467 protein-coding genes, 7 tRNA genes and 1 pseudogene (2 of these 475 cut by a window edge) are annotated in these 451,451 nt (G+C 67.8%); 219 read left to right on the top strand and 256 right to left on the bottom strand.

What is annotated here, in order from left to right; genetic code table 11:
- The 3 genes in view from QGN31_RS21385 to QGN31_RS21395 are tightly spaced (at most 32 nt apart) and all read left to right on the top strand, a layout consistent with a single transcriptional unit that may run on beyond the window.
- On the top strand, positions 1-108 hold the end of the coding sequence (locus QGN31_RS21385; RefSeq protein ID WP_172417488.1) for a hypothetical protein. Its footprint begins 336 nt before the window's first position; only the last 108 of its 444 coding nucleotides appear in the window; its start codon lies beyond the left edge, outside the window; the stop codon is at positions 106-108.
- Positions 109-140: 32 nt separating this feature from the next.
- Positions 141-1,019 (top strand): hypothetical protein, encoded by an 879-nt coding sequence (locus QGN31_RS21390; protein ID WP_009951806.1) that lies wholly within the window; start codon positions 141-143, stop codon positions 1,017-1,019.
- Entirely contained in the window at positions 1,016-1,588 is a 573-nt protein-coding gene (locus QGN31_RS21395) for a hypothetical protein (RefSeq protein ID WP_014379195.1), read from the top strand. Before QGN31_RS21390 ends, QGN31_RS21395 begins: the two co-directional genes overlap by 4 nt.
- A 265-nt stretch (positions 1,589-1,853) precedes the next feature.
- Here QGN31_RS21395 and QGN31_RS21400 read toward each other — a convergent pair whose 3' ends face one another.
- From QGN31_RS21400 to QGN31_RS21410, 3 genes are all read right to left on the bottom strand, one after another.
- The gene (locus tag QGN31_RS21400) at positions 1,854-3,029 is read right to left on the bottom strand and encodes an acyl-CoA dehydrogenase family protein (protein ID WP_014383863.1); all 1,176 of its coding nucleotides are present in this window, start codon (positions 3,027-3,029) and stop codon (positions 1,854-1,856) included.
- Positions 3,013-4,011: an acyl-CoA dehydrogenase family protein gene (locus QGN31_RS21405; protein WP_014383862.1), complete on the bottom strand. Its 999-nt coding sequence runs from the start codon at positions 4,009-4,011 to the stop codon at positions 3,013-3,015. Before QGN31_RS21405 ends, QGN31_RS21400 begins: the two co-directional genes overlap by 17 nt.
- Before the next feature lie 124 nt (positions 4,012-4,135).
- Entirely contained in the window at positions 4,136-4,786 is a 651-nt protein-coding gene (locus tag QGN31_RS21410; protein WP_014383861.1) for a nitroreductase family protein, read from the bottom strand.
- 224 nt (positions 4,787-5,010) lie between these two features.
- Between QGN31_RS21410 and QGN31_RS21415 the strand changes: the two genes are divergently transcribed.
- The 6 genes from QGN31_RS21415 to QGN31_RS21440 all read left to right on the top strand — a co-directional run bounded on the left by QGN31_RS21415 (position 5,011) and on the right by QGN31_RS21440 (position 10,138).
- On the top strand, positions 5,011-5,391 hold the full coding sequence (locus QGN31_RS21415; RefSeq protein WP_014941307.1) for a carboxymuconolactone decarboxylase family protein: 381 nt from the start codon (positions 5,011-5,013) through the stop codon (positions 5,389-5,391).
- Between the two features lie 9 nt (positions 5,392-5,400).
- The gene (locus QGN31_RS21420; RefSeq protein WP_014383860.1) at positions 5,401-6,294 is read left to right on the top strand and encodes an NAD(P)-dependent oxidoreductase; all 894 of its coding nucleotides are present in this window, start codon (positions 5,401-5,403) and stop codon (positions 6,292-6,294) included.
- Between the two features lie 269 nt (positions 6,295-6,563).
- Entirely contained in the window at positions 6,564-7,655 is a 1,092-nt protein-coding gene (locus tag QGN31_RS21425) for an amidohydrolase family protein (protein ID WP_014379185.1), read from the top strand.
- A 40-nt stretch (positions 7,656-7,695) separates the two neighbouring features.
- Positions 7,696-8,841: an amidohydrolase family protein gene (locus tag QGN31_RS21430; protein WP_009952148.1), complete on the top strand. Its 1,146-nt coding sequence runs from the start codon at positions 7,696-7,698 to the stop codon at positions 8,839-8,841.
- Between the two features lies 1 nt (position 8,842).
- Positions 8,843-9,256, top strand: coding sequence for a Rieske (2Fe-2S) protein (locus QGN31_RS21435; protein ID WP_026071476.1), 414 nt, complete (start codon positions 8,843-8,845; stop codon positions 9,254-9,256).
- A 15-nt stretch (positions 9,257-9,271) separates the two neighbouring features.
- Entirely contained in the window at positions 9,272-10,138 is an 867-nt protein-coding gene (locus tag QGN31_RS21440) for an alpha/beta fold hydrolase (protein ID WP_014383859.1), read from the top strand.
- 26 nt (positions 10,139-10,164) lie between these two features.
- Here QGN31_RS21440 and QGN31_RS21445 read toward each other — a convergent pair whose 3' ends face one another.
- On the bottom strand, positions 10,165-10,638 hold the full coding sequence (locus tag QGN31_RS21445; protein ID WP_009952151.1) for a hypothetical protein: 474 nt from the start codon (positions 10,636-10,638) through the stop codon (positions 10,165-10,167).
- Between the two features lie 36 nt (positions 10,639-10,674).
- Between QGN31_RS21445 and QGN31_RS21450 the strand changes: the two genes are divergently transcribed.
- From QGN31_RS21450 to QGN31_RS21460, 3 genes are read left to right on the top strand one after another with little or no spacing between them, the layout of a single operon-like run.
- On the top strand, positions 10,675-11,979 hold the full coding sequence (locus tag QGN31_RS21450) for an NADH-ubiquinone oxidoreductase-F iron-sulfur binding region domain-containing protein (protein WP_014383858.1): 1,305 nt from the start codon (positions 10,675-10,677) through the stop codon (positions 11,977-11,979).
- Entirely contained in the window at positions 11,976-12,272 is a 297-nt protein-coding gene (locus QGN31_RS21455; protein WP_008253702.1) for a ferredoxin, read from the top strand. The genes QGN31_RS21450 and QGN31_RS21455 overlap by 4 nt, the downstream gene beginning before the upstream one ends.
- 28 nt (positions 12,273-12,300) lie before the next feature.
- Complete coding sequence (locus QGN31_RS21460) at positions 12,301-13,476, top strand: acyl-CoA dehydrogenase family protein (protein ID WP_014941306.1); 1,176 nt, start codon at positions 12,301-12,303, stop codon at positions 13,474-13,476.
- Here QGN31_RS21460 and QGN31_RS21465 read toward each other — a convergent pair whose 3' ends face one another.
- Genes QGN31_RS21465 through QGN31_RS21475 form a run of 3 tightly spaced genes read right to left on the bottom strand, consistent with a single transcriptional unit; the run spans position 13,477 to position 16,133 of the window.
- Entirely contained in the window at positions 13,477-14,433 is a 957-nt protein-coding gene (locus tag QGN31_RS21465; RefSeq protein WP_009952155.1) for an LLM class F420-dependent oxidoreductase, read from the bottom strand.
- Between the two features lie 21 nt (positions 14,434-14,454).
- Entirely contained in the window at positions 14,455-15,198 is a 744-nt protein-coding gene (locus QGN31_RS21470) for a hypothetical protein (protein ID WP_014383856.1), read from the bottom strand.
- 11 nt (positions 15,199-15,209) lie between these two features.
- Entirely contained in the window at positions 15,210-16,133 is a 924-nt protein-coding gene (locus QGN31_RS21475) for an NAD-dependent epimerase/dehydratase family protein (protein ID WP_014383855.1), read from the bottom strand.
- A 106-nt stretch (positions 16,134-16,239) separates the two neighbouring features.
- On the opposite strand from QGN31_RS21475, the gene QGN31_RS21480 reads away from it, so the two are divergent.
- From QGN31_RS21480 to QGN31_RS21510, 7 genes are all read left to right on the top strand, one after another.
- On the top strand, positions 16,240-16,563 hold the full coding sequence (locus QGN31_RS21480) for a hypothetical protein (RefSeq protein WP_014383854.1): 324 nt from the start codon (positions 16,240-16,242) through the stop codon (positions 16,561-16,563).
- Between the two features lie 114 nt (positions 16,564-16,677).
- Positions 16,678-18,333 carry a thiolase C-terminal domain-containing protein gene (locus QGN31_RS21485; RefSeq protein ID WP_043954453.1) on the top strand — a complete coding sequence of 552 codons (1,656 nt, stop codon included), beginning with the start codon at positions 16,678-16,680 and terminating at the stop codon, positions 18,331-18,333.
- 52 nt (positions 18,334-18,385) lie between these two features.
- Positions 18,386-19,348 (top strand): alpha/beta hydrolase, encoded by a 963-nt coding sequence (locus QGN31_RS21490; protein ID WP_014383852.1) that lies wholly within the window; start codon positions 18,386-18,388, stop codon positions 19,346-19,348.
- Positions 19,348-20,163, top strand: a complete 816-nt coding sequence (locus tag QGN31_RS21495) for an NAD(P)-dependent oxidoreductase (RefSeq protein ID WP_009952161.1) — start codon at positions 19,348-19,350, stop codon at positions 20,161-20,163. Before QGN31_RS21490 ends, QGN31_RS21495 begins: the two co-directional genes overlap by 1 nt.
- Positions 20,164-20,201: 38 nt before the next feature.
- Positions 20,202-20,960 (top strand): NAD(P)-dependent oxidoreductase, encoded by a 759-nt coding sequence (locus QGN31_RS21500; protein WP_014941304.1) that lies wholly within the window; start codon positions 20,202-20,204, stop codon positions 20,958-20,960.
- Between the two features lie 112 nt (positions 20,961-21,072).
- The gene (locus tag QGN31_RS21505) at positions 21,073-22,278 is read left to right on the top strand and encodes a cytochrome P450 (protein WP_009952165.1); all 1,206 of its coding nucleotides are present in this window, start codon (positions 21,073-21,075) and stop codon (positions 22,276-22,278) included.
- A 12-nt stretch (positions 22,279-22,290) separates the two neighbouring features.
- Positions 22,291-22,491 (top strand): ferredoxin, encoded by a 201-nt coding sequence (locus QGN31_RS21510; protein WP_007777398.1) that lies wholly within the window; start codon positions 22,291-22,293, stop codon positions 22,489-22,491.
- Positions 22,492-22,494: 3 nt separating this feature from the next.
- Here QGN31_RS21510 and QGN31_RS21515 read toward each other — a convergent pair whose 3' ends face one another.
- From QGN31_RS21515 to QGN31_RS21555, 9 genes are all read right to left on the bottom strand, one after another.
- A complete protein-coding gene (locus QGN31_RS21515; protein ID WP_230487555.1) occupies positions 22,495-22,728 on the bottom strand; it encodes a DUF1330 domain-containing protein in 234 nt (77 codons plus the stop codon).
- Positions 22,729-22,809: 81 nt separating this feature from the next.
- Positions 22,810-22,998, bottom strand: a complete 189-nt coding sequence (locus tag QGN31_RS21520) for a ferredoxin (RefSeq protein WP_008253680.1) — start codon at positions 22,996-22,998, stop codon at positions 22,810-22,812.
- Positions 22,995-24,269, bottom strand: coding sequence for a cytochrome P450 (locus QGN31_RS21525; protein WP_014379176.1), 1,275 nt, complete (start codon positions 24,267-24,269; stop codon positions 22,995-22,997). The genes QGN31_RS21520 and QGN31_RS21525 overlap by 4 nt, the downstream gene beginning before the upstream one ends.
- A 152-nt stretch (positions 24,270-24,421) precedes the next feature.
- Positions 24,422-24,940: a hypothetical protein gene (locus QGN31_RS21530; RefSeq protein ID WP_008253678.1), complete on the bottom strand. Its 519-nt coding sequence runs from the start codon at positions 24,938-24,940 to the stop codon at positions 24,422-24,424.
- Positions 24,937-25,551 (bottom strand): TetR/AcrR family transcriptional regulator, encoded by a 615-nt coding sequence (locus QGN31_RS21535; RefSeq protein WP_008253677.1) that lies wholly within the window; start codon positions 25,549-25,551, stop codon positions 24,937-24,939. Before QGN31_RS21535 ends, QGN31_RS21530 begins: the two co-directional genes overlap by 4 nt.
- Before the next feature lie 123 nt (positions 25,552-25,674).
- Positions 25,675-26,829 carry a thiolase family protein gene (locus tag QGN31_RS21540; protein WP_014941303.1) on the bottom strand — a complete coding sequence of 385 codons (1,155 nt, stop codon included), beginning with the start codon at positions 26,827-26,829 and terminating at the stop codon, positions 25,675-25,677.
- Positions 26,830-26,833: 4 nt separating this feature from the next.
- Positions 26,834-27,667: an enoyl-CoA hydratase/isomerase family protein gene (locus QGN31_RS21545; protein WP_008253671.1), complete on the bottom strand. Its 834-nt coding sequence runs from the start codon at positions 27,665-27,667 to the stop codon at positions 26,834-26,836.
- Positions 27,668-27,726: 59 nt separating this feature from the next.
- Positions 27,727-28,893, bottom strand: coding sequence for an acyl-CoA dehydrogenase family protein (locus tag QGN31_RS21550; RefSeq protein ID WP_008253669.1), 1,167 nt, complete (start codon positions 28,891-28,893; stop codon positions 27,727-27,729).
- Positions 28,894-28,989: 96 nt separating this feature from the next.
- The gene (locus tag QGN31_RS21555; protein ID WP_008253666.1) at positions 28,990-30,288 is read right to left on the bottom strand and encodes an amidohydrolase family protein; all 1,299 of its coding nucleotides are present in this window, start codon (positions 30,286-30,288) and stop codon (positions 28,990-28,992) included.
- Positions 30,289-30,685: 397 nt separating this feature from the next.
- Here QGN31_RS21555 and QGN31_RS21560 point away from each other — a divergent pair, with 397 nt between their 5' ends.
- From QGN31_RS21560 to QGN31_RS21595, 8 genes are all read left to right on the top strand, one after another.
- Positions 30,686-31,219: a carboxymuconolactone decarboxylase family protein gene (locus QGN31_RS21560; protein ID WP_009952174.1), complete on the top strand. Its 534-nt coding sequence runs from the start codon at positions 30,686-30,688 to the stop codon at positions 31,217-31,219.
- Between the two features lie 14 nt (positions 31,220-31,233).
- Positions 31,234-32,511 (top strand): aromatic ring-hydroxylating oxygenase subunit alpha, encoded by a 1,278-nt coding sequence (locus QGN31_RS21565; protein WP_009952175.1) that lies wholly within the window; start codon positions 31,234-31,236, stop codon positions 32,509-32,511.
- Entirely contained in the window at positions 32,495-32,818 is a 324-nt protein-coding gene (locus tag QGN31_RS21570) for a hypothetical protein (protein WP_009952176.1), read from the top strand. The genes QGN31_RS21565 and QGN31_RS21570 overlap by 17 nt, the downstream gene beginning before the upstream one ends.
- A gap of 3 nt (positions 32,819-32,821) precedes the next feature.
- Positions 32,822-34,042, top strand: coding sequence for a metal-dependent hydrolase family protein (locus QGN31_RS21575; protein ID WP_014383848.1), 1,221 nt, complete (start codon positions 32,822-32,824; stop codon positions 34,040-34,042).
- Positions 34,020-34,490, top strand: coding sequence for a nuclear transport factor 2 family protein (locus tag QGN31_RS21580; protein WP_014383847.1), 471 nt, complete (start codon positions 34,020-34,022; stop codon positions 34,488-34,490). The genes QGN31_RS21575 and QGN31_RS21580 overlap by 23 nt, the downstream gene beginning before the upstream one ends.
- A gap of 23 nt (positions 34,491-34,513) precedes the next feature.
- The gene (locus QGN31_RS21585; RefSeq protein WP_014941302.1) at positions 34,514-35,611 is read left to right on the top strand and encodes an acyl-CoA dehydrogenase family protein; all 1,098 of its coding nucleotides are present in this window, start codon (positions 34,514-34,516) and stop codon (positions 35,609-35,611) included.
- Positions 35,608-36,441: an acyl-CoA dehydrogenase family protein gene (locus QGN31_RS21590; protein ID WP_014383845.1), complete on the top strand. Its 834-nt coding sequence runs from the start codon at positions 35,608-35,610 to the stop codon at positions 36,439-36,441. Before QGN31_RS21585 ends, QGN31_RS21590 begins: the two co-directional genes overlap by 4 nt.
- Before the next feature lie 87 nt (positions 36,442-36,528).
- Positions 36,529-36,798 (top strand): DUF4190 domain-containing protein, encoded by a 270-nt coding sequence (locus QGN31_RS21595; protein ID WP_008253654.1) that lies wholly within the window; start codon positions 36,529-36,531, stop codon positions 36,796-36,798.
- Between the two features lie 8 nt (positions 36,799-36,806).
- Here QGN31_RS21595 and QGN31_RS21600 read toward each other — a convergent pair whose 3' ends face one another.
- On the bottom strand, positions 36,807-37,937 hold the full coding sequence (locus QGN31_RS21600) for an acyl-CoA dehydrogenase family protein (protein WP_014941301.1): 1,131 nt from the start codon (positions 37,935-37,937) through the stop codon (positions 36,807-36,809).
- A 243-nt stretch (positions 37,938-38,180) separates the two neighbouring features.
- Between QGN31_RS21600 and QGN31_RS21605 the strand changes: the two genes are divergently transcribed.
- The 3 genes from QGN31_RS21605 to QGN31_RS21615 all read left to right on the top strand — a co-directional run bounded on the left by QGN31_RS21605 (position 38,181) and on the right by QGN31_RS21615 (position 40,772).
- Complete coding sequence (locus QGN31_RS21605) at positions 38,181-38,831, top strand: TetR/AcrR family transcriptional regulator (RefSeq protein WP_008253652.1); 651 nt, start codon at positions 38,181-38,183, stop codon at positions 38,829-38,831.
- A 238-nt stretch (positions 38,832-39,069) separates the two neighbouring features.
- A complete protein-coding gene (locus QGN31_RS21610; RefSeq protein ID WP_014383844.1) occupies positions 39,070-39,918 on the top strand; it encodes a mycofactocin-coupled SDR family oxidoreductase in 849 nt (282 codons plus the stop codon).
- A gap of 23 nt (positions 39,919-39,941) precedes the next feature.
- The gene (locus QGN31_RS21615; protein WP_026071475.1) at positions 39,942-40,772 is read left to right on the top strand and encodes an SDR family NAD(P)-dependent oxidoreductase; all 831 of its coding nucleotides are present in this window, start codon (positions 39,942-39,944) and stop codon (positions 40,770-40,772) included.
- On the opposite strand, the gene QGN31_RS21620 is transcribed toward QGN31_RS21615, so the two are convergent.
- From QGN31_RS21620 to QGN31_RS21660, 9 genes are all read right to left on the bottom strand, one after another.
- Positions 40,769-41,578: an SDR family NAD(P)-dependent oxidoreductase gene (locus QGN31_RS21620; RefSeq protein WP_014941300.1), complete on the bottom strand. Its 810-nt coding sequence runs from the start codon at positions 41,576-41,578 to the stop codon at positions 40,769-40,771. The two genes, QGN31_RS21615 and QGN31_RS21620, sit on opposite strands and share 4 nt — an antisense overlap.
- Positions 41,579-41,584: 6 nt before the next feature.
- Positions 41,585-44,008, bottom strand: coding sequence for a CaiB/BaiF CoA transferase family protein (locus QGN31_RS21625; RefSeq protein ID WP_036458227.1), 2,424 nt, complete (start codon positions 44,006-44,008; stop codon positions 41,585-41,587).
- The gene (locus QGN31_RS21630) at positions 44,005-44,985 is read right to left on the bottom strand and encodes an enoyl-CoA hydratase/isomerase family protein (protein ID WP_009952191.1); all 981 of its coding nucleotides are present in this window, start codon (positions 44,983-44,985) and stop codon (positions 44,005-44,007) included. Before QGN31_RS21630 ends, QGN31_RS21625 begins: the two co-directional genes overlap by 4 nt.
- 2 nt (positions 44,986-44,987) lie before the next feature.
- Positions 44,988-46,127, bottom strand: coding sequence for a M24 family metallopeptidase (locus tag QGN31_RS21635; RefSeq protein ID WP_014379162.1), 1,140 nt, complete (start codon positions 46,125-46,127; stop codon positions 44,988-44,990).
- Complete coding sequence (locus tag QGN31_RS21640) at positions 46,117-47,361, bottom strand: M24 family metallopeptidase (protein ID WP_014383841.1); 1,245 nt, start codon at positions 47,359-47,361, stop codon at positions 46,117-46,119. The genes QGN31_RS21635 and QGN31_RS21640 overlap by 11 nt, the downstream gene beginning before the upstream one ends.
- Positions 47,361-48,422, bottom strand: coding sequence for an amidohydrolase family protein (locus QGN31_RS21645; RefSeq protein ID WP_026071473.1), 1,062 nt, complete (start codon positions 48,420-48,422; stop codon positions 47,361-47,363). The genes QGN31_RS21640 and QGN31_RS21645 overlap by 1 nt, the downstream gene beginning before the upstream one ends.
- A gap of 164 nt (positions 48,423-48,586) precedes the next feature.
- Entirely contained in the window at positions 48,587-49,831 is a 1,245-nt protein-coding gene (locus QGN31_RS21650) for a cytochrome P450 (RefSeq protein WP_009952196.1), read from the bottom strand.
- Positions 49,832-49,833: 2 nt separating this feature from the next.
- Positions 49,834-50,028 carry a ferredoxin gene (locus tag QGN31_RS21655; protein ID WP_043954442.1) on the bottom strand — a complete coding sequence of 65 codons (195 nt, stop codon included), beginning with the start codon at positions 50,026-50,028 and terminating at the stop codon, positions 49,834-49,836.
- A 12-nt stretch (positions 50,029-50,040) separates the two neighbouring features.
- Positions 50,041-50,718, bottom strand: coding sequence for a TetR family transcriptional regulator (locus QGN31_RS21660; RefSeq protein WP_014383840.1), 678 nt, complete (start codon positions 50,716-50,718; stop codon positions 50,041-50,043).
- A gap of 278 nt (positions 50,719-50,996) precedes the next feature.
- On the opposite strand from QGN31_RS21660, the gene QGN31_RS21665 reads away from it, so the two are divergent.
- From QGN31_RS21665 to QGN31_RS21680, 4 genes are read left to right on the top strand one after another with little or no spacing between them, the layout of a single operon-like run.
- Complete coding sequence (locus QGN31_RS21665; protein WP_009952199.1) at positions 50,997-52,043, top strand: glycosyltransferase; 1,047 nt, start codon at positions 50,997-50,999, stop codon at positions 52,041-52,043.
- Positions 52,040-53,278 (top strand): glycosyltransferase, encoded by a 1,239-nt coding sequence (locus QGN31_RS21670; protein ID WP_041784799.1) that lies wholly within the window; start codon positions 52,040-52,042, stop codon positions 53,276-53,278. Before QGN31_RS21665 ends, QGN31_RS21670 begins: the two co-directional genes overlap by 4 nt.
- Entirely contained in the window at positions 53,262-54,143 is an 882-nt protein-coding gene (locus QGN31_RS21675) for a glycosyltransferase (RefSeq protein ID WP_036458256.1), read from the top strand. Before QGN31_RS21670 ends, QGN31_RS21675 begins: the two co-directional genes overlap by 17 nt.
- Positions 54,143-54,985 carry a glycosyltransferase family 2 protein gene (locus tag QGN31_RS21680; protein ID WP_014379154.1) on the top strand — a complete coding sequence of 281 codons (843 nt, stop codon included), beginning with the start codon at positions 54,143-54,145 and terminating at the stop codon, positions 54,983-54,985. Before QGN31_RS21675 ends, QGN31_RS21680 begins: the two co-directional genes overlap by 1 nt.
- Here QGN31_RS21680 and QGN31_RS21685 read toward each other — a convergent pair.
- Complete coding sequence (locus QGN31_RS21685; protein WP_014379153.1) at positions 54,957-55,766, bottom strand: SDR family NAD(P)-dependent oxidoreductase; 810 nt, start codon at positions 55,764-55,766, stop codon at positions 54,957-54,959. The two genes, QGN31_RS21680 and QGN31_RS21685, sit on opposite strands and share 29 nt — an antisense overlap.
- Positions 55,767-55,967: 201 nt before the next feature.
- Between QGN31_RS21685 and QGN31_RS21690 the strand changes: the two genes are divergently transcribed.
- The 4 genes from QGN31_RS21690 to QGN31_RS21705 all read left to right on the top strand — a co-directional run bounded on the left by QGN31_RS21690 (position 55,968) and on the right by QGN31_RS21705 (position 62,017).
- Positions 55,968-58,727 (top strand): helix-turn-helix transcriptional regulator, encoded by a 2,760-nt coding sequence (locus QGN31_RS21690; protein ID WP_014383839.1) that lies wholly within the window; start codon positions 55,968-55,970, stop codon positions 58,725-58,727.
- Between the two features lie 85 nt (positions 58,728-58,812).
- Positions 58,813-59,580, top strand: coding sequence for an SDR family oxidoreductase (locus QGN31_RS21695; protein WP_026071471.1), 768 nt, complete (start codon positions 58,813-58,815; stop codon positions 59,578-59,580).
- A gap of 20 nt (positions 59,581-59,600) precedes the next feature.
- Entirely contained in the window at positions 59,601-60,323 is a 723-nt protein-coding gene (locus QGN31_RS21700; RefSeq protein ID WP_008253618.1) for an SDR family NAD(P)-dependent oxidoreductase, read from the top strand.
- 152 nt (positions 60,324-60,475) lie between these two features.
- Positions 60,476-62,017, top strand: a complete 1,542-nt coding sequence (locus tag QGN31_RS21705; protein ID WP_233425328.1) for a multicopper oxidase family protein — start codon at positions 60,476-60,478, stop codon at positions 62,015-62,017.
- Positions 62,018-62,021: 4 nt separating this feature from the next.
- Here QGN31_RS21705 and QGN31_RS21710 read toward each other — a convergent pair whose 3' ends face one another.
- The 8 genes from QGN31_RS21710 to QGN31_RS21745 are packed head-to-tail and all read right to left on the bottom strand — an operon-like array spanning position 62,022 to position 71,179.
- Positions 62,022-62,843 carry an alpha/beta fold hydrolase gene (locus tag QGN31_RS21710; RefSeq protein WP_014941295.1) on the bottom strand — a complete coding sequence of 274 codons (822 nt, stop codon included), beginning with the start codon at positions 62,841-62,843 and terminating at the stop codon, positions 62,022-62,024.
- Entirely contained in the window at positions 62,843-63,835 is a 993-nt protein-coding gene (locus tag QGN31_RS21715) for a cyclase family protein (protein ID WP_036458223.1), read from the bottom strand. Before QGN31_RS21715 ends, QGN31_RS21710 begins: the two co-directional genes overlap by 1 nt.
- Complete coding sequence (locus QGN31_RS21720) at positions 63,823-64,650, bottom strand: coniferyl-alcohol dehydrogenase (RefSeq protein ID WP_085978331.1); 828 nt, start codon at positions 64,648-64,650, stop codon at positions 63,823-63,825. The genes QGN31_RS21715 and QGN31_RS21720 overlap by 13 nt, the downstream gene beginning before the upstream one ends.
- A gap of 33 nt (positions 64,651-64,683) precedes the next feature.
- On the bottom strand, positions 64,684-65,988 hold the full coding sequence (locus QGN31_RS21725) for an LLM class flavin-dependent oxidoreductase (RefSeq protein ID WP_014941293.1): 1,305 nt from the start codon (positions 65,986-65,988) through the stop codon (positions 64,684-64,686).
- A 2-nt stretch (positions 65,989-65,990) separates the two neighbouring features.
- Positions 65,991-67,718, bottom strand: coding sequence for an FAD-binding protein (locus tag QGN31_RS21730; protein ID WP_014941292.1), 1,728 nt, complete (start codon positions 67,716-67,718; stop codon positions 65,991-65,993).
- Between the two features lie 8 nt (positions 67,719-67,726).
- Positions 67,727-68,644 carry a 3-carboxyethylcatechol 2,3-dioxygenase gene (locus QGN31_RS21735; RefSeq protein ID WP_008253611.1) on the bottom strand — a complete coding sequence of 306 codons (918 nt, stop codon included), beginning with the start codon at positions 68,642-68,644 and terminating at the stop codon, positions 67,727-67,729.
- Positions 68,592-70,316, bottom strand: coding sequence for a bifunctional 3-(3-hydroxy-phenyl)propionate/3-hydroxycinnamic acid hydroxylase (locus QGN31_RS21740; protein ID WP_008253610.1), 1,725 nt, complete (start codon positions 70,314-70,316; stop codon positions 68,592-68,594). The genes QGN31_RS21735 and QGN31_RS21740 overlap by 53 nt, the downstream gene beginning before the upstream one ends.
- A complete protein-coding gene (locus QGN31_RS21745; RefSeq protein WP_008253609.1) occupies positions 70,316-71,179 on the bottom strand; it encodes an alpha/beta fold hydrolase in 864 nt (287 codons plus the stop codon). Before QGN31_RS21745 ends, QGN31_RS21740 begins: the two co-directional genes overlap by 1 nt.
- A 126-nt stretch (positions 71,180-71,305) precedes the next feature.
- On the opposite strand from QGN31_RS21745, the gene QGN31_RS21750 reads away from it, so the two are divergent.
- Both QGN31_RS21750 and QGN31_RS21755 read left to right on the top strand, forming a co-directional pair.
- On the top strand, positions 71,306-71,983 hold the full coding sequence (locus QGN31_RS21750; protein WP_008253608.1) for an IclR family transcriptional regulator: 678 nt from the start codon (positions 71,306-71,308) through the stop codon (positions 71,981-71,983).
- Positions 71,984-72,009: 26 nt separating this feature from the next.
- Positions 72,010-73,626, top strand: a complete 1,617-nt coding sequence (locus tag QGN31_RS21755; RefSeq protein WP_008253607.1) for an FAD-dependent oxidoreductase — start codon at positions 72,010-72,012, stop codon at positions 73,624-73,626.
- 72 nt (positions 73,627-73,698) lie between these two features.
- Here the strand turns inward: QGN31_RS21755 and QGN31_RS21760 are convergent, their stop codons facing one another.
- Positions 73,699-74,454, bottom strand: a complete 756-nt coding sequence (locus QGN31_RS21760; RefSeq protein ID WP_014710968.1) for a CTP synthase C-terminal region-related (seleno)protein — start codon at positions 74,452-74,454, stop codon at positions 73,699-73,701.
- Between the two features lie 136 nt (positions 74,455-74,590).
- Here QGN31_RS21760 and QGN31_RS21765 point away from each other — a divergent pair, with 136 nt between their 5' ends.
- A complete protein-coding gene (locus QGN31_RS21765) occupies positions 74,591-75,334 on the top strand; it encodes a class I SAM-dependent methyltransferase (protein WP_014383831.1) in 744 nt (247 codons plus the stop codon).
- 133 nt (positions 75,335-75,467) lie between these two features.
- On the opposite strand, the gene QGN31_RS21770 is transcribed toward QGN31_RS21765, so the two are convergent.
- Positions 75,468-76,688, bottom strand: a complete 1,221-nt coding sequence (locus tag QGN31_RS21770; protein WP_014383830.1) for a sensor histidine kinase — start codon at positions 76,686-76,688, stop codon at positions 75,468-75,470.
- Positions 76,689-76,801: 113 nt separating this feature from the next.
- Here QGN31_RS21770 and QGN31_RS21775 point away from each other — a divergent pair, with 113 nt between their 5' ends.
- Positions 76,802-77,455: a response regulator gene (locus tag QGN31_RS21775; RefSeq protein WP_009954400.1), complete on the top strand. Its 654-nt coding sequence runs from the start codon at positions 76,802-76,804 to the stop codon at positions 77,453-77,455.
- On the opposite strand, the gene QGN31_RS21780 is transcribed toward QGN31_RS21775, so the two are convergent.
- From QGN31_RS21780 to QGN31_RS21795, 4 genes are all read right to left on the bottom strand, one after another.
- Positions 77,448-78,344 (bottom strand): thiamine pyrophosphate-dependent enzyme, encoded by an 897-nt coding sequence (locus QGN31_RS21780; RefSeq protein WP_014941291.1) that lies wholly within the window; start codon positions 78,342-78,344, stop codon positions 77,448-77,450. The two genes, QGN31_RS21775 and QGN31_RS21780, sit on opposite strands and share 8 nt — an antisense overlap.
- Before the next feature lie 132 nt (positions 78,345-78,476).
- Positions 78,477-79,364 carry a methylmalonyl Co-A mutase-associated GTPase MeaB gene (gene meaB / locus QGN31_RS21785; RefSeq protein WP_014941290.1) on the bottom strand — a complete coding sequence of 296 codons (888 nt, stop codon included), beginning with the start codon at positions 79,362-79,364 and terminating at the stop codon, positions 78,477-78,479.
- A gap of 7 nt (positions 79,365-79,371) precedes the next feature.
- Positions 79,372-80,511: a thiolase family protein gene (locus QGN31_RS21790; protein WP_008253595.1), complete on the bottom strand. Its 1,140-nt coding sequence runs from the start codon at positions 80,509-80,511 to the stop codon at positions 79,372-79,374.
- A 115-nt stretch (positions 80,512-80,626) separates the two neighbouring features.
- Positions 80,627-81,145, bottom strand: a complete 519-nt coding sequence (locus QGN31_RS21795) for a phenolic acid decarboxylase (RefSeq protein ID WP_014941289.1) — start codon at positions 81,143-81,145, stop codon at positions 80,627-80,629.
- Between the two features lie 159 nt (positions 81,146-81,304).
- Between QGN31_RS21795 and QGN31_RS21800 the strand changes: the two genes are divergently transcribed.
- The gene (locus tag QGN31_RS21800) at positions 81,305-82,171 is read left to right on the top strand and encodes a proline iminopeptidase-family hydrolase (RefSeq protein WP_036458214.1); all 867 of its coding nucleotides are present in this window, start codon (positions 81,305-81,307) and stop codon (positions 82,169-82,171) included.
- 21 nt (positions 82,172-82,192) lie between these two features.
- On the opposite strand, the gene QGN31_RS21805 is transcribed toward QGN31_RS21800, so the two are convergent.
- The 4 genes from QGN31_RS21805 to QGN31_RS21820 form a co-directional block, all read right to left on the bottom strand.
- Positions 82,193-82,963: an enoyl-CoA hydratase/isomerase family protein gene (locus QGN31_RS21805; protein WP_008253578.1), complete on the bottom strand. Its 771-nt coding sequence runs from the start codon at positions 82,961-82,963 to the stop codon at positions 82,193-82,195.
- Positions 82,964-83,083: 120 nt separating this feature from the next.
- Positions 83,084-84,166, bottom strand: a complete 1,083-nt coding sequence (locus QGN31_RS21810) for an acyl-CoA dehydrogenase family protein (protein WP_014941286.1) — start codon at positions 84,164-84,166, stop codon at positions 83,084-83,086.
- A complete protein-coding gene (locus tag QGN31_RS21815) occupies positions 84,153-85,058 on the bottom strand; it encodes an acyl-CoA dehydrogenase family protein (protein WP_014941285.1) in 906 nt (301 codons plus the stop codon). The genes QGN31_RS21810 and QGN31_RS21815 overlap by 14 nt, the downstream gene beginning before the upstream one ends.
- Complete coding sequence (locus tag QGN31_RS21820) at positions 85,036-86,442, bottom strand: class I adenylate-forming enzyme family protein (protein WP_008253575.1); 1,407 nt, start codon at positions 86,440-86,442, stop codon at positions 85,036-85,038. The genes QGN31_RS21815 and QGN31_RS21820 overlap by 23 nt, the downstream gene beginning before the upstream one ends.
- A 125-nt stretch (positions 86,443-86,567) precedes the next feature.
- Between QGN31_RS21820 and QGN31_RS21825 the strand changes: the two genes are divergently transcribed.
- The 3 genes from QGN31_RS21825 to QGN31_RS21835 are packed head-to-tail and all read left to right on the top strand — an operon-like array spanning position 86,568 to position 88,538.
- Entirely contained in the window at positions 86,568-86,906 is a 339-nt protein-coding gene (locus tag QGN31_RS21825) for a 2Fe-2S iron-sulfur cluster-binding protein (RefSeq protein WP_014379137.1), read from the top strand.
- Positions 86,907-86,924: 18 nt separating this feature from the next.
- Positions 86,925-87,239: a DUF4286 family protein gene (locus tag QGN31_RS21830; RefSeq protein WP_008253567.1), complete on the top strand. Its 315-nt coding sequence runs from the start codon at positions 86,925-86,927 to the stop codon at positions 87,237-87,239.
- Between the two features lie 36 nt (positions 87,240-87,275).
- The gene (locus tag QGN31_RS21835) at positions 87,276-88,538 is read left to right on the top strand and encodes an amidohydrolase family protein (RefSeq protein ID WP_009954408.1); all 1,263 of its coding nucleotides are present in this window, start codon (positions 87,276-87,278) and stop codon (positions 88,536-88,538) included.
- Between the two features lie 67 nt (positions 88,539-88,605).
- On the opposite strand, the gene QGN31_RS21840 is transcribed toward QGN31_RS21835, so the two are convergent.
- From QGN31_RS21840 to QGN31_RS21865, 6 genes are all read right to left on the bottom strand, one after another.
- The gene (locus QGN31_RS21840; protein WP_009954409.1) at positions 88,606-89,031 is read right to left on the bottom strand and encodes a nuclear transport factor 2 family protein; all 426 of its coding nucleotides are present in this window, start codon (positions 89,029-89,031) and stop codon (positions 88,606-88,608) included.
- Between the two features lie 90 nt (positions 89,032-89,121).
- Positions 89,122-89,598, bottom strand: a complete 477-nt coding sequence (locus QGN31_RS21845; RefSeq protein WP_014379135.1) for a hypothetical protein — start codon at positions 89,596-89,598, stop codon at positions 89,122-89,124.
- Positions 89,599-89,739: 141 nt separating this feature from the next.
- Positions 89,740-90,783: a CaiB/BaiF CoA transferase family protein gene (locus QGN31_RS21850; protein ID WP_014383826.1), complete on the bottom strand. Its 1,044-nt coding sequence runs from the start codon at positions 90,781-90,783 to the stop codon at positions 89,740-89,742.
- Positions 90,780-91,736, bottom strand: coding sequence for an LLM class F420-dependent oxidoreductase (locus QGN31_RS21855; protein ID WP_020188702.1), 957 nt, complete (start codon positions 91,734-91,736; stop codon positions 90,780-90,782). Before QGN31_RS21855 ends, QGN31_RS21850 begins: the two co-directional genes overlap by 4 nt.
- The gene (locus tag QGN31_RS21860; protein ID WP_008253559.1) at positions 91,721-92,155 is read right to left on the bottom strand and encodes a cobalamin B12-binding domain-containing protein; all 435 of its coding nucleotides are present in this window, start codon (positions 92,153-92,155) and stop codon (positions 91,721-91,723) included. The genes QGN31_RS21855 and QGN31_RS21860 overlap by 16 nt, the downstream gene beginning before the upstream one ends.
- Positions 92,156-93,733, bottom strand: a complete 1,578-nt coding sequence (locus QGN31_RS21865) for a methylmalonyl-CoA mutase family protein (RefSeq protein WP_014381809.1) — start codon at positions 93,731-93,733, stop codon at positions 92,156-92,158.
- Between the two features lie 69 nt (positions 93,734-93,802).
- Between QGN31_RS21865 and QGN31_RS21870 the strand changes: the two genes are divergently transcribed.
- Positions 93,803-94,627 (top strand): SDR family oxidoreductase, encoded by an 825-nt coding sequence (locus QGN31_RS21870; protein ID WP_014379132.1) that lies wholly within the window; start codon positions 93,803-93,805, stop codon positions 94,625-94,627.
- Between the two features lie 4 nt (positions 94,628-94,631).
- Here QGN31_RS21870 and QGN31_RS21875 read toward each other — a convergent pair whose 3' ends face one another.
- Genes QGN31_RS21875 through QGN31_RS21885 form a run of 3 tightly spaced genes read right to left on the bottom strand, consistent with a single transcriptional unit; the run spans position 94,632 to position 97,151 of the window.
- Positions 94,632-95,438: a methyltransferase domain-containing protein gene (locus tag QGN31_RS21875; protein ID WP_014941284.1), complete on the bottom strand. Its 807-nt coding sequence runs from the start codon at positions 95,436-95,438 to the stop codon at positions 94,632-94,634.
- A 59-nt stretch (positions 95,439-95,497) separates the two neighbouring features.
- A complete protein-coding gene (locus QGN31_RS21880; protein ID WP_026071469.1) occupies positions 95,498-96,205 on the bottom strand; it encodes a M15 family metallopeptidase in 708 nt (235 codons plus the stop codon).
- Positions 96,206-96,263: 58 nt separating this feature from the next.
- Complete coding sequence (locus tag QGN31_RS21885; protein ID WP_043954425.1) at positions 96,264-97,151, bottom strand: class I SAM-dependent methyltransferase; 888 nt, start codon at positions 97,149-97,151, stop codon at positions 96,264-96,266.
- A 115-nt stretch (positions 97,152-97,266) separates the two neighbouring features.
- On the opposite strand from QGN31_RS21885, the gene pdxR reads away from it, so the two are divergent.
- Positions 97,267-98,652 carry a MocR-like pyridoxine biosynthesis transcription factor PdxR gene (pdxR, locus tag QGN31_RS21890; protein ID WP_043954423.1) on the top strand — a complete coding sequence of 462 codons (1,386 nt, stop codon included), beginning with the start codon at positions 97,267-97,269 and terminating at the stop codon, positions 98,650-98,652.
- Here the strand turns inward: pdxR and QGN31_RS21895 are convergent.
- Positions 98,636-99,916, bottom strand: coding sequence for a cytochrome P450 (locus tag QGN31_RS21895; protein ID WP_014941280.1), 1,281 nt, complete (start codon positions 99,914-99,916; stop codon positions 98,636-98,638). The genes pdxR and QGN31_RS21895 overlap by 17 nt on opposite strands.
- Before the next feature lie 40 nt (positions 99,917-99,956).
- Positions 99,957-100,157 carry a ferredoxin gene (locus QGN31_RS21900; protein ID WP_043954421.1) on the bottom strand — a complete coding sequence of 67 codons (201 nt, stop codon included), beginning with the start codon at positions 100,155-100,157 and terminating at the stop codon, positions 99,957-99,959.
- A 186-nt stretch (positions 100,158-100,343) separates the two neighbouring features.
- Between QGN31_RS21900 and QGN31_RS21905 the strand changes: the two genes are divergently transcribed.
- The 3 genes from QGN31_RS21905 (at position 100,344) to QGN31_RS21915 (ending at position 103,776) form a co-directional block, all read left to right on the top strand.
- Positions 100,344-100,898, top strand: a complete 555-nt coding sequence (locus tag QGN31_RS21905; protein ID WP_085978361.1) for a TetR/AcrR family transcriptional regulator — start codon at positions 100,344-100,346, stop codon at positions 100,896-100,898.
- A gap of 159 nt (positions 100,899-101,057) precedes the next feature.
- Positions 101,058-101,897, top strand: a complete 840-nt coding sequence (locus QGN31_RS21910) for a mycofactocin-coupled SDR family oxidoreductase (RefSeq protein WP_008253525.1) — start codon at positions 101,058-101,060, stop codon at positions 101,895-101,897.
- A gap of 376 nt (positions 101,898-102,273) precedes the next feature.
- The gene (locus QGN31_RS21915) at positions 102,274-103,776 is read left to right on the top strand and encodes a rolling circle replication-associated protein (protein WP_012396365.1); all 1,503 of its coding nucleotides are present in this window, start codon (positions 102,274-102,276) and stop codon (positions 103,774-103,776) included.
- On the opposite strand, the gene QGN31_RS21920 is transcribed toward QGN31_RS21915, so the two are convergent.
- A complete protein-coding gene (locus QGN31_RS21920; RefSeq protein ID WP_012396366.1) occupies positions 103,755-104,195 on the bottom strand; it encodes a hypothetical protein in 441 nt (146 codons plus the stop codon). The genes QGN31_RS21915 and QGN31_RS21920 overlap by 22 nt on opposite strands.
- A gap of 199 nt (positions 104,196-104,394) precedes the next feature.
- Between QGN31_RS21920 and QGN31_RS21925 the strand changes: the two genes are divergently transcribed.
- Positions 104,395-105,048 carry a CAAX amino protease gene (locus QGN31_RS21925; RefSeq protein WP_012396367.1) on the top strand — a complete coding sequence of 218 codons (654 nt, stop codon included), beginning with the start codon at positions 104,395-104,397 and terminating at the stop codon, positions 105,046-105,048.
- A gap of 53 nt (positions 105,049-105,101) precedes the next feature.
- Positions 105,102-105,443 (top strand): hypothetical protein, encoded by a 342-nt coding sequence (locus QGN31_RS21930; protein WP_012396368.1) that lies wholly within the window; start codon positions 105,102-105,104, stop codon positions 105,441-105,443.
- A 425-nt stretch (positions 105,444-105,868) separates the two neighbouring features.
- Here the strand turns inward: QGN31_RS21930 and QGN31_RS21935 are convergent, their stop codons facing one another.
- Complete coding sequence (locus QGN31_RS21935; RefSeq protein WP_012396369.1) at positions 105,869-106,450, bottom strand: TetR/AcrR family transcriptional regulator; 582 nt, start codon at positions 106,448-106,450, stop codon at positions 105,869-105,871.
- Positions 106,451-106,516: 66 nt separating this feature from the next.
- Between QGN31_RS21935 and QGN31_RS21940 the strand changes: the two genes are divergently transcribed.
- Positions 106,517-107,710, top strand: a complete 1,194-nt coding sequence (locus QGN31_RS21940) for a cytochrome P450 (RefSeq protein ID WP_031349045.1) — start codon at positions 106,517-106,519, stop codon at positions 107,708-107,710.
- A gap of 12 nt (positions 107,711-107,722) precedes the next feature.
- Here the strand turns inward: QGN31_RS21940 and QGN31_RS21945 are convergent, their stop codons facing one another.
- The gene (locus tag QGN31_RS21945) at positions 107,723-108,409 is read right to left on the bottom strand and encodes a TetR/AcrR family transcriptional regulator (protein WP_012396371.1); all 687 of its coding nucleotides are present in this window, start codon (positions 108,407-108,409) and stop codon (positions 107,723-107,725) included.
- Positions 108,410-109,209: 800 nt separating this feature from the next.
- Here QGN31_RS21945 and QGN31_RS21950 point away from each other — a divergent pair.
- On the top strand, positions 109,210-112,278 hold the full coding sequence (locus QGN31_RS21950; RefSeq protein WP_012396373.1) for an MMPL/RND family transporter: 3,069 nt from the start codon (positions 109,210-109,212) through the stop codon (positions 112,276-112,278).
- Between the two features lie 14 nt (positions 112,279-112,292).
- A complete protein-coding gene (locus QGN31_RS21955) occupies positions 112,293-113,186 on the top strand; it encodes an alpha/beta fold hydrolase (RefSeq protein WP_014941273.1) in 894 nt (297 codons plus the stop codon).
- A 115-nt stretch (positions 113,187-113,301) separates the two neighbouring features.
- On the opposite strand, the gene QGN31_RS21960 is transcribed toward QGN31_RS21955, so the two are convergent.
- Together QGN31_RS21960 and QGN31_RS21965 are read right to left on the bottom strand one after the other, a co-directional pair.
- A complete protein-coding gene (locus tag QGN31_RS21960; protein WP_012396375.1) occupies positions 113,302-113,724 on the bottom strand; it encodes a DUF6188 family protein in 423 nt (140 codons plus the stop codon).
- A 45-nt stretch (positions 113,725-113,769) separates the two neighbouring features.
- Positions 113,770-114,402, bottom strand: coding sequence for a TetR family transcriptional regulator (locus QGN31_RS21965; RefSeq protein ID WP_012396376.1), 633 nt, complete (start codon positions 114,400-114,402; stop codon positions 113,770-113,772).
- A 384-nt stretch (positions 114,403-114,786) separates the two neighbouring features.
- Between QGN31_RS21965 and QGN31_RS21970 the strand changes: the two genes are divergently transcribed.
- Complete coding sequence (locus QGN31_RS21970; protein WP_031349047.1) at positions 114,787-115,386, top strand: TetR family transcriptional regulator; 600 nt, start codon at positions 114,787-114,789, stop codon at positions 115,384-115,386.
- A 70-nt stretch (positions 115,387-115,456) separates the two neighbouring features.
- Here QGN31_RS21970 and QGN31_RS21975 read toward each other — a convergent pair whose 3' ends face one another.
- Entirely contained in the window at positions 115,457-115,885 is a 429-nt protein-coding gene (locus QGN31_RS21975; RefSeq protein ID WP_012396378.1) for an NUDIX hydrolase, read from the bottom strand.
- 77 nt (positions 115,886-115,962) lie between these two features.
- Between QGN31_RS21975 and QGN31_RS21980 the strand changes: the two genes are divergently transcribed.
- The 5 genes from QGN31_RS21980 to QGN31_RS22000 all read left to right on the top strand — a co-directional run bounded on the left by QGN31_RS21980 (position 115,963) and on the right by QGN31_RS22000 (position 120,021).
- The gene (locus QGN31_RS21980) at positions 115,963-116,757 is read left to right on the top strand and encodes a GntR family transcriptional regulator (RefSeq protein WP_012396379.1); all 795 of its coding nucleotides are present in this window, start codon (positions 115,963-115,965) and stop codon (positions 116,755-116,757) included.
- A gap of 99 nt (positions 116,758-116,856) precedes the next feature.
- Positions 116,857-117,279 (top strand): hypothetical protein, encoded by a 423-nt coding sequence (locus QGN31_RS21985; RefSeq protein ID WP_012396380.1) that lies wholly within the window; start codon positions 116,857-116,859, stop codon positions 117,277-117,279.
- The gene (locus QGN31_RS21990; protein WP_009954443.1) at positions 117,276-118,622 is read left to right on the top strand and encodes a cell division protein FtsK; all 1,347 of its coding nucleotides are present in this window, start codon (positions 117,276-117,278) and stop codon (positions 118,620-118,622) included. The genes QGN31_RS21985 and QGN31_RS21990 overlap by 4 nt, the downstream gene beginning before the upstream one ends.
- A gap of 10 nt (positions 118,623-118,632) precedes the next feature.
- Entirely contained in the window at positions 118,633-118,863 is a 231-nt protein-coding gene (locus tag QGN31_RS21995; RefSeq protein WP_012396381.1) for a helix-turn-helix transcriptional regulator, read from the top strand.
- On the top strand, positions 118,864-120,021 hold the full coding sequence (locus QGN31_RS22000; RefSeq protein ID WP_012396382.1) for a site-specific integrase: 1,158 nt from the start codon (positions 118,864-118,866) through the stop codon (positions 120,019-120,021).
- Positions 120,022-120,053: 32 nt separating this feature from the next.
- Here the strand turns inward: QGN31_RS22000 and QGN31_RS22005 are convergent.
- From QGN31_RS22005 to QGN31_RS22015, 3 genes are all read right to left on the bottom strand, one after another.
- Positions 120,054-120,130, bottom strand: a tRNA-Phe gene (locus QGN31_RS22005).
- A gap of 27 nt (positions 120,131-120,157) precedes the next feature.
- Positions 120,158-120,234, bottom strand: a tRNA-Asp gene (locus QGN31_RS22010).
- A gap of 29 nt (positions 120,235-120,263) precedes the next feature.
- A tRNA-Glu gene (locus QGN31_RS22015) sits at positions 120,264-120,336 on the bottom strand.
- A 124-nt stretch (positions 120,337-120,460) separates the two neighbouring features.
- Between QGN31_RS22015 and QGN31_RS22020 the strand changes: the two genes are divergently transcribed.
- Positions 120,461-120,536, top strand: a tRNA-Lys gene (locus QGN31_RS22020).
- Positions 120,537-120,575: 39 nt separating this feature from the next.
- On the opposite strand, the gene QGN31_RS22025 is transcribed toward QGN31_RS22020, so the two are convergent.
- Positions 120,576-121,475, bottom strand: coding sequence for a class I SAM-dependent methyltransferase (locus QGN31_RS22025; RefSeq protein WP_014941270.1), 900 nt, complete (start codon positions 121,473-121,475; stop codon positions 120,576-120,578).
- 119 nt (positions 121,476-121,594) lie between these two features.
- On the opposite strand from QGN31_RS22025, the gene QGN31_RS22030 reads away from it, so the two are divergent.
- The 3 genes from QGN31_RS22030 to QGN31_RS22040 are packed head-to-tail and all read left to right on the top strand — an operon-like array spanning position 121,595 to position 122,787.
- Positions 121,595-122,095, top strand: a complete 501-nt coding sequence (locus QGN31_RS22030) for a nucleoside deaminase (RefSeq protein ID WP_014379113.1) — start codon at positions 121,595-121,597, stop codon at positions 122,093-122,095.
- A 45-nt stretch (positions 122,096-122,140) separates the two neighbouring features.
- A complete protein-coding gene (locus QGN31_RS22035; protein WP_014379112.1) occupies positions 122,141-122,539 on the top strand; it encodes an ArsR/SmtB family transcription factor in 399 nt (132 codons plus the stop codon).
- Positions 122,540-122,583: 44 nt separating this feature from the next.
- Complete coding sequence (locus QGN31_RS22040) at positions 122,584-122,787, top strand: hypothetical protein (protein WP_014379111.1); 204 nt, start codon at positions 122,584-122,586, stop codon at positions 122,785-122,787.
- A gap of 79 nt (positions 122,788-122,866) precedes the next feature.
- On the opposite strand, the gene QGN31_RS22045 is transcribed toward QGN31_RS22040, so the two are convergent.
- Complete coding sequence (locus tag QGN31_RS22045) at positions 122,867-123,919, bottom strand: oxygenase MpaB family protein (RefSeq protein WP_043954407.1); 1,053 nt, start codon at positions 123,917-123,919, stop codon at positions 122,867-122,869.
- Between the two features lie 66 nt (positions 123,920-123,985).
- Here QGN31_RS22045 and QGN31_RS22050 point away from each other — a divergent pair, with 66 nt between their 5' ends.
- From QGN31_RS22050 to phoU, 5 genes are all read left to right on the top strand, one after another.
- Complete coding sequence (locus QGN31_RS22050) at positions 123,986-124,600, top strand: TetR/AcrR family transcriptional regulator (RefSeq protein ID WP_029384628.1); 615 nt, start codon at positions 123,986-123,988, stop codon at positions 124,598-124,600.
- Between the two features lie 154 nt (positions 124,601-124,754).
- Positions 124,755-125,777: an acyl-ACP desaturase gene (locus QGN31_RS22055; protein WP_009954448.1), complete on the top strand. Its 1,023-nt coding sequence runs from the start codon at positions 124,755-124,757 to the stop codon at positions 125,775-125,777.
- A 55-nt stretch (positions 125,778-125,832) separates the two neighbouring features.
- Positions 125,833-126,918: a tRNA dihydrouridine synthase DusB gene (gene dusB / locus QGN31_RS22060; RefSeq protein WP_231119628.1), complete on the top strand. Its 1,086-nt coding sequence runs from the start codon at positions 125,833-125,835 to the stop codon at positions 126,916-126,918.
- A gap of 209 nt (positions 126,919-127,127) precedes the next feature.
- Complete coding sequence (locus QGN31_RS22065; RefSeq protein WP_014941269.1) at positions 127,128-129,263, top strand: LCP family protein; 2,136 nt, start codon at positions 127,128-127,130, stop codon at positions 129,261-129,263.
- A gap of 58 nt (positions 129,264-129,321) precedes the next feature.
- Positions 129,322-129,990, top strand: a complete 669-nt coding sequence (phoU, locus tag QGN31_RS22070) for a phosphate signaling complex protein PhoU (RefSeq protein WP_014941268.1) — start codon at positions 129,322-129,324, stop codon at positions 129,988-129,990.
- On the opposite strand, the gene pstB is transcribed toward phoU, so the two are convergent.
- From pstB to QGN31_RS22100, 6 genes are all read right to left on the bottom strand, one after another.
- On the bottom strand, positions 129,987-130,763 hold the full coding sequence (gene pstB / locus QGN31_RS22075) for a phosphate ABC transporter ATP-binding protein PstB (protein ID WP_008263919.1): 777 nt from the start codon (positions 130,761-130,763) through the stop codon (positions 129,987-129,989). The two genes, phoU and pstB, sit on opposite strands and share 4 nt — an antisense overlap.
- A 12-nt stretch (positions 130,764-130,775) precedes the next feature.
- A complete protein-coding gene (gene pstA, locus QGN31_RS22080) occupies positions 130,776-131,690 on the bottom strand; it encodes a phosphate ABC transporter permease PstA (protein ID WP_014941267.1) in 915 nt (304 codons plus the stop codon).
- On the bottom strand, positions 131,687-132,730 hold the full coding sequence (gene pstC, locus QGN31_RS22085; RefSeq protein WP_036429840.1) for a phosphate ABC transporter permease subunit PstC: 1,044 nt from the start codon (positions 132,728-132,730) through the stop codon (positions 131,687-131,689). The genes pstA and pstC overlap by 4 nt, the downstream gene beginning before the upstream one ends.
- Positions 132,731-132,745: 15 nt before the next feature.
- Positions 132,746-133,870 (bottom strand): phosphate ABC transporter substrate-binding protein PstS, encoded by a 1,125-nt coding sequence (gene pstS, locus QGN31_RS22090; RefSeq protein WP_014383806.1) that lies wholly within the window; start codon positions 133,868-133,870, stop codon positions 132,746-132,748.
- Between the two features lie 164 nt (positions 133,871-134,034).
- Positions 134,035-134,964 (bottom strand): mycothiol synthase, encoded by a 930-nt coding sequence (mshD, locus tag QGN31_RS22095; RefSeq protein WP_014941266.1) that lies wholly within the window; start codon positions 134,962-134,964, stop codon positions 134,035-134,037.
- Entirely contained in the window at positions 134,961-135,749 is a 789-nt protein-coding gene (locus QGN31_RS22100; RefSeq protein WP_014941265.1) for a winged helix-turn-helix transcriptional regulator, read from the bottom strand. The genes mshD and QGN31_RS22100 overlap by 4 nt, the downstream gene beginning before the upstream one ends.
- 169 nt (positions 135,750-135,918) lie before the next feature.
- On the opposite strand from QGN31_RS22100, the gene lmeA reads away from it, so the two are divergent.
- The 6 genes from lmeA to QGN31_RS22130 all read left to right on the top strand — a co-directional run bounded on the left by lmeA (position 135,919) and on the right by QGN31_RS22130 (position 140,044).
- Positions 135,919-136,731 (top strand): mannan chain length control protein LmeA, encoded by an 813-nt coding sequence (gene lmeA / locus QGN31_RS22105; RefSeq protein ID WP_014941264.1) that lies wholly within the window; start codon positions 135,919-135,921, stop codon positions 136,729-136,731.
- Between the two features lie 49 nt (positions 136,732-136,780).
- Positions 136,781-137,215 carry a thioredoxin family protein gene (locus QGN31_RS22110; RefSeq protein WP_038538404.1) on the top strand — a complete coding sequence of 145 codons (435 nt, stop codon included), beginning with the start codon at positions 136,781-136,783 and terminating at the stop codon, positions 137,213-137,215.
- 224 nt (positions 137,216-137,439) lie between these two features.
- Complete coding sequence (locus QGN31_RS22115) at positions 137,440-137,910, top strand: DUF4395 domain-containing protein (RefSeq protein ID WP_009955018.1); 471 nt, start codon at positions 137,440-137,442, stop codon at positions 137,908-137,910.
- Between the two features lie 37 nt (positions 137,911-137,947).
- The gene (locus QGN31_RS22120; protein ID WP_008263910.1) at positions 137,948-138,781 is read left to right on the top strand and encodes a sulfurtransferase; all 834 of its coding nucleotides are present in this window, start codon (positions 137,948-137,950) and stop codon (positions 138,779-138,781) included.
- 1 nt (position 138,782) lies between these two features.
- Positions 138,783-139,085, top strand: coding sequence for a DUF1416 domain-containing protein (locus QGN31_RS22125; RefSeq protein ID WP_008263909.1), 303 nt, complete (start codon positions 138,783-138,785; stop codon positions 139,083-139,085).
- 302 nt (positions 139,086-139,387) lie between these two features.
- Positions 139,388-140,044, top strand: coding sequence for an FABP family protein (locus QGN31_RS22130; RefSeq protein WP_008263908.1), 657 nt, complete (start codon positions 139,388-139,390; stop codon positions 140,042-140,044).
- Positions 140,045-140,297: 253 nt separating this feature from the next.
- On the opposite strand, the gene QGN31_RS22135 is transcribed toward QGN31_RS22130, so the two are convergent.
- Positions 140,298-141,167, bottom strand: a complete 870-nt coding sequence (locus QGN31_RS22135) for an aminodeoxychorismate lyase (RefSeq protein WP_014381787.1) — start codon at positions 141,165-141,167, stop codon at positions 140,298-140,300.
- Between the two features lie 142 nt (positions 141,168-141,309).
- On the opposite strand from QGN31_RS22135, the gene ygfZ reads away from it, so the two are divergent.
- A complete protein-coding gene (gene ygfZ / locus QGN31_RS22140; protein WP_014381786.1) occupies positions 141,310-142,404 on the top strand; it encodes a CAF17-like 4Fe-4S cluster assembly/insertion protein YgfZ in 1,095 nt (364 codons plus the stop codon).
- A 146-nt stretch (positions 142,405-142,550) separates the two neighbouring features.
- The gene (locus tag QGN31_RS22145) at positions 142,551-142,736 is read left to right on the top strand and encodes a DUF3073 domain-containing protein (RefSeq protein ID WP_008263905.1); all 186 of its coding nucleotides are present in this window, start codon (positions 142,551-142,553) and stop codon (positions 142,734-142,736) included.
- Positions 142,737-142,803: 67 nt separating this feature from the next.
- Here the strand turns inward: QGN31_RS22145 and purM are convergent, their stop codons facing one another.
- The 3 genes from purM to QGN31_RS22160 form a co-directional block, all read right to left on the bottom strand.
- Positions 142,804-143,898, bottom strand: a complete 1,095-nt coding sequence (gene purM / locus QGN31_RS22150) for a phosphoribosylformylglycinamidine cyclo-ligase (RefSeq protein ID WP_009955025.1) — start codon at positions 143,896-143,898, stop codon at positions 142,804-142,806.
- A 66-nt stretch (positions 143,899-143,964) separates the two neighbouring features.
- A complete protein-coding gene (gene purF, locus QGN31_RS22155) occupies positions 143,965-145,491 on the bottom strand; it encodes an amidophosphoribosyltransferase (RefSeq protein ID WP_008263903.1) in 1,527 nt (508 codons plus the stop codon).
- A 137-nt stretch (positions 145,492-145,628) separates the two neighbouring features.
- A complete protein-coding gene (locus QGN31_RS22160; protein ID WP_014941262.1) occupies positions 145,629-146,018 on the bottom strand; it encodes a sterol carrier family protein in 390 nt (129 codons plus the stop codon).
- Between the two features lie 19 nt (positions 146,019-146,037).
- On the opposite strand from QGN31_RS22160, the gene QGN31_RS22165 reads away from it, so the two are divergent.
- The gene (locus QGN31_RS22165) at positions 146,038-147,252 is read left to right on the top strand and encodes an MCE family protein (RefSeq protein WP_201409390.1); all 1,215 of its coding nucleotides are present in this window, start codon (positions 146,038-146,040) and stop codon (positions 147,250-147,252) included.
- Here the strand turns inward: QGN31_RS22165 and QGN31_RS22170 are convergent.
- Both QGN31_RS22170 and purL read right to left on the bottom strand, forming a co-directional pair.
- Complete coding sequence (locus QGN31_RS22170) at positions 147,242-147,880, bottom strand: Rv0804 family intramembrane glutamic endopeptidase (RefSeq protein WP_193375534.1); 639 nt, start codon at positions 147,878-147,880, stop codon at positions 147,242-147,244. The genes QGN31_RS22165 and QGN31_RS22170 overlap by 11 nt on opposite strands.
- A 19-nt stretch (positions 147,881-147,899) precedes the next feature.
- The gene (purL, locus tag QGN31_RS22175; RefSeq protein WP_014941259.1) at positions 147,900-150,197 is read right to left on the bottom strand and encodes a phosphoribosylformylglycinamidine synthase subunit PurL; all 2,298 of its coding nucleotides are present in this window, start codon (positions 150,195-150,197) and stop codon (positions 147,900-147,902) included.
- Positions 150,198-150,323: 126 nt separating this feature from the next.
- On the opposite strand from purL, the gene QGN31_RS22180 reads away from it, so the two are divergent.
- Complete coding sequence (locus tag QGN31_RS22180; protein ID WP_008263898.1) at positions 150,324-150,545, top strand: hypothetical protein; 222 nt, start codon at positions 150,324-150,326, stop codon at positions 150,543-150,545.
- Here the strand turns inward: QGN31_RS22180 and QGN31_RS22185 are convergent.
- The gene (locus QGN31_RS22185; protein ID WP_009951917.1) at positions 150,542-151,615 is read right to left on the bottom strand and encodes a phosphotransferase; all 1,074 of its coding nucleotides are present in this window, start codon (positions 151,613-151,615) and stop codon (positions 150,542-150,544) included. The genes QGN31_RS22180 and QGN31_RS22185 overlap by 4 nt on opposite strands.
- A gap of 150 nt (positions 151,616-151,765) precedes the next feature.
- On the opposite strand from QGN31_RS22185, the gene QGN31_RS22190 reads away from it, so the two are divergent.
- Entirely contained in the window at positions 151,766-152,380 is a 615-nt protein-coding gene (locus tag QGN31_RS22190) for a TetR/AcrR family transcriptional regulator (protein ID WP_014941258.1), read from the top strand.
- A 4-nt stretch (positions 152,381-152,384) separates the two neighbouring features.
- Here the strand turns inward: QGN31_RS22190 and QGN31_RS22195 are convergent, their stop codons facing one another.
- Positions 152,385-153,704 (bottom strand): M18 family aminopeptidase, encoded by a 1,320-nt coding sequence (locus QGN31_RS22195; RefSeq protein ID WP_043955602.1) that lies wholly within the window; start codon positions 153,702-153,704, stop codon positions 152,385-152,387.
- A 213-nt stretch (positions 153,705-153,917) separates the two neighbouring features.
- Here QGN31_RS22195 and QGN31_RS22200 point away from each other — a divergent pair, with 213 nt between their 5' ends.
- Together QGN31_RS22200 and QGN31_RS22205 are read left to right on the top strand one after the other, a co-directional pair.
- A complete protein-coding gene (locus QGN31_RS22200; protein ID WP_014941256.1) occupies positions 153,918-154,931 on the top strand; it encodes a Dyp-type peroxidase in 1,014 nt (337 codons plus the stop codon).
- Entirely contained in the window at positions 154,928-155,725 is a 798-nt protein-coding gene (locus QGN31_RS22205) for a family 1 encapsulin nanocompartment shell protein (protein ID WP_009951922.1), read from the top strand. Before QGN31_RS22200 ends, QGN31_RS22205 begins: the two co-directional genes overlap by 4 nt.
- Before the next feature lie 22 nt (positions 155,726-155,747).
- Here the strand turns inward: QGN31_RS22205 and QGN31_RS22210 are convergent, their stop codons facing one another.
- Positions 155,748-157,454 (bottom strand): MOSC and FAD-binding oxidoreductase domain-containing protein, encoded by a 1,707-nt coding sequence (locus QGN31_RS22210; protein WP_014941255.1) that lies wholly within the window; start codon positions 157,452-157,454, stop codon positions 155,748-155,750.
- A gap of 235 nt (positions 157,455-157,689) precedes the next feature.
- On the opposite strand from QGN31_RS22210, the gene QGN31_RS22215 reads away from it, so the two are divergent.
- The 10 genes from QGN31_RS22215 to QGN31_RS22260 all read left to right on the top strand — a co-directional run bounded on the left by QGN31_RS22215 (position 157,690) and on the right by QGN31_RS22260 (position 166,359).
- Positions 157,690-158,559, top strand: a complete 870-nt coding sequence (locus QGN31_RS22215) for an alpha/beta fold hydrolase (protein WP_009951924.1) — start codon at positions 157,690-157,692, stop codon at positions 158,557-158,559.
- 98 nt (positions 158,560-158,657) lie between these two features.
- Positions 158,658-160,043: a TetR/AcrR family transcriptional regulator gene (locus QGN31_RS22220; RefSeq protein WP_014383800.1), complete on the top strand. Its 1,386-nt coding sequence runs from the start codon at positions 158,658-158,660 to the stop codon at positions 160,041-160,043.
- A gap of 115 nt (positions 160,044-160,158) precedes the next feature.
- A complete protein-coding gene (locus QGN31_RS22225) occupies positions 160,159-161,205 on the top strand; it encodes a zinc-binding dehydrogenase (protein WP_009951925.1) in 1,047 nt (348 codons plus the stop codon).
- A 54-nt stretch (positions 161,206-161,259) separates the two neighbouring features.
- Entirely contained in the window at positions 161,260-162,141 is an 882-nt protein-coding gene (locus QGN31_RS22230) for a DUF427 domain-containing protein (RefSeq protein ID WP_014941254.1), read from the top strand.
- Between the two features lie 2 nt (positions 162,142-162,143).
- A complete protein-coding gene (locus tag QGN31_RS22235) occupies positions 162,144-162,569 on the top strand; it encodes a VOC family protein (protein WP_009951927.1) in 426 nt (141 codons plus the stop codon).
- Positions 162,570-162,629: 60 nt separating this feature from the next.
- Positions 162,630-163,172 (top strand): TMEM175 family protein, encoded by a 543-nt coding sequence (locus tag QGN31_RS22240; protein ID WP_014941253.1) that lies wholly within the window; start codon positions 162,630-162,632, stop codon positions 163,170-163,172.
- Position 163,173: 1 nt separating this feature from the next.
- Positions 163,174-163,881, top strand: coding sequence for a haloacid dehalogenase type II (locus tag QGN31_RS22245; RefSeq protein ID WP_014941252.1), 708 nt, complete (start codon positions 163,174-163,176; stop codon positions 163,879-163,881).
- On the top strand, positions 163,868-165,322 hold the full coding sequence (locus QGN31_RS22250; RefSeq protein ID WP_014381777.1) for a dihydrolipoyl dehydrogenase family protein: 1,455 nt from the start codon (positions 163,868-163,870) through the stop codon (positions 165,320-165,322). Before QGN31_RS22245 ends, QGN31_RS22250 begins: the two co-directional genes overlap by 14 nt.
- A gap of 3 nt (positions 165,323-165,325) precedes the next feature.
- Complete coding sequence (locus tag QGN31_RS22255) at positions 165,326-165,793, top strand: cupin domain-containing protein (protein WP_009951932.1); 468 nt, start codon at positions 165,326-165,328, stop codon at positions 165,791-165,793.
- Between the two features lie 98 nt (positions 165,794-165,891).
- A complete protein-coding gene (locus QGN31_RS22260) occupies positions 165,892-166,359 on the top strand; it encodes a YbjN domain-containing protein (protein ID WP_009951933.1) in 468 nt (155 codons plus the stop codon).
- 12 nt (positions 166,360-166,371) lie between these two features.
- Here the strand turns inward: QGN31_RS22260 and QGN31_RS22265 are convergent, their stop codons facing one another.
- Positions 166,372-167,454: an NAD-dependent epimerase/dehydratase family protein gene (locus QGN31_RS22265; RefSeq protein ID WP_009951934.1), complete on the bottom strand. Its 1,083-nt coding sequence runs from the start codon at positions 167,452-167,454 to the stop codon at positions 166,372-166,374.
- A 147-nt stretch (positions 167,455-167,601) separates the two neighbouring features.
- On the opposite strand from QGN31_RS22265, the gene QGN31_RS22270 reads away from it, so the two are divergent.
- Both QGN31_RS22270 and QGN31_RS22275 read left to right on the top strand, forming a co-directional pair.
- A complete protein-coding gene (locus tag QGN31_RS22270; RefSeq protein WP_009951935.1) occupies positions 167,602-168,417 on the top strand; it encodes a lysophospholipid acyltransferase family protein in 816 nt (271 codons plus the stop codon).
- Between the two features lie 81 nt (positions 168,418-168,498).
- Positions 168,499-169,914, top strand: a complete 1,416-nt coding sequence (locus tag QGN31_RS22275) for a wax ester/triacylglycerol synthase family O-acyltransferase (RefSeq protein WP_014941251.1) — start codon at positions 168,499-168,501, stop codon at positions 169,912-169,914.
- Here the strand turns inward: QGN31_RS22275 and purQ are convergent.
- From purQ to QGN31_RS22290, 3 genes are all read right to left on the bottom strand, one after another.
- Positions 169,881-170,555, bottom strand: coding sequence for a phosphoribosylformylglycinamidine synthase subunit PurQ (purQ, locus tag QGN31_RS22280; RefSeq protein WP_009951937.1), 675 nt, complete (start codon positions 170,553-170,555; stop codon positions 169,881-169,883). The genes QGN31_RS22275 and purQ overlap by 34 nt on opposite strands.
- On the bottom strand, positions 170,552-170,791 hold the full coding sequence (gene purS, locus QGN31_RS22285; protein ID WP_008263864.1) for a phosphoribosylformylglycinamidine synthase subunit PurS: 240 nt from the start codon (positions 170,789-170,791) through the stop codon (positions 170,552-170,554). The genes purQ and purS overlap by 4 nt, the downstream gene beginning before the upstream one ends.
- Before the next feature lie 61 nt (positions 170,792-170,852).
- Complete coding sequence (locus QGN31_RS22290; RefSeq protein ID WP_179300126.1) at positions 170,853-171,587, bottom strand: ATPase; 735 nt, start codon at positions 171,585-171,587, stop codon at positions 170,853-170,855.
- On the opposite strand from QGN31_RS22290, the gene QGN31_RS22295 reads away from it, so the two are divergent.
- A complete protein-coding gene (locus QGN31_RS22295) occupies positions 171,564-172,202 on the top strand; it encodes an MBL fold metallo-hydrolase (RefSeq protein WP_009951939.1) in 639 nt (212 codons plus the stop codon). The genes QGN31_RS22290 and QGN31_RS22295 overlap by 24 nt on opposite strands.
- 9 nt (positions 172,203-172,211) lie before the next feature.
- Here QGN31_RS22295 and QGN31_RS22300 read toward each other — a convergent pair whose 3' ends face one another.
- Together QGN31_RS22300 and QGN31_RS22305 are read right to left on the bottom strand one after the other, a co-directional pair.
- A complete protein-coding gene (locus tag QGN31_RS22300; RefSeq protein WP_009951940.1) occupies positions 172,212-173,879 on the bottom strand; it encodes an FAD-binding dehydrogenase in 1,668 nt (555 codons plus the stop codon).
- Between the two features lie 47 nt (positions 173,880-173,926).
- A complete protein-coding gene (locus QGN31_RS22305) occupies positions 173,927-174,631 on the bottom strand; it encodes a DUF2334 domain-containing protein (RefSeq protein ID WP_008263856.1) in 705 nt (234 codons plus the stop codon).
- A gap of 159 nt (positions 174,632-174,790) precedes the next feature.
- On the opposite strand from QGN31_RS22305, the gene QGN31_RS22310 reads away from it, so the two are divergent.
- Positions 174,791-176,428 (top strand): DHA2 family efflux MFS transporter permease subunit, encoded by a 1,638-nt coding sequence (locus tag QGN31_RS22310; RefSeq protein WP_225330805.1) that lies wholly within the window; start codon positions 174,791-174,793, stop codon positions 176,426-176,428.
- A gap of 126 nt (positions 176,429-176,554) precedes the next feature.
- Complete coding sequence (locus QGN31_RS22315) at positions 176,555-178,165, top strand: DHA2 family efflux MFS transporter permease subunit (RefSeq protein ID WP_009951943.1); 1,611 nt, start codon at positions 176,555-176,557, stop codon at positions 178,163-178,165.
- 24 nt (positions 178,166-178,189) lie between these two features.
- Here QGN31_RS22315 and QGN31_RS22320 read toward each other — a convergent pair whose 3' ends face one another.
- Together QGN31_RS22320 and QGN31_RS22325 are read right to left on the bottom strand one after the other, a co-directional pair.
- Complete coding sequence (locus QGN31_RS22320; RefSeq protein WP_009951944.1) at positions 178,190-180,328, bottom strand: S9 family peptidase; 2,139 nt, start codon at positions 180,326-180,328, stop codon at positions 178,190-178,192.
- Positions 180,325-181,215: a phosphoribosylaminoimidazolesuccinocarboxamide synthase gene (locus QGN31_RS22325; RefSeq protein ID WP_009951945.1), complete on the bottom strand. Its 891-nt coding sequence runs from the start codon at positions 181,213-181,215 to the stop codon at positions 180,325-180,327. The genes QGN31_RS22320 and QGN31_RS22325 overlap by 4 nt, the downstream gene beginning before the upstream one ends.
- A 51-nt stretch (positions 181,216-181,266) precedes the next feature.
- Between QGN31_RS22325 and QGN31_RS22330 the strand changes: the two genes are divergently transcribed.
- A complete protein-coding gene (locus QGN31_RS22330) occupies positions 181,267-181,887 on the top strand; it encodes a hypothetical protein (protein ID WP_009951947.1) in 621 nt (206 codons plus the stop codon).
- Here QGN31_RS22330 and QGN31_RS22335 read toward each other — a convergent pair.
- From QGN31_RS22335 to purB, 3 genes are read right to left on the bottom strand one after another with little or no spacing between them, the layout of a single operon-like run.
- Complete coding sequence (locus QGN31_RS22335; RefSeq protein WP_014383794.1) at positions 181,852-182,874, bottom strand: tellurite resistance/C4-dicarboxylate transporter family protein; 1,023 nt, start codon at positions 182,872-182,874, stop codon at positions 181,852-181,854. The genes QGN31_RS22330 and QGN31_RS22335 overlap by 36 nt on opposite strands.
- Positions 182,871-184,118 carry a cytochrome P450 gene (locus tag QGN31_RS22340; protein WP_014941250.1) on the bottom strand — a complete coding sequence of 416 codons (1,248 nt, stop codon included), beginning with the start codon at positions 184,116-184,118 and terminating at the stop codon, positions 182,871-182,873. Before QGN31_RS22340 ends, QGN31_RS22335 begins: the two co-directional genes overlap by 4 nt.
- Positions 184,115-185,533 (bottom strand): adenylosuccinate lyase, encoded by a 1,419-nt coding sequence (gene purB / locus QGN31_RS22345; protein WP_014941249.1) that lies wholly within the window; start codon positions 185,531-185,533, stop codon positions 184,115-184,117. The genes QGN31_RS22340 and purB overlap by 4 nt, the downstream gene beginning before the upstream one ends.
- A 153-nt stretch (positions 185,534-185,686) precedes the next feature.
- On the opposite strand from purB, the gene QGN31_RS22350 reads away from it, so the two are divergent.
- Positions 185,687-186,436, top strand: coding sequence for a DUF429 domain-containing protein (locus QGN31_RS22350; RefSeq protein WP_014941248.1), 750 nt, complete (start codon positions 185,687-185,689; stop codon positions 186,434-186,436).
- Here the strand turns inward: QGN31_RS22350 and QGN31_RS22355 are convergent.
- Complete coding sequence (locus tag QGN31_RS22355) at positions 186,415-187,032, bottom strand: TetR/AcrR family transcriptional regulator (protein WP_008263833.1); 618 nt, start codon at positions 187,030-187,032, stop codon at positions 186,415-186,417. The genes QGN31_RS22350 and QGN31_RS22355 overlap by 22 nt on opposite strands.
- A 73-nt stretch (positions 187,033-187,105) precedes the next feature.
- Between QGN31_RS22355 and QGN31_RS22360 the strand changes: the two genes are divergently transcribed.
- Together QGN31_RS22360 and QGN31_RS22365 are read left to right on the top strand one after the other, a co-directional pair.
- A complete protein-coding gene (locus QGN31_RS22360) occupies positions 187,106-188,017 on the top strand; it encodes an alpha/beta hydrolase-fold protein (RefSeq protein WP_014383791.1) in 912 nt (303 codons plus the stop codon).
- An 82-nt stretch (positions 188,018-188,099) separates the two neighbouring features.
- Positions 188,100-189,683 carry a gamma-glutamyltransferase family protein gene (locus tag QGN31_RS22365; protein ID WP_014379078.1) on the top strand — a complete coding sequence of 528 codons (1,584 nt, stop codon included), beginning with the start codon at positions 188,100-188,102 and terminating at the stop codon, positions 189,681-189,683.
- Between the two features lie 6 nt (positions 189,684-189,689).
- On the opposite strand, the gene purD is transcribed toward QGN31_RS22365, so the two are convergent.
- On the bottom strand, positions 189,690-190,958 hold the full coding sequence (gene purD / locus QGN31_RS22370) for a phosphoribosylamine--glycine ligase (protein WP_014379077.1): 1,269 nt from the start codon (positions 190,956-190,958) through the stop codon (positions 189,690-189,692).
- Positions 190,959-191,008: 50 nt separating this feature from the next.
- Entirely contained in the window at positions 191,009-191,437 is a 429-nt protein-coding gene (locus QGN31_RS22375; protein WP_225331791.1) for a MarR family winged helix-turn-helix transcriptional regulator, read from the bottom strand.
- Between the two features lie 49 nt (positions 191,438-191,486).
- On the opposite strand from QGN31_RS22375, the gene QGN31_RS22380 reads away from it, so the two are divergent.
- Positions 191,487-192,581 (top strand): aldo/keto reductase, encoded by a 1,095-nt coding sequence (locus QGN31_RS22380; protein WP_014941247.1) that lies wholly within the window; start codon positions 191,487-191,489, stop codon positions 192,579-192,581.
- A gap of 10 nt (positions 192,582-192,591) precedes the next feature.
- Here QGN31_RS22380 and QGN31_RS22385 read toward each other — a convergent pair whose 3' ends face one another.
- Genes QGN31_RS22385 through QGN31_RS22400 form a run of 4 tightly spaced genes read right to left on the bottom strand, consistent with a single transcriptional unit; the run spans position 192,592 to position 196,158 of the window.
- The gene (locus QGN31_RS22385; protein WP_009951960.1) at positions 192,592-193,020 is read right to left on the bottom strand and encodes a carboxymuconolactone decarboxylase family protein; all 429 of its coding nucleotides are present in this window, start codon (positions 193,018-193,020) and stop codon (positions 192,592-192,594) included.
- Complete coding sequence (locus QGN31_RS22390; protein ID WP_043955600.1) at positions 193,020-193,877, bottom strand: NAD(P)-dependent oxidoreductase; 858 nt, start codon at positions 193,875-193,877, stop codon at positions 193,020-193,022. Before QGN31_RS22390 ends, QGN31_RS22385 begins: the two co-directional genes overlap by 1 nt.
- Before the next feature lie 46 nt (positions 193,878-193,923).
- Positions 193,924-194,673 (bottom strand): SDR family oxidoreductase, encoded by a 750-nt coding sequence (locus QGN31_RS22395; RefSeq protein ID WP_014941245.1) that lies wholly within the window; start codon positions 194,671-194,673, stop codon positions 193,924-193,926.
- A gap of 15 nt (positions 194,674-194,688) precedes the next feature.
- The gene (locus tag QGN31_RS22400; RefSeq protein WP_014941244.1) at positions 194,689-196,158 is read right to left on the bottom strand and encodes an aldehyde dehydrogenase; all 1,470 of its coding nucleotides are present in this window, start codon (positions 196,156-196,158) and stop codon (positions 194,689-194,691) included.
- Positions 196,159-196,368: 210 nt separating this feature from the next.
- On the opposite strand from QGN31_RS22400, the gene QGN31_RS22405 reads away from it, so the two are divergent.
- The 9 genes from QGN31_RS22405 to QGN31_RS22445 all read left to right on the top strand — a co-directional run bounded on the left by QGN31_RS22405 (position 196,369) and on the right by QGN31_RS22445 (position 203,596).
- Positions 196,369-197,007, top strand: a complete 639-nt coding sequence (locus QGN31_RS22405) for a TetR/AcrR family transcriptional regulator (RefSeq protein WP_009951967.1) — start codon at positions 196,369-196,371, stop codon at positions 197,005-197,007.
- 3 nt (positions 197,008-197,010) lie between these two features.
- Positions 197,011-198,228: a cytochrome P450 gene (locus QGN31_RS22410; RefSeq protein WP_014941243.1), complete on the top strand. Its 1,218-nt coding sequence runs from the start codon at positions 197,011-197,013 to the stop codon at positions 198,226-198,228.
- The gene (locus QGN31_RS22415) at positions 198,229-199,056 is read left to right on the top strand and encodes an SDR family oxidoreductase (RefSeq protein WP_014379071.1); all 828 of its coding nucleotides are present in this window, start codon (positions 198,229-198,231) and stop codon (positions 199,054-199,056) included.
- 58 nt (positions 199,057-199,114) lie between these two features.
- Entirely contained in the window at positions 199,115-200,467 is a 1,353-nt protein-coding gene (locus tag QGN31_RS22420; protein WP_014379070.1) for a cytochrome P450, read from the top strand.
- A gap of 12 nt (positions 200,468-200,479) precedes the next feature.
- Positions 200,480-200,689 (top strand): ferredoxin, encoded by a 210-nt coding sequence (locus QGN31_RS22425; protein WP_008263814.1) that lies wholly within the window; start codon positions 200,480-200,482, stop codon positions 200,687-200,689.
- 2 nt (positions 200,690-200,691) lie between these two features.
- Complete coding sequence (locus tag QGN31_RS22430) at positions 200,692-201,231, top strand: hypothetical protein (RefSeq protein ID WP_008263812.1); 540 nt, start codon at positions 200,692-200,694, stop codon at positions 201,229-201,231.
- A 200-nt stretch (positions 201,232-201,431) separates the two neighbouring features.
- Positions 201,432-202,559: an NDMA-dependent alcohol dehydrogenase gene (locus QGN31_RS22435; protein ID WP_008263811.1), complete on the top strand. Its 1,128-nt coding sequence runs from the start codon at positions 201,432-201,434 to the stop codon at positions 202,557-202,559.
- Positions 202,560-202,747: 188 nt separating this feature from the next.
- The gene (locus QGN31_RS22440; RefSeq protein ID WP_009951973.1) at positions 202,748-203,185 is read left to right on the top strand and encodes a ketosteroid isomerase family protein; all 438 of its coding nucleotides are present in this window, start codon (positions 202,748-202,750) and stop codon (positions 203,183-203,185) included.
- 6 nt (positions 203,186-203,191) lie between these two features.
- The gene (locus QGN31_RS22445; RefSeq protein ID WP_009951974.1) at positions 203,192-203,596 is read left to right on the top strand and encodes an HIT family protein; all 405 of its coding nucleotides are present in this window, start codon (positions 203,192-203,194) and stop codon (positions 203,594-203,596) included.
- Here the strand turns inward: QGN31_RS22445 and QGN31_RS22450 are convergent.
- Positions 203,584-205,026, bottom strand: coding sequence for a sensor histidine kinase (locus QGN31_RS22450; protein WP_014381773.1), 1,443 nt, complete (start codon positions 205,024-205,026; stop codon positions 203,584-203,586). The two genes, QGN31_RS22445 and QGN31_RS22450, sit on opposite strands and share 13 nt — an antisense overlap.
- 40 nt (positions 205,027-205,066) lie before the next feature.
- Entirely contained in the window at positions 205,067-205,786 is a 720-nt protein-coding gene (gene phoP / locus QGN31_RS22455; RefSeq protein ID WP_008263800.1) for a two-component system response regulator PhoP, read from the bottom strand.
- Positions 205,787-205,944: 158 nt separating this feature from the next.
- Here phoP and QGN31_RS22460 point away from each other — a divergent pair, with 158 nt between their 5' ends.
- The gene (locus QGN31_RS22460) at positions 205,945-206,661 is read left to right on the top strand and encodes a hypothetical protein (RefSeq protein WP_008263798.1); all 717 of its coding nucleotides are present in this window, start codon (positions 205,945-205,947) and stop codon (positions 206,659-206,661) included.
- Positions 206,662-206,812: 151 nt separating this feature from the next.
- On the opposite strand, the gene QGN31_RS22465 is transcribed toward QGN31_RS22460, so the two are convergent.
- From QGN31_RS22465 to QGN31_RS22475, 3 genes are all read right to left on the bottom strand, one after another.
- Positions 206,813-206,888, bottom strand: a tRNA-Thr gene (locus QGN31_RS22465).
- Between the two features lie 149 nt (positions 206,889-207,037).
- A complete protein-coding gene (locus QGN31_RS22470) occupies positions 207,038-207,286 on the bottom strand; it encodes a hypothetical protein (RefSeq protein ID WP_009951978.1) in 249 nt (82 codons plus the stop codon).
- Positions 207,287-207,371: 85 nt separating this feature from the next.
- A complete protein-coding gene (locus QGN31_RS22475; protein ID WP_014941242.1) occupies positions 207,372-208,154 on the bottom strand; it encodes a DUF732 domain-containing protein in 783 nt (260 codons plus the stop codon).
- A gap of 161 nt (positions 208,155-208,315) precedes the next feature.
- On the opposite strand from QGN31_RS22475, the gene QGN31_RS22480 reads away from it, so the two are divergent.
- Entirely contained in the window at positions 208,316-209,209 is an 894-nt protein-coding gene (locus tag QGN31_RS22480) for a lytic transglycosylase domain-containing protein (RefSeq protein WP_193375546.1), read from the top strand.
- A gap of 7 nt (positions 209,210-209,216) precedes the next feature.
- Here QGN31_RS22480 and QGN31_RS22485 read toward each other — a convergent pair whose 3' ends face one another.
- The 4 genes from QGN31_RS22485 to QGN31_RS22500 all read right to left on the bottom strand — a co-directional run bounded on the left by QGN31_RS22485 (position 209,217) and on the right by QGN31_RS22500 (position 212,461).
- Positions 209,217-210,233, bottom strand: coding sequence for an MAP_0585 family protein (locus QGN31_RS22485; protein WP_014383784.1), 1,017 nt, complete (start codon positions 210,231-210,233; stop codon positions 209,217-209,219).
- A gap of 39 nt (positions 210,234-210,272) precedes the next feature.
- Complete coding sequence (locus tag QGN31_RS22490; RefSeq protein ID WP_014379063.1) at positions 210,273-210,743, bottom strand: lipoprotein LpqH; 471 nt, start codon at positions 210,741-210,743, stop codon at positions 210,273-210,275.
- Positions 210,744-210,828: 85 nt separating this feature from the next.
- Complete coding sequence (locus QGN31_RS22495) at positions 210,829-211,497, bottom strand: S1 family peptidase (protein ID WP_014710883.1); 669 nt, start codon at positions 211,495-211,497, stop codon at positions 210,829-210,831.
- 88 nt (positions 211,498-211,585) lie between these two features.
- A complete protein-coding gene (locus QGN31_RS22500) occupies positions 211,586-212,461 on the bottom strand; it encodes an alpha/beta fold hydrolase (protein ID WP_193375532.1) in 876 nt (291 codons plus the stop codon).
- 120 nt (positions 212,462-212,581) lie between these two features.
- Between QGN31_RS22500 and QGN31_RS22505 the strand changes: the two genes are divergently transcribed.
- Positions 212,582-214,072 (top strand): amidase, encoded by a 1,491-nt coding sequence (locus tag QGN31_RS22505; protein WP_014383782.1) that lies wholly within the window; start codon positions 212,582-212,584, stop codon positions 214,070-214,072.
- On the opposite strand, the gene QGN31_RS22510 is transcribed toward QGN31_RS22505, so the two are convergent.
- Entirely contained in the window at positions 214,069-214,266 is a 198-nt protein-coding gene (locus QGN31_RS22510) for a hypothetical protein (RefSeq protein WP_008263776.1), read from the bottom strand. The genes QGN31_RS22505 and QGN31_RS22510 overlap by 4 nt on opposite strands.
- Before the next feature lie 377 nt (positions 214,267-214,643).
- Between QGN31_RS22510 and QGN31_RS22515 the strand changes: the two genes are divergently transcribed.
- The 3 genes from QGN31_RS22515 (at position 214,644) to QGN31_RS22525 (ending at position 217,184) form a co-directional block, all read left to right on the top strand.
- A complete protein-coding gene (locus tag QGN31_RS22515) occupies positions 214,644-214,886 on the top strand; it encodes a hypothetical protein (protein WP_009955870.1) in 243 nt (80 codons plus the stop codon).
- Positions 214,887-214,903: 17 nt separating this feature from the next.
- Complete coding sequence (locus QGN31_RS22520; protein WP_014383781.1) at positions 214,904-215,284, top strand: hypothetical protein; 381 nt, start codon at positions 214,904-214,906, stop codon at positions 215,282-215,284.
- Between the two features lie 340 nt (positions 215,285-215,624).
- The gene (locus QGN31_RS22525) at positions 215,625-217,184 is read left to right on the top strand and encodes an LCP family protein (RefSeq protein ID WP_014710882.1); all 1,560 of its coding nucleotides are present in this window, start codon (positions 215,625-215,627) and stop codon (positions 217,182-217,184) included.
- Between the two features lie 4 nt (positions 217,185-217,188).
- Here QGN31_RS22525 and QGN31_RS22530 read toward each other — a convergent pair whose 3' ends face one another.
- From QGN31_RS22530 to QGN31_RS22540, 3 genes are all read right to left on the bottom strand, one after another.
- On the bottom strand, positions 217,189-217,980 hold the full coding sequence (locus tag QGN31_RS22530; RefSeq protein ID WP_014379058.1) for an SDR family NAD(P)-dependent oxidoreductase: 792 nt from the start codon (positions 217,978-217,980) through the stop codon (positions 217,189-217,191).
- Between the two features lie 32 nt (positions 217,981-218,012).
- The gene (locus tag QGN31_RS22535) at positions 218,013-218,852 is read right to left on the bottom strand and encodes an SDR family oxidoreductase (RefSeq protein WP_009955875.1); all 840 of its coding nucleotides are present in this window, start codon (positions 218,850-218,852) and stop codon (positions 218,013-218,015) included.
- A gap of 103 nt (positions 218,853-218,955) precedes the next feature.
- The gene (locus QGN31_RS22540) at positions 218,956-219,891 is read right to left on the bottom strand and encodes an enoyl-CoA hydratase (RefSeq protein ID WP_009955876.1); all 936 of its coding nucleotides are present in this window, start codon (positions 219,889-219,891) and stop codon (positions 218,956-218,958) included.
- Between the two features lie 233 nt (positions 219,892-220,124).
- Here QGN31_RS22540 and QGN31_RS22545 point away from each other — a divergent pair, with 233 nt between their 5' ends.
- From QGN31_RS22545 to QGN31_RS22555, 3 genes are all read left to right on the top strand, one after another.
- On the top strand, positions 220,125-220,289 hold the full coding sequence (locus QGN31_RS22545) for a hypothetical protein (RefSeq protein ID WP_008263763.1): 165 nt from the start codon (positions 220,125-220,127) through the stop codon (positions 220,287-220,289).
- On the top strand, positions 220,290-221,771 hold the full coding sequence (locus QGN31_RS22550) for an alpha,alpha-trehalose-phosphate synthase (UDP-forming) (protein WP_014383779.1): 1,482 nt from the start codon (positions 220,290-220,292) through the stop codon (positions 221,769-221,771). It begins immediately after the preceding gene.
- 86 nt (positions 221,772-221,857) lie between these two features.
- Positions 221,858-222,436 carry a hypothetical protein gene (locus QGN31_RS22555; protein WP_008263759.1) on the top strand — a complete coding sequence of 193 codons (579 nt, stop codon included), beginning with the start codon at positions 221,858-221,860 and terminating at the stop codon, positions 222,434-222,436.
- 1 nt (position 222,437) lies between these two features.
- On the opposite strand, the gene QGN31_RS22560 is transcribed toward QGN31_RS22555, so the two are convergent.
- From QGN31_RS22560 to QGN31_RS22615, 12 genes are all read right to left on the bottom strand, one after another.
- A complete protein-coding gene (locus tag QGN31_RS22560) occupies positions 222,438-222,929 on the bottom strand; it encodes a mammalian cell entry protein (RefSeq protein WP_008263757.1) in 492 nt (163 codons plus the stop codon).
- On the bottom strand, positions 222,929-223,636 hold the full coding sequence (locus tag QGN31_RS22565; protein WP_008263755.1) for a hypothetical protein: 708 nt from the start codon (positions 223,634-223,636) through the stop codon (positions 222,929-222,931). Before QGN31_RS22565 ends, QGN31_RS22560 begins: the two co-directional genes overlap by 1 nt.
- Positions 223,636-225,357 (bottom strand): virulence factor Mce family protein, encoded by a 1,722-nt coding sequence (locus tag QGN31_RS22570; RefSeq protein ID WP_009955883.1) that lies wholly within the window; start codon positions 225,355-225,357, stop codon positions 223,636-223,638. The genes QGN31_RS22565 and QGN31_RS22570 overlap by 1 nt, the downstream gene beginning before the upstream one ends.
- 11 nt (positions 225,358-225,368) lie before the next feature.
- Complete coding sequence (locus QGN31_RS22575; protein ID WP_009955884.1) at positions 225,369-226,523, bottom strand: virulence factor Mce family protein; 1,155 nt, start codon at positions 226,521-226,523, stop codon at positions 225,369-225,371.
- Entirely contained in the window at positions 226,520-227,959 is a 1,440-nt protein-coding gene (locus QGN31_RS22580) for a virulence factor Mce family protein (RefSeq protein ID WP_014941239.1), read from the bottom strand. Before QGN31_RS22580 ends, QGN31_RS22575 begins: the two co-directional genes overlap by 4 nt.
- A complete protein-coding gene (locus tag QGN31_RS22585; RefSeq protein ID WP_014381763.1) occupies positions 227,956-229,020 on the bottom strand; it encodes a virulence factor Mce family protein in 1,065 nt (354 codons plus the stop codon). The genes QGN31_RS22580 and QGN31_RS22585 overlap by 4 nt, the downstream gene beginning before the upstream one ends.
- Positions 229,010-230,065 carry a virulence factor Mce family protein gene (locus tag QGN31_RS22590; protein WP_008263746.1) on the bottom strand — a complete coding sequence of 352 codons (1,056 nt, stop codon included), beginning with the start codon at positions 230,063-230,065 and terminating at the stop codon, positions 229,010-229,012. Before QGN31_RS22590 ends, QGN31_RS22585 begins: the two co-directional genes overlap by 11 nt.
- Complete coding sequence (locus tag QGN31_RS22595) at positions 230,065-231,267, bottom strand: virulence factor Mce family protein (protein ID WP_008263744.1); 1,203 nt, start codon at positions 231,265-231,267, stop codon at positions 230,065-230,067. Before QGN31_RS22595 ends, QGN31_RS22590 begins: the two co-directional genes overlap by 1 nt.
- Before the next feature lie 19 nt (positions 231,268-231,286).
- Positions 231,287-232,129, bottom strand: a complete 843-nt coding sequence (locus QGN31_RS22600; protein WP_008263742.1) for an MlaE family ABC transporter permease — start codon at positions 232,127-232,129, stop codon at positions 231,287-231,289.
- A gap of 19 nt (positions 232,130-232,148) precedes the next feature.
- The gene (locus QGN31_RS22605; protein WP_014379050.1) at positions 232,149-232,913 is read right to left on the bottom strand and encodes an MlaE family ABC transporter permease; all 765 of its coding nucleotides are present in this window, start codon (positions 232,911-232,913) and stop codon (positions 232,149-232,151) included.
- Positions 232,914-233,148: 235 nt separating this feature from the next.
- Positions 233,149-234,063: a 3-oxoacyl-ACP reductase gene (locus tag QGN31_RS22610; protein ID WP_009957037.1), complete on the bottom strand. Its 915-nt coding sequence runs from the start codon at positions 234,061-234,063 to the stop codon at positions 233,149-233,151.
- A gap of 44 nt (positions 234,064-234,107) precedes the next feature.
- Complete coding sequence (locus tag QGN31_RS22615) at positions 234,108-234,299, bottom strand: ferredoxin (protein WP_003877155.1); 192 nt, start codon at positions 234,297-234,299, stop codon at positions 234,108-234,110.
- Positions 234,300-234,511: 212 nt separating this feature from the next.
- Between QGN31_RS22615 and QGN31_RS22620 the strand changes: the two genes are divergently transcribed.
- The 5 genes from QGN31_RS22620 to QGN31_RS22640 all read left to right on the top strand — a co-directional run bounded on the left by QGN31_RS22620 (position 234,512) and on the right by QGN31_RS22640 (position 239,420).
- On the top strand, positions 234,512-235,693 hold the full coding sequence (locus tag QGN31_RS22620; protein WP_008263734.1) for an acyl-CoA dehydrogenase: 1,182 nt from the start codon (positions 234,512-234,514) through the stop codon (positions 235,691-235,693).
- 29 nt (positions 235,694-235,722) lie between these two features.
- Positions 235,723-236,820, top strand: a complete 1,098-nt coding sequence (locus tag QGN31_RS22625; protein WP_008263732.1) for an acyl-CoA dehydrogenase family protein — start codon at positions 235,723-235,725, stop codon at positions 236,818-236,820.
- A gap of 5 nt (positions 236,821-236,825) precedes the next feature.
- Positions 236,826-238,337 (top strand): long-chain-fatty-acid--CoA ligase FadD17, encoded by a 1,512-nt coding sequence (gene fadD17 / locus QGN31_RS22630; RefSeq protein ID WP_014383775.1) that lies wholly within the window; start codon positions 236,826-236,828, stop codon positions 238,335-238,337.
- Positions 238,338-238,396: 59 nt separating this feature from the next.
- Positions 238,397-238,615 (top strand): hypothetical protein, encoded by a 219-nt coding sequence (locus QGN31_RS22635; RefSeq protein WP_008263729.1) that lies wholly within the window; start codon positions 238,397-238,399, stop codon positions 238,613-238,615.
- 91 nt (positions 238,616-238,706) lie between these two features.
- Entirely contained in the window at positions 238,707-239,420 is a 714-nt protein-coding gene (locus QGN31_RS22640) for a hypothetical protein (RefSeq protein ID WP_008263728.1), read from the top strand.
- On the opposite strand, the gene QGN31_RS22645 is transcribed toward QGN31_RS22640, so the two are convergent.
- From QGN31_RS22645 to QGN31_RS22660, 4 genes are read right to left on the bottom strand one after another with little or no spacing between them, the layout of a single operon-like run.
- Positions 239,406-240,956 carry an acetolactate synthase large subunit gene (locus QGN31_RS22645; RefSeq protein WP_008263726.1) on the bottom strand — a complete coding sequence of 517 codons (1,551 nt, stop codon included), beginning with the start codon at positions 240,954-240,956 and terminating at the stop codon, positions 239,406-239,408. The genes QGN31_RS22640 and QGN31_RS22645 overlap by 15 nt on opposite strands.
- A complete protein-coding gene (locus QGN31_RS22650) occupies positions 240,953-241,777 on the bottom strand; it encodes an amidohydrolase family protein (protein ID WP_008263723.1) in 825 nt (274 codons plus the stop codon). The genes QGN31_RS22645 and QGN31_RS22650 overlap by 4 nt, the downstream gene beginning before the upstream one ends.
- A gap of 36 nt (positions 241,778-241,813) precedes the next feature.
- Positions 241,814-242,581: a fructosamine kinase family protein gene (locus tag QGN31_RS22655; protein WP_008263722.1), complete on the bottom strand. Its 768-nt coding sequence runs from the start codon at positions 242,579-242,581 to the stop codon at positions 241,814-241,816.
- A gap of 30 nt (positions 242,582-242,611) precedes the next feature.
- Positions 242,612-244,264, bottom strand: coding sequence for an acyl-CoA synthetase (locus QGN31_RS22660; RefSeq protein WP_008263720.1), 1,653 nt, complete (start codon positions 244,262-244,264; stop codon positions 242,612-242,614).
- Positions 244,265-244,406: 142 nt separating this feature from the next.
- Here QGN31_RS22660 and QGN31_RS22665 point away from each other — a divergent pair, with 142 nt between their 5' ends.
- Positions 244,407-245,141 carry a crotonase/enoyl-CoA hydratase family protein gene (locus QGN31_RS22665; RefSeq protein WP_230493367.1) on the top strand — a complete coding sequence of 245 codons (735 nt, stop codon included), beginning with the start codon at positions 244,407-244,409 and terminating at the stop codon, positions 245,139-245,141.
- A 104-nt stretch (positions 245,142-245,245) separates the two neighbouring features.
- Positions 245,246-245,846, top strand: a pseudogene (locus QGN31_RS22670) (DUF559 domain-containing protein).
- Between the two features lie 69 nt (positions 245,847-245,915).
- Here the strand turns inward: QGN31_RS22670 and QGN31_RS22675 are convergent.
- The gene (locus tag QGN31_RS22675; protein ID WP_008263713.1) at positions 245,916-247,139 is read right to left on the bottom strand and encodes a cytochrome P450; all 1,224 of its coding nucleotides are present in this window, start codon (positions 247,137-247,139) and stop codon (positions 245,916-245,918) included.
- Between the two features lie 42 nt (positions 247,140-247,181).
- On the opposite strand from QGN31_RS22675, the gene QGN31_RS22680 reads away from it, so the two are divergent.
- Positions 247,182-247,904 carry an acetoacetate decarboxylase family protein gene (locus tag QGN31_RS22680; protein WP_008263712.1) on the top strand — a complete coding sequence of 241 codons (723 nt, stop codon included), beginning with the start codon at positions 247,182-247,184 and terminating at the stop codon, positions 247,902-247,904.
- Between the two features lie 140 nt (positions 247,905-248,044).
- Here QGN31_RS22680 and QGN31_RS22685 read toward each other — a convergent pair whose 3' ends face one another.
- The gene (locus tag QGN31_RS22685) at positions 248,045-249,076 is read right to left on the bottom strand and encodes an LLM class F420-dependent oxidoreductase (RefSeq protein WP_008263710.1); all 1,032 of its coding nucleotides are present in this window, start codon (positions 249,074-249,076) and stop codon (positions 248,045-248,047) included.
- A gap of 63 nt (positions 249,077-249,139) precedes the next feature.
- On the opposite strand from QGN31_RS22685, the gene QGN31_RS22690 reads away from it, so the two are divergent.
- Genes QGN31_RS22690 through QGN31_RS22705 form a run of 4 tightly spaced genes read left to right on the top strand, consistent with a single transcriptional unit; the run spans position 249,140 to position 252,829 of the window.
- Entirely contained in the window at positions 249,140-250,135 is a 996-nt protein-coding gene (locus QGN31_RS22690) for a Zn-ribbon domain-containing OB-fold protein (protein ID WP_008263702.1), read from the top strand.
- Positions 250,136-250,150: 15 nt separating this feature from the next.
- Complete coding sequence (locus QGN31_RS22695; RefSeq protein ID WP_008263700.1) at positions 250,151-251,215, top strand: thiolase domain-containing protein; 1,065 nt, start codon at positions 250,151-250,153, stop codon at positions 251,213-251,215.
- Entirely contained in the window at positions 251,215-252,414 is a 1,200-nt protein-coding gene (locus QGN31_RS22700; protein WP_008263698.1) for a thiolase domain-containing protein, read from the top strand. The genes QGN31_RS22695 and QGN31_RS22700 overlap by 1 nt, the downstream gene beginning before the upstream one ends.
- A gap of 7 nt (positions 252,415-252,421) precedes the next feature.
- Positions 252,422-252,829, top strand: a complete 408-nt coding sequence (locus QGN31_RS22705) for a nuclear transport factor 2 family protein (protein WP_014379038.1) — start codon at positions 252,422-252,424, stop codon at positions 252,827-252,829.
- Here the strand turns inward: QGN31_RS22705 and QGN31_RS22710 are convergent.
- Positions 252,826-253,350 (bottom strand): gamma carbonic anhydrase family protein, encoded by a 525-nt coding sequence (locus QGN31_RS22710; RefSeq protein WP_008263694.1) that lies wholly within the window; start codon positions 253,348-253,350, stop codon positions 252,826-252,828. The genes QGN31_RS22705 and QGN31_RS22710 overlap by 4 nt on opposite strands.
- A 115-nt stretch (positions 253,351-253,465) precedes the next feature.
- On the opposite strand from QGN31_RS22710, the gene QGN31_RS22715 reads away from it, so the two are divergent.
- Both QGN31_RS22715 and QGN31_RS22720 read left to right on the top strand, forming a co-directional pair.
- Positions 253,466-254,623, top strand: coding sequence for a Rieske 2Fe-2S domain-containing protein (locus tag QGN31_RS22715; protein ID WP_008263691.1), 1,158 nt, complete (start codon positions 253,466-253,468; stop codon positions 254,621-254,623).
- 5 nt (positions 254,624-254,628) lie between these two features.
- Positions 254,629-255,078, top strand: a complete 450-nt coding sequence (locus QGN31_RS22720; protein WP_014941238.1) for a hypothetical protein — start codon at positions 254,629-254,631, stop codon at positions 255,076-255,078.
- 216 nt (positions 255,079-255,294) lie between these two features.
- Here QGN31_RS22720 and QGN31_RS22725 read toward each other — a convergent pair whose 3' ends face one another.
- From QGN31_RS22725 to QGN31_RS22755, 7 genes are all read right to left on the bottom strand, one after another.
- On the bottom strand, positions 255,295-256,440 hold the full coding sequence (locus tag QGN31_RS22725; protein ID WP_009956898.1) for a sulfotransferase family protein: 1,146 nt from the start codon (positions 256,438-256,440) through the stop codon (positions 255,295-255,297).
- A complete protein-coding gene (locus QGN31_RS22730; RefSeq protein WP_014941237.1) occupies positions 256,440-257,222 on the bottom strand; it encodes an SDR family oxidoreductase in 783 nt (260 codons plus the stop codon). The genes QGN31_RS22725 and QGN31_RS22730 overlap by 1 nt, the downstream gene beginning before the upstream one ends.
- Positions 257,219-258,358, bottom strand: coding sequence for a hypothetical protein (locus QGN31_RS22735; protein ID WP_008263684.1), 1,140 nt, complete (start codon positions 258,356-258,358; stop codon positions 257,219-257,221). The genes QGN31_RS22730 and QGN31_RS22735 overlap by 4 nt, the downstream gene beginning before the upstream one ends.
- An 88-nt stretch (positions 258,359-258,446) precedes the next feature.
- The gene (locus tag QGN31_RS22740) at positions 258,447-258,749 is read right to left on the bottom strand and encodes a hypothetical protein (RefSeq protein ID WP_008263682.1); all 303 of its coding nucleotides are present in this window, start codon (positions 258,747-258,749) and stop codon (positions 258,447-258,449) included.
- A 62-nt stretch (positions 258,750-258,811) separates the two neighbouring features.
- Positions 258,812-259,870 (bottom strand): 4-hydroxy-2-oxovalerate aldolase, encoded by a 1,059-nt coding sequence (gene dmpG, locus QGN31_RS22745; RefSeq protein ID WP_014941236.1) that lies wholly within the window; start codon positions 259,868-259,870, stop codon positions 258,812-258,814.
- Positions 259,867-260,799 carry an acetaldehyde dehydrogenase (acetylating) gene (locus QGN31_RS22750; RefSeq protein ID WP_008263678.1) on the bottom strand — a complete coding sequence of 311 codons (933 nt, stop codon included), beginning with the start codon at positions 260,797-260,799 and terminating at the stop codon, positions 259,867-259,869. The genes dmpG and QGN31_RS22750 overlap by 4 nt, the downstream gene beginning before the upstream one ends.
- Before the next feature lie 51 nt (positions 260,800-260,850).
- On the bottom strand, positions 260,851-261,636 hold the full coding sequence (locus QGN31_RS22755; RefSeq protein ID WP_008263676.1) for a 2-keto-4-pentenoate hydratase: 786 nt from the start codon (positions 261,634-261,636) through the stop codon (positions 260,851-260,853).
- A 73-nt stretch (positions 261,637-261,709) separates the two neighbouring features.
- Between QGN31_RS22755 and kstD the strand changes: the two genes are divergently transcribed.
- Positions 261,710-263,401, top strand: a complete 1,692-nt coding sequence (gene kstD / locus QGN31_RS22760; RefSeq protein ID WP_008263674.1) for a 3-oxosteroid 1-dehydrogenase — start codon at positions 261,710-261,712, stop codon at positions 263,399-263,401.
- Between the two features lie 5 nt (positions 263,402-263,406).
- Positions 263,407-264,267, top strand: coding sequence for a MaoC/PaaZ C-terminal domain-containing protein (locus tag QGN31_RS22765; RefSeq protein ID WP_014941235.1), 861 nt, complete (start codon positions 263,407-263,409; stop codon positions 264,265-264,267).
- Between the two features lie 103 nt (positions 264,268-264,370).
- Here QGN31_RS22765 and QGN31_RS22770 read toward each other — a convergent pair whose 3' ends face one another.
- The 7 genes from QGN31_RS22770 to QGN31_RS22800 all read right to left on the bottom strand — a co-directional run bounded on the left by QGN31_RS22770 (position 264,371) and on the right by QGN31_RS22800 (position 271,301).
- Complete coding sequence (locus tag QGN31_RS22770) at positions 264,371-265,210, bottom strand: hypothetical protein (RefSeq protein WP_014379028.1); 840 nt, start codon at positions 265,208-265,210, stop codon at positions 264,371-264,373.
- 114 nt (positions 265,211-265,324) lie between these two features.
- Positions 265,325-266,506 (bottom strand): lipid-transfer protein, encoded by a 1,182-nt coding sequence (locus QGN31_RS22775; protein ID WP_036397586.1) that lies wholly within the window; start codon positions 266,504-266,506, stop codon positions 265,325-265,327.
- Positions 266,507-266,908 (bottom strand): MaoC family dehydratase, encoded by a 402-nt coding sequence (locus tag QGN31_RS22780; RefSeq protein ID WP_008263666.1) that lies wholly within the window; start codon positions 266,906-266,908, stop codon positions 266,507-266,509.
- Positions 266,905-267,867, bottom strand: coding sequence for a bifunctional MaoC family dehydratase N-terminal/OB-fold nucleic acid binding domain-containing protein (locus QGN31_RS22785; protein WP_008263664.1), 963 nt, complete (start codon positions 267,865-267,867; stop codon positions 266,905-266,907). The genes QGN31_RS22780 and QGN31_RS22785 overlap by 4 nt, the downstream gene beginning before the upstream one ends.
- Positions 267,864-269,027 carry an acyl-CoA dehydrogenase FadE29 gene (gene fadE29 / locus QGN31_RS22790; protein ID WP_009956911.1) on the bottom strand — a complete coding sequence of 388 codons (1,164 nt, stop codon included), beginning with the start codon at positions 269,025-269,027 and terminating at the stop codon, positions 267,864-267,866. Before fadE29 ends, QGN31_RS22785 begins: the two co-directional genes overlap by 4 nt.
- Positions 269,018-270,031, bottom strand: coding sequence for an acyl-CoA dehydrogenase family protein (locus tag QGN31_RS22795; protein WP_026071452.1), 1,014 nt, complete (start codon positions 270,029-270,031; stop codon positions 269,018-269,020). The genes fadE29 and QGN31_RS22795 overlap by 10 nt, the downstream gene beginning before the upstream one ends.
- A 19-nt stretch (positions 270,032-270,050) precedes the next feature.
- Positions 270,051-271,301 carry a cytochrome P450 gene (locus tag QGN31_RS22800; RefSeq protein WP_009956913.1) on the bottom strand — a complete coding sequence of 417 codons (1,251 nt, stop codon included), beginning with the start codon at positions 271,299-271,301 and terminating at the stop codon, positions 270,051-270,053.
- A gap of 159 nt (positions 271,302-271,460) precedes the next feature.
- On the opposite strand from QGN31_RS22800, the gene QGN31_RS22805 reads away from it, so the two are divergent.
- From QGN31_RS22805 to QGN31_RS22820, 4 genes are read left to right on the top strand one after another with little or no spacing between them, the layout of a single operon-like run.
- Complete coding sequence (locus QGN31_RS22805; protein WP_008263648.1) at positions 271,461-272,624, top strand: steroid 3-ketoacyl-CoA thiolase; 1,164 nt, start codon at positions 271,461-271,463, stop codon at positions 272,622-272,624.
- Between the two features lie 7 nt (positions 272,625-272,631).
- Complete coding sequence (locus QGN31_RS22810) at positions 272,632-273,018, top strand: hypothetical protein (RefSeq protein WP_009956914.1); 387 nt, start codon at positions 272,632-272,634, stop codon at positions 273,016-273,018.
- 17 nt (positions 273,019-273,035) lie between these two features.
- On the top strand, positions 273,036-273,488 hold the full coding sequence (locus QGN31_RS22815; RefSeq protein ID WP_014941234.1) for a nitroreductase family deazaflavin-dependent oxidoreductase: 453 nt from the start codon (positions 273,036-273,038) through the stop codon (positions 273,486-273,488).
- 39 nt (positions 273,489-273,527) lie between these two features.
- Positions 273,528-274,025: a nitroreductase family deazaflavin-dependent oxidoreductase gene (locus QGN31_RS22820; RefSeq protein ID WP_014941233.1), complete on the top strand. Its 498-nt coding sequence runs from the start codon at positions 273,528-273,530 to the stop codon at positions 274,023-274,025.
- Between the two features lie 25 nt (positions 274,026-274,050).
- Here the strand turns inward: QGN31_RS22820 and QGN31_RS22825 are convergent, their stop codons facing one another.
- The gene (locus QGN31_RS22825) at positions 274,051-274,956 is read right to left on the bottom strand and encodes an SDR family oxidoreductase (protein ID WP_008263643.1); all 906 of its coding nucleotides are present in this window, start codon (positions 274,954-274,956) and stop codon (positions 274,051-274,053) included.
- A gap of 14 nt (positions 274,957-274,970) precedes the next feature.
- Positions 274,971-275,768, bottom strand: coding sequence for an SDR family oxidoreductase (locus QGN31_RS22830; protein ID WP_162832313.1), 798 nt, complete (start codon positions 275,766-275,768; stop codon positions 274,971-274,973).
- A 59-nt stretch (positions 275,769-275,827) separates the two neighbouring features.
- Between QGN31_RS22830 and echA20 the strand changes: the two genes are divergently transcribed.
- The 6 genes from echA20 to QGN31_RS22860 are packed head-to-tail and all read left to right on the top strand — an operon-like array spanning position 275,828 to position 280,722.
- Positions 275,828-276,586, top strand: coding sequence for a (7aS)-7a-methyl-1,5-dioxo-2,3,5,6,7,7a-hexahydro-1H-indene-carboxyl-CoA hydrolase (gene echA20, locus QGN31_RS22835; protein WP_014379018.1), 759 nt, complete (start codon positions 275,828-275,830; stop codon positions 276,584-276,586).
- Positions 276,583-277,458 carry a cholesterol ring-cleaving hydrolase subunit IpdA gene (gene ipdA / locus QGN31_RS22840; protein WP_014379017.1) on the top strand — a complete coding sequence of 292 codons (876 nt, stop codon included), beginning with the start codon at positions 276,583-276,585 and terminating at the stop codon, positions 277,456-277,458. The genes echA20 and ipdA overlap by 4 nt, the downstream gene beginning before the upstream one ends.
- A 2-nt stretch (positions 277,459-277,460) precedes the next feature.
- Positions 277,461-278,204, top strand: coding sequence for a cholesterol ring-cleaving hydrolase subunit IpdB (gene ipdB, locus QGN31_RS22845; protein ID WP_014379016.1), 744 nt, complete (start codon positions 277,461-277,463; stop codon positions 278,202-278,204).
- A complete protein-coding gene (gene ipdC, locus QGN31_RS22850) occupies positions 278,204-279,277 on the top strand; it encodes a (3aS,4S,5R,7aS)-5-hydroxy-7a-methyl-1-oxo-octahydro-1H-indene-4-carboxyl-CoA dehydrogenase (RefSeq protein ID WP_008263630.1) in 1,074 nt (357 codons plus the stop codon). Before ipdB ends, ipdC begins: the two co-directional genes overlap by 1 nt.
- 60 nt (positions 279,278-279,337) lie before the next feature.
- On the top strand, positions 279,338-279,985 hold the full coding sequence (locus tag QGN31_RS22855; protein ID WP_014379015.1) for a SatD family protein: 648 nt from the start codon (positions 279,338-279,340) through the stop codon (positions 279,983-279,985).
- Positions 279,982-280,722, top strand: a complete 741-nt coding sequence (locus tag QGN31_RS22860) for a hypothetical protein (protein ID WP_014383764.1) — start codon at positions 279,982-279,984, stop codon at positions 280,720-280,722. Before QGN31_RS22855 ends, QGN31_RS22860 begins: the two co-directional genes overlap by 4 nt.
- Before the next feature lie 25 nt (positions 280,723-280,747).
- Here the strand turns inward: QGN31_RS22860 and fadA6 are convergent, their stop codons facing one another.
- The 4 genes from fadA6 to ipdE1 are packed head-to-tail and all read right to left on the bottom strand — an operon-like array spanning position 280,748 to position 284,493.
- Entirely contained in the window at positions 280,748-281,908 is a 1,161-nt protein-coding gene (gene fadA6 / locus QGN31_RS22865; RefSeq protein ID WP_014381749.1) for a steroid 3-ketoacyl-CoA thiolase FadA6, read from the bottom strand.
- Between the two features lies 1 nt (position 281,909).
- Complete coding sequence (gene kstR2, locus QGN31_RS22870; protein ID WP_008263620.1) at positions 281,910-282,512, bottom strand: TetR family transcriptional regulator KstR2; 603 nt, start codon at positions 282,510-282,512, stop codon at positions 281,910-281,912.
- Positions 282,513-282,559: 47 nt separating this feature from the next.
- Positions 282,560-283,348, bottom strand: a complete 789-nt coding sequence (gene ipdF, locus QGN31_RS22875) for a (5R,7aS)-5-hydroxy-7a-methyl-1-oxo-2,3,5,6,7,7a-hexahydro-1H-indene-carboxyl-CoA reductase (RefSeq protein WP_009956926.1) — start codon at positions 283,346-283,348, stop codon at positions 282,560-282,562.
- The gene (gene ipdE1, locus QGN31_RS22880) at positions 283,345-284,493 is read right to left on the bottom strand and encodes an acyl-CoA dehydrogenase IpdE1 (protein ID WP_008263616.1); all 1,149 of its coding nucleotides are present in this window, start codon (positions 284,491-284,493) and stop codon (positions 283,345-283,347) included. The genes ipdF and ipdE1 overlap by 4 nt, the downstream gene beginning before the upstream one ends.
- A 59-nt stretch (positions 284,494-284,552) precedes the next feature.
- Here ipdE1 and fadD3 point away from each other — a divergent pair, with 59 nt between their 5' ends.
- The 5 genes from fadD3 to QGN31_RS22905 all read left to right on the top strand — a co-directional run bounded on the left by fadD3 (position 284,553) and on the right by QGN31_RS22905 (position 290,544).
- Complete coding sequence (gene fadD3 / locus QGN31_RS22885) at positions 284,553-286,088, top strand: 3-((3aS,4S,7aS)-7a-methyl-1,5-dioxo-octahydro-1H-inden-4-yl)propanoate--CoA ligase FadD3 (RefSeq protein ID WP_014383763.1); 1,536 nt, start codon at positions 284,553-284,555, stop codon at positions 286,086-286,088.
- A complete protein-coding gene (locus QGN31_RS22890) occupies positions 286,088-287,233 on the top strand; it encodes an acyl-CoA dehydrogenase family protein (protein WP_008263612.1) in 1,146 nt (381 codons plus the stop codon). Before fadD3 ends, QGN31_RS22890 begins: the two co-directional genes overlap by 1 nt.
- Positions 287,230-288,174: an acyl-CoA dehydrogenase family protein gene (locus tag QGN31_RS22895; protein WP_014941232.1), complete on the top strand. Its 945-nt coding sequence runs from the start codon at positions 287,230-287,232 to the stop codon at positions 288,172-288,174. Before QGN31_RS22890 ends, QGN31_RS22895 begins: the two co-directional genes overlap by 4 nt.
- A 256-nt stretch (positions 288,175-288,430) precedes the next feature.
- Positions 288,431-289,381: an acyl-CoA dehydrogenase IpdE2 gene (gene ipdE2, locus QGN31_RS22900; protein ID WP_014941231.1), complete on the top strand. Its 951-nt coding sequence runs from the start codon at positions 288,431-288,433 to the stop codon at positions 289,379-289,381.
- Positions 289,378-290,544, top strand: a complete 1,167-nt coding sequence (locus QGN31_RS22905) for a pyridoxal phosphate-dependent aminotransferase (RefSeq protein ID WP_014941230.1) — start codon at positions 289,378-289,380, stop codon at positions 290,542-290,544. The genes ipdE2 and QGN31_RS22905 overlap by 4 nt, the downstream gene beginning before the upstream one ends.
- An 11-nt stretch (positions 290,545-290,555) precedes the next feature.
- Here QGN31_RS22905 and QGN31_RS22910 read toward each other — a convergent pair whose 3' ends face one another.
- The 5 genes from QGN31_RS22910 to hsaA form a co-directional block, all read right to left on the bottom strand.
- The gene (locus QGN31_RS22910; RefSeq protein ID WP_009957028.1) at positions 290,556-291,386 is read right to left on the bottom strand and encodes an arylamine N-acetyltransferase family protein; all 831 of its coding nucleotides are present in this window, start codon (positions 291,384-291,386) and stop codon (positions 290,556-290,558) included.
- A gap of 114 nt (positions 291,387-291,500) precedes the next feature.
- Positions 291,501-292,064 (bottom strand): 3-hydroxy-9,10-secoandrosta-1,3,5(10)-triene-9,17-dione monooxygenase reductase subunit, encoded by a 564-nt coding sequence (hsaB, locus tag QGN31_RS22915; RefSeq protein ID WP_008263575.1) that lies wholly within the window; start codon positions 292,062-292,064, stop codon positions 291,501-291,503.
- 2 nt (positions 292,065-292,066) lie between these two features.
- Entirely contained in the window at positions 292,067-292,969 is a 903-nt protein-coding gene (gene hsaC, locus QGN31_RS22920; RefSeq protein WP_009957026.1) for an iron-dependent extradiol dioxygenase HsaC, read from the bottom strand.
- Positions 292,969-293,841, bottom strand: coding sequence for a 4,5:9,10-diseco-3-hydroxy-5,9,17-trioxoandrosta-1(10),2-diene-4-oate hydrolase (hsaD, locus tag QGN31_RS22925; protein ID WP_009957025.1), 873 nt, complete (start codon positions 293,839-293,841; stop codon positions 292,969-292,971). Before hsaD ends, hsaC begins: the two co-directional genes overlap by 1 nt.
- Before the next feature lie 54 nt (positions 293,842-293,895).
- Positions 293,896-295,080, bottom strand: coding sequence for a 3-hydroxy-9,10-secoandrosta-1,3,5(10)-triene-9,17-dione monooxygenase oxygenase subunit (gene hsaA, locus QGN31_RS22930; RefSeq protein ID WP_008263572.1), 1,185 nt, complete (start codon positions 295,078-295,080; stop codon positions 293,896-293,898).
- Positions 295,081-295,238: 158 nt separating this feature from the next.
- On the opposite strand from hsaA, the gene QGN31_RS22935 reads away from it, so the two are divergent.
- Together QGN31_RS22935 and QGN31_RS22940 are read left to right on the top strand one after the other, a co-directional pair.
- Positions 295,239-296,333 (top strand): ferredoxin--NADP reductase, encoded by a 1,095-nt coding sequence (locus tag QGN31_RS22935; protein WP_014941229.1) that lies wholly within the window; start codon positions 295,239-295,241, stop codon positions 296,331-296,333.
- Between the two features lie 52 nt (positions 296,334-296,385).
- Complete coding sequence (locus tag QGN31_RS22940) at positions 296,386-296,919, top strand: hypothetical protein (protein WP_008263570.1); 534 nt, start codon at positions 296,386-296,388, stop codon at positions 296,917-296,919.
- Positions 296,920-296,923: 4 nt separating this feature from the next.
- Here the strand turns inward: QGN31_RS22940 and QGN31_RS22945 are convergent, their stop codons facing one another.
- Complete coding sequence (locus QGN31_RS22945) at positions 296,924-297,817, bottom strand: SDR family oxidoreductase (protein WP_014383758.1); 894 nt, start codon at positions 297,815-297,817, stop codon at positions 296,924-296,926.
- A gap of 85 nt (positions 297,818-297,902) precedes the next feature.
- Here QGN31_RS22945 and QGN31_RS22950 point away from each other — a divergent pair, with 85 nt between their 5' ends.
- Positions 297,903-298,475: a TetR/AcrR family transcriptional regulator gene (locus QGN31_RS22950; protein WP_009957021.1), complete on the top strand. Its 573-nt coding sequence runs from the start codon at positions 297,903-297,905 to the stop codon at positions 298,473-298,475.
- On the opposite strand, the gene QGN31_RS22955 is transcribed toward QGN31_RS22950, so the two are convergent.
- A complete protein-coding gene (locus QGN31_RS22955) occupies positions 298,472-300,610 on the bottom strand; it encodes an acyl-CoA dehydrogenase (RefSeq protein WP_014941228.1) in 2,139 nt (712 codons plus the stop codon). The genes QGN31_RS22950 and QGN31_RS22955 overlap by 4 nt on opposite strands.
- A 370-nt stretch (positions 300,611-300,980) precedes the next feature.
- Between QGN31_RS22955 and kstR the strand changes: the two genes are divergently transcribed.
- Positions 300,981-301,580 carry a cholesterol catabolism transcriptional regulator KstR gene (gene kstR, locus QGN31_RS22960; RefSeq protein WP_008263559.1) on the top strand — a complete coding sequence of 200 codons (600 nt, stop codon included), beginning with the start codon at positions 300,981-300,983 and terminating at the stop codon, positions 301,578-301,580.
- A gap of 6 nt (positions 301,581-301,586) precedes the next feature.
- Here the strand turns inward: kstR and QGN31_RS22965 are convergent, their stop codons facing one another.
- Positions 301,587-302,666, bottom strand: a complete 1,080-nt coding sequence (locus QGN31_RS22965; protein WP_009957019.1) for a LacI family DNA-binding transcriptional regulator — start codon at positions 302,664-302,666, stop codon at positions 301,587-301,589.
- A gap of 127 nt (positions 302,667-302,793) precedes the next feature.
- Here QGN31_RS22965 and QGN31_RS22970 point away from each other — a divergent pair, with 127 nt between their 5' ends.
- Genes QGN31_RS22970 through QGN31_RS23000 form a run of 7 tightly spaced genes read left to right on the top strand, consistent with a single transcriptional unit; the run spans position 302,794 to position 309,081 of the window.
- Complete coding sequence (locus QGN31_RS22970; protein WP_014941227.1) at positions 302,794-303,696, top strand: metal ABC transporter solute-binding protein, Zn/Mn family; 903 nt, start codon at positions 302,794-302,796, stop codon at positions 303,694-303,696.
- The gene (locus QGN31_RS22975; protein ID WP_009957017.1) at positions 303,693-304,514 is read left to right on the top strand and encodes a metal ABC transporter ATP-binding protein; all 822 of its coding nucleotides are present in this window, start codon (positions 303,693-303,695) and stop codon (positions 304,512-304,514) included. Before QGN31_RS22970 ends, QGN31_RS22975 begins: the two co-directional genes overlap by 4 nt.
- Positions 304,514-305,374 carry a metal ABC transporter permease gene (locus QGN31_RS22980; RefSeq protein WP_326544636.1) on the top strand — a complete coding sequence of 287 codons (861 nt, stop codon included), beginning with the start codon at positions 304,514-304,516 and terminating at the stop codon, positions 305,372-305,374. Before QGN31_RS22975 ends, QGN31_RS22980 begins: the two co-directional genes overlap by 1 nt.
- A gap of 44 nt (positions 305,375-305,418) precedes the next feature.
- Positions 305,419-306,129: a sensor domain-containing protein gene (locus QGN31_RS22985; RefSeq protein WP_014941226.1), complete on the top strand. Its 711-nt coding sequence runs from the start codon at positions 305,419-305,421 to the stop codon at positions 306,127-306,129.
- 22 nt (positions 306,130-306,151) lie between these two features.
- Complete coding sequence (locus QGN31_RS22990; protein WP_008263550.1) at positions 306,152-306,910, top strand: LamB/YcsF family protein; 759 nt, start codon at positions 306,152-306,154, stop codon at positions 306,908-306,910.
- Complete coding sequence (locus tag QGN31_RS22995) at positions 306,910-307,836, top strand: MBL fold metallo-hydrolase (protein ID WP_014941225.1); 927 nt, start codon at positions 306,910-306,912, stop codon at positions 307,834-307,836. Before QGN31_RS22990 ends, QGN31_RS22995 begins: the two co-directional genes overlap by 1 nt.
- Before the next feature lie 3 nt (positions 307,837-307,839).
- Complete coding sequence (locus QGN31_RS23000; protein ID WP_014941224.1) at positions 307,840-309,081, top strand: SLC13 family permease; 1,242 nt, start codon at positions 307,840-307,842, stop codon at positions 309,079-309,081.
- On the opposite strand, the gene QGN31_RS23005 is transcribed toward QGN31_RS23000, so the two are convergent.
- From QGN31_RS23005 to carD, 6 genes are read right to left on the bottom strand one after another with little or no spacing between them, the layout of a single operon-like run.
- On the bottom strand, positions 309,078-309,992 hold the full coding sequence (locus QGN31_RS23005; protein ID WP_014941223.1) for a glycerophosphodiester phosphodiesterase: 915 nt from the start codon (positions 309,990-309,992) through the stop codon (positions 309,078-309,080). The two genes, QGN31_RS23000 and QGN31_RS23005, sit on opposite strands and share 4 nt — an antisense overlap.
- Positions 309,993-310,925, bottom strand: coding sequence for a 23S rRNA (guanosine(2251)-2'-O)-methyltransferase RlmB (gene rlmB / locus QGN31_RS23010; protein ID WP_008263538.1), 933 nt, complete (start codon positions 310,923-310,925; stop codon positions 309,993-309,995).
- An 11-nt stretch (positions 310,926-310,936) separates the two neighbouring features.
- Positions 310,937-312,346 carry a cysteine--tRNA ligase gene (cysS, locus tag QGN31_RS23015; RefSeq protein WP_042910601.1) on the bottom strand — a complete coding sequence of 470 codons (1,410 nt, stop codon included), beginning with the start codon at positions 312,344-312,346 and terminating at the stop codon, positions 310,937-310,939.
- 49 nt (positions 312,347-312,395) lie between these two features.
- On the bottom strand, positions 312,396-312,884 hold the full coding sequence (gene ispF / locus QGN31_RS23020) for a 2-C-methyl-D-erythritol 2,4-cyclodiphosphate synthase (RefSeq protein ID WP_014941220.1): 489 nt from the start codon (positions 312,882-312,884) through the stop codon (positions 312,396-312,398).
- Positions 312,881-313,570 (bottom strand): 2-C-methyl-D-erythritol 4-phosphate cytidylyltransferase, encoded by a 690-nt coding sequence (ispD, locus tag QGN31_RS23025; protein ID WP_008263535.1) that lies wholly within the window; start codon positions 313,568-313,570, stop codon positions 312,881-312,883. The genes ispF and ispD overlap by 4 nt, the downstream gene beginning before the upstream one ends.
- Positions 313,571-313,586: 16 nt before the next feature.
- Positions 313,587-314,075, bottom strand: a complete 489-nt coding sequence (gene carD / locus QGN31_RS23030) for an RNA polymerase-binding transcription factor CarD (protein WP_003419482.1) — start codon at positions 314,073-314,075, stop codon at positions 313,587-313,589.
- A 278-nt stretch (positions 314,076-314,353) separates the two neighbouring features.
- On the opposite strand from carD, the gene QGN31_RS23035 reads away from it, so the two are divergent.
- Genes QGN31_RS23035 through disA form a run of 3 tightly spaced genes read left to right on the top strand, consistent with a single transcriptional unit; the run spans position 314,354 to position 317,463 of the window.
- Positions 314,354-314,902 carry a hypothetical protein gene (locus QGN31_RS23035; RefSeq protein ID WP_014941219.1) on the top strand — a complete coding sequence of 183 codons (549 nt, stop codon included), beginning with the start codon at positions 314,354-314,356 and terminating at the stop codon, positions 314,900-314,902.
- A 49-nt stretch (positions 314,903-314,951) separates the two neighbouring features.
- On the top strand, positions 314,952-316,364 hold the full coding sequence (radA, locus tag QGN31_RS23040) for a DNA repair protein RadA (protein ID WP_008263524.1): 1,413 nt from the start codon (positions 314,952-314,954) through the stop codon (positions 316,362-316,364).
- 16 nt (positions 316,365-316,380) lie between these two features.
- The gene (disA, locus tag QGN31_RS23045) at positions 316,381-317,463 is read left to right on the top strand and encodes a DNA integrity scanning diadenylate cyclase DisA (protein WP_008263522.1); all 1,083 of its coding nucleotides are present in this window, start codon (positions 316,381-316,383) and stop codon (positions 317,461-317,463) included.
- A gap of 12 nt (positions 317,464-317,475) precedes the next feature.
- Here the strand turns inward: disA and QGN31_RS23050 are convergent, their stop codons facing one another.
- Positions 317,476-318,279, bottom strand: coding sequence for a hypothetical protein (locus QGN31_RS23050; RefSeq protein ID WP_014941218.1), 804 nt, complete (start codon positions 318,277-318,279; stop codon positions 317,476-317,478).
- Positions 318,280-318,417: 138 nt separating this feature from the next.
- A complete protein-coding gene (locus QGN31_RS23055; protein ID WP_008263518.1) occupies positions 318,418-319,035 on the bottom strand; it encodes a carbonic anhydrase in 618 nt (205 codons plus the stop codon).
- Here QGN31_RS23055 and QGN31_RS23060 point away from each other — a divergent pair.
- Positions 319,034-319,945: an A/G-specific adenine glycosylase gene (locus QGN31_RS23060; protein WP_043954359.1), complete on the top strand. Its 912-nt coding sequence runs from the start codon at positions 319,034-319,036 to the stop codon at positions 319,943-319,945. The genes QGN31_RS23055 and QGN31_RS23060 overlap by 2 nt on opposite strands.
- A gap of 4 nt (positions 319,946-319,949) precedes the next feature.
- Here the strand turns inward: QGN31_RS23060 and QGN31_RS23065 are convergent, their stop codons facing one another.
- Positions 319,950-320,720, bottom strand: a complete 771-nt coding sequence (locus QGN31_RS23065) for an alpha/beta fold hydrolase (RefSeq protein WP_014941216.1) — start codon at positions 320,718-320,720, stop codon at positions 319,950-319,952.
- 61 nt (positions 320,721-320,781) lie between these two features.
- Between QGN31_RS23065 and mhuD the strand changes: the two genes are divergently transcribed.
- Together mhuD and QGN31_RS23075 are read left to right on the top strand one after the other, a co-directional pair.
- On the top strand, positions 320,782-321,102 hold the full coding sequence (mhuD, locus tag QGN31_RS23070; protein ID WP_043954357.1) for a mycobilin-forming heme oxygenase MhuD: 321 nt from the start codon (positions 320,782-320,784) through the stop codon (positions 321,100-321,102).
- A complete protein-coding gene (locus tag QGN31_RS23075) occupies positions 321,077-322,441 on the top strand; it encodes a serine hydrolase (RefSeq protein ID WP_026071445.1) in 1,365 nt (454 codons plus the stop codon). Before mhuD ends, QGN31_RS23075 begins: the two co-directional genes overlap by 26 nt.
- 24 nt (positions 322,442-322,465) lie before the next feature.
- On the opposite strand, the gene clpC1 is transcribed toward QGN31_RS23075, so the two are convergent.
- The 14 genes from clpC1 to ftsH all read right to left on the bottom strand — a co-directional run bounded on the left by clpC1 (position 322,466) and on the right by ftsH (position 337,408).
- Positions 322,466-325,009 carry an ATP-dependent protease ATP-binding subunit ClpC gene (clpC1, locus tag QGN31_RS23080; RefSeq protein ID WP_008263504.1) on the bottom strand — a complete coding sequence of 848 codons (2,544 nt, stop codon included), beginning with the start codon at positions 325,007-325,009 and terminating at the stop codon, positions 322,466-322,468.
- A 336-nt stretch (positions 325,010-325,345) separates the two neighbouring features.
- A complete protein-coding gene (lsr2, locus tag QGN31_RS23085; RefSeq protein WP_008263502.1) occupies positions 325,346-325,684 on the bottom strand; it encodes a histone-like nucleoid-structuring protein Lsr2 in 339 nt (112 codons plus the stop codon).
- A gap of 127 nt (positions 325,685-325,811) precedes the next feature.
- On the bottom strand, positions 325,812-327,308 hold the full coding sequence (gene lysS / locus QGN31_RS23090; protein WP_008263500.1) for a lysine--tRNA ligase: 1,497 nt from the start codon (positions 327,306-327,308) through the stop codon (positions 325,812-325,814).
- Positions 327,309-327,358: 50 nt separating this feature from the next.
- A complete protein-coding gene (locus QGN31_RS23095) occupies positions 327,359-328,174 on the bottom strand; it encodes a type III pantothenate kinase (protein ID WP_008263499.1) in 816 nt (271 codons plus the stop codon).
- A gap of 2 nt (positions 328,175-328,176) precedes the next feature.
- Positions 328,177-328,596, bottom strand: a complete 420-nt coding sequence (gene panD, locus QGN31_RS23100) for an aspartate 1-decarboxylase (protein ID WP_008263496.1) — start codon at positions 328,594-328,596, stop codon at positions 328,177-328,179.
- Positions 328,596-329,534, bottom strand: a complete 939-nt coding sequence (panC, locus tag QGN31_RS23105; RefSeq protein ID WP_008263493.1) for a pantoate--beta-alanine ligase — start codon at positions 329,532-329,534, stop codon at positions 328,596-328,598. The genes panD and panC overlap by 1 nt, the downstream gene beginning before the upstream one ends.
- Positions 329,531-330,442 (bottom strand): Rossmann-like and DUF2520 domain-containing protein, encoded by a 912-nt coding sequence (locus QGN31_RS23110; RefSeq protein ID WP_008263492.1) that lies wholly within the window; start codon positions 330,440-330,442, stop codon positions 329,531-329,533. Before QGN31_RS23110 ends, panC begins: the two co-directional genes overlap by 4 nt.
- A gap of 114 nt (positions 330,443-330,556) precedes the next feature.
- Entirely contained in the window at positions 330,557-331,981 is a 1,425-nt protein-coding gene (locus QGN31_RS23115) for a DUF6779 domain-containing protein (RefSeq protein ID WP_014381726.1), read from the bottom strand.
- 86 nt (positions 331,982-332,067) lie between these two features.
- Positions 332,068-332,544 (bottom strand): DUF3180 domain-containing protein, encoded by a 477-nt coding sequence (locus QGN31_RS23120; RefSeq protein WP_014941212.1) that lies wholly within the window; start codon positions 332,542-332,544, stop codon positions 332,068-332,070.
- Positions 332,544-333,062: a 2-amino-4-hydroxy-6-hydroxymethyldihydropteridine diphosphokinase gene (gene folK / locus QGN31_RS23125; RefSeq protein WP_043955590.1), complete on the bottom strand. Its 519-nt coding sequence runs from the start codon at positions 333,060-333,062 to the stop codon at positions 332,544-332,546. Before folK ends, QGN31_RS23120 begins: the two co-directional genes overlap by 1 nt.
- A gap of 64 nt (positions 333,063-333,126) precedes the next feature.
- On the bottom strand, positions 333,127-333,516 hold the full coding sequence (gene folB / locus QGN31_RS23130; protein WP_014941210.1) for a dihydroneopterin aldolase: 390 nt from the start codon (positions 333,514-333,516) through the stop codon (positions 333,127-333,129).
- Positions 333,509-334,360 carry a dihydropteroate synthase gene (folP, locus tag QGN31_RS23135; RefSeq protein ID WP_085978329.1) on the bottom strand — a complete coding sequence of 284 codons (852 nt, stop codon included), beginning with the start codon at positions 334,358-334,360 and terminating at the stop codon, positions 333,509-333,511. Before folP ends, folB begins: the two co-directional genes overlap by 8 nt.
- Complete coding sequence (gene folE, locus QGN31_RS23140; protein WP_014378981.1) at positions 334,357-334,959, bottom strand: GTP cyclohydrolase I FolE; 603 nt, start codon at positions 334,957-334,959, stop codon at positions 334,357-334,359. The genes folP and folE overlap by 4 nt, the downstream gene beginning before the upstream one ends.
- Before the next feature lie 16 nt (positions 334,960-334,975).
- Positions 334,976-337,408, bottom strand: a complete 2,433-nt coding sequence (gene ftsH, locus QGN31_RS23145; RefSeq protein ID WP_014378980.1) for an ATP-dependent zinc metalloprotease FtsH — start codon at positions 337,406-337,408, stop codon at positions 334,976-334,978.
- A gap of 70 nt (positions 337,409-337,478) precedes the next feature.
- Here ftsH and QGN31_RS23150 point away from each other — a divergent pair, with 70 nt between their 5' ends.
- Complete coding sequence (locus tag QGN31_RS23150; protein WP_014381724.1) at positions 337,479-337,598, top strand: hypothetical protein; 120 nt, start codon at positions 337,479-337,481, stop codon at positions 337,596-337,598.
- A 23-nt stretch (positions 337,599-337,621) separates the two neighbouring features.
- Here the strand turns inward: QGN31_RS23150 and QGN31_RS23155 are convergent, their stop codons facing one another.
- Positions 337,622-338,035 (bottom strand): VOC family protein, encoded by a 414-nt coding sequence (locus QGN31_RS23155; protein WP_014378978.1) that lies wholly within the window; start codon positions 338,033-338,035, stop codon positions 337,622-337,624.
- A gap of 51 nt (positions 338,036-338,086) precedes the next feature.
- Between QGN31_RS23155 and QGN31_RS23160 the strand changes: the two genes are divergently transcribed.
- Genes QGN31_RS23160 through QGN31_RS23175 form a run of 4 tightly spaced genes read left to right on the top strand, consistent with a single transcriptional unit; the run spans position 338,087 to position 342,881 of the window.
- Complete coding sequence (locus QGN31_RS23160) at positions 338,087-339,064, top strand: alpha/beta fold hydrolase (RefSeq protein WP_225331466.1); 978 nt, start codon at positions 338,087-338,089, stop codon at positions 339,062-339,064.
- Positions 339,064-340,251 (top strand): LLM class flavin-dependent oxidoreductase, encoded by a 1,188-nt coding sequence (locus QGN31_RS23165; protein WP_008263461.1) that lies wholly within the window; start codon positions 339,064-339,066, stop codon positions 340,249-340,251. The genes QGN31_RS23160 and QGN31_RS23165 overlap by 1 nt, the downstream gene beginning before the upstream one ends.
- Positions 340,251-341,264: a zinc-binding dehydrogenase gene (locus QGN31_RS23170; RefSeq protein WP_014941208.1), complete on the top strand. Its 1,014-nt coding sequence runs from the start codon at positions 340,251-340,253 to the stop codon at positions 341,262-341,264. Before QGN31_RS23165 ends, QGN31_RS23170 begins: the two co-directional genes overlap by 1 nt.
- A gap of 33 nt (positions 341,265-341,297) precedes the next feature.
- On the top strand, positions 341,298-342,881 hold the full coding sequence (locus QGN31_RS23175) for an HNH endonuclease signature motif containing protein (protein ID WP_014941207.1): 1,584 nt from the start codon (positions 341,298-341,300) through the stop codon (positions 342,879-342,881).
- Between the two features lie 4 nt (positions 342,882-342,885).
- Here QGN31_RS23175 and QGN31_RS23180 read toward each other — a convergent pair whose 3' ends face one another.
- Both QGN31_RS23180 and QGN31_RS23185 read right to left on the bottom strand, forming a co-directional pair.
- Positions 342,886-344,124 (bottom strand): PPE family protein, encoded by a 1,239-nt coding sequence (locus tag QGN31_RS23180; protein ID WP_014941206.1) that lies wholly within the window; start codon positions 344,122-344,124, stop codon positions 342,886-342,888.
- Positions 344,125-344,135: 11 nt separating this feature from the next.
- Positions 344,136-344,435: a PE family protein gene (locus QGN31_RS23185; protein ID WP_014381719.1), complete on the bottom strand. Its 300-nt coding sequence runs from the start codon at positions 344,433-344,435 to the stop codon at positions 344,136-344,138.
- Positions 344,436-344,839: 404 nt separating this feature from the next.
- Here QGN31_RS23185 and QGN31_RS23190 point away from each other — a divergent pair, with 404 nt between their 5' ends.
- The 3 genes from QGN31_RS23190 to QGN31_RS23200 all read left to right on the top strand — a co-directional run bounded on the left by QGN31_RS23190 (position 344,840) and on the right by QGN31_RS23200 (position 346,787).
- Positions 344,840-345,643: a helix-turn-helix domain-containing protein gene (locus tag QGN31_RS23190; RefSeq protein ID WP_043954353.1), complete on the top strand. Its 804-nt coding sequence runs from the start codon at positions 344,840-344,842 to the stop codon at positions 345,641-345,643.
- Between the two features lie 102 nt (positions 345,644-345,745).
- The gene (locus tag QGN31_RS23195) at positions 345,746-345,961 is read left to right on the top strand and encodes a hypothetical protein (protein WP_014378970.1); all 216 of its coding nucleotides are present in this window, start codon (positions 345,746-345,748) and stop codon (positions 345,959-345,961) included.
- Between the two features lie 82 nt (positions 345,962-346,043).
- Positions 346,044-346,787, top strand: coding sequence for an SIMPL domain-containing protein (locus QGN31_RS23200; protein WP_014383737.1), 744 nt, complete (start codon positions 346,044-346,046; stop codon positions 346,785-346,787).
- Between the two features lie 60 nt (positions 346,788-346,847).
- Here QGN31_RS23200 and hpt read toward each other — a convergent pair whose 3' ends face one another.
- From hpt to dacB, 4 genes are read right to left on the bottom strand one after another with little or no spacing between them, the layout of a single operon-like run.
- Complete coding sequence (gene hpt / locus QGN31_RS23205) at positions 346,848-347,459, bottom strand: hypoxanthine phosphoribosyltransferase (protein WP_008263453.1); 612 nt, start codon at positions 347,457-347,459, stop codon at positions 346,848-346,850.
- A 50-nt stretch (positions 347,460-347,509) separates the two neighbouring features.
- A complete protein-coding gene (gene tilS / locus QGN31_RS23210) occupies positions 347,510-348,472 on the bottom strand; it encodes a tRNA lysidine(34) synthetase TilS (protein ID WP_014941204.1) in 963 nt (320 codons plus the stop codon).
- A complete protein-coding gene (locus tag QGN31_RS23215) occupies positions 348,451-349,506 on the bottom strand; it encodes a zinc-dependent metalloprotease (protein ID WP_014941203.1) in 1,056 nt (351 codons plus the stop codon). The genes tilS and QGN31_RS23215 overlap by 22 nt, the downstream gene beginning before the upstream one ends.
- On the bottom strand, positions 349,503-350,888 hold the full coding sequence (gene dacB / locus QGN31_RS23220) for a D-alanyl-D-alanine carboxypeptidase/D-alanyl-D-alanine endopeptidase (protein ID WP_029384489.1): 1,386 nt from the start codon (positions 350,886-350,888) through the stop codon (positions 349,503-349,505). Before dacB ends, QGN31_RS23215 begins: the two co-directional genes overlap by 4 nt.
- A 115-nt stretch (positions 350,889-351,003) precedes the next feature.
- Here dacB and QGN31_RS23225 point away from each other — a divergent pair, with 115 nt between their 5' ends.
- Positions 351,004-351,492, top strand: coding sequence for an inorganic diphosphatase (locus QGN31_RS23225; RefSeq protein WP_008263447.1), 489 nt, complete (start codon positions 351,004-351,006; stop codon positions 351,490-351,492).
- 350 nt (positions 351,493-351,842) lie between these two features.
- On the opposite strand, the gene QGN31_RS23230 is transcribed toward QGN31_RS23225, so the two are convergent.
- Both QGN31_RS23230 and QGN31_RS23235 read right to left on the bottom strand, forming a co-directional pair.
- Positions 351,843-352,925 (bottom strand): IS110 family transposase, encoded by a 1,083-nt coding sequence (locus QGN31_RS23230; protein WP_438362663.1) that lies wholly within the window; start codon positions 352,923-352,925, stop codon positions 351,843-351,845.
- A 209-nt stretch (positions 352,926-353,134) separates the two neighbouring features.
- A complete protein-coding gene (locus QGN31_RS23235) occupies positions 353,135-354,205 on the bottom strand; it encodes a DUF475 domain-containing protein (protein ID WP_014941201.1) in 1,071 nt (356 codons plus the stop codon).
- Positions 354,206-354,329: 124 nt separating this feature from the next.
- Between QGN31_RS23235 and QGN31_RS23240 the strand changes: the two genes are divergently transcribed.
- The 3 genes from QGN31_RS23240 to QGN31_RS23250 are packed head-to-tail and all read left to right on the top strand — an operon-like array spanning position 354,330 to position 356,652.
- Positions 354,330-355,580: a hypothetical protein gene (locus QGN31_RS23240; protein WP_014378966.1), complete on the top strand. Its 1,251-nt coding sequence runs from the start codon at positions 354,330-354,332 to the stop codon at positions 355,578-355,580.
- Between the two features lie 35 nt (positions 355,581-355,615).
- Positions 355,616-356,314: a glycosyltransferase family 2 protein gene (locus tag QGN31_RS23245; RefSeq protein ID WP_014941200.1), complete on the top strand. Its 699-nt coding sequence runs from the start codon at positions 355,616-355,618 to the stop codon at positions 356,312-356,314.
- A complete protein-coding gene (locus QGN31_RS23250) occupies positions 356,311-356,652 on the top strand; it encodes a DUF2304 domain-containing protein (protein ID WP_008263443.1) in 342 nt (113 codons plus the stop codon). The genes QGN31_RS23245 and QGN31_RS23250 overlap by 4 nt, the downstream gene beginning before the upstream one ends.
- On the opposite strand, the gene QGN31_RS23255 is transcribed toward QGN31_RS23250, so the two are convergent.
- A complete protein-coding gene (locus tag QGN31_RS23255; RefSeq protein ID WP_026071045.1) occupies positions 356,649-357,593 on the bottom strand; it encodes an NAD-dependent epimerase/dehydratase family protein in 945 nt (314 codons plus the stop codon). The genes QGN31_RS23250 and QGN31_RS23255 overlap by 4 nt on opposite strands.
- On the opposite strand from QGN31_RS23255, the gene QGN31_RS23260 reads away from it, so the two are divergent.
- Entirely contained in the window at positions 357,559-359,376 is a 1,818-nt protein-coding gene (locus tag QGN31_RS23260) for a hypothetical protein (protein ID WP_233425317.1), read from the top strand. The two genes, QGN31_RS23255 and QGN31_RS23260, sit on opposite strands and share 35 nt — an antisense overlap.
- 11 nt (positions 359,377-359,387) lie before the next feature.
- Here the strand turns inward: QGN31_RS23260 and QGN31_RS23265 are convergent.
- Together QGN31_RS23265 and QGN31_RS23270 are read right to left on the bottom strand one after the other, a co-directional pair.
- A tRNA-Thr gene (locus tag QGN31_RS23265) sits at positions 359,388-359,463 on the bottom strand.
- Positions 359,464-359,519: 56 nt separating this feature from the next.
- Positions 359,520-360,752 carry a DNA polymerase III subunit delta' gene (locus QGN31_RS23270; RefSeq protein ID WP_085977582.1) on the bottom strand — a complete coding sequence of 411 codons (1,233 nt, stop codon included), beginning with the start codon at positions 360,750-360,752 and terminating at the stop codon, positions 359,520-359,522.
- A 98-nt stretch (positions 360,753-360,850) separates the two neighbouring features.
- Between QGN31_RS23270 and QGN31_RS23275 the strand changes: the two genes are divergently transcribed.
- A complete protein-coding gene (locus tag QGN31_RS23275) occupies positions 360,851-362,512 on the top strand; it encodes an adenylate/guanylate cyclase domain-containing protein (protein WP_085976420.1) in 1,662 nt (553 codons plus the stop codon).
- On the opposite strand, the gene topA is transcribed toward QGN31_RS23275, so the two are convergent.
- The 3 genes from topA to cspA all read right to left on the bottom strand — a co-directional run bounded on the left by topA (position 362,509) and on the right by cspA (position 366,507).
- A complete protein-coding gene (gene topA, locus QGN31_RS23280) occupies positions 362,509-365,322 on the bottom strand; it encodes a type I DNA topoisomerase (RefSeq protein ID WP_014941198.1) in 2,814 nt (937 codons plus the stop codon). The two genes, QGN31_RS23275 and topA, sit on opposite strands and share 4 nt — an antisense overlap.
- Before the next feature lie 203 nt (positions 365,323-365,525).
- A complete protein-coding gene (locus QGN31_RS23285; RefSeq protein ID WP_014941197.1) occupies positions 365,526-366,116 on the bottom strand; it encodes a hypothetical protein in 591 nt (196 codons plus the stop codon).
- 187 nt (positions 366,117-366,303) lie between these two features.
- Positions 366,304-366,507 carry a cold shock protein CspA gene (cspA, locus tag QGN31_RS23290; protein WP_007772268.1) on the bottom strand — a complete coding sequence of 68 codons (204 nt, stop codon included), beginning with the start codon at positions 366,505-366,507 and terminating at the stop codon, positions 366,304-366,306.
- A gap of 259 nt (positions 366,508-366,766) precedes the next feature.
- Between cspA and QGN31_RS23295 the strand changes: the two genes are divergently transcribed.
- Positions 366,767-369,100, top strand: a complete 2,334-nt coding sequence (locus QGN31_RS23295; protein ID WP_014941196.1) for a DEAD/DEAH box helicase — start codon at positions 366,767-366,769, stop codon at positions 369,098-369,100.
- Between the two features lie 71 nt (positions 369,101-369,171).
- Positions 369,172-370,197 carry a PAS domain-containing protein gene (locus QGN31_RS23300; protein ID WP_014941195.1) on the top strand — a complete coding sequence of 342 codons (1,026 nt, stop codon included), beginning with the start codon at positions 369,172-369,174 and terminating at the stop codon, positions 370,195-370,197.
- On the opposite strand, the gene QGN31_RS23305 is transcribed toward QGN31_RS23300, so the two are convergent.
- Genes QGN31_RS23305 through QGN31_RS23315 form a run of 3 tightly spaced genes read right to left on the bottom strand, consistent with a single transcriptional unit; the run spans position 370,194 to position 370,982 of the window.
- Complete coding sequence (locus tag QGN31_RS23305) at positions 370,194-370,511, bottom strand: Rv3654c family TadE-like protein (RefSeq protein WP_008263421.1); 318 nt, start codon at positions 370,509-370,511, stop codon at positions 370,194-370,196. The two genes, QGN31_RS23300 and QGN31_RS23305, sit on opposite strands and share 4 nt — an antisense overlap.
- Before the next feature lie 19 nt (positions 370,512-370,530).
- Positions 370,531-370,818, bottom strand: a complete 288-nt coding sequence (locus QGN31_RS23310; protein WP_026071053.1) for a TadE family type IV pilus minor pilin — start codon at positions 370,816-370,818, stop codon at positions 370,531-370,533.
- Between the two features lie 35 nt (positions 370,819-370,853).
- On the bottom strand, positions 370,854-370,982 hold the full coding sequence (locus QGN31_RS23315; protein ID WP_326544711.1) for a DUF4244 domain-containing protein: 129 nt from the start codon (positions 370,980-370,982) through the stop codon (positions 370,854-370,856).
- Between the two features lie 36 nt (positions 370,983-371,018).
- Between QGN31_RS23315 and QGN31_RS23320 the strand changes: the two genes are divergently transcribed.
- The gene (locus QGN31_RS23320; protein ID WP_326544653.1) at positions 371,019-372,599 is read left to right on the top strand and encodes a recombinase family protein; all 1,581 of its coding nucleotides are present in this window, start codon (positions 371,019-371,021) and stop codon (positions 372,597-372,599) included.
- Between the two features lie 36 nt (positions 372,600-372,635).
- Positions 372,636-373,373, top strand: a complete 738-nt coding sequence (locus tag QGN31_RS23325) for a hypothetical protein (protein ID WP_326544654.1) — start codon at positions 372,636-372,638, stop codon at positions 373,371-373,373.
- 1,157 nt (positions 373,374-374,530) lie between these two features.
- Here the strand turns inward: QGN31_RS23325 and QGN31_RS23330 are convergent.
- From QGN31_RS23330 to ssd, 16 genes are all read right to left on the bottom strand, one after another.
- The gene (locus QGN31_RS23330; RefSeq protein WP_326544655.1) at positions 374,531-375,181 is read right to left on the bottom strand and encodes a glycine-rich domain-containing protein; all 651 of its coding nucleotides are present in this window, start codon (positions 375,179-375,181) and stop codon (positions 374,531-374,533) included.
- The gene (locus QGN31_RS23335; protein WP_326544656.1) at positions 375,178-375,471 is read right to left on the bottom strand and encodes a hypothetical protein; all 294 of its coding nucleotides are present in this window, start codon (positions 375,469-375,471) and stop codon (positions 375,178-375,180) included. The genes QGN31_RS23330 and QGN31_RS23335 overlap by 4 nt, the downstream gene beginning before the upstream one ends.
- 59 nt (positions 375,472-375,530) lie before the next feature.
- Positions 375,531-376,400 carry a phage major capsid protein gene (locus QGN31_RS23340; protein ID WP_326544657.1) on the bottom strand — a complete coding sequence of 290 codons (870 nt, stop codon included), beginning with the start codon at positions 376,398-376,400 and terminating at the stop codon, positions 375,531-375,533.
- A gap of 348 nt (positions 376,401-376,748) precedes the next feature.
- Positions 376,749-377,204, bottom strand: coding sequence for a hypothetical protein (locus QGN31_RS23345; protein WP_326544658.1), 456 nt, complete (start codon positions 377,202-377,204; stop codon positions 376,749-376,751).
- Between the two features lie 226 nt (positions 377,205-377,430).
- A complete protein-coding gene (locus QGN31_RS23350) occupies positions 377,431-377,595 on the bottom strand; it encodes a hypothetical protein (RefSeq protein ID WP_326544659.1) in 165 nt (54 codons plus the stop codon).
- 61 nt (positions 377,596-377,656) lie between these two features.
- Positions 377,657-378,490: a hypothetical protein gene (locus QGN31_RS23355; protein ID WP_326544660.1), complete on the bottom strand. Its 834-nt coding sequence runs from the start codon at positions 378,488-378,490 to the stop codon at positions 377,657-377,659.
- The gene (locus QGN31_RS23360; RefSeq protein ID WP_326544661.1) at positions 378,474-378,641 is read right to left on the bottom strand and encodes a hypothetical protein; all 168 of its coding nucleotides are present in this window, start codon (positions 378,639-378,641) and stop codon (positions 378,474-378,476) included. Before QGN31_RS23360 ends, QGN31_RS23355 begins: the two co-directional genes overlap by 17 nt.
- Positions 378,638-378,832: a hypothetical protein gene (locus QGN31_RS23365; protein WP_326544662.1), complete on the bottom strand. Its 195-nt coding sequence runs from the start codon at positions 378,830-378,832 to the stop codon at positions 378,638-378,640. Before QGN31_RS23365 ends, QGN31_RS23360 begins: the two co-directional genes overlap by 4 nt.
- 1,604 nt (positions 378,833-380,436) lie before the next feature.
- Positions 380,437-380,736 carry a DUF732 domain-containing protein gene (locus QGN31_RS23370; RefSeq protein WP_326544663.1) on the bottom strand — a complete coding sequence of 100 codons (300 nt, stop codon included), beginning with the start codon at positions 380,734-380,736 and terminating at the stop codon, positions 380,437-380,439.
- 8 nt (positions 380,737-380,744) lie between these two features.
- Positions 380,745-380,999 (bottom strand): hypothetical protein, encoded by a 255-nt coding sequence (locus tag QGN31_RS23375; RefSeq protein WP_326544664.1) that lies wholly within the window; start codon positions 380,997-380,999, stop codon positions 380,745-380,747.
- On the bottom strand, positions 380,996-381,283 hold the full coding sequence (locus tag QGN31_RS23380; RefSeq protein WP_326544665.1) for a hypothetical protein: 288 nt from the start codon (positions 381,281-381,283) through the stop codon (positions 380,996-380,998). Before QGN31_RS23380 ends, QGN31_RS23375 begins: the two co-directional genes overlap by 4 nt.
- A gap of 126 nt (positions 381,284-381,409) precedes the next feature.
- Positions 381,410-381,595, bottom strand: a complete 186-nt coding sequence (locus QGN31_RS23385; RefSeq protein ID WP_326544712.1) for a hypothetical protein — start codon at positions 381,593-381,595, stop codon at positions 381,410-381,412.
- Between the two features lie 18 nt (positions 381,596-381,613).
- The gene (locus QGN31_RS23390) at positions 381,614-382,210 is read right to left on the bottom strand and encodes a type II secretion system F family protein (protein ID WP_193375531.1); all 597 of its coding nucleotides are present in this window, start codon (positions 382,208-382,210) and stop codon (positions 381,614-381,616) included.
- A 15-nt stretch (positions 382,211-382,225) separates the two neighbouring features.
- Complete coding sequence (locus tag QGN31_RS23395; protein WP_014941193.1) at positions 382,226-383,026, bottom strand: type II secretion system F family protein; 801 nt, start codon at positions 383,024-383,026, stop codon at positions 382,226-382,228.
- Complete coding sequence (locus QGN31_RS23400) at positions 383,023-384,186, bottom strand: TadA family conjugal transfer-associated ATPase (RefSeq protein ID WP_014941192.1); 1,164 nt, start codon at positions 384,184-384,186, stop codon at positions 383,023-383,025. The genes QGN31_RS23395 and QGN31_RS23400 overlap by 4 nt, the downstream gene beginning before the upstream one ends.
- Positions 384,183-385,235 (bottom strand): septum site-determining protein Ssd, encoded by a 1,053-nt coding sequence (gene ssd / locus QGN31_RS23405; protein WP_043955583.1) that lies wholly within the window; start codon positions 385,233-385,235, stop codon positions 384,183-384,185. Before ssd ends, QGN31_RS23400 begins: the two co-directional genes overlap by 4 nt.
- A gap of 499 nt (positions 385,236-385,734) precedes the next feature.
- Between ssd and QGN31_RS23410 the strand changes: the two genes are divergently transcribed.
- The gene (locus QGN31_RS23410) at positions 385,735-386,592 is read left to right on the top strand and encodes an HAD-IB family hydrolase (protein WP_008263396.1); all 858 of its coding nucleotides are present in this window, start codon (positions 385,735-385,737) and stop codon (positions 386,590-386,592) included.
- A 446-nt stretch (positions 386,593-387,038) separates the two neighbouring features.
- On the opposite strand, the gene QGN31_RS23415 is transcribed toward QGN31_RS23410, so the two are convergent.
- From QGN31_RS23415 to QGN31_RS23435, 5 genes are read right to left on the bottom strand one after another with little or no spacing between them, the layout of a single operon-like run.
- Positions 387,039-387,797 carry a hypothetical protein gene (locus QGN31_RS23415; protein WP_008263395.1) on the bottom strand — a complete coding sequence of 253 codons (759 nt, stop codon included), beginning with the start codon at positions 387,795-387,797 and terminating at the stop codon, positions 387,039-387,041.
- A 26-nt stretch (positions 387,798-387,823) separates the two neighbouring features.
- Positions 387,824-389,443: a dipeptide ABC transporter ATP-binding protein gene (locus QGN31_RS23420; RefSeq protein ID WP_014941190.1), complete on the bottom strand. Its 1,620-nt coding sequence runs from the start codon at positions 389,441-389,443 to the stop codon at positions 387,824-387,826.
- Entirely contained in the window at positions 389,440-390,315 is an 876-nt protein-coding gene (locus QGN31_RS23425; RefSeq protein ID WP_009954813.1) for an ABC transporter permease, read from the bottom strand. Before QGN31_RS23425 ends, QGN31_RS23420 begins: the two co-directional genes overlap by 4 nt.
- On the bottom strand, positions 390,308-391,234 hold the full coding sequence (locus tag QGN31_RS23430; protein WP_014941189.1) for an ABC transporter permease: 927 nt from the start codon (positions 391,232-391,234) through the stop codon (positions 390,308-390,310). Before QGN31_RS23430 ends, QGN31_RS23425 begins: the two co-directional genes overlap by 8 nt.
- A 1-nt stretch (position 391,235) precedes the next feature.
- Positions 391,236-392,864: a peptide ABC transporter substrate-binding protein gene (locus tag QGN31_RS23435; RefSeq protein WP_014941188.1), complete on the bottom strand. Its 1,629-nt coding sequence runs from the start codon at positions 392,862-392,864 to the stop codon at positions 391,236-391,238.
- 84 nt (positions 392,865-392,948) lie between these two features.
- On the opposite strand from QGN31_RS23435, the gene QGN31_RS23440 reads away from it, so the two are divergent.
- Positions 392,949-393,770 carry an LppU/SCO3897 family protein gene (locus QGN31_RS23440; protein ID WP_014941187.1) on the top strand — a complete coding sequence of 274 codons (822 nt, stop codon included), beginning with the start codon at positions 392,949-392,951 and terminating at the stop codon, positions 393,768-393,770.
- Between the two features lie 5 nt (positions 393,771-393,775).
- Here the strand turns inward: QGN31_RS23440 and QGN31_RS23445 are convergent, their stop codons facing one another.
- The gene (locus QGN31_RS23445) at positions 393,776-394,318 is read right to left on the bottom strand and encodes a DUF4232 domain-containing protein (protein WP_170320642.1); all 543 of its coding nucleotides are present in this window, start codon (positions 394,316-394,318) and stop codon (positions 393,776-393,778) included.
- 248 nt (positions 394,319-394,566) lie between these two features.
- On the opposite strand from QGN31_RS23445, the gene acs reads away from it, so the two are divergent.
- Positions 394,567-396,522 (top strand): acetate--CoA ligase, encoded by a 1,956-nt coding sequence (gene acs / locus QGN31_RS23450; protein WP_014941186.1) that lies wholly within the window; start codon positions 394,567-394,569, stop codon positions 396,520-396,522.
- A 10-nt stretch (positions 396,523-396,532) separates the two neighbouring features.
- On the opposite strand, the gene QGN31_RS23455 is transcribed toward acs, so the two are convergent.
- Positions 396,533-397,231, bottom strand: coding sequence for a peptidase (locus QGN31_RS23455; RefSeq protein ID WP_020188338.1), 699 nt, complete (start codon positions 397,229-397,231; stop codon positions 396,533-396,535).
- 237 nt (positions 397,232-397,468) lie between these two features.
- On the opposite strand from QGN31_RS23455, the gene QGN31_RS23460 reads away from it, so the two are divergent.
- Together QGN31_RS23460 and QGN31_RS23465 are read left to right on the top strand one after the other, a co-directional pair.
- Positions 397,469-397,987, top strand: coding sequence for a phage holin family protein (locus tag QGN31_RS23460; RefSeq protein WP_014381700.1), 519 nt, complete (start codon positions 397,469-397,471; stop codon positions 397,985-397,987).
- Positions 397,988-398,959, top strand: coding sequence for an alpha/beta fold hydrolase (locus QGN31_RS23465; RefSeq protein ID WP_008263370.1), 972 nt, complete (start codon positions 397,988-397,990; stop codon positions 398,957-398,959).
- Here the strand turns inward: QGN31_RS23465 and marP are convergent.
- The 4 genes from marP to nth are packed head-to-tail and all read right to left on the bottom strand — an operon-like array spanning position 398,952 to position 402,352.
- A complete protein-coding gene (marP, locus tag QGN31_RS23470; RefSeq protein WP_008263368.1) occupies positions 398,952-400,145 on the bottom strand; it encodes an acid resistance serine protease MarP in 1,194 nt (397 codons plus the stop codon). The genes QGN31_RS23465 and marP overlap by 8 nt on opposite strands.
- Before the next feature lie 11 nt (positions 400,146-400,156).
- Positions 400,157-400,975 (bottom strand): NUDIX hydrolase, encoded by an 819-nt coding sequence (locus QGN31_RS23475; protein WP_014941185.1) that lies wholly within the window; start codon positions 400,973-400,975, stop codon positions 400,157-400,159.
- Between the two features lie 29 nt (positions 400,976-401,004).
- Positions 401,005-401,652 (bottom strand): TlpA family protein disulfide reductase, encoded by a 648-nt coding sequence (locus QGN31_RS23480; protein WP_008263360.1) that lies wholly within the window; start codon positions 401,650-401,652, stop codon positions 401,005-401,007.
- Positions 401,653-401,671: 19 nt separating this feature from the next.
- Complete coding sequence (gene nth / locus QGN31_RS23485) at positions 401,672-402,352, bottom strand: endonuclease III (protein WP_041785355.1); 681 nt, start codon at positions 402,350-402,352, stop codon at positions 401,672-401,674.
- 173 nt (positions 402,353-402,525) lie between these two features.
- On the opposite strand from nth, the gene QGN31_RS23490 reads away from it, so the two are divergent.
- A complete protein-coding gene (locus tag QGN31_RS23490) occupies positions 402,526-402,921 on the top strand; it encodes a hypothetical protein (protein ID WP_225323758.1) in 396 nt (131 codons plus the stop codon).
- A 103-nt stretch (positions 402,922-403,024) separates the two neighbouring features.
- Positions 403,025-403,699: a cAMP-activated global transcriptional regulator CRP gene (crp, locus tag QGN31_RS23495; protein ID WP_007772229.1), complete on the top strand. Its 675-nt coding sequence runs from the start codon at positions 403,025-403,027 to the stop codon at positions 403,697-403,699.
- A 168-nt stretch (positions 403,700-403,867) separates the two neighbouring features.
- Here the strand turns inward: crp and QGN31_RS23500 are convergent, their stop codons facing one another.
- The 3 genes from QGN31_RS23500 to QGN31_RS23510 are packed head-to-tail and all read right to left on the bottom strand — an operon-like array spanning position 403,868 to position 405,296.
- Positions 403,868-404,659: an MBL fold metallo-hydrolase gene (locus QGN31_RS23500; protein ID WP_008263349.1), complete on the bottom strand. Its 792-nt coding sequence runs from the start codon at positions 404,657-404,659 to the stop codon at positions 403,868-403,870.
- A gap of 5 nt (positions 404,660-404,664) precedes the next feature.
- The gene (locus tag QGN31_RS23505) at positions 404,665-405,132 is read right to left on the bottom strand and encodes a RidA family protein (protein WP_014941182.1); all 468 of its coding nucleotides are present in this window, start codon (positions 405,130-405,132) and stop codon (positions 404,665-404,667) included.
- 2 nt (positions 405,133-405,134) lie between these two features.
- Entirely contained in the window at positions 405,135-405,296 is a 162-nt protein-coding gene (locus tag QGN31_RS23510) for a DUF4177 domain-containing protein (RefSeq protein WP_008263345.1), read from the bottom strand.
- Positions 405,297-405,359: 63 nt separating this feature from the next.
- Here QGN31_RS23510 and QGN31_RS23515 point away from each other — a divergent pair, with 63 nt between their 5' ends.
- Both QGN31_RS23515 and QGN31_RS23520 read left to right on the top strand, forming a co-directional pair.
- Positions 405,360-406,379, top strand: a complete 1,020-nt coding sequence (locus QGN31_RS23515; RefSeq protein ID WP_014941181.1) for an ArsA-related P-loop ATPase — start codon at positions 405,360-405,362, stop codon at positions 406,377-406,379.
- Positions 406,376-407,506: an ArsA family ATPase gene (locus tag QGN31_RS23520; protein WP_008263342.1), complete on the top strand. Its 1,131-nt coding sequence runs from the start codon at positions 406,376-406,378 to the stop codon at positions 407,504-407,506. Before QGN31_RS23515 ends, QGN31_RS23520 begins: the two co-directional genes overlap by 4 nt.
- A gap of 12 nt (positions 407,507-407,518) precedes the next feature.
- On the opposite strand, the gene QGN31_RS23525 is transcribed toward QGN31_RS23520, so the two are convergent.
- Positions 407,519-407,869, bottom strand: a complete 351-nt coding sequence (locus tag QGN31_RS23525; protein WP_008263340.1) for a WhiB family transcriptional regulator — start codon at positions 407,867-407,869, stop codon at positions 407,519-407,521.
- 352 nt (positions 407,870-408,221) lie between these two features.
- On the opposite strand from QGN31_RS23525, the gene ponA2 reads away from it, so the two are divergent.
- The 5 genes from ponA2 to QGN31_RS23550 all read left to right on the top strand — a co-directional run bounded on the left by ponA2 (position 408,222) and on the right by QGN31_RS23550 (position 413,809).
- Positions 408,222-410,654, top strand: coding sequence for a transglycosylase/D,D-transpeptidase PonA2 (ponA2, locus tag QGN31_RS23530; protein ID WP_008263338.1), 2,433 nt, complete (start codon positions 408,222-408,224; stop codon positions 410,652-410,654).
- A 63-nt stretch (positions 410,655-410,717) separates the two neighbouring features.
- On the top strand, positions 410,718-411,677 hold the full coding sequence (locus QGN31_RS23535) for a metallophosphoesterase (RefSeq protein WP_008263336.1): 960 nt from the start codon (positions 410,718-410,720) through the stop codon (positions 411,675-411,677).
- Entirely contained in the window at positions 411,674-412,780 is a 1,107-nt protein-coding gene (locus QGN31_RS23540; RefSeq protein ID WP_014941180.1) for a PLP-dependent cysteine synthase family protein, read from the top strand. The genes QGN31_RS23535 and QGN31_RS23540 overlap by 4 nt, the downstream gene beginning before the upstream one ends.
- Positions 412,781-412,841: 61 nt before the next feature.
- Positions 412,842-412,918, top strand: a tRNA-Pro gene (locus QGN31_RS23545).
- A gap of 201 nt (positions 412,919-413,119) precedes the next feature.
- Positions 413,120-413,809 carry a GAF and ANTAR domain-containing protein gene (locus tag QGN31_RS23550; RefSeq protein ID WP_014941179.1) on the top strand — a complete coding sequence of 230 codons (690 nt, stop codon included), beginning with the start codon at positions 413,120-413,122 and terminating at the stop codon, positions 413,807-413,809.
- A 45-nt stretch (positions 413,810-413,854) separates the two neighbouring features.
- Here the strand turns inward: QGN31_RS23550 and QGN31_RS23555 are convergent, their stop codons facing one another.
- Both QGN31_RS23555 and QGN31_RS23560 read right to left on the bottom strand, forming a co-directional pair.
- On the bottom strand, positions 413,855-414,439 hold the full coding sequence (locus QGN31_RS23555; RefSeq protein WP_014941178.1) for a restriction endonuclease: 585 nt from the start codon (positions 414,437-414,439) through the stop codon (positions 413,855-413,857).
- Between the two features lie 120 nt (positions 414,440-414,559).
- Positions 414,560-414,862: a DUF4193 domain-containing protein gene (locus tag QGN31_RS23560; protein WP_014941177.1), complete on the bottom strand. Its 303-nt coding sequence runs from the start codon at positions 414,860-414,862 to the stop codon at positions 414,560-414,562.
- Between the two features lie 323 nt (positions 414,863-415,185).
- On the opposite strand from QGN31_RS23560, the gene QGN31_RS23565 reads away from it, so the two are divergent.
- Positions 415,186-415,881 carry an HAD family hydrolase gene (locus QGN31_RS23565; protein ID WP_014941176.1) on the top strand — a complete coding sequence of 232 codons (696 nt, stop codon included), beginning with the start codon at positions 415,186-415,188 and terminating at the stop codon, positions 415,879-415,881.
- Here QGN31_RS23565 and QGN31_RS23570 read toward each other — a convergent pair whose 3' ends face one another.
- Entirely contained in the window at positions 415,882-416,382 is a 501-nt protein-coding gene (locus QGN31_RS23570) for a DUF6328 family protein (RefSeq protein WP_014941175.1), read from the bottom strand.
- Positions 416,383-416,402: 20 nt separating this feature from the next.
- The gene (locus tag QGN31_RS23575; RefSeq protein WP_008263316.1) at positions 416,403-416,771 is read right to left on the bottom strand and encodes an STAS domain-containing protein; all 369 of its coding nucleotides are present in this window, start codon (positions 416,769-416,771) and stop codon (positions 416,403-416,405) included.
- Between the two features lie 179 nt (positions 416,772-416,950).
- On the opposite strand from QGN31_RS23575, the gene QGN31_RS23580 reads away from it, so the two are divergent.
- From QGN31_RS23580 to QGN31_RS23605, 6 genes are all read left to right on the top strand, one after another.
- The gene (locus QGN31_RS23580) at positions 416,951-417,853 is read left to right on the top strand and encodes an STAS domain-containing protein (protein WP_009954780.1); all 903 of its coding nucleotides are present in this window, start codon (positions 416,951-416,953) and stop codon (positions 417,851-417,853) included.
- A 22-nt stretch (positions 417,854-417,875) separates the two neighbouring features.
- Positions 417,876-418,265 (top strand): STAS domain-containing protein, encoded by a 390-nt coding sequence (locus tag QGN31_RS23585; RefSeq protein ID WP_008263312.1) that lies wholly within the window; start codon positions 417,876-417,878, stop codon positions 418,263-418,265.
- On the top strand, positions 418,255-418,665 hold the full coding sequence (locus tag QGN31_RS23590; protein WP_014378935.1) for an anti-sigma regulatory factor: 411 nt from the start codon (positions 418,255-418,257) through the stop codon (positions 418,663-418,665). The genes QGN31_RS23585 and QGN31_RS23590 overlap by 11 nt, the downstream gene beginning before the upstream one ends.
- Complete coding sequence (locus tag QGN31_RS23595) at positions 418,658-419,284, top strand: SpoIIE family protein phosphatase (protein WP_043954344.1); 627 nt, start codon at positions 418,658-418,660, stop codon at positions 419,282-419,284. Before QGN31_RS23590 ends, QGN31_RS23595 begins: the two co-directional genes overlap by 8 nt.
- Positions 419,281-421,497, top strand: coding sequence for a SpoIIE family protein phosphatase (locus QGN31_RS23600; protein ID WP_009954777.1), 2,217 nt, complete (start codon positions 419,281-419,283; stop codon positions 421,495-421,497). Before QGN31_RS23595 ends, QGN31_RS23600 begins: the two co-directional genes overlap by 4 nt.
- A 78-nt stretch (positions 421,498-421,575) precedes the next feature.
- Positions 421,576-422,577 (top strand): iron-containing redox enzyme family protein, encoded by a 1,002-nt coding sequence (locus QGN31_RS23605; RefSeq protein WP_008263299.1) that lies wholly within the window; start codon positions 421,576-421,578, stop codon positions 422,575-422,577.
- Here QGN31_RS23605 and QGN31_RS23610 read toward each other — a convergent pair.
- The 6 genes from QGN31_RS23610 to QGN31_RS23635 form a co-directional block, all read right to left on the bottom strand.
- Positions 422,525-422,773: a CDGSH iron-sulfur domain-containing protein gene (locus QGN31_RS23610; RefSeq protein ID WP_080588083.1), complete on the bottom strand. Its 249-nt coding sequence runs from the start codon at positions 422,771-422,773 to the stop codon at positions 422,525-422,527. The genes QGN31_RS23605 and QGN31_RS23610 overlap by 53 nt on opposite strands.
- On the bottom strand, positions 422,770-423,459 hold the full coding sequence (locus tag QGN31_RS23615; RefSeq protein WP_014941173.1) for a HemK2/MTQ2 family protein methyltransferase: 690 nt from the start codon (positions 423,457-423,459) through the stop codon (positions 422,770-422,772). Before QGN31_RS23615 ends, QGN31_RS23610 begins: the two co-directional genes overlap by 4 nt.
- Before the next feature lie 105 nt (positions 423,460-423,564).
- Positions 423,565-424,119 carry a type 1 glutamine amidotransferase domain-containing protein gene (locus tag QGN31_RS23620; protein WP_043954343.1) on the bottom strand — a complete coding sequence of 185 codons (555 nt, stop codon included), beginning with the start codon at positions 424,117-424,119 and terminating at the stop codon, positions 423,565-423,567.
- A gap of 38 nt (positions 424,120-424,157) precedes the next feature.
- Positions 424,158-424,532 carry a hypothetical protein gene (locus QGN31_RS23625; RefSeq protein WP_014941171.1) on the bottom strand — a complete coding sequence of 125 codons (375 nt, stop codon included), beginning with the start codon at positions 424,530-424,532 and terminating at the stop codon, positions 424,158-424,160.
- Between the two features lie 14 nt (positions 424,533-424,546).
- Positions 424,547-425,533 carry an LLM class F420-dependent oxidoreductase gene (locus QGN31_RS23630; RefSeq protein WP_008263293.1) on the bottom strand — a complete coding sequence of 329 codons (987 nt, stop codon included), beginning with the start codon at positions 425,531-425,533 and terminating at the stop codon, positions 424,547-424,549.
- 56 nt (positions 425,534-425,589) lie between these two features.
- On the bottom strand, positions 425,590-426,054 hold the full coding sequence (locus QGN31_RS23635) for a GatB/YqeY domain-containing protein (RefSeq protein ID WP_008263292.1): 465 nt from the start codon (positions 426,052-426,054) through the stop codon (positions 425,590-425,592).
- Between the two features lie 153 nt (positions 426,055-426,207).
- Here QGN31_RS23635 and QGN31_RS23640 point away from each other — a divergent pair, with 153 nt between their 5' ends.
- Genes QGN31_RS23640 through QGN31_RS23660 form a run of 5 tightly spaced genes read left to right on the top strand, consistent with a single transcriptional unit; the run spans position 426,208 to position 431,547 of the window.
- On the top strand, positions 426,208-427,416 hold the full coding sequence (locus QGN31_RS23640) for a hypothetical protein (RefSeq protein ID WP_014941170.1): 1,209 nt from the start codon (positions 426,208-426,210) through the stop codon (positions 427,414-427,416).
- Between the two features lie 24 nt (positions 427,417-427,440).
- Positions 427,441-428,094: a DUF4129 domain-containing protein gene (locus QGN31_RS23645; protein ID WP_009954769.1), complete on the top strand. Its 654-nt coding sequence runs from the start codon at positions 427,441-427,443 to the stop codon at positions 428,092-428,094.
- The gene (locus QGN31_RS23650; RefSeq protein WP_014941169.1) at positions 428,094-429,233 is read left to right on the top strand and encodes a DUF4350 domain-containing protein; all 1,140 of its coding nucleotides are present in this window, start codon (positions 428,094-428,096) and stop codon (positions 429,231-429,233) included. The genes QGN31_RS23645 and QGN31_RS23650 overlap by 1 nt, the downstream gene beginning before the upstream one ends.
- Positions 429,230-430,225, top strand: coding sequence for an AAA family ATPase (locus tag QGN31_RS23655; RefSeq protein ID WP_008263288.1), 996 nt, complete (start codon positions 429,230-429,232; stop codon positions 430,223-430,225). Before QGN31_RS23650 ends, QGN31_RS23655 begins: the two co-directional genes overlap by 4 nt.
- Positions 430,225-431,547, top strand: coding sequence for a DUF58 domain-containing protein (locus tag QGN31_RS23660; RefSeq protein ID WP_008263287.1), 1,323 nt, complete (start codon positions 430,225-430,227; stop codon positions 431,545-431,547). The genes QGN31_RS23655 and QGN31_RS23660 overlap by 1 nt, the downstream gene beginning before the upstream one ends.
- A gap of 72 nt (positions 431,548-431,619) precedes the next feature.
- Here the strand turns inward: QGN31_RS23660 and QGN31_RS23665 are convergent, their stop codons facing one another.
- Positions 431,620-432,612: a stage II sporulation protein M gene (locus QGN31_RS23665; RefSeq protein ID WP_014381688.1), complete on the bottom strand. Its 993-nt coding sequence runs from the start codon at positions 432,610-432,612 to the stop codon at positions 431,620-431,622.
- 91 nt (positions 432,613-432,703) lie between these two features.
- Between QGN31_RS23665 and QGN31_RS23670 the strand changes: the two genes are divergently transcribed.
- Complete coding sequence (locus tag QGN31_RS23670; protein ID WP_014381687.1) at positions 432,704-433,576, top strand: RDD family protein; 873 nt, start codon at positions 432,704-432,706, stop codon at positions 433,574-433,576.
- Positions 433,577-433,586: 10 nt separating this feature from the next.
- Here the strand turns inward: QGN31_RS23670 and QGN31_RS23675 are convergent, their stop codons facing one another.
- Positions 433,587-433,976 (bottom strand): hypothetical protein, encoded by a 390-nt coding sequence (locus QGN31_RS23675; protein ID WP_008263284.1) that lies wholly within the window; start codon positions 433,974-433,976, stop codon positions 433,587-433,589.
- A 198-nt stretch (positions 433,977-434,174) separates the two neighbouring features.
- Here QGN31_RS23675 and QGN31_RS23680 point away from each other — a divergent pair, with 198 nt between their 5' ends.
- Positions 434,175-434,894, top strand: coding sequence for a PadR family transcriptional regulator (locus tag QGN31_RS23680; RefSeq protein ID WP_008263283.1), 720 nt, complete (start codon positions 434,175-434,177; stop codon positions 434,892-434,894).
- Between the two features lie 32 nt (positions 434,895-434,926).
- Here QGN31_RS23680 and glpK read toward each other — a convergent pair whose 3' ends face one another.
- Positions 434,927-436,453: a glycerol kinase GlpK gene (gene glpK / locus QGN31_RS23685; RefSeq protein ID WP_014378923.1), complete on the bottom strand. Its 1,527-nt coding sequence runs from the start codon at positions 436,451-436,453 to the stop codon at positions 434,927-434,929.
- A 135-nt stretch (positions 436,454-436,588) separates the two neighbouring features.
- Here glpK and QGN31_RS23690 point away from each other — a divergent pair, with 135 nt between their 5' ends.
- Both QGN31_RS23690 and QGN31_RS23695 read left to right on the top strand, forming a co-directional pair.
- On the top strand, positions 436,589-438,061 hold the full coding sequence (locus tag QGN31_RS23690) for a glutamate--cysteine ligase (protein WP_014381683.1): 1,473 nt from the start codon (positions 436,589-436,591) through the stop codon (positions 438,059-438,061).
- Positions 438,062-438,071: 10 nt separating this feature from the next.
- Entirely contained in the window at positions 438,072-438,752 is a 681-nt protein-coding gene (locus QGN31_RS23695; RefSeq protein WP_043954340.1) for a class I SAM-dependent methyltransferase, read from the top strand.
- On the opposite strand, the gene egtE is transcribed toward QGN31_RS23695, so the two are convergent.
- The 11 genes from egtE to QGN31_RS23750 all read right to left on the bottom strand — a co-directional run bounded on the left by egtE (position 438,749) and on the right by QGN31_RS23750 (position 449,730).
- Positions 438,749-439,855 (bottom strand): ergothioneine biosynthesis PLP-dependent enzyme EgtE, encoded by a 1,107-nt coding sequence (gene egtE, locus QGN31_RS23700; RefSeq protein ID WP_233425327.1) that lies wholly within the window; start codon positions 439,853-439,855, stop codon positions 438,749-438,751. The two genes, QGN31_RS23695 and egtE, sit on opposite strands and share 4 nt — an antisense overlap.
- A gap of 47 nt (positions 439,856-439,902) precedes the next feature.
- On the bottom strand, positions 439,903-440,868 hold the full coding sequence (gene egtD / locus QGN31_RS23705; protein WP_009955087.1) for an L-histidine N(alpha)-methyltransferase: 966 nt from the start codon (positions 440,866-440,868) through the stop codon (positions 439,903-439,905).
- Positions 440,868-441,578 (bottom strand): ergothioneine biosynthesis protein EgtC, encoded by a 711-nt coding sequence (egtC, locus tag QGN31_RS23710; RefSeq protein WP_008263273.1) that lies wholly within the window; start codon positions 441,576-441,578, stop codon positions 440,868-440,870. The genes egtD and egtC overlap by 1 nt, the downstream gene beginning before the upstream one ends.
- Entirely contained in the window at positions 441,578-442,882 is a 1,305-nt protein-coding gene (gene egtB, locus QGN31_RS23715; protein WP_071196532.1) for an ergothioneine biosynthesis protein EgtB, read from the bottom strand. Before egtB ends, egtC begins: the two co-directional genes overlap by 1 nt.
- Before the next feature lie 2 nt (positions 442,883-442,884).
- Positions 442,885-444,186, bottom strand: a complete 1,302-nt coding sequence (gene egtA, locus QGN31_RS23720) for an ergothioneine biosynthesis glutamate--cysteine ligase EgtA (protein ID WP_008263269.1) — start codon at positions 444,184-444,186, stop codon at positions 442,885-442,887.
- A gap of 179 nt (positions 444,187-444,365) precedes the next feature.
- Entirely contained in the window at positions 444,366-445,028 is a 663-nt protein-coding gene (locus tag QGN31_RS23725) for a sensor domain-containing protein (RefSeq protein WP_008263267.1), read from the bottom strand.
- An 82-nt stretch (positions 445,029-445,110) separates the two neighbouring features.
- The gene (locus QGN31_RS23730; protein WP_008263266.1) at positions 445,111-445,626 is read right to left on the bottom strand and encodes a hypothetical protein; all 516 of its coding nucleotides are present in this window, start codon (positions 445,624-445,626) and stop codon (positions 445,111-445,113) included.
- Positions 445,627-445,744: 118 nt separating this feature from the next.
- On the bottom strand, positions 445,745-446,170 hold the full coding sequence (locus QGN31_RS23735; protein WP_008263265.1) for a hypothetical protein: 426 nt from the start codon (positions 446,168-446,170) through the stop codon (positions 445,745-445,747).
- 120 nt (positions 446,171-446,290) lie between these two features.
- Positions 446,291-447,421, bottom strand: a complete 1,131-nt coding sequence (locus tag QGN31_RS23740; RefSeq protein WP_036429778.1) for a DUF4185 domain-containing protein — start codon at positions 447,419-447,421, stop codon at positions 446,291-446,293.
- Between the two features lie 8 nt (positions 447,422-447,429).
- On the bottom strand, positions 447,430-448,464 hold the full coding sequence (locus QGN31_RS23745; protein ID WP_014383687.1) for an aspartate-semialdehyde dehydrogenase: 1,035 nt from the start codon (positions 448,462-448,464) through the stop codon (positions 447,430-447,432).
- Positions 448,465-449,730: an aspartate kinase gene (locus QGN31_RS23750; protein ID WP_008263260.1), complete on the bottom strand. Its 1,266-nt coding sequence runs from the start codon at positions 449,728-449,730 to the stop codon at positions 448,465-448,467. It abuts the gene before it with no gap.
- Positions 449,731-449,977: 247 nt separating this feature from the next.
- Here QGN31_RS23750 and leuA point away from each other — a divergent pair, with 247 nt between their 5' ends.
- Positions 449,978-451,451: the 5' portion of a 2-isopropylmalate synthase gene (gene leuA, locus QGN31_RS23755; protein WP_043955581.1), read on the top strand. 542 nt of this gene lie beyond the right edge of the window; the window shows 1,474 of its 2,016 coding nt (coding positions 1-1,474); it begins with the start codon at positions 449,978-449,980; its stop codon lies beyond the right edge, outside the window.

The raw sequence follows: 451,451 nt of genomic DNA on the forward strand, positions 1-451,451 counted from the left end.
TGGGATGCGGTGACGCTGGCGGGTCAGGTCGACTCGACGTTCGACACCGGTTGCGGTGGCGGACCGGGGGGCACCAACAGTTGGCCGTTCACGCTCGTGCGATTCTAGCCGCGTGAGAGGTACAGGAGTCGGTAAGCACGATGGCTGAGGCCAAAGAACCGCCGCGCGATTCGGCCACGTCGAAAGCCGATGCCAGGGCATTGCTCGAGGAAGCCGAGGCCGAAGCAGCCGAAGCCGAAGCGCTTGCCGCAGCGGCGCGCGCCCGCGCCCGCGCCGCCAGGCTCCGGCGCGAAGCGCTGGACGAAGCCCGAAAAGAGGCCGAGGCAAAGGCCGCCGAGGACAAGGCCGCCGAGGAGAAGGCCGCCGAGGAAGCAACCGACACCGACGGGCCGAAGGCCGACGACGACGTCGCCGACACCGACGAGGCAACCGACGCCGACGAGGCGGAGACCGAAAAAGAAGAAGTTTCCGACGAAACCCCCGAAGACGCGGAACCGGAAACCGAGCCGGCCCGCAGCCGGCGGCGCTTGCGAATGCCGCCGCTGTCCGTGACGTGGAAAGTGGCCGTCATCCTGCTCATCTGCGCCTTCGTCGCGGCCAGCGGATACATGATGTGGAACCGCCATGAAGTCAACGAGCGCAGCCAGCGGATCGCGAACTTCGTCGCGGGAGCCAGACAAGGTGTCGTCAACTTGACTTCCATGGACTGCAATAAGGCCAAGGAGGACGTCCAGCGGGTGATCGACAGCTCGACCGGCCAGTTCCACGACGACTTCCAGGCCCGCGCAAAAGATTTCACGACCGTCGTCGAGCAGTCCAAGGTGGTGACCAAAGGAACCGTGAACGCGGCGGCCGTGCAATCCATCAACGGCGATTTCGCGTTGGTTCTCGTCGCGGCGACGTCGCGCATCACCAACGCCGCGGGCGCCAAAGACGAACCGCGCAATTGGCGGCTCAAGGTGACCGTCAAAAACGACGGCGGGCAATACAAGATGTCCAACGTGGAGTTCATCCCATGAGTGAGGACGAGCCCAGCATCGACACCGCCGACGAGTCTGCCGACCGAACCGAGGGCGGCGAAACAAGTGCCCCACCGGCGCGGCGCAGGGTGAAAGTCGTTCCGGCGATTCTGATTGCGCTGCTGCTGCTTTCCGGTGGTGGGGCGACGTGGCTGTACTTCAAGCAGTACCGGCCCGATAAGCAGACAGACGCCAGCGTCGCGACCGCGGTCGTCAATGCCGCCTCCGACGGAACGGTCGCGCTGCTCTCCTACTCGCCCGACTCTCTCGACAAAGATTTCGCCACCGCCAAGTCGCACCTGTCCGGCGACTTCTTGTCGTACTACAACCAGTTCACCGAGCAGATCGTGGCTCCGGCGGCCAAACAGAAGTCACTGAAGACCACCGCTCGAGTGTTGGGGGCCGCGGTCCAGGAGTTACATCCGAATTCGGCAGTCGTGCTGGTGCTGGTCGATCAGAGCACCACGAGCAAGGACAACCCAGACCCAGCGATGGCGTCGAGCAGCGTGCTGGTGAGCCTCACCCGGGTCAACGGCAAGTGGCTGATCACCAAATTCGACCCTGTCTAAAAACACATTAGGTGTCGCCGGGTCGCATCGTCATCGAGTGTGAATCCGCGGCTTTGACTGTGCGCTGAGGGCGACGACACGCCGGTGGCTGCCACCCTGGCTTCACGCTCAAAGCCGTGGCTTCACGCTGCGCGGCGGCCCGTCGCCATGCTGAGCACATGGCCTTCCCCACCGCGTTGCCGTGCTTGCCGGCCAGCTGGCAACTCCGGACGTGGTCCGGATCCCGTTGCCCAGCAAGTTCTCTGGACAGGCGCTTTGACACGCGCTAGGCGCGCGGGAGTCCGAGCACCCGCTGGGCGATGATGTTGCGCTGGATTTCCGACGTGCCGCCGGCGATGGTCCCCGAGAAGCTGCGGGCAAAGCGCTCAAACCAACTGGCGAAGTAGTGGTCGAGATTCATGTGCGCATACGGCCCGGTCTGCCCGGGCTGAACGAGCCCGTCGGCGCCCGCGGAGGTCAGCGCCAGTTCCATCCCGCGCAACTCCGCTTCGGAGCCGAGCAGCTTGAGCACCGAGATCGCGGCCACGTCGTCTTCGCCACGGGCGGTGCGGGCCAGGGCGGCCGAGCCCAGCAGGCGCAGCGCCTGCCGGTCCATGATCGTCGTGGCGTACTGGTCGCGCTCGACATCGGTGGTGGGGTGGAAGTCGTCGATCATGTTCTCGAGACGGTCCGCAAAGCCCAGCCACATCATGGTGCGCTCGTGGCCCAACGAACCGTTGGCCACCATCCATCCCTGGTTGAGTTCACCGACCAGGTTTTCCGCCGGCACCCGCACGTCGGTGAAGAACACCTCGTTGAAGTCCAAATCGTCGATCGAGCAGATCGACGGGAAGGGCCGGCGGACGACGCCGGGGGTGTCGGTGGGAATGACCAGCGCGCTGATTCCCTTGTGCTTCGGCGCATCTGGATCCGTCCGCACGAAGGTCAACAAGAAGTCGGCGTCGTGGGCCCCGGAGGTCCACACCTTCTGCCCGTTGACGACGAAGTGATCGCCATCAAGCACCGCGCGGGTGCGTAGCGACGCCAGGTCAGAACCCGCGCTGGGCTCGCTCATCCCCAGCGACGCGGTCATCTCGGCGCGCAGGACGGGCACGGCCCAGCGTTGTTTCTGCTCATCGCTGCCGAACGACAACAGCGATGCCGCAACGATATTGACGCCCTGCGGGTTGAAGCTGTGATAGATGCGGCGGCGGCTCAGTTCCTCCAGGTAGACGAACTGCTGCAGCACGGTCGCGTTGCGGCCACCGTATTCCGGTGGCTGGCTCGGCAACAACCAGCCGTTGTCGAAGAGGAGCCGTTGCCAACGTCGCGCCCACTGCGGCATATGCGACACCGACCGCGGGCGCTCGCTCGTTTCGCTTGCGGGAGGCAGGTTTTCGTCGAGGAAGGCCGCAAACTCGGACCGGAACGCCTCGACGTCGGGATCAAAAGTCAGCTGCACGATATTCCTCGGCGATCCTCGCCCGATGCTCCGCCGCGCCGCCCAGCATGAGTTCGCCCGCCTTCGCGCGCTTGAGCGCGAACTGCAGGTCGTTCTCCCACGTGAATCCCATCGCGCCGTGCAGCTGCAAGCCGTGACGGAAGACCAGCGACTGGCACTCCCCCGCCGACGCCTTGGCCATCGCGGCCGCCAGCCGGCGGCGCGGATCGTCCGCCGCGATCGTCAATGCCGCGAAGTACGCCAACGCCCTCGCCCGTTGCACCGCGACGTGCATGTCGGCGGCCTTGTGCTGCACGGCCTGGAACGAGCCGATCGGCACACCGAACTGCTGGCGGCTACTCACGTGCTCGAGCACCAGGTCGAGGATGCGTTGGCAGGCGCCGACCATGGTGATTGCCATGCCCGTCAACGCAATATGGTGCGCGCGCTCGTCGTCCACGCTGATACGGGCGGTGTCGGGGACCCGGACCTCGCCGAACGACAGGTCGGCCACGTGCAGGACGGGGTCGAAGACCGCCGTGCGGCGGGCCGACACCTGGCTGGACGGCGCGATGAACACGCCCGCGTCGGTCACCACCGCGAGGCGGTCGACGCGATCGCCGTCGAGCACATGGCGCGCGGTGCCGTCCAACACCCAGCCTTCGGCGTCGCGGTATGCCACCACCCCGCCGTACACGGCCGTGCCCGACTCGTGCGGGTCGAAGCGATCCGCCACCAGCGGCGCGAACTGGCTCATCGTCGCCAGGAACGGTGTGGGATCGGTGGCGCGGCCCAGCTCTTCGAGAACGATGGCGAGCTCGACCGTGCTCTCCGGGTCGTTCAGCTCGGTCCAGCCCTGATCCACATAGGAGTTCCACAGCGGGCTCGGGTCGACGCCTTCTTCGGCCACGCTGCGCACCAGCGAGGGCGGGCACTGCTTGGTGACGGCATCGCGCACCGTGTCCTGCCACAGTCGCTGATCAGCATCGAACTCCAACAGCATCCGCGCCGCCTCTCGTCGTGACTGTCACGGCGAGAATATCATTCTCGGTTCCGGAAGTAATAATCTCTGAATCCGGGCATGGGTTCACCGAACGGTGAGTGACGAGCCGGATCGCTGAGGCCACCTAGTCGCTGGTCAGCAGCCCGTCGGCGGCTCCATCCCAGCGGTCGAGGTTCACGAACTCGGCAAGCGGACGGCGGCGCAGCGGCCCGTGTTTGCCCTTGGGCCATCCGACCACGATGTGCCCGGCGACCATCCAGCCGTCGGGGATACCGACGGCATCGCGCAGCAGCTGCTCACCGCCGTACGAGGCCCAGCTGGTCATGCAGGCGCCGAGCCCCTGTGCACGAGCGGCGAGCAGAAAGTTCTGCATGGCGGGGAAGATCGAACCGCCCAGCAGCAGTTCCGATGCCGTCGGGTAGTGCGCCTGCGCGAACAGCACCGACGTGAATTCACCGGCGCGGTCGTGCAATTCGTAGGTCGCGCGGTAGGTGCGGGCGCGACGGCTGTTGTCGCCGTCGGCGGGCCGGCTCATTCCGTAGACCGGCTCGATCACCTGCAGTGCGTGGGCGGCGGCCTTGGCCACCACGGCGCGCTGCTCGGGCGACCGCAGCACCACGAAACGCCAGCCCTGGGCATTGGCGCCGGAGGGGGCCCATCGCGCCGCCTCGAGGCACCGCGTCAGGGTCGCGTCGTCCACCGGTTGGTCGGTGAAGCGCCGGATCGTTCGGGCGGTCGCCATGACTTCCCAGACGTCGGCGCTTGCTCCGGTCATCGCGTCTCCTCCACGTCGAGGTTCGTTTCGCTCGTATTCTTGTTCACCGCAGGCGAATTGGGACGCGGTGACGTTCCGTGGGGAACGACGAGGTGAGCGGGAAGGTCCATGTGAACCTCGACTGTAGACCTCGCGGTTTTGGCGCGGTGCAAGACTGCGCTCAGGCAGTTCGAGCTCAGCGGCAACCACCGCGGCCGCCGCACCCGGAGTGGAGGAGGAAGACATTGGATCGCGAAACCTATGAGCGGGGGCTGCAAATCCGCTCCGAGGTACTGGGGGCGGACTACGTCGAGCGCGCGCTGGCCGGAGCGGACGACTTCACCGGGCCCCTGCAGGATCTCGTCACCGAGTACTGCTGGGGCGCCGTGTGGGGTCGCGACGAACTGCCGCACAAGACCCGCAGCATGCTCAACCTCGCGATGATCGCAGTGCTCAATCGGCCCAACGAATTGCGGATGCACGTCAAGGCGGCGCTGACCAACGGTGTCACCCGCGAGGAGATTCGCGAGATCTTTCTGCAGGTGGCCATCTACGGCGGCGTGCCGGCCGCGGTCGACAGCTTTCGCATCGCCCGCGAGGCGTTCGCCGAGCTGGACCGGGACTAGGGGCGCATCATGGAGATCGGCTTCATCGGGTTGGGAAACATGGGCTTTCCCATGGCCTGCCGCCTCATTCAGGAAAAGCACGACGTCGTCGCCTTCGACACGCGCAGCACCGCACTCGCGCGCGTCGTGGCGCTGGGGGCACGCCCGGCGTCGTCACCCCACGAGGTCGCCGATCGCGCCGACACGGTGCTGGCCAGCCTGCCCACACCCGGGGTGTCGCTGGAGGTGGCCACCGGCCCGGCGGGCGTGATCGAGGGCGAACGGATCAAGCGCTACGTCGACTTGTCCACGGTCGGTAGCCAAATGGCGATGCGGATCCACGGCCTGCTCGCCGAACGGAACATCGCGCGGATCGACAGCCCGGTCAGCGGAGGTGTGGGCGGCGCGGAGAAGGGGACGCTGGCGCTCATGGTGTCCGGGCCCGGCGGCGAATTCGAGGCCATCCGAACGGTGCTCGACGCCCTCGGCCGGCCCGTGTATGTCGGGGACACCCCCGGTTCGGCGCAGACGATGAAGCTGGCCAACAACATCCTGGCGGCCAACGTCTTGGCCGCGACGGCCGAAGTGGTCGTCATGGGGGTCAAGGCCGGGCTCGACCCGGGCGTGATGATCGAGGTGCTCAACGCGGGGTCGGGCGCGACGAGCGCGAGCCGCGACAAGTTTCCCCGCGCGATCCTGCCGCGCACCTTCGACTACGGCTTTGCCACCGGCCTGATGGTCAAGGATGTGCATCTTTACCTCGACGAGGCCAAGGCGCTCGGCGTGCCCGCCGAGGTCGCGGAGGCGACCGCCCGGCTGTGGGAGGCCGTCGCCCGCGACGAGGGGCCCGATTCCGATTTCACGACGGTGATCAAACCGCTCGAGAGGGCCGCCGGCGTCACGGTGGGCCCGTCCCCGGCCTAGCTCGCGCGGGGGCCACAGCAAGTTTGTGAGGAGTGCGCGCGGCGCGGGCCACGCGGATCGTATCCCTGGACAACCCCGAGAATGGTATTATCCGTAATGAAGAACGACACTTGCTCAGTAACCCGCAAAATGCCCGCTACCAGCTATAACGACTAAACGGAACGCTTACCGAAAACCTATTGATTGAGCGCTCAGCAAAATGTTAGATTGGCTATTCACATGACCTCGCACGGCTCGTTGTTGGCCGCCGGAGCCGAAGGGTGGCTCTCGTGATCACACACGCTGACGGGACAAGCACACCGCTGATCGACGCGAGCGTGCACATCTTCTTCCCGTCCAACAAGGCGCTGCGGAAGACCCTGCGGGAGCCGTTCAAGAGTCGCGGCTTCCCCGATTACGAGATGGACTGGTACGGCGCCCCCGGCGGGGAGTACGCGCCCAACACCGAGGGGCCGGACCGGCAGTACCCCGGGTCGGATCCGGATTTCGTTGCCGCCGAACTCTTTACGAAGCGCGGGGTCGACGTGGCGGTCCTGCATCCGATGGGCCGTGGCATCATGCCGGACCGGCATCTGGGCAGCGCGCTGCACGCCGCGCACAACGAAATGATGGTGTCGAACTGGCTCGAGTCCAGCGAGTTCGGCGAGCGGTTCCGCGGCACCATCCGGGTGAACCCCGACGACATCCCCGGCGCGTTGCGGGAGATCGAGAGATGGCGTTCCCATCCGCGCGTGGTTCAGATCGGCGTCCCGCTGCAGTCCCGCGAGCTGTATGGCAAACCGCAGTTCTGGCCGATCTGGGAAGCCGCGGTCGACGCCGGCCTGCCCGTCGCCGCGCACATCGAGGTGGGGTCGGGCATCGCGTTTGCGCCGACGCCATCAGGGAACACCCGAACCTACGAGCAGTACGTCAGCTTCATGGCGCTGAACTACCTGTATCACCTGATGAACATGATCGCCGAGGGGGTCTTCGAGCGGTTCGACGGCCTCAAGTTCGTGTGGGGCGACGGCGCCGCCGACTTCGTGACGCCGTTCATCTGGCGGATGGACACCTTCGGCCGGCCGCACCTGGAGCAGACGCCGTGGTCCCCGCGGATCCCCAGCGATTATCTGCCCGGCCACGTGTATTTCGTCCAGGGCAGCCTCGACGGCCCCGGCGACGTCGAGTTCGCCGGCGAATGGTTCGGCTTCACCGGCAAGGACGACATGGTGATGTTCGGCTCCAGCTATCCGCACTGGCAGTGCGGCGATATCACGAAGCTGCCCCGCGCCCTGTCCGCCGAGCAGCGCGAGAAGTTGTGCTGGCGAAACGCCGCGCAGCTCTACGGCATAGACATTCCCGCCGGGGTGGGCGCACAGTAGAAGTGGACGCGGGCGGACCGAGAAAGACGAGGAGTTTCAGATGAGTTTGACCCATTCTCAGGAGCGGCTTCCCGCTGCCGAGCGCATCGCCGTCCGGTGCGTCGACTCGGACGTCCACCCGGCACCCAAGCGCGGAGAGCTCCTCCCGTACATCCCCGAGCCCTGGCGCAGTAAGTACTTCCTCACCCGCAACGTGGGTGAGCAGATCTACTACGACGCCCCGGACTACGCGCACTCGTATGCGATGCGGGTGGACTCCTTCCCCGCCAACGGCGAGTTCCCTTGCAGCGACCCGGACTTGGCGTTTCGCCAGCTGATCATGGAGGCCGGCTCCGACATCGCGATCCTGGAACCGGCGGCGTACCCGGCGCGCATTCCCGAAGCGCAACACGCGATGTCGGCCGCGCTCAACGACTGGCAGGCCAATCACTGGCTGGACAGCCACAACAACTGGCACGAGCGCTGGCGCGGTTCGATCTGCCTGGCCATCGAGGAGCCGGAAGAGTCGGTGCGCGAGATCGAGCGCTGGGCCGGACACCCGTACATGGCGCAGATCCTGATCAAGGCCGAGCCGCGGCCGTCATGGGGCCATCCCAAGTACGACCCGATCTGGGCGGCCGCAACCAAGCACGACATCACGGTGAGTTGTCACCTGTCGCGCAGCCACTTCGACGAGCTGCCGATGCCGCCGGTGGGGTACCCCAGCTACAACCACGATTTCATGGTGACCTACTCGCTCCTGGCCGCCAACCAGGTGATGAGCCTGATCTTCGACGGCGTCTTCGATCGGTTCCCGACGCTGCGGATCGTGTTCGTCGAGCACGCGTTCAGCTGGATCCTGCCGTTGATGTGGCGCATGGATGCGATCTACGACGCCCGCAAGTCGTGGGTGGACATCAAGCGCAAGCCCTCGGAATACGTCAAGGACCACATCAAGTTCACCACCCAACCGCTGGACTACCCCGAGGACAAGACCGAGCTGACCCGCGCGCTGGAGTGGATGGAGTGCGAGAAGATCCTGCTCTTCTCCTCGGACTACCCGCACTGGACGTTCGACGACCCGCGCTGGCTGGTCAAGCACCTGCCCAAGCACGCGCGGGACGCGGTGATGTACAAGAACGGCATCGCGACTTACCACCTGCCCGAGACCGTTCCGGTTCTCGAGGGTCAGACCCGGGTGCTCTGAATTGACGACCCAAGAGGAAGGGGCAACCACCAGGCGCCCCGAGCCCCGTCTCGCCCAGGGCCGCGAACATGTAGTCGCCACCGTGGACGAAATCCCGCCGGGCACACACAAACTGGTGCCGATCGGACGTCATGGTGTCGGTGTCTACAACGTCAACGGCACCTTCTACGCCATCGCGAATTACTGCCCCCACCAAGGCGGGCCGCTGTGTTCGGGACGTGCCCGAGGACGCACGATCGTCGACGAGACCGCGCCCGGTGACTCGGTCATGGTGCGCGACCTGGAATACATCTACTGCCCGTGGCACCAATGGGGTTTCGAGCTGGCGACCGGCACCACCGCGGTCAAGCCGGAGTGGAGCATCCGCACCTATCCGGTGCGCGTCGTCGGCAAAGACGTTTTGGTACAGGCCTAACAACAGGAGAATCGGGTGCCTTCTATCGAGATCAACGGGGGAAATGTCGTCTACGAAATCCTCGGTGACTCGGGCGATCTCATTGCCCTGACGCCGGGCGGCCGGTTCAGCAAGGAGATCCCCGGCCTGCGCCCACTGGCCGACGCGCTGGCCGCGGGCGGCTATCGGGTGCTGCTGTGGGACCGCCCCAACTGCGGCGCCTCGGACGTGCAGTTCTACGGGCAGAGCGAGTCCCATATGCGCGCCGAGACGCTGCACAAGCTGGTGACCGGCCTGGGCTTCGAGCGCTGCATTCTCGCCGGAGGCTCTGGCGGGGCGAGGGATTCGATGCTCACCACGATGCTCTACCCCGAGATGGTCACCAAGCTCGTGGTGTGGAACATCGTCGGCGGCATCTACGGCACCTTCGTGCTCGGTTCCTTCTACATCGTTCCCAGCATCCTCGCGGTGCGCGGCACCGGCATGGACGGCGTGGTGAAGGTGCAGGAATGGCGGGAGCGCATCGAGGAGAACCCGGACAACAAGCAGCGATTCCTCGACGTCGACAAAGACGAATTCCTCAAGGTGATGCTGCGCTGGCTCAACGCGTTCGTTTCCAAGCCGGGGCAGACGATTCCCGGCGTCGAGGATGAGATGTTCGACCGGATCAAGGTCCCCACCTTGATCATTCGCGGCGGCGAGAACGACATGGATCACCCCAAGCGGACGTCGCTGGAGGTCAGTTGCTTGATCAAGGGGTCAAAGCTCATTGATCCGCCCTGGCCCGAGGACGCCTGGGAGCGCGCGTCCGAAGACCGCGCCGCCGGCAGGGTGCAGCATTTCAACATGTTCGACACGTGGGTGCAGGCGGCGCCCGCGATCCTGGAATTCCTGGGCTCGTAATGTCCCTACGTCGTCTTTTGTGGTTCCTACCGGGTGCGAATGTGGACCTCGCAATTGAGCGACGCCTCCAGCGCCGTGTGCACACGGCTTTCCGGAATCCGTTCGAGGTCTTTCTCCCGAAGCGTCACGTGCACGATGTCGAAGCCGTCGTCGCCCGGGGTTCGCTCGATGTCACCGGTCAGCCCGAAGGCGGACAGCACCCCGTGTGCGTCGTCGTTGGTCCCCCGGCTGACGAAGGTGATCACGCCCGGGCGCGGGGTCGTGCCGAAAGCTTTGGCGCACACATTGATTGCGGTGTTCTGCGCGGCGGCGCTGTCTTCGGCCGCGATGAGCAATTCGACCTCGCGGCGGCGCACCGGCATCGTGGCGAGGTCGTTTTTGACCACGTCGGCGCCCACCGCGGTCGCGAGCTCGTGGAGAGCTGCCATGCCGACACGTAGTTGTGCGGGTGTGAGCCCGCTTTCCGGGTCGACGTTGACACGCACCACGGCAGTTCGCATGTGTGCAAGCCTAACTAAGACGATGGCAGGCCAGCTTTGAACACCACCCAGTCCGCAACCACCACCGCCGTCCCCGCCGGGTGCTCGCCGCGGCTGCTGTCCGAGCAGGGCGGCCGGGAAGACCTGGCCGCCTATCGGCAGGCCGGCGGCTATCACCCGCTGACCGACACCGATGCGTTGCTGGGCGAGGTGGAGGCCGGCGGACTGGTGGGCCGGGGCGGCGCGGCGTTCCCGCTTGCGGTGAAACTGCGGACGGTGCGCGAGAACGGGCGCCTGATGGTGGACACCGGGGGCCCCGTCGTGGTCGCGAACGGCGAAGAGGGAGAACCGGCGTCGATCAAGGACCGCTGGCTGCTGCGCAACCGTCCGCACCTGGTCTTGGACGGGCTGCGGTTGGCCGCAACGATTGTTGCCGCCGACCGCGCCTACCTCTATGTGTCGGACGCGGAGTCGGCGCACAGCGTCGAGACCGCGCTGGGCGAACTGGGCCCCGACACGCTCGGCGTGCCGATCACCATGCTGGCCGTGCCGGCCGGCTACGTGGCCGGCGAGGAGACCGCGGCCGTCCGCGCGATCAACGGCGGCCCGGCCAAGCCAACGGACAAGCCGCCCCGCCCATTCGAGGCGGGCGTCGACGACCGGCCGACCTTGGTGAGCAACGTCGAGACCTTGGCCAACCTGCCTTACCTGCAGCGGCATGGCTCGGCGGCGTTCCGCGCGCAGGGCACGCCGCTGTCGCCGGGTACCTTCCTGGCCACCATCACCGGGGCCGGGCGACCGCCGGTCCTCTACGAGCTTCCCCACGGCCTGCCGTTCACCGAATTGCTTGCCCTGCACGGCGTTCCGGCCGACCAAGTGCGCGGCGCATTGATGGGCGGCTACTTCGCCGGCCTGCTCAACCGCTCTGTGCTGGAGACGACGCTGGACCACGAGACGATGCGACGGGTCGGCAGCGGGCTGGGCTGCGGCGCGATCTCGGTCATCACGGACGACTGCCCCGTCGCCGTGGCGGCGTCGGTGCTGGCCTATTTCGACCGCGAGAACGCCGGACAGTGCGGCTCGTGCTTCAACGGGACGGCGGCGATGGCCGCGGCGGCCGGTGCCCTACGTGACGGCGCCGCAACCCCAGAGGACGTCGAGCGGCTGCGACGCTGGTCGGTGGTGCTGCGCGGGCGCGGGGCCTGCGCGACCCTGGATGCCGCCACCAACGTGGCCGCCAGCCTGCTCGATCAGTTCCCGGACGAAGTCGGCGCGCACGTCGATGGCGCGTGCCCGGACTGCGCCCGCGGCGCGTTCCACGCCGAGCGCCCCTACGAGGCGGAAGCTGTGAGGCACGCATGAAAATCCGTCTGGACCGCACCATTTGCGACGGCTTCGGCATCTGCGCCAAACACGCGCCAGGATACTTCTCGCTGGACGACTGGGGGTATGCATCCCTGATCGGCGATGGCACGGTCGCCGAAGCGGACCGCGATGCGGTCATGCGGGCGCTGCTGGACTGCCCCGTGCACGCGATCACCGAAATCGGTCAGCGCACCGCTCGCGCCCCCCAGCCGCCACTCGCCGATGCGGAGGATCCGGCGGAAAACCTCAAAACCGAAGAGAACGAAGCCGAATGGGGATTCACCCGTTGAACTTCTGCGGGCCTGAATTTTAGCGACCATGCAACTCACCTTTGACGCCGACGTTGAAACCTTCCGCGCGGAATTCGTCGCCTTTCTCGACGAACATCTGCCGGTGGAGGCCCAGGCCGCGGAGCGCCCCTCGTCGACCTCGCATGTGCCCGAGTGGTCGCGCCGCTGGCAGCGGCTCCAGTTCGACCACGGGTGGCTGCTGCCCGGAAACCCACCCGAATTCGGCGGCCGCAACGCCAACATCCTGCAGCAGTTCGTGCACCGCGAAGAACTCTCGCGGCGCCGGATCTATCACTGCTTCAACCCCCAAGGCGTCGGCATTATCGCCGCGTCGCTGCTGTCCTTCGGGACCGAGGAGCAAAAGCAGCGCTGGGCCGTCCCGATTCTGCGGGCCGACAAGACCGCCTCACTGGGAATGAGTGAACCCGGCGCCGGCTCCGACCTGGCCGGGTTGCGGACGAAGGCCGAGTTGGTGGGCGATCACTTCGTGGTCAACGGGCAGAAGGTATGGACGTCGGGCGCCCATGACGCCGACGTCATCCTGACCTTCGTTCGCACCGACCCAGATGCGCCGCGGCACAAGGGGATCAGCGCCCTGCTCATCCCCACCGAAACCCCCGGGGTTCAGCGCCGCCCCTTCGCCTCGGTCTATGACCCCGACGAGCTGGACTTCAACGAGGTGTTCTTCAACGACGTCCGGGTGCCCGCGGACAACCTGGTCGGCCCGCTCAACGGCGGATGGCGGGTGGCCAACGGGTCGCTCGGCCACGAACGCACCCTGATGTGGATGGCGTTCGCGAACCGGCTCGAGCAACTGCTCGAGGACTACCGGCCGGCCGACGAGTTGAACGCAGACCACTACGCCACCATTGTGATGGACTACTACGCGCTGCGGCTGCTCGGTTCGGCGGCGCTGGGGCGCGCGGCCCGCGGCGACGTCGACGTCGCCGCCTTGTCGGTGCTGAAGGTCTTCGGTTCGGAGGCCGAGCAGAGCGCGCTGCGGCACGCGCTGGACGCGGCCGGCGCCGACGGGTTGCGCGCCAAGGGGCTGACGGCCCCGTACAACCCTTACGCCCCCGACCTTTTCACCGCCGGCTGGTTCGCCCGCTACATCAGCAGCTACGCGGGCACCATCGCCGGTGGCACGTCGGAGATTCAGCGCAACATCATCGCCCAGCGGGTCCTCGGCCTGCCGGCGCGCTGATCACAACTCCGGACACAGCGACGACAGGAAGTCCTGGGTCCGGCGCCGCGAGTCGGCCCGCTCGCCAACATCCTTGCCCAGCGGCACAATTCGCGCCGCCAGGTCGGTCACGCCCGCGTCACGGTAGCGGGACAACCGGGCGAGGATGGCCCGTTCATCGCCGGCCGCCATGGTGTCGCCGACGTCCTCGGCGTCGCCGTGTTCCAGCAGCCGCACGTAGTTCGGCGAGAAATCCGCGTGTCCGAGCACCTCGCTGGCGTAGGCGCGGGCATCGCCGACCTCGTTGGCCGAGCACAGGGCGACAGGAACACCGGCGACGATTCGTGGCGCCTGCCGCCCGGCCCCGGTCGCCGCCGAGGTGATGCGCGGGACGACGTGGTCCGCGATCGCGCGCTCGTCGGCCATCCACAAGATGGTGCCGCCGGCCCGCTCGCCCGCGAGCCGCAGCATCGCCGGTCCCAGCGCCGACAACAAGATGGGCACGCCGTAGGCGTCCGTGACATCCACCGGCGAATGGACGCAATAGCTTTCGTTGTCGACGTCGACGCTGCCCGGTCCCGCGAAGGACGCGTTCAGCACGTCGAGGTAGTCGCCCATCAGGCGCGCCGGGCGGTCGTAGGCCAGCCCCAGTTGACCGTTGACGATCCAATGATGCGACGGACCGATGCCGAGCGTGAACCGCCCGCCGCACGCGATCTGCGTCGTCAAGGCTTGCTGCGCCATGATCATCGGGTGGCGCGTCTGGATCGGCACGACCGCGGTCCCGATCTCGATGCGATCGGTCGCCTGCCCGATGAGCGTCACGGCGGTCATCGCGTCGAGGTAGCCGGGAACCTGGGGAATCCAGAACGCGGCGAAGCCGGCGCTTTCGGCGCCCGTCCCGTCGTCGATCAGCCCGGCCAGCCGGTCCGCCCGCGCGCGCTCCTTGTCGGAGCCAACCATCAAGCCGATGCGCACGCGACCCTCGACTCTCGCCGTCTACGGGACATATCGATCCCATTCATAGGGCACCACCGCGAAAAACGGTGCGGCGAACAAGGGTTCGACGCGGTGATCGGCCCAGCGGTCGGTCAGCACCGGTCGCATCCGCTCCGCGGTGTCGACCGGGTCGTCAGCCAGGAAGCAGTACGTGATCGACTGATTGCCCTGAGCGCTGGCCAGTTTGGCGTCGACCCGGCGCGATAGTGCGGACCAGACACCGGTCACACCGTCGACTTCGAGCAGCGGGTCCGGCGATGCCGACCCGCGTTCGACCAACAGGTACACGCCCCGCGCGGGCAACCATGGCAGGACGTCCGACCCGGCCTTGATCCCGGGCGCCGCCGCCTTGTGCTGCACGTCGTACACGCCGCGCTCCACGGGTGGCAGCAAGGCAAGCTTGCGGCCGGCGTTGCCGAGCGCGGTGGACAATTCGTTGAAATCGTGCAGTCCGGCGACGTCGGTGAAGAAGTAGGTCATCACGTGGTCGACCGCGTTCAACGGCCCCTCGGTGAGCGCGCGTGCGGTGCGGCAGGCCGGCGTGGACACCAGGCGCAACGAGGCGCGCACCGCGGCCAGCCGGTGTTGTTCGGGGCGGTGGTCGAGGGTGTGCCAGCGCAGGTATTCGGCGTCCTTGCCCTCGGGGTGGCGCGTGGCCATGGACACGAACAGGGTGGTGATCCCGCCGTCGCCGGTGGCGAGGACCTCGGGGACCTCGTCCGAGGGTGTGCCGGGTAGATGCATCGCGTTCGTCCTCACCCTCGCGTCGAATCGTGCTGGGGCAGCGCTATTTCGGGATGACGGGCTGCAATCATGCGGCGGAAGCCCTCGCGCCACGGCACCTTCGTGCGGCCGAGCACCTCGTGCATGTGGGTGACGTCCGGCCACAGCGGCGTGTGCGCGTCGGGCGTGTATTCGAAGGTGGGCTCGACACCGATCAGCTCACCCATGAACGTGCAGTAATCCTCGACGCTGACCGTTTCACTGCCGGCCCAGTTCACCACGACCGGCGGCGTCGCGGCCACTTCCATGGCGCGGATGCCGAGTTCCACGTAGTCGTCCTCATAGATCGGGTTGTAGTTGTTCGGCTTGTCGGGATGCAGTCGAATGGGCTTGCCCGCCAGCATCGCATCGAGGCGGTCGGCGGGCGCACCGCCCTGCGGCCCGTACGTCGAACAGATCCGGATGATGGTCAGCGGAATGCGAAAATGCCTGGCGATCCACGTGCAGACCGCCTCTGCCGCAACCTTGGAGAAGCTGTAGTTGGCGCGCAGCGGCACCCCAGGCGGGTCGGCCTCGGTCAATGGGCGCTGTCCCTGGTACGCGTAAATCGAGCCGGTCGAGCACAACACGAATCCCTTGGCGGCGCGGCAGTGATACAGCAATTCGCCCGACATCTGCGCATTGGTTTCGACGCAGCGGCCCCAGTCGTCCGCGCCGGGGTCGACTGCCGCGTGAAAGACGTAGCTGAAATCCTCGGGGAGACCGGAGAACTCGCCGGCGCCGACGTCCAGCGCGACGGGTTTGATGCCGGCCTCGACGAGTTTTCCCCGCGCCGTCGCATCTTTCAGGCGCGCGGCGCCCCACACCTCGTTTCCCGCTGCCACCAGGGCGCGCGCGATGGGAAACGCGATCTTGCCCGTCGCCCCGGTGATCAGGATCTTCTCCGCTACGAGCAACCAGGCCTCCGAATGTTAAGTACTTGATATCGCGCTTGGAGCATAGCGCCCGACGCAATAAGCTGAAACCCGCCAACGTCGGAAAGGCCCCAACAGGAGGCCCACCATGCAGTGGTTTGTTCGTCGTTTGACCACCGGCATCGCGCTCGCCGTCGCGGCGATGGCGGTCGGGGTGATCGCGACTCCGGCGATCGCCTCCGCGGAGTGCGATCGCAACATGTCGTGGAATCGGACGACCGAAGAGTGCAAACCGCCGCCGCCACTGCCGGACTGGTACACCGCTCCGCCGGACTACGCGCCGGAGTTTGCGGCGCAGGACGTGCCACCGCCGCCTCCGCCGCGGCCATGGTGGTCACCGAACGAACCGATGTGGAATGCCGGCTTTCACCAATGGGGTACCTATTTCACCGGCACCTGGGTCCCGTACTGACGGCACCGGTGCGATACGTGCGGTCTAGATCGTGCCTGCGCGCAAGTGATAACGTGATTCTCCGATTCGTATAACGGCCCTACCGAATTGGTCGTGCGACGCACCGGAGGTGACGTGTCAGCAGCACCCGGCCGACCATTGCCCCTGGTCACGCCCGAGAACGAGTTCTTCTGGACCTCGGGTGCCGACGGAAAGCTACGGCTGCAGGAATGCAAGAGCTGCGAATCGCTGATCCACCCGCCCGCGCCGGTATGCCGGTACTGCCGCTCATTGGATGTCGGGGTCCGGGCCGTCTCGGGCAGGGCGACCCTCGCGGGATTCACCATCAACCGCCGGTTCAGCCTGCCCGGCTTGCCGGCGCCGTACGTGATCGCCCAGGTCGCGATCGATGAAGACCCCCGGGTTCGGCTGACCACCAACATTGTGGAATGCGATCCCGACGAGCTCGAACTCGGCCAACAGGTCGAGGTCGTGTTCGAGCAGGCCGAGGACGTGTGGTTTCCGCTGTTCCGGCCCGTCTCCGGCGCCGAGCCCGGCCGGCTGCCGGTCGACGAGATCGCGCCCGAGCGCTTCGGCGAATACGTCCGGCCCATGCTCACCACGGAGAAGTTCGAAGACAAGGTCGCGCTCACCGGAATCGGCATGTCGCCCATCGGGCGTCGGCTGATGCAGCCGCCGCTGGCGCTGACCGTGCAGGCCTGTGAGGCGGCGATCGCCGACGCCGGCCTGACGTTCGCCGACATCGACGGCCTGTCCACCTACCCCGGCGCGATCAACGTCGGCGGCTTCGGGGAGGGCGGCGTCACCGCCCTGGAGGCCGCGTTGGGCATCCGGCCGACATGGCACAACGGCGCCATGGAGACGTTCGGCCCGGGTGGCTCGGTGATCGCCGCGATGCTCGCCGTCGCGTGCGGGTTGGCGCGTCACGTGCTGTGCTTCCGGACGCTGTGGGAAGCCACCCACGGTGAGCTGATGAAGCAGGGCAAGATCGCCCCGTCCATGGGCCGAATGTCGGGCTGGCAGATGCCATTCGGCGCGACCTCTGCGGCACACACCCTGGCGATGAACGCGCAGCGGCATTTTCAGCGTTACGGCACCACCAAGGAGACGCTGGGCTGGATCGCGTTGAACCAGCGAGCCAACGCCGAACTCAACCCGACCGCGATCTACCGCTCCCCGATCACGATGGAGGACTACCTCGACGCGCGGCCGATCACTACTCCCTTCGGCCTCTACGACTGCGACGTGCCGTGCGACGGCGCGATCGCCGTCATCGTCTCCGCCGCCGACGCCGCCCGCGACCTGGCCAAGCCGCCCGTGCTCGTGGAGGCCGTGGGAACCCAGATCGTCGAGCGAATCGACTGGGACCAAAGCACTCTCACGCACGAACCGCAGGTATTGGGCCAGGCGGCGCACGTCTGGACGCGGACCTCGCTGCGTCCCGCCGACGTGGACGTGGCCGAGCTGTATGACGGGTTCACCATGAACTGCCTGTCCTGGATCGAGGCGCTCGGATTCTGCGGGATCGGTGAGGCCAGGGAATTCCTGGACGGCGGCAAGAACATTGCCCGCGACGGCCAGCTTCCGCTCAACACGCACGGCGGCCAGCTTTCGCACGGCCGCACCCACGGCATGGGTCTGCTGCATGAGGCCGTCGCCCAGCTGCGCGGCGAGGCCGGTGACCGGCAGGTCGCGGATGCCCGCGTCGGCGTCGTCAGCAGCGGCGGCCTCACTCCCAGCGGCGTGATCCTGCTGCGAGCGGACCGGTGAGTCCCGCCGCGCCGGCGACGATGCAGAGCGAAGCGATGAGGAGGAGCGGCGCATGAGTGCCCAGCCCCGCCCTCGACTCGTCATCGTCGACGGGGTGCCGATGTCGGCCATTGTCGCCGAAGCCGCCGACCCGAAGGCCGTGATCGTGGCCATCCACGGCGGCGGCACCACCGCCGTCTACTTCGATTGCCCCGGCCACCCGTCGTCCTCACTGTTACGCAGCGGCGCCGCAGCGGGATTCACCGTCGTCGCGCTCGACCGGCCCGGCTATGGCAGCTCGGCCCCCTATCCGGAGGCGATGGCGCGGCCCGAGCAACGAGTCGACCTCGCGTACGGGGCGGTGGATCGCATCCTCGCGCAGAAGCCGCGCGGCGCCGGGCTGTTTCTGATGGGCCATTCGGGCGGCTGCGAACTCGTCATGCGGATGGCGGCCGACGGGCGCGGCGCGGATCTGCTCGGGATCGAATTGGCCGGGACCGGCCGGCACTATCACCCCGCGGCCCGCGACATCCTGAAGACGGCGACGCGCGAACGTCGTCCCGCGGGACTGCGTGACCTGTTGTGGCAGCCCGAAAGCCTTTATCCGCCCGAGGTTCTCAACGGCGCGACGGTCTCCCCGAGCGCCCCGTCCTACGAGGACCAGATGGTGTCGAACTGGGCGCGCCAGGATTTCCCGGCGCTCGCCCCCGCCATACGCGTGCCGGTGCGGTTCAGCATCGCCGAGCACGAAAAGGTGTGGCAGAACGACACTTCGGCGATGGACGAGATTGCGGAGCTGTTCTCCACGACACCGCGGTTCAGCGTTCATCGGCAACCCGATGCGGGACACAACATCAGCCTCGGGCACACGGCGCCCGCTTACCACGCCACGGTTCTGGCGTTCGCGGACGAATGCGTGAGGGCCCGGTCGGATTCGTCCGACTCGCCGAACGTGACAGCACAGTCACCGTCGGGCCCGAACGTGACTGAGGTGTCACGGTCGGCCGATGACGAAGCCGATTTGGAGGCCGGTTGATGCGCGTCGGGTTCATCGGGTTGGGCAGTCAGGGCGGGCCCATGGCGCGGCGCATCGCCGAGGGCGGCTACGCCACCACGCTGTGGGCGCGCCGGCCCGCGACGCTCGAGGCGTTCGCCGACACCCCGGCCCAGATCGCCGGTTCGCCGGCCGAACTCGCCGCGGCCAGTGACCTGGTCTGCCTCTGTGTCGTCGGCGACGCCGACATCGACGAACTCACCGGCGGCGAAGGCGGATTGCTCTCGGCGATGAAGCCGGGCGGCATCATCGCGGTGCACAGCACGGTGCACCCCGAGACGTGCCGAGAACTGGCGAAGCGGGCTGGGGCGGTCGGTGTTTCGATCGTCGATGCGCCGGTGAGCGGGGGCGGCGGAGCGGCGGCGGAAGGCCGCCTGCTGGTGATGGCCGGCGGTGACACCGAGGCCGTCGAGCGCTGCCGCCCGGTCTTCGAAACCTATGCCGATCCGGTGGTTCATCTCGGCGAGCTGGGTTCGGGGCAGACCACCAAGCTGCTCAACAACTTGCTGTTCACCGCCAACCTCGCCACGGCGGCGACGGCCTTGTCGCTGGCGGACGCGCTGGGTGTCACCCCGGAGCGTCTCACCGAGGTCGTCTCCCGCAGCAGTGGAAACAGCTTTGCGCTCAATGCTCTTGGCGGCATCGGCGGGCTGGATCGGCTGGCCGGTGTCGCCGGGGGGCTGCTGCAGAAGGACGTCCGGCTGGTCGTCGACCTTGCCGACCAGGCCGGGGCCGACGGCGGCGCCGTGCTCGCGGCGGCCGATGCGGCACTGACGCTGATGGAGCACCCCCGTTGAGGGTCGGATTCGTCGGCGCGGGGCGGATGGGTGGCCCCATGGTCGGTCGTCTGGTCGCGGCCGGTCACGACGTCCACGCCCTGGGCCGCACCGCCGAAAAGCGCCGCGAGCTCGAGCAACTGGGCGCGCGCGTCGTCGCGGAGGCCGCCGACGTCGGCGCGCACGCCGACGTGGTGGTGCTCTGCGTGTTCACCGACGAACAGGTGCGCCGCGTGTGCCTGGACGGCGGATTGCTACCGGCCATGCCGTCGGGATCGACGCTGGTGGTGCACACCACCGTCAGCCCCAACACCATCGAGGCCATCGCCGCGCGCGCCGATCACGTCGACGTCGTCGACGCCGCGGTCAGCGGTGGCCCGCACGACATCGCGACCGGCCGGCTCACGCTGTTCGTGGGCGGGGCCGAGCCAGCGGTGGACCGGGTACGACCGCTGCTGGGTTGCTACGGCGATCCGGTCCTGCACGTCGGGCCCGCCGGCGCCGGCCAGAAGGTGAAGCTGGTCAACAACGCCCTCTTCGCCGCACAGATCGGGCTGCTCGCGGAGGCCATCCGGCTGGGCGAACGCCTCGGCGTGCCCGAATCGACGTTGCTGAGCGCCCTGGGCCATGGCAGCGCGACCAGTCGCGTGCTGGACCTCGTCGCGGCGGGCGGGTCCGTCGCGGAGTTCATCGAGGTAACCGGCGACTTCGTCGGCAAGGACGTGGCCGTGGTGCGCGATGTCGCGGCGGAACTGGGCAGCGACCTGGGCGCGCTGGATGACGTCATCACGGCGATCGACACCGCGAAGATGGTTTGAGATGCCAGCGTTTTGGTCTTTCCGGTTCGTCACGAAGGTATTACCGTTAGCGTTACAGTCGGGGACTCCGCTGTAAAGGTTTCAGCCCGACCTCGCCGCGCAGGAGGATTCAGTGACAAAAGCGAAAGTCGTCTTCGATCCATACTCCGAGGACTACTTCAACAACCCGTACGACATCTACCGGCGGATGCGCGAGGACGCGCCCCTGTATTACGACGAAAAAGAGGACTTCTACGCGTTGACCCGCCATGAAGACGTGGCGGCCGCGTTCAAAGACTTCGAGACGTACTCGTCGGCACGCGGCTGCGACCTGGCGATGGTGCGGCGGGGCATTGCCCCCGAGCAGAAGTCGATCATCTTCATGGACCCACCAGAGCACCGCCACATGCGCAGCCTGCTCAACAAGGCGTTCACCCCCCGGGCGATCCAATCGCAGCGCGAGACGATCATCGAGGTGATCGACAAGTATCTGGGCGCGGTCGACCCCGACAACTTCGACGTCGTGCAGGACTTCTCCGGGCCGTTCCCGGTGGAGGTCATCACCCGGATGGCCGGTGTGCCCGAGGAATACCGCCAGCAGGTCCGGCACTGGATCGACACCAGCCTGCACCACGAGCCGGGCCAGATCGAGGTCAGCGAGGCCGGCGTGCAGGCCAACATCGACACGGCGATGTACTACTTCAGCCTGGTCCAGGAACGGCGCCAGGAGCCGCAGGACGACATGATCAGCCGGCTGATCGCCGCCGAGATTCCCGGCGAAGGCGGGCAGCTGCGCAAGCTCGACGACATCGAGATCTGCGGGTTCGCAACCCTACTGGGCGGCGCGGGCGCGGAGACCGTCACCAAACTGATGGGCAACGCCGCGGTGATCTTCGCCAATCACCCCGACCAGTGGCAGAAGCTGCAGGAGGACCGCGACAAGATCCCCGGGGCGGTCGAAGAACTCCTGCGCTACGAGGGGCCGGTGCAATACAACGTCCGCTACACCCTCAAAGAGGCCCACGTCAGCGGCGGCGTCATTCCGGCGGGCAAACCCGTGTTCCTGTGCGGAGCCGCGGCCAACCGCGACCCGGATGCCTTCACCAACGCCGACACGTTCGACATCGAGCGCGATCACACCGAGGCGCAGCACCTCGGACTCGGGTACGGCATCCACAGTTGCCTGGGCGCCGCGTTGGCCCGCCTGGAGAGCAGGATCGCGCTGGAGCGGCTGCTCGACTTCATGCCGCGCTACGAGGTCGACTTGGCCGGGTGCAAACGGGTGACCATGCAAAACGTGGCGGGCTGGAAGAACGTGCCCGTCAAGGTGCTTCGTTAAAAGGGGGCCACGATGACGAAGAAGATCGAAGTCGACTGGGGACTCTGCGAGAGCAACGGTGTCTGCATGGGCATCAACCCGGACATCTTCGAGCTCGGCGACGACGACATGCTGACCGTCCACCAAGAGGAAGTCACCCCGGAGAACGAGGCGGACGTGCGCGAGGCCGTCCGTCAATGCCCTCGGCAGGCAATCTCCATCGTCGGTGAGTAGCGATCAGAATCCGGAGAGGATGACCGCGTTGCAGTCGGCGGCCTGCTGGCGCAGCTTCGCTGCCTTTTGGTAGCCCTCGGATTCGTACCAGGCCCGGGCGGCATCCACCGATTCGAATTCCAGGACGACGGTCTGGTCGCCGTGCCAGTCACCCTCAATGACTTTGGGCGCGGTGTCCACCGCGAGAATGGTGGCCCCGCTCATCGCCGATCCGGCCGCCTGGGCGTACGCCTTCATGCCCTCCGGATCCTTGATCGCCTCGGTCAGGATGACATAACCTTTTGCCACGCCGAATCTCCTTGCCTGCCTGTGGATTAGTTACTTCTCGCTGATCGCCTGCTCGGGACAACACTGGATGGCTTCCCGGGCGTCGGCCTCCAATTCCGTTGGGACGTCGGAATCTATCGCTTCGGCGTAGCCGTCGTCGGTCAGGCTGAACACGTCGGGACACAGCGTCAAGCACATCCCATGACCGCGGCACCGCTGATCGTCCACCCAGACCTTCATGCGAGCGTGAACTCCAGGTGCAGTTCGGTCAGACCGCGCAGGATATACGTCGGAACATATTGGTAGCGACGGTTATTCGCCGGGCCGTGCTTGTCCTCGTTGATCCTGATGTCGGTCGTGCGGTCGAGCAGCCGCTCGAGCGCCACCCGCGTTTCGGCCCGCGCCAGCGGCGCGCCCGGGCAGCTGTGAATTCCGCGGCCGAAGGAGATGTGCTGTCGGGCGTTCTTGCGGGCCGGGTCGAACGTGGCGGGGTCCTCGAAGCGACGCGGGTCGCGGTTGGCGGCCGCCTGCACGATCATCACGGTGCTACCCGCGGGCAGGTCGACCCCACCGACATTGGCCGGCACCCGGTTCATCCGGAAGTCGCCCTTGACCGGGCTCTCGTGGCGCAGGGACTCTTCGATGAAGTTGGGGATCAGGCTGCGGTCCTTGCGCAACTGCGCCTGGACGTCGGGCCGCTCCCCCAGCGTCTGCAGCGCGGCACCGAGCAGCCGCACGGTGGTCTCCTGGCCCGCCGAGAAGACGTTGGCCGCCACGCGCGCCACGTCCTCGACCTCGGGGATCGAGCCGTCGGGGAAGGTGGCGGTCGCCAGGCCGGTCAGCACGTCGTCGCGGGGCTCGCGGCGACGGTCCCGCACGTAGTCGGAGAACAGGCCGTAGAGGAATTCCAGCGGGCTGTGGGCTAGCGATTCCTTGCCGGTGCCGCCGACGCCGCCACCCGAGTGCTCGCGGATGCCCTTGACGAATTTGTCGCGGTCTTCCATGGGCACGCCCAGCAGGTCGGCGATCACCAACAGCGTGAAGGGGCCGGCGAAGCCCTTGATCCATTCGCCGTGACCGGGCGCCAGGAACTCGTCGAGCGCCTGGTCGGCCAGCGCCCACATCGCGTCCTCGTTCTCCTTGAGGCGCTTGGGGGTGATCAGCCGCATCAGCAGGGAGCGGTGGTTGGTGTGGGTCGGCGGGTCGAGCGTGGGCAGCTGGTCGCTGAAGGGCAGTTCGTCGCGGTGCCGCTCGATGAGCTCGGTGACGTCGTCGCCCTCGAGCGGCACCGGAAAGCCGGGGAACGGCCCGGTCACGGAGATGCACGACGACCACGTCTCGGCGTCGTTGAGCACCGCGCACGCCTCGTCCCAGCCGGTGATCATCGTGACGTCGTGATGGCTTTCCCGCGTGACGGGGCACCGCTGGCGCAGCGCCTCGTAGTAGGGGTACGGGTCCGCGATGAGCTCGCTGCCGCGGAAGAAGTCCAACTCGGAGAATTCCTTCGTCATCTCCTGCTCCTTGAATCTCGGCTAGTGAGAACGTGCCTCTCGCAGATGAGCATTACATTTCCATAGGGCGCGGTGGTCGTCAACGCGGGGTCCCGTCCGCGCGCCGAGACGGGCGGCACGTCGAGCCGTCGTGCGGGCCCCGGCACGCCGAATCAGCTGGCGGGCACCAGATCGGCGGCGACCGACGGCCACGCCAAAAGACCGCTCCGAAAGGTCTCGACGTGCCCCACGGGAAGCTGCGGGGCACCCGCGGCATTCGACGCGGCCGCCAGGGCCTGCGCCTTGAACGTCTGGGCGGCCATGCTCAGCTGGTGTTGCACCAGTCCGACGCTTTCGTCGAGTTCGGACGGCCAGTTCTCCCCCCACAGCGTGACCTCGGTGACGCCGTGATCGAGGGCCTGCAGCACGCCCTGACGCACCCGCGGATCGCAGCCGAACAGGTCGGCCGCGGCGGCCAGGGCCTGCGGTCGGGGACGCGACTGCACCGACGTCAGGGCGTCCTCGAGGTCGAGCACCCGGGCGCCGACGATCTGCAAGGGCCGGACGTCGGGGTGGTCCGCGACCAGCACGGTGACGTCCCATCCCGCCATCGACCGGTCGAAGATCCAGCCGCCGGCGAAGCGCACCACGTCGATGACGGTGGCGGCGACGACGTCGAGCCGGTATCTCATGGCGTCGCGGGTTTCTTCGTGGGCGCGAAGTCCCGCGCCAGTGTCTCGGCGTACTGCTTGAACACCTCGGGGAGCGGTATCGAAGGATCGAGCAACCATGTGGTTTCCATTCCGTGGACGAAGGCGAGGATTTCCACTGCCTTGACGGCGGGGTCGATGTCGTCGCGGTACCGGCCATCGGCCTGACCGCGACGGATGAGATCGGCGACGATGTCGGTCGCGGCGCGGTGCCGGGCCAGCATCCGGTCGTGCAGCGGCGCCTCGGGGAGGATGTTCTCCACCAGGAGCACCGTGAAGGTGCCCACCAGCTCGGGGGCGCGGTGGAACCGGTCGGCGACCTGGGTGATCTGGTCGAACAGGTCGCCGGTTCGGTCGGCGTGGGTGTCGTCGTCGAGGTCGCGCGCATCGAGCACGGCGTGCAGCAGCTGCTCCTTCGATTCGAAGTGATGCAGCAGGCCCGCGGGGGTCACCCCGGCCTCGCCGGCGATCTGCGCGAGCGTCGTGCTGCGCCAGCCGTTACGGGTCAGGAGGCGTTGGGCGACGTCGAGGATCCGCTGTTTGCGGTCCTCCCCCTTGGCGAGAAGCGTGTCGTAGCGCCGTGCGACGGCCAACTGGACTCCCTGGAGCAAACGGGTGCGATTGGCGGCTGAACCAACCTAGTGAACACACAGTAGGTTAGTTGGACCGCTGTGACAAGGGTCACCGGGGTGTCTTTTTCGTGAGCCGGGTCGCCGCTAGCCGACGAGCTCGACCAGCGTCGCGTTGGCGGTCCCGCCGCCCTCGCACATGGTCTGCAGCCCGTACCGAATCCCGTTGTCGCGCATGTGATGCGTCATGCGGGTCATCAGCACGGCTCCCGAAGCGCCCAGCGGGTGCCCCAGCGCGATCGCGCCGCCCAGCGGATTCATCCGGGCTGGGTCCGCCCCGGTTTCCGCCAGCCACGCCAGCGGGACCGGCGCGAACGCCTCGTTGACCTCGAACACACCGACGTCGGACAGCGCGACGCCGGCCTTGCTCAGCACCTTCTCGGTCGCGGGAATGGGGCCGGTGAGCATGAGCACCGGGTCCGCCCCGGTGACCGCGCCCGCCACGTACCGCACAATCGGGGTCAGACCCAGTTCGACGGCCATCTCGGCGGTGGTCACCAGCAACGCGGCCGCACCGTCGGAGATCTGCGAGGAATTGCCGGCATGGATCACGCCGTCCTCGGTGAAGGCCGGCTTGAGCGCGGCGAGCTTCTCCGCGCTGCTTCCGCGCCGCACCCCCTCGTCGGCGGCCACGACGTTGTTCTCGGCGCCGTCGACGAACACCGGCACGATCTGGTCGGTGAACGCGCCGCCGTCCTGGGCCGCGGCCGCCCGCTCGTGGGACTCGGCGCTGTACTCGTCGAGGCGGGTGCGGGAGAAGCCCCACTTTTTGGCGATCATCTCCGCCGAGAGGCCTTGGTTGAAGGAGAAATCGTCATAGCGGGCAAGCACTTTCGGGCCATAAGGCATGCCCGAGGCGCGCGCCGAGCCGAGGGGGACGCGGCTCATGACCTCGACACCGCCGGCCACCACGACATCCTGCTGGCCCGACATCACCGCCTGCACGGCGAAGTCCAGCGCCTGCTGGCTGGAGCCGCAGGCGCGGTTGACGGTGGTCCCGGGGATGCTTTCCGGCCAGCCGGCGGCCAGCACCGCGTAGCGGCCGATGTTGCTGGACTGGTCGCCCACCTGGGAGACACAGCCCCACACCACGTCGTCGATGATCTCGGGCCCGATGCCGGTGCGTTCGGCGAGTTCGTTGAGGACGATCGCGGACAGGTCGGCGGCGTGCATGCCCGCAAGTGCGCCGTTACGCTTCCCGACCGGGGTGCGCACGGCCTCGACGATGACTGTTTCACGCATATCTCTACTCCGATTGTTTCTCGCCCGAATCCGGTTCCACCCCGGATTTTGTTAGGGCCCATCGACCAGTAAACGACGGCTCCCGCCGCTGCGCGAAAGCGGCATAGGCCGCCGCGGTGTCCGCGGTGGCGAAGTTGACTCCCTGCGCGCGGGCCTCGCTGGCCAGCGCGTCGCGCAAGGTGCGGTCGGCGCCCTCGTTCAGCAGCGCCTTGGTGTGGGCGAGCGCGATCGGGGGGCCGGCGGCCAGCCGATCGGCGAGATCCGTGACGAAGGCGTCGATCTCCGCGGCCGACACCACCCAGGTCACCAGGTTCAGCGCGCACGCCTCCTCGGCATCGATCGTGTCCGCGAGCAATGCGAGGCGCTTCGCCTGTTGCAGGCCAACGATTTTGGGCAGCAGCCAGGAGCCACCGAGGTCGATCGACAGACCACGCTTCGAAAAGATCTGACAGAACGTCGATTCCGGGGTCGCGACCACCAGGTCGCAGCCCAGCGCGAGATTCCAACCGGCCCCGACGGCCACACCGGTCACCTTGGCGATCGTCGGAATCGATAGCTCGTGCAACGCCAGCGCCACGTCGGTCAGGCGCTGCAACTTGTATTTCGGATGGATGTCATCGGGCACCGAGATGTCGGCCCCCGAGCAGAAGCTGCCCCCGGAACCGGTGAGCACGAGCGTGCGCACGCCAGGATCGTGACCGGCGGCGTCGAGCGCGTCGCGCAGGGCGACCCACAATTGCGGGTTGATCGCGTTCTTGCGCCGTGGCCGGTTGAGGGTGAGTGTGCGCACGCCGTCGCGGTCTTGCGACAGCAACAACGGTTCGTCGTTCGTGGTCATCGGTGTCGAACGCGCGTCACATCACCACGCCGCCGTCAACCGGCGGCAGCCGACCGGCATCAGTAGCTCCTCGGCAGCTTCAAAACGTTGGCTCCCAGGAAATTCAGGATCATCTCCTGGCTGACCGGCGCGATCTTCATCAGCCGGGCCTCACGGAAGTAGCGGGTGATGTGGTACTCCTCGGCGTAACCCATGCCGCCGTGGGTTTGCAGCGCGCGGTCCGCGGCGGTGAAGCCGGCATCGGCGCACAGGTACTTGGCCGTATTGGCCTCGCGCCCACAGGGTTTGCCGTTGTCGTACAGCCAGGTGGCCTTGCGCAGCATCAGCTCGGCGGCATCGAGCCGGGCCAGGGAATCGGCGAGCGGGAACTGCAGGCCCTGGTTCATCCCGATCGGCCGGCCGAAGACCTCGCGCTCGTTGCCGTATTTCACCGCCTTCTCGAGCGCCACCCGGCCGATACCGAGGGCCTCGGCGGCGATCAGCATCCGCTCCGGGTTCAAGCCATCGAGGATGTACTGAAATCCCTTGCCCTCCTCACCCACCCGGTCCTCGACCGGCACCTCGAGGTTGTCGATGAACAGCTCGTTGGAGCTGACGGCGTTGCGGCCCATCTTGCGGATCGGACGGATGTCGACCCGGCTCCGGTCGAGGTCGGTGAGGAACAGCGTCATCCCGTCGGTCTTCTTGGTGACCTCGTCATAGCTTTGGGTCCGGGTCAGCAACAGGATCTTGTCGGATTCCATCGCTTTGGAGATCCACACCTTGCGACCGTTGACGATATAGCGATCGCCATCGCGCTTGGCGAACGTGGTGATGCGGGAAGTATCAAGCCCCGCACCGGGTTCGGTCACGCCGAAGCACACGTGTACCTCTCCGGTCGCGACCGCGGGCAGCGTCCGGGCCTTGAGGTCATCGGAGCCGTGCACCACCACGGGCTGCATGCCGAAGATGGACAGGTGGATCGAGCTGGCGGCGTTCATGGCGCCGCCGGACTTGGCGACTTCCTCGAGCAGGATGGTCGCTTCGGTGATCCCGAGGCCGTGGCCGCCGTATTCGGTGGGGATGGTCATTCCCAGCCAGCCGCCATCGGCGATGGCGCGGTAGAACTCGGTCGGGAATTCGTGCGCCTGGTCCTTTTCCATCCAGTACTGGTCGTCGAACTTGCGCGCCAACTCCGCGACCGACCGACGGATCAGTTCCTGGTCCTCGGTCAATTCAAAGTTCATTCCACCCACTGGTGGCACTCCTCGTCCTCAGCGCGAGAAGACGCAGAATCGCACGAATTCCGCCCGAACAGTGCGATTCTGCGTCCGCTCGCCAGGTCAGTCCTTGTTGCCGGAAAGGGCTTTGGCGTTGGCCGCGAAATCCGCGAAGGACGAGCCGCCTCGGCTGTCCTTATCGTGGCCCTGGGCCTTGATTGACACGTCGTGCCCCTCGGCGGCTTTGCGCAACGCACCGACGGTCGCCTGCTCCCGCGAAATGTGGGTGAACGGGTCGAACGAGTACCAGCGCATGGCGTTCTCGTAGGTCATCTTGTTGATCTCGTCGTCGGGAACGTTGTTGAGGGACAAGACATCCCACAGCTCTTCGGGCGCACCCGGCCACATCGAGTCGCTGTGCGGGTAGTCGGCCTCCCAGCAGATGTTGTCGATGCCGATCATGTTGCGCAGCGCCACGCCGACCTTGTCGCTGATGAAGCAGGTCAGGAAGTGGTCGCGGAACACCTCGCTGGGCAGCTTGCCCTTGAAGTCCTGGTGCGTCCAGGCGGAGTGCATCTCGAAGGTGCGGTCCGCGCGCTCCAGGAAGTAGGGAATCCAGCCCGTTCCGCCCTCGGACAGCGCGATCTTGAGGTCCGGGTATTCCTTGATCGGCCTGGACCACAGCAGGTCGGCGGCGGCCTGCACGATGTTCATCGGCTGCAGCGTGATCATCACGTCCATCGGCGCGTCCGGCGCGGTGATGGCCAGCCGCCCTGAGGAACCGATGTGCACGTTCATCACGGTGTCCGTGTCCACCAAGGCTTTCCACAGGGGGTTCCAGTATTCGTCATGGAAGCTGGGATAGCCCATCGCGGCGGGGTTCTCGGTGAAGGTCAGCGCGTGCACACCCTTCTTGGACACCCGGCGCACCTCGGCGGCGCACGCCTCGGCGTCCCAGATGACCGGTATCGCCATCGGGATGAACCGCGCCGGGTAGGCGCCGCACCACTCGTCGATGTGCCAGTCGTTGTAGGCCTGCACCAGCGCGATCGAGAAGTCGTTGTCGTCGGTGGCGAACAGGCGCCCGGCAAAGCCGGGGAACGACGGGAAGCAGATCGAGGCCAGGATGCCGCCGGCGTTCATGTCCTTGACGCGCTCGTCCACGTTGTAACAACCCGGCCGGATCTCGTCGAGCCCGGTCGGCTCGATGCCGTACTCCTCCTTCGGCCGGCCGGCCACCGCGTTGAGGGCCACGTTGGGGATCACGGTGTCGCGGAACTTCCACATGTCCGAGCCGTCGGCGTTGTGCACCAGCCGGGGCGCATCGTCCTGGTACTTCTTCGACAGATGGTTCTTGAACATGTCGGGCGGCTCGACCGTGTGGTCGTCGACGCTGATCAGGATCATGTCCTCTTTGTTCATGGCCGTCCCTTCCGTCGGTTCCACCGAATCGATCACGGACTCGGCAAATCGCTGTCCCGTGCCAAGATCACTAAAATGAAAACTATCTTCTCGCCAGGCGAGAATCAACATCCATCGGTTGCTGAGCCGGCCCGCACCCGCCTGACCAGCGACCGAAGGAAAGGGAGGAATTTCCCGCCGCCGACCGGCGATGCCATGAGGTAGGACCCGGCCTGACGCCGCGGCGGGCCGCGCCGCCCGTTGTTCGGTACGGCGGCCATCCCGACCACCGCGTAGACCAGGCGATGACCGCACCTGTACTCGGGCGACACGCCGGCATTGACCGGGCGCACGTTTCGTGCCAGTCTGTTAGTTGCAAATGAGAATATGATTCTCTTTCACCGAGAGGACACTGCTAATGCGCTTGCGGCCGCTCCCCGCCGATCAGTGGGACGAGGCTACCCAGCAGGCACTCTCGGCCATGCGTGAAGCGGACACCAACAACGCGCTGTCGACGCTGGCCCACCACCCGGCCCTGGCCAAGGCGTTCCTTCGCTTCAATGTCCACCTGCTGACGTCGTCCACGCTGCCGCCTCGCATCCGCGAACTGGCCATCCTGCGGGTGGCCCATCGCCGACAGTCCGCCTACGAGTGGTCCCACCACGTACGCATGGCCAAGGAAGAAGGGGTCACCGAGGACCAGATCGCGGCGGTGCAGCGTGGGGAGGGACTCGACGCGTTCGACCAAGCGGTCATCATCGGGGTCGACGAGCTCGACGAGAAATCGGAATTGTCCGACCACACGTGGGCGACGTTGGGCGAGCGCCTCAACGACCAGCAACGCATGGACTTTGTCTTCACGGTCGGCTGCTATGCGCTGCTGGCCATGGCCTTCAACACTTTTGGCGTCCAGCCCGAACACGCCACCACAGCCGCTAACAACGTCGAATAAGAGGAGTAAGAACGTTGCCGCACTTCCCCAAGCCAGCCGCCGGCAGCTGGACAGAAAACTACCCCGATCTGGGCACCGAACCGGTCGACTACACCGACTCGATCGATCCCGCATTCTTCGAAGCCGAGCGCGACGCGGTCTTCCGGCGAATGTGGCTCAACGTCGGAAGGGTCAACCGGCTCCCCCGCACCGGCAGCTACTTCACCAGGGAACTGCCGTCGGCCGGCAAGGGGACGTCGGTGATCATCGTCAAGACCAAGGACGGGTCGGTCAAGGCCTACCACAACGTCTGCCGCCACCGCGGAAACAAACTGGTGTGGAACGACTTTCCGAACGAGGAGACGTCCGGCACCTGCCGGCAGTTCACCTGCAAGTACCACGCCTGGCGTTACAACCTCGACGGTGACCTGACCTTCATCCAGCAGGAAGAAGAGTTCTTCAACGTCGACAAGGGCGACTACGGGCTGGCGCCCGTCCGCTGCGAGGTGTGGGAAGGTTTCATCTTCATCAACTTCGATGACAACGCGGCGCCGCTCACCGACTACCTCGGGCCGCTGGCCAAGAGCATCGAGGGCTACCCCTTCGGCGAGATGACCGAGACCTACTCGTACCGGGCCGAAGTCGGCAGCAACTGGAAGCTGTTCATCGACGCGTTCGTCGAGTTCTACCACGCGCCGATCCTGCACCAGGGTCAGTACACCAAGGAAGAAGCCGCCAAGATCCAGAAGTTCGGCTACGAGGCGCTGCACTACGAATTGGCCGGCCCGCACAACCTGCAGTCGACGTGGGGTGGTCAGGCACCGCCGGAGGACATGTCCATGGTCAAGCCGATGGACCAGGTGTTGCGCAGCGGGTTGTTCGGTCCATGGGACAAGCCGGAGATCATCGAAAAGCTCGAGCTGCCTGCGGGTGTCAACGTCAAGCGGGTGCCGCAGTGGGGCATCGACTCGTGGCTCTTCTACCCGAACTTCATGCTGCTGATCTGGGAGCCCGGCTGGTACCTGACCTACCACTACTGGCCGACCGCGGTGGACAAGCACATCTTCGAGTCCACCCTGTATTTCGTCCCGCCGCGCAACGCGCGGGAACGCCTCGCCCAGGAGTTGGCGGCCGTGACGTTCAAGGAGTATGCGCTGCAGGACGCCAACACCCTGGAAGCGACCCAGACCATGATCGGCACCCGGGCCGTCAAGGAGTTCCTGTTGTGCGACCAGGAAGTCTTGATCCGTCATCTGCACAAGACGACCAATGACTACGTGAAGGAGTACCAGCGCAATGGCGCTACCGTCTGAATTCGCCGCCCTCGAGCCCTATTTGGATTGGGACCTGGCCACCGAGCCCGAGCGCTACGCCAAACGGCTCGCCTCGACGATGGCTGAGATGCAGGAGTTCTACGACGTCGCGTTCCCGTTGCTGAACGACGTGATCGCGTACTGCGACAAGTTTCCGCTGGACGACCTGCCGGATGACGCAAAGACCCTGATGCACATGATGCAATCGTTGGTGATGGTGTCGTTCCCGATCGAGGCGTGGAAGCAGCCGCGCGTCCCGGACAGCGGCGCGGCGTGGGTTGAAGTGCTTCGGGAACCGGTGATCTGACTCGTGCTGACCCTCAAGGCCGCCGGGCTTCTCGACGTTGACAGCGGCGAGATCCTTCGGCCCGGCATCGTGCGGATCGAGGGTGGCCGGATCGTCGGTGTGGGGGGCGAGCCGGAAGGCGAGCTCATCGATCTCGGCGACCAGATACTGCTGCCCGGGTTGATGGACATGGAGGTCAACCTCTTGATGGGCGGGCGCGGCGAGACGCCCGGGCTGTCCCAAGTGCAGGACGACCCACCGACGCGGGTGCTGCGCGCGGTCGGCAACGCCCGACGCACGCTGCGCGCCGGGTTCACCACCGTGCGCAACCTCGGCCTGTTCGTCAAGACCGGCGGATACCTGCTGGATGTCGCGCTGGGCAGGGCGATTGACGCGGGCTGGATCGAGGGGCCCCGAATCGTCCCGGCCGGTCACGCGATCACGCCCACCGGCGGGCACCTGGACCCGACGATGTTCGCCGCGTTCATGCCGGGCGCACTCGAGCTCACGGTCGAAGAGGGCATCGCCAACGGCATCGACGAGATCCGCAAGGCGGTGCGATACCAGATCAAACACGGCGCCGCATTGATCAAGGTGTGCGTTTCGGGCGGCGTGATGTCGTTGACCGGCGAGGCCGGCGCACAACACTATTCGGACGAGGAACTGTGCGCGATCGTCGACGAGGCGCACCGGCGCGGGCTGCGCGTCGCCGCGCACACGCACGGGGCGGAAGCGGTCAAGCACGCGGTCGCGTGCGGTATCGACTGCATCGAACACGGCTTCCTCATGGACGACGAGGCCATCCAGATGCTGGTCGACAACGACCGGTTCCTGGTGACCACCCGCAGGCTCGCCGAGGCGATGGACGTGTCCCGCGCGCCGAAGGAGTTGCAGGACAAGGCCGCCGAGATGTTCCCGAAGGCGAAGACGTCGGTCAGGGCCGCCTATGAGGCCGGCGTGAAGATCGCGGTCGGCACCGACGCGCCGGCGATACCGCACGGCAAGAACGCCGACGAACTCGTCACGCTGGTGGAGTGGGGTTTGCCGCCTTTGGCGGTGCTGCGCGCGGCCACCACCACCGCGGCCGAGCTTATCAACAAGACCGACCGGGGGCGCCTCGCGACGGGCCAGCTCGCCGATATCATCGCGGTGCCGGGAAATCCGTTGGAGGACATCACCGTTACCCAAAACGTCAGCTTCGTGATGAAAGGTGGCAAGGTCTATGTCGACCCCCGGTCAGCCTGAAGGCGGCCCAACCAAAACCGACGACCTCGTCGAGATCCAGCAACTGCTCGGCCGCTATGCGGTGACCATCACCCAGCAAGACATCGACGGTCTCGTCGCTGTCTTCACCCCGGACGGAACCTATAGCGCGTTCGGCGAAACCTACAGCCTGAGTCGATTCCCGGAGCTGGTGGCGGCGGCCCCAAAGGGCTTGTTCCTCACCGGGACTGCGGTGGTCGATCTCGACGGTGACGCGGCCAGCGGGACCCAACCGCTGTGCTTCATCGACCACTCCAGTCACGACATGCGGATCGGCTACTATCGCGACACCTATGTGCGAACCGCCGACGGATGGCGCCTCAAGACCCGCGCGATGACGTTCATCCGCCGCAGCGGTGTGCACGATTCCGGGCGCCCGCACGCCATCGGGCGTCCCGCCGGTGACTCGGCGTCCCAGGCAACGACCTAAGGAGCCAACCAATCGACAGTGCGGTGAATGTCGAGCAGTTCCGGGCGGACCTGCGCGCGTGGCTCGACGACAACGATCTGACACCCGGGCCCGACCACTCGCTGCAGGGCCATATGCAGCAGTTCGCCCGGGTCAGTCGCGCGCTCTACGACGCCGATTGGATGCGCTACGGCTGGCCGGAGAAAGTCGGCGGATTGGGCGGTCCGGCGGTGCTGCGGGCGGTCGTCGGCGAAGAAGTGGTGGGCCGTCGGCTGGCCGAACCCGGCCCGTACTCGATGCTCGAGGTGCTGGCACCCACCATGATCGACTACGCGCCCCCGGAGCTCGCCGCGGAGATGGTGCCGCGGCTGCTGAGCGGCGAAGAGCAATGGTGTCAGGGCTTTTCCGAACCGGGATCCGGCAGTGACCTCGCGTCGCTGACCACTCGCGCAACCCAGCAGGGCGACAACTGGATCGTCAACGGACAAAAGGTGTGGACCAGCTTCGCGCAGTTTTCGACGCGGTGCGTCCTGCTCACCCGCACCGCGCCCGGCCACGACGGCATCGCCGCCTTCTTCGTCGACCTCGACACCCCCGGCATCACCATCCGGCCACTGCGCACGATGCACGGCGTCGACGAATTCTGCGAGGTGTACTACGACGACGTGGTGATTCCGGCGAGCAGGATGCTCGGCCGGCCCGGGGACGGCTGGCGGCTCGCCATGGACCTGCTGCCCTATGAGCGTTCCTCGTGCTTCTGGCAGCGAATCGCCTACCTCTACTCCCGGTTCGACGACCTGATCGCCGAGGCATCCGAGATCGGTGAGCCCGACGAATCCGCGCTGGGCGGAGCCTATCTGGCGCTGCACACCCTGCGCTGCCGTTCGCGCGCCACCCAGCACCGGATGCGCGACGGGGCCCGCCTGGGCCCGGACACCTCCATCGACAAGGTGTTGTTGGCCGCCGCCGAGCAGCGGCTCTACGACACCGTCCATGACCTGTTGCCGGGGAAGCTCGAACTCGAAGACACACCGTGGCGTTCGGAGTACCTGTACTCGCGCGCGGCGACGATCTATGGCGGTACCGCCGAGATCCAGCGCAATATCATCGCCCGCCGATTGCTCGACCTCGGGAAGGAGTGACCGTGACGCCTTCGCCGGACACCGAGTCAGACCCCGAATCGCTGCGGCTGCTGGCCGACTCGCTGCGGACGACGATGGGCGCCGCCTCCGGAGCCAAGCTCGACGCCGCACTGACCGACCTCGGCTGGCGCGACATGCTCGAGGAAATGCCCGACGCCGCAATACCGTTGGTCTTCAGGCTGCTCGGCGAGACCGGCTCGCACGCGCCCGTGCTCAACGATGTGCTGCTGTGCGCGGCCGGTGATGCGCCCGGGGGCGCGCTTCCGCTGCCGTTCGCCGGCGGGTCCTGGGTGCTGTGGGAGCGTCGCGACGAGTCCGACGCTGCGATCGACGAGCTGCTTCCCATACACCCTGTGCCGCAAGGCGATCCATTGCCGTCGGCCGCGCTGCACGCGGGATGGCGCGCCCTTGGCTGGTGGCTGGTCGGCACCAGCCGCGCCATGCTCTCGCTGGCCCGTCAACATGCCCTGGACCGCGTTCAGTTCGGTCGCCACATCAGCTCCTTCCAGGCGATCCGACACCGTCTGGCCGAGACGCTGGTGGCCATCGAGGGCGCCGAGGCGACGCTGCAGGCGGCCACCGAGTGCGACGACGAGGGGCTGGCCGCACTGCTGGCCAAAGCCGCGGCCGGCCAGGCGGCGCTGACCGCCGCGCGGCACTGCCAGCAGGTGCTCGGCGGTGTCGGATTCACGGCCGAACACCCGCTGCACCACCACATCAAGCGTTCGCTCATTCTCGACGGACTGCTGGGAAGCGCGCGAGAACTCACCCGCGAGGCCGGAAGAGCTTTGGTGACAACGGGTTCCGCCCCACGGCTTGCCCAGCTGTGACGGATCGGCCCGCGCGGTGCCGATCGGCGGGCCTCTTCTCGGCGGCGTCCACGTAGACTCGTCCCGACACCATAAGGATGGGACGCAATGAGTCACCCCGACGCACCGCGCAACGAGGCCGGCGTCGCCTCGCTGCTGCTGGGCCTGGTCGGGCTCATCACGTGTTGGATGATGCTGGGGGTGCCGTTCGGTATCGCGGCGGTGGTGACGGGCGACGTCGCCCGGCGGCGCGTCGCCCGCGGGGAGGCGAACAATCCCCGAACCGCGTTGGCGGGAATGGTTTTAGGCGTGATCGCGATACTGGTCGGTCTCGTCGCCATCGGCTATTACGCCAGGCTGGACGTCGCCAGGCACTGACGCGCGGATCAATTCCGCGGGAGCCCCAGCACGCGTTCGGCGATGATGTTGCGCTGAATTTCCGAGGTGCCGCCGGCGATGGTCGCGGCGAACGTGCGCGCGTACCGGTCGAACCAGGCGCCGTAGTGGCTGTCCAGGTTGAGTGGGGCGAACGGGGCGGTGACCCCGTGCAACGCCAGTCCCTCCCCGCCCTTGGCGCCCAGCGCGTCTTCGCAGGCGCGTTGCATTGCCTCCGATCCCAGCAGTTTGAGCACCGACTGGGCCGGCACGTCCTCTTCGCCGCGCGCGGCTTTGGCCAGCGTCGCGTAGCGATCCCGCTGGACGGGCCCCGCGGGCCTGGACTCGACGGTCAGCGCGTGCAACATGTCTGCGTAATCCAGCCACAGCATCGCGCGTTCGTGACCGAGCGAACCGGTCGCCACGCGCCAGCCCGCGTCGAGCTCCCCCACCAGGTTCTCGGCCGGCACCCGCGCGTCGGTGAAGAAGACCTCGTTGAAGTCGACGTCTTCGATGTCGCCCATCGACGCGAATGGACGGCGGACCACACCGGGGGTGTCGGTCGGAATCAGTAACGCGCTGATGCCCTTGTGCTTTGGGGCGCCCGGATCGGTGCGCACGAACGTCAACAGCACGTCGGCGTGATGGGCGCCCGATGTCCACACCTTCTGCCCGTTGACGACGAAGTGGTCGCCGTCAAGCACCGCACGGGTTTTCAGCGACGCGAGGTCGGATCCCGCGCCCGGTTCGCTCATGCCCAGTGACGCGGTGATCTCCGCCCGCAGGATCGGCACCGCCCAGCGCTGCTTCTGTTCGGGGGTGCCGAACGTCAACAACGACGCCGCGATGATGCCCACGCCCTGCGGGTTGAAGCTTTGATAGATCCGCCGTCGTGACAACTCTTCTTGGTACACGTATTGCTGCAGCAGCGTCGCGTTGCGCCCGCCGAACTCGGGCGGGTTGCCGGGCAGTAGGCATCCGCTGTCGAACAGCAGGCGTTGCCAACGGCGGGCCCACGTAGGGATGTCCGAACTCGACCGCGGCCGGTCGAGTGCCTCGGCCTCGGAAGGCAGATGTTCATCGAGGAACGCGATGAATTCGGCGCGGAACGCCTCCACGTCGGCGTCAAACGTCAGCTGCACGGCACTTCCCGAAATGGTCCTGAGCGCAATCGCGCCGCCGGTAGATCACGCTTTCCGCCAGCGGCGCGGTTCACTCTTGCGATTACGCTTCCATACACACGTCTAAGAGAATAGTATTCTCGTGGTAAGAAAGTTACAATCTCCGACACGTGATCCGTGAGGGGGTCGAGCGCAGCGATGTCACGGCGTTCTCCGGTAGAGTCCAACCATGTTCTCCCAGCGCGGCAATCACCTGAGTCGGCCGTGACCAGTCCCAGCGAAGAGCCGGCCTGGAAGCAACGCGCTGTCGAGCGGTCCATCAAGACGGCGAAACTGCGTGCGGCGCAACGTGTTCAGCGCTTCCTCGACGCCGCCCAGGCCATCATCATCGAAAAGGGCAGCACCGACTTTACCGTCCAGGAGGTCGTCGACCGCTCCCGCCAGTCGCTGCGCAGCTTCTACCTGCAGTTCGACGGCAAGCACGAGCTGTTGCTGGCGCTGTTCGAAGACGCGCTGAGCCGCTCGGCCGACCAGATCCGCGCCGCCACGGAAAGCCACACGGATCCGCTGGAGCGGCTGCAGGTCGCCGTGCAACTGCTGTACGAGGCCTCGCGCCCGGATCCGACCGCCAAGCGCCCGCTGTTCACCGACTTTGCTCCGCGGCTGCTGGTGACGCATCCGGCCGAGGTCAAGGTCGCGCATGCTCCGCTCCTGGCGTTGCTGACGGAACTGATGGACGCGGCTCACGATGCCGGCAAGTTGCGTAACACCATCAATCCCAAGCGCGTGGCCGCCATGACCATGCAGACGGTGATGTTCATCGCGCAGTCCAGCGGCGGCCCCGACGACGCGACGACCCACCCCATCACCGCAGAAGAGGTATGGGACTTCTGCTCGCGCGGTTTCGTCGCGTAGCACGCCCCCACGGGCCGTAATCTTCCTCACTCCGGAGCTGAGCAGATAGCGCACGCCGTTTGCCCGTGAGAATGAGATTCTCTAATATCTAGAACCACAAATGGCCGAAACGGATTCGCCATTGACACCCGTGTTGGCCGAATGACAGAGTTCAAAAGCGGCAAGACCCACGATCCGGGGACGCGATTGTTCTCCGCGCAGGCGAGCCGATCAGATCAAGTCAGGAGTTGAGGTAGCCATGACCGGACGTGTTGAGGGCAAAGTCGCCTTGGTCACCGGAGCGGCGCGCGGTCAGGGCCGCAGCCATGCGGTGCGATTGGCGGAGGAGGGCGCCGACATCATCGCCGTCGACATCTGCAAGCCCATCCGCGAGGGCGTGCTGGACACCGCGATCCCGGCGTCGACGCCCGAGGACCTCGCCGAGACCGCCGACCTGGTCAAGGGGCACAACCGCAGGATCTTCACGGCCGAAGTCGACGTGCGCGATTACGACGCGCTCAAGGCGGCGGTCGACAGCGGCGTCGAGCAACTCGGCCGGCTCGACATCATCGTGGCCAACGCCGGAATCGGCAACGGCGGAGAGACTTTGGACAAGACCAGCGAAGAAGACTGGACCGAGATGATCGACATCAACCTGGCCGGGGTGTGGAAAACCGTGAAAGCCGGTGTGCCCCATCTTCTGGCCGGCGGTCGCGGCGGATCCATCATCCTGACCAGCTCGGTCGGAGGGCTCAAGGCCTACCCCCACACCGGCCACTACGTCGCGGCCAAACACGGTGTCGTCGGGCTCATGCGCGCCTTCGGAGTTGAATTGGGACAGCACATGATTCGCGTCAACTCCGTGCACCCCACGCACGTCAAGACCCCCATGCTGCACAACGAGGGCACGTTCAAGATGTTCCGGCCGGACCTGGAGAACCCGGGCCCCGACGACATGGCACCGATCTGTCAGCTGTTCCACACGCTGCCGATCCCGTGGGTCGAGCCGATCGACATCAGCAACGCCGTGCTGTTCTTCGCCTCGGACGAGGCGCGCTACATCACCGGTGTGACCCTGCCGATCGACGCGGGTAGCTGCCTGAAATAGAGTTCCGTCCCATGGACGGATTTCTGTCTGGCTTCGACGGCCGCGGGGCCGTGGTCACCGGCGGTGCCAGCGGCATCGGCCTGGCCACGGCCACCGAATTCGCCCATCGCGGCGCCCGCCTGGTGCTCTCCGACGTCGATCAACCCGCGCTGGAACAGGCGGTGAACCGGCTGCGCGGCGAGGGTTTCGACGCCCACGGAGTGGTCTGCGACGTCCGGAATCTCGACGAGATGGTTCACCTCGCCGACGAAGCCTTCCGGTTGCTCGGCAGCGTCGACGTCGTTTTCAGCAATGCCGGCATCGTCGTCGCGGGGCCGATCGGCCAGATGAACCACGACGACTGGCGCTGGGTGATCGACATCGACCTATGGGGATCGATCCATGCCGTCGAGGCCTTCGTGCCCAGGTTGATCGAACAGGGCAGCGGCGGGCACATCGCCTTCACCGCGTCCTTCGCCGGGTTGGTGCCCAACGCCGGTCTGGGGACGTACGGCGTCGCCAAATACGGTGTCGTCGGACTCGCCGAGACACTGGCGCGTGAGGTCAAGGCCAATGGCATTGGCGTATCGGTGTTGTGCCCGATGGTCGTGGAAACCAAGCTGGTCTCCAATTCCGAGCGAATCCGGGGCGCGGACTACGGGCTGTCGGCCAGTCCCGAGGGCGCGTTCGGGACGTTGCCCACCCAGGACGAGAGCGTCAGCGCCGACGATGTCGCGCGGCTGACCGCCGATGCGATCCTGGCCAACCGGCTGTACATCCTGCCGCACGCGGCGGCCCGGGCGTCCATCCGCCGCAGGTTCGAGCGCATCGACCGGACCTTCGACGAACAGGCCGCCGAGGGCTGGACGCACTAGGTCGACGGGCCCAGCCGGTAGTCGCCGGTCCGCGGGTCGTGATACCACCCGCTGGAGGCCTGGGTGCCGCCGTCGATGTGCAGCGTCTGGCCGGTCAGATAGGCCGCCATGTCGGAGGCCAGAAATACTGCCGCGCTGGCGATTTCGTCGACATGGCCGGGACGGCCCAGCGGCACCATGTCGCGCATGGCGCTCGTCGCGGCCTCGCCGCCGAGCTGCGCGAGCCCCTCGGTGAGCGTGATGTCCGGGGCTATCGCGTTGACCCGGATCCCGTGCGGCGCCAACTCCAGCGCCGCGGTCTTGGTGTAGTTGATGACACCGGCCTTGGCGGCCGCGTAGGCGGCGTAGCCCGGCGCCGCGCGCACGCCCTCGATCGAGGTCAGCGAGACGATGCTGCCGGACAGGCCCTCGGACACCATCTTCCGGGCGACGCGCTGGCTGCACAGCAGCACGTGGCGCAGGTTGGCGCGATAGAGCGCGTCCCAACCGTTTTCGCTCGTTTCCAGCAACGGCGAGGAGAACACGCCGCCGGCGTTGTTCACCAGGATCGTCGGCGTGCCCAGTTCCGCGATGGTGCGTTCCAGCGCGGCATCCACCTGGCCGCCGTCTCGGACATCGGTGACGATCCCCAGGCCGCCGATGGATTCGGCTGCCTGTGCGCAGGTTTGGGGGTCGCGCTCCCAGATCGCCACCCGAGCGCCGAAAGCCGTCATTCCGGCCGCGATGCCGCGGCCGATGCCCGCGCCCCCGCCGGTCACCACCGCGACGCGGCCGGTCAGCAGGATGTTCGAGGGGTCGATCGCCATCGTCGATCAGCCGTGCATCGCCGGCGCGCGGCCGATGACACCGTCGGATTCCAGGCCGGCGATCTCGGCGTCGGACAACCCGAGCCCGGCCAGCAGCTCGCGGTTGTGCTGCCCGAGCAGCGGCGCGTGCTCGGTGTGGAACTTGTCGGGCCCTGCTGAGCATCTCATCGGCACGGTGCTGAGCCTAGCCGGACCGTTGACCGGGTGGTCGACCTCTTCGAAGAAGCCGCGGAACGCCAACTGCTCCAGCTCGGTTTGACGATGCGGTTGCATGACCTTGGCCACCGGCACTCCGGCGTCCCAGAGGGTTGCGACGATCTCGTCGCGGCTGCGCCGTTGGCACCAGGCTGCGAGTTGTTCGTCGATCAGATCGTGGTGCTCACTGCGGCCGGCGTGCGTCGTCAGCCCGGGATCCGTTGCCCAGGAGGGTGATCCGATGGCGCGACACAGCTTCGCCCACTGATCGTCGGTGGCCACGGCGATGGCGACCCAGCTGTCGAGCCGGCCGAATTCGTCGATATCCGCGCTGAGGTAGAGGTTCTGCGGTGCGGCCGCCGGTCCACGGTTGCCGGCGCGCTCGAGCAGCGCCCCGTACGCCGAGTACTCGAGGACCTGCTCGGCCGAGATGCTCAGGGCCGCATCGACCATTGCCGCTTCGACGAACACGCCCTCGCCCGTTCGGCGGCGATGCTCCAGCGCCAGTAGCAGGGCGTTGGCCGCGTGCACACCGGCATTGGGGTCACCGATCGAATACGGGTCATAGGGTGTGCGGTCCGGGTAGCCGGTGAGCCAACTGACTCCGGAGGCGGCTTCGATGACGTAGGCGAAGGCGGGATTGTCACGCCATGGCCCTTCGAGGCCGAAGCCGGGCATCCGCACCATCACCACGTCGGGCCGAATCGATTGAACGGTGGCGAAATCCAGCCCGATCTGGTCCAGCACCCGGGGGGTGAAGTTTTCCACGACGACGTCGCAGGTGGCGATGAGCCGGCGCAACAACTCCCTGCCGCGCGGGCTCTGCAGGTCCAGCGTCAGACCCTTCTTGTTGGTGTTCAGCGCCTCGAAGATCGGCGACTTCTCCCACCATTGCTCCTCGGTGACCGGCACGCCGGCGATCAGCCGCGTGCCGTCCGGCCGTCGCGTCGATTCGACGTGGATGACCTCGGCGCCGAGCATCGCCAGAAAGTGCGTGGCGCAGGGTCCCGCCCAGAATGTCGTCATGTCCAGCACTCGAATGCCGCTGAGTGGCAGTGCTTTTGCTACGCCCGTCGGAGTAGGCCGGGCGGGGAGGTTCGCGGCCCGGTAATGCTCGGTGTGCGCCCCCAACCGCGGCGCCGGGCGCGGTCCGCGCAACTGCGCCGGCCGCATCCGGTAGGGGTGACCCGGCTGCTGGTAGCCGTCGCGCGGATTGCGGACGAACGAACCGCGTTCCACGAACTGATCGAACGACGTGACGTTGGCGCCGTTGGCTACCGGCGCGTTGGGAATGCGGAACGCCGAAGCGAGTTCCCGGATTTCGGCGACCGTGGTGTGGGCCAGCCAGTCGAAGAGCTCCTCGGCGTGGATGTTGGCCTGCTCCGTGATCGACAGCGGCGATTCCTCGTCGATCCACTCCGGGTGGCCCACCATCGCGCACAAGTCGAACCACTGCTGCGCGGTCCCGCAGCCGAGGTCCACCAGTCCGTCTTTCGCCTGAGCCACGCCCGGAATCGTCGGCCGTCGCATGTCCCGCCACGGCCGCCCGAGCACCTCGAAGTACGACACCGGGTAATAGGTGAGACACAGGATCTGCGTCTCGAGCATCGACAGGTCCAGCAGTTCCCCTGGCCCGCCGTCGAAGCGGCGCCATCGCGACGCCAGGGTGGCCGCGCTCGCGTAGGCTCCGGCCAGGTACTCGCCGACCTGACCGCCGACGAAGACGGGCGGGCGTTCCTGCTCGCCGCGGCCGAGCCCGACGATTCCTCCCGACCACGCCTGCAGCGTGAATTCCGTTGCGGCGCGGTCACGCCAGGGGCCTTCCAGCCCGAACGGCGTGATCGCCGTGACGGTCAGCTGCGGGTGCCGCCGGTGGATGGCGCGCGGCGCGAAGGCCGGGTGCTCGGCCACGTTCGAACCGGCGGACCAGACCACCGCGTCCGCGGAGGCCAGGAGCCGGTTCACCAGCTCGGCGTCGTCCTCGTCGGAGGGGTCGGCGATGACGCTGTGTTTTGCACCGGCCAGGAAGCCGAACAACGCGCCGTCGTCGCCGGGCGCGATGGGCACTCCCGAGGCAGACCATTTGCGCAGCGGATCTCCTTGCGGCGGCTCGACTTTCACGACATCGGCGCCACCGTCGCAGAGCAACTTGGTGCAGTAGGCGCCCGCTATGCCGGTGGACAGATCGATCACCGTATAGCCGTTCAGTGGCGGTTCGACCCGGGATGGCGTCACGAGTTCTTTTTCTTCGCTTTGGCTTTTTTGCGGGCTTTCTTGCTCAGGCGCCACTCGGCGGGAAACTTGCCGTCGTTGTCTTTGACCGCATCGCCCAGCCCCTGTTCCATGGCGTCAGCGAGCGTCAGTTCGTCACCGACATCCGGGCGCACCATGGCGCCCATCGACTCGAAGACACCGCTGAGCATGCTGCCCAGATACTCGCCCTGGAACTGCTTCATGATCTCGAAGAAGACCTTCTGCATGAAGACGGTGTCGGTGGGGCGGTTGCGGGCGCAGGCCAAGGCGTACTTCTCGACCTCCGCCTCGAGTTGGTCCCTGGGCACCACGCTGTTGAGGAAGTTGCAGTCGTACATCTCGGCGGCGGTGAAAGCCCGTCCGGTGAACACCATTTCCTGGAATTTGCGGATGCCCATGGTCTGCGCCCACCACCACATGCGGGGACCCCAGCCGTAATACCGGAACGACGGATGCCCGAACAGGGCGTCGTCGCTGGCGATCACCAGGTCCGCGTCGGCGGCCTGGTAGAAGTGCCAGCCGTAGCAGTAGCCCTTGGCTTCGAGGATGCTGATCTTCTTGAAATCCTGCAGGCCGCGGATGCCGGAATTCGGATTGGCATACCACTGACCGAGCGTGGCGCCGTTGCGAAACGAGCCCTCCGGCGGGTGCCTGACCTCCTGGGCACCGATCCGGTATTCGGCGAGCCGCGGCCCTTGGTCGGCCGCGGCACGGACCCGCATCACCTCGACCAGGTCCGCACCCGAGCCGAGGTCGTCGCCGGCTCCGCGGACCACCAGGACCTTGACGTCGTCGTCAATGCCGGCGCGGTGCAACAAATCCGCGTAGCGCAGGCGCGCGGCGATCGTCGGCGCGTTGAGGTAATCCGGGCGGTCGAACGTGATCGTGGCGATCCGCGTCTCGGCGTCTTTGTCGTACCGGATGATCTCGTCGGCCGGTGGCTCTGCGGGATCGGTCATGGCTAGGGCTGCCAGAACGGGCTGGCGGTGAGCACTTCCGGACCGTCGGCGGTGATCAGGACCGCTTCTCGCCCGAATACCGCGCCGACTCCTTCTTCCCAGACATAACCCGTCACGGCGAGCACCATCCCCGGTTCCAGACGTTCGCCGGCCGCGGTGGCGGGCAGATGCTTGGAGACGACGGGTGGGTCGAACCCCATGCCCAGGCCACGGGCGACCGGCATCGGTGGGTCCGGCTCCCCCGCGGCGTGGTACGCGGCCATCAGCTCGGCCGCGCCGGCGCCGGGCCGACAGGCCCCGATCAGCCTGTCCCACAGGCTGTCCCAGCGCCGATAGAGGGCCGCGGCGCCGCCGGGAACCTGCTTCTTGCCGGCCGGCCAGGTGCGTCCCACCTCGCCGACGTACCCGCCGGCCAGGACTCCCGCGGAGAACGCCACCAGATCGCCGTCCTGGATGCGGCCTTGAACACGGTCACCGCCGTCGGCGCGCCGCCACGGGTGCGTGCGCGAGGTCGCCCACGCGACGTCTTGATTCGACGGCGTGCTCACGCCGCCGGCCGCCGAGGCCTCCAACACGACGCCGGCCAGCGCTTGTTCGCTCACCCCGGGCCGCAATTCCGCGACCGCGGCCGCCAGGGCCGATTCGGCCACCGCGACGGACTCCCGCACCGCGGCGATCTCTTCCGCCGTCTTGACGCGGCGTGCGGCCCGCATCGCGAGCTCGCCGTCGATCAGCTGGGCGTTGGGGAATGCGGTCGGCAGCAGCTGCGCGAAAACCGGTGAGAGCGCGTCGGTTCCGACCCGCTGTGCATCGGCCGCGCCGTCGATGCGCTGCAGCGCCGACATGGTGTTCACCGGGTTCCACGAGATGCCGTAGAGGTTCTCGTGGGGGATGTCGTCGGGCACGCCCTCGTCCCACGTGCTGAGGAGGTGCACGGCACCTGTCTCCCGCACCACCACACAGGTCGGACCGAACGGCCGGGTGCCGGCGACCCAAAGCTGCGGCGCGCCGGTGACGTAACGGACATTGGCTTGCCGGCCGAGGACCAGGACATCGAGGTCGTGCGCGGCCATCTGGTCGAGCGCCCGCTGGCGACGCCCCGAGCGCAGCGCGCGCTCGTCGGGCAGGACTTCAGTTCCCATAGGGGTCATAGGGGTAGTCGGTCAAACGGATCCAGCCTTCCTCGGTGATCACCAGGACCTCTTCGCTGCGGTAGCCGCCGGTGCCGTCCTCCCACACCACGGGCTCCAAAACCAGCACCATCCCGGATTGAAGGACGAAATTCTCGTCGAACTCCTGGCCGAGATCCGTTCCGATCATCGGCATTTCGGCGGCATTGACGCCGATGCCGTGGCCCAGGTAGAAGTGCGGCAGCCAGGGCTTGGTGCCGCCGTTGGCCTTGATCGCGGCCCGGCCGAGGTCCGCCGCGGTGGCGCCGGCCTTGGCGACACCCAGGACGGCGGTCATGATCTCGAACCAGCTGTCGAACTGCGCCTGTTGGCGCGGGGAGGGGTCCCGCCCGACGATCCAGGTGCGTCCGAAGTCCGAGCAGTAGCCCTGGTAGGTGATGCTGACGTCGGTCCACAGCACGTCGCCCTCGGCCAGCTCGCGCTCGGTGCTCAGCAGCGGCAACGCCAGGTCGCCGTGCGTGGTCCACACGCCCTCGGCCTTGCTGGGCGGCATCACCTGCCAGATCGGTTCGAGCATGCTGGCCGTGGCGCCCAGCTCGAAGGCGCGTCGCAAAAAGCTTGCCGACAAATCGATCTGACGTATCCCGGGCGCCAGCCGCTTCTGCACCTCGACCATGGCCTCGTCGGTGATCCGGATGGCGGTGCGCATGCACGACAATTCGTCCGGGGTCTTGACCGACTTGGCCGCGCTGACGACGGCCGCGGCGTCGACGGGGGCCCCGTTCGGGAACAGGACGTTCGCGGCGCGCGACATCGCCCCCGTGCATTCGTCGACAGCGACCACCGATTTGGCCGGGATCAGCTCGGCGAGTGTCCGCGCGAAATGGGCCACGCCCTCGTCGAATTCGAGATAGACCGGCCCGTGCAGGTGGTCGGCGGGCAGATCCGACTCCTGTGCGGCCCCCTCCCGGAACGGGAGGAACAGGTGCGGCCACTCGTCGTCGGCGAGCACCACGGCCACCGGGCGCTCGACATAGGACAGTCCGGCGTCGCCCAGTGGCCAACTGGCGCCGGTGGCGTAGACGACGGCGTTGTTGCCGAGCAGGATCATCGCGTCGACGCCGCGTTCGGTCATCGCCGACCGCAGCCGCGCTCCCGTCTCGCGGCGCAGGCGCGCCAGGTCGGGTGTTTCGGGAATCACCAGTCCGTTGCCTCTGCTGGTGCCCAGGTCCGCGAGCGTCTTCACTACAGGCCCAAGAACGTTGTGATGTTGTCGCTGACGATCTTCTTCGCGTTCGCCGGACCGACGGCGTCGACAACGGCCTTCAGCGACTTCTCCGAGTAGCCATAGGTGCTTTCGTTGTGCGGGTAGTCGCTGGACCACATCACCCTGTCCACCCCGATCTGGTCGATCAGCTGCAGGCCCAGGGGGTCGACCATGAACGACGCGCTCATGTGGGTGTCCCAGTAGTAGCGCACATCGTGCTGCAGCGGCCGGTTGAACATGTGCTGATAGGACGCGACCAGGTGCTCGGCGTCCTGCAAAGCCCATGGCACCCAGGCGATTCCGCCCTCGAACCAGCCGATCCGCAGCCCGGGATGATCGTCGAGAATTCCGGTGAAGAGATACTTGGCGAACTGCTCGCGGAAGCCGTCGACGTTGATCATCATGCCGACCACCACGCTGTTGAACTGACACGGGGTCTTCGGCGGGGTCTCGCCGATGTGGTGGGTCACCGGCAGGCCGGCGGCCTCGATCTCGTCCCAGACCGGTTTCATCGCGGTACTGCCGTAGTCGATGATGTTGCCCTCGTCGTCCTTGCCCGGGTTGAGCGGCAGTAGGAACGTCTTGAGTCCCAGGGACTTCAGCTCTTCGAGGGTCTTGCGGGTCCCCCGAGGGTCCCACCAGTTGATCAGGCCCGCACCGTAGAAGTGGCCGCCGGAGCGCTCCTGCAACTCAGCGATGTATTCGTTGTAGATGCGGAAGGCGAGCTCGCGAAGTTGCTTGTCCGGGTAGTGGAACAGCGCCAGCACCGCGTTGGGAAAAGCCAGTTCCTTCTCGACCCCGTCGTCATGCAATTCCTGAATCCGGGCCTCGATGTTGGTGCTGGCGGCGCCGGGCAGGTCGTCGTACTGCATCAGGACCGCGCTGAAATCACCCGGCAGGAACGACTGTCCCTTGCGGCCGACCTGGTAGGCGCCCTCCTCGTACCAGATCCGCGGTGCCTTGTCCTTCAGGTCTTCCGGGAAGCGTTGGTAGAAGATGTCATCGGCGAGCGAGATGTGGTTGTCCGCCGAGAAGACCACGGTCCCCGCGGGCAGGCCCACATCGCTGCCGGCGGCGTGGCCGCGCCGGTCCTTCGGAGCGCCATAGCCTCCGGGCGGGTAGAGCGTGCTTGCTTGAGTCGTCATCGTTGACCCTCCATTCGGATCCGCTGTTGTCGGCAGTTTTTCAAAGGCAGCGAGCTGGGCTACCAGGTCACCGGCAGTTCGTAGACGCCGTAGGCGAGGCGGTCGTGCTTGAACGGGACTTCTTCGATCGGCACGGCCAGTTCCATCGTCGGGACGCGGCGCAGCAGGGTCTGGAACACGATCTGCAGTTCCGCCCGCGCCAACTGCTGGCCCACGCACTGGTGGCGGCCGTATCCGAAGGCCACATTGCGATCGGCTCCCGAGCGATGCAGGTACAGGCGATCGGGTTCGGCGAAGGCCTGCGCGTCCCAGTTGGCCGGTGCCAGGTCGATGATGATGCCCTCGTTGGCACGAATGGTCTCGCCACCGATATGAATGTCTTCCACGGCGACGCGGCGCTGTCCGTTTTGGATGATGCTGAGGTAGCGCAGCAATTCCTCCACCGCGTTGGCGAGAATCTTCGGGTCCTCGGCATCGCGGATGACGGCGGCCTGGTCCGGATTCTCCAGCAGCGCAAGCACTCCGAGCCCGATCATGTTCGCGGTCGTCTCGTGCCCGGCGATCAGCAATCCGGTGCCCAGCTGCGCGGCTTCCTTGACACTGAGCTCGCCGGCCTTGACCCGCTCGGCGAGGTCGGAAACCGCGTCTTCCGCAGGGTTTTCCATCTTGGCTTCCACCAGCTGAGCCAGGTACTTGTGCAGGCTCATCGCGCCCTTCATGGTGTCCTCGGCGGCGGCAAAGCGCGCGAGGCCGACGTTGGCGTGGTGCTGGAACATCTCGGCGTCCTCGTAAGGCACGCCCAGCAATTGGCTGATCACCAGCGACGGAACCGGAAGCGCAATGGCGGCAACGACATCCGCGGGCTGCGGGCCGGCCAGCATCGTGTCGATGTGGTCGTCGGTGATCTGCTGGATCGTCGGGCGCAGACCCTCCACCCGCCGGAACGTGAAGGGCTTGGACAGCATCCGCCGGAACCGGGTGTGCTCCTCACCATCGGAGGTGAACACCGACCGGGGCCGCTTGTGCACGGTCGACAACATGCCTTCGTTCCAGTGCGGGAAGCCGGGCACCCGGTCGTCGACGCTGACCCGCGAATCCGAGAACAGCTCGCGCACTTGCTCGTAGCCGGTGATGAGCCACGGCGTACTGCCATCCCAGATCCGCACCCGAGACAGCGGCCGGGACTCGGCCAGCGCCATGACGTCCGGCGGCGGGGCGAACGGGCAGCGCGGCTCCCTGGCCATCGGATAGTCCGGAATGTCGGCGGTCTGCTCTGTGGTGGCACTCGTCAGAATGTCTGACATCTCTATTCCTCGATGTGGATGGCCAGGGCGGGACAGGCGGCCGCCGCCCACCTCGCACCTTCGGCCTGGTCGGCCGTAGGACTGGGATTGAGTAGGACGACCACGCCGTCGTCATCGCGCTGGTCGAACACTTCGGGCGCATTCATGACGCAGTTCCCGGACGAGGCGCAAACATCTTGGTCAACAGTCACTTTCATCTTCAAACCCCCTCACTCGTACGCCGTCACGGGCGCCAGCCACAGGCCCACGATCGCGTCGATGAGCCCGGACGCCGCAGCGCGCCAGGAACGATGGGACGTCAACGTTCCCGCGACAAGCGCGCGTTCACGGTCGGCGCAGGTGTGCATCAACAGGTTTCGGGCCATGATGTTGCGTTCGAAGTGCACCTCGGCCGGCAGCTCGGGCAGACACCGGTTGATGCCCTCCACGACCTGAACCAGCGAGGGCGAGCTGAGCGCGCCCTTGACGATGATGTTGTAGTAGGCGGGGTCGGTCATCGCCTGCGCCGCGAACCGCGCGTACCACGTCGGATTTCCGAGCTCCTCGAGGTGATCGGTGAGCGGGCGCACCAGGCAGGCCACCCAGTTGCGCAGTTCGGCGTCCCGGCCGTCGGCGGTGGCGGAGGCCAACAACTCGTCGACCATCCGCTCGCGGAGCTGCTCGACGGGTCCGCGGTGCTTGTGCTCGATGGCGCGCACCAGGTCGGCCTTGGTGCCGAAGTGGTAGCCGACCGCGGCGTTGTTGCCCTGGCCGGCGGCCTCGCTGACTTGTCGGTTGGACACCGCGAACATGCCGTGCTCGGCGTAGAGCCGCTCGGCGGCCACCAAGATCGCCTCTTGGGTGGAGCTGGCCCGCTCGGTGCGCACGGTCCGGCCGACGGTGGTCATCGGCCCAGTCAACCCGCCGCAAGCCGTTAAGTCAAGCGCTTGATTTAATCCACAGACCGACCTTGGAGCGGGAGGCCGCCGGCACAGGCGGCCCGGGCGCGGGCTTACGGTCGCGTATCCGAGTTTGGCCCCGCGGGTTGCGGGTATTGCAGCTTCGCAGCGTCCTTCAGTCAACAGGGACGGTTCTGCTTCTCGACAGACGGGACGGTGCCGCCAGGACGCGCGGCTGCCCCTACAGATTTTGAGAAGGGGCCTTGAGTTTGTTGCGCGTAGCTTCGGTGCCGGCGTCGCACGTCTACGTCCGTCACCTCGGCAATCCGCACTCGGATTGCGTTGTGCGCCTGGATGATCCGGCGCCGGCGGATGGCCGCACCGTGCCGGGAGGCTGGTGGCCGCCGCTGATGTTGGAGCCGGGCTGGGTCAGCGACAACCACTCACGATTCGACGTGTTCCACATCCACTTCGGGTTCGACGCCATCACTCCGGAGGATTTGGCCGGAGTCGTCCAGGAGCTCAAGGAGCACAACAAGCCGCTGGTGTACACGGTGCACGATCTGCGCAATCCACATCACCCGGAACCCGAGGCCCACGCCGCGCAGCAGGACGTCCTGATTTCCGCCGCCGACGAGCTGATTACGCTGACACCCGGTGCCGCACAGCTGATTTGGCGAAACTGGCGGCGGCGGGCCCGCGTATTGCCGCACCCGCACGTGCTCGAAAAGGAGTGGATCGAGAGGCCCCGCGGCCGCGGCGAGCGATTCGTCGTCGGCCTGCACGCCAAAAGTCTGCGCGCCAACATGGACCCGTTGCCCGTCGTGGACGCGCTCGCGGCGATCGTGTCGTCCCTGCCCGACGCGATCCTGCAGGTCGACGTCCACGACGAGATCTTCGATCCCGACAATCACTGGTTCGCACCGTCGACCGGCGCGGCACTGCTGGCCTACGACTCCCACGAGCATGTGCAGGTCCGGGTGCACCCGTACTTCTCGGACGACGAATTCTGGGACTACCTCGCTTCGCTGACGGTTTCCGTACTGCCCTACCGGTTCGGCACCCATTCGGGCTGGCTCGAGGCGAGCTACGATCTCGGAACCGCCGTGGTGGCCCCCAGCTGCGGCTTCTATCGCCAGCAACGCCCGTGCGGCGTTTTCGGTTTCGGCGACCGGGGCTTCGATCCCGTGTCGCTGTGCGGTGCGATCCACCGGGCACACGCGCGTTGGGCCGCCGGCTGCCCCGCCCCCCGGGCCGACTGGGTGGCGCGGCTCGCCGAAAGGCGAGAGCTCGCCGCGGCGCATCGTGCCATCTACGCGAGCGTCCTGCGATGACGGAGCCACTGCGCGTGGCGCTGATCGCCTCGACCCGCCATCCGATCCGGCAACCGTTCGCCGGGGGGCTCGAAGCGCACGTCTGCCACCTGACCGGCGCGCTCGCATCCCGCGGCTATCGGGTGTCGCTGTTCGCCGCGGCGGGTTCGGATCCCGGTTTGAACTGTCAGACGCTCGACGTGCGCCCGTTGGATCTGTCGGAGGCGGCGCGCCACGACGTGTCGATGCCGCCGGCAGATTTCATGGCCGATCACCACGCGTACCTGTCGTTGATGTTGTGGCTGGCGGGGCCCGGGAGCCAACAGTTCGACGTCATCCACAACCACAGCCTGCATTACCTTCCGGTGGCGATGGCCTCGGCGTTGTCCACTCCGATGCTCACCACGGTGCACACGCCGCCGACGCCCTGGCTCGAGTCGGCGATCGGTGCCGCCACCGGGAAGGGCACCCGCTTTGCGGCGGTCTCCCGGCACACCGCTGCGGCGTGGCGAAGCCTCACCGGAGATATCACCGTGGTTCCCAACGGCATCCATACGGGCCAGTGGCCCCTCGGCCCGGGTGGGCCGTCCCTGGTGTGGTTTGGTCGGATCACACCGGAAAAGGCACCCCATCTGGCGATCGCCGCGGCCCAACGGGCGCGCCGACCGCTGGTCCTCGCCGGTCCGATCTCCGACCAGCAGTACTTTGTTCGCCACGTCGAGCCCCACCTTCGGGGCGACATCCGGTATGCGGGCCATCTGGACCACCGGCGTCTGGCCCACGTGGTCAGCCACGCCGCAGCGGCGCTTGTCACCCCGAGCTGGGACGAGCCGTACGGGCTTGTCGTCGCCGAAGCGATGTCGTGCGGCACCCCCGTCGTTGCGTTCGCCCTCGGTGGCATCCCCGAACTCATCAGCGCGGCGTCGGGGCGACTCATCGTCGCCGGTGACGTCGCCGCCATGGCGGACGCCATAGGCACGGTGCTCGCGCTACCGCGAAAGCGGGTGCGCGAGCACGCCATTCGCCAGTGTTCGGCCGAAGCGATGGTGACCGCCTACACCAATGTGTACCGAGAAATGATCGACGACTTCGCGGGCAGGCAACATGATCGGGTACTACATTCACCACCACGGGTTCGGGCATCTGGCTCGGGCCATGAGCGTCTGCGCACGGATGCGCCGCCCGGTGACCGCCATGACATCGCTGGATGTGCCGGAGCCCCAGCCGTTTTCGGCGGTCATGAGGCTACCGTGTGACGACGAGGGACCGCGGCCACGCGAGGCCACCGCACACGGCGCGCTGCACTGGGCGCCCCACCACGACGCCGGGCTGAGCGCCCGAATGAATCAGATCGCGGAGTGGGTGTCCGACGCGCGGCCCGAGGCCGTCGTTGTCGACGTATCGGTGGAAGTGGCGCTGTTCATCCGGTTGCTCGGCGTACCGGTGATCGTCGTGGCGTTGCCCGGCACCCGCGTGGACGCCCCGCATGTGCTGGTGCATCGCCTCGCCGATCACATCGTGGCGGCCTGGCCGCGCGCGTTGTGTGTGCCGTCATGGCTGCGGCAATGGGAGGACAAGACCAGCTACGTCGGTGGCATCAGCCGCTTCGAGGGCCGTGACCGTCGCGGCGACGAGCCCGAGTCATCGGCACGACCGTTGAAGGAGACGCGCGTCGTCGTATTGGGCGGGGCCGGCGACGCCTTCGGAACCTCGCTACAGGATTGTGCCGCAGCGGATTCGGTCCGGTCATGGACGACGCTCGGCGGCAAGGTCGGTGCGTGGAGAGATGATCCGTGGCCCGAGATCCGCGGGGCGGATGTCGTCGTCACCCACGCGGGTCAGAGCTGTATTGCTGATGTCGCCGCGGCGAGGCGCCCCGCGTTGGTCCTCCCGCAGCCGCGGCCCTTCGATGAGCAACACGCGACGGCCCGGATGCTCAAGCGCCATCAGCTTGCGGTGGTCGCGCACGGCATGCCCGACCCACGGGCGTGGCCGGCGCTGCTGACCGCCACCGCGGCGACCGACCCGCGACGGTGGCGACGGTGGGAAGTGGATGGGGCGGCCGACCGTGCCGCCGAAGCCATCGAGTCGACGGCCCGCCGTTGCAGGCAAGGCACGTAGTGCGCACCGCCGTCATCACCATCGTGCACGGCAGGGGCGCCCACCTGCGGCGGCAGCTCGAAGGCCTCGCCACCAGCACACTGCGGCCGGACCTGCACATCGTGGTCGCGCTCGGTGACCCCACCGTCGCCGCCCTGGTAAGCGAGCTGAAGGCGCCGGCGCTGGTGGTTGAGTGCGAGGCCGCCCGCCCGCTGCCGGTGGCGATGGGACGCAACGTGGGAGCCGCCGCGGCGATACGAAATGCCGCCGAGCTCTTGGTTTTTCTCGACGTCGATTGCATTCCCGGCGCGGAGTTGCTCGACCGCTACCACGGGGTCGCAGGCAGATCCGAGCACGCGGACGCGATCCTGAACGGCCCGGTCACGTATCTGCCACCACCCGGGCCGGGCGGCTACGTGATCTCCGAGGTGCGGTCGAATCCCGATCCGCATCGTGCTCGGCCCGCGCCGCGGGACGGCGCTGTCCTGTCCACGACGGACTATGCGCTGTTCTGGTCGCTGTCTTTCGCGGTGAAAGTCCCTACGTGGCAGCGGATCGGGGGATTCTGCGAGCGGTACCGCGGCTACGGCGGAGAGGACACGGACTTCGCGCAATGCGCGGCGGCACGCCAAGTTCCGATGCGCTGGGTCGGCGGGGCCCACGCATTCCACCAGCACCATGCGGTCGCCGATCCCCCCGTCGACCACCTCGAGGACATACTGCGCAACGCCGAGATCTTCTATGGGCGTTGGGGTTGGTGGCCGATGGAGGGCTGGCTGTCCTCCTTCGCGGACCAAGGCCTGATCCGTCGCGACGCCGACGGGCGTCCCCGCCCTATCCCCCACCCTTCTTGGGCCGAATGACCTTGCCCGCCACCGTTCCGCCGTCGACGGGCAGCACGGTCCCGGTGACGTATCGCGACCGGTCGGTGGCGAAATACAGCGCGGCCTCGGCGACGTCATCGGGCGTGCCGTCGCGCTTCAGCGGGCGGTCATCGCGCATCCCCTGGCGAATCCGCGCCTCGAACCGCTCGAGCTGTTCGGGGTCCATGCCGGCCGCCGACTTCCCCAAGATCGGCGTGGGGATGCTGCCCGGCGCGATGGCGTTGACCCGAATCTCGTGATACGCCAACTCGATTGCGGCGGACTTGGTGAACTGGATGACCGCCGCCTTGGACGCGCGGTAGATCATCACGCCGCCGCCGGCCTGGATCCCGCCGATCGAGGTGATGTTGATAATGGATCCGCCGCCATGTTCGGCCATGTGCCGCGCGGCATCTCGGGTGCCCGCCATGACGCCCAGCACGTTGACCCCCATCACCCTGTGGAAATCGGTCAGGTCGTCGTCGAGCAACTTCCGCAGGGGGCTCGAGATTCCGGCGTTGTTGACCATCACGTGCAGGCCGCCGAACTTCGCGACGGCAGCGGAGACCAGCGCGCCGACCTGCTCGAGGTCGGAGACATCCGTCGGCTGGAAGAGCGCATTGTCGCCCAGCGATGCCGCCAGCGCCTTGCCCCGGTCGGTCTCGACGTCGGCGATGACGACGCGTGCGCCCTCGGCCACAAACCGCTCCACGAGGCCCCGGCCAATGCCGGACGCGCCGCCGGTGACGATGGCGACCTTGCCATCAAGTTCGTTAACCACCTGACGAGTTAATCGGGGCCCTCAGCGTTAAGTCAAGCAGTTGATTTAAGACTGCGCGGGCCGGGTGCTCGTCGCCCCGGCGACGCGCGCCATCGGTAAGGTCGTACAGCAAATCCTTCGGACGCGGCGGTGTGGGTGAAAGTTCAGCAGGCGCAACCTTTGCGCGGCCGGAGCGCGGAATGCGCGGCGCTCGAACGCCTGGTGTCGGACGCCCGCGCCGGCCAAAGCCGGGTCCTGGTGTTGCGGGGGGAAGCGGGCATCGGCAAGACCGCATTGTTGGACTTCGTTTCCGAGCGTGCTTCGGGATTTCGCGTGGCGCGGGTGGCGGGCGTGGAGTCCGAGATGGAGCTCCCGTTCGCCGCGCTGCAGCAACTCTGCGTGCCGCTGCTCGAATTCTCCGACCGCTTACCGGCTCCGCAACGCGACGCCCTGGAGATCGCCTTCGGGCGAAGCGCCGGACGGGCACCGGAGCGCTTCCTGGTCGGGTTGGCGGTGCTCAGTTTGATCGGCGCGGCGACGGAATCGCAGCCCTTGATCGTCCTGGTCGACGATGCGCAGTGGATTGACCGTATCTCGGCCCAGACGTTGGCGTTTGTCGCCCGCCGCCTGATCGCCGAGCCGGCGGCGATGGTCTTCGCGATGCGCGACGGTGCCGTGGCGTTGGACACCGATGAGCTGAGCGGGCTGCCCGAATTGACGCTCGGCGGGCTCGAACCGGGCGACGCCCGCGCGTTGCTGGATTCGGTCATCCTCGGCCGGCTGGACGACCAGGTGCGCGATCGCATCGTGGCGGAAACGCGGGGCAATCCGTTGGCTCTGCTGGAGCTGCCCCGGGGCCTGACCGGCGCGGAGCTGGCGGGCGGCTTCCAGCGCCCGGACGTGCGACCGCTGACGGGACAGATCGAGCAGACATTCCTGCGGCGGATCCGCTCGCTTCCCGACCACACCCAGCGCCTGTTGACGACCGCCGCCGCGGAACCGGTGGGCGACGCCGCGCTATTGCTGCGCGCCGCCGAGCATTTGGGCCTTCCGCCGGACGCGGCGGCCGATGCGGAAGCGGCCGGGTTGATCGACGTGGGGACCCGGGTGCGGTTCCGGCATCCCCTGGTGCGCTCGGCCGCATACCGCACGGCGGACCTGATCGAGCGCCGACGGATCCATCGCGCGCTGGCCGAGGCGACCGACAGGCGAAGTGATCCCGACCGCCGCGCATGGCATCTGGCCATCGCGGCCCACGGCCCGGACGAATCCGTTGCCGCCGCGCTGGAGCGCTCCGCCGACCGCGCCCAGGCCCGGGGCGGCGTCGCCGCCGCGGCCGCCTTCTTGGAACGGGCGACCCAATTGAGCGCCGAGCCGTCCCGCCGGGGAACGCGGGCGCTCGCGGCCGCTCAGGCCAAACGCGACGCGGCAGCCTTCGACGCGGCGGACGAGCTGATCACGGTCGCCGAGGGCGCGTCGCTGGATGAGTTGCAGCAGGCCCGTGCCGCCCGGTTGCGCGCGCAGATCGTCTTCGCCCGAAGCCGCAGCGGTGCCGCCGACGCGCCAACGGTCTCCGACGCCGCCATCGGTTTGCTCGATGCCGCCCGCGGGCTGGAGAGACTTGACGACGCGCATTCCCGCGAAACGTACCTAGAAGCCTTGGGGGCGGCGATGTTCGGCGGCCGGCTCTGCCCGCACGGCGGCATTCACCTGGTCGCCGAAGCGGCCCGCGCCGCGCCGCCCGGACCGCAACCCGCGCGTCCGGTCGACCTTCTGCTGGACGGCATCGCGTTGCGGGCCACGGCCGGGCAAGTCCCGAGCGTGACGGCGCTGCGCGACGCGCTAGCCCGCATCCAGGACGAAGCCGAGCGGGGCGACGATGTGCTGCACTGGTTCTGGCAAGCCTTCCCCGTCGTCCAGGAATCCGCCGTCCACGAGCTGTGGGACGACGAGGTATGGCACCGTCTGGCCACCCACGCCGTTCGGCTCGCGCGCGGCGCGGGCGCACTCGCCGTGTTACCGCACGCCCTGGTCTACCGCGCCGGAGTGCACGTGCAGGCGGGCGAATTCGCGACGGCGTCTCAACTCATCGAGGAGGCCAAGGCGATCTCGGCCGCCACCGGTTATGTCCCGGTCAAATACCACTCGGTCCTGTTGGCCGCGTGGCGCGGCAACGAGGACGTCGCGACCGCCCTGATCGAGCAGGCCGCCGCGGACGGGATGGCAAGGGGCGAAGGGCGAGTCGTCGGATTGACCGGGTATTGCGGCGCCGTCCTCTACAACGGCCTGTGCCGCTATGACGACGCCTTCGCGGCGGCCCGCAGGGCATGCGAATACGAGGACCTGGGCCTGTTCGGATGGTGCCTGATCGAACTCGTCGAAGCCGCCGCGCGAAGCGGCCAAAAGGACGCGGCCCGCGACGCCCTGCGCCAACTGGAAGTCCGGGCGCTCAGCGCCCGAACAGATTGGGCCGACGGCGTTTACCTTCGGTCCAAGGCGCTGCTGGCCTCCGACCGCGACGCGGAGGCCTGCCACCTCGAGGCGATCGACAAGCTCGCGCGGACGCGCATCGCCGTCCAGCTGGCCCGCGCGCACCTGTCCTACGGGGAGTGGCTGCGCCGTTGCAACCGCCGGATCGACGCGCGCTCCCAGTTGGGTACCGCCCACGAGATGTTCACCCGGATGGGTGCCGACGCGTTCGCCGCGCGAGCCCACCGCGAGCTGCTGGCCACCGGCGAGAAAGTGAACAAGCGGTCCGGGAAAACGGGAAACGCCTCCGGCGGCGAGCTGACGGCGCAGGAGGCCCAGATCGCCCGGCTGGCCGGTGAGGGCCTGACCAACCCCGAGATCGCCGCGCAGTTGTTCATCAGCAGCCACACCGTCGAATGGCACCTGCGCAAGGTGTTCGCCAAGCTCGGCATCACCTCCCGCCGGCAACTGCGCGGCTTGGCCAAGGAGTTCGGCCCCCTGAGTTCGGCATGACTACGGACTTTCCAGGGTTCCCCCGGACCGGCGCGCGGGCCATGCTGAAGAGGCCAGTTCGTCGGGAAGCGTGAAAGGCGTGGTCATGAAGGTTTTGGTAATCGGTGGCAGTGGGTTGATCGGATCACAGGTTGTCACCCTGCTCACCGAGCAGGGACACGAAGCCGTCCCGGCGTCACCGAGCACGGGCGTCAACACCGTGACCGGTGAGGGGGTCGCCGAGGCCGTCGCCGGTGTCCAGGCGGTGGTGGACGTCTCCAACTCGCCGTCGTGGGCAGATGACGACGTGCTGAACTTCTTCACCACCTCCACCCGCAACCTCCTCGAGGCGGAGCGGGCCGCGGGCGTGCAGCACCACGTCGCGCTCTCGATCGTGGGAGCCGACCGCGCGGCCGCAAGCGGCTACATGCGGGCCAAGATCGCTCAGGAAAAGGTGATCGTGGAATCCGGAGCCCCCTACACCATCGTGCGGGCCACTCAGTTCTTCGAATTCGTTGCGGGCATTGCGGATTCGATGACCGAGGGTGACACGGTCCGGGCGCCGCATGGGGCGTTCCAGCCGATCGCCGCCGCGGATGTGGCCACGGCCGTCGCCCGCGCCGCGATCGGTGAGCCGGTCAACGGGGTGATCAACATCGCCGGACCCGAAAAGCAGGGCATGGACGACTTCATCCGGACCCGGTTCGCCGCGACCGGCGATGCCCGCCGCGTGGTGACCGACCCGGATGCGCAGTATTACGGCGCGGTCCTCGACGAGCGCATGATCGTTCCCGTCGAGGGCGAAGAAGTGACCATCTACCCCACCCGGTTCGGCGACTGGCTGGCCTCGCAGGCGCCCAGCAACGCCGAGTAACGGCTGGAGGAGGCGGTCCGATGGAGCTGATGGACCACACCGCGGTGATCACCGGCGGGACGGCGGGCATTGGACTGGAATCGGCTCGGCTGTTCGCCAGCGAAGGCGCCACCGTCATCGTCTCGGGCCGCGATCCGGCCAGGGGAGCGCACGCGGTGGAGGTCATCGGCCCGAAGGCACGGTTCATCCAGACCGACATGGCCGATATCGATTCGGTGAATTCGCTTGTGCAGCAGTGCGGTGAGGTCGACATCATCGTCAACAACGCCGGCAGCTTTCCGTCGGCATTGACGGTGGAGCAGGGGATGTCGGCGTTCGAGACGATGTTCGACACCAACGTGCGCGGCGCGTACTTTCTGGTTGCCGGCCTGGTCCCGGGAATGCTCAACCGCGGCCGCGGCAGCATCGTCAACATCACGACCATGGCCGCCTTCAAGGGAATTCCCGGTGCGTCGGGCTACAGCGCCTCCAAGGCCGCGGTGGAATCGCTCACCCGCACCTGGGCCGCCGAATTCGGAGGGGCCGGGGTGCGGGTGAACAGCGTGGCGCCGGGGCCCACCCGCACCCCCGGGGTGGCGGCGGAATGGGGCGACGTCAACGAGGAGCTCGGGCGGGCCCTGCCACTGGGGCGCACCGCCTTCCCGTCCGAGATCGCCGAAGCGGTGCTCTTCCTGAGCTCCCCTCGCTCCAGCTTCATCACCGGCTCGACCCTGCACGTCGACGGCGGCGGCGCCGCGGTTTGACCGCCGCGGCGGTCAACGTCGAGTTGTTGCGGACTTTTCGCCGGCGTTCGCTCTACGGTGGGTAGTTGCGCAACGACGAGGAGCATTCATTGCCCGGGCAACCCACCAGCGACGTAACCTTCGACCGAACCCGGCTCACCAGGCGCGGTTTCATGGCCGCGGGCATCGCCGGCGGGTTGGCGCTGACGGCGTGCAGCCAAACCAAACCCGAGCCGTCGGGCAGTGCCAGGATGGCCGCCGCCGTCGATGCGGCCGAGGCCGCCCGGCCGCACAGCGGCCGGACCGTCACCGCCACCCTGACGTCCCAGCAGGTGCAGATCGACCTGGGCGGACCGGTCGTCCGCACGCTGGCCTTCGGCGATTCCATCCCCGGTCCGGTGCTCCGCGCCAGCATCGGTGACCAAGTCGTGGTGACGGTGAAAAACCGGCTCGATCATCCGACGTCGGTGCATTGGCACGGTATCGCCGTGCGCAACGACATGGACGGCGCCGAGCCCGCCACGCCCAACATCGCGGCCGGCCACGACTTCACTTACCGGTTCTCCGTGCCCAACTCGGGCACCTACTGGGCACATCCGCACACCGGCCTGGACGAGGACACCGGGCTGTACCTGCCGGTCATCGTCGACGACCCGACCGAGGGCAACTACGACGCCGAATGGATTGTCGTCCTCGACGATTGGACCGACGGCGTCGGCAAGAGCCCCCAGCAGCTCTACGGCGATCTGAGCAACCCGAACAAGTCGCCCATGCCCGCCACATCCGAGACGACCCCGACCACCACGCCGGCGAGCGAAGCGAGTACGAGCGAGACCAGCCCGACGACTTCGACGAGCCCGGCGCCCGGCGGGCCCGGGCCCACGGCGGGAAGTGCCGGCAGCAGCGACCTCCTCGGTGGCGGCGCCGGAGACATCACCTACCCCCACTACCTGATCAACGGCCGAATTCCCGCCTCCCCCATGACGTTCAACGCGAAGGCTGGCCAGCGGATACGGATCCGCTTCATCAACGCCGCCTCCGACACCACCTTCCGGGTCGCGCTGGCCGGCCATTCGATGACGGTGACCCACACCGACGGCTACCCCGTGGTGCCCGCTGCGGTCGACGCCCTGCTCATCGGCATGGCCGAACGCTACGACGTCCTGGTGACCGCCGCGGACGGTGTCTTCCCACTGGTCGCCGTCGCGGAGGGCAAAAACGGCCTGGCGCGGGCATTGCTGACCACGGGGGCGGGCAGCGCGCCCGACCCGCAACTGCAGCCCGGCGAACTCACCAAGCGCGTGGGCACCGTCGAAATGTTCACCGCCACAACACCGGTCAACCTTGGGCGCCCCGACCCGAACCTCAATCTCCCGGTCGTGCTGGGCGGCAACATGATGCAGTACAACTGGACGATCAACGGGCAGCCCTTCGGCAAGACGAGCCCGCTGCGCGTGCAACAGGGCCAGCGGCCCACCATCACCTTCGACAACACCACGACGATGTATCACCCGATTCACCTGCACGGGCACACGTTCCAGGTGATCAAGCCCGACGGCAGCCCGGGCGCCCGCAAGGACACCGTCATCGTGCTGCCCAAACAGAAGCTCGCCGCCGTTCTCGTTGCCGATAACCCCGGCACGTGGCTGATGCACTGCCACAACACCTATCACCAGGTCGCCGGGATGGAGACGCGCCTGGACTACGTCTTCTGACGATTCAGAGGCTGCCCAAGAATTCGGTCAGCAACCGGTTGACCACCGACGATTGCTCGATCTGCGGGCAGTGCCCGGCGTCGTCGACCACCACCGAACGGGCTCCGTCGATCTGCTTGGCGATCTGGGCCGCCCAGCCGCTGGGCAGGAGCTTGTCGTCGCCGCCCTCGACGACAAGCGTTGGCACGCCGATGCGTTCGTAGGCCCGCGCGCTGGACGGGGCGGAGGACGGCGTGGCGCCGGGGCGGCGGAACCTGGCCGCGGCGATGGCCTCCCATGCCCCCGGCGCGGTGCTCGACTCGTGACGGCGCCGCACGTAGTCCTCGTCGTCGGCATAGGCGGGGTCGGAAAACAGGGCTTCGACGATGCGGCGCATGGCCGGCAACGTGGCGTCATAGTTCTGCAGCGCCTCGAAATGCTGGTTCTGCTGGATTTCGCCGCCGCCGCAGATGATCACCAGGCTCCGGACCGGCAGCAGCGGCGTCTCCGACGTGCTGTCGGTGAGCAGGTTGATGGCGCCCATCGAATTGCCGACGAAGTGCGCCGAGCCGACGCCGAGCAATTCGCAAAACCGGGCGACGTGCCGGATCCGCATGCCGCGCCCGTCGACGAAGTCGATCACCTTGGCCGAACTTCCGTACCCCAGCATGTCCGGGGCCAGCACCCGGTAGCGTGCGGCGAGCGCGGAAATGTTGCGTTCCCAACCGAGTTCGGCACTCGCGCCGAACTCACCGCCGTGCAGGAGCACCACCGGCTCGCCCTCGCCGGCTTCCAGGTAACCGGTGGAAAGGCCGTCCACCGACAAGGTTTTGCGCTGAACGTCCATCATTTGATCGCGATCGGGTTGACCGGCGATCCCACTGCCCCAACGACTCTCAGCGGCGGGGCGATGAGCTGGAATTCGTAGACGCCATCGGCTGCGCAGTCCTCGGCCAGCGCGGTGAGATCCCAGTACTCGCCGAACATCATTCCCATGTCGCGCAGGCAGAGCAGATGCAGGGGCAGGAACACGCCCTCTACTCCCGAGACCAGGTCCTCGACCTGGAGGTTGTCGGCCGCGACCGCGGCGGCCTCGTGGTCGTGCAGCCACGAGGCGCAACTCCAGTCCAGTCCGGAGAAGGGTTCGGTCTTGTCCCCGGTCTGCGCGAACCTCGTCCACCAGCCGGTCCGGATCAGCACGATGTCACCGCGTTCGATCCGCACGCCCTGCGCGCGAGCGGCATCGTCTAATTCTTCGGGTGTGATCGGATTCCCCTGCTCGAGAAAGACTTCCGCATTCCGGTGGCGGACCATATCCAGCAGCACGCCTCGCGAAGTAATGCCCTTGCCGTCGACCTTGTCGATTCCGCAATGCACGGCGCCCATGCTGGTCACCGAATCCGCTCGGAAGCCGTTGTAGAGCTGCTCGTCGTAGTAGACGTGCGACAGCGCGTCCCACTGACTTGCCGCCTGTAGCGGCATGATGATCAGGTCGTCGTTGAAGCGGAACGGATTGTCATCACCCAGGTAACTGCTGAGCTGTTGGGCTATTGGGTTGCTCGCCCACCCCGGTCCGTACCGGGCAAGCGTCTTCGCGTCTCCGCCATCGATGGTCATGATATGGACCGGGTTGTGCCGATATTCGAAGGCGCCCTGCGGGCCCGACGCACCGAAGTCCACCCCGAGAGGAAAGACCCTGCCGCGCCGGACCAGGCTTGCGGCCTGGGCGATCTTTTCCTCGGTGATGAAGTTCAGCGTGCCAAGCTCGTCATCGTCACCCCAGCGGCCCCAGTTGCTGACATCGCGCGCAGCCCGGCGAAAGTCGGTCACACTGGCCACGAAGCACGCCCTTCCTCGAGTTCACGAGCTATCGCGGCGCCCACGTTTCCGCCGTCTACCCACACAACCTGACCCGAAATATAACTGGCCGCACGGCTATTCAGGAAGAGCAGCACCGCCGCCTGCTCCGCCGGTTCGGACACGCGTCCCAGCGGCTTGGGGATGTCGTCGAGGAAGCCCTGCCCGTATGCCGTACGAAGCTGGTCCAGGATCGGTGTCTCGGTGACCCCCGGCCCGGTGCAGTTGATACGGATCCCCCTGCCGCCCAGCGGCGTGGCGCTGCGCATGGTGTACAGGATGATGGCTTCCTTGGACAGTTGGTAGCCGTTGCCCAGCGCTTCGCGATGTCGATCGCACCAGTCGATCCCCTCCTGCATGGTCGCCGTGTCGAGCAACGGCGCCACCTCGCGCAGGTGCTCACGATAGGCGGCCGCCGCGAGCGAGGACACGCTGACGATGGACGATCCCGCGGTCATCTTCGGGATGAGCGCCTCGGTGAGATGGCGTAACCCCAAGAAGTTGATCGTGACGATCAACGGCGGGTTGCCCACACCCGAGGAGACCCCGGCGATGTTGAACAGCGCGTCGACCGGCCCGTCGATGGATGCCACCGCGCGATCGATCGACGCGGGATCGGCCAGGTCGATCTCGTGGAAACCGCCGATCCCGAAGTCGGGCCGGCGCTTATCCAGCCCGACGACGTCGGCCCCCAGATCGGTGAGCTGACGCACCACGTATTCCCCGATGCCCGAGGCGCATCCGGTCACCACCGCCCGGCGGCCGTCGTAGCGCCACAGCTCGTCGATTGCTCCCAAGGCTCGCCCCGACATCTTGGTATTGCTCAGGCTCTACTTCTTCTGCTGGTCCTTCGCCCGCTGCGCCGCCTGCACCCGGCCTTCGTTGATCTCCGCCATGGCTTCGGGGATCTCGCTGGCGGTGAACTTACCGCCGCGGCCGGTGGGCAGTCCACCAAACGAGTAATCCTCATCGAACTGCGGTGCGGTCGGTTTCGGCCGGCGCGCCTCCACCTTTTCGATGACAGGATCGAGCCGTTTCGCTTTTTCCGCCACGGCTTTCGCGTCGCGTTCGATGAACTCGGGGAGCACCTCTTTGCCCATCAGCTCGATGGATTCCATGGTGCCCTCGTGGCTGCGCGGGTTGAGCAGCAGGATGATCTCGTCCACGCCGCTTTCTTCGTAGCCGCGCAGGAATTCGCGCACCGTGGCGGGCGACCCGATCGCCCCCCGGCCCGGGCCGTAAGCCAGCGTCGGATCCTTTTCGACCTCTTCGAGATACCGCTGCCACACTCCGGTCCGCCCGGGCGTGTGCGCCCCGGTCATGTAGTAGTGCATGATGCCGAACGAGAAGAACCCGCCGCCCTGCCCGAGCCGCCGCAACGCCTGCTCGTCGGTCTTGGCCACCATCATCGAGAGGTCGCCGCCGATGGCGAGGATGTTCGGATTGATGTGCGGGGTCACGGGGACGCCGTTCTCTTCGAATTCTTTGTAGTAGCCGTTGACCCGCTCGGTCAGCGGGCCGGGGCCGGTGTAGGCGAAACTCAAAGCGCCGATCGCCTTTTGGGCCGCCATCTGCACGCTGGCGGGGCGTGTGCAAGCGACCCAGACCGGCGGATGCGGCTTTTGCAGCGGCTTGGGGACGACGTTGCGGGCCGGCATCTGGACGTGCTCGCCGTTAAAACCGGTGAACGGCTCCTCGATCATGCAGCGGATCGAGACCTCGAGGGCCTCCTCCCACTGAGCGCGCTTGTCGGCGGGGTCGATGTTGAATCCTCCGAGTTCGCCGACCGACGACGATTCCCCGGTGCCGAACTCGACGCGGCCGTTGGAGAGCAGGTCGAGGGTGGCGATGCGTTCGGCGACCCGGGCGGGGTGGTTGACCACGGGCGGCAGGTGCATGATGCCGAAGCCGAGGCGAATGTTCCTGGTGCGCTGGCTGGCCGCGGCCAAGAAGATCTCCGGCGCCGTCGAGTGGCAGTACTCCTCGAGGAAGTGGTGCTCGGTCAGCCACACGGTGGAGAAGCCCGCCTTGTCGGCGGCCTCGACCTCGTCGAGGCAGTCCTGCATCATGATGTGCTCGTCGTCGGGCGCCCACGGCCGCGGCAGGGCGAATTCGTAGAACAGCGAGATTTTCATTGCTACCTCCTATGAGTATTAACGGCTCGATTGGCTGCTTGTGCCGCAACGTGTTTCGCCGCGACATAGCCGAAGGTCATCGCGGGGCCGATGGTCGCGCCGGCGCCGGCATAGCTGCGGCCCATCACCGGCGCGGAGGTGTTGCCCACCGCGTAGAGCCCGGGCACCACGCTGTCATCGGCCCGCAGGACGCGGGCGTGCTCGTCGGTGCGCAGGCCGCCGGAAGTCCCTAGGTCCCCGAGTACGATCCGGAACGCGTAGTACGGCGGATCGCCCAGCGGATGCAAGTTCGGGTTGGGCAACGTGTGATCGCCGTAGTAGTTGTCGTACACGCTGTCGCCGCGGTTGAAGTCGTCGTCGTGGCCGTTGCGTGCGAGTTCGTTGAAGCGCCCGGCGGTTTCGGCGAGCTGGACCGCGGGCACGCCGATCTTGGCCGCCATTTCTTCCCACGTCATGGCCTGCTTCACCACACCCGATTCCAGCCAGGCCGGAGGAATCTTGCGCCCGGTCGGTACGGGGGCGAATGGGATCTTCGGTATCGGTAGGTGTCCGCCGACGACGTAGCGGTTGAACGACCGGTGGTCGGTGATGAGCCAGCACGGGATGTGGGTGACGCCGGATCTCTGGCCCTCGATCATGGCGTGGCCGAAATCCATGTACGGGGCCGCTTCGTTGATGAACCGTTTGCCGGCGCCGTTGACGATGAACTGCGCGGGCATCATCCGTTCGTTGAGCATGAATTGCATGCGGCCGTCCGGCCATTGGATCGCAGGGAACCACCAGGCTTCGTCGAGCAGGTCCGTGGCGGCGCCGACCTTTTGCGCCGCGCGGATACCGTCGCCCATCGCCGCCGGGTTGCCGAAGCTCCAGTCCCGGTCCACCTCGGGCAGCAGCTCCTTGCGCCAGCCGAGGTCGTGGTCGAACCCACCCGACGCCAGGATCACACCCAGCCGCGCGCCGATCCGCTTTGACTTGCCGCCGGTTTCCACCACCGCGCCGGTCACCGCTCCGTCGGCGTCGATGAGCAGCTCGACCATCGGGGAGTCCAGCCACAGGGGGATGCCGCGTTCCCTCAGCGCCAGCCGGAGCCGGGCCGCCAGTGACTGCCCGATCGCGGCCATCCGCTCGCCGAACACCCTGGCCCTCACCATCCTCGCGATCAGCTTGAGCAACACGGCTTTGCCGGCCCAGGATTGGCGGATCCTGTAAAAGGTGCGCAACTCCTTGGGGCCCAACCAGATTCCTCTGGGCGCCAGCGCCAGCGGCTGGAGCAGCCGCTGCTCGTCGTCGCCCAGCTTGCGCAGGTCGATCGGCGGCACGTTGATGGTGCTGCCGAGTTCGGAGCCGCCCGGGAGCTCGGGGTAGTAGTCGGCATACCCGGGCTTCCAGACGAATTCGAACCAGCCGGACAGCCGCTCCAGGAATTGGAGCATCTGCGGTGCCGTCTCGACGTATTGGCGAATGCGCGCCTCGCTGACCAGGCCGTCGGTGATCAGCTTGAGATACCCCACCACGCCCTCGGGCTCGGGCGCGTAGCCCTCCCGGCGCTGGGCGGGCGCGCCCGGAACCCAGATGCCGCCGCCGGACAACGCGGTCGAACCCCCGAAGTGCGAGGACTTTTCGACCACCAGGGTGTCGAGTCCGGAGGCCTCGGCGGTCAGGGCCGCCGTCATGCCTCCCCCGCCCGACCCGACGATGAGTACGTCGACAACGTGATCGAAATCGTCCACTGCGTCCGTCATTTCGGAAGTGCCGTTCTGATGGCGAAACCGGCGATCAGCTCGGGGGCGGGCTTGTAAAAGCGTCCCGTGGTTTCGTAGGGTCCCGCGGCCTCCAGCGCCGCGAAAGCCGCTACCCAGGTGCGGATTTCCTGCGCGGAGCTGCCGCCCTCATGGGCCACGAACGCGTTCGACCACTGATCCAGTTCGCTGAGCCATCCGCCGTCGATGATCTCCAGGAATCGGTGGTCCCACGCCGGGTTGAGGGGTTGCAGGTCACTGTCGCCGGCGGCGAAGCTCTTGGCCGCATCGACGACGGCCGCCTGCCGTGCCTGGCGCTGCTCGGAGGTCATCGGTCGCCCGTGCACGATGCGCTCCAGCACGGGTGGGCCCGCGGTGGCCAGCGTCGGCACGGGCGGACTGTGGGAGAGCCCACCCGAGCCCAGCACCAGGACGCGCTTGTCCAGGGTGGCGAGATAGCCACCGACGGCGGCGCCGAGCGCTCGGCAACGGTGCATCGGGCCCAGCGGCACCCCGATCGCGTTGACGAAGATCGGGATCACGGGACGCGAGATGGCGTCGCCGAACAGCTTTTCGAGCGGCTGGACCGTGCCGTGATCCACGTCCATGCTGGCCGACACCGCGATGTCGACACCCGCGTCGAGGATGGCCCGTGCGCAGTCGCCGGCGAGGTCCTCCGGCACGTCCAGTGGGCCGGCGTGGGTGCCGTAGTCCCCGACTCCGGTGGCGCTCATGCCAATACAGAACGGCGGCATCACCTTGTAGAAGAACCCGTTGTAGTGATCCGGCGAAAAGGTGACGACGAGTTCGGGATCGAAATCCTCGACAAATCCTCGCGCCTCGGCGATCGCGCCCTCGATGTCGTCAAGCAGGTCCCGCGACGGCCCCGGAAGACTCAGGAGCGGGCTGTGCGACATACAGCACAGAGCCAGTGCCACTTTGCAAATCACCCCCTTGCGGCGTCAGGGTCAGCGCGTCAAGGAGCGCGGCGCTCAGGTCGGGAGTGCGCTGAGCGATGCAGGCGCCCGCGATGCATCGGTCGGGGCGCAGGAACAACACCGAATCGGAATGGGTGTCGAACCACGCTTTGAGGTCACCACGCCGATCGCCGACGATCACGACGTCGGGGTCATCGTGCCCGGTCCAGTGCAACTGCGTCACCGGCCGCAGCGCAAAGAAGCGCGCGCCCAGCGCTTTCCAGCTTGCGAAGGCGGCTTCGCCGAGGAGTGTGCGGGGGTTGTTGTTCCAGCACAGCACCGCGAACCAGGTGCCCAGCACGTCGTCGAGCAGCACGTCCTGCCGGTCTCGGGTGTCGACTCGCGGCTGGATGAACAGCGTCCCGACCGGCGAATCACTGCGGCCAGACTCGGCGTGCACGACGGCGCCGTGCTCGTAGCGCGGCATGGGCTTGAACCGCATTTCCAGCACATATCGCTTGAGCGACGGCACGATTGACGCCGACCGCACGAGCAGGTCGCGCGCGCCGGCCACCCGTCGGTTGGTCGGCGAGATCACGCGGCCCACCATGGTGGACAGGTCGATCATCGCGCGCGCATGCTTGCGGCGCTCCACGTCGTAGGTGTCCAGCAGCTTGTCGTCAGCGCGGCCGCTCACCACCGCCGCGAGCTTCCAGCCCAGGTTGGCGGCGTCGCGAATCCCGCTGTTGTAGCCCTGCCCCTGCCACACCGGCATCAAGTGCGCGGCGTCGCCGGCCAGCAGCAGCCGGCCCCGGCGGAAAGCGCCGGCGATCCGCGAGTGGTGCGTGTAGACGCGGCGCCGGATCACGTCGACCCGGTCGGGGTGGGGCACCATCCGGGCCAGCATCTGTTGCAGGAAGGCCGGGTCTTCCGCCTGTTCGTCGGTCTCGTCGGCGTGAATCATGAACTCGAAGCGGCGAATACCGTGGGCGATCGAGATCGAGGCGTACGGGCGCTCGGGGTCGGCGCCGACCTCGCTGTTGGGGTGCCCGAGCGGGTCGTTGGCGATGTCGACCACCAGCCACCGCGTCGAGGACGTCGTCCCGTCGAACGACACCCCCATCACGCGGCGGGTCATGCTGCGACCGCCGTCGCACCCGACGACGTACCGTGCCCGCAGTCTCGTTGTGTCGCCGTTGTTCTCGACGCCGCCGCCGAGCTCGACGGTGACCCCGTCGGCGTCTTCCCGGCAGCCCGCCATCGGGCTGCCCCACCGGACCTGGACGTGGTCGAATCGGTCCAGGCCGGCCAGCAGCTCGGCATCGACGAGCGGTTGCACGAACCCATTTCGCTTCGGCCAACCGAAACGCGCGTCGGGCGGGGCCATTTCGGCAAGCACGCGGCGCTTGGCGTCCATGAAGCGCAGGATCTGGTTGGGCACCGTGTGCGGCAGCACCCGGTCGGCAAGGCCGATCGACTGGAAGGTGCGCAGCGCCTCGTCGTCGAGACCGACCCCGCGCGGGTAGTCGATGAGGGTGTCCCGCTCTTCGACCACCACCGCGCGGATCCCTTGCAGGCCAAGGATGTTGGCCAGAGTCAGCCCGACCGGGCCCGCCCCGACGACGAGGACGTCGGTCTCGGTGTCAGGTGTCTCTTGCCCCGGAGTCGCCATCAGCGACCCAGCAGGAAATCGAGATGCAGGCGGTTGAAGGTCTTGGCGTCCTCGTACTGCGGCCAGTGACCGCATCCGGGCATCACCTCGAAGCGCGCGCCGGGGATCATCGACGCGATGCGCCGGCCTTCGCTGACGTCGGCGGTAGGGTCGTCGCTGGTCCACAGCACCAGCGTCGGGGCGATGATCGAGCCGTACTCGGCCGGACCGAGGATGTTGCGTGCCCGAATCTCGGGATCCTGCAACGCCATGATGTCGCGCATGGCGGAGACGAATCCCGGTTGGCGATAGACGCGTTGGCGGCTGGCGACCAGGTCGTCGTAGTCCTGGGACTTGTCGGCCATCAACCATTTGATCCGCGCCTGCACCGTTTCCCAGGTGGGGTCCTCGGCGGCCGCCATGGACAGGGTGATGATCCGCTGCATCACGGCGGGGTCGGCCTGCGAGCCGCCAGCGGTGTTGAGCACCAGGCGGTCGACCACGTCGGGGTGGTCGACGGCGGCGCGCGCGGCCACCCAGCCGCCCAGGGATTCGCCGCTGATGCACGCCCGATCGACACCGATGGTGCGCAGCACGGCCATCAGGTGCTCGACGTAGTGGTGGACCTCCAGTGGGTGGCCCGGCTTGTCGGTGTAGCCGTGACCCAGCATGTCGATCGACCAGGTCCAGAAATGATCCGCATGGGCGGCCAGGTTGCGCACGTAGGCCTCGGCGTGACCGCCGGATCCGTGCAGCAGAATCAGCACCGGCTTGCCGGGGTCCCCGGCCCGCAGGTAGCGGGTCCGTATTCCTCCGGCGTCGAGGTAGCCCTGCTCAAACGCGACGCCCTGGAGATCGCTCCAGATGCTCTCGAACTCCGCCACGGTCCTGTCCGACCTCCAGATCGGGGAAATCTCGTTCTCGTTTTCGACGTACTTCGTGTGCTAATATCGCACACTAATGTGCGTTATATATAGAGCTTCGCTCTCGCTGGAAGGTCTGTCAAGGCTGTGACTGGTTCCGGTACCGGGTCGCAAACCCTGGCCAGGGGCCTCACCGCCCTGCAGATGGTGGCCGATTCCCCCGCCGGGCTCACCGTGCAGCAGCTCGCCGATCAGGTCGGGGTGCACCGCACGATCGCCTACCGGTTGCTGACGACGCTGGCGGAGTTTCGGCTGGTGGCCAAAGGTGAGGACGGGCGTTACCGCCCCGCGGCCGGTCTCGCCGTGCTGGGCGCGTCGTTCGACCGCAACGTGCGCCAGCTGAGTCTGCCGACGTTGCGCGCGCTGGCCGACGACCTCGGCACGACGGTGTCGTTGCTCATCGCCGAGGGCGACCAGCAGGTGGCGATCGCGGTCATCGTGCCCAGCCACGTCGCCTACCAGCTCTCCTTTCACGAGGGCAGTCGGTACCCGCTCGACCGCGGCGCCGCCGGGATCGCCTTGCTCGCGTGCATGCCACCGCGCCCGGGCGAGCGGGAGCTGGTGGCGCGGGCGCGCGAGCGCGGATGGGTGACGACCTACGGCGAGATCGAACCGAATACCTACGGGCTGGCCGTGGGGGTGCGCCGCCCGGCGCCGTCCCCACCGACGTGCATCAACCTCATCTCGCACCGAGAAGACGTGGTGATGCGCGGGAAAGACGCGGTCGTCAAAGCCGCCAAGGAGTTGTCGGAGCTACTGAGCTAGCCGTTGAGCTGAAGGGATAGCAGTCCATGTCATGGGACCACGAGATCGACGTCGTCGTGCTCGGCAGTGGCGGCGCGGGGCTCACCGCCGCACTGACCGCGGTCGTGGCGGGCGCGTCGGTGGAGGTTTACGAAAAGGCCGCGACGGTCGGCGGGACCACCGCCGTGTCGGGCGGCATCGTGTGGATCCCCGCCCATAACCGTTCTCCCGACGGCGAATTGACGCCCGCCGACGCGTTGCAATACCTGCGCGCCCAGTCGCTCGGCTCGATGGACGACGAGCTGGTCGAGACGTTCGTGCGCACGGGTCCGGCGATGCTCGACTTCATCGAGGCGCACAGCGGCCTGCAGTTCGAGATCGCGACCGGCTTCCCCGACTATCGGCCGGAGTTGCCGGGCGGACAACCGACGGGCGGCCGATCGCTGAGCGCGGCCCCGTTCGATCTCGCGCAGCTGGGCGAATGGGCAACGCGGATCACGTCTTTCCCGGCCGACTGGTCCAACGTGGGTTTCGATGCCGAGACCAGGGCACGCCTGCACGCGGCGATCGACGAACGGACCGGCCACCTGTGTGTCGCCGGCACGGCGCTGATCGCGGGTCTGCTGAAGGGCCTGCTGGATGCCGGGGTGACCCCCCATACCAATGCGCGGGCCGAGGAACTCATTGCCGACGGTTCAGAGGTGACCGGGGTGCGCGTCGCCCTGCCGGAACGGACGATCAGAGTTCGCGCGCGACGCGGGGTCATCCTGGGCACCGGCGGCTTCGAGTGGGATCCGGCTCTGACACAAGCCTTTCTGCGCGGCCCCATGCACGGCGCGGTCTCTCCACCCAACAACACCGGCGACGGGCTGCGCATGGCCATGGCCCACGGGGCCGACCTGGCCAACATGGGCGAGGCGTGGTGGGTGCCGATCGTCCAGATCCCGGGCGACACCATCGAAGGCAAGCCACGCAGCCGCAGCGTGCGTCTGGAAAGAACGCGACCGCGCAGCATCATCGTCAATTCCGCGGGGCAGCGCTTCGTCAACGAAGCGTGCGACTACAACTCGATGGCCGGCGCGTTCCATTATCTGGATCCTCGCGGCGGGTACGTCAACGATCGCGGATGGATGGTGTTCGACTCGGTTCATCTGCAGCGCTACGGATTTCTTGGTGTGGAGCCGGGACAGCCCGTCCCGGATTGGTTCTGCGAGTCGGCGGACCTGGCCGAGTTGGCCGCCAAGACCGGCATCGACCCCGGTGGATTGGCTCGCACCGTCGAGAGCTGGAACCGTCACGTGGCCGACGGGGAAGACCCCGACTTCGGGCGTGGTTCCAGCGCCTACGACGGCTACTGGGGTGACGACAGCGCGACGACGCAGGCCGGCAAGACGCTGGGACCGATCGACACCGCCCCGTACTACGCGGTGCCGGTGAGCATCGGTGCGATGGGCACCAAGGGTGGCCCGCGCACCGATCACGACGCCCGCGTCCTGCACGTCGGTGGCGAGCCGATACCGGGGCTTTTCGCCGCCGGCAACGCGATGGGCGGAGTGACCGGGCGAGCCTACGGGGGCGCGGGCGGAACACTGAGTCCGGCAATGGTTTTCGGCTACCGTGCGGGTCACGCGGCCGCGACCGGAAAGTCCGTCGACCTTAAATAGCGTTTTGGCGCCGAAAGTGGGCTCTAGGTACGAAAGCCGCCGCGGGTTCGTTCACAAGCCCCACGCTCGGCGTTACTGGGGGATCGCTCGTCGTAGCCCAGCTCGTCGCTGACCATGCTGCGCGGCGCGTTTACGGGCGGCCGCGGACAACAGTTGTGTCACGAGCGGATGAGGTTCCTCGACGGTGGAGCGACTCTGCGGAACGAACAACGTGGCGATGTAGTACGGGTGGTCCGCTAACTCCAGGACGCGAGCTTCCTCGTGGTCGTCGACTCCGGTGACGCGCAATCCGGCTGCTTCCAGCGCTGGTCGATAGGTTTCATTCAATCCGAAGTTGCAATAGTAATTTTCATAAATCCGTCGCTTCCCATAGCACTGCGCAGCCAGTGATCCAGGCTGGAGGTTGACCGGCATGGTTCGGCCCGCCAGGGAACACGTCAATGAAGAGATGAACAACACCGATCCGTACGGATCGTATTCGGCGTGCTCCGCATCTTTGAAGCCGAGGACATTGCGGGCAAATTCAAGAACGATGTGCTGGTATCCGCCACAGGTACCCAACGTTGGCACATGGTTTTCGCGCCCAAAACGTAAAGCAGCAAGGGCTCCGCGCAAACTGCGGTATGGACTACCGGGAGCACACCACAGCGCATCGGCGGCAACGATCGGCCGGAGGTCGGCTTCCAGCGATTCGGTTGCCAGCCATGTAATCGAGGCGTGCAGACCCAGCAATGTCGCTGAGTGGCTTATCGCCCTGTTGGTCGCGATATGAGGACCATAGGAACTGTCGAAGTCGCCAACCACCGTAATGCTTAACGGCTCGGTCATTGGGGCTCTTTCGTTCGAAGGCCCTCCCAGCGTGGCAGCTTGCCTCGCTACACACCAATCCTTTTTGGTACGAGATTCGAAACGTAACTCACAGTGATGCTGGCACAATTGGTCCGACCTGCGTCATTCTGAGCTGATGGTGGCCTACGACCGGATCGGTGCTACCTATCGCAGCACCCGCCGGCCCGACCCGCGGATCGCTTCGCAGGTGCGCGACGCGCTCGCCACGATGGGCACCGTCGTCAACGTCGGGGCGGGAACCGGTTCATACGAGCCGGGCCAGACCGTCGCCGCGATCGAGCCCAGCATGGTGATGATCGCCCAGCGCCCTCCCGGCTCGGCGCAGTGTGTCCAGGCCGTGGCGGAGGCATTGCCCCTGCGGGACAAGTGCGTTGACGCCGCAATGGCGTTGTTGACCGTGCATCATTGGGGCGATCTCTCCGCCGGGATCGCCGAGCTGCGCCGGGTCAGCCGCCACCGAATCGTGATATTCACCTGGGATCAAGCAGTGATCGACGACTTCTGGTTGCTGCGTGAGTATCTGCCCGACGCCGCTCGCATCAATAAGGCGCTGCACGTACCGATTGAACGACTGGTGGAGCTGCTGGGCGGCGCGCAGGTGCACACCGTACCGATACCGCATGACTGCACCGACGGATTCGGCGCCGCCTTTTGGCGCCGGCCCGAGGCCTACCTCGACGCCACCGTCCGCGCCGGCATCTCGATGCTGGCCTACGCCGATGAAGGCGCCTTGGCCGACGGGCTGGGCCGGCTCGCGGCCGACCTGCGCTCGAGACGATGGCAACGACGACACGCGGAACTCCTTGAACAACAACAGCTCGACGCCGGCTACCGCCTGCTCATCAGCGATTGCGGCTAAGGATCAATAGGAGAGCCTCGGCGGTGCTAGCGGCGGCGATAGCGCAAGCCAAACAGATTTCATGCCAACCAGACTGGTGCCCGCGTGACTGGTGTGACCGACGAAGCGGGTCCACCGGATGGCGCGAGCGCCGTCAGTCCTTCAGCGGCACTTCGACGCAGACGTGCGTGCCCACCGGGACATCGAAAAAGACCGTTGCTCCCCCGGCGGCCTCCACCCTGGCGCGGTGTGACGCCAGGCCGATGTGCCCCTCCCCCAGGCGATGCGTGACGGTCTCGGGGCTGAACCCGACGCCGTCGTCGACCACATGCAAAACGCAGGTCCCATCGGTGATCCCGAGCCTGACCGACGCGTTGCGCGCCGCGGAATGTCGCACGACGTTGGACAGCAACTCACGCACCATCGCGAACACCACGGGATCGATGGCATTGCGCGCCGAATAGTCGATGTCCGTGGCGATCTCGATGCCCGAACGCTCGGCGGTGAACTCCGCAAGCTGCTGGACCGCGGCGCCGAGCCCGACCTGCTCGAGAACCGCCGGATGGAGCTCAAACGTGGCCTGCCGCAACCGTTCCGAGGCCTGCTGCAGTCCGGCCGATGCCCGCACGATGCGCTCATCGCCCGGGAATGCGGTATCCAGTTCGTCCAGCTCTTGGCGCACCGCCAGGATGTCTTGCAGCGGTCCGTCGTGAATGAACTCCGAGATCCGGCGCGCCGCCTCGTCCGAGGCGGTCATCGTCTGGGCAAGCAGTTCCTCCCGTAAGGCGCTCAGCCCGGCCACCGAGCGCGTATGCCGCTCCTCGATCCGCACCACCAGGAAGGCCGCGCAGCACAGGAACGCATAGAGCAGGAACCGAAATCCCGCCTCCGGCAATCGGACCGCGCTCGTCATCACCGGATCTTGCAGCACGGCGATCGCGAACCCGAGCATGGAGAAGATGAGCACCACCGCCGCGCGGCGCGAAGAGACATCGAGCCCCAGCAGGACCGGCAACATGGCCATGATCAGCAGCGGGTAGACCCCGTCGGTGGACAGCAGCTGAAAGACCGTCAGCGCGACGATGTCGATGACGGTGAACGCGAACGGCTCCAGTCGCCCGATCGCTACCAATCGGCCCATCCCGATCCATCGCCGGAAAGGCGCGAAGGCCAACGCCGCGGCGCAGGCCGCGACGCACGCGTACAGGACGATCAGCACGGTTTCTTGCGGCCACTCGTGCCGGTCGGTGCCGATGATCATGGCCGCGACCATCAGTCCCACGACACCGATCCGAAGCACCGAGCCGATTCGATACGAGCGCAATTGATGAATCGTGCGCACCCGTTCCAGTTCCGCGTCACCGGCCCCTGCCACCCGATCACCGTACTCATCAAGGCACGCCGCCTCGGGGCAAACTGAAAAATGACTCATCGGCCGACACAGAAAAGGCGAACGCCGTTGCTTGGCAAACCGCTACACTGTCGGCCATGGTTGGCGCGACTGCCCCCGAAACGGTGCGGGTGGTCGTGGCCGATGACCATCCGCTCTTTCGTGAGGGCGTGGTGCGCGCACTGTCGTCGAGCGGCTCGGTCAACGTCGTCGCCGAGGCGGAAGACGGCTCTGCGGCACTGGAATTGATCAAGGTGCACGAACCCGACGTCGCGCTGCTCGACTACCGGATGCCGGGCATGGACGGCGCGCAAGTGGCGGCGGCAGTGCGAACCCAGGGTTTGGCCACCCGAGTGTTGCTGATCTCGGCGCACGACGAGTCGGCGATCGTGTATCAGGCGCTGCAGCAGGGGGCCGCCGGGTTCGTGCTGAAGGACTCGACGCGCGGCGAGATCGTCAAAGCCGTCCTCGACTGCGCGCAGGGCCGCGACGTCGTGGCCCCCGCACTCGTCGGCGGCCTCGCCGCGGAAATCCGCCAGCGCGCGGAACCGTCGGCGCCCGTGCTGAGTGCGCGAGAGCGCGAGGTGCTCAACCGAATCGCGCGCGGTCAAAGCATCCCGACGATCGCGGGCGAGCTCTACGTGGCCCCGTCGACGGTCAAAACGCATGTGCAGCGCCTCTACGAGAAGCTCGGCGTCAGCGATCGCGCGGCCGCGGTCGCCGAGGCGATGCGACAAGGTCTGCTCAACTAGCCGCCGACCAGGGGTTTGGCGCCCGCTCAGCCTCGGCCCCCACCAACGCTTTTGCGGACGCGATCGCCTCGGCCACCAGGTGGCGGGCGCCGCGTTCCACCTCGTAGAGCCGGTCGGCGTCGACGCCCTCGGCAATCAGCTGCCGTCGCGCAAACACCAGCGGATCCATCGCCACGGGGTGGTTGGTCCGGTAGGTGATCGCCTCGACGAGGGTGGGCCCGCCGCCGGCACTCGCTCGTTGCACCGCTTCGGCGACCGAGGCGCTCACGGCGGCGACGTCCCTGCCGTCGACCGACCGCATGGGCATCCCGTCGGTCTCATAGGCGCGGCGGCGCGCATCGGGCCCGCCACGGATGTTCTCCACGACGAACACCACCGGCAGCCGCCAGGTCACGGCGATCTTTGCGGCCGTGGTGAATTCGACGGAGTGCGCGTCACGACCGCCGACGACACACAGCGTGACCTTGCCTTCGCCGGTCATCCGCTGCGCATTGGCGTCGCCGAGGGCGAACAGGGTCGATTGCCCCAGAACGCTTTCGTTGGCCAGCGCTTGCTTCCAATCGGCAGGGCCGGGTTTGCGCGACGCGCCGCGGGCTTTGCCGATCGTCTCGGCGATGACCGGACCCAGTGGCAGGGCCAGGCCGACGTGCTGGGCGTGCCGGATATGCGGCGCGGTGGCATTGACGATGTCACCGGGGCGAAGCGCCGCAGCCGTGCCGACGGCCACCGCCTCTTGCCCGAATTCCATCCGCACGGCCTCGTCGACCAGGCCGTCGCCGCGTGCCTCTTCCAGCGCCATGTCGAGCAGCCGCAAGACCCACATCCGGCGATACGGCTCCAGCCGGTCGTCGTGCCCAGACACTGTCGGCAGCGCAGCTGTGTGAGTCATGTGCCGGACCTCCTCCGTCTCAAGCGATCTGCTCGACGCTCAACGTAGGACGGTCGCGCGCGGCATACCTCCGCCGATCGGTCCGCAAAGGTGATGAATGCCCGTTCCCCCGATTGGGGGACAAACGGGTCGTCAGTCCGCCTGAGGTGTGCGCGGCGCGAGCAGCCGGTCGGCCGCCGTGTAGGGGTCCTGATCGCCGTCGACGACGGCCTCGGCGAGCCGGTCGAGGTCAGGTTGGGTCCGCAGCCGGGTCTGGGCCAGCGACAGGATCTGTGCACGGGCGCGGGCCAGCCGGCGGGCGCGGCTGTCGGTGCGGCGGTGGTCCTCGATGACGCCCATGAGCTCGTCGATGCCCTCGCCCTTGGCGGCGATCAACGACACGATCGGGGCGCTGGTCTCGGCCCGAAGGTCTCGGACCGTCTGCTTGGCGCCGTCCCGGTCCGCCTTGTTGACCGCCACGATGTCGGCGACCTCCAGCACCCCGGCCTTGGCGGCCTGGACGGCGTCGCCCGCACCGGGATTGAGAATGACGACGGTCGGGTCGGCGACGGCGGCGATCTCGATCTCGGACTGCCCCACCCCGACGGTCTCGAGCAGGACGACGTCGTAGCCGATCGCCCCCACCAGGCGGATGGCCGCCGGAACCGCGGCCGCCAGCCCGCCGAGATGGCCCCGGGTCGCCACCGAGCGGATGAGGACGTCGGAGTCGTTGATATGCGCGGCCATTCGAATGCGATCCCCCAGGAGCGCGCCGCCGCTGAACGGGGACGACGGGTCCACGGCCAGCACCGCCACCCGGCAACCCCGCGCGCGGTAGGCGCCGACCAGGGCGGCGACCGTCGTCGACTTGCCCGCGCCCGGCGGCCCGGTGATGCCGATGACGGGCCCCATGCGCTCGGGCGCGGGCCCGATCGCCGCCAGGACCTCGTCGCGCTGCTCCCCCTCGACGAGGCTGAGCAGCCGTCCCGCCGCGCGGGGAGATCCGTTGCGCGCGCGGTCGATCAGCTCAGCGATGATCATGTACGCATTATGGAGCCGCGACCTCGATCACCGTCGCCGAGCCCATCCCGCCGCCCGCGCACATCGCCGCGACGCCGATCCCGCCGCCGCGGCGGCGCAATTCGTGCACCAGGGTGACGAGCATCCGGGCTCCGGTCGCCGCGACGGGATGCCCCAGCGAGCAGCCGCTGCCGCTGACGTTGACCTTTTCGGGGTCAAGGTCGAGGAGCTTGATGGTGGCCACGCACATCGCCGCGAAGGCCTCGTTGATTTCAAACAGGTTCACGTCTGCGACCGAAAGGCCAGCGCGGCCAAGAGCTTTCGGGATCGCCTCGACCGGCGCCAAACCGGTGATCGCCGGGTCGACGCCGACCGACGCCCAGGACCGGATGGTGGCCAGCGCCGGCAGCCCGAGTCGGTCGCTGGCGATCGTCAACGCCGCGGCTCCGTCGTTGGCGCCGCAGGCGTTGCCCGCGGTGATGGAAAAGCCCTCGATTTCGGGGTGCAGCGGCTTGAGCGCGGCCAGCTTCTCCATGCTGGTGTCGCGTCGCGGGTGTTCGTCGACCGAGAACAACCCGTGTGGGGTGTCGATGGGGACGATCTCCTCTTTGAAGCGGCCTTCGTCGATGGCGGCGATGGCGTTGCGGTGCGAGCGCAGCGCCCAGGCGTCCATCTCCTCGCGGGTCACGCCGGCCTTGACGGCGGCGTTCCAGCCGACGGTGATCGACATGTCCATGTTGGGCGCGTCGGGGCGGTCCGGGTGGGTCGGCGGGAACCAGTCGACCCAGTCGCCGTCCACCTGCATCCGGGACCGCGGCGACGTGGATGCCGAGTTCACGCCGCCGGCGATGACGAGTTGGTCCATTCCCGCGCGCACGCTCGCCGCCGCGCTCTGCACGGCCGCCTGGCCCGCCGCGCAGTGGCGATTGTTGGCCAAGCCGGGCACCTGGGTCAGGCCCGCGGTGAGGGCCGCGTGGCGCGCCAGCACACCGCCGCCGTAGAGGCCTTCGCCCAGGATCACGTCGTCGACCTGCGCCGGGTCGAGATCCGCTGCCGCTTCGGTGACGACGTGGTGCGCCAGATCGAACGCGCTGGTGTCGCGCAGGGTCCCCTTGCGGGCCGTGCCGATGGGGGTGCGCAGGGCGGACACGATGACGGCTTCAGGCACGGGTCTTCTCCAGTTCGGCCGGTGGGTGCGCGGCGGTGAAAGCCACCCGCGCAATCACGAGAATACTATTCTCTCAACACGAGAGTACGCGTTGCAACAAGCGGCCGACGGCCGATCAGTTGGTGCGGTCGGACCATCCCGGCGGGAGGCGGTCGGGGCCGGTGTCGATGACGGTCTCGTCGTCGGTTCCGACGTATTCGAACAGGGTGATGTAGGCGAATTCGGGGACTTCGTAGATCGGGTAGGTCGGGCCTTGGTCTCGGTAGGCCCGCATCTCATCAAGGTGTTCGTTCTGGTAACAGACAGTGCGCTCGCCGTGCACGCGGATCCACTGGGGGAAGAAGATGACGCCGTGGATGCGCCGCTTGGACGGCAGAACGTTGACCGCCACACAGGTTCCGGTGGGTTCGGTCCAGGAGATCTTGAAACTGTCGTCGTCGAGCTGGACGAGGTTGACCTCCTGGCCCTTGACCCAGCGGCCACCGACATGCCCGGAGTGGATGCGGTAGTCGATTGTGGTGGCGTTCTTGACGTACATCTCGTACTGCCATCCGTTGGCGTAGGTGTAGATAAAGCGGTGCCCGACGATTCCCGAAAAGTCTTGCGGTGGAATCGGGTTTGCGACGCTGGTCATTGCCGTTCCTCCTGTGGGTCTCGGCCGTGCTGGCTGCCACGGTGATGATCCTGCCAGGGACGCCGCGCCGCTCATACAGCACAGCAGGCTTACACCGATGCGCCCGCCGGCGTGAGCGGTGGCCCTGCGGAAAGCGCGCAGGTCTGCGATGGTGGATAAATGGCTGAGGGAAGGATCGCGGTCCCGGGCGGCGAAGTGTGGTTCGAACGGACCGGAGGCGGCACGGGTCTGCCGCTGCTCGTCATACACGGCGGCCCCGGCCTACCGCACGGCTACCTGCGGTCGCTGGGGCGCTTGGCCACGCAGCGCGAAGTCATCTTCTGGGATCAGCTGGGTTGCGGGAAATCCAAATGCCCGCCAAACCACAAGCTTTGGACGATGGATCGCTCGGTGGCCGAGGTGGACGCCGTGGTGCGGGCTCTGGGGCTGGACCGTTTCCATCTTTTCGGCAATTCCTGGGGTGGGATGTTGGCCCAGCAATACATGCTCGACGCGACCCCCTCGGGCGTCGCCAGCCTCACCATCTCGAACAGCATCGCGTCCATTCCGGAGTTCGCGAAGATGGTGGCGCGCTTGAAGTCCGAGCTGGATCCGGCCACCCAGGCGGCCATCGACCGGCATGAAGCCGCCGGCACCACCTATGCGCCCGAATACCAGGCCGCGATACGCACCTGGAACGAAACCTACCTGTGCCGGGTGCGACCCTGGCCACGTGAGCTCGAGGACGCGTTCAGAGGCATGGGTGCGGAAATCTTCGAGACGATGTTCGGCCCCAGCGATTTTCACATCGTCGGGACGATCCGGGATTGGGACGTGTTCGAGCGCCTGCCCGAAATCTCCTCGCCCACAATGCTGCTCGCGGGCCGCTACGACGAATGCGTGCCGGAACACATGTTTGCGATGCACCAGCGCATAGCGGGCTCCCGGTTCGAGCTGTTCGAGTCCAGCGCCCACATGCCGTTCATCGAAGAGCCGGACAAGTTCGACGCGGTGATGCGTGACTTCCTGCGCCGCCACGACGCCTGAGGCCACCGCGGGCCGACAGCCTCAGTTTTTCTTGGCCGCGTTGAATTTCGCGACGTTGGCCCGGAAGTCCTCGGTGACAAAGGACTGGCTCTCGGCCGACAGCGCGTAGTCCAGGCTGGCCAGCACGGCGCGCTCCAGGTGGATGTTGAGCACCCGCTTGGTGCTCTCCACCGCCTGCTGGGGCAGTTCCAGAATCTTTTTCGCACAGGCGATCGCCTCCGAGACCGGGTCGGCCACCACGTGGTTGGCCAGTCCGAGTTCGACGGCGCGCGGCGCCTTGATGCGGGTTCCGGTCAGCGCGAACTCCTTGGCCAGCAGCAGGCTGATGTGCAGCGGCCAGGTCAGCGGGCCGCCGTCGGCGGCCACCAGGCCCACCTGCACGTGCGGGTCGGCCAGATAGGCGTCCTCGGCGATGTACACGATGTCGCTGAGCGCGACCAGGCTGCAGCCCAGCCCGACGGCGGGGCCATTGACGGCCGCCACCACGGGAATTCGGCACCGTGCCATGCCCAGCACGATCTCGCGCCCGTCCCGGATGGTTTTCGCGCGCAGCTCGGCGTCGTTCGCCAGCTCTTCCAGGTAGGTGAAATCGCCGCCGGCCGAGAATGCCCTGCCGGCGCCGGTGATGACCGCGGCGCGGGCGGTGGGGTCGTCGGTCAACCGCTGCCACAGCCGCGCGAGCCCGACGTGCAGGTTGTCGTTGACCGAGTTGAGCGACTCCGGCCGGTTGAGGGTGATGATGCGCAGCGCGCCGTCAGCCTGGACATCGATTTCGGTAGGCATGTCGTACACGTCAGACTCCTTCGATGGTCGTGACCCGCTTCACCCGGGCTTCGCCCGCGTTCGCGATCACTCCTACTTCAATGGTCGTGACCCGCTTCACCCGGGCTTCGCCCGCGTTCGCGATCACTCCTACAATCCCAAGATTCGTGAGGCGATGATGTTCTTCTGTATTTGTGATGTCCCGCCCATGACGCTCTGCGCCCGGCTGTACAGGTAGGCGCTGAGCAGATCGGGATCACGCGTGCCCGCGACGGCCAGGGCGGCGTGCCCGACGGATTGTTCCACCCAGGTCATCAGCAGCTTGTCCAGCGAGCCTTCCGAGCCGTGCGAAACCCCGTCGAGCTGTTCGGACAACCGCCGCCGCACGTGATGGGTCAGCATGTCCGACTGGATCGCGGCCCACGCCAGCTCCTCGGGCACGTCACCGTCGTTCCGCGACAACAACTCTCGGACAAGCTTGCCGTAGCGGGCGGCGTAGCCCAGTGTGGAGGGCTCGCGTTCGTGCCCGACGACGGTCATGGCCACCGCCCAGCCGTCCCCGGGAGCACCGACCATCCGGTCCGCCGGGACCGTGGCATCGTCGAAGAACACCTGACCGAATTCGTTGGTCACGCCGTTGATCATCTGCAGCGGACGCTGTTGCACGCCAGGCTGTTTCATCTCCAGGACGAACGCCGACAGGCCGCGGTGACGCTTGGCCGCGGGATCGGTGCGCGCGAGCAGCAGGCACCAGTCGGCCACGTCGGAATAGCTGGTCCAGATCTTGTGCCCATTCACCACGTACTTGTCGCCCTCGAGGCGGGCGGTGGTGGTCAGCGAGGCCAGATCCGAACCGGCGCCCGGCTCGCTGAAGCCCTGACACCACCGCTCGCTGCCGTTGATGATGCCGGGCAGGAAGCGCTTGCGCACCTCGTCGTTGGCGTGCTCGCCGATGCCGTACACCAGATAGCCGACGCTGGGCCGCGGCGGTGCGCCCGCGCGCACCAGCTCCTCGTCGACGATGACGTCGTAGACCGGCGCCAGGTCCTGCCCGCCCCACTCGCGGGGCCAGGACAGGCCGAAAAAGCCGTTGTCGTACAGGGCGCGATGCCAGTCGGCCATGCGCGCCCAATACTCGTCCCCGGTGCCGGAGAACTCCTTGGCGTGCGCCGAAAGCCAGGTGCGCAGCCGCTCCCGGAAGGCGGCCTCGTCGGGTGAGTCACGAAAGTCCAAGATCGATCTCCTTCAACGCGACCGGCCACAGCTCGGTCGAGGTCAGGGCGCGGCGCAGGTAGACGTGCGCCACGCATTCCCAGGTGTTGCCGATGCCGCCGTGCACCTGAATGGCCGTCTCACAGACGGTTCGGGTGGCGCGCGCGCAATAGACCTTGGCGATCTGGGCGGCCCGAATGGCTTCGGCGGGTGCCAACTCGTCGACGGCCCACGCGGCGTGGCGCAACACGCTGACCGAACCTTCAATCAGCGCAAGGCTTTCGGCCAGCAGATGCGCGATGGCTTGGTACGACCCGATCTGCTTGCCGTATTGTTCGCGGATCTTGGCGTAGTCGCAGGCGACGGCGTGCGCGCCGCGCGCGACGCCGACCAGGTCCGCCGTCGTCGTGACCAGAGCCAGTGCCCGCCACTGCTCGGCAGCCTCAGGTGACACCTCGCCCAGCGCCACCGGCGAACCCACGATCGTCGCCTCGGCCCGCGTGAGGTCGACGCCATCGGTCAACGCCTGCACATCGACGGCCGAGACCGACCCGCCCGAGAGCGCTAACGCACGCCGCGCGCCGCGAGCGTCGATCACCCGATCGTCGACCGCGACCGTTGTCCCCGAGGCGTCTTCCCCGATGTGACGGCCGAGATCGTCGGCAAGCACCGGGCCGAGAAACGGCGTGTCAACCAGACGACGCCCCAATTCCTCTGCCACGATGGCCACTTCGACGCCCGAGGCCCCATCGGAGCGCAACGAGCGCCAGCCCGTGGACTCGATCTGCTTGTCCAGGCGCGTGATTCGGTTCTGGTCGTCGAGATCCTGGACCGTTGCCGGTCCCAGATCGTCGGCCAGCTTGGCGGCGGCGTCGCGCAATTGCTGTTGTTCAGTTGTCAGACGTACATCCATGGCGCTCCTTCAGCACTCGGCGCAGCACCTTGCCCGAGGGCAGGCGGGGAATTTCAGGCACAAACACCACTCGGCCCAGATGTTTATAGGACGCCAACTTCTCGTCCACCAGGGCGGTCAGCTGGGACGCGTCGACGGGCGCGGACGTCGCGACCGCGGCGACGATCGCCTCGCCGTTGGTTCCGTCGGGAATCCCGAACACCGCACAGTCTTTCACCGCCGGATGACCGTGCAACACCGCCTCGATCTCGGCGGGGGCGACCTGGAAGCCGCGGACTTTGATCATCTCCTTGAGGCGGTCGGAGATCCGCAGCCAGCCGCCGGTATCCAGCCACCCGACGTCTCCGGTCCGATACCAGCCATCCCGGATCGCCTCGCCGGTCGCTTCGGCCGGCAGGTAGCCGGCCATGAGCGACGCCGACCGGGCCTGAATCTCACCGACCTCACCGGGGCCGACCGGCTCGCCCGTCTCCAGCGAGACGACCCGCAGGTCCACACCGGGTACCGCGCGACCGACGGTGTCGAGTCGCGCGTCCTCGATCGGATTACAGGCGATGACAGGCAATTCCGTGGTCCCGTAGGCCGGAAGCCAGCTCACGCCGGTGCGCCGGGTCACGGTCTGCGCGACGTTGGCGTTGACCGGTGTGGCTCCCCACATGATGTAGCGCAGCGACGACAGGTCATAGGATTCCAGGCCAGGGTGCGAGGCGATGGCGAGCGCGATGGGTGCGACCGCCATTTCCACTGTGATGCGGTCACTTTCGATGTGGTGCAGCACCCGGTCGATGTCGAACCGGCGGTGCAGCCGCACGCAGGCGCCCGTCTCCCACGCGGTCAGCAGGTTCAGCAGCCCGAGGATGTGTGACGGTGGCGTGGCAACTTGGATCCGGTCATGGTGCGTCAGTTGCAGCGCGTGGCGCCAGTGCCGCACGGCCTCGTCCAGCGAGGCGTGGGTGTGGCGGACGGCCTTGGGCAGGCCGGTGGTGCCGGAGCTGAACACCAGCGCCGCGTCGGCCTCAGCCGGCGGCGCAGGACCGGTGGCCAGGTCGGCCGGTGGGACGGGCTCGTCCAGGTGCAGCATCGGCATCAGGCCGGCCAGCACGGGGTGGTCGCCGACGGCGTGCGCGGGACCCGTCAGCGCGAGCGCGTGGTCGACCTCGTCGCGTTTCCAGGCCGGGCTGATGAGGACGGCCGTGGCGGCCAGCCGCCAGATCGCGAGCACCACGGCGAGGAACTCCGGCCGGTTGGACGCCATGACCGCGACCCGCTGACCTGCTGTGACGCCGTCTTTCGCCAGGGCCGCGGCCCATCCGTCGGCCAACGCGTGGAGTTCGGGCGCGCTGAATCGCCGTTCCTCGAACACGAGCGCCGCCGGCTCGGTCACGTCCCGTCCTTCCCTGACAGACCGGGCTGACCCGACATCCATACAAGTCTTGAGAAGATGCTATCGCTTCGTGAGAATAGTATTCTCTATACTGAAGAATGCAAGTACGGAAGGGGGCGGTCTACGTGACGGTCACCCGGATCATCGAGGAGACCCCACGGGTGACAGATCCGGCCACAAACGGCTCCGGCGCCGGAACCGTGACGATTCATCTCGACCGCAAAAAGGTCTCGGTGCCCAGGGTGCCGGGCGAGACGCTCCTGGAGACCGCGCGGCGCGCCGGGCTGGAGCCGCCATTCAGTTGCGAGGCCGGCAACTGCGGGACGTGCATGGCCAAGCTCGAAGAGGGGCACGCCACCATGCGGGTCAACGACGCTCTCGAACCCGACGAGGTCGAAGAGGGCTACATTCTGACGTGCCAGGGCGTTCCGGATACGGACTCGATCACGGTGCGCTACGAGTAGCAGCCAGGAGAGATTGCGATGGCCAAGGGCATCATCCTCGTGGAAAGTCGGCCCAGCTCGCCCGACCGGGAAGACGAGTACAACACCTGGTACGACGAGGTGCACCTGGGTGAGCTGGTGGCGCTGGACGGATTCGTCTCGGCACGTCGACTGCGACCCGTCGACGGCGACGGCCCCTACATGGCCATCTACGAGATCGAAGGCGACGATCTGCAGGCAATCCTGGACAACATGATCGCCAACGGGCCGCAGCTGCACATGTCCGACGCCCTGCAGCTGGACCCGCCGCCGATTCCACGACTGCTCGAAACCACCACCGAGTGCAGCGGCTGACCGAGCTCGCGTCGCGCACACATGAGGAGCCCATTGATGAAGGCCGATGACCTGATCCTGGTGAGCATTGACGACCACGTGGTCGAACCGCCGGACATGTTCCTGCGCCACGTGCCCGCCAAGTACCGGGACGAGGCACCGATCGTCGTGACCGATGACAAGGGCGTCGACCAGTGGATGTACCAGGGCCGGCCACAGGGCGTGAGCGGACTCAACGCCGTGGTGTCGTGGCCTGCCGAGGAGTGGGGCCGCGACCCCGCCGGCTTCGCCGAGATGCGTCCGGGCGTCTACGACGTCCACGAGCGCGTCCGTGACATGAACCGCAACGGCATCCTCGCGTCGATGTGCTTCCCGACGTTCACCGGCTTTTCGGCCCGGCACCTCAACATGACGCGCGAGGACGTCACCTTAGTGATGGTGTCGGCCTACAACGACTGGCACATCGACGAATGGGCCGGCTCCTACCCGGACCGGTTCATCCCCATCGCGATCCTGCCGACCTGGACTCCAGAGGGCATGTGCGCCGAGATCCGTAGGGTCGCCGCGAAGGGCTGCCGAGCGGTCACCATGCCGGAATTGCCGCATCTGGAAGGACTTCCGAGCTACCACGACGAGGACTACTGGGGGCCGGTGTTTCGCACGTTGTCCGAGGAGAACGTGGTGATGTGTCTGCACATCGGCACCGGCTTCGGGGCGATCAGCATGGCGCCCGACGCCCCGATCGACAACATGATCATCCTGGCCACCCAGGTCTCGGCGATGTGCGCCCAGGACCTGCTGTGGGGCCCGGCGATGCGCAACTACCCCGACCTGAAATTCGCCTTCTCCGAAGGCGGTATCGGCTGGATCCCCTTCTACCTCGACCGCAGCGACCGCCACTACACCAACCAGAAGTGGCTACGCCGCGACTTCGGCGACAAGCTGCCCAGCGACGTCTTCCGCGAGCATTCGCTGGCCTGCTATGTCACCGACAAGACGTCGCTGAAGCTGCGCCACGAAATCGGCATCGACATCATCGCCTGGGAGTGCGACTACCCGCACTCGGACTGCTTCTGGCCCGACGCGCCCGAACAGGTGCTGGCCGAACTGAACGCCGCCGGCGCCGACGACTCCGACATCAACAAGATCACCTGGGCCAACGCCTGCCGGTTCTTCGGCTGGGACCCGTTCGCCCGCACGCCCCGAGAGCAGGCGACCGTTAAGGCCCTGCGCGCCAAGGCAACCGACGTGGATGTGTCGATCCGGTCGCGCGCCGAGTGGGCGCGGCGTTATCAGGAAAAGCAGCTGGCCACGTCCTGACGCCGAACGTCGAGTTGTTGGGCGAAATCGGCGATTTTTGCGCCACAACTCGACGCTCGGGGCATCGTCAGCCCGTTGGCGGGTTGACGAACCACACGTTCTCCTCGCGCAGGCTGCGGCTGCGCCAACCGTCGTCGGTGCGCGTCAGCTCGTGGTGGTAGTAGCCGCCGCAGTAACTCAACTCCGCCATGCCCGGCAACTGCATGGGGTTGTAGAACATGGCGCGCACTGTCGCGGAATCGCCGTGCAGCGCCAGGATTTCCACGTTGGTGATGTAGTGCATCGACATCGGGATCGCGCCGAAGCCCTGCTCCAGCCATGCGGCCACCTCGTCGCGAGGGCCCGCCGCCGCGCCCGCCGACGAGTAGTCGATATGCGCGTCGTCGGTGAAGACCGAGCGGTACAGCTGCCAATCCTTGGCATCAACGGCCCGGGCGTATCTGTTGAGTAGCGCGGTGATTTCGAGCTCGTCGGCGACCCGCTGCAGATCCATCGTTGCACCTCATATCCCTTGGCGTCGAACGTCGACGTGTTGCGCGAAATCGGCGATTCTGGCGCCATAACTCGACGTTCGGCGGACGGACTAGCCTTGCGGCAGTTCCACTCCCTCAAAACTTTTGAGCATCTCGGCCGGCGGCGGCGTCATCTGGAGATAAACGTCTATGTGCCGGATCCGGTCATCATCGGTGAACTCATAGACGGTCAGCGAATTGACCACGCTACGGAATTCGCCCACCTCGCTCCGTTCCTCGAGTTCGAGAAACACGCGGCCGCCGGACTCGGTGATGTGCTTGAAAGAACACTCCCACTCCGACGATGTCGCCCAATTGGTGAGGAATTCGACATAGTCCGGCCACTTCATCACCTCTTTGAACGCACCGATTCGCTCGAATTCGCCCACGGCGACCAGCTCGGCCAGCGGTCTCCAACTGTCCGCCGAGAAGCCCGGTTTCTTCGCTTGGTCGACGAGGCGCTTCGTGGTGGCGCCGTATTGCAGCACCACGTGCGATCGGCCGGTGTACGAGTCGATAACATCCTCGACCGTTGGCAAGGCATTCACGCCCACACCCCGGCCTTTCGCAGGTAACGTCGCAGGATCCCGATGCGCCCCATGAGAATTCCCCTTTCACCAGCGAGACGTAGCCAGCGCCTTTGCGTCCAACGTCGACTTGTTGCGCGAAAATCGCCGATCCTGGCGCAACTACTCGACGCTCGGCAGTTCCGGCGGTGGACGGTACTCGGGTTCGTAGCCGGAGACGTGAATCGGGCTGCCCACCAGACGGAAATCACCCGCTGTCACAACCACTTCCGGGGTGGCCTCGAGGGCCTCGGGCAGGGTCCTGACGGCCGCCGCCGGAACCCCGAGCGGGCGCAGCCGGCGTTCCCACCCGGCCGCGCTGTCGGTCGCCAGCATCGCCGTGACGACGGCGAGCACTTCGTCGCGGCGGGCGACCCGCTCGGCCATCGTCTCGAAACCACCGATGCCTGCCTCCGCGGCGAACGACTTCCAGAACCCGTCATGGGTGATGAACAGCGCCAGATAGCCATCCGCGGTCGGAAACAGCTGAGCCGGAACGTAATACGAGTGCGCCCCGTGGGGGCGCCGCTGCGGCTCCACCCCGCTGTTGAGGTAGGCGGAGGCGTGGTAGTTGAGCTGCGACAACATGACGTCGCGCAGCGACACGTCCACCTGCCCGCCGGTGCCGGAGATGATCTTGGCCAACAGCCCCAACGCCGCCGACATTCCGGTGGAGTTGTCGGCCGACGAGTAGCCGGGCAGCGTCGGCGGACCGTCGGGGTCACCGGTCAGCGCCGCGGTGCCGACGCCGGCCTGCACCACGTAGTCGAACGCAGGGTCGTCGCCGCCGTACAGACCGAAGCCGGTGATCGCCACGCAGACGATCCGCTCGTTGTGCCCTCGCAGCTGCTCGTAGGTGAGCCCCAACCGGCGGATGGCCGACGGCTTCAAGTTCACCAGCAGCGCGTGGGATTCGCCGACCAGGTCGCCCAGGCGCTGTTGTCCCGCATCCGAATTCAAATCCAGGCAGATGCTGGACTTGTTCCGATTGAGGCTGGCGAAGTACGTGGCGCCGACGCTGCGGGAGATCTCGCCGCCGGCGGGCTCGATCTTGGTGACCTCGGCCCCGAGGTCGGCGAGCAACATGGTGGCATACGGGCCGGCCAGCATGGTGCCGACCTCAAGGATGCGGATCCCCGCCAGCGGCCCGGTGTTGCTGGGAGTCAACGCAATTCCGCGGCGAGCGAGGCGATCATTTCGCGGGTACGACGCTTGGACGCGACCAGCTCGTCCCGGCTGTCACCGATGGGCAGCAGCCGCACCGAGAGATCGGTCACGCCGGCATCAGCGAATCGGCGCATCCTGGCCAGAATCTGTTCGGAGTCGCCGGCCGCGCACAGGTCGCCGACGTCGCGGGCATCGCCGCGGTCGAGCAGGCGCTGGTAGTTGGGCGACACCTCGGCCTCCCCCAGGATGCGGTTGGCCCGCTCCTTGGCCTCCTCGACTTGCGAAGGCGCACACAGACATACCGGGATGCCCGCGACGATCCGCGGCGGGGGTCGCCCGGCATCGGCGGCGGCCTTGGTGATCTTCGGCGCGATGTGGTCACCGATCGCGCGCTCGTCGGCCATCCACAACACGGTGCCGTCGGCGAGTTCACCGGCGAGCTGCAGCATCACCGGTCCCAGCGCGGCGACCAGCACCGGCATCGGAACATCGGCCCCGATCGCCAGCGGGTTGTGCACGGTGAACGAATCGTTCTCGACGTCGACCGGTCCCGGCCCGGCGACGGCGGCGTTGAGCACCTGCAGGTAATCGCGGGTGTAGGCGGCCGGCTTCTCGTACGGCAGGCCGAGCATGTCCCGGATGATCCAGTGGTGCGACGGCCCGACACCGAGAGCCAGCCGTCCGCCTGCCACCGCGTGCGTCGAAAGCGCTTGGCGGGCAAGCGCGATCGGATGCTGGGCCTGCAGCGGCACCACCGCGGTACCCAGTTCGATGCGCGAGCTGTGCGCGGCCATCAGCGACACCATGGTCAGGCAGTCGAAGTCGTTGGGCACCTGCGGCATCCACGCGGTGTCCAGCCCCGCGGATTCGGCCCATTCGATATCGGAGGCCAGCTTGTGCACCTTGCGGGCCATGTCGCCACGCTCGGCACCGATCATTACTCCGACGCGCACTGTTCCTCTTTTTCTTCCGAAGCGGGCTCGGGGGTCCCGGTCAGCGCGCGGATGTCGCGCACCAGGTTGTCCAGCGGTGTCCCGGTGGGGAATACGGCCGCGGCCCCGGCGGAGAGCAGTTTGGGGACGTCGGCGTGCGGGATGGTCCCGCCGACGACGACCGAGATGTCGGCGGCGTCGGCGGCGCGCAGCGCCTCGACGGTGCGCGCGGTGAGCGCCAGGTGCGCACCGGACAGGATGCTCAGGCCGACCACGGCGACGTCTTCCTGCACCGCGATCGAGGCGATGTCCTCGATACGCTGGCGGATGCCGGTGTAGATGACCTCGAATCCGGCGTCGCGCAGGGTGCGGGCGACGATCTTGGCGCCGCGGTCGTGTCCGTCCAGGCCGGGTTTGGCAACGAGAACGCGAACGGCCACTTAGAACACCACCGGCTGCTGGAACTCGCCCCACACTGCTTTGAGCGCGGAGACCATCTCCCCGACCGTGCAGTAGGCGTTGGCACAGTCGATCAACTTGTGCATCAGGTTGTCGTCTCCTTCGGCGGAACGCGACAGGGCGGCGAGGCTGGATTTCACTGCGGCCGAATCCCTTTCGGATTTTACCTTGGAGAGCCGCTTGAGCTGAAGATCACGCCCTTCGGCGTCGAGCTCATAGGTGACGACATCGTGTTCGGGTTCCTCGGTCACGAAGCGGTTGACGCCGACGACCGGGCGGTCGCCGGACTCGATGTCCTGGTGGATCTTGAATGCCTCGTCGGCGATCAGGCCCTGTAGGTAACCGTCCTCGATGGCATGGACCATTCCTCCGTGCCGCTCGAGGTCGGACATGATCTCGATGATGCGCTCCTCGGTCGCGTCGGTCAGCGCCTCCACGAAGTACGAGCCGCCCAGCGGGTCGGCCACACTGGCCACGCCGGTTTCGTGCGCGAGGATCTGCTGGGTGCGCAACGCCAGCGTGGTGGTCTCCTCGGTGGGCAGCGCGAATGGTTCGTCCCAGGCCGCCGTGAACATCGACTGGACGCCGCCCAATACGGCGGCCATGGCTTCGTAGGCCACCCGGACGATGTTGTTGTGGGCCTGCGGGGCATACAGCGACGCCCCGCCGCAGACGCAGCCGAAGCGGAACATCGCCGCCTTGTCCTTCGTCGCCCCGTAGCGCTCCCGCACGATCGTCGCCCAACGCCGCCGTCCCGCACGGTATTTGGCGATCTCTTCGAAGAAGTCCCCGTGGGTGTAGAAGAAGAACGAGATCTGCGGCGCGAACTGGTCGATCGTCATGCGGCCGCGTTCCACCACAGTGTCGCAGTAGGTGACGCCGTCGGCGAGGGTGAACGCCATCTCCTGCACGGCGTTGGCCCCGGCGTCGCGGAAATGCGCACCGGCGACCGAGATTGCGTTGAACCTGGGCACCTCGGCGGCGCAGAACTCGATGGTGTCCGCGATCAACCGCAAAGACGGCTCCGGCGGCCAGATCCAGGTCCCGCGCGAGGCGTACTCCTTGAGGATGTCGTTCTGGATGGTCCCGGTGAGCTTCGAGCGCGGGATGCCCTTTTTCTCGGCCGCGGCGACGTAGAAGGCCAGCAGGATCGCCGCCGTGCCGTTGATGGTCATGCTGGTGCTGAGCTTGTCCAGCGGGATGCCATCGAAGAGGATCTCGAAGTCGGCCAGGGTATCCACCGCGACGCCGACCCGGCCGACCTCCTCACCGAACTCGGGGTCGTCGGAGTCGTATCCGCACTGCGTCGGCAGGTCGAGCGCCACCGACAACCCGGTCCCGCCCTGATCCAGCAGGTAGCGGTACCGGCGATTGGACTCCTCGGCGGTGCCGAACCCCGAATATTGGCGGAAGGTCCACAGCTTGCCGCGGTAGCCCGACGCGAAGTTGCCGCGAGTGAAGGGAAACTCCCCGGGCGGGGGAGGCTCGGCGCCTCTATCCGCCGGCCCATATACGGGCTGCAGCGGGATGCCGGAGGGAGTGTGGGCCGTATTATCCATCGGTGAATAACGTACTTGCAAAAAAAGAGAATGCCAATACCACATGCTTGACCAGGTCAAAGGAGGCGAATGGCTGACAACGTGCTCACCGATCGCACGGTGGTGATCTCCGGCGGGAGCCGCGGGATCGGACTCGCGATTGGCATCGCCGCCGCCAGGCAGGGCGCCAACGTGGTGCTGCTGGCCAAGACCGACACACCCCATCCGCGCCTGCCCGGGACGGTGCACACCGCGGCGGCCGACGTCGAGTCCGCCGGCGGCAAGGCGCTGGCCGTCGTGGGCGACGTGCGCCGCGAAGAGGACGTGCAGCGCGTGGTCGACGCGGCCGTGCAGCGGTTCGGCGGCATCGACATCTGCGTCAACAACGCCAGCGCCATCGCCACCGACCCGACGGCCGTGCTGTCGGCCAAGAAATACGACCTCATGCAGGAGATCAACCTGCGCGGCACGTTCCTGCTGACCAAGGCGTGCGTGCCCCACCTCCAGAAGTCGGCCAACCCGCACGTGCTGACCATCTCGCCACCGCTCAACATGAACCCCCGCTGGCTGGGCGCCCACCCGGCCTACACGCTGTCCAAGTACGGGATGACGCTGCTGTCGCTGGGCTGGGCGGCCGAGTTCGCGGACGACGGGATCGGCGTGAACTGCCTGTGGCCGGAGACCTACATCGCCACCGCGGCCGTCACCAACATGGCCGATGGCGACCGGCTGGCCGCGTCGTCGCGCAGCCCGGAGATCATGGGCGACGCCGCCGTCGAGATCGTCTCTCGACCCGCCCGGGAAGCCACGGGCCAGTGCCACATCGACGCCGAGGTGCTGCGATCGGCCGGGGTTGCGGATCTGTCCCGATACGGCGGCGGCGAGCAGCCGATCCCGGACCTATTCCTGGACTGAATACCTAAGCACGGCAGAGGATTTCGCCGTGCGGGATGGCGATCCAGCCGTCTTCGGCGACGGCCCATTCTCGCCAGGCGGCGGAGATCTCCTCGAGCTGCGCCGGGGTGGCCAGCTCAAGGGTCACCAGGTCACTGGCCACGGTCGAATGAAGGATCCGCTCGGCCCACATGCCGCCCCACCATTCGCGCGTCTCGGGTGTGGCGTAGCACCACAGGCTGCCGGTGGGCGTGATGTCGTCGAATCCCGCCTGCTGTGCCCAGGACAGCAGCCGCCGGCCCGCGTCCGGCTCGCCCCGGTTGGCGCGAGCGACGCGTTGGTAGAGCTCGCGCCACAACTCGAGGGCGGGTAGCTGCGGGTACCAGATGAACCCCGCATAGTCGGCGTCGCGGACCGCCACGATGCCGCCCGGCGCGCACACTCGCCGCATCTCACGCAGGGCGCGCACCGGGTCGGCGACGTGCTGTAGCACCTGATGGGCGTGGACGACATCGAATGTGCCGTCGGCAAAGTCGAGGTCGTGCACGTCGGCGGTGCCGAAAGAGACGTTGGACAGGTTGCGTTGTCGGGCTTCGGTGCGGGCCACGCCCAGGACGTCGGCGACTTGGTCGACGGCGGTGACGGGTCCGGGTGCGACGCGCGCGGCGAGGTCAGCGGTGATGGTGCCGGGACCGCAGCCGACGTCCAGCACCGACTGGCCCGGCTTCAGGTGGGGCAGCAGGTAGGCCGCCGAGTCTTCGGCGGCGCGGCGGCGGTGGCTGCGCAGCACCGACTCGTGGTGGCCGTGCGTATAACTGGCCCGGTCGTTCATCTCGCCAGCGTACGTCGACGAGCCACATGATGAAACATGTGTCTCGCTATATGAGACAGCTAGTCGACGGGGACGTTGAGAATCGGGAGGTCGAGACCCGCGCCCGGACCGTCGAAATGCCACCATTCGCCCGAATACACCTTCAGGCCGCCATAGTTCATGGCGTTGCGCAGCGCGGCTCGATTCGCCGTCGCGTCGGCGCTGATGCCCTGCGTGTTGAACGCCGTTGCCCGAGAGGTGAAGTCGTCGAAGTCGGTGCCCATGTCGGCCAGGCACAGCCCACCCGCGTGTAGTCCCGACGTGCAGGGCTGTTGCGGCGTCGTGAACGTCACGTCGACCGAGCGTCCCGACTCATGGCTGCGCGCATATTGGCCAGGTCGTGCCACCCAGGCGGGGTTGGGGACCAGGCTGAACATCTTGACCTGGACGTCATGCGGCCGATAGCAGTCCCAGAAGACCAGGAGGTGGCCCTGCGGTCGCAGCGCGCCGGCCGCGGCGGCGAGCCCGGGGGCCATCGATTGGTGCACAAGGCATCTGGCGTCGGACGGATACAGCTGCGTGTGGGTGAAGTTGTTGGTCGTCGCGTAGCGCAGATCGAGCACGGCGTCGGGAACGACGGTGCGGACGTCGACGAAGCCGGCCGCCCGCGCGGCGTCGCTGACCGGCGGCACGTCGGGACCCGCCGAGGCACGCGGGGTGCCCCAGGCCTGGCCGCATCCCAGGATGAGTGCGAAAGCGGCCAGCCTGAGCACCCCTGCGCGACGCATTGGGCCATTGTCCCGGTTGATCGGTCCGCGTCGGGTTATCTGGCCCTCGGGGCGCGCCTCATTCGCGTTCTGCCGTCGCGACGGCGAGCCAGTCGTCGTCCGCGAGCCGGCTTGCGCGCGACGGGTCGTAGCGGCGCAACAGCGCGGGCACGGTCGCGTGGTCGCGCAGCTCGAATCCGTGCGCTGCCAATGTGGCGGTCAGGTCGGCCTCGGTGAAGTCGCTGCGATACGGTTCGCCGCGCCGGGCCACCATCCGGGTGATCCGGCCCGCGCTCTTCCACGGGGTGTCGGCGGTGACGACGCCCGCGGCGATGTGGTCCAGGACGAGGCGACTCCCCGGGGTGCACAGGCCGGCGAGGTCGGCGAGGGTCGCGTCGATGGCGCCGCGGGTCAGGTAGGGAGTGACGCCGAGCCACACCACGAGGGCGGGCTGGTTGGGGTCGAAGCCGGCGGCCAGTAGTGCTTCGCGCAGCGCGTCCCGTTCCAAATCGCAGGCGACCCAATGGATTCGGCAGCTGTGCCGCGGCGTCAACAGCCGCTCGACGACCGGGCGCTTGTGCGCTTGAGTGGTTGGCGCGTCGACCTCGAAGATCGTCACCGGGGTCCCCGCGCGGCGAAGGCTGGTGGTGTCGAAGCCCGCGCCCAGCAGCACGAGTTGGCCGATCCCCGCGGCGATCGCGGCCTCACATGCGTCGTCGACGTAGCGCACCCGAAGCGCGATGTGGGCGTGCAGGCCTCCCCACAGGTGGTCAAATATCCGAAGAGCGGCGTCGGCGGCGCACCGATGAACCAACATGGCGCGCAATGCGGGGTGTTTGACGAAATGTCGGGAGTACGTGTCCTCCACGAGCCGCGGCCCCGGTGGCCGCAGCGTTTCCGCAGCGCGTTGAAACGCATTGACTTCGGCGGTCCAACTCGCCGCGCGATCGAGGCGCCGAGCGCCCACATCAACCATCGTCTCCCCTTTGCACCAAACACCCGGTGTTGACGCTATCCACCCCACCGGCCCATCGGTAAGGTCCAATTCGATGCCGAATTCGTGGACCAGTCGCGATATCGGAGTGGACCTGCACCTCGACCTTCCCCCGGGTCGGGGCCGGCGTGCGGCGCTCGAAGCCGCTCTGCGACAAGCCATCCGGGGTGGACGCCTCGCCGCGGGCGAGGCGCTGCCGTCCTCGCGTGCCCTCGCCACACAGCTCGGGCTTGCCCGCGGCACCGTCGTCGAGGTCTACACGCAACTGGCGGCCGAGGGATACCTCCGGACCCGTCCAGGCGCGGCCACCCAGGTGGCGGGCGGACCGCACGTTCAGGCACCGATCGAATCGATGCGGGTTACCCAGCGCTACGCGGCCGATTTTCGCCTCGGGCGCCCGGACCTCAGCATGTTCCCGCGCGCCGAATGGTTACGCGCGTTGCGCCGAGTCCTCGAGGCCACCCCCCACGCCGAACTGGGGCCGGCGGACCCGCGCGGGTCACCGCGCTTGCGCGCGGCGCTGGCCAACTACCTGGGTCGAGTGCGGGGGGTGCTCACCACCGGCGAGCACATCGTCGTCTGCAGCGGGTTCACCCAGGGGCTCCGCCTGGTGTGCGAGGCGCTGGCCAACGGCGGAGCCCAGTCGATCGCGCTCGAGAATCCCTGCCTGCCCGACCATCGCGCGACGGTGGCGGCGAGCGGGCTCACCGTCGAGCCCCTCGACGTCGACCACGGGGGTGCGCGGCCCGAGGGATTCAATACGGCCGTCGCCGCGGCGGTGCTCACCCCGGCACACCAGGCCCCGCTCGGGGCGACACTCGACGCCGACCGGCGCACCGAGTTCGCGCACATCGCCGCGACCCGGGGCGTGTATCTGATCGAGGACGACTACGACGGGGAATTTCGCTACGACCGGCACCCCGTGGGCGCGCTGCAGGGCCTGGCACCCGAACACGTCGTCTACGCCGGCAGCGCCAGCAAGAGCCTGGCGCCCGGCCTCCGCCTCGGCTGGCTCGCGTTACCCGCCGCGTTGGTCGACGGGGTGGTCGAAACCAAGCGCCGCGCCGATCGCGGAACCGACGTGCTCGCGCAGCTGACGTTCGCGGAGTTGATCGAATCCGGAGCGCTCGATCGGCACATCCGGCGGATGCGGCGGCGTTACCGCAACCGCCGCGACGCCCTCGTCGTTACCCTCGGCCGCTGCGCCCCCGGGATGCCGGTGTTGGGCATCTCGGCCGGCCTGCACGCCGTTGTCGCGCTGCCCGAGGGCATTTCGGAGGCCGAGGTGTTGAGCGCGGCGCGCGGACGCGACATCGCCCTCACCGGGCTGACCCGGTTCTGGCACGGCACGGGCCGCCGCAGAGACGGAATCATCATCGGGTACGGGACACCGCCCGAACACGAATACACCACCGCCCTGGCCCGTTTGGGAGAGTTGATGTCCGCCGTCTCGGGCGTCAGTCGGCCGGGATGAAGTCGATGTGCAACTCCGTCAGGCCGCGCAGCAGGAACGTCGGCTCGTAGTGGTACTGACGGCCACTGGGCGATCCGTGCTTGGCCTCGCTGATCCTGAATTCGCGGGTGCGGTCCAGGAGGCGGTTGATGGTGATCTGTCCCTCCACCCGCGCCAGCGGCGCGCCCGCGCACGTGTGAATGCCGCGACCGAATGCGATGTGCTCGCGCACGTTCTTCCGATCGGGCCGGAACTCGTTGGGATTGTCGAACTTTCGCGGATCGCGGTTGGCCGCACCCAGACAGAGCATGAGGACGGTGCCGGCCGGGATGTGCACCCCGCCCAGGGTGGTGGTCTTCCGTGCCAGCCGGAAGTCCACCTTGGTGGGGCTCTGCATGCGCAGTGCCTCCTCGATGAACGTGCCGATCAAGCTTCGATCTGAACGCAGCCGCTCTTGCAGCTCAGGTTCGTCGCCGAGGACCTGCACCGCCGAGCTCAGCAGTTTGGTCACGGTCTCCTGCCCGGCCGCGAACAGGAACGTCGCCGGCCGGACGACCTCCAACAGCGGCGGGACCGAGCCGTCGGGGTACGTGGCGGTGGCCAGGCCGGTCAGCACGTCTTCGCGGGGTTGCCGTCGCCGGTCGGTGATGTAGGCGCTGAACAGGTCGTCGAGGTACTGCAATGGATTGCTGCCCACCGGTTCGTGATCCAGCGCGCCCACTCGGGCGCCCGGCGCATTGCCGGCCCCGAGATTGCGGCGGATCTCCGGGCGGTCCTCGTCGGGAACCCCGAGCAGATCGGCGATCGCCAGGGTGGCGAACGGCTTCGCGTACTCGCTGAGGAACTCGCAGTGGCAGTTGGCGATGAACTCGTCGAATTGCCGGTCGGCCAATTGCCAGATGTAGTCCTTGTTTTCCTGCAGACGGCGCGGGGTCAGCAGCCGGCCGAGTAGTGAGCGCGCCTTGTCGTGCTCGGGCGGGTCCATGACGACCATGTGCTCGAAGATCGGGAACTCGTGGCGATGCGCCTCGATCTGCTCACTGATGTCGTCGCCTTCCGGGGTGAACGGCAACGGCGGGAACGGACCACCGATCGCGTTGACCGCGGAAAACGAGTCGACGTCTTTGAAGGCCGCCTGCACCTCCTGGTAGCCGGTGACGGCCACGACCCCGTAGTGCGGTTCGCGGAACACCGGTCCCTGGTTGCGCAGGTAATCCCAGTAGTCGTAGGGGTCTTGCGCGACGTCGGCGTCGGTGAAGTAGTCGACGTTGGCGAGATCGGTCATGAGTCCAATTCCTTTTCCTGGCACCGAAAAGCGCAGTGCATCACGCTGATGCGTCGCCGGCGACGGCGCTGATGGCCTGGCGCGGACAGGCGGCCACGGCCGCCTCCACGCTGTGGCGCAACGCTTCAGCCGGTTGCTCGTCGCAGGTCGCGACGTCGTCACCCAGCTCGAAAACCTCGGGGGCAATCTCCACGCAGAGGGCATGCGCCTCACACAGGCGCGGATCCACCCGCACATGCATGCGAGCCGTCGTCACCGGCCCTCCAATCCCTTGTTTGCCGCTCCACAAACTGATCGATCGACCAAATTGTTAGGATGCGGTATGCCTACCACGGATCGCGCGGGCCGGTCAAGCAAAGCCGGCGCACCCAACCGCGCGGCGGCGCGCCAACCCAAGCGGAACCCCGACGCCGGCGCGCGCAGCAAGCTGATCGAGGCCACCGCCCGCATCATGCGCGAGGAAGGCTATGCCGCGGCCACCTCCCGGCGGGTCGCCGCCGAGGCCGGCGTCAAGCAGGCACTGGTCTATTACTACTTCCCCACGATGGACGACCTGTTCGTCGAGGTGCTGCGCGCCGGTGCCGAGACCGCGCTGACGCGCATGCGCGCCCTGCTATCCGAGGACGACCCGCTGCGAGCGCTGTGGGCGATGAACAGCGACACGGCGGTGACCGCACTCAACGCCGAGTTCATGGCATTGGCCAACCACCGCAAGGCAATTGGCGCCGAACTCAAGGCCTACGCCGAGCGCGTTCGTGACATCGAGACCGCGGCCGTCACCATGGTGCTACGCGCCAACGGAGTCGATCTCGAGGAATATCCCCCGGTCGCGATCTCGATGCTGATCGCGCAGGTGGCCCGCAGCCTGTGCAACGAGAGCGCCGTCGGCGTCACCCAGGGACACGACGAGCTGCGCGCGTTCGCCGAACGCCAGATGGCCCTGCTTAAGGCGCCCGCGGCCGCGTCCACGCTTGGCCGCTAGCACCGGCCGGCGCCACCGCAGCGGCGACAGGACCGTTTCCGCATCCCGGCCACCGAGCGGGCGGTCGGGCACACGTCTGTTGACACTGCGCACGAATGATGCCAACCTTCCTGATCGATCGACAAAGAATTCTCGGCCACGTCTAGGTGAGGTGCAGTCATGGGTGGAAGAGTTGAGGGCAAGGTCGCGTTCATCACCGGGGCGGCTCGCGGCCAGGGCCGCAGCCACGCGGTGCGCCTGGCGCAGGAAGGTGCCGACATCATCGCGGTCGACATCTGCACGCCGATCAGTAGCAGCAGCGAGATCCCGCCGTCGACGCCCGATGACCTGGCCGAGACGGCCGACCTCATCAAGGGCCTGAACCGCCGCATCGTGACCGCCGAGGTCGACGTTCGCGATTACGACGCGCTGAAAGCGGCGGTGGACAGCGGCGTCGAGCAGCTGGGCCGGTTGGACATCATCTGCGCCAACGCCGGAATCGGCAACGGCGGCCAGACTTTGGACAAAACCAGCGAAGATGACTGGCGCGACATGATCGACGTCAACCTTTCCGGCGTCTGGAAAACCGTCAAAGCCGGTGTGCCGCACCTGATTTCCCAGGGCCAGGGCGGCTCGATCATTCTGACCAGCTCGGTCGGCGGCCTCAAGGCCTACCCGCACACCGGTCACTACATCGCCGCCAAGCACGGCGTAGTCGGCCTGATGCGCACCTTCGCCGTCGAACTCGGCGAGCACTTCATTCGGGTGAACTCGGTGCACCCCACCAACGTGAACACGCCCATGTTCATGAACGAGGGGACGATGAAGCTGTTCCGGCCCGACCTGAAGAATCCCGGCCCGGATGACCTCAAGGTGGCCGCGCAGTTCATGCACGTGCTGCCGGTCGGCTGGGTCGAGCCGGTGGACATCAGCAACGCGGTGCTGTTCCTGGCTTCCGACGAATCGCGTTACATCACAGGTCTTCCGGTCACCGTCGATGCCGGGAGCATGCTCAAGTAAGGGCTTCGCCCATCAATGGCGGCCCAGCCCGCCGTGGTCGTCGACCGCCCGCCAGCAGCGCCCACGGGGCCTGCTGGCACTTGGCGACCGTCCATGCAGCCGACGGGTCAAACGATCGATTGGTGATCACCATCGTGGTGGCCAGGGGCGGGATCGAACCGCCGACCTTCCGCTTTTCAGGTGGGCGGAACGGCCGCTGGCCTGCGGCTTAACGACACCCATACGTCAAATACGGCGCGCTGAGCGCGTCTGACGCAGGGTGCTCGTCCGACGATCGGACAAGAACCGGACACGGTGACAGCACTCCCGTCAGGGAACCCATCATCGCCCGTCACCCAGGGACGCGCGCCGCGGGCTCCCGGGGAGCAGGCACCCGATGCCCAGCATCACGAGGTCGAGCGCGCATTCAACGAGCGCGATTGCGGAGCGACCCACTCTTCGCCCGGGCACGACCCGAACGGCCAGCCGGAACACGGACGGAGTCGCGGACGCCGGTAGACCGCGAGGGCCCGAGGCCGGCACGGCCGGAGGGCGCGAGAGCGGTAGCGGTCGGTCGGACGGTGGGAGCGACGTAGACGGTGTTCCGGCTGGGACCAACGGGCTTGTTATATGTGCCAAAAGTGTCCGCGACAGCATCGAGGGCGGCGCCGATGCGGAACTGTCGGCCGCAGATGCGCTGGGGCTGCGGTTCCCGAGCTCCGACTTGGTGGCCTCGGCGGCAGCGCTGTTTGAGCCGGCACAGCCATGGGCAGACGGGCAAGACCGTCTCGGGGTGGAACCGGAGTCCGGCCGGTTCCGGATCACGATCGGCCCCGGTGTAGTCCGCCTCGGCTGGACCAGTCCTGTGCGTGCGGAGAAGGCATCGGAGCGGTCAGTCGACCGTCACCGGCTGGATGTGGCCGCCGAGGAGGACCGCATAAAGACGGGCCGTAACATGTCCAACCCGCCTGGGCGAGCGATCACGGAATGGTCTCGCAAATCTCGTGCCGCGATGTGCCGCACCTTCGCCGAGCTCGACTACACACCGCTGGTGGAATGCGGCCGTGTGCCAGCGATGGTGACCCTGACCTACCCAGGCGAATGGCAATCCGTTGCGCCAGACGGCGCCAGTGTGAAACGACATATGGCCTTGTGGCGCAAGCGGTTTCAACGCGAATGGGGTGAACCGGCCCGCTATATCTGGAAGCTCGAATTTCAACGCCGCGGCGCACCACACATTCACTTGTGGATGACTCCGCCGCCCGCTGTGGGGCGATCAGGTCGCACGTTCCGAGACTGGCTGTCGCAGGAATGGGCAAACATTGTCGGCCATCCAGATCCGGAACAACGCGCGCGTCACTTGCTCGCCGGCACGGGGATCGACATCCTCAACGGATTGCGTGCGTGCGATCCCAAGCGCCTGGCCATTTACTTCACCAAACATTCTTCGCCGAATACGTTGGGCGACAAGGAATACCAGCATGTCGTGCCTGAGTTGTGGCAGCAGCCCGGACGTGGTCCCGGAAGGTTCTGGGGCGTCTACGGACTCAAAAAGGCCATCGCGGTCGTCGAGATCGCCCAGGACGCGTACCTGGCAGCGCGCCGAATCGTGCGGCGGTGGTCACGTAGCCAAGCGATCTACAGCAATCCTGCCAGCAGCTTCCCCACCGCCGTCGTGCCGCGCACGGCCACTCGGCTGGTCCCACGTGTTGGTCGGAACACCGGTGCCGTGACTCATCGGAGGGTGCGACGACGACGAGCCTTCTGCAACCAAGGCGGCGTCGCCGGCGGATACGCGCTAGTGAATGACGGGCCGGCGTTCGCATCCCGACTCGCGACAGCGTTACTTGGCACGGCGGTTAACACGCTTGCGGCACCTCACCCCGGCAATTGCGTGTGATTGCGCAACGCCTCGGTGGCGGCTTGAGCCGCGCCGCAGGCTTCGGTGAAGGCATGACGAGCTCTGTCGAACGCCTCCATCACTTCGAGAGCGTGATTGGGGTTGATAATCGCCCAGTTCAGCCTCGTAGACAAAGAACGGACGATGTCGGCGATCGTCAAACCTGTGCCAGCCAGCCGATTGACAACCCAGTTGACCACCGCGGGATCGCCCACATCGGCTCCGAAGGCATCAATGTCGAGCGACAACGTGCACATTTGCGCATGCAGATATTCGGCCTGTGCGACGAAGGGTGCCGAGTCGCCCCAACGCGCGAAGTCAGGGACACCGGGTTCAGTGGGCTGGCCGGGCGGCGTGGGCCAGAGTTCTCGAACCATCCCCAAAGTGTAGGCATGAACGACCGCCAGGGTGGCCGTCATGCTGGCCACCGTATGGACGATGACGAACGCGGGGGCCCCTCGACCAAATAGCAAAGAACCCGGGTCGACCGCGAGGGTCGAATACCGGGCTCTTCTGAATTCTCAACCAGAACATCCCTGGGGATGCAACTCTGGCCTTTATGTAGAGGATTCTACACGGCCGCCGTGTCGACCAGCAACGCCGTGGTTGACTGCCTGCATGGCGGTGCCGTACGGGCCTTGGGTCGAGAGCTGGTTTAGTTCCGACCGGTTCGCAACCTACTTGAGAATGGCGGGCCACGACAGGTCTCGTGCCTTGGCGTTGTACGAATGGAGCACCAGCCTGAACGCTGCCCTGCTGCACGACTTCGCCCACCTGGAGGTCGGACTCCGAAACATGTATGACACCGCTCTAAAGGGGGCGGTCGCAGGTGGCGACATCCACTGGCTCGACAGCACTTCGGCCGATCACCTGTTCCCCCGAAGTGTGGCCGGGAACGCACGAACGCATCGCGACATCGCCACTGCGCGTGACAATGCTGGCGGGAACGCGGCGCCGGCCGGCAAGGTGATTGCCGAGCTAACGTTCGGTTTCTGGGTCTTCCTAACGTCACGTCGGCACGAACCTCTCGTCTGGCTGCCGCATCTAGCACACGCTTACCCCAGCGGAACCCACCGCGTGCAACTGCACAATGGTTTGAGTGACCTTTTGAAGGCCCGCAATCGGGTTGCTCATCATGAGCCGGCGACCGCTCGTTCGGGGCGCGAGATAATCCGCCGAATCCGCGGTCACGCCCGATACATATCGGCGGAGCTTGCCCAACACATCGATGCAACGAGCACCGTCGAAACCATCATTCGGAACCGGCCATAGCCAACTGTCGCGGCGAAGGCCAGAAGTCGGCCCTGTGATGGTGTGATCGTGGCATGACGGACGTTCAGGTGGAGCTGCCCACCAGCGAAGCGAATCGACTCCGAAAGTGGGGATCTCTGTGGCTGGACCTTCTCCGCGCCGATATGGTCCTGCATGAACGTCAAAACCTACCGGAGACCGCCGCCAACGCCTTCACACGGCGCGCTCTGTGGGAGTCTGCGGTCATCACCTATGGGCGCATGGCGTTCAGCGACAAGAAGCGCAAGCTTGCCCATGACGAGTTGCTGAGAGTATCTGGAGGAGAGAAGGCGGTAGCATTCCACGACCAGCTCACCCGCTGGCGCCACGACCACTGTAGGTTCCAGTTTTACGTGGCGGATTTCCAAACTTCGTGACGTAGAAATGGCGGATCCGCCACAAAGATGGGAAAACGAGTTAGTAGCGCTAGGCATTGGGTGTTGCGCTGGCTCTGCTCAGCCACTCTTAGTGTGGCATCATTGAACGTGTGAAGTGTGTTCTGCTGCAGGCACATTGGCGGTTGTAATTGCCGAATCGCCCTGCGTCCGCTAGGCAGTCTCGGGTAGGGCATATCTGACCGGCGTAGATTGCCAATGACGTGCGTATCCCGTCCTTCATGAGGGACAGCAGGCGCAGGTCAGCCATAGCCACACAGTCCCTCGTCCGCTACACAGCAGCCAGTGCGCTGTGAAATCCTGCCGCCGTTGCTCGTGTTGGTCGGGTGGACGTATTCCGAACCCGCGGTATTCCTGCGAGATGTCGTGCCGGGCTTGCCGGTCCCAGATTGGTCCCCCAGGGGCAGCTAGCGTGGCCGTAAGCCGATAAACGCGACGTCGTGGATTGTTCGCGCGATTAGCTCTTCGTTGAGCGCATCGTCGGTGATGAGGTAGGTCAGTGCGCTGATCGTGACCGCACCGAATAGGGCGATGGCGGCAGCTCTGGGTTTGTCGAGTGCCACGAGTGAGCCGTCGGCGGCACCCGCCCGAAGCAAGGTCTCGACGGGTTCGAAGTAGGCAGTGGTGATCATGTCCGCGATGGCGGGCATGCGGGCGGCGCGGCCCAGTTCCCCGATGAGGGCGCGACAGACCGCGGGCCGCTGGGCCATCACGCGCAGTTGAGCATTGATGACGGTGTGCAGGCGTTGGGCGGCGGTGCCGTCTGCCTCGACGATCGCGGTGACCTCGTCCGCGACGTGTTGTAGGACGTCTTCGAGCAGGAAGGCGAGTATTTCTTCTTTACCGGCGAAGTAGTAGTAGAGCGTGGCCTTGGCGATGCCCGTGGTCGCGGCCACGTCTTCGATCTTTGTGTCGTTGAGTCCGCGCTCGGCAAAGAGTTCGGCCGCAGCCGGCAACCGTTCGGAAATCTGAGCGGGAATCTTACGCATAAAGTCCTCCCCTCGGTTTAAACTCTCAGTCTAAACCGGTGTTCTGCAATGTGGCAGGAGACGCTCATGTCGACCGTACAACTTCGCTACGACCCCTTTGACCCGGAAATTCAGGATGACCCCTACCCCGTCTACCGGCAGCTACGCGACGACGCACCCGTCTACCACGCCACCGATACCAACACGTGGGTACTGAGTCGCCACGCAGATGTCATCAGCGCGCTGCTGGACCATCACAGCTACTCGTCGGTCGACGGAGTATTTCCGACTCCGCCGGGCTCGACTTTTCGCGAATCGCTGCTGCCGATGATGATTTTGATGGATCCCCCGCGACACGATCAGCTGCGGGCATTGGTGAGCAAAGCCTTCACACCACGCCGAATCGCGGCGCTGACGTCCGCGATCGAGGACCTCGCTGATCACTTGACGGGCGGCCTAATACAGGAAGCAGGTTCGGCCGATTTCGTCGCCGACTTCGCAGCTGTACTACCAGCGATGGTGATCGCTGATTTGCTCGGTGTGCCGCGCGAGGACCGCACACAATTTCGGCAATGGTCGAACGCGCTGGTGCAATCCAATCCCACCCACGGCGAGACCGGCGAGGCTTTGGCAGCCGCGGCCGCGATCTATGGGTACTTCACCGATTTCCTCGCCGACCGCCGCCGCCAACCGCGCGACGACTTGATGTCAGCGTTGGTGTGTGCCGAGATCGACGGAAAGCACCTCAGTGACGACGAACTGCTTGGCTTTTGCCTGCTGCTGCTGATCGCGGGTCATGAGACGACGTCGAATCTGCTGGCCAACGCCGCGGTGGTACTGGCCGACTATCGCGACACCCGCCGCCAGCTGGCTGGCGATGAGAGCTTGCTCGGGGCAGCCGTTGAGGAGTTGCTGCGGTATGACTCACCGGCGCAAGGACTTTCGCGAACGTTGACCCGCGACGTCACAGTGCATGGCGTCAGGATGTCCGCCGGTGAATCGGTGCTGTTGTTGTTCGGCTCGGCTAATCGTGACGAACGCGTGTTCGCCGATCCCGACGTATTTGATATCGGGCGCAAACCCGAACACCAAGTGGCATTCGGCAGGGGCATTCACTTCTGCCTCGGCGCGTCGTTAGCGCGGATGGAGGCCCGGATTGCGTTGCGTGCCCTGCTGGCCCGGGTGCCCAACTGGGAGGTCGACCTAGAGCGCGCGCAACGCCTGCGGTCGGGCCCCATCCGAGGTTATCTGTCGTTGCCGATCTCGTGGTCGGCGAATTAGCCGCGCTGCAGGCTAGTCGGAGCCGCTGCGGCGCGAAACTGGTTTACGGCTGACGGCCCGCTGTGCGGGTTTATCTGCCTGGCGGCGGTGCGCGACGAGGAAGTCATCGACGATGCGCTCGCAGTCTTGACGATCGATGGCACGCAGCCCGGTGAGGCGGGCGAACGCCACAGGCCCGATGAGTTGACACAGGATCAGCTCCATGTCGAAGTCATCCAGGTCGGCGCGAGCTTCGGGGCTTTGCAACAGGGCAACGAACGGTTGTCGATATTGGTCGATGATCCGCGCGCGCAGCGCGTGTCGGTCCTGGGTTTCCTGGGTGCCGTCGGGTGTTGGGCCAAGCGCGACCCAAGCCAGGGTGGTGACATGCAGCGGGGCTTCCTGGAACAGCGTGGCCTGTCGGCTCAACAGTTCGATGAGTTGGTCGCGCATAGATCCCGTCGCCGGTGGCGGGTGGACTTGCGGCAGGAGCCGCTCAAATGTGGCGGCCAGCAGTTGGGTGGAGCTGCTGAAGTGGCGGTACAGGGTCGTCCGCGCGACTTTGGAGGCCTTGGTGACGGCATCGATGGTGACGGCTTCGATGCCGCCGGCGCTCAGGAGTTTGGTGGCCGCATCCAAGAGCCGGGTTCGTGAGCGCAGCCGGCGCGGGTCAACGTCGTCATCGTCGTCGACCGGGAATTCCAGGGTGTCACGCTCCACGTAGTCACCGTAAACCTCACGCGTACCCAGCCCGCACCGAATCGCCCCTGCATCGGTCGATTGATCTGGACTCTAGGCAACTAATGCTACCTATAGTAGCGTAGCGCTACTACTAGTACCCTTTCTTGTAGGGGTCTGTGCGGGGAAGGAGGGAGCATGATCGGGCAGTGGGTCGGACAATCCCGGGTTGAGCAGCCCCAGGGCGTGGCTACCACAGGCCGATTCGTGTGGCGGACGAACGAACTCTGCCGGCGGGCGCGAGGGGGAATCGTGCACTCGGGCGGGGCTGGTCGGCGATGAATGTCGCGCTTGCGCTAACCAAGACGCATGTGTGGGCGCTCGGGGTTCGCGATTTCAGGCTGGCCCGCCGCGCTATCACCCGGCGCCTACACCCACGGCCGCCGGTCGACGACCAAGGCCGCGTTCGTCCCCGTCACTACCCCCCTCGCTCGTGCTCTTACTTGGACGACGAGTTGATGAACCGGGAAATGTATGACCACGTGCGCGAGGAGCCAATCAGGTTGATATCCCGGCTGGGATTTCGCCTGCGCCGTTGATGAAACTATCACAGTGCGGAGTGCATCGTTATTGCCAAATCAACTGTGCGCAAAGGGATCACGTATCGCTATACCGGACATGCTGGACAGTCGACGGCGCGTTGGCCACCGCCCGAAGCTGCTGGTTGCGCGGCGGCGATCGGAGTGATTCGGTCACCGGTGGCAGTTTTGCCGGGCAGGCGGAAGGGTACTAGTAGTACTGTTGCGATACCGTTGGTTTCTTTTGAGGTAGCGGGGCGGGGGATGGCGGATTACGGGTGGGTTTCTTCGGGTGTGGCGACCTTGAGTCGCCCCGTTCGGGAGCGACTGCAAAAAGTGGCGGCCGGTGAGGGCGCATACAGCGATCGGCTGGCCCGCCTGGCGGGTTTCAGCATCCGGCATAAGGTGCTGATCATCGGCATGTGGGTGGTGACCGCCGCCGCCCTGGCGGTGCTGTTCCCGCAGCTGGAAACCGTTGTTAGACAGCAGTCGGTGAATCTCATACCGCGCGATGCGCCATCGCTGCAGACGGTAGACCGCATGGGCGCGGCCTTCGGCGAGCAGGGATCCAAGACAACGATATTTGTCGCGATGGAGGATCCGGCGGGCCTGACTGCGCCGGTGCGCCAGCGCTACAACACCATGATTTCGCGATTGCGTGCCGACTCGGAGCACGTACGCCTGGTTCAAGACTTGTTGGCCGACCCCGTCACCGCAAGCCAGGCAGTCAGCCAAGACGGCAAAGCCTGGTATGTACCGGTGGGAGTGGCCGGAACGTTGGGCGATGTCAAAGCTGCCGAATCGGTCCAGGCGGTCCGCACGATCGCCGCCCAAGCATTCAGCGGCTCACCCACCAATGTTCGCGTCACCGGGCCCCCAGCCACCTTCCACGATCAAATCGCCTCGGCCGAAGAGGATTTGGTTGTCATCTCGATCGCGACGGCAGGCCTGATCGCAATGATCTTGCTGGTCGTGTATCGGTCGGTGTTTACCGCCTTGCTGCCACTGCTGGTCATCGGTGTAAGCCTGGCAGTGGGGCGCGGAGTGCTATCGGCGTTGGGCGAATCGGGCATGCCGGTATCGCAGTTCACCATCGCCTTCATGACGGTGATCCTGCTGGGTGCCGGCACCGATTATTCGGTGTTTTTGATCAGCCGATATCACGAGCAGCGACGCCAAAACGTTCCGCCGGATCTGTCGGTGATCAACGCGACCGCCACCATCGGGCGCGTGATTTTGGCTTCGGCCGCCACCGTGGCGTTTGCGTTTCTGGCCATGGTGTTCGCGAAGTTGAGCGTGTTCGCCGCGTTGGGTCCGGCGTGCGCTATCGCCGTCTTTGTCGGATTCGCGGCCACGGTGACGTTATTTCCCCCGGTGTTGGCGCTGGCGGCCAAACGCGGCATCGGTGAACCCAAGGCAGATCGCACTCGCCGCTACTGGAACTGGATCGCCGTGGCGGTGGTCCGTCGACCCGTGCCGCTATTGGTCGCCAGTCTGGCGCTGGTGCTAGGCCTGGCAGCCGTCGCGCTGACTATGCACATCAGCTACGACGATCGCCGAGGACAGCCGGCGACCACGGCCAGCAATGAGGGATATCGACTGCTGGACAGGCACTTTCGCAAGGACGCCATCGTCACCGAATTCATGGTCGTCGAATCGCCCACCGATATGCGCACCAGCAAGGCCCTGGCCGACCTGGATGAAATGGCCTCTCGGGTCTCGCAACTGCCCGGCGTCACCAAGGTCTCCGGTGTCACCCGGCCGACGGGCGCGCGTCTGGACCAGGCTCAACTGTCGTGGCAAAACGGCGAGATTGGCGACAAGATGGCCGGCGCGGTCGCCAAGGGCGACGCACACAAGGATGACCTGGCCAAACTCACCCACGGCGCCGACCAACTCGCCGGCGGTCTCGCGCAACTGGACACCACCTTGCGCACCGCGTTGACCCCGTTGACCGGACTCCTCACCCAAGCCCAATCCAGTGGATCCCAAGTCCAGCGGTTCCGTCCGCTGCTACAGCAGCTTTCGGCTACCGCCCCGGCCGTCGACCAAGCCATCCGAACCGGTCCGGGACTGCGCCAGCAAGCCGACCAGGCCCAAAACGCGATCGCCGCCATCGACCCGCTCGTCGGTGCGCTCAACACCTCCCCGTGGTGTGCGACCACACCGGAATGCACCCAACTCCGCGACCAGGTCCAGATCCTGGTGACCCTGCGCCATACCGGCTTCTTCAACCAGCTCGCCAACCTCGGCGACCTGTACCAGCCCGGCAGCGACACCGCGGCCGGCACCGTGGCCGACGTCCAAAACACAATCACGTCGCTGGACAAGACTTTCGGAGCGCTCGGCGACCCCGCCGACCTGGCCGGCAACATCCGCCGCCTCCAAAGCGGCATCAGCCAACTCGCCTCCGGCGCACAGGCGCTCGCCACCGGCGTGCATACACTCGCCGACAGCAACATCGAAATGCTGTCAGGCATGAGCCAAATCGCCACCCAACTGCAGAATTCCGCACGAACCACCGCCGGCTCCGACAACGCCAGCGGCTTCTACCTGCCCACCAATGCCTTCGAGAACCGCCAATTCGCCGACGTTGCAAAGCATTTCCTGTCACCCGACGGAAAAACCGCACGTTTCGCCATCGAATCCAGTTACGACCCCTACAGCAGCGACGCGATGAACCTCGCCCACAAAATCACCGAGGTCGCCGATGCCGCACGACCCAACACCTCGCTGGCCAACGCCACGGTGTCGATGGCCGGATTCCCCGCCGTCAACTCCGACATCCAACGCCTGCTTTCCGCCGACTTTCATCAGCTGGCCTTTGCGACCCTCGTCATCGTCGGCCTCATCTTGGTCGTATTGCTGCGCGCCCTGGTCGCCCCGCTCTACCTGTTGGGTACCGTCGTGCTCAACTACGGCGCCGCGCTCGGACTGGGAACCCTCGTCTTTCAATATGGCCTTGGCAAGGAAATCGCCTGGCCCGTACCGCTTCTGGCGTTCATCATCCTGGTCGCCGTCGGCGCCGACTACAACATGCTGCTCATCTCGCGACTACGCGAAGAATCTGCCCACAACATTCGCGTCGGCGTCCTGCGAACCGTCGCAAACACCGGCTCAGTCATCACTTCGGCCGGGCTCATCTTCGCCGCCAGCATGTTCGGCCTGATCGCCGGCTCCATCGCGATCATGATCCAAGCCGGATTCATCATCGGCTGCGGCCTACTACTGGATACCTTCGTCGTTCGCACCCTCACCGTTCCCGCGATCGCCACCCTGCTGCGCGAAGCGAGCTGGTGGCCGCAACGGAAACCCCTGACTCACAACGGCTGACCACATCGGACCACATGACGATTAGCCAGGGGCGCATCCGCACCAGCGACGGGATCACCCTCGTGGCCGATTGCTACCGCCACGCCGCGACTCGCCCCGTCGTGTTGCTGCTCCACGGCGGCGGTCAGAACCGTCACGCATGGGCCACCACCGCTCGCCGACTCCATTCCCACGGCTACACCGTCGTCGCCTACGACACACGAGGTCACGGCGACAGCGACTGGGACCCCAGCGGACAATACGACGTCGAACGGTTCGTATCCGATCTGATCTCGGTACGAGACCACGTCAGCCCCGACAGTCCCCCCGCCGTCGTCGGCGCGTCGCTGGGCGGGCTGATCATCCTCGCTACCCACCTGCTGGCCCCACCCGACCTCTGGGCAGCCGTTGTCCTGGTCGACATCACCCCACGAATGGAATTTGATGGGGCCCATCGCATCGTGTCATTCATGGCCGCACACCCCGACGGATTCGGCACGCTCGATGACGCCGCCGATGTCATCGCCGAATACAACCCACGCCGCGCGCGACCCGAAAATCTCGACGGCCTGCACAAGGTTCTGCGCCAACGGAGCGACGGGCGATGGATCTGGCGCTGGGACCCCGCCTTCATCAGCTCCAACTTCGATGTCCTGCAAGGCAATCTCATGACCGGCAGCGAGGAGTTCGACGCCATCAGTGGATTTCTCGCCGACGCAGCACGTCGAATCACGGCCCCAACGCTGCTAGTACGCGGCGCACTGTCAGACGTCGTCTCCCAGGACACCGTCAACGAATTCCTCCAGCTCGTCCCACACGCCGAAACGACGGACGTCACCGGGACCGGTCACATGGTTGCCGGCGACAACAACGACGCGTTCACCGCCGCGGTCACCGACTTCCTCGACCGCACAATGGGGATGACATGAAGATCCAATCAATGGACACGGCCCGCCCTGCTATTGATCTCGTTGAATTCGACGAATCCGGCTGCCATTACGACTAAGCGCTCCAGATTGTTCCCTACGCCCCGCATGTAGTGATTTACGTAGTATCTAAGTCGTCGTCTTCGGCAGAAAGGTCGTGCCGAACCGCTCGGACTCGGCCCCGAGGCAGACACGCCATGTAGCCATGGCCTTTGCCATAGAGTTCCCACGCGGTCGCTGCTGCATCTGGGAGGACATCGATGCGGTGTCCGCGGGAGAACCCGAGATGGAGCGACCCGTCATCGTCGAACCAGGCCCGCGTGCATACCGCTCCGGCAAGGTCCAACAACGTCCGCTCTTCCGGCGAAAGGTGGGCGGGGTCGATCAACACCTCTTCCTCGGGCCAGGCTCCTACTGCAGGAAGCGTCAGCCGCATCGGACGGGAGATTACGAGCTCGCTGTAATCGTCGAGGTCGAGTACCAGGCCACCTTGCAGTGAGACTCGCTGAACAGTGCACTGCTCGATCCATTGTGCAGGCATAGCCGCTCCCTTCGACACGTCAGCGGAGCCACACTTATAAGACTTCTAGTATCGCAGCGATACTGTCGGTATTGCTAGAGATCGTTGGCGCCCGCCCACATCAAGAACAAGTCGCATAGCTCCGTCGATGCACTCGCGTGTCTGCTCCGCTGTTGCCCGGCCGCCGACGAAGGCCATCAAGTTGGCCAGCCAGATATCAGCGATGAGCCCTGCGATCTGTCGCTCGTGGATTCCTTCCGTACCGCCACTCAGTGCCCGCGCCAGCATGCTTTCGATCAGATCGGCGGCATGTTGGGCCGCCAGAGCTTCATCGGTGCCAGCAGTAACGAATGCGCGAACCACGGCCTCGGTGAGCTTCACATTTTGCTGCCATTCGTCGTGAAGCCGCCGAGTCAAGGATTCCACTCGCCGAATCGGGGACGCCGCACACGTGCTCCAGTCGCGTTCTTCATCCAGGCGCACGAACTCGCGGGCGAGCAGCGTCACCAGCAGGTGGGTCTTCGACGTGAAATGGTCATACACCGACCCGACCGTGACGCCGGCTTGCTTGGCGACCGATTTGAAGTGGACCGCCTTGAAGCCGCCCAACGTTGCGACCGCCCGGGTGGCGTCGAGGACTGCTGCGCTGCTCGCGGTGTGTGCCCCTGGACGAGACATCGCGGCCTCTACCTCAGCCAACAAGACACAGACCTCTACTGGGGGATGGACCTAGCAACCTGAGGCTTGCGGAGCGCCACTTCTCAGCGGAATGTCGACAACCCGGACAGCACCGAGAACGGCAGGCACGAGCGCACTGTTTGGCGACCGATATAGCCAGCGCCGAATTTGCGCCATGCCGAGCCGGTGTGAAACCTGAGCCCGATTGGCGGGCACCTGTGGCCGCGGCTACTCGCGAATATTCGTGAGGCGACCGCCATTCCCGTGCAATCCGCGTCGCCTGCCTCGGTCCCCGACATCGCGACACCAGCAAAACAACCCCTAGTACTGTTGGTTTCGCTACGCTACTGTTCGTACCATAGCGCAGAAGGAAGCCTGGAATGTCGGATTGACGAAGGCGATGTCATGCCCTCCGCAAACACTGGCTCGTTAAGGGACCGACGCCGCGCCGAGTTGCTCTCGCAGATCCAGGGAACCGCACATCAACTTTTTGCCGAACGTGGATTTGCTGCGGTGACCACCGAGGACATCGCTGCCGCTTCCGGGATATCCATCAGCACGTACTTCCGCTACGCGCCTACGAAGGAAGATCTGCTGATCGCCCCCTTGCGGCAAACGGTCGCTGAAATCGTTGCCGCCTATGGCACTCAGCCATCGGACCAATCAGCAGCCGACGCGCTGATCGCGTTGTTCGCCGAAACCGCGTGGGACAAAACCAATCCGAAGCCGCACTACTGGCAACAAGCCATACTGACCGCCCCCCACCTACTGAGCAAATCGGCACTGATCAGCGATAACGATGGCCGCAAGTTCATCGAACTCGTCGCTGCACGGATGGGCGTCGATGCAGGGTTGGACATTCGTCCCTCGCTGCTTGTCCACACGGCCTTGGCCACCGCACAATTCATACTTCGACGCCGGCTGAGTGAAGACACTAAAACGAGACCACCGCTCCACGTTGAGTTGGAACGGGCCTTGAGGGTTACGTTGGCTGGATTCGACTGAGTGCAGACCGCTTTGGAAGTCCGGGCCGTACGGTTGGCCAACTGCCCGGCAATCTGGTCCGTCATAACCTTTAACCTGAAACGACATTTACTCCATCATGGGCGCGGGAGTGCGGATCTTCATCGAATGCATCTAGAACCCGCACTGCGAAGGCAGGGCTCATCTCACCCTCAACTTGTTCTTTCGTCATCCAACGGACTTCCCGAGCTTCGGCAGTCGGGTGCGTGTCGCCGGCGGCAGGACCGCACCGGTAAACCAGCGCGACAATGCCCTGAGTAAGGTTCTTGTAGACCCCGGTGAGACGTTGCACTGTGACCTTCAATCCAGTTTCTTCGAGCACTTCGCGTCGAACGCCGTCCTCGAAGGACTCGTGCAGTTCGAGTACTCCGCCGGGAGCCTCCCAGCGGCCGTTGTCCTCTCGCCGGATGACGAGAACCCGACCGTCATCCCGTACAACGACCCCGGCGACACTGACCGAGTGCTTTGGCGTAGTTCCCATCGTTGGTCTCCATTGTTCGACGCCGGCAGACGTGACACCGGTTGACTGGCTTCCTAGACTAGTCGTCTAGACATGTAATGGAAGGCTGCCGGGTGCTGCAACTTGGACAAATCGATCGCACCGATGACAAACCACCGTATCGGCAGATCGCGAGCATGTTGCGGGAGGCGATCAGTTCCAGTCGGTTCCCGCCTGGGGAACGACTGCCGTCCGAGGCGGAACTGATCGAGCATTTCGGTGTGGCCCGCATGACCGTAAGACAGGCCATGCAGGAGCTTCGTTCCGACGGACTCGTCATCTCGCAACACGGCCGCGGAGTGTTCGTCCGGCCGACGCCACCAATCCGCAGGCTGGCGTCGGATAGATTCGCACGACAGCATCGCGCCGAAGGAAAGGCGGCTTTTTCCGTCGAGGCAGAGAAATCTGGCTACTCGCCGCAAGTCGACAATATCGCCGTCAGCCGCGAGAAGCCGAATTCGTTTATAGCGGAACAACTTCGAATATCAGCCGACGATGACATCGTCGTGCGATCGAGGCGTTACCTGGCGAATGGACGACCCGTTGAGACGGCCGTCTCGTACATTCCGGCGGCATTTGCCGAAGGCACGAGGATCGAGCAGGTGGATACCGGACCCGGTGGTATCTACGCGCGCTTAGAAGAGCACGGTCATGTGCTTGCTCGCTTCACTGAAGAAGTCGCCGCTCGGATGCCCACTCCTGAAGAACGGCGGCAGCTGGAGCTCGACTCGGGAGTTCCGGTGCTGACGGTGCTGCGAACCGCTTACGACACCAATGACGTGGCGGTGGAGGTCTGCGACACCGTGAAGGTGGCCTCCGCCTACCTGCTCGAATACGAGTTCCCGGCCCGCTGAGCGCAAAGTCTCACACGAATCACGTGTCGGCCGTTGCACTCCTCTAGACGACTATGTAACCTCAACTTGTCTAGAGCAGTTCTACGAAAGGTCGACAAAATGTCTGTGCCGAAGTGGCTCACGCTGTCTCACCAGCAGGTCTTCCCACACAAAGCGTTCGTGGTGTCCGACGTGACGCCGGTGATCGATTACGAGCGGTCAACGAAAGACAACAAGGTTCAGGCGACTGATCGAGAATCAGGCCTGCCGTTGTGGCAGGTGGAAGTCCTCGACGGCGATCCGGCCGCGAGCAAGCGGGCACGCACCCTGACCGTCAAGTTCGCAACGCCAAAGCAGCCTGTGTGCCCACCGAACACTGCCGGAATGCCTTTCACACCAGTGATTTTCGAGGGGCTGTGCGTGTTGCCGTACGTAGACCGTTCGAGCGAATCCGGCCGCATTGCGTGGTCGTTTCGGGCCTCGGGCATGACCGCGGACACCGGCAAGGCGGGGTCCTCAGCGGCAGACCGGGCGTCAGCATGAGTCAGTACGACCCCGTAGTACCTAGCGATCCGTATTCGATTCCAGATCCCGACGCCGGGACGGACCTCTTTGACCTCACGCACGTGCTGACGGTCGGCGCCACGTGGCTCACCGCGGTGACCGGGGTGGTCACCCTTTCGCTCGTCGTTTGGAGACTGCGTTCGCCCGCCACATTTAGGCGCTATGTCGCAACCCCTGCGCGGCGGGCCCGATGGCTGCTATGGGCGTTGATTTCCTGGCCACGAGTTGCCAAGGCCTGCGGGCTGTCGACTTCCGAGCGCGTGGCAGGTACGGACTCGCAGGGCAAGACCACGACGAAGACGGTTTGGACCCACCCTCGCCTTCTCGGAGTGAGCATCTCCGATCACTGTCTGCACATGACCGTCCGCACACGAACGGGCCAGACAGTCGATGACCTCGAAACCGCGGTCCCCGCAATCCGCGACGCTGTCGGGGCACATTCCGCCCGTTCCACGGTGGTTGCACCCGGGACGGTTCGCATGGAATTGGTTATGCGACAACAGCTGTCGGCCATCGAAACTGCTAGACGGCCAACCTGCACCGAGGCAACTGCCGTTAAGATTGGCCGACGCGAGAACGGCTCGGCTTGGATTCTCCGCGTCGCTGGCCTCCACACCCTCACTGTTGGGTGCTCAGGGGCGGGCAAAGGCTCCATTTTCTGGGGCATCGCAGGCGGACTGGGCCCAGCCGTCAAGTCAGGAACCGTCCGGCTGTTCGCCGTCGACCTCAAGTACGGGATCGAAGTGTCAGTCGGCTCCGCCCTATTCAGCAAGATTGCGACAACCGAGGTCGAGGCCGCGAGCTTGCTAAACAAGTTGGAGGAGCTGCTGGATAGCCGTGGCCGCAGGATGGCTGGCCGAGCACGTTCGCACACACCGAGCGCCGCCGAACCGCTAGTCGTGCTGCTTATAGATGAATTGGCGGGCTTGACCGCGTACATGACGGACGCCGCCCTGAGGAAGCAAGTTGCGGGCTCGCTCTCACGCATTCTGACGAAGGGCAGGGCCGTAGGCATCGTGGTCGCCGCCTTCATGCAGGACCCTCGCAAGGAGATTCTGCCCATGCGCGGGTTGTTCACCCAGACCGTTGCATTGCGGCTGCGTTCACGCGACGAAGTCGCGATGGTTCTGGGTGATGGCCTCGCTGATGCCGCACCCGCGCACCGCATCAACCCGAGTGAACCTGGGACCGGATACGTCATCGCCGAAGACGGATCAACGATGCGAGTACGTGCCGACTACTGGCCAGATTCGTTAATCCGTTCTGTTGCACAAGAATACGGTCTCACTTGCCAAAGACCCACTGGCCCCACAGAGAACTGAGGACAGCGGCATGGCAATTCTTGGCATCAACGCCACCACCGCAATAGCGACCTTTCCAGAGCTGCTGACAGCGGAACAGGTGGCGGAGCTGCTTGGCGTGTCCACTGCCACCGTGAGCCGATGGGGCGCGCTACGCGTACACGGCGCAGATGTGGGGCCGCCGTGCTACACGCTATCCGATCGCGTAAGACGTTGGGACGCAGCGGAAGTCCGCGCGTGGCTCAAGCAGGTGCGCCGCTAAGTGGCCGGATCAGTACCGCGCGGCATCCGAAAGCGGACGAATTCAGCCGGCCAGGCGCGCTACCAAGTGCGCTACCTGGTGCGCGATCCAAACTCCCCGTCAGGATGGGTCGAGACGTCATCGACGTTTGCCACCATGCGGGAAGCGCGCGCGTTCAAGGCCGATCGCGACGGCGAGGCGGCGATCGGCGCCCGACGATTCGACCCCAGACTTGGCCGCGCCAGCCTCTCCGCTATCTGGACGCAATACAGCGCATCGAAGCAGCCGGCCGTTTCCCCCAAGACGTGGAGCGGCTACGCGCAGCATTGGGAGCTACGTATCAGCCCGCGCTTCGGCCATGTCCCGGTTGACGAGATCAGCCGGAAGGACGTGCAGCAGTTCATCGGCGGCCTCACCGTGGGCCCGTGGGCCAAACTCGCCACGCTCCGGCTGCTGCGCTCGATTCTCGACATGGCTCGCGAGGACGGCCGAATTCACATCAACCCGGCCCAGGGTGTGTCATCCGGTCGGATTCCGGCGCGGGAACGTCACCGCTACCTCTCCGCCACGGAAGTCGCCGCCCTGGCACACGCCTGCGGCGACCAAGGCGACATCGTCACAATCCTGGCCTTTACCGGTCTGCGCTGGTCCGAACTCGTCGGCCTGCGCGTCGGCGACATCGACCTCAAAGCACGCCGCCTCTACGTCCGCCAAGCCGCCCCGGACGTAGAGGGCCGAATCATCGTCGGGCCGCCGAAAACTCGCGCAGCCGTCCGAACCGTCCCACTCCCCCGAATCGTCATCGACGCGCTGAAGCCACGAATCGAAAACCGCTCGACTAAAGAGCAAGCGATCACATCACCAAATGGCGGCTTCCTGAGATCAAACAACTGGCGCAGACACACCCACTGGAACAAAGCCCTCAAGAAAACCGGCCTGGCGCCGCTGACGATCCACGACCTCCGCCACACGTACGCCAGCCTCGCCCGCAAATCCGGGGCCGACCTCCGCTACGTCCAGAAGACCATGGGGCACTCGACCCCGACCGTCACCGCCAACATCTACAGCGACCTCTACTCAGACGAACTCGACCACGTCGCTACGAATCTCGACCGGCTCAATGACGTCGCCAAAGACCAGGCGAACGGACAGGAACCGGACACACCGAAACATCCATAGAGTGCTGTCACCGCGTCCGTGCAGCTCAAGATTGGTGGCCAGGGGCGGGATCGAACCGCCGACCTTCCGCTTTTCAGGCGGACGCTCGTACCGACTGAGCTACCTGGCCGGAAGGCAGCGAGTGCCTCGCCGCGCTTGGCGACCCTGACGGGACTCGAACCCGCGACCTCCGCCGTGACAGGGCGGCGCGCTAACCAACTGCGCCACAGGGCCTTGCTGCTGCTCCGCGTCACCGCGTCGCGTACCCCCAACGGGATTCGAACCCGTGCTACCGCCGTGAAAGGGCGGCGTCCTAGGCCACTAGACGATGGGGGCCAGAACCGAATCACTCCGGGGTACTCGCAACGTGGTTTCGTTGGGAGCCACGTCAGCTTAGGTCACGGTGTGCCCAATCCTCAAACGAGCCGGGTTTTCGGTCCAAGTATCCTGAATCTTCGCGGCCCCTATAGCTCAGTTGGTAGAGCTACGGACTTTTAATCCGCAGGTCCTAGGTTCGAGTCCTAGTGGGGGCACCACATCGCGCATCGCGTGGGCCGTGCGCGACCGATGACCGCTCATCGCCCGAGCACAGCGCTGCAGTACGTCACGTCGGCGAAGGCCGCGGCGACGTCGTCGTCGGCGTAGACGAAACCGTTCGCCGCGTGCAGATCCGCGACCGTCGTCGACGACGTCTGCCAGCCGCGCTGGTTCAGGTGATCGACGATGTGGCTGCGCTGGCCGTGGTACACGAGGTCGTTGAAGTCGATCTCGAAGCCGAGTTCGCTCATCCGGTCGTGGTGAGCACGCCACCGCGGGTCGGCGAAAACCGCGGTGTCGGGCACGAATTCGAAAGCGAGACGACTGCCGGGGGCGCTCAGCGAGGTGACGTTGTCGAACAGCGCATCCTGAGCGTCGTCCGGCAGATAGACCACCAGGCCTTCGGCGCTCCACGCGGAGGGGGCCTGGGGATCGAATCCCGCGGCCCGCAGGGCCGAGGCCCAGTCGTCGCGCAGATCGATCGCGACGGTGCGCCGCTGCGCGGTCGGCTCGGCGCCCAGATCGCCCAGGGTCAGGGTCTTGAACTCGATGACCTCCGGCATGTCGACCTCATAGACGACGGTGCCGGCCGGCCAGGGCAGCCGGTAGGCGCGGGAATCCAGGCCCGACGCGAGGATCACCACCTGGCCGATGCCGCCGCGGGTGGCATCCAGAAAGAATTGGTCATAGAACCGGGTTCGGCAGGCCATTCCCTGCGCCATTCGCCGGGGATCGAACTCCGTGTTCCCGCCGGCCTCGATTTCGCCGTTCACCAGGCGGACGTAGACGTCGATGCCGACCGCCCGCACCAGCGGCGCGGCATAGGGGTCGTCGATCAACTTCGCCTCGGAGGACAGCGCCCGCTGGGCGACCACCATGGTCGCCGTCGCCCCCACGCTTGTCGCCAGGTCCCAACGATCACGATCGGTGCGCGCCATGATGCCCCTTCAGTCGGCTCGGAAAAAGATAGATAATCTAGTTAACATCACGGACTCGGTGTGGCGGCCGACGGGGCTACTCTCCGACCTATCTGCTGCCGTCCCACTCCGGAGGACCCGTGACCGATTTCGCTCAACGAACGATCGAACTGGCTCGCCGCAACGTGGCCGAAGGCGGTCGGCCGTTCGCCACGGTGATCGTCCGGGGCGGCGAGGTGCTCGCCGAGAGCGCCAACCGGGTGGCCCAGACGAACGACCCCACCGCCCACGCCGAGATCCTCGCCATCCGCGAGGCCTGCGTGAAGCTGGGCACCGAGCACCTCGTCGATACCACTATCTACGTGCTGGCCCACCCGTGCCCGATGTGCCTGGGCTCGCTGTATTACTGCTCGCCCCGGCAGGTCGTGTTCCTGACCACGCGCGAAAGCTACGAGCAGTACTACGCCGATGACCGCAAGTACTTCGAGTTGTCCACGTTCTATGACGAATTCGCCAAGGACTGGGACCGGCGGCGCCTGCCGATGCGCTACGAGCCGCACGAGGGGGCGATAGAGGTCTACCGGCTGTGGAACGAGCACAACGGCGGCCGACGCCAGACGACGGTCGTCCCGCCGTCCTGAGCCGCCCCCTTGGCAAGTCCCGCCGACCTTCGCTAGTATTTGCGTATGCATGCAGGTAATAGCAAAGGGCGTCTTCCCGACGACCAGGCCGGCCTGGTGGTCGAGGTCTTCCGGATGCTGGCCGATGCCACCCGCGTGCAGGTGCTCTGGTCGTTGACCGACCAAGAGATGTCGGTCAACGAACTCGCCGAGCACGTGGGCAAGCCGGCGCCGTCGGTTTCCCAGCACCTCGCGAAGTTGCGGATGGCACGTCTGGTCCGCACCCGCCGGGAGGGCACGACGATCTTCTACAGCCTGGAGAACGACCACGTCCGCCAGCTCGTCATCGACGCCGTTTTCAACGCCGAGCACGCCGGACCCGGGGTCCCCGGCCACCACCGCGGCGACGACGGGCTAAAGGCGGTAGCCGAATCGTCGAACCGACACCGCAGCAGCGGCCGCTGAGTCGGCCGGAAGCACAAGGCATTTCACGCAAGGAGGCATCACCGATGAGCGAAGAGCACACCCACGACGCACCGCACGACCACGAGCATCGGCACGGCGACGTGACGCACGCACATGCACACACGTCCCACGAGCACGACCACGTGGAGCACGAACACTCCCACGCGCACGACGACGGGACCGAACACACCCATCGGCACGTGCACCAGGCCGGGCTGGAGGACGTTCACAGCCACGCCCACGCCTAGCGCGGACGACGACCGTACGGCTAGACCGAATTGCCGCACTCCTCCTCACCCCGCTTCGCGGGCTGCATCGTCGTACGGCTCAAGACACCATCGGACAGTAGTGCTTGGGGTCCCCGCGTTCGTCGATCGGCGGCAGATTGCGCGCCGGCGTTTGCACCAGCGGGGTATCGAGCGGAATTCGCCCACTGGCGCGGTCCAACCCGGCACGCGCCCGCGGGTGCTTGCGGAATCTGCTTGGCACCAGGGCGAATACGAAACGAACCAGGTCGCCAAAACGCCGGTGCAACCACTCGTCGCGGCGCGACCACCGGTAGCCCATCAGCTCCCGCACCGGGGGGTCGTAGAGGCCGACGGTCAGCCAGACGAAGAACGGGGCCATCAGTTTGCGCTGCAAGGCCCACAAGGGTTCCGGAATCCATTGCGCGAAAGGCGGTTTGGGCAACTCGCTGAGATCGAGCACGGCCCGTGCCGCCTCGTTGCTCTCCAGCACGTTGCGGCACATGTGGTCCCAGTAGGCCTGGAACTCCTCCCACGACTTCGGCACGGGACGCATGCTCATGCCGTACATGCGGTACCACTCGACATGTTCGTCGAACAGTTGACGCTTTTGCGCCTCGGTGATCCCACCGCAAAACCGTTCGGCCACGTGAATGGTGCCCATAAAGAAGGTGGAATGCGCCCAGTAGAAGACGTCGGGGTTCAGGGCGTGGTAGCGGCGGCCCTGGTCGTCGACGCCCTTGATGTCGGTGTGGTAGTCGCGGACTTCGGCGCCGGTCACCGGGGCGCGCTCACCGTCGAAGACGACCCCGCCGATGGGGTACAGCGAACGCAGCAGACGCGGCCACCGCTCGCGGAAGAAGGTGGAGTGGTCGAGCACCGCCGCGCCCAGTTGGGGGTGCATGTTCTGCATCGATCCGGCCCATGGGCCCTGCAGCATGCCCCGCCAGTCCCCGAAATAACGCCAGGTCAGGGAATCGGGTCCCAGCGGTGTTGGCGGCGCGTCGTAGCCCAGTGGCGATACGGGACAGCCGCCCGCGACACCGTTGGAGCCGTCGGCCGGCCCGCCAGACTGATCAGGGGCGCCGGTCGCGTCGCTGGTCAGGGGGTGCGATGCGGACGTATCTTGAGTCACTATTGGATTCCTGTAGGTATCTGAATTTTTGACTACAGCCGTTGTCATTTTCAGCTTAGGAGCGATGTGCAGACGGGTCAACGACGGGGCCGCTGGACCGGCGTCCCCTTGGAGAGTCGCCTCGCGCTTCGCCGTGACAATCTGATCAGCGCCGGGGTGCAGCTGCTCGGCGGTTCCGGGGGGCCGGCGCTGACCGTGCGCGCGGTGTGCCGCAAGGCCGCGCTGACCGAACGCTACTTCTACGAAAGCTTCGCCGACCGTGACGAATTCGTGCGCGCGGTCTATGACGACGTCTGCACGCGGGCAATGAACACCCTGACGTCGGCGACGACCCCGCGAGAGGCCGTCGAGCGGTTCGTCGAGCTGATGGTGGACGACCCGGTCCGCGGGCGCGTGCTGTTGCTGGCGCCGGCGGTGGAGCCGGTGCTGGTGCGGTCGGGCGCGGAGTGGATGCCCAATTTCATCGACCTGCTGCAGCGCAAGCTGTCCCGGATCGGCGATGCCGTGCTGCAGAAAATGATCGCCACCAGCCTGGTCGGTGGCCTGTCGAGCCTGTTCACCGCCTACCTGCACGGGCAACTCGGGGCGACCCGCAGACAGTTCATCGACTACTGCATCAACATGCTCTACATCACCGCGGCGCCGTACGTCCCCGCCGGAGAGCTCGGCAAGTCGCAGTAGCGGGTTTTCATTCGGGCCGGATCGGCAAGCCGTAAAACTGGGGGTTGATCGCGATGTCAAACCGTTATCGACCACGCCCGACGAGGAACTTGCTGCTACCGAAGTACACAGATATATTGACTGCTACCCATCGACACAGATAACTGGAGGCACTATGTCAGCCGAGCTGACAAACCTACAGCTGCTGCACGAACTCCAGCCGGTCGTCGAGAAGTACCTGAACCGGCACGAGAGCATGCACAAGAACTGGAACCCGCACGACTACATCCCGTGGTCGGACGGAAAGAACTTCTATGCGCTCGGTGGGCAGGACTGGGAGCCGGGACAATCCAAGCTCTCGGACGTCGCCCAGGTGGCGATGGTGCAGAACCTAATGACCGAGGACAACCTGCCGTCCTATCACCGCGAGATCGCGATGAACTTCAGCATGGACGGCCCCTGGGGCCAATGGGTCAACCGGTGGACCGCGGAGGAGAACCGGCACGGGATCGCGCTGCGCGACTACTTGGTGGTCACGCGCGCGGTCGACCCGTACGAATTGGAGAAGCTGCGCATCGAGGTGGTCAACCGCGGCTTCAGCCCCGGCCAGAACCACCAGGTTCGCGAAGACCTGTTCGCCGAGAGCCTGTTCGATTCGGTCACCTACGTGACCTTCCAGGAGTTGGCGACGCGGATCTCGCACCGCAACACCGGTAAGGCGTGCAACGACACGATCGCCGATCAGTTGTTGGCCAAGATCTCAGCCGACGAGAACCTGCACATGATCTTCTACCGCGACGTCACCGAGGCCGGGTTCGAGATCGCGCCCAATCAGGCGATGAAGTCGCTGCACAAGGTGTTGCGCAACTTCCAGATGCCCGGCTACCAGGTGCCCGAGTTCCGGCGCAAGGCCGTGATGATCGCCGTGGGCGGCGTGTACGACCCGCGCATCCACCTCGACGAGGTCGTCATGCCGGTGTTGAGGAAATGGCGCATCTTCGAGCGTGAGGACTTCTCGGGTGAGGCCGCCGCCTTGCGCGACGACCTGGGGGTGCTGATCAAGGAGCTGGAGCAGACCTGCGACAAGTTCGAGGTCTCCAAGCAGCGCCAGCTCGACCGGGAAGCCCGCACCGGCAAGAGGACCACAGCCGTCGAGCTGCATCGGACGGCGGGCACGCTGACCATGAGCCGGCGGTAACCAAGCGGTGCGCATCGGTTCCATCGCGCTCGCGAGCCCGGTGGTTCTGGCACCGATGGCTGGCGTCACCAACGTCGCCTTCCGGACGCTGTGCCGTGAGTTGGAGCGATCCAAGGTCGGCACCGTCAGCGGCCTCTACGTCTGCGAGATGGTGACGGCCCGCGCGCTCGTCGAGCGTCACCCGGTCACCATGCACATGACCACGTTCGCCCCCGACGAGTCGCCCCGGTCGCTGCAGCTCTACACCGTCGACCCCGCGACCACCTACGCGGCCGCCAAGATGATCGCCGACGAAGGCCTGGCCGATCACATCGACATGAATTTCGGCTGCCCGGTGCCCAAGGTGACCAAGCGCGGCGGCGGGTCGGCGCTGCCCTACAAGCGGCGGCTGTTCGGCCAGATCGTCGCCGCGGCCGTGCGCGCCACCGAGGGCACCCAGATACCGGTGACCGTCAAGTTCCGCATCGGCATAGACGACGAGCACCACACGCACCTCGACGCCGGACGTATCGCCGAAGCCGAGGGCGCCGCCGCGGTCGCGCTGCACGCCCGCACGGCGGCGCAACGCTACTCCGGCACCGCCGATTGGGACGAGATCGCCCGGCTGAAGCAGCATGTGCGCACGATCCCGGTGCTCGGCAACGGCGACATCTACGACGCCAGCGACGCCCTGACGATGATGGCCGCCACCGGATGCGACGGCGTGGTCATCGGCCGCGGCTGCCTGGGCCGCCCGTGGCTCTTCGCCGAGCTGTCGGCGGCTTTCACCGGCAGCCCTCCGCCCACACCACCGACGCTGGGCGAGGTCGCCGACATCGTCCGCCGGCACGGCCAGCTGCTGGCCGCGCACTTCGGCGAGGACAAGGGCATGCGCGACATCCGCAAGCACATCGCGTGGTACCTGCACGGCTTTCCCGCCGGCTCCGAGCTGCGCCGAGCGCTGGCAATGGTCAAGACGCTCGACGAGCTGGACCGCCTTCTCGACCGATTGGACGCCAACGTGCCCTTCCCGGACGAGGCGAGCGGGCCCCGGGGCCGGCAGGGTTCACCCGCCCGGGTCGTGCTCCCGGAAGGCTGGCTGGACGACCCCGACGACTGCACGGTGCCGGCCGGCGCCGACGTCATGCACTCCGGCGGCTGAGTCCACCGGCTCGAAATCGCTTCCGGACCGATAACTCAGTACGATGTGGGCTTTGTTGCATGCGCTTGGACGGCGGATGATTTTGTGCCGCCGCACGGGCGCGACGAAAACGGATGGCACGAGCCGTCGCGCCGACACGAGCGGCGCCGCGCTGCCACCACGCACGGACACGCTGACGTCTGCATCAGAGCTTCGGAGGCCGGTAGGACATGAGTGACGGCGAGCGCGACGCCACTCGTAACGGTCGGCATGCACCGGGCGAGGTTCACGCCCAACCGATCCCGACGGGCCCGTCGCCCAGCCTGGGCGCCGCTCCCTGGGAGCGATTCTTCGAACCGCCGCCCGACGACAACATCCATCGCTGGCAGCCCGAAACGGCCGTCGAGCCCGCCGCGCCGCAGGACGTCGACGACACCGAGCACACCGGAAGCCACGCCGGGGGCGGGGTCAGCGTCGCCGATCTGATCGCCAAAATCGGTGCCCCCGACCGGCCTATCCACCGACGCGCCGCCCCGGAGGTCGAGCCTCCCGAGCCCGAATTTTCCGAGCCCGAATTCCCCGAACCCGAACTCTTCGAGCCCCGCCCCCAAGCCTTCCGGCCCGAGCCCGAACCGCCGCTCGAGCTGCAGAAAACACAGGTCATCGACGACCTCGCCTACTCGTTCGACGCGGTCTCCGAGCTTCGCGAGCTCATGGACGCCGACTACCCGAACGAGGACGAGCCCGACGAGCCGCCATCCGGCGCCGTCGACACCGCCGCCGAGGAGCCCAAACGCCGGCGCCCGATGCTGCTGGCCGGCCGCTCGGTGGCGGCGCTGGCCGCCGTGCTGGCGCTGGTGATGACCGGCGGGGCCTGGCAGTGGAGCACGTCGAAGAACGCCCGGCTCAACACGATCAACGCGCTCGACCCGCACTCGGACGACATCCGCGACGCGAACGGGCAATACGGCGACGAAGACTTCTTGATCGTCGGCCTCGACTCGCGCGCCGGGGACAACGCCAACATGGGCGCCGGCGACACCGACGACGCCGACGGCGCCCGCTCGGACACCGTCATGCTGGTGAACATCCCGGCCAATCGCAAACGCGTGGTGGCGGTGTCGTTCCCGCGCGACCTGGCGATCACCCCGATGCAGTGCGAGGCCTGGGACCCCACCACCGGCAAGTACGGCCCGCTCTACGACGCGAAGACGCAGACGTGGGGACCGAAGATGGTCTACACCGAGACCAAACTGAACTCCGCGTTCGCCTTCGGCGGCCCGAAGTGTCTGGTGAAGGAAATCCAGAAGCTGTCCGGGTTGAGCATCAACCGCTTCATCGCCGTCGACTTCTCCGGCTTCGCGAAAATGGTGGATGCCCTCGGCGGCGTCGAGGTGTGCTCGAGCACCCCGCTGCACGACTACGAGCTGGGCACCGTCCTTGAACACGGCGGGCGCCAGGTTCTCGACGGTTCCACCGCGCTGAATTACGTACGCGCCCGCCAGGTCACCACGGAGATCAACGGGGACTACGGCCGCATCAAGCGCCAGCAGCTGTTCTTGTCGTCGCTGCTGAGGTCGTTGATCTCGGCGGACACGCTGCTTGACCTCAACAAGCTCAACAACGTCGTCAACATGTTCATCAGCGACACCGTCGTCGACAACGTGAAGTCCAAGGACCTGGTGCAGCTAGGTCAGTCGTTGCAGGGGATGGCGGCCGGCCACGTCACGTTCGTGACGGTGCCCACCGGCGTCACCGACCAGAACGGCGACGAGCCGCCGCGCATGTCCGACATGCGGGCGCTGTTCGACGCCATCATCAACGACGATCCGCTGCCGGAGGAAAACGACCAGAACGCAAAGAATTTGAGCGCCTCGTCCGGCTCGGGCACGACGGGCGCGTCGAAGGCCCCGACCACCAGGAAACCGTCCCCGACGCCGGAGGCCCAACACGAGCAGGTCACCACGACCTCGCCGAGCGGTGTGACCGTGCGGGTTTCCAACGCCACCACGCAGACCGGGCTGGCGGCGACCGCGACCACCCAGCTCAAGCGGGACGGCTTCAACGTGATGGCCCCCGACGATTATCCGAGTTCGGTGACCGCGACGACGGTGCTGTTCTCGCCCGGCAACGAAGAGGCCGCGGCCACCGTGGCGTCGTCGTTCGCCAACGCCAAGGTCCAGCGGGTGTCCGGCTACGGGCAGGTCGTGCAGGTGGTTCTGGGCCCGGACTTCAAGTCGGTCACCGCCCCCTCGCCGAGCGGCTCGCCGATGAGTTTGCAGATCGAACGCGGCTCGAGCAACGCGCCGGCCAAGCTCCCCGAGGACCTGACCGTCACCAACGCGGCCGACACCACCTGCGAATAAGCCGTATTGACGGCGCTCCGCGGCCTGTCTGGGACGCGGGGAACGTATCCTTGACGACATGCGAACCGCCTACCACGAGCAACTCTCGGAGTTATCCGAGCGGCTCGGCGAGATGTGCGGCTTGGCAGGAATCGCCATGGAGCGGGCCACCCAAGCCCTGCTGCAGGCCGACTTGGTGCTGGCCGAACAAGTGATCTCCGACCACGAAGCGATCGCCGCGATGAGCGCGCGCGCCGAGGAAAGCGCCTTTGTGCTGCTGGCATTGCAGGCGCCGGTGGCCGGTGATCTGCGGTCGATCGTGAGCGCCATTCAGATGGTGGCGGACATCGACCGCATGGGTGCGCTGGCATTGCACGTCGCCAAAATCGCCCGACGGCGGCATCCCCAGCACGCCCTGCCCGAAGAGGTCAACGGCTACTTCGCCGAAATGGGCAGCATCGCAGTCGAATTGGGCAACAGCGCCCAAGAGGTGGTGTTGTCGCGCGACCCGGAGAAGGCGGCCCGGATCCGCGAAGAAGACGACGGGATGGACGATCTGCACCGGCACCTGTTCTCGGTGCTGATGGACCGGGAATGGAAGCACGGCGTGGCGGCGGCCGTCGACGTGACGTTGTTGGGCCGCTTCTACGAGCGTTTCGCCGACCACGCCGTCGAGGTGGCCAGGCGCGTCATTTTCCAGGCGACCGGCAGACTGCCCGAGGAAGAGGCGAAACCGCCGTCCAGCTAGCCGAAGCGGCCCGAGATGTAGTCCTCGGTCGCCTTTTGATTCGGGTTGGAAAAGATCTTCTCGGTGTCGTCGACCTCGATCAGCCGCCCCGGTTTCCCGACGGCTTCCAGGTTGAAAAACGCGGTGTAGTCGCTGACCCGGGCCGCCTGCTGCATGTTGTGGGTGACGATGACGATCGTGTAGTCCTGCTTCAGCTCGCTGATCAGCTCCTCGATGGCCATCGTCGAGATCGGGTCCAGCGCCGAGCACGGCTCGTCCATGAGCAGCACGTCGGGCTGCACGGCGATGGCCCTGGCGATGCACAGCCGCTGCTGCTGCCCGCCGGACAGACCACCACCGGGCCGGTCCAACCGATCCTTGACCTCGTCCCACAGGTTCGCGCCGCGCAGTGAGTATTCGGCCGTCTCATCGAGCACCTTGCGATTGCGCACCCCTTGCAGCTTCAGGCCGGCCACCACGTTGTCGCGAATTGACATGGCGGGGAACGGGTTCGGACGCTGGAACACCATCCCGATGGCCCGGCGCACACCGACCGGGTCGACACCGGCGCCGTAGATGTCCTCGTCGTCGAGCAGCACGCTGCCCTCGACGCGCCCGCCGGGCACCACCTCATGCATGCGGTTGAGGGTGCGCAGCACCGTCGTCTTGCCGCACCCCGACGGGCCGATGAACGCGGTGACACTGCGCGGCAACACCGTCAGCGTCACCTCCGCGACGGCGTGAAACGACCCGTAGTAGATGTTGACGCCCTTGAGGTCCAACCGTTTGGCCACTACTGCTCCTGCCTATGACTTTCTGGCGCCAAGGAATTTCGCTATCACTCGAGCCACGATATTGATCGCGGCGATCACCAGGATGAGGGTTAACGCGGCACCCCACAACCGATCCGTGGGGATGGGGTTGAGGCCCGCGCCGACCGACGTCTGGTTGTACATCATGCCTGGCAGCGTCCCCATGAAGTCGCTGAAGATGTTGAAGTTCATCGATTGCGCATAGCCGACGAGGATCAACAGCGGCGCCGTCTCCCCCATCACCCGTGCCATCGCCAGCAAGATCCCGGTGACGATGCCGGACAGCCCGGTGGGAATGACCACCCGGACGATGGTCTTCCACTTGGTGATGCCCAGGGCGTAGCTGGCCTCGCGCAGATCCACCGGAACCACCCGCAGCATTTCCTCGGTCGCCCGCACGATCACCGGCAGCATCAGCAACACCAGCGCCAGCGATACCGCGAACTCCGAGCGGGGCATGCCCAGCGTGGCCACACACAACGCGTAGACGAACAACGCCGCCACGATCGAGGGCACCCCGCTCAGGATGTCCACCATGAACGAGGCCAACCGGCCCAGCGCGGTGCCGCCGCCGTATTCGACCAGATAGATCGCGACCATCAGACCGATCGGAATGGAGATGGCGGCGCACACCAATCCCTGCAGCACGGTGCCGACCAGCGCGTGGTAGGCGCCGCCGCCGGTCACGAAGGCCGTCATCCCGGCTTGCGAGTGCGACCACCAGACGGTGGACGTGATCGCCCTGACTCCCTTGACGGTCACCGACCACAGCACCATCACCAGCGGCGCCACGGCCACCAGCAATGCCAGTGAAACCAATACGGTCGCAACACGATTCGCGGTACGGCGGCGCCGGGACAGCGGTGAGAACGTCCGCGACTTGAGCGGGCGGTCCAGCATCGACGTCATCGCGCGGCCTTTCGGCCGGCCCCGGCGACGGCGCCCCGGGCCAGGGCGTCGACGAGGAAGGTGAGCGCGAAGAGTGTCAGGCCCGCGGCGATGTAGGCGCCCGACTTGAACCGGTCGTCGAACTCGGCCGCGGCGCCCGCGATCTTGGTGGCGAAGGTGGAGCCGCCGTCGAACAGCGACCAGCCGAACGCCGACTGGGTGCCCCGCAAGATGATCAGCAGCGCGACCGTTTCGCCCAGCGCGCGACCCAGCCCCAGCATCCCGCCGCTGATGTAGCCGGACCGCCCGAACGGCAGGGTGACGGTCTTGACCACTTCCCATCGGGTGGCGCCCAGCGCCAGCGCGGCTTCGATCTGGTCCTGCGGTGTCTGGACGAAGACCTCGCGGGTGACGGCGGTGACGATCGGCAGGATCATCACCGCCAAGACGATGCCGCCGGTGAAGATGGTGCCGCCGCCGGCGGCCGACGCGTTGCCGTCGGCGAACAGAAAGCACCAGCCCATGGAGCGGTTGAGCCAGGTGGCGATGGGCCGCAGTTGCGGCGCCAACACGTATAGACCCCAGGCGCCGTAGATGATCGAGGGAACCGCGGCCAGCAGATCGACCGCGTAGGCCAGCGGCGTCGCCACCCGGCGAGGCGCGTACTGGGTGATGAAGAGGGCGACGCCCAGCGCGACGGGCATGGCCAAGGTCAACGCGAACAGCGACACGAACACGGTCACCGGCAGCAGGCTGGCGATCCCGAAGTGCATCGCCGACGGGTCGGTGGTGACCCAGTTACCGCCGTAGCTGAAGAAGTTCTCGCGGTTGCGCTGCAACGCCGGTGCCGCGCGCCCGAGCAGGAAGACGGCGATCGCGGCGATCACGACGATGATCAGCACGCCCGAGGTCTGCGCGAGCCGCCGGAATATCCGGTCTCCCACATGTGGTCGGGCCTCGCCCCACGGGCTGGTGGGTGTCGTCGGCGACTCGGGAATGGACGTGGCGAGGACCGCGCCCGCGCCCGAGTCGATTGGGTTTGGCCCCGAAAACTCCGTCACTGCGATCTCACCTGGTCACTGCAGCGCATCGATGGCGGCGACCAGTCGTTCCTTGACCTTATCGGGCAGCGGAATGTAACCAGCCGAGGAAAGTTCGGCCTGCCCGCTGGTGGCGGCGATGGAGAGGAACGATTTGATTGCCCCGGCGGTCTCGGCGTCGTAGCCCTTGGAGCAGACGATCTCGTAGGTCACGAGCACCAGCGGATAGACGCCCGGCTCCTGCGAGCCGTACATGGCGTTGAGGTCGAGCAACAGGTCGTTTCCCTCGCCGAGGAATTTGGCCGCCTTGATGGCGTTTCCGGCCGTGTCGTTGGTGAGCGGGACCACCCCGCCGCGGGTGGCGATTTTGGCGTAGGACATGCGCGCCTGGTCGGCGAAGCCCTTCTGGACGTATCCGATGGCGCCCGGAATGGCCTGGACCGCCTGGATGACCCCGGACGACTTCGCCGCGCCCTCGCCGACGCCGCCCTGGAATTCCGTACCGACCCCTTTGGCCCAGCTCTGCGGGGCGGCGGCGGTCAGATACTTCTGCACGTTGTCGGTGGTTCCCGACGAGTCGGACCGGTAGATCGGCGTGATCCTGGTGTCGGGCAGGGCCACTCCCGGGTTGAGCCCGACCAGGATGGGGTCGTTCCACGTGGTGATCTTGCCGGTGAAAATTTTGGCCACCGCGTCACTGCTGACCACCAGGGCCGGATTCCCCGGCAGGTTGTAGGCGAGCGCGATCGGGCCGAACACCAGGGGCAGGTCCCACGCCGGGTTCCCGCCGCACCGGCTAGCGGCCGGACCGATCTGTTCGGCGACCAACGGAGAGTCGGCCCCCGCAAAGTCCACGTGCCCGGCGATGAACTGCTCGCGACCGGCGCCCGACCCGGTCGGGTTGTAGGCCAGACCCTTGCCCGGGCAGTACTGGCCCCACACCTGGTTGAAGACGGTGATGGCGTTCGCTTGCGCGGTCGAGCCTTCCGCCGTCAGGTTGTTCTTGCCGCCACACCCCGCGGTGCCCGCGGGGGCGGTGACGCTGGGCGCCGCGGCTCCGGGACGGTTCTCGTCGCTGCCGCAGGCGGCCAGCGCCGCGACGCCGAGTGCCGTCGCCAGCGCCACCGCGGCCGCCGCCCTGCCCTGCCTGTCGAGCTTCACCGATCTCGCTTTCATGACACCGTTCAAGACGCATGTGGGCGCCGCTGGTAATCCCCTGCCAGGTTGCCCGTCGCGGCGAAAGTATGCGCCGCCCCGGCGCGCAGCAACGCCTCGGTAGCAAGGACCAGGTTAACGATCCGGCTCGATGCCCCGCGTACCCGCGGTCAGTTGGCCGCGGGTGTGACCGCGTATGCGGTGTCGACGCTGTAGGTGGTGAACCCCAAGCGCTGGTAGGTGCGCACGGCGGCGACGTTGTCCGACTCGACGTAGAGCATCACGGTGGGATCGGCGGTGTCGGCCAGGCGGCGGGCCAACCATTCGATGCCGACGGCGGTCAACGCCTGGCCCAGTCCGCGGCCCTGGGCCGACGGATCGACGCCCACGACGTACACCTCCCCCAAGCCGGGCCGATCGAGGTGCACCTTCGTCCAGTGAAAACCCAGCAGCCTGCCGCCCTGATCGCCGGTGGAGTCATCGAACGCCAGAAACAAGCCGGCCGGGTCGAACCACGGTTCGTCGCGCCGCTCCGCCAGTTCGACCTCGGTCCAGCCGCCCTGCTCGGGGTGGTAGGCAAACGCGGCGTTGTTGACGCGCAGCAGCTCGGCGTCGTCGGCCGTGCCCGAATAGGTGCGGATCTGCACCCCGGGCACCGACGGCGCGGTGTCGGGGAGATCGCGCAGCGAGCGTCGCATCTGCATCAGTTCCCGCACGGGCGCCAGGCCCAGCGCGGACGCGGTCGCGCGGGCGGGCTCGAGCGTGCCGTGCGCCCAAAACCGGTTGCTCGCACCCGTTTTGGCCAACGCCGCGCGAATCAGCGCGGCCCCGATCCCGCGCCGACGCGCCCGTGGGTGCACGACGAGTTCGGCCATGGCCGTCTCGCCCTCGCGGGCCGGGCTGAGATTGAGATAACCGATGATTGCGCCGGCGTCGTCCGAGGTGATCCGCAGGTGCTCGGTGCGGTCGTGTCCGAGTTCGCGCAGTACCTGCTCGCCGACGGGCGCCACCCCATCGAATTCCGTTGCAGCACCGACAAGTTCGCGCACGCCCCGTTGTTCGTCGTCGGTCAGCGTCCGGCGCCAGTCGGGCGGGATCACTGAGTGTGCAAGGGATCGACCAACGGATCTTTGACGTCCTCGGAGTCGGATTCCGCACCGGATTCGCCGCCAGCCGTGCCGTCGGGGTCGGACGAGTCGGCCGCCGGAGCGCGGCCGCGGGCCGGGCGGACCGCCTTGTAACCCACGTTGCGGACCGTGCCGATCAACGCCTCGTGCTCGGAACCGAGTTTGGCCCGCAGCCGACGCACGTGCACATCGACGGTGCGGGTGCCGCCGAAGAAGTCGTACCCCCACACCTCATGCAGCAGCTGCGCCCGCGTGAATACCCGCCCGGCGTGCTGAGCCAGGTACTTGAGCAACTCGAATTCCTTGTAGGTGAGATCGAGCGGGCGGCCACGCAGCCGGGCGGTGTAGGTGCCTTCGTCGATCACCAACTCGCCCAGGCTCACCTTGCCGGCGCTTTCCTGGTCCGCGAGCCCGCCGCGGCGGCCGACCACCAGCCGCAGCCTCGCGTCAATTTCGGCCGGCCCGGTGGTGGGCAGCAGGATCTCGTCGAGACCCCAGTCCGCGCTGATGGCCACCAGCCCGCCTTCGCTCACCACCGCCAACACGGGAACCGACCGGCCGGCGGTGCTCAGCAGGCGGCACAGCCCACGCGCGGACGACAAATCGGTGCGCGCATCCACGATCACGGCGTCCGCCGTCCCGGCCTCGAGCAGCGAAGCTGGTTCCGGCGGCGCCGTCCGCACGGGATGCGGAAGCAGCGACAACGAGGGCAGGACCGGATCGGGATGCAGCTCCGAGGTCAGCAGTAAAAGCTCCAACTAGTCCCTCCAGCTCGGGGGAACGGCATCTCCCAAATTCACAACGCCATCACGCGTTAGTTACCAGGTCATCTAACGATAACGTGTTACCTGGTTTTTTCGCGTGGCGGACGAGCCACTGTGAGCCCCGCCACGGGCGATCCGGCCCCGCCGGGGGTTACGCCACAATATGCGGGTGCGCAAGGTGCTGATTGCCGTGACCGCGACCGCGATCCTGCTGGCCGTGGTCGCCCTCGGCGCGATCGGAGTCGACTACGGCACCAGCATCTATGCCGAATACCGGCTGTCGGCCAGCGTGCGCAAGGCGGCCAACCTGGGCAGCGACCCGTTCGTGGCCATCGTGGCGTTTCCCTTCATTCCGCAGGCCATGCGCGGCAACTACGACCAGGTGGAGATCAAGGCCAACGCCGTCGAACACGCGATGACCGGCAAAGCCACCCTCGAGGCCACGATGTACTCGGTGGATCTCGCGCATGCGTCGTGGCTGATCACGCGCGACGCGAAGCTCGCGGTGCACAAGCTGGAAAGCCGCATCATCATCGACTCGACCCACCTGGGCCGCTACCTGGGCATCAGCGACCTGATGGTCGAGGCCCCGCCCAAGGAAACCAACACCTCCACCGGCGGCGTCACCGCGTCGGGCATCTCCGACAGCCACGGGCTGGTGTTCACCGGCACGCCCAAATCCTCCGGCTTCGATCACCGCGTCAGCGTCTCGGTCGACCTGTCCATCGCCCCCGAAGACCCGGCGACGTTGGTCTTCACCCCCACCGGCGTGCTGACCGGGCCGGACACCGCCGACCAGACCGTCCCGGCCGACAAGCACGACGCGGTGCTGCACGCCTTCGCGGGCAGGCTTCCCGATCAGCGGCTTCCCTTCGGCGTCGCGCCCACCACCGAGGGCGCGCGCGGCTCCGACGTCATCATCGAGGGCATCACCTATGGAGTAACGGTGTCCCTCGATGGGTTTAAACGGTCATGACGCACGCTGACGATGCCGCCGAACGCGGCGATGGCCAGGGGTGGCGCGCATGATGACGATGATCGTGGTGACCATCGCGGCGCTCGCCGTCGCGACCCTGCTCGGCTGGCTGTTGACCCGGCGCTCCGGCAGCATCCGGGAAATCGATCCCGGGCCGGATCGCGACCCCGCCGCCGACGTCGCAGCCCTGGGACTTTCCCGCGGCGGCCCGACCGTCGTGCATTTCAGCGCCCCGTGGTGCGGGCCGTGCGACCGGGTGCGCCGGGTCGTCACCCAGGTCTGCGACGACCTGGGCGACCCGGGATCTCCGATAGCCCACGTCGAGGTCGACCTGGACGCCAATCCCGAGACCGCGCGCCGTTATTCGGTGCTGTCCCTGCCCACCACGTTGATCTTCGACATCGACGGGCGGCAGCGCTACCGGACCTCGGGAGTGCCCAGCGCCGCCGACCTGCGGTCCGCCCTGAAACCGCTGTTGGCTTGACCACGGTGTCATTGGGTAAGCTGACCGACGTGTTAGCCCGCCTCGAGCCCATGCTCACCAAGCGCCGCGCAGTTGCGCTGTGCCGCACCGCGGGCTGTTGTTGTTGCTGTTGCTGCTGAGTAGCCGCGCCTTCGCGTAGCACTCGGAGCGGGCCCGGATCCCGACCGTGGCACCTCTCCCATCGTCGTTTCCGTCAGCAACAGGGGTATTCGAGGAGTAACACCTTGCCGAGCAGCAACACCGCCACGCAGCCCGACCTCGTCGACGTGCGTGGACCACGATTTGCCGCGTGGGTGACCACCGGGGTCTTGATCCTGACGCTGGTCGTGTCGGCGGTCAGCCCGGCCGCCGCGGCGGCGATCCTTGCCATCCAGGCCGTCATCTTCGCCATCGGCGCCGTCGCCGGGCCCCGCCAGCACCCCTACGGCCGGATATTCGCCGCCGTCGTCGCGCCCCGGCTGGACCCGGTGCAGGACCGCGAACCCGCCGCGCCGCTGAAGTTCGCCCAACTCGTCGGCCTGATCTTCGCCGTGCTGGGTACGGCCGGTTTCGCCGCCGGTGCCGTCCTGGTCGGCGTCATCGCCACCGCGGCCGCCCTGGCGGCCGCGTTCCTCAACGCGGCCTTCGGAATCTGCCTGGGCTGCCAGCTCTACCCACTGGTGGCCCGCTTGCGAGGCGGCGCGCGCCCCACCTGACCTGCTGTAACCAAAAGTGATCGAAAGGACCCACTCCATGGCACGCTCCGACGTCCTGGTCTCGACCGACTGGGCTGAGAGCAATCTCGACGCCTCCGGCGTCGTCTTTGTCGAAGTCGACGAGGACACCAGCGCTTACGACGCCGGTCACATCCCCGGTGCGATCAAGCTGGACTGGCGCTCCGATTTGCAGGACCCGGTCAAGCGCGACTTCGTCGACGCCCAGCAGTTCTCGAAACTGCTCAGCGAGCGCGGCATCTCCAATGACGACACCGTGATCCTCTACGGCGGCAACAACAACTGGTTCGCCGCCTACGCGTACTGGTACTTCAAGCTGTACGGCCACGAGAAGGTCAAGCTGCTCGACGGCGGCCGCAAGAAGTGGGAGCTCGACGGCCGCGCACTGTCCAGCGATACCGTCAGCAGGCCCGCGACGTCGTACACGGCGGCCGCACCGGACAACAGCATCCGGGCGTTCCGCGACGACGTCATCGCGGCCATCAACGTCAAGAACCTCGTCGACGTGCGTTCCCCCGACGAGTTTTCCGGCAAGATCCTGGCGCCCGCGCATTTGCCGCAGGAACAAAGCCAGCGGCCCGGCCACATCCCGGGCGCCATCAACGTGCCTTGGAGCAAGGCCGCCAACGAGGACGGCACCTTCAAGTCCGACGAGGAGCTGGCCGAGCTGTACGCCGCGGCCGGCCTGGACGGCGACAAAGAAACGATCGCCTACTGCCGCATCGGCGAGCGGTCGTCGCACACCTGGTTCGTTCTCTACGAATTGCTCGGGCACAGGAATGTCAAGAACTACGACGGCAGTTGGACGGAATACGGCTCCCTGGTGGGGGCCCCGATCGAGTTGGGAAGCTGATATGTGCTCTGCACCGAAGCAAGGACTGACGTTGCCCGCCAGCGTCGACCTGGAAAAGGAAACGGTGATCACCGGCCGCGTCGTGGACGGCGATGGCCAGGCAGTGGGTGGCGCGTTCGTCCGATTGCTGGACTCGTCGGACGAGTTCACCGCCGAGGTGGTGGCCTCGGCCACCGGTGACTTCCGGTTCTTCGCCGCTCCCGGATCCTGGACGCTGCGCGCGCTGTCGGCGGCCGGCAACGGGAACGCCGTCGTGACGCCGTCGGGCGCCGGCATCCACGAGGTCGACGTCAAGATCGCCTGATCGGCCAGCTGCCCGCGACTGTGCCGCGACGGGACGAATAGACTTGTCCCCGTGGTGCTGTTCTTCGAGATCATGCTGGTTGTGGCGGTCGTGGTGATTTCATGGTTCGCCCTCTACACCCTCTACCGGCTCATCACTGACGAGTCGTGACCCGCGCCGGCGACGATCCAGAGCGCAGCGATGGGGAGGAGCGGCGCACATGACCCCCGCCGGCGACGATCCAGAGCGCAGCGATGGGGAGGAGCGGCGCACATGACCCCCGCCGGCGACGATCCAGAGCGCAGCGATGGGGAGGAGCGACCATGACCTCCGACGAACCGTTGAGTGCGGCTAGTTCCGGCGACCGGGCGGTGGCCGCCGCCGCTGAGCGCGCCAAGGTGACCGCCGGCCGCAACATCCCGTCCTTCGATGACCTGCCCCTGCCCGCCGACACCGCCAACCTGCGCGAGGGCGCGAATCTCAATGACGCGCTGCTGGCGTTGCTGCCGCTGGTCGGCGTGTGGCGCGGCGAAGGCGAGGGCCGCGGCCACGACGGCGACTACCGGTTCGGCCAGCAGATCGTGGTCTCTCACGACGGCGGCGACTATCTCAACTGGGAATCGCGATCCTGGCGGCTGAGCGCGACGGGCGATTACCAGGAGCGCGACCTGCGTGAGACCGGTTTCTGGCGCTTCGTCAACGATCCCGACGACCCCAGCGAATCCCAGGCGATCGAGCTCCTGTTGGCCCATTCGGCGGGCTATGTCGAACTGTTCTACGGGCGCCCGCGCACCCAGTCGTCGTGGGAGCTGGTGACCGATGCGCTGGCCCGCAGCAGATCCGGCGTGCTGGTCGGCGGCGCCAAACGGCTCTACGGCATCGTCGAGGGCGGCGATCTGGCCTATGTCGAGGAGCGGGTCGACGCCGACGGCGGCCTGGTGCCGCATCTTTCGGCGCGGTTGTCCCGGTTCGCCGGCTAGCGGCTCGGTAGCGGCCGCCGGCATGGAGCGGCCCCCGAGCCGTATTCCAGGTCGGACAAAACCGGAAGCTCGGGGGCCGGGTGACTGCGGGGAATTCGCCAGCGCATCTGTATCGCCAGCTCTTCCGAGCCGATGCAGCTAGCGCGCAGCCACCTCACATGTCCATGAAGCTATCAATTTCTCGGACCACCTCCTTCCTTGTGTACGGCCGACCGTACCCGCGAATCCCAGAGGCGACAACAGGATTCAGCGCTCAGCGATCGCTGACGATGGCGGCGTCGACCAATTCGGCGAAGTCCGCCGCCATCGGCGACCGCGGCAGCGGCAATCCGTTGAGGGTATGCACCCGGGCGGCCAACGTCATGCTCGAGATCAGCCAAACACCTTGCGCAGCAACCAGATCCGCGACGCGCAGCGCCCGGTAGTCGCAGTCGTACCCCTTTGCCCGGGCCACCTCGAACAGGGCCTGCTGGGTGGTGCCGCGCAGAATCGGATACCACGGCGGGGGCGTCAGCAGGCACGGCGTGCCCTCGGGTGCATCGGAGTCGGTGGCGACCACCACGGTCGAGCGTGGGCCCTCCAGGATGTAACCGTCCGTGCTGACGAAGATGACGTCACCGGCATCCTGGCGGCCGGCGTGGCGCAGGGCGGCCATGTTCACCGCGTAGGACAGCGTCTTGGCGCCGGCCAGCAGCCACGGCATCGCGTCGACGCCCGTGGCGGGCAGTCCGCGATCGAGGGTGATGGCCGCCAGTCCGTTGCGTCGGACCGCGGTGACGCGTTCGGGAACGCCGTTGACCATGACGTAGGCCGTCGGCGTCGAACCGCCCTCCCGGCCACGGCTGTAGATCAGCCGCATCGCGCCTTCGTCCGCGGTGCCCGCGCACCACCGCCGCGTGGCCGCCTCGATCGCACTACGCCAGCGCGGCAGATCCGGGGCGGGCAGATCGGTCAGCACGGCCGACTGGGTCAGCCGCTGCAGATGCGATTCGATCAGACAGGCCCGGCCGTCGCGCACCAACAGCGTCTCGAAGACGCCGTCGCCGCGCACCGCCGCCAGGTCGTCGGCGTGCAACAGCGGCGCGTCCGGCGAATGGATTTCGCCGTCCAGCGTGACGATCACACCGTTCGGGCCAGCCATGGTGGAAAAGCCTATCGGCTCAACGCTCCCGGGCCGAATGTGAAGCCGGCCGCACAGTCGTCAACGAACGTGCGGCGAGCTGCACACTCGTTGGGCGCACACTCGACGGCCGTAGAGTTGACGTGTGAGCCACCCCGTCCCCGCACCCGATTCCGGACCCGACGCCGGCGCCGTCTGGCATTACGGTGACCCGCTGGGCGAGCAACGCGCGGCCGAAACCGACGCGATCGTGGTCGACCGCTCCCACCGCGGTGTGCTCACCTTGACCGGTAACGATCGCCAGACGTGGTTGCACAGCATTTCGACGCAGCACGTCAGCAACCTGCCCGAGGGCGCCAGCACGCAGAATCTGAGCCTGGACGGTCAGGGCCGCGTCGAGGACCACTGGATCCAGACCGAGCTCGGGGGCACCACCTACCTCGACACCGAACCGTGGCGCGCCGAGCCGCTTTTGGAATACCTGCGCAAGATGGTGTTCTGGTCCGAGGTCACCCCGAGCGACGCCGATCTGGCCGTGCTCTCGTTGCTGGGCCCGCGGTTGGCCGACCAAACGATCCTCGACGCGCTCGGAGTGGATGCGCTGCCCGCCGAGCTGTCCGCGGTTCCCCTCGACGGCGGGTTCGTGCGACGGATGCCCGGCACGCCTGCCGGGTCGGTCGAACTGGACCTGGTGGTTCCGCGCGGCGACGCCGGTGACTGGCGAAACCGGTTGTCGCAGGCCGGGGTGCGGCCCGGCGGCGTGTGGGCCTACGAAGCCCACCGGGTCGCGGCAGTGCGGCCACGGCTCGGCGTCGACACCGATGAACGCACGATCCCGCACGAGGTTGGTTGGATCGGCGGCCCCGGCGAGGGCGCCGTTCATCTGGACAAAGGCTGTTACCGCGGGCAAGAGACCGTCGCGCGGGTGCACAACCTGGGCAGGCCACCCCGGATGCTGGTGTTGCTGCACCTGGACGGCTCGGTGGAACGGCCGTCAACGGGCGACCCGGTGCTGGCCGGTGGACGTGCCGTCGGCCGCCTCGGCACCGTGGTCGATCACGTCGACCTCGGACCGATCGCGCTGGCGCTGCTCAAGCGCGGATTGCCCGCCGAGACGGAATTGGCGACCGGTCCGGAGGCCGCGGTCGCCGCCGTGATCGACGTCGATTCCCTGCCTCCCACCGAACAGATCGGCGCCGGGCGACTGGCCGTTGAACGGTTGCGGGGCGGTGCGGGATAATGAACGGTAACGTCCGCCACAGCGAGCAGGGGGCACCGACGCCCACTGGCGGGGCACGGTAAACTGTTGGCAGGACAATACGACACCAGGAGATCGGAGCCGCCTACTCGTTAGGCCGCTCCGTTATTGCGCGAGGGGGTTCCCCCATGGGCCGCGGCCGGGCTAAGGCAAAGCAGACCAAGGTTGCTCGAGAACTCAAATACAGTTCTCCGCAGACCGACTTCCAGCGGCTTCAGCAAGAGCTGTCCGGGACTGGCTCCGACGAGCCCACGGAACTGGACACCGACGGCGCCGACGGATCCTGGGACGACCAGGACAGCTGGCGGCGCTAGAACCAACGCCTCGGCGCCGATGCCTCGAGCACCGGCGCCGCATCAGTTCAGCTGAAGTCCGGGGCCCTCAGAATCTCGGGTGCTGACCGACGAGCTTGGCCCGCGGGCCCGCCTTTCCACCTTTGCCGACCGTGCCCAACACCCAGCAATCCAGGTGCCGTGCGGTCAGGATGGCCAACGCGCGGTCGGTGTCTTCCGGGGCCACGACGGCGATCATGCCGACGCCCATGTTGAACGTCTTCTCCATCTCTTCGCGTGTCACCCGGCCGCGCTGAGCGATCATGGCGAACACCGGCGCGGGTGTCCAGGTGCCGCGGTCCATTTCGGCGACCAGCCCGTGCGGGATGACGCGCGCCAGGTTTCCGGCCAGTCCACCGCCGGTGACGTGGCAGAAGGTGCGGACGTGGGTTTCGGCGCACAGCGCGAGACAGTCCTTGGCGTAGATGCGCGTGGGCTCGAGCAGCTCTTCCCCCAGGGTGCGGCCGAACTCTTCGACGTAGCCTTCCAGGTTCATCCGGTCGATCTCGAGGAGCACCGTGCGGGCCAGCGAATACCCGTTGGAGTGCAGGCCCGACGATCCCATCGCGATGATGACGTCGCCGGGTTTGACCCGATCGGGCCCCAGCACGTCGTCGGCCTCCACGACACCGATGCCCGTGGCCGAGATGTCGTAGTGGTCCGGTTCCATCAGGCCGGGGTGTTCGGCCGTCTCGCCGCCGAGCAACGCGCAGCCGGCCCGCACGCACCCTTCGGCGATGCCACTGACGATGGCGCTCAACCGTTCCGGCACGGTGCGGCCGACGGCGATGTAGTCCTGCAGGAACAGCGGCTCCGCGCCGCACACCACGAGGTCGTCGACCACCATCGCCACCAGGTCCAGCCCGACGGTGTCGTGCTTGTCCATCGCCTGGGCGACCGCCAGCTTGGTTCCGACGCCATCGGTGGAGGCCGCGAGCAACGGCTCGCGGTAGTCGCCGCGTAACGCGAACAGGCCGGCGAATCCGCCCAAGCCGCCCCGCACCTCGGGTCGCGTGGCCTTCGTCGCCAGCGGCTTGAACAGTTCGACGGCGCGATCGCCGGCTTCGATATCCACCCCGGCCGACGCGTAGGTGATGCCCTGACTGCCTGCGTGGCGCGCGGGGCTCTTTCCGGGATCCGTCATCGCGATAAAGGCTACCGGGCGGCGCTGACCGCCGGTATCAAACGTCGGCGAAGGAGCGCAACCGAGTCAGTGCACCACCGGCACTTCGCCGGCCGCGAGATCGTCGAGCCCGGCACCGCGCGCGGCGTTGGCGAGCATGTGCTCGATGACGTTCTTGCCCAGCGCGGTCTCCTCGGGCAGCTCGATCGGATACTGGCCGTCGAAGCAGGCGGTGCACAACCGCGAGGCCGGCTGTTCGGAGGCCGCGACCAGGCCGCGCAGCGAGATATAGCCCAGCGAGTCGGCACCGATGGCGTGTCGCACCGCCTCGAGCATCTCCTTTTTGTCTTCGACCGCGTTCGCGATCAATTCGGCCGGCGACGGGAAGTCGATGCCGTAGAAGCAGGGCCACTTGACCGGGGGAGACGCGATGCGCACGTGCACCTCGACGGCGCCGGCCTCGCGCAGCATCCGCAACAGCGCGCGCTGGGTGTTGCCGCGCACGATGGAGTCGTCGACGACGATGAGCCGCTTGCCGCGGATCACCTCGCGAAGCGGGTTGAGCTTCAGCCGGATACCGAGCTGGCGGATGGTCTGGGACGGCTGGATGAAGGTGCGCCCGACGTAGGCGTTCTTCATCAGGCCCTGGCCGTAGGGGATGCCCGACTCCTGCGCATAGCCGACGGCCGCCGGGGTGCCCGACTCGGGCACGCCGATCACCAGGTCGGCCTCCACGGGGCGTTCACGGGCCAACCGGCGGCCGATTTCCACCCGGGTCGCGTGCACGGACCGGCCGGCGATCGTGCTGTCGGGCCGGGCCAGGTACACGTACTCGAAGACGCAGCCCTTGGGGGTGGGGTTGGCGAAACGCGTGGAGCGGACGCCGTCGGCGTCGATGGCCAGCAATTCACCCGGCTCGATGTCGCGCACGAACGAGGCGCCGACGATGTCGAGCGCGGCCGTTTCGGAGGCCACCACCCAGCCGCGGTCCAGCCGTCCGAGCGAAAGGGGCCGCACCCCATGCGGATCGCGGCACGCGTACAGGGTGTTCTCGTCCATGAAGGTCAAACAGAACGCGCCGCGCACGGTCGGCAGCAGGTCCAGCGCCGCCTGCTCCAACGTGGAGTCGGCGGCGCCGTGGGCCAGCAGCGCGCCCAGGATGTCGGAGTCCGTCGTCGCCGGGGCCGGGGCGCGTTTGGCGATCAGGCCCTCGTCGCGGGCGCGGGCGGCGAGTTCGGCGGTGTTGACCAGATTCCCGTTGTGCCCCAACGCCACCCCGGTGCCGGCCGCGGTGTTGCGGAACACCGGCTGGGCGTTCTCCCAGGTGGTGTCGCCGGTGGTGGAGTACCGGCAGTGCCCGATGGCGACGTGGCCCGGCATGGCGCCCAGCGTCTGCTCGTCGAACACCTGGCTGACCAAACCCAAGTCCTTGAAGACCAGCACCTGCGACCCGTCGGCGACGGCGATACCGGCGGCTTCCTGCCCGCGATGCTGCAGCGCGTACAAGCCGTAATAGGTGAGTTTGGCGACGTCCTCGCCCGGGGCCCAGACCCCGAATACGCCGCATTCCTCACGGGGTGCGTTGAAGTCCTCGTCGGGCTCTTGGGCGGTCACGATTCGGCGGCTCCCCGGGGAACGGTTGGTGACGCTAGGGAGTCTACGGGCACCGGGGCCGAGCCGCCGAATCCACCAGGCGTGTTGAGCGATGAAATACCCGCACCAGACCCTAAAGGTGCAGTTCAGGGTTGCATTCAGCCCACATCGAACAACGGCAGGCAGTGGTCAATCTCACCGGCTCGGGAGCCGGAAAGACGCAGCGTACCGGTGCCCTTCGCCTCGGCGAACGACAACTTGCCGGTGGCCAGCAGCAGCCAGGTCCGCGGATCGGTCTCCACCACATTCGGCGGAGTGCCGCGGGTGTGCGTGGGGCCGGCGACGCATTGCACCGCCGCGAACGGCGGGATCCGCAGCTCCACGCTTCGTCCCGGCGCCACCGCGGCCAGGGTGCGGGCGGTGAGCCGCACGGCCGCCGCCAATTCGTCACGGCTCGGTGCCGGAGTGGATTCGTCAGCCAACCATTGCGCCACGGCCAACACGGCCTGCCGGGTCTTGGCCGGATCGGCCTTGTCGCGCGGCGCCATACCCTAGGGTCTCAAAATCATGGAGCCCCGTCGCTTGCGGGAGCGGCCACCGTACAAGACAGTCGGCCTGGTGACGATCGTGGTCATGGCGCTGATCGTGTTGCTGCTGTATGGGCAGTTCCGGGGCGACCTCACGCCCAATACGCAATTGACGATGGTGGCCCCGCGGGCGGGGCTGGTGATGGACCCCGGGTCCAAGGTCACCTACAACGGGGTCCAGATCGGCCGCGTGTCGAGCCTTTCGGAGGTCACCCATCGCGGCAAGCCGGCCGCGAAAGTGGTGCTGGACATCACCCCGAAGTACGTCAAGCGGATTCCGGCCAACGTCGCCGCCGACATCAAAGCGACCACGGTGTTCGGCAACAAGTACGTTGCGCTCAGCGCGCCGAATCACCCTGCGGCGCATTCGATCACGCCATCCATCGTGATCGACGCGACTTCGGTGACAACCGAGTTCAACACCTTGTTCGAAACGGTGACCTCGATCGCCGAGAAGGTCGACCCGGTCAAAGTGAACCTGACGCTCAGCGCGGCCGCGCAGGCGTTGACCGGATTGGGTGAAAACCTCGGCAGGTCGCTGATCGACGGCAACGCCATCCTCGACGACGTGAACCCCCGGATGCCGGCGCTGCGCACCGACATTGCGCAGCTGGCGGCCCTCGGCGACACTTATGCGCACGCCTCCCCCGACCTATGGGACGCGCTGGACCACGCGGTGACCGCCGCGCGCACGCTCAACCGCCAGCAACGCGATCTGGATCAGGCGCTGCTGGCGGCCGCGGGATTGGGCAACGCCGGCGCGGATGTTCTCGGTCACGCGGGGCCGTACTTCGCGCGCGGTGCCGCGGATTTGGTCGGAAGCAGCCAGCTGCTCGACGAGTACAGCCCCGAAATCTATTGCACCATCCACAATTTCGACGAAGTCGCGCCCAGGGTCCACAACGCGCTGGGCGACAACGGGTACTCGCTGGGCGCCCATGCCTCGGGCGCCATCGCCGGTGCACCCAATCCGTACATCTGGCCGGAGAACCTGCCCCGAACCAACGCCCGCGGCGGACCGGGTGGGATACCGGGGTGCTGGCAGAAGATCACGCGAGAACTGTGGCCCGCCCCGTTCCTGGTCATGGACACCGGCGCGAGCATGGCTCCCTACAACCACTTCGAGGTCGGTTCACCCCTCGCGGTCGACTTCGTGTGGGGCCGCCAACTGGGCGACTACACCATCAACCCCTGACGGCGCCCCGAGACCTCGCGGCCAACACCGCGATGGCGCCGGCCTCGTTGATGGCAAGGTGGGCCAGCATCGGTGCGGCGAGGCTGCCGGTGCGATCGGCCAGCCAACCGAACAGCCAGCCGCCGATGCCGGTGACCAGCACGGTGGCCGTCACGGGCTCACCGGTCGCGCGGGCATCGGCGATGTGCGAGAGGCCAAAAGCGGTGGCTTGCAGCACCCTTCCGCCGCGTCTGCCGAACGCCGCGGAGCCGGCGGTGGCCAGCGCCGCGCGGAAGGCGGACTCCTCGGACCAGACCGTGCCCACGGGTATCCGCACCAGCAGCCAGTCTGGCACGGAGGCGGGCGGTTCCCGGACGGCCATCGATTGGCGCACCGGTGGCAGGCGGGTTGTCGCGGCCACCGTGCTCGCCGCCGAGAACGCGACCGCAGACCCCAGCCGCAGCCCGGCCCACAAGCGTGGCGGCCCCAGGCCCAGCGGGGCCCGCGTCACCAGCACCAGCGCGCCGCCCAGGCCGGCCTGCAGCGCCACCCGCCACCGGGCCGGCAGCCGCGGGCCGACGAAGCTCCAACCGACCAGGGCGGCGGCCAAAGACAGGGCGTAAGCTTGGCGAGAACGCCTGGCAGGCATCAGGATTCGATGCCGGCGCTCATCCGAAGAGCCGCGGCAGCACCGACTCGGAGGTCTCGCGCAGTTCGGCGAGGGAAACCGTGAACAGTCCCTGGACCTCCACCTCGTCGGAGGCCTGGTCGACGACGCCGATGCGCACCGCCGGCAGGCCACGCGCCTCGCACATCGAACGGAACCGGCTCTCCTCGGTGCGCGGCACCGCCACCAGCACGCGGCCCGCCGACTCGGAGAACAACTGCACGAACGGATCGGCATCCTCGGGAAGCACGATGCGACAACCGGTTTCACCGGCCAGGGCGGCCTCGACGACGGCTTGGGCGAGGCCGCCTTCGGACAGGTCGTGCGCCGCGGACACCAGGCCGTCGCGCGACGCCGAGCGCAATACCTCGGCCAGCAGCCTTTCGCGGTCCAGGTCGACCTTGGGCGGTAACCCACCCAGGTGATCGGCGGTCACCTGCGCCCACACCGATCCGTCGAACTCGTCGCGCGTATCGCCCAGCAGCATCAGCGTTTCGCCCGGCTCGGTGCCCAGGCCGGTGGGGATGCGGCGACCGACGTCGTCGATGACGCCGAGGACCCCGACCACCGGGGTGGGCAGGATCGCCGTCGACCCGGTCTGGTTGTAGAAGCTGACGTTGCCACCGGTGACCGGAATCCCCAGGGCCGCACAGCCTTCGGCCAGGCCCCGCACCGCCTGGGAGAACTGCCACATCACGCCGGGGTCTTCGGGCGACCCGAAGTTGAGACAGTTGGTCACCGCGACCGGGGTGGCGCCGGTGACGGAGACGTTGCGGTAGGCCTCGGCCAGGGCGAGTTGGGCGCCGGCGTAGGGATCCAGCTTGGTGTAGCGGCCGGACGCGTCGGTCGACAGCGCGATACCGCGGCCGGTGACCTCGTCGACGCGGAGCATGCCACCATCGGCGTGCTCGGCCAGCACGGTGTTGCCCCGCACGTACCGGTCGTACTGCTCGGTGATGAACGCGCGGCTGCACAGATGCGGGCTGCCCAGCAGGGCAAGCAAAGTCGCGCGCAGCGCGTCGCCGGTGGCGGGCCGCGGCAGCCGCGTCGAGGCGTCGGCGTTCAGGGCGTCCTGGGTGTCGGGGCGAGCGACCGGACGCTGGTAGACGGGGCCCTCGTGGGCGACCGTGCGCGGCGGCACGTCGACCACGGTCTGACCGTGCCAGGTGATCCGCAGCCGGTCGCCGTCGGTCACCTCGCCGATCACGGTGGCCAGCACGTCCCACTTGCGGCATACCGCCAGGAAGGCGTCGACATTCTCCGGGGTGACCACCGCACACATCCGCTCCTGGGACTCGCTGCACAGGATCTCCGCGGGCGTCATGCCGGTGGTGCGCAGCGGCACGTTCTCGAGCTGGATCGCCATGCCACCGTCGCCAGCCGACGCCAATTCCGAAGTGGCACAGGATAATCCGGCACCACCCAGGTCCTGTATGCCGACCACCAGGTGCCCTGCGTACAGCTCGAGGCAGCACTCGATGAGCACCTTCTCCATGAACGGGTCGCCCACCTGGACCGACGGCAGTTTCTTGCGCGAGTTCTCGGCGTCGAAGGTGTCCGACGCCAGCACCGACACGCCGCCGATGCCGTCGAGCCCCGTGCGCGCCCCGAACAGGATGATCTTGTTGCCGGCGCCCGAGGCGAACGCCAGATGCAGGTCCTCCTGCCGCAACACACCGACGCACATGGCGTTCACCAACGGGTTGCCGGCGTAGCACGCGTCGAAGACGGTCTCACCGCCGATGTTGGGCAGACCCAACGAGTTGCCGTAGCCGCCGATGCCGCGGACCACGCCGTCGACCACGCGGCGGGTGTCCGGCGCGTCGGCCGCGCCGAACCGAAGCTGGTCCATCACCGCGACCGGCCGCGCGCCCATCGCCATGATGTCGCGGACGATGCCGCCGACACCGGTGGCCGCGCCCTGGTACGGCTCGACGTAGGAGGGATGGTTGTGCGATTCCACCTTGAAGGTGACCGCCCAGCCGTCGCCGATGTCGACGACGCCCGCGTTCTCGCCGATCCCGGCCAGCATGCCGGCGCGCATCTCGTCGGTGGTGGTCTCGCCGAAGTAGCGCAGGTGCACCTTGGACGACTTGTACGAGCAGTGCTCGCTCCACATCACCGAGTACATCGCCAGTTCGGTGTCGGTGGGGCGGCGCCCCAGGATCTCGCGAATGCGCTGGTATTCGTCGTCTTTGAGGCCCAGCTCGCCGAACGGCTGCGGCTCGTCGGGGGTGGAGGCGGCGTGCTCGACGGTGTCGATCGCGTGGGTGCGCGCACTCGTCCCGGAGACAGTCACGGGACACAGTCTAGGGCTGGACATCGGCAAGGCGCTCTCGCCGCCCTACCCGGCGCGACGAACGTTTGCACCTGCAGTCGGCGGGTAGCCGCACAGTGTCCGAAGAGCAATCAACCGGAGTACGAAATGACAGTCGAAACCGGACACATCACCGGCACCAAAGACAAGAACTACAACCTGATTTGGTACACCGAGAAGTGCCTCGACAACGCGTTGCGGTTAGAGACCTACATCCAGGACGCCGAGCGCGCCGGGGACAAGGACGTGGCCGAGTTGTTCCGCAAGGCGCAATCAGACAGCCGCAAGGGCGCCGAGATGGCGGAACAGCTGCTGGCCAAGCGCCTCTAGCCGGCGATCTCGGCCAGCGCCGCGGCCGTATCCAGGTCGGCGTAGGCGAACGAATACCGTTGGGCCAGCGCGAGCGCGATGTCGGGGCGCTGCCAGAGCTCCCCGGCGCTGGCGGTGCATAGCCAGAGGGTCAGCCCGTGCGCCACCGAGGCCCGGTACCGCAGCCAGACCTCATCGGGGCTCGGCATCTCCGCTTTCGGCAGGCCGAGCGCGCCGCGGTACTCCTCGAGGAGATCGCGCTCGCTGCGGCGGCGATCCTCGACGGTCAGGGCGCCCTGCAGGAAGTAGCCCAGGTCGAGTGACCAGTTGCCGCGCCGGGCCACCTGCCAGTCGAGGAACCCCACCTCGTCGCTGGGCAGCAGATAGGTGTTGCCGATGTGCGGATCGCCGTGCAGCAGGGTCTGCGGCGACGCGGTCAGCGTTCTGATGTAGGGCTTCCAGATCGATTCGATCAGCGCGTCGATGGTCAGCGAGGTCACCTGCTCGGGGGCGTCCGGGCCGAGGCGTTCCAGCGCGGCCGGCAGCGGCGCCATTTCCATGCCGTCCCAGGGCAGGAACGGCTCGAGCCAATCGAGCGCCGGCTCGGTCAGAACCCGTTGGCCCCAGTACCGTCCGTGCATGCGGGCCAGGCCGCGCACGCCGGTGGCGACCTGCTCGACGGTCATCGGCCTGGTGGCGTCGCGGGGATCGGCGCCGCGCGCGGTGAGGTCTTCCATGACCATCACGAAGTCGTAGGCGTCCTCGTCGATCAACGCGGTGTAGACGCGGGGGTGCTCGAGGGGCAGATCGACCCCGCAGGTGAACAGCCGCGGCTCGTGAAACATGCCGCTGGTCATGCGGATCAGTTCCTTGTGGTCGGGGTCGGCGGCCTTGACGAACACCGACGCCGGTCCGCTGCCGTTGCGGTAGGTCACCCCCAGGCGGGCGCGCCGGTTGGTGCCGTCGTCGCGAACCTCCACGGTGACCGTGTCCACCTCGACGCCGGGATGCGCGGCGGCCAGCGCCGCAGACATCCACTGCGGCGAGATGTCATCCCAGGTCGTGGGCACCGACAACGCGGGGGCATTCATGGGTGGACTCCTTCGTCACGGATCACCGGCATAGAAACGACACGTATCGTTTCCTACACTTGTCCCGGTGAAGGTAACCCGAGCGCACGCCCGCCCGCCAGTCCCGAATCGGTTCGCCCCCGCAACCGGGCGCACCTAGGCTCGGCCCACATGTCAGACGAGCGGGCCGGCCGGCCCCGTGACACCCGGCTGCATCACGCGATCCTCGATGCCACCCGCGAGCTCCTGACCACCGGCGGCTACGCCGAGTTGTCGATGGAAAGCGTCGCGGCGCGCGCCGGCGTGGGGAAGAAGACCCTCTACCGGCGCTGGGCATCGAAAGCCCCGCTCGTCGCCGAGGCCGTCCTGGAGGCGTACGGCGGAACCGGATCATTTCCCGTCGCCGAGACCGGGGACCTGCGCGCCGACCTACAGGCGTGGCTGCGCGAGCACGCCGACTTCCTGGCGCAGCCGTCGAACGCCGCGTTGGTGCGGGCGCTCATCGCCGCGGCGGCCGCCCGCCCGGCCGATGGCGACGATCTCTACCAGCAGCTCAGCGCGCCCCAGCTGGACGGGTTGACGACGCGACTTCGCCGGGCCGTCCGGGACGAGGAACTGAGCGCCGCCGCCGACCTCGACGCGATCGCCGAGGCGCTGATCGGCACCATGCTGTTTCGCGCGTTAACCCACGGGGGCGCAACCGATTTCGCTGCGGAGGGACCGCGAACTTTCGATGGGCTGCTCGACGCGATCCTACACGGCGCGGCCACGACCAAGCCCGATTAGGCCGTCAGGCCGGCGACAAGAACGCGTGCATCGCCGCCGAATAGGCGGCCACGTCGGGCGCGCCCATCAGCTCGCGGGCGGAGTGCATCGCCAACTGCGCGGCGCCGACGTCGACGGTCGGGATGCCGGTGCGCGCAGAGGTCAACGGCCCGATCGTCGATCCGCACGGCAGGTCGGCCCGGTGCTCGTAGCGCTGCAACGGCACCCCGGCCTGCCGACAGGCCAGCGCGAAGGCCGCGGCGGTGCGGCCGTCGGTGGCGTAGCGCAGGTTCGGGTGCACCTTGAGCACCGGCCCCGCGTTGACGGCGATCGGGTGGCCGGGCTCGTGCCGCTCCGGGTAATTGGGGTGGGTGGCATGCGCCATGTCCGCGGAGGCCAGCAGCGACGCGGGCAGCCGGCGCAGGTAGTCCTCCCGGGTGCCGCCCGCCGCCAGCACAATTCGTTCCAGGACGGTGCCCAACAAGTCCGATTGCGCGCCGTGGTCCGAGGACGAGCCGACCTCCTCGTGATCAAAGAGCACCAACACCGGCAGGTAGCCCGCGCCCTGCTCCCATGCCAGCAGCGCTTCCAGTCCCGCGTAGCAGCTGGCCTGGTTGTCCAGCCGGGGCGCGCTCAGCAGGTCCGCGGTTCCGTTGTCCGAGGCGCCGATCACCGTCGAGGGAGTCAGGTCGTGCGTCATCAGGTCTGCGGCCAGCACGTCGGTGGGCGCCACTTCGGCGCGCTCGGCGACGTAATCGACGAAGGACCGCGCCGTCTCGCCGACGCCCCACACCGCGTTGAGGTGTCGCTGCGGGTCCAGCGTCAGCGACTTGCGATCCTCGGCCAGGTGGATGGCCAGCTGCGGCACGCGAAGGATCGGCTCGTCGATCCGGATCAGGCGGTGCGCGATCCCGGTGCTTTGATCCTTCGCCCGCACCGACAGGCGCCCGCTGATTCCCAGATCGCGGTCCAGCCAGGAGTTGAGCCACGCGCCCCCGTACGGCTCGAGCGCCACCACCCGCCAGCCGGCGACCACCCGATCGGGGTGCTGCTTGACCCTGAGGTTGGGGCTGTCGGTGTGCGCTCCGACGATCCGGAACGGCCCGTCGGCTCCCGCCGAATTCCAGGCGACCAGCGAACCCGCCCGCACCGTGAAGTAGCGCCCGGGCACCGACGGCCAGCGTTGGGCCTCGCTCAGTTCGGTGTACCCGGCGGCGATCAGCCGGGCGGCCACCGTGGCGCAGACGTGAAACGGCGACGGCGACGCGTCGATGAACTCGCAGAGTCCTTGTGCGCTCGCCGAGGACTTCGTCTGGTTTCGAGGCCCGCCGGACATGTTGAACATCATGGCTGTCCGAGCCCGCGGCGTTCACGCTAGGGTCTATTGCGCGCTCCTTGCTCGCGCCGCTTCCGGCGCTCACCGTCGCCACGCTAGGTCGATTGCGCGCTCCTTGCTCGCGCCGCTTCCGGCGCTCACCGTCGCCACGCTAGGGTCGATTGCGCGCTCCTTGCTCGCGCCGCTTCCGGCGCTCACCGTCGCCACGCTAGGGTCACCAGAGTGCCCCCCGTCCAGCCGCAACCCGTCCTCGCGCCGCTGACGCCCGCGGCGATCTTCCTCGTGGTGACCATCGACGACGGTGGAGAGGCAACCGTCCACGACGCGCTGCAGGACGTATCCGGACTGGTGCGCGCGATCGGTTTCCGCGAGCCGCAGAAGCGGTTGTCGGCGATCGCCTCGATCGGCTCGGACGCCTGGGACCGCTTGTTTTCCGGGCCGCGTCCCGCCGAACTGCACCGGTTCATCGAACTGAACGGCCCGCGTCACAACGCTCCCGCCACGCCCGGGGACCTGTTGTTCCACATCCGGGCCGAGAGTCTGGACGTCTGTTTCGAACTGGCCGACCGGATCTTGAAATCGATGGCCGGCGCGGTCACCGTCGTCGACGAGGTGCACGGCTTCCGGTATTTCGACAACCGCGACTTGCTCGGGTTCGTCGACGGCACCGAGAACCCGGACGGCCCACTTGCCGTCAGCGCCACCGCGATCGGCGACGAGGACCCCGACTTCGCCGGCTCCTGCTATGTGCACGTCCAGAAATACGTGCACGACATGTCCGCGTGGAACGCGATCTCGGTCACCGAGCAGGAGCGAGTGATCGGCCGCACCAAGCTCGAGGACATCGAACTCGACGACGACGTCAAGCCGGATGACTCCCACATCGCCCTCAACGTCATCACCGACGACGACGGCACCGAACTGAAAATCGTCCGGCACAACATGCCATTCGGCGAGCTCGGCAAGGGCGAGTACGGCACGTACTTCATCGGCTATTCGCGCACACCGCGAGTCACCGAACAGATGCTGCGCAACATGTTCCTCGGCGACCCGCCCGGCAACACCGACCGCATCCTCGACTTCTCCACCGCCATCACCGGCGGGTTGTTCTTCTCCCCCACCGTCGACTTTCTCGATGATCCCCCGCCCCTGCCCGCAACGCCGGCGGCGGCGGAAACGTCTGTTGCACAGGACGGCTCACTTTCGATCGGCAGCCTGAAAGGAACCACTTCATGAACAACCTCTACCGCGACCTGGCACCGGTCACCGAAGCCGCCTGGAAAGAAATCGAATTGGAGGCGACCCGGACATTCAAGCGCCACATCGCCGGGCGCCGGGTCGTCGACGTCAGCGAGCCCGGCGGTCCCGTCGCCGCCGCCGTCAGCACCGGACGGCTGGCCAACGTGGCGTCACCCACCGAGGGCGTGGAGGCGCACCTGCGTGAGAGCAAACCGCTTGTGCGGCTTCGCGTTCCGTTCACCCTGTCGCGCTACGAGATCGACAACGTCGAGCGCGGCGCCAACGACTCCGACTGGGACCCGGTCAAGGCGGCGGCGAAGAAGCTCGCGTTCGTGGAAGACCGGGCGATCTTCGAGGGCTACGCCGCGGCGTCGATCGAAGGCATCCGTTCCGCCAGCTCCAACAAGACGCTGACGCTGCCGGCGGACCCCAGCGAGATTCCCGACGTCATCACCCAGGCGATCTCCGAGCTCCGCCTGGCCGGCGTCGACGGCCCGTACTCGGTACTGCTGTCCGCCGACGTCTACACGAAGGTCAGCGAGACGACCCAACATGGATATCCGATCCTCGAACACATCGACCGGCTGGTTCCCGGAGACATCATCTGGGCCCCGGCCATCGACGGCGCCTTCGTGCTGACCACCCGCGGCGGCGATTTCGACCTGCAGCTCGGGACCGACGTCACGATCGGCTACACCAGCCACGACGCGGACACCGTGCAGCTGTATCTGCAGGAGACGCTCACCTTCCTGTGCTACACGGCGGAGGCATCCGTCCCGCTGACCGCATAGCAACACACCCCTCGCTCTGTCGCTAAAGGTCCAGCACCACATCGGTTTCGGGAGCCGCCGAGCAGATCAACACAGACCCGTCGGCCGGTGGTTCCAACGGCCGCTGGACGTAGGAGGTCGTCCCGGCGACGACCCCGGTGACGCACACATGACAGACGCCGCTCCGGCAGGAGAAGCGGGTGGGCACATCGCAGGCTTCGGCGAGCCCGAGGATGCTGCCGTAGTCCGGCGACCAGTGGGCCGTCAACCCGCTGCGCGCGAACGTGATCGACGGCCCCGTGCCCGGCGGCCCGGCGGGCTGATGGGGCGGCCTGTGCGGTCCCGTTTCGACGACGCCGGGGTTGATCGCGGGCAGCGCACCAAATAGTTCGCTGTGGATCAACGCGGGGTCGAATCCGATGGCGACCAGGTATTCGCGGATGTCCGCCATGAATTGCGTTGGCCCGCAGAGGTAAACGAAGCCATCGGTCGGCAATCCCAATCCCGCGATGGCATCACGGTTCAGCCGTCCCTGCGTTTCGGAGTAAAAAACCTGCTGACGGGCGTGAGGCAACGACTCGATCAGCGTTGCGACTTCCGCGGCAAAGGGCTGGGTTTGGCGATTGCGAGCGGCGTGCACCCACCAGATGTCTCGCTCGCTGCCCGCCCCCGCGAGTGCATGCAACATCGCCAGCACCGGCGTCGCCCCGATTCCGGCGGAAAAGAGCACGACGGGGCGCCGGTCCTCGGTGAGGCAGAAGTCGCCGCGCGGGGCGGCCGCCGTTATCACCATCCCCGGCCGGATGTGGGTGTGCAGCCAGCCGCTGACCAATCCGTGATCTTCCCGCTTGACGCTGATGCGGTAGTACCCGGCCGACGGATCGCCCGACAGGGAATAGCTGCGCAACGGCGCCGGCTCACCGGCCCCGGGAATCTTCACCGTGAGGTACTGACCCGGTAGCGCGGGCGGCAGCGGGTCGGAGTCGTCGGCCTGCAGCCGAATCGAGAGCACTTGCGGGCTCTCCCGACGCGTCTCGACAACCCGTAGGTTACGGAATCCCTTCCATCCGGGTTCGACCGGGATGGGCGAGGCCGCGGCCGCACCATCGGGTGCGGCCAGCATGTCGCGAAAAGACTGCTGCCATCCCGGGCTCAGCCCCGGAACATCGACGGCCTCGCGCAGCCGCTCGACGTTGCGGTCCGGTAGGTAGAGCAACGCGTCGACCTCGGCAACGCTGAGCCGGTGGCGGCCGCGGCGGGTCCGCACGATGTCGTCCCCGGCCCGCACCCGGCCTTCGGTGATGACCCGGAAGTAGAAGCCCGGACGGTGCTGGGAGACAAGTAGATTGGGCATGTCGGGCTCGTCGAGGCGAAGACCGACCCGAAAGCACGTGACTCGCGGTTGAGTGACCTCGAATTCGGCGTCGCCGATGCGATAACGGTCACCGATGCACACCTCGTTGTCGGCGAGCCCGGTGACGGTGAAGTTTTCGCCGAAATGCCCGGGCCGCAGGTCGGTGCGGCCCAGGTACGTCTTCCAGAAGTCGTAGGACTCGCTCTGGTACACCATCACGGCCCGTTGTTCCCCGCCATGGCCGGCGAGGTCACCCTGCCCGTCGCCGTCGACGTTGAGTCGACGCACCATGACCGGCCCGTGCACCGGGGTCTTCCAGATGCCGGTGTAGACCGTTTTGTCTCGCCATCGGACGTTCTTGGGCATACCCACGTTCACCGAAACAAGCTTGCCCACCGTGTCACCTCGAACCAGCTCGCCATGGCACCAGTCACCCAACTGGGATGGTTGGCCCAGAATATGGCAGCGCGATCCGCACGGCAACACTTCGGCCGCACGGGGCTGTTGCCCGGGTCCGGTTTGGTGCATACTGGGTCATACAACCCAAAAATGCGACGAGCTGGTCTGTCGATGTCTACCGAACGCGGTCGCGGCGCTCGCGTGCGAAAAGCGTTGGCTGAGGAGGAATGTCATGCCGGCTGTTCATCATCGATACGCCACGGTCGACGGCCACCGACTCTTCTACCGGGAAGCCGGCGACCCGAGGGCTCCCGCGGCGCTGTTGCTGCACGGGTTTCCCACCAGCTCCTACATGTTTCGCGGTCTGATACCGGCCCTGGCGGACCGCTACCACGTCATCGCGCCGGACCATCTCGGATTCGGGCTGTCCGACGCGCCGCCCGTCGAGGAGTTCGATTACACCTTCGACGCGCTGACCGACCTCACGGCGGGCCTGTTGCGAACCCTCGGCGTCGACAGGTACGCCATGTACGTCCAGGACTACGGCGCGCCGATCGGCTGGCGGCTGGCGCTGCGCGACCCGTCGGCGATCACCGCGATCATCACCCAGAACGGCAACGGGTATGACGCGGGATTCGTCGAGAGCTTCTGGAAGGTCGTACACGCCTACCAGCGTGAGCCCACCGCGGACACCGAGGCCGCGGTGCGCCAGTTCCTCACGCTGGACGCCACCCGGTGGCAGTACGTGACCGGCGTGGCCGACGAGACCCTGGTCGATCCCGAGTCGTGGCATCACGACTACGCGCTGCTCTCCCGGCCCGGCAATGACTTGATGCAGCTCAAGCTGTTTCGCGACTATGCCACCAACGCGCCCCTGTATCCGCGCTTACACGAGTACTTCCGGGCCAGCGGGGTGCCGTTGCTGGCGGTCTGGGGTCGCGGCGACGAAATTTTCGGACCGGCCGGGGCCGAGGCCTTCGCCGACGACCTGCCCGACGCCGAGATCCACCTGCTCGACGGCGGGCATTTTCTGTTGGAGTCCGCGCTCGATGACGTCATTCCCCTGATCCGGAACTTCCTCGCCAAGCAGCTCGGGGCGTGATGCCCGGCCGCCGGGCGCGCCGCAACCGACCCGTGACGATCCGGCCGTCTGGGTTGGAGATCCCATAAACGGGGGCACCCACGGGTTAGCCTGACGCGATGGCCCATCCCGACGTTCGTGACGAACAACGGTTGACCGCCAAGGGGCGTGCCACCCGCGACCGAATCGTGCAAGCGGCGGCGCAGTTGATCGTCACCGACGGCCTGTCCGCGGCCAACATGGAGAACGTGCGGCGCGCCGCCTCGGTCAGCGGCTCGCAGCTCGCCCACTACTTCGCCGACAAGGGCGCGCTGATTCGCGCGGTGATCCGACGCCAAATCGGCGTCGTCTTGGACTTTCACCGCCAACCCACGCTTCGAGGCCTGAGTACGTTCGACGACTTCGAAAAATGGATCGAGATGAACATGCGCTACCTGCGGCGCATCGGATACGTCGGCACCCCCACCTATCACGCGCTGGCCGGCCAGCTCGCCAAGTCGGACGATGCCACGCGCGACGCGTTGGCGGCCGGCTACAGCCGGTGGATCGATTTGGTGGAGAAGGCAATCCAGCGGATGAAAGACGACGGGCTGCTGGTTGCGGATGCCGACCCGCGGCAGCTGGCGTTGGTGATCATCACCGCGCATCAAGGAGGCGGAATCTTGGCCTTCACCTACCAAGAGGAATGGCCGCACGCCGATGCGATTCGTTTCGCGGTGAACTACTTGCGGATGTTCGCCACCGACAGTGCCGAACGGATTCCGCGGCGGCCCCCGCGCCGGGCGCGGAGCCGCCGCCCGCGCAAAGCCGGCGGATCCGTGCGCGCCCAAGGCCACCAGGTGACTGAACATCCCTCGCCGCGGTACACCCACAAGGGTCTGGCGACCCGTGCGCGCATCATCGAGGCCGCGGCCCGGCTGATGTTCGAGCGCGGCGTCGCCAACACCAGCATCGACCAGGTGCGGCGCGCCGCCGAAGTCGGCGGATCCCAGATCTCCCACTACTTCCACGACAAGCGCGACCTGACCCGGCACGTCGTCGACGTACGCCGAAACAATGTGCGGGACTTCCACACTCAAGCGAAGTTCGCCGCGCTCGACAGCCTCGATGCGCTGCAGGCGTGGGCCGATGCCTGCGTCTCCGACATCGATCCGGTGTACCGGGTCGGAGGCTGCGTATATGGGTCCTTGGCGGGCGAGCTGATCGAGGCCGACGACGAAATCCACGACGACCTGGCCGCCGGATACGACCAATGGATCGAACTGTTCCGCACGGGCCTGCAGGCGATGTGTGACCGTGGCGACCTGCGCCCCGACGCCGATCCGCGCCACCTGGCGGTGCCACTGGTTGCCGCGCACCAGGGTGGCGCACTGCTCACGCACGCCACCGGCGATCCGCAGCCGCTGCGGGCCGCCGTCACCGCCGCCGTCGACTATGTGCGTTCGTTCGCGGTTTCGCCGCGCAAGGGCGGACCCCGCGCGCCTCGCGGTCAGCGCAACTCCTGACCGCCCGCCCTGGACATGGCGGAAACGTTCGAACATAATACTGGGTCAGTTGGCCCATTATTGTGCGGCAGGCACCGGCGTATCGCGCTGCCAACGATGTCGAAAGAGGCAGTCCATGTCCGTCACGGATTCACCAGAGCTGCCCACCGCACCGGCCGTCGTGCGCGAGCGCCCCGGCGGGGAAACCATGCGGGCGATCATCCTGAAGGGATTCGGCGGGCTGGACAACCTGGTTTACGACGACCTCCCCAAGCCGCTGCCGAAAGACGGCGAAGTCGTCATCGCGGTGAAGGGCTTCGGGATCAACCACGCCGAGATGCACATGCGTCGGGGCGAGTGGGCCGAGGCCGCGGAGGTGAGCGGCATCGAATGCGTCGGCATCGTGGACTCGTGCCCGGGCGGTGAGTTCCCGGTCGGCGCCAAGGTGGCCGCGCTGATGGGTGGCCTCGGCCGAACCATCAACGGCAGCTATGCGCAATACACGCGCGTGCGCGCGGCCAACGTCGCCCTCATCGACTCCGAGCTGTCGTGGGCGGCGTTGGCGGCATTGCCCGAAACGTTCGCGGTGGCCTGGACATGCCTCTTCCGCAATCTGGATCTGAAGGCCGGGCAGACACTGGTATTACGCGGGGCCACGTCGTCCCTGGGGCAGGCCGCACTCAAGATGGCGGTGGCCGCCGGCGCACGAGTCATCGCGACCGCGCGCAGCAGGGGACGCTTCGCGATGCTCGAGCAATTGGGCGCGTCGCGAATCGAGCTGGAGCGGCGCGACCTGGCAGGCCACCTTCCCGAGAGCGGCCGGATCGACGCCGTCCTCGATCTCGTCGGCAACAGCACCATCCTCGACTCCCTGGACATGCTGCGCCGCGGCGGCACGGCCTGCCTGGCCGGTTGGCTGGGCGGGCTGGAGCCCATCGGGGATTTCAACCCGCTGTTGCGCATGGCATCCGGTGTGAACTGGAACTTCTTCGGCAGCTTCGTCTTTGGCACGCCTGGCTTCCCGCTGTCCGACGTCCCGCTGGGGGACATCGCCGGACAGGTCGCCGACGGCACGCTGGAGGCGAAACCGTCTCGGGTCTTCTCCTTCGACCAGATTCATGAGGCGCACCGGCTGATGGAGGCCGGAGAGGCCGGCGGCAAGATGGTCGTCGTGCTGGAGTGACGTGTTGTCGAAACACCGTGGCACGCGGGGGATTCAGGAAAGGTAGGTGTCCACATGGGACTGGCATGGCAGCAGGGCCCGCTGGCAACCGGGTCGATCGGGCACTTCCTCACCGAGCAGCCGATGCCGTCGCGGCTGCTCTTTGCCGAGCCGTTGCGCCGTCGGATGCGGGTGCGCTTCGCGGAACGGTGGATCGCCGACAGCGAGGACGTGCTCCTGTTACACGAGCCCGGCCGTTACCCGGTGGCCTACTTTCCGTCAGGGGATATCGAAGTGGGGACGTTGACCGCCGAGGATCGGGTGACGCAGCACCGCGACCTCGGCGACACGCAGTGGTTCACCGTCAAGGCACCGGGGCGGGAGGCCGCCCACAGCGCCTGGGAACATACCGGTCTGCCCGCGCATGCGACGGTCCTGCAGGGCCGGGTGGCTTTTGCCTGGCGCGCCATGGATGCCTTCTATGAAGAAGAGGAACGGATCGTCGGGCACGCCGCGGACGCTTACCACCGCATCGACATCCGTTCCACGGCACGGCATCTCGTCGTCCGCGATGGAGAACGCGTGATCGCCGAGACTCACCGACCCGTGGCCCTGTATGAATCCGGCTTCGCGCCCAGATGGTACGTCGAGCGCGACGATATCGACGCGTCCGCCCTCAAACCCGTTGCTATCCAGACCTTTTGCCCATACAAAGGAATCTGCTCGTACTATGACATCGGCGGCCACCAGCACGCAGCGTGGTCTTACGTCGATGCGTGGACCGAAGTGTCGCGCGTCCGCAACCTGGTGTCCTTCGAACCGGACAAAATCGATGTGTACCTCGACGGCAAGCAACTTCGGCTGGAACCAGGCCAAACCGTCATCCCGCACGGTGTCGACCGCGGGTTGGACACCGACGAGGTCTTAGGAAAGAATCCGGTAAGGGGCACGTCATGAGGATGTCCATCGAAGTCGTCATCCTGCCCGTCGCCGATCCCGACCGGTCACTACGGTTTTACCGCGACCAGGTCGGCTTCGCCCTCGATGTCGATTACGCGCCCGCGCCCGGGTTCCGGGTCATCCAATTGACGCCCGAGGGATCGCACGCCTCAATCCAATTCGGCGTGGGATTGACCGACGCGCCGGCCGGCTCGGTGCGGGGCCTATACCTCGTGGTCCCGGACATCGAAGCCTGCCGCGCCGAGTTGATCGGTCGCGGCGTAACCGTCGGCGAGATCCGCCACAAGGACACCGACGGCGGCTGGAGAGGCGGGTTCCTCCCGGGTACCGACCCCGATCGCGGTGACTACGCGAGCTTCGCCGACTTTCGCGATCCCGACGGGAACGCCTGGGTCTTGCAGGAACGAAACCACCAGCGGGGTTGAGGAGGCGTCGTGGCCGCGCGGAAAACGAGTCCAGACCGGGTGGGCGCATTCTCAGACGGAGTGTTTGCGGTCCTCATCACGATCCTCGTCCTCGAGCTCAAGCCGCCGAAGTCCTACACCTTCAACGCGTTATTACCGGAATGGCCCACCGGACTGAGCTATGTGGTCAGCTACGTGTTCATCGCCATCGTCTGGGTGAACCACCACCACCTGTTCGGCTACGCGCAAGTGGCGACGCCACGATTGGTGTGGTCGAACTTTGCGCACTTGTTCTCGGTGTCGCTGATTCCGATCACCACCGAGTGGATCGCCGACAGCAGGCTGGCCGCCGCACCGGTGGTTCTGTATGCCTCGGTGTTCGTGCTCGTCAACATCACCTACTTGGCGCTGTGCCAGGAAGTGGTCGATCGGCCCGCCCACGAGGACCTCACCCAGCGAGTGCGCCGACTGCTACGCATGCGGTCGTTCATCACGATCGGCGTCTTCGCGGCGGCGGCAGTCGTCGCATTGTGGTGGCCGGCCGTCGGAATGGTATTGATTTGCGTGTGTCTGGCGGGGTATCTGCGGCCGGATGTGCCCAACGTTAAAAAGGTCGAGCCCTAGCATGATGACACCCTCCGTCCTCGTTTTCGATGTCAACGAGACGCTGATCGACATCGAGTCCCTCGCACCGCTTTTCGCGGACTTGTTCGGCGACGAACGCGTGCTGCGCGAGTGGTTCGGTCAGCTCATTCAGTACTCGATGACCATCACACTGGCCGGCAAGTACGTGCCGTTCCCCGTTCTCGCTCAGGCGGTGCTGCGCATGCTGGGTGACGTCCACCGGGTGGACGTCACCGATGACCACCTCGATCGCCTGACGACCGGGTTGCTCACCATGCCGGCACACCCCGATGCCGCCGAGGGCCTCGCCACATTGCGCGACAACGGTTTTCGGTTGGTAACCCTGACGAACTCCCCACCCAACCCGGACGGCCCGACGGCGCTACAGAATTCGGGGCTGGCCGGCTTTTTCGAGCGCCAACTGAGCGTCGATGCCCGCCGCGCCTTCAAACCGTCGCCCGCCGTCTATCGGTACGTGTGCGACGAGCTCCGTGTGACACCCGGTGATTGCATGATGGTGGCCGCACACGTGTGGGACACCCTCGGCGCGCAGAGCGTCGGGTTCAGTGGGGCTCTGATCACCCGGCGCGGCAACGCGCCGTTACCGGTCCGCAGCCTGCCGCAGCCGAACATCGTCGCCGGCAACCTTCGCGAGCTGGCCGAGCGCCTAACCCAAACCGAAGGGATCGCCAAGAGTGGCAATAGCTAGCGAACGAGACTTCGACGTCATCGTGCTCGGCGCCGGACCGATCGGGCAGAACGCCGCCGAACGCGCCCGCGCCGCGGGCCTGCGCGTCGCCATTATCGAACGCGAACTCGTCGGGGGCGAGTGCTCCTACTGGGCGTGCGTGCCCAGTAAAGCGTTGCTGCGTCCCGTCATTGCCCTCGCCGACGCGCGACGCGTCGACGGTGCTCGGGAAGCGATCACCGGATCCATCAGCGCCGACGGTGTCTTCGGCCGCCGCAACCGGTATGTGACCGACTGGGATGACAGCGGCCAGGCCGATTGGGTGAGCGGAATCGGCGCGACGTTGGTACGCGGTCATGGAAGGTTGGACGGCCCCCGGCGAGTCGTCGTCACCACCGGCGACGAGCGTGTCGGGCTCACCGCGCGGCATGCGGTGGTCGTGTGCACCGGAAGCCGTCCCGCCCTGCCCGATTTGCCCGGAATGGCAGAGGCCAAGCCGTGGACCAACCGGCGCGCCACCGACAGCAGCGCGGTCCCGGAGCGGCTGGCCGTCGTGGGCGCCGGCGGCGTGGGTGTCGAAATGGCTACGGCCTGGCAGGGATTGGGCTCCCAAGTGACGCTCCTGTCGCGGGGGTCGAGGTTGTTACCCCGCATGGAACCGTTCGTGGGCGAGCTGATCGCCCGCGGGCTCAGCGACGCCGGCGTCGATGTGCGGGTAGGTGTCACGGTGCGCGCGCTGCGGCGCCAGGACGACACGAGCGTTGTCCTCGAATTGGACGATGGCAGCGAGCTGACCGTGACTGAGGTGCTGTTCGCCACCGGTCGGGCACCGCTGACCGACGATATCGGCTTGGAGACAGTGGGATTGGAGCCGGGCAGCTGGCTCGAGGTGGACGACACCTGCCTCGTGCGCGGCGCGGTCGAGGACGGCTGGCTCTACGCCGCCGGCGACGTCAACCACCGCGCCCTGCTCACGCATCAAGGCAAGTATCAGGGCCGCATCGCCGGCGCGGCCATCGGAGCACGCGCAACCGGAAGACCGTTGGACACCAGCCCGTGGGGTGCACACGCGACCACCGCCGACCACTACGCGGTGCCACAAGCCTTCTTCACCGATCCCGAATCGGCCGCGGTCGGACTGACAAGCCAACAAGCCCGGGACGCCGGCTACCGGGTCCGAGCCGTCGATATCGAGATCGGGGACGTGGTGATGGGGGCGAAACTCTACGCCGACGGTTATACCGGCCGCGCACGAATGGTGGTCGACCAGGAGAGCGGGCGGCTGCTGGGCGTCACCATGGTCGGCCCCGGCGTGACCGAGCTGTTGCACTCGGCGACCATCGCCGTCGCCGGCCACGTGACCGTCGACCGCTTGTGGCACGCCGTGCCGTGCTTCCCGACGATCAGCGAGCTGTGGCTGAGATTGCTCGAAGCGTATCGGGATGGCCGGGACGATAATTGACCCATGGCCACCTCCGACGGATTCCATCCCGACTTCGACGACACGGCCGCACCGGTCGCCCGCAACCGAGTGCGCCACATCAAGGCGTCCGAGATCAGCTCGGACACGGCACAGTCGGAGGGGCTGCGGCGCTTCGCCGCCCTATCGGGCGCGTCGGTCGGAGCGGAAAAGCTCTGGATGGGTGAGACGCACGCGTCGCCGAAATCCGCCTCGGACAACCATCACCACGGTGACTCGGAGACCGCGATCTATGTGCGAAGCGGCCACCCGGAGTTCGTGTTTCACGACGGCACCCAAGAGGTACGTATTGCCACCGAACCCGGTGACTACGTCTTCATTCCGCCGTATCTTCCGCACCGGGAAGAAAACCCCGATCCCGACACCGCGGCCGAGGTCGTGATCGCCCGCAGCACCCAGGAAGCGATCGTGATCAATCTTCCCGCCCTGTATCCGCTCGACGGGCCTCGATAAACGGGCAGCGGGCCACTCAGCGAATTCTCAACAGATTCTTCGGCGCCACATCGCTTGGCTCCCAGCGTCCGCAAAGTCGCCGGCGACACCATACGTCTATGACGAACGAGCAGATGTGCGCGAACCTTGTCGAACGCTATTTGCGCACCCGCGGACGGCAATACTTTCGCGGGCACCGCGACGGCGAACACTTCTTCGTCACCGGCGCTCCGCGACGGCTGCACGTTCATTTCGAGATCTCGCCCGCGCACGACGACGTGTTGATCATCCGGGTCACTCCGGGGTGCTACTTTCCGGCCGCCGACCGCCCCTGGCTGACGCACTTCGCCGACACGTGGAACCGCCAGGACCGCCACGTCACCGCGATCGTGCACGGCTCGTGCGATCCGCAGCGCATCGGCGTGGTGGCCCGCAAGTCGCAATGGATCCGAAGCAAAGTCTCCTTCGCCGAATTCGCGTCCCTCGTCGACCTGACGATCGCGGACGCCACCGAGCTCTTCGAGGAGCTGGACCCCGCCGCCGGCCTGCCGCCCGCCGAGCGGTCCTTGCTGCGTCACGCCGGCTGACGCCCGCCCGGTCTAGGCGCCGCTCGCGGCACCCGGGGCATCGGGGCGCGGCTCACCCAGCTTCGCCCGGATGGCGCCCCACGGATCGGCGTAGCGCCCGGGCGTATCCCGGTAGGCCGCACGGCTTTTGAGAAACCGCCGCGCCAGCGGCGAGATCAACCGCATCGGGTAGCGCCGCCACCCCGCCGTCGCGCGCATCTCGTCGAGCATGTCCGGCCACGAGTGGTGCTGGAATCGCAGGACTTGTTGGGAGCGAGCGGTATCCATCCAGTCGGTGACGAACCAGTCGTCGTCGCTGTCGGGATCACCCGGACGTCCCCCGGGCAGGACGTCGACGAGACCCCGGGCGGCGGCCAGCGCCTTGCCGACCTCGCCCTGCCGAATCCGGTGCGACTCGTCGCCTGCGATCAGCAGGGTCTCACCGACGACGTCGGCCGTGGTCGCCGCGGCGAACGCACGGGCGACGTCGCGCACATCGACGGTGTGGATGCGCCCGTCCGTCGGCAGGGCGCTTTCGAAGAACAGTGCGTCAACGCTGAACGGCATGGCCTCCGGGTCGACGCTTATCACCCCGCCCAGGCGCAAGATCACCCATTCGAGGTTCGAGGACCGGATGTGCTGTTCCGCTTCGGCTTTGTGCGCGCCGTAGAGATCAGCCGGGTTCATCGGGGAATCGGCGCGCAACAGCTCGGCGTTGCGGTGCGGGTTACGCGCCCCGTACACGGCGTTGCTCGACGCCTGGATGAACCGCACCGGGTGCGGCCGGGCCTGCGCGGCGCGCAGCAGCGTGAGGGTCGCGTCGACGTTGACGCGGCGCCCGAGGGCGGGACTGCGGTAGATCCCGGGCGGGATCACCGCGGCCAGGTGGACGATGGCGGTGGGTGAGGTCGCGGCGAGCAGGCGGTCGACATGGCCCGGGTCGGTCAGATCGGCCCAGTGCGCCTCGACGCCGTCGGGCAGCGTCCTCGCCGCCTTGCGCTGGGTGGGGGTGCCCAGATCCGTCGCGACCACGCGGTGGCCGTCGGCGACCAGCCGACGCACCGTTTGTGAGCCGACGAGCCCGAAACCCCCGGTGACAAGAACCTTCTCGGACATGATCCCCCAGCGCCGGGTCGCCCCCAGCAAACGAATATGACATTCTCCAAATTCGAAAGTATCATATGTCATCCATGGCCTGAGGTTTGAGACCGGCGTCACACCGGCAACCAATAGCAAATGGCACGATCACGACAGCGGGGAGCCATGAAGGGCAGCGGTGCGGGCGCGGCGGACAATCACGAGACCGCCAAATGGGATCCGGCCTTCACCGAACGGGTCGCCAACGCGCTCGGGCCGGCCATCAAACGGTATTACCGGGCCGAGGTGCGAAACATCGACAACGTCCCGCCGTCCGGTGGGGCGCTGGTGGTCTCCAACCACTCCGGCGGCATGCTGACACCGGACGTGTTGATCTTTTCCCCGGCCTTCTACGAAAGGTTCGGCTACGACCGCCCCGTCTACACGCTCGGCCATTACGGGATCTTCATGGGGCCCTTGGACGGCTGGCTGCGCCGCCTCGGGGTGATCGAGGCCAGCCGCGAAAACGCCGCCGCCGCCCTGCATTCGGGCGCGGTGGTGCTGGTGTTTCCCGGCGGCGACTACGACTCGTACCGCCCGACGTTCAGCGCCAACACCATCGACTTCAACGGGCGCACCGGCTACGTGCGAACGGCGATCGAAGCCGGCGTGCCGATCGTGCCGACAGTGTCGATCGGCGCCCAGGAGACCCAGCTGTTTTTGACCCGGGGCAACTGGCTGGCCCGCAAGCTGGGGCTAACGAAGGCCCGCATGGACATCCTGCCGGTCAGCGTCGGGTTCCCGTTCGGGCTCAGCGTGATCTTCCCGCCCAACCTGCCGCTGCCGGCAAAGGTCGTCACCGAGGTGCTCGAGCCGATCGACGTCACCGCGCGCTTCGGTGAGGACCCCGACATCGACGAGGTCGACGCCCATGTCCGCGCCGTCATGGAGGACGCGCTGAAGCGGTTGGCCGAGCAGCGCCGGTTTCCGATCCTCGGCTGAGGATGCCGCCAATCCGCGCCGGCGGCCGGCGCCCTGCGGCATAGTTGTTGGCCTGGTCGCGTCGGCAGGGCGAGGTGACGTGTGAAAAGACTCAACGGCATGGACGCCATGCTGCTCTACAGCGAGACGCCCAACCTGCACACGCACACGCTGAAGGTGGCGATCATCGACCCGGCCGACTGCGACGGCGAGTTCGGGTTCGACGCGTTCCGCCGCCACGTGCGCCGGCGGCTTCACCTGCTGGAACCGTTGCGCTACAAGCTCGTTGACATCCCGTGGCACCTGCATCACCCGATGTGGCAGGAAAACTGTGAGGTCGACCTGGACTATCACCTCCGTCGCGTCCGGGTGCCCGCGCCGGGCGGGCGGCGAGAGCTCGATCGGGTCATCGGCGAGGTGGCGTCGACCCCGTTGGACCGCACCCGGCCGCTGTGGGAATTTCACTTCGCCGAGGGACTGGCCGACGGCCGGTTCGCCTTGATCGGCAAGGTGCACCACGCGTTGGCCGACGGTGTCGCGTCGGTCAACCTCCTGGCGCGCGCGATGGATCTGCGGGACGGGCTCACCGACGAGCGCGACAACGACGAAGCCGGTGTCACGGTTTCCGATGCCGACCTGCTGCGCGCCGCCGCGCGCGACCACGTCCGGCAACTCGCGCAACTGCCACGGCTGCTCAAAGACGCGGCCGTGGGGCTGATGCGGGTGCAGCGTCGCTCCCGCGAGCGCGGAGACCACCCCGATCTCGCCGATGCTTTTGACGCGCCCCCGACGTTTCTCAACCATGTGGTCTCACCCCGGCGCTGGTTCGCCAGCACGTCGTTACCGCTGCCGCAGGCCAAGGCGACGGCAAAAGCGTTGGGCATCACCATGACCGATCTGGTGCTGGCGACGGCGGCCGGCGGGTTGCGAACGCTCTTGCTGGCCTACGACGGCGCGGCCGACCGCCCGATCATCGCGTCGGTGCCGACCGCCACCGACAAGTCGGACCGGATCACCGGCAACGAGATCAGCGGGCTGATGATTTCGCTGCCGGTGCATGTCGACGACCCGATCGAACGGGCCCGGCTGATCTCGGTGGCCACCCGGATCGCCAAGGAAGACCACGAGATCCTCGGCCCGCAGCTGTACGGGAAGATGATGGCCTACCTGCCGACCGCCTTCGCCCCGGCGGCATTTCGCTGGCTGGGTCTGCGCGACATGCCCAACAAGCTGATGAACGTCGCCGTATCCAGCGTGGTCGGACCGCGCGAACGCGGCCACTTCGGCGGCGCGGCCGTCAGCGAGATCTATTCCACGGGTGTGCTCTCGCCCGGCGCCCCGGTCAACATCACCGTGTGGAGCTACGTCGACCGGCTCGGCGTCGCGGTGCTGACCGACGATCAGACGTTCGACGACGCGCATGAGGCGACGGACGCCATCAGCGCGGCCTTCGACGAATTATGCTGTGCCGCAGGCATTTCCGATCAGCCGGCGAGGACCCCGTCCAGCACCGAGTAGAACAGGCCCAAGCCGTCGTCGGAGGGCCCGGTCAGCGCCTCGATGGCATGCTCGGGATGCGGCATCAGGCCCACCACGCGGCCGTCGGCGGAGCTGACGCCGGCGATGTCATGTTGCGAACCGTTGGCGTTCTCGTGGTACCGGAACACCACCCGCCCGTCGCCCTCGAGCTCCTCGAGCACCTCGGCGGGCGCCACGTAGCGGCCCTCGCCGGACTTCAGCGGCACCAGCAGATCGGCGTCCGGTTCGAAACGCGACGTCCACGCCGTCGACGTCGACGCCACCCGCAGCCACACGTCACGGCAGATGAAATGCAAACCCACGTTGCGGGTCAGGGCACCGGGCAGCAGGCCGGCCTCGCAGAGCACTTGAAAACCGTTGCAGATACCCAAGACCGGCATCCCGCGCCGCGCGGCGTCCACCACTTCGGTCATAACCGGGGCAAACCTGGCGATCGCCCCCGCCCGCAGGTAGTCACCGTAGGAGAAGCCGCCCGGAACCACCACGGCGTCGACGCTTTTCAAATCGGCGTCGGCGTGCCACAGGTTGACCGGCTCCGCGCCGACGCGGCGGGCCGCCCGGGCGGCGTCCACGTCGTCGAGCGTGCCGGGAAACGTGATGATCCCGATGCGTGCGGTCACGTCGTCTCCCGGCTGATCGTCCAGTCCTCGATCACGGTGTTCGCCAACAGCGATTCGGCGATCTCGGCGAGCGCCGAGTCGTCCACGCTGTCGTCCACTTCGAGCTCAAACCTCTTGCCCTGCCGGACATCTGATATCCCCGGGTGACCGAGGCGGCCCAGCGCGCCGACGATCGCCTGACCCTGCGGGTCCAGAATCTCCGCTTTGGGCATCACGCTCACGATCACCCGGGCCACCGGCGCTCCTCCTCAGTTGGCGTTTCGCCGCCAACTCTACCGGCGAAACCGCAGCTCGCCCTCACGGGCACGAGGCAATGTAGGCCTCACACAGCGGCGCGCCCATGGCGCCCAGCACCGGGTCGTCGGCCATCGCCGGCCAGGGCGCCTGCGGCGGGGACGTCGACCAGAGCGTGACCTCGCTGACCGTGCTGCTGGCCGGGTGGGCGAAAAGGTAGGTGTGCATCACCACCGGGCCGCTGATCACGGCGGCCATGCGGTTGGTGTCGTCGCTGGTCAACGACGGCGATTGCTGCGGCGCACGCTGCTGGCAACTCCGCAACGCGGCGACGGCGCTACGGAACGCCTCGGCCGCGATCTCGCCACCGCGGGCCGTATCACCGCGCCAATGCAGGATTTGGGCCTGCAACTGCCACTGACCGTCCGGATGCTGCACCGTCGAACGGGCGGAGACCGCCGAGTCGCGGGGGTCCCGAGCGGTGGCCGGCGTGGCGCACAGCTCCTCGAACCGAAACCGGGGGCCGGGCGCCGAGCCCGTCGTCTGGACCGCCTGACCGGCGAGCGCGGGCCAGTGGTACACCGCGTCCAGCGGCACGGCACGCTGATCGATCCACGCGGTGTTGGGGATCCGGTCGCACATGGCGGGGCAGGTCTCGGGCTCACCGTGCGCAGGGATGACGACGACCAGCGCGACCGCGAGGGCGCCGGCGACCAGCATCGTGGCCAGGATCACGCGCAGCGGCAGCTTGTCCATCAAGGCACAATCGTAGATATGCAACTGACGCATTTCGGTCATTCGTGCCTACTCGCCGAGTTCGACCAGACACGCGTGCTGTTTGATCCCGGTACCTTCGCCCACGGTTTCGAGGGAATCACCGGCTTAACCGCCATCTTGATCACTCATCAGCACCCCGACCACGTCGACGGGAAACGGTTGCCGGCACTGCTCGAGGGTAACCCGGATGTCGCGCTGTATGCCGACCCACAGACCGCCGCGCAACTCGGCGCGCCCTGCCGCGAGGTACACGTCGGCGACGAACTGCAGATCGGTGAGCTGACCGTGCGGGCCTTGGGGGGAAAGCACGCCGTCATCCACCCGGAAATCCCTGTGATCGAGAACATTTCGTTTCTCATCGGCGACGGCGAGCATCCCGCCCGGTTGATGCATCCCGGCGACGCTCTGTTCGTGCCCGACGAGCCGGTGGACGTTTTGGCCACCCCGGCGGCGGCCCCGTGGATGAAGGTTTCGGAAGCGGTCGATTACCTTCGCGCGGTGGCACCAGCGCGCGCCGTCCCCATCCACCAGGGGATCATCGCCCCCGATGCGCGTGGCATCTACTACGGCCGGCTCACCGAGATGACCAGCACCGACTTCCAGGTGCTGCCCGAAGAGGACGCCGTCACCTTCTAGCGCGAGCAGCTAGGTGATGTCGTCGGCGGCGCCGCGGCCGGCGGCGCGGCCCGAGAAGATGCACCCACCCAGGAATGTGCCCTCCAGCGCGCGGTAGCCGTGCACGCCCCCGCCGCCGAAGCCCGCCGCCTCGCCGGCGGCGTACAGCCCGCTCAGCGGAGTGCCGTCGGAGGTCAACACCCGTGCGGCAAGATCGGTTTCGATGCCGCCCAGCGTCTTTCGCGTCAAGATGTGCAGCTTGACCGCGATCATCGGCCCGGCCTTCGGATCGGTCAACCGGTGCGGCGCCACGACCCGGCCCAGCCGGTCGCCCAGATAGCCGCGGGCCGCACGGATCGCGGTGATCTGGCCGTCCTTGCTGAACCTGTTGGCGACCTCCCGGTCCCGCGCGGTGACCTCGGCCTCCACCGTGGCGTAGTCCAGCGGTTGCACGTCGGGCAGCTTGTTCATCGCGGACACCAGGTCCCGCAACGAATCCGCGCTGACGAAGTCCACGCCACGATCGACGAACGCCTGCACGGGCCCCGGCGGTCCGGAGCGTGCCCGGTTCCGCAGCAGCTCGCGCACGCTCTGCCCGGTCAGATCGGGATTCTGTTCCTGCCCGGAAAGCGCGAATTCCTTCTCAATGATCTTGGCGTTCAACACAAACCACGTGTAGTCGAACCCGGATCGGGTGATGTACTCGAGCGTGCCAAGTGTGTCGAAACCGGGATACAGGGGAACCGGCAACCGCTTGCCGTTCGCATCCAGCCACAGCGACGACGGGCCCGGGATGATGCGAATTCCGTGCAGCGGCCAGATCGGGTCGTAGTTGGTGATGCCCTCGGTGTAGTGCCACATCCGGTCCGGGTTGATCACCCGCGCGCCGGCCTTCTGCGTGATGCCGATCATCCGGCCGTCGACGTGTGCCGGCACGCCGCTGAGCAATTGCTCGGGCACGCGGCCCATCCGCTTCGGCCAATTCTTGCGCACCAGCTCGTGGTTCCCCCCGATGCCACCACTCGTCACGATCACCGCAGCGGCTCGGAACTCGAACTCCCCGACGGCCTTTCGTGACGAGGCGACGCCGCGCGGCGCGGTTGAGGACTCCAGCACCGTCCCCCGGACGCCCGTCACCGCGTCATTCTCGACGATCAACTCGTCGACCTGATGGCGGTGCGCGAAGCGCACCGTGGAGCGGTCGCGCAGTTGACGGGCGAAGATCTCGACCAGCGCGGGCCCGGTGCCCCAGGTGATGTGGAAGCGCGGAACCGAATTGCCGTGCCCCTGCGCGTCATACCCGCCGCGCTCGGCCCACCCCACCAAAGGGAAAAGCTTGAGCCCGCGGGCGCGCAGCCAGCTGCGCTTCTCCCCCGCGGCGAAATCGACGTAGGCATGGGCCCATTGGCGCGGCCAGTAGTCCTCGGGCCGGTCGAACGCCGCCGTACCCAGCCAGTCCTGCAGCGCGAGCTCGTGGCTGTCGCGGATGCCCAACCGGCGCTGCTCGGGGCTGTCGACGAAGAACAGACCGCCGAAGGACCAGAACGCCTGCCCGCCCAGGTTGGCGCTGTTCTCCTGGTCGAGGATCAGCACCCGCAGGCCGCGATCCACCAGTTCGCAGGCGGCGACCAGGCCGGACAGCCCCGCCCCGACGACGATGGCATCAGCGCCGAACCCGGCAACCGAAGAAACGCTCATGTCGGTCCAGGGTAGTGCCCCGGACAGCAGGTCAGGCAGTCGATTCGTCAGGCGGCGTCGAGCAAGGCCTTGTCACGACGCCAGCGATACACCGTCGGTGTGCAGTCGTGCATCAACGCCAGGTCGACCGCGTCCAGCATCGCCTGCAGCGGTCCGGGTTTGCGGAGATGCCGCGCGGCGACCGCCACCCGCACGATGCCGCCGCGCCGGGCGATCCGCTCGGCGGACAGCACGACCGTGCGACACCACCACGGCTCGGCGAGAACACCCTCGCCGATGCCGAGAACCCGCGCCCGCACGGTGGTGTGCCGCACCAGGTCGGTGATCCCATGCAAATCGGCCAGCATCCGAAAACCGTTGCCCGGCAATGCTTTGACGACACCGGGCGAAACCACGCAGCCGGGAGCCGCGAACAGCCGCGTGCGTAAACCGAGGTGCTCGAGGACCCGGTCGGCGGCCATCAAGCGCAGATTGGCCTCATGCGCCCGCAAAATCGCGAACTCACCGCGGCGCTTCCTGGTGAGGGCATCGTCGTAGCCGTGCAACACGATCGCGTCGCCACCGGCGCGGCGGGCGGTCAGCCAGTCAACGGTTTTCGGGTCGCTGTCGAGTCGGTAGCCGCCGGACAGGCGGGGAGCCACCAGCAGCGAAACCGGTACCTCACGGGCATCCATTTGCGCGCAGAACGCCTCGACGTCGGGCAGGGTGCGTTCCCCGATCCCCGAGACCGAAACGATCAATTTTCCAGACACACCAGCAGTTTGCCGACCGCAAGTGTCGGAACGGTGAAGGACACGCAGACAGCAGGCGTATATGCGCTCACCCAAAAGCGATAACTGGGTTCGGCGACCGGAATTTCAGGGGCGGTCCAGCAAACGGCCACCGGCGCCGGCGGACACGATCTGTTCGATATGCTAAGCAACGCCATGGACGAGGCCTCCTACGCAGCGGCCGGAGCGCCGCTGCCCCATGCCCCCGCGGGGCAGCCGGGCGCCGACACACGGGAGTATCCCGACAAGTTGGACGCCGAGCTGTTGCGGATCTCCGGCGTGTGCATCTTGGCCACGGTCATGGCGATCCTGGATGTCACGGTGGTCAGCGTCGCGCAACGCACCTTCATCGACCAGTTCGCGTCCTCGCAGGCGGTCGTGGCCTGGACGATGACGGGCTACACGCTCGCCCTGGCGACAGTGATCCCGATAACCGGGTGGGCCGCCGACCGGTTCGGCACCAAGCGGCTGTTCATAGGCTCCGTGCTGGCATTCATGCTCGGATCACTGCTGTGCGCGATTGCCGCAAACATCTTGCAGCTCATCATCTTTCGGGTGGTTCAGGGTGTCGGCGGCGGCATGCTGCTGCCGTTGGGGTTCATGATCTTGACCCGTGAGGCCGGCCCCGCCCGGCTCGGGCGCCTGATGTCGATCCTGAGCATCCCGATGCTGCTCGCCCCGATCGGCGGCCCGATCCTGGGCGGCTGGCTGATCGACACCTCGAGCTGGCGATGGATCTTCCTGATCAACGTGCCGATCGGACTGCTCACCATTGTTCTCGCGGCGATCGTGTTCCCCCGCGACCATCCGGTCCGGTCGGAAACGTTCGACGCCGTCGGCGTGCTGCTGCTCTCCCCCGGCCTGGCCATGTTCCTGTTCGCGGTGTCGTCCGTCCCGGGCCGCGGCACCGTGGCCGACCGCCATGTGGTGATCCCGGCGACGATCGGACTGGCATTGATCGCGGGGTTCGTCGCGCACGCCTGGCACCGGGCGGATCATCCGTTGATCGATCTGCGGCTCTTCCGCAATCCGGTGCTGACCCACGCCAATGTGACGATGCTGGTATTCGCGACCGCCTTTTTCGGCGCCGGCCTGCTGCTTCCGAGCTACTTCCAGCAGGTGCTGCACCAAACGCCGATGCAGGCGGGCGTGCACCTGATCCCGCAGGGGCTCGGCGCCATGCTGACCATGCGGCTGACCGGGCCGCTGGTGGACAGGCAAGGGCCGGGCAAAATCGTGCTGGTCGGGATTGTGCTGATCACGGCCGGGCTGGGGGCCTTCGCGTTCGGGGTGGCCAAGCAGGCGCACTATCTACCTGTGCTGCTGGTGGCGCTGGCGGTCACGGGCCTGGGCATGGGCTGCACGATGATGCCGTTGTCGGTCGCGGCCGTGCAGGCGCTGGCACCGCATCAAATCGCCCGGGGAACCACCTTGATGAGCGTCAACCACCAGGTGGGCGGCTCGATGGGGACCGCGCTGATGTCGATGATCCTGACCAATCAGTTCAATCGGAGCCAAAATATCGTCGCGGCAAACAAGGTTGCTGCCCTGCATCAGCGTGCGACCGTCGACGGGGTGCCGGTGGACCAATCCGCAATCCCCCGGCAGGCCCTTGTCCCGGGCTTTTGGGGGAATGTGGTGCATGATCTTTCCCACGCGTATACCGCGGTATTCGTGATTGCCGTCGTGCTGGTGGTTTGCACGATCATTCCGGCGTCCTTTTTGCCGAAAAAGCCGGCAAGCGAAACTGCCGGCGAACAACGCATTCGCGTCCTGTAGCCCGCGAAAAGCCGATTTTTTCGCTTTAAACTGCCGTCCGCGCCGCCTCTGCGCGGCAGGAATTACACGCGTGGTAATAGCGGCGAATACGAGTAAAAACGCCTCAGCACGGCTAGCCGGGTGGATATGCTCAGCGGCGCCATGGAGAACACCCGTTCCGCATCTTTCACCGTTCCGTTGCCCATCGAGCCGGGTCCGTCGCGGCACCCAGACGAGTACCCGGACAAGCTCGACGCAGCGCTGTTCCGGATCGCCGGAGTCTGTGGCCTGGCCTGCATCATGGCCGTCCTGGACAGCACCGTCGTCGCCGTCGCGCAACGCACCTTCATCGATCAGTTCGGGTCCACTCAGGCGGTCGTCTCGTGGACCATCGCCGGCTACATGCTCGCGTTTGCGACCGTGATCCCGATCACCGGATGGGCGGCGGATCGGTTCGGCACCAAGCGACTTTTCATGGGTTCGGTCCTGATCTTCACGCTGGGGTCGCTGCTGTGCGCGGTGGCACCGAACATCTTGCTGCTGATTTTGTTCCGGGTGGTGCAAGGGGTGGGCGGCGGCATGCTGCTGCCGCTCAGCTTCGTCATCTTGACGCGTGAGGCCGGGCCCAAACGGGTCGGCCGCCTCATGGCGGTGGGGGGAATCCCGATCCTCCTCGGCCCCATCGGGGGGCCCATCCTGGGGGGTTGGCTGATCGGTGCGTATGGCTGGAAGTGGATCTTCCTGATCAACCTGCCGATCGGGCTGACCGCGTTCGCGCTGGCCGCGATCATGTTCGCGAAGGATCGCTCGGCCCCCTCGGAGGCCCTCGACATCACCGGTGCGCTGTTGCTCTCCCCCGGGGTGGCGATCTTCCTGTGCGGGGTGTGCTCCATTCCGGGTCGGCACACGATCACCGACCCTTACGTGCTGGGGCCGGCGCTGCTCGGCCTGGCATTGATCGGCGCGTTCATCGTGCATGCGTGGCATCGCACCGATCACCCCCTGATCGACCTGCGGCTGTTCCGCAACCCCGTGGTCACGGAGGTCAACGTGACGATGCTGGTGTTCGGGGCCGCCTCAGTCGGCGTAGGGCTGCTGATCCCGAGCTACTTCCAGATCGTCAGCCACGAGACGCCGATGCAGTCCGGGCTGCACATGCTGCCGATCGGAATCGGGGCCGTATTGACGATGCCGATCGGCGGGGCCTTCATGGACAAGCACGGTCCCGGCAACATCGTGCTGATCGGCCTGCCCCTGATGGCAGCGGGTCTGGGCGTGTTCACCTACGGCGTCGCCACGCAGGCCGAATACTCGCCGGTCTTGGTGTCCGGGCTCGCGATCATGGGCCTGGGTGCCGGCTTGACCACCACGCCGCTTTCCGCGGCGCTCATGCAGGCGCTTACCCCGCGTCAGGTGGCCCGCGGGACGACGTTGATCAGCGTGAATCAGCAAGTGGGCGGGTCGATCGGGGCCGCGCTCATGGCGGTGATCCTGACCAATCAGTTCAATCGCAACGAAGCCCTGATGGCGGCGAACGAGATGGCCGGGGTGCGCCCGCCCGCCGGCAAGCGAAGCATTGACCCGTCGGCCCTTCCCGGGCAGACGATGACGCCCGATCTGGCCAGCCACGTGTCGCACCACCTGGCGCACGCCTATACGACGGTGTTCGTGCTGGCGGTCGTGCTGGTGGCGTTCACCGTCGTCCCGGCATCCTTCCTGCCCAGGAGGCTGGCGACCCCGCCCGTCGGCGACGACTAGCGCCCGGCTCGGCTGATCCTCGAGCTAGCCGTCCCGGCCGCCGCCATAACGGTCGCCGTCGGCGGTGGCCAGCAGCCACGCATACTGGAACGCGGTTTCCTCCCAACCCTTGTAGCGACCGCTGACGCCGCCATGCCCGGCATTCATCTGGGTCTTCAGCAGGACCGGGCTGCCGTTCGCGTTGAGGTGTCGCAGGGCCGCGACCCATTTTGCGGGTTCCACGTAGTAGACCCGCGTGTCGTTGAGCGAGGTCATCGCCAGGATCGCCGGATACGGCTTTGCCTCGACGTTCTCATACGGGGAATAGGACTTCATGTAGGAGTAGACGTCCTTGTCCGCCAACGGGTTTCCCCATTCGTCCCACTCGGTGACGGTCAGCGGCAAGGAGGGATCCAAAATGGTGGTCAGCGGGTCGACGAACGGTACCTGCGCGAGGATTCCGGCAAAGAGTTCCGGCGCCAGGTTGGCCACCGCCCCCATCAACAGTCCGCCGGCACTGCCCCCCAACGCCACCAGCCGGCGCGGGCGGGTTACTCCGGAATCCACCAAATGCCTTGCCACCGCGACGAAGTCGGTGAAGGTGTTCTTCTTCTCCAAGAGCTTGCCGTGCTCATACCACAGCCGGCCCATCTCGCCGCCGCCGCGGACGTGGGCGATCGCGAACACCATTCCCCGATCCAACAGCGACAACCGGGCGATGGAGAAACTCGGATCGGTGCAGATCTCGTAGGCTCCGTAGCCGTAAACCAGCGCGGGCGCTGGGAATTCGATTCCTGAGCGGTGCACGACCGAGACCGGGATCCGGGCGCCGTCCTCGGCGACCGCCCAGTCGCGCCGTTCGACGTAATCGTCCGGGCGATAATCGCCGAGTACGGGTTGCTCGCGCAGCAGGGTGCGTTCGCCGGTGACGAAGTCGATGTCGTAGACCCGTGCCGGAATGACCAGAGACCCCGCCCGGATCCGCAGCTTGGGCGCGCCCCAATTCGGGTTGCCGGCCAGGCCGGCCGACATCAGTTCGGAATCGAACGAAACCTCTTCGGGCTCCGCGTATGTGCCGTCGGAGTTGACGCGCCACAGCGCGAGCCGCGGCAGCGCCTCACGCCGGTAGCTGACCACGAGATGGCCGGCGAAGGCGTCCACCCCGTCGAGTCGGACATCGTCGCGGTGCGGGATCAGCGTGCGCTGCTGGGTGGGATCGCTGACCGGCGCCTCGGTCAGCGTGAAGTTGACCGCGTCGTCGTTATGCAGGATCAAGAACCGGTCCTGCCCGCCCACCACCGCATGTTCGACCGAATACTCGACGCCTTCGCGGCGCGGCAGCACGACGGTGAACTGCGCCTGCGGATCGGTGGCGTCGGCGTAGCGGAATTCGGAGGTGATCGAGGAACCGGAGGCGATGAAGACGTAGGCCTCACTTCTGGTGAGTCCCACGCCGAGCCAAAACTTCTCGTCGGCTTCGTGGTACACCAGCTCCGATTCCGCACCGGAGCCCACCCGATACCGCCACACCTTGTCGGGGCGATGGGCCGCGTCCAGGGTGAGGTAGTACACGGTGCGGTTGTCCGCGGCCCAGGTCGCACCCGCGCCGATGTCGGCGATCTCGTCCGGATACAGCTCGCCGGTGCGTAAATCCTTGAACCGCAACGTATAGCGTTCATCGCCGAGGGTGTCGACGGAGTACGCCAGCAGGTTTCCGTCGAGGCTGACGGTTGCGGCGCCCAGGGAGAAAAATTCGTGACCCTCGGCTTCGACGTTCGAATCGAGCAAGATTTGTTCGCCGGGAATGTCGGTGTTCTCGTCCAGGGTCGGCGGGTTCCAGTCGTCGGGATCACTTACCGGGCAACGGCACTGGACGCGATACTGCTTGCCTTCGAACGTGCGGGCGTAGTACCACCACTGGCCCTGCCGCGTCGGTACCGACAGGTCGGTTTCCTTGGTACGCGCCTTGATCTCGTCGAAGATCTGTTGCCGCAACGGTTCGAGGTGGGCGGTCATCTGGTCGACGTAGCTGTTTTCCGCCTCGAGGTAGGCGATCACGTCGGGGTTCGTCTTCTCGCGCAGCCACTCATAGGGGTCGATGAAGACGTCACCGTGGTGCTCGCGCCGGCTGTCCACCCGCTTGGCGACGGGTGGCACGGGACCGGCAAGGTGCGACTCGCTCATGCGGCGGGGCCGATCCAGTCGCCGAAGCTCAGGCCGGAAATGCGTTCGTAGGCCTCGATATAGCGGCCACGGGTCGCCTCGATGATGTCGTCCGGGAGCGGCGGCGGGGGTAGCGTGCCGTGGCGGTCCCACCCGGAGTCGGGGCTGGTGAGCCAGTTGCGGACGAACTGTTTGTCGAAACTGTTCTGGACCACGCCGACCTGGTACTCGTCGGCCGGCCAGTACCGTGACGAATCCGGGGTGAAGATCTCGTCGGCCAGTAGCAGGTTGCCGTCGCGGTCGGTGCCGAACTCGAACTTGGTGTCCGCGATGATGATTCCTTTCCTCAGCGCATGGTCGGCGGCCTGAACGTAGATCTGCAACGTGCGGTCGCGCAGTTGGTTGGCGCGCACCCCGCCCACCATCTCGATCACGCGGGCGAACGAGACGTTCTCGTCGTGGTCCCCCAACGCGGCCTTGGTCGCCGGGGTGAACAGCGGTTCGGCGAACCGGCTGGCTTCGACCAGTCCCGGGGGCAAGGTGATGCCGCAGACCTTGCCGGTCGCCTGGTAGTCCAGGAGCCCCGAGCCGGTCAGGTAACCGCGTGCCACGCATTCGACCGGAAGCATGTCCAGCCGCCGCACCACCAGGGCCCGGCCCAGCACCTCGTCGGGGATGCGCGGGTCATCCGGCGGCCCGGCCAAATGATTGGGGGCGTCCACGAGACCGAAGAAGAAGACGCTCATCGCCGTCAGGATGCGGCCCTTGTCCGGGATAGTGCTGTCCAGGACGAAGTCGTACGCCGAGATGCGGTCGGTGGCGACCAATAGGAGGTGTTCGTCGTCGACGCGATACAGCTCACGGACCTTGCCGCTGGCCAGATGCTGGTAGTCGGACAGTGCGGGCATCCGGTCAGCCTATCGGGCACCTGACGACGCGGCTTGTGCTGGGATCGGGCTATGACACCGCGGTTTCTGCCCTACTCCACCAGGCCCGGCCGGCTGGCCGCCCAGCTGTTCAGCGACTTCGCCGTCGTCGTGTGGACGGCGCTGTGGCTCCTCGTCGCCCTGGCGGTTTACGACGCCATCGCGACCATCGCCGACGCGGGCCGCCAGGTCGAGAGCGGCGCGGACGGCATCGCCGGCAACCTCGCGTCCGCCGGCCACGGCGCCCAGCACATCCCGGTGGTGGGCGACACGGTCAGCAAGCCGCTCAACTCCGCCAGCCAGGCCGCGCTGGACATCGCGGGTGCGGGCCACGACCTGGACACCGCGGCGAGCTGGCTCGCGGTGCTGCTGGCGATGGCGGTCGTCGCGCTCCCGATCCTCGTCGCGGTGATCCCGTGGTTATTTCTGCGGGTTCGCTTCTTTCGGCGCAAGCTGACGGTGACCGCGTTGGCCGCAACCCCGGCCGGTGCGCAGTTGCTCGCGCTGCGCGCGTTGACCAACCGCCCACCACGCAAGTTGATCGCCGTCAGCGCGGACCCGGTCGGCGGTTGGCGCCGTGAGGACCCGGTCACCATCGGGGCCCTGGCCGCGCTTGAATTACGGTCGGCGGGTATCGCGATCCGCGGGGCTTAGCAGCAGCGCCCGCGACAACAGGAGCAGCCCCGCGGCGACCACAATCAACCAGGCCGCCAACGCGTCCCAGAAGAACACCAGCGAGACGGTGAGCAGCGATCGCTGACCGATCTCGATCGCCATGGCGAAGCTGGCCGCCGAATACATGCCCAGCGGGAACACGAACGCCCACCACACGCCGGCAAACCGCAGCATGTTCGGATACCGCCGAATGCGGTGCAGCGCGAAGTAGATCAGCGGCGGTATCCACAGGGTGGCCGTCACCCAGGTCACGATGGTGACCACGCGCACCGGGCCGGCCAGCCAGGCGGGGGCCACGGCGTGGATGTTGTCGCCGGCCAGCGTCGCAATCGCCATGCCGCCCATCAGGATCCAGGTGTCCGGTTCGAAGCCGTCGCGGTCCTGTCGTTCGTTGACCACGCGCCATAGGGTCAGCCAGGTCATCAGGCCGTAGATGCACAGCGCCGCCACCCACGCGGCCACGGCCACCGCGAGCCACCAGTGATGACCGGTGTGACGGGCCGCCCGGGCGATCACGATCGCCAAACCCGATGTTCCCACGCTGCCCAGCTGCCAGGCGCCGTGGGCGCGGTCGCGCAGCGCGGACCAGCGGTGCGCCAACATGTTTCGCGCGCTGAGCAGGATCAGCACCAGCCACGACGCCAGCCCGACGGCACCGAGCACCCGCGCCACCCACACATTCGACGACAGGCGCGTGTCGATCACCGCGCAGGCGGCGACGAAGGTGATCATCCGCAGCGTGACGTCGGGATCGGTCAGATCCCAGCGCAGCTTGTGTCCGGTGGCGCAACCTTTCGCGACGACGAGGGCAACCAGGAGGACCAGACCCAGGGTGGCGATGACACCCATCGTGTCGCTGATCAACCGGTACCCGTGATTTTTCGCACCGATCGACAAGATGCCGGTCGCCATCACCGCAGCGAACACATCGGGTGAGGGCTCGATATCGGCGAACCGGATCGTCACTGGTCTTCGCGTAGCTCCACGACGAGGTGCCGGATGCCGGTATGCCGGTTGCTGCGGGCCCATTCGACCGGCCGGACCACCTGCACGGCACCGAACCGGGAGAGCAACTCCTCGAACAGCACCCGCAGTTCCAGCCGGGCCAGGTTGGCGCCCAGGCAGTAGTGCACACCCTGACCGAATCCCAGGTGCGGGTTGGGTTTCCGGGCGATATCGAATGTGTCGGCGTGGTCGAACACGCTGGCGTCGCGATTCGCCGAACCCTCCCAGATCTGTATTTTTTGTCCGGCCTCGATCGGCCGGCCGCCCAGCGTGACGTCGCGGGTGGCGGTGCGCCGCTTCGACGGCGAGGGCGAGGTCCACCGCACCATCTCCTCCACGGCGGTGGGCAGCGCACCGAGCTCCTCACGCAGGGAACGTAATTGCGACGGATGGTTGGCCAGCGCCAGCAGCCCGCCCGCGACCGCGTTGCGGGTGGTCTCCGCGCCGGCGCTGAACAGCAGGCTGAAGAACAGGTACAGCTCGAGGTCGGAAAGGGCCGACGCCTCCGAATCGTCGAGCATCGCGTTCGCCACGACCGATAACATGTCATCGGTCGGGTTCTCACGCTTGGACGCGATCAATTGCCGGCCGTAGTCGTACATGCGCGATCCGGCCTCTTCCACCGACAGCTGCGAGAGCGACGCTTTGCGCGAACCCCCGAAATCGAACTGCGGCTCGATCGCCTCGAACAGCCAATGCCGTTCGGATTCAGGGACTCCCAGCAGGATGCAGATCATCTGCATCGGTAGCTCGGCGGCGATGTCGACCAGGAAGTCGAACGGCTCGCCCGGCACCACGACGTCGAGCAGCCGGCGCGCCCTGGTCCGCAGATCGTCTTCCACTAAACGGATCATCCGCGGCGTCAGCCCGGAGCTGACCAGTCGCCGGATTTGCGAATGCCGGGGGTCGTCCATCATGTTGAGCACCTGCCCGGCGATCGCCAGGTCCTGTAACAGCGTGCCGCCGTAGGGCCGTTCGCCCCCGGTGACCGACGAGTACGTCACCGGATCCTTGAGAACCTCAAGCGTTTCCGCGTAGGTGGCGACCGACCAGAAGCCCTCGTTGTCCGGGGTGTTGTCGGTCGGTGGGTGCCAGTACACCGGCGCCTCGCGGCGATGGATGGCGAACAGGTCGTGCGGGAACCCGTCGGCGAAGTTGTCGAGATCGGTGAAATCGATCTCCGCGAGTGCGCCGGCCAGGGTCACAGGATCGCACCCGGGGCGTACTTGGCGGCGTCCGGGTAGCGGCTCACCAGCGCGTCCACCAGGGCCGCCACCTCGTCCACCTGGTCACCGGCCGCGCCCGTGAACGCCTTCTTGTCCGCCAGCGCGGCGTCCAGGGCCGCCCGGTCCAACGGCAGCCGGTCGTCGGCGGCCAGCCGATCCAGCAGATCGGGCTCGGCCCCGCGTTCCCGCATGGCCAGCGCCGTCGCGACCGCGTGTTCGCGGATCACGTGATGCGCGGCCTCGCGGCCCATGCCGGCACGCACCGCGGCGATCAACACCTTGGTGGTGGCCAGGAAGGGCAGGTAGCGGTCCAGCTCGCGAGCGATCACCGCCGGATAGGCGCCGAACTCGTCGAGCACCGTCAGGAAGGTCTCGATCTGCCCGTCGATGGCAAAAAAGCTGTCCGGCAATGCCACTCGGCGCACCACGGAGCAGAAGACGTCGCCCTCGTTCCACTGCGCACCCGCTAGCTCGGCGGCCATCGACGCGTACCCGCGCAACACCACCTGCAGGCCGTTGACCCGTTCGCAGCTGCGGGTGTTCATCTTGTGCGGCATCGCCGACGAGCCGACCTGGCCCGGCGCGAACCCCTCGGTGACCAGCTCGTGGCCGGCCATCAGCCGAATGGTGTGCGCCATCGACGACGCTCCCGCGCCCAGCTGCACCAGCGCCGAAATCACGTCATGGTCCAGCGACCTCGGATACACCTGCCCGACGCTGGTCAAAACCGTTGCGAAACCCAAGAATTGGGCGATGCGCCGCTCGAGTTCGGCGAGCTTGGCCGCGTCGCCGTCCAGCAGGTCGAGCATGTCCTGCGACGTGCCCATCGGTCCCTTGATGCCACGCAGCGGATAACGGTCGATCAACTCGCGCAGCCTGGTCAACGCGATCAGCGTCTCCTGGGCCGCCGACGCGAATCGCTTGCCGAGCGTCGTGGCCTGGGCGGCGACATTGTGGCTGCGCCCGGCCATCACCAGGTCGCGATAGGCGACGGCCCGCTCGGCGAGCCGCGCCGCGACCGCAACCCCGTGCGCGAAGACGAGCTCCAGCGACCGCCGGATCTGCAGCTGCTCCACGTTCTCGGTCAGGTCGCGGCTGGTCATGCCTTTGTGCACATGCTCGTGACCGGCCAGCGCGTTGAATTCCTCGATGCGGGCCTTGACGTCGTGGCGCAGGACGCGTTCACGGTCCGCGATCGACGACAGGTCGACGTCCTCGAGCACCCGCTCGTAGTCGGCGATCGCGTCGGGGGGCACCGCGACGCCCAGCTCCGCCTGCGCGCGCAGCACCGCGAGCCACAGCCGCCGCTCCGCGACGATCTTGGCCTCCGGCGACCAGATCGCGACCATCTCGGCGCTGGCGTACCGGGTGGCCAGCACATTCGGAATGCTCACTTGGTCCTCACGAACACACAGCTTACGGTCGTCGCGCCCGGGTCTTCTCATCACCGGGCGTAACGTGGCGGCGAAAAATCGGGCCGAAAATCACCGTGGCGTTACATTCGATGCCGCCATACCCTCGTTGCGTCGCGGTCATACCCTGTGCGGATGTACTTCGCCGGTGTCGACCTCGCCTGGGCGGGTCGCAACCCGAGCGGCGTCGCCGTCGTCGACTCCGACGGCGATTTGGTGAGCGTGGGCGCGGCCCGCGACGACGACGAGATCCTGGCCGCGTTGCGGCCCTACGTGCGGGGCGATTGCGTCGTCGCCTTCGACGCGCCTCTGGTGGTGAACAACCCGACCGGCCAGCGTCCGGCCGAGACCGCGCTCAACCGCGACTTCCGCCGGTTCGAGGCCGGCACCCACCCCTGCAACACCGGAAAGCCCGAATTCGCCAACGGCCCGCGCGGCGGACGCCTGGCCGCGGCGCTCGGCCTCGACCTGGATCCTCGGTCACCGGTCGGCCGTCGCGCCGTCGAGGTCTACCCGCATGCGGCGACAGTCGCGCTGTTCGGGTTGGAGCGAACCCTGAAGTACAAGGCCAAGCCGGGCCGTAGCGTCGACCGGCTCAAGTCCGAGCTCCTGGTACTGATGGACGGGCTCGAACGGCTCGCGCAGGCCCCGATTCCGCTGCGCGTCGCCGCGCACGAGGGCTGGGTCGCGTTGCGGACGGCGGTGGCCGCCGCGCACCGCAAATGCGAGCTGCGCCGCGCCGAGGATCCGGTCGACGCCGTCGTCTGTGCCTACGTGGCGTTGTACGCCCAGCGCCGCCCGGCCGGGATGACGATCTACGGCGACGTTGACAGCGGGTGCATCGTGACGCCGTCGCTGCCGGGTCAGATCTGCACGGGGCGCTGATCGATGGGGGCGAGCACCTCGATGAGATCGACCACCGCGCCCTGCGCCGCCGCGCGCGGATCCCGGCCCTCGACCAGGGCCGACACCACACACCCGTCGACCGCGCAGATCAGCGTGCACACCAGTTCGATATGCACGGAGCGGCCCGAGCGCTCGATGGCCTCCGCAACGGCCTCGGCGCGCTGACGCAGGCTGCGTCGCATGGTTTCCTGCAACGCGGGCAGGCGAGTGCACGCGATGTGTCGCTCGTAGCGCGAGATCAGCTGCTCGGTGAGTCCCGGGCCGGACACGTCCCCGACGAGCAGGTCCGCCAGCACCTCGGCGATGGTCTCCGGCCCGCGGCGCCGCCGGGACAACGCGGTGACCCGCGAGCGAAGCTGCGCCACCTCGATCATCGCGATGTGCTCGACCGCGCGTGCGATCAGATCGTCGAGGGAGGAGAAGTAATAGGTGGTCGACGCCAACGGCAATCCGGCCCGCCCGGCGACCGCCCGATGGCGCACCGCTTCGAACCCGCCCTCGGCGAGCAGCTCGGCGGCGGCGCTGATGAGCGCGTACCGTCGACGTTCTCCTTTCGGAGTAACCGCTGCAGTCACGAGTAGCCATCGTGCCAGCCAAAGTGGTACTGCATTGCCATTTCGGCCAAACGGCCCGCCGAACGAACATGGCATGATGGCCCGCATGCCCGACTTGAGCCGCCGCGCCGTGCTCGGTCTCGGCGCCGGTGCGGCCCTCGGCGCCGTCGGCGCGTACGGACTCGACATCCTGTTACAGCCACGCACATCTCATGCCACGCCGGTGTCGACGGCCGGCACCCAGGTGCCTTTGGCGCCGAGCCCGCCTCGCGATCCGGCTCCCCCGGCGGCGGCCGCGCCCACCATGGTGACCGGTTCCTTCGTCTCCGCCGCGCGTGGCGGGGTGAACACGAATTGGGCCATCGCGCGTCCGCCGGGCCAGACGAAGCCGCTGCGACCCGTGATCGCGCTGCACGGCAAGGGCAGTGACGCGTCCACCGTGATGGCAGGCGGCGTCGAACACGGTCTGGCGCAGGCCGTCGACGCCGGACTACCGCCGTTCGCGGTGGTCGCCGTCGACGGCGGCGGCAGCTATTGGCACAAACGGTCTTCCGGCGAGGACAGCGGCGCCATGGTGCTCGACGAGCTCATCCCGATGCTGGGCAACCAGAATCTGGACACCTCACGGGTGGCGTTCCTGGGCTGGTCGATGGGCGGCTACGGCGCATTGCTGCTGGGCGGTCGGTTGGGACCGGGCCGCACCGCGGCGATCTGCGCGGTGAGCCCCGCACTGTGGATGTCGTCGGGCGCGGCCGCGCCCGGCGCTTTCGACGGCCCCGACGACTTCGCCGCGAACTCGGTGTTCGGCATGCCCGCCCTGGCCTCGATCCCCATTCGGATCGACTGCGGCGACAGCGATCCGTTTTACAGCGCGACAAAGCAGTTCATCGCGCAACTGCCCAATCCGCCGGCCGGTGGCTTCTCACCCGGTGGGCACGACGGGGGATTCTGGAGCTCGCAGTTGCCCGCCGAGCTGACCTGGATGGCACCGCTGCTGACGGCGTGAGGGGTCTGCGCCGCCGCCCCGCGGGCGTAACGCCACGGCGAAGCATCGCGTCCGAAATCGCCATGGCGTTACGCTCGCGGAGATGAGCGCACCGTTCGACTGGAACCTCCCCTACGCCTGGCCCCGCAAGCCCGTCGTGGCGGAAAATGTTGTGTGCACATCGCAACCGCTCGCCGCCCAGGCTGGCCTGCGGATGCTCGCCGAGGGCGGCAGCGCGGTCGACGCGGCCATAGCCACCGCCATCACGCTGACGATCGTGGAGCCGGTTTCCAACGGCATCGGCTCGGACGCCTTTGCCATCGTGTGGGATGGCAAGCAATTGCACGGGCTGAACGCATCGGGCCGCTCCCCGGCGGGCTGGACTCCGGAATACTTTGGCGGAGAAGCCGTTCCCCTCTTCGGGTGGAATTCGGTGACCGTGCCGGGCGCGGTGTCGGCGTGGACCGAACTGCACTCCAAGTTTGGCAAGCTGCCGTTCGAGCGGCTCTTCGAGCCCGCGATCTCCTACGGCCGCAACGGCTTTCTGGTTTCGCCGACGGTGGCCGAGCAGTGGGCGGCCCAGGTGCCGCTCTTCGAGAGGCAGCCGGGTTTCGCCGAGGCGTTTCTGCCGGGCGGGCGGGCGCCGAAACCCGGCGAGCGATTCAGCCTGCCCGATCACGCGGCCACACTCGAGGCGATCGCCGCCAGCCGCGGCGAGGCGTTCTACCGCGGGGTGCTGGCCGCCAAACTCGAGGCGCACGCGTCGGCCCACGGCGGTGTCATGCGGGGTAGCGACCTCGCGGCGCACCGCGCCGACTGGGTGGGCACTGTCGACGGCGGCTACCGCGGATACACCGTGCACGAGATTCCGCCCAACGGGCAGGGGATCGTCGCGCTGATCGCCCTGGGCATCCTGGAGCGCTTCGACATGGCGTCGCTGCCACCGGATTCCGCCGACAGCGTGCACCTGCAGATCGAAGCGGTGAAGCTCGCGTTCGCCGACGTCCAGGCGTATGTCGCCGACATCGAGCACATGCCGCTGCGGCCCGAACACCTGTTGGACACGGACTACCTGGCGCAGCGCGCCGCGCTGATCGACCGCGCGAGGGCGAAGCCGGCCTCCGCGGGCGCCCCGACGGGCGGAACCGTCTACCTGACCGCGGCCGACGCCGCGGGGATGATGGTGTCGATGATCCAGTCGAACTACATGGGATTCGGTTCCGGCGTGGTGGTGCCCGGCACCGGCATCTCGCTGCAAAACCGGGGCGCGAATTTCCTTGCGACGAAAGGCCATCCGAACGTCGTGGGCCCGAACAAGCGCCCCTTCCACACCATCATTCCGGCCTTCGTGACCAAGGATGGGGCCCCGGTGATGAGCTTCGGGGTGATGGGCGGAATGATGCAGCCGCAGGGACATGTGCAGGTGATGGTGCGCATCGCCGACCACGGGCAGAACCCGCAGGCGGCGTGTGACGGCCCGCGGTTCCGGTGGGTGGAGGGGACGCAGGTCAGCTGCGAAAAGGGTTTCCCCGCTGCGACGCTCGACGAATTGCGCCGGCGCGGGCACGACCTGGTCGCCGTCGACGACTACAACCAATTCGGCAGCTGCCAGGCGATCTGGCGGCTCGACGGCGGCTATTTCGCTGCCAGCGATCCGCGCCGCGACGGACAGGCGGTCGCCTTCTAACGCCTTTTAGACGCGGATCTGGCCTTCGGCCGCCAGCTGGGCGATGTCGTTGCGGAAATGACTGCCCGGCAGTCGAATCGAACGTAGGACGTCATACGCGTGATCTCGCGCTGCCGAGAGGTCGGCGCCGGTTCCCACCACCGACAGCACGCGGCCACCCGAGGAGACGATTTCGCCGTCCTCGCGTCGCGCGGTTCCGGCGTGCAGCACCCCGTCGGCCTCGGAGCCGACGATGACGTCGCCCACCCGAGGACGCCCGGGATAGTTCTCCGCCGCGAGCACCACCGTCACCGCGGCACCGTCGTGCCAGCGCAGCTCGCCGAACTCCGTCAACGTGCCGCTGCCCGCCGCGTACAGGAGCTGGCCGAGTGGCGATTCCAGCAGTGCCAGCACCGCTTGGGTCTCGGGATCGCCGAAGCGGCAGTTGAATTCAACCACCGCGGGCCCGTTTGCGGTGATCGCGAGCCCGGCATACAGCAATCCGCTGAACGGGCAGCCACGCGCAACCATCTCGGCCGCAACGGGTTCGACGATGTTGCCGACGATGTCGCGATAGACCTCGTCGGGAAGCCACGGGACCGGCGCGTAGGCGCCCATGCCGCCGGTGTTGGGTCCGCTGTCGCCGTCGCCGACGCGCTTGAAGTCCTGCGCCGGCAGCAGCGGCACCACGGTCGCGCCGTCGACGACGCAGAACAGCGACACCTCGGGACCGTCCAGATACGACTCCAGCAGCACCGGGTGGCCGGCTTCGAGCAGCCCGGCGGCGTGCGCTCGCGCCGCACCGCGATCCGCGGTCACCACCACTCCCTTGCCGGCGGCGAGGCGGTCGTCCTTCACCACCCACGCCGCATCGCCGGCCGGCGGACCAAAGCGGTCCAGGGCGGCGTCCAAAAGTGCGGGGCTGTCGACGATTTCGGTGGCCGCGGTGCGCACGCCGGCCGAGGCCATGACCTCTTTGGCGAACGCCTTGGAGCCTTCGATGCGGGCGGCGTCCTTGCCGGGGCCGAAGCAGACGATGCCGGCCGACCGCAGCGCGTCGGCCACCCCGAGGACCAGCGGCACCTCGGGACCGATGACCACCAGGTCGGCGCGCACCGCTCGGGCCAGGGCGACGACATCCTCCGCCGAGGTGACGTCGACGTCGTGCTGCTCGGCCAGCCGGGCGGTGCCGGCGTTGCCCGGGGCGATGGCCAGCCCCGTGACCTGCGGGTCTTTGCGCAGCGCCAGCAGCAGCGCATGCTCACGGGCACCGGAACCGATCACCAGGACGCGCACGACACGTCAGACTAGCCGGGCCAACCTGCTCACGCCCACAGTCCCCACGCTCAGAGGATTTTCTCGAGCAGGCTCCTGAGGTCGTTGCGCTGGGCGACGGTGAGCCGCCCGAGGCGCTTGTCGAACTCGTCGGAAAGCAGCTTCAGGCCGTCCCTGGCGGCCCGGCGCCCGGTCGTCGTGAGCTGCAGCCGGTGCCGGCGCAAATCGGACGGGTCGATCTCGCGGCGCACGAACCCCGCGGCCTCGAGCCGTTTCAGGTAGAGCGTCACCGTCGCCTTGGGCATGCTCAGGGTCGCGGCCAGCTCGGCCGGATAGGGATGCTCGTCGATCTCGGCGAGCAGGAAAAGCTCCTTGGATTCGAGGCCCAGCGCGCAGATGTCCGCCTCGGCGCACGAGATGACCGACAGCAGCACCCGATAGTTCAGCGACCAGATCTTGGCCGCATCCACTGCAGACGACTTGCCAGATCGTTCAGACATAAACTAGTTTTGTTATGAACAACCTCATGGTCGAACAATCTACCAGGAAGTGGGCAACATGCCGCTGGATCAATACGTGACACTCGGACGCTCCGGTTTGCGCGTCAGCCCCCTTTGCCTGGGCGCGATGACCTTTGGCGAAGACCTCGGCTGGGGCAGCAGTGTCGAGGAGTCACAACAGATCATCGACCGCTACATCGAACTCGGCGGCAATTTCATCGACACCGCCAACTTCTACACCCGAAGCCATTCCGAGAAGATCATCGGTGACCACGTCGGGCGCCACCCCGCCCGCCGCGATCGGTTGACGATCGCCACCAAGTTCAGCGGCAACCTGTATCCGGGTGATCCCAACGGCGGCGGCTCGGGCCGCAAATCACTGATCAGCGCCTGCGAAAATTCGTTGCGTCGCTTGCAAACCGACTACATCGATTTGTACTGGCTGCACATCTGGGACGCCAACACCCCGATCGAGGAGACCATGGCGGCACTCGACGACCTCGTGCGTGCCGGCAAGGTGCGCTACATCGGGGTTTCGGACACCCCGGCGTGGAAGATCGCCGAAGCCAACCTCCTCGCGCGCTTCCGCGGCTGGTCGGCGTTCATCGGGCTGCAGGTCGAGTACTCGCTGCTGGAGCGCACCATCGAACAGGAACTCGTGCCGATGGCGTCCGAATTCGGCCTCGGCATCACGCCGTGGTCGCCGTTGAAGGGCGGCGTACTCAGCGGCAAGTACACCCGCGCCAACAGCGGCCGGCACGACGCCGACCGCGGCGCCATGGTGGATGCCTTTCTCAACGAGAAGACCTACGCCGTCATCGATGAACTCGAGGTCATCGCGAGAGCGCACGAGACGAATGTCGCCAGCGTGGCGCTGGCCTGGGTCCGCGCGCAGCGTGCCGTCTCGTCCGTCATCATCGGCGCGCGGCGGCTCTCCCAGCTCGAGGACAACGTCCGGGCCGCCGACGTGAACCTGGGCGCCGACGAGCTGGCTCGGCTGGACGCGTTGACCAAACCGAGGCTCGGTTTCCCGCACAACATGCTGGAGCTGGCGCCGGGCATCATCAACGGCGGAACGACGATCAACGGGGTCTCCGCGCCGATCTCCGAATACGTGATGCCCGAAGGCGTTCAGCCGTACTGAGATTGACCGATCACTCGCCCGAGTGCATCTTCAGCGCGGCATCCACGTTGGCCTTCTTGTCCTCGCCGCCCCCCTTCGCCGCCGCCTTCTTGCGCTTGGCCACCACGGCGTCGACCGCGCCATTGAGGGCCGAGCCCAGCGGGAAGCCGAGGTAGTGGGTGAGGAAGACGGCCATCTCCTTCAGTTCGGTCTCGGAGAGTTCGCCGTTGAGGAGCGCCGCGTTGATCTGGATCTCGGCCAGGTCGCGGTTCCCGATCGCGGTCACGGCCGTCAGCGTCATGATGCGCTTGTCGCGCATCGACAACCCCGGCCGCGTCCAGATGCTGCCGAACAGGTGATCGACGGTCAGGTCGAAGTACGCGTCGCCTTCGACGTTGGGCATCTCCCAGCCGTAGACCTCGTTCATCTTCGCGAGACCCTTGCTGCGCAGCTCGTCCATTACGCCTCTTTCTTCGTGTGCGGCACCCCGAGGCCGGCGGCCAATCGCTCGTAGGCCAACTGCGCGAGCGGTAGATCGACCGACACCGACTCGCCGAGAGCCAATGCCAGGCTCAGATCCTTCTCCCCCAGCCCCCGGGTGTGCAGGAACGGCTGGTACAGGAAGTTGTCCGGCTCGAGGTCTTTCATGTCCTCACGCACCATGATCGCCCCAGGGCCACCGGTGAGAGCGTCGGTATGACGCACCACCCGTCCGAGCGCCTGCAGATCCAGCCCGGCCGCCTCGGCGAGTTTCATGGCCTCGCACGCGGCGGCATACGAGGTGAACGTCAACATGTTGCGGGCCAACTTCATTCGGGTACCCGCACCCGGCTCACCGGCGTGGATGACCACGGCCGCCCAGTGTTTGAACGCCGGCTTGATCCGCTCGTACACCTCGCGGTCGGCGCCCACCATGGTGGCGAGCTCACCCTTCGCGGCGGCGGCCGCGCCGCCGCTGACCGGGGCGTCGACGATGTGGATGCCCCGCTCTTTGAGATCGCGGGCCAGTTCGACGGCCGTGGTGTCGCTGATGGTCGAGTGGATGGCGATGACCGTCCCGGGCTCGGCGTGCGCGGCCAGCTCGCCGACCACCTCGCGAACCTGGGCGTCGTTGAGCACGGTGATGTGGATGATGTCGGCGGCCGCGACGTCGGCGACGCTGTCGGCCAGGCGGGCGCCCTTTTCGGCCAGTGGGGTCATCGCATCGGTCCGAATGTCGAAAACCGTTACCCCGCCCGGCCATTCGGTCATCTTCGTGGCCATCGGAGCGCCCATATTGCCCAGCCCGATATAGCCCAGCTTGAGCTGGTCAGTCATCTGCGCCACTCCTCCTCATCGCTTCGCTCTGCATCGTCGCCGGCGGCTATGACCGGATTATCTGTCCGCCGTCGACATTGAAGATCTGCCCGGTGATCCACGACGCCTCGTCGGACAGCAGGAACAGGCACATGCCGACCAGGTCCGCGGGCGTGCCCATTCGCGACAGCGGCAGGCCCTTGACGATGTCTTCGACGATCTCTTGAGGGGTGGTGGTCCGGTTGGCCTCGGTGTCGATGGGGCCGGGCGCGATCGCGTTGATCCGGATCTTCTGGCCGCCCAGCTCGCGGGACAGTTGCTGCGTGAGGCCGTTGAGGCCGACCTTGGCCAGGCCGTAGTAGTTCGAGTACAGCCAGGCAGCGGTGGACGACTGGTTGACGATCGCCCCACCGCCGCGCTTGGCCATCTTCTTGTACACCGCACGCGTGCACCACAACGCCCCGTCGAGGTTCACGCTCATGAACTTCTTGTAGTACTCCGGGTCGATGGTGAGCAAGAAGTCCAACTTCATGCCCCCGAAGATGGCGGCGTTGTTGACCAGGTAGTCGATGCCGCCGAATTCGGCCAGCGTGCGGTCGGCCATCGCCTTGGCCGACGCCGGATCGGACACATCGACCGGAACGCTGATGGCGGTTCCGCCGTCGGCCACGATCTGCTTGGCGACCGACTCGGCCGCCTCGGCGTTGATGTCGGCGACCACCACCGCGGCACCCTCGCGCGCCAGGGCCTCGGCGTAGGCCTGCCCGATGCCGCCCCCGGACCCGGTGACGATGCCGACTTTGTTCTCGAATCGCATGCTCTTGAGGCTCCTCTAGTTAATCGCTGTCGCAATGGTTTTGGTTTCCAGGTACTCCTCGAAACCGGCCAGGCCCATCTCGCGTCCGTTTCCGGACTGCTTGTAACCGCCGAAGGGCGCGTCGGCCGAGTACCACACGCCGCCGTTGACATTGATCGTGCCCGCGCGGACGCGCGCGGCGACCCGGGCCGCCCGGTCGGGGTCAGCGCCGAACACGGTGCCCGACAGTCCGTATGGCGAGTCGTTGGCGATGCGGACGGCGTCGTCGTCGCCGTCGTGCGGGATCACCGTCAGGACCGGGCCGAAGATCTCCTCGCGCGCGCAGCGCGCGTCGTTGCCCAGCCCCGCGATCACCGTGGGCTCGATGAAGAAGCCGACTTCGCGGTCGGCCGGCCGGCCGCCTCCGCAGGCGAACGTCCCGCCCTCGGCGATCGCCGAGTCGAGGTAGCCCTGTATCCGGTCACGCTGGCGCGCCGAAATCACTGGCCCGCAGATGGTTCCGGGGTCGGTGGGGTCGCCGGCCTTGATGCCGCCCATCGTCGCGGCCGCGATGGAGACGGCCTCGTCGTACTTCGCCCGCGGCACCACCAGCCGGGTGGTGATCGCGCAGCCTTGCCCCGCGTGCATGCACACCGAGAACGCGGCCACGCCCACCGCGCCGCCGAGGTCGGCGTCGTCGAGCACGATGAACGCCGACTTGCCGCCCAGCTCGAGGAAAACCTTCTTGATGGTCGCCGCGCCGTCGGCCATCACGCTGCGCCCGGTCGCCGTCGACCCGGTGAACGAAATCATGTCCACCCGTGGGTCTTTCGACAGCAACGCCCCGACACCGTGGTCGTCCGAGGTGACGATGTTGATGACGCCGGGCGGAAAGTCGGTGTGCTCGGCGATGAGTTCCCCCAGCACGGCGGCGCACCAGGGGGTGTCGGGTGCCGGCTTGAGGACGACGGTGTTTCCGGCGGCCAGGGCGGGCCCGATCTTGGCGAGGTTGATCTGGTGCGGAAAGTTCCACGGGGTGATGGCGCCGACGACACCGACGGCCTCACGCGCGATGGTGCGCCTGGTGGGGATGCCCATCGGCGACGCCTCGCCGAGATCCTGGTTGTACTCGTAGGATTCGGCGGTATCCGCGGCGAACGCCAGGTCGTTGACCGGGACTTCGAGCTGGGCGATGCTGGTGAGCATTCGCGGCGCCCCGACTTCGGCGATGGTCAGGTCACGCAGCTCTTCGAGGTTCCGCTGCATCGCCTCGCGCAGTTGCCGCACGCAGCGCACCCGCAATTCGGTGTTGCGCGACCAGTCCGTCTCATCGAAGGCGCGCCGCGCGGCATCGATCGCGCGGTCCATGTCGGCGGCGTCGGCGTTGGCGGCGACCCCGAGCACTTCCTCGGTCGCTGGATTGACCGTGGCAAAGGTGCCGGCGCTGCCGGCCGACATCTTGCCGTCGATGAAGAGTTCGCTCACGCCGCCGGCCAGCAAGGCCATGTCCCGCTCCTGTCTGTGCGCGGTCAACCCGGCACGCCAATCTAGTGGACAGTTGTCCGATATCGTCCGATCGAACCATAGTCTCCTGGCCAGCGGCGGTGCAAGGGCGGATCCCGTTCGACTCGAATACTCGCCCAAAAACCGCAGATTAACCACGCTGTTTCCGGGACGGACTTGCTTCGCGCCGACACCATCCACTAGCTTGGACATGTGTCCAGCGATGCACTGGCGATCACCTCCGACGCCGACCGTCAGACCGGCCAGACGCCGCGCAACCGGCGTCAAGAGGAGACCTTCCGGAAAGTATTGGCCGCCGGCATCGAAACGTTGCGCGAAAAGTCCTACGCCGACCTGACCGTGCGCGCGGTGGCGGCCCGCGCCAAGGTGGCGCCCGCCACCGCCTACACCTACTTTTCGTCGAAGAATCACCTGATCGCCGAGGTCTACCTGGACCTGGTGCGGCAGGTCCCCTACTTCACCGACGTCAACGACCCGATGCCCAGCAGGGTGGAACAGGTGCTGCGCCATCTGGCCCTGGTGGTCGCCGACGAGCCCGAAGTCAGCGCCGCCTGCACGACGGCCTTGCTCAGCGGCGGGGCGGACCCCGCGGTGCGCGCCGCCCGCGACCGCATCGGCGTGGAGATCCACCGCAGGATCACATCCGCGATGGGCCCCAACGCCGATCCGACGACCGTGTCCGCACTGGAGATGTCCTTTTTCGGCGCGCTGGTCCAGGGCGGCAGTGGCGAATTCAGCTACCGCGAGATCGCCGACCGGCTGGCCTACGTGGTCCGGCTGATCCTGACCGGCGCCAAAGACACCAGCCCAGAGACAGAGGCAGGAACCTAACCGATGACCGTCCACGTTGGCGACCACGAGCTGGTCCTCGATCCCTACGATTACGACTTCCACGAGGATCCGTACCCGTACTACAAGCGTCTTCGCGACGACGCCCCGCTGTATCGCAATGAAGAACTGAAGTTCTGGGCGCTGTCCCGGCACCAGGACGTGCTGCAGGGTTTCCGCAACAGCACCACGCTGTCCAACAAGTACGGCGTCTCGCTGGATCCGGCGTCGCGCGGCCCGCACGCCAGCAAGACGATGAGCTTTCTCGCGATGGACGATCCCGCCCACCTGCGGCTGCGCACGCTGGTCTCAAAAGGCTTCACCCCGCGCCGGATTCGCGAACTCGAACCCCGGGTCACCGAGATCGCCACGCAGCACCTCGACACGATGCTGGCCAAGGCGAAGAACGGCACCGTCGACTATGTCGACGAGTTCGCTGGCAAGCTGCCCATGGACGTCATCTCCGAACTGATGGGTGTGCCCGAGCCGGACCGAGACCAGGTCCGCGCCTGGGCCGACGGGGTGATGCACCGCGAGGAGGGCGTCACCGACGTGCCTCCGGAGGCCGTCGAGGCCTCCCTCAACCTCATCGTCTACTACCAGGGAATGGTGGCCGAGCGGCGTGAGAAGCTGACGGACGATCTGACGTCGGCGCTGCTGGAAGCCGAGATCGACGGCGACCGGCTCACCGACGACGAGGTGCTCGGCTTCATGTTCCTGATGGTGATCGCGGGAAACGAGACCACCACCAAACTGCTTGCCAACGCCGCCTTTTGGGGCCACCGGAACCCGGATCAGCTGACCCCGGTCTACGACGATCTGTCCCGGGTGCCGCTGTGGGTCGAGGAGACCCTGCGCTACGACACCTCCAGCCAGATCCTGGCCCGCACCGTGTCCGGCGAGCTCACCCTCTACGACACCACCATTCCCGACGGCGACGTCCTGTTGCTGTTGCCCGGCTCGGGCCATCGCGACGAGCGGGTCTTCGACCACCCTGACGACTATGTGATCGGGCGCGAAATCGGGCCCAAGCTATTGAGTTTCGGTAGCGGCGCACACTTCTGCCTGGGCGCGCATCTGGCGCGGATGGAAGCCCGGGTGGCGCTCACCGAGTTGTTCAAGCGAATCCGCGGCTATGAAGTGGACGAGGCCAACGCCGTCCGCGTCCACTCCAGCAATGTCCGCGGATTCGCCCACCTACCAATGAGCGTGGAGGTCCGCTGAATGCCCCGCTTTGAGCCCCTGCCCGAACGCCGGCCCGCCATCGTGGCCGGCGCGTCCTCCGGCATCGGGGAGGCCGCCGCCATCGACCTCGCGGCGCACGGCTTCCCGGTCGCCCTGGGCGCACGCCGGGTCGAGAAGCTCGACGACATCGTCGGCAAGATCAACGCCGACGGCGGCGAGGCGGTCGGGTTTCACCTCGATGTGACCGATCCAAATTCGGTGAAATCCTTTGTGGCCCAGTCGGTCGACGCGCTCGGCGACATCGAGGTGCTGGTGGCCGGGGCGGGCGACACGTACTTCGGCAAGCTCGCCGAGATCACCACCGACGAATTCGAGTCCCAGCTGCAGATCCACCTCGTCGGCGCCAACCGGCTGGCCGCCGCGGTGCTGCCGGGCATGCTGGAGCGCCAGCGGGGCGACCTGATCTTCGTCGGTTCCGATGTCGCCCTGCGCCAGCGGCCGCACATGGGGGCCTACGGCGCGGCCAAGGCCGCGCTCGTGGCGATGGTCACCAACTTCCAGATGGAGCTCGAGGGCACGGGCGTGCGGGCCTCGATCGTGCATCCCGGCCCGACGAAGACGTCGATGGGGTGGAGCCTGCCCGCCGAGAAGATCGGTCCCGCACTGGAAGATTGGGCCAAGTGGGGGCAGGCCCGCCACGACTACTTCCTGCGGGCGTCCGATCTCGCGCGGGCGATTACGTTCGTCGCGGAGACGCCGCGGGGCGGCTTCGTCGCCAACATGGAGCTCCAGCCCGAGGCGCCGTTAGCAGACAACAAAGATCGCCAGAAGCTCGCACTCGGCGAAGAGGGGATGCCAGGACAATGACGACCACTTCGCGAATCGACGATGCGGCGCGCATCGCGCGCCGAGGAGGAGTGAGCAGATGACCACCGCGATCGTGCCCCGGGTTTCCGGCGGTGAAGAGGAGCACGGCCACCTCGAGGAATTCCGCACCGACCCAATCGGTTTGATGAAACGCGTCCGTGACGAGTGCGGCGACGTCGGCTGGTTCCAGCTGGCCGGAAAGCACGTCATCCTGTTGTCGGGCGCGGGCGCCAACGAGTTCTTCTTCCGCTCCGCCGACGAAGACCTGGATCAGGCCGAGGCCTACCCCTTCATGACGCCGATCTTCGGTAAGGGCGTGGTGTTCGACGCCAGCCCCGAGCGGCGCAAGGAGATGCTGCACAACTCGGCGCTGCGCGGCGAGCAGATGAAGGGCCACGCCAGCACCATCGAGGGCGAAGTCAAGAAGATGATCGCCGACTGGGGCGACGAGGGCGAGATCGAGCTCCTCGACTTCTTCGCCGAGCTGACGATCTACACCTCGACGGCCTGCCTGATCGGTTTGAAGTTCCGCGAGCAGCTCGACCACCGGTTCGCCGAGTACTACCACGAGCTGGAACGCGGCACCGACCCGCTGTGCTACGTCGATCCGTACCTGCCGATCGACAGCTTCCGGCGCCGCGACGAGGCCCGCGTCAAACTCGTTGCGGTGGTTCAGGAGATCATGGACCAGCGGCTGGCCAACCCGCCGAAGGACAAGGCCGATCGCGACATGCTCGACGTGCTGGTGTCGATCAAGGACGAGGACGGCAATCTGCGGTTCTCCGCCGACGAGGTCACCGGCATGTTCATCTCGCTGATGTTCGCCGGGCACCACACGAGTTCGGGGACCTCGGCCTGGACGTTGATCGAGCTGATCCGCCATCCCGAGGTGTACGCCGAGGTGCTGGCCGAGCTCGAGGAGCTCTACGCCGACGGCCAGGAGGTGAGTTTCCATGCGCTGCGCTCGATTCCGAAGCTGGACAACGTGGTCAAGGAGACGCTGCGGCTGCACCCACCGCTGATCATCCTGATGCGGGTGGCCAAGGGCGAGTTCGAGGTCGAGGGCTTCCCGATACACAACGGCGACTACGTCGCGGCGTCCCCGGCGATCTCCAACCGGATTCCCGAGGACTTCCCCGACCCCGACGCGTTTCGGCCCGACCGCTACAACAAGCCCGAGCAGGCCGACATCGTCAACCGGTGGACCTGGATTCCGTTCGGTGCGGGTCGCCACCGCTGCGTGGGCGCCGCGTTCGCCCAGATGCAGATCAAGGCGATCTTCTCGGTGCTGTTGCGCGAGTACGACTTCGAGATGGCGCAACCGGCGGACAGCTATCACAACGATCACTCGAAGATGGTCGTGCAGCTCGCCCGGCCGGCCAAGGTCCGCTACCGCAAGCGCAACGCGTAAGGAGTAAGTCCGATGGGCGGATTCCGAATCGAAGCCGATCTGGATTTGTGTCAGGGCCACGCCATGTGCGAACTGGAGGCGCCCGACTACTTCCAGGTGCCCAAGCGGGGCAAGGTCGAGATCCTTGACCCCGAGCCCCCCGAAGACGCCCGCGACGAAGTCGAACGCGCGGTCGAGATGTGCCCAACACAAGCACTACTCATCAAAGAGAAAGAAGATTGACAGTGGCGTCACGCGAAGAGCTCGAGGCATGGGTCGACCGCTGGCTGCAAGCCAACAAGGACTGCGAAAAGGCCGGTGACTGGCGGCCATTGGCGGACTTCTATACCAAAGACGCGACCTACGGGTGGAACATCGGCCCCAAAGAAGACGTGATGTGCGTCGGCGTCGACGAGATCCGCGACATCGCTTTGGGTTTGGAGATGGAAGGCCTGGAGAACTGGGTGTATGAGTACCAGAAGGTGCTCATCGACGAGAAGCAGGGCGAGATCGTCGGCTTCTGGAAGCAGATCGTCAACAAGGCCGACGGCACCCAGGGCGAGATCTACGGCATCGGCGGCAGCTGGTTCCGGCTCAACGACGACCTGTTGATCGAGTGGCAGCGCGACTTCTTCGACTTCGGACACGTCGCGTACATGTACGGCAAGCTCATCGAGTCCGGCGACCTGAGCGAGGGCATGCAGCGGCGCATCGAACGCAGCATCGCGGGCGAGAAGCTGCCCGGCTACTACCCGCTCGGCGAAGCACCGGTCCCCATCTGGTGACCGAAGCAATGCCGGCAACCCGCTGCGCCCCGGCTACGCCGGGCTTGCGATCGCCGCGGGGAGCCAACCAAGCATTTGATTTGTTGCACGCGCTATGCTGACGCGACGAGGGTGCCTGTGGCATCCGTCACCTAGCTGGCCGGCATGAAGGGCCGGTCAGCGCTGATCAATTCCAAAGGCGAAATGGGGTCAGGACCATCGTGAAGACAAAAGGCGCACTGATCTGGGAGTTCAACCAGCCCTGGTCCATCGAGGAAATCGAGATCGGCGACCCGCAAGCGCATGAGGTCAAGATCCAGATGGAAGCGGCGGGCATGTGCCACTCCGACCATCACCTGGTCACCGGGGGTATCCCGATGGCCGGTTTCCCGGTGCTGGGCGGTCACGAGGGCGCCGGCATCGTCACCGAGGTCGGGCCGGGCGTGGAAGACATCGCGCCGGGTGACCACGTGGTGCTGTCGTTCATCCCGTCCTGCGGGCAGTGTCCGACCTGTCAGGCCGGCATGCGCAACCTCTGCGACCTGGGAGCCGGCCTGCTGGGCGGCGCCGCGGTGTCCGACGGGACCTTCCGCATCCAGGCCCGCGGCCAGAACGTCTTCCCCATGACGCTGCTGGGAACGTTCTCCCCCTACATGGTCGTGCACCGCAGCTCGGTGGTGAAGATCGACCCGTCGGTCCCGTTCGAGGTCGCCGCGCTGGTCGGCTGCGGTGTCACCACCGGCTACGGGTCGTCGGTCCGCACCGCTGACATCCGGCCGGGCCAAGACGTCGCCATCGTCGGCGTCGGCGGGGTCGGCATGGCCGCGCTGCAGGGCGCGGTCAACGCGGGCGCGCGCTACATCTTCGCGATCGACCCGGTGGAGTGGAAGCGCGACCAGGCGCTGAAGTTCGGTGCCACCCACGTCTACCCCGACATCATGGCCGCGATGGCCGGCATGGCCGAGGTCACCTACGGCCTGATGGCCCACAAGGTCGTCGTCACCGTGGGCGAGCTGCAGGGCGCCGACGTCGACAACTACCTCAACATCACCCAAAAGGGCGGGACCTGCGTGCTGACCGCCATCGGCAGCCTGCTGGACACCAACGTCAACCTCAACCTGGCGATGCTGACCCTGATGCAGAAGAACCTGCAGGGCACCATCTTCGGTGGCGGCAACCCGCAGTACGACATCCCGCAGCTGCTGTCGATGTACAAGGCCGGCAAGCTGAACCTGGACGACATGATCACCCGCCAATACCGGCTCGAGCAGATCAACGACGGCTACCAGGACATGCTGGACGGCAAGAACATTCGCGGAGTCATCCGCTACACCGACGCCGACCGGTAAAACCACCCGTCATCAGCCGCGTCTGCTGTGACCGGCTTTCCGCCACCTCATGGCGCCGGGGCGAACCGGCGCCATGGCGGTGTGCTGTCGAGCTCCCTCCTTGTGCCACAACGCAATCGGCTCACGGACGCCCATCGGGTTGACTCGTTCCGAGGCACCGGGTGCGCAAACTAGTGACAGGAGAAGAAATGACCGAAGCCGCAGCCGCGCAAGAATCCCAGGCATCCCCGGCCCTGGCCGCGTCGCAGTCCTCGTGGCGGTGCGTGCAGGCGCACGACCGGGCGGGCTGGTTGGCGCTGATGTCCGATGACGTCGTCATCGAGGACCCGATCGGCAAGTCCGTCACCAACCCCGACGGCACCGGTGTCCGTGGCAAGGAGGCCGTCGGCGCGTTCTTCGACACCAACATCGCGGCCAATCAGCTCTCCATCACCTGCGAGGAGACCTTCCCGTCGAGCTCCCCCGACGAGATCGCCCACATCTTGGTGCTCAACAGCAAATTCGAGGGCGGCCTGACCAGTTCGGTGCGCGGGGTGTTCACCTACAAGGTCAACGACGCCGGGTTGATCACCAACATGCGCGGCTACTGGAACCTGGAGATGATGCAGTTCGGCAAGGAGGAGTGAGTGCCCATGGCGTCGATCTTCACCAAGATCATCAACCGCGAACTGCCCGGCCGCTTTGTCTATGAGGACGACGACGTCGTGGCGTTCCTGACGATCGAGCCGATGACCCAGGGACACACCCTCGTCGTGCCGCGCGAAGAGATCGACAATTGGCAGGACGTCGACGGCGCGGCCTTCGCCCGGGTGATGGCCGTGAGCCAGTTGATCGGCAAGGCCGTCTGCAAGGCCTTCAGGACCGAACGGTCGGGCCTGATCATCGCCGGACTGGAGGTGCCGCACCTGCATGTGCACGTCTTCCCCACCCGCAGCCTCAGCGACTTCGGCTTCGCCAACGTGGACCGCAACCCTTCACCGGAATCGCTGGACGAGGCCCAGGCCAAGATCAAGGCGGCCCTGGCTCAGTTGGCGTGAACCGCGTGCTGCGCGTGGACGTCACTGATGCGCGGCAACGTCACCCGGAAGCAGCAGCCCTCGCCCGGCGCCGTGGTCACGCTGACGACACCGCCGTGCGCCCGCACCAGCGACTCCACGATGGATAGGCCCAGGCCGGTCCCGCCGCTCGCGCGCGCCCGCGACGAGTCGGTGCGATAGAAACGCTCGAACACCCGCGACGCGTCCTGCTCGCTCATGCCGGGGCCCTTGTCCGCCACTTCGAGGACCGCGTCGTCGCCGTCGGTGCCGACCCGCACCGTCACGTCGGCGCTTTCCGGGGTGTGCTGCAAGGCGTTGGCGATCAGATTGCTCAGCACCTGCCGGATGCGCGCTTCGTCGCCGAGCACCTCCGGCGTGCCGGGGCCGTCGAGGACCTTCATGGTGATGGTTCGCCCCGGATCGATCGCCTGCGCGTCGTGCACGGCGTCGCTGGCCAGCGCCAGCAGGTCCACCCGGTTGTGCTCGAGCGGTCGTTGCACGTCGAGGCGGGCCAGCAGCAGCAGGTCGTCCACCAGCAGACCCATCCGGGAGGCCTCGCTCTCGATCCGCGACAACAACATGGCGACGTCGCGGGCGGCGCCTTGGCGATACAGTTCGGCGAAACCGCGGATGGTGGTCAGCGGGGTGCGCAGCTCGTGGCTGGCGTCGGTGATGAAGCGGCGCATCCGGTCCTCGGAGCCGCGGGCCTTCTCGGCCGAGGACTCCGAGGACGCCAGCGCTTGCTGAATCTGCGCCAGCATTCCGTTGAGGGCGAGCGAGAGCCGGCCCACCTCGGTGCGCGGATCCCGTTCTGGGACACGGCGATCCAACTGGCCGGACGCGATGGCCGCGGCCGTTCGTTCGACTTCGGCCAACGGCCGCAGGCTGCGCTGGACGACGGCGAAGCTGGCGATCCCGACCAGGACCAGCACCCCCACCCCGATGGCGACCTGCAGCCAGACCAGTGAGCGGAGAGTGTGCTGGAGGTCGGACAGGTCGATCGCGACGGTCGTCAAACCCTGTGGCCCGCGCACCGATACAGCCCGCCAATGGATGTTCGAGCCATTCACCGAGGGCAGCGTCGTCGGGTTGGGACCCACGTCGTTGTTGGCCGGGAGCGCCGGTTCGGCGTTGCGGTCGTTGATGGCGGTGAAGGGGATGCCGTCCGTGCCGACGCCGCGCACGTAGAACTTCGACGGTGGCCGGCCCGGGTCGGGGCCCTCGTACGGCGGCGGTGACTGACGACGCGGGGCCAGCGCCCAGCTGTGGGATGCGTCGAGCAGCGTCTGGTCGATGCGGCTGATCTGACTGTGCCGCAGGATCGACGTCACCGCGACACCGGAAACGGCCAGGCCGCACGCGACCAGCAACAAGGTGGCGGCGACGAGCCCTATTCGGAGCGGCAATCCGCGTCGAGGCTGAGTGACCATCTACCCAATTCTTCGCTACCGTTGACGACCGCGCACGCGCTCAGCGCGGTTCCCGCAACACATAACCCACGCCGCGCAGCGTGTGCAGCAGGCGCTTCTCGCCGGTGTCGATTTTGCGCCGCAGGTACGACACGTAGGACTCGACGACGTTCACGTCGCCCCCGAAGTCGTAGCGCCATACGTGGTCGAGGATCTTCGGTTTGCTCAACACCGTGCCCGCGTTGATCACGAAGTAACGCAGCAGCGTGAATTCGGTCGGCGACAGCGACACGGGCTGACCGGCCTTCCACACCTCGTGCGTTTCTTCGTCGAGTTCGATATCGGCGAAAGTCAGTCGGGCGCTGCGTGGTTCGGCCCCGCCCTTGCCGGCGCGCCGCAGGATGACCCGCAACCGCGCGACGACCTCTTCGAGGCTGAACGGCTTCGTCACATAGTCGTCGCCCCCCAGCGTCAGGCCGGCGATCTTGTCCTGCAAGGAATCCCGCGCCGTCAAAAACAGCGCGGGGGCGTCGATGCCGTCGGCCCGCAACCGTCGCAACACCCCGAACCCGTCCATGCCGGGCATCATCACGTCGAGGATGACGGCATCGGGACGGGCTTCGCGCGCCCGGTCCAGCGCCTGGGCGCCATTGGTTGCCGTGTAGACCTCGAAGCCCTGGAACTTCAAGCTGACCGAGAGCAGTTCGACGATGTTGGCCTCGTCGTCGACCACGAGGACGCGGGCCTCCGGTTTGGTGTCGCTGGGAGTTGGCGATGTCATCAGGTGCTGCTGTCCCTTACTTGAAGTTACCTATGGAAAAATTGTGTGATTCCTGAAAGCTCAGTGTCAACCGTCTGTTAGTAGTCTGCCAGGCATCGGCGCGTTGCCTTGAGACGGATCGGCCTTTTCGCAGGCCGCGCCGTGCATAGACTCGAAGAATGAACCTCGCCAAAAGCATCGTGTCGGCGGCGACCGCTCCCGCGCGGGTCGGTCTGGCCGCGGCGGATGCGGGTCTGGGCGTGGCAAGCGCGGCCGTTGGCGTGGCGAAGCGGGCTTTGGGCGAGAACGGGTCCGCCGGCACCAACCCGATGACGTCGATGCTGGGTCTCGACGACGCGCTCGTGCGCGCCAACCGGCTGGCCAGGCTGCTCGACGACGACGCCCCGCTGGGTCGGGCGGTGGCCCCGGACGGGCCGCTCGATCGGTTGCTCCGCCCGGGTGGGGTCGTCGACATGCTGACCTCGGAGGGCGGCCTGCTCGACCGGCTGACCGCCGAGGGCGGCGCCTTGCAGCGCACGCTGCAGCCGGGCGGGCTTGCCGATCAGCTGGTCGCCGAGGACGGATTGATCGAACGCCTGCTGGCCGAGGACGGGCTGGCCGACCGCCTGCTCAGCGAAGGCGGCCTGGTCGACAAGCTGACCGCCAAACACGGGCCGCTGGACCAGCTCGCCGACGTCGCCGACACCCTGGCGCGGCTCACCCCGGGGATGGAGGCGCTCGAGCCCGCCATCGCCACCCTGCAAGACGCCGTCATCGCGCTCACCATGGTGGTCAACCCGCTGAGCAACATCGCGGATCGGATCCCGCTGCCGGGGCGCCGGCGGCCCTCGTCACGGGCGGTGCGCTCGGCGCGCGTGATCGACACCGACCAGTGACCGGTTAGGCCTTTACGCCGTAAGTGTCGGCGGTGTGATTGTTGGCATGCGTTGGTGCAGAACACCTTTCGCCGACGGCCGTCGAAATCGACTCCGCACCTGCGACAAACCGTGGACATAAGGCGACGCTATCGGTGAGTACCGACAGGAATGGAGCCGCGTGAGAGACTCGAACTCTCGACATCCGCTTTACAAGAGCGACGCTCTACCAACTGAGCTAACGCGGCCTGGGTGGCTCGACAAGCCACGACGATTCTACGGCAGGGGTGATGCCGTCCGAGCTACGCGTCGACTCGAGCCGGCGGAGGTGCGGGTGTAGGGCGGGAGCCCGCGAAACGGAGCGCTTTGGTAAGCGCTCAATCCTGCGTTGGCGCGCTCAACACGCCCTGCCATCGCCGTGGTCGTCGTCCTCCTCGTCGCCCCAGTAGGCCCATTCGGGAAGCGGCGTGTTGGGCATGGCGCCCAAAGCGGATGCCTCATACCCGGGTTGACCACCGGGTCCCTTCCACCGCGGATCCAGTCTGTTCGCGCGTGAACGTCTGACCCCGCGGGTGATCACAGCGACGGTGCCTCCGACGACGAAGGCGATCAGGGCGACTTTCAGAACCAGAAATAGCAGGGTCACGGTTGCATGCGCTCCACACTGCGTTGAGGTAACACCCTGCAGGGCAACGGGTCTCGATCCGACGCGGGATGGCGTCCCGTCCGGCTCACGGGTGGCCCGGAAGGTTGTCCAGATCTCCCTGGATGTCCCGCAGTTTTCCTTCGATGGCCTGCAAATCGGAGAGGGCATCCTGATAGGACGGCTGCATCTCGTTTGAGGCAGAGGGTAGGGACTGGGGGCAGTACGCGACGATGGCGCCCGCGGTGACATGGGTGCTTTGATCGGCGTCCCAGATCGACGATCGCTGCACGAACCCGACCGCGTCGGAAAAGTTGTGTTGGTGCGCCAGGAAGTCGCAGACGGCGTGCCCCTGGGCCATCACGTAATCCTGGCTGGGAATCGGCACGCCTTCGTGCTTCAACGCGGCGATGAACGCCGTGTCGGCTACGCCAATCCGCGGGGCGGGTGCGGGGGGAGCCATGCGAGCGGGTGGCGACGCGACCGGTCGACTGGGTGACGACGCGGCCGGCGGCGGGGCTTCCGTCGACTGCGCCGATGAATCCTGGTGGCGGACGGCGAATATGGCGATCGCGGCGGCGGCGATCGCCACCAGTGACAGCGGCAACGCCGCCACCAGGCCCAGCCGGCGCAGCACGCCGCTGGGCCTCAGGAGCGTGACCGTGTCGTGCCGGCGCCGGGCGCCGGCGACCGCCGGGGTTTCGGGGGCGCTGGGCGCGTTCACGAGCGTCGCCCCGGTGCTGTGGGCCAGGAGCTCGTCGAGCAGTTCGTCGACCTCTTGGGACGACGGCTGGCCACCCTGCTCGCGGATCGATCGTCGCCCAAGGGCGATGCGCCGCAGTTCTGAGTCGATCGTCTCGCGGTCGCGCATATCAACCAGTTTGAGCCTTCATCGGCATTGATGTCACGCGCTCGGATGCGACAGACTCGCTGTGAGGCGAACCAGCCGGAGCCGTGGGGGATCGACGATGGACGGATGTGATCACTGTGGGCCGTAACCGACGCGCCGCGCCGCTCGTCCTCGCCGCGATCATGGTCGCGCTCGCCGGTTGTTCGGCGTCGCATCCCAAAAATGCCTCCCCGGCGGCCACGACGACGTCCGCCACCGCGGCGCCGACCCGGGTGGTGCCCGTGGATTCCGGGACGCCCGGCGGCGCGCAGCCGCCGCTGGCGGCGGATCCCGTGCAGCTGGCCGACGACCTCGTCGCCGACGAGCGCGCCCTGCGCGACCCGGGGACCGCGGAGCCGGCGCTGACGGCGGCGGCACACCGCGAGCAGGCGGCCTACCGGGCCATCGCACGCCATCCCGAATGGGACGCGACGACGCGCCCGCGCATCCCGGCAGAGCTGGCCGAGGTGTACGACCGCAACGTCGACGCCCGTCGGCAACTCATCGCGCTGACCCCGGTGCGAGACACCCTGCCGGCGTGGCGCATCGAGCCGCCGGCCCCGGCCGACGAGCTGCTCAGCGACTACCACCAGGCGGAGTCCGAATCCGGCGTCGGCTGGAACTACCTGGCCGCAATCAACTTCATCGAGACCCGTTTCGGCAGCATCGTGGGCGCGAGCACCGCCGGGGCACAGGGCCCCATGCAGTTCTTGCCGTCGACGTTCGCCGGTTACGGACAGGGCGGCGATATCCACTCCCCGCGCGACAGCATCCTGGCGGCGGGCCGCTACCTGGCCGCCAACGGCTTTGCCAACGATCGGGATCGCGCCATCTACGGCTACAACCACGCCGGCGAATACGTGCGCGCGGTCGACCAATACGCGGCGCTGATCGCGGCCGATCCGGCCACGTTCACCGCGTACTACCGGTGGGACGTCTATTGCCGCACCACCGCGGGCGACGTCGTGCTGCCCATCGGCTACGACGCGTCGTCACCGATCCCGGCCGCGGACTACGTGGCGGCCCACCCGCAGTAATACGCGCTCAGTACAGGGGCACCCAGACACCGAAGAACCAGTAACCCCAACCGCCGTACTGCCAGTTGAAGACCGGGACGACGGTAAAGGTGTTGTAGTTGAACGGTCCGAAGTCCGCCCGGGCCACCAGCACGTCACGCGGCGGTCCGGCCCACGGCCGGTTCCACCCACCCGGAGGCGGCGGACCGTTCCAGCCCCCCGGGGGCGGCGGGCCCACCCAGTGCGGCGGCGGGTGGCCCGGCGCCGGGCCGTCGTTCCAGCCGTAGTTGTGCGGGCGCGGCGGCGGGGGTGCCCCGTGGCCCACGACGCTGAAGCCGGTGTCGAGACCCACCGGCCCGCCGATCTCGGCGTTGCCGCTGGCATACACCCCGCGCGGCGGAATGTACGGCGGGTGCGGCGGCTGCGTGCTCGGGGGGTTGAGCGAGGCGTACCGCTGCCGCTCGTTCCCCGGCGGATTCTGCGTGTTCGCCGGGGCGTTGGTCTGCCCGCCCTGCGGCGGGTTCTGACCGGGCTCATTCGGCGGGGTGTTCTGCCCCGGCTGCGGCGGGTATTGACCGCGCTCATTCGGCTGCGGGCCGTTCTGCCCGCCCTGCGGCGGGCCGTTCTGGCCACCCTGCGCCGGCGGACCGTTCTGGCCACCCTGCGCCGGCGGACCGTTCTGGCCACCCTGCGCCGGCGGACCATTCTGGCCACCCTGCGCAGGCGGACCATTCTGCCCACCCTGCGCCGGCGGACCATTCTGCCCACCTTGCGCCGGCGGACCGTTCTGGCCACCCTGCGGCGGGGTGTTCCCCCCGCCCTGCTGACCGCCGTGGCCGCCGGGCTGTCCACCCGGGCCGCCCGGCGCGCCGCCCGGGCCGCCGGGGTTGCCGCCCCCGCCGCCGCCACCACCGCCACCGCCGTGGCAGCCCGGGCAGGGTGGAGGCGGGTCAAGTGGCGCGGAGTAGGCCGTCCCGGCGTTCAGGGTGGCCATGGAGATGCTCAGGCCGGCGGCCACCGCGGCAGCGCCGACGACACGTTTCATAGACATAGCTGCGTTCCCCTCGGGTGTCGATGGCCTGCGCTACGGGCAGGTGACGTCCAACTCGAATGACTTGGTTACCTGCTGCGGTTGCTGCGGGTTGCTCATGTCGACACCCGTAGCGGTGCCCTTGATCGCCCACGTCTTGCCGTTGACCGCGGCCCCGGCACTGCCGCCCTGGTTGGGCGCGGCGTCGGAGAAACCGAGCGCGACCCCGTTGACGGTGCCCAGCCCGACCGAATGGACCAGGGGCGGATTGCCATTGCTGACCACGGCGCCGAGCCCGGCGGTGGGGTCGCCGATGCCGATGTTGGTGTTGTCCCCCGCGGCGGTGCAGGTGACCTGCCCGCTGACGTTCTGGTTCTGGCCGTCGACGATCACCAGCGGACCCGCCGCACCCGCCGGCGAAGACGAGCCGGACGGCGACGTACCGGACTTGTTGCTCGAACACCCCGCGCCGGCCGCGATCACCAGGGCCACACCGGCAACGCCGGCTACGATCCCACGCTTCACTACTGCTTCCCCTTCGTGTCGCCGGTTCCGCTGCTTCACCATGGCGTCGGTACCCGGTACGTCAGAATTGCAAACGCTACGACACTCACGGGAGAACGCGCAGGCCCCACCTGTCCAGCAGCGGATTGATCAGCATGAAATAGGTCGTGTAGTCGTCACCGTCGGGCGAGGACATCAACAGACCGACGGCGCTCACGGTGCCGTCGGGGTTCATCACGAAGCCGGGACTGCCGCTGTCGCCGTCCAGGCTGAACACGCTTGCTTCGACCACGTCACCGTCGATGCCTTTGATGGCGCCGCACGTCTCACCCGTCACCGCACCGATCTTGCAGAACGGCATACCGGGTTGAATCTGCGCGTGGCTCAACACATCCCGAACCTGATACCTGCCGGCTATGTCGCCCACCGGCATGCCGATGCTCGGCTCGAGGCGGATGATCGCGGCGTCCCGCTTGACCCCTTCATGCTCGCTGGCCGAGATCTTGCCGAGCGGAGCATCGTTGCCGTACGTCCACTCCGCGCCATCGTGCGAGTCGCAGTGCCCGCTGGTCATCAGGTAGTAGCTGCCGTCGGCGCCCTGTGCCGCGAAACCCGCTGTGCACCTGCCGGATTCATGATCGACTCCCATGCCCGGTGCCGGGGGCGGCGACGGCAGGGCCGGCGGCGGCGCCGCCGCAGCGGTTTTCGCCAGCGTCGTCGCGGCCACCAGCACGGCCCCAACGAGTCCCAGCCCCCGCAACCACGGCATGTTCACGCCGTCCCCCTCCGTTTGTGCCGGGCAGATAGTAACAGCGCCACTCGCCTCGAATGCGCTGGCGGCCAGCCGGTTCCGCGCGGCCGGTTCATCCGGCGTCGACGTGCCGGGCAAGGAAGTCCAGCACGGCGCCAGCGAAGATGTCGTTGCGATCACCGGCGACCATGTGTCCCGCGCCGCGGACATCGGTGAATTCGACTTGGGGAAAACGCGCCAGGAATTCGTCGGCGCGCTCCTGACTGACGAGGTCGCTCATCTGCCCGCGCACCAGGAGCATCGGCACCCCGCCGCGCAGGATCGCCCCCACGGCCGCGTGCATCCGATCGGGGTCGGTGACCTCGAACGGCGGGAATGCCGCTGTGCCGCTGATGAATTGCGGATCCCAGTGCCAATACCAGCGGTCGCCGCGGCGACGCAGGTTGGTGGTCAGGCCGTCCAGATCGGTCGGTCGCGGCCGATGCGGGTTGTACTCGGCGATCGCGTCGGCGACTTCGTCCAGTGAGCCGAACCCCGATTCCACCCGCTCGGCCATGAAGGCATGGATCCGGTTCGCCCCGGACTGGTCCATGTTCGGGACAATGTCGACCAACACGACCGCGCTCGCGATGCCCGGGGACAGCTCCCCGGCGAGCAGCATCGATGTGAACCCGCCCAGCGAGGCACCGACCAGCACCGGTCGCGGAGGCAGCGTGCGCAGCACCTCTTGGACGTCGCCGGCGAAACTGACGACGCGATAGTCGCCGTCGTCCGACCAGTCCGATTCGCCGTGGCCGCGCAGGTCGACGGTGACGGCCTGCCACCCCCGCGCGGCGACCGCGGCAGCGGCCTTGCCCCACGAACGGCGCGTCTGACCGCCGCCATGCAGGAACACCACCGCGCGCGCATGAGGATCCCCGAGTCGGTCGGCGACGATCTGGACCCCACCGGGACCCCGGATCGTAAACGGTTCAGCTGCCGTGGGCACCAGGTGATACTAAGGCGCCCGCAACCGGCGCCCGCGCTCGCTTGACGCCACTGGTGTGCAGCGGCGTCAATTTAGAGGGCGGGCGGCGCCGCAGCGACGGACCGAAGCGAAGGAGAGGGCATGCATCTCGACGAGTACATGTCGCTGGATGCGACCTCCTTGGCCGAGCTGGTCGAGCGCAAGCAGGTCACCCCGGCCGAACTGCTCACGTTGGCGCGGCAACGAGCGGACGCGGTGAACCCGCACTTGAACGCCATCGTCCGTCGCCTCGACACTGTCGCCGACGCCCGGGCCGCCGATCCGAGCCTGAAGGGCCCGTTCGCCGGCGTTCCCTTCCTGCTCAAAGACCTGGGCCAGGAGTACTGCGGCTTTCCCACGTCGTGCGGATCGCGCTCGCTGGCCAATGAGGTGTCCGACCGGCACGCGCTGATCACGCAGCGGTTTTTGGACGCGGGCCTGGTGATTTTCGGGATGACCAATACGCCCGAATTCGGCGCCAAGGGTGTCACGGAACCCGACTATTGGGGCCCGGCCCGCAACCCGTGGAACATCCGGCACACGCCAGGCGGCTCGTCGGGCGGATCCGGTGCGGCGGTGGCCGCCGGCATCGTTCCGGCCGCCGGAGCCAACGACGGTGGCGGGTCGATCCGAATCCCCGCCGCCTGCAGCGGACTCGTCGGCCTCAAGCCCAGCCGGGGCTTGGCTCCCTACGGCCCGCAGACCGGCGAGATGCTGTTGGGGATGGCGACCCAGGGGGTGGTGTCGCGCACCGTGCGCGACAGTGCCGCGCTCTACGACGCGATCGTCGGGCACCATCCGGGTTCCGCTTACCGAGTTGCGTTGCCCGACAAGCCATTCAGCGAGCTCGTGAAGCGTCGTCCGGAGCGGTTGAAAATCGGGTACTCGGCGCGCTCGGCGATCAACCCGCGGCCCAGCGCCGAGGCAGTCGCCGCGGTCGAGAAGACGGCGGTGCTCCTGGGCGAATTGGGCCATCAGGTCGACGAGGTCGCGCCGCCGTACGATGACGCCGCACTGGGCCGTGACTTCCTGACCATCTGGTTCGCACAGCTTCACCACCAGGTCGCCGACATCAAGCGGCGAACCGGCGCCCGCGACAGCGACTTTGAGGCCGACACGTTGGCCGTCAGCGAACTCGGCCGATCCGGTGGTGTCCTGGCGGTCATGTCCGCGCTGGAAAACAGGAACAACTACATCCAGTCCCTGGCCGAGTTTCACGGCGCCTACGACTACTTCCTGACCCCCACTCTGGCGACCCCGCCCCTGGAGGTGGGTGCCACCGCGACGTCGGCGGTGTTGCAGCGCGCGGCCCGAGTGATCAGCAGGCTACGCGCGGGAAAACTCATGGGGCTCAGCGGAATTCTCGACGACCTCATCCAGGAGAGCCTGGGCTGGGTGCCCTACACGCAGCTGGCCAACCTCACCGGGCGCCCGGCGATCAGCGTCCCACTGCATTGGACGCAGAACGGCCTTCCGCTCGGTGTTCAGTTCGTGGGGAAGCTGGGCGCCGACGGCGAGCTCCTCCAGTTGGCCGCCCAACTCGAAGAGGCGAACCCGTGGGCTCACCGATACCCGGCCCCGGGCACGAATTAGCCGCCGCCGTCAGAGGTTTCAGCTGGCGGCTCGGTGCCCTGCTGGCCGCGCTGACCCCGCCACAACCCGGCAAACCGACGGGCGATGTCACCCAGCCGGCCCCCCGCATGTTGGGAGGCTTTGATGCGGCCCAAGGTTTCCCGGCCTTCCTTCGCGTAGTCCTTGACCGATTCGTCGCCTTCCTCGGCGCGCATGTCTGTCCTCCGATCCTGCTCGGTCGCGTTTGTCATTCCGGAGTTTGACGCTCGGGCGGTTCCGATGGCGTCAAGCGCTCCGGCGGTTCGGTTGGCGTGAGCCGTTCGGGCGGTTCGGTGGGCGTGAGCCGCTCCGGCGTCTCGCCCGGTGTCCCCGGCTCGGGTGGCTCTGAATCGCCTGGCCGCTTCGCCGAAGGCGGCCTGAGGTCCGTATCGCCCATGCTCAGTCCTTCGATCGGCTCAAACTCGCGTACCCGCCGCACCCGGGCCTCCAAACGCTGCCGGGCTGGAAAAACGCCCGCGTCGCACCGGGTGCCGGGGGCGGCCCGGCCGCTTACACTCCAACCGTGGTAGGTCTGGCGCAAACGAGGTCGGCAGTGAAGAAAGTCCCGCTCGGCATCGGAATCGCCGTCGTCGTGTTGCTCGCCGTCTTCGCGATACCGATCAAGCAACGGTGCGGGGCGCCGGGCTACCCGTGCGCGTCGACGCTGGACAACGAGGGCAACACCCACTACTACTACGAGGTCGAACCGGCGGGCGTCTACCTCGCTGAAATCGTCACGGGCACCAACATCACGCTCTTTTACTCCGCGGGCGAGGACCTGGTCAAAGCCCGATAGCACTGCAGGGAGACGACATGCGCATCGGCGCAACTGCCCGGACCACGGCGGCCGTCGGGGTGCTCGCGGCGGCCGTGCTGCACCCGAACGCGCCGGCACTCGCCGCCGTGGGCCAACGCCCCTGTCGCGCAAATGCGTTGTGCGCCAACGCCCCCGCGGCCGACGGCGGTGACCAGGCCGCCGCCGAGCGTGCGATCATCGACGGCTACGTCAAGAAGCAGGTCGGATGCACGCCGACCATGCCGCCCCACCCGGTGTCCATCGCGTGGGATCCGCCGGGCTTCACGCCGGGGGTCGGCGGATCTGGCCTCATCCGCGATGCCAACCCGGCGCTGGGCGGCCAATACCGCGCCGACTACGTCGACGGTCGATGGCGCATCGAGTACCTGTACTGCTGACGGCGACGGTTTGCTGCCGGTCCCGGGCGGTCGATGCGGTGCCCGATATCCGTGCGGTAACAAGTTCGGCTCGATCCGTCTCGCGCTCGAGACCGGGCGGGGGTCATCCGGGGCGCACACCGGCACCGCCCGACCAAAACAGGCAGGTAGATCGGCGATCGCGGGCGCGAATCGCGCCGAGCGGGCCCGCTGATTCCGGTGACGGCGGCCGCCGGCGGGCGCTCTCGATTGGGGCCTTCACAGCCGGCTAACGCATACTTGTCACCATGCTCGAAGCGACATCGCCGCTAACCGCCGTTGCGGGGCCCGGTGATGCGCTGGGTGTGGGCAGAGGTTTGTGATGGCCCGCTCGGGCGGCGCCCATCGCCGTCATCGAGCCGTCCGTCAGCCCTCTCGATTCCGCAAAGGGCTGACGCGCACCCTCGGCGCGCTGGTTTCCGTGGCGGCCGTCGGGCTGACCGGCGCCGGGTACTACGTGGCGCACGGCGCGCTGGGCGGCATCACCGTTTCCAACGCCCTGCAGCCCGACGATCCGCGGTCCAGCGGCGACAACATGAACATCCTGCTGATCGGCCTGGACTCGCGCAAAGATCAGGACGGCAACGACCTGCCGTATTCGATCCTCAAGCACCTGCACGCGGGTGATTCCGACGACGGCGGCTACAACACCAACACGCTGATCCTCGTGCACGTCAGCGCCGACAACAAAGTGGTCGCGTTCTCGATCCCGCGCGACGACTGGGTGCCGTTCACCGGGGTCCCGGGATACAACCACATCAAGATCAAAGAGGCCTACGGGCTGACCAAGCAGTACGTCGCGCAAAAGCTGGCCAACCAGGGGACGAGTAGTCAGAAGGAGCTCGAGACCAAGGGCCGCGAGGCCGGGCGGGCGGCGACCCTGCGCGCGGTGCGCAGCCTGACCGGGGTGCCGATCGACTATTTCGCCGAGGTCAACCTGGCCGGTTTCTACGATCTGGCGCAGACGCTGGGTGGCGTCGAGGTGTGCCTGAACCACGCCGTCTACGACTCGTATTCCGGCGCCGACTTCCCGGCCGGGCGCCAGCGACTGGACGCGTCCGAGGCGCTGTCGTTCGTCCGGCAGCGGCACGGCCTGGAGAACGGCGACCTGGACCGCACCCATCGGCAGCAGGCGTTCATCTCGTCGGTCATGCAGGAGCTGCAGGCCGCGGGCACCTTCACCAACATCGACAAGCTCAAGAACCTGATGGCGGTGGCGCGCAAGGACGTGGTGCTCTCCTCCGGCTGGAATGACAACATGATCCAGCGGCTCGGCGGGCTCGCCGGGGGCAACCTGGAATTCCGGACGCTACCGGTGGTGCGCTACGACAACATCGATGGCCAGGACGTCAACATCGTCGACCCGGCCGCGATCAAGGCCGAGGTGGCGGCGGCGATCGGCACCGACGCACCGACCACCGCGCCCACCACCACGGCCGTCAAGCCCGATCCGTCCACCGTCGTCGACGTGGTCAACTCGGGCAGCATGAGCGGGCTTGCCACCGAGGTATCACGCGCGCTGAAGAAGAAGGGCTACACCCCGGGCCAGGTCCGCGACCGCGAGTCCGGCGAGCCGACCACCAGCTCGATCGCGTACGGCGCCGGCGCGCAGAGCGATGCGCGCAACCTGGCCACCATGCTGGGCCTCGACGCTCCCAGCCAGCCCAGCCCCGGCGTCCAGCCCGGCCACATCCGGGTGACGGTGGACACCAACTTCTCGATTCCCACACCGGACGAGACCCAGATGGACGACGTCACGAGCACCAGCACCACCACGTCGACCAAGGCCAAGACCTACTACTACAACGGCACCACCACGACGTACCCGACGCCCGATCAGGGGAAGCCGATCGACGGCGGCGGCGTGCCCTGCGTCAACTAGGCCATCAGCTGTGCGTGCCGCCGTCCATGCGGATCTCGGTGCCCGTGATCCAGGCGCCGTCGTCGGATACCAGCATGGCGACCACCCCGGCGACCGCTTCGGGTCCGGCCATTCCCGTGCCGCTGGACTCCGTCGTGGTCGGCAGGACCGGCATGAGCCGCGAGAACAGCGCCCAGTCGGCGTCCTGCGGGATGTATCCGCCGGTGGCATCGGTGATCCCGGACTTGATGCTGCCCGGCGCGACGCACGCCGCGCGCAGGCCCTTCTTGGCGTATTCCAGCGCCAGCGAGTGGGTGAAGGCCTGGATGCCGCCCTTGCTCGCGGCGTAGGCGGCCATGTAGGGATGGGCGAACGAGGCCGACGTGGAGCTGAAGTTCACGATCGCGCTGCGCGGGTTCGCCAACAAGGCCGGCAGCGCCTCGCGCACCACCAGAAACGTTCCGGTCAGGTTGACGCCGACGATTCGGTTCCAGAGTTCGAGGGTGGTGTCGTGAGTGTGCGCGGCCCGCAGGATGCCCGCCGCGTTGACCACCGAGTCAAGCCCACCCAGCCGCTCGACGGCCAGGCGCACCCCGTCGACCACCGAATCCTCGCTGCCGACATCCATCGGCACGGTGCTCAGCCGGTCGGCGGTGCCGGTCTCTTGCGCCCGCGCACGCGTGGTGTCCAGGCCCTCAGCCGCGATGTCGGAGGCCGCGACGGCGGCGCCCTCGTCGAGCAGGCGCAGCGCGGTCGCCTGCCCGATCCCCGACGCGGCGCCGGTCACCAGGATCCGCTTGCCCTCGAGACGCTTCATCGCTTCTCCCGTTCACTAGGCGCGGCGACGGGTCAGGGTGCCACCACCCCGCGCAGCGCTTCCTCGCCGTACATCTGCACCATCATCGACGAGTAATCCGGGCCGCGGCGCAGAATGTGTCCCCCGTCGACGTTGATGCACTGGCCGGTGATCCATGCCGCCGCGTCGCTGAGCAGGAACATGGCCAGGTTGGCCACGTCCTCGACCTCACCCACCCGCGGCAGCGGGGTGCACAGCGCGTAGTCGCCGCTGATCTCGGGTGACTGGATCACGCTCGCGTCGACCAGATCGGTGCGGATCAGGCCCGGCCGGATGCTGTTGACCCGCACCCAGGACGGGCCGAGTTCGTCGGCGGCCAGCATCATCATGTGGTCGATCGCCGACTTGGTGACCCCGTACGGCCCGAACCACCGGTGGGTGTTGCTGGCCGCGATCGATGAGATCCCGATGAACGAGCCGCCCCCGCCGCGGACAAGCTCGCGCCCCACGTGCTTGAGCACGTACATGGTGCCGTTGACGTTGAGGTCGACGGTGTTTCGCCACGCCTCCGAGTCGGTGTGGGTGATCGGCCCCACCGTCAACGAGCCACCCGCGCAATGCACCGCGCCGTGCAGCCGGCCGTGCCAGGCCGTCGCGGCGTCGACCGCGCGGGCCACCTCGTCCTCGTTCGTGACGTCGGCGGGCTCATAACGAATCGAGCCCTCGCCGGGCAGGGCTTCGATCTCCTTGACGGCCCCGGCGAGTCGATCGGCGTTGCGGCCGACGATCATGACCGAGGCGCCCGCCGCGACCAGCCCGGCGGCCACGCCTTTGCCGATCCCGCTACCCCCGCCGGTGATCAGGTATGTCCGGTCTTGGAAAGAAAGCTGCACGCGAGGCCCTTTCGAACTGGAACAGGTTCTAGCTATAGAAGCATGTGCCCTCCGGGGGGAATATCGCTACCCCCGGTCTCGTTAGGTCCTCGGCTGCGCGGCGCTACGGCGTATCGCGGCGCGCCACCTTCGTCGGCTTCGCGTCCCGCCAATCCTCGACGTGCGGAGGCTGGCCGACCGGCCACCGGTTCTCGTTGAACGCCGCCCAATGGGCATGCCCCAGCAGGTGCACGTGGAAGGCGTGCCGCAGCGCCTCGGTGTAACCCATCGCGTCGGAGGCGGCGTTGACCGAATCCTTGATGAGCAGCGACGCCATCGTGGGCCGCTCGGCGATGCGTCGCGCGAATTCGAGTGTCTTTTCCTCTAATTCGTCGACGGCGAAAACCTTGGACACCATGCCCAGCCGGTGCGCCTCGTCCGCGTCGATCGAATCACCGGTCAGCAGCAGCTCTTTAGCCTTACGCGGACCGAATTCCCAAGGGTGAGCGTAATATTCGACGCCCGGCATGCCCAACCGGACCGCGACGACGTCGCTGAACTTCGCGTTGTCTGCGGCGACGATCAGGTCGCAGGCCCAGATCAACATCAGACCGGCCGAGATCGCGTTGCCCTGCACCTGGGCGATTGTGATCTTGCGCAAATCGCGCCAGCGGCAGGTGTTTTCGAAAAAGTAGTGCCATTCCTGGTGGTACAGCTTCTCCATGATCGGCTCGAGCGTGGCCCCGCGCGAGCGGAAGCTCGGATGCTGCCCGGGCCCCGGTGCGCGCTCGGCCAGTGCCTGCTCGGAACCCAGGTCGTGTCCGGCGGAAAAGTTCCTGCCGCGCGCCGCCAGGATCACCACGCGAACGGTGTCGTCGGCCTCGGCGCGGCCGAAGGCCTCGTCGAGCTGGACCAGCAGGCCGCGGCTTTGCGCATTGTGGGCCTCGGGCCGGTTGAGCCAGATCCGCGCGATGCGGCCCTCGTCGAGGGTTTCGTAGGCCACGAGCTCCGGGGTGTTGGCGTCGGCCGCCCCGGTGTCGGCTTGCTCGGAGACTGTCATTCCGCCCACCTCGTTCGTCGTTGATTTGGCCTTGTTTACAGATTACGGCCAGTGTGTAATCGGGCCGCGCCGGGGGGACGCGCCGCGAGCCCTTGATCGGCGGCACGCCCCGGCCGGTCGTGTCTTCGCGAGCGGCGCGGCGAGTCCCTGCAAACCAGCCATAAATGCGCCCGAAGCCCGTTAGCTGGTGAGACGGGCTGCGGCCGATCACGCGCGTCGCCTACAGTTAAGTCATGCCTACGAAATCTGATCCTGGCGAAATCGGCGACGTCGAGCCGGTGGCGGACAGCACTGCGAGCCAGGCCAGGCGGGTCGTCGCGGCGTACGCCAACGACGCCGACGAATGCCGGGTCTTCCTGTCCATGCTGGGTATTGGGCCGGCGAAACTCGACGCGTAAATGGCTCCCGGGGGAGGGCGAGGCTCCAAGGCGGCCAAATTCGGGGATTCCGACTTCGTCGTGGTCGCCAACCGGTTGCCGGTAGATCGGGAGCTGCTTCCCGACGGCAGCACGGCCTGGAAGCGCAGCCCCGGGGGACTGGTCACCGCCCTGGAGCCGCTACTGCGCCGTCGGCGCGGCGCGTGGGTCGGCTGGCCCGGTGTGGTCGACGAGGACGTCGACCACGAAGACGAGCCGATCGTCCAGGAGGACCTGGAACTGCGGCCGGTCAAGCTGAGCGCGGACGACGTCGCCGAGTACTACGAGGGCTTCTCGAACGCCACGCTGTGGCCGCTGTATCACGACGTGATCGTCAAGCCGCTGTACCACCGCGAATGGTGGGACCGCTACGTCGTCGTCAACCGCCGCTTCGCCGAAGCCACCTCACGTGCCGCCGCGCGGGGCGCGACCGTATGGGTGCAGGACTATCAGCTGCAACTGGTCCCGGCGATGCTGCGCGATATGCGGCCCGACCTGACCATCGGCTTCTTCCTGCACATCCCCTTCCCGCCGGTGGAGCTGTTCATGCAGATGCCGTGGCGGACCGAGATCGTCGAGGGCCTGCTGGGCGCCGACCTCGTCGGATTCCACCTGCCCGGCGGCGCGCAGAATTTCCTGTTCCTTTCCCGGCGGCTGATCGGTGCCAACACCACGCGCGGGGCGGTCGGGGTGCGGTCGCGGTACGGCGAGGTGGAGCTGGAATCCCGCGTCGTCCGGGTGGGCGCCTTCCCCATCTCCATCGATTCCAGTGCGCTCGACCAAACGGCCCGGCACCGCGATATCAGGCGCCGCGCCAAGGAGATTCGGGCCGAGCTCGGCAACCCCCGCAAGGTGCTGCTCGGGGTCGACCGGCTCGACTACACCAAGGGCATCGACGTTCGGCTGAAAGCCTTTTCGGAGCTGCTCGCCGAGGGTCGCGCCAAACGCGACGACACGGTGCTGATCCAGCTGGCGACGCCGAGCCGCGAGCGGGTGGACAGTTATCAGCAGCTGCGTAACGACATCGAACGCCAGGTCGGCCACATCAACGGCGAATACGGCGAAGTCGGGCATCCGATGGTGCACTACCTGCATCGGCCGGTCCCGCGCGACGAACTCATCGCGTTCTTCGTGGCCGCCGACGTCATGCTGGTCACCCCGCTGCGCGACGGGATGAACCTGGTCGCCAAGGAGTACGTCGCCTGCCGCAGCGATCTCGGCGGCGCGCTCGTGCTGTCCGAATTCACCGGCGCCGCCGCCGAACTGCGCCAGGCGTACCTGGTCAACCCGCACGACCTCGAAGGGGTCAAGGACGCCATCGAGGCCGCCCTCAACCAGCCCGTCGAGGAAGGACGGCGGCGCATGCGGTCGCTGCGCCGCCAGGTGCTCGCCCACGACGTCGATCGCTGGGCACGGTCATTCCTCGATGCGCTTGCCGAGGCGCGGCCCCATGACGCCGATTAGCGCGGATGCCCCGGGAACCCATGGTGTTGGCGCGCCAACGCTGTGATACTCGGGAGCAGCGTCGCACGCGAAGGAGAAAGAGTCACATGAAGCTCCGTCACGGACTGGCCGCGGGTGCCGCCGTCTTCACGGCTGTCGCAACGGGAATCGCGCTGCAATCCGGCGAACCGGCCAAGGCGCTCGGGCCGCCGGCGGACGGCACCTACGCCTACAACGAGGCGGGCGTCTCCGGGGTTACCTGGACCATCTCCGCACTGTGTGACCAGCCGTCCGGGACCCGGAACATGAACGACTATTCCGACCCGATCGTCTTCGCGATGAACTGCGCGCTGAACATCGTGAGCTCTACGAACGAGCAGATCAGCGCCGCCGACAAGCTGCAGAACTTCAGCGGCCGGGCTCGCATGTCCAGCATGCTGTGGACGTTCAAGGTGCAAAAGGACAACGGCGTGGCCTGCCCGGGCGGGGGCACCGCGCCGTCCACCGAAACCTTCGCGTTCAGCGACGAAACGATGAGCGGCACCCACACCACGCTGCACGGGCCGGTATGCGGGCTGCAGCCGGAGATGAAGAAGCAACCCTTTTCGCTGGCGATGACCGGACCGCCGCCCAGCCCGATCGAGCGTTACCCGTTGTACTGCAACGGCATTGCGATGTGCTACTGAGCTAGATCGGCGTGATGTAGGCGATCAGCCACTGCTTGCCGATCTTTTTGAAGTCGACCCGCAATCGGCTGCCGTCATACAGCGGCTGCCGTGACTTGTCGGTGACCGTCCGGTTCATGTAGACCATCACCGACGCCGAATTCCGTTGGGCGGACATGACTCCCACGCCCACGACGTTGGCCTGCACCACCACTTCGCGCTTCTTGGCTTCGGGAATGATCTGGGTGTTGGCGCTCTTCTGGAACTCCGCGCGATAGTCGGGGGTCAGTAGCGGGTACGCCGCCGACAGGCTGCGTTCGACCGTTTGGTAGTCGTAGGCGAAAACCTCGGGGATTTCCTTGGCCGCCAAACCGGGCAGCACGGCACGCGCCGCCTGCTCACCGCGAACCTCGACCCGATCCCAATACATCCAGCCGGCCGCCGCGGACAACCCGACGAACGCCACGGCCAGAAGGTAACCCGCGACGATGAGCAGCCAACGCCGCCATCGCATCAATTACCCCCGTCTGGATACTTCAGGTCGTAGCCGCTCATGCGTCCGGAGTCGTCTTCGTGCACGATGACGCGCAACCGGTAGGGCATGGACGGCTTGTTGACGCCGTCGATATCGGCGACCGTGACGCGCACCGACACCAACACGGACGCGTTATCGGTAACGGCGTCAATGCCTTCCAGCGCGGCGCCGTTGACGACGGCTTCCGATGTCGCGTTGGTGGAGCGGAACAGGCCCTTGAGATTCTCGACATTGTTGTTGGCGCTGAGCATCCCGCGCAGCGGTCCGCTGGTCCCGTTGACGAACCGGTTGACGCTCTCGTCGATGTTGTCCTGCTTGTAGCTGAACATGTTGACCACCGTCTGCGTCGCGGTGTCGACGAAGCGTTGGTCGCGCCCCTGCGCCGCGGCGGCGTGGCGGTGCTGGACGGCCAGGAGGGCCACGCACCCGGCCAACGCCCCCACCGCCACCAGTGCCGCCGCGAAGGAGATCCACGCCACCAGGGCGCGGTGCGGCTGGCGCCGCGGTGGCGGCTTGATGGACTTGAGGCTCCTGACGGATTTCGCCGACGGCTTCGGCGCGGCCGGCACCTCCGTCTGGACCGTGACGTCCTGCGTCGACTCGCTCTTGGCAGGACCCGCCGCGCGCGAGGCTTTACGACGAGCGCGCGGCTTGGTTGTCTGTTCGTCCGTTATGGCAGCGTCCATTACAGAGGCCTTGGATCAAGCATGAGGTCCACCCAATTCTCGGCGCCGGAGGTTCCGGTGGCGCCGGCGGCGAAGATACCAGTGCCTCCTGCCGGATCGACAAACGCGCCGGTCTTCTCGTCATAGGTGGCATACGCCGGCCCGCTGGCCTGCGGCTGCCCCCCGGGCGGCGGGCCCCACGGCTTCTCCGGTCCGGGGCCCGGCGGCGGCGGGTTGATCCCCAGCGGCGGCGCCGGCGGGGGCAGCCACTTCGGATACGGAAGCTGCGGCGGTACCGGCGGCACCCCCGGCGGTTGCCACGACGTGAACGGCGGCGGCGGCCCGTTGTCGTTGGGCGGCGGCGGGGCGAAGGCCGGCTGGTGCGGCGCCGGACCGGGTCCAGGGACCACACCCGGCGGGGGCGGCCCGACCATCGGAGTGCCCGGATCTGGGTCGGCGTCCGGCGGGATGTACGGGAAGTGGTTGGGCGGCAACACGTTCAGCCCGTTGGTCATCGGGGTGTCGTAGGGCACCGGCGGGCCGCGCCACGGGTTGCGACCGATCGGCACGTAGCCCTTCGGGTCGCGGCAGAGCTGAATCGTGGGGGCGCGCTTCCCGGGGAACTCTTGGCACGGGTAGTTACGCGCGCCGCGCACGGTGCTGGGATCGTTCTGCGCGGTCTTGCAGTACATGTCCCTCGGAAGCTCGCGCACCGTCTCGTCGGCCGGGGTGCGCATCAACGGCGGCGGCAGGAAGCCGACGGCGCACGGCGGCGGGTCGTTGAGGTCGAGCTTGAAGTCCAGCTTGGCGCCCTCGTCTTGCGGCCCGCCGCCCGCGGCGGTGGTGATGGCCGCGAACAACGCCGGCAACACGACGAGCAGCTGTTCGATCGACTTGTTGTAGATCACGCCCACCCGGCCGAGGTTGGCCAGGCTGGCGGCCAGGGTCGGGAAGTTGGGGCGGATGCCCGAGAACGCGGTGCTGGCCTCGTCGGTCGCGCCGGGGGCCGTGGCCAGGGTGTCGCGGAGCTGGGGGTCGGCCTGACGGACCTCGGAGGTGAACCGCGCCAGCCCATCCGAGAGCGACTTGATGTCGCCACCGGCGCGGATCTGGGCCTGCAGGAACGGGCCGGCCTGATCGATCAGCTGCGAGACCTGCGGATAGTTGGCGTTCGCCTCGTCCACCAGCAGCCGGGCCGACTCGAACAGCCGGGCGAGCTCGGGGCCTGACCCGTTGGCCGCAATGAACGTCTCGTGCAACAGTTCACGCAACCGGGTGTCACCCAGGCTGTTGACCAGTGTCTCCGCCCGCTTCAACAGATCGGCGACGTCCTGGCCGATCCGGGTGTTCTGCCGCTCGATGCGGGCACCGTTGGTCAGCTTGCTCGACGCGGGCGAGCTCGGGGGCACCAGGTCGATGTACTGCTCGCCGACCGCCGACACACTCTTGACGGTGGCGGTGACGTTCGACGGGATGGCCGTCTCGCTGTTCAGCCGCATCTGGGCGATGACGCCGTTGGGGCTCAGCCCGACCGACTCGACGCGGCCGACGGCAACGCCGCGGTAGGTGACGTTGGCGTTTTTGTACAGGCCGCCGCCGGCAACGAAATCGGCGCTCACACCGTAGGTTCCGATGCCGAAGGTCGCGGGCAGCCGCAGGTAGAAGATCGCCATCACAGTCAGGGTGATCGCCGTGATCACGGCGAAGATCGCCAGCTGGATCCTGGTCAGTCTGTCATGCATGTGCGTCCGCCCTACTGTCCCGAAGCCGTGCCGGGCGGAATCTTGAACGGATCCGCGGCCTGTCCGGACAGGTTGGCCAATTCGCCGGTCAAGAAGTCCGGCGGGTTGAGGATCTCGTCCATGTGAGCCATGTTCGGGTCGAAATAGGCCGTCGTGAAGAACGTTTCACCGAGCCGGCGCAGGGTGAGGTCGAAGGTGGTGAACACGTTGAGGTAGTCGCCCCGCACCGCCTGCTTGATCCCGAAGTTGGGGAACGGAAACGTCAGCAACAGCTGTAGTGAGGTGACGAAATTCTTTCGGTTGTCGTTGAGGGTCTTCACGACCGAGTACAGGTCCTTCATGTCGGCGGCGAAGTCCACCTTGGTCTTGGCCAGCACGTGCGAGGTGACGTTGGCCAGTTTGTGCAGCGCGCCGAAGGCCTCCACGATGTGGTCGCGGTTCTTGTTGAGCACGCGAATCGCCTCGGGCAGCGTGTCCAGCGCCCGGCCCAGGTTGTCCTTGTCGCGCGCCAGTGCTCCCGAGAAGCGGTTCAATCCGTCGACCGCGTCGATGATGTCGTTGACCTGGCGGTTGAGCCCCGAGGTCAATTCCGCCAGCCGGGGGATCAGGTCGACGAACTGGTCCTGCCGGCCCGCGACGGCCCGATAGGTCTCGTCGGTGATCTCTTCCAGCGCACCGACATTGCCCTTGTTCACCACAACGCCGAGCGCCGAGAGCACCTCTTCGGTGGTGGGATAGCGGCCGGTGTTGGCCTCCGTGATCTTCGACCCGTCGGTCAGCCGGCCCACGGCCGGCTTGTTCTTCGGCCGGGCCAGGTCGATGTGCATCGAACCCAGCAGCGACGTCTGGGCGACGGTCGCGGTCGAGTTGGCGGGCAGGACGACGTTCTTGTTCAGCGCCAATTTGACTGCCGCATAGAACGATCCGTCGGCGCGCTGTTCGGCCGCGATGCCGGCAACGCTTCCGACGGTTACGTCGTCGACCATGACGGGCGAGTTCTGCGGCAGCGTCGCCACGTCGGGCAGCTCGACGGTCACCGAATAGGCGCCGCTGCCGTGACCGGCGGTGCCCGGCATCGCCAACGAGTTCAGGCCGTTGAATTGGCAACCGGCCAGCAGCACGCTGCCCGCGGCCAATCCGCTGGCGCGCAACCACATTCGGTTCATCCGCCACCGCCCAAGCCGGCCGCGGGCCCGTTGGGCGCGGGTTGGGCCGGAGCTGGCCCCGGCCGCGGCCCGAACGCGCTTCCGGGAGCGGGACCGGGCGCGGGAGCGGCGCCGGCCGGCGCGGGGCCGGGCCCCGGACCGGCCTGCGGGGCCGGCGGGACGAGCAGCGCCTGCAGATCCGCCGGGTTCTGCGTGGCCGGCGTCTGGGCGCCCTTGGCCGGCACCCACGTCAGCTCCGGAACCGGGGTCGCCGCCTTGGCCTGAGTCTGCGGGGTGTCGTAGATGATCTGCCCCTTGTACGCCGTGATCGTGTTGAGCGGGTGGAACATCAGCGGCGGGTAGTTCACGGTGAGCCGGCGCAGCACCGGACCCAGCCGCTCACGACAGAGCTCGGCGCGCTTGAAGTAGTCCGGCGCCCTGGGCCCGGCCGCGGTCTCGAAGGATCCCCCACAGATGAACTGCACGGGGTTGGCGAATTCCGGTATCGACAGCAGACCGTTGAGCGTGCCCTGCGCGGGATCGTAGATGTTGTAGAAGTTGGCGATACCCGGGCCTGCCACGTGCAGCACCTGCTCGATGTCGTCGCTCTCGTCGCTCAGTGTCTTCGCGAGATCGTTGAGGTTGTTGACCGTATCGACGATGGTCGAGTTGTGTTCGTGGAGAAACCCACGGATGTCCGACAGCGCCGTGTTGAGGGTCCCCAGGGTGCTGTCGAGATGGCGCGAACTGTCGGCGAGCACCTGCGACACCGACGCGACGCTACCGGCGAATTGGACGATCTGTTCGTTACTGGACGACAGGGCGTTGACCACGACCTGCAGGTTTTTGACCGTCCCGAAGATGTCGCCGCGCGAATCCCCAAGTCGCCCAGCGGCTTGCGAGAGCTCGCGCAAGGCGCTGTGGAACGACTGGCCCTTGCCGTCGAAGGTGTCGGCGGCCTGGTTGATCGCCGCGCCCAACGGGCCCTGCAGCGACCCGGCCGTCGGGCCGAGCTGGACCGCCAGCTTGGTCAGCGACTCTTTGACCTCGTCCCACTCCACCGGGACCGCCGTGCGGTCAGGGCCGATGCTGGCGCCGTCGGCCATCTCCGGCCCACCGGTATAGGCCGGCGTCAACTGGATGAACCTGGCCGCCACCAGGTTTGGCGACATGATGATGGCCTTGGCGTCCTTGGGGACCTTCACGTCCTTGGACACCGACATCGTGATCTTGACGTCGGAGGGTCGCGGCTCGATCGTGTCGATGGTGCCGACCGGGACACCCAGGATGCGCACCTGGTCGCCGGGATACAACCCGACCGCCGACGCGAAGTGGCCGACGATCTTGCGGTTATTCCCTTGCGACGACAGCACATACACGCCGCCCACCAGCACCGCGACCAGCGCGATGATGGTGGCGTAGCGCGGCCCCCTGCTGCGGATGGTCCGCTGCATCATGGTGACTTCGGCCTGATGATCCAGCGTTCCTGAATCAACCCGCGCAGGTAGTCGGCCAGGCTGGCCGGCATCTTGCCGGGCTGATAGAAGAAGTCGAACATCGTCGCGAGCAGCGGCGCCGGGATGACGCCGTAGACGTTCACGTTGAAGCCGGGACCCGAGCCGACCACCTCGCCCAACTCGGTGGCGTAGGTGGGCAGCCGCTTGAGGGCCTCGGTGATGTAGTCGCGGCGCTCGTTGAGGTTGGACAGCACATCGTTGAGCTTGTTGAGCGCGGGCCCGAATTCCCTGCGGTTGTCGGCGACGAAGCCGGATATCTGCGCCGAGAGCTCCTGGATGCCCGAGATCAGCTGACCCAGCGCGCGGTGGCGTTCGTCGAGCGCGGCGAACAACTCGTTACCGTCGTCGACCAGCTTGTTGACCTGCTCGGCGCGCTGTGACAACACGCCGGTGACCGACTTCGCGTGCGCCAGTAGGCTTTGCAACGCCTCGTCGCGTCGGTCCAGGGTGCGAGACAGCGACGTCACGCCGTCCAGCGCACCGCGCAGCTCGGGGGTGGCGTCGTGCAGCGTGTCGGTCAACACGTTCAGCGCCTTTTCGAACTGCGGCTTGTTCAGGTTGCTGGCATTGGAACCCAAGTCCTCGAGCGCGCCGGCCAGCGTGTACGGCGTCGTGGTGCGACTGAGCGGGATGGTGGTTGCCTTGCCGCCACCGGCCGGGGTCACCGAGATGGAGCGCTCACCGAGGATGGTGTCGGTGCGGATCGCGGCCAGCGACTGGTCGCCGACGGCGACGTGGCGGTCGACGCTGAAGCTGATCTTGGCGCTGTCGCCGGCCAGACCCACGGAGGTCACCTTGCCGACTTTGAAGCCCGAGACGTAAACGGCATTGCCGGGATTGATTCCACCCGCGTCGCTGAAGTAGGCGTCGTAGATCTTGCCCTGCGGCCAGAACGGTAAACCGGAATACCCGAATGCGATGAGCACGACGCAGACCACGAGCACCACGCCGAAGATTCCGGTGCGCAGCGGATCGCGCTCATGTGTTGCGTTACTTGGCAAAAGCGCACCTCCCCTTGCTGGGATCCACCTGGCCACCAAGCGGCAGGAGGATGTCGCCACCGGCGGGGCCGTTGATCTTGATCGTCACGGAGCAGAAATAGATGTTGAAGAACGAGCCGTAAGCGCCGAGGGCCGCCAGCCGCAGATAGTCCTCGCCCAGCTGTTCGATGTCGTTGTTCACCTCGGCCTTGCGGTTGTCCAGCTCGGTGGCCAGCGGACGGGTGTTCTCCAGGACGCCTTGCAGCGGGCGGCGCGAATTCTTCAGCAGCTGGGTCAAATCCGTCGTCGTGGAGGCCAGCGGGGGGATGGCACCCGCGATGTCGTCCTTGTGTTCGGCCAGCCCGGTGATCAGTTGTTGCAACTGGTCCACGCTTGTCGAAAACTGCGCGCTGCGTTGGTCCACGGTCGTCAGCACCGTGTTGAGGTTGTTGATCACGTCGCCGATGAGCTGGTCGCGCTGGCCCAGCGCCGAGGAGAACGCGCTCGTGTCGGCCAGCACGTTCGACAACGCGCCGCCCTGGCCCTGCAGCAGCTGGATGACCGCGCTGCTGATGGTGTTGACCTTGTCGGCGTCGAGGCCTTTGAGGACCGGCCGCAGCCCGCCCAGCAGCGCGTCGAGATCCAGTGCGGGCTGGGTGTGTTGGCTGTTGATCGTCGCGCCGGCGGGGAGTTTTCGCAGCTCTCCAGGGCCGGACGTGATCTCCAGATATCGGTCACCGACGAGGTTTTCGTAGCGGATCACCGCGCGCGTCGACGAGTAGAGCGTGTAGCGCTTGTCGACCCCGAACTTCACGTCGATGGTGTTGTCGCGATTGAGCTTGATGTCCGACACCGCACCGACCGGCACCCCGGCGATGCGCACCTTTTGACCGGCCTTCAACCGCGAGACGTCGGTAAACGTTGCGTGGTAGGTGCTTTCGGGTCCGAACCGGAAGTCGCCGAACACCACCACCAGCCCGGCCGACACCAGCAGCATGGCCACGGCGAAGATGCTGACCTTGATCATCATCTCGCGGTGCGACGGCATGCCCGAACTGTCCGGCATCAGAAATCGTCCCGTTCCGCGAAGGCGCCGTGGAACAAGAACTGCAGCGTCGAGGGCGCGTCGAACTGCAGCTCGGTGAACGGCTCGTACGGGATGTTGGCGTTGTCGGTGACCAGGAACGGCGCCCGGTAGAACGAGCCGCCGGTCTGCTTGGTCGGGATGTCGGGCAGCCCACGGCAATTCGGGCCGCCGGAGGCGTTCACGATCGGCAACGACTCCGGGTACGTGTACGACGGCGCGCCCAGCACGAAGCTCGACGACGTGAACAGGCCGGCCTTGCGGACGCCGAGCAGCGGGGCGAATTCCTTGATGCCGCGCTCGATTCCGGCGAACAGGCAGCCGAATTCCGGTGAGTAGTCGGCGGCCACCTTGAGCGGGGCCCGCAGCCGGTTGATGGCGTCGATGAAGTCCTGCTCGGCCGGCGCCAACGTGTCATAGGCGTTGTTCGACAGGCCGATGGTGGCCAACAGGGTCTTGTCGAGATTCTTCTGCTGGTCCACGACGGTCTTGTTGATCGTCGGCAGGTTGTCGAAGACGGTGTTCAGATTGGGGGCGGAGTCGGCGTAGACGTTCGCCACGACCGCGGTCTTGCGGAGGTCTTCCTGCAAGGCGGGCAGCTTCGGATTCGCTTGGCGCGTCAGCGTATTCAGTCCCGAAAGGATGCCGCCCAGGTCATCGCCGTGGCCACGCAGGCCTTCGGCGAACGCGCTCAACGTCCCGTTGAGTTCGACGGGGTCGACCTTGTGCAACAGGTCGATCAGCGACTGGAACAAGGTGTTGACTTCGAGCTGCACCGACGAGGCCGCGACGTGCGCGTCCGGACGCAGCGAGGTCGGCGACGGCGTTTGCGGCGGAATGAATTCCACCGCCTTCGCACCGAAGATGGTGTTACCCGCGATGTGCACCGCCGCGTTGGACGGGATGAAATGCATGTCGTCGCTGTTGATGCCCAGCGTCAGGCGCGCCTGGTCGCCGGAATAGTCGATGGTCTCGACCTTGCCGATCTGGATGCCCCGGTATTTGACCTTGGCGCCCTTCTCCATCACCAGCCCCGCCCGGGGCGCCGACACGGTGACGGTGTCGATCGACGCGAAGGCGGCCGTGTAGGAAAGGTAAGTCAGCACAGCGAAAGCCACCATGAGGCCGGCCAGCACTGCTGCTGCCAGCCGGACGGTCGTGCGTCGCGCGCCTGTTTCTGCCATGTCCTTTTAAGCGGTCCTCTTAGCCGGAGAGGTTGAAGTTACCGGACGCCCCATACACAGCGAGCGAGATGAACAAAGTGATGACGACCACGACGATCAACGACGTCCGCACCGCCTGGCCGACTGCGATGCCGACGCCGACGGGACCACCGCTGGCGTTGTAGCCGTAATAGGTGTGCACCAACATGACCGCGATGGACATCACGATCGCCTGCAGGAACGACCACAACAGGTCCGACGGGATCAGGAACGTATTGAAGTAGTGGTCGTAGAGGCCTTTTGACTGCCCGTTGATGTACACCGTGGTGAAGCGGGCGGCGAAGAACGCGGCCAGCACGGACAGCGAGTACAGCGGGATGATCGCGATCAGGCCGGCGATCAGGCGGGTCGACACCAGGTAGGACACCGAGTGCACCGCCATGCACTCGACGGCGTCGATCTCCTCGGACACCCGCATGGCGCCCAATTGGGCGGTGGCGCCGGCGCCGATGGTGGCCGCCAGCGCGATGCCGGCGATCACCGGGGCGACCACCCGGACGTTCAGGAAGGCCGACAGGAATCCCGTCAGCGCCTCGATGCCGATGTTGCCCAGCGACGAATACCCTTGCACGGCAATGACACCGCCGGAGGCCAGGGTCAAAAACGCCGCGACACCGACCGTGCCGCCGATCATCACGAGAGCCCCCGCGCCCATGGTCATCTCGGCGATCAGCCGGACCGTCTCCTTGCGGTATCGGGTGAGCGCGTTGGGGACGTAGCGCACGGTCTGCCCGTAGAACAACGCCTGCTCGCCGAAGTCGTCGACCGGCTCCTGCAGCCGCGAGAAGAGGCGACGAAACCGCAGTGTGGCGTCGTAACTCATCGCGTGCTCACCCGTCTCATCACTTCGCCGAAATTCGCACGCCGATGGCGGTCATCACCACGTTGATCACGAACAGACAGATGAAGGCGTAGACCACGGTTTCGTTGACCGCGTTGCCGACGCCCTTGGGCCCGCCCTTGACAGTCAGGCCGCGGTAACAGCCCACCATCCCGGCCATCACACCGAACAGCAGCGCCTTGACTTCGGCGAGTACCAGCTCGCGCAGTCCGGTCAGCACGGTCAAGCCGTTGATGAACGCGCCTGGGTTGACGCCCTGCAGGAAGACGGAGAACACATAGCCACCGGAAAGCCCGATGGCGCATACCAAGCCGTTGAGCAGCAGCGCCACCACCGTGGACGCCAGCACACGGGGGACCACCAGCCGCTGGATCGGGTCGATGCCGAGCACGCGCATCGCGTCGATCTCCTCGCGGATGGTGCGCGCGCCCAGGTCGGCGCAGATCGCGGTGGCGCCGGCACCGGCGACGACGAGCACGGTCACCACCGGACCCAGCTGGGTGATGGTGCCGAACGCCGTCCCGGCGCCGGACAGGTCGGCGGCGCCGATCTCGCGCAGCAGGATGTTGAGGGTGAAGGCCACCAGCACCGTGAAGGGGATGGACACCAGCAGCGTCGGGACCAGCGACACGCGGGCGATCATCCACGTCTGATCGAGAAACTCGCCAAACTGGAACGGCCGGCGAAAAGCTGCCCGGCCGGTGTCCATCATCATTTCGAAGAATCCGCCGACGGCGCGGGCGGGAACGGCAAGTTGCTCCCTCAACTCGGTGTCCCCCCTCGGCTGGTCTCGGCGAAGTCTATGGCTGGCCTTTGCGTTGTCTACGGTCGCATGGGGCTCGGTGTGAGCCGGATCATATTAACTCAGAACAAGTTCACCATGTCAATGAACAGCATTTCTTATCCCAACCGTTAATTCGCCAGGTCAGACGCACTTGTCACGTGTCAAACTGACACACGTTCTACCTGCCGATTCCCCCCGATCGACTAGCCCCAAATGGCTATTGATCCATCAGTGCGCTCGCCGAAAAATTGTGCTCAGGATCACGTCCAGCAAAGTATTCCTGCAGCGTCGCACTCAGCTGTGCAGGGTCCCAAGCGGCGCCGTCGGCGCTGAATTTGCGCTCGACCGTCGGGGCAGCGACCAGTGTCACCTGCGGACCGTAGACGATGAACACCTGGCCGTTGACTTCCGCAGCCGCCGGCGAGGACAGGAACTTGACCAGATTGACGACGTGCTCTGGCGACAGCGGATCGACCCCGCCGGCCTCCACCTCCGGTGCATCGCCGAACACGTCGGCCGTCATCGCCGTGCGCGCGCGGGGGCAGATGGCGTTGGCGCACACGCCGTAGCGGCCGAGCGCCCGCGCGGCGGTCAGGGTGAGCGAGATGATGCCCGCCTTGGCGGCGCCGTAGTTCGCCTGCCCGACGGGGCCGACCAGGCCGGCCTCCGATGCGGTGTTGACGATCCGGCCGAAGACCTTGCCGTCCGCCTCCTTGGCCTTGGAGCGCCAGTAGGTGGCGGCGTTGCGGGTCAGCAGGAAATGGCCGCGCAGGTGCACGGCGATGACCTGGTCCCACTCCTCGTCGGACATGTTGAACAGCATCCGGTCGCGCGTGATGCCGGCGTTGTTGACCACGATGTCGAGCCCACCCAGCCCGTCGGCCTGGGCGACCAATTCGTCGGCGGTGGAGCGTTCGCTGATGTCGCCCGCCACGGCAACGGCCTTCGAACCGGAGGAGTTGATCTCGTCGATGACGTCGGAGGCGTCCAACGCGGCGGCGATGTCGTTGACGACGACGGTCGCTCCGAGGCGTGCCAGGCCGAGCGCCTCGGCCCGTCCCAGGCCCGCGGCCGCACCGGTGACCACCGCGACCTTTCCGGAGAGATCGGTCGCGTTCGTGCTGCTAGTCAATTTATGAATACCTCTAGTTTCGGGTTGCGCGCTCTAGGCTCGGATCAGTCGCCGCGGGACAGCGCGGCGCGCGGGCATTCGGCGATCGCCTGCTCGGCCAACTGCTCCTGATCGGCGGGAATCGGGTCGAGCTTCACCACGGCGTAATCCTCGTCGTCGAGGTCGAAGATATCGGGGGCAATTCCCAAGCACACTGCGTTACCTTCGCACCGGTCACGGTCCACGATCACCCGCACAGCACCCTCCTTGAACCTGGCCTTCACCGCAGGACTCGCCTCATCAGTATGTAGGTCCACCATAAGACCCCGACACCGCTGGGGAAACGGTCGCTGGATTCCCAGACTAGAACGTGTTACAACCGGGAAGACGAATGGGTAGCCGTTGGTCGAGCTGCAGCCTGTGACGCGGGTTGTATTCGGAAACGTCGTTGACTTGAAGGACGGCTGAAATGCGCATCAGTTACACCCCTGAGCAAGAAGAGCTGCGTCGCGAGCTGCGGTCGTACTTCACCAACCTGATGACCCCGGAGCGTCGCGAGGCGCTGACCTCCTCGGGGGGCGGCGAGGTCGGTACCGGCACGGCGTATCGCGACACCGTCGCGCAGATGGGCAAAGACGGGTGGCTCACCCTGAACTGGCCCAAGGAGTACGGCGGCCAGGACCGCTCGCCGATGGACTCGCTGATCTTCACCGACGAGGCCGCCATCGCCGGCGTGCCGGTGCCGTTCCTGACGATCAACAGCGTCGCGCCGACCATCATGGCGTTCGGCACCGAGGAACAGAAGAAGTTCTTCCTGCCCAAGATCGCCGCGGGCGAGCTGCACTTCTCGATCGGCTACTCCGAGCCCGGCGCCGGCACCGACCTCGCCAACCTGCGCACGACCGCGGTGCGCGACGGCGACGACTACGTCATCAACGGCCAGAAGATGTGGACCAGCCTGATCGCCTACGCCGACTGGGTGTGGTTGGCGGTGCGCACCAACCCCGACGCCAAGAAGCACCGCGGGATTTCGATGCTGACCGTGCCGACCACCGCGGAGGGTTTCTCCTGGACCCCGGTGCACACGATGGCCGGTGTGGACACCAGCGCCACCTATTACTCCGACGTCCGCGTCCCGGTGACCAACCTGATCGGCGAGGAGAACGGCGGCTGGAAGCTGGTGACCAACCAGCTCAACCACGAGCGCGTCGCCCTGGTGTCGCCGCAACCGATCTTCCTGGCCCTGCGCGAGGTTCGCGAATGGGCGCAGAACACCAAGGACGACGGGGGCGCCCGGCTCATCGACTCGGAGTGGGTGCAGCTCAACCTGGCCCGGGTGCACGCCAAGGCCGAGGTCCTCAAGCTGATCAACTGGGAGCTGGCCTCGGCCGCGAGTGAGGACCTGTCACCCGCCGACGCGTCGGCGGCCAAGGTCTACGGCACCGAGCTGGCCACCGAGGCCTACCGGCTGCTGATGGAGGTGCTGGGTACCGCGGCGACGGTGCGCCAGAATTCGCCGGGCTCGTTGCTGCGGGGCCGGGTCGAGCGGATGCACCGGGCCTGCCTGATCCTGACCTTCGGAGGCGGCACCAACGAAGTTCAGCGCGACATCATCGGCATGGTCGCCCTCGGTCTGCCCCGCAACCGCTGAGCCGCTACGTAATAGAAGGACGGACGTTCATGGATTTCACGACAACCGAAGCGGCGAACGACCTCGGCAACCTGGTCGACACGATCGTGGACTCGGTGTGCACCCCCGAACACCAGCGCGAGCTGGACGGGCTCGATCAGCGGTTCGATCGCGACCTGTGGCGAAAGCTGATCGACGCCGGCATCCTGTCCAGCGCGTCGGCGTCATCGCTGGGCGGCGACGGTTTCGGCGCGCTCGAGCAGATCGCGATCCTGGTCGCGCTGGGCCATCAGCTGGCCGCGGTGCCCTACCTGGAGTCGGTGGTGCTGGGCGCCGGGGCGCTGGCCCGGTTCGGCTCCGAAGAGCTGCAGCAGAACTGGGGCGTGCCGGCGGTCAACGGCGAGAAGACCCTGAGCATCGCGCTCGACGGCGAGATGGGCGAGGGCCCGGTGCAGGCGCTAAGCGCCGGCGCCGGTTACCGGCTGACCGGCACGCGCACCCAGGTCGGTTTCGGCCCGGTGGCCGACGCGTTCCTGGTCCCCGCCGAAACGGATGCCGGCACGGCGGTTTTCCTGGTTGCCGCCGACGATCCCGGCGTCACGGTGACGGCCCTGCAGACCACCGGCCTGGGCAGCGTCGGGCACCTCGCACTGGACGGCACCGAGGTGGACGGCGGCCGCAGGGTCGGCGGCGCCGAGGTGGCGACCTGGCTCGGCACGCTGGGCACGTTGGGCCGCAGCGCTTTTCAGCTCGGGGTGCTCGAGCGTGGCCTGCAGATGACCGCCGAATACGCGCGCGAACGTGAGCAGTTCGACCGGCCGATCGGCAGCTTCCAGGCGGTCTCGCAGCGGCTGGCCGACGGCTACATCGACGTCAAGGGGTTGCGGCTGACGCTCACCCAGGCGGCCTGGCGAGTCTCCGAGGACATTCCGGCGGAGATCGACGTCGCCAGCGCGGCGTTTTGGGCCGCCGACGCCGGTCACCGGGTGGCGCACACCATCGTGCACGTGCACGGCGGCGTCGGCGTCGACACCGATCACCCCGCGCACCGATACTTCCTGGCCGCCAAGGAGATTGAGTTCGCGCTGGGCGGTGCCACCGGGCAGCTGCGCCGCATCGGGCGCGAGCTGGCGGAGACGCCCGCCTAGGCGAAATGGAGCTCACCGACGACCTGACGGTCACCAAGCTGCTGGCGCCGCTGACCGAGATCGACGACCGGGGTATCTACTTCGAGGACTCGTTCACCAGCTGGCGCGATCACCTGCAGCAGGGTGCCGCGATCGCCGCGGCGCTGCGTAAGCGGCTCGACCCCACCCGGCCACCCCACGTCGGAGTGCTGCTGGAGAACACGCCCTTCTTCTCGGCGATGCTGGTCGCGGCGGGAATGTCGGGGATCGTGCCGGTCGGGCTCAACCCGGTGCGCCGCGGCGAGGCGCTGCAGCGCGACATCGCCCGGGCCGACTGCCAATTGGTGCTCGCCGACTCCAAATCGTCTGAGACGCTGGGTGATATCGAGCACCTGAACGCCGACTCCGTCGCGTGGGCCGACGAACTGGCCGCGCACCGCGACGCCCCGATCGTTTTTCAGGACGCCGCGCCGGCGGATCTGTTCATGTTGATCTTCACGTCGGGTACCAGCGGCGAGCCCAAGGCGGTCAAGTGCAGCCACGGCAAGGTCGCGATCGCGGGCGTGACGATGTCGCAGCGCTTCGGCCTCGGCCCCGACGACGTCTGCTACGTGTCGATGCCGCTGTTTCATTCCAACGCGGTGCTGGTCGGCTGGGCGGTGGCGGCGGCGTGTGCGGGCTCAATGGCCTTGCGGCGCAAGTTCTCCGCCTCGAACTTCATCGTCGACGTCCGCCGCTACGGCGCCACGTACGCGAACTACGTCGGCAAGCCGTTGTCGTATGTACTGGCCACGCCCGAGCGGCCCGACGATGCGGACAACCCGCTGCGCGCGGTGTACGGCAACGAAGGCGTGCCCGATGACATCGAGCGCTTCGCCCGCCGATTCGGGTGTGTCGTGCAGGACGGGTTCGGTTCCACCGAGGGCGGCGTGGCCATCGCGCGCACGCCGGACACACCGCCGGGTTCATTGGGCCCCCTCCCGCCGGGCATCGACATCGTCGATCCCGACACCGGCGCGTCATGCCCACCGGGCGTGGTCGGCGAACTGGTGAACGTCGCCGGGCCGGGCCGTTTCGAGGGTTATTACAACGACGCCGCCGCCGAGGCCGAGCGGATGGCCGGCGGGGTCTACCACAGCGGCGATCTCGCCTACCGTGACGACGCCGGTTATGCGTATTTCGCTGGGCGGCTGGGTGATTGGATGCGCGTCGACGGCGAAAACCTCGGCGCCGCGCCGATCGAGCGGGTGTTGCTGCGCCACCCCGACCTGACCGAGGTCGCGGTGTACCCGGTGCCCGACGCGATCGTCGGCGACCAAGTCATGGCCGCGGTGGTGATGGCGCCGGGCACCGAGTTCGACGACGAGAAGTTCCGCACCTTCTTGGCCGAGCAACCGGACTTGGGACCCAAGCAATGGCCGTCATACGTACGGGTCAGCACCGAACTCCCGCGCACGGTGACCTTCAAGGTGCTCAAGCGGCAACTGGCCGCTCAGGGCGTCGACTGCGGCGATCCGGTCTGGAAGATCCACCGCTAGGGCCCCGGGACGGGCGTTATCGCGGGATGTGGGCGTCCAGGCAGTAAACTCAGCGCTCGATGAAAATCCGCGAAATGATCGCCCGCTCGCTCCTGGTCGGGTCGCTGGCTGGGGCCGCGCTCGGGCTGGGTGCCGGTGTCGCCGCGGCGGACCCGCCCCCGCCGCCTCCCCTGCCACCGCCACCCCCGCCGCTGGTGTGGTCACCGCCGACGCCGGACCCCGAACCGTGGGAAGCTCCTCCCCCGCCGGAGGAGGGCGCGCCGCTACCGCCGCGCTGAACATGCCGCAACGACAAGGAGACGCGATGGTTGATGCGCCGGTCCCCCGTCCCGGCGCCGCGGTCATTCGCGCCGATAGCGGAACCGGCGCATGACGGCTCGGCCTCTCGAGCTCGCGCTGGAAGCCAGCTTCGAACAGCTTTCCGCCGCGGCGCCGGCGAACGTCGGCATCGCGATCGCCCGGCCGGACCGGACATTTTCGCTGGGGAGCTGGTGGTCGGGTGTGGCATGGTCGACGATCAAAGTGCCCCTGGCGGTGGCGGCGCTGCGCAACGATTGGCTGGGCGCCCGCGATTTTGCCGTGAAGGCAATCACCGAATCCGACAATCGCGCATCCGAGCAGTTGTGGTCGCAGTTGGGCGAGCCGGCCGACGCGGCACGGCAGGTTCAGGCGGTGGTGGCCGAGGGCGGTGACACCGCGACGGTGGTCGAATCGCGCCGACTTCGCCGTGGTTTCACCGCTTTCGGCCAAACCCAGTGGAACCTGCAGCGCCAGGCGCGGTTCGCCGCGGAGCTGCCGACCATCCCCGACGCCGCCGAGGTGATCGACCTGATGCAACGACTCAGCAGCGGTGACCAATGGGGGCTGGCCGCCAAAGGGATTGCCGCGAAAGGGGGTTGGGGGCCCGGAGTGCACGGCGAGTACCTGGTCCGGCAATTCGGGATCGTCCCCACCCCGTCCGGGCAGTGGGGTGTGGCACTGGCGGCGGACGCGCACGACGGCGCGTTCGAGACCGGCGTCGACGTGGTCAATACGATGACGGACTGGTTGCTGAGCCGGCTGCCGACCCTAGCCCGTTATTGACGGCACCACGGCGTCGATCAGGTGCGGTCCGGCTTCTGCGAACGCGGCGCGCAGCGCGTCGGCGAACTCCTCAGCGGTGGTGACGCGCCGGGCCGGCACCCCCATGCCCTCGCTGATCTTGACGAAATCCATTGTGGGATCGGCTAAGTCGAGCAGGGACAGTGCTTCGGGCCCGGGCGCCGAGCCGGCGCCGACCCGTTGCAGCTCGATGCGCAGGATGTCGTAGGCCCTGTTGTTGTACAGCACGGTGGTGACGTCGAGGTTCTCCCGCGCCTGGGTCCACAACCCCGCAATGGTGTACATGGCGGAGCCGTCGGATTCCAGGCACAGCACCGGGCGATCCGGGGCGGCGATCGCCGCACCGACCGCCGCGGGAATGCCGTAGCCGATCGCCCCGCCGGTCAGGGTCAGCCAGTCATGCGCCGGCGCCCCGGCGGTGGCCTGGGCGAGCAGCAGGCCGGAGGTGTTCGACTCGTCGACCACGATCGCCCGTTCCGGCAGCAGCGCCCCGATCACGTCGGCCGCCGACGCGGACGTCAGTGCGCCGGTCGGCAGCGTGGGACGCGACGCGGCCGCCACCGGCGCCACCGTTCCCGGCGCCACCTGATCCGCCAAGGCGGTCAACGCATCCGCCGCGCCGCTGTGTTCGGCGAGCACGTGCACCTCGCAACCGGCGGGCACCAGGTCGCTGGGCATGCCGGGGTAGGCGAAGAACGACACCGGCGACTTGGCGCCGGCCAGCACCAGATGTTTGGCGCCGTCCAGCTGGGCCGTGGCGGCCTCGGCGAAGTACGCCAGCCGGTCGACGGCGGGGATCCCGGCGCCGCGCTCGAGCCGGGTGGGGAAGGTCTCGCACAGCACCCGCGCGCCGGTGGCCGCGGCGATCCGGGTGGCCGCGGCCAGGCCGGCGTGGCGGGTGGCGTCGCCGCCGACCATGATCACCGTCGGTTCTCCGGAGCCGAGCACCTCGGCCACTTCCGGGGCCAGCAACGGGTCGGCGCCCGCCGGCTGTGCGTCCAGGTTGGAGAACAGCTGGGCGCCGTCGGACCAGGACACGTCGGCGGGCAGGATCAGCGTCGAGATCTGTGAACCCCACCGGCTGGCCGCGATGCCCTCGACGGCGTCGGCCGAGACCTGGGAGGCGTCACCCGTTCGGCGCACCCAACCCGAGACGGTGCCGGCGAGGGCGTCGATGTCGGATTCCAGTGGGGCGTCGTACTTTTTGTGATAGGTGGCGTGGTCACCGACCACCACCACCATCGGGACCCGGGCGCGGCGCGCGTTGTGCAGATTGGCCAGGCCGTTGCCCAATCCGGGGCCCAGGTGCAGCAGCACGGCCGCGGGCCGATCGGCGATGCGGGCATAACCGTCGGCCGCGCCGGTGGCGACCCCCTCGAACAAGGCCAGCACGCCGCGCATCCGCGGGACACTGTCCAGGGCCGCGACGAAGTGCATCTCCGACGTGCCGGGGTTGGCGAAACACACGTCGACGCCGCCGTCGACCAGGGTGTTGATCAGGGCCTGGGCGCCATTCACGTGGTTGCCTCCAGTCGAAACAGTCGTTCGGCATTGCCGCGCAAGAAGTCTCGGCGGGCCTCGTCGGACAGCCCGAGGTCGTCCAGCCCCGCCAACGCGTGCTCGTGGCCGATCATCGGGTAATTGGTGCCGAACAACACCTTCCGTTGTCCGGTACGGGTTTTCATGAACATGATGAGTTCTTCGGGCAGGCGCGCGATCGTGTACGCCGAGGTGTCGATGTAGACGTTTTCGTGCTTGCGGGCCACCGCGACCATCTCCTCGGTCCACGGGTAGCCGACGTGGCCGCAGACGATCACCAGTTCCGGGAAGTCGAGGGCGACCTGGTCGATGTAGGGAATCGGGCGCCCGGTCTCCGAGGGGCGCAGCGGGCCGGTGTGGCCGACCTGGGTGCAAAACGGCACGCCGGATTCGACGCACTGGGCGAACAGCGGATAGTAGCGGCGATCGGTGGGCGGGGCGTTCCACAGCCACGGCACCACCCGCAGGCCGACGAATCCTTCTGCGACGCGCCGTCTCAACTCCCGGACCGCTTCCATCGGGCGGTCGAGGTCGACGGTGGCGAGCCCGGCGAACCGGTCCGGATGCGCGGCAATCCATTGCGCCACCTCGTCGTTGGAGACGAGGTCTTGGCCGTTCGGGCCGCGCCAGGCGCTGAGTATGCCCAGTTGCACGCCGGCGGCATCCATCGACGCCAGCGTCACCTCGATCGGGATCTCGGTGTCGGGGATCGACCCGCCCGTCCAGCGGCGCAGGGACGCCAGCATGTCGCTGCGCAGGAACCGCTGCGTCGGGTGTTGCATCCAGACGTCGATCGTCATCGGGATCGACAGTAGCCCGGCCGCCGCGGGCGGTGCTCAGGCGGCCAGCGCGGCGCGGGCGGCGGCGTCGGTCTGCCGCGCGTACCCGCCGCCGAACAGCACGACATGGGCGAGCAGCGGGAAGAGCTGATGCAGCCCGACACGGTCGCGCCAGCCGGGTCGCAGCGGCCGCACCCGCCGGTAACCGTCGATGACGGCGTCGAGATGCGGGCAGCCGAACAGCGCGAGCATCGCCAGGTCGGTCTCGCGGTGACCGCCGTGCGCGGCCGGGTCGATCAGCACCACCCCGGCGGGCGTCCACATCACGTTGCCGCTCCACAGGTCGCCGTGCAGGCGGGCCGGCGGGTCGTCGTCGTCGAAATCACCCGCACGGCAACGCGCCGCGACGGCGTCGACGACCTCGCGGGTCGACGAGTCGAGCCGCGCGGCGGCGAGTTCGGCCATCGGGGCCAGCCGCTCCTGCGCATAGAACTCGCCCCAGCGTCGGTGCGGTCGCAGCGACATCGGCAGGGGCTGCGACAGGGGTCCGAAGAAGCCGGGCCCGTCCCACCCGTCGGGGCCGGCGCCAAAGCCGGCGGCGCCGGCGTCGTGCGTGGCGGCGAGTCGGCCACCGAACTCACGCGCCGCCTCGGGGGTCGGGTACACCGAGCCGAGGCGGCGCAGCGTCAGGCTCGTCATCGTGACGGAGACGACTTGCGCGCAGGGCACGCCGCCGTCGGCGCCGGAAAGCCATTGCAGGCCAGCGGCTTCCGCGGCGAAGAACCGGGCGGGCGCGTCCGGGTTGTGCTTGACGAAGTCGGTCACGCCTCGCGCGGTCCTAGCGCTTGGAGCGCGTCATGCAGTTACGTGAGCGGCGTGCACGTCGTCGGCCGGGCGCGCCTCGGTCTGCTCCTTGGCCCAGCGGTAGTCGGGCTTGCCGGCGGGCGAGCGCTTGACCTCGTCGACCAGCCACAGGCTGCGCGGCACTTTGTATCCCGCGATCTCGGAACGCACGAAGGCGTCCAGCTCCGACAGCGGGGGCCGCGTTCCCGGCCGCGGCTGGACGACGGCCGCGACGTGCTGGCCGTAGCGGGCGTCGGGCACACCGACCACCAGGGCGTCGAAGACGTCGGGGTGCCCCTTGAGCGCGGCCTCGACCTCCTCGGGGTAGATCTTCTCGCCGCCGCTGTTGATCGACACCGAGCCGCGGCCCAGCATCGTGACGGTGCCGTCCTCCTCGACCGTCGCGTAGTCGCCGGGAATGGCGTAGCGCACGCCGTTGATGGTCTTGAACGTCTCGGCGGTCTTCTTCTCGTCCTTGTAGTAGCCGACGGGAATGTTGCCCTTCTTCGCGATAAAGCCGCGCACGCCGGAGCCGGGCTTGACCTCGTTGCCGTCCTCGTCGAGGACGACGGTGCGGTGGTCGATCGTCACGCGCGGGCCGCCGCTGTGCGGCGCGTCCTTGGCGACGACGCTGGTGCCGCCGAATCCGGTTTCCGACGATCCGATCGAGTCGGTGATGACCCGGTTGGGCAGCAGCTCGAGGAACTTCTCCTTGATGCTCGGCGAGAACAGCGCCGCGGTGGAGGCGAGCAAAAACAGGGACGACAGGTCGTACTCGTTACCCTTCTCCTGGTGCGCCAGCAGCGCGTCCAGCAGCGGCCGCGCCATCGCGTCGCCGGTGAAGAACAGCAGGTTCACCTTGTGCTCGTGAATCGTGCGCCAGACCTCGTCGGCGTTGAATTCCGGTGCCAGCACCGTGGTTTGACCCGAGAAGATCGACATCCAGGTCGCCGACTGGGTGGCGCCGTGGATCATCGGCGGAATCGGGTGGCGGACCATCGGCGGATTGGCCGCGGCGGCTTTGGCCAGGTCGTACTCGTCCTTGACGAATTCGCCTGTGGCGAAGTCGGTTCCGCCGAACAGCACGCGGTAGATGTCCTCGTGGCGCCACATCACGCCCTTCGGGAATCCGGTGGTGCCGCCCGTGTAGAGCAGGTAGATGTCGTCGGCGCTGCGCGGGCCGAAGTCGCGCTCGGGTGAGCTCTGGGCGATCGCGGAGTAGAACTCGACGCCGCCGTAGCGCTGGTAGTCGTTGTCGCTGCCGTCCTCGACGACCAGGATCGTCTTGACGTTGGGAGTCTCGGGCAGCACGTTGGCCACCCGGTCGGAGTACTGGCGCTCGTGGACCAGCGCGACCATGTCGGAGTTGTCGAACAGGTAGCGCAGCTCGCCCTCGACGTAGCGGTAGTTGACGTTCACCAGGATGGCACCCGCCTTGACGATGCCGAGCATCGCGATGACGATCTCGATGCGGTTTCGGCAGTAGAGGCCCACCTTGTCGTCCTTTTTCACCCCCTGCTCGAGCAGATAGTGAGCAAGGCGGTTGGCCTTCTCCTCCAGTTGGGCGTAGGTCAACTTCTCGTCGCCGCAGATCAGGGCGACACGCTCGGGCACAGCGTCGATGGCGTGCTCTGCTAGATCGGCAATATTCAAGGCCACGGCCACCAAATTAGAACGTGTTACATTTCGAGGCAAGCTCGTGTCCATTGTCGAGGGAAAGGCGGTAACCGTGACCGAGGCGCCAGCAAACGAGGAAACCGGTCCTGACGCGCTCGTGGAACAGCGTGGTCACACCCTCATCGTGACCATGAACCGGCCGCACCGCCGCAACGCCCTGAGCACGGAAATGATGGAAATCATGGTCCAGGCCTGGGACCGCGTCGACAACGATCCCGACATCCGATGCTGCATCCTGACCGGTGCCGGTGGCTACTTCTGCGCGGGCATGGACCTCAAGGCCGCGACCCAGAAGCCGCCGGGTGAGTCATTCAAGGACGGCAGCTACGACCCGTCGCGGATCGACGCCCTCCTCAAGGGCCGGCGGCTCAAAAAGCCGCTGATCGCCGCCGTCGAGGGCCCGGCCATCGCCGGGGGTACGGAGATCCTGCAGGGCACCGACATCCGGGTGGCCGGCGAGAGCGCCAAATTCGGCATCTCCGAGGCCAAGTGGAGCCTGTACCCGATGGGCGGGTCCGCGGTGCGACTGGTGCGCCAGATTCCCTACACCGTGGCGTGCGACCTGCTGCTGACCGGACGGCACATCACCGCCGCCGAGGCCAAGGACATGGGCCTGATCGGCCACGTCGTTCCCGACGGGCAGGCGCTGACCAAGGCCCTCGAAATCGCCGAGGTCATCGAGAACAACGGCCCGCTGGCCGTCCAGGCGATCCTCAAGACGATCCGCGAGACCGAGGGGATGCACGAGGAAGAGGCCTTCAAGCCCGATACCGCAAACGGGATACCGGTGTTCCTGTCCGAGGACTCCAAGGAGGGCCCCCGGGCGTTCGCCGAGAAGCGCAAGCCCAACTTCCAAAACCGCTAGGTCCCCTCTCCGCCGAACGTGACGTCACGGCGACTTTTCGGCCGATTTTTCGCCCTGCCGTCACGCTCGGCGTCGCTGTCAGTCCTTGACGCCACACTGCTTGCGTGCGCGAACCCTTCATCGGCAGCGAGGCGCTCGCAGCCGGCACCCTGACCCGGTACCGGCTGCGGAGCCGGTTCGTCGCGTTGCACCCCGACGTCTACGTGGACCCCCGCGCGGACGGCTCTCGACCTCGCCTGCCGATATCCCGTCGATCGGGCGGTCGCAGCCATCGACGCGCTCGCGCGCGCAACCGATCTCAAGGTGAGCGAGGTCGACTCACTCGGCGAGCGGTACCGAGGCCGACGGGGCATCGCGCGTGCGCGCGTCGCGCTGCCGCTTGTCGACAAGGGCGCCGAATCTCCCCGCGAGACATGGCTGCGGCTGCTGCTGATCCGCGCGGGTTTCCCGCGGCCGCAGACTCAAATACCGGTTTATGACTAAGGCGCTCTGATCGCCTGTCTCGATATGGGTTGGCAGGACATCAAACTGGCCGTCGAGTACGAAGGCGACCATCACCGCACCGATCAGCGGCAATTCAACAAGGACATTCGACGCGCGGAGACCCTGGCGGAGATTGGTTGGACGGTCGTTCGCGTCACGATCGAAGACACGCCGGGCGGCGTCATCGCCAGGGTGGCAGCGGCGTGGGCGCGCCGAACGTGATCTCAGGGCGGGAAATCAAACGAAATCTCGCCATGTGTGCACGCTCGGCGAAAGATGGCTCTAACGCGATCAACCCAGCAGCGGCGCGCTCGGCGTGAACACCACCGGCATGGCCTCCAGGCCACTGACGAAGTTCGCCGGTCGCAGCGGCAGGGTCGAGTCGTCGTCGGCCAGCCTGAGGTCCGGCAGTCGCTTGAGCACCCGCTCGGTCATCATCGACAGCTCGAGGCGGGCCAGCTGGTTGCCCAGGCAGAAATGCGTTCCGAAGCCGAAAGCCATGTGGCTGTTCGGGTTTCGCCGGATGTCGAAGCTGTCCGGATCCTCGAACACCGACTCGTCGAAGTTGCCCGACTCGAACAGCAGCATGATCTTCTCGCCCTCGCGCAGCGAGGTGCCGTGGAATTCGGTGTCGGCGGTCAGGGTTCTGCACATGTTCTTGACCGGCGACGTCCAGCGCAGCATCTCCTCGATCGCACCCGGAAGCAACGAGGGGTCGCGCACCAGGGCATCCCACTGATCGCGGTGGCGCACCAGCTGTTCGGTCCCCCCGCTCAACGTGTGCCTGGTGGTCTCGTCGCCGCCGATGAGGATGAGCAGTGTCTCCATGACGATCTCGTCGTCGGACATCCGCTGCCCCTCCACCTCGGCGTTCACCAGGATGGAGAACAGGTCGTCGGTGGGTTCGGCGCGCCGCTTGGTGATGATGCTCGTGGTGAATTCGGTGTACGCCGCGAATGCGGCCATCACCGCCTGGGCCGTTTCCGACGTCGGGTCGATGTGCGAACTCAGCCCGCAGACCAGATCGTCGGACCACTTCAACAGCATGCTGCGTTCGGTGGGCAGCACGCCCAGCATGTCGCCGATCACCGCCATCGGCAGCGGGGCGGCGATATCGCGGACGAAGTCACACTCGCCGCGCTCACACACGGCATCGATGAGGGTGTCGCACAGCTTCGCGATCGACGGCTCCTTCTCCTTGACCCGCTTGCGGGTGAAGCCCGCGTTGACGAGCTTGCGCCGCAACAGATGTGCGGGATCGTCCATGTCGATCATGTAGGGCATGCCGGGCTGGTCGGGACGGATGCCGCCGGTGCTGGAGAACAGCTCCGGATTGCGTTCCGCGTCGAGGATGGCCTGATAAGTGGTCGCGCCGGCCAGCCCGTTGCGATCGCGAAACACCGGCTGGTTGGCGCGCATCCAGCGATAGGCCTCACGCGAGGTGTGACGATCGGCGTAGAAATTGCCGTCGGTCAGGTCGATGTTCGAGATTGCTTCCGGGATGGTCGAAGTCATCTACAGCCTCCAAGTGTTGACGAACGGATTACAGTAACCGGCATGGCTGAGTCACAACACATCGTTGCGGGGACAGTCCTCACCATGCCGGTGCGGATACGTAAAGCGGACGTGCACACCGCGATGTTTTCGGTGGATGCGCAAGCGGCCCAACGCCTTATCGACTACAGCGGTCTGAAAGTCTGCCAGCACCGCCCGGGCCGGGCGGTGGTCAACCTGATGCTGGCCCGCTACATCGACGGCGACCTGGGGCAGTACCACGAATTCGGCACCTGCGTGATGGTCAATCCCCCCGGCTCGACGGCAAGCGGCTGGCGGGCGCTGGGCGACGCGGCCGCGTTCATCCACCACCTGCCGGTCGACCAGAGCTTCACCCTGGAGGCGGGACGGTCCATCTGGGGCTTCCCGAAGATCATGGCCGACTTCACCGTTCGCGAGCAGGGCCGGTTCGGATTCGACGTCAGCGCCGACGGCGCGCACATCGCGGGCATCGACTTCGCCCGGGGATTGCCGGTGCCATCGGTGTTCACCTCGCGTCCGCAGGTCCTCAAGACCTACACCTACGCCGACGGCACAACCCGGGAGGTGCCCTGGGAGATGCGGGTGCGCGGGCTGCGCGGTCAGCTCGGCGGCGCGACGCTGCGACTGGGCGATCACGCCTACGCCAAGGAGCTGGCGTCGCTGGGCCTGCCGAAGCGGGCGATGATCTCTGGATCCGTCGGCCACGTCGAGATGACATTCGGCGACGCCCACCCGCTCGGCTGACCGGCCGGACCGGTGTCGATCGCCCGGCTCCTCCCCTCCGCTCTGCATCGTCGTCGGGCGCGCCATCCGGACAATCTAGAACGCGTTCTCAGCCGCTGGCAAGAAAAGTAGAACGTGTTCTAGTCCGTGGTGGGCACGGGTCAGATCAGGCTCGCCAGCTCGCGGACCTGCTCTGTACTGCGCCCGGACACCACCATCATGGTCACGCCGGCGGCCTCCCAGGCCTTGATCTGCTTACGCACGTAGTCGATGTCGCCGACGATCGCGGCGTCGTCGATCACCTCGTCCGGGATGATCTCGGCGGCCTTGTCCTTCTGGTTGCTGCGGAACAGCTTCGTCACGTCGTCGACCACCTCGGCGTAACCCATCCGGCGGTAGACGTCGGCGTGGAAGTTGGTGTCCTCGGCGCCCATGCCGCCCATGTAGAGCGCGATATAGGGCTTCATGGCCGCGAACGCGGCGCTGCGGTCCTCGGTGATGACGATGTTGGCCGTCGCGCAGATCTCGAAGTCCTCGCGGCTGCGGCGCGCGCCCGGGCGGGCGAACCCCTCGTCCAGCCACTCGTTGTAGGTATCGGCCATGCGCGGCGTGTAGAAGATCGGCAGCCAGCCGTCGCAGATCTCGGCGGCCAGCGCGACGTTCTTCGGCCCCTCGGCGCCCAGCATGATCGGGATGTCGGCCCGCAGCGGATGGGTGATCGGCTTGAGCGGCTTGCCCAGACCCGTTGCGCGCTCGCCCGTCAGCGGCAGCGGGTAGTGCGGACCGGCGCTGGTCACCGGCGCCTCCCGCGCCCACACCTGCCGGACGATGTCGATGTATTCCCGGGTGCGGGCCAGCGGCTTGGGGAACGACTGGCCATACCAGCCCTCGACCACCTGCGGCCCCGAGACGCCGAGGCCGAGCACGTGCCGGCCGCCGGACAGGTGGTCCAGCGTCAGAGCCGCCATCGCGCAGGCCGTCGGGGTCCGCGCGGACAGCTGAACCACCGAGGTGCCCAGCCGCACCCGGGACGTCGACGAACCCAACCAGGCCAGCGGCGTGTAGGCGTCGGATCCCCACGCCTCGGCGGTGAAGACGGCGTCGTAGCCGGCCTCCTCTGCCGCGGCGACGAGCTCACCGTGGTTCTGCGGCGGCTGCGCGCCCCAATATCCCAGCTGCAGTCCCAGCTTCATCGTCGTCACCCTTCCGCAGACCCGATGTTGAATCCGTTCTTAGAACCTGTTCTACTCGATGGCGTGACAGCCAGCTCGAGTAGCCCGCCCCTGATGGATCACCCTGAGCCACCGCTCTCCGCGCCACTGACGTTGGCCTTCGACTACACCCGTTCGGTCGGCCCCACGCTGAGCAAGTTCTTCACCGCACTGCGTGACCGCCACGTCCTCGGGGTGCGCGGGTCGGATGGCCGGGTGCACGTGCCGCCGCCGGAATATGACCCGGTCACCTACGAGCCGCTGGGCGAGATGGTACCGGTATCCAGTGTCGGCACCGTCGTCTCGTGGACCTGGCAGCCCGAACCGATCGAGGGCCAGCCGCTCGACCGGCCGTTCGCCTGGGCGCTGATCAAGCTCGACGGCGCCGACACCCCGCTGATCCATGCGGTGGATGCGGGCGAGCCCAAGGCCATCAAAACCGGCTCCCGCGTGCACGTGCACTGGGTGGACGAACCGGTGGGCGCCATCACCGACATCGCGTATTTCGAGCTGGGGGAGGAAGCCGAAGCCGTCGCGGAGCAGTCGGACGGCGACAAGGACCCCGTGACCATGATCGTCACGCCCGTCTCGCTGACCATCCAGCACAGCGCCTCGCACGAGGAGAGCGCCTACCTGCGGGCCATCGCCCAGGGCAAGCTGCTGGGCGCGAAGACGGGCGAGAACGGCAAGGTGTACTTCCCGCCCCACGGCGCCGACCCGGCGACCGGCCAGCCGACCACCGACTTCGTCGAGCTGCCGGACAAGGGCACCGTGACGACGTTCGCGATCATCAACATCCCGTTCCAGGGCCAGCGCATCAAGCCGCCCTACGTGGCCGCCTATGTGCTGCTCGATGGGGCCGACATCCCGTTCCTGCATCTCGTCGCCGACATCGACGCGCACGAGGTACGGATGGGCATGCGCGTGGAAGCGGTGTGGAAACCCCGCGAGGAGTGGGGTTTTGGCATCGACAACATCGAGTACTTCCGGCCGACCGGGGAACCCGACGCCGACTACGACACCTACAAGCACCACCTGTAAAGGGCTTACCTACCTATGAGCGCTCGCAACGTTGCGGTCGTCGGCTTCGCCCACGCACCACACGTCCGCCGCACCGACGGCACCACCAACGGCGTCGAGATGTTGATACCGTGCTTCGCCCAGCTCTACGAGGAGCTGGGCATCGAGCGGACTGACATCGGCTTCTGGTGCTCCGGATCGTCCGATTACCTTGCCGGACGGGCCTTTTCGTTCATCTCGGCGATCGACTCCATCGGCGCCGTTCCGCCGATCAACGAATCGCACGTCGAGATGGACGCGGCCTGGGCCCTCTACGAGGCCTACATCAAGCTGTTGACCGGTGAGGTCGACACCGCGCTGGTGTACGGCTTCGGCAAGTCCTCGGCCGGGGTCCTGCGCCAGATCCTGTCGCGGCAGACCGACCCTTACACCGTCGCGCCGTTGTGGCCCGATTCGATCTCGATGGCCGGGCTGCAGGCCCGCATCGGGCTCGACAGCGGCAAGTGGACCGAGGAGCAGATGGCGCGCGTGGCCTTCGACTCCTTCGCGAACGCGCGGCGGGTGGACAAGGTCGAGGGGTCGATCAGCGTGGCCGAACTGCTCGAACGGCCGTTTTTCGCCGACCCGCTGCGGCGCCACGACATCGCGCCGATCACCGACGGCGCCGCGGCGATCGTGCTCGCTGCCGGCGACCGGGCACGCGAACTGCGCGAAAACCCCGCCTGGATCACGGGAATCGAGCACCGCATCGAGACCCCGTCGCTGGGCGCGCGCGACCTCACCGAATCCCCGTCGACCAAGGCCGCGGCCCACGTGGCCACCGGCGGCAGGACCGACAACCTGGACGTGGCGGAGATCTGCGCGCCCTTCACCCACCAGCACCTGATCATCGAGGAAGCCATCCGGATACCGGGACCGACCAAGGTCAATCCGTCCGGTGGCGCGCTGGCGGCCAATCCCATGTTCGTCGCCGGCCTCGAGCGCATCGGCTTTGCAGCACAACACATCTGGAATGGTTCGGCTGAGCGGGTGCTCGCGCACGCCACCAGCGGGCCTGCGCTACAACAGAACCTGGTCGCGGTCATGGAAGGGAAGAACTAATGGCCGGTGCAGGGCCAAACATCGCTGCGGTACTGGGTACCGGACAGACGAAGTACGTCGCCAAGCGCCAGGACGTTTCGATGAACGGCCTGGTGCGCGAGGCGATCGATCGGGCGCTGGCCGACTCGGGTTGCACGTTCGACGACATCGATGCCGTCGTGGTCGGCAAGGCGCCGGACTTCTTCGAGGGCGTCATGATGCCCGAGCTGTTCATGGCCGACGCCATGGGCGCCACGGGCAAGCCGCTGATCCGGGTGCACACCGCGGGATCGGTCGGTGGCTCCACCGGCGTGGTGGCCGCCAGTCTGGTGCAGTCCGGCAAGTACCGGCGCGTGCTGGCGATGGCGTGGGAGAAGCAGTCGGAGTCAAACGCCATGTGGGCGTTGTCAATCCCGATTCCCTTCATCAAGCCGGTGGGCGCCGGCGCGGGCGGCTACTTCGCCCCGCACGTGCGTTCGTACATCCGTCGCTCCGGGGCGCCCACCAACATCGGTGCCATCGTCGCGGTCAAGGACCGGCTCAACGGCGCCCGCAACCCCCTGGCGCACCTGCACCAGCCCGACATCACCGTGGAGAAGGTGATGGCGTCGCCGATGCTGTGGGACCCGATCCGCTACGACGAGACCTGCCCGTCCTCCGACGGCGCGGCGGCGGTCGTGATCGGCAACGAGGAGGCCGCCGAAGCCCGCCTGGCGCAGGGCAATCCGGTGGCATGGATCCACGCCACGGCGCTGCGCACCGAACCGCTGCAGTTCTCCGGGCGCGACCAGGTCAGCCCGCAGGCCGGCCGCGACGCGGCCGCCGCGCTGTGGAAGGCCGCCGGCATCACGAGCCCCATCGACGAGATCGACGCCGCGGAGATCTACGTGCCGTTCTCCTGGTTCGAGCCGATGTGGTTGGAAAACCTCGGGTTTGCGCCCGAGGGCGAAGGCTGGAAGCTCACCGAAGCGGGCGAGACCAAGATCGGCGGCCGCCTACCGGTGAACCCGTCGGGCGGCGTGCTGTCGTCGAACCCGATCGGCGCCTCGGGCCTGATCCGCTTCGCCGAGGCGGCGATCCAGGTCATGGGCAAGGGCGGCGACCACCAGGTGCCCAACGCGCGAAAGGCGTTGGGACACGCCTACGGTGGCGGCTCGCAGTACTACTCCATGTGGGTGGTCGGCGCCGACAAGCCGACGCCCCAGAAAGTCGACGCGTGAGCGCGCGATGAGTGAGCATCCCGCGCACGAGGCCGGCCGCCGCTCCCGCGAGGCGGTGGCGGCCCGGGACAAGGATGCCTGGCTGGCGGTGTTCGCCGACGACGCCATCGTCGAGGACCCGATCGGCCCCTCCGCGTTCGACCCCGAGGGCAAAGGGCATCGGGGCCGCGACGCGATTTCGGCCTTCTGGGACAAGGCGATCGCCCCGACCACCAAGATCGAGTTCGTTTTCCGCGATACCTATCAGTGCGGCAACGAGGAAGCCAACGTCGGGCACATCCTCATCACGACGGGTGAATACCAGACGACCGCCGAGGGCGTGTTCACCTACAAGGCCAACGACGAGGGCAAGCTGGTGGCCCTGCGCGCGTATTGGGAGATGGACCGCGCGGCGGCCAACACCCGCAAGGTCTAGATCGGCTCCAGCCCGGCCAGATGCCGCTGGGCGAGGTCGCGGTAGGCCTGCGGATTGAGCTTGAGCCACATCTCGGCGCCGGTTCCGGCCACCGGGCCCTTGATTTGAGCCGGGGCGCCGACCGCGAGCATCCCGGCCGGGATCTGGGTGCCGGCGGTGACCAGCGAGTGCGCGGCGACCAGGCTGCGCGCCCCGATCACCGCCCCGTCCAAAACGGTGGCGTGGTTGGCGATCAACGCCTCCGGTCCCACGTGCGCCCCGTGGACGACGCACAGATGCGCGACCGTCGCGCCCGGACCGATGTCCACCGGGATGCCGGGAGGCGCGTGCAGCACGGACCCGTCCTGCACATTGGCGCCCTCCCGCACCACGATGGGCCCGTAGTCGCCGCGCAGCACGGCGTTGAACCAGATCGAGGCCCCCGCCTCCACGACGACGTCACCGATCAAAGTGGCGGTCGGGGCGACGAAAGCGGTGGGATCGACCCGTGGTGCGCGGCCCTCGAATGCAAACAGCGGCATCGTCTACGTATACCCCAACACGCATATGTCCCAGCCAGGCTCGCCGTCGTTGCGCGCCCCCGCCGCAAAACTGTAACGTGTTCTAGTTAGAGGGCTATTAGTTGGAGGTGGACAGGTGAGTACCGACACCAAGGCGGTCGGCATCCGGGAGATCGATCCCGGCGCCTTGCCGACCAGGTACGCCCGCGGCTGGCACTGCCTGGGCGTCGCAAAGGACTTCCAGGACGGTAAGCCGCATTCGATCGAGGCTTTCGGCACCAAGCTGGTGGTCTTCGCCGACTCCCACGGGGACATCAAGGTCCTCGACGGCTATTGCCGGCACATGGGCGGTGATCTGTCGGAGGGCACCATCAAGGGCGACGAGGTGGCCTGCCCCTTCCACGACTGGCGCTGGGGCGGCGACGGCCGCTGCAAGCTGGTGCCGTACGCCAAGCGCACGCCCAAGACGGCGCGCACCCGGTCGTGGACGACCGACGTCCGCGGCGGCCTGCTGTTCGTCTGGCACGACCACGAAAACAATCCGCCGGACCCCGCCGTGCGGATCCCGGAGATCCCGGAGGCCCACAGCGACGAGTGGACCGATTGGCGGTGGAACAGCATCCTCATCGAGGGGTCCAACTGCCGCGACATCATCGACAACGTCACCGACATGGCGCACTTCTTCTACATCCATTTCGGGTTGCCGACGTACTTCAAGAACGTCTTCGAGGGACACATCGCCTCGCAGTACCTGCACAACGTGGGCCGGCCCGACGTGAACGACCTCGGCACGTCTTACGGTGAGGCGCACCTGGATTCCGAGGCGTCCTACTTCGGGCCCTCGTTCATGATCAACTGGTTGCACAACAGCTACGGCGGTTACAAGGCCGAGTCGATCCTGATCAACTGCCACTACCCGGTGACCCAGAACTCGTTCGTGCTGCAGTGGGGTGTCATCGTCGAAAAGCCCAAGGGCATGGACGAAAAGATGACCGACAAGCTGTCGAAGGTGTTCACCGAGGGCGTCAGCAAGGGCTTTCTGCAGGACGTCGAGATCTGGAAGCACAAGACCCGCATCGACAATCCGCTGCTGGTCGAAGAGGACGGCGCTGTCTACCAGCTACGCCGCTGGTATCAGCAGTTCTATGTCGACGTCGCCGACATCGAGCCGGAAATGGTGGAACGCTTCGAGATCGAGGTCGACACCACCCGCGCCAACGAGTACTGGAATTCCGAGGTCTCCGAGAACCTCAAGGCCAAGGAATCCGAGGACGTTCCGGCCGAGCAGCACTAGGCATCATGCCCGAGGATCAGCCGGAGGTACCTGACGTCGATCGGCTCGCGCGGTCGATGTTGCAGCTGCACGGCGATCATCACGACCACGAGGAGAAGCCCGCCGGCAACGGCGGGTCCCGATCATGGTCGAAGTCAAGGGATTTCGCCAACGATCCGCAGCGCGCGGCCGCCGTGGCCGCAGCCAGCCGCGCTGACCGCGAGCGCTATCTCAACTCGGGTCTGTTGCCGGTGGACTGCCGTTTCTGCCACGTCCGCGTCACGGTGCGCAGGCTCGGGCCGGGACACACTGCGGTGCAATGGAATACCGAGGCCTGGCAGCGTTGCGCGCACTTCACCGAGGTGCGCGAGTCCGGCGGCGACACCGCGCGCACCCGGTCCTGCCCCAAACTGAGCGACAGCATCGAGCATGCGGTCGCCGAGGGCTACCTCGACGACGATCCCGACGAGAACTGAGCGACGGTCTCGTTCGTCATAGCGGCCCGTCGGACCCGAGCCGGAAGCCATGGGCGTCGTGCCCACCTCCGAGCGACAACCGGCAGGGGGCGCGGATGGATTGGCGCGGATGATTGGCGCGGATGGATTGGCGCGGATGGATTCGCGGCTTTGTCGCTCGGAGGTGGGCAAAAGGCGCGTCCATCGGACCGGAAACTCCTGTGGCGCCTGTGATTTCTACAGCCCCGCGAACCGCTCCTTGACCGTCTCGACGCTCAGGCCGTAGTCGGCCAGCGAGTACGAGTGCTTGGGCGCCCGCGCGCCGGACTGGCTGTCGGCGTGGGTCTTTTCCATGGCCGCCTTGGCCTCTTCGGTCAACGTCATCCCGAAGTGCCGGTAGATGTCGGCCACCGTGCCCATCGGGTCGGCGATCAGCTCCTTGTAGTCCACGTCGTAGAACTGCGACGGGCTGTATTTGGCCCGCGCGGTGTTGAACCGCTCCAGGCCCCGCGACCACGTTTCCATTGCGTCAGCGCCGATCTGGGCGCCGGTGAACGACGTCGACCATCCCTCGGCGGTGTGCTGCGCCAGCGAGCACATCGAGGCCATGATCGTCTCGACCGGACGATGGGTCTGGATCACCAACGCGTCGGGATAGGTCGCCATCAGCGCGTCCAGCGCGAACAGGTGGCTGGGATTCTTCAGCACCCACCGCTTGTCGGCGTCGTTGAGTCCGATCAGCTGAAGGTTGCGGCGGTGCCGCTGATACGACGGCGTCCAGTCCTGCCGCGAGAGCCACTGCGAGTAGGTGGGCAGGTGCGCCAGCGTCTCGTAGGACGCCGAATGCAGCGACTGCCGCAGCAGCTGCCAGCACTCCTCCAGCTCGTACGCCGCCATGAAATGCAGACCGGTGTAGTCCGGGTTTTCGGCATGATGCTTCTCGAACTGCGCGTTCAGTTGGCTGTAATACGGGTTGGAATCCCAGGTTTCACGAGGCGGGCGCGGCTGCGGGAATTCGGCCAACCACAGATGCAGGCCCTGGTGCGCGGGATCGGCGCCCAGCAGCCGATGCAAGGCGGTGGTGCCGGTGCGCACCAGTCCCGTGACGAAGATCGGCCGCTCGATGACGACGTCCGCGTGCTGCGGGTATTGCTTCCAGGCCGCTTCGGACAGCAGCCTGGCCACCAGCGCACCGCGCAAAAAGAACCGATTCATCTTGCTGCCCAACGGCGTCAAGTCGGCGTCGCGGCGATAGGAGTCGAGCAGCACTTCCAGCGCTTCGAGGTAGTTGTCGTCGTTGCTGCCGAAATCGTCCAGCCCGATCATCTTGCTGGCCGACGCCTTCAGGTCGTCAACGGTGCCGACGTCGGTACGCTCAGCCATCAGGTGTGGTACTCCCCGCAATTGACGTCGAGGGTCTGCCCGGTGATGCCACTGGACAGGTCGCTCGCCATGAACAAGATCGCCGAGGCCACCTCGTCCTCGGTCGGCAGCCGCTTCAGGTCGGAGCCCACCGCGGTGGCCTGGTAGATCTGCTCGGCCGTGGTGCCGTACTTGCCGGCCTGGTGGTTGAAGTAGCCCTGCAGCGTCTCGCCCCAGATATAGCCGGGTGCAACGGAATTGACCCGGATTCCCTGCTCGCCCAGCTCGGTGGCCAGCGAATGAGACATGGACAGCAGCGCGGACTTGGCCATCTTATAGGCGCCGTACTTCGCCTGCGAGTGCCGCAGCACCATGGAGTTGACGTTGACGATCGAGCCCTTCGACTCGGCCAGCGCCGGCGTGAATCCCTGGATGAGCCGCAGGGCGCCCAGCGCGCTGAGTTCGATCGCGTCGCGGATGTGCTGAAAGCTGGTGCCCGAGAAAGGCTTCAGCGACGGTACGCGGAACGCGTTGTTGATCAACACGTCGACCTTGCCGTAGGCCTCCAAGGTGGCATCGACCAGGTTGCTCACCTGATCGTCCTCGGTGATGTCGGTGCGCACCGTGGTCGCCCGGCCTCCGAGGTCGGCGATCTGTTTGGCGACGTCGTCCAGGCGTTCCGGCGTGCGGGCGGCCAGCACCAGGTCGGCGCCTTCCCGTGTGCATCGGTGCGCCAGCGTCGTGCCCAGACCCGGGCCGACGCCGCTGATCACCACCACCTTGCCGTCGAGCAACTTCGTCATCCCAACATCCTTGCCTGAATCTGCTGGTGGCGCAGCGCAATCCGCGCACGCCAGTCGTCCTCGGAAATCTTGTTGTGCTCGAAATACGGCAGCGCCGCCGGCACGGCGTCGATGTCGACCAGCTCGACGGTGGGGCCGTCGGCGTCGGTGAGTTGTCGCGACACCCGCTGCCAGCGGAACTGCAGGATGCCCTTCCGATGTCCGAGGGTCTCCACCCAGTTGGTCACGCCGGGGTTCTGGTCGGCGACGACGATGCGCACCTTGCCGTCCGGATCAGCTTGCGCCTGAGTGTTGTTCAGCGAGGTCTGGTGGTTGATGTAGTCCAGCGAGATGTACCACAGGCTGCCCAGCTGGAAGCCCAGGTAGGGGGCGTCGGTGACCGGGATGGTGATCACCAGCGCCTGGTCGGGCCGCAGCTCGTAGTGCCCCACCGACGAATACTGGGTCGCCAGGCCGCCGGGCGTCAACCGTGGCGCGACCATCGTGTTGACCGGGATGTTGAAGTAGAACCACTGCGGGAACTGCAGCCACGTCTTCACCCGGTTAACCAGCTGCTTTCCCGCTGTGGCAAAACGCTTTTCGATGGTTTCGCGACTCAGCGGCGGCGGCGCGGTGCCCGCGGTGTCCAGCCGGGAGATGGCCAGCGTGCCGCGCTGCGCGGCCCAGTCGCCGTACACCTCGCGGATGACCAGCTGTCCGGGGTCGGTCGGCCGAAACCGCCACTCGAAGCTGCCGTCGGGGGCGATCTGTAGCTCCCGGTCGTCGAACGCGGCCTGGCTGACGGGCACGTTGTCGTCGGTGTACTCGCCGCCGAGCAGCTGGAAGCTCAGGTCGGTGGTGGTGCCTCGCCTGCCGGTGACGACGTAATCGTGGTTGGCGTGCACCCGGGTGCCGAAGTACAGCGTGTCGGGGTTGTCCAGGCCCATCTTGGTGAACGGCCCGGTCCCCGACTGCAGGAAGGGGTGGTCGCGGTCGTAGTCGAAGGCCAGATGTGTGCAGGCCGCGATACAGCCGGCCAGATATTGGAGCCCTTCGAGCAGGTCGGCTTCGGACTCGATGTGGGGCGCGGCGGCCACCAGCTCCTCGGCCTCAGCGATCGCGTGGGTGAGCGGGCCGGAAAAGGAAGTTACGGACACGCCTAGACGCTAGAACGTGTTCTACTTTTTCGTCAATGGCGAACATTCCCGCGCGTCGGCCGCGGGGTTGCACGACGATGCGGGTTCGCTAGGGCGGGCACGCGTGGGACAGCTGAATCAGGTGCTGGCGTACGTCGGGATGCCGGTTCAGGTAGTCGATCACGCTGCCGTTACCGCCCTCGCCCTTTGACTTGTCGATCAGCTGCTGATGGAGGTCGGGGTGCCGCTGCAGGTACGAGTCGATGGAACTGCCCACGTCCTGATTGCACCCGGGATCCGCGCTGGCCACTGGCAGCGCGATCATCGTCGCGGCGGTCGCGGTCAGTAACCCCCCGGCGAGCAGGCCGAAGAGTCCGCGGCCACGAGTACCGACTGTCTTGGATGTGCTCATGCCCACCAGGCTACGCGCGCTACCTTTGCGTAGCCTGTGCGCGCCCTAGGTGAAGCGGCAGGTCAGCGCGCGGCGGCGCCGCCGCTTTCTCGCTCGCGCTTGATCTCCAGCGCGATGTCGATCAGTTGGTCCTCCTGGCCGCCGATGAGCTTGCGCTGGCCGGCCCGGTGCAACAGCTCATGCGGCGGGACGCCGTAGCGCTCACCCTGGCGGATGGCGTGCTTGAGGAAGCTGGAGTACACCCCGGAGTAGCCCATGATGAGGGCGTTGCGGTCGAGCAGGCACTCGGCGGGCATGGCTGGGGCGACGACCTCCTCGGCGGCGTCGGCGATGTCGAAGAAGTCGATGCCGGTCTTGACGCCGATCTTGTCGAACACCCCGATCAGGGCCTCGACGGGGGCGTTGCCCGCCCCGGCCCCGAAGCGGCGGCACGAGCCGTCGATCTGCTTGGCGCCGGCGCGCACGGCCTCGACGCTGTTTGCCACCCCGAGTCCGAGGTTTTCGTGCCCGTGGAAGCCGACCTGGGCGTCGTCACCGAGTTCGGCGACGAGCGCGGCGACGCGGTCGCGCACGCCCTCGAGGACCAGCGCCCCGGCCGAGTCGACCACGTAGACGCACTGGCAGCCCGCGTCGGCCATGATGCGGGCCTGGGCGGCCAGCTTCTCCGGCGAAATGGTGTGGCTCATCATCAAGAAGCCGACGGTTTCCAGGCCGAGTTCGCGGGCCAGGCCGAAGTGCTGGATCGAGACGTCGGCCTCGGTGCAGTGCGTGGCGATCCGGCAGATCGAGCCGCCGTTGTTCTGGGCCTCTTTGATGTCTTCCTTGGTGCCCACGCCGGGCAGCATCAAGAAGGCGATCTTGGCCTCTTTGGCGGTCTCGGCGGCGAGCTTGATCAGCTCCTGCTCGGGGGTCTTGGAGAACCCGTAGTTGAAGCTCGAGCCGCCCAGTCCGTCGCCGTGGGTGACCTCGATGACGGGCACACCCGCGGCGTCCAGGGCGGCCACGATCGCGCCGACCTCGTCCTTGGTGAACTGGTGGCGCTTGTGGTGTGAGCCGTCGCGCAGCGACGTGTCCGTCATCCGCACGTCCCAGACCGGGTTGAAGAAGATGTCGGTAGTCATGATTGCGCTCCTCCGGCCGTCGCGGTCAAGGATTCCTTGGCGATCTCCTCGCCGACCTTGGTCGCCGCGGCGGTCATGATGTCCAGGTTGCCCGCATAGGGGGGCAGGTAATCGCCGGCCCCCTCGACCTCGACGAACGTGGTGACCAGCGCCTGGCCGCCAGAGTTGATCGACGGGTCGTCGAACTGCGGGTCGTTGAGCAGCCGGTAGCCGGGAACGTAGGTCTGCACCTCGGCCACCACGTCGTGGATGGACTTGGCGATCGCGTCGCGGTCGGCGTCCTCGGGAATGGCGCAAAAGATGGTGTCGCGCATGATCATCGGCGGATCGGCGGGGTTCAAGATGATGATCGCCTTGCCGCGCTTGGCGCCACCGATGGTCTCCACGCCCTTGCTGGTGGTCTTGGTGAACTCGTCGATGTTGGCCCGGGTGCCGGGCCCCGCCGACAGCGAGGCGACCGAGGCGACGATCTCGGCGTACGGCACCCCACCGAGGTCGGCGACGGCGCGCGACACCGCGTACACGATCGGGATGGTGGCCTGCCCGCCGCAGGTGATCATGTTGACGTTGGGCGCATCCAGGTGCTGGCGCAGGTTGGCCGGCGGGATCACCGCGGGACCCACCGCGGCGGGCGTCAGGTCGACGGCCCGGATGCCGGCGGCCGCGTACTTGGGCGCGGCGTCGCGGTGCACGTAGGCGCTGGTCGCCTCGAACACCAGATCGGGCTTGTCCGACTGCGCCAGCAACCAGTCCACGCCCTCGTGGGTGGTCTCCAAACCCAGCTTGCGGGCCCGCGCCAGGCCCTCGCTTTCGGGGTCGATGCCGACCATCCAGCGCGGCTCCAGCCAGTCCGATCGCAACAACTTGTAAAGCAGGTCAGTGCTGATGTTGCCCGACCCGACAATGGCCACACTCGCCTTAGACGGCATGATGCCCCTTTTCGAACTGCTGAGATTTAAGTTGGTCGATTTAATTCGAGCCTATTCGAACGATAAACGCACCGAACCGAGGCCCGCGAAGTCGGCGACGAACTCGTCGCCCGGGTGCGCGTCGATGGCTCGCGTGCACGATCCGGGCAGCACCACGTCGCCCTTGCGCAACCGCACACCGAACCCGTCGACCTTGCGGGCCAGCCACGCCACCGCGGTGACGGGGTTGCCCAGCACCGCGTCGGTGCGGCCCTCCGCGACGACCTCGCCGTTGCAGCGCAGCACCGCGTCGATCCCCTTGACGTCGATGTCGCGGGGGGAAACCCGGGCCTCGCCGAGCACGAAACCGGCCGACGACGCGTTGTCGGCGATGGTGTCGCACAGCTCGATCTTCCAGTCGGTGATCCGGGTGTCGATCAACTCGATGGACGGGACCAAGGCCTCGGTCGCCGCCAGCACGTCGTCCTCGGTGCAACCGGCTCCCGGCAGGTCGGCGTTCAATATGAAGCCGACCTCGACCTCCACCCGCGGATACAGGTAGCGGTTCGCCTTGACGGGGGTGTCTTCGAACAACTGCATCTCGTCGAGCAAATGCCCGTAGTCCGGCTCGTCGACGCCCATCATCTGCTGGATGGCTTTCGACGACAGCCCCACCTTGTGGCCCAGCACCCGCGCCCCCTCGGCGACCCGCTGCCGGATATTGATCAGCTGGATCTCGTAGGCGTCGACGACGTCGATGTCCGGGTAGGCCGCGGTCAGCGGGGCGATCGGCTCACCGCTCCGCTCGGCCTGTGCCAAGTCCGCAGCCAGCTCGTCGCGGGTAGCAACACTGAGCATTTTTCTACGTCTCCTCGTACGGTCGACCCGGGCCAGTAGCGGCCGCCCTGGGCAATTCTATAACGTGTTCTACATGTCAGCGCAGGAGTACGACGTCGTCGTGGTCGGGAGCGGCGGGGCCGGCATGGTGGCCGCCCTTACCGCCGCTCACCGGGGTCTTTCCACCATAGTCATCGAAAAGGCCCCGCACTTCGGCGGCTCGACCGCGCGGTCGGGCGGCGGCGTTTGGATCCCAAATAACGAAGTGCTCAAGCGTGACGGGGTCAAGGACACCGCCGAGGCGGCCCGCACCTATCTGCACGGGATCGTCGGCAGCGTCGTCGAGCCCGAACGCATCGACACCTACCTCGAGCGCGGGCCCGAGATGTTGTCGTTCGTGCTCAAGCACACACCGCTGAAGATGTGCTGGGTGCCGCGGTATTCCGACTACTACCCCGAGTCGCCCGGCGGGCGCGCGGAAGGCCGGTCGATCGAGCCGAAGCCGTTCGATGCCCGCAAGCTCGGCGCCGACGAGTCCGGCCTGGAGCCCGCGTACGGCAAAGTGCCGCTCAACGTTGTGGTGATGCAACAGGATTACGTGCGGTTGAACCAACTGAAGCGTCACCCGCGCGGCGTGCTGCGCAGCCTGAAGGTCGGCGCGCGCACGATGTGGGCCAAGGCGACCGGCAAGAACCTCGTCGGCATGGGACGGGCACTGATCGGACCGCTGCGGATCGGCTTGCAACGCGCCGGCGTTCCGGTGGTGCTCAACACCGCGCTGACCGACCTGTACGTCGAAGACGGCGTCGTGCGCGGAGTCTATGTGCGCGGCGCCGCTGATGCCGAATCGGGTGAGCCCCGGCTGATCCGGGCACGGCGCGGGGTGATCCTGGCGTCGGGAGGGTTCGAGCACAACGAACAAATGCGGGTGAAATACCAGCGCGCCCCGATCACCACCGAATGGACGGTGGGCGCGGTGGCGAACACCGGCGACGGCATCGTCGCCGCCGAAAAGTTGGGCGCCGGACTGGAATTGATGGAAGACGCCTGGTGGGGCCCGACCGTCCCGCTGGTCGGCGCGCCGTGGTTCGCGTTGTCGGAGCGCAACTCGCCGGGATCGATCATCGTCAACATGTCCGGCAAGCGATTCATGAACGAGTCGATGCCCTACGTCGAGGCCTGCCACCACATGTACGGCGGCGAATATGGCCAGGGACCCGGGCCGGGCGAGAACATCCCCGCGTGGCTGGTCTTCGACCAGCAGTACCGCGACCGCTACATCTTTGCGGGATTGCAGCCCGGACAACGCATTCCGCGCAAGTGGCTGGAATCGGGCGTCATCATCACGGCCGACACGCTCGCGGAACTGGCCCAGAAGGCCGGCCTTCCGGTGAACGAATTCACCGCCACCGTGGAACGTTTCAACGGTTTCGCGCGCTCCGGCGTCGACGCGGACTTCCACCGCGGCGAGAGCGCCTACGACAGGTACTACGGCGACCCGACCAACAAGCCGAACCCCAACCTCGGCGAGATCAGCCACGCGCCGTACTACGCCGCCAAGATGGTGCCCGGCGACCTGGGCACCAAGGGCGGCATCCGGACCGATGTCCACGGGCGGGCGCTGCGCGACGACGGCAGTATCATCGAAGGCCTTTACGCCGCCGGCAATGTCAGCGCGCCGGTGATGGGCCACACGTACCCCGGTCCGGGTGGCACCATCGGCCCGGCCATGACGTTCGGCTACCTGGCGGCATTGCACATTGCCGGCGGAGCCGGGGAAAGGTAACCGCGATGCCCATCGACGTAGACGTCGCGCTGAACGCCGAGCTGGATCCCATCGAATTCTCTTGGGCCAGCAGCGATGTGCAGCTCTACCACCTCGGGCTCGGCGCGGGCGCCGACCCGATGGATCCGCGCGAGCTGCGCTACCTGGTGGACGACACCCCGCAGGTGCTGCCCACGTTCGGCAACGTGGCCGCCACGTTCCACGCCACGAAGCCGCCGACCGTGCAGTTCCCGGGCATCGACATCGAGCTGAGCAAGGTGCTGCACGCCAGCGAGCGGGTCGAGGTGCCCGGGCCGCTGCCGCCGTCGGGCTCGGCCAAGGCCGTCACCCGGTTCACCGACATCTGGGACAAGGGCAAGGCCGCGGTGATCTGGAGCGAGACGACGGTGACCGCGCCCGACGGCACGCTGTTGTGGACACAGCGGCGGTCCATCTTCGCCCGCGGCGAAGGCGGCTTCGGCGGCGAGCGCGGCCCGTCGGGGGGCGACGCCGCGCCCGACCGGGCCCCCGACCTGGAGGTCGACGTGCCGATCCTGCCGCAGCAGGCGCTGCTCTACCGGCTGTGTGGCGACCGCAACCCGCTCCACTCCGATCCCGAATTCGCCGCTGCCGCAGGCTTTTCGCAGCCGATCCTGCACGGGCTGTGCACGTACGGCATGACCTGCAAGGCGATCACCGACGCACTGCTCGACGGTGACGCCGCCGCGGTGGCCGCCTACGGTGCGCGTTTCGCCGGGGTGGCATTCCCCGGCGAAACGCTCAAGGTCGGCATCTGGAAGGAGGGCGGCCGCTTTTTGGCCAGCGTTGTCGCGCCCTCGCGCGACAACGCCGTCGTGCTCTCCGGGGTCGAGCTCGTCCCGGCCTAGCGGCTTCCGGCGCGCTTCCTCTTTTGCTTTGCGGCGAGCGCCCGGTTACCTGGGCTTGAGCGTGACGCCACAGTCACATTCGACGTCGAGCGTGACTCTGCTGTCACGCTCGACAAGCAAGTGCGTCACGCACCCTGCGGACAATGTCGGCGGGCCGATCACCCGCTATTACCCGGACTACGATCCACCCGCAACGGCGTAGTCTTTCGTGTCGCGCGATATCCCAGGCGTATTGGGAGTGATCGCTCCGGTGCTGGTCTCCGTCGTACTCCACAGCAACCTTGACGTCGTCCCAACCCATGTCCAGGAAAGCAAACGTACTGCCACATTCATCGACCACCGGGATCTGGGTCTGTGGCCGAGGCAACCCGGCGCGCACCAATACCAGCCGCAGCCACGTCTCTTTCGGTGACTGGGCACCCGCGTCGACCAGCTCGAGCGACGCGCGTGCACCTTCGATCCCGCGTCGTCCGCGATATCGCGCAGCTAGCAACTCAGCATCAGCCATCTTCACGTCGGTCACCCGTGCCAGCGCGTCGATAGCGGCGACTGCCGTGGTGAGTGGATACCAACAGGCGAGGTCCACAGCCGTGCGTGCCGGAGTCGTCACTGCGACTCCGTCGATCCAGACGAACTCGTCGCCTTCGAGCCGATCGCCCCACGTCGTCAAACCTGGCGGGGGGTGGCGGTTGTCATGAATGATGTCGACCGGCCGGGCAGCGTCGACCCAGTTGCTGCCGTGCAGGCTCGCAGCCGAAAAGCCCGCAAGGACACCACGACGCCGCGACCACAGCCAGGCTGCCCGCGACCGCATCACGTGCGTCAACTCGGTGCCTTCAGTCACATAGACATCGGGGAAGACGCGCGTGTATTTGCGGCGTAGCTGGCTATGCGAGGCCACGCCAGCCGCTACGGCCTCACTGCCGATGAACGGTTCTCCCATGGCGGGAGTGTGCCATCGCCCACTGACACCGTCTCGAACGTGACAGAGCAGTCACGCTCGGGCTCGAGCGTGACTGTCGTGTCACGCTCGGCGGAAAAGGCGGGGGCAGACGACCTAGCCGAGGATGAGGCCCGAGGTGGGCACGCCCGTACCCGCGGTGACGAGCACGTGCTCGACGTCGGGCACCGGATTCACCGAGGTGCCCCGCAGCTGCCGCACACCCTCGGCGATGCCGTTCATGCCGTGGATGTAGGCCTCGCCGAGTTGGCCACCATGGGTGTTGATGGGCAGCCGGCCGCCGATCTCGATCGCCCCGTCGGCGATGAAGTCCTTGGCCTCTCCGCGACCGCAGAATCCCAACTCCTCCAACTGAATCAGCGTGAACGGAGTGAAGTGGTCATACAGCACGGCGGTCTGGATGTCGCTCGGTTTGAGCCCCGACTGCGCCCACAACTGCTGACCGACGACCCCCATCTCCGGCAGGCCGAGCTCGGGCCGGTAGTAGCTGACCATCGTGTACTGGTCGGGGCTGGAGCCCTGCGCCGCCGCCTCGATGATCGCCGGCCGCTGCTTGAGGTCCTTTGCCCGCTCGGGCGACGTCACCACGATCGCCACCGCCCCGTCGGTCTCCTGGCAGCAGTCCAGCAGCCGCAGCGGCTCGGCGATCCACCGCGAATTCTGGTGATCCTCAATGGTTATCGGCTTCTCGTAGAAATAGGCCTTCGGATTCTTGGCCGCGTGCTTGCGGTCGGCCACCGAGATCGCGCCGAAGTCCCGGCTGGTCGCCCCGGACAGGTGCATGTAGCGCTGGGCGATCATCGCGACCTGTGCGGCGGGCGTGGACAGCCCGTGCGGGTAGGAGAACGAGTTGTCCGCCGCCGTCGAATCAGCCTGCACGCCGGCGTTTCCCACCAATCGGGTCTGCACCTGACCGAACCGCATGCCGGATCGCTCGTTGAACGCCCGGTACGCGACGACGACGTCGGCCACGCCGGTGGCCACGGCGAGCGCCGCCTGCTGAACGGTCGCGCAGGCGGCGCCGCCGCCGTAACCGATCTGCGAGAAGAACTTCAGATCACCGATGCCGACCGCGCGTGCCACAGCGGTCTCGTTGTTGGTGTCCATCGTGAAGGTGGTCAACCCGTCGACATCGGACGGGCTCAGCCCGGCGTCGTCCAGGGCATCCAGGACCGCCTCGGCGGCCAACCGCAGCTCGCTGCGGCCGGAGTCCTTGGAGAAGTCGGTAGCGCCGATCCCGACGATCGCGGCTCGGCCGTTCAATAAGCCCGCTGACATCTATGCGCCCCCGATCGTCAGCGTCACGTTCGCGATGACGTGATCGCCAAGGCTGTTGCGGCCAAACACCTTCAGCGTGATCAGGCCGTCGTCGACCGCCGTCACCTCACCGGAGAACGTCACGGTGTCGTAGGCGTACCACGGCACACCCAGGCGCAGGCCGATCGACTTGATCAGCGCCGTCGGGCCCGCCCAGTCGGTGACGTAGCGCTGCACCAGCCCGGTGTCGGTGAGGATGTTGACGAAGATGTCCTTGGAACCCTTGGCCTGCGCCAGGTCCCGGTCGTGGTGCACGTCCTGAAAGTCCCTGGTGGCCAGGGCCGTCGAGATGATGAACGTCGGCGTGCCATGCAGCTTGAGTTCGGGCAGGGTGGTGCCCACTTCGACAACGGGTGCGCTCATGCTTCGTCTCCCATGGGCTCCCAGGCGTAGAGGCTCCACTCGGGCCCGGATTCACCGGCCGGGAAGTCGATATAGGTTGCGCGGACCGGCATTCCGATCTTGACCTCGGCGTGGTCGACGTTGCGCAGCTCGCCGAGCATCCGGACGCCCTCTTCCAGTTCGACCAGTGCGATTACGAACGGCAGCGTGCGCCCGGGCACCTTCGGTGCGTGGTGCACCACGTAGCTGAACACCGTGCCGCGGCCGCTGGCGACCGCGAAATCGATCGGCTCGGCCTTGTCCTGCCACACTGCGGGCACCGGCGGGTGCTGCAGGGCGCCGTCGGGGAGGCGCTGGATACGCAGCTCGTGCGCCGCCACACCCTCCCAGAAGAAGGCGGTGTCGCGTGAGACCGCCGGACGCATCATGGCGTCGGCGTCCAGGTCCTGAGGGACCGATGCGGTCGCGCCGGAATCCTCGCGGGGCCTGAATTTCAGGATCCGCCAGGCCATCTCGGCGACATCCTCGTCGCCGACCCGCCACGTGATGTGCTGGTTGATGAACCAGCCCTCGCCGAGACCGGTCTGCTTGGGGCCGACCACGTCGCGCATCTCGGACACGACGGTGACCTGCTCGCCTGGACGCAGATACCGGTGGTAGGTCTGCTCGCAGTTGGTGGCGACCACGCCGATGTAGCCGGCCTCGTCGAACAGCTGCATGATCGGGCCCATGGGATCGTCGGTCGGGCGTTCCCCGCCCAGGCCGAACATCGTCCACACCTGAATCATGGCCGGCGGGGCGACAATTCCGGGATGACCGGCCGCCTTGGCCGCGGCCTCGTCGACGTAGATCGGGTTGCGGTCACCCAGCGCCTCGACCCAGTTGTTGATCGTCGGTTGGTTCACCGGATCCCGGGCCTCGCGCGGGGCAGCGACGACGGTGGCGGTGATCTCCGCAACCGCTTCCTTGATATCGGTCATCGAGGCACCCTCGGCACTTTGAGTCCGGCCGCGGCGATCATCTCGCGCATCACCTCGTTCACGCCGCCCCCGAACGTGATCACCAGGTTGCGCTTGGTCTGGGAGTCCAGCCAGTTGAGCAGGTCGGCGGTGTCCGAGTCGGCGGGGTTACCGTACTTGCCGACGATTTCCTCGGCGAGCCGGCCGATGTACTGAATCTTCTCGGTACCAAAGACTTTGGTCGACGCCGCGTCGGCGACGTTGATGTCCTCCCCGGCGGCGGCCACCTGCCAGTTGAGCAGCTCGTTGATCCGCCACATCGCGTGAATCTCGCCGAGCGCGCGCTTGACGTCGGCGTGGTCGATCGGGGTGACCCCGTCACTTCCCGGCTTGGACGCCCAGGCGTGCACCCGGTCGTAGATGCCCGCGGTACGCCCGGCCGGGCCGAGCATGACGCGTTCGTTGTTGAGCTGGGTGGTGATCAGCCGCCACCCGCCGTTCTCCTCGCCGACCAGCATGTCGGCGGGCACCCGCACGTCGTTGTAATACGTGGCGTTGGTGTGGTGGGCGCCGTCGGACAGGATGATCGGCGTCCAGGAGTAACCGGGATCCTTGGTGTCGACGATCAGGATCGAAATGCCCTTGTGTTTCACGGCTTCGGGGTCCGTGCGGCAGGCCAGCCAGATGTAGTCGGCGTCGTGGGCTCCGGTGGTGAAGACCTTCTGCCCGTTGACGATGTACTCGTCGCCGTGACGCACGGCGGTGGTCCGCAGCGAGGCCAGGTCCGTACCGGCCTCGGGCTCGGTGTAGCCGATCGCGAAGTGCACCTCGCCGGCCAGGATCGCCGGCAGGAACTTCTTCTTCTGCATCTCGCTGCCGAACTGCTGCAGGGTCGGACCGACCGTCTGCAGCGTGACCGCGGGCAGCGGCACGTCGGCGCGATGCGCCTCGTTGACGAAGATCGACTGCTCGATCGGGCCGAAACCCAAGCCGCCGAATTCCTTTGGCCACCCGACGCCGAGCTTGCCGTCCTGGCCCATCCGGCGGATCACCGCGCGGTAGGCCTCGTTGTGACGGTCCTGCTCCATCGCCTTCATCTCGTCGGACGAGATCAGGTTCGAGAAGTATTCCCGCAATTCCGCCTGCAGCTGGCGCTGCTCCGGGGTCAGGTCTATGAACATTGCGCTCCCACCAGATCGAGACGATGAGAAGGACCGCCCAGCAACCGGGTCAGGTCCTTGATCGTGGAGTAGTACCGGTGCATCGGATAGGTGATGTCCATGCCCATGCCGCCGTGCAGGTGATGGCAGAGCTGCATCACCGGCGGCGCCTGTGAGGTGACCCAATACCCCAGGACATCGAGGTCGTCGTCGGCATCCCGCCCCTCCGACAGCCGCCACACGACCGATTTCGCCACCAAATCGATGGTGCGCGAGGCGATGTAGACCTCGGCGAGCTGTGCGGCCACGGTCTGGAAGGTCGACAGCGGCTTGCCGAATTGCTTGCGGTTGGCCACGTAGTCGGCGGTCAGCCGCAGCGCCCCGGCCACCAGCCCGTCGGCGTAGGCGCCGATGGAAGCCAGCACCAGCTGGTTGACGCGCTGCGCGGTGGCGCCGGCCAAGACGTCGGCGTCCTCGACGGCGACATCGGTGAACGTGACCGTGTACTCGTCGGAGTCGTTCGAGGTGGGCGTCTGGACCACCTCGACGCCGCCGGCCTTCGGCGACACCACGACCACCGCGCTGTCGGCGGTGACGATCATCCAATCCGCTTGTCCGGCATAGCCGACGCCGACCTTGGTGCCCGACAGCCGGCCGCCCGCGAACGTGGTCGACGGCCGGTCCGGCAACGCGGCGCCGGGCTCGTTGAGCGCCGCGGTCAGCACGCCGCCCTTGGCGACGCCCGCCAAAAACCGGTCCTGCTGGTCCTCGGACGCCAGGTCAACCAGGGGGAGCACACCGAAACCCAGGGTGGCCAGGGCCGGGGTGATCGCGCCGTGGCGACCGATCTCCGTCAGCACGGTGGCGACCTCGGGCAATCCCACCCCGTCACCGCCGAGGCGCTCGGGCACCGGCAGCGCCGTCACGCCGCCGTTGACCAAAGCCTCCCAACTCAATTCGCGCTCGAACACCGACGTCACGACGTCGGCGACCGCCTGTTGTGTCGCGGTGAGATCGAAATCCATCGTGGCTTCGGCCGCCATATCAGTGCGCCACCGGGCACTTGCCGGTGTAGTCGACCTGCCAGTGCTTGATGCCGTTGAGCCACCCCGACCGCAGCCGCTCGGGCGCGGAGATCGGCTTGAGGTCCGGCATGTGGTCGGCCACGGCGTTGAAGATCAGGCTGATCGTCATCCGGGCCAGGTTGGCGCCGATGCAGTAGTGGGCACCGGTGCCGCCAAAGCCCACGTGCGGGTTGGGGTTTCGCATGATGTTGAAGCTGTGCGGGTCCTCGAAGACCTCTTCGTCGAAGTTGGCCGAGCGGTAGAACATCACGACCCGCTGGCCCTTCTTGATCTGCACACCGGACAGCTCGTAGTCCTCCAGCGCGGTCCGCTGGAACGCCGTGACCGGCGTTGCCCACCGGACGATTTCGTCGGGCGCGGTGTCCGGGCGCTCCTTCTTGAACAGCTCCCACTGGTCGGGGTTGTCCGCGAACGCGATCATGCCGTGCGTGATCGAGTTCCGGGTGGTTTCGTTGCCCGCGACGGCCAGCATGACCACGAAGAACCCGAATTCGTCGTCGGAGAGCTTCTCGCCGTCGATGTCGGCCTGGATCAGCTGGGTGACGATGTCGTCGCCGGGGTTCTTGGCGCGCTCCTCGGCCATCTTCATCGCGTACATGATCAGCTCGGCCGAGGACATCGCGGGATCGATGTGCGCGTACTCGGGGTCTTCGTTGCCGGTCATCTCGTTGGACCAGCGGAAGATCTTGTCCCGATCCTCCTGCGGAACACCCAGCAGACCCGCGATGGCCTGCAGCGGCAGCTCACAGGAGACCTGCTCGACGAAGTCGCCGGAGCCCGACGAGGCGGCCGTCTTCGCGATGTTTTGCGCGCGGGCGTCCAACTCGTCGCGCAGCCGTCCGATGGCCCGCGGGGTGAAGCCGCGCGAGATGATCTTGCGCAGCCGGGTGTGGTGCGGGGCGTCCATGTTGAGCATGACGTTGCGCTGCAGGTCGATCTGCTCGCGCGTCATCTCCTGCGGCCACACCGGGATGGCGCAGTCCTGCTGAGACGAGAAGATGTCACTGCGCACAGAGATCTCTTTGACGTCCTTGTGCTTGGTGATGGCCCAATAGCCTTTGTCGCCAAAACCGCCCGTGCCGCCCGGGACGTCTACCCAGAAGATCGGCTCGGACTTGCGCACTTCGGCCAACTCCGCGACCGGGAGGCCTTTGACACTGACGTCCGGATCGAGAAAATCAAACCCGGGCGGAAGATTCGGACTGGGCACGCTACTTCTCCTAACTACAGTCCTCGATGACTTGCGATCCCAGGACACTAGCTGTCCTAGTGATGCTCTGGTGCCAGTAAAACATGCCTCCACCGCAGACAAAAGGCGGCGACGCATCCTCGCTTGTCATAGTAATGAAACGTGTTCTAGCCTGGCGTCATGGGTAACCCGGTAATCGTCGAAGCCACCCGCAGCCCGATCGGCAAGCGCAACGGATGGTTGTCAGGGCTGCACGCCACCGAGCTGTTGGGTGCGGTGCAGAAGGCGCTGGTCGAGAAGGCAGGCATCGACGCCGGCGACGTCGAACAGGTCATCGGCGGCTGCGTCACGCAGTACGGCGAACAGTCCAACAACATCAGCCGGGTCAGCTGGCTGGTGGCCGGGCTGCCCGAGCACGTCGGCGCCATGACCGTGGACTGCCAGTGCGGCAGCGGCCAGCAGGCCAACGGCCTGGTCGCCGGGCTGATCGCCGCCGGCGCCATCGACATCGGTATCGCGTGCGGCATCGAGGCCATGAGCCGCGTCGGCCTCGGCGCCAACGCGGGCCCCGACCGCAGCATCCTGCGGCCCGCGTCGTGGGACATCGACCTGCCCGACCAGTTCACCGCCGCCGAGCGGATCGCCAAGCGGCGCGGCATCACCCGCGAGGAGATCGACGAGTTCGGCTTCAACTCGCAGGCCAGGGCCAAGCAGGCCTGGGACGAGGGCCGCTTCGACCGCGAGATCTCCCCGATCGAGGCCCCGGCGCTCGACGAGAACAAGCAGCCGACGTCGGAGCGCGTCACCATCTCCCGCGACCAGGGCCTGCGCGAGACGACCCTGTCGGGTCTGAGCGCGCTGAAGCCGGTCCTCGAAGGCGGGATCCACACGGCGGGAACGTCGTCGCAGATCTCCGACGGCGCGGCGGCCGTGCTGTGGATGGACGAGGACAAGGCCAAGGCTTTGGGCCTGCGGCCGCGCGCCCGCATCGTCAGCCAGGCGCTGGTCGGCGCCGAGCCCTACTACCACCTCGACGGACCGGTGCAGTCGACGGCCAAGGTGCTGGAGAAGGCCGGCATGAAGATGGGGGACATCGACCTCGTCGAGATCAACGAGGCGTTCGCCTCGGTGGTGTTGTCCTGGGCGCGGGTGCACGAGCCGGACATGGCCAGGGTCAACGTCAACGGCGGCGCCATCGCGCTCGGCCACCCGGTCGGATCGACCGGCAGCCGGCTGATCACCACCGCGCTGCACGAGTTGGAGCGCACCGACCAGACCACCGCATTGATCACGATGTGCGCGGGCGGCGCCCTGTCCACCGGCACCATCATCGAGCGCATCTAGTTCCCCCTTGCTCGTCTCCGAAGAGAGCCGCATCGCCGCGGCGCAGTCCTACATCGACGCGCTGGTCAGCCACGACGGCGACACCGTCCCGTTCGCGGCCGGCTGCACCCGCATCGAGCAGGGAATCAAGAACGGGTTCTCCGGAAATCACCTGCGGCGCAGCCTGAATCGCGGGCCGCAGTATCGGCTGCTGGCGCACACGACGACGCCGGAGTACCGCATCGACGGCGACGACGTGCACGCCGCCTATCAGGTGCTGACCAAGGCGGCGCTGGGCGGGCGTCGGCTCGCGGCGCACGTCACCGAGACCTTCGTCATTCCGGCCGAAAGCGCAAGCGGGAAAGCCGAAATCCACCACATCAAGGTTCGCTTCCACCCCTTCATCCAGCGCTAGGGACGTCGAGGAACATCATGCCGAAACCGAAGCCACGCGCACTGAACTCACCCTGGGTCGCCTTCATCATCAAGTGGATGGCCAAGGGCAACGCATGGATATACCGACGCAGCAATGGAAAATTCGGCGGCACTTTCCAGAAGGCCTCCGTCGCGCTGCTCACCACGACGGGACGCAAGACCGGCGAACCGCGGGTGAGCCCGCTGCTTTACCTGCGCGAGGGCGATCGGGTGGTACTGGTCGCATCGAAGGGCGGCAGCGACAAGCACCCGCTGTGGTACCTCAACCTCAAGGCCAATCCCAAAGTGTCCGTGCAGATCAAGGACGAGGTGCTTCACCTGCAGGCCCGCGACGCCACCGAGGCGGAACGGGCCGAGTACTGGCCGAAGTTGGACGCCATGTATCCCTCGTTCGACGATTACCGGTCCTGGACCGATCGGGTGATCCCGGTCGTCATCTGCGACCCCTAGAGTTTCAAATCGCCCGGATGGGGAACCATCCTGGGCAAGATGTCCGAGCGTCGCTGGATCCGCAACTCGCGCCCGATTGCGCTGCTGCTCAAGTACTTCGCGCGCCTGCACATCTGGGTGTACCGCCGAACCAACGGCAGGCTCGGCGCGAAACTGCTGCGATTCCCGGCGGCGCTGCTGACCACGACCGGACGCAAGTCCAACCGGCCGCGGACCACCGCGACGCTCTACCTGCGCGACGGTGAACGGGTGATTTTGCCCGCGTCGTTCGGCGGCCGCGACGAAGACCCGGTGTGGTATCTGAACCTTCGGGAGAATCCCGAGGTGCGGGTGCAGATCCGGGCCCAGCGCCTGGAATTGATCGCGCGCGACGCGACCGACGCCGAGCGCGAACGCTATTGGCCGCCGCTGATGCGGATGTACCCGCCCTACCGCAAGTACCGCGAAGCCGCCGACCGGGTCATCCCGCTCGTGGTGTGCGAACCCCCTCGGCGAGCGTGCACCGACGGCGAAGAATCGGCGAAATCATCGCCGTGAGTGCACGTTCGGCGCGGGCGCCGCGTCAGGCGCCGTAGACCGGGACCGGCGGGCGCGCCTTGGCGAGCAGGTCGGCGACGACGCGTCCCAGCTCCGCGGGATCCCACCGCGCCCCCTTGTCGATCTCCGGCCCGTGCGCCCAGCCCTCGGCGACGCGAATCTTGCCGCCCTCGACCTCGAACACCTTGCCGGTCACGTCGCGCGATTCGGCGCTACCCAGCCAAACCACCAGGGGGGAAATGTTTTCCGGGGCCATCGCGTCGAAATCCTGATCCTGGGTGGACATCATCTCGGCGAAGACGGTCTCGGTCATGCGGGTGCGCGCCGAGGGAGCGATGGCGTTGACGGTGACGCCGTAGCGGCCCATCTCGGCCGCGCCGACGAGCGTCATCGCCGCGATGCCCGCCTTGGCGGCGCTGTAGTTGCCCTGCCCGACACTGCCCTGCAGGCCGGCGCCCGAGCTCGTGTTGATGATCCGCGCGTCAACGGTTTTGCCCTCTTTGGACAACCCACGCCAATACGACGCGGCGTGCCGCATCGTGGCGAAGTGGCCCTTGAGGTGCACGGCGACGACGGCGTCGAACTCCTCCTCGCTGGTGTTGGCCATCATCCTGTCGCGCACGATGCCGGCGTTGTTCACCAAAACGTCCAGGCCGCCGAATGTTTCGACGGCGGTCCGAATCAGTTCGGCAGCCTGGTCCCAGTCGGCGACGTTGGAACCATTGGCGACGGCTTCGCCCCCGGCGGCGATGATCTCGTCGACCACCCCCTGGGCGGCGCTGCCGCCGCCCGCCGGTGAACCGTCCAGGCCCACCCCGATGTCGTTGACCACCACCCGCGCACCCTCGGCGGCGAAGGCCAGCGCGTGCGCGCGACCGATACCCCCGCCGGCTCCGGTGACGATGACGACGCGGCCGTCAACCACTCCCATAGTTGTTTTCTCCTCTACTTGATCGCGTTCGCGTTCGTGGTGGCCAGGTAGTGCGGGGGCTCGCCGCCGCCGTGCACCTCTAGCGAGGCGCCGCTGATGTAGGAGGCCGCGTCCGAGGCCAGAAACGCCGCGGCCCAGCCGATGTCGTCCGGTTTGGCCAGCCGGCCGAGCGGCACGTTCTTCGAGATCGCGGCGATCGATTCTGCGTCGCCGTAGAACAGTTCCGATTGTTCGGTCTCCACCATGCCGACCACACAGGCGTTGACCCGGACCTTGGGTCCCCATTCCACGGCCAAGGTCTGGGTGAGGCTCTCCAGCCCCGCCTTGGCCGCCCCGTACGCGCCGGTACCCGGGGAGGGTCGACGCCCCGACAGGCTGCAGATGTTGATGATCGACCCGCCGCGCGGCTGGGCTTGCATCTTGTCGTTCGCGTGCTGCGAAACAGACAGCGCGCCAATGAGATTGAGCTCGATGATCTTGCGGTTGAACTTGGCGCTGGACTCCGCGGTCAGCACGTAGGGCGATCCCCCGGCGTTGTTGACGACGACATCGAGGCCCCCGTGCCGGTCCGCGACGGTGTCGATCAATTCACTGACCGCGTCGTCATCGCGGACGTCGCAGGAGTGGAACTCATAGGGCGATCCCTCGACCGGCCGTCGCGCGCAGGTGACGACGGTGGCGCCCTGCGCGGCGAAAACCGCGCTAATTCCGGCGCCCACCCCGCGAACGCCGCCGGTGACGAGAACCACCCGCCCGGCCAGCCCCAAGTTCATGGCTTCTGCAAACGGGGGGCATGCTTCGGCGCGAGTCACTGTGCTAGCGTACCAAGCAAGTGCTTGCTTAGGTAGTTACCCCACAAGGAAGTGGCACCTTGACCATCACATCCACAACCACCGAACCGGGCATCGTCGCGGTTACCGTCGACTACCCGCCCGTCAACGCCATCCCGTCGCGCGGCTGGTTCGAACTGGCCGACGCCGTCACCGCGGCCGGCCAGGACCCGCAAACCCACGTCGTCATCCTGCGGGCCGAGGGCCGCGGCTTCAACGCCGGGGTCGACATCAAGGAGATGCAGCGCACCGAGGGATTCACCGCGCTGATCGACGCCAACCGCGGCTGCTTCGCCGCGTTCCGCGCCGTCTATGAGTGCGCGGTGCCCGTCGTCGCGGCCGTGAACGGATTCTGCGTCGGCGGCGGCATCGGCCTGGTCGGCAACTCCGACGTCATCGTCGCCTCCGAGGACGCCACCTTCGGGCTCCCCGAGGTGGAGCGCGGCGCGCTCGGCGCGGCCACCCACCTGTCCCGGCTGGTGCCCCAGCACCTGATGCGACGGCTGTTCTTCACCGCCGCCACCGTCGACGCCGCCACCCTGCACCACTTCGGTTCGGTGCACGAGATCGTGCCGCGGGATCAGCTGGACGAGGCCGCATTGCGGGTCGCGCGCGACATCGCCGCCAAGGACACCCGGGTCATCCGGGCGGCCAAGGAGGCACTGAACCTCATCGACGTGCAACGCGTCAACTCGAGTTACCGGATGGAGCAAGGCTTTACGTTCGAGCTCAATCTCGCCGGGGTGGCCGACGAGCACCGCGACGCGTTCGCCGGCACGACGAAGGGCAAGGACGCGTGAGCGACAAGAGAACCACCCTCGACGAGGCCGTCGCGCAGGTGCGCAGCGGCATGACCATCGGCATCGGCGGATGGGGATCTCGGCGCAAGCCAATGGCATTCGTGCGCGCCCTGCTGCGCACCGATGTCACCGACCTGACCGTGGTCACCTACGGCGGGCCCGACCTGGGGCTGCTGTGCTCGGCCGGCAAGGTGAAGCGCGTCTACTACGGGTTCGTCTCGCTGGACTCCCCGCCGTTCTACGACCCGTGGTTCGCCAAGGCCCGGGCGGCCGGGGCGATCGAGGCCCGCGAAATGGACGAGGGCATGCTGCGCTGCGGGTTACAGGCCGCCGCGCAACGCCTGCCGTTCCTGCCGATCCGGGCCGGGCTGGGCAGTTCGGTGCCCGACTTCTGGGAGGGTGAACTGCAGACCGTCACTTCGCCGTACCCCACGGACGGCGGCCACGAAACGCTGATCGCCATGCCCGCGCTGCGCCTGGACGCCGCATTCGTCCACCTCAACCTCGGCGACAGCCGGGGCAACGCCGCCTACACCGGGATCGACCCCTACTTCGACGATCTGTTCCTGATGGCCGCCGACAGGCGCCACCTGTCGGTCGAGCGCATCGTATCCACCGACGAACTGATCAAGGCGGTGCCGCCGCAGGCGCTGCTGGTCAACCGGATGATGGTCGACAGCGTCGTGGAGGCGCCCAACGGTGCCCACTTCACCACCGCCGCACCGGATTACGGGCGCGACGAGAAGTTCCAGCGGCACTACGCCGAGGCGGCGTCGACCGACGAGGGCTGGCAGAAGTTCACCCAGACCTACCTGTCGGGCACCGAAGACGACTACCAGGCGGCGGTTCGCGCATTCGCAGAGGAGGCCTGAAAGTGAGCAGCACCCGCGCCGAAGTGTGCGCAGTCGCCTGTGCCGAATTGTTCAGGGACGCGGGCGAGATCATGGTCAGCCCGATGACCAACATGGCCTCCGTCGGGGCGCGGCTAGCCCGCTTGACCTTCTCCCCCGATATCTTGCTGACCGACGGCGAGGCCCAACTGCTGGCCGACACCCCGGCGCTCGGCGCGACCGGTACCGTCGAGGGCTGGATGCCGTTCGGCCGGGTGTTCGAGACGCTGGCCTGGGGGCGCCGCCACGTGGTGATGGGCGCCAATCAGGTTGACCGGTTTGGCAATCAGAACATCTCGGCGTTCGGCCCGTTGCAGCAACCCAAACGCCAGATGTTCGGCGTGCGCGGCGCCCCGGGCAACGCCATCAACCACGCGACCAGCTATTGGGTGGGCAACCATTCCAAGCGGGTGTTCAGCGAGAAGGTGGACGTGGTCTGCGGGATCGGTTGGGACAACGTCGATGCCGACAATCCGGCGTTTCGGTTCGCCAACACCTACCGGGTCGTGTCGAACCTCGGCGTCTTCGACTTCGGCGGGCCCGACCGGACCATGCGGGCGCTGAGCCTGCACCCAGGGGTCTCGCCGGACGAGGTCCGCGAGGCCACCTCGTTCGAGATCCATGGGCTCGAGGACGCCGAGGAGACCCGGCTGCCCACCGCGGACGAACTGCGCCTCATCCGCGAAACGATCGATCCGAAGTCGTTGCGCGACCGAGAGATACGCTGATGACCAGGTTGCGCACGCCGCTGACCGAGCTGGTCGGTGTCGAGCACCCGGTGGTGCAAACCGGGATGGGTTGGGTGGCCGGGGCGCGCCTGGTGTCGGCCACCGCGAACGCGGGCGGGCTGGGCATTTTGGCGTCGGCCACCATGACGCTGGACGAATTGGCGACGGCCATCGCCAAGGTCAAGGCCGCCACGGACAAGCCGTTCGGCGTGAACATCCGCGCCGACGCGGCCGATGCCGGCGACCGGGTCGATCTGATGATCCGCGAAGGCGTCAAGGTGGCGTCCTTTGCCCTGGCGCCCAAGCAGGAGCTCATCGCCCGGCTCAAAGAGGCCGGCGCGGTGGTGATTCCGTCGATCGGCGCGGCCAAGCACGCCCGCAAGGTCGCCGGGTGGGGTGCGGACGCGATGATCGTGCAGGGCGGCGAGGGTGGCGGGCACACCGGTCCCGTCGCCACCACGCTGCTGCTGCCCTCGGTGCTGGACGCCGTGCGAGGCACCGGCATTCCCGTCATCGCCGCGGGCGGATTCTTCGACGGGCGCGGGTTGGCGGCCGCCCTGAGCTACGGCGCCGCCGGTGTCGCGATGGGCACGCGTTTCCTGCTGACCTCGGATTCGACCGTGCCCGACGCGGTCAAGCGGCGCTACCTGGAGGCGGCGCTGGACGGCACCGTCGTCACCACCCGCGTCGACGGCATGCCGCACCGGGTCCTGCGCACCGGCCTGGTCGAGAAGCTGGAAAACGGTTCGCCGGTGCGGGGTCTGACCGCCGCGGTGCGCAACGCGGCCAAGTTCAAGCACATGTCACGGATGACGTGGCGGTCGATGATCAGCGACGGCCTGGCGATGCGGCACGGCAAGGAGCTGACCTGGTCGCAGGTCGTCATGGCGGCCAACACCCCGATGCTGTTGAAAGCCGGTCTGGTGGACGGCAATACGGAGGCCGGGGTGCTGGCCTCCGGGCAGGTGGCGGGCATCCTCGAGGATCTGCCGTCGTGCGCCGAGCTGATCGATTCGATCGTGCGGGACGCCATCGAGCACCTGCGGGCGGCATCCGCCCTGGTGCACGAGTAGCCACGCGCCGCTTGTGAAGCTATTTGCTGAATCTTGATGTAATTAAGCTATACTCTTCAAATGGATCGGATGAAGCCACAGCCTTCATCTCGCGCGACGCTGATCGGTGATGTCGTCGGTTCCCGGCATGCCACCGATCGCCCCGGGTTGCACCGCGCCCTGTCCGCGGCTCTGCGGGAAGTGGGCGACGGCGCGATCGACCCGCCCGCCTTCACCGTCGGCGACGAGTTCCAGGGCAGCTACCCCACCGTCGGGGCCGCCATCGACGCGGCATTGACCGTCCGCCTGCTGCTCGCCCCGGACATCGACGTCCGTTTCGGCATCGGATGGGGCGCGGTCACCATCCTCGATGCCGACGCGGGAATTCAGGACGGGCCCGGTTGGTGGAGCGCACGGGCGGCCATCCAGCAGACCGCAGAGGCCCAGCGGCAACCCGGCTTCGCGTTGGTACGCACGACGTTCCGGGCGGACGGTGACACACGCACCGACGCCGCGGCGGTCAACGCGGCGCTGATTTGTCGGGACCATCTGCTTGGATCGCTCGACGAAAGATCGTTGCGGATCGTGAGGGGCTTGATGACGGGCCGAACCAAAAAGGAGCTCGCCGCGGACGAGGGCATCAGTCCATCCGCGGTGTCTCAGCGCGCGAGCCGCGATGGTTTGGATCTGATTGTCCTTGCCAGCCACTATCTTCGGAGTCTGCCGTGAGCGCCGTCGCGGTATTCCTCACGGCGCTCGCAGTCGCCGATCTCGGTCGGCGAGCGCTCCGCACGGTATGGCCGTCGCTCGTGATCGGGCCGGTCGTGGTGGTGGCGTGCGCCGCAGCGGGAGCCCTCTGGCATGCCGGCGACATCCCCTTGCTGGTGCTGGCCGCCGCGGCGGTAGTGGCCTGGGAATGGCTGTGCGCGCGAAGCGAACACAGCGGTAGCCGGCAAGGCGCGGCCCTGGCGGTGTTCGGCGCCGCGCTCGCACTGCTGATGCTGCTGTCCGGGTGGTCGTCGCCGACCAACGGCGCGATCGCTCGATGGTCGTCCTGGGTGCACCTGCCGCTCACCCACGTCACGCCCACCCGGCTGCTGATGATCGTCGGCGTCGTCCTGGCCCAGTTCGCCACCGCAAATCAGTTGGTGCGCTTGGTTCTTGCCTCGGTGGGCGCGATGCGCCCGGAAGGTCAGCCGCAGCCGTCGGACCGGCTCAAGGGCGGCAGACTGCTGGGACCGATGGAACGCCTGCTGATCCTGAGCCTCGGTGTCGGCGGGCAGGTCGCCGCGGCGAGCGCCGTCGTCGCCGCCAAGGGGATCATCCGCTTCCCGGAGTTGAACGCGCAGAAGGGCGGTAACGGCGACGTCGGCATCGACGAGGTGACCGAGTACTTCCTCGTCGGCAGCTTCACCAGTTGGCTGCTCGCCCTGGGCGGCATCGGGCTCGTTCTGGCGACCCCGTAGCCGAGCGGCGAGAAGGCCGAGCGAGCTACAGCCGCTCGATGATGGTGACGTTGGCGGTGCCCCCGCCCTCGCACATCGTCTGCAGGCCGTAACGGCCGCCGGTGCGCTCGAGCTCGTTGAGCATGGTGGTGAACAGCTTGGCGCCGGTGGCGCCCAGCGGGTGCCCGAGCGCGATCGCCCCGCCGTTGGGGTTGACCTTCTCCGGGTCGGCCTTGACTTCCTTGAGCCAGGCCAAGACCACCGGGGCGAACGCCTCGTTGATCTCGACCGTGTCGATGTCGTCGATCGACAGCCCGGTCTTGTCCAGCGCGTAGCGGGTCGCCGGAATCGGCCCGGTCAGCATGAAGACCGGGTCGGCCGCGCGTGCGCTGATGTGGTGGATGCGGGCCCGCGGTGTCAGGTTGTGCTCCTTGACGGCCCGCTCGGACGCCAGCAGCACCGCGCTGGCCCCGTCGGAGATCTGGCTGGCCATGGCCGCCGTCAGCCGGCCGCCCTCGACCAGAGGCTTGAGGCCGGCCATCTTCTCCAGCGACGATTCGCGCGGGCCCTCGTCGACCCGGAACGGCCCGGATTCGGTTTCCACGGTGATGATTTCGTTGTCGAAGTGGCCGCCCCGGATCGCCGCGAACGCGCGCTCGTGACTGGTCAGCGCGTATCGCTCCATCTCTTCGCGCGACAGGTTCCACTTCTCGGCGATCAGCTCCGAGCCGCGAAACTGCGAGATCTCCTGGTCGCCGTAGCGATGCAGCCACTGCTTGGACTCGTTGGTCGGGGAGGTGAAGCCGAACTGCTCGCCGACGGTCATGGCCGACGAGATCGGGATCTGGCTCATGTTCTGCACGCCCCCGGCGACGATGAGGTCGGCGGTGCCGGACATAATCGCCTGTGCGCCAAAGGAAATGGCCTGCTGACTGGAGCCGCACTGGCGGTCGACGGTAACGCCGGGCACCTCTTCGGGGTAGCCCGCGGCCAGCCAGGAGAGGCGCGCGATGTTGCCGGCCTGCGCCCCGATGGCATCGACGCAGCCGGCGATCACGTCGTCGACTGCGGCGGGGTCGACGTCGACCCGGTCGAGCAGTCCGCGCCATCCCAGCGCACCCAGGTCGACCGGATGCACTCCGGCCAGCGATCCGCCGCGCTTGCCGACCGCAGTACGCACGGCGTCGATGACGTAGGCCTCTGGCATTTCAGACTCCTTCTTTGGTGATCCCGCCAAGAACGATGGCGAGGTATTGCTGACCCACCTGCTGCGCGGTAAGCGGACCGCCGGGCTGATACCAGCGCACCGACACCCACGTGGTGTCACGGATGAAGCGGTAGACAAGGTCGACGTCGAGATCGGGACGGAAGTAGCCCTCGTCGACGCCCTGATGGAGCAGCTCGAGCCACATCTTGCGCTGTTGCCGGTTCATGTCCTCGATGTAGGAGAACCGGGGCTGTGACAACAGCCGCTGGGCTTCGTCCTGGTAGATGACGACCTGCGCGTGCCGGTGCTCGATCGCCTCGAACGACGCCATGAACAGCCCCTTTAGCCGCTCCAGCGGGTTGGCCTCGCCGTCCACGATCTCGCGGTACCGGGCGAACAACCAGTCCAGGAAGCTGCGCAAGAGCTCGTCGACCATCTCCTCTTTGGACGAGAAGTGGTGGTACAGGCTGCCCGACAGGATGCCGGCGCTGTCGGCGATGTCGCGCACCGTGGTGGCGCGCAGCCCGCGCTCGGCGAACATGGTCGCGGCAAGCTCCAGCAACTCGTCTCGCCGGCTGTTGGCCTGACCGGTCACTCGGTCCACCCGACCAGAGTATCAACCAAGCGCTTGCTTGGCCAGCGGGCCGGCTCTCACGGGTGCTGACTGGATACCGAGATGACCTCGCCGGTCAGGTAGCTGGAGTAGTCGCTGGCGAGGAAGGCGATGGTGGCCGCGACCTCCCACGGCTCGGCGGCGCGGCCGAAGGCCTCGCCCGCCGACAGTCGGTCGAGCAGATCGGCCGACGACGTTTTCTCCAGAAACTTGTGCCGCGCGATGCTCGGCGACACCGCGTTGATCCGTACCCCATACTCGGCGGCTTCGATTGCGCTGCACCGGGTCAGGGCCATCACGCCGGCCTTGGCGGCCGCGTAGTGCGACTGCGAGTGCTGGGCCCGCCAGCCCAGGACGCTGGCGTTGTTGACGATGACGCCGCCGTGTGGTGCCTCGCGGAAGTAGCGCAGCGCCGCGCGCGTGGCACGCAGCACCGACGTCAACGTCACGTTGAGGACGCGATCCCATTCCTCGTCGGTCATGTCGACGACCGGCGTCTGTCCGCCGAGCCCGGCGTTGTTGACCAGCACGTCGATCCGGCCCATCCGAGCGGTGGTCGACGCGATGAGGGCGTCGACTTGAGCGGTCGAGGTCACGTCGCAGACCACGTGCTCGACGCGGCCCTGCCCCAGCGCGGCGAGCTGCTCGGCCGTCTCCCCCAGGCGCCGTTCGTGGTGGTCGGAGATCACCACGTCGGCACCCTCGGCCAACGCCCGCCGCGCGGTCGCCGCGCCGATCCCGGTGCCGGCGGCGGCCGTCACGACCACCACCTTGCCCTGCAGAAGTCCATGTCCGGCAATCTCTTTGGGAGCTTCGGACAGACTCATCCCTTAACCTCTCGGGGTAGGCCGAGCACCCGCTCGGCGATGATGTTGCGCTGGATCTCGTTGGACCCGCCGTAGATGGTGTCGGCGCGGCTGAACAGGAACAGCCGCTGCCACTCGTCGAACTCGCCGTCGGCCAGGGTCAGGCCCGGCTTGCCGACGACGTCCATCGCCAGCTCGCCCAGATCGCGATGCCAGTTGGCCCACAACAGCTTCGACACGTTGTCCTGGCCCGGCTGCTCGACGTCCATCGTGGCCAGCGCGTACGAACGCATGGCCCGCAGGCCCGTCCACGCCCGGGTCAGCCGCTCGCGGATGAACGGGTCGTCAGCCGCGCCGGTCCGCTGGGCGAGCTCGGCGAGGTTGGAAAGCTCACGGGCGTAACGGATTTGTTGCCCGAGCGTCGAGACGCCGCGCTCGAACGTCAGCGTGCCCATCGCGACCCGCCAGCCGTCACCGGGCTCGCCGACCACCAGGTTGGCCTCGGTGCGGGCGTCGTCGAAGAACACCTCGTTGAATTCCGAGTCGCCGGTCAGCTGGATGATCGGCCGCACTTCCACGCCCGGCTGGTCCAGCGGCACCAGCAGATACGACAACCCAGCGTGCCGCTTGGAGCCCTTCTCGGTGCGCGCGACCACGAAGCACCACTGCGCCCAATGCGCCAGCGACGTCCAGACCTTCTGGCCGTTGATCACCCAGTGGTCGCCGTCGAGTTCGGCGGTGGTCGCCACGTTGGCCAGGTCGCTGCCGGCGCCGGGTTCCGAATAGCCCTGGCACCACAGCTCGGTGACATCGAGGATCTTGGGCAGGAAACGCTGCTGCTGCTCGGGTGTCCCGAACGCGATCAGCGTCGGCCCCAGCAGCTCCTCGCCGAAGTGGTTGACCTTGTCCGGGGCGTCGGCGCGGGCGTACTCCTCGTAGAACGCCACCCGGTGCGCGGTGGACAGGCCGCGGCCGCCGTGTTCGACCGGCCAGCCCAGGCAGGTCAGTCCGGCCTTGGCGAGATGCTGGTTCCAGGCCCGGCGTTCCTCGAAGGCCTCGTGCTCGCGGCCGGGGCCCCCGAGACCCTTGAGAGCTGCGAATTCACCGACCAGATTGTCGGCGAGCCAAGAGCGGACCTCGGCCCGGAACTCCTCGACGTCCTGCATGCCTTGTAGGCTAACCTACCAAGCACTTGCTTTGTTAGGCCGCCGTAGGAGAAGCGCCGATGACCACCGATCCCCGCACCGTGCCCGCGGCGCTGGATCGTTTCGCGCGCCAACTCCCCGATCACGACGCGTTGGTCACCGAGGACCGGTCGTTCACCGCCGCGGCGTTGCGCGACGAGGTGCACCGGTCGGCGGCGGCGCTGATCGCGCTGGGCGTGCAGCCCGGCGACCGGGTGGCGATCTGGTCCCCCAACACCTGGCATTGGGTGGTGGCCTGCCTGGCGATCCACCACGCCGGCGCCGCGATGGTCCCGCTGAACACCCGCTACACCGCCGCGGAGGCCGGTGACATCCTGGCCCGCGTCGAGGCGCCGGTGCTGTTCGGCATGGGCGAGTTCCTGGGCAACGACCGCGTCGCCGACCTGGATCGGGCGGCGCTGCCCGCGCTGCGGCACATTGTGCGGATACCGATCGATGCCGCGGATGGCACCTGGGACGAATTCATCGCCGGCGGCACCGATCTCGACGCGGTGGCCGCCCGGGCCGCGGCGGTCACACCCGACGACGTCAGCGACATCCTGTTCACGTCGGGCACCACCGGCCGCAGCAAGGGCGTGCTGTGCGCGCACCGGCAGTCGCTGTCGGCCTCGGCGTCGTGGGCCGCCAACGGCAAGATCACCGCCGACGACCGCTACCTGTGCATCAACCCGTTCTTTCACAACTTCGGCTACAAGGCCGGCATCCTGGCGTGCCTGCAGACCGGCGCGACGCTGATCCCCCACCTCACCTTCGACCCGCTGCGCGCGCTGCGGGCGATCGAGCAACACCGCATCACCGTATTGCCCGGTCCGCCAACGATTTACCAGACCCTGCTCGATCATCCGGCTCGTGGCGATTACGACCTGAGCTCGCTGCGCTTCGCGGTGACGGGGGCGGCCACCGTGCCGGTCGTGTTGGTCGAGCGCATGCAGTCCGAACTCGACATCGACATCGTGCTGACGGCTTACGGCCTCACCGAGGCCAACGGCATGGGAACCATGTGCCGCGCCGACGACGACGCGGTCACCGTCGCCACCACCTGCGGGCGCCCGTTCGCCGACTTCGAATTGCGCATCGACTCCGGGGAATCCGGCGAATCGGGAGAGGTGTTGCTGCGTGGGCCCAACGTGATGCTGGGCTACCTCGACGACCCGGCGGCCACCGCCGCCGCCATCGATGCCGACGGTTGGCTGCACACCGGTGACATCGGTGTGCTGGACGCGGCCGGCAACCTGCGCATCACCGACCGGCTCAAGGACATGTACATCTGCGGGGGATTCAACGTGTACCCCGCCGAGATCGAGCAGGTGCTGGCCCGGCTCGACGGTGTGGCCGATGCGGCGGTGATCGGGGTTCCCGACGAGCGACTCGGCGAAGTCGGCCGGGCGTTTCTGGTCACCCGCCCGGGGGCACAACTCGACGAACAATCTGTGATCGCATACACCCGTGAGCATTTGGCGAACTTCAAGACACCGAGGTCGGTGCGGTTCGTCGACGCGTTGCCGCGCAATGCCGGCGGCAAGGTGCTCAAACCACAACTGCGAGAGCTGGACTGATGGATCTGGATCTAGACGACGACACCTTGGCTTTCCAGGCCGAGGTCCGGGAATTCTTGTCGGCCAATGCCGAGTCGATCCCGACGAAGTCATACGACAACGCCGAAGGCTTTGAGCAGCACCGGCATTGGGACCGGGTGCTGTTCGACGCCGGGCTTTCGGTGATCACCTGGCCGAAGCGCTACGGCGGCCGCGACGCGCCGCTGCTGCACTGGGTGGTGTTCGAAGAGGAGTACTTCCGTGCCGGGGCGCCCGGCCGGGCCAGCGCCAACGGCACCTCGATGCTGGCCCCGACGCTGTTTGCGCACGGCACCGAAGAGCAGCGCGACCGGATCCTGCCCAAAATGGCCAGCGGCGAGGAGATCTGGGCGCAGGCGTGGTCCGAGCCCGAATCGGGCAGCGACCTGGCGTCGCTGCGGTCCACCGCGACGGCGACCGACGGCGGCTGGCTGCTCAACGGGCAGAAGATCTGGAGCTCACGGGCGCCGTTCGCCGAGCGGGGATTCGGGCTGTTCCGCTCCGACCCCGGCGCCGAGCGCCACAACGGGCTGACCTACTTCATGTTCGACCTGAAGGCCAAGGGCGTGACCGTGCGGCCGATCGTCCAACTGGGCGGCGACACCGGATTCGGCGAGATCTTCCTCGACGACGTCTTCGTCCCCGACGAGGACGTGATCGGCACCCCGCACGAGGGCTGGCGGGCGGCGATGAGCACGTCGAGCAACGAACGCGGCATGTCGCTGCGCAGCCCGGCCCGCTTCCTGGCGACGGCGGAACGGTTGGTGCAGCTTTGGAAGGAGGCCGGCGCACCGGCCGCGTTCGCCGACCGGGTCGCCGACGGCTGGATCAAGGCGCAGGCCTACCGGCTGCAGACCTTCGGCACGGTGACCAGGCTGGCACTCGGTGGTGAGCTGGGGGCCGAATCGTCGGTGACCAAAGTGTTCTGGTCCGACCTCGACGTCGAACTGCACCAGACCGCGCTCGACATCCTGGCCGCGGACGGGGAACTCGCCGGCCCGTGGACCGAAGGTCTGCTGTTCGCGCTGGGCGGCCCGATCTATGCCGGCACCAACGAAATTCAGCGCAACATCATCTCCGAGCGGTTGCTGGGCCTGCCGCGCGAGAAGTCCGGGGGCAAGAAGTGAGATTTGCGCTAGACGAACAGCAGCGTGACTTCGCGGCCAGCATCGACGCCGCGCTCGGCTCGGCGGACCTGCCCAGCGCCGTGCGGGCGTGGGCGGCGGGCGACACCGCGCCGGGCCGCAAGGTGTGGGAACAGCTGGCCAACTTGGGTGTCACCGCCTTGGCCGTGCCGGAGAAATTCGACGGCATCGGGGCGGACCCGATCGACCTCGTCCTCGCCCTCGAACGCCTAGGGCGCTGGTGCGTGCCCGGCCCGGTGGTCGAATCCATCGCCGTGGCACCGGTATTGCTCGACTCCGACGATCACGCCGAGCGGTGCGCCGGCCTCGCTGCCGGCGAGCTGATCGCCACGGTCGCGCTGCCGCCGCGGGTGCCGCGGGCCGTCGACGCCGACGTGGCGAACCTGGTGCTGCTGGCCGGTGACGAGGGGGTCACCGAAGCCACCGCGGGGGAAGAGCACGAGTCCGTCGACCCCAGCCGCCACCTGTATGACGTGACCCCGACCGGCTCCGCTTGGGAAGCAGACGGCAAGCGCGCCTACGAGTTCGGCACGCTGGGTACCGCCGCGCAACTGGTCGGCGCCGCCGAGGCGCTGCGCGACGCCGCCGTCGACTACGCCAAGCAACGCACCCAGTTCGGCCGGGTGATCGGCTCGTATCAGGCGATCAAGCACAAGCTCGCCGACGTGCACATCGCCATCGAACTGGCCCGGCCGCTGGTGCACGGCGCGGCGCTGACGCTGGACCCCCGGGACGTGAGCGCGGCCAAGGCGGCGGCCTCCGACGCGGGCCTGCTGGCCGCGCGGTCGGCGCTGCAGACCCACGGCGCGATCGGGTTCACCCAGGAACACGACCTGTCGCTGTTGCTGCTGCGGGTGCAGGCGCTGCGATCCGCCTGGGGCACACCGGAAGAACATCGGCGACGAGTGCTGGAGGCGCTGTGACTCGCACCGCGACGATGCAGAGCCTAGCGATGAGAAGGAGCGGCACCCATGACTCGCGCCGCGACGATGCAGAGCGTAGCGATGAGAAGGAGCGGCACCCATGACTCGCGCCGCGACGATGCAGAGCGTAGCGATGAGAAGGAGCGGCACCCATGACTCGCGCCGCGACGATGCAGAGCGTAGCGATGAGAAGGAGCGGCGCCCATGACTCGCGCCGCGACGATGCAGAGCGTAGCGATGAGAAGGAGCGGCGCCCATGACTGAGGAACGCGAGCTGCTCCGCGAGACGGTCGCCGCGCTGGTCGCCAAGCACGCCGGCCCGGCGGCGGTGCGCGCCGCCATGGAGTCCGACCGCGGCTACGACGAATCGCTCTGGCGGCTGCTGTGCGAGCAGGTCGGCGCCGCGGCCCTGGTGATACCGGAGGAGTTGGGCGGCGCCAGCGGTGAATTGGCCGACGCCGCAGCGGTTTTGCAGGAGCTGGGCCGCGCCCTGGTGCCCTCCCCGCTGCTTGGCACCACGCTGGCCGAGCTGGCGCTGCTGAGCGCCGCCGAGCCGGACGCCGCGACGCTGGAGGGCCTGGCCGAGGGCACCGCGATCGGCGCGCTGGTGCTCGATCCCGACTACGTGGTCAACGGCGACATCGCCGACGTCGTGGTCGCCGTCGAGGACGGCCGGCTGAGCAGGTGGACCCGCTTCAGCGCGCAGGCCGTCACCACCATGGACCCGACCCGGCGCCTGGCCCGGGTGCAACCGCAGGACGCCGAGGCGATCGGCGCGGATCCCGGCCTGGCGGACAAGGCCGCCGTCCTGCTGGCCGCCGAGCAGATCGGCGCCGCCGAACGCTGTCTGGAGCTGACCGTCGAATACGCCAAGGACCGAGTGCAATTCGGCCGGCCGATCGGCAGCTTTCAGGCGCTCAAGCATCGGATGGCCGACCTGTATGTCACGGTCGCCGCGGCGAAGGCCGTCGTGTCAGACGCGTGTGAGGACCCCTCACCCACCAACGCCGCCGCGGCACGGCTGGCCGCCACCGAGGCGCTGAACACGGTGGCCGCCGAGGGCATCCAGTTGCACGGTGGCATCGCGATCACGTGGGAACACGACATGCACCTGTACTTCAAGCGCGCTCACGGCAGCACGCATCTGCTGGATACGCCGCAGGAGCTGCTTAACCGGCTGGAATCCGAGGTACTCAACACGCCGTGACCGATCGTGTCTCGCTGCGCGCGGGCATCCCACCGTTCTACGTGATGGATGTCTGGTTGGCGGCCGCCGAACGCCAGCGCAGCCACGGCGATCTGGTCAACCTGTCGGCGGGCCAGCCCAGCGTCGGGGCGCCCGAGCCGGTGCGCGCGGCCGCCGCGGCGGCCGTGCATTCCAACCAGCTGGGCTACTCGGTGTCGCTGGGCACCCCCGAGCTGCGTGCCGCGATCGCCGCGGATTACCGGCGCCAGCACGGCCTCGACGTCGAACCCGACGCCGTGGTGATCACCACGGGCTCCTCGGGCGGCTTCCTGCTGACCTTCCTGGCCTGCTTCGACGCCGGCGACCGGGTGGCCCTGGCCAGCCCCGGCTATCCGTGCTACCGAAACATCTTGTCGGCCTTGGGATGTGAGGTCGTGGAGATCCCCTGCGGGCCCCAGACCCGCTTCCAGCCCACCGCGCGGATGCTCGCCGAGCTCGACCCCCCGGTGCAGGGCGTCATCGTGGCGAGCCCCGCCAACCCCACCGGAACGGTCATCGCGCCGGAGGAGCTGGCCGCGATCGCCGCCTGGTGCGACGCCTCCGGGGCGCGGCTGATCAGCGACGAGGTGTACCACGGGCTGGTCTACGAGGGCGCGCCGCAGACCAGCTGCGCGTGGCAGACATCGCGAAACCCCGTGGTGGTCAACAGCTTTTCGAAGTACTACGCGATGACGGGCTGGCGGCTGGGCTGGCTGCTGGTGCCGGCCGAGTTACGCCGCGCGGTGGATCGCCTCACCGGCAACTTCACCATCTGCCCGCCCGTGCTCTCGCAGCTGGCCGCGGTGGCGGCCTTCACCCCGGAAGCCACCGCCGAAGCCGACGGCCACCTGCACCACTACGCGACCAACCGCTCGCTGCTGCTCGACGGGCTGCGCGGCATCGGTGTCGAGCGCCTGGCCCCCACCGACGGCGCCTTCTACGTGTACGCCGACGTCTCGGACTTCACCGACAACTCGATGGAGTTCTGCTCGAAACTGTTGGAAGAGACCGGCATCGCCATCGCGCCCGGCATCGACTTCGACACCACCCGCGGCAATTCGTTCGTCCGGCTGTCGTTCGCCGGGCCCACCGCCGACATCGAGGAAGCGGTGCGACGGCTCGGCCCGTGGCTTTCGGCCCGCTAGCCGCGCCGCGCCTACGCGTCCAACACCTGCCCGATGCGCGCCTCGAGCGCACTGCGCTCGCCGATGCCGGCCACATCGATGCCGAATCGCTCACCGAGCACGTCGACGACCGCCGCCGCGTCGTCCAGGCGGATCTTCTCGCTGCCGTCGGCGCGGTGGACGGTCAGGTGGCGGCCGGCCAGGTTGTAGCGGGCGTCGGCGGTCGTCAGGGCGGCCATCAACCCGGTCACGAAGTGCGACTCGGGGTGCGTGGACACGTACCAGCTGCCCACCCGCAGATCGATCTGCGGCACGGTCTGGGTGCCGAACACGTACAGCGGTTTCCACTCGTCGCGGACCAGGGCTTGCAGCACCAGGCCGTCGCCGCGGTCATTGAGCCGGTACGGCTCGTGCGTTGTCTGCTGGGCGTTTCCGGTCTCGAAGCGGATGGGGGACGTCAGCGTCTGACCACCGAAACCGACGTCGACCAGATAGGAGCCCTGCGAGCCCGGGAACGTCACAGCCAGCGCCGTGTGCGTCTGGGCTCCCAGCGGCGCGTCGGGCGGCTGCATCCAGACCACCCGCCCGGCCAGGCGGCGCACCCGGAACCCGATCTCGGCCAGCACGTAACCCATCAGGCCGTTCTGCTCGTAGCAGTAGCCGCCCCGGCGCCGGTACACCAGCTTGTCGGTGAGGGCTTCGGGGCTCAGGTCGTCGACCGGCACCCCCATCAGCGGATCGAGGTTCTCGAACGGGATCGACCCGGTGTGCGCGGTCATCAGATCCTGCAGCACCTCGAGATTCGGCTCGGCGGCGCCGCGATAGTCGATGCGGTCGAAGTACGCGCCCAGATCCAGCGTCATGAAACCATTCTGGGCCCAACGTGGGGCGTTACGGCGGCCGGGTGTCCCGCGGGCGTAACGCCACGGCGGAAAAACGCACGCGAAGTCGCCGTGGCGTTACGGCGAAGAGAACCCCTACAGCCAGGTGTCCTGGGTGGTCGTGGTGAGGAACGCTTCCAGGTCGTCGCGCCACTGCGCCGGCGTCGTCTTGTCCGGCTCGATGCCGGTGTATTCACCGCGATAGAACAGCAGCGGCCGCGGCTTGATCTTGGGGGCCTCCGAAAGCGATTGCACCGCACCGAACACCACGAAGTGGTCGCCGCCGTCGTGCGCGGAGGCCACGGTGCAGTCGATGTAGGCCAGCGACCCGTCGATGATCGGTGAACCGAGATCGGAAAGGTGCCAGTCGATGCCGGCGAATTTGTCGGGCTCCTTGGAGCCGAACCGGGCCGAGACGTGCTTCTGGTTCTCGGTCAGCATGTTGACGCAGAACCGGCCGGAGGCCTCGATGGCCTTCCAGGACCGCGACACCTTGGTCGGGCAGAACAGCACCAGCGGCGGGTCCAGCGACAGCGCCGCAAACGACTGGCAGGCGAAGCCGACGGGGACGTCGTCGTGCACGGTGGTGATGATGGTGATGCCGGTGCAGAACTGCCCCAGCACCTGCCGGAAGGTCCGCGGATCGATGGGCGCCGACATGGTCAGCCGCGCATGCCGACCGTGAAGTCGTGGCCCCACAGGCTGACCGCGGTGCTTTCCCGGGCGACCCAGTCGTCGTCTTCGACTTGCCTTCCCTCGCAACCGAATTCGATGTCGAATCCGCCGGGTGTCTTCATGTAGAACGACAGCATGAGGTCGTTGACGTGACGGCCCAGGGTGGCCGACATGGGCACCTTGCGGCGCAGCGCCCGGTCCAGGCACAGCCCCACGTCGTCGGCGTTCTCGACCTCCATCATCAGGTGCACGATGCCGCTCGGTGTGGGCAGCGGCAGGAAGGCCAGGCTGTGATGGCGCGGGTTGCAGCCGAAGAAACGCAACCAGGCGGGGGCCCCGTCGGCGGGCCGGCCCACCACCTGCGGCGGCATCCGCATCGAGTCGCGCAGCTTGAACCCCAGCACGTCGCGGTAGAAGTGCAGCGCCTCGTCGTCGTCGCGGGTGGACAACACCACGTGCCCCAGGCCCTGCTCACCGGTGACGAACTTGTGCCCGTAGGGGCTGACCACCCGGCGGTGTTCCAGGGCGACGCCGTGGAAGACCTCCAGGCAATTGCCCGACGGGTCGGAGAACCGGATCATCTCGACGACCCGGCGGTCCGCCAGTTGCGCGGCGGTGGCTTCCTTGTAGGGCACGCCCTCGACGTCGAGGCGGTCCCGGATCTCTTGCAGGCCTTCGGCGTTCGCGCACTCCCAGCCGGCCTCCATGAGGTGGTCGCGCTCGCCGGGCACGATCACCAGCCGCGCGGGGAAATCGTCCATCCGCAGATACAGGGCGCCCTCGGTGTTGCCGCTGCCCTCGACCATGCCGAGAACCTTCAGGCCGTACTCACGCCAGGCCGCCATGTCGGTGGCCTCGATGCGCAGATAGCCCAGCGAACGGATGCTCATCACGCACCTCCCAGGAAATCGATGGTGAGCTTGTTGAACTCGTCGAACTTCTCCACCTGCGCCCAGTGCCCACACTGCCCGAAAACGTGCAGCTGCGCACGCTTGATGGTCTTGAGCGCGACCAGCGACCCGTCCAAGGGATTGACGCGGTCCTCACGCCCCCAGATCAGCAGCACGGGCTGGCGCAGGCGGTGCACCTCGCGCCACATCATGCCGAGCTCGAAATCGGCGCCCGCGAACGACATTCCCATCGCCCGCGTCGCGGTCAGCGATTCCGGCGTGCTGGCCAACGCGAACCGCTCGTCGATCAATTCGTCGGTGATCAGCTTCTGGTCGTAGACCATCACCCGCAGGAACGCCTCGAGGTTTTCCCGGGTGGGCTCGGCCGAGAACTTGCCCAGCCGCTTGACGCCCTCGGTGGGGTCCGGGGCGAACAGGTTGATGCTCAGCCCGCCGGGCCCCATCAGGACCAGGCGCCCGGCCAGGTCGGGGTAGTCCAGGGCGAACCGGACCGCGGTGCCCCCGCCCAGCGAATTGCCCACCAGCGGAACGCGTCCCAGGCCCAGGTGGTCGAAGAGGCCCTTGAGCGCCCTGGCCGCGTAGTGGTTGAACTGCCCGTGCTCGGCGCGCTTGTCCGAATGCCCGTAACCGGGCTGATCGACGGCGAGCACGTGGAACCGCTCGGCGAGCACCGGGATGTTGCGCGACCAGTTCGTCCAGCTCGCCGCCCCGGGTCCGCCGCCGTGCAGCAGCACGATGGTCTGGTCGTTGCCGACCCCCGCCTCGTGGTAGTGCAGCTTCAGCGGTCCGTCGACGTCCACCTCCACGAACCGCGAGGTCGACTCGAAAGTGAGTTCCTCTGTCGCGGTCACTTAGCGCCGCTCCTCCTCATCGATTCGCTCTGCATCGTCGTCGGCGCGCATGGTTTAGACCATCGTGTCGCCGGGTGGCAGCCCGAACTCGTTGTTCCCGAAGATCTGGTAGGCCCGCTCGGGGTCGTTCGCCGCGTGCACCCGGCCGGCGTGGGCGTCGCGCCAGAACCGTTGCACCGGTTGGTCGTTGGCCAGGGCGGTGGCACCGGACGCCTCGAACAACCGGTCGATGGAGGCGATGGCCCGGCCGGTGGCGCGCACCTGGTCGCGACGGGCGCGGGCGCGCAGCTCGAACGGGATCTCCTTGCCGGCCGACAGCAGCGCGTACTCGTCGGCGACGTTGCCGCTCAGCTGGCGCCACGCCGCGTCGATGTCGCTGGCCGCCTCGGCGATGCGGACCTTGGCGAACGGGTCGTCCTTGGCCTTCTCGCCGGCGAACGCCGCGCGCACCCGCTTGCCCTGGTGCTCGACGTGCGCGGCGTAGGCGCCGTAGGCCATGCCGACGATCGGCGCCGAGATGGTGGTGGGATGCATTGTGCCCCAAGGCATCTTGTAGACGGGCGCGGTGTTGGTCTCATAACCCCCGGCGGTGCCGTCGTTCATCGCCTTGTAGGACAAAAACCGGTGCCGCGGCACGAAGACGTCCTTGACGACGACGGTGTTGCTGCCGGTGCCGCGCAGGCCGACGACGTGCCACACGTCGTCGATGCGGTACTCGCTGCGCGGGATCAGGAAGCTGCCGAAGTCGACCGGGCGGCCGTCCTTGATCACCGGGCCACCCAGGAACGCCCACGTCGCGTGGTCACAGCCCGAGGACCAGTTCCACGCGCCGTTGACCAGGTAGCCGCCGTCGGTCACCACGCCCGCGCCCATCGGGGCGTACGACGAGGAAACCCGGGTCTTGGGGTCCTCGCCCCAGACCTCCTCCTGGGCCTGCTGGTCGAACAACGCCAGGTGCCAGTTGTGCACGCCGATGATGGAGCTGACCCAGCCGGTGGAGCCGCAGGCGCTGGCCAGCCGCCGGACCGCCTCGTAGAACAGCGTCGGATCGCACTGCAGTCCGCCCCACTGCTCGGGCTGCAACAGCGTGAAGAAGCCCACGTCTTGCAGGTCCTGAACGGTCTCGTCGGGCAGCCGCCGCAGATCCTCCGTCGCCTGAGCGCGCTCCCGGATCTGCGGGAGCAGATCATCGATGCCAGCCAGAACCGACTGCGCATCGCGCTGTTGAATGGACGTCACTTAAGTTTGCCTCCTGGGCCAGACTTACACAGCGGACTTACACCAGAGACTAGAACACGTTCCGATTTGTGTCGAGCAGGGTATTCCTGCGGCTGGTAGCGATACGAATCCACTTTTCTGTAACATGTTCTAGTTGCAACGACAGGAAGGCACGGGCCTTGACCGAGGCGGATCTGGACCAAGTACCCGACGAGCCACTCGGTGACCACGTCCTCGAACTGCAGATCGCCGAGGTCATCGCGGAGACCGACGATGCGCGGTCGCTGGTGTTCGCGGTGCCCGACGACGAAGGGGACCCCGGCATCCCGCCCGAGCGGCTGCGTTACTCGCCGGGCCAGTTCTTGACGTTGCGCGTCCCCAGCGAGCGCACCGGGTCGGTGGCGCGCTGCTATTCGCTGTGCAGCTCGCCGTTCACCGACGACGCCCTGGCCGTCACGGTCAAACGGACCGCCGACGGGTACGCCTCCAACTGGCTGTGCGACAACGCGCGGGTGGGCATGCGTATCCACGTGCTGGCCCCGTCGGGCAATTTCGTGCCGAAGACGCTCGGCGACGACTTCCTGCTGATGGCCGCGGGCAGCGGGATCACCCCGATCATGTCGATCTGCAAGTCGGCGCTGGCCGACGGCGGCGGACAGGTGACGTTGGTCTACGCCAACCGCGACGAGGATTCGGTGATCTTCGCCGAGGCGCTGCGCGAGCTGTCGGCCAAATACCCCGACCGGCTCACCGTCGTGCACTGGCTGGAATCGCTGCAGGGCCTGCCCAGCGTGGCCGCGCTGGCCAAGCTGGCGGCCCCCTACACCGACCGGCCCGTCTACATCTGCGGCCCGGGCGCGTTCATGGAGTCCGCCAAGGAGGCGCTGGAGACGCTGAAAGTGCCTGCGCCACAAATACATATCGAGGTGTTCAAGTCGCTGGAATCGGATCCGTTCGCCGCGGTGAAGATCGAGGACACCCCCGAGGGTGACCAGCCGCCGGCCACCGCGGTGGTGGAGCTCGACGGCGAGACCCACACGGTGTCATGGCCGCGCAACGCCAAGTTGCTCGACGTGCTGCTGGCCAAGGGCCTCGACGCGCCGTTCTCCTGCCGCGAGGGTCACTGCGGCGCGTGCGCCTGCACCCTGCGCAGCGGCAAGGTGAACATGGAGGTCAACGACGTGCTCGAGCAGCAGGACCTCGACGAGGGCCTGATCCTGGCCTGTCAATCCCACCCCGAATCTGATTCGGTAGAAGTGACCTACGACGAGTAGTCGCGGGGTTAGGTTCACCCTTGGGGTCAGCAACGGGGAAGGGATGGCGTCGATGATGCGGCTGGTGTCGGGATTCGCGGTGGTCGCGGCGCTGCCGATGTTGCTGCCCGCCGGGGTGTGCGCGGCGGCGAGCAACACGGCCACCACGCTGTTCCCGCTGGACGGGCCCAACCAGCTCGAGACGCGGGTGATCCTCAACTGCTTCAAATCCGACGGCCACTGCGACTTCACCGCCGGCGCGGACATGCTGACGCCCGACGGGGTGACCGGTTTCCCGCCCGGCCTGTGGGCCCGTCAGACCACCGAGATCCGCTCCTCGAACCGGCTGGCCTACCTCGACGCGCACGCCGACGGCCAGTACGAGCGGGTGCACAAGTCGATGGGTTCCGACGAGATCACCACGATCTACATGGGCGAGGGTCCCCCGGAGAAGTATCAGACCAACGGGCGCATCGACTCCACCGATTGGCAGACGGGGCAACCCAAGACCGACAACAACGTCATCGCCTGCACCCACATCCAGGTCGTCTACTCCGGGGTCAACATCACCTCGCCCAGCACCTGCGCGCAGACCACCTTCTCCTGATCTCTCAGTCCGGGTAGTCGCCGGTCTCGAGGTCGTCGAGAAGGCTTGGGCCCGTGGGTTTCCAGTCGAATCGTTGGCGGGTCAGCGCGCTGGACGAGGGCTGGTCGGCGGCGAAGATGGCGCCGAGCGGGCCGAAGGCCTCGACCGGGGCGGATTCGACGGGCACCCCGAGCCGGCGGCCGATCACCTCGGCGATCGCCCGCATCGGGTCGCCTTCGTCACCCACCGCGTGCAGTACCGAGCCGGGCGGGGCCTGCTCGAGGGCCAGCCGGAACAACGACGCCGCGTCGTCGCGGTGCACCGCGGGCCAGCGTTGCGCGCCGTCGCCGATGAAGGCCGACACCCCGCGCCGGCGCGCGAGCTGAATCAGCATGCCGGCGAAGCCGTAGCGTCCGCCGGCATCATGGACCGACCGCGGCAGCCGCACCACGGCCGATCTGACACCGCGCTCGGCCAGGTTGATGACGGCTTGTCCGGTGCGGCCACGCCCGGCCATCGGCCCCTCGGTGTTGAACGGGTCGTCCTCGGTGCTGGCGCGACCGGCCACCGCGGGGGTGCCGCTGGCGAGCACCAGCGGCTTGCCGGTGTCGACGAGCGCGTCGCCGAGCGCGGCGACCGCGCGGGCCTCGTCCCCGATCGCGTCTCCGATCACGTCGCCGGTACCGACGAAGTCGTGCGAGAACGCCAGGTAGGCAACGCCGTCGGCGTCGCCGGCCGCCTCCCGCAACACGTCGAGGTCGGTGACGTCGCCGCGCAGCGGCTCGCCCCCGAGTCCGCCGATGGTCGCCGCCGCGGCCTCCGAGCGGGCCAGGCCCACGACCTGATGGCCGGCGGCGAGCAGTTCCGTGACGACGGCCGAGCCGATTCCTCCGCTGGCGCCGGTGACGAATACGCGCACGAGCAGCTCCTTCCACGTGATGAGACATTTGTCCCATCACCCTACACCCGTGACGGGACTATGGTCGCATCACTAGGCTGGGGCCATGGCCCGGTGGGAACCCGATGCGCGCGAACGCCTGGTCGCCGCCGCACTCGACCTGTTCAACGAACGGGGCTACGACGAGACGACCGTCACGCAGATCGCCGAGCGCGCCGGCCTGACGAAAAGCACGTTCTTTCGGCACTTCCCGGACAAGCGGGACGTGCTGGCGGCCGGCCAGGACGCGATCGCGCAACTACTGCGCGAGGGCATCGCCACGGCGCCGGCCGACGCGACGCCGCTGGCCGCCGTGTGCTCCGGCCTGAAATCGGCCGCGGCGGCGTTCACGTCGTTCAACCGGGAGCTCGCGCCCAGGCTCAAGGCCGCGATCGCCGCCAGCACCGAACTCCAGGAGCGCAACGCGCTCAAACAAATCGGGCTGGCGCGCGCGGTGGCCGAGGCACTCCAGGCGCGCGGCATACCCGAGCCGACGGCGGTATTGGCCGCCGAACTCGGTGCGCTGGCGTTCAAGACGGCCTACGCACGCTGGAGCGAACCGGGCGACGACCGAGACCTGGGCGCCATGGCATGCGACGCGCTGCACGAATTACACGCCGCCGCGGCCGATCTCGGCTAGCGCGGCAGACCGAGCAGGCGTTCGGCCGCCACGGTCAGCAGGATCTGCTCCGTGCCGCCGGCGATCGTCAGGCAGCGGGTGTTGAGGAAATCGAACACCGCCCGGTCGCCGTCGGCCCGGCGGTCGACGAGGCCGCCGCCTTCGGCGGCATCCATGGTGAATTCGGCCAGCGCCTGGCGGTAGCGGACGCCGATCAGCTTGCGCACACTCGATTGGGCGCCGGGGTCCTGGCCGCCCACCGCGAGCTGGGCGATGCGCTGGTCCAGCAGCGCGCCGGTCTGGGCCAGGATGATCAGGCGCGCCAGCCGGTCCTGCTCGGCGACGTCGAGTTCCCTTGCCGCCAAGAGGGTTAACAGCTCTTCCATCGGGTTGCCCAGCGCCGTGCCGTTGGCCATCGCCACCCGCTCGTTGGCCAGCGTGGTGCGGGCCAGCCGCCAGCCGTCGTTGACCTCACCGACCACCATCTCGTCGGGCACGAACACGTTGTCCAGGAACACCTCGTTGAACAGCGAGTCGCCGGTGATCTCGCGCAGCGGCCGGATGTCGATGCCGGGCGATTTCATGTCGACCAGGAAGTAGGTGATGCCTTTGTGTTTCGGGGCATCGGGGTCGGTGCGGGCCAGGCACACGCCCCAGCGCGCCTTGTGCGCCGCGGACGTCCACACCTTCTGGCCGGTCAGCAGCCAGCCGCCGTCACCGCGGACCGCCTTGGTGCGCAGCGACGCCAGGTCGGAGCCCGCGCCGGGCTCGGAAAACAGTTGGCACCACAGGAATTCACCGCGCAACGTGCCCGGCACGAATTGCTCGATCTGCTCCGGTGTGCCGTGCTCGAGGATGGTCGGCGCCGCCCACCAGCCGATCACCAGGTCCGGCCGTTCGACGCCGGCCGCGGCGAGCTCCTGATCGATCAGCAGCTGCTCGGCCGGGGACGCGGCGCGCCCGTACGGCTTGGGCCAGTGCGGCGCCTGCAGGCCCGCCTCGGCCAGACCCACCTGTCGCTTCTCGGCCGGCAGTTCGGCGATCTCGGCAACGGCCGCGGCGATCTCGGCGCGCCGGCCCTCGACCTCGGTTAGGTCGATGCCCAGCTGCCGGCGCACGCCGTCCTGGGTGAGCGCGGTGATGCGCCGCTGCCAGCGCTCGGGGCCGCCCAGGAAGCGGCCGATGGCGTGCGCCCGGCGCAGGTACAGGTGCGCGTCGTGCTCCCAGGTGCAGCCGATGCCGCCGAGCACCTGGATGCAGTCCTTGACGTTGGCCTTCACGGTGGTGATGCAGGTGCTGGCGGCCAGCGCGGCCGCGATGGAGAACTGGGACGCGTCGCCGTCGGCGGCGGCGCGAGCCGCGTCCGAGGCGGCCACCTCGGCCTGCTCGGCGCGGCACAGCATCTCGGCGCACAGGTGTTTGATGGCCTGGAAGCTGCCGATCGGCTTGCCGAACTGCTCGCGGACCTTGGCGTAGTCGACGGCGGTCTCGAGCGCCCATCGGGTGATGCCGGCGGCCTCGGCGGCCAGGACGGTCGCGGCCAGTTCCTCGACGCGCGTGCCGGTTTCGGACAGCACCGTGGCCGGGGCGGAGCTGAGCACCACCCGGGCCAGCGGCCGGGAGAAGTCGGTGGCCTGCAGCGGCTCGACCCGCACGCCCTCGCCGGCGGCGTCGATCAGCAGCCACTTGCCGTCGGCGGGCGCCAACAGTACGCCATCGTCGGCGGCGCCCAGCGCGAACGGAAGTGTGCCCGACGCCGTCGACGTCGCGCCGTCGAGTCGGACGTCGCCTTCGTGCGCCAGCCCGGCGAAGCGCTCCCCGGCGGCCAGCGCCTCCAGCAGTTCGGGGTCGGTGACGACGAGCGTCGCGAGCGCGGTGGTCGCGACCGGGCCGGGGACCAGCGCTTTGGCCGCCTCCTCGACCATCGCGCACAGGTCTTCGATCGACCCGCCCGCCCCGCCGGATTCCTCCGGGATCGCGACGCCGAAGATTCCCAGTTCTGCCAGCCGGGAGAACACCGGCCGCCACGCGTCGGGCTTGCCCTGCTCGACCTCGCGGATCGCCGCGGTGCCACCCGGTCCCGACGTCGCATTGCGGGCCCAGTCGCGCACCAGGGCGCGCGCGGCAAACTGCTCATCGGTGACGGTCGCTACCACCTGAGAGGACCTCCGCGTCCTTGGCTCGACGTGACACGGGGCCGGCCGGCACCCGTGTCCTGATTGTCCGATCTTGCGCGAGCGGGGACATCCCCACCACCAGTTGGCGCGCAACCCGCTCACCGAAGACTAGAACGTGTTCTAATAGTGCCAGTGATCGACCGTCAAGTCGAACGCCATTGCAGCAGCACATGCGCTTGTCCCCGGCGGTATGGAGGTGGGAAATTCACACGCAGAATGCGTATCGTTTGCAAACGAACCGCCCGGAACAGGAGCAAACCATCACATGCCAGCCAGCGCCAATGCCAAGGCCACTTCCAAGGCTAGTTCGGGCCGCGTTTCCGACTCGCAGCCGCGTGAGGTCATAAACGTGGCGGTTCTGGCGGAGTCCGAACTCGGGTCTGAGGCGCAGCGGGAACGCCGCAAGCGCATCCTGGATGCCACCATGGCCATCGCGTCCAAGGGCGGCTACGAGGCCGTTCAGATGCGTGCGGTCGCGGATCGCGCCGACGTGGCGGTGGGGACGCTGTACCGGTATTTCCCGTCGAAGGTGCACCTGCTGGTGTCGGCGCTGGGCCGCGAGTTCGGCCGCATCGACGCCAAGACCGACCGCTCGGCGATGACCGGCGGCACACCCTTTCAGCGGCTGAACTTCATGGTGGGCAAGCTCAACCGCGCGATGCAACGCAACCCGCTGCTGACCGAGGCGATGACGCGCGCCTACGTCTTCGCCGACGCGTCGGCGGCCAGCGAGGTCGACCAGGTCGAAAAGCTCATCGACTCCATGTTCGCGCGCGCGATGGCCGACGGCGAACCGACCGAGGACCAGTACCACATCGCCCGGGTGATCTCCGACGTGTGGCTGTCGAACCTGCTCGCCTGGCTCACCCGCCGCGCCTCGGCCACCGACGTCAGCAAGCGGCTGGATCTGGCCGTGCGGTTGCTGATCGGCGACCAAGACTCCAAATAGCGGCGCTCACCCGGGCGGGCCGGCGGTGCGTCCGCGGATCAGCTCGGTGTCGAGGAGTTCGGTGACCGGCAGACCGGACCGCGGTGGCTTCAACAACAGCTCGCCCGCGCGGCGCCCCTTGTGCAGGCTCGGCTGCGACACCGTGGTCAGCCCGCGGCTGATGGCCTCGGGCACGCCGTCGAATCCGGTGACGGTCAGCTGGCCGGGCACGTAAATGCCATGCGCCCGTAGGTAATCCATGGCGGACAGGGCCAGGATGTCCGCGGTGCACAGCAGCGCGGTGATGCGCGGATTGGTTTCCAGCGCCACCTTGGCGGCCGCGCCGCCCGATTCGGCCAGGTGCTCGTAGCTTTCCACCACGGTCAGCGAATCCGGGTCGATGCCGGCGGCCGTCATCGCCTCCCACACGCCGATGATGCGCTCGCGTTGCACGTCGAAGGCGGGCGAGCGCAACCGCTCGGCGTCCACCAGGCCGTGGCGCCGGTCCCGGCCCAGCCGCATGGTCAGCAGCCCGATCTCGCGATGCCCCAGCCCGAGCACGTAGTCGGCGAGCTCACGCATCGCCGCGCGGTCGTCGATGCCCACCCGCGAGGCGCCGGCGAGATCCTTCGGCTGATCGACCACCACGACCGGCAGCCGCCGCTGCAGCACCACCTGCAGGTAGGGATCGTCATCGCACACCGAATACACCACGAAACCGTCCACGCCCGCCGACAGCACCGCGTCGGTTCCCTCTTTCAGGCTGCGGCTGGGCCCCACGGCCACCAGCAGGAGCCCCTGCCCGGCCGCCTCGCAGGACTGCGCCACCCCGGTGACGAAATCCCGGGCGGCGGGGTCGCTGAAGAAATAGGTCAGCGGCTCGGCCATCACCAGACCGACCGCGCCGGCCTTGCGGGTCCGCAACGAGCGCGCCACCGGGTCGGGGCCGGCGTAGCCGAGCCGCTTGGCCGTCGCGAGCACGCGTTCACGCAGGTCGGCGGAGAGTTGATCGGGGCGGTTGAAGGCGTTCGAGATCGTGGTGCGCGAAACGTTGAGCTCGTCCGCGACCGACGCCAGGGTCGCACGCCGGCGCGGTGTGGGGCTCACGTTCGGTGACGCTACAGCGGATCGGTGCGCGGCCCATGCGCTTCCGACCGCGGCTTTGTAATGGAAACGATTTTCATTAGTATTGTGGATCGGCTTGCTGGCGGGCGGGAGGAAATCGGACGTGCGCATGGCACTGACGCGTGGGCTGGCGGCCGCATTGGCCGTGGCCGGCTCGGCGGTGCTGTCCGGCTGCGGCGGGCACCCCGCGCACCCGCACGCGTCGGCCGTCGTCGCCTCCACCGACGTGTGGGGCAGCGTCGCGCGCGCCGTCGCAGGCAGCCATGTGCCGGTCAAGTCCATCCTGAGCGGCGCGGAAACCGACCCGCACTCCTACGAGGCCAGCCCCTCGGACGCCGCCGCCATCGCCGACGCCGCCCTGGTCGTCTACAACGGCGGCGGCTACGACGGATGGGTCGACGACGTGCTGGCCCGCCAGCCCGGCGCCAGGCCGGTCAACGCCTACTCGTTCCTCGAGAACGACGGGCAACCCCGCAACGAGCACGTCTTCTACGACCTGAGCGTCGCGAAGGCGGTGGCCGCCACGATCGCCGACCGGCTCGCGACGATCGACCCGGGCAACGCCGCGGACTACCGGGCCAGTGCCGCCACGTTCGGGCGCGGCGCCGACGCCATCGCCGGCACCGAACACGGCATCGCCGCCGCCTACCCCCACACCTCGGTCGTGGCGACCGAACCGGTCGCCTTCTACCTGCTGAAGGCGACGGGCCTGCTGAACCGCACCCCGCCCTCGTTCGCCGCGGCGATCGAGAACGAGACCGACCCGGCGCCGGCCGATCTGGCGTCGGTCCTCGACCTCATCGACCGGGCTCAGGTGTCGGCGCTGGTGGTCAACCCGCAGACCTCCGCGGCCGCGATCACCAGCCTGCGCGACGCCGCGCGTCGCGCGGGTGTGCCCGTCACCGAGGTGGCCGAGACCCTACCCGACGGGGCGGATTACCTGAGCTGGCAACGCAATACGGTCGAACGGCTGCTGGCCGCGCTGCAGTCGAGCCGGCCCGTCCAGCCGTGAGCATCGACACGGCGCCCGCCGTCGATCGGCACCCGGACACCGTGTCGCTGCGCGGCGCCCGACTGGCGTTCGGCGACCGGGTGCTGTGGGACCACCTGGACCTGTCGGTGTCGCGCGGCGAGTTCATCGCGGTGCTCGGCCCCAACGGCAGCGGCAAGACGTCGCTCCTCAACGTGCTCCTGGGGCAGCTGCCGCTGAGCGCAGGCGTCGGGTTGGTGGAAGGCAGGCCGATCACCTCGGGCAGCGGGCGCATCGGCTATGTGCCGCAACATCGCCCGCTGGACCGCGACGTGATGCTGCGGGGACGGGACCTGGTTCGGCTGGGCGTCGACGGCGGGCGCTGGGGCGCCGTCCCGCTGCGGTCCCGCGACCGTGCCCGGCGGCGCGCGACCGTCGCCCACGCCCTGAGCCAGGTCAACGGCGAACGCCTGGCGGACGTCCGGGTCGGTGTGATGTCCGGTGGCGAGCTGCAGCGGGTACGCATCGCCCAGGCACTCGTCAGCGACCCGACCCTGCTGCTGTGCGACGAACCGCTGCTGACGCTGGACCCGGCGAACGCGAAGCTGGTGTCGGCGCTGATCGACCGGCGCCGCCGGGAGGCGGGGACCACGGTCATCGTCGTCACCCACGAGATCAACCCGATCCTGCCGTATGTGGACCGGGTGCTGTACCTGGTCGACGGCCGGTTCAGGATCGGCACCGTCGAGCAGGTGATGACCAGCGAGACGCTCTCGGCGCTGTATCGATCCGACATCCAGGTGGTGAAGGTCAGGGACGGCTACGTGGTGGCCGGCGAGCGCACCGACGGGCACGGCTGATGGAGCACCGGCTCGCCGACGTGGGACACCACCTGTTCTCCTTCGACATCACCGCGCATCTGCTCAGCCACGACTTCGTTCAGCAGGCGCTGGTGGCGGCCGCGCTGCTGGGTTTGGTGGCCGGGCTGATCGGGCCGTTCATCGTGATGCGGCAAATGTCGTTCGCCGTGCACGGGTCCAGCGAATTGTCGTTGACCGGAGCCGCTTTCGCGCTGCTCGTCGGATTCGGGGTGGGTCTGGGCGCGCTGATCGGCAGCGCCCTGGCGGCGGCGCTGTTCGGCGTGCTGGGCCGGCGCGCCCGGGAACGCGATTCGGTGATCGGGGTGGTCCTCGCCTTCGGCCTGGGCCTGGCGGTGTTGTTCATCCACCTCTACCCGGGCCGGACGGCGACCAGCTTCGCGCTGCTGACCGGCCAGATCGTCGGGGTCGGCTACACGGGGCTGACGATGCTGGCGCTGGTTTGCCTCCCCGTCATCGCCGTGCTGGCAACGTGTTACCGCCCGCTGTTGTTCGCCACCGTCGACCCCGATGTCGCCGCCGCCCGCGGCGTGCCGGTCCACGCGCTCGGGATCGTGTTCGCCGCGCTGGTCGGGGTGGTGGCCGCCCAGGCGGTGCAGATCGTCGGGGCGCTGCTGGTGATGTCGCTGCTGATCACGCCGGCGGCCGCGGCGGCCCGGGTGGTCACCTCGCCGGCGGCGGCCATGCTGACCTCGGTGGTGTTCGCCGAGGTGGCCGCGGTCGGCGGGATCGTGCTATCGCTTGCGCCGGGCGTGCCGGTGTCGGTCTTCGTCGCGAGCATCTCGTTTCTGATCTACCTGGTCTGCTGGCTGGTGGGGCGCCGGCGCGAGGCGTCCGCCTAAGCTGGTCGCACAGATCGGCCCACGTCGGGGAAGGCTCGGAGGCCATGGCGCGCAGGCGAATCGCGGTCCTGGTGCAGGCGGCGGTGTCCACCCTCGCGGTCGGCTGCACCACCGTCGTCGACGGAAGCGCCGCGCCCGCAGACACCGCCGGCCCGCTGCCGCAGACCCCCGTGGCCGTCGCCGCGCTGGACGGGCTGCTGCTCGACCAGGGCCAGATCAACTCCGTGCTCACCGCGGGGATGCGGGTCCGCAATCGCACCCAGGCGATGTGGGACTCCAGCGCGACTTTCAGCGACAAGAGCTGCCTGGCGCTGGACGGTCCCGCCCAGGAAGCCGTGTATGCGGACACCGGCTGGACCGCGATGCGCGGCCAACAACTGGACGACAACTACGACGACCCCACCGTCCGCAATGACTCCGCCGCCGAGGCCGTGATCGCCTATCCCACCGCGCGCCAGGCCAACACCTTCTACGACGCCTCGGTGCGGCGGTGGTTCGCCTGCGCCAACCGCAAGTTCGTCGACCGTCCCCCGGGCAAGCCCGAAATCGTGTGGACCGCGGGCGACGCCCACAAAGTCGGCGGCACACTCAGCACGTCGACAGCTCAGGACGGCGGCGACGGCTGGACGTGCCAGCGGGCGCTGACCGTTCGCAACAACATCGCCATCGACGTCGCCACGTGCGCGTCCTTCCTGGTGGGCGGGTCCGCCGCCGACATCGCCCAGCAGATCGCGGCCAAGGTCGCCGGGCAATAGCCCGCCCCCATAAGCTGGGCGGGTGGCCGGTATCGACCTCAACGCCGACCTGGGCGAGGGCTTCGGCGTCTGGCGCCTCGGTGACGACGACGCCATGCTCGACATCGTCACCAGCGCCAACGTGGCGTGCGGTTTCCACGCGGGGGACCCCGCCGGACTGGTGCGGGTATGCACCTCGGCCGCGCGGCGCGGGGTGCGCATCGGGGCGCAGGTGAGCTACCGCGACCTGGCCGGGTTCGGCAGGCGCTTCATTGACGTCGCCGCCGACGACCTGATCGCCGACGTGGTGTATCAGATCGGCGCGCTGCAGGCGATCGCGCACGCGTGCGGTTCTGTCGTGTCCTACGTGAAACCGCATGGGGCGCTGTACAACACGATCGTGACCAACAGCGAGCAGGCCGCCGCGGTCGCCGAGGCGGTGCGGCTCGTCGACGACGGCCTGCCGGTGCTGGGCATGGCCGGGTCGGCGTTCTTCGACGAGGCCGCCCGACGCGGCCTGCGGACCGTGGCCGAGGCGTTCGCCGACCGGGCCTACCGCCCGGACGGGCGGCTGGTCTCCCGCCGCGAACCCGGCGCGGTATTGCACGATCCGGGCGCGATCGCCGAGCGCGTCACCGCCATGGTGACCGCGGGCCAGGTCACCGCGATCGACGGGAGCCACATCGAGGTGAGCGTGGAATCGGTTTGCGTGCATGGTGATTCGCCGGGGGCGGTGCGGATTGCCACCGCGGTCCGCGATCGCCTCACGGCGGCCGGCGCCGACCTTCGGGCGTTCTGCTGATGCGGCTCAAGCTCGGGCGCCCCGACATCGCCCGGTACGCGGACCGATTCGACGCCCCCGCGGCCGGACCCGACGGGCTCTCGGTGACCTGGATGGGCGTGGCGACGCTGCTGATCGACGACGGCTCGTCGGCGTTGATGACCGACGGCTACTTCTCCCGGCCGGGCCTGGCCAAGATCGCGGCCGGCAGGGTGGCGCCGTCGCCGGCCCGCGTCGACGGATGCCTGGCCCGCGCCAAGGTGTCGCGACTGGCCGCCGTCATCCCGGTGCACACCCACATCGACCACGTGCTGGACTCCGCGCTGGTCGCCGACCGCACCGGCGCGCAGCTGATCGGCGGCCAGTCCGCGGCCAACGTCGGGCGCGGCTACGGCCTCCCGGAGAACCGGATCGTCGTCGCGGTCGACGGGCAGCCAATTCGGTTGGGCGACTACGAGATAACGTTGGTAAACTCCCACCACTGCCCACCCGACCGGTATCCCGGCGTGATCGACGAACCGCTGATCACCCCGGTGAAGGCGTCGGCGTACCGCTGCGGCGAGTCGTGGTCGACGCTGGTGGCCCACCGGCCGACGGGCCGGCGGCTGCTGATCCAGGGCAGCGCCGGTTTCGTCAAGGGGGCGCTGGCCGGCCACCGCGCCGATGCCGTCTACCTGTCCGTCGGGCAGCTGGGGCTGCAGCCGCGGTCGTATCTGGTCGACTATTGGGCCGAGACCGTCCGCGCGGTGGGCGCTCGCCGGGTGATCCTCATCCACTGGGACGACTTCTTCCGCCCGCTGACAAAGCCGTTGCGCGCCTTGCCCTATGCGGGCGACGACCTCGACGTCTCCATCCGCGTCCTCGATGAGCTGGCCGCACAGGACGGTGTCGCGCTGCACCTGCCGACGGTGTGGCGGCGCGAGGACCCGTGGGGCGAAGCGGTCTAGACGTTGGCACTGACCGTCGCGCTGTTGCTGCTCGCCGTCGTCCTGGGGTTCGCCGTCGCGCGCCCACGGGGCTGGCCCGAGGCGCTTGCCGCGATCCCGGCCGCGCTCATCCTGGTCGGGATCGGGGCGGTCTCGGTCCAGCAGGCGGCCACGGAGATCGCCGACCTGTCCGAAGTGGTCGCCTTCCTCGGGGCGGTGCTGGTGCTGGCCAAGCTGTGCGACGACGAGGGCCTGTTCGAGGCCGCCGGCGCGGCGATCGCGCGCGGACGCGTCGGGTCGGGCACGCTGCTGCGGCGGGTGTTCGCGATCGCGTCGGGGATCACCGCCGTGCTGAGCCTGGACGCCGCCGTGGTGCTGCTGACCCCGGTGGTGCTCGCCGCCGTGCGGCGGCAGCGCACGCGGGTGCGGCCCTACGCCTACGCCACCGCCCATCTGGCCAATGGCGCCTCGCTGCTGCTTCCGGTGTCCAACCTGACCAACCTGCTGGCCTTCCACACGGCCGACATCTCGTTCACCAAGTTCACGCTGGTGATGGCGCTGCCGTGGCTCGGCGCGGTGGCCACCCTCTACGTGGTCTTCCGCTGGTTCTTCGCCAAGGACCTAAGGGTGCAACCGAACCCGGAGCAACGCGGCGCGCCACCACGCCCGCCGGTGTTCGTGTTGGTGGTCGTCGCGCTGACGCTGGCCGGGTTCGCGGTCGCCCAGTCGGTGGGGGTGGCGCCGGCCTGGGTGGCGCTGTGCGGCGCCGCGGTGCTGGCGGCGCGCAGCCTGCGCCGCCGCCATACCTCGGTGTCGGAGATCGTGCGCTCGGCCAACGTGTCCTTCCTGGTGTTCGTGCTGGCGTTGGGGGTCGTGGTGCGGGCGGTCATGCTGGGCGGGATGGACCGGGCGATGTCGGCGGTGCTGCCGTCGGGCTCGGGCCTGCCCGCCTTGCTGGCGATCGCCGCGGTCGCGGCCGTGCTGGCCAACGTCGTCAACAACCTGCCCGCCACCCTGGTGTTGCTGCCGCTGGTCGCCCCGGCCGGGCCGGTGGCGGTGCTGGCGGTGCTGATCGGGGTCAACATCGGCCCCAACCTGACCTACGTCGGGTCATTGTCAAACCTGTTGTGGCGGCGGGTGCTTCGCCAGCACGACGTCGACGCCGGGGTCGGCGAATACACCCGCCTCGGGGTGTGCACCGTGCCCGCGTCGCTGGCGGTGGCGGTGCTGGCGCTGTGGGCGTCGGCGGGGGCGCTCGGCCTCTAAACCCGACGGTATGCCGGCGGCAACGGCATGGACAGCTCGGCCAGCACACCCCGCAGCGCCGTCGGATAGTCGGTGATGATGCCGTCGACCCCGTACCCGATCTGCCGGCGCATGGCGTCGATATCGTCGACCGTCCACGGAATGACCTTGAGCCCCAACGCATGCGCGCGGTCGACGTACGGCTTGCCGGCGACCAGCCGGTAGTCCGGTGAGACGGCGTCGGCGCCCACCGTCAGCGCGCCGATCAGCGGATCGCCGGGAGTCTGCTCGTCATAGAGGGCCACCAACGGGATTGACGGTTCGGCCCGGTGGACCAACGGCAGCGTGCGCCAGTCGAAGCTCTGTATGTCCACCCGCTCGACCTTGCCCGCGGCCCTGACCGCGGCCAGTATCACGTCGACGAACTCCTGCGGCTCGGGTTCATCGGCGTCCACCTTGGTTTCGATGTTGTAGCGCACGGCGTCGGCGCGGTAGGAGTCGGCGAGGGCGAAAACCTGAGGCAGCGTGGCGATCTTGTTGCCCGGTACCACTTCGGCGTTCGGGAAGTCGTCCAGCCGGCGCCCGCAGTCCAGGGTGCGGATCTGGGCCAGCGTGAGCTCGTGCACGAGTTTGCCGACGTAGGGGTACTGCGGGTCGCCGGCGAATGCGGGTGCGGTGTCGGCGCATTTCTCGGCCGCGATCGTCGGGTCGTGCCACACCAGCGGTTGGCGGTCCCGGGTGAGCACGACGTCGAGTTCCAGTGTGCTGACCCCCAATTCGAGCGACCTGGCGAAGGCCCGCAACGACTGCTCGGTGGCCTCCCCGCGGCCGCCGCGGTGGGCCTGCAGGTCGAAGTCGGGTGCCTGCGCGGCGGCCGGCGCCGCCACAAGCACCGCCGATGCCAGCAGCGCGGCAACGAGGCGGGCGATCACCTAACCCCTGCGCTGGCGCGAGATTTCGGCGAGCACCACCCCGGCGGCCACCGAGGCGTTCAGCGATTCGGCATTGCCGGCCATCGGGATGGACACGACCTCGTCGCAGTTCTGCCGCACCAGCCGCGACAGCCCCTTGCCTTCCGACCCGACGACGACCACGATCGGGTCGGTGCCGTCGAGGTCGTCGAGCGTGGTGTCGCCGCCGGCGTCCAGCCCGATCACCCGCAGGCCGCGATCCGCCCAATCCGTCAGTGTCCTGGTGAGATTGGTGGCCCGGGCGACCGGGACGCGGGCCGCGGCCCCGGCGCTGGTGCGCCATGCCACCGCCGTCACCGAGGCCGACCGCCGCTGCGGGATGAGCACGCCGTGGCCGCCGAACGCGGCGACCGAACGCACGATGGCGCCCAGGTTGCGGGGGTCGGAGATGTTGTCGAGCGCGACCAGCAGCGCGGGCGGCGAACCGGTCGCCGCCTCCACCAGGTCGTCGGGGTGGGCGTAGTTGTACGGCGGCACCTGCAACGCGATGCCCTGGTGCAGATGGTTGTTGGTCATCCGGTCCAGGTCGGTGCGCGGCACCTCCAGGATCGCGATGCCCAAATCGGCGGCGCGGGAGACGGATTCGGTGAGCCGCTCGTCGGCTTCGCTGCCCAGCGCCACGTAGAGCGCGGTCGCCGGAACGCCGGCGCGCAGGCACTCCAGCACCGGGTTGCGGCCCAGCACCGTCTCGGTCTCGTCGGTCTTACCCCGCGCGGGGCGGCGCGACGGCGACTGGGCGCGCTTGGCGGCGGGGTGGTTGGGGCGCATGTGCGCGGGAGGCGTGGGGCCGCGGCCCTCCAGCCCGCGGCGACGCTGGCCGCCCGAACCGACGGTCGGGCCCTTCTTGGTGCCCGCCTTACGGATTGCGCCGCGGCGTCGCGAATTGCCGGCCATGTGCGTGGCCCCTACTGATCCGGGCCGGCCTGCAGCGACCACTGCGGCCCGTCGGCGGTGTCGGTGACCTCGATGCCGGCGTGCTTGAGCCGGTCCCGGATCTCGTCGGCGAGCGCCCAGTTGCGCTGCTCGCGCGCCTTCTCCCGGTTCTCCAGCTCCGCGTGCACCAGCACGTCGACGGCGGCCAGCGCCGCCGACGTCTCGTCGCGGGTCTCCCAGCGCTCGTCGAGGGGGTCGCAGCCCAGGATGCCCATCATCGCGCGGATCGCCCGGGCGTGGCGCAGCGCGCCGTCGTGATCGCCGGAGTCCAGCGCCCGGTTGCCCTCGGCGCGGGCGGCGTGCACCTCGGCCAGCGCCGCCGGCACCGCCAGGTCGTCGTTGAGCGCGTCGGCGAACTTCGGCGTCCACTGGCCGGGCTCGACGCCGCCGACCCGAACCCGCACCCGGTGCAGGAATTCCTCAACGCCCACATAGGCTTTCACCGCGTCCTGCAGGGCGGTCTCGGAGAATTCCAGCATCGACCGGTAGTGGGCGCTGCCCAGGTAGTAGCGCAACTCGGCGGGCCGGACCCGCTGCAGCAGCGCCGGGATGGCCAGCACGTTGCCCAGCGACTTGCTCATCTTCTCGCCGCCCATCGTCACCCAGCCGTTGTGCAGCCAGTAGCGGGCGAAACCGTCGCCGGCGGCGCGGCTCTGGGCGATCTCGTTCTCGTGATGTGGGAAGACCAAATCCATTCCGCCGCAATGGATGTCGAATTCGGCGCCCAGGTAGGTGCGGGCCATCGCCGAGCATTCCAGGTGCCAGCCCGGGCGGCCGCGGCCCCACGGCGTGGGCCAGGACGGCTCGCCGGGCTTGGCGGCCTTCCACAGGGTGAAGTCGCGCTGGTCGCGTTTGCAGGTGGCCGCGCCCTCGCCCTGATGGACGTCGTCGATCTTGTGGCCGGACAGTTGCCCGTACTCCGGGTAGCTGAGCACGTCGAAGTAGACGTCGCCGCCGGCGGCGTACGCGTGCTCGGTTTCGATCAGGCGGTGCATCAACTCGATCATCTGGGTGATGTGGCCGGTGGCCCGCGGCTCGGCCGACGGCGGCAGCACGTCCAGGGCGTCGTAGGCGGCGGAGAAGGCGCGTTCGTAGGTGGCCGCCCACTCCCACCACGGCCTGCCCGCCGCGGCGGCCTTGTTGAGGATCTTGTCGTCGATGTCGGTGACGTTGCGGATGAAGGCGACGTCGCACCCGCGGGCGATCAGCCAGCGGCGCAGGATGTCGAAGGCCACCCCGCTGCGGACGTGGCCGATGTGCGGCAGGCCCTGCACGGTGGCGCCGCAGAGGTAGATGGAGACGTGGCCCTCGCGCAGCGGCACGAAATCACGCACAGCACCGGCTGCCGTGTCGTGTAGCCGCAAGCGGGCGCGATCGGTCACGACGTGCCAGCTTACCGGGTAGTTCCCCGGCGCCCGGCGCTGCGCGGGCTTAGCCCGCGGGGACCACCAGCGCGGTGGCGATGGCGGCCAGCCCCTCACCGCGTCCGGTCAGCCCTAACCCGTCGGTCGTGGTCGCCGACACCGACACCGGCGCTCCCAATAATTCCGACAGCACGCGCTGCGCCTCGGCGCGGCGGGGACCGACCTTCGGCCGGTTCCCGATGACCTGCACGGCGGCGTTGGAGACCCGGAAGCCTGCGCCCGACGCCAGTGCGGCGACGTGGCGCAGCATGTCCGCGCCGCTGATGCCCTCGAAGCGCGGATCGTCGACCCCGAACACGGCGCCCACGTCGCCGAGGCCCGCCGCCGAGAGCACCGCGTCGCACAGCGCGTGCGCCCCCACGTCGCCGTCGGAGTGGCCGGCGCAGCCGTCGGCGCCGGCGAACAGCAGTCCCAGCAGCCAGCACGGCCGCCCGGGTTCGATCGGGTGCACGTCGACGCCCAGGCCGACCCTGGGGACGGGAAGGGGCTCGCTCATCGGCGCACGATCGCTTCGGCCAGCAACAAATCGAGCTGGGTGGTGATCTTGAACGCCAGCGGATCGCCGTCGACCACCTGGACCTGCCCGCCGACGTGCTCGACCAGCGACGCGTCATCGGTGAAACCGGCCGCGCCGGCGCCGGCCCGGTAGGCGCGCTGCAGCAGGTCGGTGGCGAACCCCTGGGGCGTCTGCACCGCCCGCAGCCCGTCGCGCTCCGGCGTCCCCAGGACCACCCCGTTGGCGTCCACGGCCTTGATGGTGTCGTGCAGCCGCAACGCGGGCACCACGGCGTCGTGGCCGGCCCGCAGGGCGTCGACCACGCGGGTGATCAGCGTCGGAGGGGTCAGCGCGCGCGCCGCGTCGTGCACCAGCACGTACGCAGCGGCCACGGGGAGGGCGGCCAAGGCCAGGTCGACGGATCGGGTGCGGTCGGGCCCGCCGGCGACGACGGTGGCCCGCCCGGCGAGGACGCGCTTGGCCTCGTCGATCCGGTCGGCGGGCACGGCCACCACGACGTGATCGACCACGCCGGATTCCAACAGCCCCGCGACGGCGCGCTCCAGCAGGGTGCGGCCGGCAATCTCGCAGAATGCCTTGGGGATTCCCGCCGCCAGTCGTTCGCCCGAACCTGCGGCCGGGACGACGGCGATTACGTTGCCCGAGGTGCCCGTCTGTCGGGCCACCGAAGCGTCAGGACCTTCAGGAAGCGGCGGCCAGAACCTCGTCGAGGATGGTCTCCGCCTTGGCGTCGTCGGTGCTCTCCGCCAACGCCAGTTCACCGACGAGGATCTGGCGGGCCTTGGCCAGCATGCGCTTCTCACCGGCCGACAGTCCGCGCTCCTGGTCGCGGCGCCACAGGTCGCGTACCACCTCGGCCACCTTGTTGACGTCGCCGGAGGCAAGCTTTTCGAGATTGGCCTTGTAGCGGCGCGACCAGTTCGTCGGCTCCTCGGTGTGCGGGGCGCGCAGCACCTGGAACACCTTGTCGAGGCCTTCCTGTCCGACGACGTCGCGGACGCCGACGTACTCGGCGTTCTCCGCGGGAACTCGAACGGTCAGGTCTCCCTGCGCCACCTTCAAGACGAGATATTCTTTTTGTTCCCCTTTGATCGTCCGGGTTTCGATCGCCTCGACTAACGCAGCACCGTGATGCGGATAAACAACGGTGTCGCCGACCTTGAAGATCATCTGATTCGAGCCCCTTTCGTTACTTCATCCTAACACGCCCGCCTAACCACGCGCGAAGCAACGATGCAGGTCAGGGGCACAACACGCGCAGATTAGGGGTTGACATGGGGACCAAGTCGTGCAGTGCAGCACATTACCAACGCCCCCGGACCGGGCGGTTGGCGGCCTTGAAAACAGCTCCTGCGCTGGTCTGGCGCCCCGCGCTACCGCGTGCACAGCGTCCCTACTACTGTGCATAGTTGCATTAGTCGAACCGGCCGAGCAGGAGGCTGTAGAGAGTGAACCGCTTCAAGATCCGCCTCGGCCTTCCCGCGATCGCCGTGGCCGGCGTGCTGGCCGTGCTGCTCAGCGGTTGCGGGGCCGGTCAGGTTTCGCAGATGGCGATGCAGGAGCCCGCCATCAACGGGAACAAGGTCACCTTCAACAACGTGGCGTTGCGCAACATCCACCTCCAGGCCACGCAGACGGGTGACTTCCTGCAGCCCGGCCGGGCGGTCGACCTGGTGCTGGTGGCCGTCAACCAGTCGCCGACCACCCCGGACAGGCTCGTCGGCATCACCAGCGACGTCGGCGCCGTGGCGATCAGCGGCGACACCCGCCTGCCCGCCGGCGGGATGCTGTTCATCGGCACGCCCGAGGGCCAGAAGGTGGCGCCGGGACCGATCGATTCCAGCACCGCGGCCAAGGCGACCGTCACCTTGGCCAAGCCCATCTCGAACGGCCTGACCTACAACTTCACGTTCAACTTCGAGAAGGCCGGGCAGGCCACCGTGCTGGTCCCGATTTCGGCCGGAGTGACCCCGCCGCACCAAAATCACGCGGGGTAACCGCCTGTCGTGACGGGGGCTTGTCGTAGCGGCTCGATACCGTCGTCACGTGGCAACCGCGCGCTCGCAATACCGCTGCTCGGAATGCCGGCACGTCACCGCGAAATGGGTCGGCCGCTGCCTCGAGTGCGGCACCTGGGGCACCGTTGACGAGGTCCCGGTGCTCAGTACCGTCGCCGGGCGCCGCGCCGTCCGTGCCGCGGCGTCGCAGGCCGTGCCGATCACGTCCATCGAGCCGGGCGCCAGCCAGCACCGCACGACGGGCGTAGGCGAACTCGACCGGGTGCTCGGCGGCGGCGTGGTGCCCGGTTCGGTCACGCTGCTGGCGGGCGATCCGGGCGTGGGGAAGTCGACGCTGTTGCTCGAGGTCGCCCACCGCTGGGCGGAATCCGGCCGCCGCGCGCTGTACATCTCCGGCGAGGAGTCCGCCGGCCAGATCCGGTTGCGCGCCGACCGCATCGGCTGCGGCGGCGACGAGCTGTACCTGGCCGCCGAATCCGACCTGCACACCGTGCTCGAGCACATCGCCACGGTCAAGCCCGCGCTGGTGATCGTGGACTCGGTGCAAACCATGTCCACCACCGAGGCCGACGGCGTCGCCGGCGGCGTCACGCAGGTGCGGGCGGTGACGTCGGCGCTGACCGCGGCGGCCAAGACCAACGGGGTCGCGCTGATCCTGGTCGGGCACGTCACCAAGGACGGGGCCATCGCCGGGCCGCGTTCCCTCGAGCACCTCGTCGATGTGGTCCTGCACTTCGAGGGTGACCGCAACGGCTCGCTGCGGATGGTCCGGGGCATCAAGAACCGGTTCGGCGCCGCCGACGAGGTCGGGTGTTTCCTGTTGCACGACAACGGGATCGAAGGGGTCGCCGACCCGTCGAACCTGTTCTTGGACCAGCGCCCCGCGCCGGTTCCCGGCACCGCGATCACGGTGACCCTCGACGGCAAACGTCCGCTCATCGGCGAGGTGCAGGCCCTGCTGGCCTCGCCGTCGGGCGGTTCGCCGCGCCGCGCCGTCAGCGGCATCGACCATTCGCGGGCCGCCATGATCACCGCCGTGCTGGAAAAGCACGCCAAGTTGCCCGTCGCCGCCCACGACATCTACCTGTCCACCGTCGGCGGCATGCGGCTGACCGACCCGTCATCGGACCTGGCGGTCGCGGTCGCGCTGGCGTCCGCGCTCGCCGATCTGCCCCTGCCCACCACGGCGGTGATGATCGGGGAGGTGGGCCTGGCCGGCGACCTCCGGCGGGTCAGTGGCATGGAGCGGCGCCTGTCCGAGGCCGCGCGCCAGGGATTCACCGTCGCGCTCATCCCGGACGGCGACGACCCCCGGCGCGATATCGTGCCCCGCGGGATGCGCGCGCTGCGTGCGCCCACCATCGTCGCGGCGCTCCAGCACATGATCGACATCGCCGAGCGCCGCGGCGGCCCCGCAAACCCGTACCGGCTGGACGCGTGACGCGATGGGCCGCAGAATGCACGCTGTGACCCGACCGACGTTGCGTGACACCGTTGCCCGCCTGGCGCCGGGGACCGGGCTGCGTGACGGCCTGGAACGCATCCTGCGCGGCCGCACCGGCGCGCTGATCGTGCTGGGCAACGACGAAAACGTCGAAGCCATCTGCGACGGCGGCTTCGCGCTGGACGTGCGCTACGCGCCGACCCGGCTGCGCGAGCTGGCAAAGATGGACGGCGCCGTGGTGCTGTCCACCGACGGCAGCCGCATCGTGCGCGCCAACGTGCAGTTGGTGCCGGACCCGTCGATCGCCACCGACGAATCGGGGACTCGACACCGGTCGGCGGAGCGGGCGGCGATCCAGACCGGATACCCGGTGATCTCGGTGAGCCACTCGATGAACATCGTGACCGTCTACGTGGGCGGGGAGCGCCACGTGGTCGCCGATTCCGCGACCATCCTGTCGCGGGCCAACCAGGCCATCGCGACCCTGGAGCGGTACAAGATCAGGCTCGACGAGGTCAGCCGGCAGCTGTCGCGGGCCGAGATCGAGGACTTCGTCACCCTGCGCGACGTCCTGACGGTGGTGCAGCGCCTCGAGCTGGTCCGGCGGATCGGCCAGGTGATCGACAACGACGTCGTCGAACTCGGCACCGACGGGCGCCAGCTGCGGCTGCAGCTCGACGAGCTGCTCGGCGGCAACGACATCGCCCGGGAGCTGATCGTGCGGGACTACCACGCCAGCCCGGAGCCGCTGTCCGAGGCGCAGCTGACCGCGACGCTGGACGAGCTGGACGCGCTCTCGGACACCGAGCTGCTCGACTTCACCGCTCTGGCAAAGGTTTTCGGCTACCCGACGACGACGGAGGCGCAGGACTCGGCGGTCAGCCCGCGCGGCTACCGCGCGCTGGCCGGCATCCCCCGGCTGCAGTTCGCCCACGCCGATCTGCTGGTCCGCTCGTTCGGGACGCTGCAGAACGTGTTGGCGGCCAGCGCCAGCGACCTGCAATCGGTCGACGGCATCGGCGCGATGTGGGCGCGCCACGTGCGGGAGGGGCTGTCGCAGCTGGCAGAGTCGACGATCACCGACTCCCTGAGCTAATGCTCGTTGAGGTCAGCCGGCCGGGGGCATCGGCGGCGCCTCCGGCTGCGGCACGGCGCCCGGCTGGCCCGGGCCGGGCACCGGGCCCGGCGGCGGCGGGGGCTGATTCATGATGAACGGCACCGGCATCGAGCGCAGATTGCCCAGCTGGACGACCAGGTTGTAGGTGCCCGGCCCGATCGCCGGCCGGGGCAGCGGGCAGTGCGGCGCCGATCCCATGCCGGTCCACGTCACCGCGGTGGTCACCTGCTCGCCCGGCGTGAAGGTCTTGATCAGCGTCTCGTTGGACGGCGCGCAGTCCAGGTTCGACCACAGCCGCTTGTTGTCCAGCGAGTAGACGTAGGCCGCCAGCACCGCGGCCCCGACGTCGCGCTTGCACGCGACCAGCCCGATGTTGGTGACGACCATGGTGAACTTCGGCTGGTCACCGATGAAGTACTGGGGAGCGTTGGTCAGGCCCTTGACCGCCAGCGTCGAGTCGGGGCAGTCGTCACCCTCCTTCAGCACCGGCGGCGGCTGCACCGCGGCGGTGGGGGTGGGCGTCTCGGGGTTCTGGCCCTGCGCCGGCGGCGCCCCGGGGGCGGGGCTTTCGGGCCCCGCCGGTGGCGGCGCCTGGGGCGCGGGCGATCCGGGCTTGCTCTGCGCTGAGTTCGGCTTGTCGGCGGTGGCGGGCTTGGCTCCCGAGCTGTGCCCCATGAACGCGATGACGGTGGCGGCCACGATCCCGATCACGACGACCGCGATGCCCACGGCCAGGCCTCTGCGCCGCCAATAGATCTCGGTGGGTAGCGGGCCACGCGGTTCCAGATCGAGCACGTTCGCAGCGTAGGCCCAGGTCACGCCGATTCGGTTGACCCGCCTCGGCGTGTCGCTAGGTTTGCCGGCCAATCGCCGTGTTAGTGGCGGCCGACCGCGCGGCCCATTCGCCCGCGATCGGCCCCGCTATTCGGCCCGCTATTCGCCGATGTCGCCGACGTGGTCACACAACGCCGCGCGCCCGTCGGCAAGGTGGTAGGTGACACCGGCCACCGCGACCGTGCCGTCGGCGATCCGCTCGGCGATCGCCGTGGACCGCGACACCAGCTGCGCCACGGTTTCGCGTACGTGTCGCTCCACGAACTCCTCGACGCGGTTCAGGCCGTCACGGCGGCCCATCAGGATCGACGGCGCGACCCGCTCCACCACGTCGCGCACGAAACCGCCCGGGATGGACCCCTCTTCGATCGCGCCCAGGGCGGCCTTGATCGCGCCGCAGCTGTCGTGTCCCAGGACGACGATGAGGGGCACGTTGAGCACGCTCACCGCGAACTCGATGGAACCCAGGACCGCGGTGTCGATGGCCTGCCCGGCGGTGCGCACCACGAACATGTCGCCCAGGCCCTGGTCGAAGATGAGCTCGGCGGCGACCCGGCTGTCCGAGCAGCCGAACACGACCGCGGTGGGACTCTGCCCGGCGGCCAGGCTGGCTCGATGCTCAACACTTTGGCTGGGATGCTGCGGCTTACCGGCGACGAATCGCTCGTTACCCTCTTTGAGTGACTTCCACGCTGTTACCGGACTGGTGTTAGGCATGGCTGCCATCATGCCGGAACAACCAACGCCGGGTCCGGCATACATATCAGTTACCAATCTTTTGGCCTGGTACGAAACCTCACGCCGCGACCTCCCCTGGCGCGAACCCGGGGTGAGCGCCTGGCAGATCCTGGTCAGCGAGTTCATGTTGCAGCAGACGCCGGTGGCCCGGGTGTTGCCGATCTGGTCGGATTGGGTGCGGCGCTGGCCGACCCCGTCGGCGACGGCCGCGGCCAGCGCCGCGGATGTGTTGCGCGCCTGGGGCAAGCTCGGTTATCCGCGGCGGGCCAAGCGATTACACGAGTGCGCCACCGTGATCGCGCGCGATCACGACGACGTCGTCCCCGATGACGTCGACACCCTGCTGACGCTGCCCGGCGTCGGCAGCTACACCGCGCGCGCCGTCGCCTGCTTCGCCTATCGCCGGCGGGTGCCGGTGGTCGACACCAACGTGCGCCGGGTGGTGGCGCGCGTCGTGCACGGCCTGGCCGACGCGGGCGCGCCGTCCGCGACCCGCGACCACGCCGACGTGTCGGCGCTGCTACCCGACGACGCGACCGCACCGCAGTTCTCGGTCGCGCTGATGGAGCTGGGAGCGACGGTGTGCACCGCGCGCGCCCCGCGATGCGGGCTGTGTCCGCTGGGCCAATGCGCCTGGCGGCGCGCGGGTTATCCCGCCGCGCAAGGACCGCCGCGACGCGTCCAGACCTATCCCGGCACCGACCGCCAGGTTCGCGGCCGCCTGCTGGATGTGTTGCGCGACAAGGATTCCCCGGCCAGTCGGGCCGAGCTGGATGTGGCGTGGCTGACCGACACCGCGCAGCGCGACCGGGCGCTGTATTCGCTGCTCGCCGACGGCCTGGTGACACAGACCCGCGACGGCCGGTTCGCGTTGGCCGGCGAGGGGTAGCGGATCACGCCCGCGGATGCGGCGCGGCCAGGAAAGCCTGCACCGCTTCGCGGTATTGGCCGGGCGCTTCGTCGTGGATCAGGTGACCCGCTTGCGGAACACGCAAATACGTTGCGGCATGGCCGCTTTCGGCCATCTGTCGCATCTGGCCCGGCGGCGTGACCGAGTTGCCGGCCTCGATGAGCAGCGACGGGGCACGCACCGCCCGCCACTGCGCCCAGTAGTCGCGGGTACCCCACTCCGCGGCGATCTCGATCCATCGCGAGGTGTGACCGTGCAGCCGCCACCCGGTTTCGGTGCGGTCGAACGCCTCCAGGAAATACTTCCCGGCGACGGGCCCGAATTCGGCGAATACCTGCTCCGCGGAATCGAATTCGACCGGAAGCGCGTGCAGCCAAGGCTCCCACGGGCCGGTGGTGCGGCCGCGAAAGTCTGGAGCCATGTCCTCGAGCACCAGAGCGGAAACCAGTTCGGGGCGCTGCGCGGCCAGGCACCACGCGTGCAGGGCACCCATCGAATGCCCGACGATCCTGACCCGCGCGCCCAACTCGTCCACCGCGTCACCCAGGTCGGCCACGAACCGCTCGGTGCTGATCGGGTGCGGATCGTCGACGTCGCGCCCCCGATGCCATGGCGCGTCGTAGCTGTAGACGGTGCCCAGGCGGGTCAGCCACGGCAGTTGACGCGTCCACGTGGTCCCGCGCCCCATCAGGCCGTGCACCAGCACCAACGGCTCGCCGCGTCCCCCGTGACGCGTCAACAAATCGCCGGGCATGTCACCATCTTGCGTGGACCGCCCTAGTTGAACGGCGCGGGGGGCGGGGTAGCCTAGCGGCATGCCGCCTGTGGTGAAGATCAACGCAATCGAAGTTCCCGCCGACGCCGGCCCCGAACTGGAGAAGCGGTTCGCCCACCGCGCGCACGCGGTGGAGAATCAGCCCGGTTTCCTCGGCTTCCAGTTGCTGCGCCCGGTCCAGGGCGAGGACCGCTACTTCGTGGTGACGCACTGGGAGTCCGACGAGGCGTTCCAGACGTGGGCGAAGGGTCCGGCCATCGAGGCCCACGCCGGCCATCGGGCCAACCCGGTGGCGACCGGGGCGTCCCTGCTGGAATTCGAGGTTGTGCTGGACGTTGCCGCAAACAAGCAGGCTGGCTAGCGGGCGGTCGGCCTGGCGCCGCGCGCTGGCGCTGAGCGCCGCCACCACACTGATCGTCACCTCGGCGCCCGGCTGCGCCCCCTCCCCCTCACCGCAGGCGAACGCGGCAAATTCGGGACGGCAGATCGACACCCGGACCCCGCCCGGCATTCGGGCCCAGCAGACGTTGGACATGCTCAACTCGGACTGGCCCATCGGGCCGGTCGGGGTCGGCACGCTGGCCGCCGCCGACAAGGTCGAGTCGGTGCAGACCACCATGGAGGCGCTGTGGTGGGATCGCCCGTTCGCCCTCGACGGCGTCGACATCGGTGCGAGCGTGGCCACCCTGCACCTGACGTCGTCCTACGGTGCCCGCCAAGACATCCGGATCCACACCGACGACGGCGGGTGGGTGGACCGGTTCGACCTGGACACCCGGGCGCCGACGGTCAAGTCGTGGCAGGACATCGACGCGGTGCTGAGCAAGACCGGCGCGCGCTACTCCTATCAGGTCGCCAAGGTCGACGACGGCCACTGCAACCCGGTGGCGGGCACCAACGCCCGCGAATCCCTGCCGCTGGCATCGATTTTCAAGCTGTACGTGTTGCATGCCCTGGCCGGCGCCATCAAGAACGGGACGGTGTCCTGGGATGACCAACTGACCGTCACCGACAAGAGCCGGGCCGTCGGCTCGTCGGGTTTGGCGCTGCCCGCCGGGGCCCACGTCTCGGTTCGCAAGGCCGCCGAGAAGATGATCGCCACCAGCGACAATATGGCCACCGATCTGCTGATCGGAAAGTTGGGCACGCAGGCCATCTCCGAAGCGCTCGCCACGGCCGGCCATCACGACCCGGCCAGCATGACGCCCTTCCCCACCATGTACGAGCTTTTCTCGGTCGGCTGGGGCAGACCCGACCTGCGCGGCCAATGGGAGCACGGGTCCCCCCAGGTGCGGGCCCAACTGCTTCAGCAGGCGAATTCCACGCCGTACGACCCGGATCCGATGCGCGCCCACTCACCCGCGTCCTCGTACGGCGCGGAGTGGTACGGCAACGCCGAGGACATCTGCCGGGTCCACGCGGCGCTGCAGGCCGACGCCGTCGGCGAGGCCGCGCCGGTGCGCGAAATCCTCTCCGCGGTGGCGGGTATCCAGCTGGACCGCAACGTGTGGCCCTACATCGGCGCGAAAGCCGGTGGCCTGCCGGGTGATTTGACGTTCAGCTGGTATGCCGTCGACAAGACGCGGCAGCCCTGGGTGGTCAGCTTCCAGCTGACCTGGCCGCGCGACCACGGGCCGACCGTGACCGGCTGGATGCTGCAGGTCGCCAAGCAGGCCTTCGCGTTGATCGCGCCGCGATAGCGCCGGCGCCGCGAGAACCGCTCGCTACTGCGGGTCCGGCCCCTGCGGCGCGGCGTGCGCCCCGGCCTTGGCCAGGTCCGGCTCGGCCGGCGGCTTGCGGGTGCCGGTGAAGGTGAACTTCGCGTCCTCGCCGGCGCTCTCGCCGTCCCAGTTGTCGACGTCGACCGTGACAACCTGGCCGGGACCGACCTCCTCGAAGAGGATCTTCTCCGAGAGCTGGTCCTCGATCTCGCGCTGGATGGTGCGCCGCAGCGGACGGGCACCCAGCACGGGGTCGAAGCCGCGCTTGGCCAGCAATGCCTTGGCCTTGTCGGTCAGCTCCATCGCCATGTCCTTGCTCTTGAGCTGGTTGCCGACGCGCTGGATCATCAGATCGACCATCCGGATGATCTCGTCGCGGGTCAGCTGGTGGAAGACGATGATGTCGTCGATGCGGTTGAGGAACTCCGGGCGGAAGTGCTTCTTCAGCTCGTCGTTGACCTTCTGCTTCATCCGCTCGTAGTTGTTCTCACCGCCACCCTGGGTGAAGCCCAGGCCGACCGGCTTGGAGATGTCGGACGTGCCGAGGTTCGAGGTGAAGATCAGCACGGTGTTCTTGAAGTCCACCGTGCGTCCCTGACCGTCGGTGAGCCGACCGTCCTCGAGGACCTGCAGCAGGCTGTTGTAGATCTCCTGGTGCGCCTTCTCGATCTCGTCGAACAGCACCACGGAGAACGGCTTGCGGCGCACCTTCTCGGTGAGCTGGCCGCCCTCCTCATAGCCGACGTATCCCGGCGGGGCGCCGAACAACCGCGACGCGGTGAACCGGTCGTGGAACTCGCCCATGTCGATCTGGATGAGCGCGTCGTCGTCGCCGAACAGGAAGTTCGCCAGCGCCTTGGACAGCTCGGTCTTACCGACACCGGACGGGCCGGCGAAGATGAACGAACCCGACGGGCGCTTGGGGTCTTTCAGCCCGGCGCGGGTGCGGCGGATCGCCTTGGAGACGGCCTTGACGGCGTCCTCCTGGCCGATGATCCGCTTGTGCAGCTCGTCCTCCATGCGCAGCAACCGCGTGGTCTCGGCCTCGGTGAGCTTGAACACCGGGATGCCCGTCCAGTTGCCCAGCACCTCGGCGATCTGCTCGTCGTCGACCTCGGCGACCACGTCGAGATCGCCGGAGCGCCACTGCTTTTCGCGCTCGGCGCGCTGGGCCACCAGCTGCTTCTCCCGATCCCGCAGGCTGGCCGCCTTCTCGAAGTCCTGGGCGTCGATCGCCGATTCCTTCTCCCGGCGCGCGTCGGCGATCTTCTCGTCGAACTCGCGCAGGTCTGGCGGCGCGGTCATCCGGCGGATCCGCATCCGGGCGCCCGCCTCGTCGATCAGGTCGATCGCCTTGTCCGGCAGGAACCGGTCGTTGATGTAGCGGTCGGCCAGGGTGGCCGCCGCGACCAGCGCCGGGTCGGTGATCGAGACCCGGTGGTGCGCCTCGTAGCGGTCGCGCAGGCCCTTGAGGATCTCGATGGTGTGCTCCACCGTCGGCTCCCCGACCTGCACCGGCTGGAAGCGGCGCTCCAGGGCGGCGTCCTTCTCGATGTACTTGCGGTACTCGTCGAGCGTGGTGGCGCCGATCGTCTGCAGCTCGCCGCGGGCCAGCTTGGGCTTGAGGATCGACGCGGCGTCGATCGCGCCCTCGGCGGCGCCCGCACCCACCAGGGTGTGCAGCTCGTCGATGAACAGGATGATGTCGCCGCGGGTGTTGATCTCCTTGAGCACCTTCTTGAGGCGTTCCTCGAAGTCACCGCGGTAGCGCGAGCCCGCGACCAGCGAGCCCAGGTCCAGCGTGTAGAGCTGCTTGTCCTTGAGTGTCTCCGGGACCTCGCCGTGCACGATGGCCTGCGCCAGGCCCTCGACGACGGCCGTCTTGCCGACGCCGGGCTCGCCGATCAGCACCGGGTTGTTCTTGGTGCGCCGGCTCAGCACCTGCATCACCCGCTCGATTTCCTTCTCGCGGCCGATGACCGGGTCCAGCTTGCCTTCCATCGCGGCGGCCGTCAGGTTGCGGCCGAACTGGTCGAGCACCAACGACGTCGAGGGGCTGCCGGACTCGCCACCGCGGCCACCGGTGCCCGCCTCGGCGGCCTCCTTGCCCTGGTAGCCACTCAGCAGCTGGATGACCTGCTGGCGCACCCGGGTCAGCTCCGCGCCCAGCTTCACCAGCACCTGCGCGGCCACGCCCTCACCCTCACGGATCAGGCCCAGCAGGATGTGCTCGGTGCCGATGTAGTTGTGGCCGAGCTGCAGCGCCTCGCGCAGGCTCAGCTCGAGAACCTTCTTGGCGCGCGGGGTGAACGGGATGTGGCCCGACGGCGCCTGCTGGCCCTGGCCGATGATCTCCTCGACCTGGCTGCGAACGCCCTCGAGCGAGATGCCCAGCGACTCCAGCGACTTCGCCGCGACGCCTTCGCCCTCGTGAATCAAACCCAGCAGGATGTGCTCGGTGCCGATGTAGTTGTGGTTGAGCATCCGGGCCTCTTCTTGCGCCAGGACGACGACCCTGCGGGCACGGTCGGTAAATCTTTCAAACATCGGGTTACCTGCTCTCCCTCAACATCGGTACAAACTAGTTAGCGGCCCTTCGAACAACCCTGCCGGTCCCCTGTGGCCGGAATCGCGTACCTGCCATCCACTGTAATGGTCGGCTTGCCGGCGGACCTAACCTTGTGCGGCCTCGTTCGCTGTCGACGCAACTCGGTCGTTCCGGCCCTGATCTCACTTGCGACTGCCTGGGGCTTTACCCGCCGTATCCCAAGAAACGTTGCAATGTCCCAATTCGTTTCCCGGGACGCCCGACCATCGTTTCGCGCCGAGCGAAATGACAAACCGGCGCCCGGGCTTGGGGCCCGGGCGCCGGTTTGAAGACTGTCAGGTTGCGGCGTGGAACGCGTCGATGACGTCGGCCGGGATGCGGCCGCGCGTCGACACGTTGTGCCCGTTCCGGCGAGCCCATTCGCGGATCGCCGCGCTCTGCTCACGGTCGATGGCGCCGCGCCCGCGTCCCGAGCCGGACCGCCCCCGCCGGCGGCCGCCGACGCGGCGACCGGCTTCCACCCACTGCTTCAGATCCCCGCGAAGTTTCGCGGCATTCTTGGACGAAAGATCAATCTCATAGGTCACCCCGTCAAGCCCGAATTCGACCGTTTCGTCGGCTGCGCCGGCACCGTCGAAATCATCGACCAAGGTGACGGTCACTTTTTTTGCCATTGGCTCACCCTCGCATTTCGTCCTGAGCAGTTGCTGAGCAGATTGGATCGACCTCCCCGGTCACCAATCTGCCATAACAACGCAGCATACTCAATCTGTACGGGCGTTGCAGGGTTGAGCTTTTCGACTACGAGTGTGGCCGAACAATGGGGAACAAAACTGTCTCCCGAATTGACAGTCCGGTCAATGTCATCAACAACCGGTCGATACCCATTCCCGTTCCGGTACATGGCGGCATCGCATACTCGAGTGCGGCAAGAAAATCCTCGTCGAGCACCATGGCCTCGTCGTCGCCGGCGGCCGCCGCGCGCGCTTGGGCGGCGAACCTCTCCCGCTGCACGACCGGGTCGTTCAATTCCGAGTAACCGGTGGCCAGCTCGACCCCGCGCACATACAGGTCCCACTTCTCGGTGACGCCGGCGATGCTGCGGTGCTGGCGCGTCAAAGGTGTTGTCTCGACCGGGAAGTCCCGCACGAACGTGGGTGCGACGAGCGCGTTGCCCACCGTGTGCTCCCACAGCTCCTCGACGATCTTTCCGTGTCCGTAACCACGGTCGCGCGGGATCTCGACGCCGAGGCGATCGGCGATGCCGAGCAGCTTTTCCACCGTCGCCTCCGGCGTGATCTCTTCACCGAGCGCCGACGACAACGACGGGTACATTTCGATCGAAGCCCATTCTCCGTCTATGTCGTAGACACTGCCGTCGGGCAGCGGTAGTTGTCGGGTTCCGATCGCCTCGTCGGCGACCTCTTGAATAAGCTCGCGCGTCACAACCGCCGAATCGTCATACGTTCCGTACGCCTGGTAGGTCTCGAGCATGGAGAATTCGGGAGAATGCGTGGAATCCGCACCTTCGTTTCGAAACACGCGATTTAGTTCGAAAACTCTGTCGAAACCGCCGACCACGCACCGCTTGAGGAACAGTTCCGGTGCGATCCTCAAGTAGAGATCGATGTCCAGCGCATTGGAATGTGTGATGAAGGGCCGCGCGGCCGCGCCGCCGGCGAGCGTCTGCAACATCGGGGTTTCGACTTCGAGAAAGCCGCGGCGCTCCAATGCGTTGCGGATGGCGCGGATGACCGCGATCCGCTGCCGGGCGACCGTGCGCGCCTGCGGGCGGACGATCAGGTCGACGTAGCGCTGCCGCACCCGCGCCTCTTCACTCATCTCCTTGTGCGCGACCGGTAGCGGACGCAACGACTTCGACGCCATCCGCCACGAATCGGCCAGCACGGACAATTCGCCGCGCCGTGAGCTGATCACGTTGCCGTGCACGTAGACGATGTCGCCCAGGTCGACGTCGGCCTTCCACGCGTCGAGGGATTCGCGGCCCACCTTGTCGAGGCTGACCATCACCTGCAGCGTGGTGCCGTCGCCCTCCTGCAGCGTGGCGAAGCAGAGCTTTCCCGAGTTGCGGGCGAAGATCACCCGGCCGGCGACGCCGACGACGTCGTCGGTCGCGGTGTCGACCGGCAGGTCGGGGTGGGCGGCGCGGACCTGCGCCAACGTGTGGGTGCGTTCGACGGCGACCGGGTAGGGGTCGCGCCCCTCGGCGAGCAGCCGAGCGCGCTTGTCCCGGCGGATCCGGTACTGCTCGGGAATATCTGGCTCGTCGGCACTCACGACGTGCCAGCTTAAATCAACTCTCGTGGTGCCCTTGACCGGCGGGCGCCCTAGCGGGCGGTCTTCAGCCGGCCGCGCTGGGCGTCGCGGTTGCGTTCGAAGACCAGCCGCAGGCCGTGCAGGGTCAGGTGCTGTTCGTAATGGCTGACGGTCTGCAGCTCGGGCAGCAGCAGGGGCGCGGTGTGTCCGGTGGCCACGATGGCGACGTCGTCACCGGCAAAGCCGTCCACGTCGTCACGGATGCGTCCGACCAGGCCGTCGACCAGACCGGCGAACCCGAACACCGCACCGGCCTGCATGCACTCGACCGTGTTCTTGCCGATCACCGAACGGGGCCGGGTCAGCTCGACGCGGCGCAGCGCGGCCGAGCGGGCCGCCGCGGCATCGGAGGAAACCTGCAGCCCGGGCGCGATCGCGCCGCCGAGGAATTCGCCCTTGGCCGACACGACGTCCACGCAGATCGAGGACCCGAAGTCGATGACGATGGCGGCCTGACCGAACTTGTGAAAGGCCGCCAGGCAGTTGACGATTCGGTCGGCGCCCACCTCTTTGGGGTTGTCCACCAGCAGCGGGATGCCGGTGCGCACCCCGGGCTCGATCAGCACGTGGGGCACCGACGGCCAGTACTGGTCGAGCATGAGCCGCACCTCGTGCAGCACCGAGGGGACGGTCGACAGCGCGGCGGCGCCGGTGAGCCGCTCGGAGTCGTCGCCGATCAATCCGTCGATGGTCAGCGCCAATTCATCCGCGGTGATCTCCGATTCGGTGCGGATCCGCCACTGCTGCACGACGTTTGCGTGCTCCTTGGCGCCCGATATGAGCCCGACGACGGTGTGGGTGTTACGGACGTCGATCGCCAGCAGCACGGCTACCGCGCAACGATCCGGGGATCCAGCAGCTCGGCCGCGTCTTCGGGCACGAACGCCGGGTCGTGGCCGAGGTCGACCGGTTTGTTGTCGGCGTCGACGAAGACGATCCGCGGCCGATACGCCCGGGCCTCCGCCTCCTCCATGGTCCCGTACGCGATCAGGATCACCAGGTCGCCCGGGTGGACGAGATGCGCTGCGGCACCGTTGATCCCGATCACGCCGCTGCCGCGTTCGCCGGTGATGGCGTAGGTGACGAGGCGGGCGCCGTTGTCGATGTCGACGATGGTCACCTGTTCGCCTTCGAGCAGGTCCGCCGCGTCCATCAGATCGGCGTCGATGGTCACCGAGCCCACGTAGTGCAGGTCGGCCTGCGTGACGGTGGCCCGGTGGATCTTCGACCTGAGCATCGTCCGTAGCATCAATTCCTCCAAGGTGATTGGGCGTATTCGTGATTGCCGTCCGGCCCTGAGGTGCCGGCGGGTGTTTCGATCTGCATTTCGATGTTGTCCAGCAGCCTGGTGGTGCCCAGCCGGGCGGCGACCAGCAGCCGGGCCGAACCGTGGGCGGGCGCCGGCCCGAGCCCGGCGTCGCGCAGCTCGAGGTAGTCGACCGTGAGCGCGGGGACGGCGTCGAGCACCGCGCGCGCCGCGTCCAGCGCGGCCGCGCCGCCGTGGTGCGCGGCGTGGGCGCCAGCAGTCAGCGCGGCCGAAAGCGTCACCGCCAGTTCGCGTTGCGTGGGGTCGAGGTAGCGGTTGCGCGACGACATCGCCAGGCCGTCGGATTCCCGGACGGTCGGCACCCCGACGACCTGGGCGTCGATGTTGAGGTCGGCGACCATCTGGCGGATCATCACCAGCTGCTGATAGTCCTTCTCGCCGAAGAAGATCCGGTCCGGGCGCACGATCTGCAGCAGCTTGCACACGACGGTGAGCACGCCCGCGAAATGGGTGGGCCGGTGGCGGCCCTCGAGCTCGGCGGCCAGCGGTCCGGGCTGCACCGTGGTGCGCAGCCCGTCGGGATACATCGCGGCGGCCGTTGGGGCGAAGACGATTTCGACGCCTTCTGCGCGCAGCAGCGCGAGGTCGTCGTCCATGGTGCGGGGATAGGCGTCGAGATCCTCACCGGCGCCGAATTGCAGGGGGTTGACGAAGATCGAGACCACGACCACCGAGCCGGGCACCCGCTTGGCCGCCCGCACCAACGCCAGATGGCCGTCGTGCAGCGCGCCCATGGTGGGCACCAGCATCACCCGGCGGCCGGTGTGGCGCAGGGCGCGGCTGACGTCGGTGACATCACGCGGGTTCGGGTACAGGTTGAGTTCGCCCGCCTTGAAGGCCGGGGGTTTTGCTCGGGTCATGGCGCCAGCACCTCCACGACGTCCTGGGGGGCGTGCGCGCGCTGCGCGGTTCGCAGGGCGTTCACCCGATACGCCTGCGCCAGTTCGGGTCCGACCCCGGCCAGGGCCGCCAGATGCCCGGCGACCGCGGCGGCGTCGCCGCGCGCGACCGGGCCGGTGAGCGCGGCCTGCCCGCGTTGCAGGGTGTTCTCCAGCGCCGCCCGGGCCAGCGGGCCGACGATGCGTTCGGCGATGCCGCCCGGCTGGTCGTCGACGGACTGTTGGCCGAGCAGCTCGCTGCCCCGCAGCGCGGCGCGCAGCGCCTCCAGGGCGTCGGCGAGCACGGTCACGATGTGGTTGCCCGCGTGGGCCAGCGCCGCGTGGTAGAGGACGCGGGCGTCCTCGGCGACGCAGAACGGCTCCCCGCCCATCTCCAGGACGAGCGATTGACCGATCGCGTACCCGACCTCGTCGGCCGCCGTGATGCCGAAGCAGGTGTCCGGCAGCCTGCTGATGTCCTCGTCGGAGCCGGTGAACGTCATGGCCGGGTGGATCGCCAGCGGGATGCAGCCCTGCGCGGCCAGCGGCGCCAGGACGCTCACCCCGTTGGCGCCGGACGTGTGGACCACGATGGTCCCGGGCCGCACGGCCGACGTCGCGGCCAGCCCGGATACCAGGCCGGCGAGTTCGCTGTCGGGAACCGCGAGCAGTAACAGCTCGGCGCCGGCGGCGACGTCGGGCGGCGTCGCCACCGGGGTGTCGGGCAGGCGGCGCTGCGCCCGCTGCCGCGACGCATGGGAGATGGCGCTGCACGCCACCACGACGTGGTCCGCGCGCTCCAGCGCGACACCGAGCGCGGTGCCCACCCGGCCGGCGGAGATGATTCCCACCTTGAGCCTGGCCGGGCGCAGACCGTCGAACTGCACCATCGCAGACGACCTCACAGATTTCTTGTTCGTTCCGGTCCCACCAGGTGGGTACCGTTCGGTCACCAAGACTCTAGTCGATCACCAGGCGTTTCCCAATGTGAGGAAGCTCCCAGCTCAGCCTTCGCGGCGGCGACGCCGGCCGCCCTCGGAGGGCTGCACCTGCAGGCGGGCCAGCAGGTCGGCCACCGACTGGCCGCCCGTGGCGGTGGTCTCTCCGGCGGCGCCGGCGTCCTCGCGCTGGGGATCACCGCCGTGCCGGGGCGTGTGCTCCGGTGCCGGCGGCGGCGCCAGCCGCGGCGGCGGGGGCGCGCCGGCGGGCGGGCCCTGCTGCACCGGGGGCTCGGGCGGCGGGGGCGGCGCCGGGGCCGGTGGCTCGGTGCCGGGGGCGAAACTGCGCACCCCGTAGTCGCGGTACTCCGCCGAATGGCGTGACCGTGCCCGGCGGCCGGACTCGGCGTAGGGCGGTTGGGGCAGGGGCTCGACGGGCAGGCCGTCCCAGGCTTCGTCTCGGTATTCGTCCCGGGCTTCGTCCCGAGGTTCGTCTCGGGACTCGTCGGGGCCCGAATGCCGGGCGCGCCGCCGCCCGCCCGCCGGTTCCCCGGGGGCGTCGGCGCCGGTCCAGTTGCTGCCCGGTGTCCCGGGTGGCAACCACTGGCCTTCCGCGGCCGTCGGCTGCCAGTCCTGGCGGTGCCGCTCCGCCCGGGGCGCAGGCTGTGGTTCGGGCTCCGGCGGAGCCTGCGGTTCGGGTTCGGGTTGCGGTGGCGGTTGCTGGCGGGGTTCGAACCGGGGCTCCGGCGGCGGTGGGGCGTAGGCCGGCTCCGGCGCCGGATACGCGGGTTCTTGGGGCGGTTCGTACTGGTAGCGGGGCCGTTCCCGACGGGGTGGCGGCGGTTGGCGGGGCGGCAGTAGGGGTTCTTCGGGGACGTCGATGATGGCCGTCTCGTCGGCGCGGCCGCGCGGGTTGTCCTGGGGCACCGACGTGACCCGATCGCTGGGCACCCAATCGACGGGGTTGTCGCGGGGGGTCTCGCCGTTGCGATCCCACTCGCTGTAGGCGCGCTCCGGTTGCGGCTCGCTCTCGACGGTCCCGAGCGCGGGGCGGTGCGCGAGGTCGGTGTCGAACAGGATTTCCAGGCTGGTGCGCAAGGCGCTCAGCTCGGCGCGCAGCTCGGCCAGATCGTCGGCGGCCTGGGCGCGCAACTCGGAGGCCAGCTCGCGACGCAGCTGGGACTCCACGGTCAGTTCGTATTCGCGCCGGGCCGAGATCTCCCGGTCGAGCTGGAGGTCGTAGACCAGCTTGAGATCGCGGACGCGGGCCTGATCGGCGTCGCTTTGGCGGCGATAGAGCACGGAAACGAAGGCGCCGGCGACTGCGGCCCACAGCGCCAGGATTACAGCGAGCTTGAGGAGTTCCACCCGATTGGTGAAAACCAATGCGGAACTGGCACCTATCGCGAGGACCAGCAACGCGGTCAAGAGCACCCACCCCGGCCTGCGGCCGCCGCGCCGCACCCGGGCGCCGCGGGACAGAACGGTCATGGCCTGACTGTACCTGCGCGAGGTCAATCCGCGTGTCGCCCTGCTCCGGCGATTCTCACCTGGGTTGATCCGCCGATCGATCGGCGCTAGGTTTCGGCGCCCTCGCCGCGCTCGGTCGGGTCGTACGGGGACTTGCAGCAATGTTGCAGCCACAGCGCGGCGACCACCAATGCCAGCGCGCTGATGGCCGCCACCACCGTTCCGGTGGTGTCCTCGGCGGCGGCCCGCAGCCAGGACCGGCGCGGCAGGAAGTACACCAGCAGTCCCACCCACCAGCCCAGCATCAACGCCCCCACCCAGGCCGACGCCTTGGCGACCATCAGGCTGCGTGCCACCGCAAGCGGATGCAACCTGCCCCGACCGGGGCCGATTTCGCCGTCGGCGATCTTGGCGCGCACGTAGCGCGCCCACAGCGCCTCGCCGATGGCCACCGCCAGCAACGACAGGCCGGTCAACACCGTGATCGGGGGAAACCACCGGTACAGGCCGTTGACCAGCAGGTAACCCAGCACGGCGGCGCCGACCACCGCGGCCGTCAGCTCACGCTTGCGGGTGGGCCCCATCAGGTCGTGAGCTCGAGCATCAGGTCCGAGCGCCGTACGGCGGCACGGTCGGCGGGCTCCAGTTCGGCCAGCAACTGCGCGACGGGACGCGGCCCTTCGGCGACCGTCAGCCGAGCGTCCGGGTCGACCGCCAGCCAGGGGATCAGCACGAAGGCCCGCAAATGGGCCAGCGGATGCGGCAGCGTCAGGTTGTTCTCCCGCGAGGTCACCTCGGCTTGCCCGTAACAGGCGATCAGGTCGACGTCGAGGGTGCGCGGCCCCCAGCGCTCGCCGCGGACCCTGCCCGCCGCGCGCTCGAACTCCTGCGCCCGGGCCAGCCAGCCCTGCCCGTCGCAGGCCGGGTCGTCGGCGATCAGCACCGCGTTCAGGAACGGCGCCTGATCGACCCGGCCCCAGGGGTCGGTCTCGTACACCGGTGACACGGCGAGCACCGTGTCCCCCAGCCCGTCGACGACCGACTGCAACCGCGCCAGCCGGTCCCCCAGGTTGGACCCGATGGACAACACCACTCTGGTCATCGCCGCCACTCCTCGATCCCGGCTCCGCACAGGACCGAGCCGGCATCATCGTCGTCAACACGCGTCATAACGGCACCACCGAACCCCGGCCACCGCGCCGGGACCGCCGCACCACCACCGAGACGTCGGCGAACTGCTGCGGGATCGGGGCCTGCGGCTTGTGCACCACCACCTCGACGGCGTGCGCGCGTTCGTCGTCCATCACCTCATCGGCGATCTGGGCGGCGACGGTCTCGATCAGGTTTCGCGCGGGTCCCGCCACGACGTCGGCCGCCAGCCGGGCCAGCGCGCCGTAGTCGTAGGTGTCGGTCAGGTCGTCGGTCGCGGCGGCCGACGCCAGGTCGATCCACACGGTGACGTCGACGACGAAGTCCTGCCCGCTCGCGCGTTCGTGGTCGAAAACCCCGTGTTGCCCGCGAACCTTCAACCCGCGCAACTCGATTCGATCAGCCATCGTGTTCAGCCAGCCCAGTGTGCGTCTCGTCGTTCCACGCCGCCACGACCTTGAGCGCATCGACCGTGGCGCGCACATCGTGCACCCGTACCCCCCAGGCCCCGTGCAGCGCGGCGAGCGCGGAAATCACCGCGGTCGCCGTCTCACGCCCGTCGGGCGGCCGCGGCGAACCGTCGGGCCCGGCCAGCAACGTACCGAGGAACCGTTTGCGCGACGCGCCCAGCAGCACCGGGATCCCGGTGGCGACCAATCGCGGCAGCGCATGCAGCAGCGCCCAATTGTGTTGTCCCGTCTTGGCGAATCCCAGACCCGGATCGATCATCAGCTGAGCGGGTTCGACACCGGCGGACACCGCGGCGTCGACACTGGCAAGCAACTCGGCGCGTACCTCGGCGACCACGTCACGATAGTCCGGGGCCGCGTGCGGACGCTGCGTTGACACGGAGCGCCAATGCATCAGCACCCAAGGCACTTTCGCCTCGGCCAGCAGCGGCGCCATGGCGGGATCGGCCCGGCCGCCGGACACGTCGTTGACGATCCGCGCGCCGCTGCACAGCGCCGCCCGCGCGACGTCGGCGTGCATGGTATCGATGCTCACCGTAATGCCTTGCGAGGAAAGCTCTTTGACGACGGGGACGACCCGGGAGGCCTCGACACGGGCGTCGACGCGCGTGGCACCGGGACGGGTGGATTCTCCCCCGACGTCGACGATGTCGGCGCCGTCGGCGGCCAGCGCCAATCCGTGTGCCACGGCTTTGTCGGGGTCGAGATAGCGGCCGCCGTCGGAGAACGAATCGTCAGTGACGTTCAGAACTCCCATTACCTGCACAGGCGCCAGGCTCACTTCCGCAGGATGAGGTCGAGCGCCTCGGCTCGAGAAGCGGCGTTCGTTTTGAATATTCCGCGCACCGCCGAGGTCGTGGTCGTCGCTCCGGGCTTGCGGACACCGCGCATCGCCATGCACAGGTGCTCGGCCTCGACCACGACGATCACCCCGCGCGGATTGAGCTTTTTCACCAGGGCGTCGGCGATTTGGCTGGTGAGCCGTTCCTGCACCTGGGGCCGCTTGGCGTACAGATCGACCAGTCGCGCGATCTTCGACAGGCCGGTGACCCTGCCGTCGTTGCCCGGGATGTAGCCGACGTGGGCCACCCCGTGGAACGACACCAGGTGGTGTTCGCACGTGGAGTACAGCGGGATTTCCTTGACCAGCACCAACTCGTCGTGATCCTCGTCGAACATGGTGTTCAACACGCTGTCCGGATCGGTGTAGAGCCCGGCGAACATCTCCCGGTAGGCGCGGGCGACGCGGGCCGGGGTTTCCCGCAGGCCGTGCCGGTCCGGGTCTTCGCCGATCGCGCACAGCAACTCGCGGACCGCGGCCTCGGCACGGTCCTGGTCGAAGACCCGCATCTTGGACATCGCGGTGTCCGGCAGTGCCATCGAATCCTCCGTTTGCTCAGCCGTGGGCCGGCGGATTGGACCGGCTCACGTCGTCATCCTGCCGGTCGGGCGAGCCACCCTCCTGGGCGGGCTGTCCCGGTGGGGGATACGGCGGGTACGGCGGGTACGACGGCTGCGCCTGGCCCTGCTGGCCGGAACGACCCTGCCCGCCCGGATAGCCCTGCTGGTGGCCGGCGTGGCCCTGCTGACCGGGATAGGGCTGCGGGCCCGGATAACTGGGCGCCGGTTGCTGCCAATAGGGCTGCTGTGGCGGCTGCGCCGGCGGATGCCAATAGTTCGGCTGCTGCTGCGGTTGCTGCGCTTGCGGCGGCCATCCCGGCGCGCGCCAGCCCGCCGGCGCGCCGTAGTCCGGCTGGGTGGGCCCGTGCGGCGCGCCCTTACCGCTGGCCTGGCCGCCATGAGAACCGTTGCCGCCGTTGGCGTTTCGGTCGGCCTCCAGCCGTGCCGCTTCGCTGGCCCGCGCGATGGCCGCCTTGAACGCCGGCTCGGGCGTGGGCGGCGGCCACGGCTCGCCACGCTCGATGGCCAGCTCGCCGGGGGTCTTGATGGGCGGCTTGTCCGACGGGATGCGGCCACCGAAATCGTCGAACATGGTGAGCCGCGGGCGCTTTTCGACGCCCGAGAAGATGCTTTCCAGTTCGGCCCGGTGCAGGGTTTCCTTTTCCAGCAGCTCGCCGGCGAGGGTGTCGAGGATGTCGCGGTATTCGGTGAGGATTTCCCACGCCTCGGTGTGCGCGGCCTCGATCAGCTTGCGGATCTCGTCGTCGATGTCGCGGGCGACCTCGTGCGAATAGTCCGCCTGCGTTCCCATGGTGCGGCCCAGGAACGGGTCGCCGTGTTCCGAACCGTATTTGACCGCACCGAGTTTGGAGCTCATCCCGAATTCGGTGACCATGGCACGCGCGATCTTGGTGGCCTGCTCGATGTCCGACACCGCGCCGGTGGTCGGCTCCCGGAAGACCAGCTCCTCCGCGGCGCGCCCGCCCATGGCAAACACCAACTGCGCGATCATCTCCGAGCGGGTCCGCAGCCCCTTGTCTTCCTCCGGCACCGCCACCGCGTGCCCGCCGGTGCGGCCTCGCGCCAGGATCGTCACCTTGTAGATCGGCTCGATGTCGGGCATCGCCCAGGCCGCCAGGGTGTGGCCGCCTTCGTGGTAGGCGGTGATCTTCTTTTCCTGCTCGCTGATGATGCGGCCCTTGCGGCGCGGGCCGCCGATCACCCGGTCCACCGCCTCTTCCAGGGCGGCGCTGGTGATGACGGTGCCGTTCTCCCGGGCCGTGAGCAACGCCGCCTCGTTGATGACGTTGGCCAGGTCGGCGCCGGTCATGCCGACGGTCCGCTTGGCCAGCCCGGCGAGGTCGGCATCCGGGCCGATCGGCTTGCCCTTGGAGTGCACCTCCAGCACCGCCTTGCGGCCCGCCAGGTCCGGGTTGGACACCGGGATCTGCCGGTCGAAGCGGCCGGGCCGCAGCAGCGCCGGGTCCAGGATGTCGGGCCGGTTGGTGGCCGCGATCAGGATCACGCCGGCCCGCGGGTCGAACCCGTCCATTTCGACCAGCAACTGGTTCAGCGTCTGCTCGCGCTCGTCGTGCCCGCCGCCCAGGCCCGCGCCGCGCTGGCGGCCAACGGCGTCGATCTCATCGACGAAGATGATGCACGGGTTGTTCTGTTTGGCCTGGTCGAACAGGTCGCGTACCCGGGACGCACCGACACCGACGAACATCTCGACGAAGTCTGAGCCGGAGATGGTGAAGAACGGGACGCCGGCCTCGCCCGCCACCGCGCGGGCGAGCAGCGTCTTCCCGGTCCCGGGCGGACCGTAGAGCAGCACGCCCCGGGGGATCTTGGCGCCCAGCGCCTGATAGCGACCGGGGTTCTGCAGGAAGTCCTTGATCTCGTAAAGCTCCTCGACCGCCTCGTCGACGCCGGCGACGTCGGCGAACGTGGTCTTGGGCATGTCCTTGGAGAGCTGCTTGGCGCGCGATTTGCCGAACCCGAAGCCCATCCGGGCGCCGCCCTGCATGCGGGAGAACATCACGAACAGCCCGACCAGCAGCAGCAGCGGCAGGACGTAGACCAGCAGCTCGCCCAGGATGCTGCCCTGGTTGACGACGGTGCTGACCTTCGCGTTCTTGGCGGTCAGCGCGTTGAAGAGGTCGACCGCATACCCGCTCGGGTATTTGGTGATGACCTTGTCGGAGTTGTCCGTGTCGCCATTGCCCTTCTTCAGGGTCAGGCGCAGCTGCTGCTCGCGATCGTCGATTTGCGCGCTTTTGACGTTGTCGCCGTTGATCTGGGACATCGCCACGGACGTGTCGACGGGCTTATAGCCGCGAGTGTCGTCGCTGAAATAGAAGAACGACCAGCCGAGCAGCACCACGACAGCAATCGCCGTGATGGTGCGAATAACGTTTTTCCGGTTCATCAATCATCGGCCTTGCCGGCCAGGTCCTTCCCCGATATACACGCAGCTGGAAAAGTCCAGGCTACCGCCTGTGGCGATCGCCAGCTCCGGCAGCGCCGGGGCGCAGCGGGTCGCCACCATCTGCTCCGCGGCGATCGCCAGCTCCGGCAGCGCCGGGGCGCAGCGGGTCGCCACCACCCTGTTCAGTTAACGACGGGCGGTTCCCGCGTCGCGTCACTCGTAGTAGCGCGCCTCGACCACATTCCCGTCGGGATCGGCGAAATAGAATCCCTGCGGCGCCCAGCCCCGCGCGCCGAAGCTGTGGTTCAGCCGGGCACTGGTGTCCACGCCCTCGGCCTGCAGGCGCGTGTCGAGCGCGTCGTATTCGGCCTTCGACAGGGCAAGGCAGACGTGGTTGACCGGTTGGCCGGCGCTTCCTTCGGCCACCGCGGACGACACCGCACCGGAAGCCATCTCGAGTGGCATCAGGTCGATGATCGAATCCTCGGACACCCGCACGCTGGGGAAAGGCGCCTCGGCGGCCTCGAACTCGGCGAACCGCACCGGTGCCAGCCCGACCACCCTCGAGTAGAAGTCCATCGCCGCGCGCGGATCCTTCGTCCACAGAACTACGTGGTCCAATCGCATGCACAAATTATGCTGCGCGGGGCCAAAGAGACCCTTCTCAGTGCGCAACCGTTGTGCTTTGGTGAGACGGTGCCCCCAACCCAACGGTTAGTAGATACCAATGGTGTGCGGCTGCGGGTGACCGAAGCGGGCGACCGCGGCGCACCCGTGGTGATCCTGGCCCACGGCTTTCCCGAACTGGCCTACTCCTGGCGCCACCAGATAGACGTCCTCGCGCAAGCCGGCTACCACGTGCTGGCGCCCGATCAGCGCGGCTACGGCGGTTCGGATCGCCCGGATGCCGTCGAGGCGTACGACATTCACCAGTTGACGGGAGACCTGGTCGGTTTGCTCGACGACGTCGGCGCCGAGCGTGCCGTGTGGATCGGGCACGACTGGGGTGCCGCCGTGGTGTGGAACGCCCCGCTGCTGCACCCCGACCGGGTCGCGGCCGTCGCCGCGCTCAGCGTGCCCGTGACGCCGCGCCCGCGCGTAGCGCCGACGAAGGCGTGGCGAAAGATGTTCGGCGAGAACTTCTTCTACATCCTCTACTTTCAGGAGCCCGGTGTCGCCGACGCCGAATTGAACGCCGATCCCGCCCGGGTGATCCGTCGCATGATGGGCAGCCTGCGAACCGACGGCAAGGATGCGCTGGTGCGGATGGCCAGCCCCGGTCCGGCGGGTTTCGTCGAACGCCTTGGCGAACCGGACGGCCTGCCGGACTGGATAAGCCAGGACGAGCTCGACCACTACGTCGCCGAATTCTCGCGGACCGGCTTCACCGGCGGCCTGAACTGGTATCGCAATTTCGACCGCAACTGGGAGACCACGCCCGAGCTCGACGGCGTCAAGATTTCGGTCCCGTGTCTGTTCATCGGCGGGACGGCCGATCCCGTCCTGTCGTTCACCCGCGCCGACCGCGCTGCGGAGGCGATTTCCGGTCCGTACCGACAGGTGATGATCGACGGCGCCGGGCATTGGCTGCAGCAGGAGCGCCCCGGCGAGGTGAATGCGGCCTTACTGGAATTCCTCAACGGATTGGAGCTTTGATGAGCGCGCCCCTGCGTTTCGGTGTCTTTATCACCCCGTTTCACCCCGTCGGCCAATCCCCAACGGTCGCACTGGAATACGACATGGAACGCGTCGTCGCGCTGGATCGGCTCGGGTTCGACGAAGCGTGGTTCGGCGAACACCACTCGGGCGGCTACGAGCTGATCGCCTGTCCGGAGGTATTCATCGCCGCGGCGGCCGAGCGGACCAAACACATCCGGCTGGGCACGGGAGTGGTCTCGCTGCCCTATCACCACCCGCTGATGGTCGCCGATCGCTGGGTGCTGCTGGATCACCTGACCCGCGGCCGGGTCATGTTCGGAACCGGGCCCGGCGCGCTGCCGTCGGACGCCTACATGATGGGCATCGATCCCGTCGAACAGCGACCGATGATGCAGGAATCCCTCGAGGCCATCCTGGCGCTGTTCCGGGCCGCACCCACCGAACGGATCGACCGCCACTCCGATTGGTTCACCCTGCGCGACGCGCAGTTGCACATCCGGCCCTACACCTGGCCTTACCCCGAAATCTCCACGGCGGCAATGATTTCGCCGTCCGGTCCGCGGCTGGCCGGCGCGCTGGGCACCTCGCTGCTGTCGCTGTCGATGTCGGTGCCCGGCGGCTACGCGGCGCTGGAGACCACCTGGGACGTGGTGCGCGAGCAGGCCGAGAAGGCCGGACGGGACGAGCCCGACCGCGGCAACTGGCGCGTCCTGAGCATCATGCACATCGCCGACAGCCGCGAGCAGGCCATCGACGATTGCACTTACGGGCTGCAGGATTTCGCGAATTACTTCGGCGCCGCCGGATTCGTCCCGCTGGCCAACAGCGTCGAAGGCACCCAGACGCCACACGAGTTCGTCGCGGACTACGCGGCCAAGGGGAATTGCTGCATCGGCACGCCCGAGGACGCCATCGCCCACATCGAAGACCTGCTCGACCGCTCCGGCGGCTTCGGCACCCTGCTGATGCTCGGCCATGACTGGGCATCGCCCGAGGCGACGTACCGCTGCTATGACCTGATGGCGCGCAAGGTGATTCCCCACTTCAAACGTCAACTCGAAGCGTCCCGCGCATCGCACGACTGGGCCAGAGGCAAACGTGACCAGTTGATCGGCCGGGCCGGCGAGGCCGTGGTCAAGGCCATCACCGAGCACGTCGACGAACAGAAAGACGCGGTGCACTGATGCGCGCCTCGGTGTTGCGCGACGGTCGCATGGTCTACCGCGACGACGTGCCCGACCCGATCCCCGAAGCCGGGCAGGTGCTCGTCGGCGTGCGGGCATGCGGAATCTGCGGCAGCGACCTGCATTTCGCCGCCCACGGCGCCCAGGTGCTGGAAATGACCGAACGGGCAGCCGGTGGCGGCGGTGGCATGCACGTCGACCTGGACCACGACATCTTCATGGGTCACGAATTCAGCGCCGAGATACTCGAAGCCGGCCCCGACACCGAGACCCATCCACCGGGCACCCTGGTCACCTCGCTGCCGGTGCTGTTGTCCGCCAAGGGCGTCGAGCCAATTGTGTACAGCAACAGTTCAATCGGCGGTTACTCCGAACGGATGCTGTTGTCCGCGCCGCTGCTGCTGCCCGTCCCCAATGGCCTGGACTTCAAACACGCAGCACTGACCGAACCCATGGCGGTGGGATTGCATGCCGTCAACAAGTCCAACGTCGCGCCCGGGGAGACGGCCCTGGTACTGGGCTGCGGCCCGATCGGGATCGCCATCGTCGCAGCCCTTCGGTCCAAGGGCGTCGAAACCATTGTGGCGGCGGACTTTTCGCCGAAGCGACGGGAACTCGCCACCACGATGGGAGCTCACCAGACGCTGGATCCGGCGCAGGGCTCGCCCTTCGACAGTGTCAAGCCCGCGGTGGTGTTCGAGGCCGTCGGGGTGCCCGGCATCATCGACGACGTGCTGCTCCGCGCGCGGCCGGGCACCCGACTGGTGGTTGCCGGGGTGTGCATGCAACCCGACACAGTGCATCCCTTCTTCGCGATCGCCAAAGAGATCAACGTGCAGTTCGTGCTCGCCTACACCCCCGACGAGTTCGGCGACTCGTTGCGCGCGCTGGCCGACGGCGACATCGACGTCAGCCCGCTGATCACCGGCGAGGTGGGCCTGGATGCGGTCGGGGCGGCGTTCGACGACCTGGCCGACCCCGAGCGGCACTGCAAGGTTCTCGTCACGCCCTGAAACTTGTCAGGGGCCCCGCCTATAATCGAACGCATGTTCGAAGTACCGTCGGATCCCGCCGCTCTGGTGGCGGTGATCGAGTCCACGCATCGGGAGGAGTCGATGCTGGTGGCGCGGCGGTTGGCGGCGGTGGCGGCGCTGCTGCGGCATCGGGTGGCCACTGCCGACGGGGCCGATCGGGAGTACGCCGAGATCGACGGTTTCGAGCAGACCGCCGCCGAGGTCGCCGCGGTGATGAACCTGTCTGCGATGGGTGCCAGTTTTCTGGTGTCGCACGCCGAGGCGCTCGATACCCGCCTGCCGCGGGTGGCGGCGCTGTTGGCCGAGGGGCGAACGGATTGGCGCACGGTGCGTTTGGTCATCACCCGCACCGATCTGGTCACCGACCGGGAGGTGATCGCCCAGCTCGATGAGTCGTTGGCCGCCCGGATCGGGAATTGGCACGGTTGGTCGCGGCAGCGGATCGTCAACGCCGTCGATGCCGCGGTGCGGGTCGCCGATCCCGACGCCGCCCGGGAGCGTCGGGTGGCCGCCGAGGAGGACCGTTACGTCGCCATCAGCGCCGCGGACAACGGGATGGCCGAGATCCGCGGTTCGGTGGCCGCCGCCGCCGCGACGGCCTTTGATCGCCGGCTGTCCCAACTCGCCAAGCAGGTGTGCCCGGCCGATCCACGGACGATGGATCAGCGCCGCGCCGACGCACTGTCGGCGCTGGCCGAGGGCCGCCGGTTGGGCTGTGCGTGTGGGCAAGCCGACTGCCCCACCCGGGCCGGCGAGCACGCTCGCGAAGGTGAGCCGACCGGGGCGCGGGTGGTCGTCAACGTGATGGCCGGCGAACAGACCGTCTACGCCGACGGCGCCGGGCCCGGCTATCTGGAGGGCTATGGGGTCATCGATGCCGAGCAGGTGCGCCGGTTGGCGGCCGCCGCATCGGTGCTGGTGGCCAACCCGGTGACCAGTCCGGTCGAGGCCTTGCGCTATCAACCGCCGGCGGGGCTGGAACGGTTCGTGCGCTGCCGCGATCTGACCTGCCGCTTTCCCGGATGCTCCCGCCCGGCGATGATCTGCGATATCGACCACACCCTTCCGTTCAACCATCAAGATCCGCGGGCGGGTGGGCGCACCGTCGCGGAGAACCTGAAATGCCTGTGCCGCCAGCATCATCGGCTCAAAACCTTCGGGGGCTGGCGCGACAAACAGTTGGCCGATGGAACCGTGGTCTGGACTTCGCCGACCGGCAACATCTACCGGACCTCGCCGGCGGGTGCGGATCTGTTTCCGGCGGGGCGCGCCCCGGCCTGCGCCGCCCCCGAGCCGAGACGACGCAGCCGATCACGGCAGCGCAGCGCGCGGATCACCCAGGCGCGCACCCACAATCGCGAGCAGCGCCCGATCAACGCGGCCCGCCGCCGGCTCGAACAGGACCGCAAAGACGAGATCGCGGCCCGCAAGTTCCGAAACCACATGCGCGACATGCTGTTCCTGTTCAAGGGAACACCGAGCACCAGCCCCTACTGCACCTGGGTCAACGACCCCCGAGAACCGGAAGAACTGCCCCCGGACTGGGAACCCGACCAACCCACCCTGCAGCCCCTACCCGACGAACCACCCTTCTGACGCGTCACCCACCCGCGGGGGGCTGCGCGATGACCGTGGGCTTGAAACCGTATCGGGGAGTGACGAAGTGGGCCGCGACGCCGCGCCCCGCCCCAGCGGCGGGCACCATCGGCACCCCGCCCACCGCGTTCGTGGCACGTTCGACGGCTCCCGCGGCGGTGGCACCATTGAGCGCCACGGCGATCGGCGGTGCCGGGGCCGCACTCGCCCAGGCGGCGGGCACCGCCAATCCGCCGATCAATGCCGCCTTGCCGACGGCCCCGCCGATCGCGCCGATCGAGCCCAGTCCCGCACCCGAAACGGCGGGAAGGGCCGCTTCCGCGGCCTTGGCGACGCCCTCGGCGGCGGACTTCGCGGCGGGCATGAAGCCCTGCGCGAGACTTTGGATGTCCTTGAACGCCGTGGTGAACAACCGCGTCGGCGAAATCAACCGGATGAAGGCGTCGAAAGGCGTGCTGGCATCGAGGGTTTGCGACCCGGTCAGGCCCTCCAACAGATCCCCCAACGGGCCCCCCACGACAATGCCGTCGCCCTCGGGGTTCATGCCGATCCCGCCGAACGACAGTGTGGGATTGGCCGGCGACGGGGACGTGTTGGTCGGCCCGGCCAGCGCCGACAGGGTCTGGGGCACCGCGTCGAGCCCCTGCGCGCTGTCGCTCCCGCTCGCACCGGCGGCCCGGGCCACCGCGGCGGCCTGACCGGCGACGCCGGCCGGATCCGTGGTGGGCGCCGCCGGTTCGAACGCGGGCAAGGTCGCGGCCGCCGCCGACGCGCCGGCATATTCGTACATCGCGGCGGCGTCCTGGGCCCACATCTCGCCGTATTGCGCCTCGGTGGCCGCGATCGCCGGGGTGTTCTGCCCGAGGAAGTTCGTCGCCAGCAACTCCATCAGCAACGCCCGGTTCGCCGCGATCACCGGCGGCGGCACCGTTTCGGCGAATGCCGCCTCGTAGGCACCCGCCGCTGCCACCGCTTGGTTCGCCGCCTGTTCGGCTTGTCCGGCCGTGGCGCTCAGCCACGCCACTTGCGGCACGGCCGCGGTGAGCATGGACGTCGCGGCCGGCCCCTGCCATGGGCCGCCCTCGATGCCCGCGATCACCGACCCGTAGGACGAAGCCGCGGAATGCAGGCCGGCGGCCAGGCCACCCCACGCCGCCGCGGCGACCAGTAACGGCCCCGAACCCGGCCCCGAATAGATCAGCGCGGAATTGATCTCCGGCGGCAACTGCGCAAAGTCCAGCATCGTGTCTTCGCCTAACCGACCGCGGCGGCGTTGGCGAGTTCCGTGGCGGCATACGAACCGGCGCTGATGCCAAGCGTCGTCGCCAACTGCTCGCGAACCGCCGCCGCCTGCGCGCTGATCTCCTGGAAGAGCTGTCCGTGTTGGGAGAACCGGGCGGCCGTCAGTATCGACACCGCATCGGCGGCGGCGGGGGCCACCGCCGTCGTCGCCACGGCGAGCGCCGAATTGTTCTCCTGCACTGCGGCATTGATGCCGTGCAGCTCACGCGAAGCCGCATCGAGAATTTCCGGCCGTGCCATCAGAAAAGACATGGTGAGTCCTCAAAACCCTTTCAATTAACCAGCTTTCAGCGACGATCACCGGCGCCGAGTCCGACGCTCGTCACGTTAGGCCGGTGACCTCGGGTGATGACAGCCTGCGGCCGGCTATTTCATAACCGGTTGGACAACTATTCATTTAGCTGGACGCGTCCGCTGCGACTCTTTGGATTCGGCATGAATATCGCGGTAATCCAATATGATTGGAGTCATATATGTTCGTATATAAGCGCTCCGCAGCGCCGATTTTGCTTTGCTAGGGGTACCGGTGAGCCCGCGCCGGACGACCCGCCTCCCGACAGAATCCGCCCGCTGGCTATGCTGCCCACGCAGGTATCCGCAGCTTGACGGGACGGAACACCGATGCTGGCGCGCGACGCATTCACCGGCTGACTGCCTTGGCCGCCAATGGTTCCGCTCTGGCTCAGTTCTTGCGCGCGCGCCGCAGCCTGGTCCGGCCCAGCGAGGTCGGCCTGCCTGAGGGCGAACGCCGCAGGGTCGCCGGCCTGCGCCGGGAGGAAGTCGCGGTGCTCGCCGGCATCAGCACCGACTACTACCTCCGCCTCGAGCAGGGCCGCGAAACCAACCCCTCCGATCAGGTGCTCACTTCGATCGCGCGGGCGCTGCGACTGGACGACGACGCCGTGGTGTACATGCGAAACCTCATGCGCCATGGATCGGCCGAGCGCATTGCGCCACTGCAGCAATTGAATCCGGGCCTCCGGGATCTGCTCGACGGTTTTCCACGGGCGGCCGCGATCGTCGTCGACCCCGGCATGACGGTCGTCGTCGCGAACCGGGCGGCGGCGGCGTTGTCACCGCACTTGCGGGTCGGGTCCAACGCCGTGCGGGAACTGTTTCTCGATCCGCGCTCGCCGCAGTTGTACCGCGACTGGAAGTTGCTGACCGCGTGGGCGGTCCGGCTGCTCCGCGCGACGTACGGCCAGCGTCCCGATCCGGCCCTGATCAACTTGGTCGACGAGTTGATCGAGCACAGCCCGCGGTTTCGCCAGCAGTGGGCCCGCCACGATGTCAGGCACGAAGTCGCCGGAGGGTTGGGCATCAACCACCCGGAGGTCGGCGCGCTGCGGCTCAACTACCAGCAAATGGTGCTGCCGGGGACCGGTCACGTGCTGGTGGCTTACTGGGCCGAATCCGGCTCGCCATCGGAGGCCGCCATGCTGCGACTGGGCGCCGGCTGAGCCTGGGTGTCGCACTACCAGGAACAACGCGTCCTGGATGCAAGCGCCCGGCCGCCGCAACATTTGACGCATGAGCCATACTTCCCGTCCGGCTGTCCTGACATGACGCAAGCAACACCCGAAACGCATCCCGGCGCAATGGAACTGGTCGCGGTGCTGGTCGGGTTCATGGCGGGTCCGGTGGCAACACCCGCCCTGATATGGCTCAGCCTGGCCCTGGAGCTACCCCTGGTGGTGGTCATCGTCCTGCTCGTCGCCATGGTGCTGGTGTCAAACTGGCTCTCGCACATCATTATTCGCATCCACGAGCCGGGCTGAGCCGGGAACCGGGCCACGGCACCGACCACTTGACCGGAAATCCACAACACGGACGGCGGGGCCAGCGGCTAGGGTGCCAGGCATGCCGGTCGCAACCAACGCCTCGAACCTTGTCCGCCGATCGATCGCGGTGGCCGCGGCCGGCCTGACCGTCGCGGCGGCGTCGGCATGCGACGAGCCCAGCCCGTCGCACCCGGGCGCCAACCCGCGCCAGGTAACGGTTTTGGGAACCGGGCAAGTGCAAGGCGTCCCGGACACGCTGACCGCCGACGTCGGTATCGAATTCACCGCCCCCGACGTCACCACCGCGATGAACCAGACCAACGACCGTCAGCAGGCGGTCATCAACGCGCTGCTCGGCGCCGGCGTGGACCACAAGGACATCAGCACCACCGAGGTCACCCTGGCGCCGCAGTACAACAATCCCGGCCCCAGCGGCACGGCCGACATCAGCGGATACCGCGCCACCAACGCCGTCGCCGTCAAGATCCACCCACCCGACGCCGCGTCGCGGTTGCTGGCCCTCGTCGTCGGCACGGGGGGCGACGCCACCCGGATCAGGTCGGTCCGCTATTCAATCGCCGACGATTCGCAGCTGGTCAAGGACGCCCGCACGCGGGCGTTCAACGACGCCAAGGGCCGCGCCGAGCAGTACGCCCAGCTGTCCGGGCTCCGGCTGGGCCGGGTGCTGTCCATCTCGGAGGCCACCGGCAACCCCCCGCCGGTCGGTACGCCGACACCGCGGGCCATGCCGTCGATGGTCCCGCTCGAGCCCGGCCAGCAGACCGTGAACTTCTCGGTCACCGCCGTGTGGGAGCTGGACTGAGCCGGCCGGATGGCGGCGACCCGCCGCGCCCGGCTTCGCCGCGCTTGCGATCGCCGCGAGCTACTGCTGGTAGACCCTGGGGTCCAGGGTGCCGATGTAGGACAAATCGCGGTAGCGCTCGTCGTAATCGAGGCCGTAGCCGACGACGAAGTCGTTCGGGATGTCGAAGCCCACGTAGGCGATGTCGACGTGGGCTCCCTTAGCGTCCGGCTTGCGCAGCAGCGTGCACACCTTCAGCGACCGCGGATGCCGCGTTTTGAGGTTGCGCAGCAGCCACGACAGGGTCAGGCCCGAGTCCACGACGTCCTCGACGATCAGGACATCGCGGCCTTGGATGTCGCGGTCCAGGTCCTTGAGGATGCGCACCACACCCGACGAGGACGTCGATGATCCGTACGAGCTGACGGCCATGAATTCGAACTGCGTCGGCACCGGGATCGCGCGGGCCAGGTCGGTGACGAAGATCACGGCGCCCTTGAGGACGGTGATCAACAGCAGGTCCTGGCCGGTCTCGCTCGCGGCGTCGCGGTAGTGCTCCCCGATTTCGCGGCCGAGTTCGGCGATTCGCGCCTGAATCTGCTCCGCCGTCAGCAGGACAGACTTGATATCCCCGGGGTAGAGCTCCGCGGGCTGGGCGGGGGTGATCGCCGAGGAGATCTGGGCCACGCCCACAGAGTGCCACGCCGGCGGGCGGATAACCAACGGCGGCCCCGATATTGCGGTCAGCCGACCGGTTCGCGCCACAGCGTCAAAACGCCGTCGCGGCGGCCCGCGAACAACCGCTCGTCGGGCACGGACGACCCCACCGCCACGCCGCCCTGGCCGCGCCACGCGGTGATCAGGGTGTCGACCCCCCGAATCTGCTTGTCGGTCAGCCCCGTTGCGCCGCCCGCCAGCAGCCAGGCCCGGATCACGCGCCGCCGCACGGGCGCGTCCAGCGTCGCCAGCGCCGAGACCCGTAGCCCATCGCCCGCCTTGGCGCCGGGCAGCGCCCGGGCGGCGAGCGCGTCGATCAACTCGCCGTCCTCCCGCAGCGCGGTCGCGGTGCGGGCCAGCGCCTCGGCGACGCCCCCGCCGAGCACGTCTTCGAGCAGCGGCAACACCTCGGCACGCAACCGGGTCCGGGTGAAGCGGGGGTCGCTGTTGTGCGGATCGCGCCATGCGGTCAGGCCCAGCTCCCGGCACGCGTCGTGCGTCACCGCACGCCGGACCCCCAACAACGGCCGGCACCACGGCGGATCGTAGGGGCGCATCCCGGCGATCGAGCGCACGCCGGATCCGCGGCCCAGCCCGAGCAGCACCGTCTCGGCCTGGTCGTCGAGCGTGTGGCCGAGCAGCACCGGGCCGTCGTGGTAGGCGGCCAGCGCGGCGTAGCGGGCCGCGCGGGCCGCGGCTTCGGGACCACCCTCCGTGCCGACCTGCACCCGAATCACTTGCGCCGCAACACATCCCAGTGCGACGGCCTGCGCCCGGGCGGCTTCGGCGACGTCGGCCGAGCCGGGTTGCAGGCCGTGGTCCACCACCACCGCGGTGGTGGGCCGCAGCTGGGCCGCCACCGCGGTCAGCGCCAACGAATCCGGGCCACCGGACAAGGCCACGCACCATTGGTCGACGGCGGCGAGGTGCGTCTTGATGAACGCCTCGACCGCCGCGCGCAGCCGGCCTACAGCACCCTGTCGATCCATCGCTGGGGCTCTTCGATCTCGATGGGCAGCGGCAGCGTTTCGGGCCCCGTCCAGATGGCGTTGAATTGCGCCATGCCCACCTGGCCCACGACGTGGTCGACGAACGCCTTGCCGCGCGTGTATTGGCTGAGCTTGGCGTCGAGTCCCAGCAGCGCGCGCAGCAAGCGCTGCAGGGGCGGTTGCCTGCGGTGGCGGCGCTCGTCGAAGCGGCGGCGGATGGTGGCCACCGACGGCACGGCGATCGGCCCGACGGCATCCATGACGTGGTCGGCGTGGCCCTCCAGCAGCGTGCCCAGCACGAGCAGCTGATCCAGGGCGTGGCGCTGGGGCTCGGACTGCACCGCCCGCACCAGACCGAGGATGCCCGCCGAGTTGGCGTCGGAGTTCTGATTGCCGCGATTGCGGGCGTAGTCGGCGAGCCGGCTCACCACCTCCCCGAGGTCGTCACCGGCGTCGCGGGTCAGCAGGCCCAGCGCCTGCGACATGTAGTCGGGCAGCCACGGGTTGGCGGTGAACTGCACGCGATGGGTGACCTCGTGCAGGCACACCCACAGCCGGAAATCGGACGGCTCGATCCGAAGCTGCCGCTCGACGGCGATGACGTTCGGGTACACCAGCAGCAGGCAGCCGGCCCTGGCCCCGTTATCGGTGGCGAAGGGGTCGTATTGGCCGAGGATCCCCGACGAGACGTAGGCCAGGACGGCGCCGGTCTGCGCGCCGGTGACCCGGCCCGTGAGAAACCCGCGCGGCTTCTCCGCGCCGTTCATCATCACCCGCATCGACTCGGCCGCGGCGGCGACCCATTCCGGGCGGTCGACGATGCGCGCGGCGGGCACGGCGCCAGCCGCGACCAGGCCGGTGACGTCACGGACCAGGGGTTCGGCCTTGGCGGCCGCGCCCACCAGTTCGTCCATCACCTGGCGCCGGGTGTAGTCGCTGGACGGTGGCCCGGGCCGGGCCAACCGCCGGCCGACCGTGGCCGCGAATTGCCAGTCGACGGCGGTGCCCAGCGTCAGTTCCGACGCCGGCGTCATGAGCACCCGCAGAACCAGAGCCGGGTCGCCAGCGCGTCCATCACGTTGCGGCCGTTGGGGCCCGCGTCGTTGGAGATGAACGCGAAGGTGAGCACCCGGCCGCTGCGGTCGGTGAGCACCCCGGCCAGCGCGTTGATGTTGGTCAGCGAGCCGGTCTTGGCCCGCAGCCAGCCGGCGGGGCCCTGGCTGGTCGAGGCGTCGAGGAACCGGTCGCCCAGCGTCCCACTGCCGGCGGCGATCGGAAGCAGGTCCAGCAGGGCCCGCAGCGACGGCTGGTCGGGCCCGGCGGCGGCCTGCAGCACCCCGTCGAGCGTCTTGGCCGTGAGCCGGTCGTCGACCGAAAGCCCGCTGGAGTCCAGCAGCGCCGCGCCCGCGGTGTCGACGTGGGCGGTGCTCAACCGGTTGGTCACCGCGTCGGCCGCGCCGGCGAAGCTGCGCGGCCGGTTGATCGCGGCCGCCACCTCACGGGCGATGCATTCGGCCAGCACGTTGTCGGAGTGGTCCATCATCTCCGAGAGCCGCTGGACCAACGGCGCCGACTGCACGACGGCCAGCTGCCGCGCCCCGGACGGCGCCGTCGCGATCGTCACCGCGGCGGGATCGAGGTTCAGCGCCTTGGCCAGCTCGCGGCCGGCGTCCAGCGCCGGCGTCCGGGACCGCCGGGAGTTGACCGTGGTCGGCTGGATGCGCCCGGCGTCGATCATCACCGACTCGATCGGCGCGATGTCGCCGTTGTCGACGTCGGCGGGATCCCAGCCCTGCGCCATCGTCGGGCCGCTGAACGCCGAGGTGTCCACCTGCACCGCGGTCGGGGTCACCCCGCTGCGCCGGATCTGTTCGACGAGGTCGCTGATGCGGGCCGCGCCGCGGTACCAGGTGTCCTGCCCGGGCGGCGCCGCCGAGAGCACCGGATCGCCGGCGCCCACCAGCACGACGGGGCCCTGGGCGTTCTGGCTGCCCGCGACCACCCGGGTGCTGATCCGGGCCTGGCGGTCCAACGTCAGCAGGGCGGCGGCGGCCGTCAGCACCTTGTTGGTCGACGCCGGCACCAGCGGCATGTCGTCGGCCACCTGCCACAGCTCTTTTCCGGTGAGGGCGTCGGTGATCCGGCCGCCGAGCCTGCCCAGGTTGGGATCGCCCGCCACCGGTGCCAGCGCGGCGCCCACGCCGGGCCCGCTGGGTAACTCGGCGGTGTCGCTCACCGGGACCATGCCGGGCTTGACCGTGGGCGCGTGCGGAGGCGGGATCGGGGCGCGCGCGCTGCCCGCGCCGTGCCCGGTCGTGGTGAAAAACGTCGCCGCCACCACCACGGCAGCAACGAACGCCAGCACGCCCAACCCGATCAACACTGGGGTGGATTTTTGCCAGCGAGTACGGGCCATCACTCTCCTGACTGTCTGAACCCATTCTGCCGAATCGGCGCCGATGGGCTCGACTAGGGTGTAGCAGAGCAAAATTGGCCTGCCCATGCAGACACCCAGACAAGGAGCCGACGCGGTGGAATTCGACGTGACCATCGAGATCCTCAAGGGCCAGCGGAACAAATACGAAATCGACCACGAGACCGGACGGGTGCGTCTGGACCGCTACCTGTACACCGCGATGGGCTACCCGACCGACTACGGCTACATCGAGGACACCCTCGGCGAGGACGGCGACCCGCTGGACGCCATGGTGCTGTTGCCGCAATCGGTGTTTCCCGGGGTGATCGTCGAGGCCCGCCCGGTGGGCATGTTCCGGATGACCGACGAAAAGGGCGGCGACGACAAGGTTTTGTGCGTGCCGGCCGGCGACCACCGCTGGGACCACATCCAGGACATCGGCGACGTGCCCGAGTTCGAGCTGGACGTGATCAAGCACTTCTTCGTGCACTACAAGGACCTGGAGCCGGGCAAGTTCGTCAAGGCGGCGGACTGGGTCGGCCGTGCGGAGGCCGAGGCCGAGATTCAGCGCTCGGTGGACCGGTTCAAGGCCGAGGGGCACTAGCCCGATGGTGGCGACCCGCCGCGCCCGGCTTCGCCGCGCTTGCGATCGCCACTGATATGTGAGTCATTTTGTCAAGGGGCAGGGTGAAGCGGCGGCCGCAACCGTCGTCGAGGCCGCCGCTTCGTTGACCAGATGAGCGTTGAGGTGTCGAGCGTGTCGTGTCGACGCGTGTCAGTCTGATATACGCGGGTTGGTTACCGCAGGACGGGACTTTCGAGTCGGAGCGGTCCGCTTGTCTAGATGTCGAGCGTGATCGGTTGTGGTGCAACGTGATTGCTCATAGCGGCGACGCGGGTCACTCCAAGACGCTTGCCGACATCTGCTTGCTCATCTGGACGTTTGTGGGCCGCTTAGTCCTCGAGGACGGCCAGCGACCAGCACCATCCGGCCAGCTCACGCGCGATCGCGGCGTTGGCCACCACGGAGCGTTTCTTGCGCTCATCGAATCGCATCCAGCGTTCATGCAGGCGCCGGTTGCCGGCCTGGCCGCGGGCGCGGGCGGCTGGGGATGCGGCATCCCAGCGGCGGCGCATCACCGCGCCGGGCCGGTAGGGGGCTCGGTGATGCCAGGCGGCTTCGATGAGCAGGCGGCGGGCATGACCATTGCCGGTCTTGGTCACCGCGCCCTGGGTTCGCGTCGCTCCTGAGGAGTACTCGCTTGGCACCAGCCCCAGATAGGCGCCGATACTGCGCCCGGTCAGCCGAGACCAGTCCCCGATCTCGACGGCCAGCCCGAACGCGGTCAGCGTGGACACCCCGCGCAGACACCCCAGCCGGGTCACCACCGGGGTGAACCGCGAATCAGCGGCCATCTCGGCGATCGCGGTATCGAGGCGCTCCCGGCGCTCGAGGGTGGCCAGCATCGCGTCGAAAGCGGTGTCGTAGGCCAGCTGCAGCGCGGCACTGTCGAACCGCTGCCGACGCAACCACCGCTGATGCTCACGGATCCAGGCTCGTCCACCGCAATAGACGATCCCCTGGCGCAACAACAGTTTCGACAGTCGATGCCGAGCAGACATCAAATCCCCACGGACATCCTCGCGGGCCCGCACCAAATCCCGCGCCGCTTCCTGCTCGATGCTGGGAACCGTCACTTCGGTGATCTGGCCCAGATGCAACAACCGCGCCAGATGCGCGGCGTCGCGGGCATCGGTTTTGACTCGGTCACCCGTCGGGCGAATCAACTTCGATGGCGCAGCCACCACACAGGCGATGCCCGCGGCATCCAACGCCCGGGCTAACCCGAACCCGGTCGGACCCGCCTCATAGGTCACCGCCACCGGGCCCGGAAGATCCCTTAGCCATGCTGCGATCTCACCACGGTCGGGGGTCAACCGCCGCTCGAATACCTCCCCGGTATCCCCATCCAACCCACACCCGACCACCGATCGGGCGTGCACATCCAACCCAACACTCGTACGCTGAATCTTCACTGGGGCCTCCATCCACATCTGTGGCTCTACTGGCCAGGACCAACTTCCTGACAGCAACCCACGTTCACATGTGGCGAGGCCCCAGCCTCCTCATACCGTCTAGCCCGATGGTGGCGACCCGCCGCGCCCGGCTTCGCCGCGCTTGCGATCGCCACTAGCCCGATGGTGGCGACCCGCCGCGCCCGGCTTCGCCGCGCTTGCGATCGCCACTAGCTCGCCCGCGCCCTGCGCCGGTTGCGCAGCAGGCTCCAGCCCAGCGCCGCCCCGATGAAGACCACACCCACCGAGGCGGTGACCGCCTCGGGCACCTGCAAACCCGGATCGATGGATCCCAGCATGATCACGGCCAGCGCGCCGATCGCCCAGTGCGCGCCGTGTTCCAGGTAGACGTACCGGTCCAGGGTTTCCTGCTTGACCAGGTAGATGGTGATGGACCGCACGAACATCGAGCCGATCAACCCGAGCCCCAGCGCGATGACGATCGGGTCCGAGGTGATCGCGAAGGCGCCGGTGACCCCGTCGAACGAGAACGCGGCGTCGAGCACCTCCAGATAGAGGAACAGGGTGAAACCCGCCCTGCCGACCGCCTCGCCGACCGTCATGCCCTCGACGTTGGCCGGCCGGAACGCGCGGCTCAACCCGTTGACCACCAGGTAGGTCACCAGGCCCAGCACCCCGGCGGTCAACACCGTGGCACGCTCGTCGGCCGAATGCGTCAACCGCGAGCCGACGAGCACCAGCGTGGCGCCGGCCACCACCACCGACACCTGGCCGAGTCGCCCGATGCGGGCGAACGGAACCTCAATCCACTTGAGCCACTTGATATCTCGGTCGTGGAAGACGAAATCCAGGAACAGCATCAACAGGAACATCCCACCGAAGGCCGCGATCTGCGGATGGGCGGACAGGATCATCTTCTCGTAGCTCGGCGAGCCGTCCGCGAACTCCAGCGCGCCGTTCGGCGGCGGATGCAGCGCCAGTTCCATCGCCCGAACGGGACCGATCCCCGCGGTCGCCCACACGATGACCAGCGGGAACAACAAACGCATCCCGAACACGGCGATGACGATCCCGACGGTCAAGAACATCTGCCGCCAAAACGGGCTCATCCGCTTCAGGATCGCGGCGTTGATGATGGCGTTGTCGAACGATAGCGACACCTCGAGGACGGCCAACACCAGCAGCAGGAAGAGATCCTCGAGGCCACCGTGGAGATACCCCAGCACGAGGGCCACCACGGTGAGCAACAGCGAAACACCGAAGACGCGGTAGGCGGCCATGGGTCCTTTCCGACAGCGGCTCACATTAGCGAACCCGAGCGCCGCGCCGGGCGAGCGGTGCGGACACTTACTATTTTCAAATTGTGGCGATACATCGGTGCGGTCCGCTGAAAGCGCTGCCCCGATGACCGAAATCAGCGCCTCGCAGGGGCCGGTGGCGCGCGGCAGCATGGCCCGCGTCGGCACCGCCACCGCCGTGACCGCCCTGTGCGGCTACGGCGTGATCTACCTGGCGGCCCGCGACCTCGCGCCCAGCGGCTTCTCGGTGTTCGGGGTCTTCTGGGGGGCCTTCGGGTTGGTCAGCGGCGCCGCCTTCGGGCTGCTCCAAGAGACCACCCGCGAGGTCCGCGCGTGCGCCTACCTCGACGTCGCGCCGACCAAGCGCACCCACCCGCTGCGGGTCGGCGCGCTGCTCGGGGTCGCCGCGGCCGTGGTGATCGCGGGGACCGCGCCGCTGTGGAGCGGTCGGGTTTTCGTCGAGGAGCGCTGGTTGTCGGTGGCGCTGCTGTGCGCGGGGTTGGCCGGTTTCTGCGTGCACACCACGCTGCTGGGCATGTTGGCCGGCATCAACCAGTGGACCCAGTACGGGGCGCTGATGGTGACCGACGCGGTCATCCGCGTCGCGATCGCGGCGGCCACCGTGGTGCTGGGCTGGCATCTGACCGGCTTCCTGTGGGCGACGGTCGGCGGCGCGATCGCCTGGCTGATCCTGCTGGTGGCCTCGCCGGCCACCCGCGCGGCCGCGCGGCTGCTCACCCCGGGCGGCACCGCGACCTTCCTGCGGGGCGCCGCGCATTCGATCACCGCGGCCGGCGCCAGCGCCATCCTGGTGATGGGTTTTCCCGTGCTGCTGAAGCTCACCAGCGCCGAGCTGGGCGCCGAGGGCGGGGTGATCATCCTGGCCGTCACGTTGACCCGTGCGCCGCTGCTGGTGCCGCTGACGGCCATGCAGGGCAACCTGATTGCGCATTTCGTCGACGAGCGCAGCGACCGGGTGCGCGCGCTGATCGCCCCGGCCGGCATCGTCGCGGGCATCGGCGCGGTCGGGGTGCTGGCCGCGGGCGCCGTGGGCCCCTGGCTGTTGCGATTCGCCTTCGGGCCGCAGTACCACGCCAGCAGCGCCCTGCTGGCGTGGCTGACCGCGGCCGCGGTGGCGATCGCCATGCTGACGCTGACCGGCGCCGCCGCGGTGGCCGCCGCGCTGCACCGCGCCTACTCGCTGGGCTGGGTCGGCGCCACGGTCGCGTCGGGTTTGCTGCTGTTGCTGCCGCTGTCCCTGCAGACCCGCACCGTGGTCGGATTGCTGTGCGGGCCGCTGGTGGGCATCGGTGTCCATCTGGTGGCGCTGTCGCGCGCCGGACGCGCAACGGGCTGATCTGGCCTGCACCAGCGTGTACCTTGTGGGCTTAGATGGGTACGGAAACGCAATATTCGGTCGTCTGGGTCGTCATTCCCGCCTTCAACGAAGCAGCTGTCATCGCCGAGGTGATAGCCGACGTGCGCTCGGTATTCGACCACGTCGTCTGCGTGGACGACGGCAGCGCCGACGGCACCGGTGAGATCGCCCGGCGCGCGGGCGCTCACCTGGTTCGCCATCCCATCAACCTCGGGCAGGGGGCGGCCATCCAGACCGGCGTCGAGTACGCCCGTAAGCAGCCCGGGGCCGAGGTTTTCGCCACGTTCGACGCCGACGGCCAGCATCGCGTCAAGGACCTCGCCGCCATGGTCGACCGGCTGCGCATCGGGGACGTCGACGTGGTCATCGGGACCCGGTTCGGCACCCAGCAGGTCGCGCGGCCGCCGCTGCTGAAACGGATCGTGCTGCAGACCGCCGCGCGGTTGAGCCGGCGCGGTCGCCGGCTCGGGCTGACCGACACCAACAACGGCCTGCGGGTGTTCAACAAGAAGGTCGCCGACGGGCTGGACATCACGATGAGCGGCATGAGCCACGCCAACGAGTTCATCATGCTGGTCGACGAAAACCATTGGCGCGTCGCCGAAGAACCGGTCGAGGTGCTCTACACCGATTACTCGAAGTCGAAGGGGCAGCCGCTGCTCAACGGCGTCAACATCATCTTCGACGGGTTCCTGCGAGGGAGGACACCATGAACTGGATCCAGGTGCTGCTGATCGGATCGATCGTCGCGCTGCTGGTCTATCTGCTGCGGTCGCGCCGCAACGCGCGGTCCCGGGCCTGGGTCAAGGTCGGCTATGTGGTGTTCGTTCTGGCCGGCATCTACGCCGTGCTGCGGCCCGACGACACCACCGTCGTGGCGCAATGGTTCGGGGTGCGCCGCGGCACCGACCTGATGCTCTACGCGCTGGTCATGGCCTTCTGTTTCACCACGCTCAGCACCTACATGCGGTTCAAGGACTTGGAGCTGCGCTACGCGCGGCTGGCCCGGGCGATCGCGTTGGATTCCGCGCAGGCACCCGAGGCCGGTTAGCCGGCGTGCGTCCGCCGGAAGTAATCCACCGTGCGGCGCACACCCTCGGTCAGCTCGACCTTCGGTCGCCAACCCAAAACCTCTGCGGCCGAACCGATGTCGAGGCAGGATCGCTTGAGGTCACCGAGCCTGGGCGGCGCGAACTCCGGGTCGTCGGGCCCCCCGACGGCCGCGGCCACCGCCGTATGCAGTTGCCGGTCCGAGGTTTCGACGCCGGTGCCGATGTTGAAACGCTGCCCGCCGCCGGCGTCCCCGGACGCCTTGACAAACGCGTCCACCACGTCGTCGACGAAAACGTAGTCGCGGGTGTTGCCGCCGTCACCGAAAACCTTGGTGGGCTTACCCGATAGCAGCGCCTGGGCGAAGATCGCCACCACGCCGGCCTCCCCGTGCGGGTCCTGGCGGGGGCCGTAGACGTTGGCCGGCGCGATGTGTGAGCAGTCCAGGCCGTAGAGGTGGCGGAAGGTGTTCAGGTAGATCTCGCCGGCCACCTTCCCGGCGGCATACGGCGAAGCGGGATCGGTCGGCACGGTCTCGGGCGTCGGGTACCGCGGCGGGACGCCGTAGATCGAGCCGCCCGAGGAGGTGTGCACGACCTTGCGCACCCCCGCCCGGCGCGCGGCCTCGGCCAGGCGCACCGTGCCGATCACGTTGACCGAGGCGTCGAACTGCGGGTCGGCCACCGAGTGCCGCACGTCGATCTGGGCGGCGAGGTGAAACACCACCTCCGGGCGGTGCTCGTCGAGGATGGCCTCCAGATCCGCGGTCACGATGTCGGCCTCGACGAAGACGTGTGCCGGGTTGTCGGCCAGGTGCTCGAGGTTGCTCGCGCGGCCGGACGCGAAGTTGTCCAGCCCCACGACCGTGTGGCCGTCGCCCAACAGGCGGTCGACTAGCGTCGAGCCGATGAATCCGGCTGCCCCGGTAACCAGTGCACGCACCGGCCCACCATACATAGCGGCGGCGGCCGCGGCGCTCATCGCGGTGCAGCTGGCGGTCCGCGCGGCGCTGGCGTTCGGGGGCTATTTCTATTGGGACGACCTGATTCTGATCGGCAAGGCCGGCACGCATAACCTGCTCGCGCCGTCGTACCTGTTCCACGATCACGACGGCCACGTCATGCCGGCGGCATTCCTGCTCGCGGGCACCATCATCCGGCTGGCGCCGCTGGACTGGACCTGGCCGGCGGTCAGCCTGGTGGCGCTGCAGCTGCTGGCGTCGCTGGCGTTGTTGCGCGCGCTGCACGCCATCTTGGGCTGGCGGCCGGTGTTGCTGATCCCGTTGACGTTCGCGTTGTTCACCCCGCTCGGCGTGCCCGGGTTCGCCTGGTGGGCGGCGGCGCTGAACTCGCTGCCGATGCTGGCGGCGCTGGCCTGGGTGTGCGCCGACGCCGTCCTGCTGGTGCGCACCGGCAACCGGCGCTACGCGGTGACCGGGGTGCTGGTCTACTTCGGCGGGCTGCTGTTCTTCGAGAAGGCCGCGGTGATCCCGTTCGTCGCGTTCGCGGTCGCCGCGCTGCTGCGCCACGTGACCGGTGACGGGGGGCTGGGATCGGCGCTGGCGGCGGTGTGGCGGGCAGGCGCGCGGTTGTGGGTCGCGGCGCTGGCGCTCACCGCCGCCTGGGTGGCGCTCTATCTGGGGGTGGTCAACCAGCAGCGGTGGAGTTCCGACCTGTCGATGACGGGGCGGTTGCTGGCGCGATCGATCACGCACGGCATCGTGCCGGGGCTGGCCGGTGGCCCCTGGCACTGGGACCGGTGGGCGCCGGCCTCGCCGTGGGCCACGCCGCCGGCGTCGGTGATGGCGCTCGGCTGGCTGGCGCTGGGCGGCGCGCTGGCGGTGTCGCTGGCGCGCAAGCGGCGCATCGGGCCGGTGTGGGCGACCGCCGCCGGCTACGCCGTGGCCTGCCAGGTGCCCATCTATCTGATGCGCTCGTCGAAGCAGACCGCGCTGGAACTCGCTCAGACGCTGCGGTATTTCCCGGATCTCGTCGTCGTGCTGGCGCTGCTGGCCGCCGTCGCGCTGTGCGCCCCGAACCGCCCGGCCGGCCCGGGCTGGCTCGACGCGTCGCCGAAACGCGCCGTGGTAACCGCGGGTTTGGCGGCGTTGTTCACGGTCAGCAGCCTGTACTCGACGGCCACGTTCTTGACCAGCTGGCGGGACAACCCGGCCCAGCCCTATCTGCAGAGCGCCCAGGCGTCGCTGGCCGCGGCCCATGCCGCCTCCGACGCGCCGCTGCTGGACCAGGAGGTCGATCCGCTGGTGCTGCAACGGGTGGCCGCACCGGAGAATCTGGCCAGCCACATGTTCGCCCTGCTGCGCGACAGGCCCGAATTCGCGCCCGCCACAACACAATTGCGCATGCTGGACAGCTCCGGCCACCTGATCAAGGCGCGGGTGACCTGGGTCCGCACCATCGCGCCGGGACCGATGCCGCGATGCGGCTATTTCGCGCAGCCGGACAAACCCGCGCGCCTGGCCCTCGACGGGCCGCTGTTGCCCGCCGACTGGACCGTCGAGCTGAACTACCTGGCCAACAGCGACGGGTCGATGACGCTGTCGATGACGCAGGGGCCCGAGGTCAAAGTCCCGGTGCATCCCGGACTCAACCGGGTCTTCGCGCGCCTGCCGGGCGCCGGGGACGCGATCACCGTGCGGGCCAACACCGCCGCGCTGGCGTTGTGCATCGCGTCGGGTCCGGTGGGTTTTCTGGCCCCGGCCTGACCGGGAAGAAATGGAGCCGCCTAGGAGAATCGAACTCCTGACCTATTCATTACGAGTGAATCGCTCTACCGACTGAGCTAAGGCGGCTGGTGCCCACACGCCGGGCGGCACGAGTCTACGGCAGGCGGGCGGGCACCACGAAATCAGTCGCGCGGTTCCTGGGCGCGCAGTTGCTGGCCGATCGTGGCGACCATGGCGTCGACGGCGAACTTCGGCTTGACGTTGATCGCCAGCGCCTCGCGGCACTCGAGGACCGCCTCGATGCAGCGCAGCAGCCGGTCGGGCGGGGCATGCGCGGCCAGCGCTGCGACCTTCTCGGCCATGTCCGGATGGTTGGCCCGCACCGCCCCGCCGTTCGCGGCGGCCAGGAGCGCATCCCGGAAATAGGTCGCCAGGTCGATCAGCGCCCGGTCCAGCGCGTCGCGCGAGGCCCGCGTCTGGCGCGACTTCTGCCGCCGCTCAAGGTCTTTGATCGCCCCGGCCGCGCCGCGCATCGCGCCCGCGGTGCCCTTGCCGGTGCCGCCGGCGCCGAGGGCCGTGCGCAGCTCCTCGGTCTCGGCCTCGGCGCGGTCCGCGGTCAGCACCACCGCCTCGGCCTCGGCCGCGGCCACCAACTCCTCGGCGGCGGCATAGGCCCGCGACGGGGTCGCGGCGTCGCGCACCAATCCCAGCGCCCGCTCCCGGCGCGCGCGGGCCTCCGGGTCGGTGGCCAGCCGGCGCGCCCGGCCCACGTGGCCGCCGCTGACCGACGCCGCCCAGTCCGCGGTTTCGGGACTCAGGCCGTCGCTGTCCACCAGCACCCGGGCGATCGCCTCGGTCGACGGCGTCACCAAAGCCACGTGCCGGCACCGCGACCGCAGCGTGATGGCGATGTCCTCGGGATCCACCGACGGCGCGCACAGCAGGAACACCGTCGACGGCGGCGGCTCCTCGACGACCTTCAGCAGCGCGTTGGCGGCGCCCTCGGTCAACCGGTCGGCGTCTTCGATCACCACGATCTGGCGATGCCCGGTGGCCGGGCGCCGCGACGCGATCTGCACGATCGCGCGCATCTCGTCGACGCCGATGGACAGGCCCTCGGGGATCACCCGGCGCACGTCGGCGTGCGTGCCGGCCATGGTCGTCGTGCACGCGTGGCAGCGCCCGCAGCCCGGGCCCCCGTCTTCGACGGTGGAGGTGCATTGCAGCGCGGCCGCGAAGCACAGCGCGGCCACCGAGCGCCCCGAGCCGGGCGGACCGGTGATCAGCCAGGCATGTGTCATAGTCCCGGCGCCCGCCTCGCTGTGGGCTGGGTCACCGCGGGAGGCTCTGGCGGCGGCGAGCAGCTCGGCCGTCACCGCGTCTTGGCCTACCAGCCGCGCAAACACCCCGGACATCATCGGTAACAGTAGACAGCCAGGCCGACAGATACCGATCGGCTACCGTACCGCGACCATTCCGTGACCTTTGCGGTCGTCGGGGCCCCCCGCGCGACCTGCCGAGATCGTTATTAAGTTTCCGGGACGTCGCCGCCGCCCGATACGGTGGGTTGGTGACTACGGCGGCGGCACTACCGGGGCGGATCAGCGCATTCGTCCGGTGGGTGGTGCGCACCCCGTGGCCGCTGTTCGCGCTGAGCATGTTGCAGGCCGACATCATCGGCGCGCTGTTCGTGCTCGGCTTCCTGCGCTACGGGTTGCCGCCGCAGGATCGCATCGAATTGCAGGACCTGCCGACGCTCAACCTGGCGATCTTCTCGAGCTCGTTGGTCGTGCTGTTCCTCGTCGGCGTCGTGGTCAACCTCAAGCTGCTGATGCCGGTCTTCCGCTGGCAGCGCCGGGACAACATGCTCGCCGAGACCGATCCGGTCGCCACCGAACTCGCCCGCAGCCGCGCGCTGCGCATGCCGTACTACCGCACCCTGAGCACGGTCGCGTACTGGTGCATCGGCGGCGTGGTGTTCATCGTGGCCAGCTGGTCGGTGGCCAAGTTCGCGGCGCCCGTCGTCTCGGTCGCCACCGCGCTGGGCGCCGCGGCCACCGCGATCATCGGCTACCTGCAATCCGAACGGGTGTTGCGGCCGGTCGCGGTCGCCGCCCTGCGCAGCGGGGTCCCGGAGAACGTCAAGGCGCCCGGCGTCATCCTGCGCCAGATCCTGACCTGGATGCTGTCCACGGCGGTGCCGCTGATGGCGATCGTGCTGGCCGTGGTGGCGGACAAGGCCTCGCTGCTGCACGCCGCGCCGGAGAGCCTGTTCAACCCTATCCTGTTGCTGGCGCTGACCGCGCTGGGCGTCGGGCTGATCAGCACCCTGCTGGTGGCCATGTCGATCGCCGACCCGCTGCGCCAGCTGCGCTGGGCCTTGAGCGAGGTGCAGCGCGGAAACTACAACGCGCACATGCAGATCTACGACGCCAGCGAGCTCGGCCTGCTGCAGGCGGGCTTCAACGACATGGTGCGCGACCTGTCCGAGCGGCAGCGGCTGCGCGACCTGTTCGGCCGCTACGTCGGGGAGGACGTCGCCCGCCGCGCGCTGGAGCGCGGCACCGAGCTGGGTGGGCAGGAGCGCGACGTCGCGGTGCTGTTCGTGGACCTGGTCGGCTCCACCCAGCTGGCCTCCACCCGTCCGCCCGCCGAGGTGGTCCACCTGCTCAACGAGTTCTTCCGGGTAGTGGTGGAAACCGTTGGCCGCCACGGCGGTTTCGTCAACAAGTTCCAGGGCGACGCCGCGCTGGCCATCTTCGGCGCGCCGATCGAGCACCCCGACTCACCGGGCGGGGCGCTGGCCGCCGCCCGGGAATTGCACGACGAGCTGCTCCCGGTGATCGGTTCGGCGGAGTTCGGCATCGGGGTGTCATCCGGGCGGGCCATCGCCGGCCACATCGGCGCGCAGGCCCGCTTCGAGTACACCGTGATCGGCGACCCGGTCAACGAGGCCGCCCGGCTGACCGAGCTGGCCAAGCTCGAGCCCGGCCACGTGCTCGCGTCGGCGATCGCCGTCAGCGGCGCGCTGGATGCCGAGGCCCTGTGCTGGGATGTCGGCGAGGTGGTCGAGCTGCGCGGCCGCAGGGCGCCCACCCAGCTGGCCCGGCCCGTGAAGCTGGCCGCCCCGGAAGAGGTTGCGCCGCAAGAGGTTTCCAGCGACGCGCGCGGCTAGCTACGCTTGGCGGTCTTCTTGGCGGCCGACTTCTTGGCCGGTGACTTGCGGGCGGCCTTCTTGGCGGGACGCTTCGCCGGGCCGCGGGCCCGGCGGTCGGCCAGCAGTTCGGCGGCCCGCTCGTCGGTGATCGACAGCACGTCGTCGCCCTTGCGCAGGCTCGCGTTGGTCTCGCCGTCGGTGACGTACGGCCCGAACCGGCCGTCCTTGATCACCATCGGCTTGCCGGTCGCGGGATCGGCGCCCAGCTCACGCAGCGGCGGCGCGGCGGCGCCCTGGCGGCCGCGACGCTTGGGCTCGGCGTAGATCTTCAACGCTTCCTCGAGGGTGATGTCGAACATCTGCTCCTCGGTGGCCAGCGAGCGAGAATCGGTGCCGCGCTTCAGGTATGGGCCGTAGCGGCCGTTCTGCGCGGTGATCTCCTCGCCGGATTCGGGGTCGACACCGACCACCCGGGGCAGCGACAGCAGCCGCAGCGCGTCCTCGAGCGTGACCGTCTGCAAATCCATGGTGCGCAGCAGCGACCCGGTGCGGGGTTTGGGACCGGTGGGCTTCTTGCCCTTCTTCGCGGGTGTGGCGCCGCCGTCGTCGTCGCCGGGTGGCGGCTCCGGCAGGACCTCGGCCACGTACGGGCCGTATCTGCCGTCCTTGGCGACGATTTCGTGGCCCGTCGCCGGGTCCACGCCCAGCACCCGTCCCTCCTGCGGCGTGGCGAACAGCTGCTCGGCCAGCTCGAGGGTCAATTCGTCGGGGGTCAGCGAGTCGTTGAGGTTGGCCCGCTGCGGCGTGCGCTCGCCGTCGTCTCCGGTCACCATGCGCTCCAGGTACGGCCCGTTCTTGCCCACCCGGACGTAGACGGGACGGCCCTGCTCGTCGTCAAAGAGCTTGATGGAGTTGACTTCTCGGGCGTCGATGCCTTCCAGGTTAACGCCGACGAGCTTCTTCAGGCCGCCGGACCGGGCCACCGAATCGGCCACCCCGTGCTCGCCGCCGAAGTAGAAGTTGTTGAGCCAGTCGGTGCGCCGCTCCTGGCCCGAGGCGATCGCGTCGAGCTCGTCCTCCATCGCGGCGGTGAAGTCGTAGTCGACCAGCCGGCCGAAATGCTGCTCCAGCAAACCGGTTACGGCGAACGCGACCCAGGACGGCACCAGGGCGCTGCCCTTCTTGTGCACGTAGCCACGGTCCTGGATGGTCTTGATGATGGACGAATACGTCGACGGGCGGCCGATGCCCAGTTCCTCGAGCGCCTTGACCAACGACGCCTCGGTATAGCGGGCCGGCGGGTTGGTGGCGTGGCCGTCGGGCGTGAGTTCGATGGCGTCCAGCCGCTGGCCCTGGGTGAGCTGCGGCAGCCGGCTCTCGGCGTCGTCGGCCTCGCCGCCGGCCAACTCGTCCACCGTCTCCACGTAGGCCTTCAGGAAGCCGGGGAACGTGATGGTCCGACCGCTGGCGGAGAACACCACTTGACGCTCGCCGGAGCGGCCCCCGATCCGCAGGCTCAGCGTGGTGCCGCGCGCGTCGGCCATCTGCGAGGCCACCGTGCGTTGCCAGATCAGCTCGTAGAGCCGGAATTCGTCGCCGTCGAGTTCGCGTCGCACCGCGTCCGGGGTGGCGAACGTCTCGCCGGCGGGCCGGATCGCCTCGTGCGCCTCCTGGGCGTTCTTCACCTTGCGGGTGTACTGGCGTGGGGACGGCGAGACGTACTCCTCGCCGTAGAGCTGACGCGCCTGGTTACGGGCGGCGTTGATCGCCGACTGCGACAACGTGGTCGAGTCGGTACGCATATAGGTGATGTAGCCGTTTTCGTAGAGCCGCTGGGCGATGCTCATGGTGCGTTCGGAGGAGAACCGCAGCTTGCGGCCGGCCTCCTGCTGCAGCGTCGACGTCATGAACGGCGCGTACGGCCGGCGCGTGTAGGGCTTCTCCTCGACCGAGGCGACGGACAGCTGGGCGCCGCGCAGCCCGGCGGCCAACTCGGTCGCGCTTGGTTCGTCGAGGATGGTGACCTCGTCGGCCTTGCGCAGCTGTCCCAGCGAGTCGAAGTCGCGTCCGGTGGCGACGCGCAGGCCGTCGACGTTGGTCAGCCGGGCGGAGAAGGTGGGCGGCGACGCCTGCGGGTCGGACACGCTGGCGTCGAGCTGGGCCACGATGTCCCAGTAGGACGCGCTGCGAAACGCCATGCGGTCGCGCTCGCGCTGCACAATGATCCGGGTGGCCACCGACTGGACCCGGCCCGCCGACAGCTTGGGCGCGACCTTCTTCCACAGCACCGGGCTGACCTCGTAGCCGTACAGGCGGTCCAGGATCCGGCGGGTCTCCTGCGCGTCGACGAGATCGATGTCGAGGTCGCGGGGATTTTCGGCGGCCTCCAGGATCGCCGGCTCGGTGATCTCGTGGAACACCATCCGCTTGACCGGGATGTTGGGCTTGAGGGTCTCCAGCAGGTGCCAGGCGATGGCTTCGCCCTCGCGGTCGCCATCCGTGGCGAGATAGAGCTCGTCGACGTCCTTGAGCAGGCCCTTGAGCTCGGTGACGGTGCTCTTCTTCTCCGGGCTGATGATGTAGAGCGGTTCGAAGTCGTGGTCGACGTTCACGCCCAGCCTGGCCCACGGCTCCGACTTGTACTTGGCGGGCACGTCGGCGGCGGCCCGGGGCAGGTCGCGGATGTGGCCGCGCGACGACTCGACGATGTAGCTGGAGCCCAGGTACCCGGCCAGTTTGCGCGCCTTGGTGGGCGACTCGACAATCACGAGTCGCCGGCGGCTTCCGTTGCCGCCGCCGGCACTGTCCTTCAGTTTCGGGTCAGCCAACTGCCCTTACGCTCCATCCCTGATTGGTCCCCCCTGCGAGACCACCTGCAGGAAGAATGACAGGTCGGCTTCGAAAATTCCGGTGAAATTCAGGTACGCGACCGTTCCTTCGCCCTGCGGCACCTGACAATTTCGCACCCTCGGGCGGGCCTACGCAAACCGACGCTCGACAACGCGGCGCGAAATCGCGCGTCGTCCGGTGGCTAAACCCGCGGCCACCGGGACAGCGCCTCGGCGCCGTCGGGCGGCTCCCCCACGTTCTCTACCAGGCGCGATAGCCTGCGGCGGCCGCTGATGCGCAGCGCCGGCCGGCCGCCGCGGGTGCCGATCAGCGTGGGCGCGATCCCGACGCGCATCAACGCCGACGCCAGCGGCGAGTGCGTGTCGGGCGCGTGGGGGTCCAGCGCCAGCAGGTAGTGCTCGCCCTCGGGGTTGCCGGCCGCCAGAGTCCACGCCCGCAGCTCGCGCGGGCCGGGCAGCCAGCGCGGCGGCACGGTCTTGACCGCGCCGCGCGTCCATTCGGCCGCCAGCGTGCTCAACGACGGGTCCACCGCCGTCCGCACCAGCGGGGTGTCTTCGTCGGTCCGGCCGACCTCGGCGGCCAGACCGGCCTCGCGGATCATGTCCGCCAGCGCGGCGGCCCGCCAGGGCGCGTCCACGACCACCGAAAGCCGAGCGCCCTGGGCCTCCGCACCGCCGACGGTGACGATCTGCCCGGACGCCGCCAGCACCCCCGAAAGATCGGCGACCGCGGGCGGCACCGACTCCGCGGTAAAGAAGGAAAGCTGGCTCACGCCATCCGACAGTAGGCCCTCTCGCCCATCCGCGTCTTGAGGCAATCGGCGCGGCGGCGCCGTGCCGATAGAACCGATAGAACCGATAGAACCGATAGAACCGATAGAACCGATAGAAAAAGGAAACCCCCCGGCTGGGCCCGCTGGGCGGGGCTGCACGGGGGGTGTCCGTTAGGTCTGCTCTTCCCTACAGGGAGCGGACTCCGGTGGCCTGGGGGCCCTTCGGGCTGTGGCCGATTTCGAACTCGACCTTCTGGTTCTCTTCGAGGGTGCGGAAGCCCGAACCCTGGATCTCCGTGTAGTGGACAAACACATCCGCGGAGCCGTCTTCGGGGGCAATGAACCCGAAGCCCTTCTCCGCGTTGAACCACTTCACAGTTCCCTGTGGCATCTCTCGATCTTTCCTTTTCTTCTGGGTGCGGGGCATCGCCTTTCGATGCCCCGGGCCTGGTACGACCGCCATACCTCGCTGAGTCGCCGGAACTTCACCCGACCGATTAACCTCGCAGGAACCGCGGCCGCAACGTCGATCCTGCGAAAGTTTGACACGAACACAGAAGCTGCGACCGCAATTAGTCAACCATGTTCATCGCGTCGGCGACAGACTTGTGTGTTTGCCCGATTCGAACAGCGATTCCGAGCGGGGTGAGATGGCGAGCTTCGGCAGTGAGCTGCTTGCCGCCGCGCTCGCCGGAACCGCGACGGACGAACGGCCGCTGCGCCACGTCGCCGAATTGCCACCGCGCAGTGGCCGGCCGCACGATTGGCCGGCGTGGGCCGAGCCCGACGTGGTCAAGGCGTTCGCCGACCGTGGGATCGCCGCGCCCTGGTCGCATCAGTTCGCGGCCGCGGAGTTGGCCTACGCGGGCCGCCACGTGGTGGTGAGCACCGGCACCGCGTCGGGCAAGTCGCTGGCCTATCAGCTTCCCGTCCTCAACGTGCTGGCGACCGATCCGCGGGCCCGGGTGCTCTACCTTTCGCCGACCAAGGCGCTGGGGCATGACCAGCTGCGGGCCGCGCACGCCCTGACCGCGGCGATTCCGCGGCTGCATGAACCCGGTTTTGCGGTGGCTCCCACCGCCTACGACGGCGACAGTCCCGCCGAGGTGCGCCGCTTCGCGCGGGAGCGCTCCCGCTGGTTGTTCTCCAACCCCGACATGATCCACTTGTCGATCCTGCGCAACCACGCTCGCTGGGCGGTGCTGTTGCGGGGTCTTCGCTTCGTGGTTGTCGACGAATGTCATTACTACCGTGGGGTGTTCGGCTCCAATGTGGCGATGGTGCTGCGCCGCTTGTTGCGGTTGTGCGCCCGCTATTCGAGCGTGCCGACGGTGATCTTCGCCAGCGCGACAACGGATTCCCCGGGTGCGACGGCCACCGAGCTCATCGGGCTGCCGGTGCAGGAGGTCACCAAAGACGGTTCACCCCAGGGGGCGCGGACCGTGGCCCTGTGGGAACCCGCGCTGCGGACCGACCTGGTCGGCGAGAACGGTGCACCGGTGCGCCGCTCGGCGGGCGCGGAGGCGGCGCGCGTCATGGCCGACCTGATCGCCGAGGGAGCGCAGACCCTGACCTTCGTGCGGTCGCGCCGCGCCGCGGAATTGACCGCGCTGGGCGCCCAGGCGCGGCTGGACGACATCGCCCCCGAGCTGTCCCGGACGGTGGCGTCGTATCGGGCCGGGTATCTCGCCGAGGACCGCACCGCGCTGGAGCGCGCCCTGGCCGAGGGCCGGTTGCGCGGGCTGGCCACCACCAATGCGCTGGAGTTGGGCGTCGACATCGCCGGGCTGGACGCGGTGGTGCTCGCCGGTTTTCCGGGCACCGTCGCCTCGTTCTGGCAGCAGGCCGGCCGCTCCGGGCGGCGCGGCCAGGGCGCGCTGGTGGTGCTGATCGCCCGGGACGATCCGCTGGACACGTACCTGGTACACAACCCGGCCGCGCTGCTGGACAAGCCGGTCGAGCGGGTCGTCATCGACCCGACGAACCCGTACATCCTGGGGCCGCAACTGCTCTGCGCGGCAACCGAACTGCCGCTGGGCGAGGCGGAGGTGCGCGAACTCGGCGCCACCGACGTCGCTGACGGCCTGGTCGATGACGGGCTGCTGCGGCGGCGAAGCGGAAAGTACTTTCCGGCGCCCGGCCTGGAACCGCATGCCGCGGTGGACATCCGGGGCTCGACGGGCGGGCAGATCGTCATCATCGAGGCCGACACCGGGCGGCTGTTGGGCAGCACCGACGTCGGCCGGGCACCGGCTTCGGTGCACCCGGGCGCGGTGTACCTGCATCAGGGCGAGAGCTACGTGGTGGACTCGCTGGACACCGAGGAGGGCATCGCCTTCGTCCACGCCGAGGACCCCGGTTATGCGACGTTCGCGCGGGAGCTCACCGACATCGTCGTCACCGGCACCGGTGAGCGTCTGGCCTTCGGGCCGGTCACGCTCGGGCTGGTCCCGGTCCGGGTCACCCACCGGGTGGTCGGCTACCTGCGCCGCCTGCTCTCCGGGGAGGTGATCGACTTCATCGAGTTGGACATGCCGGAGCACACCTTGGCCACCACCTCCGTGATGTACACCATCACCGAGGATGCGTTGCTGCGCAAGGGTATTGACGGCACGCGGATTCCCGGGTCATTGCATGCGGCCGAGCATGCCGCCATCGGGCTGCTGCCGTTGGTCGCCAGCTGCGACCGCGGCGACATCGGCGGCTTGTCCACCGCGGTGGGACCGGGTCCCGACGGGCTGCCCAGCGTCTTCGTCTACGACGGGTATCCGGGCGGCGCGGGATTCGCCGAACGGGGCTTCCGCCGGGCCCGCACGTGGCTCGCCGCGACGGCCGCCGCCATCGAGGCGTGCGAATGCCCCCGCGGGTGCCCGTCGTGCGTGCAGTCCCCCAAGTGCGGCAACGGCAACGACCCGCTCGACAAGGCCGGCGCGGTGCAGGTGCTGCGGCTGGTACTCGCGGAGCTGCCGCGGGAGTCACGCTGAGCACAGCGGCGAGGTCGCCCGCCGGTTCACCCGCTCCCACGGATCCGTCCCGTCGCCGTAAACTCAGCCGCATGGCCCACGACTGGTTGCTCGTGGAGACACTCGGGGGTGATCCCACCGTCGTGGCGCAGGGGCGCCAACTGAAGAATCTCGTCCCAATCACCACCTTCCTGCGCCGCAGCCCCTATCTCGCCGCGGTGCGAACGGCGATCGCCGAATCGGTCCAGACCGGACAGGCCCTGACCAGCATCACGCCCAAGCGCGATCGCATCATTCGCACCGAACCCGTGGTGATGTCCGACGGGCTCATCCACGGCGTGCACGTGTGGACCGGGCCGTCGGACATCGACCCACCCGAGCGTCCGATTCCGGGGCCGCTGAAGTGGGACCTGACCATGGGGGTGGCGACCGACACCCGCGAATCGCTGATCAATAGCGGCAAGAATCCCGAAGTCGAAGTCACCTTCGGCAGGGCTTTCGCCGAGGACCTTCCGTCCCGCGAGCTCAACCCGAACGAAACCAAGGTGCTCGCCATGGCGGTCAAGGCCAAGCCCGACCAAACGCTATGCAGCACCTGGGATCTCACTGACTGGCGAGGCAAGGCCATCCGGATAGGTTTCGTCGCGCGCACGATCTTGGAGCCGGGGCCCGACGGCCGGGAGCACCTGGTGGCGCGGGCGATCAATTGGCAATCCGAACTCAAGGGCCCGGCGGTGTCGACCGATGATCTGGCCCAACGGATCCTCAGCGGCCTCGCCCAGGCCGGGGTGCACCGCGCGCTGATCGACCTCAACAACTGGACCCTGTTGAAATGGCTCGACGAGCCCTGCACGTTTTATGACTGGCGCAGCAGCGAGACCGGAAAACCGCGGGTCCATCCCGACGATCAGGACGTGATGTCCACCATGACAAGGGAATTCGGCGGGGGCGCCACCAGTCGGGTGTTGCGGTTGCCCGGCCACGACGCGGATTGGGTGCCCGTGCACGTCACCGTCAACCGGGTCGAACTGGAGCCGGATACATACGCGGGGCTGGTCTCCCTGCGATTGCCCACCGACGACGAGCTGGCGGCCGCGGGGCTGCCGCAGACGCCCTAGCCATTTCGCCCGCCGGCGGGCCCCGCCCGCGCGGTGGCACGTGCCGTACCGGCGACGACGACCGGCACCCGCGCCGTGATGACGACATCGAGACCGTCGACCACGCAGCCGATGTCGTCGACCCGCATCGCGCGGGCGACGGCCGCGGCCTGGATGCAGGCCGCGGCGGATCCCGACGTCAGCCGCGCCGCAGCGGCCAGGGCGGCCAGGTCGGCCACCGCCTGTGCGCGGTGACGCGCCACCACCGCCGAGCCCAGGTAGCCGGCGACGCCGGTCGCCCAGAGCAGCACCACGACCATCCAGGCGGCGACCACCGTGGCCGACCCCCGATCGTCATGGCCGCTCGGCCGCGGCGACCGCGTTCGCGCCAATATCCAAGGCGGGCAGGAACTTCGAATGCGCGGCGACGGTGGCGACCAGGAAGTCGCCGTCGCGGTGCAGGTCGACCCGGGCGCCGGCGGGAGCGAGCCGGACCGCGGCGGCCACCGCGGAGCGTTCGTCGCCGCGGGCGGCCAGCCGGGCGGCCTCGCGGGCGGCGTCGATGCAGCGCACCTGCATCGAGACGGCGCTGACACCGGCCAGGCACAGTACCAGCACGACGACGAGCGAGGCGATGCCCAGCGCCGCCTCAACGGTGCTCGCGCCGGCACTGCCGGCTACACCTTGGTGTTGAGCGCACGGCCGATGATGTTGGTCAGCGCCGACACGATGGAATCGCCGGTGACCACCGCGTACAGCACCGCGCCGAACGCCGCCGCCGCGATGGTGCCGATGGCGTACGCGATAGCATCAAAATAACACCAGGGTGCTAAAGTGTCAACATGACGCTACGAGCCCTTGTCGTCATACGGCTGAGCCGTGTTACCGACGAGACCACCAGCCCTGAACGGCAGCGCGAAGCGTGCGAACAGCTCTGCCGCGAACGCGGATTCGAGATAGTCGACGTAGCCACAGATCTAGACGTGAGCGGTTCGGTGGACCCTTTCACCAGGCCGGTACTGGGTCGCTGGCTCGCAGAGCGACACGACAAGTTTGACACCATCGTCGCGTGGCGGGTGGATCGGCTGACCCGATCAATCCGGCACCTGAGACGACTGGTCGACTGGGCTGAGGATCATGGCAAGCTCATCGTGTCTGCGACTGAGCCACACTTCGACATGGCGAGCCCATTCGCAGCCGTGCTGATAGCGCTGCTCGGAACGGTAGCCGAGATGGAATTAGCAGCCATCTCGGAGCGCAACCGATCGGCTGCACGCCACAACATCAAGGCCGGCAAGTATCGGGGCGGGCTCCCGCCGTGGGGGTACGTTCCGGACAAGTCGTCAGGAGAGTGGCGACTCATCAAGGACGATGAGCAGGTTGTCGTTATCGAAGAGGTCGTAAAGCGGGTGTTGAGACGCGAGCCGCTGCGGTCTATCGCCCACGACTTAACCGAACGCGGCGTGCCCACACCTAAAGACTCGTTCGCCAAACGCCAGGGCCGCGAAGCGAAAGGCCTTGGGTGGTCTTCAGGTCGGCTGAAACAATCGCTAACGAGTGAAGCACTACTCGGGTACGCGATGTCCGGGGGACAACCCGTAAGGGCTGAGGATGGCTCTCCCATCATCCGGGCTGAGCCGATCCTCACCCGCGACAAGTTCGACAGGCTGCGAAAGGAACTGGAATCGCGGGAGAACCGCAAAGAGCCCTATGCCCGAACGACCGCGCTGCTGCTGCGGGTGATCTATTGCGGCTGCGGAAAGCAGATGTACTCACTCAAGGGTGGCAAGGGGCGGCAATACCGATACCGCTGCGCCAGTGCCCAGTACAAGACCAACTGCGGCGGTCCGTCGTGTTTGGCACCGGAAGCCGATCAGCTGGTTGAGACTTCGATACTGCAACTGCTCGGCGACAGCGAGCGACTAGAGAAGGAGTGGGACGCGGGTGACGACCACTCCGCTGAGCTTGCCGACGTTGACGCCGAACTGGCGGACCTCGCCGGCCAGCTCGGCACAGCTGCGTTCCGGCCCGGGACGCCGCAGCGGCTCAGGCTGAATGATCGCATCGAGAGGCTGTCTCAGAGACAAGCCGAGCTATCACGCGACGTTTCTAGACCTGCTGGCTGGGTATGGAGACCCACCGGCGAGAGGTTCGGCGACTGGTGGGCTTCTCAGGACGTTGTAGGCCGGAACGTGTGGCTGCGCGATGCTGGTGTGCGGCTGATCTTCGACGGCCGATACAACCTTGATCTAGGCGACGTCGAGACGATGACCAAGCAGCTTCAACCAGCGGGTGCCATCGCTGAGTATCAGCGGATGTTCGCAGCGATGACCGAAAGCGGCATCGCTGGAACTGAGATCAACGGAGATGACGTTGTGATCCATTACAGAGATGGGACTACCGAGCGGGTCACGTTGGCATAGGCGAACTTGTCGTACCCCGCGGATAGCATCGCGCCTATGGCAGTACGTACACGTGAACAACTTCTCGAACTGTTCGATGAACAGATCGACTACTTGGAGTCGTCCAACAAGTTGTTTGACGACGGGAAGATTGCCGAGGCGAAGCGGCTTGCCGTAACCCTGCGCGTCCTGTTCCACAACACCCGTAGATCTCACGCGTTGATCCATCAGTTGGGCTTCGATCAGACGCTCACGTGGGTGGCAACGTGTGGACTGCCCGACCCGAAAAACATGATGCCGCAATGGGGCCTAGTCACAATGGGAATGCGCCTCGAAACCAACGAGGTGTTTTTCGATCCTCGACTGGACGGCGGTGCAGCGACCAAGATTCGCACGAAGACGCTGCAGCTACCACGTGGGTCTCGCATCCTGCTAGACGAGTGGTGGACGAACCCGGTAGTCAAGGACGCGTCGCACGCGTTGTTTTCTCGGAAAGACTTCGTGCTTGCGCTGAGCAACAAGGAGGGTGGGGCACACGTCGACCCCGAGATCGACGAGGCGTACAACAGGATCGCACACCTGAACTCGATGGGGTGGACATTCTCCGTAACTCCCGAAGGCAACCGGGTCCTGACGAGCGCGCCCATTTCGCTCGATGGCAGCCCAACGGACGCAACAGTCGCGACCCTCGATCCCGATGAGGTTGCGCTGAGCAATCCGGTCCCGTTCATGGTTCGCCAAATCTCCCATGAGGTCGTGAAATCAGTTGAAGCCCAGCGAGACCGGATCAAGTGACAGCTGCTTATATCGTGAGCGTGTCCGATCCCTGCGTGTAAACATCCACGGTGTTCGGGTCCGTGCTGGGGGCCACATCGCCCCACGGGGGCGTGCGCTGCTTTTGCCTGATGTGGAGCTGTGCCCATTTCGCTTTTCCACTGGCCACCAACTGTTTTGCTTCCCATTCCTGCACGTTGGCCAGTTTGTTATCGGCTAAGAGCCAGATCATGTAGCCCCCGCCCGTGGGAATATATGTCGCTGTATAGCTCGGTTGCGTTGTCACAGCGTGGCTTTCCAATCGAGGTAGTCCTGGTACGTCGGGACAGCGGTCGGCGGGTACTTACCTGTCAGGATGGCCCTGTAGAAGTCAGCCATGGACGGCCCTGCTGGGGTGGCGGCAATATGTTGGCTTTTGCGTCTGGTCATTGGTTCCACCTTGCTTTGGCAGCCTTACGGGCTGCTTGGGTGCGACGGGAAGCCCCGTCTCCTGGTTCGTCGTTATCAGGTAGGCCAAGCCTGCCGAGAAGCTGAGCCAGCAGAGCCCGTTGGACTCGGGCCTCTGCGATGAACGGGGATATGACCGGCTGCCCCATCGAGCCCCGCACCGTCAGCGGGGCCTCATCGGCAGCCTCGTCTAACTCCGCGATGATGTCGGCCACTTTGCACGCTTCGCGTAGCACTTGGACCTTTCCGGGTTCGTCTTCGAAGTCGAAAACGTCGTCTATCGACTTCCACAAACGCTTGCCGGCAGGGCCTAAACCTGCTGGTGCGCGCATATTTCTCCGTTCTTACTGACTCTCAAAAAATGGGGGATGCGTTCGCATCGGATGTCGGTGGCGCATTACCTATCGGTCTTATGCGCGGGGGCAGGGTATACCCGGTAGGGGTGTGCGGGAGCCTGCCTACCCGGCAGGCGAGCAGCGAGCGGAGTGCCTACCCAAGGCAGGCAGTACCCACCTAGGACCTAGCCCAGAGGGCAGTGCCTAGCCATGCCCAGTGCCTACCCCTACCCCCACCCAGGGGGCAGGGCCTACCCACTACCCACCCCTGCCTAGTGGCAGGGCTACCCGACTAGGTGCGGGGTGCCACGGCTACGCGGTAAGCGCTGTGCCCCTTGCCTACTGGCCCCAGTGCCATACACGTCTAAGCGTGTAGACAGACACACGTACGACTTCTCAGTAGGCGTAGAACCATGCCGCACCAGGCGCTCCGTTACCGCCTGGGCCGGCGAAACCCGAACCGCCAGTGCCGCCACCGCCCGGGGCGTTGCCCGTAGCTCCGTAGGCAGAGTCGCTCGTTGCAGCGCCACCGACGTAGGGGTTGGGGTTGGCCCCGAAGGTCTTGTTGCCGGGGCTCAAGCCGCCTGTATTACCGACACCTCCGACGCCTGATCGGCCAGGACCTCCTGCTCCTGAGAGCGAGGTCATTCCTGTGGCCGTCGCGGTCGTCGCCGCGCCGGGGTTGCCTTTGTTAGCCGCGTGGGTACCGCCAGCACCTACGGTGCCGGTGATCTGCGTTATGCCCCAAGCGATGTCGACGCCTCGGACTAGCGTCACCGCGAGCCATAAGCCAGCCCCGCCACCTTCGCCTGCCAGGCCGAAGCCGCCGTTACTACCGCCAGCACCAGCTCCCAACAGGATCACGTCGATCTTCGAACAGCCAGCGGGGATGTTGTACGTGAAGGCCCCGGCTGTGGTGAAGATGGCTAGCTCCGGTGTGAACGGGGTCCACACCACCTGATTGCCAATGCTGATCTTGCTGACCGGGGTGTTGCCGACCGAGACGGATTGCACCGGCGCGAGCCAGTCAGCGACCGATATTGTCACGAGACCCGCCACATCTCTTCGGGAATACGCAACGAAGACACGTCAATACCTACCTCCCGGGCTGCCTGCCGGATACGGGTCAGCTCGTCGGTGTAGGCGCGGTGGTGGTACGCCATCTGCTCGGCGTGGTGTGCCAATCGCCCTGCGATGTCTGCGCCCAGATGCTCGTGGTACACACCAGCGCGGGCCGCCTCGCGGCGGATGAACTGGGTTACCGTTTCAGCTCGGACTTTGGTCATCGTTGTTTCGTCTCTTCTGTTTTGGTGGACAGCAGAAAGCCCCTCGGTCACTTGGACCGAGGGGCCTCCGCTATTAATGGCGGCGGGCTATTCAGTTATGGGACAAGCGATTACGCGTGGTCGAACAGACGGACCACGCCAGCCGGGTTGGTCACGCCGAAGTCGACACGAGCCACACCACGGACAGCAGTACCGTCCTGCTGGAATGCCGCCGACTTGTCGGTCACGATGGTCGTACCCTGACGCCGGACCGTGAAGACCTGCGCGGCGTCAACGATCCACGCCGCGGTCAGTGCGTCAACAGCGCGGCTGACGTAGACAGGAACACCGCCGATGGTGAAACCTGCGTAGCCGGCACGGCGCTGCTCATCGGCCAAGAGCTGATCCTGTACCAGATAGGAGTTGGCCCCCGTCTGTGTCTTCACCTGCCGCCACTGCAGCTCAACCGAAGGGTTGATGACAACAGCGGTCGGGTCCGCCCCGTGATCCTTGCTGAGCTTGATGCCCTGCAGGACGTGGTCGAACGTGGCGCTAGCGACAGCGATGTCGATGTAGCTGTAAGCCACAACGCCCAGCGGCAACTGGGGACCGTTGGTGACAGCCGACAGGCTGAAGAATGCCGCGTCGACTTTCTTCGCAATCGAACGGCCGATCGAGTTGCCGATCAGGTTGGCAATAGCCGGTTGGGTATCGGCCACCGACTCGTTCGACACGAGGGTGTACGCCTTGACGCCCTTCGGGGTCACCACCAGTTCGTCGGTGGTCGGATCATCGGCGTCGATCGTGTCCAGCTCGACGTACCAGTCCGAATCCACATCTGCGGTGAGCAGCGGGATGCGGATGGATTCCGTGCTGATATTCAGCGTGCTAGCGACAGCAGGGTTGAACGCGATCGAGTTCGACTCGATAACGGTGTCGACCAGCTTGCCGTACGATTCGGGCTTAAACGCCTGGTCAAGCCCGGAGTTGGTTGTAGACATTTGTGTTTCTCCTCGAAACATAAATGGCCCCAACCCTTTTGGTTGGAGCCGTGGATTCGAGGAAAGGCCACAGACCTTTTCCTATTGCCGCACAGCGGCTACGTGACTAACAAACTCGCCACAGACGGTTATCTGTCAGTCAAGACTTTTTGAAGCTGGGATTGGAACAATTCCGGCCTGACGCCGGTATTTGTGCGTTAACCTGCTACGTATGCTGAAGCGGATAATGCTTGCGGTGTTGTTCACTGCCGGCACGGTGACGTTAACGGGGTGTGGTCCGATTGCACTTGCCCCGTTGTGTACGCCAGATCCCCCGGCTGTCCTCTGCACTTATCCTTGACCAATCTTTTAACTTCTGAACAGGCCGGAAAAGGACGGTTGTGGTACTCCGCGACTGCCCAAACCCTGCGTGTGGTCAACGGCACGGGCGTTCGGTCGCAGACCGGGCCGGCTACCGAGGATCTCGGTCGCTAGTTGCTCCACGAGCTCGGGGTTAACGTCTCCGTTGTCGTCCAGAACATCGGCAACCGTCTTGCCGGACAGCGTGAAGATGTCCGCCGGGTTGCTCAGGTTCTTCGATGCGATCCGCTCGACTTCGCGGCTCAGCAGCGAGTCGATACGAGCCTGAGCCTCGGCCAGCGCGTCTCGGAACTCGTTTCTCTGAGTCCGGTACTTGGCTGCTTCCTGGTGGAGCTTGGAGCCTGTGTAGCCTTCAGAATCACCGTCCCCGGGGGTAACGGCTTCGGCTTCCGGGGCCTCGGCGGCATCGGTGGGGGCATCGCTGGGGTTCTCCGTTGTGGTCATGGTCTCTCTCATCTGTTCCGGTAGTGGTGCTGGTACAGAGCGCGGCGGCGCCCGTCTTCGGTCATGGCGGTAATCCCGGGAATGTGTCGCTCTAACTTTTCGAGCTTGTTGGGATCGCGGTACCAAGGCAGGTCTCCAGCGGCCTCGATCGTTGCGTTGTACGGCTCTGTCCGCTCTAAATACCGCTGAAACGCTGCCTCACGCTCAGCTTCGGTTAGATGGATCATCAGGCATCCGCCCATTGGGCGATGACGAGGCCGTCGAATAATCCAGGCGACCCGAGGCGGATGGTGGCTTTGTCCCAATCGGCGTGAAACGTGATCGGCTGACCGATCGGCTCATCGGACGGGTAATACGCGAGCGCGGTCAACGCTCGTTTTAATGGGTCCATGTTTTTCCTTCCATAAAAGAACCCGCCTGCCGGGGTTGGCAGACGGGCTATCGGTATTCGGTTATGCGGTCGCTGGTACAAACCACGGCTTAGTCGGCTCGCGCCACCACTTCGCCGGTAGACGACTCTTCCGGTCACCGGCGAAGAACCCGCCGCCGAAGTACTCGTCGGTGTACTTGTCGAGCAGCCGCCGCGCCGCTGGCCTCGTGATGGCCAGCTCGGCAGCAACCAGAGACACGGTCAGCTCAGTACCCATCGGCAGCGGTTCGACGTACTCGCGGAACCGAGCCTCGGGGTCACCTAAAGGTGGACATATATTCTTGCAAGTACATATGTCTACCTTCCCGGGCCTGTAGCACGTGTGGATGTGCCACAGCCGGGAGTGGCCGTAGACCCCGTCGTAGGACACGTTCAGCAAAAGCCCATCGCCCGCGGAACGCTGCCACCGTTCCATCACCTTTCGCGTGGCTTCAAGCGTGCGACCGCTGATGTCCGCGAGCTGACGCACCGAGGCGTTCACCGGGTTGTGCCCGGTGTTGATCGCATGCTGGACCAAGGCCAACGCATGCGCCTTATCTCGACGGGTCGACCCTTCGATGGCCTCGTAGAGTTCGGCCATCTTCTCGGCGAAGCCGGGCGGCGCAGAGCCGCCGGCTAGAGCCGGGTCGTACTTGTCCTCGGCATCCTGGTAGGTCTTCCGCAGACGCTTGGTTAGGTCGTTGCGCTGGTAGCCAATCCCGATTCCCGACGTCGACACGTAATCGACGTAGTCGTCCTCGGACAGATCGTGTCCGACGAACCACAGCGCAGCCGTGAAAGCACGGCTGTTGAAGTCGGAATTACCGTTGTAGGCGTTCTCGACCAGCTCGGCTATGTGGTCAGGTGGTCCGGGCATACTCGGTGCCTTTCAGGGCAACGTCGATCTCATCCCGGAGTGCGGCCAGCGCCGCAGCGTCGAACAGCAGGAACCGCGAAGTTCCTGCGGGTGATACTCGGTAGGTCAGCGTGTGACGTTCACGGTCCCAACGCTTTTCGATGGTGTTCATAAAGCGCGCAGCTCGGCCAGCTTGTTCTCAAGCTCAACGATGCGAACATCCGCGGCCTGGATGTCGGCACGGAGTTGATCCGCTTCCCTGCGTGCAGCCGACCGCTGCACCCGGTACCTCTCAGCTTCTCGGCGAAGCTCGATGATGTACCGCAGAACGTCATCAGGTAGGTCGGGTACATGAGTGGTCATCTTGTTTTCCTTTCGTAGGTTCAGCTGCCCATCCAAGGCAGCCACTTAAACGCCCTCACAAGCGATCTGAGGGCGTAACCCCATCGGGGTAGGGGTATATAATGTAGAGAGCCGGCCAAGGGCTCTCAGACGCTCTCAGGCGTTAAGAAGCTCTTGAAGGCGCCGAAACTTGGCGGCATCTTCGCGGCACCGGCGTTGGTAGTTGAGACTCATCCGGTTAGCGCACTTGCGGCACGTCCCGTTGGATGTGCGGTCCCTAGAGGTCTTGATCTCGTGGCCATGTCGGCAGATTGACATCGTTGGTTCCGATCCGGCGTCACAGACGCCCGTCGATTGGCAGCCTCTGGCTGCCGGGTGGATAGTCGAGCAGCGCCGCAGACGCTGTCGTATGTTGCCCCTCGCTATATGGGGAAGGGGCCGAAGAAAAGTGGCCCCGGCGCGCTGACACGGCATGGATCAGCGCACCGAGGCCAGAGCCACCGGGGGGAAGAACCCTGGTGGCGTTCTCACAAGGAGATCGGCGGGACCGAGGGTCACCGCCTTATCCACCCGCACTACCGGGTGGCTTCCACGCCGACGACCAAGCGGTCGAGCTGTGGTCTACGGGGGAAGTTTTGGGGGCCGCCAGGGAGAAGGTGCTCATGTCCTATCCCCCTCTCACCCTATAGTTATTGTCGAGTGACAGAAGTGCTGGTCAGGCGTTACAATCTTCGCCGGTATTGTAACGGCAGTTGGCCTCGTAGCACTCGCCCTCACCGTCGAAGTGGTAAAGCTCGAAGTGCTCTTCCGCTTCTTCATACCGTCGCAACCTTGCCTCTGCTGTCGCAGGGCCTGGCACTCCCTGGCGCGGAGGACTGCCACGGCGCTCGTATAGCCCTCGCCGGTAGTTCGCGGCGTAGCGCCGGTTCTGGTTTGCGGCGGACTGGTTCTTCGCCTCCCGGCACTCCACGCAGTACATAGGCCATCGCCCGCCTTTGCTCCCCCGGACAACCGCACGGGGCGGGTCCGGTCTGCGTGCGGTGACCAGCCGACCGCATGGCGGGCACGTACAAGACTGCTTCCGGCCCCCATGAGGTACCAGGCAGCTCCCGTCATGGACGATGACGTTCGGACACCTGCCGTAGTAGACCTTCATACCGCCAAACGCGATCACACATCCGTACTTGGTTTCCCACGTGCCAAAGGCGTCTGGATGTTCGTGCCGCCATTTGGCGAGCTTGGATTCGCTCACCGCGACCCGCTCGGTGTTGAGCTGGATGTCTGCACTGCCAGCCGCACCAACCCGGGGGCCGGCTGAGTACTCGTGACCGTCCCAGTTGCCTCTCATCAGTCGTCGCTGCCGTCTGGGTACCTGTGATTGCCACCGCCGTAGCTGGGGCCAGGCCCGTTGAACGGTGACTCCCCGTCCGGGCAGTACCCCGAAAAGTCAGGCCACGGGAGGAACTGCTGAGTTGAGTAGCAGTAGACGGGGTCCAGCGGAGCCGGTGCCCGTTGGAGTGCCACGGCTTTGCCGTGACCCGACGGCCCAAAGTCCGCGTAGGCCGGCGATGTCGGGGATGCCGAACATACGACCAGAAGCGTTGCGATGATGGCTTTCTTCAACATCATCGCCCCAACGTGTCTGGGCATAGCTCGTGCTGTGCGGCGTCGATGATTCCGTGGATGTCGAAGATCGTTGGGGTAGCCGCGATCTGATCCGGGGTTCTGCCCTCGTGCAGCTCTTGGCAGGCGGTGTTGCCCATCCAGAGCTGCTTGGACGGGTTGGAGATCCCGACGTTGATGTGATGCTCCTGGATGTACTGCAGGTAGGTGTTGGCGTCTGCGTGGGCCTGCGGCGCGAGCACCAAGGCTGCTAGGCAGGCGATGCCTGCCGTTGCCAAGCGCGGCGATGCGAGCACTGCCACGATGAGCCTCATCGTGCGGCCTCGTCCATCGGCACGATGTCGGGGTGGGGGCTGGCGATAAACCGGCACGCACAATCATCCACGTGCAGCGGCAAGGGCACCCCAAGTGCGGGCACTTTCGTCACCATCCCGCACCGCTCATCCTCAGTACCGGGAATCACCAGTAGAAGGCCGGAGTCCGCCAGCATGCTGATGAATAGACTTTCGCTGATTCCCAACTCGTTCGCGGCATCAGCGATTCCGACTATCTCAATCCCGGTCATCGCAGGGGAGCCTTTAAAGTCACGTCACCTGTGAAGGTGACGACTATTTTCCGGTACTCATAGCTGCCCTCGGGACTGCCCGTCGCTTTGCGAAGCTCCAATAGCCCGAACTTCACTAGTTGCTGTACCGACGTGCTCTCGGCTTCGTTATCACTAATCAAGCCGATGTTGGAAGTAGGCAGGTGCTGCGCTGCCAGGACGTGTTGACGGTTTGTGTCGGGGTGCTTATCTACTGAGCGCACCCACTTGTCTTGCTCATCGCCGTTACCGGTGAACTTCTCCATGTTGTTTCCTCTCTCAGGTTGACGCTGGCACATCGGGTGTCAGCGGATCGGTGCTTTGCGCTGTGGGCTCGCTATGAAATAGCGAATCCGTTGGCGTCACAGGCTGTCGCCTGCTAGCCGCGTTAGTTATGAACCCGTGCCTGCCTTCGCGGCGGTGCGGGTAATCCGGCTGCCAAGGCCCGGTCGGCCTCGAAGGTTTCCCTTCTCGATCGAGTAATTCGAATTAATCGAGTACTCGACCGTCGACATGCCCGACTCGTCGGCCGCCAGCACGGCCGCGCGCGCGGCGAATTCGCGAAACTTGTTGATCATCAAGGACTTCCTTTCGTTTCACAGCAGACCCGACTGCAGCACGTCACCGGCCAAGCCGGCCACCACCGGGACGATGCCCAGGCAGACGAATGCCGGCAAGAAGCACAGGCCCAGCGGCCCGGCGATGAGCACCCCCGCCCGCTCGGCGGCGGCCGTGGCCGCGTGTGCGGCGTCGTGGCGGGACTGGTCGGCCAACTCGGCGACGCCGTCGGCCAGCGCCGCGCCCGAGGACGCCGAACGCCGGGCCAACCGCAGCAGCGCGTCGATGTGCGTGTCGTCCGGCCGCGCGGAGTGGTCCGACGGAATCGCCCATGCCACAGCGGGATCGGCGCCCAGCGCCAGCAGGTCGGCGGCGCGGCGCAGGACGCGGGCCAGCTGCGGCGGGGCGGATGGCGCAGCGGCCGCCGCGGCGGCCGACACCGCCATCCCGGCCCGCAGGCACACGGCCAGCACGTCGAGGCAGGACGCGACCGCCAACGGATCCGGGCCATCGGCTCGCCGGGCCGTCGCGAGCGCCCGGCCGCCACGCGCCGGCATGCCGGCACGCCGTCGCGTCAGCGACGGACCGGGAGCCATCCACAGCGCCGCGGCCAGCAACATTGCCGCTACACCCACTCGCGCGTCTCCCCCTCACGCCACCCGATCGGCGATGCGGTCCGACCACAGCAGCCCGCCGCAGGCCAGCGTTGACCCGATCAGCAAGAGCCGCCCGCCCACCTGCCCGCCCAGCAGGAAGGTCAGCGGGCGGGCCCCGACCAGTTGGCCGAGTAGCACGCCCAGCACCGGCAGGGCGGCCAGTATCGTCGCGGTCGCGCGCGCACCCGCCAGGCTCGACGCGACACGCGCCGAGAACCGTTGCCGCTCAGCGATATCGCGCTGAGCCGCCCGCATCAGGGTCGCAACCCCCAACCCGTTGTCACTGGCCAGCCGCCAGCACAGCGCGAGCCGCTCCCACTGCGCGGGCAGTGCCGAGGAGCGCGACGCGGCGGCCAGCCCGGCGGCGACATCGGCTCCCAGCCGGGCCCGCGCCGCCACCGATCGCAGCGACGCCGCGACCGCGCCGGGGGTCTCGTCGGCGGCCACGCCGAACGCGCGCACCGGGTGAGAGCCGGCCCGCAGTTCACCGACGAGCACATCGAGTGCGGTTTCCAGCGCGTGGCCCTCCCGGGTCGCGCGCCGAATGCGGCGCCGACGGAGGTAACGCACACTCACGGTCGCACCCACGACCGCGGCGCACAGAACGGTCGTCGGCGGCAGCAGGGCCACGCCCGCGCAGCCGAGGCACACGGCCACCCAGGCCACCCCGCGAAGCCCGCGCGAGGGGAGCCGCCACCTCGGTTGCGCCGTCGCCCGCAGCCGTCGCCGCGGCGAGGGCCGGCCGATGACCAGCGCGAGCGCCAACAGCAGCGCGCCGGCCTGCGGGCCGTTCACGCCGGCATCCGGCTTTGCAGGACGCGCCGCAGCTGGGGCGCGTCGTCCGTCATCCCCCGATCCGCGTGCCACACCGTGACCGCCCGGACCTGCCCCTGAACCGGTTGCAGCACGGCGATCTCGCCGAGTCGCCGCCGGCCGGTGCGATCGCGTTCGACATGCAGCAGCACCTGCACGGCCGCGGCGAGCTGGCTGTGCAGCGCCGCACGATCGAGGCCGCCGAGCGCGCCCAGCGCCTCCAGGCGGGCGGGAACCTCGCCGGGGCTGTTGGCGTGCACGGTGCCCGCGCCGCCGTCGTGCCCGGTGTTCAGCGCGGCCAGCAGGTCCACCACTTCGGCGCCCCTGACCTCGCCGACCACGATGCGGTCGGGCCGCATCCGGAGCGCCTGCCGGACCAGTTGGCGCACCGGGACTTCGCCGACGCCCTCGACGTTGGCGCACCGCGCGACGAGCTTCACCAGATGCGGGTGCCGCGGCGCCAATTCGGCGGCGTCCTCGACGCAGACGATCCGTTCGGCCGGCGGCACGGCGCCCAACATCGCGGCCAGCAAAGTCGTCTTGCCCGCGCCGGTTCCGCCGCTCACCAGAAACGCCAGGCGGGCGGCGATGATGTCGGCGACCAGCGCGGCGGCCACGGGGTCGATCGCGCCCGCGGCGGTCAGGGCCGCCAAGTCCTGGCTGGCCGGCCGCAGCACCCGCAGCGACAAACAGGTGCCCGCGGCGGCCACCGGCGGCAGCACCGCGTGTAGCCGCACCGCGAATCCGCCGGCCCCGATGCCGGACAGCTCGCCGTCGACCCAGGGCTGCGCGTCGTCCAGCCGCCGGCCGGCGGCCAGCGCCAGCCGCTGCGCCAACCGCCGCACCGCGGCCTCGTCGGGGAAGCGAATCCCGGTGCGCCGCAAACCGTTGCCGTCGTCGACCCATACCGCGTCCGGTGCCGTCACCAAGACGTCGGTCGTACCGTCCGCGCAGAGCAGCGGTTCGAGAATGCCCGCGCCGGTGAGTTCGGTCTGCAGCACGCGGAGATTGGCCAGCACCTCGGTGTCGCCGAGCATCCCGCCGGACTCGGCCCGGATCGCGGCGGCCACCACCGACGGACCCAGCGGGCCGGCTTCGCCGGCCAGCCGCTCGCGGACGCGTTCGATCAGCGAACCGCTCACGCCGCCCGCCCGTTCCGCGCCGCCCGTACGGGCGGCAGCACCCCGAGCACCTCGCGGGCCGCCACCGCCGGCGCGGACCGACGCCGATACCGCAGGCCGCCGCGTTCGACCTGCTCGCCGAGTTGCGGCTGCGCCTTGATCGCCGCCAGCAGCGGCAGGCCCGCGATCTCGGCGATCTCGACCGCGCGCAGTCCGCCCGGCGACGGGCCCCGCACCACCAGGCCGACGTTGGGATTGGTGGCGGCCAGGACCGGCGCCATCGCGGTGGTCGCCGCGCACGCACGCACGTCACAGCGGCTGACGACCACGACCAGATCGGCGGCGCTCAGGGCGGCCTGGGTCGCGTCGGTGAAGCGGCGGGGCAGGTCGCAGATCACGGTGACCGCCCCGCGACGCCCGGCCTCGACGATGGCGTGCACCGGCCCGGCGTCCACCTCGTACCCGCGGCGCGTTCCGGACAGCACGCTGATGCCGCGGTGTCGCGGCAACGCATCGCGCACCGCCGGCCAGGTGAGCCGCCCAGCCTGCAGGGCCAGGTCCGGCCAGCGCAAGCCCGGCGCGTTTTCGCCGCCGAGCAACAATTCGATGCCGCCACCCCACGGGTCGAGGTCCACCAGCAGCGCATCGGCGGCGGCCTGAGCAAGGGCGACCGCGAGCGACGAGGCGCCGGCCCCGCCGCAGCCTCCGATGACGGCCACGGCGTGGCCGCGCGACCCGTCGTCGCGCGACGACTCGGCGGCTTCGGCGAACGCACCAACCAGGTCGGCCGCTTGCCCGGGCAGTCGCAGCACGTGCTCGGCGCCGACGCCCACGGCGGCCGCCCACGTCGTCGACTCGGGCTCGCCCACCGTCAGCACGGTCACGTGATCGCGGCGTGGCAGCGCCCAGCGCTCACACCGCGCGGCCGCCCGCGCGTCCAGCACGACGGCGGCCGCCGCCGTCCAGGTCTTGCGACTCACCGGCGCCGCGTCGCCGGCATGCACCAACCGCACCCCGGCCGCGGCCGCCACCCGCTCCACCTCGGCGCGCAGTTCGGGCTCCGCCAGCATCGCCAACACACCCGCGTGATGGGCGCCTTGTGCTCCGGAAGTGCCAGTCATCCGCCCACTGTGCAGCGCCCCAACCTGGCACACCAGTCCCAAACGCGGATTTGGGGATAGAGACGCGAGTGTGCACAAACCACGTGCGGCGGCGGTGCGCCAGCGACGACGGACGGATTCCCCGCAACGCGTCGAGGGCCGGCCCACGCGCCCGAAATCGGGGGGAAACCGCCCAAAAAGACCCGAGAAAAGGGACGACCCCCGCCAGGGGGGGAGGAGGCGAGGGTCGTCGTGCATCAGCCCCGGGGGGTCGGGCTGATACACCCTCGGCTCAGGCCGAGTAATGCTTACTATACACATGACAGTCCGCAATAACGCAATAGATCATTTACTGAAAAATGACCTTGAGCCGCGTAAACACGGCGTCAGCCGACCCTCGCACGGCCCTGAGCGGCCATTTCCGGTGCGGGATCGCGGCCCGACGTCACCGCCGACCTATGCTGGGTCCGTGACCGTCTTCGACCCGGCTGCGGAGCAGTCAGCCGCGGGGCAATCAGCGGCAGGCACCACTACCCACGCCCGCACGGCGGCCTTCTTCGATCTGGACAAGACGATCATTGCGAAGTCCAGCACGCTGGCTTTCAGCAAACCGTTTTTCGCCCAGGGCCTGCTCAATCGCCGCGCCGTGCTCAAGTCCAGCTACGCCCAGTTCATCTACCTGCTCTCCGGTGCCGATCATGACCAGATGGATCGGATGCGGGCGCACATGACCAACATGTGCACCGGCTGGGACGTGGAACAGGTCAAGTCGATCGTCAACGAGACGCTGCACGACATCGTGACCCCGTTGGTGTTCGCCGAGGCCGCCGATCTGATCGCCGCCCACAAATTGTGCGGGCGCGACGTCGTGGTCGTGTCGGCCTCCGGCGAGGAGATCGTCGCGCCGATCGCCCGCGCCCTGGGCGCCACCCACGCGATGGCGACCCGCATGGTCGTCGAGGACGGCCGGTACACCGGCGAGATCGCGTTCTACTGCTACGGCGAGGGCAAGGTCCAAGCGATCCGCGAGCTGGCCGCTCGCGAGGGCTATCCGTTGGAACACTGCTACGCCTACTCCGACTCGATCACCGACCTGCCGATGCTCGAGTCGGTCGGCCACCCCAGCGTCGTCAATCCCGACCGCGGGTTGCGCAGGGAAGCCCTCGAGCGCGGTTGGCCGGTCATGTCGTTCTCCCGCCCGGTGTCCTTGCGCGACCGCATCCCGGCCCCGTCGGGCGCGGCGATCGCCACCACCGCCGCGGTGGGCATCAGCGCGCTGGCCGCCGGCGCGGTCACCTATTCGCTGCTGCGCCGCTACGCGTTCTGAGCCGGCGGCGGCAGCAAACGCGTTACACGCGCAATACAAAACGTATTCGGCGCCATTTCGCGAATTGGCTCTTGCTGTGCTAGGGGTCTAGTAGTACAAAGGAACCACGGAAGCCCGGTGAGGCCTAGGTCGATCCGGAAGAGAAGGTTCGATCTCCCGACCCGGGCGCCCAGCACGGTGCCCGGCACCCACGCGGAGTCATAGCCGCGAAAATGGCAGAAGTGTTGCGGGCCTGCGTAATTGCGAAGAGCGGAAGCGTCGACGGCCCTTTGGGTGGGGCTGCAGCCAGAAGCGTCGCGAGATCGCCGAGGCCAACCCACGCAGCCCAGAAATGCACGCTTGGTAACCGAGTCCCGTGCTAGCGGGCGGCGGACCGATCATTCGGAACGTCGCCCGCTCTACACGTTTTCGGGCCCGATTTCCCCGCGTTCGGGCTACTGCGCCAGCTACCGATTCGACATCGAGTCGGCGATCGCCAGAGCCTCTTTCGCCCCGGCTTGCATCGCCCGGCAACACAGCACCAGCCATGCGCCCACGCCCTCGCGCGTGCCCTCGGCGAAACCCTGTGCCGCGTCGCGATACGCCGCGGGTTGGCGCATCCAGCTGACCTCGGGCACGCCCAACCCGTGCGGGTCGAGCCCGCTGGCGATGGTCACCAACCTCGACACCGCGCGCGCGACCACGCCGTCGGAACTGCCGAATGGCTTCAGCGTCAACAACTCACCGTGCGCGACCGCGGCGATCACCGGGGCCGGCGCCTGGGTGCGGCCGTTCACCAGCTCCGCCAACAACTCCAGCCGCGGACCTACGCCGGAATCGCCGCGCGGGCGACCCAGATGCTCGGCGTCGACCTGGTCGGCCGCGGCCAGCATGTGTAGGCGGGCAAGCGCCTGCAGGGGTGCTCGCCGCCAGATGCCGACGACGGGGCCTTCGCCGCCCTCGAGCGCCTGCGCCACCCGAAGCGCGCCCGCGAACACCGGATCGCTGACCTTGCCGGCGTCGGCGAGGTCCTCGAGCCGGATGGGACCACCGTCGAGGACCGACGACGCGCGGGCCGCCCGCAGCGCGGCCTCGGCGGCGGTCACGGGCCAGCCGCGCAAGTTGGCCCGGTGGCGATGGGCGCGCCCCAGCGCCTCGCGGGCGCGGTCGCTTGCCTCGGCGACGCCGGGCAGTTCCATCAGGGGCGCCAGAGGATCAGCCGTCACAGCTTGACAACCTATCTCCGCCGGATTCACCGCGCGTGCGGGATGGCATCCAACAGCTGCCGCGTGTACTCGTGGCCGGGGCGAGTGAACAGTTCCTCGGTGGGCGCCTGCTCCACCACGCGGCCCGCGCGCATGACCAAGACGTCGTCCGCGATCTGCCGGATCACCGCGAGGTCATGGCTGATGAACAGGTAGGCCAGGCCCAGTTCGGTCTGCAGGTCGGCCAGCAGATCAAGGATCTGCGCCTGGACCAGGACGTCGAGCGCTGAGACCGCCTCGTCGCAGACCAGCACCGCGGGACGCAACGCCAGCGCTCGAGCGATCGCCACGCGCTGGCGTTGCCCGCCGGACAGTTCGCGGGGCAGGCGTTCCAACACCGACGACGGCAGCGCCACCTGGTCGACCAGGCGGTGCACCGCTTGTGCGCGCTGCCTGCGGTCGCCGACCCGATGAATCCGCAACGGCTCCTCGATGGCGCGAAACACCGAATACATGGGATCCAGGCTGCTGTAAGGGTTTTGAAACACCGGCTGCACTCGCCGGCGGAAAGCCAGCTGCGCGTCCCGGGGCATCGCGTCGTCAATCCGGGTGCCGTCGAACGCCACCGTGCCCGCCGTGGGCGGCAGGAGGCCGAGCACCATCCGCGCCAGGGTGGACTTACCCGACCCCGACTCCCCGGCGATCGCCAGTGTGCTTCCCCGGCGCAGCCGAAACGACAGCGCGTCGACCGCGCGAAATTCGCTGCGCCGCCACGGAACACCGCGGGGCTCGCGGTAGATCTTGGTCAACCCGGAGGCGACGAGGATGTCGTCGGCCGCCTCGTCCGGACGCACCGCTGCGGGACGCGACCGCGCGCCACCCCGGACCGTCAGCGCCGGCGCGGCGGCGACCAGCCTCCGCGTGTATTCGTGTTGCGGGCTCCGCAAGATCGCCCGTGCCGCGCCGGATTCCACGACGGTCCCCCGGTGGACGACGACGACGGACTCGGCGCGCTCGGCGGCCAGCGCCAGATCGTGCGTGATGAGCAGTAGCGCGGTGCCCAGTTCGGCGGTGAGCCGCTGCAAGTGATCGAGCACCTGCCGCTGCACCGTGACATCCAGCGCGGAGGTCGGCTCGTCGGCGATCAACAACCGCGGCCGGCCCGCCAACCCGATCGCGATCAGCGCACGCTGGCACATGCCGCCGGACAGCTGATGCGGGTAGCGCCCGGCTTGTTTCGCCGGGTCCGGCATCCCCGCCGCGGCGAGCAGCTCCACCGCGCGCTGCCGGGTGCGCGAGTCGGAGGTGTTGGCCCGCAACGCTTCCCGGATCTGAAAGCCGACCTTCCACACCGGGTTCAGGTTGGTCATCGGGTCCTGCGGAATGTAGCCGATCTGCCGGCCCCGGATCGCACGCATCGCTCGGCGGTCGGCGGCCGAGATGTCGACGCCGTCGAACACGATGCGCCCGCCGGTGATTCGCCCGCCGGGGGGAAGGAGTCCGAGGATCGCGGCGGCGGTGGTGGATTTCCCCGATCCCGATTCGCCCACGACGGCGACGGTCTGCCCCGGCAACACCGATAGGTCCAGGCCGCGCACCGCGGCCTGGCCGCCGAAAGTGACGTCCAGGCCGTCCACCGACAACAGTGGCGAGGCGTCCGCGCTCATGCCCGCCACGCCCTCGACGCCGGATCCAGCGCATCGCGCAGCGCGTCGCCCATCATCATGAAGGCCAGCACGGTCATGGCCAGGGCGCCGGCGGGATAGAACAGGATGGGTGAGCCCGCCCGCAGCCGCGTCTGGGCGAGATTGATGTCGCCGCCCCACGAGACCACCGACGTCGGCAATCCCACACCGAGGTACGACAACGTGGCCTCGGTCACGATGAAGAGGCCGAGGGCGATGGTGGCCACCGCGATGACCGGTCCCAAGGCGTTGGGCAGCGCGTGCCGCAGGAGGATCTGAAACCTGCTCATCCCCAACGCTTTAGCGGCGAGCACGTAGTCGCTGGCGCGCACCGCGAGCACCGCACCACGCGCGATCCTGGCCACCTGCGGCCACCCGAACAACGCGAGGATCGCGATGACCGTCCAGACGGTGCGATGGTGCAGGACCTGCATGAGGACGATGGCGGCCAGCAGCAACGGCAGCCCGAAGAACACGTCGGTGACGCGGGAGACCACCGCGTCGATCCAGCCGCCGTAGAAGCCGGCCAGCGCACCCAGCGCACCGCCCACGACGAACACGATCGCGGCGGCCCCCAGGCCCACCGTGACCGAGGCGCGCGCGCCGTACACCGTGCGGGCGTACACGTCGTGGCCCTGCAAGTCGGTGCCGAACCAGTGCGCGCGCGACGCGGGCAGCAGGCTCTGGCCGGGGTCGGCGTAGGTCGGGTCGACGGTGGTGAACAGCGCCGGAAACATCGCGACGGCGACGATGAACGCGATCAGCAGGGCCGCACCGATGAACTTCGGGCGCCGGTGCAGCCGCCGCCAGGTGTCGCGCCAGAATCCGCCCCGTGCGGGGATCCGCTCAGCCATAACGGATCCGGGGATCCAGCGCGGCGTACAGCAGGTCGACCATCAGATTGGTGAGCAGGTAGATCAGCACCAGGACGGTCACGATCGAGACCACGGTGGGAGCCTCTTGCCGGGTGACGGCTTGATAGAGCACACCGCCGATCCCGTGAATGTTGAAGATGCCTTCGGTCACGATGGCCCCGCCCATCAGCGCACCCAGGTCCGCTCCCAGAAACGTCACCACCGGGATGAGCGAGTTGCGCAGGATGTGCACCGTCACGACGCGGGGTCGCGACAATCCCTTGGCGGTGGCGGTGCGCACGTAGTCGGCGTGCGCGTTGGCGGCCACCGCCGACCGGGTCAGCCGCACCACGTAGGCGAAAGACACCGAGCCCAGCACGATTCCGGGTAACAGGAGGCGGGTGAAGGTGGCTCTTTGCCCCACGGTCACCGGGGCGATGCCGAGCCGGACCCCGAACACGAACTGCGCCAGGAATCCCAGCACGAAGATGGGGATCGCGATGATGACCAGGCCGGTGATCAACACCGTGGAATCGAAGAGGCCACCCGCGCGCAGGCCCGCGATCAGCCCGAATCCGATGCCCAGCACCGCCTCGACCGCGAGCGCGATCAACGACAACCGCAGGGTGACCGGAAACGCGTGTGCGAGAACGTCGCTGACAGGTAGCCCGGAATAGGCGCGGCCCAGGTCGCCATGCAGAACGCCGCCGAGGTAGTGCAGATACTGCACGATGAACGGGTCGTCGAGGTGATAGCGGGCCCGCAGCTGCGCGGCGACCGCCGGCGTCAGCGGGCGATCGCCGGCGATCGCGGCCAACGGGTCGCCGGGCAGCAGGAAGACCATGCCGTAGATCAGCAACGTGGCGCCCAGGAACACGGGCACCATGACGGCGATCCGGCGCGCGATATACCAACCCATCTCAAGCCTTCACGATGTTCTCGTAGTCGGGCAGCCCGTTCCAGGTGACCGTGACGTTGCTGACCTCAGCCGACCATCCGAGGACACTGATGTAGTTCCACAGCGGAACAACGGGCATGTCGTGGAACAGGATTCGCTGGGCGTCGTTGGCCAGCCTGGTGGCCTGCGCAATGTCGGCCGCGGCTTCGGCGGTCGCCAGCGCGGCGTCGAACTCCCGGCTGGAGTAGCCGACGTCGTTGGATCCCGCGCCGGTGGCGAAAAGGGGCGCGAGGAATTCGATCATCGACGGGTAGTCCCCCTGCCATCCGGCGCGGAAGGCGGTGGCGATGCTGCGGTTGGTGATCTGGGTGCGAAAGCCCGCGAAGGTGGGCTGCGGCGCTCCGGCCGCGTCGATGCCCAGCACGTTCTTGATGCTGTTGGCCACCGCGTCCACCCAGTCCTGGTGTCCCGCATCGGCGTTGTAGGCGATCGCGTAGCGTCCGCTCCACGCCGAGATCGCATCGGCTTGCGCCCACAGCTGCCGCGCTCGCCCGGGATTGAAGTCCAACGCGTCGTTACCGGCGATGTTCGGGTCGAAACCCGGGAGCGATCGGGCGGTGAAATCGCGTGCGGGACTGCGGGTGTCGACGAAGATCTGCCGCGAGATCTGCGCCCGGTTGATGGCGGCCGATAGCGCCAGACGGCGCAGCCGTCCTTCCTCACCGCCGAAGTGCGGTAGCCGCAACGGGGTGTCCAGGCTCAGGTTTATCGCGGCCGGACCGCTGGTGACCTTGTCGCCGAGGTCGCGCTTGTAGACCGGAAGGGCGCTGGGCGGGATGGTGTCCAGCACGTCGAGGTTGCCCGACAGCAGGTCGGCGTAGGCGGTGTCCAGGTTGGCGTAGAACTCGAACCTCAAGCCCTTGTTGTGTGGTCGGCGGTTGCCGCGATATCCGGGGTTGGGCCGCAAGTCGATTCGGACGTTGTGCTCCCACGCCGGCCCGTCGGGGCCCTCGGCGAGCTGGTACGGTCCGTTGCCGATCGGGTGCTGCCCGAACGCGCTCATGTCCCGAAAGGCGGCCGGCGGCAGCGGATAGAAGGCGCTGTGTCCCAACCGCATCCTGAAGTCGATGGTCGGCGCCTTGAGCCGGACGGTGAACTCCAGGTCGTTGATCACCCGCAGCCCAGACATCGTGGTGGCGGTCGGCTTGCCGTCGCCGGTGAGGCCGGCGACCGCGTCGAAGCCGTCGATCGGGCTGAAGAAGCTTTGCTGCAGTTGGCCATTGGTGCTCAGCGCCCCATAGTTCCAGGCGTCGACGAACGAATGGGCCGTCACCGGCGATCCGTCGGTGAACGTCCAGCCGGGTTTGAGGACGACGCGGTAGTTGACGTTGTCGGTGGTGTCGATCGACCGGGCGACCTCGGGCGACGGATGGCCGGTGGCATCGTAGGACATCAGCCCGGCGAAGAGCCGGTCGAGGATTCGCCCGCCTTGGCTGTCATTGGTGCCGGTGGGGATCAGCGGGTTGGGCGGTTCGCCGCCGTTGACCACCACCAGATCCGGGCTCAGCACACCGCCGCCGCATCCGGCCAGCGAAGCGACCACGAGCATCGCGGCGACGACCGGGGCCAGCAAGGCCGGCGGGGTCCGCATCGCACGCATGACACCCGACCCTAGGGCCTGAAGTCGTGCGGGCGGTGAAGTGCCGTGGCCGCGTCTGCGACCTAGAATCCTCGGGTGGTCGTCGCGTACCTGGCTCTCGACGAATCCCCCGCCGTGCTGGCCGGCCGGCTGATGTTCTTGCTCGGGCTTCCGGCGACGGGGTTGACGCTTCTCATCATCGGACTTGCGCGGCGCTCCCGCGCCCGTCGGCAGACCCCGCCGCTCCCGCCGCCCTATCACCCCGGCTATCCCTATCCGCCGCCCCCGCCCGGATATCCGGGCCCGTACCCGACCCCGCCGCCGTATCCGGGCTACCCGCCACGGCCGGCGGCGGGGAAGTCGGGCACCGCGCTGATCGCCGTCGGCGCCGTCCTGCTGGCGCTGAGCGGCCTGGCTATTCTGGGGAAAATCGCCCGGTTCGCGTCGCACGACGACCGGCGGGGATCGCACACCATCGGCCAGGCATCAACGTCGGGCTCGGCCGCGGTACCCAAGGTCGGCCAGTGTTTCTCGGAGTTCGAGGTGCGCATGGGTTCGTTGAAGTCACCGTCTGACTGCGCCAACCCCGTTGCGACGTTCGAGCTCGCCGCCGACGAGGGACCGACGGCGACCTGCCCGGACGGCAAGCGCGATGGCTCCGTCTATTCACGCCTCACCAACAACGCCCACACGTTGTGTTTCATCGCCAACCTCATCGAAGGGCACTGTTACCTGCAGACGGATCCCACCACGACGGCCACCTGGACGCCGGCCGACTGTGACAACCCGCGCTTAGCCACGTTCAAGGTTTTCAAGCGCATCGACGGCAGCGTGGACGAAACCCACTGCCCTGCAGGGACTAAGGCGAATTCCTACCCCAGCCCCGCGCGGGTCTACTGCCTGGCCAGGGCCGGCTGAATCGCTCAGACCGCGGTGACGGGATGCACCTGCAACTCGCAGGCCTCGATGGTGGCCGACACCGTCACGACGTTGGTGGTGCCGGGCGGATTGACGAGCAGGTCCGTGTAGGTGGGGCACGGCTTTCCCTCGCCGTCGACGGCGATGCCCTCGACGATCGCCTGGCCCTGGGTCGAGATGGACAGGATGACGGCGGGCGCGACGTTGACGCCGGCCGGCAGGCCGCCCAGATATCCGCGCGGGGTGGGCCGGGCGTGCACCAATGGGCCGCCGGCGCCGGAGTCGACCCCGGCGTATCCGGCGATGGTGCAGGGCTCCGCGCCGCCGGCGAGGGTGAAGATCAGGGTCACCGCGCGGTGCCCCACCGCACCCTCCGTCGGGGAGGCGGATACGGCGATCTGGTCCGACCAGCACGGTGTCGGCGCGTCGACGGTGTCGGCCGGCATGGCCGACGCGGGCCACCCCAGCACTGTGGCGGCGGCGTAAGTCGTTGCGGCCGCGGCAAAGCTGGGGGCTAGTCGGCGGATGCTCCGCCCATGACCCGGCACACGGTGATTATCCGCCCCGAGGGCACCCCTTGACCCCGGATTCGGCCGCGCAATTCCCGCTCGCACAGCTACGCCGCAGACGGCCGGGCCGCACACCGCTAGCGCGGCTCCTCACTCGCGCCATGCGGCGCTCGCCGTCGCCGGGCTAGGCCCGATTGCCCGGCTCCTCACTCGCGCCATGCGGCGCTCGCCGTCGCCGGGCTAGGCTCGCCACCGAACGGCGCAGCCTCGACACAGGAGAGAAGCCAGTGACCGCCACCAACTCTGCGGGCCCCTCGTCGTATCCCCCGTCGGCGCGATTCGCCGAACAGGCCAATGCGGGCGAGGAGCTGTACCGCGACGCCGAGCGGGACCGGCTGGCCTTTTGGGCCGAGCAGGCCAACCGGTTGTCCTGGGCGACGCCGTTCACCGAGGTGCTGGACTGGTCTGACGCGCCGTTCGCCAAATGGTTCGGCGACGGCAAGCTCAACGTCGCATACAACTGCGTGGACCGCCACGTGGAGGCGGGCCACGGGGATCGGGTCGCAATCCATTGGGAGGGCGAGCCCGTCGGTGACCACCGCAGCCTGACCTACTCGCAGCTGCAAACCGAGGTCTGCAAGGCCGCCAACGCGCTGACCGATCTCGGCCTGGTGGCCGGTGACCGCGTCGCGATCTACCTGCCGCTGATCCCGGAGGCCGTGATCGCGATGCTGGCCTGCGCGCGCCTCGGCATCATGCACAGCGTGGTGTTCGCCGGCTTCACCGCCAAAGCGCTGCAGGCCCGCATCGCCGACGCCGACGCCAAGCTGCTGATCACCAGCGACGGGCAGTTCCGCCGCGGCAAGCCCGCGCCCCTCAAGGACGCGGCCGACGAGGCGGTCTCGGACCCGGACAGCCCCATCGAGCACGTTGTTGTGGTGCGGCGCACCGGAATTGACGTGTCCTGGAACGACGACCGCGATCTGTGGTGGCACGACGTCGTCGACGCAGCCTCCCCCGCACACACCCCGCAACCGTTCGACGCCGAACAACCGTTGTTCCTGCTGTACACCTCGGGAACCACCGGCAAGCCCAAGGGCATCGTGCACACCAGCGGCGGCTACCTGACCCACGCCGCCTACACGCACTACTTCGTCTTCGACATCAAGGCCGACAGCGACGTGTTCTGGTGCACCGCCGACATCGGCTGGGTCACCGGACACACCTACGGCGTCTACGGCCCGCTGGCCAATGGCGTCACCGAGGTTCTCTACGAAGGCACACCCGACAGCCCGTCGCAGCACCGGCATTTCGAGATCATCGAAAAGTACGGCGTGACAATCTATTACACCGCGCCCACGCTGATCCGCACGTTCATGAAGTGGGGCCGCGAGATTCCCGACGCCCACGACCTGACCAGCCTGCGGCTGCTGGGCTCGGTCGGCGAGCCGATCAACCCCGAAGCGTGGCGTTGGTACCGCAAGGTGATCGGCGCCGACAGCCTTCCGATCGTCGACACCTGGTGGCAGACCGAGACCGGCGCCACGATGATCTCCCCGTTGCCCGGAATCGCTGCGGCCAAACCGGGTTCGGCGATGCGGCCGCTGCCGGGTGTCTCGGCGAAGATCGTCGACGACCACGGCGAGGAGCTGCCCCCACCGGGCGAGGCCAAGGGCGAGCACGTCACCGGCTACCTGGTGCTGGACCAGCCGTGGCCGTCGATGCTGCGCGGCATTTGGGGCGATCCGCAACGTTATGTCGAGACCTACTGGTCCCGATTCGCCGAGCAAGGCTGGTATTTCGCCGGTGACAGCGCCTATTACGACACCGACGGCGACATCTGGGTGGTCGGCCGCATCGACGACGTGATGAACGTGTCGGGGCATCGGCTCTCCACGGCCGAGGTGGAGTCGGCGCTGGTCGGCCACGCCGCGGTGGCCGAGGCGGCGGTGGTCGGCGCGACCGACGAGACGACCGGCCAGGCCATCTGCGCGTTCGTCGTCTTGTGCGCGGACTTCGAGGTGCATGACGGGATCGTCGACGACCTGCGCGTCGAGGTGGCCCGGGAGATCTCCCCCATCGCACGCCCGCGCGAGGTGCACGTGGTGCCCGAGCTACCCAAGACCCGCAGCGGCAAGATCATGCGCAGGCTGTTGCGGGACATCGCCGAAAACCGCGAATTGGGCGACACGTCAACGCTGCTCGATCCCGGCGTGTTCGACGCGATCAGGGCGGCGAAGTAGCCGGTGACGATCAGGCCGGCAGCGGGCTGAACCCCGCACCGGGGCGGTGCTTGGCGTTGATGTCGCCCAGGATCGCGTTGAAGGACTGGACCACCGCGGGGGTGTGCAACGGGATGTACTTGACGATGCACGTCGGCAGGTTGTCGCTGAACGCGCCGTGGATCATCCCGACCAGTTCGTTGTTGACAGTCACCGGCGCGCCGGAATCGCCGGGCTGGCCGCAGACCTGCATCACGATGGTGCCCGGGGTCTGGCCCGCCCCCCAGGTGACGCCGCACGAATTGCCGGTGGTGCGCCCCTGTTTGCAGGCGATCTCACCGAAGGCCGGGTCCGGACCGATGCCGCTGATCAAAAAACCGTTGAAGTTCGCCACCGGGGTCACCTTGGCCGGATCGAACTTGATCACCGCGTAGTCGAGGTTGTCGTTGCCGGCGACCATGGTGCCCAAGACGCCCGCGTTTTCCGCGCCCTCGGCGGCGACCTGCGCGCCCGGACCCCCGCAGTGCGCGGAGGTGAAACCGATGAGCTCGCCCGCGGCGTCCCCACCGATGGTGGTCAGCGTGCACATGGTGTCGCCGTTGACAACGATGCCCGCGCCGCCCCCCAGCGGGATCCTGACATCAGCGGCGGCGGCGTGGGCATGCGAACCGAGCACGGCCACCAGCAGGGAAACCATCGCCACCAAGAAGCATCGGTGCGCCCTCCGCACAGCCTCACTCCCATCGGTCGGCCGGACATCGCGACCGGCGTGGACGAGTGTAATCGGCCGGGCAGCCAGGTTCGCTCCTGCCGCGCGTCTGTGCGGACCGCGTTCTGGCCGAACCCAACTGGCCACCGGGCGGTCGCGGGGTTCGGCTGGCCTCGTCTGCCTTCTCCTGTCCAGGCGCCACATGGCAACATAAACCGCGACGACAGCGAGCCTGGCGACAACGAAAGAGGACGGTCTGTGAGCAAAGCCGATGGCAAGAACGGCGTGCCCAGCACGCTGACCACGATCCCGTTGACCGACCCGCACGCCAAGCCCGCCGAGTCGTCGATCGGCGACCTGATCAAGGACGCGACGACCCAGGTCTCCACCCTGGTGCGCGCCGAAGTCGAACTTGCCCGCGCCGAAATTACCCGCGACGTCAAAAAGGGCCTCACCGGTAGCGTCTTCTTCATCGCCGCGCTGGTGGTGCTGTTTTACTCCACCTTCTTTTTCTTCTTCTTCGTCGCCGAACTGCTCGACACCTGGCTGTGGCGCTGGGTGGCGTACCTGATCGTCTTCGGGATCATGGTGGTGGTCGGCGCCGTGCTGGCCCTGCTGGGCTTCCTCAAGGTCCGCCGGATTCGGGGGCCGCGCGAGACGATCGAATCGGTCAAGGAGACCCGCACCGCGCTCACCCCGGGCCATGACAAGCAACTCACCGGGAGCCACGGCAGGCACGCGAAGCGCGACGCCGCCGGCGATCCTTCGGGTGGGTAGATGCCGCCGCCCGATCCGTCGGTAACCCGCATCGACGGGCCGTGGCGCCACCTGGATGTGCACGCCAACGGCATCCGCTTTCACGTCGTCGAGGCCGTTAGCGCCCGCGACGCCGGTGGACTGCCGCCGACGGCGCGGCCGTTGGTGATGCTGTTGCACGGATTCGGCTCGTTCTGGTGGTCCTGGCGTCATCAGCTGCGCGGCCTGACCGGCGCCCGCGTGGTCGCCGTCGACCTGCGCGGCTACGGCGGCAGCGACAAGCCGCCCCGCGGCTACGACGGGTGGACGCTGGCCGGGGACACGGCCGGGCTCATCCGGGCGCTGGGGCACTCCTCGGCGACGTTGGTCGGCCACGCCGACGGCGGGTTGGCCTGCTGGGCCACCGCGCTGCTGCATTCGCGGCTGGTGTCGGCCATCGCGCTGATCAGCTCGCCGCACCCGGCGGCATTGCGGCGCTCCACGCTGACGCGCCGCGACCAGGGTTATGCGCTGTTGCAGACCCTGCTCCCCTACCAGGTGCCGTTGTGGCCCGAGCGCCTGCTGACCCGCGACGACGCGGCCGAGATCGAACGCCTGGTCCGAAGCCGCAGCTGCGCGAAATGGCTTGCATCCGAGGACTTTTCCGAGACCATCGGCCACCTGCGGACGGTGATACAGATCCCGGGCGCCGCGCACTGCGCGCTGGAATACCAGCGCTGGGCGGCGCGAAGCCAGCTGCGCGACGAAGGCAGGCGGTTCATGAAATCGATGTGCCAGCGGCTCAGTGTGCCGCTGTTGCACCTACGCGGTGAGGCGGATCCCTATGTGCTGGCCGACCCGGTCGATCGGACGCGACGTTACGCGCCGCAGGGGCGCTACGTATCCATCGCGGGCGCAGGGCATTTCAGCCACGAAGAGGCCCCCGAGGAAGTCAACAGGCACCTGATGAGGTTCCTCGAACAGGTGCACGGCTCCCGGGCCGGCATCAACTGACGCAGGACCCGGTGCCCACCGTCTGCGTGTCACCGATTTTGGCGAGCTGACCGGCCACCTCATCGGCGGTCAGCACAAAGCCGGTGTCGGGGTCGTCGACGGCCGCGCCGAACACCACCCCGAGCACGTGGCCGTCGAGGTCGATCAACGGTCCGCCCGAATTGCCTTGCTCCACACCGGCTCTGATCGTGTAGACGTCGCGGGTGACCGGCGCCGGGTCCCGGTAGATGTCGGGGCCGCTCAACTTGATCAGCTCCCGGATCCTGGCCGGGGTCGCGGTGAAGTTGCCCCCGCCGGGATACCCCAGCACGACGACGCTGGCACCCGTCTTCGCCTCGGTCTGCGCGAACGGCAACGGTGGCGGCGGCAGGTTGGGAACCGCCAGGATCGCGACGTCGACCGACGGATCGTAGGACACCACGGTGGCGTCGAGGGGATTGCCGCTGGCGTAGATCTGAACGCTGTTGGAGCCGGCCACCACGTGCGCATTGGTCATCACCCGGTCGGGTGCGATCACGAATCCGCTGCCCTCCAACACCTTCTGGCAGCTGGGGGCCAGGCTGCGGACCTTGACCACGCTGGGGGCGGTGGCCTGCACCACCGGGTTGCGGGCCAGCTCGGGGTCGGGCGAGGCGACCGGGATGACCGGAGTGCGGCTGAACGGCTCCAACACCGCGGGCAACCCGGAGGTGTTCAGCAGCGCGGACAGCCGCTTGGGCACCGTCTTGAGCCACGGCGGCGCTACCTCGTTGACCTGAGCCAACACTCGCGAACCCCGGACCGCTGCGGCCAGCTCGGGCTGGTCCTTCGACTGGGTCAGCGGCGTCGCCAACAGCCACGCGGCCGTCAGCACCACGACGAGCTGCACCCCAACCCCGATCACCGAGTCGAGGGTTCGGATCGAGCGGCTGCGGATCGCGCCCCGGACGGCGCGTCCCAACACCACGCCGGCGACCTCGCCGATGACGACGAGCGCGAGGATCAAGAACAGTGCCGCAAACAATTTGGCGCGCGGCGCGGCGATGTGGCTGACGAGGTGGGGCGCAAGCAACACCCCCGCGATGGCACCGAGCAACACCCCCACGAACGACAGCAGCGACCCCAACGCCCCGGACCGCCAACCCGAGACCGCCGCGATGAAGGCGACCGCCAGCACTGCGATATCCAACCACTGCGACGGGGTCATCGAATTCATGTTCATCGGCGGGGCTCACCCCGGTCACCGACCAGCGCCATCGCCGCGTCCAACTCCCGCTCGTCGGCGGTGTCCCATGGCTGCGCCCAGCCGGCGACGTCGAGCAGTGCGGAGATCACCTGGCCAGTGAATCCCCAGACCAGCATCTCGTTCAGCAGAAACGCCGGGCCGGCCCATCGGCGGCCGAGGTCGCCGCGGTACACCATCAACCGGTTTTCCGGATTGATGAAGGCGCGCACCGGAACTCGCGCGACGATCGCCGTCTCGGCCTCGTTGACGACGGCCACCGAACCGGGGTCCGGCGAGTACGCCAACACCGGCACGACGTGAAACTGCGAGGGCGCGATGAACATCCGCTCCATGGTGGCCAGGGGATGAAGCCTGCTGACTTCGATTCCGGTTTCCTCATGGGCCTCGCGCAGGGCGGTGGCCACGGGGCCGTCGTCAGTGGGATCGGCGGCGCCGCCGGGGAATGCCGCCTGGCCGGCGTGGTGGCGCAAGGTCGACGCCCGCACGGTGAGCAACAGGTCGGCGTCGTCGGGCGGGCCGCCACCGGACGGGCCGGATTGCGGGCCGGAGAACAACACCAGGACCGCGGCGTCGCGGGCGGCTCCGCGCAGGGTGGTGACCGCCGACGCGGCCTTGGTGGTGATCATCGCCAGCACGTCGGCCGGCAGGCGGCGCCGGGCCGCGTCGGGGACGTCGTCAACGTGGTCGACCAGCGGACGCAGCCAGGACGGGCAGGCATCAGGTGTCAGCGGAACGGTCCCGCGCGCGGGGGCGGGGTCCCCATTCCGCAGGGGCGAACCCCCAGCACTCACGGCCCCTCCAGTCGGTTCAATTTTTCCGCTTATCCCCTGTCGGTTCCGATCGCCGCGGCGATCTCGTCGGCAGTGGTGAAAGCGCGCGGCAGCGTCTGCGCAACGCTACCGTCCGGCCGCAGGACCACCGTCGCGGGCATCACATTTACCACCCGCAGCGCGGCCGCGACCCGGCGCCGGCCGTCCTGCAGCGTCGGCAGCCGAACGCCGAGCTCGGCCAGCCGCAGCAACGCGGCGGTCTCGTTCTCGTCTTGATGCACCGTCACCACCGTCACGTCCGAACCGACCCGTCGTTGATACTCGGCCATCGCGGGCAGTTCGGCGGCGCACGGCGCGCACCAATATGCCCACAAGTTGAGGACCACCCGGCGCCCGGCGACCGCGCGCGCGACGTCGACAACCGAACCGTCGGCGGCGCATTCGGCGGTCACGCCGCGCAGCGCCTCGGGACCGGGACCGCTTGCGGCGGCGGGACAGGGCGCCAGGCCGGCGCGTTGCCGCGGACCCGCCAGCGCGGCGGGGGTATCGGCGTCGCGGTGTTCCCGGTTCGCCGCCGCACGATCGGTCGCCGGCGTCCCCGGCGTGGCGGAGTTGTCGCGCAGCTGGGCCACCAGCGCCGCGATCAGCGCCACCACCACCGCCAGAATCGCGATGGTCCAGCGGGTCGTCCGGCTCAACGTCTCCTGCCCCGGGTGCTTAGAGCCCGGCCAGCGCCAGCAGGTGCTCCGTTTCCGGGCCCTTCACCAGCGACGCGGCCAGCGGCGCCTCGGTGGGACCCAGCCCGAAGGAGGGGCAATCCTTGGCGATCAGGCAGACGCCGCATGCGGGTTTGCGCGCGTGGCAGACCCGGCGGCCGTGGAAGATCACCCGGTGGCTCAGCATCGTCCACTCGCTGCGCTCGATGAGCTCGCCGACCGAGTGCTCGATTTTGACCGGGTCCTTGTCCGCGGTCCAGCGCCAGCGGTGCACGAGCCGCGCGAAATGGGTGTCGACGGTGATGCCGGGGATCCCGAAGGCGTTGCCCAGGATGACGTTGGCGGTCTTGCGGCCCACGCCGGGCAGGGTGACCAGTTCGGCCATCGTCGGCGGCACCTCGCCGTCGAACCGTTCGACCAGGGCCTGCCCAAGGCCGATCAGCGAGGACGCCTTATTGCGGAAGAACCCGGTCGGGCGGATCAGGTTTTCCAGTTCGGCGCGGTCGGCTTGGGCGTAATCCAGCGCCGACGGATACCGCTTGAACAGCGCCGGCGTCGTCAGATTGACCCGCTTGTCGGTGCTCTGCGCGGACAGGATGGTGGCGACGGTCAGTTCCAGCGGCGTGGTGAAGTCAAGCTCGCAGTGCGCATCGGGAAACGCTTGTGCCAGCGCACGATTCATCCGCCGCGCCCGCCGCACCAGGGCCACTCGGGATTCCTGCGACCAGCGCCCGGCGTCGACGCCATCGGGCTGGGCCGGCGTCGACTTCGAACGCCTGGACGACTTTGCCACTGTCACCTACGACAGAGTACTGATTTCGTGATCTCGCCGAGACCTCGTGTTGATGCAAGGCCATGTTTACTCTTCGTGTGTCATGGTTGCTGGTGGCCGGGGTTCCGGTGCTGCTGATGCTCGCGGCGCTGGGTCTGGGGCGGCTCGAATCCGAGCTCACCCGTGCCCCCCTGGCGGTGGCCGATGTCGACGAGTTTCTCGAACGCGCGGGCGGTGTCGACATGCGCACGCTGGCCTCCGAGGGCATGCCCGAGGCGCTCGAATACCTGCATCGACGCGAGGCCCGGCAGCTGCCCGGCCCCGCGTTGACGGGGCGCAACGACGGGCCGCGCCACGCCGCGCCGTCATTCGCCGTCGGCTTCGTCGACCGCGACGAGATGACCCTGCCGACGCGAATCCACGGCCATTCGCACGTCAATCCGCAATTTAGGGCACCTCGACACGCCAATCGTGTGTAGCGTTGGCACGTTAGACACAATGGCGTTCCTCTAGACTCGTCACGCGAGCAAGGGATCAGCCTGCCCGTATACATTAATTTTCTGGGAAAGTTGAAGAGGCAACGTGGACGAGATCCTGGCAAGGGCAGGAATCTTCCAAGGGGTTGAGCCCGGCGCGGTCACGGCGCTGACCAAGCAGCTGCAACCCGTCGACTTCCCCCGCGGACACACAGTCTTCGCTGAGGGGGAACCGGGGGATCGGCTCTACATCATCGTCGCGGGGAAGGTGAAGATCGGTCGCCGCTCGCCCGATGGACGCGAGAACCTGCTGACGATCATGGGCCCGTCGGACATGTTCGGCGAATTGTCGATCTTCGACCCGGGTCCGCGGACTTCCAGCGCCACCACCATCACCGAGGTGCGTGCGGTGTCGATGGACCGCGACGCGCTGCGGGCGTGGATCGCCGATCGCCCCGAGATCGCCGAGCAGTTGTTGCGGGTGCTGGCCCGACGGCTGCGCCGCACCAACAACAACCTGGCCGACCTCATCTTCACCGACGTGCCCGGCCGGGTGGCCAAGCAGCTGCTGCAGCTCGCCCAGCGTTTCGGCACCCAGGAAGGTGGCGCCATGCGGGTCACCCACGACCTGACGCAGGAGGAGATCGCCCAGCTGGTGGGGGCTTCCCGCGAGACGGTGAACAAGGCGCTGGCCGACTTCGCCCACCGCGGCTGGATCCGCCTCGAGGGCAAGAGCGTGCTGATCTCCGACTCCGAGAGGCTCGCGCGCCGAGCGAGGTAGCGCGGGCGTAACGCGGGCGCGACCGAGCGAGAATCCCACCCCGAGCGAGGTAAGCGCGCGCGAAGCGCGCGCGCAATCCTGGTCTGCGAGCGCTTCGTGGCTGCAATTTGCGGCGCTCAATTTCGCAATGGCGTTACGCTCGCGAACGCTCGCCGGGGCGACTCCGCGCTAGCCGCGCAGGTGGTTCAGCTGCACCTGCACCGACCATTCGGCGGCATCCCACAGCTTCTCGTCGACGTCGACGTAGACGTGCTCGACGATCTGGCGGGCCCCCGCGTCCTCGCCGAGCTCGCGCAGCGCGGATCGCACCTGCTCCAGCCGCTCATGCCGGTGCGCAATGTATCCGCGCGCGACGGCCTCCAGGTCGGACAGCTCCGGCCCGTGCCCGGGCAGCACGGCGCGGCGGCCCAGCCCCCGCAACCGGTGCAGCGATTCCAAATAGTCGGTGAGACTGCCGTCTTCGGAGTCCATCACCGTGGTGCCGCGGCCCAGGATCGTATCGGCGGTCAGCACGGCATCGTCGAGGACGAAGGACAGCGAATCGGCGGTGTGGCCGGGGGTGGCCATGACCTTGATCCTGAGTCCGGCCGCATCGATGACCTCGCCGTCGACCAGCTCGCCGCCCAGCCCACGCAGAAAGCCACTGCCCGCCGACCGGACCGTCGCGCCGGTGCGCTCGACGAGCTTGTCGATGCCGTCGGTGTGGTCGCCGTGCCGGTGGCTGATCAGCACCAAACCGATGCGCCCCAGCGCGGCGACCCGCGCGATGTGCTCGTCGTCGTCGGGGCCGGGATCCACGATGACCAGCTCGTCGCTCCGCGGCCCGCGCAGCACCCAGGTGTTGGTGCCCTCCAGTGTCATCAGGCCCGGGTTGTCGGCCAACAGGACCGAGACCGTGTCGGTGACCGCCCGCAACCTGCCGTATGCGGGGTGGGTCGGCGGCTCGGCAACCTCGGTCACGACCGTCAGCCGACCTCGACGATCAGCTCCACTTCCACCGGCGCGTCCAGTGGCAGCTCGGAGACCCCGACCGCCGAGCGCGCGTGCGCGCCCCGGTCGCCGAAGACCTCGCCGAGCAGGTCGGAGGCCCCGTTGATGACGCTGGGCTGGCCGTTGAACCCGGGAGCCGATGCGACGAATCCGACCACCTTCACCACCCGGGTCACCGAGTCGATGCCCACCAGGGAATCGACCGCCGCCAACGCGTTGAGCGCGCAGATCCGCGCCAGCGCCTTGCCCTCGTCCGGGGTGACCCCCGCGCCGAGCTTGCCGGTGCCCGCCAGCTTCCCGGCCCGCATCGGCAGCTGGCCGGCGGTGTAGACCAGGTCGCCCGTGCGCACCGCCGGCACATAAGAGGCCAGGGGCGCGACCACCTCCGGCAGCGCGAGATCGAGCTCGGCCAGTCGGGCCTTCCAGGAAGGCTGGGCGCTCATCTCTACTTGGGGCGCTTGAGGTAGGCGACGTGCTGTTCGCCGGTCGGGCCGTTCAGCACGGACACCAGCTCCCAGCCGTCGGCGCCCCACTGGTCGAGGATCTGTTTGGTGGCGTGCGTCAGCAACGGGACGGTGACGTACTCCCAGGCGGTCGGTTGGCTCATGCGGCGAGCTTATCGGTCGGAGGTGAACCGCTCCGGCCAGCCCGGCCGGGCTAGCATGCGAAGGTGGCAACCACTTCGAGCGGCGGCAGCGCCGTCGGCTGGCCGGCGCGCCTGACCAAGGCCCGCTTGCATTTTGTGACCGGCAAAGGCGGTACCGGCAAGTCGACGATCGCGGCGGCGCTGGCGCTCACGCTGGCGGCCGGCGGCCGCAAAGTCCTCCTCGTGGAAGTCGAGGGCCGCCAAGGGATTGCGCAACTCTTCGACGTCCCACCCCTGCCCTATCAGGAGGTGAAGATCGCGACCGCCGAACGCGGCGGTCAGGTCAACGCCCTGGCGATCGACATCGAGGCCGCATTCCTGGAATACCTCGACATGTTCTACAACCTGGGCATCGCGGGCCGCGCGATGCGCCGCATCGGTGCGATCGAGTTCGCGACGACCATCGCGCCCGGCCTGCGTGACGTGCTGCTCACCGGGAAGATCAAAGAGACGGTGATCCGGGTCGACAAGAACCGGCTCCCGGTGTATGACGCGATCGTCGTCGACGCGCCCCCGACGGGACGGATCGCGCGGTTTCTCGATGTCACCAAGGCCGTCTCCGATCTGGCCAAGGGCGGCCCCGTGCACTCGCAGGCCGACGGCGTCGTGAAGCTGCTGCACTCCGAGCAGACCGCCATTCACCTGGTCACCCTCCTGGAGGCGCTGCCCGTGCAGGAAACGCTGGAGGCCATCGAGGAGCTCGCCGACATGCAGCTGCCGATCGGCAGCGTGATCGTCAACCGCAACATCGCCTCCTACCTGCAACCGGCCGATTTGGCGAAGGCCGCCGAGGGGGACGTCGACGCCGACTCGGTGCGGGCCGGGCTGGAAAAGTCCGGAATCACGTTGAACGACAACGACTTCGCCGGCCTGTTGACCGAGACCATCGAGCACGCGACCGTGATCGCCACCCGCTCCGAGATCGCGCAACAGCTCGACGCGCTGAAGGTCCCGCGGCTACAACTTCCGGCGATCTCCGACGGGGTCGATTTGGGCAGCCTTTACGAACTGTCGGAATCGCTTGCACAGCAGGGAGTTCGATGAGCACCACGCCGAAACCGCTTGATATGGCCGCTATCCTGGCCGACACGTCGAACCGGGTGGTGGTGTGCTGCGGCGCGGGCGGCGTGGGCAAGACGACCACCGCGGCCGCGATCGCCCTGCGCGCGGCCGAATACGGCCGCAACGTCTGCGTCTTGACGATCGATCCGGCCAAGCGGCTGGCCCAGGCGTTGGGGGTCAACGACCTCGGCAACACGCCGCAGCGCGTCCCGCTGGCGGCGGAGGTTGAAGGCGAGCTGCACGCGATGATGCTCGACATGCGTCGCACCTTCGACGAAATGGTGGTCCAATACTCCGGACCCGGTCGCGCACAAGCGATTCTGGACAACCAGTTCTATCAGACCGTCGCCAGTTCGCTTGCGGGCACGCAGGAATACATGGCGATGGAGAAGCTGGGCCAGCTGCTGGCCGAGGATCGCTGGGACCTGGTGGTCGTCGACACCCCGCCGTCGCGCAACGCGCTGGACTTCCTGGACGCGCCGAAGCGGCTGGGCAGCTTCATGGACAGCCGGTTGTGGCGGCTGCTGCTGGCGCCGGGCCGCGGCATCGGCCGGTTGGTCACCGGCGCAATGGGTTTGGCCATGAAGGCAATGTCGACCATCCTGGGCTCACAGATGCTCGGCGACGCCGCCGCGTTCGTGCAATCGCTGGACGCCACCTTCGGCGGCTTCCGGGAAAAGGCGGACCGCACGTACGCGCTGCTGAAAAGGCGTGGCACGCAATTCGTCGTGGTGTCGGCGGCCGAGCCCGACGCGTTGCGCGAGGCGTCCTTCTTCGTCGATCGGCTGTCGCAGGAAGGCATGCCGCTCGCCGGGCTGGTCTTGAACCGCACGCATCCGACGTTGTGCTCGCTACCGGCCGAGCGGGCGATCGACGCCACCGAGATGCTGGAGCACGACACCGATTCCGAAGCCGCGTCGCTGGCCGCGGCCGTGCTGCGGATTCATGCCGACCGCGCGCAGACCGCCAAGCGGGAAGTCAGATTACTCTCCCGATTCACCGGAGCCAATCCGCACGTGCCGGTCATCGGCGTTCCTTCGCTGCCGTTTGACGTGTCGGATCTGGAAGCGCTGCGGGCCCTCGCCGACCAGATCACGTCGGTCGCCTAGGGCCCCACTCGGTCAGCCCGCGGTGCGGCTTCTGCTCTTGTCGAAGAAGTCCGCCCAGGACACCACCTCGGGGTGCTGCTTGAGCAGCGCGCGGCGTTGCCGCTCGGTCATGCCGCCCCACACCCCGAACTCGACCTTGTTGTCCAGCGCGTCTGCCGCGCATTCCTGCATCACCGGGCAGTGCCGGCAGATCACTGCCGCCTTGCGCTGGGCCGCGCCACGGACAAACAGTTCGTCGGGATCGGTCGTGCGGCAGAGCGCCTTCGAGACCCAAGCGATCCGTTCTTCAGCATCGACGCTGCGGAGTACACCTTGTGCGGCTGCGATGTTTGTCCTACGCGCCGCCGGCCGTATTGGTGACACGAATCGTTCCCTTTCCCTACCGGCCGCCCGTCACGGCCGCCCTCCTTGGGTGCAGATCCAACCCTGCGATCTACGCCTCACCATGTACATCGGTGTTACCTGAATCTCACCGTGTGTCTAAGTTAGGTGGTCAGGTGCCAATTGCGCAACAGTCCGATAACGCTTTTTTTGGGACGAGCGTGCCGTCTCGTCCAAAAAATCCGGCGGGAAAGTGATCTTGCACACTGGGCTACCCGTCTGACCTGTGACGCAATCGCAAATTCTGGGTGCGCACCCGAGGGGCCCGGGCGCCGAAATTTTTGGGCGAAGTTGCAGCGTGGCGGCGTGACTGGGGGCCGCTACTGTAGTAGCCATGTCAGACCGCCCCCCGGCCGCGCTCACGATCTTGAAGCTCGCGGGGTTCTGTTTGTTGGCCAGCGTCGTCGCCACCGCACTCCTGTTTCCCGTCGCCGGCGGCATAGGGCTGGTGTCCAATCGGGCCTCCGAAGTGGTCGCCAACGGCTCCGCGCAGCTGCTGGAGGGCGAGGTGCCGGCGGTGACGACGATGGTCGACGCCAAGGGCAACACCATCGCGTGGCTGTATTCGCAGCGCCGGTTCGAGGTGCCCAGCGACAAGATCGCCAACACGATGAAGCTGGCGATCGTCTCCATCGAGGACAAGCGGTTCGCCGACCACAACGGGGTGGACTGGAAGGGCACCCTGACCGGGCTGGCGGGCTACGCGCGCGGTGACGTGGACACGCGCGGCGGGTCGACCATCGAGCAGCAGTACATCAAGAACTACCAGCTGCTGGTCACCGCGAAGACCGACGCGGAGAAGCGCGCGGCGGTGGAAACCACCCCGGCGCGCAAGCTGCGCGAGATCCGGATGGCGCTGACGCTGGACAAGACCTTCACCAAGCCCGAGATCCTGACGCGGTATTTGAACCTGGTCTCGTTCGGCAACAACTCGTTCGGCGTGCAGGACGCCGCCCAGACCTACTTCGGCATCAACGCCTCCGACCTGAACTGGCAGCAGGCGGCGCTGCTGGCGGGCATGGTGCAATCGACCAGCGCGCTCAACCCCTACACCAACCCCGAGGGCGCTCTCGCGCGGCGGAACCTGGTGCTGGACACCATGATCGAGAACATCCCGCAGGAGGCCGAGGCGCTGCAGGCCGCCAAGGCCGCGCCGCTGGGCATCCTGCCGCAGCCCAACGAGTTGCCCCGCGGCTGCATCGCGGCGGGCGATCGGGCGTTCTTCTGCGACTACGTGCAGGAGTACCTCTCCCGGGCCGGGATCAGCAAGGAACAGGTGGCCCGGGGCGGATACCTGATCAAGACGACGTTGGACCCGGACGTGCAGCTGCCGGTCAAGGCGGCGATCGACAAGTTCGCCAGCCCGACGCTGCCGGGCATCTCGAGCGTGATGAGCGTGATCCAGCCCGGCAAGACGTCGCACAAGGTGATGGCTATGGCCAGCAACCGCACCTACGGGCTGGACGTCGACGCCGGTCAGACCATGCGCCCGCAACCCTTCTCCCTGGTCGGCGACGGTGCGGGATCCGTCTTCAAGATCTTCACCACGGCCGCGGCCCTCGACATGGGGATGGGCATCAACGCCACCCTCGAGGTGCCCGGCCGGTTCCAGGCCAAGGGCATGGGTAGCGGCGGGGCCAAGGGCTGCCCGAAGGACAACTGGTGCGTGGTCAACGCCGGTAACTACCGCGGGTCGATGAACGTGACCGACGCGTTGGCCACCTCACCCAACACCGCGTTCGCCAAGCTGATCCAGCAGGTCGGGGTGACGCGCACGGTGGACATGGCGATCAAACTCGGGCTGCGGTCCTACGCCGACCCCGGCACCGCCCGCGACTACAACCCCGACAGCAACGAGAGCCTCGCCGACTTCGTCAAACGGCAGAACATCGGATCGTTCACCCTGGGCCCGATCGAGGTGAACGCGCTGGAGCTGTCCAACGTCGCGGCCACGCTCGCCTCGGGCGGCACCTGGTGCCCGCCGAACCCGATCGACAAGGTGGTCGACCGCAAGGGCAACGAAGTCGCGGTGACGACCGAGACCTGCGATCAGGTGGTCCCCGAGGGGCTGGCCAACACACTGGCCAACGCGATGAGCAAGGACGCGTTGGGCGGCGGCACGGCGTCCGGTTCGGCCGGCGCGGCGGGCTGGGACCTGCCGATGTCCGGTAAGACGGGCACCACCGAAGCCCACCGCTCCTCGGGCTTCGTCGGATTCACCAACCACTACGCGGCGGCCAACTACATCTACGACGACTCCACCAACCCCACGGACTTGTGTTCGTCCCCGTTGCGGCACTGCGGCGAGGGCGACCTCTACGGCGGTAACGAGCCCGCGCGCACGTGGTTCACCGCGATGAAACCGATCGCCACCAACTTCGGCCCGGTGCAACTGCCGCCCACCGACCCGCGCTACGTCGACGGCTCACCCGGGTCGCGGGTGCCGAGCGTGGCGGGCCTGGACATCGACGCGGCACGCGCGCGCATCAAGGAGGCCGGCTTCCAGGTCGCCGACCAGAACAACTTCGTCAACAGCAGCGCGAAGCAGGGTGAGGTGGTCGGCACGACACCGAGCGGCGCGACGATTCCGGGCTCGATTATCACCATTCAGGTCAGCAACGGCATCCCGCCCGCCCCGCCGCCGCCCCCCGAAGGGGCGCCGGTGCCGGTCGGCTCGCAGGTCGTCGAGATTCCGGGGCTGCCGCCGATCACCATCCCGTTGATGGCGCCGCCACCGCCGGCCCCGCCCGGTGCGCCGCCCCCGTAAATCTGATTGCGTCGTGACGCACGAGATACGCTGCCCGTCCGCGACCGGCAGTAGGCTGCCATCATGGCGAACGTTATGCCCGTCCTGATACGTGCCGGTGCCGCGGCGCTCGGTTCGAGCGTCGCCGGCCTCGGCTATGCCGCGATCATCGAGCGCAACGCCTTCGTCCTGCGCGAGATCACCATGCCCGTGTTGAGCCCGGGTTCCACACCGTTGCGCGTGCTCCACATCAGCGATCTCCACATGACGCCCGGCCAGCGGCGCAAGCAGGCGTGGCTGCGGGAGCTGGCCGGCTGGGAGCCGGACCTGGTGGTCAACACCGGCGACAACCTGGCCCACCCGAAGGCCGTCCCGGCGGTCGTCCAGGCCCTGGGCGACCTGCTGTCGCGGCCGGGTGTCTTCGTGTTCGGCAGCAACGACTACTTCGGGCCGCGCCTGAAGAACCCGCTGAACTACGTGACCAACCCGTCGCACCGGGTCCGCGGCGAGCCGCTGCCCTGGCAGGACCTGCGGGCGGCGTTCACCGAGCGCGGCTGGCTCGACCTCACCCACACCCGGCGCGAGTTCGAAGTGGCGGGTCTGCACGTCGCCGCCGCGGGCGTGGACGACCCGCACCTCGACCGGGACCGCTACGACACCATCGCGGGCCCGGCCAGCCCCGCGGCGAACCTGCGGCTGGGGCTGACCCACTCCCCGGAGCCCAGGGTGCTGGACCGCTTCGCCGCCGACGGCTATCAACTGGTGATGGCCGGGCACACCCACGGCGGACAGGTCTGCCTGCCGTTCTACGGCGCCCTGGTGACCAACTGCGGCCTGGACCGCTCGCGCGCGAAGGGGCCGTCGCGGTGGGGCGCGCACATGCAGTTGCACGTCTCCGCGGGGATGGGCACCTCGCCGTTCGCGCCGGTGCGGTTCTGCTGCCGGCCCGAGGCGACCATGCTGACGCTGATCTCCACCCCGATGGGCGACCGCGACGCGGCCAGCGACCTGAGCCGTTCGCAGCCAACAGCTTCGGTGCGTTGACCGACCGGACCCGGGTCGCGGTCCGCAGCCGCTCACGGTGCTGGACCGACAACGCGATCCGGCTGATCCACGCCGACGCCCGCCGCAGCGCCGACACCCACCTGCTGCGCTATCCGCTGCCGTCGGCGTGGAGCACCGACGTCGACGTCGCGCTGTACCTCAAGGACGAGACCACCCACATCACCGGCAGCCTCAAGCACCGGCTGGCCCGCTCGTTGTTCCTCTACGCCCTGTGCAACGGCTGGATCGACGAGGGCACCACGGTGGTCGAGGCGTCGTCGGGTTCGACGGCGGTGTCGGAGGCCTATTTCGCGGCCCTGCTGGGGCTACCGTTCGTCGCGGTGATGCCGGCGGCGACGAGCGCATCGAAGGTCGCGCTGATCGAAGCCCACGGCGGCCGTTGCCATTTCGTGCAGAGTTCCAGCGAGGTGTATGCCGAAGCCGAGCGCGTCGCCCGCGAAACCGGCGGGCACTACCTGGACCAGTTCACCAACGCCGAACGCGCCACCGACTGGCGGGGCAACAACAACATCGCCGAGTCGATCTTCGAGCAGATGCGCGAGGAGCGCTTCCCCGTCCCGGAATGGATCGTGGTCGGCGCCGGCACCGGCGGGACCAGCGCCACGATCGGGCGCTACATCCGCTATCGCCGCCACGCCACCCGGTTGTGCGTCGTCGACCCGGAGAACTCCGCCTTCTTTCCCGCCTACGCCGAGGACCGCGACGACGTTCTGATGCCCACCTCGTCGCGCATCGAGGGCATCGGCCGCCCGCGGGTGGAGCCGTCGTTTCTCCCCGGCGTGGTCGACCGCATGGTGGCCGTCCCGGACGCGGCGTCGATCGCCGCCGCGCGCCACGTCAGCGCCGTGTTGGGGCGCCGGGTGGGGCCGTCCACCGGCACCAACGTGTGGGGCGCGTTCGGCCTACTGGCCGAGATGGTCGCCGAAGGCCGCAGCGGTTCGGTGGTGACGCTGCTCGCCGACAGCGGCGACCGCTACCGCGACACCTACTTCAGCGACGAGTGGGTCGCGGCGCAGGGACTGGACCCGACGGGCCCGGCCCGGGCGCTGGTCGAGTTCGAGCGTTCTTGCTCGTGGGAGTGACGTGGCGCACCGCGGTTTGGCGAGCCGCTAGCCCGGTGCGATAGGCTGTCGGAGCTTCAGGCGGGGTGTGGCGCAGCTTGGTAGCGCGCTTCGTTCGGGACGAAGAGGCCGTGGGTTCGAATCCCGCCACCCCGACCACTTAGGTTTTGCTCGTCCGGTGTCGGTCGCAATCACCCAAAACCCGGCCGATATAGTGGATCTCACCGTAATGCTGAGCAGACAGCATTGACATTCGTCGCCGTCATAACTGACAAATGATCGCCTCGCGAGACCGCAGGCTGGGAGAAAACGGCGCGGGTTTTGCCTGGAACCGGTCTCGACGCACGAAGGCGACATTCAGTGACCAATTTCGACGATCTCACCCTGCTCACCGACGTTCTGCGGGCCATCTATTCGGCGGACTCGGCCGACTTCCCTCAGGTACTGGATGAGCTGACCAGGGCGGCGGCGCGCTGGGTGCCCGGGGCGCAGGAGGCGGGGATCACGGTCACCAGCCGGCAGAACGAGGTCAGCACCCCCTCGGTCACCGACGACTGCGCCAGGTTGCTCGACGAGTTCCAGCAACGCCACCTCGAGGGGCCGTGCGTGCACGCCGCGTGGACCCGCAAAGTCGTCGTCATCGACGACCTCGGGAGCGACTCGCGCTGGCCGAAGTATCAGGCCGACGCCCTCGCGTACACGCCGGTGCGCAGCGTCCTGTCACTGCCGATGTACGCCGACGAGCTCAGCATGGGGGCGCTGAACTTCTATGCCGAACGCCCGCACGCCTTTTCCGACGATTCCCGCCGGGTGGCCGCCGTCTTCGCCGCGCTGGGCGCCCTGGCGTGGAGCAACGTCGTCCGCACCCAACAGTTCAGGGAGGCCCTGAGCACCCGCGACACCATCGGGCAGGCCAAAGGCATTCTGATGGAGCGCTACGACCTCGATGACCACACGGCGTTCAACACGCTGATCAAACTGTCGCAGAGCACGAACACCCCGCTGCGCGAGATCGCGCGCCGGGTCATCGAGGACACCACCCGGCGCTGAGGCGCGCCGTCCGAACGCGCTGCGGCCCAGGGCATCTCGCGGCCGTTAGTTCCCCCGCACGGGAATGGGCGCCACCCGCGTCCAGTTCTGCAGCTGGGTGCGCCCGACCAGCCGGCATTGGTGGGTGCCGGCCAATTGGCGGGCCGCCTTCGTGAACGTCTGGTTAGTCACCACGACCGCCCGATTGCAGCCGTGGTGGCGCGAACCGGAAACGACCTGTTGCACCGCGGCGACGCCGACGGCCTTGGCCAGCCTTTTGCATTGCACCGCCATGCGGACGCCGCCCCTTTTGGCGATGAGGTCCACCCCGTAGTCGCCGGTGCTCGCGGTCGGCGTGACGGTGTAGCCCGCGACGCGCAGCTGCGCGGCGACGAATTCCTCGAATTCGGTACCGGACATGCGGTCGATGGCCCGCAGCCGGGATTTCGCGTGTTTGAGGTCGCGGCGGCGGTGGGCGTCGGCCTGACGGCGGTCCCGCTGCACCGAAAGCCACCACAGCACGGCGACCGCGAGCGCGAGCCCGCCGAGGCCGGCCAAAAACCCCGCCGGCGGGCTGGCGGTGGCCTGCTGCGTGAAATACCAAGGGAGAGCTAACCCCAGCAGGAGGAGCGACCCGAGAACCTTCTCCATGACTCCTCAACGTGCCGTTCGCGCCGACGCAGACTTGTCCGATGAACCTAGTTCAAGCCTGTGACATTTCGGCGCAGGCGCGAGACGGCGCCACGCCGCGGCCGGGGCGCTATCGGCGCGTTACGCGCAGTCGGCGCAGACCGGCAGGCCGGAGCTGGAGCGACGCAACCGGCTGCGGTGCTGCACCAAAAAGCAACTCGAGCAGGTGAACTCGTCGGCCCGCTGGGGGATCACGGTCACCGTCAGCTCCTCGCCGGACAGGTCGGCGCCGGGCAGCTCGAAGAAGTGGACATCGTTGGGATCCTCGTCGACCACGGTGGTGCCGGCCGCGTGCAGGGTCGGTGCCAGCTCGCGCAGCGAGGACTTGTCCTGGGTGTCGTTGTCGGATACACGGCGTGCGTCGTAGTCAGTGGTGGTCGCCATCGGAGTTCCTCCCTGCTCTCAGACGGGCTGACGCACTTTGCTGTACTCACCCGTGGCGCAGGCAGTACCCCGTTCACGCGCGCCCTACACCGATCTGGGGCAAGAAATTTCGGCCGCCGCACGCTCCGCTTACGCGCCCGCGGGTCTCCCCCGGCGTCCCGGCGTCGCCGACCGGACGCCGCCGGGGCAAGCCGACGCGGACGCTCACGAGATCCGTTGAATGCCAGCGTTATTCGCAACGGAACGGCGGCAAGGGTCGCCGCCGCCACGCCGCTCAGCCGCCGGCCGGTGTCAGCCCGGCCCGGCCTGGGTATGCCCACCACATGACGTTGCGACCCGATGCGGGCGGCGCCCCCGCCGTCCTGTTCGACGTCGACGGCACCCTGGTGGATTCCAACTACCTGCACGTCCACGCGTGGCGGCGCGCGTTCGACGCCGAAGGCATCGTGGTGGCGTCGTGGCAGATCCACCGCTGCATCGGCATGGACGGCTCAACGCTGGTGCGGACGCTGTCCGACGACGCGCCCGACGACGTGCAGGAGCGGCTCAGCGACAAGCACAGCCACTACTACCGCGAGATCACCGCGTTGTCAGAACCGTTGCCCGGGGCCCGCGCCCTGCTGCGCCGCGTCGCGGACCTGGGACTGCAGGTCGTGCTCGCCAGCTCGGCGCCCGAGGACGAATTGGCCATCTTGCGCAAGGTGCTCGATTGCGATGACGTCATCTCCGAGACGACCTCGTCCCGTGACGTCGACACCGCCAAACCCGAACCGGGCATCGTGCACGTGGCGCTGGACCGGGCCCGGGTGGATGCCCGGCACGCCGTCTTCGTCGGGGACGCCGTCTGGGACGCGCACGCCGCGGCGGCCGCGGGAGTGCCCTGCATCGGGCTGCTCAGCGGCGGCATCTCCCGCGCGGAGTTGCAGGAGGCCGGGGCCGCCCCGATCTTCGCCGATCCGCAGGACCTGCTCGACCATCTGGAACCCACCCGGATCGCGGAGTTGTCGCCCGGCCGCTGACTACATTCCGTGCGTGCGCAGCATCAGGGGTAACGCCCACCAGAAGATGGCAAACAGCGCCAGGGCGCAGGCTCCGGCGATGAACCCCACCGTCGCCCCGGCCACCGCGACAAAGACGATGACCGTCACCCCGGTCAGCGCCGCGCCCAGCAACGCCATCCCGGCGTAGGCACACCGGTGCGCGGCCGACACCAGCGCCTGGAGGCGGTGCCGCCGGAACAGCAGCCGGTGAATGGCGACCGGGGCGATCAGCAGCACGGTTGCGCCCACCGAACACCCCACCGTCACCAGGTACACGATCCGCATCGGTCCGCCGAGCACGTCGAAGCGCTGCTGGAACGGCAGCGTCAACAAGAACCCGGTGAGCAGCTGCACGCCGGTCTGCACCACGCGCAACTCCTGCAGCAGGCTGTTCCAATTGCGGTCCAGCCGTTCGATTTCGGTTTCACCGCGCTGGCTGCGGTCCCATTGCTGGTCGTCTTCCGGATGATCGACACCCATGGCTGCCGGCGCCCCGGTTGCTAGCCGTTGAGTTTGCCGTCCCGCACCGCGGTCAGCGCGTCGTCGAGCGTCGGGTACAGCGGGAAGGTCTTGTCCAGACCGGTCAAATGAATCGGCCGCCGGGTGGCCGGGCCGCGCGCGACCACGCCGAACCCGGTGTCCTTGCCCAGCTTCTCGTACGTCGCGGCCAGGATCTTCAGCCCCACCGAGCCCAGGAACTCCACCGCCGACAGATCGATGACCAGTGCGGTGGGACTCTCCGCGACGACCGCGCCGATGGCCTGTTCCAGGGCAGGAGCCGTGACCAAATCGATTTCGCCGCTGACACTGACCACGGAAACGCCGTCGTGGTCCTCAACCAACGTGGTAATCGAATCAGGAGCTGACAATGGCAATCCTTTGTCCTGGGCCTTGAATGCCTCGAGCGTGGTTCAACCCTAGCCTGCGTTATGAACTGCGAGAAGAATATGCCCTCTACACGTGGCCCGCGACAACCCAGGCTAGTCTCGCAAAAAGGAACTGCAGACCGCAGTGCGTGACGTGTACTCGGGAGGCCTGGGGAGGCCATATGTCAGATTCGACGTCGGATTTCACCAGTACCGGCACCGCAGCGCAAGTCGTCGGCATTTCCAGCGAGGGGCTGTTGCCTCAGCTCGTTCAGCACCTGCGGCAGAATCGGACCGTTCTGCGGGAGGAATGGGCCCGCCGCATCACCGAGGCCGAGCTGCTCACCGCGATGACGCCCGAAGAGCTCTTCTCCGAGGCCACGGCCGTCTACGACAACTATGTCGAGGTGCTCGAGACCGGTAGCGTCGAGGCGCTGCAGGCCTACGCCCGCGACCTGTCCGAACGCATCATTCCACGGGGCGTGGAAACCGACGAGGTCGTCGGCATCGTCCTGCTGCTCCGCGACGTGCTGGCCCGCTCGCTGTTCGAGAAGTACCAGACCGAGTTCGAGATGCTCAACCGGGTGCTGGACGCCTACGAGCCGGCGGCCAACCGGATCGCCAACACCGTGGCGGTCAGCTTCGTCCAGGAACGTGAGCGCATCATCCGCCAGCAGCAGGAGGCGATCCGGGAGCTCTCGACGCCGGTGCTGCAGGTGCGTGAGCAGTTGCTGATCCTGCCGATCATCGGTGTGCTGGACAGCCAGCGCGCCCGCCAGGTCACCGAGCAGCTGTTGCGCGCCATCCGCGCCAACCGCGCGAAAGTGGTGGTCATCGACATCACCGGTGTGCCGACCATCGACTCGACCGTGGCCAACCACCTGGTGCAGACCGTCGACGCGTCGGGGCTGATGGGTGCCAGCGTGATCATCACCGGCCTGTCCTCGGAGATCGCGCTGACGCTGGTGACGATCGGCCTGGACCTGTCGAAGATGAACGCGGTCGGCGACCTGCAGGGCGGCATCGAGGAAGCCGAGCGGCTGCTGGGTTACGAGGTGACTCGCACCGGCGAGCAGACCGGGTGACGGTTAGGAACGCGAGCGCCGCATGCCAGTACCGATCCTGAAACAGGGTTCGATCCTCATCGCCTCGGTGCAGGCCGCGCTCTCAGACTCCGACGCCGAACGGCTGCGCTACGACCTCATGGAGCGCGTCAGCCGGTTCCGCGCGCAGGGCATCATCGTCGACGTCACCGCCATCGACGTCATGGATTCCTTCGCGGCCCGCTCGCTGCGCACGATCGCGCACATGACCCGGCTGCGTGGCGCGGACACGGTGATCGTCGGCCTGCAGCCCGAGGTGGCGTTCGCGATGGTCCAGCTTGGTCTGGCGTTCGACGACATGAACACCGCGCTGGACCTGGAAGAGGGCCTGTCCCTTCTTAATCGTCAACTGGCGCAGCGCAAACCGACGATCGGGCGCGATGGTGGCGGCTGATATCGTCGTCGCCATCGACCATCCCGACGACATCGTCGACGCCCGCAAGGCGGGACACCAGCTCGCCCTTGATCTGGGATTCTCGCTGACTGACGTCACCATGATCGCCACGGCGATCTCCGAAATCGCGCGCAACATCACCAGCTACGCCGGCCGCGGCTCCGTCCGGGTCGGGGTGGCCGACCGGGAGGGGCGCAAGGCCCTGGTGGTGCGCGCGGAGGATCAGGGGCCCGGGATCGCCGACATCGAACGCGCGATGGAAGACGGATATTCGACCGGCCGCGGGCTGGGGATGGGATTGCCGGGCGCGCGCCGCCTGATGGACCGGTTGGTCGTCGAGTCCACGGTCGGTCAGGGGACCGTCATCGAGATGTGGAAATGGGTCCCGCCCCGTGCATGAAAGCGGCCGGTTCGGACCCATCGAATGGGCCAGGGCGGGCCGGCCCTTGCCCAGCGAGTACACCTCCGGCGACCGGGGCATCTCGGTCGCCATCGGCGGCGAGGCCGCGCTGTTCGGTCTGGTGGATGGCCTCGGTCACGGGCCGGCCGCCGCGGAGGCTGCGCTGCGCGCGATCGATGCGGTCAAGAACAACAGTTCCGAGCGGCTCGAAGTCCTGATCCAGCTTTCCCACCGGCTGCTCACCGGAACCAGAGGGGTCGCAATGACGTTGGCGCGGGTGGATTTCGCCGCGAACACGCTGACGTGGACGGGGGTCGGCAACGTCACCGCCGATCTGGTGGCCAAGGCGCCCAGCGGTATCCATGTCCGGTCCAGTGCCCGTCTCACCGGGGGCATCGTCGGCTACCGGATCCCGGAAATCCGTCCGGCACAGGCGGTTTCGATCCGCCCCGGTGACCTTCTCGTGATGAGCACCGACGGGATCGGGGAAGATTACCTGGGTCACGTCGACTTCTCGGCGCACGCTGTCGCCATCGCGGAAGAGATTCTCGGTAAGGGCGCCAAGGAAACCGATGACGCGATGGTGCTGACGGCGCGGCACAGGGGGACCTCGGCATGAGCGGCAACGAAGACTTCCACGATCGCTACGCCGCCGCGTTGCGCAACTATCTGGACTCACCCGATGACGCCAACTTGTCGATCGGAAATGAGCTCGGTCGCACGGCCCTACAGAATCAGATCAGCCTGCTCGAAATCGTCGAGAACCACGTCCGCCTCGTTTTCGAGATCGCGAAGGACGTGCGCATCGACGGGCCGATCGCGCTGGAGTTCCTGCTGCAGCTGCTCGCTCCCCTCGACGTGGCCATGCGCGGATTCATCGACGGCAACAGGCGCTACGCGGAACAGCGGGATCGCGCGGATTGGCTGGCAGATCGCGACAAATTCCGCAACGCGCTGGTGAATTCGCTGCAGGAGGGGTTCTTCGTCGCCGACCACGAGGGCTCCGTGATCGAGATGAACAGCGCCTTCATCGACATCATCGGCTTTCCCAGCGAGGGTTTGCCCTATCGGTGGCCGCACCCGTGGCTGGTCGACACCAAGACGGCGGCCGAGCAGATCGGCCTGGTGCTGAACCACGGCAGGGCCGACTACGAAACGCCGATCCGCCACGGCGACGGGCATCTCGCCTGGGTGAAGGTGAGCATCAACGCGGTCAAGGAATCCGGCAGCGATCGCGACGCCTACGTCGGGACCGTTCGTGATATCACCGCGGAACGCGCATTCGCGGCGCGGGAGAGCGCGGTGTTGCGCCTGGCCACGGCGGTGGCGGTGGCCAGGAGCGTGGATGAGTTGCTGTCGATCACGCTCGACGAGTGCCGCGCGGCGATCGACGTGCAGCGGGTGGTCGCGGTCATGTGGCCCAGCGGCGAGGGCGACCCGACCGTCCACACCGCGGGCGAGCCCGCGGCGACGTCGTGGCGCAAGCTGGATCCGTGGTTGCGTCACACCTTCTCCGACGCGCGCCAGCAACTACCGCTGACCGCGAAAACCGTTGAGTCACCTGATCATCCCGGTAAGGCCCAGGGGTTGGTCGCGGTGCTGTCCGGCACCGGGGACCTGGCGTTGTGGCTGGAGCTGCGCACACCCCGCTGGGTCAGTGGCGAAGACCGCCTGCTGGTCACCGTGCTGATCAGCCACCTCAGTCTGGCGATGCAGCACGTTCGTCAGTTCGAGAGCGCCCGCGAGACGTCGCTGACGCTGCAGCGTGCCATGCTCCCGCCCATCCAGCCCCCGCCGGGTTTCACGGTGCGCTACGAGCCCGCGGTGCTGCCCTTGGAGATCGGCGGTGACTGGTACGACGTGCTGCCGATCGGCGAGCACCGCATCGGCATCGTCGTCGGCGACTGCGTGGGACGCGGCCTGCCCGCCGCCGCCATCATGGGCCAGCTGCGCAGTTCCGCGCGAGCGTTGTTGATCAACGGCGCCGAGCCGGCGGTGCTGCTCGATCAGCTGGACTCGGCGGCGTCGCTCATCCCGAACGCCTACTGCACGACCGTGTTTCTCGCGATCCTGGACACCGAAACCGGGCTGTTGCAATACAGCAACGCCGGGCACATGCCAGCCGTGCTCACCGGCCCCGAGCCGGGCACGACGACCCTGTTGACCGACGCCGCTTCGGTGCCGCTCGCGGTCCGCCGCGATGAACCGCGCCCGCAGGCCACCCGGGTGCTGCCGCCCGGCTCGACCCTGATGTTGTTCACCGACGGGCTGGTGGAACGCAAACACGAGTCGATCGACGACGGAATCGCCCGCGCGGCAGACGTTCTGGCGCAGACGATGACACTACCGCTGGACACCGTCGCCGACGAGATGCTTCGTGAACTGGCGCCGGCGGGCGGCTATGACGACGACGTCGCGATGGTGATCTACCGCCACCACCAGACGCCGCTACGCATCGAAAGTGACGCCACCGCAGACCAATTGGTTCGCATCCGGCACCGCCTCGCGGACTGGCTGCGCGCCGCCCACATCACGGGGGACCTGGCCGCCGACATCGTGCTGGTGGTCAACGAGGCCTGCACCAATTGCGTCGAACACGCCTACCGCGGATTCGTCGCGGGGACGATGGTGGTCGAGGCCAGCCTCGGCGACGGCGAAGTGCGCACCCGGATCACCGATTACGGTTCGTGGAAGGCGCCGGCCGCCAACCCGGTCAACGGTGGGCGCGGCTTGCCCCTGATCAGGGCGCTCAGCGATGCGACGCAGCTCGACACCGCGGCCACCGGCACCACCCTCGACATCACCTTCAGACTGCCGGCTGAATCCGGCTAGTGGGCGTCGAAAAGTGTTGCGGCGCCGTTTGCCGGGCCCCGGTTACGGGTAGTCACCGGCGTGACCCGCTCATCGACCATGACCGAACCCGTCCTGCCCGAGGCACACGGGCCCCTGTCGACAGCCGTTCGTTGCGCGCTGGCGGGCCCGCCGTCGGTTGACCATTTCGCGCGCATCGGCGCATCCGTGCGCGATTCCGACCCGTACGGTCTGGATCTGCAGCTGGCGCTGTCCGTCTGCTACGAGCTGCACTACCGCGGTTTCGCCGGTGTCGACCCCGCGTGGGAGTGGAACCCGGCGCTGCTGGCGCTGCGCGCCGAGCTGGAGCGCGTGTTCTTGGCCGGTGTGCGCCGCGACGTCGGGCCGATCGAACCCGAGCAGACGGCCGCGGCTGAGATGGAAGCGATTTCGATCGAACCCGTCGACGGCACCGGCCCGTCGTACTACCTGCGTGACACCGGGACGTGGCAGCAGATGTGCGAATACTTCGTGCACCGCTCGCTGTATCACCTCAAAGAGGGCGATCCGCACGCCTGGGCCATCCCGCGCCTGATGGGCACCGCCAAAGCGGCCTTCGTGGCGGTGGAGTTCGACGAGTACGGTGCCGGGCAGGGCCCCCGACTGCACCAGCAACTGTTCGCCGATCTGCTGACCGCGGCCGGGCTGGACGCGACGTATTGGGGTTACGTCGACGCGGTTCCCCCCGAATCGCTGGCGGTGGTCAATCTGATGTCGCTGTTCGGGTTGCACCGCTCGTTGCGCGGCGCCGCGATCGGGCACTTCGCGTCGACCGAGATCACCTCGCCGCCCGGATCCCAGCGCATGGTGCGGGCGTTGGAGCGCTTGCAGGCGCCCGCGGCCTGCATCAATTTCTACAGCGAGCACGTCGAGGCCGACGCGGTACACGAACACGTCGTGCGCGCGGATGTGGTCGGCGATCTCGTCGCCCGGGAGCCGCAGCTCGAGCAGGACGTCATCTTCGGGATCCGCGCGCACGCCGCGGTCGAAAACCGCTTGGCGGAAACGATTATGGCGTCGTGGAAGCAGGATCGGACGTCGTTGCGGCGGCCGCTGACGTAGCGGTCGTCTTGCTCAGGCGCTTGCATCTGCGGTGGCTGGTGTCACACAAAGGGTACCTGCCGCTGCGACGGCAGGTGCAGATCGCCACCATGAACCGGTCGGACTCGACGACGTCGCCGCCGGGCATCTCGATGCGCACCGGACCCGAAACCAGCACCGGGCCGTTGGGCACCACCTGAACCCTGGTGGGACTCATCGCTTTTCGGCCCGAATCACGATCAGTTCCTCTTCCCGGCGTCCGCGCGGTATCAGGCCGACGTCTTCCAACCACTGCGCCCGGGACGTCATCACCGGGCCGAACGGAATCCATTTCGAGGCAACCACTGCCGCGTCCATACCGGCCCACTTGAGGGAATCCAGCGACTGCTGGACACCGGCGAGTGCCGAGTGCACCATCAGCAGGGATCCACCGTCGCGCAACAACTTCGGAGCCGACTCGCACAGCGGGTCGAGGATCAGGCGTCCGTCTCGGCCGGCATTCCAGGCCCACGACGGTCCGGCTTCCGGGCAAATCTCTTCCAGCTCGGCACCGGGCGGGGTCGGCACGTAGGGCGGATTCGACACCACCACGTCGAACGGCGCGCACTCCACCGCGGTTATCCACGACCCCTCGCGAACGTCGACGTCGATTCCGGCAGCCGCGGCGTTCTCCCGGGCGCAGCGAACGGCCTGCGGGCAGATGTCGAAGGCGGTCGTGTCGGCGCAACCCATCTCCGCCGCCGCTATCGCGACGAAACCGCTGCCGGTGCACAGGTCCAGAACGCGCCGTCCCGGGATCAGACCGGTCTCGTGCATCACATCGACCAGCAGTCTGGAGTCCTCCTGCGGCCGATACACGTTCTGGGTGGGCAAGACGGCGGGCTCGGGATATGTGGTCGTCACGGTTGGCCTTTCGAGAACCCTATACGGATAGCCGCTGATCACGGCTTGGCGGGATGATGCCCGCAAACCGTGGCATTCAAACCGACCGGCCCGGCATCGCCGCGGCTAACCGGCCGTCGCCTGGGCAAACTGTTTGAGGATCGCCGCGCAGAACGCGGGGAGGTCCGACGGTGACCGGCTGGAGATCAAATTGCCGTCGATGACGACCTCGTCGTCTTCCACCTGGGCGCCCGCGTTGCGAAGATCCGTGCGAATGCTCGGGTAGGACGTCAGCGTCCGGCCCACCGCCACACCGGCTTCCACCAGGGTCCAGGGTCCGTGACAGATGGCGGCCACCGGTTTGCCCGAGCTGACGAAATCGCGGACGAACGAGACGGCGTCGTCGTCCATGCGCAGCTTGTCCGGGTTCACCGTGCCGCCCGGCAGCACCAGGCCGTCGAATTCGCCCACCGACGCCTCGGACACTTTCCGATCGACGGCGAAGGTCCCGGCGGACTCGAGATCGTGGTTGCGGGCCTGGATTTCGCCGTCCTTGAGCGAGAGCACCTCGACCTTGGCCCCGGCCTCTTGCAGCGCCGCGCGCGGCTGTTCGAGCTCAACCTTTTCCACGCCGTCGGCCGCGAGAAAAGCTATTCTCTTTCCTTGCAATTCGTTTGACATCGCCGTTTTCCTTCCTGCGATCGACGATTCGCGTCGGATCAAAGAGTTCGCATCGCCGTGTAGAGGTCCAGGCCGGCGATCCCGGACAGGGCGGCGGCACAGACGATGGCCTGGCGCCGCCGCCCGGGACCGCGGGCGGCCACACCCGCGATCAACAGGGCCATATCCAGGACATCCCCGGCCACACGGGTCCACACCAGCTTGTCGGGGCCCCCCAACAGCGCCGCGCCGTGGCCGCATTCGCGCACGCCGAGCGCGCGGATCACCCGGCGCGACCGGGCGGTGTCGTCGACGCCCGCGATCGCGGCGACCCGACTCGGCGCCACCAGTTCGCTGATGCCCAGGGCGAAGCTGGCACCGCCGAGCGCGGAGACCAATGTGGCTGTGGTGTCGTCCGATTGGTCGCTCGTCATCGCCCGTCCGCCGATCAGTTCGCTGCCTCGCGCAGCGCGGCGAGCAACGGCTCGGCGGCCTCTTTGAGGAACCTCTCCTGGGTGTCCCCGCCGACCTGGATGAGCGCGATGTCGGTGAATCCGGCTTCCCAGTAGGGCCGGACGCTCTCGACGATCGCGTCGAGGTCGGGCCCGCAGGGAATGGTGCCGGCGACGTCTTCGGGGCGGACGAATTGGGTCGCGCCGGCGAAACCGGCCGGGGTCGGCAGGTCGGCGTTCACCTTCCAGCCGCCGGCAAACCAGCGGAACTGGTCGTGCGCGCGCTTGACGGCCGTGTCGCGGTCGGGGTCCCAGCACACCGGTATCTGGCCGATCACCCGGCCGCCACCGGCGAGGTTCGCGGCCTGCCGGGCGCCGTGCCAGCCGTGGACGAGTTCGGCCTTGGGCTCCGTCGCGATCAGGTGGTCGGCCAGCTTGGCGAACTTGTCGATCGCCTTGGTGCCCCCGATGGCCACCCCGATGCCGACCGGGACGTCGGGGACGTCCCACAGCCGCGCGGAGTCGACCTGGAAATAGTCGCCGGTGAAGTCCACCAGCTGCCCGCCGAACAGTTCCCGGATGATCTTGATGGCCTCACGCAGCATGTCCTGGCGGCGGGTGACGGCCGGCCAGCCCCTGCCCACGACGTGCTCGTTGAGGTTTTCGCCGCTGCCCAGGCCCAGCGTGAACCGGCCGTCGGATAGGATCTGCACGGTGGCGGCCTGCTGGGCGACGATGGCCGGGTGATACCGCATCGTCGGGCACGTCACGTAGGTGTAGAGGTCTACCCGTTCGGTGGCCTGTGCCACCGCACCCAGGACCGCCCAGGCGTTGGGCGCGTGCCCCTGCGAGCTGAGCCACGGTGAAAAGTGGTCACTGCAGACGTGGAAGTCGAAACCGCGCTGTTCGGCCGAAATGGCGTACTGGACAAGCTCTTTGGGTCCACTCTGCTCGGTCATCAAAGTGTAGCCAAAATTGGTCATGCGCAGTTGGGTACCCGGCTGCCCCGAGGGCAAACGAGTCCACCGAACCGGTCGGGCTACAGGCGCTCTTTGACGGCGGCCGACAATCGGGCGCCGTCGGCCTTGCCGGCCGCGATCGCGGTGGCGGCCTTCATCACCAGGCCCATCTGTTTCATGCCGGGGCGCTCGCCGATTTCCTCGGCCACCTGCGCGATCGCCGTGTCGGCAACGTCGGCCACCTCGGCCTCGGTGAGCGGGGTGGGCAGGTATTCGTCGATGATCCTGGCCTCGGCGTGCTCGTTGGCGGCCAGGTCTCCGCGCCCGTTCTGGGTGTAGATCTCGGCGGATTCGCCGCGTTTGCGCGATTCCTTGGCCAGCACCTTGATGACCTCCTCGTCGGTGAGGTCTTTGGCCTGCTTGCCGGACACTTCCTCGGTTTGGATCGCGGCCAGCAGCATCCGCAGCGTGGCCGTTCGCAGCTTGTCCTGGGCCTTCATCGCCGCGGTCAGGTCCGCCCGGAGCCGGGATTTGAGTTCCGCCATGTGTGAGACGCTACGCGCGGGCGCGGGGGACAACGCGGTCAATGCCGGTCAATGCCGGTCAACATTGTGAAATGCCACGACCGCCGACAGGATGGAGCCCATGACGAACGACGCGCCCGGCCGCGGAGCTAGTTTGCAAGGCCTCGGCGTTCGGTGACCGCGCCGCCGCCTGGTCATCCGGTTGGCCCGCCGCCCGCATACGGCCCGCCGCCTCAATACGGCCCGCCACCTCAATACGGCCCGCCACCTCAATACGGCCCGCCCCCGGTCTACCCGACCTATGGTCCCCCGCCGGGCTATCCGCCCCCACCCGGCCACGGCGTCCCACCCGGCTACGGGCGGCCGCCGGGCTACGGCACCCCACCCGCCTTCGGCGCGCCGCCGGGCTACGGAACGGTCAAGCCCGGCATCATCCCGCTGCGCCCGCTGACCCTCGGCGACATCTTCAACGGCGCGGTCGGCTACGTGCGCGCCAATCCGAAAGCGACGCTGGGTCTGACCGCCATCGTCGTCGTGGTCATGCAGATCATCACCAAGGTCGCCTTCTTCGGCCCGCTGGCCGCCCACGACCGGTTCACCACCACCGGCGAGCCCGACACCCTGACCGCGGGGGTCCTGGGCGCCTGGACGGCGTCGGTGGGGGCCGGCCTCCTCGTCGGCTGGTTGGGCGGCATGCTGCTGTCCGGAATGCTCACCGTCATCGTCGGGCGGGCGGTGTTCGGGTCGCCGATCACCATCGGTGAAACCTGGACCAGGATCCGCGGGCGGCTGCCGGCCTTGCTCGGCCTGGCCCTGGTCGAGGCCGTCGTGGTGGCGGCCCTGGCCGGGCTGGTCGCGGTGATCATCGGGGTGCTGGCGGCGATCGGCAGCGCCGCGGCGGCCGTGGTGCTCGGCATCCCGCTGGTGCTGGTCGTCCTCGCGGCGCTGGTGTACCTGTACACCGTGGTGCTGTTCGCCCCGGTGCTGATCGTGCTGGAACGGCTGCCCGTGCTCGACGCGATCACCCGATCGTTCAAGCTGATCCGCAACGGCTTCTGGCGAGTGCTGGGCATCCGCACGCTCACCTTCCTGGTGGCCTCGATCGTCGCCAACGCCGTCGCGGTGCCGTTCAGCATCGTCGGTCAGTTTTTCCAGATCACCTCGTCCGGCACCGCCTTTTTGATCAGCACCGCGATCCTCTCCGTCGGGGCGGCGATCGGCGAGATCATCACCGCACCGTTCAACGCCGGAGTGATCGTCCTGCTCTACACCGACCGCCGGATGCGCGCCGAGGCGTTCGACCTGGTCTTGCAGACCGGAGCCGCCCAGGGGCCCTACGCGGCCGCGTCCACCGACCACCTCTGGCTCACGCGGCCGCTGTAACGGCCGAGCGAGGACTAGCTGAGCATGCCTTCCATCGACATCGACCGCGATGCCGCGCACCGCGCCGCGCAGGACGAACTCAACAAGCCGATCTATTCCAAGGGGTCGTCGGCCGACCAGTTCCTCGACTGGCTCAACGACCTGATCTACCGGATGCTGCAGAAGACCGCCACGGTGCCAGGCGGATGGTTCACGGCGACAGTGCTTTTGATCCTGCTGGCGATCGCGGTGTTTGTTGCCTTCCACGTCGCGCGGCGCACCATGCGCGCCCGCCGCGGCGGTGACCAGCTGCTGTTCGAAGCCGCGCAATTGACGGCCGCCCAGCATCGAGCGACGGCCGAAAGCTATGCGGCCGAAGGTGATTGGGCGGCGGCCATACGCCACCGGCTGCGCGCTGTCGCCCGCCAGCTCGAGGAGACCGGTGTGCTGGCGGCGGCCCCCGGCCGCACGGCCAACGAGCTGGCTCGCGACGCCGGCACCGCGCTGCCCCATCTGGCCGACGAACTGTCCGAAGCGGCAACGGCTTTCAACGACGTCACCTATGGCGAGCAGCCCGGAACCCGGGCCGCCTACCAGATGATCGCCGACCTCGACGATCACCTGCGGTCCCGCTGGCAGGGCGCCCCGGCCGAGGCCGGGCGACCCGCCGTCCCCGAGTCGTGGGCGCAGGTGCGGTGATGGCCACGATCAGCGATGCCCGCACCCAGACCGCGCCCCGGCGCCGGCGCTCGTGGCGCTGGGTGGTCGTCATCCTGCTGGTGCTGGCCGTCATCGCCGGCGTCGATGCCTACCTGACCGCGCCGCGCCCCGGCGCGCGGATGGACCCCGCGTCGACCGGCCCGGACGGCGCCCACGCGCTGGTGGAGTTGCTCCGCGACGCCGGTGTGGACGTCGTCGTGGCCGACACCATCGCCGACGTCGAACGGGCGGCGCGCCCGGACGCGCTGATCCTGGTGGCACAGAGCCAGTACCTGACCGACGCGGTGACCGACCGGCTGGCGAGGATCCGTTCGGACCTGCTGCTGGTGGAACCGACGACGCGGGCCCGCGAGGCGCTGCTGCCGGGCGTGGAGGTGTCCGGCGCCAGCGGCTTCGACAGCGACCCGAATTGCACGCTGCGCGAAGCCGTTCGGTCCGGCTCGGTGCGGTTCGGCCCGACCAACACCTTCAAGGCCAAGGACGGCCGGACGATGACCCGCTGCTACGACGGCGCGCTGATCCGCTTCCGGGACGGCGGACGGGTCGTCACCGCCGTCGGCAGCACCGACTTCATGACCAACGGCGGCCTGTTGCACGCTGGCAACGCGGCGCTCGCGATGAACCTGGCCGGCGACCGCCCCCGGCTCGTGTGGTACGCGCCCCATCACGTCGAGGGTGAAACCTCCACCAAGGCATCACTTTTCGACCTGATTCCACCCAACGTGAGCTGGATCGTGTGGCAGCTGGCGCTGGTGGTGCTGCTGGTCGCCGCGTGGAAGGGCCGCCGCCCCGGCCCGCTGGTGGCCGAGGAGTTGCCCGTCGTGGTGCGCGCGTCGGAGACCGTCGAGGGTAGCGGCCGGCTGTATCGGTCCCGGCGGGCACGCGATCGCGCGGCCGCGGCGCTGCGCACGGCGACACTGCAGCGGCTGCTGCCGCGGCTCGGCCTGGGCGCCGGCGCCGACCCGGCGACCGTGGTGTCCACCGCGGCCCAGCGCACCGGTTCGGATCCGGGGTTCGTCTCCTACCATCTGTTCGGTCCGCCCCCGACGACCGACCACGACCTGTTACAACTTGCCCGTGCGCTCGACGACATCGAAAGGCAGGTCGCACGCCCGTGACACAGTCCCCTTCCGGTCCACAAGCCGATACCGCCTCGTCCCCCACCGCCGAATCCGCTCGCGAGGCGCTGCTGGCGTTGCGCGCCGAGCTCGCCAAGGCCGTCGTCGGGCAGGAGGGCGTGGTCAGCGGCCTGGTGATCGCGCTGCTGTGCCGCGGGCATGTGCTGCTGGAAGGCGTTCCGGGAGTGGCGAAGACGCTGCTGGTCCGGGCGCTGTCCGCGGCGCTGCAGCTGGAGTTCAAGCGGGTGCAGTTCACGCCGGACCTGATGCCCGGCGACGTGACGGGTTCCCTGGTGTACGACGCGCGCACCGCCGCGTTCGTGTTCCGGCCCGGTCCGGTGTTCACCAACCTGCTGCTCGCCGACGAGATCAACCGCACCCCACCCAAGACCCAGGCCGCGCTGCTCGAGGCGATGGAGGAGCGCCAGGTCAGCGTCGAGGGCGAACCCCAGCCGCTGCCGGACCCGTTCATCGTCGCCGCGACCCAGAACCCGGTCGAATACGAGGGCACCTACCAGCTGCCCGAGGCCCAGCTGGATCGCTTTCTCCTCAAACTGAATGTGACGCTGCCCCCGCGGGACGCCGAGATCGCCATCCTGCACCGGCACGCGCACGGTTTCGATCCCCGCGATCTGTCGGCGATCAAGCCGGTGGCGGGGCCGGCCGACCTGGCCGCCGGCCGCGACGCCGTGCGACACGTGCTGGTCGCCGACGAGGTGCTCGGCTACATCGTCGACATCGTCGGGGCCACCCGATCCTCCCCCGCGCTGCAGCTGGGCGTGTCCCCCCGCGGGGCGACCGCCCTGTTGGCCACCGCGCGCTCCTGGTCCTGGCTGTCGGGCCGCAACTACGTCACCCCCGACGACGTGAAGGCCATGGCCCGCCCGACGCTGCGGCACCGGGTGATGCTGCGGCCCGAAGCCGAACTCGAGGGGGCCACGTCCGATGGCGTGCTCGACGGGATTCTGGCGTCGGTTCCGGTGCCCCGCTAGTGATCCTGACCGGACGCACGGGACTGGTCGCGCTGATCTGCGTCCTGCCCATCGCTGTCTCGCCTTGGCCGGCAACGGCTTTCGTGGCCCTGCTGGTGGCGCTGGCCATCGCCGTTGCCGTCGACGTCGGGTTGGCGGCCCGCACCACCGCCCTGCGCTACGTGCGCTCCCCGGATCGCTCCGCCCGGCTCGGTCAACAGGTGGATTGTGAGCTGTCCATCCACAACGACGGCCGGCGGCGGTTCCGCGGCCAGGTCCGCGACGCCTGGCCGCCCAGCGCCCGCGCGCGGCCGCGCACCCATGCGGTGGACATCCCGGCCGGGGGCGATCAGCACGTCGCGACCCGGCTGGAGCCAAAGCGCCGCGGCGATCAGCGCGCGACGGTGATCACCGCGCGATCGATCGGGCCCCTGGGCTTGGCGGGACGGCAGGGTTCGCAATCGGTGCCCGGCCAGCTCCGGGTGCTGCCGCCGTTCCTGTCGCGCAAGCACCTGCCGTCGCGCCTGGCCAGGCTGCGCGAGATCGACGGCCTACTGCCCACCCTGGTGCGCGGGCAGGGCACCGAATTCGATTCGCTGCGAGAGTATGTCGTCGGTGACGACGTGCGCTCGATCGATTGGCGCGCGACCGCGCGGCGCGCCGACGTGGTGGTGCGCACCTGGCGCCCCGAACGCGACCGGCGCGTGGTGATCGTGCTCGACACGGGCCGCACCGCGGCGGGCCGGGTGGGCGTCGACCCCACCACCTCCGATCCCGCGGGCTGGCCGCGGCTGGACTGGTCGATGGATGCCGCGCTGCTGCTGGCCGCGCTCGCGTCGCGGGCGGGCGACAACGTCGACTTCCTCGCCCACGACCGGGTGAGCCGGGCCGGCGTCTTCGGCGCGTCGCGCACCGAGCTGCTCGCCCAGCTCGTCGACGCGATGGCCCCCCTGCAGCCCACGCTCGTCGAATCCGATTGGCGGGCAATGGCTTCGGCCATCGCGCTGCGGGCCCGCCGGCGCTCGCTGGTGGTGCTGCTGACCGACCTCAATCCGACCGCCCTCGACGAGGGCCTGCTGCCCGTGCTGCCGCAGCTGTCGGCCAAGCATCACCTGCTGCTGGCCGCGGTTTCCGACCCGCGGGTCGACCAGATGGCCGCCGGCCGATCGGATGCCGCGGCGGTGTACGACGCCGCCGCGGCCGAGCGATCCCGCAACGACCGCGGCGCCATGGCCACACGATTGCGCCGCACCGGCGTGGAGGTCGTCGACGCCCCGCCCGCCGAACTGGCGCCCGCGCTCGCCGACCACTACCTGGCGATGAAAGCGACCGGGCGCCTGTGATCGGCACCGCGAAACTGTAACCACCGACGCATTTCCCGAGTAGGGCCGTCCGCAGTTGCAGTCTCGCGAAGCTCAGCCGGTGGGGACCACATCCGGCGCGTCTTCGATGTCGCCGCTTTCCCCGGCTCTGACCCCGCGGCGACCGAAGTAGACGATGTAGGACAAGAACGCCGCCTCGGCGATGACGCCGATGCCGACCCGTACGACCGTCGGTAACGGCGACGGCGTCACCAGCGCCTCGATCAACCCGGAGACGGCGAGCACGGCCACCAGGCCCACGGCCACCGAGACGATGGCACGGCCCTGTTCGGCGAGCACCTGTCCCCGGGGCCGGTCGCCGGGCGAGATCACCGACCATCCCAGCCGCATTCCCGCCGCCCCCGAGAGGAAGACCGCGGTGAGCTCCAACAGCCCATGGGGGGCAAGCAATCCCAGCAGCAGGCCGCCCTTGCCGGCGGGGAACATCAGGCCGGCGATCACGCCCACATTGGCGGCATTCTCGAACAGCACAAAGGGAATGGGCACCCCCAGCACGACGGACAGCGCGATGCATTGCGCGGAAACCCAGGAATTGTTCACCCAGATCTGCAGCGCGAAGGCGGCGGCGGGATGCTCGCTGTAATACGACTCGACGTCGTGATTGACCAATTGCTCGATGTCACTAGGGGTTCCGAGCGCTGACTGCACCTCGGGACTGCCGGCGACCCACAGCGCAATGACCACGACCACCGCGAAAAACGCCGCCGCCGTGGCCAGCCACCACCGCCACGTGCGGTACGCGACGACCGGGAAGGACACCGTCCAGAACCGGGTGAACGTACTGCTCAACGGCGCGTGGGCCCCGGTCACCGCGGAACGGGCCCGCGCGACCAGGCTCGAGAGCCGGCCGACCAGCATCGAATCCGACGACGCCGAGCGCAGCATCGACAAATGGGTGGACACCCGCTGATAGAGCTCGACGAGTTCGTCGATCTCGGCGCCGCTGAGCGACCGGCGGCGCCCGATCAGTCGATCGAGGCGGTCCCACGTGCCTCGATGGGCCAGCACGAATGCGTCGACGTCCACCCTGGGCAGCCTAATCACCCCGCGGGCGCGGCGCCGCGGGCATGACCAAGTGCGGTAGCCCCCACCCGCCCGGCCTGTACCGTTCGAAGTTATGTCGGTGGTGACCGGGGACGCCGTGGTGCTGGACGTGCAGATCGCCCAGCTGCCGGTGCGGACGTTGAGCGCGCTGATCGATATCGCCGTCATGGTGATCGGCTACCTGCTCGGGCTGATGCTGTGGGCCGCCACCCTGACCGAGTTCGACACCGCGCTGAGCAACGCCATCCTGCTTATATTTACGGTTCTGGTAATTGTGGGCTACCCGTTGATCCTCGAGACCGCGACGCGGGGACGCTCGGTAGGCAAGATCGCCCTGGGTCTGCGCGTCGTGTCCGACGACGGCGGCCCAGAACGCTTCCGCCAGGCGCTGTTTCGCGCCCTGGCCTCGCTCGTGGAAATCTGGATGCTCTTCGGCAGCCCCGCCATCATCTGCAGCATCCTGTCACCCAAAGCCAAACGGATCGGCGATATCTTCGCTGGCACGGTGGTGGTCAACGAACGCGGACCCCGGCTGGGGCCCCCGCCGACGATGCCTCCGGCGCTGGCCTGGTGGGCGGCGTCGCTGCAGCTGTCGGGACTGTCCGTCGGTCAAGCCGAAGTGGCGCGCCAATTCCTTTCCCGCGCACCGCAACTCGACCGCCAGCTGCGCACTCAGATGGCGTACCGCATCGCCGGTGATGTCGTGGCGCGCATTGCGCCGCCCCCGCCCCCCGGGGCCCCGGCGGAACTGGTGCTGGCCGCCGTCCTCGCCGAGCGGCACCGTCGCGAACTGGCCCGGCTGCGCCCGACCGCCCAGGCGCCGGGCTGGCCGCCCATGCCGCCGGGCGCGCCGCCGCGGTACCCGGCGCCGTGGCCGGAGCCGGGCCGACCCGCCCCGGGACCGGGCTACGGCGCGCCTCCGGACGGTTTCGCACCGCCGCACTGACGCAGCGCGGCTAGCGGGCGACGCTCGCCGCCATGAGGACGACGTCGGCGATCAGCAGCGCCCACCCGAGCAGCGGAACCGCGATGCCGCCGCGGTGTTTGGCGGTGAAAACCGAGATGACGATGACGACGACGGCCACCGCGGGCGCGCCGTAGAAGGCGACGCCGAAGTCGATGCCGCCGTGGCCCAGGTTGGGGCAGCTGGTGTCGCTGCAACCGGCGGTGCTCAGCACGCCACCGAGCGCGAACAGCATGACGATCGCCGCGGCGGGCACCGTCGCCAGCGCCAACCCCCAGTTGACCCAGGGCCAGACGTTCCGGCGCGGGGCACCACCGGGGTCCCCGGATGGGGCCGCACCGGCGGCCGTGCGATCGACCGTCACGTCGTTGTCAGCGTCCATCCCACAGTTCCTACCCGCCGTCTGGCCTCTGCAAACCGGCCCGCGGGTTTGGGCGGCGCGGATGGGCGTGGATTTCCGCAGGTCAGCTTCGCTAGTCGATATCTTTCAACATATCCAGTTGCATCGCGTTAGTTCCCGATATATCGTGATATTCCGAAGCGCACGTCGGGTGCGCGATCCACCAACGTAAGGACACAAATGAGCAACCCATTCACTCCCCCCGAGGGACCATTCGGCGGCCGGCCCGGTTTCGGATTCGGGTTCGGCTCCGGCCCGGTCGACCGGCGCGCCCTGCACGAGGCGCGGCGCCAGGCCAGGCGGGACTTCCGCGAACATCTCCGCGACCACGCCGGCGGCGGCCACCCGGGTGGCTACGAAGGCCCGTTCGGGTTCGGTCCCGGATTCGGGCCGGGCTTCGGCCCCGGTTTCGGTTTCGGTCCCGGCGGACGGCGCGGCGCCTGGCGCCGTGGCGGCCCGGGCCGCGGCAAGCGCGGTGACGTGCGGGCGGCCATCCTGACGCTGCTCGCCGAGCGGCCGATGCACGGCTACGAGATGATCCAGCAGATCGCCGAACGCAGCAACGGGCTGTGGAAGCCGAGCCCTGGCTCGGTGTATCCGACCCTGCAGCTGCTCGACGACGAAGGCCTGATCACCGCGAGCGAATCCGCGGGCAGCAAGAAGCTTTTCGAGCTGACCGAGCAGGGCCGCGGGGCGGCCGAGAAGATCGAGACCCCGCCGTGGGACGAGATCACCGAAGGTGCGGACCCCGGTCACATGAGCCTGAGGGCGGCCGTCGGCCAGTTGTTCGGCGCGGTCGGGCAGTCCGCCCACACCGCTTCCGCCGAGCAGCAGCAGCGCATCGTCGACATTCTCAACAACGCGCGGCGCGAGATCTACGGCATCCTCGGCGAAGACTGATTCCGAGCCAGCGGACCCTGGATCAGGTCACCTCAGGTGATGGAGACCCAATCCAGGGTCCGCTGCACGGCCTTGCGCCAGCCCGCGTACCCCTCGGCGCGCTGCTCGTCGTTCCAGGTCGGCGACCAACGCCGGCCCTCCTGCCAGTTGGCGCGCAGGTCCGCCGGGTCGGCCCAGAACCCCACGGCCAGGCCGGCCGCGTACGCGGCGCCCAGCGCCGTCGTCTCGGCGACCACCGGACGCACCACGTCCACGCCCAGCACGTCGGCCTGGATCTGCATGCACAGGTCATTGCCGGTGATACCACCGTCGACCTTCAAAACCTCAAGGCGCACACCGGAATCCGCGGCCATCGCGTCTACCACGTCGCGGCTCTGGTAGCAGATCGCCTCCAGGGTGGCCCGGGCCAGATGCGCGTTGGTGTTGAATCGGGACAGCCCCACGATCGCGCCCCGGGCATCGGATCGCCAGTAGGGGGCGAACAACCCGGAAAACGCCGGGACGAAATAGACGCCGCCGTTGTCGTCGACCTGGCGGGCCAGCGCCTCGCTTTGCGCGGCCCCGCTTATGATGCCCAGCTGATCGCGCAGCCATTGCACGGCCGCGCCCGTCACCGCGATCGAACCCTCAAGTGCGTAAACGGGTTTGGCGTCCCCGAACTGGTAGCAGACGGTGGTCAGCAGCCCGTTGTCGGACCGCACGATCGTCTCGCCGGTGTTCAGTAGCAGGAAATTGCCGGTGCCATAGGTGTTTTTCGCCTCCCCCTCGGCCAGACACACCTGCCCCACCATCGCCGCGTGCTGGTCACCCAGCACGCCCGTGATCGCAATCTCTCCGCCCGCCGGGCCGGTCTCGGCCGTCACCCCGTAGGGCTGCGGCGACGACGACGGCCCGATCCGCGGCAGCATCGCGCGCGGGATCGCAAAGAATGACAGCAACTCGTCGTCCCAGTCCAGGGTCTCGAGGTTCATCAGCATGGTCCGGCTGGCGTTGGTCACGTCGGTGACGTGCACGCCGCCCCGCGGACCCCCGGTCAGGTTCCACAACACCCAGGTGTCCGGGGTGCCGAACAACGCGTCGCCACGCTCGGCGGCGTCGCGCACCCCGTCGACATTCTCCAAGATCCATCGCAGCTTTGCGCCGGAGAAGTACGTCGCCGGGGGAAGTCCCGCCTTGCGGCGGATCACCTCGCCCCGGCCGTCGGCTCCCAGCGCCGACGCGATCCGGTCGGTGCGGGTGTCCTGCCAGACGATCGCGTTGTAATAGGGCCGTCCGGTCTTGCGGTTCCAGACCAGCGTCGTCTCGCGCTGGTTCGTGATACCCAGCGCGGCAATGTTTTTCGGCGCCAGGTTGGCACGGTTGAGCACGGAGGTCAGCACCGAGGAGGTACGTTCCCAGATCTCCACCGGGTCGTGCTCGACCCAGCCCGCCTGGGGCAGGATCTGTTCGTGCTCGAGCTGGTGGCGGGCCACCTCGGCACCCTCGTGATCGAAGATCATGCAGCGCGTGCTGGTCGTCCCCTGGTCGATAGCGGCCACGAATTCGGCGAACTCGGCCAACTGCTCTCCTCCACCCGTGAGCTCTGACACTTTTGCGGCAAAAGTCCATCATGGTCTACCCGCCCGGCGGGCGAGGCCACAACCGCGCCGCCGGAGAGCTTGCTTTACGGGCGGTAACCCTGTTGCATCTGCGGTGTGGGCGAAGAGGTCAAGCGCACCACGTACGACAGCGCACACCGCCGCGAATACCGGCGCAAGGTTCAGGCGTGTCTGAACGTGTTCGAGACGATGCTCGCCCAGTCATGCTTCGATTCCGACCAGCCGCTCACCGGCATGGAGATCGAGTGCAACCTGGTCGACGCCGACTACCAGCCGGCCATGTCCAATCGCCACGTCCTGGACGCCATCGGCGATCCCGCGTACCAGACCGAATTGGGCGCCTACAACATCGAATTCAACGTCCCGCCGCACGCGCTGCCCGGACACACGGGGCTGGATCTCGAGGCCGAGGTGCGGGCCAGCCTGAACGAGGCCGAGATCAAGGCCGGCGCCGCCGACGGTGCGCACATCGTCATGATCGGCATCCTGCCCACGCTGATGCCCGAACACCTCGATCACGACTGGATGAGCGAGTCGACGCGGTATGCCGCCCTCAACGACTCGATCTTCACCGCCCGCGGCGAGGACCTGCCCATCGACATCGACGGCCCCGAACCGCTGAACTGGCACGCCGCGACGATAGCGCCCGAATCCGCTTGCACCAGCATGCAATTGCACCTGCAATTGGCCCCGGAGACGTTCGCCGCCAACTGGAACGCCGCGCAGATTGTCGCCGGTCCGCAGCTGGCGCTGGGCGCCAACTCGCCGTTCTTCTTCTCCCACCAACTCTGGGCGGAAACCCGCATCGAGCTGTTCACCCAATCCACCGACACCCGACCCGAAGAGCTGAAAACCCAAGGCGTGCGCCCGCGAGTGTGGTTCGGTGAACAGTGGATCACCTCGGTCCTCGACCTGTACCGCGAGAACATCCGGTACTTCCCGTCCCTGTTGCCCGAGGTGTCCGAGGAGGATCCGGTCGCCGAGCTGGCCGCCGGGCGCACCCCGCAGCTGTCCGAGTTGCGGCTGCACAACGGCACCGTGTACCGGTGGAATCGCCCGGTGTACGACGTGGTCGACGGGCGCCCGCATCTGCGACTGGAGAATCGGGTGTTGCCGGCCGGACCGACAGTCGTTGACATGCTGGCGAATTCGTCCTTCTTCTACGGGATGCTGCGCAGCTTGTCCGAGGCGGACAGCCCGTTGTGGGACCGCATGGATTTCGCGGTGGCGGAGGCCAACTTTTTGGCGGCGGCGCGCCACGGCATCGACGCCCGGCTGCACTGGCCCGGGCTCGGGGAGGTGAGCGCACGCGAGCTGGTGCTCGACACGTTGCTGCCGATGGCCGACGACGGGTTGCGGCGCTGGGGCGTCGACCCCGAGGTCCGCGACCGGTTCCTGGGGGTCATCGAGGGCCGCGCCCGCGCTGGCCGCAACGGCGCCACCTGGCAGGTTTCCACCGTACGGGCCCTGCAGGACGCGGGCATGGGCCGGGCCGCCGCGCTGGCCGAGATGCTGCGCCGCTACTGCGAGTACATGCACGCCAACGAGCCGGTGCACACCTGGGAGTAGGTTGACAACCATGTCGTCTGATCAAGTGATGGACTGGGACAGCGCCTACCGCGAGCAGGCCCATTTCGAGGGTCCGCCCCCGTGGAATATCGGTGAGCCGCAACCCGAACTGGCGGCGCTGGCCGCGGCCGGCAAGTTCCACAGCGACGTCCTGGACGCCGGCTGCGGAGTCGCCGAGCTCTCACTGAGCCTGGCCGCCCAGGGTTACACCGTGGTCGGCGTCGACCTCACGCCGACCGCCGTCGCGGCGGCCACCAAGTCCGCCCGGGAGCGCGGGTTGACCACGGCCAGCTTCGTGCAGGCCGACATCACGTCGCTGAGCGGGTATGACGGACGGTTCGCCACCGTCGTCGACAGCACGCTGTTTCACTCGCTGCCCGTGGAGGGCCGCGACGGCTACCTGCGCTCGGTCCACCGCGCCGCGGCACCGGGCGCCAGCTACTTCGTGCTGGTGTTCGCCAAGGGCGCCTTCCCGGCCGAGATGGAACCCAAGCCCAACGAGGTCGACGAAGACGAACTGCGCGCCGCGGTCAGCAAGTACTGGGAAATCGACGAGATTCGCCCCTCCTTCATCCTGTCGAACGCGATCAACATCGCCGACGCGCCTTTCGAATTCCCGCCGCACGATCGCGACGAGCAAGGCCGGATCAAGATGCCGGCCTACTTGCTGACGGCGCACAAGGCCGGCTAGCCGGTTGCGGTCGCCGCCGTCGCGGCGATGAGCGCCTCGGCGAAGGTCTCCAGGTCCTCGGCAGTGGTGTCCAGGTGCGGCGAGATCCGCAGCAGCGGCCCCGGGAGCTCCAGCGGTGCCCGCTGCACGCCGACGAAGGTGGTCAGGATCCGTCGCTCGGCGAGCAACCAGTCCCGCACCGTCTGCGGGTCGGCGCCGTCGGTCGGCGCCAAAGTCGTGATGGCGCTGGGTTCTTCGACCTCCTCGACGACGGCCCACCCGGCGACGTCGGCCAGCACCGTGCGGCTCAGGCCGCCCAGCTCGGCCAGGCGTGCGCAGACGGCCGTCGGCCCGTAGGCCAGGTGCTCCCCCAGCGCCAGCGAAAACCCCACCCGCGCAGCGACATTGGCTTCGCCGAATTCGAGCTGCTGGGCCACCGTCGGCGACCCCGATGCGCGCGCCCACTGCGGTGCCGCCAGCCTGGGGCGCAGGCTCTCCATCAGCTCCCGGCGCACCGCCAGTATCCCGACACCGCGCGGGCCGGCGATCCACTTGCGCGACGAGGAATACGCCGCGTCGGCCCCGGCCGCGCAATCCACCTGCCCCAGCGCCTGCGCCGCGTCGATCACCAGTGGCAGCCCGAGCTCCCGGCAGAGCTGGGCGACCATCGAAACCGGTTGCACCACACCGCTATGGCTGGCCACCGCGGTCAGGTGCACCAGGTCCGGCCGGTCGGTGTCGAGGGCCCGCGCCGCGTCGTCGAGCGCGACGCGGCCGTCATCCATGGTCGGCAGCAGCCGGCGGTCGAACCCGTGGGCGGCCATCACGGCCAGGTTGGGCCCGTATTCGCCTGGCAGGCACGCTACCGTTCGGTGCTTGGTCGGCCAGGCGCCCAACAGCAGATCCAAGGCGTGAAGCGAGCCGGTGGTGAACACCACCTCGGCGTCGGTCATCCCGGTCAGCGCGGCGAACGCGACACGCCCGGCGTCGAGCACCGGGGCGGCCGCCTCGGCCGCGACATACCCGCCGACTTCGGACTCGTTGCGGGCGTGCTGCGCGGCGGCGTCGATCACCGCGACGCTCTGCCGCGAGCAGGCGGCGTTGTCCAGATGCAGGCCGGCCATGGGCGGGCGTGCCGCCCGCCATCGGTCGGCCAGCGAGTCGCCGGCGGTCACTTCACGGCCAACGACAACCCGAAGTCACCCGCGCCGTCGGTCCACCATTGCGTGCGACGCAGTCCCACGGCGGCCAGTTCGGCACTCACCTTTTCCGGGCGGAACTTGCACGACACCTCGGTCAGCATCTCCTCGCCGGCCTCGAAGTCCACGATCAGCTCGAGCGCACCGACACGCACCCGCTGGCCGCGATCGGCCCGCAACCACATCTCGATACGTTCCTCGGCCGGGTTCCACCGCGCGACGTGCGCGAAAGCGTCGACGTCGAAATCGGCGTCCAGTTCCCGGTTTACCACCGCAAGAACATTGCGGTTGAACGCCGCCGTCACCCCGGCGGAATCGTCGTAGGCGCGCACCAGCCGCTCGAGGTCCTTGACCAGGTCGGTGCCCAGCAGCAGGCTGTCGCCGGGCCGCATCTGTGCGGACAGCGCGGCGAGGAAGTCCGCGCGCGGCCCGGGCGTGAGGTTGCCGATCGTCGACCCCAAGAACACGAACAGCCGCCGCCCGTCCGCCGGGATCTCGGTCAGGTGTTCTTCGAAATCGCCGCAGACGGCCTTGATTTCGACTCCCGAGTATTCCTGCGCAATGGCCGCGGCGGCCGTCGACAGGATGCTGGCGTCGACGTCGAAGGGGACGAACCGGCGCAGCGAACCGCGCGCGCGCAGGGCGTCGAGCAGCAGCCGCGTCTTCTCCGATGTGCCGCTGCCCAGTTCCACCAGGGTGTCGGCCTCGCTGGCCGACGCGATTTCGGCCGCCCGCGCGCGCAGGATCTCGGCCTCGGCGCGGGTCGGGTAGTACTCGGGCAGCCGGGTGATCTGGTCGAACAGGTCACTGCCCACGGCGTCATAGAACCACTTGGGCGGCAACGACTTCGGCGTCTTCTGCAGGCCTTCGAACACGTCACGGCGCAACGCGTGGTAGGCCGAGTCGGCGGCGAGGTGGTTCGACAGCGACAGCGTCATCAAGACCCTTTCGGATGATCCAGCGGGGTCATCGTGACTCCGCCGGCGGTGACTTCGACGAGGTGGCGGTCCGGCACGTCCTCCCAGTCGGAGTCGTTGTCATAGGGTTCGCTGGCCAGGACCACACCATCCGGGCGGCGCAGGATGGACAGCGTGTCCCCCCACACCGTCGCCAGCATGCGAGAACCGTTGGCGGCCAATATGTTCAGCCGGGCGCGCGGGTCGGCCGCCGCGATCTCGGCGATGGTGTCGCCCAGCGCATCGAGGCCGCGCTCGAAGATGACGGCCGCCAGCATCGCGCTGTCGCAGACCGATTCGGCCTGCGACGTCGCCGGCAGCGCCGCCCGGTCGACGATTCCGTTGTGCGACAACAACCATTGCCCGTCGGTGAACGGCGCGGTCGCGCTGACTTCGATCGGCATGCCGACGGTCGCCGAGCGCACCGCGGCCACCACGCAGTGGCTGCGCAGCGCCGGCGCGACGGACTCGAAGGACACGTCGCCCCACAGCGGCAGCTGGCTGCGCCAGCGCCGGGGCGCGGCGCCATCCGACGCAGCATCGAAAAACCCGACGCCCCAGCCGTCCGCGTTCAACAGACAATGCTTCTGGCGGCGCGGCGCGTAGGCCTGCACCCGCAGCCCGAACGGTGGGTCGAGCACCAGCGAGGAGACCGTGACGTCGGCCCCGAGCCACCCCAGATGCCGGCACATCAGGCGATCTCCTTCGGCACGTCCCAGGCCAACCGGACGCCGGAGAAGATCTGGCGCCGGTACGGGTGATCCCAGTTGCGAAAACTCGGGCGCAGGATGCTCGGCTCCACGGCCCACGATCCGCCGCGCAGCACCCGGTAATCGCCGTCGAAGAACGGCTGTGAATAGCGCTCGTAGAGCATCGGGACGAACCCGGGCCAGGGCCGCAGCGGGCTGCTCGTCCACTCCCACACATCGCCGAGCATCTGCTCGGCCCCGTACGCGGAAGCGCCGGCGGGGTAGGCCCCGACGGGTGCGGGCCGTAGCGCGGTGCCGCCGAGGTTGGCCAGCGCGTCGCACGGCTCCTGGGCGCCCCATGGGTAGCGGCGCCGGGCGCCGGCGGAGGGGTCCCATGCGCAGGCCTTCTCCCATTCCATCTCGGTGGGCAGCCGCGCGCCGGCCCAGGCCGCGTACGCCTCGGCCTCGAAATAGCTGACGTGCTGGACGGGTTCGTCGGCGGGGATGTCTTCGACGTGGCCGAACCGGGTGCGGGTGGCGGCGTCAGGATTCCAGAACTGCGGTGCGGTCAGGCCGGCGGCCTGGCGATGCCGCCAGCCCCGCTCCGACCACCACCGCGGCTGGTCGTAGCCGCCGTCGTCGATGAAGTGCCGCCATTCGCCGTTGGTGACCGGAACCCGGCCGATCCGGAACGCGGGCAGGTCGACGACGTGGCCGGGACGCTCGTTGTCCAGCGAAAATGGCTCGGCGGCGGGGTCAACGCCGAGCACAAACTCGCCGCCGGGCACCAGCACCGAGGTGCCGGCCAGGCCCGGGCGGGCGGGCGGCAGCATCGACGTGCCGCGCAGGAGCGGCGGGCCGCTGCGCAGATTCAATGCCTGCAGCATGGTTTCGTCGTGCTGGTTTTCGTGGCTGACCACCATCGCGTACGCGAACGCCGCCTCGTCGCCCGCCGGGTCGTCGGGCAGCGCGTCCAGGGCGTCGAACACGGCGGACCGCACCGTCCGGCAGTACGCGCGCGCCTCGTCCGGCGACAACAGCGGCAGGTCGACCCGACTGGCGCGCGAGTGCACGAAGGCGTCGTAGAGACCCTCGACGGCCGGCGACAGCATCGACGGCCGGGCAAGATCCCCGCCCCGCAGCAGCCACAGCTCTTCCTGCTGGCCGATGTGCGCCAGATCCCACACCAGCGGGCTCATCAGCGGGTCGTACTGCCGGCACAGTTCGGCATCGTCGAAGTCGACCAGCCGCAGCGTCCGCGTCCGCGTCCGCGTCAACTGGTCGGCAAGCGCCTGGCGTGACGTCACCGTCACAGTCCCCCTCGCGCCGCCCGCGACACCTCGGCGGCGACGCCGTGTTCGATCACCCGGTCGGCGAAATCGTCGCCGGGACACCGGCCCTGTTCGACGAGGTCGACCAGCCGCTGCATCGCGTCGCCGACTTCGGCCGGCGCCCTTTCGGCCGCGATGGCCACGCACGCGTTGGCGGCCGCGTAGAGCCGCCGGTCACGCAGCCCGAGCCGGGCCGCGATGTCCCAGGCGGTGGCCACCGGTGCGACGGCCTCGGCCGCGGCGTCGGCCGCGGTCGGGTCGTCGAGCAGCGCCACCAGGGTGAACACCACCGCGGGCCACAACGCGTCCGGGACGCTGTCCAGGTAGCGGATTTCCAGCCACTGCCGGGGGCGGACCGGCGGGAACAAGGTCGTCAGGTGGTATTCGAGATCGGCGACGCTGGGGCGGCGATTACCGAGCAATACCCGGCCGTCGACCCAGTCGGCAAAGGGCACCCACTGCGTGACCGCCTCGGCGCCCGGCGTGTGCACCAGCATCACCGGGGCCTTGAGCGCGTAGCGCCCCCAGTCGGTGCCCGGGTCATCGCCGCTGGCGCCCAGGATGGGTCCGCAGCGCGCGGAATCCATCTGCCCCCACACCCGCTGCCGGCTGGAGACCCAGCCGGTGAAGTCGCCGCCCAGCATCGGCGAGTTGGCCGTGATCGCAATCATGGTGGGCCCCAAGGCATGCGCCAGCCGAACCCGAGCCGCCCAGCCCTCGCGCGGCCCGGCGTCGACGTTGACCTGGATCGATGCGGTGGACGTCATCATCGCCGCGCCCGCTTCCCCGGAGCGGCTGGTGGCGAAGAACCTTTCCATGGCGCGGTAGCGGGCGCCGGGGTTGATGCGCTGGGGGGGTCGCAGCGGGTCGGCGCCGAGGAAGACCAGGCCCAGGCCGGCCTCGGCAAACGCCGGCTGGAGCACGGCCTGGTCCCGTCGCATGGCCTCGATCGCGGGCAGGACGCCGTCGGCCGGCGGCCCGGAGAGTTCGACCGCGCCACCGGGTTCCACGGTGATCCTGCTGCCGCCCGGCAGGGCGGGGAGCCCGTCGAGCACCGCGGCGATTTCGTCCCAGCCGGGCCTGCGGTGCGGGGCGGCCGGGTCGTGGCAGTGGGCCTCGAGTTCCAGACCCACCCGTCCCAGCGGGGCGTCCACCAGGCAGCCGTCGGCGATGTATTGCGCGACGGCCGTGGAGTCGGTGAGCTCGGCGATTTTCAGCTCCGGGGCGGGGTCGGCGCCGGTCGACCGCGGAGCCGCCGCAGTGATCGGGGCGAACGTCATATCACGATCCCTTCGGGCCCGGCGAAGGCTGAACACGCACCTGCGGACCGCTTCCCTGCGCAGCTAATCGAACGATATCCGGCACTACTTCGTCTAGTGCTTCATCTATCAGACGCCCCCGACATATTCCCCTCCCGCGCTGATGGCCAGACGGCAAGGACGGATACCCGATCGCTGCGCTACTGACCCAGCGCGTTCTGCATCGCCCCAGCTAGCACGTTCACGGCGGGCCCGGCGTTGCCGGACTGACACACTTTCGCCTGCAGCAACACGTTTTCGCGCAGCCTGGTTTGATCGAAGCAGCGCCGATCGGTGCCCGCCTCCTGCTTGGTCCAGTTCTCGTCGGCGGGCCCGGCCGGCCCGCCGTCGAAGGACCACACCTGCGTGCTGCCGTTGTCCAGGTGTATCGCGGTCGTCTGACCCGAACAGCCGACCGTTCGATCCACCACCCGATGAAATGCCCGGGCCGCGGCGTCCGGGGTGGCGAACACCCCGACCGCCTGCTTGACCAGGTGCGTTTGATCATTCGCCGACGTCTGCGTGACGGCCCCGTTGAACGACGCCAGATCGGGATCGTCGTAGACCTCGGACAGCCCGATGTCCGCCCAGTTGTTGCACTCCGGGAGGTCCACCCAGGGGCCCTGTCCGGGCTGGGTGAACACCGACTCCCAGCCCATGGGTCCGCCGACGATGTTGCCGACCGACCCCTTGCCCAGGACGGCGTAGTTCACCACGCCCGGCTCCGACGGGTGCGCGGCGGCGACTGCGGGCGCGACGGTGCCCGCCACCGCGAACCCGACGGTGAGTACGGCGCGGTGCACCTGCGTGGCCCGCATGGTCATGAGGCGATCATGCCAAACGCCACGACGTTCGGTCAGCCCCCGTCAAGCGCCGACCTTGTGCGCCAAGCGTTTCGCGACCGCGTCAGGGGCGCGGCGCCGGCGAGCCGGGAGCCGGGCTGACGGCCGTCGGCTGACCGGGTCCGCTGATGCCGGGGCCGGAGACGGGACCGCCGGGCCCGCCCGGGCCGCCCGGGGGCATCGGAACGATCAAACCGGGGCCGCCGGGACCGGGCCCCCAGGGCCCATTGTCGGGCCCGGGACCACCGGGGCCGCCGTACCACGATCCGGGACCACCGGGACCGGGTCCCCAGGGGCCATTGCCCGGCCCGGGGCCGGGTCCCCACGGCCCGTTGCCCGGGCCGGGGCCGCCCGGGTGAAACATGCCGTGGTGATGGTGGCAGTGGTAGTGGTGCTTCCAAATGAAGGCGCCGACGAAGAACACCGAGGAGAGGATGAACACGATGCCCGCGACGATCACCACCCAGGCTGCCGCCGTGTAGAGCCGCGGCGGCTTGACCCGCGGCGGCGGTGGCGGCGCGGGCGGAGTGGTCGCGGCGGCGGGGGTCGGCTCGGCTTGCGGTTCGGGTGTCTCGCTCATGCCATGCCATATTGCCCCGCACGCGATGTCCGGAACAGGCCCCGGCGGCAAATTGCCTGGAATCGAGACGTGGCCCGACGCTCGATGAGAGCGCCGGGCCACGAGTGGGTTGGGGGTTTTAGTTGGTCAGCACAATGACGCTGGGGGCCTGCCCCGGCGCTGCGTGCGAGGCCGCCGCGGAGTGGAAGATCGACGCCGGGAGCTGTCCCGGGGCCATGCCGCTGGGCCGCACGGGCGACGGACTGGCGGGCGCGGTGGTCGCGCCCGGGCCCGTGGGTGCGCCCGGGCCGCCCTGGGTGCCGCCGCCCGGTCCACCGGGCCCGCCGGGGCCGCGGTGATGCAGCATCGCGTGGTGGTGGTGCTTGTGGTGGTGATGGCCGTGATGGCCGCCGCGGTGGCCGAGGATGAAGCCGGTGAAGAAGATGACCGCGACGATGAACACGATCCCGGCGACGATGGCGACCCACGCGGCGAGTTGGAAGACCCGCGGGGCCCGATAGGCCGCTGCAGCGGCGGCCGGTGCAGTTGCGGTGGAGGTCCGCACGGTGGGGGTTTCAGGTGTTTCACTCATGAGACAAATGATGAAGCCGTTAACAGTAGTGGCGGCTATGCGCTACTTATGTAGGAGCTGTGAACCATCGCCGCCGCTCAGCGGGCGAAGCGCCTACTCGGGCTTGAACGGATTGACCGCGAACTGGATGACCCGGTACGGCGCGGCCACTCGCGCGCGGGTGTCCCACTGGCTCACGAAGATTCGCAGCTCGTCCAGCGTGGAACCGGGCGAGATGTAGCCGCCGTACGGTTGCGCGAGCCGGTTGTCGTACGGCGGCGGCAGGCTTTCCGCGGGCTCCGGCCACTCGTCGTGCTGCACCACCGTGGTGACCGGCGCGTCACCCAGCGCCGTCGGGTCGTCGGCCACCCGGACCTCCATGTTGCCCGTGACGGCATTGAAGTAGGACAACACGGCCTTGCCGTCGATCTGCCTGATGCACATCTCGCCCACCGCGTCCGGCCACAGCGGTGTCGGCGGCTTGCCCCACCCCCCGCTCGCGCCGGCCGCCCAGCCCTGCCAGCGGGACCGGTCGGTGAACGTTTGCGGTGTGGCGCGATACAGGACCACGGGGTCCCGACGGGTGAAGCTGTCGGCCACGATGTACACCCACCCGCTCGGCGATTCCGGGGTCGGGATCGGGTCGTAATACCCGCTGATCTGCGTCTGCGAGCCGCCTTGATACGAGGCGGGCCGCTTCGAACCCGGGATCGTCTGCCAGCCCGCGCGCGCCGGTTCGGCGGTCACCAGCCGGGAGCTCTGCGGCTCCAGGTCCTTCGTCGTCGTCACCATCAGGTAGTTGCGCCGGTTGATCTGCACCACCCCGGCGGGCAGTTGCGAGGAATCCGGCGGAGCGGGGTCGGCCAGCAGCGGGTGGGCGATCCCGGTGACGCCGGTGTAGCGCACCCCGGCCGGGTCGTCGACCGACGCGGTGTCGACGCGCAGCGCGACGGGCGCATACCAGCCGCCGAACCCGACGCCCTGGCCGGCGAAGCTGTCGCCGCAGACCTGCAGCAGTTCGGTGGGGAATTCGACGAATTCACACAGGTCGGTCGCGCCGATGCCGTAATCGCCTGTGGGAGTTCCGGTTCCGGCGGTCGGACCGATCCGCAGCACCTGACCGGGCGCCAGCGGCTGCAGGATCGGTTCCGGGGCGGGCGCCGGCGGATCGGCATGCGCGGCCCAAAACCATTGCGGCGCAAGCAAAGATGCCACAAGTAGCGAGAACCGCGTCGCGGAACTCACTCGCGGATTCACAACTCGGCGGCGAGTAACTCGGCGATCTGGATGGTGTTCAGCGCCGCCCCCTTGCGCAGGTTGTCTCCCGAGACGAACAGGGCCAGGCCGCGGCCGTCGGGCACCCCCGGATCCCGCCGGATCCTGCCGACGAGGGATTCGTCGGCGCCGGCGGCCGCCAACGGGGTCGGCACGTCGACCACCTTGACGCCGGGCGCGCCGTCGAGCAGCTCGCGGGCACGCTGCGGCGACAGCGGCCGCGCGAACTCGGCGTTGATCGACAGCGAGTGCCCGGTGAACACCGGCACCCGCACGCAGGTGCCGCTGACCGCCAGGTCGGGGATGCCGAGGATCTTGCGGCTCTCGTGGCGCAGCTTCTGGTCCTCGTCGGTCTCGCCGGACCCGTCGTCCACCAACGATCCGGCCAGCGGCACGACGTTGAAGGCGATGGGCGCCACGTAGGTCTTGGGCGCCGGGAACTGCACGGCGCCGCCGTCCTGCACCAGCTGCTCGGCGTCGTCGACGACCGCGCGGGCCTGCGTGGACAGCTCCTGGACTCCGGCGATCCCGCTGCCGGAGACCGCCTGATAGCTCGACACCACCAGCCGTTGCAGGCCGGCCTCGTCGTGCAGCACCTTCAGCACCGGCATCGCGGCCATGGTCGTGCAGTTCGGGTTGGCGATGATGCCCTTCGGACGGTTGGCGGCATCGCGGGCGAAGTTCACCTCGGAGACCACCAGCGGCACGTCGGGGTCCTTGCGCCAGGCCGACGAGTTGTCGATCACCGTCACCCCGGCCGCGGCGAACCGCGGCGCCTGCACCAGCGACATCGTCTTGCCGGCGGAGAACAACGCGATGTCCAGCCCGCTGGGGTCGGCCGTCGCGGCGTCTTCGACCTCGATCTCCTGGCCGCGGAACTCCAACTTGCGGCCCTGCGAGCGCGCCGACGCGAAGAACCGCACCGACGTCGCGGGGAAGTCCCGCTCGTCGAGCAACCTGCGCATCACCTGGCCGACCTGGCCGGTGGCGCCCACCACACCGATGGCAACCATCTATCTGCCCGTCCCCGCATACACCGTCGCCGACTCCTCGCCGCCGAGCCCGAACGCCTCGTGCAACGCCACGACGGCCTTGTCCAGTTCCGTGTCGCGGCACAGCACCGAGATGCGGATCTCGGAGGTGGAGATCAGCTCGATGTTGACGCCCACCTCGGCCAGGGACTCGCAGAAGGTGGCGGTGACCCCGGGGTGGCTGCGCATGCCCGCCCCGATCAGCGACACCTTGCCGACGTGGTCGTCGTAGAGCAGCTGGCTGAACCCGATCTCGTCCTTGAGCGCGTCGAGCTTGGCCACCGCGGTGGGCCCGCTGTCGCGCGAGCAGGTGAAGGTGATGTCGGTCTTGCCGTCCTCGACCTTGGAGACGTTCTGCAACACCATGTCGATGTTCACGTCGGCGTCGGCGAGCGCCCGGAAGACGCGGGCGGCATATCCGGGGATGTCGGGGATGCCGACGACGGTCACCTTGGCCTCGCTGCGGTCGTGCGCGACTCCGGTCAGGATGGGGTCTTCCATGGCTATGTCCTTGATCGATCCGACGACGACGGTGCCTGGGTTTTCCGAATACGAGGATCGGACGTGCACCGGAATGTTGTAGCGGCGCGCGTATTCCACGCAGCGCAGCATCAAAACCTTGGCGCCGCAAGCCGCCATCTCGAGCATTTCTTCGAAGGTGACCGTGTCCAGCTTGCGGGCGTTGTGCACGATCCTGGGGTCGGCGCTGAAGATGCCGTCGACGTCGGTGTAGATCTCGCAGACGTCGGCGCGCAGCGCCGCGGCCAGCGCCACCGCGGTGGTGTCCGAGCCGCCGCGGCCCAGCGTGGTGACGTCCCGGGTGTCCTGGCTGACGCCCTGGAACCCGGCCACCAGCACGACGCGTCCCTCGTCGAGCGCGGCCTGCAGCCGCCCCGGCGTGACGTCGATGATCTTGGCGTTGCCGTGGGTACCGGTGGTGATCACGCCGGCCTGCGAACCCGTGAACGAGCGGGCCTGCGCACCGAGCGATTCGATGGCCATCGCGACCAGGGCATTGGAGATGCGCTCACCGGCGGTCAGCAGCATGTCGAGTTCGCGCGGCGGCGGGGCTGGGCACACCTGCTGGGCCAGGTCCATCAGGTCGTCGGTGGTATCACCCATGGCGGAGACGACGACGACGACGTCGTTGCCCTGCTTCTTGGTAGCGACGATGCGCTCGGCCACGCGCCGGATCCGATCGGCGTTCGCCACTGAGGATCCGCCGTACTTCTGCACGACGAGCGCCACGTTTTTCCCTGCCTCTCCGGCCCTGGGCACTGCAATTTCGGGGATAAGTCCACAACAGAATACGTGCCGCCGCATGGTGATTTACGTCGCGATACCCGGTCGCCCGGAGCGCGGATTCGCTGCGGTCTCGGCGCCATTTTTACCAACGCGCTAAAAGCGGTAAAGTGCAGGACGTGCAGCGGGTGCTCCTCCTCGGACGCCGCGACGGGGTCTGATCCAGACCGGCTTCCCGTCACGGGTGTTCGCGATGCGCCGGTCTGAGGTTCCTTCTGATATCCCCGGAGCAATTACCGTGACTTCCAATTCCGACGCATTCAGCTCGACACGCAGCATCGTCAAACCCGCGGGCCCGCCGGGGCCCGGGCAGCCCGCATGGAACCCCCAGCGCGGCTCGTCGATGCCGGTCAGCCGGTACCGGCCCTTCGCCGAAGAGGTCGAGCCGATCCGGCTCGCCGATCGCACCTGGCCCGACCGGGTCATCACCAGCGCGCCGCTGTGGTGCGCGGTGGACCTGCGCGACGGCAACCAGGCGCTGATCGACCCGATGAGCCCGGCCCGCAAGCGCCGCATGTTCGATCTGCTGGTCCGCATGGGCTACAAGGAGATCGAGGTCGGGTTCCCGTCGGCCAGCCAAACCGACTTCGACTTCGTCCGCGAGATCATCACCGACGGCGCCATCCCCGACGACGTCACCATCCAGGTGCTGACCCAGTGCCGGCCGGAACTGATCGAGCGCACGTTCGAGGCGTGCCAGGGCGCGCCGCAGGCCATCGTGCACTTCTACAACTCGACGTCAATCCTGCAGCGCCGCGTCGTATTTCGCGCCGAGAAGGCCGCGGTGCAAGACATCGCGACCGCGGGCGCCCGCAAGTGCGTCGAGGAGGCCGCCAAGTACCCGGGCACGCGGTGGCGGTTCGAGTATTCGCCGGAGTCCTACACCGGAACCGAGCTGGAGTACGCCAAGCAGGTGTGCGACGCCGTCGGCGAAATCATCGGGCCCACACCGGAAAACCCGATCATCTTCAACCTGCCCGCCACCGTGGAGATGGCCACCCCGAACGTCTACGCCGATTCGATCGAGTGGATGAGCCGCAACCTGGCCAACCGGGAATCGGTCATCCTGAGCCTGCATCCTCACAACGACCGCGGAACCGCCGTTGCCGCAGCGGAATTGGGCTACCAGGCGGGTGCCGACCGGATCGAGGGCTGCCTGTTCGGCAACGGTGAGCGCACCGGCAACGTCTGCCTGGTGACGCTGGGGCTGAACCTGTTCTCGCGCGGCGTGGACCCGCAGATCGACTTCTCCAACATCGACGAGATCCGCCGCACGGTGGAGTACTGCAACCAGCTGCCGGTCCACGAGCGCCACCCCTACGGCGGTGACCTGGTCTACACCGCGTTCTCCGGTAGCCACCAGGACGCCATCAACAAGGGCCTGGACCAGATGAAGGTCGACGCGGATGCCGCGGACACCGACGTCGAGGACATGCTCTGGCAGGTGCCGTATCTGCCGATCGACCCCAAGGATGTCGGGCGCACCTACGAGGCGGTGATCCGGGTCAACTCGCAGTCCGGCAAGGGCGGGGTGGCCTACATCATGAAGGCCGATCACGGCCTGGCCCTGCCGCGGCGGCTGCAGATCGAGTTCTCCCAGGTGGTGCAGAAGATCACCGACGGCGAGGGCGGCGAGGTCTCGCCGAAGGAGATGTGGGACGCGTTCT

Origin of the sequence: Mycobacterium sp. 2-64, assembly GCF_035918375.1 — a bacterium.
GTDB classification, from domain to species: domain Bacteria; phylum Actinomycetota; class Actinomycetes; order Mycobacteriales; family Mycobacteriaceae; genus Mycobacterium; species Mycobacterium intracellulare.

Coding starts and splice junctions, on each gene's coding strand:
- QGN31_RS23465 (WP_008263370.1), top strand. CDS start 397,988: ATGCCGCCGCCCGATCCGTCGGTAACCCGCATCGACGGGCCGTGGCGC.
- QGN31_RS21725 (WP_014941293.1), bottom strand. CDS start 65,988: ATGAAAATCTCGCTGTTCTACGAATTCGCCCTGCCGCGGCCGTGGGCG.
- QGN31_RS22815 (WP_014941234.1), top strand. CDS start 273,036: ATGCCGAAACCGAAGCCACGCGCACTGAACTCACCCTGGGTCGCCTTC.
- QGN31_RS21960 (WP_012396375.1), bottom strand. CDS start 113,724: ATGCCTGCACAATGGATCGAGCAGTGCACTGTTCAGCGAGTCTCACTG.
- QGN31_RS22560 (WP_008263757.1), bottom strand. CDS start 222,929: ATGCGATGGCGGCGTTGGCTGCTCATCGTCGCGGGTTACCTTCTGGCC.
- QGN31_RS22695 (WP_008263700.1), top strand. CDS start 250,151: ATGAGCGCTCGCAACGTTGCGGTCGTCGGCTTCGCCCACGCACCACAC.
- QGN31_RS21915 (WP_012396365.1), top strand. CDS start 102,274: ATGCCCAGCATCACGAGGTCGAGCGCGCATTCAACGAGCGCGATTGCG.
- QGN31_RS22705 (WP_014379038.1), top strand. CDS start 252,422: ATGAGTGAGCATCCCGCGCACGAGGCCGGCCGCCGCTCCCGCGAGGCG.
- folK (WP_043955590.1), bottom strand. CDS start 333,062: ATGACCAGAGTGGTGTTGTCCATCGGGTCCAACCTGGGGGACCGGCTG.
- QGN31_RS22300 (WP_009951940.1), bottom strand. CDS start 173,879: ATGAGCGTTTCTTCGGTTGCCGGGTTCGGCGCTGATGCCATCGTCGTC.
- QGN31_RS23420 (WP_014941190.1), bottom strand. CDS start 389,443: ATGAGCGCGGACGCCTCGCCACTGTTGTCGGTGGACGGCCTGGACGTC.
- cspA (WP_007772268.1), bottom strand. CDS start 366,507: ATGCCACAGGGAACTGTGAAGTGGTTCAACGCGGAGAAGGGCTTCGGG.
- lsr2 (WP_008263502.1), bottom strand. CDS start 325,684: ATGGCAAAAAAAGTGACCGTCACCTTGGTCGATGATTTCGACGGTGCC.
- QGN31_RS22600 (WP_008263742.1), bottom strand. CDS start 232,129: ATGAGTTACGACGCCACACTGCGGTTTCGTCGCCTCTTCTCGCGGCTG.
- egtA (WP_008263269.1), bottom strand. CDS start 444,186: ATGACGTTCGCCCCGATCACTGCGGCGGCTCCGCGGTCGACCGGCGCC.
- QGN31_RS22700 (WP_008263698.1), top strand. CDS start 251,215: ATGGCCGGTGCAGGGCCAAACATCGCTGCGGTACTGGGTACCGGACAG.
- QGN31_RS21635 (WP_014379162.1), bottom strand. CDS start 46,127: ATGGGAACTGAAGTCCTGCCCGACGAGCGCGCGCTGCGCTCGGGGCGT.
- QGN31_RS21460 (WP_014941306.1), top strand. CDS start 12,301: ATGCAACTCACCTTTGACGCCGACGTTGAAACCTTCCGCGCGGAATTC.
- QGN31_RS22740 (WP_008263682.1), bottom strand. CDS start 258,749: ATGAGCACATCCAAGACAGTCGGTACTCGTGGCCGCGGACTCTTCGGC.
- QGN31_RS23180 (WP_014941206.1), bottom strand. CDS start 344,124: ATGCTGGACTTTGCGCAGTTGCCGCCGGAGATCAATTCCGCGCTGATC.
- QGN31_RS22620 (WP_008263734.1), top strand. CDS start 234,512: ATGCGCATCAGTTACACCCCTGAGCAAGAAGAGCTGCGTCGCGAGCTG.
- QGN31_RS21520 (WP_008253680.1), bottom strand. CDS start 22,998: ATGAAGGTCTGGGTGGACGATCAGCGGTGCCGCGGTCATGGGATGTGC.
- QGN31_RS21835 (WP_009954408.1), top strand. CDS start 87,276: ATGAAGGCCGATGACCTGATCCTGGTGAGCATTGACGACCACGTGGTC.
- QGN31_RS21705 (WP_233425328.1), top strand. CDS start 60,476: ATGGCCGCGGGCATCGCCGGCGGGTTGGCGCTGACGGCGTGCAGCCAA.
- QGN31_RS22665 (WP_230493367.1), top strand. CDS start 244,407: ATGAACCGGCCGCACCGCCGCAACGCCCTGAGCACGGAAATGATGGAA.
- QGN31_RS22555 (WP_008263759.1), top strand. CDS start 221,858: ATGAAGCTCCGTCACGGACTGGCCGCGGGTGCCGCCGTCTTCACGGCT.
- QGN31_RS23060 (WP_043954359.1), top strand. CDS start 319,034: ATGGCTGCCATCATGCCGGAACAACCAACGCCGGGTCCGGCATACATA.
- QGN31_RS23580 (WP_009954780.1), top strand. CDS start 416,951: ATGTCAGATTCGACGTCGGATTTCACCAGTACCGGCACCGCAGCGCAA.
- QGN31_RS21735 (WP_008253611.1), bottom strand. CDS start 68,644: ATGTCGCACAGCCCGCTCCTGAGTCTTCCGGGGCCGTCGCGGGACCTG.
- QGN31_RS22910 (WP_009957028.1), bottom strand. CDS start 291,386: ATGACGCTGGATCTGGGCGCGTACTTCGACCGCATCGACTATCGCGGC.
- QGN31_RS23165 (WP_008263461.1), top strand. CDS start 339,064: ATGAGCGCGCCCCTGCGTTTCGGTGTCTTTATCACCCCGTTTCACCCC.
- QGN31_RS21755 (WP_008253607.1), top strand. CDS start 72,010: ATGTCATGGGACCACGAGATCGACGTCGTCGTGCTCGGCAGTGGCGGC.
- QGN31_RS22165 (WP_201409390.1), top strand. CDS start 146,038: ATGGAGCCCCGTCGCTTGCGGGAGCGGCCACCGTACAAGACAGTCGGC.
- QGN31_RS22995 (WP_014941225.1), top strand. CDS start 306,910: ATGCGGCTCAAGCTCGGGCGCCCCGACATCGCCCGGTACGCGGACCGA.
- QGN31_RS22750 (WP_008263678.1), bottom strand. CDS start 260,799: ATGCCGTCTAAGGCGAGTGTGGCCATTGTCGGGTCGGGCAACATCAGC.
- QGN31_RS21610 (WP_014383844.1), top strand. CDS start 39,070: ATGACCGGACGTGTTGAGGGCAAAGTCGCCTTGGTCACCGGAGCGGCG.
- QGN31_RS22360 (WP_014383791.1), top strand. CDS start 187,106: ATGATGGCCCGCATGCCCGACTTGAGCCGCCGCGCCGTGCTCGGTCTC.
- QGN31_RS22640 (WP_008263728.1), top strand. CDS start 238,707: ATGACGGCTCGGCCTCTCGAGCTCGCGCTGGAAGCCAGCTTCGAACAG.
- tilS (WP_014941204.1), bottom strand. CDS start 348,472: ATGGATCGACAGGGTGCTGTAGGCCGGCTGCGCGCGGCGGTCGAGGCG.
- QGN31_RS23610 (WP_080588083.1), bottom strand. CDS start 422,773: ATGAGTCCCACCAGGGTTCAGGTGGTGCCCAACGGCCCGGTGCTGGTT.
- QGN31_RS22365 (WP_014379078.1), top strand. CDS start 188,100: ATGAGCGCACCGTTCGACTGGAACCTCCCCTACGCCTGGCCCCGCAAG.
- QGN31_RS21880 (WP_026071469.1), bottom strand. CDS start 96,205: ATGCGTCGCGCAGGGGTGCTCAGGCTGGCCGCTTTCGCACTCATCCTG.
- QGN31_RS21655 (WP_043954442.1), bottom strand. CDS start 50,028: ATGAAAGTGACTGTTGACCAAGATGTTTGCGCCTCGTCCGGGAACTGC.
- QGN31_RS21480 (WP_014383854.1), top strand. CDS start 16,240: ATGCAGTGGTTTGTTCGTCGTTTGACCACCGGCATCGCGCTCGCCGTC.
- QGN31_RS21630 (WP_009952191.1), bottom strand. CDS start 44,985: ATGACCGATCCCGCAGAGCCACCGGCCGACGAGATCATCCGGTACGAC.
- QGN31_RS21955 (WP_014941273.1), top strand. CDS start 112,293: ATGACGATTAGCCAGGGGCGCATCCGCACCAGCGACGGGATCACCCTC.
- QGN31_RS21570 (WP_009952176.1), top strand. CDS start 32,495: ATGGCGCTACCGTCTGAATTCGCCGCCCTCGAGCCCTATTTGGATTGG.
- QGN31_RS23345 (WP_326544658.1), bottom strand. CDS start 377,204: ATGACCACAACGGAGAACCCCAGCGATGCCCCCACCGATGCCGCCGAG.
- QGN31_RS21515 (WP_230487555.1), bottom strand. CDS start 22,728: ATGAAGGCGTACGCCCAGGCGGCCGGATCGGCGATGAGCGGGGCCACC.
- QGN31_RS23065 (WP_014941216.1), bottom strand. CDS start 320,720: ATGCCCGGCGATTTGTTGACGCGTCACGGGGGACGCGGCGAGCCGTTG.
- QGN31_RS21525 (WP_014379176.1), bottom strand. CDS start 24,269: ATGACGAAGGAATTCTCCGAGTTGGACTTCTTCCGCGGCAGCGAGCTC.
- QGN31_RS22110 (WP_038538404.1), top strand. CDS start 136,781: ATGATGACGATGATCGTGGTGACCATCGCGGCGCTCGCCGTCGCGACC.
- ipdC (WP_008263630.1), top strand. CDS start 278,204: ATGACCAGGTTGCGCACGCCGCTGACCGAGCTGGTCGGTGTCGAGCAC.
- QGN31_RS22650 (WP_008263723.1), bottom strand. CDS start 241,777: ATGACGATCGACGTCTGGATGCAACACCCGACGCAGCGGTTCCTGCGC.
- QGN31_RS22680 (WP_008263712.1), top strand. CDS start 247,182: ATGGCTGAGTCACAACACATCGTTGCGGGGACAGTCCTCACCATGCCG.
- QGN31_RS21925 (WP_012396367.1), top strand. CDS start 104,395: ATGGCGGTGCCGTACGGGCCTTGGGTCGAGAGCTGGTTTAGTTCCGAC.
- QGN31_RS22685 (WP_008263710.1), bottom strand. CDS start 249,076: ATGAAGCTGGGACTGCAGCTGGGATATTGGGGCGCGCAGCCGCCGCAG.
- QGN31_RS21390 (WP_009951806.1), top strand. CDS start 141: ATGGCTGAGGCCAAAGAACCGCCGCGCGATTCGGCCACGTCGAAAGCC.
- QGN31_RS22545 (WP_008263763.1), top strand. CDS start 220,125: ATGCCTACGAAATCTGATCCTGGCGAAATCGGCGACGTCGAGCCGGTG.
- QGN31_RS23340 (WP_326544657.1), bottom strand. CDS start 376,400: ATGTCTACAACCAACTCCGGGCTTGACCAGGCGTTTAAGCCCGAATCG.
- QGN31_RS21670 (WP_041784799.1), top strand. CDS start 52,040: ATGACGGAGCCACTGCGCGTGGCGCTGATCGCCTCGACCCGCCATCCG.
- QGN31_RS23200 (WP_014383737.1), top strand. CDS start 346,044: ATGCCGGTCGCAACCAACGCCTCGAACCTTGTCCGCCGATCGATCGCG.
- QGN31_RS22520 (WP_014383781.1), top strand. CDS start 214,904: ATGCGCATCGGCGCAACTGCCCGGACCACGGCGGCCGTCGGGGTGCTC.
- QGN31_RS23055 (WP_008263518.1), bottom strand. CDS start 319,035: ATGCCTAACACCAGTCCGGTAACAGCGTGGAAGTCACTCAAAGAGGGT.
- QGN31_RS23510 (WP_008263345.1), bottom strand. CDS start 405,296: ATGAGCCAACCGACCGCCTGGGAGTACGTCACCGTCCCGTTGCTGACG.
- ispF (WP_014941220.1), bottom strand. CDS start 312,884: ATGAGCGAGCCCCTTCCCGTCCCCAGGGTCGGCCTGGGCGTCGACGTG.
- QGN31_RS23555 (WP_014941178.1), bottom strand. CDS start 414,439: ATGGAGAAGGTTCTCGGGTCGCTCCTCCTGCTGGGGTTAGCTCTCCCT.
- QGN31_RS22485 (WP_014383784.1), bottom strand. CDS start 210,233: ATGAAACGTGTCGTCGGCGCTGCCGCGGTGGCCGCCGGCCTGAGCATC.
- QGN31_RS22625 (WP_008263732.1), top strand. CDS start 235,723: ATGGATTTCACGACAACCGAAGCGGCGAACGACCTCGGCAACCTGGTC.
- QGN31_RS22950 (WP_009957021.1), top strand. CDS start 297,903: ATGGCCCGGTGGGAACCCGATGCGCGCGAACGCCTGGTCGCCGCCGCA.
- QGN31_RS22805 (WP_008263648.1), top strand. CDS start 271,461: ATGGGTAACCCGGTAATCGTCGAAGCCACCCGCAGCCCGATCGGCAAG.
- QGN31_RS22770 (WP_014379028.1), bottom strand. CDS start 265,210: ATGGGAGAACCGTTCATCGGCAGTGAGGCCGTAGCGGCTGGCGTGGCC.
- QGN31_RS21420 (WP_014383860.1), top strand. CDS start 5,401: ATGGAGATCGGCTTCATCGGGTTGGGAAACATGGGCTTTCCCATGGCC.
- QGN31_RS21555 (WP_008253666.1), bottom strand. CDS start 30,288: ATGAACAAAGAGGACATGATCCTGATCAGCGTCGACGACCACACGGTC.
- QGN31_RS21875 (WP_014941284.1), bottom strand. CDS start 95,438: ATGAACGACCGGGCCAGTTATACGCACGGCCACCACGAGTCGGTGCTG.
- QGN31_RS23295 (WP_014941196.1), top strand. CDS start 366,767: ATGGCGAGCTTCGGCAGTGAGCTGCTTGCCGCCGCGCTCGCCGGAACC.
- QGN31_RS21530 (WP_008253678.1), bottom strand. CDS start 24,940: ATGAGATACCGGCTCGACGTCGTCGCCGCCACCGTCATCGACGTGGTG.
- QGN31_RS23115 (WP_014381726.1), bottom strand. CDS start 331,981: ATGACCGTTCTGTCCCGCGGCGCCCGGGTGCGGCGCGGCGGCCGCAGG.
- QGN31_RS21940 (WP_031349045.1), top strand. CDS start 106,517: ATGTCGACCGTACAACTTCGCTACGACCCCTTTGACCCGGAAATTCAG.
- QGN31_RS22065 (WP_014941269.1), top strand. CDS start 127,128: ATGAGTGACGGCGAGCGCGACGCCACTCGTAACGGTCGGCATGCACCG.
- QGN31_RS22755 (WP_008263676.1), bottom strand. CDS start 261,636: ATGCTCAGTGTTGCTACCCGCGACGAGCTGGCTGCGGACTTGGCACAG.
- QGN31_RS22445 (WP_009951974.1), top strand. CDS start 203,192: ATGGCGTCGATCTTCACCAAGATCATCAACCGCGAACTGCCCGGCCGC.
- QGN31_RS21840 (WP_009954409.1), bottom strand. CDS start 89,031: ATGGATCTGCAGCGGGTCGCCGACGAGCTCGAAATCACCGCGCTACTC.
- QGN31_RS22985 (WP_014941226.1), top strand. CDS start 305,419: ATGGCGCGCAGGCGAATCGCGGTCCTGGTGCAGGCGGCGGTGTCCACC.
- QGN31_RS23670 (WP_014381687.1), top strand. CDS start 432,704: ATGTCGGTGGTGACCGGGGACGCCGTGGTGCTGGACGTGCAGATCGCC.
- QGN31_RS21430 (WP_009952148.1), top strand. CDS start 7,696: ATGAGTTTGACCCATTCTCAGGAGCGGCTTCCCGCTGCCGAGCGCATC.
- QGN31_RS21975 (WP_012396378.1), bottom strand. CDS start 115,885: ATGGGAACTACGCCAAAGCACTCGGTCAGTGTCGCCGGGGTCGTTGTA.
- hsaB (WP_008263575.1), bottom strand. CDS start 292,064: ATGTCGGCGCCCATCGATCCGCGGACCTTCCGGCAGGTGCTGGGGCAG.
- purM (WP_009955025.1), bottom strand. CDS start 143,898: ATGACGGATCCCGGAAAGAGCCCCGCGCGCCACGCAGGCAGTCAGGGC.
- QGN31_RS22765 (WP_014941235.1), top strand. CDS start 263,407: ATGCCCATCGACGTAGACGTCGCGCTGAACGCCGAGCTGGATCCCATC.
- QGN31_RS21620 (WP_014941300.1), bottom strand. CDS start 41,578: ATGGCGATCGACCCCTCGAACATCCTGCTGACCGGCCGCGTCGCGGTG.
- QGN31_RS21815 (WP_014941285.1), bottom strand. CDS start 85,058: ATGGATGTACGTCTGACAACTGAACAACAGCAATTGCGCGACGCCGCC.
- QGN31_RS21490 (WP_014383852.1), top strand. CDS start 18,386: ATGAGTGCCCAGCCCCGCCCTCGACTCGTCATCGTCGACGGGGTGCCG.
- QGN31_RS23320 (WP_326544653.1), top strand. CDS start 371,019: ATGACGCTACGAGCCCTTGTCGTCATACGGCTGAGCCGTGTTACCGAC.
- QGN31_RS22525 (WP_014710882.1), top strand. CDS start 215,625: ATGGCCCGCTCGGGCGGCGCCCATCGCCGTCATCGAGCCGTCCGTCAG.
- QGN31_RS23240 (WP_014378966.1), top strand. CDS start 354,330: ATGACCGAAATCAGCGCCTCGCAGGGGCCGGTGGCGCGCGGCAGCATG.
- QGN31_RS21445 (WP_009952151.1), bottom strand. CDS start 10,638: ATGCGAACTGCCGTGGTGCGTGTCAACGTCGACCCGGAAAGCGGGCTC.
- ponA2 (WP_008263338.1), top strand. CDS start 408,222: ATGTCAGACCGCCCCCCGGCCGCGCTCACGATCTTGAAGCTCGCGGGG.
- QGN31_RS21700 (WP_008253618.1), top strand. CDS start 59,601: ATGGAGCTGATGGACCACACCGCGGTGATCACCGGCGGGACGGCGGGC.
- QGN31_RS23605 (WP_008263299.1), top strand. CDS start 421,576: ATGACCGAACCCGTCCTGCCCGAGGCACACGGGCCCCTGTCGACAGCC.
- QGN31_RS21865 (WP_014381809.1), bottom strand. CDS start 93,733: ATGGATAATACGGCCCACACTCCCTCCGGCATCCCGCTGCAGCCCGTA.
- QGN31_RS21830 (WP_008253567.1), top strand. CDS start 86,925: ATGGCCAAGGGCATCATCCTCGTGGAAAGTCGGCCCAGCTCGCCCGAC.
- clpC1 (WP_008263504.1), bottom strand. CDS start 325,009: ATGTTTGAAAGATTTACCGACCGTGCCCGCAGGGTCGTCGTCCTGGCG.
- QGN31_RS21995 (WP_012396381.1), top strand. CDS start 118,633: ATGGCAATTCTTGGCATCAACGCCACCACCGCAATAGCGACCTTTCCA.
- QGN31_RS22725 (WP_009956898.1), bottom strand. CDS start 256,440: ATGGCTGAGCGTACCGACGTCGGCACCGTTGACGACCTGAAGGCGTCG.
- QGN31_RS21695 (WP_026071471.1), top strand. CDS start 58,813: ATGAAGGTTTTGGTAATCGGTGGCAGTGGGTTGATCGGATCACAGGTT.
- QGN31_RS23110 (WP_008263492.1), bottom strand. CDS start 330,442: ATGGTGCAGTTCGACGGTCTGCGCCCGGCCAGGCTCAAGGTGGGAATC.
- panC (WP_008263493.1), bottom strand. CDS start 329,534: ATGACCCGAGCAAAACCCCCGGCCTTCAAGGCGGGCGAACTCAACCTG.
- QGN31_RS22040 (WP_014379111.1), top strand. CDS start 122,584: ATGAGCGAAGAGCACACCCACGACGCACCGCACGACCACGAGCATCGG.
- QGN31_RS22215 (WP_009951924.1), top strand. CDS start 157,690: ATGCCGGCTGTTCATCATCGATACGCCACGGTCGACGGCCACCGACTC.
- QGN31_RS23565 (WP_014941176.1), top strand. CDS start 415,186: ATGACGTTGCGACCCGATGCGGGCGGCGCCCCCGCCGTCCTGTTCGAC.
- QGN31_RS21775 (WP_009954400.1), top strand. CDS start 76,802: ATGGTTGGCGCGACTGCCCCCGAAACGGTGCGGGTGGTCGTGGCCGAT.
- QGN31_RS23245 (WP_014941200.1), top strand. CDS start 355,616: ATGGGTACGGAAACGCAATATTCGGTCGTCTGGGTCGTCATTCCCGCC.
- QGN31_RS21550 (WP_008253669.1), bottom strand. CDS start 28,893: ATGAACTTTGAATTGACCGAGGACCAGGAACTGATCCGTCGGTCGGTC.
- QGN31_RS23730 (WP_008263266.1), bottom strand. CDS start 445,626: ATGAGCGAGACACCCGAACCGCAAGCCGAGCCGACCCCCGCCGCCGCG.
- QGN31_RS22425 (WP_008263814.1), top strand. CDS start 200,480: ATGGGCGGATTCCGAATCGAAGCCGATCTGGATTTGTGTCAGGGCCAC.
- QGN31_RS22530 (WP_014379058.1), bottom strand. CDS start 217,980: ATGAAGCGTCTCGAGGGCAAGCGGATCCTGGTGACCGGCGCCGCGTCG.
- QGN31_RS23375 (WP_326544664.1), bottom strand. CDS start 380,999: ATGACCGGGATTGAGATAGTCGGAATCGCTGATGCCGCGAACGAGTTG.
- QGN31_RS23250 (WP_008263443.1), top strand. CDS start 356,311: ATGAACTGGATCCAGGTGCTGCTGATCGGATCGATCGTCGCGCTGCTG.
- QGN31_RS21920 (WP_012396366.1), bottom strand. CDS start 104,195: ATGACGGCCACCCTGGCGGTCGTTCATGCCTACACTTTGGGGATGGTT.
- QGN31_RS21900 (WP_043954421.1), bottom strand. CDS start 100,157: ATGCATGTGCGGGTGGATCCGCGCCTGTGTGAGGCGCATGCCCTCTGC.
- QGN31_RS22325 (WP_009951945.1), bottom strand. CDS start 181,215: ATGCCCGCACTGTCCGACTACCAGCATCTGGCCAGCGGCAAGGTCCGT.
- QGN31_RS22460 (WP_008263798.1), top strand. CDS start 205,945: ATGAACCTCGCCAAAAGCATCGTGTCGGCGGCGACCGCTCCCGCGCGG.
- rlmB (WP_008263538.1), bottom strand. CDS start 310,925: ATGGCCGGCAATTCGCGACGCCGCGGCGCAATCCGTAAGGCGGGCACC.
- pstA (WP_014941267.1), bottom strand. CDS start 131,690: ATGACGTCGATGCTGGACCGCCCGCTCAAGTCGCGGACGTTCTCACCG.
- QGN31_RS22565 (WP_008263755.1), bottom strand. CDS start 223,636: ATGGACGCTGCCATAACGGACGAACAGACAACCAAGCCGCGCGCTCGT.
- QGN31_RS22125 (WP_008263909.1), top strand. CDS start 138,783: ATGTGCTCTGCACCGAAGCAAGGACTGACGTTGCCCGCCAGCGTCGAC.
- QGN31_RS22035 (WP_014379112.1), top strand. CDS start 122,141: ATGCATGCAGGTAATAGCAAAGGGCGTCTTCCCGACGACCAGGCCGGC.
- QGN31_RS23585 (WP_008263312.1), top strand. CDS start 417,876: ATGCCAGTACCGATCCTGAAACAGGGTTCGATCCTCATCGCCTCGGTG.
- hsaC (WP_009957026.1), bottom strand. CDS start 292,969: ATGAGCATCCGTTCGCTGGGCTATCTGCGCATCGAGGCCACCGACATG.
- mhuD (WP_043954357.1), top strand. CDS start 320,782: ATGCCGCCTGTGGTGAAGATCAACGCAATCGAAGTTCCCGCCGACGCC.
- QGN31_RS23635 (WP_008263292.1), bottom strand. CDS start 426,054: ATGGCGGAACTCAAATCCCGGCTCCGGGCGGACCTGACCGCGGCGATG.
- QGN31_RS21395 (WP_014379195.1), top strand. CDS start 1,016: ATGAGTGAGGACGAGCCCAGCATCGACACCGCCGACGAGTCTGCCGAC.
- QGN31_RS22025 (WP_014941270.1), bottom strand. CDS start 121,475: ATGGCGCGCACCGATCGTGATCGTTGGGACCTGGCGACAAGCGTGGGG.
- QGN31_RS23505 (WP_014941182.1), bottom strand. CDS start 405,132: ATGAGCGCCCAGCCTTCCTGGAAGGCCCGACTGGCCGAGCTCGATCTC.
- QGN31_RS22580 (WP_014941239.1), bottom strand. CDS start 227,959: ATGATGCAGCGGACCATCCGCAGCAGGGGGCCGCGCTACGCCACCATC.
- QGN31_RS22820 (WP_014941233.1), top strand. CDS start 273,528: ATGTCCGAGCGTCGCTGGATCCGCAACTCGCGCCCGATTGCGCTGCTG.
- QGN31_RS22590 (WP_008263746.1), bottom strand. CDS start 230,065: ATGCCGGACAGTTCGGGCATGCCGTCGCACCGCGAGATGATGATCAAG.
- QGN31_RS22420 (WP_014379070.1), top strand. CDS start 199,115: ATGACCACCGCGATCGTGCCCCGGGTTTCCGGCGGTGAAGAGGAGCAC.
- QGN31_RS22475 (WP_014941242.1), bottom strand. CDS start 208,154: ATGCGCGACCGCGAGACGATCGACTCAGAACTGCGGCGCATCGCCCTT.
- QGN31_RS23560 (WP_014941177.1), bottom strand. CDS start 414,862: ATGGCGACCACCACTGACTACGACGCACGCCGTGTATCCGACAACGAC.
- QGN31_RS22385 (WP_009951960.1), bottom strand. CDS start 193,020: ATGGACGAGCTGCGCAGCAAGGGTCTCGCGAAGATGAACGAGGTCTAC.
- QGN31_RS23430 (WP_014941189.1), bottom strand. CDS start 391,234: ATGGGTTGGTATATCGCGCGCCGGATCGCCGTCATGGTGCCCGTGTTC.
- QGN31_RS21795 (WP_014941289.1), bottom strand. CDS start 81,145: ATGACCAGCGTCGCAAACCCGATTCCACCGCAAGACTTTTCGGGAATC.
- QGN31_RS23270 (WP_085977582.1), bottom strand. CDS start 360,752: ATGTCCGGGGTGTTTGCGCGGCTGGTAGGCCAAGACGCGGTGACGGCC.
- QGN31_RS21780 (WP_014941291.1), bottom strand. CDS start 78,344: ATGACTCACACAGCTGCGCTGCCGACAGTGTCTGGGCACGACGACCGG.
- QGN31_RS22710 (WP_008263694.1), bottom strand. CDS start 253,350: ATGCCGCTGTTTGCATTCGAGGGCCGCGCACCACGGGTCGATCCCACC.
- QGN31_RS22410 (WP_014941243.1), top strand. CDS start 197,011: ATGACCGTCCACGTTGGCGACCACGAGCTGGTCCTCGATCCCTACGAT.
- egtC (WP_008263273.1), bottom strand. CDS start 441,578: ATGTGCCGGCATCTGGGGTGGCTCGGGGCCGACGTCACGGTCTCCTCG.
- QGN31_RS23235 (WP_014941201.1), bottom strand. CDS start 354,205: ATGGCCGCCTACCGCGTCTTCGGTGTTTCGCTGTTGCTCACCGTGGTG.
- QGN31_RS22315 (WP_009951943.1), top strand. CDS start 176,555: ATGCTCAGCGGCGCCATGGAGAACACCCGTTCCGCATCTTTCACCGTT.
- QGN31_RS23360 (WP_326544661.1), bottom strand. CDS start 378,641: ATGAACACCATCGAAAAGCGTTGGGACCGTGAACGTCACACGCTGACC.
- meaB (WP_014941290.1), bottom strand. CDS start 79,364: ATGATCATCGCTGAGCTGATCGACCGCGCGCGCAACGGATCTCCCCGC.
- QGN31_RS23355 (WP_326544660.1), bottom strand. CDS start 378,490: ATGCCCGGACCACCTGACCACATAGCCGAGCTGGTCGAGAACGCCTAC.
- QGN31_RS23725 (WP_008263267.1), bottom strand. CDS start 445,028: ATGACCATGCGGGCCACGCAGGTGCACCGCGCCGTACTCACCGTCGGG.
- QGN31_RS22120 (WP_008263910.1), top strand. CDS start 137,948: ATGGCACGCTCCGACGTCCTGGTCTCGACCGACTGGGCTGAGAGCAAT.
- QGN31_RS23380 (WP_326544665.1), bottom strand. CDS start 381,283: ATGGAGAAGTTCACCGGTAACGGCGATGAGCAAGACAAGTGGGTGCGC.
- kstD (WP_008263674.1), top strand. CDS start 261,710: ATGTCAGCGCAGGAGTACGACGTCGTCGTGGTCGGGAGCGGCGGGGCC.
- fadD17 (WP_014383775.1), top strand. CDS start 236,826: ATGGAGCTCACCGACGACCTGACGGTCACCAAGCTGCTGGCGCCGCTG.
- dusB (WP_231119628.1), top strand. CDS start 125,833: ATGGCTGGCGTCACCAACGTCGCCTTCCGGACGCTGTGCCGTGAGTTG.
- QGN31_RS22320 (WP_009951944.1), bottom strand. CDS start 180,328: ATGAGCGAGTCGCACCTTGCCGGTCCCGTGCCACCCGTCGCCAAGCGG.
- QGN31_RS22225 (WP_009951925.1), top strand. CDS start 160,159: ATGTCCGTCACGGATTCACCAGAGCTGCCCACCGCACCGGCCGTCGTG.
- QGN31_RS23520 (WP_008263342.1), top strand. CDS start 406,376: ATGAGCACCACGCCGAAACCGCTTGATATGGCCGCTATCCTGGCCGAC.
- QGN31_RS22220 (WP_014383800.1), top strand. CDS start 158,658: ATGGCCCATCCCGACGTTCGTGACGAACAACGGTTGACCGCCAAGGGG.
- ftsH (WP_014378980.1), bottom strand. CDS start 337,408: ATGAACCGGAAAAACGTTATTCGCACCATCACGGCGATTGCTGTCGTG.
- QGN31_RS23620 (WP_043954343.1), bottom strand. CDS start 424,119: ATGTCAAACGAATTGCAAGGAAAGAGAATAGCTTTTCTCGCGGCCGAC.
- QGN31_RS23365 (WP_326544662.1), bottom strand. CDS start 378,832: ATGACCACTCATGTACCCGACCTACCTGATGACGTTCTGCGGTACATC.
- QGN31_RS22350 (WP_014941248.1), top strand. CDS start 185,687: ATGTACTTCGCCGGTGTCGACCTCGCCTGGGCGGGTCGCAACCCGAGC.
- QGN31_RS22540 (WP_009955876.1), bottom strand. CDS start 219,891: ATGACAGTCTCCGAGCAAGCCGACACCGGGGCGGCCGACGCCAACACC.
- QGN31_RS22260 (WP_009951933.1), top strand. CDS start 165,892: ATGACGAACGAGCAGATGTGCGCGAACCTTGTCGAACGCTATTTGCGC.
- QGN31_RS23645 (WP_009954769.1), top strand. CDS start 427,441: ATGCCTTCCATCGACATCGACCGCGATGCCGCGCACCGCGCCGCGCAG.
- folB (WP_014941210.1), bottom strand. CDS start 333,516: ATGGCTGATCGAATCGAGTTGCGCGGGTTGAAGGTTCGCGGGCAACAC.
- QGN31_RS22145 (WP_008263905.1), top strand. CDS start 142,551: ATGGGCCGCGGCCGGGCTAAGGCAAAGCAGACCAAGGTTGCTCGAGAA.
- QGN31_RS22400 (WP_014941244.1), bottom strand. CDS start 196,158: ATGGCCTTGCTGGCCGGCGGCGTGAGCGAACTCTTCATCGACGGCAAG.
- QGN31_RS21540 (WP_014941303.1), bottom strand. CDS start 26,829: ATGCGTGAAACAGTCATCGTCGAGGCCGTGCGCACCCCGGTCGGGAAG.
- QGN31_RS21970 (WP_031349047.1), top strand. CDS start 114,787: ATGCCCTCCGCAAACACTGGCTCGTTAAGGGACCGACGCCGCGCCGAG.
- QGN31_RS23260 (WP_233425317.1), top strand. CDS start 357,559: ATGAATCCGGCTGCCCCGGTAACCAGTGCACGCACCGGCCCACCATAC.
- QGN31_RS22185 (WP_009951917.1), bottom strand. CDS start 151,615: ATGAATGCCCCCGCGTTGTCGGTGCCCACGACCTGGGATGACATCTCG.
- phoU (WP_014941268.1), top strand. CDS start 129,322: ATGCGAACCGCCTACCACGAGCAACTCTCGGAGTTATCCGAGCGGCTC.
- ipdE2 (WP_014941231.1), top strand. CDS start 288,431: ATGACTGAGGAACGCGAGCTGCTCCGCGAGACGGTCGCCGCGCTGGTC.
- QGN31_RS22330 (WP_009951947.1), top strand. CDS start 181,267: ATGACACCGCGGTTTCTGCCCTACTCCACCAGGCCCGGCCGGCTGGCC.
- QGN31_RS22195 (WP_043955602.1), bottom strand. CDS start 153,704: ATGTTCAACATGTCCGGCGGGCCTCGAAACCAGACGAAGTCCTCGGCG.
- QGN31_RS22290 (WP_179300126.1), bottom strand. CDS start 171,587: ATGACCGAAATGCGTCAGTTGCATATCTACGATTGTGCCTTGATGGAC.
- QGN31_RS22940 (WP_008263570.1), top strand. CDS start 296,386: ATGATGCGGCTGGTGTCGGGATTCGCGGTGGTCGCGGCGCTGCCGATG.
- QGN31_RS22055 (WP_009954448.1), top strand. CDS start 124,755: ATGTCAGCCGAGCTGACAAACCTACAGCTGCTGCACGAACTCCAGCCG.
- phoP (WP_008263800.1), bottom strand. CDS start 205,786: ATGACATCGCCAACTCCCAGCGACACCAAACCGGAGGCCCGCGTCCTC.
- QGN31_RS21510 (WP_007777398.1), top strand. CDS start 22,291: ATGACGAAGAAGATCGAAGTCGACTGGGGACTCTGCGAGAGCAACGGT.
- QGN31_RS21950 (WP_012396373.1), top strand. CDS start 109,210: ATGGCGGATTACGGGTGGGTTTCTTCGGGTGTGGCGACCTTGAGTCGC.
- QGN31_RS22785 (WP_008263664.1), bottom strand. CDS start 267,867: ATGACCGATATCAAGGAAGCGGTTGCGGAGATCACCGCCACCGTCGTC.
- QGN31_RS23385 (WP_326544712.1), bottom strand. CDS start 381,595: ATGATCAACAAGTTTCGCGAATTCGCCGCGCGCGCGGCCGTGCTGGCG.
- QGN31_RS22245 (WP_014941252.1), top strand. CDS start 163,174: ATGATGACACCCTCCGTCCTCGTTTTCGATGTCAACGAGACGCTGATC.
- QGN31_RS22205 (WP_009951922.1), top strand. CDS start 154,928: ATGAACAACCTCTACCGCGACCTGGCACCGGTCACCGAAGCCGCCTGG.
- QGN31_RS23215 (WP_014941203.1), bottom strand. CDS start 349,506: ATGACGCCGGCGTCGGAACTGACGCTGGGCACCGCCGTCGACTGGCAA.
- QGN31_RS22310 (WP_225330805.1), top strand. CDS start 174,791: ATGCTAAGCAACGCCATGGACGAGGCCTCCTACGCAGCGGCCGGAGCG.
- QGN31_RS22375 (WP_225331791.1), bottom strand. CDS start 191,437: ATGTCTGAACGATCTGGCAAGTCGTCTGCAGTGGATGCGGCCAAGATC.
- QGN31_RS23195 (WP_014378970.1), top strand. CDS start 345,746: ATGACGCAAGCAACACCCGAAACGCATCCCGGCGCAATGGAACTGGTC.
- QGN31_RS22190 (WP_014941258.1), top strand. CDS start 151,766: ATGTCAGACGAGCGGGCCGGCCGGCCCCGTGACACCCGGCTGCATCAC.
- QGN31_RS22255 (WP_009951932.1), top strand. CDS start 165,326: ATGGCCACCTCCGACGGATTCCATCCCGACTTCGACGACACGGCCGCA.
- QGN31_RS21710 (WP_014941295.1), bottom strand. CDS start 62,843: ATGGACGTTCAGCGCAAAACCTTGTCGGTGGACGGCCTTTCCACCGGT.
- panD (WP_008263496.1), bottom strand. CDS start 328,596: ATGCTACGGACGATGCTCAGGTCGAAGATCCACCGGGCCACCGTCACG.
- QGN31_RS21910 (WP_008253525.1), top strand. CDS start 101,058: ATGGGTGGAAGAGTTGAGGGCAAGGTCGCGTTCATCACCGGGGCGGCT.
- QGN31_RS23325 (WP_326544654.1), top strand. CDS start 372,636: ATGGCAGTACGTACACGTGAACAACTTCTCGAACTGTTCGATGAACAG.
- QGN31_RS21455 (WP_008253702.1), top strand. CDS start 11,976: ATGAAAATCCGTCTGGACCGCACCATTTGCGACGGCTTCGGCATCTGC.
- QGN31_RS21980 (WP_012396379.1), top strand. CDS start 115,963: ATGGAAGGCTGCCGGGTGCTGCAACTTGGACAAATCGATCGCACCGAT.
- QGN31_RS22775 (WP_036397586.1), bottom strand. CDS start 266,506: ATGTCAGCGGGCTTATTGAACGGCCGAGCCGCGATCGTCGGGATCGGC.
- QGN31_RS22450 (WP_014381773.1), bottom strand. CDS start 205,026: ATGGTCACTCAGCCTCGACGCGGATTGCCGCTCCGAATAGGGCTCGTC.
- QGN31_RS21990 (WP_009954443.1), top strand. CDS start 117,276: ATGAGTCAGTACGACCCCGTAGTACCTAGCGATCCGTATTCGATTCCA.
- QGN31_RS21560 (WP_009952174.1), top strand. CDS start 30,686: ATGCGCTTGCGGCCGCTCCCCGCCGATCAGTGGGACGAGGCTACCCAG.
- QGN31_RS23570 (WP_014941175.1), bottom strand. CDS start 416,382: ATGGGTGTCGATCATCCGGAAGACGACCAGCAATGGGACCGCAGCCAG.
- QGN31_RS23680 (WP_008263283.1), top strand. CDS start 434,175: ATGAGCAACCCATTCACTCCCCCCGAGGGACCATTCGGCGGCCGGCCC.
- QGN31_RS22570 (WP_009955883.1), bottom strand. CDS start 225,357: ATGCATGACAGACTGACCAGGATCCAGCTGGCGATCTTCGCCGTGATC.
- QGN31_RS22970 (WP_014941227.1), top strand. CDS start 302,794: ATGGCACTGACGCGTGGGCTGGCGGCCGCATTGGCCGTGGCCGGCTCG.
- QGN31_RS22170 (WP_193375534.1), bottom strand. CDS start 147,880: ATGCCTGCCAGGCGTTCTCGCCAAGCTTACGCCCTGTCTTTGGCCGCC.
- QGN31_RS23185 (WP_014381719.1), bottom strand. CDS start 344,435: ATGTCTTTTCTGATGGCACGGCCGGAAATTCTCGATGCGGCTTCGCGT.
- QGN31_RS22415 (WP_014379071.1), top strand. CDS start 198,229: ATGCCCCGCTTTGAGCCCCTGCCCGAACGCCGGCCCGCCATCGTGGCC.
- ipdF (WP_009956926.1), bottom strand. CDS start 283,348: ATGAGTCTGTCCGAAGCTCCCAAAGAGATTGCCGGACATGGACTTCTG.
- QGN31_RS22795 (WP_026071452.1), bottom strand. CDS start 270,031: ATGGATTTCGATCTCACCGCGACACAACAGGCGGTCGCCGACGTCGTG.
- QGN31_RS23625 (WP_014941171.1), bottom strand. CDS start 424,532: ATGACGAGCGACCAATCGGACGACACCACAGCCACATTGGTCTCCGCG.
- QGN31_RS21595 (WP_008253654.1), top strand. CDS start 36,529: ATGAGTCACCCCGACGCACCGCGCAACGAGGCCGGCGTCGCCTCGCTG.
- dacB (WP_029384489.1), bottom strand. CDS start 350,888: ATGGCCCGTACTCGCTGGCAAAAATCCACCCCAGTGTTGATCGGGTTG.
- QGN31_RS21470 (WP_014383856.1), bottom strand. CDS start 15,198: ATGCATCTACCCGGCACACCCTCGGACGAGGTCCCCGAGGTCCTCGCC.
- QGN31_RS22780 (WP_008263666.1), bottom strand. CDS start 266,908: ATGAGCGCACCCGTTGTCGAAGTGGGCACCACCCTGCCCGAACTCAAG.
- QGN31_RS22230 (WP_014941254.1), top strand. CDS start 161,260: ATGGGACTGGCATGGCAGCAGGGCCCGCTGGCAACCGGGTCGATCGGG.
- fadD3 (WP_014383763.1), top strand. CDS start 284,553: ATGACCACCGATCCCCGCACCGTGCCCGCGGCGCTGGATCGTTTCGCG.
- QGN31_RS21800 (WP_036458214.1), top strand. CDS start 81,305: ATGGCTGAGGGAAGGATCGCGGTCCCGGGCGGCGAAGTGTGGTTCGAA.
- QGN31_RS23170 (WP_014941208.1), top strand. CDS start 340,251: ATGCGCGCCTCGGTGTTGCGCGACGGTCGCATGGTCTACCGCGACGAC.
- QGN31_RS22390 (WP_043955600.1), bottom strand. CDS start 193,877: ATGACTGACCAGCTCAAGCTGGGCTATATCGGGCTGGGCAATATGGGC.
- QGN31_RS22675 (WP_008263713.1), bottom strand. CDS start 247,139: ATGACTTCGACCATCCCGGAAGCAATCTCGAACATCGACCTGACCGAC.
- QGN31_RS22595 (WP_008263744.1), bottom strand. CDS start 231,267: ATGGCAGAAACAGGCGCGCGACGCACGACCGTCCGGCTGGCAGCAGCA.
- QGN31_RS23650 (WP_014941169.1), top strand. CDS start 428,094: ATGGCCACGATCAGCGATGCCCGCACCCAGACCGCGCCCCGGCGCCGG.
- QGN31_RS23435 (WP_014941188.1), bottom strand. CDS start 392,864: ATGCGGACCCCGCCGGCCTTGCTGGCCCCGGTCGTCGCCGCGATGCTC.
- dmpG (WP_014941236.1), bottom strand. CDS start 259,870: ATGACTACCGACATCTTCTTCAACCCGGTCTGGGACGTGCGGATGACG.
- QGN31_RS23600 (WP_009954777.1), top strand. CDS start 419,281: ATGAGCGGCAACGAAGACTTCCACGATCGCTACGCCGCCGCGTTGCGC.
- ssd (WP_043955583.1), bottom strand. CDS start 385,235: ATGCTGGCGGAGCCCGAACTGCGCGCCGAGGTGGAGCGGGTGGCGGCC.
- QGN31_RS22440 (WP_009951973.1), top strand. CDS start 202,748: ATGACCGAAGCCGCAGCCGCGCAAGAATCCCAGGCATCCCCGGCCCTG.
- QGN31_RS22130 (WP_008263908.1), top strand. CDS start 139,388: ATGACCTCCGACGAACCGTTGAGTGCGGCTAGTTCCGGCGACCGGGCG.
- QGN31_RS22265 (WP_009951934.1), bottom strand. CDS start 167,454: ATGTCCGAGAAGGTTCTTGTCACCGGGGGTTTCGGGCTCGTCGGCTCA.
- QGN31_RS22480 (WP_193375546.1), top strand. CDS start 208,316: ATGGTCGCGCTCGCCGGTTGTTCGGCGTCGCATCCCAAAAATGCCTCC.
- QGN31_RS23535 (WP_008263336.1), top strand. CDS start 410,718: ATGGCGAACGTTATGCCCGTCCTGATACGTGCCGGTGCCGCGGCGCTC.
- marP (WP_008263368.1), bottom strand. CDS start 400,145: ATGACCCCGTCGCAGTGGTTGGATATCGCAGTGCTGGCGGTCGCCTTC.
- egtD (WP_009955087.1), bottom strand. CDS start 440,868: ATGACGCTGTCGCTGTCGAACCACCTCGCCGCCGACTCGGCCTACCAC.
- QGN31_RS23630 (WP_008263293.1), bottom strand. CDS start 425,533: ATGACCAATTTTGGCTACACTTTGATGACCGAGCAGAGTGGACCCAAA.
- QGN31_RS21405 (WP_014383862.1), bottom strand. CDS start 4,011: ATGCTGTTGGAGTTCGATGCTGATCAGCGACTGTGGCAGGACACGGTG.
- QGN31_RS22270 (WP_009951935.1), top strand. CDS start 167,602: ATGAAGGGCAGCGGTGCGGGCGCGGCGGACAATCACGAGACCGCCAAA.
- QGN31_RS22235 (WP_009951927.1), top strand. CDS start 162,144: ATGTCCATCGAAGTCGTCATCCTGCCCGTCGCCGATCCCGACCGGTCA.
- QGN31_RS22980 (WP_326544636.1), top strand. CDS start 304,514: ATGGAGCACCGGCTCGCCGACGTGGGACACCACCTGTTCTCCTTCGAC.
- QGN31_RS21660 (WP_014383840.1), bottom strand. CDS start 50,718: ATGACCACCGTCGGCCGGACCGTGCGCACCGAGCGGGCCAGCTCCACC.
- QGN31_RS23175 (WP_014941207.1), top strand. CDS start 341,298: ATGTTCGAAGTACCGTCGGATCCCGCCGCTCTGGTGGCGGTGATCGAG.
- QGN31_RS23300 (WP_014941195.1), top strand. CDS start 369,172: ATGGCCCACGACTGGTTGCTCGTGGAGACACTCGGGGGTGATCCCACC.
- QGN31_RS22505 (WP_014383782.1), top strand. CDS start 212,582: ATGCATCTCGACGAGTACATGTCGCTGGATGCGACCTCCTTGGCCGAG.
- QGN31_RS23155 (WP_014378978.1), bottom strand. CDS start 338,035: ATGCGATTGGACCACGTAGTTCTGTGGACGAAGGATCCGCGCGCGGCG.
- QGN31_RS21410 (WP_014383861.1), bottom strand. CDS start 4,786: ATGACCGGAGCAAGCGCCGACGTCTGGGAAGTCATGGCGACCGCCCGA.
- QGN31_RS21545 (WP_008253671.1), bottom strand. CDS start 27,667: ATGACCACGAACGACGAACCGTTGTTGCTGTCGCAAGACCGCGACGGC.
- QGN31_RS21930 (WP_012396368.1), top strand. CDS start 105,102: ATGACGGACGTTCAGGTGGAGCTGCCCACCAGCGAAGCGAATCGACTC.
- lmeA (WP_014941264.1), top strand. CDS start 135,919: ATGCGGGTGCGCAAGGTGCTGATTGCCGTGACCGCGACCGCGATCCTG.
- QGN31_RS21870 (WP_014379132.1), top strand. CDS start 93,803: ATGGCTGACAACGTGCTCACCGATCGCACGGTGGTGATCTCCGGCGGG.
- QGN31_RS22890 (WP_008263612.1), top strand. CDS start 286,088: ATGGATCTGGATCTAGACGACGACACCTTGGCTTTCCAGGCCGAGGTC.
- QGN31_RS22635 (WP_008263729.1), top strand. CDS start 238,397: ATGAAAATCCGCGAAATGATCGCCCGCTCGCTCCTGGTCGGGTCGCTG.
- QGN31_RS23745 (WP_014383687.1), bottom strand. CDS start 448,464: ATGGTTGCCATCGGTGTGGTGGGCGCCACCGGCCAGGTCGGCCAGGTG.
- QGN31_RS22160 (WP_014941262.1), bottom strand. CDS start 146,018: ATGGCGCCGCGCGACAAGGCCGATCCGGCCAAGACCCGGCAGGCCGTG.
- QGN31_RS22510 (WP_008263776.1), bottom strand. CDS start 214,266: ATGCGCGCCGAGGAAGGCGACGAATCGGTCAAGGACTACGCGAAGGAA.
- QGN31_RS22855 (WP_014379015.1), top strand. CDS start 279,338: ATGGATCGGATGAAGCCACAGCCTTCATCTCGCGCGACGCTGATCGGT.
- QGN31_RS22730 (WP_014941237.1), bottom strand. CDS start 257,222: ATGACGAAGTTGCTCGACGGCAAGGTGGTGGTGATCAGCGGCGTCGGC.
- QGN31_RS21935 (WP_012396369.1), bottom strand. CDS start 106,450: ATGCGTAAGATTCCCGCTCAGATTTCCGAACGGTTGCCGGCTGCGGCC.
- egtE (WP_233425327.1), bottom strand. CDS start 439,855: ATGGCCGGCCTGCATCTGGACAACGCCGCCTGCTCGCGGCAGAGCGTC.
- disA (WP_008263522.1), top strand. CDS start 316,381: ATGCACGCTGTGACCCGACCGACGTTGCGTGACACCGTTGCCCGCCTG.
- ipdE1 (WP_008263616.1), bottom strand. CDS start 284,493: ATGCAGGACGTCGAGGAGTTCCGGGCCGAGGTCCGCTCTTGGCTCGCC.
- nth (WP_041785355.1), bottom strand. CDS start 402,352: ATGAATCGTGCGCTGGCACAAGCGTTTCCCGATGCGCACTGCGAGCTT.
- QGN31_RS22180 (WP_008263898.1), top strand. CDS start 150,324: ATGACAGTCGAAACCGGACACATCACCGGCACCAAAGACAAGAACTAC.
- fadA6 (WP_014381749.1), bottom strand. CDS start 281,908: ATGCCAGAGGCCTACGTCATCGACGCCGTGCGTACTGCGGTCGGCAAG.
- QGN31_RS22720 (WP_014941238.1), top strand. CDS start 254,629: ATGCCCGAGGATCAGCCGGAGGTACCTGACGTCGATCGGCTCGCGCGG.
- QGN31_RS23350 (WP_326544659.1), bottom strand. CDS start 377,595: ATGGACCCATTAAAACGAGCGTTGACCGCGCTCGCGTATTACCCGTCC.
- QGN31_RS21740 (WP_008253610.1), bottom strand. CDS start 70,316: ATGGCGACTCCGGGGCAAGAGACACCTGACACCGAGACCGACGTCCTC.
- QGN31_RS23490 (WP_225323758.1), top strand. CDS start 402,526: ATGTTTACTCTTCGTGTGTCATGGTTGCTGGTGGCCGGGGTTCCGGTG.
- QGN31_RS21985 (WP_012396380.1), top strand. CDS start 116,857: ATGTCTGTGCCGAAGTGGCTCACGCTGTCTCACCAGCAGGTCTTCCCA.
- QGN31_RS21760 (WP_014710968.1), bottom strand. CDS start 74,454: ATGACCGAGCCGTTAAGCATTACGGTGGTTGGCGACTTCGACAGTTCC.
- QGN31_RS21675 (WP_036458256.1), top strand. CDS start 53,262: ATGAGGCTACCGTGTGACGACGAGGGACCGCGGCCACGCGAGGCCACC.
- QGN31_RS23695 (WP_043954340.1), top strand. CDS start 438,072: ATGTCGTCTGATCAAGTGATGGACTGGGACAGCGCCTACCGCGAGCAG.
- folE (WP_014378981.1), bottom strand. CDS start 334,959: ATGGCACTGCCGGACACCGCGATGTCCAAGATGCGGGTCTTCGACCAG.
- QGN31_RS21765 (WP_014383831.1), top strand. CDS start 74,591: ATGGTGGCCTACGACCGGATCGGTGCTACCTATCGCAGCACCCGCCGG.
- QGN31_RS23425 (WP_009954813.1), bottom strand. CDS start 390,315: ATGGCTGAGCGGATCCCCGCACGGGGCGGATTCTGGCGCGACACCTGG.
- QGN31_RS22295 (WP_009951939.1), top strand. CDS start 171,564: ATGCAACTGACGCATTTCGGTCATTCGTGCCTACTCGCCGAGTTCGAC.
- QGN31_RS22825 (WP_008263643.1), bottom strand. CDS start 274,956: ATGGGAGTGGTTGACGGCCGCGTCGTCATCGTCACCGGAGCCGGCGGG.
- QGN31_RS21895 (WP_014941280.1), bottom strand. CDS start 99,916: ATGACCGATCTCGCCAACGTCGACTACTTCACCGACGCCGACGTCGCG.
- QGN31_RS22575 (WP_009955884.1), bottom strand. CDS start 226,523: ATGAACCGAATGTGGTTGCGCGCCAGCGGATTGGCCGCGGGCAGCGTG.
- QGN31_RS23120 (WP_014941212.1), bottom strand. CDS start 332,544: ATGGGGCCCACCCGCAAGCGTGAGCTGACGGCCGCGGTGGTCGGCGCC.
- fadE29 (WP_009956911.1), bottom strand. CDS start 269,027: ATGTTCATAGACCTGACCCCGGAGCAGCGCCAGCTGCAGGCGGAATTG.
- QGN31_RS21580 (WP_014383847.1), top strand. CDS start 34,020: ATGTCGACCCCCGGTCAGCCTGAAGGCGGCCCAACCAAAACCGACGAC.
- QGN31_RS22550 (WP_014383779.1), top strand. CDS start 220,290: ATGGCTCCCGGGGGAGGGCGAGGCTCCAAGGCGGCCAAATTCGGGGAT.
- QGN31_RS21650 (WP_009952196.1), bottom strand. CDS start 49,831: ATGTCAGACATTCTGACGAGTGCCACCACAGAGCAGACCGCCGACATT.
- QGN31_RS21500 (WP_014941304.1), top strand. CDS start 20,202: ATGGTCGGTCGTCTGGTCGCGGCCGGTCACGACGTCCACGCCCTGGGC.
- QGN31_RS22395 (WP_014941245.1), bottom strand. CDS start 194,673: ATGCGATTCGAGAACAAAGTCGGCATCGTCACCGGGTCCGGGGGCGGC.
- QGN31_RS21495 (WP_009952161.1), top strand. CDS start 19,348: ATGCGCGTCGGGTTCATCGGGTTGGGCAGTCAGGGCGGGCCCATGGCG.
- QGN31_RS23675 (WP_008263284.1), bottom strand. CDS start 433,976: ATGGACGCTGACAACGACGTGACGGTCGATCGCACGGCCGCCGGTGCG.
- carD (WP_003419482.1), bottom strand. CDS start 314,075: ATGATCTTCAAGGTCGGCGACACCGTTGTTTATCCGCATCACGGTGCT.